413 protein-coding genes, 8 tRNA genes, 3 rRNA genes and 12 pseudogenes (2 of these 436 running past the window's edge) are annotated in these 461373 nt (G+C 66.3%); 276 read left to right on the forward strand and 160 right to left on the reverse strand.

The window, feature by feature from the left end:
• Nucleotides 1-1057, reverse strand: partial view of a TM0106 family RecB-like putative nuclease gene (locus G6N59_RS22430; protein WP_138229044.1) — the 5' portion only. The gene continues 2363 nt to the left of window position 1, outside the view; the window shows 1057 of its 3420 coding nt (coding positions 1-1057); it begins with the start codon at nt 1055-1057; the stop codon falls past the left edge of the window.
• A gap of 38 nt (nt 1058-1095) precedes the next feature.
• Here G6N59_RS22430 and G6N59_RS22435 point away from each other — a divergent pair.
• Nucleotides 1096-1254, forward strand: a pseudogene (locus G6N59_RS22435) (DUF2200 family protein); the annotation flags it as partial.
• Nucleotide 1255: 1 nt separating this feature from the next.
• Here G6N59_RS22435 and G6N59_RS22440 read toward each other — a convergent pair.
• Nucleotides 1256-1795: an LppP/LprE family lipoprotein gene (locus G6N59_RS22440; RefSeq protein ID WP_179970378.1), complete on the reverse strand. Its 540-nt coding sequence runs from the start codon at nt 1793-1795 to the stop codon at nt 1256-1258.
• A gap of 100 nt (nt 1796-1895) precedes the next feature.
• Between G6N59_RS22440 and G6N59_RS22445 the strand changes: the two genes are divergently transcribed.
• Together G6N59_RS22445 and G6N59_RS22450 are read left to right on the forward strand one after the other, a co-directional pair.
• Nucleotides 1896-3794, forward strand: a complete 1899-nt coding sequence (locus tag G6N59_RS22445; protein ID WP_138229045.1) for a DEAD/DEAH box helicase — start codon at nt 1896-1898, stop codon at nt 3792-3794.
• Nucleotides 3791-4891, forward strand: a complete 1101-nt coding sequence (locus G6N59_RS22450; protein WP_138229046.1) for an acyltransferase family protein — start codon at nt 3791-3793, stop codon at nt 4889-4891. The genes G6N59_RS22445 and G6N59_RS22450 overlap by 4 nt, the downstream gene beginning before the upstream one ends.
• On the opposite strand, the gene G6N59_RS22455 is transcribed toward G6N59_RS22450, so the two are convergent.
• A complete protein-coding gene (locus tag G6N59_RS22455; protein WP_179970227.1) occupies nt 4888-5172 on the reverse strand; it encodes a hypothetical protein in 285 nt (94 codons plus the stop codon). The genes G6N59_RS22450 and G6N59_RS22455 overlap by 4 nt on opposite strands.
• Before the next feature lie 48 nt (nt 5173-5220).
• On the opposite strand from G6N59_RS22455, the gene G6N59_RS22460 reads away from it, so the two are divergent.
• Entirely contained in the window at nt 5221-5946 is a 726-nt protein-coding gene (locus tag G6N59_RS22460) for a siderophore-interacting protein (protein WP_138229047.1), read from the forward strand.
• On the opposite strand, the gene G6N59_RS22465 is transcribed toward G6N59_RS22460, so the two are convergent.
• From G6N59_RS22465 to G6N59_RS22475, 3 genes are read right to left on the reverse strand one after another with little or no spacing between them, the layout of a single operon-like run.
• Nucleotides 5931-6515: a TetR/AcrR family transcriptional regulator gene (locus tag G6N59_RS22465; protein WP_138229048.1), complete on the reverse strand. Its 585-nt coding sequence runs from the start codon at nt 6513-6515 to the stop codon at nt 5931-5933. The genes G6N59_RS22460 and G6N59_RS22465 overlap by 16 nt on opposite strands.
• Entirely contained in the window at nt 6515-7765 is a 1251-nt protein-coding gene (locus G6N59_RS22470) for a cytochrome P450 (protein ID WP_138229049.1), read from the reverse strand. Before G6N59_RS22470 ends, G6N59_RS22465 begins: the two co-directional genes overlap by 1 nt.
• A gap of 42 nt (nt 7766-7807) precedes the next feature.
• Complete coding sequence (locus tag G6N59_RS22475; RefSeq protein WP_138229050.1) at nt 7808-9172, reverse strand: FAD-binding oxidoreductase; 1365 nt, start codon at nt 9170-9172, stop codon at nt 7808-7810.
• A gap of 101 nt (nt 9173-9273) precedes the next feature.
• Between G6N59_RS22475 and G6N59_RS22480 the strand changes: the two genes are divergently transcribed.
• On the forward strand, nt 9274-9621 hold the full coding sequence (locus tag G6N59_RS22480; protein ID WP_138229051.1) for a hypothetical protein: 348 nt from the start codon (nt 9274-9276) through the stop codon (nt 9619-9621).
• Here the strand turns inward: G6N59_RS22480 and G6N59_RS22485 are convergent.
• A complete protein-coding gene (locus tag G6N59_RS22485; protein ID WP_234884098.1) occupies nt 9608-10246 on the reverse strand; it encodes a TetR/AcrR family transcriptional regulator in 639 nt (212 codons plus the stop codon). The two genes, G6N59_RS22480 and G6N59_RS22485, sit on opposite strands and share 14 nt — an antisense overlap.
• An 80-nt stretch (nt 10247-10326) precedes the next feature.
• On the opposite strand from G6N59_RS22485, the gene G6N59_RS22490 reads away from it, so the two are divergent.
• The 3 genes from G6N59_RS22490 to G6N59_RS22500 are packed head-to-tail and all read left to right on the forward strand — an operon-like array spanning nt 10327 to nt 13189.
• Nucleotides 10327-11274, forward strand: a complete 948-nt coding sequence (locus G6N59_RS22490; RefSeq protein ID WP_138229052.1) for an oxygenase MpaB family protein — start codon at nt 10327-10329, stop codon at nt 11272-11274.
• Nucleotides 11275-11302: 28 nt separating this feature from the next.
• Entirely contained in the window at nt 11303-12133 is an 831-nt protein-coding gene (locus G6N59_RS22495) for a uracil-DNA glycosylase (protein ID WP_138229053.1), read from the forward strand.
• A gap of 3 nt (nt 12134-12136) precedes the next feature.
• The gene (locus G6N59_RS22500; protein ID WP_138229054.1) at nt 12137-13189 is read left to right on the forward strand and encodes an LLM class flavin-dependent oxidoreductase; all 1053 of its coding nucleotides are present in this window, start codon (nt 12137-12139) and stop codon (nt 13187-13189) included.
• Here the strand turns inward: G6N59_RS22500 and G6N59_RS22505 are convergent.
• The 3 genes from G6N59_RS22505 to G6N59_RS22515 are packed head-to-tail and all read right to left on the reverse strand — an operon-like array spanning nt 13186 to nt 14566.
• On the reverse strand, nt 13186-13632 hold the full coding sequence (locus G6N59_RS22505; protein ID WP_138229055.1) for a nitroreductase family deazaflavin-dependent oxidoreductase: 447 nt from the start codon (nt 13630-13632) through the stop codon (nt 13186-13188). The two genes, G6N59_RS22500 and G6N59_RS22505, sit on opposite strands and share 4 nt — an antisense overlap.
• Nucleotides 13629-14075, reverse strand: coding sequence for an HIT family protein (locus tag G6N59_RS22510; RefSeq protein WP_138229056.1), 447 nt, complete (start codon nt 14073-14075; stop codon nt 13629-13631). The genes G6N59_RS22505 and G6N59_RS22510 overlap by 4 nt, the downstream gene beginning before the upstream one ends.
• A 23-nt stretch (nt 14076-14098) precedes the next feature.
• The gene (locus G6N59_RS22515) at nt 14099-14566 is read right to left on the reverse strand and encodes a VOC family protein (RefSeq protein WP_138229057.1); all 468 of its coding nucleotides are present in this window, start codon (nt 14564-14566) and stop codon (nt 14099-14101) included.
• Between the two features lie 27 nt (nt 14567-14593).
• Between G6N59_RS22515 and G6N59_RS22520 the strand changes: the two genes are divergently transcribed.
• Nucleotides 14594-15424, forward strand: coding sequence for an AraC family transcriptional regulator (locus tag G6N59_RS22520; RefSeq protein WP_138229058.1), 831 nt, complete (start codon nt 14594-14596; stop codon nt 15422-15424).
• A gap of 14 nt (nt 15425-15438) precedes the next feature.
• Nucleotides 15439-16815 carry an amidase gene (locus G6N59_RS22525; RefSeq protein WP_138229059.1) on the forward strand — a complete coding sequence of 459 codons (1377 nt, stop codon included), beginning with the start codon at nt 15439-15441 and terminating at the stop codon, nt 16813-16815.
• On the opposite strand, the gene G6N59_RS22530 is transcribed toward G6N59_RS22525, so the two are convergent.
• Together G6N59_RS22530 and G6N59_RS22535 are read right to left on the reverse strand one after the other, a co-directional pair.
• The gene (locus tag G6N59_RS22530; RefSeq protein WP_138229060.1) at nt 16812-17774 is read right to left on the reverse strand and encodes an esterase family protein; all 963 of its coding nucleotides are present in this window, start codon (nt 17772-17774) and stop codon (nt 16812-16814) included. The genes G6N59_RS22525 and G6N59_RS22530 overlap by 4 nt on opposite strands.
• Before the next feature lie 65 nt (nt 17775-17839).
• Entirely contained in the window at nt 17840-18328 is a 489-nt protein-coding gene (locus G6N59_RS22535) for a DNA-deoxyinosine glycosylase (RefSeq protein WP_138229061.1), read from the reverse strand.
• 43 nt (nt 18329-18371) lie between these two features.
• On the opposite strand from G6N59_RS22535, the gene G6N59_RS22540 reads away from it, so the two are divergent.
• On the forward strand, nt 18372-19451 hold the full coding sequence (locus G6N59_RS22540; protein WP_138229062.1) for an adenylate/guanylate cyclase domain-containing protein: 1080 nt from the start codon (nt 18372-18374) through the stop codon (nt 19449-19451).
• A gap of 57 nt (nt 19452-19508) precedes the next feature.
• Nucleotides 19509-20309 (forward strand): glycoside hydrolase family 16 protein, encoded by an 801-nt coding sequence (locus tag G6N59_RS22545; protein WP_138229063.1) that lies wholly within the window; start codon nt 19509-19511, stop codon nt 20307-20309.
• Here G6N59_RS22545 and G6N59_RS22550 read toward each other — a convergent pair whose 3' ends face one another.
• Nucleotides 20310-22451, reverse strand: coding sequence for a heavy metal translocating P-type ATPase (locus G6N59_RS22550; protein WP_138229064.1), 2142 nt, complete (start codon nt 22449-22451; stop codon nt 20310-20312). It lies immediately after the preceding gene.
• A complete protein-coding gene (locus G6N59_RS22555; protein WP_138229065.1) occupies nt 22448-22651 on the reverse strand; it encodes a cation transporter in 204 nt (67 codons plus the stop codon). The genes G6N59_RS22550 and G6N59_RS22555 overlap by 4 nt, the downstream gene beginning before the upstream one ends.
• Nucleotides 22652-22748: 97 nt before the next feature.
• On the opposite strand from G6N59_RS22555, the gene G6N59_RS22560 reads away from it, so the two are divergent.
• The 3 genes from G6N59_RS22560 (at nt 22749) to G6N59_RS22570 (ending at nt 24109) form a co-directional block, all read left to right on the forward strand.
• Complete coding sequence (locus G6N59_RS22560; RefSeq protein ID WP_138229066.1) at nt 22749-22952, forward strand: hypothetical protein; 204 nt, start codon at nt 22749-22751, stop codon at nt 22950-22952.
• 67 nt (nt 22953-23019) lie between these two features.
• Nucleotides 23020-23571, forward strand: coding sequence for an ATP-binding transcription factor AbmR (locus G6N59_RS22565; RefSeq protein ID WP_138229067.1), 552 nt, complete (start codon nt 23020-23022; stop codon nt 23569-23571).
• Nucleotides 23572-23635: 64 nt separating this feature from the next.
• Nucleotides 23636-24109, forward strand: a complete 474-nt coding sequence (locus G6N59_RS22570; protein WP_138229068.1) for a glucose-6-phosphate dehydrogenase — start codon at nt 23636-23638, stop codon at nt 24107-24109.
• Between the two features lie 60 nt (nt 24110-24169).
• Here the strand turns inward: G6N59_RS22570 and G6N59_RS22575 are convergent, their stop codons facing one another.
• From G6N59_RS22575 to G6N59_RS22585, 3 genes are all read right to left on the reverse strand, one after another.
• On the reverse strand, nt 24170-26026 hold the full coding sequence (locus G6N59_RS22575) for a PecA family PE domain-processing aspartic protease (protein WP_138229069.1): 1857 nt from the start codon (nt 26024-26026) through the stop codon (nt 24170-24172).
• 141 nt (nt 26027-26167) lie between these two features.
• Nucleotides 26168-28036 (reverse strand): ABC transporter ATP-binding protein, encoded by a 1869-nt coding sequence (locus G6N59_RS22580; RefSeq protein ID WP_138229136.1) that lies wholly within the window; start codon nt 28034-28036, stop codon nt 26168-26170.
• Nucleotides 28037-28056: 20 nt separating this feature from the next.
• Nucleotides 28057-29790: an ABC transporter ATP-binding protein gene (locus G6N59_RS22585; protein ID WP_138229070.1), complete on the reverse strand. Its 1734-nt coding sequence runs from the start codon at nt 29788-29790 to the stop codon at nt 28057-28059.
• Nucleotides 29791-29937: 147 nt separating this feature from the next.
• Between G6N59_RS22585 and G6N59_RS22590 the strand changes: the two genes are divergently transcribed.
• Together G6N59_RS22590 and G6N59_RS22595 are read left to right on the forward strand one after the other, a co-directional pair.
• Nucleotides 29938-30450, forward strand: a complete 513-nt coding sequence (locus tag G6N59_RS22590) for a DUF3558 domain-containing protein (RefSeq protein ID WP_138229137.1) — start codon at nt 29938-29940, stop codon at nt 30448-30450.
• Nucleotides 30447-30986: a DUF3558 domain-containing protein gene (locus tag G6N59_RS22595; RefSeq protein ID WP_138229071.1), complete on the forward strand. Its 540-nt coding sequence runs from the start codon at nt 30447-30449 to the stop codon at nt 30984-30986. Before G6N59_RS22590 ends, G6N59_RS22595 begins: the two co-directional genes overlap by 4 nt.
• On the opposite strand, the gene G6N59_RS22600 is transcribed toward G6N59_RS22595, so the two are convergent.
• Entirely contained in the window at nt 30983-31486 is a 504-nt protein-coding gene (locus G6N59_RS22600) for a SixA phosphatase family protein (protein WP_138229072.1), read from the reverse strand. The two genes, G6N59_RS22595 and G6N59_RS22600, sit on opposite strands and share 4 nt — an antisense overlap.
• A 52-nt stretch (nt 31487-31538) precedes the next feature.
• Between G6N59_RS22600 and G6N59_RS22605 the strand changes: the two genes are divergently transcribed.
• From G6N59_RS22605 to G6N59_RS22620, 4 genes are read left to right on the forward strand one after another with little or no spacing between them, the layout of a single operon-like run.
• Nucleotides 31539-32684 (forward strand): metallophosphoesterase family protein, encoded by a 1146-nt coding sequence (locus tag G6N59_RS22605; protein ID WP_138229073.1) that lies wholly within the window; start codon nt 31539-31541, stop codon nt 32682-32684.
• Entirely contained in the window at nt 32681-35305 is a 2625-nt protein-coding gene (locus G6N59_RS22610) for an AAA family ATPase (protein WP_138229074.1), read from the forward strand. Before G6N59_RS22605 ends, G6N59_RS22610 begins: the two co-directional genes overlap by 4 nt.
• 9 nt (nt 35306-35314) lie before the next feature.
• Nucleotides 35315-36820 (forward strand): GMC family oxidoreductase, encoded by a 1506-nt coding sequence (locus G6N59_RS22615; RefSeq protein WP_138229075.1) that lies wholly within the window; start codon nt 35315-35317, stop codon nt 36818-36820.
• 57 nt (nt 36821-36877) lie between these two features.
• On the forward strand, nt 36878-38134 hold the full coding sequence (locus tag G6N59_RS22620) for an alpha/beta hydrolase (RefSeq protein WP_138229076.1): 1257 nt from the start codon (nt 36878-36880) through the stop codon (nt 38132-38134).
• Here G6N59_RS22620 and G6N59_RS22625 read toward each other — a convergent pair.
• The 4 genes from G6N59_RS22625 to G6N59_RS22640 are packed head-to-tail and all read right to left on the reverse strand — an operon-like array spanning nt 38121 to nt 43529.
• On the reverse strand, nt 38121-39818 hold the full coding sequence (locus G6N59_RS22625; RefSeq protein WP_138229077.1) for an oligopeptide ABC transporter substrate-binding protein OppA: 1698 nt from the start codon (nt 39816-39818) through the stop codon (nt 38121-38123). The genes G6N59_RS22620 and G6N59_RS22625 overlap by 14 nt on opposite strands.
• Nucleotides 39815-41650 (reverse strand): oligopeptide ABC transporter ATP-binding protein OppD, encoded by a 1836-nt coding sequence (locus tag G6N59_RS22630; RefSeq protein WP_138229078.1) that lies wholly within the window; start codon nt 41648-41650, stop codon nt 39815-39817. Before G6N59_RS22630 ends, G6N59_RS22625 begins: the two co-directional genes overlap by 4 nt.
• Nucleotides 41647-42558, reverse strand: a complete 912-nt coding sequence (locus G6N59_RS22635; protein WP_138229079.1) for an oligopeptide ABC transporter permease OppC — start codon at nt 42556-42558, stop codon at nt 41647-41649. Before G6N59_RS22635 ends, G6N59_RS22630 begins: the two co-directional genes overlap by 4 nt.
• Nucleotides 42555-43529 (reverse strand): oligopeptide ABC transporter permease OppB, encoded by a 975-nt coding sequence (locus tag G6N59_RS22640; protein ID WP_138229080.1) that lies wholly within the window; start codon nt 43527-43529, stop codon nt 42555-42557. The genes G6N59_RS22635 and G6N59_RS22640 overlap by 4 nt, the downstream gene beginning before the upstream one ends.
• 207 nt (nt 43530-43736) lie before the next feature.
• On the opposite strand from G6N59_RS22640, the gene G6N59_RS22645 reads away from it, so the two are divergent.
• The 6 genes from G6N59_RS22645 (at nt 43737) to G6N59_RS22670 (ending at nt 51597) form a co-directional block, all read left to right on the forward strand.
• The gene (locus G6N59_RS22645) at nt 43737-43985 is read left to right on the forward strand and encodes a hypothetical protein (protein ID WP_138229081.1); all 249 of its coding nucleotides are present in this window, start codon (nt 43737-43739) and stop codon (nt 43983-43985) included.
• A 127-nt stretch (nt 43986-44112) separates the two neighbouring features.
• Nucleotides 44113-44817 (forward strand): response regulator transcription factor, encoded by a 705-nt coding sequence (locus G6N59_RS22650; RefSeq protein ID WP_138229138.1) that lies wholly within the window; start codon nt 44113-44115, stop codon nt 44815-44817.
• Complete coding sequence (locus G6N59_RS22655) at nt 44795-46402, forward strand: sensor histidine kinase (protein WP_138229082.1); 1608 nt, start codon at nt 44795-44797, stop codon at nt 46400-46402. Before G6N59_RS22650 ends, G6N59_RS22655 begins: the two co-directional genes overlap by 23 nt.
• Before the next feature lie 14 nt (nt 46403-46416).
• A complete protein-coding gene (locus G6N59_RS22660) occupies nt 46417-48330 on the forward strand; it encodes a glycosyltransferase family 39 protein (RefSeq protein ID WP_138229083.1) in 1914 nt (637 codons plus the stop codon).
• 56 nt (nt 48331-48386) lie between these two features.
• Entirely contained in the window at nt 48387-49643 is a 1257-nt protein-coding gene (locus G6N59_RS22665; protein WP_138229084.1) for a bifunctional glycosyltransferase family 2/GtrA family protein, read from the forward strand.
• A gap of 64 nt (nt 49644-49707) precedes the next feature.
• Nucleotides 49708-51597, forward strand: coding sequence for an ArnT family glycosyltransferase (locus G6N59_RS22670; RefSeq protein WP_170212363.1), 1890 nt, complete (start codon nt 49708-49710; stop codon nt 51595-51597).
• Here the strand turns inward: G6N59_RS22670 and G6N59_RS22675 are convergent.
• Entirely contained in the window at nt 51582-52001 is a 420-nt protein-coding gene (locus tag G6N59_RS22675; RefSeq protein WP_138229086.1) for a PaaI family thioesterase, read from the reverse strand. The genes G6N59_RS22670 and G6N59_RS22675 overlap by 16 nt on opposite strands.
• A gap of 100 nt (nt 52002-52101) precedes the next feature.
• Between G6N59_RS22675 and G6N59_RS22680 the strand changes: the two genes are divergently transcribed.
• The 4 genes from G6N59_RS22680 to G6N59_RS22695 all read left to right on the forward strand — a co-directional run bounded on the left by G6N59_RS22680 (nt 52102) and on the right by G6N59_RS22695 (nt 57100).
• A complete protein-coding gene (locus G6N59_RS22680; RefSeq protein WP_138229139.1) occupies nt 52102-53466 on the forward strand; it encodes an MFS transporter in 1365 nt (454 codons plus the stop codon).
• A 93-nt stretch (nt 53467-53559) separates the two neighbouring features.
• Nucleotides 53560-54510, forward strand: a complete 951-nt coding sequence (cysD, locus tag G6N59_RS22685) for a sulfate adenylyltransferase subunit CysD (protein WP_179970228.1) — start codon at nt 53560-53562, stop codon at nt 54508-54510.
• Complete coding sequence (gene cysN, locus G6N59_RS22690) at nt 54510-56354, forward strand: sulfate adenylyltransferase subunit CysN (RefSeq protein ID WP_138229088.1); 1845 nt, start codon at nt 54510-54512, stop codon at nt 56352-56354. The genes cysD and cysN overlap by 1 nt, the downstream gene beginning before the upstream one ends.
• A complete protein-coding gene (locus G6N59_RS22695) occupies nt 56354-57100 on the forward strand; it encodes a 3'(2'),5'-bisphosphate nucleotidase CysQ (RefSeq protein ID WP_138229089.1) in 747 nt (248 codons plus the stop codon). Before cysN ends, G6N59_RS22695 begins: the two co-directional genes overlap by 1 nt.
• 70 nt (nt 57101-57170) lie before the next feature.
• Here G6N59_RS22695 and G6N59_RS22700 read toward each other — a convergent pair whose 3' ends face one another.
• Nucleotides 57171-58325, reverse strand: a complete 1155-nt coding sequence (locus tag G6N59_RS22700; RefSeq protein WP_138229090.1) for a DUF7802 domain-containing protein — start codon at nt 58323-58325, stop codon at nt 57171-57173.
• A complete protein-coding gene (locus G6N59_RS22705; protein WP_138229091.1) occupies nt 58318-59244 on the reverse strand; it encodes a metal-dependent hydrolase in 927 nt (308 codons plus the stop codon). The genes G6N59_RS22700 and G6N59_RS22705 overlap by 8 nt, the downstream gene beginning before the upstream one ends.
• A gap of 109 nt (nt 59245-59353) precedes the next feature.
• On the opposite strand from G6N59_RS22705, the gene G6N59_RS22710 reads away from it, so the two are divergent.
• The 4 genes from G6N59_RS22710 to G6N59_RS22725 are packed head-to-tail and all read left to right on the forward strand — an operon-like array spanning nt 59354 to nt 61446.
• Nucleotides 59354-59974: a TetR/AcrR family transcriptional regulator gene (locus tag G6N59_RS22710; RefSeq protein ID WP_138229092.1), complete on the forward strand. Its 621-nt coding sequence runs from the start codon at nt 59354-59356 to the stop codon at nt 59972-59974.
• A 45-nt stretch (nt 59975-60019) separates the two neighbouring features.
• Nucleotides 60020-60298 (forward strand): hypothetical protein, encoded by a 279-nt coding sequence (locus G6N59_RS22715; RefSeq protein WP_138229093.1) that lies wholly within the window; start codon nt 60020-60022, stop codon nt 60296-60298.
• Nucleotides 60299-60351: 53 nt separating this feature from the next.
• Nucleotides 60352-60948: a cysteine hydrolase family protein gene (locus tag G6N59_RS22720; RefSeq protein ID WP_138229094.1), complete on the forward strand. Its 597-nt coding sequence runs from the start codon at nt 60352-60354 to the stop codon at nt 60946-60948.
• 27 nt (nt 60949-60975) lie between these two features.
• A complete protein-coding gene (locus G6N59_RS22725) occupies nt 60976-61446 on the forward strand; it encodes an Rrf2 family transcriptional regulator (RefSeq protein WP_138229095.1) in 471 nt (156 codons plus the stop codon).
• 87 nt (nt 61447-61533) lie between these two features.
• Here the strand turns inward: G6N59_RS22725 and G6N59_RS22730 are convergent, their stop codons facing one another.
• Complete coding sequence (locus G6N59_RS22730; protein ID WP_138229096.1) at nt 61534-62154, reverse strand: TetR/AcrR family transcriptional regulator; 621 nt, start codon at nt 62152-62154, stop codon at nt 61534-61536.
• 77 nt (nt 62155-62231) lie between these two features.
• Here G6N59_RS22730 and G6N59_RS22735 point away from each other — a divergent pair, with 77 nt between their 5' ends.
• Nucleotides 62232-63122, forward strand: coding sequence for an alpha/beta hydrolase (locus G6N59_RS22735; protein ID WP_138229097.1), 891 nt, complete (start codon nt 62232-62234; stop codon nt 63120-63122).
• Nucleotides 63122-63778: a maleylpyruvate isomerase family mycothiol-dependent enzyme gene (locus G6N59_RS22740; protein WP_138229098.1), complete on the forward strand. Its 657-nt coding sequence runs from the start codon at nt 63122-63124 to the stop codon at nt 63776-63778. Before G6N59_RS22735 ends, G6N59_RS22740 begins: the two co-directional genes overlap by 1 nt.
• Here the strand turns inward: G6N59_RS22740 and G6N59_RS22745 are convergent.
• Nucleotides 63750-64139 (reverse strand): VOC family protein, encoded by a 390-nt coding sequence (locus G6N59_RS22745; RefSeq protein ID WP_138229099.1) that lies wholly within the window; start codon nt 64137-64139, stop codon nt 63750-63752. The two genes, G6N59_RS22740 and G6N59_RS22745, sit on opposite strands and share 29 nt — an antisense overlap.
• Before the next feature lie 75 nt (nt 64140-64214).
• Between G6N59_RS22745 and G6N59_RS22750 the strand changes: the two genes are divergently transcribed.
• Both G6N59_RS22750 and G6N59_RS22755 read left to right on the forward strand, forming a co-directional pair.
• Nucleotides 64215-65228, forward strand: coding sequence for a nitronate monooxygenase (locus G6N59_RS22750; RefSeq protein ID WP_138229100.1), 1014 nt, complete (start codon nt 64215-64217; stop codon nt 65226-65228).
• Nucleotides 65229-65278: 50 nt separating this feature from the next.
• Complete coding sequence (locus tag G6N59_RS22755; protein ID WP_268815777.1) at nt 65279-65743, forward strand: DUF4232 domain-containing protein; 465 nt, start codon at nt 65279-65281, stop codon at nt 65741-65743.
• Here the strand turns inward: G6N59_RS22755 and G6N59_RS22760 are convergent.
• Genes G6N59_RS22760 through G6N59_RS22770 form a run of 3 tightly spaced genes read right to left on the reverse strand, consistent with a single transcriptional unit; the run spans nt 65730 to nt 68585 of the window.
• Entirely contained in the window at nt 65730-66617 is an 888-nt protein-coding gene (locus G6N59_RS22760) for a DUF4097 family beta strand repeat-containing protein (RefSeq protein ID WP_138229102.1), read from the reverse strand. The genes G6N59_RS22755 and G6N59_RS22760 overlap by 14 nt on opposite strands.
• Nucleotides 66618-66636: 19 nt before the next feature.
• On the reverse strand, nt 66637-67281 hold the full coding sequence (locus tag G6N59_RS22765) for a response regulator transcription factor (RefSeq protein ID WP_138229103.1): 645 nt from the start codon (nt 67279-67281) through the stop codon (nt 66637-66639).
• Nucleotides 67269-68585 carry a sensor histidine kinase gene (locus G6N59_RS22770; protein WP_138229104.1) on the reverse strand — a complete coding sequence of 439 codons (1317 nt, stop codon included), beginning with the start codon at nt 68583-68585 and terminating at the stop codon, nt 67269-67271. The genes G6N59_RS22765 and G6N59_RS22770 overlap by 13 nt, the downstream gene beginning before the upstream one ends.
• 185 nt (nt 68586-68770) lie before the next feature.
• Between G6N59_RS22770 and G6N59_RS22775 the strand changes: the two genes are divergently transcribed.
• A complete protein-coding gene (locus tag G6N59_RS22775; RefSeq protein WP_138229105.1) occupies nt 68771-69667 on the forward strand; it encodes an LLM class flavin-dependent oxidoreductase in 897 nt (298 codons plus the stop codon).
• A gap of 14 nt (nt 69668-69681) precedes the next feature.
• Entirely contained in the window at nt 69682-70911 is a 1230-nt protein-coding gene (locus G6N59_RS22780; protein WP_138229140.1) for an amidohydrolase, read from the forward strand.
• An 88-nt stretch (nt 70912-70999) separates the two neighbouring features.
• Here G6N59_RS22780 and G6N59_RS22785 read toward each other — a convergent pair whose 3' ends face one another.
• The gene (locus G6N59_RS22785) at nt 71000-71263 is read right to left on the reverse strand and encodes a hypothetical protein (protein WP_138229106.1); all 264 of its coding nucleotides are present in this window, start codon (nt 71261-71263) and stop codon (nt 71000-71002) included.
• Between the two features lie 330 nt (nt 71264-71593).
• On the opposite strand from G6N59_RS22785, the gene G6N59_RS22790 reads away from it, so the two are divergent.
• On the forward strand, nt 71594-72238 hold the full coding sequence (locus G6N59_RS22790; RefSeq protein ID WP_138229141.1) for a DUF1942 domain-containing protein: 645 nt from the start codon (nt 71594-71596) through the stop codon (nt 72236-72238).
• A 3-nt stretch (nt 72239-72241) separates the two neighbouring features.
• Here G6N59_RS22790 and G6N59_RS22795 read toward each other — a convergent pair whose 3' ends face one another.
• Nucleotides 72242-72553, reverse strand: a complete 312-nt coding sequence (locus tag G6N59_RS22795) for a hypothetical protein (RefSeq protein ID WP_138229107.1) — start codon at nt 72551-72553, stop codon at nt 72242-72244.
• Between the two features lie 112 nt (nt 72554-72665).
• Nucleotides 72666-72738, reverse strand: a tRNA-Arg gene (locus G6N59_RS22800).
• Nucleotides 72739-72891: 153 nt separating this feature from the next.
• Between G6N59_RS22800 and argS the strand changes: the two genes are divergently transcribed.
• The 6 genes from argS to rho all read left to right on the forward strand — a co-directional run bounded on the left by argS (nt 72892) and on the right by rho (nt 81567).
• Nucleotides 72892-74544: an arginine--tRNA ligase gene (gene argS / locus G6N59_RS22805; RefSeq protein WP_138229108.1), complete on the forward strand. Its 1653-nt coding sequence runs from the start codon at nt 72892-72894 to the stop codon at nt 74542-74544.
• Nucleotides 74541-75938, forward strand: coding sequence for a diaminopimelate decarboxylase (lysA, locus tag G6N59_RS22810; protein ID WP_138229109.1), 1398 nt, complete (start codon nt 74541-74543; stop codon nt 75936-75938). Before argS ends, lysA begins: the two co-directional genes overlap by 4 nt.
• Nucleotides 75935-77254 carry a homoserine dehydrogenase gene (locus tag G6N59_RS22815; protein ID WP_138229110.1) on the forward strand — a complete coding sequence of 440 codons (1320 nt, stop codon included), beginning with the start codon at nt 75935-75937 and terminating at the stop codon, nt 77252-77254. Before lysA ends, G6N59_RS22815 begins: the two co-directional genes overlap by 4 nt.
• The gene (gene thrC / locus G6N59_RS22820) at nt 77251-78351 is read left to right on the forward strand and encodes a threonine synthase (protein WP_138229111.1); all 1101 of its coding nucleotides are present in this window, start codon (nt 77251-77253) and stop codon (nt 78349-78351) included. The genes G6N59_RS22815 and thrC overlap by 4 nt, the downstream gene beginning before the upstream one ends.
• A 5-nt stretch (nt 78352-78356) precedes the next feature.
• Nucleotides 78357-79286 carry a homoserine kinase gene (thrB, locus tag G6N59_RS22825; protein WP_138229112.1) on the forward strand — a complete coding sequence of 310 codons (930 nt, stop codon included), beginning with the start codon at nt 78357-78359 and terminating at the stop codon, nt 79284-79286.
• A gap of 292 nt (nt 79287-79578) precedes the next feature.
• Complete coding sequence (gene rho / locus G6N59_RS22830; protein WP_138229113.1) at nt 79579-81567, forward strand: transcription termination factor Rho; 1989 nt, start codon at nt 79579-79581, stop codon at nt 81565-81567.
• Between the two features lie 79 nt (nt 81568-81646).
• On the opposite strand, the gene G6N59_RS22835 is transcribed toward rho, so the two are convergent.
• Nucleotides 81647-82246, reverse strand: a complete 600-nt coding sequence (locus tag G6N59_RS22835) for a TetR/AcrR family transcriptional regulator (RefSeq protein WP_138229114.1) — start codon at nt 82244-82246, stop codon at nt 81647-81649.
• A gap of 145 nt (nt 82247-82391) precedes the next feature.
• Here G6N59_RS22835 and fadD1 point away from each other — a divergent pair, with 145 nt between their 5' ends.
• The 18 genes from fadD1 to G6N59_RS22925 all read left to right on the forward strand — a co-directional run bounded on the left by fadD1 (nt 82392) and on the right by G6N59_RS22925 (nt 98580).
• Entirely contained in the window at nt 82392-83954 is a 1563-nt protein-coding gene (fadD1, locus tag G6N59_RS22840; protein ID WP_138229115.1) for a fatty-acid--CoA ligase FadD1, read from the forward strand.
• A 77-nt stretch (nt 83955-84031) separates the two neighbouring features.
• On the forward strand, nt 84032-84376 hold the full coding sequence (locus G6N59_RS22845) for a YciI family protein (RefSeq protein WP_138229116.1): 345 nt from the start codon (nt 84032-84034) through the stop codon (nt 84374-84376).
• Nucleotides 84354-85601, forward strand: a complete 1248-nt coding sequence (locus tag G6N59_RS22850; protein ID WP_234884099.1) for an RNA polymerase sigma factor — start codon at nt 84354-84356, stop codon at nt 85599-85601. The genes G6N59_RS22845 and G6N59_RS22850 overlap by 23 nt, the downstream gene beginning before the upstream one ends.
• A 128-nt stretch (nt 85602-85729) precedes the next feature.
• Nucleotides 85730-85966: a 50S ribosomal protein L31 gene (gene rpmE / locus G6N59_RS22855; RefSeq protein ID WP_138229117.1), complete on the forward strand. Its 237-nt coding sequence runs from the start codon at nt 85730-85732 to the stop codon at nt 85964-85966.
• Between the two features lie 96 nt (nt 85967-86062).
• Nucleotides 86063-87142, forward strand: a complete 1080-nt coding sequence (gene prfA / locus G6N59_RS22860; RefSeq protein WP_163911602.1) for a peptide chain release factor 1 — start codon at nt 86063-86065, stop codon at nt 87140-87142.
• A 9-nt stretch (nt 87143-87151) separates the two neighbouring features.
• Complete coding sequence (prmC, locus tag G6N59_RS22865) at nt 87152-87997, forward strand: peptide chain release factor N(5)-glutamine methyltransferase (RefSeq protein WP_138229118.1); 846 nt, start codon at nt 87152-87154, stop codon at nt 87995-87997.
• Between the two features lie 43 nt (nt 87998-88040).
• Nucleotides 88041-88700 (forward strand): L-threonylcarbamoyladenylate synthase, encoded by a 660-nt coding sequence (locus G6N59_RS22870; RefSeq protein WP_138229119.1) that lies wholly within the window; start codon nt 88041-88043, stop codon nt 88698-88700.
• Nucleotides 88697-89893: a glycosyltransferase family 4 protein gene (locus tag G6N59_RS22875; RefSeq protein ID WP_138229120.1), complete on the forward strand. Its 1197-nt coding sequence runs from the start codon at nt 88697-88699 to the stop codon at nt 89891-89893. Before G6N59_RS22870 ends, G6N59_RS22875 begins: the two co-directional genes overlap by 4 nt.
• Before the next feature lie 259 nt (nt 89894-90152).
• The gene (locus G6N59_RS22880; protein WP_138229121.1) at nt 90153-90629 is read left to right on the forward strand and encodes an ATP synthase subunit I; all 477 of its coding nucleotides are present in this window, start codon (nt 90153-90155) and stop codon (nt 90627-90629) included.
• Between the two features lie 8 nt (nt 90630-90637).
• Nucleotides 90638-91390, forward strand: a complete 753-nt coding sequence (gene atpB / locus G6N59_RS22885) for a F0F1 ATP synthase subunit A (RefSeq protein WP_174814043.1) — start codon at nt 90638-90640, stop codon at nt 91388-91390.
• Nucleotides 91391-91466: 76 nt separating this feature from the next.
• Nucleotides 91467-91730: a F0F1 ATP synthase subunit C gene (locus G6N59_RS22890; protein WP_020104130.1), complete on the forward strand. Its 264-nt coding sequence runs from the start codon at nt 91467-91469 to the stop codon at nt 91728-91730.
• A 9-nt stretch (nt 91731-91739) separates the two neighbouring features.
• The gene (locus G6N59_RS22895) at nt 91740-92273 is read left to right on the forward strand and encodes a F0F1 ATP synthase subunit B (protein ID WP_138229122.1); all 534 of its coding nucleotides are present in this window, start codon (nt 91740-91742) and stop codon (nt 92271-92273) included.
• Nucleotides 92274-93614, forward strand: a complete 1341-nt coding sequence (locus G6N59_RS22900) for a F0F1 ATP synthase subunit B/delta (RefSeq protein WP_138229123.1) — start codon at nt 92274-92276, stop codon at nt 93612-93614.
• Nucleotides 93615-93658: 44 nt separating this feature from the next.
• Entirely contained in the window at nt 93659-95308 is a 1650-nt protein-coding gene (atpA, locus tag G6N59_RS22905) for a F0F1 ATP synthase subunit alpha (protein ID WP_138229124.1), read from the forward strand.
• Between the two features lie 7 nt (nt 95309-95315).
• Nucleotides 95316-96236, forward strand: a complete 921-nt coding sequence (locus G6N59_RS22910; protein WP_138229125.1) for a F0F1 ATP synthase subunit gamma — start codon at nt 95316-95318, stop codon at nt 96234-96236.
• Nucleotides 96237-96260: 24 nt separating this feature from the next.
• A complete protein-coding gene (gene atpD, locus G6N59_RS22915) occupies nt 96261-97691 on the forward strand; it encodes a F0F1 ATP synthase subunit beta (RefSeq protein ID WP_138229126.1) in 1431 nt (476 codons plus the stop codon).
• Nucleotides 97692-97760: 69 nt separating this feature from the next.
• On the forward strand, nt 97761-98126 hold the full coding sequence (locus G6N59_RS22920) for a F0F1 ATP synthase subunit epsilon (RefSeq protein ID WP_043397041.1): 366 nt from the start codon (nt 97761-97763) through the stop codon (nt 98124-98126).
• 7 nt (nt 98127-98133) lie between these two features.
• On the forward strand, nt 98134-98580 hold the full coding sequence (locus G6N59_RS22925) for a DUF2550 domain-containing protein (protein ID WP_163911606.1): 447 nt from the start codon (nt 98134-98136) through the stop codon (nt 98578-98580).
• 31 nt (nt 98581-98611) lie between these two features.
• Here G6N59_RS22925 and G6N59_RS22930 read toward each other — a convergent pair whose 3' ends face one another.
• On the reverse strand, nt 98612-99211 hold the full coding sequence (locus tag G6N59_RS22930; protein WP_138229127.1) for a cob(I)yrinic acid a,c-diamide adenosyltransferase: 600 nt from the start codon (nt 99209-99211) through the stop codon (nt 98612-98614).
• A 70-nt stretch (nt 99212-99281) separates the two neighbouring features.
• On the opposite strand from G6N59_RS22930, the gene murA reads away from it, so the two are divergent.
• The 4 genes from murA (at nt 99282) to rrf (ending at nt 106236) form a co-directional block, all read left to right on the forward strand.
• Nucleotides 99282-100535 carry a UDP-N-acetylglucosamine 1-carboxyvinyltransferase gene (gene murA, locus G6N59_RS22935; RefSeq protein WP_138229128.1) on the forward strand — a complete coding sequence of 418 codons (1254 nt, stop codon included), beginning with the start codon at nt 99282-99284 and terminating at the stop codon, nt 100533-100535.
• 397 nt (nt 100536-100932) lie between these two features.
• Nucleotides 100933-102448 (forward strand): 16S ribosomal RNA (locus G6N59_RS22940).
• Between the two features lie 412 nt (nt 102449-102860).
• A 23S ribosomal RNA gene (locus tag G6N59_RS22945) occupies nt 102861-105959 on the forward strand.
• Nucleotides 105960-106122: 163 nt separating this feature from the next.
• Nucleotides 106123-106236 (forward strand): 5S ribosomal RNA (gene rrf / locus G6N59_RS22950).
• Together the 16S, 23S and 5S rRNA genes form the textbook arrangement of a ribosomal RNA operon.
• Before the next feature lie 114 nt (nt 106237-106350).
• Here rrf and G6N59_RS22955 read toward each other — a convergent pair.
• The 3 genes from G6N59_RS22955 to G6N59_RS31210 all read right to left on the reverse strand — a co-directional run bounded on the left by G6N59_RS22955 (nt 106351) and on the right by G6N59_RS31210 (nt 109334).
• Nucleotides 106351-106860 (reverse strand): methylated-DNA--[protein]-cysteine S-methyltransferase, encoded by a 510-nt coding sequence (locus tag G6N59_RS22955; RefSeq protein WP_138229144.1) that lies wholly within the window; start codon nt 106858-106860, stop codon nt 106351-106353.
• Nucleotides 106857-108377 (reverse strand): DNA-3-methyladenine glycosylase 2 family protein, encoded by a 1521-nt coding sequence (locus G6N59_RS22960; RefSeq protein WP_138229145.1) that lies wholly within the window; start codon nt 108375-108377, stop codon nt 106857-106859. Before G6N59_RS22960 ends, G6N59_RS22955 begins: the two co-directional genes overlap by 4 nt.
• Before the next feature lie 321 nt (nt 108378-108698).
• A complete protein-coding gene (locus tag G6N59_RS31210; protein ID WP_235678692.1) occupies nt 108699-109334 on the reverse strand; it encodes a hypothetical protein in 636 nt (211 codons plus the stop codon).
• On the opposite strand from G6N59_RS31210, the gene G6N59_RS31215 reads away from it, so the two are divergent.
• On the forward strand, nt 109309-110637 hold the full coding sequence (locus G6N59_RS31215) for a DUF1214 domain-containing protein (RefSeq protein ID WP_235678693.1): 1329 nt from the start codon (nt 109309-109311) through the stop codon (nt 110635-110637). The two genes, G6N59_RS31210 and G6N59_RS31215, sit on opposite strands and share 26 nt — an antisense overlap.
• A gap of 1 nt (nt 110638) precedes the next feature.
• Here G6N59_RS31215 and G6N59_RS22970 read toward each other — a convergent pair whose 3' ends face one another.
• On the reverse strand, nt 110639-110932 hold the full coding sequence (locus G6N59_RS22970; RefSeq protein ID WP_138229146.1) for a hypothetical protein: 294 nt from the start codon (nt 110930-110932) through the stop codon (nt 110639-110641).
• A 43-nt stretch (nt 110933-110975) separates the two neighbouring features.
• Nucleotides 110976-112577, reverse strand: coding sequence for an adenylate/guanylate cyclase domain-containing protein (locus G6N59_RS22975; RefSeq protein WP_138229147.1), 1602 nt, complete (start codon nt 112575-112577; stop codon nt 110976-110978).
• Between the two features lie 64 nt (nt 112578-112641).
• Here G6N59_RS22975 and nucS point away from each other — a divergent pair, with 64 nt between their 5' ends.
• Nucleotides 112642-113328 carry an endonuclease NucS gene (gene nucS / locus G6N59_RS22980; protein ID WP_138229148.1) on the forward strand — a complete coding sequence of 229 codons (687 nt, stop codon included), beginning with the start codon at nt 112642-112644 and terminating at the stop codon, nt 113326-113328.
• Nucleotides 113328-113615, forward strand: coding sequence for an Rv1322 family protein (locus G6N59_RS22985; protein WP_138229149.1), 288 nt, complete (start codon nt 113328-113330; stop codon nt 113613-113615). Before nucS ends, G6N59_RS22985 begins: the two co-directional genes overlap by 1 nt.
• Before the next feature lie 19 nt (nt 113616-113634).
• On the opposite strand, the gene mce is transcribed toward G6N59_RS22985, so the two are convergent.
• A complete protein-coding gene (gene mce, locus G6N59_RS22990; protein WP_138229150.1) occupies nt 113635-114108 on the reverse strand; it encodes a methylmalonyl-CoA epimerase in 474 nt (157 codons plus the stop codon).
• A gap of 83 nt (nt 114109-114191) precedes the next feature.
• Here mce and G6N59_RS22995 point away from each other — a divergent pair, with 83 nt between their 5' ends.
• From G6N59_RS22995 to G6N59_RS23005, 3 genes are all read left to right on the forward strand, one after another.
• Nucleotides 114192-115373, forward strand: coding sequence for an acetyl-CoA C-acetyltransferase (locus tag G6N59_RS22995; protein WP_138229151.1), 1182 nt, complete (start codon nt 114192-114194; stop codon nt 115371-115373).
• Nucleotides 115374-115444: 71 nt separating this feature from the next.
• Complete coding sequence (locus G6N59_RS23000) at nt 115445-115804, forward strand: DUF3817 domain-containing protein (protein ID WP_138229152.1); 360 nt, start codon at nt 115445-115447, stop codon at nt 115802-115804.
• A gap of 13 nt (nt 115805-115817) precedes the next feature.
• Nucleotides 115818-116705 carry a tetratricopeptide repeat protein gene (locus G6N59_RS23005; RefSeq protein WP_138229153.1) on the forward strand — a complete coding sequence of 296 codons (888 nt, stop codon included), beginning with the start codon at nt 115818-115820 and terminating at the stop codon, nt 116703-116705.
• A 24-nt stretch (nt 116706-116729) separates the two neighbouring features.
• Here the strand turns inward: G6N59_RS23005 and glgB are convergent, their stop codons facing one another.
• Together glgB and G6N59_RS23015 are read right to left on the reverse strand one after the other, a co-directional pair.
• Entirely contained in the window at nt 116730-118907 is a 2178-nt protein-coding gene (gene glgB, locus G6N59_RS23010; protein WP_138229154.1) for a 1,4-alpha-glucan branching protein GlgB, read from the reverse strand.
• Nucleotides 118904-120970 (reverse strand): alpha-1,4-glucan--maltose-1-phosphate maltosyltransferase, encoded by a 2067-nt coding sequence (locus tag G6N59_RS23015; protein WP_138229155.1) that lies wholly within the window; start codon nt 120968-120970, stop codon nt 118904-118906. The genes glgB and G6N59_RS23015 overlap by 4 nt, the downstream gene beginning before the upstream one ends.
• A 183-nt stretch (nt 120971-121153) precedes the next feature.
• On the opposite strand from G6N59_RS23015, the gene glgP reads away from it, so the two are divergent.
• Together glgP and G6N59_RS23025 are read left to right on the forward strand one after the other, a co-directional pair.
• Nucleotides 121154-123772, forward strand: a complete 2619-nt coding sequence (gene glgP / locus G6N59_RS23020) for an alpha-glucan family phosphorylase (protein WP_138229156.1) — start codon at nt 121154-121156, stop codon at nt 123770-123772.
• Nucleotides 123769-124614 (forward strand): virginiamycin B lyase family protein, encoded by an 846-nt coding sequence (locus tag G6N59_RS23025; protein WP_138229157.1) that lies wholly within the window; start codon nt 123769-123771, stop codon nt 124612-124614. The genes glgP and G6N59_RS23025 overlap by 4 nt, the downstream gene beginning before the upstream one ends.
• On the opposite strand, the gene G6N59_RS23030 is transcribed toward G6N59_RS23025, so the two are convergent.
• Nucleotides 124615-125829, reverse strand: a complete 1215-nt coding sequence (locus tag G6N59_RS23030; RefSeq protein ID WP_138229158.1) for an FAD-dependent oxidoreductase — start codon at nt 125827-125829, stop codon at nt 124615-124617.
• A gap of 102 nt (nt 125830-125931) precedes the next feature.
• On the opposite strand from G6N59_RS23030, the gene G6N59_RS23035 reads away from it, so the two are divergent.
• A complete protein-coding gene (locus G6N59_RS23035) occupies nt 125932-126381 on the forward strand; it encodes a MarR family transcriptional regulator (RefSeq protein WP_138229159.1) in 450 nt (149 codons plus the stop codon).
• 245 nt (nt 126382-126626) lie between these two features.
• Here G6N59_RS23035 and G6N59_RS23040 read toward each other — a convergent pair whose 3' ends face one another.
• Together G6N59_RS23040 and G6N59_RS23045 are read right to left on the reverse strand one after the other, a co-directional pair.
• The gene (locus G6N59_RS23040) at nt 126627-128633 is read right to left on the reverse strand and encodes an ATP-dependent DNA helicase (RefSeq protein WP_138229160.1); all 2007 of its coding nucleotides are present in this window, start codon (nt 128631-128633) and stop codon (nt 126627-126629) included.
• Nucleotides 128630-129868 carry a nicotinate phosphoribosyltransferase gene (locus G6N59_RS23045; RefSeq protein ID WP_234884124.1) on the reverse strand — a complete coding sequence of 413 codons (1239 nt, stop codon included), beginning with the start codon at nt 129866-129868 and terminating at the stop codon, nt 128630-128632. The genes G6N59_RS23040 and G6N59_RS23045 overlap by 4 nt, the downstream gene beginning before the upstream one ends.
• A gap of 92 nt (nt 129869-129960) precedes the next feature.
• On the opposite strand from G6N59_RS23045, the gene clpS reads away from it, so the two are divergent.
• The 7 genes from clpS to rdgB all read left to right on the forward strand — a co-directional run bounded on the left by clpS (nt 129961) and on the right by rdgB (nt 134913).
• Nucleotides 129961-130272 (forward strand): ATP-dependent Clp protease adapter ClpS, encoded by a 312-nt coding sequence (clpS, locus tag G6N59_RS23050; RefSeq protein WP_133428166.1) that lies wholly within the window; start codon nt 129961-129963, stop codon nt 130270-130272.
• 3 nt (nt 130273-130275) lie between these two features.
• Nucleotides 130276-130857: an oxidative stress transcriptional regulator AosR gene (aosR, locus tag G6N59_RS23055; RefSeq protein ID WP_138229162.1), complete on the forward strand. Its 582-nt coding sequence runs from the start codon at nt 130276-130278 to the stop codon at nt 130855-130857.
• Nucleotides 130854-131873: a P1 family peptidase gene (locus tag G6N59_RS23060; RefSeq protein WP_138229163.1), complete on the forward strand. Its 1020-nt coding sequence runs from the start codon at nt 130854-130856 to the stop codon at nt 131871-131873. Before aosR ends, G6N59_RS23060 begins: the two co-directional genes overlap by 4 nt.
• 57 nt (nt 131874-131930) lie before the next feature.
• Nucleotides 131931-132587 (forward strand): rhomboid family intramembrane serine protease, encoded by a 657-nt coding sequence (locus tag G6N59_RS23065; RefSeq protein ID WP_138229164.1) that lies wholly within the window; start codon nt 131931-131933, stop codon nt 132585-132587.
• A 138-nt stretch (nt 132588-132725) separates the two neighbouring features.
• The gene (locus G6N59_RS23070) at nt 132726-133493 is read left to right on the forward strand and encodes a cyclic nucleotide-degrading phosphodiesterase (RefSeq protein WP_138229165.1); all 768 of its coding nucleotides are present in this window, start codon (nt 132726-132728) and stop codon (nt 133491-133493) included.
• A 39-nt stretch (nt 133494-133532) separates the two neighbouring features.
• Nucleotides 133533-134315, forward strand: coding sequence for a ribonuclease PH (gene rph / locus G6N59_RS23075; protein ID WP_133763829.1), 783 nt, complete (start codon nt 133533-133535; stop codon nt 134313-134315).
• Nucleotides 134308-134913: an RdgB/HAM1 family non-canonical purine NTP pyrophosphatase gene (gene rdgB, locus G6N59_RS23080; RefSeq protein ID WP_138229166.1), complete on the forward strand. Its 606-nt coding sequence runs from the start codon at nt 134308-134310 to the stop codon at nt 134911-134913. Before rph ends, rdgB begins: the two co-directional genes overlap by 8 nt.
• Nucleotides 134914-134923: 10 nt before the next feature.
• Here rdgB and G6N59_RS23085 read toward each other — a convergent pair whose 3' ends face one another.
• Nucleotides 134924-135814, reverse strand: a complete 891-nt coding sequence (locus G6N59_RS23085) for a sulfite exporter TauE/SafE family protein (protein ID WP_138229167.1) — start codon at nt 135812-135814, stop codon at nt 134924-134926.
• A 135-nt stretch (nt 135815-135949) separates the two neighbouring features.
• The gene (locus G6N59_RS23090) at nt 135950-136546 is read right to left on the reverse strand and encodes a TetR/AcrR family transcriptional regulator (RefSeq protein ID WP_138229168.1); all 597 of its coding nucleotides are present in this window, start codon (nt 136544-136546) and stop codon (nt 135950-135952) included.
• Nucleotides 136547-136601: 55 nt separating this feature from the next.
• Between G6N59_RS23090 and G6N59_RS23095 the strand changes: the two genes are divergently transcribed.
• On the forward strand, nt 136602-137489 hold the full coding sequence (locus G6N59_RS23095; RefSeq protein ID WP_138229169.1) for a haloalkane dehalogenase: 888 nt from the start codon (nt 136602-136604) through the stop codon (nt 137487-137489).
• Between the two features lie 5 nt (nt 137490-137494).
• Here G6N59_RS23095 and G6N59_RS23100 read toward each other — a convergent pair whose 3' ends face one another.
• Nucleotides 137495-137833: a DUF3817 domain-containing protein gene (locus G6N59_RS23100; RefSeq protein WP_138229170.1), complete on the reverse strand. Its 339-nt coding sequence runs from the start codon at nt 137831-137833 to the stop codon at nt 137495-137497.
• Nucleotides 137830-138201 carry a hypothetical protein gene (locus tag G6N59_RS23105; protein ID WP_138229171.1) on the reverse strand — a complete coding sequence of 124 codons (372 nt, stop codon included), beginning with the start codon at nt 138199-138201 and terminating at the stop codon, nt 137830-137832. Before G6N59_RS23105 ends, G6N59_RS23100 begins: the two co-directional genes overlap by 4 nt.
• Nucleotides 138202-138305: 104 nt before the next feature.
• Here G6N59_RS23105 and G6N59_RS23110 point away from each other — a divergent pair.
• A tRNA-Leu gene (locus G6N59_RS23110) sits at nt 138306-138388 on the forward strand.
• Between the two features lie 268 nt (nt 138389-138656).
• Here the strand turns inward: G6N59_RS23110 and G6N59_RS31660 are convergent.
• The gene (locus G6N59_RS31660; protein WP_138229172.1) at nt 138657-138788 is read right to left on the reverse strand and encodes a hypothetical protein; all 132 of its coding nucleotides are present in this window, start codon (nt 138786-138788) and stop codon (nt 138657-138659) included.
• 231 nt (nt 138789-139019) lie between these two features.
• Between G6N59_RS31660 and G6N59_RS23115 the strand changes: the two genes are divergently transcribed.
• Nucleotides 139020-140108: a fatty acid desaturase family protein gene (locus G6N59_RS23115; RefSeq protein WP_138229382.1), complete on the forward strand. Its 1089-nt coding sequence runs from the start codon at nt 139020-139022 to the stop codon at nt 140106-140108.
• A gap of 21 nt (nt 140109-140129) precedes the next feature.
• Here the strand turns inward: G6N59_RS23115 and G6N59_RS23120 are convergent, their stop codons facing one another.
• Nucleotides 140130-140300, reverse strand: a complete 171-nt coding sequence (locus G6N59_RS23120; RefSeq protein ID WP_138229173.1) for a CsbD family protein — start codon at nt 140298-140300, stop codon at nt 140130-140132.
• A gap of 472 nt (nt 140301-140772) precedes the next feature.
• Here G6N59_RS23120 and G6N59_RS23125 point away from each other — a divergent pair, with 472 nt between their 5' ends.
• The 3 genes from G6N59_RS23125 to G6N59_RS23135 are packed head-to-tail and all read left to right on the forward strand — an operon-like array spanning nt 140773 to nt 144445.
• Nucleotides 140773-141960 carry a glycosyltransferase gene (locus tag G6N59_RS23125; protein WP_138229174.1) on the forward strand — a complete coding sequence of 396 codons (1188 nt, stop codon included), beginning with the start codon at nt 140773-140775 and terminating at the stop codon, nt 141958-141960.
• A 32-nt stretch (nt 141961-141992) separates the two neighbouring features.
• Nucleotides 141993-142970 (forward strand): glycosyltransferase, encoded by a 978-nt coding sequence (locus G6N59_RS23130; RefSeq protein WP_138229175.1) that lies wholly within the window; start codon nt 141993-141995, stop codon nt 142968-142970.
• Nucleotides 142967-144445 carry a glycoside hydrolase family 130 protein gene (locus tag G6N59_RS23135; protein ID WP_138229176.1) on the forward strand — a complete coding sequence of 493 codons (1479 nt, stop codon included), beginning with the start codon at nt 142967-142969 and terminating at the stop codon, nt 144443-144445. The genes G6N59_RS23130 and G6N59_RS23135 overlap by 4 nt, the downstream gene beginning before the upstream one ends.
• On the opposite strand, the gene G6N59_RS23140 is transcribed toward G6N59_RS23135, so the two are convergent.
• Nucleotides 144442-145305, reverse strand: coding sequence for an NYN domain-containing protein (locus tag G6N59_RS23140; protein WP_138229177.1), 864 nt, complete (start codon nt 145303-145305; stop codon nt 144442-144444). The two genes, G6N59_RS23135 and G6N59_RS23140, sit on opposite strands and share 4 nt — an antisense overlap.
• An 87-nt stretch (nt 145306-145392) precedes the next feature.
• Here G6N59_RS23140 and G6N59_RS23145 point away from each other — a divergent pair, with 87 nt between their 5' ends.
• Both G6N59_RS23145 and G6N59_RS23150 read left to right on the forward strand, forming a co-directional pair.
• On the forward strand, nt 145393-146268 hold the full coding sequence (locus G6N59_RS23145; protein WP_138229178.1) for a formylglycine-generating enzyme family protein: 876 nt from the start codon (nt 145393-145395) through the stop codon (nt 146266-146268).
• Between the two features lie 210 nt (nt 146269-146478).
• Nucleotides 146479-147897, forward strand: coding sequence for an SDR family NAD(P)-dependent oxidoreductase (locus G6N59_RS23150; protein WP_138229179.1), 1419 nt, complete (start codon nt 146479-146481; stop codon nt 147895-147897).
• A gap of 209 nt (nt 147898-148106) precedes the next feature.
• Here G6N59_RS23150 and G6N59_RS23155 read toward each other — a convergent pair.
• A pseudogene (locus G6N59_RS23155) lies at nt 148107-148218 on the reverse strand (FAD-dependent monooxygenase); the annotation flags it as partial.
• Nucleotides 148219-148277: 59 nt separating this feature from the next.
• On the opposite strand from G6N59_RS23155, the gene G6N59_RS23160 reads away from it, so the two are divergent.
• Both G6N59_RS23160 and G6N59_RS23165 read left to right on the forward strand, forming a co-directional pair.
• Entirely contained in the window at nt 148278-148940 is a 663-nt protein-coding gene (locus G6N59_RS23160) for a DsbA family protein (protein ID WP_138229180.1), read from the forward strand.
• Nucleotides 148941-149112: 172 nt separating this feature from the next.
• Nucleotides 149113-149313, forward strand: a complete 201-nt coding sequence (locus G6N59_RS23165) for a hypothetical protein (RefSeq protein WP_138229181.1) — start codon at nt 149113-149115, stop codon at nt 149311-149313.
• Nucleotides 149314-149368: 55 nt separating this feature from the next.
• Here G6N59_RS23165 and G6N59_RS23170 read toward each other — a convergent pair whose 3' ends face one another.
• Genes G6N59_RS23170 through G6N59_RS23180 form a run of 3 tightly spaced genes read right to left on the reverse strand, consistent with a single transcriptional unit; the run spans nt 149369 to nt 151257 of the window.
• A complete protein-coding gene (locus G6N59_RS23170) occupies nt 149369-149953 on the reverse strand; it encodes a TIGR03086 family metal-binding protein (protein WP_138229182.1) in 585 nt (194 codons plus the stop codon).
• A 60-nt stretch (nt 149954-150013) separates the two neighbouring features.
• Nucleotides 150014-150913 (reverse strand): hypothetical protein, encoded by a 900-nt coding sequence (locus tag G6N59_RS23175; protein WP_138229183.1) that lies wholly within the window; start codon nt 150911-150913, stop codon nt 150014-150016.
• Nucleotides 150914-150921: 8 nt separating this feature from the next.
• Nucleotides 150922-151257: a hypothetical protein gene (locus tag G6N59_RS23180; protein WP_138229184.1), complete on the reverse strand. Its 336-nt coding sequence runs from the start codon at nt 151255-151257 to the stop codon at nt 150922-150924.
• A 416-nt stretch (nt 151258-151673) separates the two neighbouring features.
• Here G6N59_RS23180 and G6N59_RS23185 point away from each other — a divergent pair, with 416 nt between their 5' ends.
• The 3 genes from G6N59_RS23185 to G6N59_RS23195 are packed head-to-tail and all read left to right on the forward strand — an operon-like array spanning nt 151674 to nt 153967.
• Entirely contained in the window at nt 151674-152402 is a 729-nt protein-coding gene (locus G6N59_RS23185; protein ID WP_138229383.1) for a proteasome-type protease, read from the forward strand.
• Nucleotides 152403-152409: 7 nt separating this feature from the next.
• Nucleotides 152410-153129 carry an N-formylglutamate amidohydrolase gene (locus G6N59_RS23190; RefSeq protein ID WP_138229185.1) on the forward strand — a complete coding sequence of 240 codons (720 nt, stop codon included), beginning with the start codon at nt 152410-152412 and terminating at the stop codon, nt 153127-153129.
• A 31-nt stretch (nt 153130-153160) separates the two neighbouring features.
• Nucleotides 153161-153967 (forward strand): transglutaminase-like domain-containing protein, encoded by an 807-nt coding sequence (locus G6N59_RS23195; RefSeq protein WP_138229186.1) that lies wholly within the window; start codon nt 153161-153163, stop codon nt 153965-153967.
• A 23-nt stretch (nt 153968-153990) separates the two neighbouring features.
• On the opposite strand, the gene G6N59_RS23200 is transcribed toward G6N59_RS23195, so the two are convergent.
• Nucleotides 153991-154713, reverse strand: a complete 723-nt coding sequence (locus G6N59_RS23200; RefSeq protein WP_138229187.1) for a potassium channel family protein — start codon at nt 154711-154713, stop codon at nt 153991-153993.
• A gap of 834 nt (nt 154714-155547) precedes the next feature.
• On the opposite strand from G6N59_RS23200, the pseudogene G6N59_RS31930 reads away from it, so the two are divergent.
• Nucleotides 155548-155646, forward strand: a pseudogene (locus G6N59_RS31930) (DUF2510 domain-containing protein); the annotation flags it as partial.
• 237 nt (nt 155647-155883) lie between these two features.
• On the forward strand, nt 155884-156432 hold the full coding sequence (locus G6N59_RS31220; protein WP_234884105.1) for a hypothetical protein: 549 nt from the start codon (nt 155884-155886) through the stop codon (nt 156430-156432).
• A gap of 1183 nt (nt 156433-157615) precedes the next feature.
• On the opposite strand, the gene G6N59_RS31225 is transcribed toward G6N59_RS31220, so the two are convergent.
• From G6N59_RS31225 to G6N59_RS23255, 11 genes are all read right to left on the reverse strand, one after another.
• Nucleotides 157616-157933, reverse strand: a complete 318-nt coding sequence (locus G6N59_RS31225; RefSeq protein ID WP_234884106.1) for an HNH endonuclease — start codon at nt 157931-157933, stop codon at nt 157616-157618.
• A 9-nt stretch (nt 157934-157942) separates the two neighbouring features.
• The gene (locus G6N59_RS31230; RefSeq protein WP_234884107.1) at nt 157943-158500 is read right to left on the reverse strand and encodes a hypothetical protein; all 558 of its coding nucleotides are present in this window, start codon (nt 158498-158500) and stop codon (nt 157943-157945) included.
• A 230-nt stretch (nt 158501-158730) separates the two neighbouring features.
• On the reverse strand, nt 158731-159639 hold the full coding sequence (locus G6N59_RS23215) for an NmrA family NAD(P)-binding protein (protein WP_138229189.1): 909 nt from the start codon (nt 159637-159639) through the stop codon (nt 158731-158733).
• Between the two features lie 14 nt (nt 159640-159653).
• Entirely contained in the window at nt 159654-160352 is a 699-nt protein-coding gene (locus G6N59_RS23220; RefSeq protein WP_138229190.1) for an SDR family oxidoreductase, read from the reverse strand.
• A gap of 306 nt (nt 160353-160658) precedes the next feature.
• Nucleotides 160659-161114 (reverse strand): hypothetical protein, encoded by a 456-nt coding sequence (locus G6N59_RS23225; RefSeq protein WP_138229191.1) that lies wholly within the window; start codon nt 161112-161114, stop codon nt 160659-160661.
• A 31-nt stretch (nt 161115-161145) separates the two neighbouring features.
• Entirely contained in the window at nt 161146-161985 is an 840-nt protein-coding gene (locus tag G6N59_RS23230; protein WP_235678754.1) for a hypothetical protein, read from the reverse strand.
• Nucleotides 161985-162581: an Imm61 family immunity protein gene (locus tag G6N59_RS31935; protein WP_138229193.1), complete on the reverse strand. Its 597-nt coding sequence runs from the start codon at nt 162579-162581 to the stop codon at nt 161985-161987. Before G6N59_RS31935 ends, G6N59_RS23230 begins: the two co-directional genes overlap by 1 nt.
• Nucleotides 162532-163095, reverse strand: coding sequence for a hypothetical protein (locus tag G6N59_RS23240; RefSeq protein ID WP_138229194.1), 564 nt, complete (start codon nt 163093-163095; stop codon nt 162532-162534). Before G6N59_RS23240 ends, G6N59_RS31935 begins: the two co-directional genes overlap by 50 nt.
• Before the next feature lie 16 nt (nt 163096-163111).
• On the reverse strand, nt 163112-165514 hold the full coding sequence (locus tag G6N59_RS23245) for a TNT domain-containing protein (protein ID WP_138229195.1): 2403 nt from the start codon (nt 165512-165514) through the stop codon (nt 163112-163114).
• Between the two features lie 3 nt (nt 165515-165517).
• Nucleotides 165518-165805, reverse strand: a complete 288-nt coding sequence (locus G6N59_RS23250; protein ID WP_163911619.1) for a WXG100 family type VII secretion target — start codon at nt 165803-165805, stop codon at nt 165518-165520.
• The gene (locus G6N59_RS23255) at nt 165805-166107 is read right to left on the reverse strand and encodes a WXG100 family type VII secretion target (protein ID WP_138229197.1); all 303 of its coding nucleotides are present in this window, start codon (nt 166105-166107) and stop codon (nt 165805-165807) included. Before G6N59_RS23255 ends, G6N59_RS23250 begins: the two co-directional genes overlap by 1 nt.
• Before the next feature lie 274 nt (nt 166108-166381).
• Between G6N59_RS23255 and G6N59_RS23260 the strand changes: the two genes are divergently transcribed.
• Nucleotides 166382-167338 carry a mechanosensitive ion channel family protein gene (locus G6N59_RS23260; protein WP_138229198.1) on the forward strand — a complete coding sequence of 319 codons (957 nt, stop codon included), beginning with the start codon at nt 166382-166384 and terminating at the stop codon, nt 167336-167338.
• A gap of 38 nt (nt 167339-167376) precedes the next feature.
• On the opposite strand, the gene G6N59_RS23265 is transcribed toward G6N59_RS23260, so the two are convergent.
• Nucleotides 167377-167796 carry a GreA/GreB family elongation factor gene (locus tag G6N59_RS23265; protein ID WP_163911623.1) on the reverse strand — a complete coding sequence of 140 codons (420 nt, stop codon included), beginning with the start codon at nt 167794-167796 and terminating at the stop codon, nt 167377-167379.
• A gap of 149 nt (nt 167797-167945) precedes the next feature.
• Between G6N59_RS23265 and G6N59_RS23270 the strand changes: the two genes are divergently transcribed.
• Complete coding sequence (locus G6N59_RS23270) at nt 167946-169106, forward strand: hypothetical protein (protein ID WP_138229200.1); 1161 nt, start codon at nt 167946-167948, stop codon at nt 169104-169106.
• 147 nt (nt 169107-169253) lie between these two features.
• Here G6N59_RS23270 and G6N59_RS23275 read toward each other — a convergent pair whose 3' ends face one another.
• From G6N59_RS23275 to G6N59_RS23295, 5 genes are all read right to left on the reverse strand, one after another.
• Nucleotides 169254-171242: an OPT family oligopeptide transporter gene (locus G6N59_RS23275; RefSeq protein ID WP_138229201.1), complete on the reverse strand. Its 1989-nt coding sequence runs from the start codon at nt 171240-171242 to the stop codon at nt 169254-169256.
• An 80-nt stretch (nt 171243-171322) separates the two neighbouring features.
• Nucleotides 171323-172951, reverse strand: coding sequence for a peptide chain release factor 3 (locus G6N59_RS23280; protein WP_138229202.1), 1629 nt, complete (start codon nt 172949-172951; stop codon nt 171323-171325).
• Nucleotides 172952-173019: 68 nt separating this feature from the next.
• Nucleotides 173020-174825 (reverse strand): sulfatase-like hydrolase/transferase, encoded by a 1806-nt coding sequence (locus G6N59_RS23285; RefSeq protein ID WP_138229203.1) that lies wholly within the window; start codon nt 174823-174825, stop codon nt 173020-173022.
• 75 nt (nt 174826-174900) lie between these two features.
• On the reverse strand, nt 174901-175317 hold the full coding sequence (locus tag G6N59_RS23290) for a low affinity iron permease family protein (protein ID WP_138229204.1): 417 nt from the start codon (nt 175315-175317) through the stop codon (nt 174901-174903).
• 121 nt (nt 175318-175438) lie between these two features.
• A complete protein-coding gene (locus G6N59_RS23295) occupies nt 175439-177262 on the reverse strand; it encodes a fatty acyl-AMP ligase (RefSeq protein ID WP_138229205.1) in 1824 nt (607 codons plus the stop codon).
• Nucleotides 177263-177468: 206 nt separating this feature from the next.
• On the opposite strand from G6N59_RS23295, the gene G6N59_RS23300 reads away from it, so the two are divergent.
• Both G6N59_RS23300 and G6N59_RS23305 read left to right on the forward strand, forming a co-directional pair.
• Nucleotides 177469-177864: a DUF6153 family protein gene (locus G6N59_RS23300; RefSeq protein ID WP_138229206.1), complete on the forward strand. Its 396-nt coding sequence runs from the start codon at nt 177469-177471 to the stop codon at nt 177862-177864.
• 48 nt (nt 177865-177912) lie between these two features.
• Complete coding sequence (locus G6N59_RS23305; RefSeq protein WP_234884109.1) at nt 177913-178575, forward strand: DUF305 domain-containing protein; 663 nt, start codon at nt 177913-177915, stop codon at nt 178573-178575.
• Nucleotides 178576-178789: 214 nt separating this feature from the next.
• On the opposite strand, the gene G6N59_RS23310 is transcribed toward G6N59_RS23305, so the two are convergent.
• The gene (locus tag G6N59_RS23310) at nt 178790-181153 is read right to left on the reverse strand and encodes a lysylphosphatidylglycerol synthase transmembrane domain-containing protein (RefSeq protein ID WP_138229207.1); all 2364 of its coding nucleotides are present in this window, start codon (nt 181151-181153) and stop codon (nt 178790-178792) included.
• A gap of 150 nt (nt 181154-181303) precedes the next feature.
• Nucleotides 181304-183082 (reverse strand): penicillin-binding transpeptidase domain-containing protein, encoded by a 1779-nt coding sequence (locus G6N59_RS23315; protein ID WP_138229208.1) that lies wholly within the window; start codon nt 183080-183082, stop codon nt 181304-181306.
• Between the two features lie 134 nt (nt 183083-183216).
• Between G6N59_RS23315 and G6N59_RS23320 the strand changes: the two genes are divergently transcribed.
• Both G6N59_RS23320 and G6N59_RS23325 read left to right on the forward strand, forming a co-directional pair.
• The gene (locus tag G6N59_RS23320; RefSeq protein ID WP_138229209.1) at nt 183217-183954 is read left to right on the forward strand and encodes an SDR family NAD(P)-dependent oxidoreductase; all 738 of its coding nucleotides are present in this window, start codon (nt 183217-183219) and stop codon (nt 183952-183954) included.
• 187 nt (nt 183955-184141) lie between these two features.
• On the forward strand, nt 184142-184957 hold the full coding sequence (locus G6N59_RS23325; RefSeq protein WP_138229210.1) for a helix-turn-helix domain-containing protein: 816 nt from the start codon (nt 184142-184144) through the stop codon (nt 184955-184957).
• 82 nt (nt 184958-185039) lie between these two features.
• Here G6N59_RS23325 and G6N59_RS23330 read toward each other — a convergent pair whose 3' ends face one another.
• The 5 genes from G6N59_RS23330 to G6N59_RS30720 all read right to left on the reverse strand — a co-directional run bounded on the left by G6N59_RS23330 (nt 185040) and on the right by G6N59_RS30720 (nt 192575).
• Nucleotides 185040-186164 (reverse strand): lysozyme family protein, encoded by a 1125-nt coding sequence (locus tag G6N59_RS23330; RefSeq protein ID WP_138229211.1) that lies wholly within the window; start codon nt 186162-186164, stop codon nt 185040-185042.
• 98 nt (nt 186165-186262) lie between these two features.
• Entirely contained in the window at nt 186263-187723 is a 1461-nt protein-coding gene (locus tag G6N59_RS23335) for a hypothetical protein (RefSeq protein WP_138229212.1), read from the reverse strand.
• A 5-nt stretch (nt 187724-187728) separates the two neighbouring features.
• Nucleotides 187729-189522, reverse strand: a complete 1794-nt coding sequence (locus tag G6N59_RS23340) for a hypothetical protein (RefSeq protein WP_138229213.1) — start codon at nt 189520-189522, stop codon at nt 187729-187731.
• 171 nt (nt 189523-189693) lie between these two features.
• Nucleotides 189694-190893 (reverse strand): hypothetical protein, encoded by a 1200-nt coding sequence (locus G6N59_RS23345; RefSeq protein WP_163911627.1) that lies wholly within the window; start codon nt 190891-190893, stop codon nt 189694-189696.
• 737 nt (nt 190894-191630) lie between these two features.
• Nucleotides 191631-192575, reverse strand: a complete 945-nt coding sequence (locus G6N59_RS30720; RefSeq protein ID WP_179970229.1) for a hypothetical protein — start codon at nt 192573-192575, stop codon at nt 191631-191633.
• Nucleotides 192576-193515: 940 nt separating this feature from the next.
• Here G6N59_RS30720 and G6N59_RS23355 point away from each other — a divergent pair.
• The 4 genes from G6N59_RS23355 (at nt 193516) to G6N59_RS23370 (ending at nt 199131) form a co-directional block, all read left to right on the forward strand.
• The gene (locus G6N59_RS23355) at nt 193516-193695 is read left to right on the forward strand and encodes a hypothetical protein (RefSeq protein ID WP_138229216.1); all 180 of its coding nucleotides are present in this window, start codon (nt 193516-193518) and stop codon (nt 193693-193695) included.
• A 351-nt stretch (nt 193696-194046) separates the two neighbouring features.
• Entirely contained in the window at nt 194047-195060 is a 1014-nt protein-coding gene (locus G6N59_RS23360) for an adenylate/guanylate cyclase domain-containing protein (protein WP_234884110.1), read from the forward strand.
• A complete protein-coding gene (locus G6N59_RS23365) occupies nt 195057-196001 on the forward strand; it encodes a hypothetical protein (RefSeq protein WP_138229217.1) in 945 nt (314 codons plus the stop codon). The genes G6N59_RS23360 and G6N59_RS23365 overlap by 4 nt, the downstream gene beginning before the upstream one ends.
• The gene (locus G6N59_RS23370) at nt 195976-199131 is read left to right on the forward strand and encodes a peptidase domain-containing ABC transporter (RefSeq protein WP_138229218.1); all 3156 of its coding nucleotides are present in this window, start codon (nt 195976-195978) and stop codon (nt 199129-199131) included. The genes G6N59_RS23365 and G6N59_RS23370 overlap by 26 nt, the downstream gene beginning before the upstream one ends.
• Nucleotides 199132-199443: 312 nt before the next feature.
• On the opposite strand, the gene G6N59_RS31235 is transcribed toward G6N59_RS23370, so the two are convergent.
• Nucleotides 199444-199653 (reverse strand): hypothetical protein, encoded by a 210-nt coding sequence (locus tag G6N59_RS31235; protein ID WP_234884111.1) that lies wholly within the window; start codon nt 199651-199653, stop codon nt 199444-199446.
• Between the two features lie 151 nt (nt 199654-199804).
• Here G6N59_RS31235 and G6N59_RS23375 point away from each other — a divergent pair, with 151 nt between their 5' ends.
• The 5 genes from G6N59_RS23375 (at nt 199805) to G6N59_RS23395 (ending at nt 204048) form a co-directional block, all read left to right on the forward strand.
• A complete protein-coding gene (locus tag G6N59_RS23375) occupies nt 199805-200800 on the forward strand; it encodes an alpha/beta hydrolase (protein WP_234884125.1) in 996 nt (331 codons plus the stop codon).
• Between the two features lie 152 nt (nt 200801-200952).
• A complete protein-coding gene (locus G6N59_RS23380; protein ID WP_407665908.1) occupies nt 200953-201582 on the forward strand; it encodes a porin MspA in 630 nt (209 codons plus the stop codon).
• Nucleotides 201583-201596: 14 nt separating this feature from the next.
• On the forward strand, nt 201597-202064 hold the full coding sequence (locus G6N59_RS23385; protein WP_163911630.1) for a DUF1501 domain-containing protein: 468 nt from the start codon (nt 201597-201599) through the stop codon (nt 202062-202064).
• A gap of 29 nt (nt 202065-202093) precedes the next feature.
• Nucleotides 202094-202765, forward strand: coding sequence for a winged helix-turn-helix domain-containing protein (locus tag G6N59_RS23390; RefSeq protein WP_138229221.1), 672 nt, complete (start codon nt 202094-202096; stop codon nt 202763-202765).
• A complete protein-coding gene (locus tag G6N59_RS23395; RefSeq protein WP_138229222.1) occupies nt 202762-204048 on the forward strand; it encodes a sensor histidine kinase in 1287 nt (428 codons plus the stop codon). Before G6N59_RS23390 ends, G6N59_RS23395 begins: the two co-directional genes overlap by 4 nt.
• Nucleotides 204049-204261: 213 nt before the next feature.
• Here the strand turns inward: G6N59_RS23395 and G6N59_RS23400 are convergent, their stop codons facing one another.
• On the reverse strand, nt 204262-204843 hold the full coding sequence (locus tag G6N59_RS23400) for a TetR/AcrR family transcriptional regulator (RefSeq protein ID WP_138229223.1): 582 nt from the start codon (nt 204841-204843) through the stop codon (nt 204262-204264).
• A 146-nt stretch (nt 204844-204989) separates the two neighbouring features.
• Here G6N59_RS23400 and G6N59_RS23405 point away from each other — a divergent pair, with 146 nt between their 5' ends.
• Complete coding sequence (locus G6N59_RS23405; protein ID WP_138229224.1) at nt 204990-205934, forward strand: alpha/beta hydrolase family protein; 945 nt, start codon at nt 204990-204992, stop codon at nt 205932-205934.
• Between the two features lie 188 nt (nt 205935-206122).
• On the opposite strand, the gene mraY is transcribed toward G6N59_RS23405, so the two are convergent.
• Both mraY and G6N59_RS23415 read right to left on the reverse strand, forming a co-directional pair.
• Complete coding sequence (mraY, locus tag G6N59_RS23410; protein WP_138229225.1) at nt 206123-207202, reverse strand: phospho-N-acetylmuramoyl-pentapeptide-transferase; 1080 nt, start codon at nt 207200-207202, stop codon at nt 206123-206125.
• 120 nt (nt 207203-207322) lie between these two features.
• Nucleotides 207323-207985, reverse strand: coding sequence for an HxlR-like winged helix-turn-helix transcriptional regulator (locus G6N59_RS23415; RefSeq protein ID WP_138229226.1), 663 nt, complete (start codon nt 207983-207985; stop codon nt 207323-207325).
• A gap of 63 nt (nt 207986-208048) precedes the next feature.
• On the opposite strand from G6N59_RS23415, the gene G6N59_RS23420 reads away from it, so the two are divergent.
• The 7 genes from G6N59_RS23420 (at nt 208049) to G6N59_RS23450 (ending at nt 213749) form a co-directional block, all read left to right on the forward strand.
• Nucleotides 208049-208405 carry a hypothetical protein gene (locus G6N59_RS23420; protein WP_138229227.1) on the forward strand — a complete coding sequence of 119 codons (357 nt, stop codon included), beginning with the start codon at nt 208049-208051 and terminating at the stop codon, nt 208403-208405.
• Between the two features lie 130 nt (nt 208406-208535).
• Nucleotides 208536-210806 (forward strand): MMPL family transporter, encoded by a 2271-nt coding sequence (locus G6N59_RS23425; RefSeq protein ID WP_179970230.1) that lies wholly within the window; start codon nt 208536-208538, stop codon nt 210804-210806.
• 44 nt (nt 210807-210850) lie between these two features.
• A complete protein-coding gene (locus G6N59_RS23430) occupies nt 210851-211531 on the forward strand; it encodes a maleylpyruvate isomerase family mycothiol-dependent enzyme (protein ID WP_138229228.1) in 681 nt (226 codons plus the stop codon).
• Between the two features lie 47 nt (nt 211532-211578).
• Nucleotides 211579-212109, forward strand: a complete 531-nt coding sequence (locus G6N59_RS23435) for an MBL fold metallo-hydrolase (RefSeq protein ID WP_138229229.1) — start codon at nt 211579-211581, stop codon at nt 212107-212109.
• Between the two features lie 57 nt (nt 212110-212166).
• Complete coding sequence (locus G6N59_RS23440) at nt 212167-212319, forward strand: hypothetical protein (RefSeq protein ID WP_163911635.1); 153 nt, start codon at nt 212167-212169, stop codon at nt 212317-212319.
• 177 nt (nt 212320-212496) lie between these two features.
• Entirely contained in the window at nt 212497-213054 is a 558-nt protein-coding gene (locus G6N59_RS23445) for a CsbD family protein (protein ID WP_138229230.1), read from the forward strand.
• Nucleotides 213055-213080: 26 nt separating this feature from the next.
• Nucleotides 213081-213749, forward strand: a complete 669-nt coding sequence (locus tag G6N59_RS23450; RefSeq protein ID WP_138229231.1) for an IF2 family translation initiation factor — start codon at nt 213081-213083, stop codon at nt 213747-213749.
• Between the two features lie 130 nt (nt 213750-213879).
• Here the strand turns inward: G6N59_RS23450 and G6N59_RS23455 are convergent, their stop codons facing one another.
• Nucleotides 213880-215730 (reverse strand): hypothetical protein, encoded by a 1851-nt coding sequence (locus tag G6N59_RS23455; protein ID WP_163911638.1) that lies wholly within the window; start codon nt 215728-215730, stop codon nt 213880-213882.
• A 183-nt stretch (nt 215731-215913) separates the two neighbouring features.
• On the opposite strand from G6N59_RS23455, the gene G6N59_RS23460 reads away from it, so the two are divergent.
• A complete protein-coding gene (locus tag G6N59_RS23460) occupies nt 215914-216531 on the forward strand; it encodes a hypothetical protein (protein WP_163910728.1) in 618 nt (205 codons plus the stop codon).
• A gap of 14 nt (nt 216532-216545) precedes the next feature.
• On the opposite strand, the gene G6N59_RS23465 is transcribed toward G6N59_RS23460, so the two are convergent.
• Nucleotides 216546-217685 carry a HAMP domain-containing sensor histidine kinase gene (locus G6N59_RS23465; protein ID WP_138229234.1) on the reverse strand — a complete coding sequence of 380 codons (1140 nt, stop codon included), beginning with the start codon at nt 217683-217685 and terminating at the stop codon, nt 216546-216548.
• Nucleotides 217685-218419 (reverse strand): response regulator transcription factor, encoded by a 735-nt coding sequence (locus tag G6N59_RS23470; RefSeq protein WP_138229235.1) that lies wholly within the window; start codon nt 218417-218419, stop codon nt 217685-217687. The genes G6N59_RS23465 and G6N59_RS23470 overlap by 1 nt, the downstream gene beginning before the upstream one ends.
• Before the next feature lie 138 nt (nt 218420-218557).
• Here G6N59_RS23470 and G6N59_RS23475 point away from each other — a divergent pair, with 138 nt between their 5' ends.
• The 3 genes from G6N59_RS23475 to G6N59_RS23485 are packed head-to-tail and all read left to right on the forward strand — an operon-like array spanning nt 218558 to nt 221287.
• Complete coding sequence (locus G6N59_RS23475) at nt 218558-218863, forward strand: hypothetical protein (protein WP_138229236.1); 306 nt, start codon at nt 218558-218560, stop codon at nt 218861-218863.
• 47 nt (nt 218864-218910) lie between these two features.
• A complete protein-coding gene (locus G6N59_RS23480) occupies nt 218911-220146 on the forward strand; it encodes a CaiB/BaiF CoA transferase family protein (RefSeq protein WP_138229237.1) in 1236 nt (411 codons plus the stop codon).
• Nucleotides 220139-221287: a thiolase family protein gene (locus G6N59_RS23485; RefSeq protein ID WP_138229238.1), complete on the forward strand. Its 1149-nt coding sequence runs from the start codon at nt 220139-220141 to the stop codon at nt 221285-221287. Before G6N59_RS23480 ends, G6N59_RS23485 begins: the two co-directional genes overlap by 8 nt.
• 71 nt (nt 221288-221358) lie before the next feature.
• On the opposite strand, the gene dmpG is transcribed toward G6N59_RS23485, so the two are convergent.
• The 4 genes from dmpG to G6N59_RS23505 are packed head-to-tail and all read right to left on the reverse strand — an operon-like array spanning nt 221359 to nt 224584.
• Nucleotides 221359-222411: a 4-hydroxy-2-oxovalerate aldolase gene (dmpG, locus tag G6N59_RS23490; RefSeq protein WP_138229239.1), complete on the reverse strand. Its 1053-nt coding sequence runs from the start codon at nt 222409-222411 to the stop codon at nt 221359-221361.
• Nucleotides 222408-223154 carry an acetylating acetaldehyde dehydrogenase gene (locus G6N59_RS23495; RefSeq protein WP_138229240.1) on the reverse strand — a complete coding sequence of 249 codons (747 nt, stop codon included), beginning with the start codon at nt 223152-223154 and terminating at the stop codon, nt 222408-222410. Before G6N59_RS23495 ends, dmpG begins: the two co-directional genes overlap by 4 nt.
• A gap of 15 nt (nt 223155-223169) precedes the next feature.
• Nucleotides 223170-223958 (reverse strand): 2-keto-4-pentenoate hydratase, encoded by a 789-nt coding sequence (locus G6N59_RS23500; RefSeq protein WP_138229241.1) that lies wholly within the window; start codon nt 223956-223958, stop codon nt 223170-223172.
• The gene (locus tag G6N59_RS23505; protein ID WP_138229242.1) at nt 223958-224584 is read right to left on the reverse strand and encodes a TetR/AcrR family transcriptional regulator; all 627 of its coding nucleotides are present in this window, start codon (nt 224582-224584) and stop codon (nt 223958-223960) included. The genes G6N59_RS23500 and G6N59_RS23505 overlap by 1 nt, the downstream gene beginning before the upstream one ends.
• 76 nt (nt 224585-224660) lie before the next feature.
• Between G6N59_RS23505 and G6N59_RS23510 the strand changes: the two genes are divergently transcribed.
• The 4 genes from G6N59_RS23510 to G6N59_RS23525 are packed head-to-tail and all read left to right on the forward strand — an operon-like array spanning nt 224661 to nt 229068.
• Nucleotides 224661-226175: a bifunctional 3-(3-hydroxy-phenyl)propionate/3-hydroxycinnamic acid hydroxylase gene (locus G6N59_RS23510; RefSeq protein WP_138229243.1), complete on the forward strand. Its 1515-nt coding sequence runs from the start codon at nt 224661-224663 to the stop codon at nt 226173-226175.
• Nucleotides 226172-227041, forward strand: a complete 870-nt coding sequence (locus G6N59_RS23515; protein ID WP_138229244.1) for an alpha/beta fold hydrolase — start codon at nt 226172-226174, stop codon at nt 227039-227041. The genes G6N59_RS23510 and G6N59_RS23515 overlap by 4 nt, the downstream gene beginning before the upstream one ends.
• A complete protein-coding gene (locus G6N59_RS23520; protein WP_138229245.1) occupies nt 227038-228021 on the forward strand; it encodes a VOC family protein in 984 nt (327 codons plus the stop codon). Before G6N59_RS23515 ends, G6N59_RS23520 begins: the two co-directional genes overlap by 4 nt.
• Before the next feature lie 18 nt (nt 228022-228039).
• Complete coding sequence (locus G6N59_RS23525; RefSeq protein ID WP_138229246.1) at nt 228040-229068, forward strand: amidohydrolase family protein; 1029 nt, start codon at nt 228040-228042, stop codon at nt 229066-229068.
• 303 nt (nt 229069-229371) lie between these two features.
• Here the strand turns inward: G6N59_RS23525 and G6N59_RS23530 are convergent, their stop codons facing one another.
• A complete protein-coding gene (locus tag G6N59_RS23530; RefSeq protein WP_138229247.1) occupies nt 229372-230673 on the reverse strand; it encodes an acyl-CoA dehydrogenase family protein in 1302 nt (433 codons plus the stop codon).
• A gap of 91 nt (nt 230674-230764) precedes the next feature.
• Nucleotides 230765-231382: a hypothetical protein gene (locus tag G6N59_RS23535; protein WP_138229248.1), complete on the reverse strand. Its 618-nt coding sequence runs from the start codon at nt 231380-231382 to the stop codon at nt 230765-230767.
• Nucleotides 231383-231576: 194 nt separating this feature from the next.
• Here G6N59_RS23535 and G6N59_RS23540 point away from each other — a divergent pair, with 194 nt between their 5' ends.
• Nucleotides 231577-234429 (forward strand): MMPL/RND family transporter, encoded by a 2853-nt coding sequence (locus G6N59_RS23540; RefSeq protein ID WP_138229249.1) that lies wholly within the window; start codon nt 231577-231579, stop codon nt 234427-234429.
• 15 nt (nt 234430-234444) lie between these two features.
• On the opposite strand, the gene G6N59_RS23545 is transcribed toward G6N59_RS23540, so the two are convergent.
• Entirely contained in the window at nt 234445-235047 is a 603-nt protein-coding gene (locus G6N59_RS23545; protein WP_138229250.1) for a TetR/AcrR family transcriptional regulator, read from the reverse strand.
• Between the two features lie 94 nt (nt 235048-235141).
• Here G6N59_RS23545 and G6N59_RS23550 point away from each other — a divergent pair, with 94 nt between their 5' ends.
• From G6N59_RS23550 to G6N59_RS23575, 6 genes are read left to right on the forward strand one after another with little or no spacing between them, the layout of a single operon-like run.
• Nucleotides 235142-235666: a DUF4242 domain-containing protein gene (locus G6N59_RS23550; RefSeq protein ID WP_138229251.1), complete on the forward strand. Its 525-nt coding sequence runs from the start codon at nt 235142-235144 to the stop codon at nt 235664-235666.
• Nucleotides 235663-236685 carry an acyl-CoA dehydrogenase gene (locus G6N59_RS23555; protein ID WP_138229252.1) on the forward strand — a complete coding sequence of 341 codons (1023 nt, stop codon included), beginning with the start codon at nt 235663-235665 and terminating at the stop codon, nt 236683-236685. The genes G6N59_RS23550 and G6N59_RS23555 overlap by 4 nt, the downstream gene beginning before the upstream one ends.
• Nucleotides 236661-237380 carry an ABC transporter ATP-binding protein gene (locus G6N59_RS23560; protein WP_138229253.1) on the forward strand — a complete coding sequence of 240 codons (720 nt, stop codon included), beginning with the start codon at nt 236661-236663 and terminating at the stop codon, nt 237378-237380. The genes G6N59_RS23555 and G6N59_RS23560 overlap by 25 nt, the downstream gene beginning before the upstream one ends.
• Nucleotides 237377-238531: an ABC transporter substrate-binding protein gene (locus tag G6N59_RS23565; RefSeq protein ID WP_138229254.1), complete on the forward strand. Its 1155-nt coding sequence runs from the start codon at nt 237377-237379 to the stop codon at nt 238529-238531. The genes G6N59_RS23560 and G6N59_RS23565 overlap by 4 nt, the downstream gene beginning before the upstream one ends.
• Entirely contained in the window at nt 238528-239334 is an 807-nt protein-coding gene (locus G6N59_RS23570; protein WP_138229255.1) for an ABC transporter permease, read from the forward strand. The genes G6N59_RS23565 and G6N59_RS23570 overlap by 4 nt, the downstream gene beginning before the upstream one ends.
• Before the next feature lie 9 nt (nt 239335-239343).
• Nucleotides 239344-239934, forward strand: a complete 591-nt coding sequence (locus tag G6N59_RS23575) for a 2-C-methyl-D-erythritol 4-phosphate cytidylyltransferase (RefSeq protein WP_138229256.1) — start codon at nt 239344-239346, stop codon at nt 239932-239934.
• A gap of 11 nt (nt 239935-239945) precedes the next feature.
• On the opposite strand, the gene G6N59_RS23580 is transcribed toward G6N59_RS23575, so the two are convergent.
• Nucleotides 239946-240647 (reverse strand): IspD/TarI family cytidylyltransferase, encoded by a 702-nt coding sequence (locus tag G6N59_RS23580; RefSeq protein WP_138229257.1) that lies wholly within the window; start codon nt 240645-240647, stop codon nt 239946-239948.
• A gap of 93 nt (nt 240648-240740) precedes the next feature.
• Here G6N59_RS23580 and G6N59_RS23585 point away from each other — a divergent pair, with 93 nt between their 5' ends.
• From G6N59_RS23585 to G6N59_RS23605, 5 genes and pseudogenes are all read left to right on the forward strand, one after another.
• Nucleotides 240741-242015, forward strand: a complete 1275-nt coding sequence (locus G6N59_RS23585) for a low temperature requirement protein A (protein WP_163911641.1) — start codon at nt 240741-240743, stop codon at nt 242013-242015.
• Between the two features lie 87 nt (nt 242016-242102).
• Nucleotides 242103-242828 (forward strand): DUF1906 domain-containing protein, encoded by a 726-nt coding sequence (locus G6N59_RS23590; RefSeq protein WP_138229258.1) that lies wholly within the window; start codon nt 242103-242105, stop codon nt 242826-242828.
• A 539-nt stretch (nt 242829-243367) separates the two neighbouring features.
• Nucleotides 243368-252597, forward strand: a pseudogene (locus G6N59_RS23595) (fatty acid synthase subunit beta domain-containing protein).
• A 43-nt stretch (nt 252598-252640) separates the two neighbouring features.
• On the forward strand, nt 252641-253033 hold the full coding sequence (gene acpS / locus G6N59_RS23600) for a holo-ACP synthase AcpS (RefSeq protein ID WP_138229260.1): 393 nt from the start codon (nt 252641-252643) through the stop codon (nt 253031-253033).
• Nucleotides 253034-253206: 173 nt separating this feature from the next.
• Nucleotides 253207-254534, forward strand: a pseudogene (locus tag G6N59_RS23605) (M20/M25/M40 family metallo-hydrolase).
• Between the two features lie 236 nt (nt 254535-254770).
• Here G6N59_RS23605 and G6N59_RS23610 read toward each other — a convergent pair.
• The 7 genes and pseudogenes from G6N59_RS23610 to bcp all read right to left on the reverse strand — a co-directional run bounded on the left by G6N59_RS23610 (nt 254771) and on the right by bcp (nt 260233).
• Nucleotides 254771-256036: pseudogene (locus G6N59_RS23610) on the reverse strand (amidohydrolase family protein).
• 15 nt (nt 256037-256051) lie between these two features.
• The gene (locus G6N59_RS23615; RefSeq protein WP_235678694.1) at nt 256052-256774 is read right to left on the reverse strand and encodes a class II aldolase/adducin family protein; all 723 of its coding nucleotides are present in this window, start codon (nt 256772-256774) and stop codon (nt 256052-256054) included.
• 39 nt (nt 256775-256813) lie between these two features.
• A complete protein-coding gene (locus tag G6N59_RS23620) occupies nt 256814-258130 on the reverse strand; it encodes a class I adenylate-forming enzyme family protein (protein WP_235678695.1) in 1317 nt (438 codons plus the stop codon).
• On the reverse strand, nt 258055-258435 hold the full coding sequence (locus tag G6N59_RS31940) for a hypothetical protein (protein ID WP_235678696.1): 381 nt from the start codon (nt 258433-258435) through the stop codon (nt 258055-258057). The genes G6N59_RS23620 and G6N59_RS31940 overlap by 76 nt, the downstream gene beginning before the upstream one ends.
• Nucleotides 258436-258476: 41 nt before the next feature.
• On the reverse strand, nt 258477-259247 hold the full coding sequence (locus G6N59_RS23625; protein WP_138229265.1) for a FadR/GntR family transcriptional regulator: 771 nt from the start codon (nt 259245-259247) through the stop codon (nt 258477-258479).
• A 105-nt stretch (nt 259248-259352) separates the two neighbouring features.
• On the reverse strand, nt 259353-259595 hold the full coding sequence (locus G6N59_RS23630; protein ID WP_071289697.1) for a hypothetical protein: 243 nt from the start codon (nt 259593-259595) through the stop codon (nt 259353-259355).
• Between the two features lie 164 nt (nt 259596-259759).
• Nucleotides 259760-260233, reverse strand: coding sequence for a thioredoxin-dependent thiol peroxidase (gene bcp / locus G6N59_RS23635; protein WP_138229266.1), 474 nt, complete (start codon nt 260231-260233; stop codon nt 259760-259762).
• A gap of 91 nt (nt 260234-260324) precedes the next feature.
• On the opposite strand from bcp, the pseudogene G6N59_RS23640 reads away from it, so the two are divergent.
• A pseudogene (locus G6N59_RS23640) lies at nt 260325-260547 on the forward strand (DUF3618 domain-containing protein).
• Between the two features lie 572 nt (nt 260548-261119).
• Nucleotides 261120-261192, forward strand: a tRNA-Lys gene (locus G6N59_RS23645).
• Nucleotides 261193-261236: 44 nt separating this feature from the next.
• Here G6N59_RS23645 and G6N59_RS23650 read toward each other — a convergent pair.
• Together G6N59_RS23650 and G6N59_RS23655 are read right to left on the reverse strand one after the other, a co-directional pair.
• Nucleotides 261237-261560, reverse strand: coding sequence for a tyrosine-type recombinase/integrase (locus tag G6N59_RS23650; RefSeq protein WP_163911644.1), 324 nt, complete (start codon nt 261558-261560; stop codon nt 261237-261239).
• Nucleotides 261512-262291 (reverse strand): site-specific integrase, encoded by a 780-nt coding sequence (locus G6N59_RS23655; protein WP_163911646.1) that lies wholly within the window; start codon nt 262289-262291, stop codon nt 261512-261514. Before G6N59_RS23655 ends, G6N59_RS23650 begins: the two co-directional genes overlap by 49 nt.
• A 626-nt stretch (nt 262292-262917) precedes the next feature.
• Here G6N59_RS23655 and G6N59_RS23660 point away from each other — a divergent pair.
• The 7 genes from G6N59_RS23660 to G6N59_RS23690 all read left to right on the forward strand — a co-directional run bounded on the left by G6N59_RS23660 (nt 262918) and on the right by G6N59_RS23690 (nt 268373).
• On the forward strand, nt 262918-263325 hold the full coding sequence (locus G6N59_RS23660; protein WP_138229271.1) for a DUF7245 domain-containing zinc-binding protein: 408 nt from the start codon (nt 262918-262920) through the stop codon (nt 263323-263325).
• A 317-nt stretch (nt 263326-263642) separates the two neighbouring features.
• Nucleotides 263643-263888, forward strand: coding sequence for a hypothetical protein (locus G6N59_RS23665; protein WP_138229272.1), 246 nt, complete (start codon nt 263643-263645; stop codon nt 263886-263888).
• A gap of 149 nt (nt 263889-264037) precedes the next feature.
• A complete protein-coding gene (locus G6N59_RS23670; protein ID WP_163911649.1) occupies nt 264038-264766 on the forward strand; it encodes a hypothetical protein in 729 nt (242 codons plus the stop codon).
• A gap of 65 nt (nt 264767-264831) precedes the next feature.
• On the forward strand, nt 264832-266160 hold the full coding sequence (locus G6N59_RS23675) for an AAA family ATPase (RefSeq protein ID WP_163911652.1): 1329 nt from the start codon (nt 264832-264834) through the stop codon (nt 266158-266160).
• A 197-nt stretch (nt 266161-266357) separates the two neighbouring features.
• The gene (locus tag G6N59_RS23680) at nt 266358-266792 is read left to right on the forward strand and encodes a hypothetical protein (protein WP_163911655.1); all 435 of its coding nucleotides are present in this window, start codon (nt 266358-266360) and stop codon (nt 266790-266792) included.
• A 336-nt stretch (nt 266793-267128) separates the two neighbouring features.
• Nucleotides 267129-267608, forward strand: a complete 480-nt coding sequence (locus G6N59_RS23685) for a helix-turn-helix domain-containing protein (RefSeq protein ID WP_220099682.1) — start codon at nt 267129-267131, stop codon at nt 267606-267608.
• 87 nt (nt 267609-267695) lie between these two features.
• A complete protein-coding gene (locus tag G6N59_RS23690) occupies nt 267696-268373 on the forward strand; it encodes a DUF8548 family protein (protein ID WP_138229276.1) in 678 nt (225 codons plus the stop codon).
• Between the two features lie 83 nt (nt 268374-268456).
• Here G6N59_RS23690 and G6N59_RS23695 read toward each other — a convergent pair whose 3' ends face one another.
• Nucleotides 268457-269155 carry a DUF2637 domain-containing protein gene (locus G6N59_RS23695; protein WP_138229277.1) on the reverse strand — a complete coding sequence of 233 codons (699 nt, stop codon included), beginning with the start codon at nt 269153-269155 and terminating at the stop codon, nt 268457-268459.
• 113 nt (nt 269156-269268) lie between these two features.
• On the opposite strand from G6N59_RS23695, the gene G6N59_RS23700 reads away from it, so the two are divergent.
• Entirely contained in the window at nt 269269-269463 is a 195-nt protein-coding gene (locus G6N59_RS23700) for a hypothetical protein (protein WP_138229278.1), read from the forward strand.
• A 2027-nt stretch (nt 269464-271490) separates the two neighbouring features.
• On the opposite strand, the pseudogene G6N59_RS31945 reads toward G6N59_RS23700, so the two are convergent.
• Both G6N59_RS31945 and G6N59_RS23705 read right to left on the reverse strand, forming a co-directional pair.
• Nucleotides 271491-271820, reverse strand: a pseudogene (locus G6N59_RS31945) (hypothetical protein); the annotation flags it as partial.
• 30 nt (nt 271821-271850) lie between these two features.
• Complete coding sequence (locus G6N59_RS23705; RefSeq protein ID WP_138229281.1) at nt 271851-272135, reverse strand: hypothetical protein; 285 nt, start codon at nt 272133-272135, stop codon at nt 271851-271853.
• 26 nt (nt 272136-272161) lie between these two features.
• Here G6N59_RS23705 and G6N59_RS23710 point away from each other — a divergent pair, with 26 nt between their 5' ends.
• Nucleotides 272162-272329 (forward strand): helix-turn-helix domain-containing protein, encoded by a 168-nt coding sequence (locus tag G6N59_RS23710; RefSeq protein WP_234884113.1) that lies wholly within the window; start codon nt 272162-272164, stop codon nt 272327-272329.
• A gap of 81 nt (nt 272330-272410) precedes the next feature.
• On the opposite strand, the gene G6N59_RS23715 is transcribed toward G6N59_RS23710, so the two are convergent.
• Both G6N59_RS23715 and G6N59_RS23720 read right to left on the reverse strand, forming a co-directional pair.
• Nucleotides 272411-273487 carry a hypothetical protein gene (locus tag G6N59_RS23715; protein WP_138229282.1) on the reverse strand — a complete coding sequence of 359 codons (1077 nt, stop codon included), beginning with the start codon at nt 273485-273487 and terminating at the stop codon, nt 272411-272413.
• Between the two features lie 163 nt (nt 273488-273650).
• A tRNA-Thr gene (locus G6N59_RS23720) sits at nt 273651-273720 on the reverse strand.
• A gap of 102 nt (nt 273721-273822) precedes the next feature.
• Here G6N59_RS23720 and G6N59_RS23725 point away from each other — a divergent pair.
• The 10 genes and pseudogenes from G6N59_RS23725 (at nt 273823) to G6N59_RS23770 (ending at nt 281843) form a co-directional block, all read left to right on the forward strand.
• Nucleotides 273823-274290 (forward strand): annotated as a pseudogene (locus tag G6N59_RS23725) (recombinase family protein).
• 176 nt (nt 274291-274466) lie between these two features.
• A complete protein-coding gene (locus tag G6N59_RS23730) occupies nt 274467-275132 on the forward strand; it encodes a hypothetical protein (RefSeq protein WP_163911658.1) in 666 nt (221 codons plus the stop codon).
• A 125-nt stretch (nt 275133-275257) separates the two neighbouring features.
• On the forward strand, nt 275258-275728 hold the full coding sequence (locus G6N59_RS23735; protein ID WP_138229284.1) for a hypothetical protein: 471 nt from the start codon (nt 275258-275260) through the stop codon (nt 275726-275728).
• A 39-nt stretch (nt 275729-275767) separates the two neighbouring features.
• Entirely contained in the window at nt 275768-275971 is a 204-nt protein-coding gene (locus G6N59_RS23740) for a hypothetical protein (protein ID WP_138229285.1), read from the forward strand.
• 259 nt (nt 275972-276230) lie between these two features.
• Nucleotides 276231-277462 (forward strand): annotated as a pseudogene (locus G6N59_RS23745) (IS256 family transposase).
• A gap of 165 nt (nt 277463-277627) precedes the next feature.
• Nucleotides 277628-278329: a hypothetical protein gene (locus G6N59_RS23750; protein WP_163911661.1), complete on the forward strand. Its 702-nt coding sequence runs from the start codon at nt 277628-277630 to the stop codon at nt 278327-278329.
• Between the two features lie 305 nt (nt 278330-278634).
• On the forward strand, nt 278635-279192 hold the full coding sequence (locus tag G6N59_RS23755) for a hypothetical protein (protein WP_138231941.1): 558 nt from the start codon (nt 278635-278637) through the stop codon (nt 279190-279192).
• 242 nt (nt 279193-279434) lie between these two features.
• Entirely contained in the window at nt 279435-280037 is a 603-nt protein-coding gene (locus G6N59_RS23760) for a hypothetical protein (RefSeq protein ID WP_138231940.1), read from the forward strand.
• 258 nt (nt 280038-280295) lie between these two features.
• Nucleotides 280296-281378 (forward strand): IS110 family RNA-guided transposase, encoded by a 1083-nt coding sequence (locus tag G6N59_RS23765; protein WP_170212436.1) that lies wholly within the window; start codon nt 280296-280298, stop codon nt 281376-281378.
• Nucleotides 281379-281579: 201 nt separating this feature from the next.
• Nucleotides 281580-281843 (forward strand): hypothetical protein, encoded by a 264-nt coding sequence (locus G6N59_RS23770; RefSeq protein WP_138231938.1) that lies wholly within the window; start codon nt 281580-281582, stop codon nt 281841-281843.
• A 433-nt stretch (nt 281844-282276) separates the two neighbouring features.
• Here G6N59_RS23770 and G6N59_RS23775 read toward each other — a convergent pair whose 3' ends face one another.
• Nucleotides 282277-282870, reverse strand: coding sequence for a hypothetical protein (locus tag G6N59_RS23775; RefSeq protein ID WP_163911664.1), 594 nt, complete (start codon nt 282868-282870; stop codon nt 282277-282279).
• Here G6N59_RS23775 and G6N59_RS23780 point away from each other — a divergent pair.
• From G6N59_RS23780 to G6N59_RS23805, 6 genes are all read left to right on the forward strand, one after another.
• Nucleotides 282863-285109, forward strand: a complete 2247-nt coding sequence (locus G6N59_RS23780) for a hypothetical protein (RefSeq protein WP_138231937.1) — start codon at nt 282863-282865, stop codon at nt 285107-285109. The two genes, G6N59_RS23775 and G6N59_RS23780, sit on opposite strands and share 8 nt — an antisense overlap.
• Nucleotides 285110-285355: 246 nt before the next feature.
• On the forward strand, nt 285356-285913 hold the full coding sequence (locus G6N59_RS23785) for a recombinase family protein (protein ID WP_407665780.1): 558 nt from the start codon (nt 285356-285358) through the stop codon (nt 285911-285913).
• Complete coding sequence (locus G6N59_RS23790) at nt 285897-286061, forward strand: hypothetical protein (protein ID WP_163911667.1); 165 nt, start codon at nt 285897-285899, stop codon at nt 286059-286061. The genes G6N59_RS23785 and G6N59_RS23790 overlap by 17 nt, the downstream gene beginning before the upstream one ends.
• Nucleotides 286062-286113: 52 nt before the next feature.
• Nucleotides 286114-286323, forward strand: coding sequence for a hypothetical protein (locus G6N59_RS23795; protein WP_138231936.1), 210 nt, complete (start codon nt 286114-286116; stop codon nt 286321-286323).
• 289 nt (nt 286324-286612) lie between these two features.
• Nucleotides 286613-286849, forward strand: coding sequence for a hypothetical protein (locus G6N59_RS23800; protein WP_138231934.1), 237 nt, complete (start codon nt 286613-286615; stop codon nt 286847-286849).
• Nucleotides 286850-287010: 161 nt separating this feature from the next.
• Nucleotides 287011-288141 carry a hypothetical protein gene (locus tag G6N59_RS23805; protein WP_138231933.1) on the forward strand — a complete coding sequence of 377 codons (1131 nt, stop codon included), beginning with the start codon at nt 287011-287013 and terminating at the stop codon, nt 288139-288141.
• Nucleotides 288142-288214: 73 nt separating this feature from the next.
• Here G6N59_RS23805 and G6N59_RS23810 read toward each other — a convergent pair whose 3' ends face one another.
• Nucleotides 288215-289171, reverse strand: coding sequence for a hypothetical protein (locus G6N59_RS23810; protein WP_138231932.1), 957 nt, complete (start codon nt 289169-289171; stop codon nt 288215-288217).
• Between the two features lie 365 nt (nt 289172-289536).
• Between G6N59_RS23810 and G6N59_RS23815 the strand changes: the two genes are divergently transcribed.
• The 7 genes and pseudogenes from G6N59_RS23815 to G6N59_RS23845 all read left to right on the forward strand — a co-directional run bounded on the left by G6N59_RS23815 (nt 289537) and on the right by G6N59_RS23845 (nt 298148).
• The gene (locus tag G6N59_RS23815) at nt 289537-289836 is read left to right on the forward strand and encodes a WXG100 family type VII secretion target (protein WP_138231931.1); all 300 of its coding nucleotides are present in this window, start codon (nt 289537-289539) and stop codon (nt 289834-289836) included.
• A complete protein-coding gene (locus G6N59_RS23820) occupies nt 289836-291503 on the forward strand; it encodes an alpha/beta hydrolase (protein WP_138231930.1) in 1668 nt (555 codons plus the stop codon). The genes G6N59_RS23815 and G6N59_RS23820 overlap by 1 nt, the downstream gene beginning before the upstream one ends.
• 151 nt (nt 291504-291654) lie before the next feature.
• Nucleotides 291655-292152 (forward strand): hypothetical protein, encoded by a 498-nt coding sequence (locus tag G6N59_RS23825; RefSeq protein ID WP_179970231.1) that lies wholly within the window; start codon nt 291655-291657, stop codon nt 292150-292152.
• A gap of 456 nt (nt 292153-292608) precedes the next feature.
• The gene (locus G6N59_RS23830; RefSeq protein WP_170212435.1) at nt 292609-293559 is read left to right on the forward strand and encodes a DUF6615 family protein; all 951 of its coding nucleotides are present in this window, start codon (nt 292609-292611) and stop codon (nt 293557-293559) included.
• A gap of 408 nt (nt 293560-293967) precedes the next feature.
• A pseudogene (locus tag G6N59_RS23835) lies at nt 293968-295129 on the forward strand (IS3 family transposase).
• Nucleotides 295130-295412: 283 nt separating this feature from the next.
• On the forward strand, nt 295413-295985 hold the full coding sequence (locus G6N59_RS23840) for a hypothetical protein (protein ID WP_138233556.1): 573 nt from the start codon (nt 295413-295415) through the stop codon (nt 295983-295985).
• Between the two features lie 929 nt (nt 295986-296914).
• Nucleotides 296915-298148, forward strand: a pseudogene (locus tag G6N59_RS23845) (IS256 family transposase).
• Nucleotides 298149-298166: 18 nt separating this feature from the next.
• Here the strand turns inward: G6N59_RS23845 and G6N59_RS23850 are convergent.
• Together G6N59_RS23850 and G6N59_RS23855 are read right to left on the reverse strand one after the other, a co-directional pair.
• Entirely contained in the window at nt 298167-298304 is a 138-nt protein-coding gene (locus G6N59_RS23850) for a hypothetical protein (protein WP_163911671.1), read from the reverse strand.
• Between the two features lie 3 nt (nt 298305-298307).
• Entirely contained in the window at nt 298308-299069 is a 762-nt protein-coding gene (locus tag G6N59_RS23855; RefSeq protein ID WP_138229407.1) for a hypothetical protein, read from the reverse strand.
• Nucleotides 299070-299598: 529 nt separating this feature from the next.
• Here G6N59_RS23855 and G6N59_RS23860 point away from each other — a divergent pair.
• Nucleotides 299599-299967 (forward strand): nuclear transport factor 2 family protein, encoded by a 369-nt coding sequence (locus G6N59_RS23860; protein ID WP_197907891.1) that lies wholly within the window; start codon nt 299599-299601, stop codon nt 299965-299967.
• Nucleotides 299968-299969: 2 nt separating this feature from the next.
• Here the strand turns inward: G6N59_RS23860 and G6N59_RS23865 are convergent, their stop codons facing one another.
• The 3 genes from G6N59_RS23865 to orn all read right to left on the reverse strand — a co-directional run bounded on the left by G6N59_RS23865 (nt 299970) and on the right by orn (nt 301390).
• Complete coding sequence (locus tag G6N59_RS23865) at nt 299970-300539, reverse strand: GNAT family N-acetyltransferase (RefSeq protein WP_163911674.1); 570 nt, start codon at nt 300537-300539, stop codon at nt 299970-299972.
• A gap of 91 nt (nt 300540-300630) precedes the next feature.
• A tRNA-His gene (locus G6N59_RS23870) sits at nt 300631-300703 on the reverse strand.
• Nucleotides 300704-300760: 57 nt separating this feature from the next.
• Nucleotides 300761-301390: an oligoribonuclease gene (orn, locus tag G6N59_RS23875; protein WP_138229409.1), complete on the reverse strand. Its 630-nt coding sequence runs from the start codon at nt 301388-301390 to the stop codon at nt 300761-300763.
• An 80-nt stretch (nt 301391-301470) separates the two neighbouring features.
• Between orn and G6N59_RS23880 the strand changes: the two genes are divergently transcribed.
• Nucleotides 301471-303054, forward strand: a complete 1584-nt coding sequence (locus G6N59_RS23880; RefSeq protein ID WP_138229410.1) for a helicase HerA-like domain-containing protein — start codon at nt 301471-301473, stop codon at nt 303052-303054.
• Between the two features lie 174 nt (nt 303055-303228).
• Here G6N59_RS23880 and cmrA read toward each other — a convergent pair whose 3' ends face one another.
• Nucleotides 303229-304035, reverse strand: coding sequence for a mycolate reductase (gene cmrA, locus G6N59_RS23885; protein ID WP_138229411.1), 807 nt, complete (start codon nt 304033-304035; stop codon nt 303229-303231).
• Nucleotides 304036-304068: 33 nt separating this feature from the next.
• Between cmrA and G6N59_RS23890 the strand changes: the two genes are divergently transcribed.
• On the forward strand, nt 304069-305403 hold the full coding sequence (locus tag G6N59_RS23890) for an MFS transporter (RefSeq protein ID WP_138229412.1): 1335 nt from the start codon (nt 304069-304071) through the stop codon (nt 305401-305403).
• Here G6N59_RS23890 and G6N59_RS23895 read toward each other — a convergent pair.
• The gene (locus tag G6N59_RS23895) at nt 305400-306062 is read right to left on the reverse strand and encodes an MmpS family transport accessory protein (protein ID WP_138229413.1); all 663 of its coding nucleotides are present in this window, start codon (nt 306060-306062) and stop codon (nt 305400-305402) included. The genes G6N59_RS23890 and G6N59_RS23895 overlap by 4 nt on opposite strands.
• A gap of 67 nt (nt 306063-306129) precedes the next feature.
• On the reverse strand, nt 306130-306777 hold the full coding sequence (locus G6N59_RS23900; RefSeq protein ID WP_138229414.1) for an SACE_7040 family transcriptional regulator: 648 nt from the start codon (nt 306775-306777) through the stop codon (nt 306130-306132).
• 92 nt (nt 306778-306869) lie between these two features.
• On the opposite strand from G6N59_RS23900, the gene G6N59_RS23905 reads away from it, so the two are divergent.
• From G6N59_RS23905 to G6N59_RS23940, 8 genes are all read left to right on the forward strand, one after another.
• Complete coding sequence (locus tag G6N59_RS23905; RefSeq protein ID WP_138229415.1) at nt 306870-308432, forward strand: carboxyl transferase domain-containing protein; 1563 nt, start codon at nt 306870-306872, stop codon at nt 308430-308432.
• Nucleotides 308433-308436: 4 nt separating this feature from the next.
• Nucleotides 308437-310452 carry an acetyl-CoA carboxylase biotin carboxylase subunit gene (locus G6N59_RS23910; RefSeq protein WP_138229416.1) on the forward strand — a complete coding sequence of 672 codons (2016 nt, stop codon included), beginning with the start codon at nt 308437-308439 and terminating at the stop codon, nt 310450-310452.
• The gene (locus tag G6N59_RS23915) at nt 310445-311608 is read left to right on the forward strand and encodes an acyl-CoA dehydrogenase family protein (RefSeq protein ID WP_138229417.1); all 1164 of its coding nucleotides are present in this window, start codon (nt 310445-310447) and stop codon (nt 311606-311608) included. The genes G6N59_RS23910 and G6N59_RS23915 overlap by 8 nt, the downstream gene beginning before the upstream one ends.
• Nucleotides 311605-312108, forward strand: coding sequence for a MaoC family dehydratase (locus G6N59_RS23920; RefSeq protein ID WP_138229418.1), 504 nt, complete (start codon nt 311605-311607; stop codon nt 312106-312108). Before G6N59_RS23915 ends, G6N59_RS23920 begins: the two co-directional genes overlap by 4 nt.
• Complete coding sequence (locus tag G6N59_RS23925; RefSeq protein WP_138229419.1) at nt 312108-312914, forward strand: HpcH/HpaI aldolase/citrate lyase family protein; 807 nt, start codon at nt 312108-312110, stop codon at nt 312912-312914. Before G6N59_RS23920 ends, G6N59_RS23925 begins: the two co-directional genes overlap by 1 nt.
• A gap of 265 nt (nt 312915-313179) precedes the next feature.
• A complete protein-coding gene (gene pdhA / locus G6N59_RS23930; protein ID WP_138229420.1) occupies nt 313180-314277 on the forward strand; it encodes a pyruvate dehydrogenase (acetyl-transferring) E1 component subunit alpha in 1098 nt (365 codons plus the stop codon).
• Nucleotide 314278: 1 nt separating this feature from the next.
• On the forward strand, nt 314279-315334 hold the full coding sequence (locus G6N59_RS23935) for an alpha-ketoacid dehydrogenase subunit beta (protein WP_138229421.1): 1056 nt from the start codon (nt 314279-314281) through the stop codon (nt 315332-315334).
• Nucleotides 315331-316515, forward strand: coding sequence for a dihydrolipoamide acetyltransferase family protein (locus G6N59_RS23940; RefSeq protein ID WP_138229422.1), 1185 nt, complete (start codon nt 315331-315333; stop codon nt 316513-316515). The genes G6N59_RS23935 and G6N59_RS23940 overlap by 4 nt, the downstream gene beginning before the upstream one ends.
• A gap of 3 nt (nt 316516-316518) precedes the next feature.
• Here G6N59_RS23940 and G6N59_RS23945 read toward each other — a convergent pair whose 3' ends face one another.
• On the reverse strand, nt 316519-317274 hold the full coding sequence (locus G6N59_RS23945; protein WP_138229423.1) for an enoyl-CoA hydratase: 756 nt from the start codon (nt 317272-317274) through the stop codon (nt 316519-316521).
• A 118-nt stretch (nt 317275-317392) separates the two neighbouring features.
• Here G6N59_RS23945 and G6N59_RS23950 point away from each other — a divergent pair, with 118 nt between their 5' ends.
• Entirely contained in the window at nt 317393-318070 is a 678-nt protein-coding gene (locus tag G6N59_RS23950; protein ID WP_138229424.1) for an MspA family porin, read from the forward strand.
• Nucleotides 318071-318146: 76 nt separating this feature from the next.
• On the forward strand, nt 318147-319085 hold the full coding sequence (locus G6N59_RS23955) for a hypothetical protein (protein WP_234884133.1): 939 nt from the start codon (nt 318147-318149) through the stop codon (nt 319083-319085).
• Here G6N59_RS23955 and G6N59_RS23960 read toward each other — a convergent pair.
• A tRNA-Arg gene (locus G6N59_RS23960) sits at nt 319054-319127 on the reverse strand. The genes G6N59_RS23955 and G6N59_RS23960 overlap by 32 nt on opposite strands.
• A gap of 130 nt (nt 319128-319257) precedes the next feature.
• On the opposite strand from G6N59_RS23960, the gene G6N59_RS23965 reads away from it, so the two are divergent.
• From G6N59_RS23965 to G6N59_RS24000, 8 genes are all read left to right on the forward strand, one after another.
• Nucleotides 319258-320739: a wax ester/triacylglycerol synthase family O-acyltransferase gene (locus tag G6N59_RS23965; RefSeq protein WP_138229425.1), complete on the forward strand. Its 1482-nt coding sequence runs from the start codon at nt 319258-319260 to the stop codon at nt 320737-320739.
• Nucleotides 320736-322313, forward strand: a complete 1578-nt coding sequence (locus G6N59_RS23970; protein WP_138229426.1) for an HAD-IB family hydrolase — start codon at nt 320736-320738, stop codon at nt 322311-322313. Before G6N59_RS23965 ends, G6N59_RS23970 begins: the two co-directional genes overlap by 4 nt.
• Entirely contained in the window at nt 322310-324667 is a 2358-nt protein-coding gene (locus G6N59_RS23975) for a glycerol-3-phosphate 1-O-acyltransferase (RefSeq protein WP_138229427.1), read from the forward strand. Before G6N59_RS23970 ends, G6N59_RS23975 begins: the two co-directional genes overlap by 4 nt.
• Nucleotides 324668-324815: 148 nt before the next feature.
• Nucleotides 324816-325262, forward strand: coding sequence for a single-stranded DNA-binding protein (gene ssb, locus G6N59_RS23980; RefSeq protein ID WP_138229428.1), 447 nt, complete (start codon nt 324816-324818; stop codon nt 325260-325262).
• Between the two features lie 180 nt (nt 325263-325442).
• Complete coding sequence (gene ettA, locus G6N59_RS23985) at nt 325443-327116, forward strand: energy-dependent translational throttle protein EttA (RefSeq protein ID WP_138229429.1); 1674 nt, start codon at nt 325443-325445, stop codon at nt 327114-327116.
• A 55-nt stretch (nt 327117-327171) separates the two neighbouring features.
• On the forward strand, nt 327172-332031 hold the full coding sequence (locus G6N59_RS23990; RefSeq protein ID WP_163911677.1) for an NAD-glutamate dehydrogenase: 4860 nt from the start codon (nt 327172-327174) through the stop codon (nt 332029-332031).
• A 7-nt stretch (nt 332032-332038) separates the two neighbouring features.
• Nucleotides 332039-332452, forward strand: a complete 414-nt coding sequence (locus G6N59_RS23995; protein ID WP_020102240.1) for an acyl-CoA thioesterase — start codon at nt 332039-332041, stop codon at nt 332450-332452.
• 28 nt (nt 332453-332480) lie between these two features.
• Entirely contained in the window at nt 332481-333116 is a 636-nt protein-coding gene (locus tag G6N59_RS24000; protein ID WP_138229430.1) for a DUF8185 domain-containing protein, read from the forward strand.
• Between the two features lie 80 nt (nt 333117-333196).
• Here G6N59_RS24000 and G6N59_RS24005 read toward each other — a convergent pair whose 3' ends face one another.
• From G6N59_RS24005 to G6N59_RS24045, 9 genes are all read right to left on the reverse strand, one after another.
• Nucleotides 333197-334438 (reverse strand): HNH endonuclease, encoded by a 1242-nt coding sequence (locus G6N59_RS24005; RefSeq protein WP_138229431.1) that lies wholly within the window; start codon nt 334436-334438, stop codon nt 333197-333199.
• A 425-nt stretch (nt 334439-334863) separates the two neighbouring features.
• Entirely contained in the window at nt 334864-335529 is a 666-nt protein-coding gene (locus G6N59_RS24010; RefSeq protein WP_138229433.1) for a cyclase family protein, read from the reverse strand.
• 33 nt (nt 335530-335562) lie between these two features.
• Entirely contained in the window at nt 335563-336486 is a 924-nt protein-coding gene (locus tag G6N59_RS24015; RefSeq protein ID WP_138229434.1) for an SDR family NAD(P)-dependent oxidoreductase, read from the reverse strand.
• A complete protein-coding gene (locus G6N59_RS24020; RefSeq protein ID WP_138229435.1) occupies nt 336483-338060 on the reverse strand; it encodes a flavin-containing monooxygenase in 1578 nt (525 codons plus the stop codon). The genes G6N59_RS24015 and G6N59_RS24020 overlap by 4 nt, the downstream gene beginning before the upstream one ends.
• A gap of 13 nt (nt 338061-338073) precedes the next feature.
• Nucleotides 338074-338955, reverse strand: a complete 882-nt coding sequence (locus G6N59_RS24025; RefSeq protein ID WP_138229436.1) for a metal-dependent hydrolase — start codon at nt 338953-338955, stop codon at nt 338074-338076.
• 25 nt (nt 338956-338980) lie between these two features.
• Complete coding sequence (locus G6N59_RS30725) at nt 338981-339382, reverse strand: metal-dependent hydrolase (RefSeq protein ID WP_179970232.1); 402 nt, start codon at nt 339380-339382, stop codon at nt 338981-338983.
• Between the two features lie 145 nt (nt 339383-339527).
• The gene (locus tag G6N59_RS24035) at nt 339528-340235 is read right to left on the reverse strand and encodes a TetR/AcrR family transcriptional regulator (RefSeq protein WP_138229437.1); all 708 of its coding nucleotides are present in this window, start codon (nt 340233-340235) and stop codon (nt 339528-339530) included.
• Between the two features lie 3 nt (nt 340236-340238).
• The gene (locus G6N59_RS24040) at nt 340239-341819 is read right to left on the reverse strand and encodes a glycoside hydrolase family 13 protein (protein WP_138229438.1); all 1581 of its coding nucleotides are present in this window, start codon (nt 341817-341819) and stop codon (nt 340239-340241) included.
• Nucleotides 341819-342223 carry a globin gene (locus G6N59_RS24045; protein ID WP_275938275.1) on the reverse strand — a complete coding sequence of 135 codons (405 nt, stop codon included), beginning with the start codon at nt 342221-342223 and terminating at the stop codon, nt 341819-341821. The genes G6N59_RS24040 and G6N59_RS24045 overlap by 1 nt, the downstream gene beginning before the upstream one ends.
• A 132-nt stretch (nt 342224-342355) precedes the next feature.
• Here G6N59_RS24045 and G6N59_RS24050 point away from each other — a divergent pair, with 132 nt between their 5' ends.
• From G6N59_RS24050 to G6N59_RS24060, 3 genes are all read left to right on the forward strand, one after another.
• The gene (locus G6N59_RS24050) at nt 342356-343012 is read left to right on the forward strand and encodes an HNH endonuclease (protein ID WP_138229440.1); all 657 of its coding nucleotides are present in this window, start codon (nt 342356-342358) and stop codon (nt 343010-343012) included.
• A gap of 63 nt (nt 343013-343075) precedes the next feature.
• Nucleotides 343076-343306: an aa3-type cytochrome oxidase subunit CtaJ gene (gene ctaJ / locus G6N59_RS24055; protein WP_138229441.1), complete on the forward strand. Its 231-nt coding sequence runs from the start codon at nt 343076-343078 to the stop codon at nt 343304-343306.
• The gene (locus G6N59_RS24060; protein ID WP_138229442.1) at nt 343293-343769 is read left to right on the forward strand and encodes a DUF5130 domain-containing protein; all 477 of its coding nucleotides are present in this window, start codon (nt 343293-343295) and stop codon (nt 343767-343769) included. Before ctaJ ends, G6N59_RS24060 begins: the two co-directional genes overlap by 14 nt.
• 144 nt (nt 343770-343913) lie before the next feature.
• On the opposite strand, the gene G6N59_RS24065 is transcribed toward G6N59_RS24060, so the two are convergent.
• Nucleotides 343914-345146, reverse strand: coding sequence for an alkane 1-monooxygenase (locus tag G6N59_RS24065; RefSeq protein ID WP_138229443.1), 1233 nt, complete (start codon nt 345144-345146; stop codon nt 343914-343916).
• A 484-nt stretch (nt 345147-345630) separates the two neighbouring features.
• Between G6N59_RS24065 and G6N59_RS24070 the strand changes: the two genes are divergently transcribed.
• Complete coding sequence (locus G6N59_RS24070; RefSeq protein WP_138229444.1) at nt 345631-347253, forward strand: GMC oxidoreductase; 1623 nt, start codon at nt 345631-345633, stop codon at nt 347251-347253.
• Nucleotides 347254-347287: 34 nt separating this feature from the next.
• Here G6N59_RS24070 and pepN read toward each other — a convergent pair whose 3' ends face one another.
• A complete protein-coding gene (gene pepN / locus G6N59_RS24075) occupies nt 347288-349891 on the reverse strand; it encodes an aminopeptidase N (protein WP_138229445.1) in 2604 nt (867 codons plus the stop codon).
• Between the two features lie 118 nt (nt 349892-350009).
• Here pepN and G6N59_RS24080 point away from each other — a divergent pair, with 118 nt between their 5' ends.
• The 4 genes from G6N59_RS24080 (at nt 350010) to G6N59_RS24095 (ending at nt 354428) form a co-directional block, all read left to right on the forward strand.
• Nucleotides 350010-350630 carry a mycothiol-dependent nitroreductase Rv2466c family protein gene (locus G6N59_RS24080; protein ID WP_138229446.1) on the forward strand — a complete coding sequence of 207 codons (621 nt, stop codon included), beginning with the start codon at nt 350010-350012 and terminating at the stop codon, nt 350628-350630.
• A 194-nt stretch (nt 350631-350824) separates the two neighbouring features.
• Nucleotides 350825-353065: an LpqN/LpqT family lipoprotein gene (locus G6N59_RS31950; RefSeq protein ID WP_138229447.1), complete on the forward strand. Its 2241-nt coding sequence runs from the start codon at nt 350825-350827 to the stop codon at nt 353063-353065.
• Between the two features lie 72 nt (nt 353066-353137).
• Nucleotides 353138-353617 carry a ribose-5-phosphate isomerase gene (locus G6N59_RS24090; protein WP_138229448.1) on the forward strand — a complete coding sequence of 160 codons (480 nt, stop codon included), beginning with the start codon at nt 353138-353140 and terminating at the stop codon, nt 353615-353617.
• A gap of 16 nt (nt 353618-353633) precedes the next feature.
• On the forward strand, nt 353634-354428 hold the full coding sequence (locus tag G6N59_RS24095; protein WP_138229449.1) for an Fpg/Nei family DNA glycosylase: 795 nt from the start codon (nt 353634-353636) through the stop codon (nt 354426-354428).
• Nucleotides 354429-354441: 13 nt separating this feature from the next.
• Here the strand turns inward: G6N59_RS24095 and G6N59_RS24100 are convergent, their stop codons facing one another.
• Nucleotides 354442-355293 (reverse strand): DUF1542 domain-containing protein, encoded by an 852-nt coding sequence (locus tag G6N59_RS24100; protein ID WP_138229450.1) that lies wholly within the window; start codon nt 355291-355293, stop codon nt 354442-354444.
• Nucleotides 355294-355365: 72 nt separating this feature from the next.
• Here G6N59_RS24100 and G6N59_RS24105 point away from each other — a divergent pair, with 72 nt between their 5' ends.
• Genes G6N59_RS24105 through G6N59_RS24120 form a run of 4 tightly spaced genes read left to right on the forward strand, consistent with a single transcriptional unit; the run spans nt 355366 to nt 358867 of the window.
• Nucleotides 355366-356217 (forward strand): phosphoribosyltransferase family protein, encoded by an 852-nt coding sequence (locus G6N59_RS24105; RefSeq protein ID WP_138229451.1) that lies wholly within the window; start codon nt 355366-355368, stop codon nt 356215-356217.
• A gap of 22 nt (nt 356218-356239) precedes the next feature.
• A complete protein-coding gene (locus G6N59_RS24110) occupies nt 356240-357778 on the forward strand; it encodes a nicotinate phosphoribosyltransferase (protein WP_138229452.1) in 1539 nt (512 codons plus the stop codon).
• Nucleotides 357771-358409, forward strand: coding sequence for an NUDIX hydrolase (locus G6N59_RS24115; RefSeq protein WP_138229453.1), 639 nt, complete (start codon nt 357771-357773; stop codon nt 358407-358409). The genes G6N59_RS24110 and G6N59_RS24115 overlap by 8 nt, the downstream gene beginning before the upstream one ends.
• A gap of 50 nt (nt 358410-358459) precedes the next feature.
• Entirely contained in the window at nt 358460-358867 is a 408-nt protein-coding gene (locus G6N59_RS24120) for a DUF2628 domain-containing protein (RefSeq protein ID WP_234884134.1), read from the forward strand.
• Here the strand turns inward: G6N59_RS24120 and G6N59_RS24125 are convergent.
• On the reverse strand, nt 358864-360075 hold the full coding sequence (locus G6N59_RS24125; protein ID WP_234884135.1) for an alkane 1-monooxygenase: 1212 nt from the start codon (nt 360073-360075) through the stop codon (nt 358864-358866). The two genes, G6N59_RS24120 and G6N59_RS24125, sit on opposite strands and share 4 nt — an antisense overlap.
• Before the next feature lie 422 nt (nt 360076-360497).
• Nucleotides 360498-360571: transfer RNA gene (locus G6N59_RS24130), tRNA-Gly, on the reverse strand.
• A 123-nt stretch (nt 360572-360694) separates the two neighbouring features.
• Between G6N59_RS24130 and G6N59_RS24135 the strand changes: the two genes are divergently transcribed.
• The 7 genes from G6N59_RS24135 (at nt 360695) to clpX (ending at nt 367333) form a co-directional block, all read left to right on the forward strand.
• Nucleotides 360695-360771, forward strand: a tRNA-Pro gene (locus tag G6N59_RS24135).
• A 38-nt stretch (nt 360772-360809) separates the two neighbouring features.
• Complete coding sequence (tig, locus tag G6N59_RS24140; RefSeq protein ID WP_138229454.1) at nt 360810-362345, forward strand: trigger factor; 1536 nt, start codon at nt 360810-360812, stop codon at nt 362343-362345.
• A gap of 183 nt (nt 362346-362528) precedes the next feature.
• Nucleotides 362529-363122, forward strand: a complete 594-nt coding sequence (locus tag G6N59_RS24145; RefSeq protein WP_138229677.1) for an ATP-dependent Clp protease proteolytic subunit — start codon at nt 362529-362531, stop codon at nt 363120-363122.
• Nucleotides 363119-363769 (forward strand): ATP-dependent Clp protease proteolytic subunit, encoded by a 651-nt coding sequence (locus G6N59_RS24150; RefSeq protein ID WP_138229455.1) that lies wholly within the window; start codon nt 363119-363121, stop codon nt 363767-363769. Before G6N59_RS24145 ends, G6N59_RS24150 begins: the two co-directional genes overlap by 4 nt.
• Before the next feature lie 122 nt (nt 363770-363891).
• Nucleotides 363892-365013: a BTAD domain-containing putative transcriptional regulator gene (locus G6N59_RS24155; protein ID WP_138229456.1), complete on the forward strand. Its 1122-nt coding sequence runs from the start codon at nt 363892-363894 to the stop codon at nt 365011-365013.
• A 45-nt stretch (nt 365014-365058) separates the two neighbouring features.
• Nucleotides 365059-365712 (forward strand): RsiV family protein, encoded by a 654-nt coding sequence (locus G6N59_RS24160; RefSeq protein WP_138229457.1) that lies wholly within the window; start codon nt 365059-365061, stop codon nt 365710-365712.
• 340 nt (nt 365713-366052) lie between these two features.
• The gene (clpX, locus tag G6N59_RS24165) at nt 366053-367333 is read left to right on the forward strand and encodes an ATP-dependent Clp protease ATP-binding subunit ClpX (RefSeq protein WP_138229458.1); all 1281 of its coding nucleotides are present in this window, start codon (nt 366053-366055) and stop codon (nt 367331-367333) included.
• A gap of 54 nt (nt 367334-367387) precedes the next feature.
• Here clpX and fdhD read toward each other — a convergent pair whose 3' ends face one another.
• Nucleotides 367388-368212, reverse strand: a complete 825-nt coding sequence (fdhD, locus tag G6N59_RS24170) for a formate dehydrogenase accessory sulfurtransferase FdhD (protein WP_138229459.1) — start codon at nt 368210-368212, stop codon at nt 367388-367390.
• Nucleotides 368213-368218: 6 nt separating this feature from the next.
• Nucleotides 368219-370543: an FdhF/YdeP family oxidoreductase gene (locus G6N59_RS24175; protein WP_138229460.1), complete on the reverse strand. Its 2325-nt coding sequence runs from the start codon at nt 370541-370543 to the stop codon at nt 368219-368221.
• Nucleotides 370544-370863: 320 nt separating this feature from the next.
• Here G6N59_RS24175 and G6N59_RS24180 point away from each other — a divergent pair, with 320 nt between their 5' ends.
• From G6N59_RS24180 to G6N59_RS24295, 24 genes are all read left to right on the forward strand, one after another.
• Entirely contained in the window at nt 370864-372243 is a 1380-nt protein-coding gene (locus tag G6N59_RS24180; RefSeq protein WP_138229461.1) for an MBL fold metallo-hydrolase, read from the forward strand.
• Nucleotides 372244-372263: 20 nt separating this feature from the next.
• The gene (locus G6N59_RS24185; protein WP_138229462.1) at nt 372264-373466 is read left to right on the forward strand and encodes an NAD(P)/FAD-dependent oxidoreductase; all 1203 of its coding nucleotides are present in this window, start codon (nt 372264-372266) and stop codon (nt 373464-373466) included.
• Nucleotides 373467-373500: 34 nt separating this feature from the next.
• Nucleotides 373501-373872 carry a thioredoxin gene (gene trxA / locus G6N59_RS24190; RefSeq protein WP_138229463.1) on the forward strand — a complete coding sequence of 124 codons (372 nt, stop codon included), beginning with the start codon at nt 373501-373503 and terminating at the stop codon, nt 373870-373872.
• A 41-nt stretch (nt 373873-373913) separates the two neighbouring features.
• Entirely contained in the window at nt 373914-374690 is a 777-nt protein-coding gene (locus tag G6N59_RS24195) for a sulfite exporter TauE/SafE family protein (protein ID WP_138229464.1), read from the forward strand.
• 128 nt (nt 374691-374818) lie between these two features.
• Complete coding sequence (locus G6N59_RS24200) at nt 374819-374971, forward strand: hypothetical protein (protein WP_020102196.1); 153 nt, start codon at nt 374819-374821, stop codon at nt 374969-374971.
• 384 nt (nt 374972-375355) lie between these two features.
• Nucleotides 375356-377290 (forward strand): 2-oxoacid:acceptor oxidoreductase subunit alpha, encoded by a 1935-nt coding sequence (locus G6N59_RS24205; protein ID WP_138229465.1) that lies wholly within the window; start codon nt 375356-375358, stop codon nt 377288-377290.
• Nucleotides 377287-378366, forward strand: a complete 1080-nt coding sequence (locus G6N59_RS24210; protein WP_138229466.1) for a 2-oxoacid:ferredoxin oxidoreductase subunit beta — start codon at nt 377287-377289, stop codon at nt 378364-378366. The genes G6N59_RS24205 and G6N59_RS24210 overlap by 4 nt, the downstream gene beginning before the upstream one ends.
• Before the next feature lie 10 nt (nt 378367-378376).
• Nucleotides 378377-378955, forward strand: coding sequence for a molybdenum cofactor guanylyltransferase (mobA, locus tag G6N59_RS24215; RefSeq protein WP_138229467.1), 579 nt, complete (start codon nt 378377-378379; stop codon nt 378953-378955).
• Nucleotides 378956-379816: 861 nt separating this feature from the next.
• Nucleotides 379817-380143, forward strand: coding sequence for a transglycosylase family protein (locus G6N59_RS24220; protein WP_138229468.1), 327 nt, complete (start codon nt 379817-379819; stop codon nt 380141-380143).
• Between the two features lie 130 nt (nt 380144-380273).
• The gene (locus G6N59_RS24225; RefSeq protein ID WP_138229469.1) at nt 380274-381086 is read left to right on the forward strand and encodes an alpha/beta fold hydrolase; all 813 of its coding nucleotides are present in this window, start codon (nt 380274-380276) and stop codon (nt 381084-381086) included.
• A 40-nt stretch (nt 381087-381126) separates the two neighbouring features.
• Nucleotides 381127-383106: a S9 family peptidase gene (locus G6N59_RS24230; RefSeq protein WP_138229470.1), complete on the forward strand. Its 1980-nt coding sequence runs from the start codon at nt 381127-381129 to the stop codon at nt 383104-383106.
• 96 nt (nt 383107-383202) lie between these two features.
• Entirely contained in the window at nt 383203-384462 is a 1260-nt protein-coding gene (locus tag G6N59_RS24235) for a saccharopine dehydrogenase family protein (protein ID WP_138229471.1), read from the forward strand.
• A gap of 99 nt (nt 384463-384561) precedes the next feature.
• Nucleotides 384562-385185 (forward strand): DUF937 domain-containing protein, encoded by a 624-nt coding sequence (locus tag G6N59_RS24240; RefSeq protein WP_138229472.1) that lies wholly within the window; start codon nt 384562-384564, stop codon nt 385183-385185.
• A gap of 76 nt (nt 385186-385261) precedes the next feature.
• Nucleotides 385262-387949: a valine--tRNA ligase gene (locus G6N59_RS24245; protein WP_407665781.1), complete on the forward strand. Its 2688-nt coding sequence runs from the start codon at nt 385262-385264 to the stop codon at nt 387947-387949.
• The gene (gene folC, locus G6N59_RS24250; RefSeq protein WP_138229473.1) at nt 387946-389430 is read left to right on the forward strand and encodes a bifunctional tetrahydrofolate synthase/dihydrofolate synthase; all 1485 of its coding nucleotides are present in this window, start codon (nt 387946-387948) and stop codon (nt 389428-389430) included. The genes G6N59_RS24245 and folC overlap by 4 nt, the downstream gene beginning before the upstream one ends.
• A gap of 47 nt (nt 389431-389477) precedes the next feature.
• Entirely contained in the window at nt 389478-389804 is a 327-nt protein-coding gene (locus tag G6N59_RS24255) for a DUF4233 domain-containing protein (protein ID WP_138229679.1), read from the forward strand.
• Between the two features lie 49 nt (nt 389805-389853).
• On the forward strand, nt 389854-390264 hold the full coding sequence (ndk, locus tag G6N59_RS24260; protein WP_138229474.1) for a nucleoside-diphosphate kinase: 411 nt from the start codon (nt 389854-389856) through the stop codon (nt 390262-390264).
• A gap of 315 nt (nt 390265-390579) precedes the next feature.
• Complete coding sequence (locus G6N59_RS24265) at nt 390580-393639, forward strand: ribonuclease E (protein ID WP_138229475.1); 3060 nt, start codon at nt 390580-390582, stop codon at nt 393637-393639.
• Nucleotides 393640-393823: 184 nt separating this feature from the next.
• Complete coding sequence (gene rplU, locus G6N59_RS24270; RefSeq protein WP_138229476.1) at nt 393824-394147, forward strand: 50S ribosomal protein L21; 324 nt, start codon at nt 393824-393826, stop codon at nt 394145-394147.
• An 18-nt stretch (nt 394148-394165) separates the two neighbouring features.
• Nucleotides 394166-394423: a 50S ribosomal protein L27 gene (gene rpmA, locus G6N59_RS24275; RefSeq protein ID WP_020102180.1), complete on the forward strand. Its 258-nt coding sequence runs from the start codon at nt 394166-394168 to the stop codon at nt 394421-394423.
• 102 nt (nt 394424-394525) lie between these two features.
• A complete protein-coding gene (obgE, locus tag G6N59_RS24280; protein WP_138229477.1) occupies nt 394526-395986 on the forward strand; it encodes a GTPase ObgE in 1461 nt (486 codons plus the stop codon).
• The gene (proB, locus tag G6N59_RS24285) at nt 395983-397119 is read left to right on the forward strand and encodes a glutamate 5-kinase (RefSeq protein WP_138229478.1); all 1137 of its coding nucleotides are present in this window, start codon (nt 395983-395985) and stop codon (nt 397117-397119) included. Before obgE ends, proB begins: the two co-directional genes overlap by 4 nt.
• A gap of 130 nt (nt 397120-397249) precedes the next feature.
• Complete coding sequence (locus G6N59_RS24290) at nt 397250-397873, forward strand: PIG-L deacetylase family protein (RefSeq protein WP_138229479.1); 624 nt, start codon at nt 397250-397252, stop codon at nt 397871-397873.
• 4 nt (nt 397874-397877) lie between these two features.
• A complete protein-coding gene (locus tag G6N59_RS24295) occupies nt 397878-399185 on the forward strand; it encodes a protoporphyrinogen/coproporphyrinogen oxidase (RefSeq protein WP_138229480.1) in 1308 nt (435 codons plus the stop codon).
• Here the strand turns inward: G6N59_RS24295 and G6N59_RS24300 are convergent.
• Entirely contained in the window at nt 399161-400006 is an 846-nt protein-coding gene (locus G6N59_RS24300) for an NAD-dependent protein deacetylase (RefSeq protein ID WP_138229481.1), read from the reverse strand. The genes G6N59_RS24295 and G6N59_RS24300 overlap by 25 nt on opposite strands.
• Before the next feature lie 58 nt (nt 400007-400064).
• Here G6N59_RS24300 and G6N59_RS24305 point away from each other — a divergent pair, with 58 nt between their 5' ends.
• Complete coding sequence (locus G6N59_RS24305; protein ID WP_138229482.1) at nt 400065-402125, forward strand: NAD(+) synthase; 2061 nt, start codon at nt 400065-400067, stop codon at nt 402123-402125.
• A 28-nt stretch (nt 402126-402153) separates the two neighbouring features.
• Here G6N59_RS24305 and G6N59_RS24310 read toward each other — a convergent pair whose 3' ends face one another.
• The 3 genes from G6N59_RS24310 to G6N59_RS24320 form a co-directional block, all read right to left on the reverse strand.
• The gene (locus G6N59_RS24310; protein ID WP_163911680.1) at nt 402154-403743 is read right to left on the reverse strand and encodes an HNH endonuclease signature motif containing protein; all 1590 of its coding nucleotides are present in this window, start codon (nt 403741-403743) and stop codon (nt 402154-402156) included.
• Nucleotides 403744-403827: 84 nt separating this feature from the next.
• Nucleotides 403828-404991 carry a DUF2306 domain-containing protein gene (locus tag G6N59_RS24315; RefSeq protein ID WP_138229483.1) on the reverse strand — a complete coding sequence of 388 codons (1164 nt, stop codon included), beginning with the start codon at nt 404989-404991 and terminating at the stop codon, nt 403828-403830.
• A gap of 146 nt (nt 404992-405137) precedes the next feature.
• Nucleotides 405138-405998 (reverse strand): ribokinase, encoded by an 861-nt coding sequence (locus G6N59_RS24320; protein ID WP_138229484.1) that lies wholly within the window; start codon nt 405996-405998, stop codon nt 405138-405140.
• Nucleotides 405999-406054: 56 nt separating this feature from the next.
• Here G6N59_RS24320 and G6N59_RS24325 point away from each other — a divergent pair, with 56 nt between their 5' ends.
• From G6N59_RS24325 to G6N59_RS24365, 9 genes are all read left to right on the forward strand, one after another.
• Complete coding sequence (locus G6N59_RS24325; protein WP_138229485.1) at nt 406055-407302, forward strand: glutamate-5-semialdehyde dehydrogenase; 1248 nt, start codon at nt 406055-406057, stop codon at nt 407300-407302.
• A gap of 11 nt (nt 407303-407313) precedes the next feature.
• A complete protein-coding gene (locus G6N59_RS24330; RefSeq protein ID WP_138229486.1) occupies nt 407314-408195 on the forward strand; it encodes an AAA family ATPase in 882 nt (293 codons plus the stop codon).
• Between the two features lie 8 nt (nt 408196-408203).
• Complete coding sequence (locus G6N59_RS24335; protein ID WP_138229487.1) at nt 408204-409649, forward strand: vWA domain-containing protein; 1446 nt, start codon at nt 408204-408206, stop codon at nt 409647-409649.
• Nucleotides 409650-409701: 52 nt separating this feature from the next.
• Nucleotides 409702-410334 (forward strand): nicotinate-nucleotide adenylyltransferase, encoded by a 633-nt coding sequence (gene nadD / locus G6N59_RS24340; protein ID WP_138229680.1) that lies wholly within the window; start codon nt 409702-409704, stop codon nt 410332-410334.
• Nucleotides 410331-410753 carry a ribosome silencing factor gene (gene rsfS, locus G6N59_RS24345; RefSeq protein WP_138229488.1) on the forward strand — a complete coding sequence of 141 codons (423 nt, stop codon included), beginning with the start codon at nt 410331-410333 and terminating at the stop codon, nt 410751-410753. The genes nadD and rsfS overlap by 4 nt, the downstream gene beginning before the upstream one ends.
• Nucleotides 410750-411418: a glucosyl-3-phosphoglycerate phosphatase gene (gpgP, locus tag G6N59_RS24350; RefSeq protein WP_138229489.1), complete on the forward strand. Its 669-nt coding sequence runs from the start codon at nt 410750-410752 to the stop codon at nt 411416-411418. Before rsfS ends, gpgP begins: the two co-directional genes overlap by 4 nt.
• Complete coding sequence (gene octT, locus G6N59_RS24355) at nt 411408-412142, forward strand: diglucosylglycerate octanoyltransferase (RefSeq protein WP_138229490.1); 735 nt, start codon at nt 411408-411410, stop codon at nt 412140-412142. Before gpgP ends, octT begins: the two co-directional genes overlap by 11 nt.
• 16 nt (nt 412143-412158) lie before the next feature.
• Nucleotides 412159-412995 carry a DegV family protein gene (locus G6N59_RS24360; protein ID WP_138229491.1) on the forward strand — a complete coding sequence of 279 codons (837 nt, stop codon included), beginning with the start codon at nt 412159-412161 and terminating at the stop codon, nt 412993-412995.
• A 180-nt stretch (nt 412996-413175) separates the two neighbouring features.
• Nucleotides 413176-413379, forward strand: a complete 204-nt coding sequence (locus G6N59_RS24365; RefSeq protein ID WP_138229492.1) for a hypothetical protein — start codon at nt 413176-413178, stop codon at nt 413377-413379.
• A gap of 11 nt (nt 413380-413390) precedes the next feature.
• Here G6N59_RS24365 and G6N59_RS24370 read toward each other — a convergent pair whose 3' ends face one another.
• The gene (locus tag G6N59_RS24370; protein ID WP_138229493.1) at nt 413391-414440 is read right to left on the reverse strand and encodes an NAD(P)H-dependent amine dehydrogenase family protein; all 1050 of its coding nucleotides are present in this window, start codon (nt 414438-414440) and stop codon (nt 413391-413393) included.
• Between the two features lie 179 nt (nt 414441-414619).
• On the opposite strand from G6N59_RS24370, the gene G6N59_RS24375 reads away from it, so the two are divergent.
• Genes G6N59_RS24375 through holA form a run of 4 tightly spaced genes read left to right on the forward strand, consistent with a single transcriptional unit; the run spans nt 414620 to nt 419313 of the window.
• Entirely contained in the window at nt 414620-415438 is an 819-nt protein-coding gene (locus G6N59_RS24375; RefSeq protein WP_138229494.1) for a ComEA family DNA-binding protein, read from the forward strand.
• Nucleotides 415435-416931 (forward strand): ComEC/Rec2 family competence protein, encoded by a 1497-nt coding sequence (locus G6N59_RS24380; protein ID WP_138229495.1) that lies wholly within the window; start codon nt 415435-415437, stop codon nt 416929-416931. Before G6N59_RS24375 ends, G6N59_RS24380 begins: the two co-directional genes overlap by 4 nt.
• A 30-nt stretch (nt 416932-416961) precedes the next feature.
• Nucleotides 416962-418317 carry a type I glutamate--ammonia ligase gene (locus G6N59_RS24385; protein ID WP_138229496.1) on the forward strand — a complete coding sequence of 452 codons (1356 nt, stop codon included), beginning with the start codon at nt 416962-416964 and terminating at the stop codon, nt 418315-418317.
• 33 nt (nt 418318-418350) lie between these two features.
• Nucleotides 418351-419313 (forward strand): DNA polymerase III subunit delta, encoded by a 963-nt coding sequence (gene holA, locus G6N59_RS24390; RefSeq protein ID WP_138229497.1) that lies wholly within the window; start codon nt 418351-418353, stop codon nt 419311-419313.
• A 77-nt stretch (nt 419314-419390) separates the two neighbouring features.
• Here the strand turns inward: holA and rpsT are convergent, their stop codons facing one another.
• Nucleotides 419391-419651 carry a 30S ribosomal protein S20 gene (gene rpsT / locus G6N59_RS24395; RefSeq protein WP_064860034.1) on the reverse strand — a complete coding sequence of 87 codons (261 nt, stop codon included), beginning with the start codon at nt 419649-419651 and terminating at the stop codon, nt 419391-419393.
• A 227-nt stretch (nt 419652-419878) separates the two neighbouring features.
• On the opposite strand from rpsT, the gene G6N59_RS24400 reads away from it, so the two are divergent.
• The 5 genes from G6N59_RS24400 (at nt 419879) to G6N59_RS24420 (ending at nt 424627) form a co-directional block, all read left to right on the forward strand.
• Nucleotides 419879-421528 (forward strand): circularly permuted type 2 ATP-grasp protein, encoded by a 1650-nt coding sequence (locus G6N59_RS24400; RefSeq protein ID WP_234884139.1) that lies wholly within the window; start codon nt 419879-419881, stop codon nt 421526-421528.
• Nucleotides 421528-422499 (forward strand): alpha-E domain-containing protein, encoded by a 972-nt coding sequence (locus tag G6N59_RS24405; RefSeq protein ID WP_138229499.1) that lies wholly within the window; start codon nt 421528-421530, stop codon nt 422497-422499. Before G6N59_RS24400 ends, G6N59_RS24405 begins: the two co-directional genes overlap by 1 nt.
• Before the next feature lies 1 nt (nt 422500).
• The gene (locus tag G6N59_RS24410) at nt 422501-423340 is read left to right on the forward strand and encodes a transglutaminase family protein (RefSeq protein ID WP_138229500.1); all 840 of its coding nucleotides are present in this window, start codon (nt 422501-422503) and stop codon (nt 423338-423340) included.
• A 67-nt stretch (nt 423341-423407) separates the two neighbouring features.
• Nucleotides 423408-423839, forward strand: coding sequence for a CBS domain-containing protein (locus G6N59_RS24415; RefSeq protein ID WP_138229501.1), 432 nt, complete (start codon nt 423408-423410; stop codon nt 423837-423839).
• Between the two features lie 179 nt (nt 423840-424018).
• Complete coding sequence (locus tag G6N59_RS24420; RefSeq protein ID WP_138229502.1) at nt 424019-424627, forward strand: GNAT family N-acetyltransferase; 609 nt, start codon at nt 424019-424021, stop codon at nt 424625-424627.
• 106 nt (nt 424628-424733) lie between these two features.
• Here the strand turns inward: G6N59_RS24420 and G6N59_RS24425 are convergent, their stop codons facing one another.
• The gene (locus G6N59_RS24425; RefSeq protein ID WP_138229503.1) at nt 424734-425348 is read right to left on the reverse strand and encodes a type II toxin-antitoxin system PemK/MazF family toxin; all 615 of its coding nucleotides are present in this window, start codon (nt 425346-425348) and stop codon (nt 424734-424736) included.
• A gap of 94 nt (nt 425349-425442) precedes the next feature.
• On the opposite strand from G6N59_RS24425, the gene lepA reads away from it, so the two are divergent.
• On the forward strand, nt 425443-427290 hold the full coding sequence (gene lepA / locus G6N59_RS24430) for a translation elongation factor 4 (protein ID WP_138229504.1): 1848 nt from the start codon (nt 425443-425445) through the stop codon (nt 427288-427290).
• A 58-nt stretch (nt 427291-427348) separates the two neighbouring features.
• Here the strand turns inward: lepA and mddA are convergent, their stop codons facing one another.
• From mddA to G6N59_RS24445, 3 genes are all read right to left on the reverse strand, one after another.
• Nucleotides 427349-428110, reverse strand: coding sequence for a methanethiol S-methyltransferase (gene mddA / locus G6N59_RS24435; RefSeq protein ID WP_138229505.1), 762 nt, complete (start codon nt 428108-428110; stop codon nt 427349-427351).
• Between the two features lie 341 nt (nt 428111-428451).
• On the reverse strand, nt 428452-430314 hold the full coding sequence (locus G6N59_RS24440) for a family 2A encapsulin nanocompartment cargo protein cysteine desulfurase (RefSeq protein ID WP_163911683.1): 1863 nt from the start codon (nt 430312-430314) through the stop codon (nt 428452-428454).
• Nucleotides 430301-431224: a family 2A encapsulin nanocompartment shell protein gene (locus G6N59_RS24445; RefSeq protein WP_138229507.1), complete on the reverse strand. Its 924-nt coding sequence runs from the start codon at nt 431222-431224 to the stop codon at nt 430301-430303. Before G6N59_RS24445 ends, G6N59_RS24440 begins: the two co-directional genes overlap by 14 nt.
• A gap of 328 nt (nt 431225-431552) precedes the next feature.
• Between G6N59_RS24445 and G6N59_RS24450 the strand changes: the two genes are divergently transcribed.
• Complete coding sequence (locus G6N59_RS24450; RefSeq protein WP_138229508.1) at nt 431553-432791, forward strand: thioester domain-containing protein; 1239 nt, start codon at nt 431553-431555, stop codon at nt 432789-432791.
• 13 nt (nt 432792-432804) lie between these two features.
• On the opposite strand, the gene G6N59_RS24455 is transcribed toward G6N59_RS24450, so the two are convergent.
• Nucleotides 432805-434841, reverse strand: coding sequence for a glycoside hydrolase family 15 protein (locus G6N59_RS24455; protein WP_179970233.1), 2037 nt, complete (start codon nt 434839-434841; stop codon nt 432805-432807).
• Between the two features lie 111 nt (nt 434842-434952).
• Between G6N59_RS24455 and G6N59_RS24460 the strand changes: the two genes are divergently transcribed.
• The 6 genes from G6N59_RS24460 (at nt 434953) to G6N59_RS24480 (ending at nt 439293) form a co-directional block, all read left to right on the forward strand.
• Nucleotides 434953-435147 carry a hypothetical protein gene (locus tag G6N59_RS24460; protein WP_138229509.1) on the forward strand — a complete coding sequence of 65 codons (195 nt, stop codon included), beginning with the start codon at nt 434953-434955 and terminating at the stop codon, nt 435145-435147.
• 121 nt (nt 435148-435268) lie between these two features.
• Nucleotides 435269-435361, forward strand: a complete 93-nt coding sequence (locus tag G6N59_RS31955; RefSeq protein ID WP_350224460.1) for an Ms4533A family Cys-rich leader peptide — start codon at nt 435269-435271, stop codon at nt 435359-435361.
• Nucleotides 435362-435481: 120 nt separating this feature from the next.
• The gene (locus G6N59_RS24465) at nt 435482-436519 is read left to right on the forward strand and encodes a sulfate ABC transporter substrate-binding protein (RefSeq protein ID WP_138229510.1); all 1038 of its coding nucleotides are present in this window, start codon (nt 435482-435484) and stop codon (nt 436517-436519) included.
• Complete coding sequence (gene cysT, locus G6N59_RS24470; protein WP_138229511.1) at nt 436516-437400, forward strand: sulfate ABC transporter permease subunit CysT; 885 nt, start codon at nt 436516-436518, stop codon at nt 437398-437400. Before G6N59_RS24465 ends, cysT begins: the two co-directional genes overlap by 4 nt.
• A complete protein-coding gene (cysW, locus tag G6N59_RS24475; protein WP_138229512.1) occupies nt 437397-438209 on the forward strand; it encodes a sulfate ABC transporter permease subunit CysW in 813 nt (270 codons plus the stop codon). Before cysT ends, cysW begins: the two co-directional genes overlap by 4 nt.
• Nucleotides 438210-438231: 22 nt before the next feature.
• Nucleotides 438232-439293 carry a sulfate/molybdate ABC transporter ATP-binding protein gene (locus G6N59_RS24480; protein ID WP_138229513.1) on the forward strand — a complete coding sequence of 354 codons (1062 nt, stop codon included), beginning with the start codon at nt 438232-438234 and terminating at the stop codon, nt 439291-439293.
• Between the two features lie 70 nt (nt 439294-439363).
• Here G6N59_RS24480 and epsC read toward each other — a convergent pair whose 3' ends face one another.
• From epsC to G6N59_RS31960, 7 genes are all read right to left on the reverse strand, one after another.
• Complete coding sequence (epsC, locus tag G6N59_RS24485) at nt 439364-439948, reverse strand: serine O-acetyltransferase EpsC (RefSeq protein WP_138229514.1); 585 nt, start codon at nt 439946-439948, stop codon at nt 439364-439366.
• Between the two features lie 36 nt (nt 439949-439984).
• A complete protein-coding gene (cysK, locus tag G6N59_RS24490) occupies nt 439985-440920 on the reverse strand; it encodes a cysteine synthase A (protein WP_138229682.1) in 936 nt (311 codons plus the stop codon).
• A gap of 221 nt (nt 440921-441141) precedes the next feature.
• Nucleotides 441142-443058, reverse strand: coding sequence for a potassium transporter Kup (locus G6N59_RS24495; protein ID WP_138229515.1), 1917 nt, complete (start codon nt 443056-443058; stop codon nt 441142-441144).
• A 317-nt stretch (nt 443059-443375) separates the two neighbouring features.
• The gene (locus tag G6N59_RS24500; protein ID WP_138229516.1) at nt 443376-444077 is read right to left on the reverse strand and encodes a sirohydrochlorin chelatase; all 702 of its coding nucleotides are present in this window, start codon (nt 444075-444077) and stop codon (nt 443376-443378) included.
• Between the two features lie 7 nt (nt 444078-444084).
• On the reverse strand, nt 444085-444786 hold the full coding sequence (locus G6N59_RS24505) for a phosphoadenylyl-sulfate reductase (protein WP_163911686.1): 702 nt from the start codon (nt 444784-444786) through the stop codon (nt 444085-444087).
• 8 nt (nt 444787-444794) lie between these two features.
• Entirely contained in the window at nt 444795-446459 is a 1665-nt protein-coding gene (locus G6N59_RS24510) for a nitrite/sulfite reductase (RefSeq protein WP_138229517.1), read from the reverse strand.
• 122 nt (nt 446460-446581) lie between these two features.
• Nucleotides 446582-446704: an Ms4527A family Cys-rich leader peptide gene (locus G6N59_RS31960; protein WP_407665909.1), complete on the reverse strand. Its 123-nt coding sequence runs from the start codon at nt 446702-446704 to the stop codon at nt 446582-446584.
• A 99-nt stretch (nt 446705-446803) separates the two neighbouring features.
• On the opposite strand from G6N59_RS31960, the gene hemW reads away from it, so the two are divergent.
• The 3 genes from hemW to G6N59_RS24525 all read left to right on the forward strand — a co-directional run bounded on the left by hemW (nt 446804) and on the right by G6N59_RS24525 (nt 450249).
• Nucleotides 446804-447955, forward strand: a complete 1152-nt coding sequence (hemW, locus tag G6N59_RS24515) for a radical SAM family heme chaperone HemW (protein ID WP_138229518.1) — start codon at nt 446804-446806, stop codon at nt 447953-447955.
• Nucleotides 447956-448043: 88 nt separating this feature from the next.
• Nucleotides 448044-449387, forward strand: coding sequence for a salicylate synthase (locus G6N59_RS24520; protein WP_163911689.1), 1344 nt, complete (start codon nt 448044-448046; stop codon nt 449385-449387).
• A gap of 148 nt (nt 449388-449535) precedes the next feature.
• Nucleotides 449536-450249 carry a VldE C-terminal domain-containing protein gene (locus tag G6N59_RS24525; RefSeq protein WP_234884140.1) on the forward strand — a complete coding sequence of 238 codons (714 nt, stop codon included), beginning with the start codon at nt 449536-449538 and terminating at the stop codon, nt 450247-450249.
• On the opposite strand, the gene G6N59_RS24530 is transcribed toward G6N59_RS24525, so the two are convergent.
• Genes G6N59_RS24530 through G6N59_RS24540 form a run of 3 tightly spaced genes read right to left on the reverse strand, consistent with a single transcriptional unit; the run spans nt 450236 to nt 453977 of the window.
• The gene (locus G6N59_RS24530; RefSeq protein WP_138229519.1) at nt 450236-451576 is read right to left on the reverse strand and encodes an acyltransferase family protein; all 1341 of its coding nucleotides are present in this window, start codon (nt 451574-451576) and stop codon (nt 450236-450238) included. The two genes, G6N59_RS24525 and G6N59_RS24530, sit on opposite strands and share 14 nt — an antisense overlap.
• A gap of 47 nt (nt 451577-451623) precedes the next feature.
• Entirely contained in the window at nt 451624-452295 is a 672-nt protein-coding gene (locus G6N59_RS24535; RefSeq protein WP_138229520.1) for a VC0807 family protein, read from the reverse strand.
• A 26-nt stretch (nt 452296-452321) separates the two neighbouring features.
• The gene (locus tag G6N59_RS24540) at nt 452322-453977 is read right to left on the reverse strand and encodes a (2,3-dihydroxybenzoyl)adenylate synthase (RefSeq protein ID WP_138229521.1); all 1656 of its coding nucleotides are present in this window, start codon (nt 453975-453977) and stop codon (nt 452322-452324) included.
• Between the two features lie 95 nt (nt 453978-454072).
• Here G6N59_RS24540 and G6N59_RS24545 point away from each other — a divergent pair, with 95 nt between their 5' ends.
• The 4 genes in view from G6N59_RS24545 to mbtD are tightly spaced (each overlapping or abutting the next) and all read left to right on the forward strand, a layout consistent with a single transcriptional unit that may run on beyond the window.
• The gene (locus G6N59_RS24545; protein WP_138229522.1) at nt 454073-457621 is read left to right on the forward strand and encodes a non-ribosomal peptide synthetase; all 3549 of its coding nucleotides are present in this window, start codon (nt 454073-454075) and stop codon (nt 457619-457621) included.
• Nucleotides 457618-458352: a thioesterase II family protein gene (locus tag G6N59_RS24550; RefSeq protein ID WP_138229523.1), complete on the forward strand. Its 735-nt coding sequence runs from the start codon at nt 457618-457620 to the stop codon at nt 458350-458352. Before G6N59_RS24545 ends, G6N59_RS24550 begins: the two co-directional genes overlap by 4 nt.
• Nucleotides 458342-459670: a beta-ketoacyl [acyl carrier protein] synthase domain-containing protein gene (locus tag G6N59_RS24555; RefSeq protein ID WP_138229524.1), complete on the forward strand. Its 1329-nt coding sequence runs from the start codon at nt 458342-458344 to the stop codon at nt 459668-459670. Before G6N59_RS24550 ends, G6N59_RS24555 begins: the two co-directional genes overlap by 11 nt.
• Nucleotides 459670-461373 carry the 5' portion of a mycobactin polyketide synthase MbtD gene (mbtD, locus tag G6N59_RS24560; protein WP_179970383.1) on the forward strand. Its footprint extends 1218 nt past the window's final position, so only the first 1704 of its 2922 coding nucleotides appear in the window; it begins with the start codon at nt 459670-459672; the stop codon falls past the right edge of the window. The genes G6N59_RS24555 and mbtD overlap by 1 nt, the downstream gene beginning before the upstream one ends.

Raw genomic sequence — 461373 nt, forward strand, 5'->3', positions numbered from 1 at the left:
ACAGCGGATGGAACTCGCCGGTCGCGGTCAGGGTGCCCCACAGGTATTCCAGACCCCAGTCCCTGCCGTTCTCGGTCCACAGGGGGTCACCTTCGTAGTCGAAGAACAGGTCGCCACGGTCGGGCTCGGGCAGGCCGGTCAAGGGCTGCGCGTCGATCACCTCGAACTGGGGCTTGCCCGCGATGGGGGGAGCGACCTGCAGGCGCGCCTGCCCGACGAGATTCGCCACGATGCGTGACGAGAGTCCGGGCACCGTGCCGGCGTGTTCGGCCAACTCGTGCATGGTGGTGATCCCGGCGTCGAGCAGCCGGGCCCGCTGGCTCACCCGCATGCCGGCCACCAGCAGCAGATCGTCCCGCTCGCGGACTTCGACTTCGCAGTCATCGCATTGGTGACAGGCCCGCAGGTGCGGGGTCTCCCAGGACACCGGCGCCCCGCCGGCCCGGTGCTCGTCGAGCAGCCGCTGCAGCGCGGCCCGCCGCGGCAGGTAGACCGGAAGCAGTTCGGCCACCGGATAACTGGCGACGGTGCCGTCCCCGAGCACCAGGTCGACCTCCGGTGCGACCGGCACGCCTGCCTGCTCCAGCGCATCGGCGTAGGCCGCCAGCTGCAGGAGTGCTTCGACCTTCACCGAGCGGGCGAGCTTTGTGTCCCGAAGTCGATAACGCCCGTCATCCAGGATCAGGAAGTCGGCGAAACCCAGGAAGCGGCCGTCGAACATCGCCGCCTGATAGATCACCGGTGCCCGGCGGTCGACGGCTGCCCGGGTGGCCTCGGCCGCCGCGAGCAGCCCGGCCACCGTGTACGGCCGCGGGCGACCGATCATCGTGACGTTGTCCCCGGACGCGTCCCGCAGCTGCTCCAGGTGCCGTTGCTCATGGGCGTCGCCGAGTTCGGCGGTGCGGGCCAGCAGGTCGTCGTCTACGGCGGCTTTCGGTCCCCAGCCCAGCATCCCGTCGAACCGGCGCAGCAGCGCGTACTCGCACCGCGCCGCGGCCGCGAGATCGGACGCGCTGTAGATGACCGGCGCGGTCTGATCCGTCGGACTGAGGAACACGTCGTCACCATATGGCAGCCCGGTGACAAACCGCCGCCGCGACGCTGAACCCGAACGCCGCACTCATCACGGGGTTGGTGTGCGGCGTCCGCGTCGAGAACATCGAGGACCCACTGATGCGGAAAATCCGCTACCTGGACAAGCTGGTCGACGAGCTGGCCAAGGGCAAGGCCATGGAGAATGTGCTGCGCGCGTGACCTAGCGCGTATTGCCGATCAACTCGACGCCGTTGCCGTTCCAGTGGAATCGCACGAGGCTCTTGAGCCCGGTCGCCGGGTTGGTGTAGCTCAGGGCGACGGTGTCGCCGGTGGTTGCGGCCAGGTCGATGCCGTTGAACCCGTATGTGTCGGGCACACCGGTCGGGATGAATTGGCCCAGGTGGAACATCACGGCCCGGGTGTTCGGCTGCTCGGCGTTGGTGTTCGCCTTCACAATCACCACCGACAGTGGCGCGCACTGGTTGTAGTTGCCGGCCAGTGGCTCCGGGCTCCAGCCCTGCTTGCTGCGGGGATCGGCCGGCAGCGTGGACACCGCTTTGGCGATATCAGGAGCGGTGAGACTGACGGCGCAGGGGTCCGCCGGTGCCGCGCTGGTCGTCGGACCTGCGACGACGGTCGGCGCGGCAGATTTCTTGACTGCGGCCGGCGCCGTCGGATCAGGAGTCTTGGAGGCCGTCGAGTCGCCCGACCCACATGCGGACAGGCTTGCCGCCGCGAGTGCGGCCACCGCGATCGTCATCAGTTTCGGTTCGGCGCAGCGCACCCGGCCACCCTATAAGGAGTCCCCGTCGGCCATGCTGGGCGTACCTGGGCCGATCACCCACTAGACTTCTCGCATAATGACGACGTCTTTGCCCGAGGCCGACCCGGATTCGGGCGGCCAGAACACCACCACTGAACCCGCTTCTGACACCTCCGCCGAAACCGGCGCCGAGGTCACCTTCGCCGACCTGAACATCCGTCCGGAGGTGCTGCGGGCGCTGACCGACGTCGGCTACGAGTCTCCGTCGCCCATCCAGGCGGCCACCATCCCCGCGATTCTGAACGGGTCCGACGTCGTCGGCCTCGCCCAGACCGGTACCGGCAAGACCGCCGCCTTCGCGGTTCCCGTGCTGTCCAAGATCGACCCCACCAGCCGCAACACCCAGTGTCTGGTGCTGGCGCCGACTCGCGAGCTGGCGCTGCAGGTGGCCGAGGCGTTCGGCAAGTACGGCGCGCACCTGAACATCAACGTGCTGCCCATCTACGGCGGCTCGTCGTATACGCCGCAGTTGGCCGGTCTGAAGCGCGGTGCGCAGGTGGTGGTCGGTACCCCGGGCCGCGTGATCGACCACCTGTCGAAGGGCAGCCTGGACCTCTCGCACCTGGATTACCTGGTGCTCGACGAGGCTGACGAGATGCTGCAGATGGGCTTCGCCGAGGACGTCGAGCGCATCCTGGCCGACACCCCGGAGTACAAGCAGGTCGCACTCTTCTCGGCGACCATGCCGCCGGCCATCAAGAAGATCACCGCCCGGTATCTGCACGACCCGGTCGAAGTGACCATCAAGGCCAAGGCGCAGACCGCCGAGAACATCACGCAGCGGTACATCCAGGTGGCCGGACCCCGCAAGATGGACGCCATCACCCGGCTGCTCGAGGTCGAGCCGTTCGAGGCGATGATCGTCTTCGTCCGCACCAAGCAGGCCACCGAGGAAGTTGCCGAAAAGCTCAGGGCCCGTGGCTTTTCCGCGGCCGCCATCAACGGCGACATTGCCCAGGCGGTTCGTGAGCGCACCATCAACGCGCTCAAGGACGGCTCGATCGACATCCTGATCGCCACCGATGTCGCGGCCCGTGGCCTGGACGTCGAACGTATCTCGCACGTGCTGAACTACGACATCCCGCACGACCCCGAGTCCTACGTGCACCGCATCGGGCGTACCGGCCGCGCGGGTCGGTCGGGCACCGCGCTGCTGTTCGTCACGCCGCGCGAACGGCACCTGCTCAACTCGATCGAGCGCGTCACGCGGAAGAAACTCATCGAGTCCCAGCTGCCTTCGGTCGACGACGTCAATGCGCAGCGGGTCGCCAAGTTCCGCGACTCGATCACCGATGCCCTCAATGCACCGGGCATCGAGTTGTTCCGCCGGCTGATCGAGGACTACGAACGCGACAACAATGTGCCGATGGGCGACGTCGCGGCGGCATTGGCAGCGCTGACTCAGGGCGGCGAAGAGTTCCTGATGAAGGAGCCGCCGCCGGAGAAGCGGCGCGAGCGTCCGGATCGGGACGACCGTGGTGACCGTGGGGACCGCGAACGTAAGCCCCGGTCGACCCGCGACGACCTGGCCACCTACCGCATTGCGGTGGGCAAGCGGCACAAGGTGATGCCGGGTGCCATCGTCGGCGCCATCGCCAACGAGGGTGGCCTCAATCGCAGCGATTTCGGGCACATCAGCATCCGCGTCGACCACTCGCTGGTCGAGCTGCCCGCCAAGTTGAGCAAGGACACGCTCAAAAAGCTTGAGAGCACCCGCATTTCGGGCCAGTTGATCCACCTGGAGCTGGACAAGGGTGGGCATTCCGGCGGTTACCAGGATCGTGGCGGACGCCCTGACCGTGGCTCGGACCGGGGTTCGTACTCCGACCGCGGCGGCCGCCAGGACCGTGGGCCACGTCAGGGTGGCGGACGTGACGACGATCGCCGTGGCGGCAAGCACGAAAGCCGAGGCGAGGGCAAGCGCAAGTACAAGTGACCCGGGTTGATTCACTCACCGGGGTCCGTGCTCTCGCCGCTTTGCTGGTGGTGCTGACCCACGCGGCATTCACGACGGGTAAGTACACGCAAGACTACGTCGGGTTGATGTACTCGCGCGCCGAGATCGGCGTGCCGATCTTCTTCGTGCTGTCGGGCTTCCTGCTGTTCACCCCGTGGGTGAAGGCGTTGGCTCGTACCGATGCCGAAAAGCCTTACGAGGCACCGTCAGTGCGGCGTTACGCCCGGCACCGGGTCCGACGGATCATGCCCGCCTACGTGGTCACGGTGTTGGCGGCCTACGCGTTGTATCACTTCCGGACGGCCGGACCGAATCCCGGCCACACCTGGCTGGGGCTGATCCGCAACCTCACGCTCACCCAGATCTACACCGACAACTACCTGTTCTCCTGGCTGCATCAGGGCCTCACCCAGATGTGGAGCCTGGCGGTGGAAGCCGCGTTCTACGTTGCCCTTCCGGTGCTGGCCTACCTGCTGATGGTGGTGCTGTGCCGGCGGCAATGGCGGCCGGGGGTGTTGCTCGGGGCGCTCGGGACCCTGGCCGCATCGAGCTTCGGGTGGCTGACCCTGGTGCACACCACGCATTTCCTGCCCGACGGCGCCCGGCTGTGGTTGCCCACCTACTTGATCTGGTTCGTCGGCGGCATGCTGCTGTCCGTGTTGTCCGCGATGGGTGTGCGTGCCTACGGATTCCTGTGCATCCCACTGGCATTGGTCTGCTACCTCATCGCGTCGACGCCCATCGCCGGGGCTCCGACCACCTCGCCCGCGACGCTGCCGCAAAGCCTGTGGAAGGCGGTGCTCTACGCGGCCATCGCCACATTGCTCGTCGCACCGCTGGGTCTGGGGAACCGCGGTTGGTACGCGTCACTGCTGGGCAGCCGGCCGGTGGTCTTCCTCGGTGAGATCTCCTACGAGATCTTCCTGGTGCACCTGGTCATCATGGAACTGGTCATGGTCGAAGTGATGCACCAGCACATCTGGACGGGGTCGACTTTGGCGTTGTTCACCCTGACAATGCTGTTCACCGTTCCGGCGGCGTGGCTACTGCACCGATTCACGCGAGTCCGAAACTAGCAGTCGCAACAGTCCCCGCAGTCGCAGCAGCAGTCGCAATCCCCGCAATCACAACAACAGTCGCACGTCCAGCAGCCGTCGAACCAGCCCGCCTTCCGCTCGGCCTTCTCGTCGGGATTCTCTTCGTCGAGTTCTTCGCCGGTGCCACCCTCCAACGGCACGTCACCGAACGACGCGAGCGGCGCGCCGGCGTCGGGCGGCACATCCGTCGCGTCGAACCCCGCACGGCTGAAGGTCCGGGTCACCGCCCGCCGTAATTCGCGCGTCAGCAGCCGGTGCACAAACCGCAGAGAAACCAACCAGGATATAAATTAGGTTATGCTGCCCTAATGAACGAGTCGAAACCGTCGCGTGGAATCCAGGGGGCGCTGGTCAAACTCTGGCGAGGCGGCGACTTCGAGCTGACCGTCACCGGCCGCACCCAGATCACCCCGAACTACCTGCGGCTGCACTTCACCACCGGAAACCTGTTGGCCGAACGGCCGGTACACCCGACCATGTGGGTCCGCGGTTGGTTCCCCGACGGAGACAGGGCGCACCAGCGTGGCTACACGCTGGTCAACCCCGATCCGGTTGCCGCCACCACCGACATCGACTTTGCGCTCCATGACGGTCTGGCCACCCGCTGGGCCCAGGATGCCAAGCCCGGCGACACCCTCGAGGTGACGCTGCTCGGCAGCAGCTTCGAGCTGCCCGAGCCTGCGCCGGCCGGCTACGTCCTGGTCGGCGACACCGCATCGCTGCCGGCCATCAACTCGCTGCTGCAGGCCATCGGCGAGGCGCCCATCCAGGTGTACCTGGAGGCCGGACACGACGACGACCGCGATCTTCAGGTGGGTACCGGGGCGCCGGGACTGACCGTGACCTGGGTCGATCGCAAGAACAACGGCGAGGCGCTGGTCGATACTGTGCGGGCCTCGGCGTTCGACGGCTCGGGTCATTTCGGTTGGGTGGCATGCGACAACCGGACCACCCGGTCGGTGGTCAAGGTGCTGCGTGAGGACTACCAGATTCCGAAGAAGGCCATCAAAGCCCGGGCCTACTGGGAGGCTTGATCTCTCGGGGCGAGCTGGGCCACGACGAATTCGTCGAGCATCGCGCGCTCGTCGTCTTCGTCGGCGCCGGGGAACATCAACAGCGACACCATCATCCGCACCAGCCAGTTGGCCCGGCGGTGCGCGGCCGCCGTCTCGAGGTCCGGCCACAACTCTGACAGGAACGCTGCCACCAGGCCGGTGATGACGTCCGACTGCGCGGCCACCTCACCGCCGATGGGCCGCTGGGTGGCGACGAACCACGATGACAGGGCGGGACTTTCCCGCACGCTGCGCAGCGCGATCGCCACACCGTCGAGCAGCCGGGTGCGGGGGTCGCTGATATCTGCGATCTGCTCGCCGACGTGGGCGAACACCCGAAACGCCTCTCGGTGCACATAGGCCAGGTGCAACACGTCACGGTTCTCGTAGTACCGGTAGAGCGTAGCGCGGGAACAGCCTGCCGCCCTGGCGATTTCGAGCATTCCGACGGTCGCGGCATCCTGTTCGGCGAACAGGCGGTCGGCGGCGTCCAGGATGGCCTCCGCTGCGACCTCGGTGCGTCGGCCGGCCAGCCAGTCATTTGCCATCAGCAGATGGTAAACGGCACCGATAACGGACGTCGCACATAGCTGCCGCCGGCCCACTCGATGTTGTCCTCATCGACGGTGAATTCCGGTATCCGCGAGAGCAGTTCGGTCAGCGCGACGCGAGACTGCATCCGCGCGGCCGCCGCGCCCAGGCAGTGGTGTGCGCCGTGACTGAACGTCAGGATATTGCGTGGTGCGCGCGTCACATCCAATTCGCCTGCGCCCGGGCCGTATTGGCGCTCGTCGCGGTTGCCCGAGCCGTAGAGCAGCAACGTCTTGCGACCGGCCGGAATGGTGGTGTCGCCGATGGTCACGTCGCGTGTGGCAGTGCGCGCGAGGCCCTGGACCGGCGAGGTGAGCCGGAGCAGTTCGTCGATGGATTCGGTGACGAGGTCGGGGTTTTCGACGAGCAGGCGGCGCTGGTCGGGTTGCCGGTGCAGGAGCTGCACGGAGCCGCCCAGCATTCCGGTGGTGGTGTCGTTGCCGCCGGTGACCATCGTGAAGGTGAACGCGAGGATCGACAGCAGATCAACGGTGTCGGCAGCCCCTTCTTCTTGCCCGGCGGCGACCAGGTGTGACACCGTGTCATCTTCGGGCTCCTTGCGACGGCGCTCGATCAGCGCGGTGAAGTACCCCATCATGTCGCCGAGCGCGCTGCCCAGCGTCTCGAGCGCACCACCCAGGCCACCCTCGGCGGTGTTGGCCGCGACGATGGCCTCGGTCCAGCCGTCGAACTGATCGCGGTCGGCCTCGGGCACGCCCAGGTAATGCGCGACGACCATCGACGGCAGCGGCTTGAACAGCTCGGCCACGATGTCTCCACCACCGGCGGCCTTGAGCTTCTCCAGCCGTTGCACGACGAATTCGCGGACCTTGGGCTCGACGGCCTCGACCTGGCGCGGGGTGAAGCCGCGCGACACCAGCTTGCGGAATTCGGTGTGCACGGGCGGGTCCGTCATCACCATCGGCGGGTTGTCCTGCAGTCCAATGAGTTCGAGCTCGCCGTAGTTGACGGTCAGGCCCTGCGCCGAGGAGAACGTCTCGTGGTCGCGGGCGGCGGTCCAGATGTCGGCGTGCCGGGACAGCACGTAGTAGTCGGCGCCGGGATGGTCGGCGGGCACCACGTGGTGCACGGGATCGTAGTCGCGCAATGACCGGTACATCGGCCAGGGATCGACCCACCCGGCGGAATCGGCAAGCTGGAACGCCACGGGGGAGTCGGATGTCTCGTGAGACAAAATCGCCGTCATGTCTTATATGTACGGCGGTTGACCGGACGTGTCAATGCCGAATCAGATGCCCGCGCCCGGATTCAGGATGTTGTCGGGGTCCAGTGCCGCCTTGATCCGGCGGTTCAGTTCCATGACTTCGGGACCGAGTTGACCGGCCAGCCAGGGCCGCTTGAGCCGGCCGACGCCGTGTTCGCCGGTGATGGTGCCGCCCAGCGACACGGCGAGGTCCATGATCTCGCCGAACGCGATGTTGGCCCGTCGGGTGTTATCGGCGTCGTTCGGGTCGTGAACGATCAGCGGGTGGGTGTTGCCGTCCCCGGCGTGCGCGATCACCGAGATCAGCAGGTCGTGCTTCCGGGCGATGGCACCCACGCCGTCGACCAGGTCCGCCAGCGCGGGCAACGGCACCCCGACGTCCTCCAGGAGCAGTGGGCCCTTGGCTTCCACGGCCGGGATGGCGAACCGCCGGGCGGCCACGAAGGCTTCGCCCTCGTCCGGGTCGTCGGTCGAAAACACCTCTGTCGCACCGGCTTCGGTGAACACGCGGGCCATGAACGCGGTGTCCTCGACGCCCGCGGCGCCGCGATCGTCAGATGCCGCCACCAGCATCGCCTTGGCGGTGCGGTCCAGTCCCATCTTGAGTTTGTCCTCGACCGCGTTGATCGCGACGTCGTCCATGAACTCCAGCATCGACGGGCGAATCCGGCCGGTGACGGTCACGACGGCATCGGCTGCCGCCCGCACCGAGTCGAAGCTCGCCACGACAGTGCACCCGCGGTGCTGTGGCGGCAGCAGGCGCAGCGTCGCCTCGGTGACGACGCCGAGTGTGCCTTCGCTGCCGACGAACAGTTTGGTGAGGCTCAGTCCCGCAACGTCCTTCAGCCGCGGCCCGCCGAGCCGTACCGCGGTGCCGTCGGCCAGGACCACCTGCAGGCCGAGAATGTAGTCGGTCGTGACGCCGTATTTCACACAGCACAGGCCGCCGGCGTTGGTGGCCACATTGCCGCCGATGCTGCAGATTTCGAACGACGACGGATCGGGTGGGTACCAGAGTCCTTGGGCCGCAACGGCTTTCTTCACCTCGGCGTTGAGCAGGCCGGGCTGCACCACGGCGGTGCGGGTGGCCGTGTCGACGACGATGTCGCGCATCCGTTCGGTGGTCAGCACGATGCCGCCGTCGACGGCCGTCGCGCCGCCGGACAGGCTGGTGCCGGCGCCGCGCGGCACCACCGCAATTTTGTGAGCACTGGCCCACCGCAGGATCGTCTGTACCTCTTCGGTGCTCCGCGGCCGCACCACGGCGATGGGCGTGCCGGCGTCCGGATCCAGCGCGCGGTCCTGTCGGTAGGACGCGACGATGTCCGGATCGGTGACGACGGCGTCGGCGGGCAGGTCGGCGATGAGGCTCGGCAGCGCGGTGTGCACTCGGCAAGTCTAGGAGCGGCGCGCCGACCAGCGACGGCGTGCGCCATGTGCCATGTGCATTAATCCCGTGTAACGACCGTGTTACCGGTACGCTCGATAGCGTGTACAGCAAGGCCCTGTTGGCCGAGATGGAGGCGCTGCGCGACAGCCGTCGCGGGGCGCATGTGTCTGCGACTGCGATCGAACTTCATGTGCGCGCCGTGAGTCGCAGTGTGCGCACGCGTCGCCCGGCTTTCGTGGCCGATGCGGCCCTCGACGCCATCGCGCCCGGCTCGGTGACAACCATTGCGGCGCTGGAGCTTTGGATGGCCGGCCTCTGGCAGCGGGCCCCCGGGGGCTATCTGATCGACGACCGCGAACTCATCGCCCATTTGTCCGCCGGGCCGGTTCGGCGCTGGGCGCGTCGGGTGTGGCTGAATCTCAACAGCGAGTCGGTCATCCCGTTCTGACCGCGCCGGCAGTCGTGCGGACTGCGCGCAGTGAAGCAAACAACAGGTTGTTCAGCATGTCGATGAGGTGTTCGCGGTCGATGGTGATCGCCCCGACGAGGACGGCGGTCAGCGTCTCGGCCACTCCGCCGATGACAAACTGTGCGGCCAACCGCACATCCAGCGGCTGTGGGTTGGTCTCGGAACCGCTCAGCCCGGCGACGATGCCGGCGAACCGCTGAGCCTCGGCGAGGCGGCGCGGTCCGAGGGCCGTTGAGGAAACCGCCTCGATCAGGACGATGCGGCCCTTGCGTTGATCTGTCAGCGCGACGTCGGCGAGCGCGCTGAGCGCCGCGCGTGCCCGCGCCCGGGGGCTGCCTTCGGTGTCGGCGATCGCGGCGAGCCCACGCTCTTCGACCTCGGCCATGATGCTGTCGAACACCGCCAGGTGCAGGTCCTCGATGGTCGGAAACGACTCGGCGAAGTACCGCGCAGCGAGCCCGGCCCGCTCGGCGACGCCGCGCAAGGTTGTCGCGGCGATGCCCTTGGTACCCATGAGGTCCAGGCCGGCGGCGACGAACCGCCGCCGCCGCTCGGCGATGCGGTCGGCTCCGCTCAGTCCGCCGTAGTGCCTTGCCTCACTCACGTCACCAATCTTGACACACGCGTTGACAGATGGTTGCCTGATCTCATCTATCAACGCTTGATGACAGATTGGATGTGCGCATGACCATGACTGCCTCGCCGGTTGAGGCCGGCGTTGCGCCGTGGCAGCCCGGCCGGCCTCACGCTGCGCTCGCCGCCGATGTCAGATGGTGGGTCGGCTCGCCGCTGAGTCTCGGTCTCTTCGGGCGCCTGGCGCTCGATCAGGTGGCGTACCGGCCTGTCGCCGCGGCCGTGGACCACTCCGGCCGGTTTCAGGAGAACTTCACCGATCGCGGCATCAGGTCGCTGGCCTACACCATGTTGATGCTCTTCGGCGACGAATCCGACCGGCGCCTCGACACCGAGGGGCTGAAGCGTCTGCACTCCGCGGTGAAAGGCACCGGCAACGGCGAGTTCGCCGACACGAGGTTCAGCGCGCTCGACCCTGACCTCTGGAAGTGGGTCGCGGTGAGCGGGCTGAATGCCCTGTACCGCGGCTATCTGGCGATATGCGGCCGTGATCTCGACTCCGAGGAGCGCGAAGTCGTGTACCAGACCGTGCGATGGATGGCGAGCTATCTCGAGTTGCCCAGCGCTCGGGCCAAGCTGCCGGAAACGCTTGCCGACATGCTGGCGTACTACGACCGGGTCGCCGAGGAGTCCTTGGCGGACAACGGATTCCTGCAGTACGCCGATGACAGCTTCGACACCCTGCCGGTCCCCGCGCTGCTCCCGAAGCTGCTGAGGTCGATCATGTCGCCGTTGTGGTCCGCGGTGACCCCCGTGGTGTTGCGGGTGCCCAAGGTGTTGGGGCGGCGCCATGCTCACCCGAAGATGCAAGAGCTGCTCGCCATTCGGTCGACACCCTTGAACCGTATTGAATATGCGCTGTACCTGAGGGCGTCGCAGCTGGTCTGGCGGTACCTGCCGCGAGCGCTCGTTCTTGATCCGCTGGCGTACAACCGGTACCGCTACGAACGGCTGCGGTCGGCCTACCACAGCGTCCAATTGGACAGCTTCGCCGCATAGTCGCGCGGCCCAGGCGCAGAATCTGGGAGTGCTGCCGCATCCCCGAACCGGAGTGTTGTTCCCCTCCCCGGTGCCGGCCGGTTCGGGTTGGCCCGGGGACCCGGCCGACGCCGACACGCCCGTCGCCCGCACCGCGGCGCAGGTCCGGGCCAGTGCCCGCCGCTGCATCGAGGTGGCCGAGCTCGACGCCCAGGTATCCGTGTGCCGCGGGTGTCCGCGCCTGGTCACCTGGCGTGAGGACGTCGCGACGCGGACGGTGGCCACGCGCAAGGCGTACGCCGGCGAGCCGTACTGGGGCCGGCCGGCGCCGGGTCTCGGGGTGGACCGGCCGCGGATCTGGGTACTGGGACTGGCGCCGGCCGCGCACGGCGCCAACCGCACCGGTCGGGTGTTCACCGGTGACAGGTCGGGCGACTTCCTCTTCGCGGCCCTGCACCGCGCCGGCCTGGCCAGCAGTGCCGAGAGCATCGATGCCGCAGATGGGTTGACCCTCAACGATATTCGCGTGGTCGCCGCGGTCCGATGCGCGCCGCCCGACAACGCCCCGACGCCGGCCGAACGTGATACGTGCGAGCCGTGGCTGCGCGCGGAGTGGCGGCTGACGGCCCAGGACGTCCGGGTTGTCGTCGCGCTCGGCGCCTTCGCCTGGAAGGCCGCGCTGGCGCTGACCGGCGCGGGACGACCCGTTCCGAAGTTCGGCCACGGCGCGCTGGCCGCGCTTCCCGACGGGCGTCGTCTGCTGGGCTGCTACCACCCCAGCCAGCAGAACACGTTCACCGGCAGGCTCACCCCGGCCATGCTCGATGACGTGTTCACCGTGGCCAAGGGAATCGCGTCAGGCGAGAAAGAGTTGGATTAGAGCGTGCAGTTGTCCGTCCTTGATCTCGTCCCGGTCCGTAGCGACCAGTCCACCGTCGATGCCTTCGCCGCCACCGTGCGCCTCGCCAAGGTCGCCGACGAGCTTGGCTATACCCGCTACTGGGTGGCAGAACACCACAACATGCCCGCGGTCGCCGCCACCAGCCCGCCGGTGGTGCTGGGCTACCTGGCTGCGCAGACCTCACGGATCCGGCTCGGCTCGGGCGGCGTGATGCTGCCCAACCATGCCCCGCTGGCGGTCGCCGAGCAGTTCGCACTGTTGGAGGCAGCCGCGCCGGGCCGCATCGACTTGGGCGTCGGGCGGGCACCGGGGACCGACCCCGTCACCTCGATCGCGCTGCGCGGCCCGGCCGGACGCAGCGATGAGGACATCCACCGCTTTCCCGAGTACCTCGACGACGTCGTCGCGCTCATGAGCCCCGGCGGCGTCAAGGTCTCTCTCGAGGGGCGAAACCTGTTGGACCAGAATTACATTCTGAAGGCCACCCCGTCGGCTGTGAGTCCGCCGAAACTGTGGCTGCTCGGCTCGTCGATGTATTCGGCACACCTCGCCGCCGCCAAGGGATTGCCGTACGTGTTCGCCCACCACTTCTCCGGGCAGGGCACCGAGGAAGCGCTGACCACCTATCGCGAGGAGTTCCGGCCCAGCGAATTCGCCGACAAGCCAACGACATTCATGACGGTCAATGCGTGCGTGGCGGAGACGCGGCGGGAGGCCGAGGAGCTGATCCGGCCGAACCTGCAGATGATGGCTTGGCTGCGGACCGGTGAACCGCTGCGCGCGCTGGACCTGGTCGAGGACTCCGAGCGAAACGAGCTCACCGCACCCCAGCAGGCCATCGTGGCCGCCGGGATGGAGCGGGCCATCGTCGGCGCACCTGCCGAGGCCGCGCAGCAAATCCGGGACCTGGCATCGTATTTCGGTGTCGACGAGGTGATGGTCAGCCCCGTCGCCTCCGCTCGCCGGGGCTGCGATCCAGCCACCGCCCCGGCCCGGGAGACGACGCTACGGCTCCTGGCCGAGCAGCTGCTCTAACGCGGTGTCAGTGCGACCACCGGGATGGGCCGGGTCGTGCGCTTCTGATAGCCCGCGTACCGGTTGGCGTTGTTCTTGTTCACGACCTGCCACATCCGCGGGTAGTCCGGGTCGTCCCTGCCGACCACACGGGCGGTGACCGGGAATCGCTTTGGGCCGACGTTGATTTCGATCTCGGGCTTGGCCTTCAAATTGAAGTACCAGCCGGGTGCCGTCGGCTCGCCGCCCTTGGATGCGACCACCAGATAGGCGTCGCCGTCCTTCGCGTAGGTCAGCGACGTGGTGCGCGCCAGGCCGGTCTTGGCGCCGACGGTATGCAGCAGCAGGCTGGGCGGGACACCGGGAATCTGATGTCCGATGCGGCCTTCCGTCTTCTGGTAGATGCGGTCGTGCAGCTTCAGCAACGGGAGGCCGAGATATTTCTCCCACAGGGGCATACTCATGTGCTCAAGTCTGCCTGCGGATCAGAGAGCCGCGCCACCGCCTCCAGTAGGATCTTTCCACTGGTTTCTCGGTCCGGATCGCGGCGTAACAGCATGCCCTTGGCGAACGCCAGCTTGTCGCCGGTCTTGCGCGGGACGACGTGCAGATGGATGTGAAATACCGTCTGAAACGCGGCTTTGCCGTCATTGATCGCGATGTTGTTGCCGTCGGCATGCAGGCCGGACTCCCGCGACGCCTGCGCGATGCGCTGGCCGAGCTTGGCCATACCGGCCACCACGTCCGGCGGGGTGTCGACCAGGTTCTCGTAGTGCCGTTTCGGGACCACGAGGGTATGGCCACGGGAGAACGGGCGGATGTCGAGGAACGCCACATAGTCGTCGTCCTCGTAGACGCGCACGGCGGGCGCCGTCCCGGCGATGATGTCGCAGAACACACAGGCCATCAGTCCACGGTAGGCCAGGCAGGTCAGACGTTGGTGGCCGCCCACTCCGACAACCGGCGGTCGCGCTCGGCGGCGTCGACCTCTTCGACCCGCGTCATCACGGCCCAGCGCTGACCGAACGGATCGACGATCGATGCGAACCGGTCACCGGTGACGAAAGTCTGTGCGGCTTCCCGGATTGTCGCTCCGGCGCGCTCGGCCCGGTCGACCACCGCGTCGACGTCGGGGCAGTACAGCACCACAGAATGCGTCACCGGGCCGCTGCGTGGCGGCGCGATCAGCTCGTAGTCGGGATTGGGATCGGACAGTTGCAGCCGGCCGGTACCGAAGTCCAGTTCGGCGTGTGCCACGGTGCCGTCACTCCCGTCCATCTTCTCGATCAGCTGAGCACCGAACACCTCGACGTAGAAGTCGATGGCGGCTGCGGCCCCGTCGATCACCAGGAATGGAGTGAGGCTGGTGTAGCCCTGGGGAATTGGTTGCACACTCACGGCACCCAGTTTCGTAGGGTCGGTGGTGTGGCGGCTTGGAAAAACCCGACAACAGCTCCGCGGCTGGGTGTGGTCGGCCGTGCGAACACGGGCTCGGTGTTCGACCTGCATCAGTGGCAGCCGTCCGCCGCGGCAGCCGTCTGGGTCGAGTATCTCTGGTCGGTCATGTGGGACTTACGCGACGCAGAGCCGTTCGACAGCACCGTCATCACGTTTCCCGCGGTGCACCTGACCCACGAGTGGGGCACCGATGTTGTTCGGCACGGTCACCCGCTGCCGGCGACGCTCGTGCACGGTGTGGTCGAGCGGGTGTTCGTCACCACGCTGTCGTCGTCGGGCTCGGTGGTGGGAGCGCGCTTTCGGCCCGGTGGTTTCGCGGCCCGGTTCGGCCGGGACGCCGGCGCGCTGACGGGCCGCGTCCTACCTGCTGACGACGAATTGTTTGGCACACCAGTCTCTTTTGCCGACGACATCGAACAGGCGGCCGCTGTTCTCGACGACGTGATCGGCGACCACACCGACGCGGACACCACCTACCGCGACCTGCTGACGCTGCTCGACCGGGTCGGCAACGATCCACAGCTGCACCGCGTCGAACAGGTGATGGCGCTGTCTCCCTGGAGCGAGCGCACCACCCAGCGACTGTTCCGCCGCTACGTCGGCGTGCCGGTGAAATGGGTGCTGTGCCGCTACCGCCTGCAGCATGCGGCGCTGCAGATCGAGACGGTCCCCGATCTCGACTTCGCCGATCTGGCAGTGCGTTTGGGCTGGTACGACCAGGCGCATTTCATCAACGATTTCCGCTCCATGCTCGGCTGCACGCCGGGCGAGTACGCCACAAAACATCGCCGGCGATAGGTAGTCTGCGCCGCATGGACCCTCGTGAACTGGCGTTCGCCGGCGCCGCCCAGCAGGCCCGGCTGCTCGCAACCGGCGCGGTGAGCGCGCCCGAACTCGTGGAACTGTATCTGGACCGGATTCGGCGTATCGATCCCGAATTGCGTTGTTACCGTGTTGTTCTGGCCGAGAGCGCCCGGGCGGAGGCCCGCGCCGCACAGGCCCGGCTGGACGCGGGGGAGCGGCTACCGCTGCTCGGTGTGCCGATCGCCGTCAAGGACGACACCGATGTGGTGGGCGAACTGACCACCTACGGCAGCAGTGCCCACGGATCGGCCGCCGCCGCGGATGCCGAGGTGATCCGCCGCCTGCGCGCCGCCGGCGCGGTGATCCTGGGCAAGACCTCGGTGCCCGAGATGATGATCTGGCCCTTCACCGAGACGCTGACCTATGGTGCGACGCGGAATCCCTGGAACCCGGGTTATGCACCGGGCGGCAGCAGCGGCGGCAGTGGCGCGGCGGTCGCCGCCGGTCTGGCTGCCATGGCGCTGGGTTCCGATGGCATGGGCTCGATCCGGATTCCGGCCACGTGGTGCGGGTTGTTCGGCATCAAACCGCAGCGTGACCGGATTCCCACGAGCCCACACGACGATTCGTGGTGCGGTCTGGTGGCGTACGGGCCACTGGCCCGCACCGTGGCAGACGCGGCGGTGTTCCTGGACGCCACCACCGACGGAGGTTTCAGCGAGGCCGCCCGACGAGCGCCCGGACGGCTGCGGATTGCGTTGAGCACCAAGGTGCCTCCGTTGGTGACCGCGCGGGTGGGAGCGACGCAACGCGCCGCGGTGCAGCAGGCGGGGGCACTGCTCAAGGAACTGGGCCACGATGTCGTCGAGCGGGACCCCGACTATCCGGTGTCAGCGGTGTACGGGCACGCCCTGCCCCGGTACTTCCGCGGGGTCTACGACGACGTGTCTGCGTTGCCGCACCCGGACCGGTTGGACCGCCGGACCCGCGCCTTCGCCAGGATCGGTGGGCTGATCTCCCAGCGACGCATCGATGCGATTCGCGCCGCCGAACCTGCGCTGACCGCACGGGTGCAGTCGGTGTTCGACACCGTCGACGTGGTGATCACCCCGGGGGCGGCGTCCGGACCGTCTCGGATCGGGAAATACCAGCGCCGCGGCGCCGTCTCCACCTTGGCGTCAGTCGCGGCGCGGGTGCCGTTCCAGGCCATGTTCAACGTCACCGGCCAACCGGCAGCGGTCGTGCCCTGGGGGCTGGACGACACCGGCATCCCGACCTCGATTCAGTTGGTGGGCAGGCCCTTTGACGAGGCGACCTTGCTGTCTCTGAGCGCACAGCTCGAAGCAGCCCGGCCCTGGGCTGATCGGCGGCCATCCATCGGCTAGCGCGCGCCGAGCGTGGCCTGGATGTCCGGCTTCATCTGCAGGAGTTGCTGACCCCAGTAGGCCCAGGTGTGGGTGCCGGTCGGTGGGAAATTGAAGGTGGCGTTGTGCCCGCCGGCGGCGACGTACGCGGCCTGGAACTTGGTGTTGGACGCCAGCGTGAAGTTCTCCAGGAACTGTTGCGGCGCACCACTGGTGGCACCTGCCAAGTCGTCGGGTGTGCCCGTGCCGCAATACACCCACAGCCGGGCGCCGGAGGCGACGATCTTGCCGACGTTGACCGTCGGATCGTTGCGGGCCCATGCCGGGTCACTCGGCGGACCCCACATCGCGCCGGGATTGAAGCCACCGGCATCGTTCATCGCCAGCCCGACCAGCGGTGGCCAGAAGGGGTCGGACAGGTTGAGGAATCCCGACAGCGAGCCGGCGTACCGGAATATGTTCGAGTGGTCGGCGGCATAGATCAGTGCGGTCGAGCCGCTCATCGAAAGCCCGACGACCGCATTACCGCCGGTTGAGATGTGCTTGTTGGCCGCCAACCAGGCCGGCAATTCGCTGGTCAGGAAGGTTTCCCACTTATAAGTCTGAGTGGTGCCGTTGCCGACGGCCGGCTGGTACCAGTCTGTATAGAAGCTCGACATGCCGCCGACCGGCATGACCACCGACAGGCCCGATCCGTTGTACCACTCGAAGGCCGGGGTGTTGATGTCCCAGCCGTTGGTGTCATCCTGGGCGCGCAGACCGTCCAACAGGTACAGGGCGTGCGGACCGCCACCCTGGAATTCGACTTTGACGTTGCGGCCCATGGCCGCGGACGGCACGTTCAGGTATTCGATGGGGAGTCCCGGTCGGGAGAATGCGCCGGCCGGCGTCGCAGAAATGACACCGGCGACAGTCAGTGCGGCCAGGGCCGCACCCAGAAACTTCGTAACTCCCGGCAGGTTCGTAGTGATGCGTGACATGGGTAAACCCCCTGGGTCCGGATGCGGATGCACACGGCATACCCCGATCGGAGCAGGTGAAACGCTCAGCCGACTACTCGCCATGCGGCGAGTTTTTCGGTGAACGACATGGTCAATGCTCCGCTGCTCGACGGGAGCCGAGCGGCGGGCAGCGCGATGTCGGCTTGCTGAAACAGCGTGTACGCGGTGAGTCCGTTGACGAATCCCCGCTCGATCGTCGGATGCTCAGTCAGGAATGCGTTGAAATCGTTGAGCACCAACGTCTTCCGATCGATGTTCGCATCCATGCTGCCGGCCCGTCGGCAGCTGCACACGACGTCCCACAGCGCCACCCCGGCTCTGGTGACAGCAGCGATGCGCTCGGGATAGGGCAGCTCCGCGTCGAATCCGAACAGCGCGCCGAGCAGCCGCCAGAACTGGTTGCGGGTGTTGGCGTAGTACTCGCCGGTGTCCAACGACTTCTCGCTGGGAAACGAACCGAGGATCAGCACCCGTGGATTGGCGCCGACAATCGCCGGCAGTCCCGTGCGAAGCGGCATCTGTGGCTCGGTCATGTGCGCCATTCTGCGTGTCTACCAGTCACGCTAAGTTGGCCGGGTGAGCGAACAAGCTGCCGAGCCTGCCGACCGCGCAGAGCTGACCGACTGGTTGCTGGCCGAGGGGTTTACCGAAGACCAGATCAACGAGTCGTTCGCACCGGTGTTGCTGCCCGCCCGGCGAGCGTTGGGTGATGACGGCACCCGGCTGTCGGCGCGGCAGATCAGCGCGCAGCGGGGCATGGATCTCGATCGCCTGCAACGAATTCTGCACGCTGCGGGCCGGCCCCGCTCCGAGGATCCTGATGCCGCGCTCTACCTGCCGGTCGACGGCGAGTTGATCGGATACGGGCAGCAGTGCATTCGGCTGGGCCTGCCCGAGGATGAGGTGGTGGCAGTGGTCCAGGTCATGGCTGACGGACTGGCCCGCACCGTCGAGGTCATGCGTGTTGCCGCGCTGTCCGCCATCGTGCAACCGGGAACCAGCGAACTGGACAGCGCCAAGGCGACTACGGCGCTCGTCAGTCGGGTCGCACCGCTGCTCGGCCCGATGATCCAGGACATGCTGCGCACTCAGCTGTTGCACGCGATGTCGGAGGAAGAGGTCAGCGCCAGCGAGCGGATTGCCGGCCGGCCACTGCCCGGAGCCGGGCAGGTATCCGTCGCGTTCGCCGATCTGGTGGGGTTCACCACCCTCGGTGAGCAGCTGCCGCCGGAAGATTTGGAGCGCCTGTCGCAGCGCCTGGCGGACTTGGCGCGCGATCTCGCCGAACCGCCGGTGCGATTCGTCAAGACCATCGGGGACGCCGTCATGCTGGTCAGCTCGGAGCCGGTGCCGCTGCTGAACATTCTGCTGCAATTGGTGGCGGCAGCTGACGACGACGAGACGCTGCCGCGGCTCAAAGCCGGAATGGCGACGGGGCCGGCAGTGAGCCGGGCGGGGGACTGGTTCGGCAGTCCCGTCAATCAGGCCAGCCGCGTGACGGGCGTGGCCCGGCCCGGCGCCGTCCTGCTGGCTGAATCAGCCCGCGAGGCGGTCGGTGAGGCGCCGGGTTTCGCCTGGTCATTCGCCGGTGCGCGGCGGCTGAAAGGTATCCGTGACGAGGTGAAATTGTTCCGGGCTCGGCGCGTCCAGGGCTAGTCGCGGCGCCGGCGCCCGATTTGCACCGGGCCGCGGACCCGGCTTACATGGGTAGACATGCCAGACATTGATCGTCGCAGCATGATGTCGATGGCGGGGCTGGGCCTGTTGGCCGCCACGCTCCCGATCGCCGAGGCCCGGGCCGATACGCCCGGAAAGCTGATCTTCGAGGACAACTTCGACGGACCGGCCGGATCGTCGCCCGATACCTCGAAATGGGAGATCGCGACGGCCCGCGAATCGATGAAGGACCCGACGTACTGGGAGCTCCCCGAGCACGTCGGCCAGTACCGCAACGACCGCAAGAACCTTTTCCTGGATGGCAAGTCGAACCTGGTGATCCGTGCCGCGAAGGACGGAAACACGTTCTACGGCGGCAAGATTTTCGGCACCTTCCGCGCCGGCATCGGCCATACCTTCGAGGCTCGGATCAAGCTCAACTGTCTGACGCCGGGCTGCTGGCCGGCCTGGTATCTGGCCAACAGCGACCCGGTCGTCGGCGGCGAGGTCGACATCATGGAGTGGTACGGCAACGGGCACTGGGCCCCTGGTACCACTGTGCACGCCAACCTCAATGGCGGCGAACATGTTTCGCAGACCATCGCGCCGGACAGCAATTGGCACACGTGGCGTTGCCAGTGGGACGACGCCGGTATCCGGTTCTGGCTCGACTACACCGACGGCGCCCAGCCGTACTTCAACGTGCCGGCCAAGTCGTTGCCCAACTGGCACTTCAACGATCCTGGCTACACCCTGTTCCCGATCATCGACCTCGCGGTCGCAGGTTCTGGTGGTGGCGATCCTGGCGCCGGCACCTACCCGGCGGACATGTTGATCGACTGGGTGCGGATCTGGTAGCTACCGGCTGGGCTTGAAGCTGCGCAGTCGCAGGCTGTTGCTCACGACGAACAGCGAGCTGAAAGCCATTGCCGCGCTGGCGATCATCGGGTTGAGCAGGCCCATGGCCGCCAGCGGGATCGCCGCGACGTTGTAGGCAAACGCCCAGAACAGGTTGCCCTTGATGGTCTTGAGCGTCGCTCGGGAAAGCCGGATGGCGTCGCCTGCCGCGCGAAGATCGCCGCTGACCAGGGTCAGGTCGGAGGCCTCGATCGCCACATCGGTGCCGGTACCCATTGCCAGTCCCAAATCGGCTTGGACAAGGGCGGCAGCATCATTCACGCCGTCACCGACCATCGCCACGACCCGGCCCTGGTCCTGCAGCCGCTTGATCTCGTCGACCTTGTCGGCGGGCAGCACCTCGGCGATCACTGTATCGATGCCGACTTCGGCGGCCACCGCACCGGCCGCGCGGGCGTTGTCGCCGGACAGCAGGACGGGAGTCAGACCCAGTTTCTTGAGATCGGCAATGGCTTCGGCAGCAGTGTCTTTCACTGTGTCCGAGACCACGATGACGCCCGCGATGGCGCCGTCGACCGCTACCCACACCGGGGTGCGGCCCTCGGATTCGGCGGTGCGTGCGGCGGACTGCAACTCCGGCGGGGCCTCCGTGGCCAGCCAACCGTACCGCCCGACGGCGACGTTGTGACCGTCCACCACGCCGGTGACGCCGCGACCGTCGTGGTTGACGAAGTCCGTGACCGGCGGCAATGTGCCATCCTGGGCCGCGCGGGTTGCGATGGCCTGGGCGATGGGGTGCTCCGAAGCGTGCTCCAGCGCACCTGCGAGTCGTAATACGTTGTCGGACTGGGCATGTACCGCGGCCACCGTCATCTTTCCGGTGGTCACCGTGCCGGTCTTGTCCAGCACGACGGTGTCGACCTTGCGGGTCGATTCGAGCACCTGCGGACCCTTGATCAAGATGCCCAGCTGTGCGCCGCGACCAGTGCCGACAAGCAGCGCCGTCGGCGTGGCCAGCCCAAGTGCGCAGGGGCACGCGATGATCAGCACCGACACGGCAGCGGTCAGTGCGGCGCTGACCGGACCTTCCCCCGTCGCCGTGCTCGCCCCGAACCCGCCGGCGACCAGCCAGCCGATCAGCGTCAGCAGCGCCAGCCCGATGACCACCGGCACGAACACCGCAGACACCCGATCGGCGAGCCGTTGCACTTCGGCCTTGCCGCTCTGCGCATCGGCCACCAAGCGCGCCATCTGCGCCAGCTGGGTGTCCGCGCCGACGCGCGTGGCCCGAACCTCGAGGCGCCCACCGGCGTTCACCGTCGCTCCGGCGAGCTGGTCGCCGGGGCCGACCTCGACCGGGACCGATTCGCCGGTCAGCATCGACGCGTCGACCGCGGATGTCCCGCTGATCACGACGCCATCGGTGGCGACCTTCTCGCCAGGGCGGACCACGAACGTGTCGCCGACCGTCAATTGCTCGACGGGTAACCGGGTTTCGCGGCCGTCCCGGAGTACCGCCACGTCCTTGGCGCCGAGATCGAGCAGCGCGCGCAGCGCCGCGCCGGATTGCCGCTTGGCGCGGGTTTCGAAGAATTTGCCGGCCAGGATCAGCGTCGTGACGGTGGCGGCTACCTCCAGGTAGAGGTGCTCGCCGCCTGTGGTCAGCATCCATACCGACCAGAGGTACGAGGTGAGGACGCCGAGCGACACCAGGGTGTCCATGGTGGCCGCGCCGTGCCGCAGGTTGGTCCACGCGGCGTGGTGCAGCGGCCAGGCACCCCAGAACACCACCGGGGTGGTGAGCGCCAACGCCCACAACGGCCAGTGCGGGAAGTGCAGGGCCGGGATCATCGACAGGGCGAGCACCGGGATGGTCAGGGCCAGGGAAACCAACAGCCGCGGCAGGTACGCCGTTTCGGTTGGCGTATCGGCCTTGTCGATGCTCGCGGTGTAGCCGGTGGCCTCCACGGCCACTACGAGGTCGTCGGTGGTCACGCTGTCCGGGTAAGTGATGGCCGCCTGTTCGGTCGCGAAGTTCACGGTGGCGTGAACTCCGTCAATCCGGTTGAGCCGCTTCTCGATTCGGGCAGCACATGACGAACACGTCATACCGCCCACGGACAGCGTGACCGACGTGGTCATGCTGGTTGGACGACGTCGTATCCGGCGTCTTCGATCGCGGCGGCAACGGCGGCCGGGTCGGGCTCACCATCGACGCGTACGGTTCCGGCCGCCAGATCGACCTCGACGCCGGTCACGCCGGCCAGCGGCTCGACAGCGGAGGTGATGGACGCGACGCAGTGTCCGCACGACATTCCCTGAACTTCAAGTACCTGACTCATGCCCCGAGTATATACCCATAGGGGGTATGGGTAGAGGTGTGAGGTGGGTCTCGGTCTTCCTCGTCTTTAGGTCGGGCCGGGTGGCATCCTGGTTCCCATGGCACGCAAGGAAATCGACCCCATTCGAGCCAAGAGCGCTCTGGCTGTCGCAAAGCAGCACCCGGGCATGATCCTGTTCCTGGCCTCGCCCGCGATTGTCGCCGTCGTCCTCGTGGGCGTATTCGTCGGCACTGGTTGGGCGGTGTTGCTTGCGCTCGCCCTGCTCGTGGCCGGCGGCGTGGTGTTGCGGCGCAACCTCTGACGAAACCGGTGTTCGCCTCGGGTGAAAGGCTGTGTTCTTACAGCTGTAACGATGTAATCATGTAAGCATGAAGCAACGTCATCCTGGCCAGGACCGCCGCGGCGGCTGGCAACAAGCGCAGCAGCCCGACGCGGGCGACGCCGCCGACTGGTTCGCCGGTCGGCTCCCAGACGAGTGGTTCGCCGGAGACCCGGACGTCACGGTGGACCGCGAGGAGATCATCGTCATCGGGCGGCTGCCCGAGCCGGAGAACCCGGAAACCGCTGCTCGGGCGTCCGGGCGCGTCGCACGCTTCCGGGAAGAGACCCGGTCTGAGCGCATGCGGATCGCCGACGAGGCGGAAGCGCGCTACGGCCGTAAAGTGGCCTGGGGAGTATCGGTGGGCGACTCGGAGCGAACCCTGTTCACTCACTTGGCCGTTCCTGTGATGACCAGACTCAAGCAGCCGGAGCGTCAGGTGCTCGACACTCTGGTGGACGCCGGGGTGGCACGGTCGCGTTCAGATGCGCTGGCCTGGTCGGTACGGCTCGTCGGTGAGCATGCCGAGGAATGGCTCGCGAAACTGCGTGACGCCATGACCACGGTCGACGATCTCCGTGCGGAGGGCCCGCAGCTCTGAATAACCATTGACGTTCGCCACCGGGCGGGTGCAGGCTCAAGGTACGGCCCGATGGGAGCGCGACATGAGCGATCGGTTGTTGAATTACATCGGAGAGATGCTGTGCGGTGGCCTGGATGCTGACCTCGCGTCTGCCCGTGTGCTCGGGCCGCGTGATTTCACGAAATTCCTGACCGACGACGTGCGGCTGCACGTGATCCAGGGGCGGCTGGCGGCCGAGGAGTGGGGCACCGCGGAGCGGCACGGGCCGGTGCGGGTGCTGGCCACGCACATCGTCATCACCGAGCACGGCCTGCTGTACGCGGCCGAGGTCGGCGGTCCGAATCCCGGTTACTACCTCGCGGCGCCGCGGACCTTGCTCGAACCCGTCGCCGACCACATCGCCGACAGTCCGCCGCCGTCCGGCGCGGCGGCGGCCGTCGACTGCCGACTGGACCATGATTTCGCGTCCATCTGGCAATTCGAGAGTGCGCTCCGTCATCGTCTCGACTCCGATCCGGTCATCCGGGTTCAACTGTCGTCCGCGTTCGCGGCCTGAGTGATGGGTTCTTTGATGTCCCGTCGACGTCAAAGCCTCATGCGCAGTGCGGTTTTCACTTCAGGCTGCGGGTAGGTAGTCGAACGTCGTCGTGCCCTGGTTGGCCGGAGTGTATGAGAAGTAAATCGGTCCCTGGAGGAACGGGAAGATGCCGGTGTTGAAGCCGTCGGACTTCGTCGAGATGGATGGGCCGCTGCCGGCTGTGTAGTCGGCCGACGAAACCGTCATCGTGTAGAGCTCGGCCTGTCCATCGGCGGTGTAAACGGAAACGGTGGTGCCGGCCGGTAGGTAATCGCCGACGTGGTAGTTCGACAGGCTGGTGGTGAGGACGTCGTCCGGGATGTTTCCGCCGAGGCCGCCGCTGTCGATCGTCACGTTGTCGACAATCTGCTGCACGCCCGATTGCACGCCGTTGTAGCTGGTTTGTACATCCAAAGTTGTGGAATACCAACCGGATACCGTGGTGACGGGCGTCAGCGGATTTGCGCCGAAGACAAGCTGGCCCGCGGGCTCGTCGAGCAAGAGCCCCTGATCGAGGCTGCCGGGCAGAGCGTGCACGGGACTGGCGAGGCCTCCGGAATCCGTTCCCCAGCAGACGCCCATGTTCGCGTCCACGGCGTACTTCGGATCGGACCACTCGGATTGAGGTATGTCGGTCCACGTTCCGTTGATCAGTTCCGACACTCTGGTGATGACTCCGATGTCGGTTGGCGCGGTGACCAGGCCATTGCCGAAGTCGACTGACGTCTTGTACTCGGTGTAATAGAACTTTCCCCAACTTCCGAACTGGGTCATGCCCGTAATTCCGGTCGGTTGCCCGATGTTGTCGGCGTTGACCTGTGTGATCGGTATTTCCAGCCCGCTGGACCCCGTGTCGATTTCAGTAGGTGTGATTGGGCCGCCGCCGACCGAGATGCCGATCGTTGTGTATTCGTTCGTCGTCGAGTAGGACAGCGCAACCGACGGCGGCCCGCCGGCGGTGCCCATCGCGCCCGGTTGGCCCAACAGGCCACTGGCGCCGCCAGACCCGCCGGAAGCCAGAACTCCGCCGGAGCCGCCTGGCCCGCCATTGCCGATCACGAAGCCGCCATGGCCGCCGGCACCGCCTTGGGCGAGTTCCCCGCCCGTACCGCCCGGTCCACCGTCGCCGAGCAGCAGGCCGCCCGCGCCCCCGGTTCCGCCCATGCCGTCCGGCCCGCCGGCCCCGCCGGGTCCACCGTTGCCGAGCAGCAGTCCGCCCGTGCCCCCGGCTCCGCCAACTGTGCCAACGGCAGTGCTGTCGCCGCCGGCGCCGCCGTTGCCGGCGAGCCAGCCGCCGGGCCCACCGGGCGTACCTACGCCCTGCGCGTTGGTGATGCCCGCCACGCCATTGCCGATCAGCGGGCGTCCGGTCAGTGCGTCGGACAACCCATTAACCGCGCCCAGCAAGTTTGCGATCAGCGTCTGGACGAATCCACCGGGATTACCTGCCGGGGTAGGCGCGTTTGCGACTGGCGTGCTGACCGCCGCCGCGGGTTTCGTCGGCGCGGACGCGGCTACCGCTGCGATCGCGGTGTGCGCCCGGGAGGTGGCCGGGGGTTGTGCGGATGCGGCGCTACTGGGACTGGCGGAGGGCTTGGTAGCTGCGAGAGGTGTGCTCTTGGCCGGCACGTTGCGGCCGGACGGCGCGCCGGGTGCACTTGCGGCGGCTTTGATGTCAGCACTCGCCGTCTTCTGGTGATTCGCGGGCGTCGGGATGACGCTGGCAGAAGATGTTGCGCGGCTCAGTGCCTGGTGGCTATGCGTGCTGTTCGGCGGCCGGTCGGGGTGGGAGCCGGTCGCGTCGGCGGCGGCCGTTCCGCCGGCGAGGGCGGCCCCGAGCCCGAGAGTGATGGCGCCGGCTCCGAGCCAGATGCAGGTAGGTCGCGCGGCCGTCATGGCTGCCTCCCGAATTTCAAGAAATTCGTCGCGCCGATTATTTATCGGATCCGTCAATTGTGGCGGGTGGGTGTAGGAGGCGACCGGTGATGCGGGAACCGACAGGAAAGTCACAGCAGGCGGCGCCCGCCGTGTTCGAGATCAGGCCTGCGTCATCTTCCAGTACGCCCCGCGGCGCTGGAGCAGCTCGTCGTGGGACCCGCGCTCGACGATCCGGCCGGCCTGGACCACCAGGATCAGATCGGCGTCGCGGATGGTGGAAAGCCGGTGCGCGATAATGAAACTCGTCCGATTACGGCGGAGTTCTGCGGTGGCCTGGGCGATCAGCAGCTCGGTGCGGCTGTCGACGGAACTGGTGGCTTCGTCGAGGATCAGCAGCTGGGGTTGCCGCAGCAGTGCGCGGGCGATGGTGATCAGCTGCTTCTCGCCGACGCTGATGTTCACGCCGTTTTCGTTCAGCCGCGTCTGATAGCCGTTCGGCAGGGTGTGCACGAAATGGTCGACGCGGGCGGTGCGGGCGGCCGCGATGACCTCGGCCTCGGTGGCGTCCGGGCGTCCGTAGGCGATGTTGTCGTAGATGGTGCCGCCGATCAGCCAGGTGTCCTGCAGCACCATGCCGATACGCGACCGCAACTCGGCTCGGCTCATCGTGGCGATGTCGCGACCGCCCAGCAGGATTCGGCCCGAATCCGGTTCGTAGAAGCGCATCAGCAGATTCACCAGCGTGGTCTTGCCGGCCCCGGTCGGCCCCACGATGGCTACGGTGCTACCCGGGTCGGCGACGAACGACAGGTCCTCGATCACCGGCGTGCCGGGTAGGTAGGAGAAGTCGACCCGCTCGAACTCCACCCGGTCTGCCGCATCCGCCGCGCGAACGGGAGCCGGTGCCGCGTCAGCGACTTCCTCGTCCGCGTCCAGGAACTCGAAAACCCGTTCCGCGCTGGCCATCCCGGACTGCATGGTGTTGTACATGGACGCGATCTGGGTCAGTGGCTGATTGAACTGCCGTACGTATTGGATGAACGCCTGGATGCTGCCGAGGCTGATCTGCCCGGTCGCCACCTGGATGCCACCGACCACCGCGACGCCGACGTAGCTGATGTTGCCGATGAACGTCGTGATGGGGGAGACCAGGCCGGACAGCGACTGCGCGCCGAAACTCGCCTGGTACACATCGTCATTCAGCTCGCGGAACTTCGCTTCGGCCAGTGCCCGGTGCCCGAACGTCTTGACCACGGTGAAGCCGCTGTAGGTCTCTTCGATGTGGGCGTTGAGCCGGCCCATGTTGCGCCATTGCGCCATGAACTGTTGCCGCGACCGCTTGGTGATGATCCGCGTCGCGAGCAAGGTGAACGGTACGGTCAGCACGGTGATCAACGCCAGCAGCGGCGAAATCCAGATCATCGCCGCCAGTACCGCCACCACCGTCAGTGCCGACGTCAGCAGCTGGCTGACGGTGATCGTCAGCGAGGTCTGGACGTTGTCGATGTCGTTGGTGACCCGGCTGAGGATTTCACCCCGGGGCCGGGAATCGAAGTAGGCCAACGGCAGCCGGTGAATCTTGTCCTCGACGTGCGCGCGCAGCGTGAGCATGGTGCGTTGGACGATGGTGTTGAGCAGCCGCGCCTCGGCCCACACCATGACCGCCGAACCGAGATACAGCAGCAACGCAACAGTGAGCACATGACCGATCGCGCTGAAGTCGACGCCCTGTCCCGGAATCGCATTGGAGCCGGCGAGCAGGTCGGCAAAGGTGTTGTCGCCGCGCGCCCGGGCCGCGGCGACCGCCTGCTCGCGGGTGATCCCCGCCGGCAAGCCGCGGCCCAGTACGCCGTTGAACAACAGGTCGGTGGCGTGGCCCAGGATGCGGGGCCCGAGCACGCCGACGGCGATCCCCCCGATGCCCAACAGCATCACCACGATCACCCGACCGCGTTGCGGCGCCAGCTGTTTCACCAGCCGCAGCGCCGTGCCGAGGAAGTTCTCGGACCGCTGCGCCGAAGCCAGCATCGCGGCGGACGGCGGCCGGGTCACGCCACACCTCCGGACACAACCGCCTGCGATTCCGCGAATTCGCGGTACACCGGGCACGACTCGATCAGCTCGGAATGCGTCCCGAGGCCCACCACCTGGCCGTTGTCCAATACGGCGATCTGGTCGGCAGCGGCGACCGTCGAAAGACGTTGGGCAACAATGACCACCGTGGCATCGGCAGCCGTCGCGGACAACGCGGCCCGCACCCGGGCATCGGTGTGGACGTCTAGCGCCGAGAACGCGTCGTCGAACAGATACACCGCCGGCCGGCGGATCACTGCACGGGCAATGGCCAGACGCTGGCGCTGGCCACCGGAGAAATTCGTGCCGCCCTGGGCGACGGGCATGCCGAGTCCTTCGGGATGGTCCGCCACGAATTCAGCCGACGCGACACCGAGCGCGGCCCACATCTCGGCGTCGGTGGCATCGGCCTTGCCGAACCGCAGGTTGTCGGCGACGGTGCCGGAGAACATGTGCCCGCGCTGGGGCACCACGCCGATCATCGACCACAGCTGTTCGGGGTCGTAGTCGCGCACGTCGACGCCGTCGACCAGAACCGCACCGGAGGTCACGTCATACATGCGGCACAGCAGCGCCATCAGTGTCGACTTCCCTGACCCTGTCGATCCGACGACAGCCGTCACCGTCCCGGGTCGGGCGGTCAGCGAAACCCCGTGCAGCACAGGATCGTCGGCCCCGGGATACCCGAAGGTGGCTGCCGCCACCTGTATTTCCCCGCGCCGAACGTCCGGCACCACCGGCGCAGCGGGCGCCACGATCGTCGGCTCGGTCGCGAGCACATTGGTGATCCGCTCGGCGCACACCGATGCCCGCGGCAGGATCACCAGCACGATGGTCACCATCAACACGGCCATCAGGATCTGCATGAAGTAGGACAGGAAGGCGATCAGCGAGCCGACCTCCATCTGGCCGTGGTCGATGCGGATGCCGCCGAACCAGATCACCGCGACACTGGAGAGGTTCACCACGAGCGTCGTCGCCGGCAGCATCAACGCTTGCCACCGGCCGACCGTCAGGGTGGTGTCGGTCAGCGCGTGGTTGGCCTCCGCGAACCGCTCGCGTTCGTCGTCTTCCCGAGAGAACGCGCGAACGACGCGGATACCGGTGAGCTGTTCGCGCAGCACCCGATTGATGTTGTCGATCAACCGCTGCATGCTGCGGAACAGCGGCAAGAGGCGCGAGATGATCAGGTAGTTGCAGATCGCCATCACCGGCACGCTGACCAGCAACAGCCAGGACAGCCCGGCGTTCTGGTGCACGGCCATCGCGATGCCGCCGATGCTCATGATGGGCGCGGTGATCAGCATGGTGCAGGTCATCTGCACGAGTACCTGGATCTGCTGGACGTCGTTGGTGGTGCGCGTCATGAGGGTGGGCGCCCCGAAGCGCACGGCCTCGGCATTGGACCAGCCGAGCACCCGGTGGAACACCGCCCACCGCAGGTCGCGGCCGAACCCCATGCCGGCGCGGGAACCGAAGTAGACCGCACCGATCGCACACAGCACCTGCAGTGCGCTGACTGCCAGCATGATGCCGCCGAGTCGCCCGATGACGGCGGTGTCGCCGCGGGCGACGCCGTGGTCGATGATCCGGGCGTTGAGTGTGGGCAGGTACAGCGAGGCCAGCGTGCTGATCAGCTGCAGCGTCGCCACCACCGTCAGCTGCCGCCGATACGGTCTCGTGTACTGCCGCAGCAGTGCCCAGAGCATGCGGTTACTGTGGCACACCCGGCAAAGCTTGTAGAAAGACCAGGTCAGTCGGCATGTCGGTGGTTGACCTCAGAACCTGCCGCTACAGTGCATGGCGTGACCCGCAGACAGGTGAAGACCGCCGCCGCGACCGTGCTTGCCGCGGCCATGATCCCGGCGATGTCCGCCTGCTCGGACCAGGGCAACAGCGGCGGCACTCCTGCAGGCGGCCCCTCGAGCCCGTCGGCGTCGGGCCCGGCCAAGCACGGCCCGATGTTCCCGGTGTGCGGCGGCGTCAGTGATCAGACCGTCAGCCAGCTGACCCAGGTCGCTGGCCTCGTCAACACCGCGAAGAACTCCGTCGGCTGCCAGTGGCTGGTCAACGGCGGCATCCTCGGTCCGCACTTCTCGTTCACCTGGTACCGGGGCAGCCCAATCGGCCGCGAACGCAAGACCGAGGAGCGGACGCGCGCCGACGTCAACGACATCAACATCCAGGGCCACTCGGGTTTCGTCGCACTCGGTGAGGACCCGATGATCGGCAAGAGCCTGTGTGAGGTCGGCATCCAGTTCGATGACGACTTCATCGAATGGTCCATCAGCTTCTCCCAGAAGCCCTTCCCCGACCCGTGCGACGTCGCGAAGGAACTGGCCCGGCAATCGATTGCGAACGCGAAATGACACAGCGAAAACTGGCTGGAGCCGTCGTCGTGATGTCGGCGCTGGCGCTCGTGGGATGCGCCCGGTCGGTCGAGGGCACCGCGATGAAGGAAGGTGCCGGCGGCGGCAGTGAGCATTCGGCCGACTCGTACCCCAACCTGCTCAAAGAGTGTGACGTCCTGACCAACGACGTGCTGGCCAAGACGGTCGGTGCGGACCCGCTGGACATCCAGAGCACCTTCGTGGGCGCGGTGTGCCGCTGGCAGGCACTGAACCAGTCCGCGGGCCTCATCGACATCACCCGGTTCTGGTACGAGCAGGGCAGCCTCGACGAGGAGACGAAGGTCGCCCAGCACCTCAACTACAAGTACGAGAACAAGGCGATCGCCGGCGTGAAGTCGATCATCATGCACCCGAACGACCCCAACGGTTCGTGCGGTGTGGCCAGCGACGCCGCGGGTGTCGTGGGCTGGTGGGTGAACCCGCAGGGGCCGGGTGCGGACACCTGCGGGATGGCCACCAAGCTGATGGAGCTGACGCTCGCCACCAACTCCTAACGGGGGATGTGGAACTCCACCAACCTGGCGCTGTGCAGTTCCAGTTGTGACCAGTGCCGGTCGGTGTGCAGTACCGCGATCGCCGACGTCGGGTACTTCAGCGCGATCTGGCCGGCGGCGTCGCGGTCGCTGGTGTCGAGCGACGCCAAACTCAGCGCGAGCGACGACATGACCGGCTCGTGGCCGATCACCAGCAGCGTATCCGCGGCCTCCGGCGCGCCGTTGATGACGTCGATGGCGATGCCTGCCGTCGCGTCGTAGAGGCGTTCGGCGTACGTCACGGGTGCGTCGATCCCGGTGCGGGCGAGCGTCTGCTGGGTCCGGGTGGCGGTCGAGCACAGGACGGCGTCAACGGGCGGTAGCTGCTCCCGAATCCAGTCCCCGGCCAGTGCCGCTTCGCGAATGCCGCGCTTGGCCAGCGGCCGGTCATGGTCGGCGACCCCGTCGGGATAGTCGGATTTCGCGTGCCGCAGCAGGATCAATGTTCGGGTTGCCGTCACCCGCCCACCGTAGATCCCCGAAGTTGTCGGTGCCCGGTTTTACACTCGCCGCATGCGTTTCGTCCACACCGCCGACTGGCAGCTCGGTATGACCCGGCATTTCCTGGGCGGTGAGGCGCAGCCGCGCTACTCGGCCGCACGTCGTGACGCGGTGGCTCGCCTCGGTGCCCTGTGCGCTGAGGTCGGTGCCGAGTTCGTCGTCGTGGCGGGCGACGTCTTCGAGCACAACCAGCTCGACCCGCGTGAGGTCAGCCTGTCACTCGAGGCCATGCGGGCCATCAAGGTCCCGGTCTTCCTGTTGCCCGGCAATCACGATCCGCTGGATCCGTCGTCGGTGTACACGAGCACCTTGTTCCTCGCCGAATGCCCGCCGAACGTCACGGTGCTCGACGGTGTGCACGAGCTGCGGCCCGGGGTGCAGCTCGTCGGTGCACCGTGGCGCTCCAAGGCGCCCACCACGGACCTGACGGGCGATGCGATCGGCGACCTGCCGGCCGACGGCGTCACCCGAATTGTGGTGGGCCACGGCGGGGTTGACGTCCTCGATCCTGATCCCACCAAACCGTCGCTGATCCGGCTGGACGCCGTCGAGGCCGCCGTGCGCCGGGGCGCTGTGCACTACGTGGCGTTGGGGGACAAGCACTCTCGTACCGAGGTCGGCAGCACCGGACGGGTGTGGTATTCCGGCGCGCCGGAAGTCACGAATTACGATGACATCGAAGCGGATTCGGGTCACGTGCTGGTGGTGGACTTGGATGTCGCAGCCGAGGCCAAAACTGTGACGGTCGAGGCCCGGCGGGTGGGGCAGTGGCGGTTCGTCACGCTGCGGCGCATCGTCGACACGGACCGCGATATCGCCGACGTGGACCTGAATCTCGACGGCCTGCCGGACAAGGAGCGCACCGTGGTCCGGCTGGCGCTGACGGGGTCGCTGACCATTTCCGACAAGGCTGTGCTCGACGCCTGCCTGGATCGTTACGCGCGCTTGTTCGCGGCACTCACCACATGGGAGCGGCACACCGACCTCGTGGTTGTCCCGGCGGACGGCGAATTCTCGGACTTGGGCATCGGCGGGTTCGCCGCGGCAGCGGTCGACGAACTCGTCGGCACCGCAAGCGCATCGGGTGACGACGCCGAGGACGCCCGGGCGGCTCTCGCGCTGCTGCTGCGTCTGGTCGATCGGGGGACCGCGGCATGAAGCTGCACCGTCTGGTCCTCACCAATTACCGCGGAATCACCCACCGTGAGATCGATTTTCCCGATCGCGGCGTGGTTGTGGTCGCCGGCGCCAACGAGATCGGTAAGTCCTCCATGATCGAGGCACTCGATCTGCTGTTGGAGTCCAAGGACCGCTCGACCAAGAAAGAGGTCAAGCAGGTCAAGCCGACGCATGTCGATGTCGGCGCCGAGGTGACGGCCGAAATCTCCACCGGCCCCTACCGGTTCGAGTATTACAAGCGGTTCCACAAGAAGGCCGAGACGCGGCTGACCATCCTGGCGCCGCGCCGCGAGCAGCTCACCGGCGACGAGGCGCACGACCGGGTGCGGGCCATGCTCGACGAGACCGTTGACACCGAACTGTGGCGGGCTCAGCGCATCCTGCAGTCCGCGGCGATGATGCCGGTCGATCTGGCCGGCTGCGACGCGCTGGCGCGGGCACTCGATGTGGCGGCCGGTCAGGCCGGGGCGCTCGAGGGTGCCCTGTCGGGCAACGAGCCGCTGCTGGTCGACCGGATCGACGTCGAATACTTGAAGTATTTCACCCAAACCGGCCGTCCCACCGGTGTGTGGGCCGAGGCCATCAAGGGCCTCAAGGCTGCACAGACCGAGGTTGCCGCGCGCGCCGCAGCCGTGGCCGAGGTCGACGACGCGGTGCGGCGGCACGGCGAGCTGACCGCTGAATTGGCCACGGCCGCAGAGCAATTGACGGCCGCTGACGTGCGGCTGGCCGCGGCCCGCGAGGCGGCCGGCGCGGTGGCTCGAATCCGCGACGAGCTCGCTCAGGCGCGGGTGCAGGCGCAAGCCGCGGTGGCCACGTCGACCGCGGCCCGAAGTGCGCTGGACGAGCGGCAGCGGCTCCAGGCCGACGTCGAGCAGCGGACCGGCAGCATCGGTGACCTGGCCGCCGCGGCCGAGTACGCCGGGCAGCAGCACGTCGCCGCGGCGCAGCTCCAGCACACCGCGGATAACGCGGTGGCAGTGGCGCGGTCCGTGGTGGAGGCCGGTCGGGTGCGCCTGGACGCGGCCCGGCGAGTGGTGGACCAGCTGTCCCAGCGTGCCGAAGCCGATCGGCTGGCCGGCCAACTGAAACGGGTGCGGACCGCCGTCGAGGAACTCGCGGTGGTCGCCGAGCAGCTGGCGAAGATCACGCTGACCGCGGCGGGCATGCGCGCCATCGAAACGGCCGCCGCGGCGGTGGACCGCGCTGCCGCAGCCGCTGAACTCGCCTCGGCGCGAATCGAATTGGTTGCTCACGGTGACGTTCAACTGCGGGTCGGAGACCAGGACATCACCTTGTCCGCCGGGGCGGAATGGACCAGCAGCGTGGGCGGCCGGACCGATGTGGAGCTCCCGGGTCTGCTGACCGTACGGGTCCTGCCCGGCACTCCGGCCGCGGATACCAGCGCTGTCCTCGACGCTGCGCGCCGTGCCCTGGCGGATGCACTGCAGCCGCACGGTGTGGCCGATGTCGAGGCCGTGCGTGCGTTGGACGCCCGCCGCCGTGAACTGGAGGCCGAACGTGATCGGCTGACCGTCACCCGGCAGACGCTGCTGGGCGCCGACACGGTCGAGGTGCTCGCGGCTCGGCTGGCGGGGCTGCGGGAGCAGTTCGGCGACGCCGATCCCATCGATGTCGGGGCTGCCCGGGCGGAGCTGGAGGCTGCGGACGCCGAACAGCGGCGTGCGGCAACCGATTACGAGCAGTGCCGGGATGCAGCAACCACTGCGGCGGCGGCCGCGGCTGCCGCGCTGACTGCGGCGACGGTCGCTCGCGAGAAGGTGACCGCGGCGACGACCGCGCTGACCGAGGCCGGCGAGCGACTGGCTCGGCAGCGCGAACTCGAAGACGACGCCGCGTTGAGCCAGCGTGCCGCGACGTTGACGGAGCAGGCTGCCGTCGCCGCGGCGCGCGAACAGGAACTGGCCGCCGCGCTGGCGGCCACCACACCCGAGGTCGTCGACGCCGAACTGGCAACGGCCACCGCGGATTCGGCCCGAATCGTTGCCCGGCGCCTCGAGCTCGACGACCAATTGCGGGATGTCGCAGCACAATTGAAGGTGTACGGCACCCAGGGGCGGCAGAGCCAACTGGATGTCGCCGAGGTGGCGTTGCGGCACGCGGAGTCCGAGTATGCCGCGGTGGGCCGTCGCGCTCGGGCGGCTGAGCTGCTGCGCACCGTCATGGGCCGGCACCGTGACCAGGCCAGGCAACGGTACGTGGCGCCGTTCCGCACCGAGGTGGAACGGCTGGGGCGCATCGTGTTCGGCGACAGCTTCGCCGTCGAGGTCGACAGTGATCTGCGGATTTGCAGTCGCACCGTCGCCGGCACCACGGTGCCGTATGACAGCCTGTCGGGCGGGGCCAAGGAACAGCTCGGAATCGTGGCTCGGCTCGCCGGGGCGGCGTTGGTGGCCAAAGAGGACACCGTCCCGGTGATCATCGACGATGCATTGGGTTTCACCGACGCCGGCCGGTTGGCCCGGATGGGGGAGGTGTTCGACGCGGTCGGCGGTGACGGCCAGGTGATCGTGTTGACCTGCAGCCCAGAGCGTTACGCCAGTGTCGAGGACGCCACGAGAATCGAGCTCACCGCCTAGACTGCGGCGGTGATCGCTGATTTCGTCGTCGTAGGGACCGGCTCGGCCGGCGCGGTGCTGGCTGATCGTCTGAGCGCCGACGGCGCCTCGCAGGTGGTGGTACTCGAGGCGGGGGCCGCCGACAAGAACCAGTTCATCCGCATCCCCGCCGCCTTCGCGAAGCTGTTCCGCGGTGAATTCGATTGGGACTACTCGACCGAACCACAGCCCGAGCTCGCCGACCGGAAGATCTTCTGGCCGCGCGGCAAGACCCTCGGCGGCTCGTCGTCGATGAACGCCATGATGTGGGTCCGCGGGATGCCCGCCGACTACGACGAGTGGGGTGAGCTCGCCGGTGAAGAGTGGTCGTACGCGGCTGTCGAGAAGTACTTCGACCGGATAGAGGCCGGGCCCCTGGTGCTCAGCCCGCAGCGCAGCCCGCGCGGCATCACCGCGGCGTGGCTGGAGGCTGCGGGCCAGTGTGGCCACGAGGGATTCGTCGAGACCACGGTCTGCCAGCGCCGCGGCGCCCGGTGGAGTACCGCCGACGCGTACCTGCGGCCGGCGCTGCGACGGTCCAACCTGCATCTGCGTACGGGTGCTACCGCCACGCGGGTACTGATCGAGGACGGCCGGGCGGTCGGCGTCGAGTACGAGGCGGACGGCCGTCGCCAGATCGTCCGGGCGCGCCGCGAGGTGATCCTGTCTGGCGGTGCGATCAACAGCCCGCAGCTGCTGATGCTGTCCGGAATCGGTCCGCGCGAGCATTTGGCCGAGCACGGCATCGACGTCGTCCACGATGCGCCCGGCGTCGGCTCGAATCTGCTGGACCACCTCGTGGTGCTGGTCGGATTCGATGCCAACTGTGAGACCCTGATCAGCGCCGAAAAGCCGGTGCAACTGCTCAACTACCTGGGCCGTCGCCGCGGCATGCTGACGTCGAACGTCGGTGAGGCGTACGGGTTCGTGCGCAGCAATCCCGATCTCGCTCAGCCCGACGTCGAGCTGATCTTCGCGCCCGCGCCGTTCTTCGATGAGGGCATCGGCGAGGCATACCCGCGCGATGCGGTGGCGATGGGACCCATTCTCGTGAAGCCCAAGAGCACCGGCACCATCCGCCTGGGGTCGGCTGATCCGCTGGCCAAGCCGATCATCGACCCGCGTTACCTCTCCGACCCCGAGGGTGCCGATCGCGCGGCGCTGCTGGCGGGCTTGCGGATGCTGGCAGACATCGCCCAGGCACCGGCGCTGAAGGGCCTGCTCGGCGACATCGCCCGGCCGGTCGGCGCACGGGAGCTAGACGACAGGACGCTGGAGCTAGCCCTTGCCACTACGTCGCACACGCTTTATCACCCGACCACGACGTGCCGGATGGGCACCGACGAGGCCAGCGTGGTGGACCCGCAGCTGCGGGTACGCGGCGTCGACGGGCTGCGAGTGGCCGACGCCTCGGTGATGCCGACGATCATCCGCGGCCACACGCACGCCCCGAGCGTGCTGATCGGGGAGAAGGCCGCCGACCTCATCACCTCCTGAGGGATCACATCACTACTCCCAGTGATGCCGAAGCTGCGCACGGCACAATGAGTCTCGATGACCATGAACGCCAAACGCCGCCGAGCGCACGACAAGCTCGCGGCACTACCCGGGGTGACGTCGGTGCGCCGACCGGTCCGGCCAAGCGGCGCAGAGGAATTCGAGCTGTTCTACGTGCGGACCGGCCCGCCCAGCGACCATCCGCTGGTGATCATCCCTGGCGGGCCGGGCGCGGCGTCGATCGGGCACTACCGCAATCTGCGCCGCCGGGCGACGGCTGCGGGCCTCGACGTCATCATGGTCGAGCACCGTGGCGTCGGGATGTCCCGGCACGACGATGCCGGCGCCGACCTGCCCGCTGAGGCGCTGACCATCGAGGCCGCCGTCGACGACATCGCGGCGGTGGTGGAGCACGCCGGCGCCCGGTCGGCGGTGGTCTACGGCACGTCCTACGGCAGCTACCTGGCGGCGGGTGTCGGCGTCCGTCATCCCGAGAGGGTGCACGCGATGGTGCTCGACTCACCTTTGCTCTGCGCTGATGACATCAAGGCGGTGCGAGAGGCCACCCGCGCCGCGTTATGGGAGGGCACCGCGCCGTCCACCGAGGGCCTGGCGAGCCGGGTCCGGGACCTGGCCGCGGACGGGAAACTGACGCCCTGGGTAGTGCAATTGGCGGCCGGGCTATACGGCCTGGTCGGTCCGGAGGTGCTGGAGCAGCAGCTCGAATTGCTGCTCACCGGAAGGGGATTGCTGTGGCACGCCATCGGGCACAGCACCAAGCTACTGTTCGAGAGCAAGACGCCGTACCGGCATGAACCCGATCTCGTCGAGCACATCGGTTACCAGGAACTCAACTACGCCCCCGAGCCCGACGGCCTGCCGATCGACCCGGCCCTGGCGTATCGCGAATCTGCCACCGGCGATGCGGATTTCGTCGCCGAACCGTTCGATCTGGTGTCGGCCATGCCGGGATTCGACTGGCCGACCGTGGTGATCTCCGGCGGTCGTGACCTGATCACGCCGCCGGCGGTCGCGCGGCGGGTCGCGGCGCTGATTCCCGACGCTGTACTACTGGAACTGCCGTCCGCGGGACACAGTGTGCTCGACATGCGGGAGGGATCGGCGCTGGCCATCGCCGCCGCGGTGGTCGCCGGCGAGCAGGCCGGATTGCCGGACCGGGCAACAGAATTGGACAACGAACCGCTGGATTTCGCGGTCCGCCTGATGGTTCGGGGCATCACGACCGCCGCGGCCGCGGAGGCGTTGGTGCCTGCCGCGCTGCCGCGGGCCATCCGCCAGCTCAGGACTTGGTGAACCCGATCGTCATGTAGTTCAGGTCGCCCAGGCCCGCTGGGCCGAAGTTGGCCAAAGTGCTTCGGACCGCGACGTTTCCGGGGGACTGGGCGAGCGGCAGGCTGAAGGTTTCGGCCCACAACAGCCGATCCAGCTGATTCGCCAGCGCCTGTGCTTTGACGGGATCGAGTTCGTCGAGCGTCTGCTCGATCTTGGCGTCGATTTCGCGGCTGCCGATCTTGCCGAAGTTGCTCTCACCGTCGGCGGCATAGATCTGGGTCAGACCGCTCAACGGGAAGGCGTCGCCCTGCCAGGCGAACGCGGCGATGTCGAAGTTGCCGGGAATGATGTACTGGCTGAACAGGTCTGCGCCCGAGGACACCACCAGATCGAGCCGGACGCCGATGTCGGCGAGGGTCTTCTGGGCGATCTGCCCGATCTGCCGGCCGCCGGAGGCGTCATAGAAGACGAGCCGAACGCTCAACGGCCGGCCGTCCTTCTCCCGCACCGAGCGGCCCGCAGGCAGCGTCCAGCCCAGCGAGTCGAGCTCGTGTCGTGCCGCCACCGGGTCGAAAGGTGTTCCGCCACTGTTGTCCTGATAGCCCTCTTGGCCGGCGACGTAGATGTGGCTGTTGAGCGGCACCGGATGGTCCACCAGACCGTGCTGCAGGACAGTGACGATGGTCTGCCGATCGATGCCCATCGCGACGGCGTGGCGCAGCGCCGGGTCGGCGAGGATCGAACCGGGCGCGCCGTTGAAGGTCAGGTGCGACCACGTGGGTCCCGGGGCGGTGCGGATGTCGACGCCTTTCGTGCGTCGGGCACGCACCATGTCATCGAGTGACCCCAGCCCGGTGGCATCGATGGCGTTGTTCTGCAGCGCCGGGATGCGGGCGGCGTCGTCGAGCACGAGAAACGTGATGCTGTCCAGCAGCGGCCGGGCGCCCCACCATCGAGGATTGCGGGTCAACGTGATTCGCTGCGCACCGCGGTCGACGTTCGAGATGACGAACGGCCCCGCCGACGGGCCGGGTGTGGTCAGTTGGCCCTTGTTGAACACCTCGGGGTTGGCCGTGGAAACCTTCGGCAGCAGCATGCCGTTGCCGGCGAACATGCCGCGCCAGTCGGCGTAGTGGCTGGTGAAGGTCATGACCGCCTGCCGGTCGTCGACGCCGCGGGTCACCGACGCGACGCGTTCACTGCCGTTGGGGCTGGCGATCTGATAGGCCGGGTCCTTGCCCCGCGTCGCGGTGATCTGTGAAGCGATGTCCTGCCAGGTGATCGGGGTGCCGTCGCTCCACACCGCCTTGGGGTTGATCGTGTAGGTGACCACCTGCGGGTCGGTGCTCGTGAGCTGGATGTCCGTGAAGTAGTCGTGGTTGACGGTCGTCGAACCGTCGGGGCCGACGATGAAGGCCCGGGGCAGGGTCGGCCTGAGGATCGAGGCGGTGTCGACCGAGTTGCCATCGATATTCAGCGTGTTGAAGTTGTCCGGAAACGCGGTGAGCGCGAGGCGCAGATTGCCGCCCTGCATCAGGGTCGACGGATCTCGCGGATTGAGGTCGTTGGCCGCACCGAGTTTCGGTGCGCCGGCGCTGGATCCGCGGTACTGGCTCGAGCAGCCGCTGATCGAGACGCCCAGCGCGGCTATGGCGAGTAGGGCCACCAGGACCGTCAGCAGCCGGTTACGACGAGAAGCCATCATTCACCTCCCGGCTGCGGCACGGCACTCAGCAACCGCTGGGTGTACGGGTCCTGCGGATCGCGGAAAATCTGTGCGGCGTCTCCCTGTTCGACGACAGCGCCCTTGTACATCACCGCCACGGTGTGGGCCAGATGCCGGACCACGGAAAGATCGTGCGAGACAAACAGGTACGACAGGTCGAAGCGCTGCTGCAGGTCCAGTAGCAGGTTGATGATGCCGGCCTGGATCGAGACGTCCAGTGCCGACACCGGTTCGTCGAGCGCCAGAATCTTGGGCTGCCGTGCCAGTGCCCGGGCGATGCCGATGCGCTGTTTCTGCCCGCCGGAGAACTCGGCGGGGTAGCGCGCGGCGTCCTCGTGCCGCAGGCCGACGATGCCGAGGAGCTCGCTGACGCGGTCCTCGATGCGGTTCTTGTCGAACGTGCCGACCCGCAACGGTTCGGCCAGGACATCGAACACCGGCAGGCGGGGATCAAGAGCGGCCACCGGGTCCTGGAACACCACCTGGAGGTCGCCGCGCAGCTCCCGCCGCGTGTCACGGTTCAGGCCGGCCACGTCATGACCAAGCACCGTGATCGAACCCGATTGCGGTGCCGTCAGATTCAGAATCTGATGCAGCGTGGTGGTCTTGCCGGAGCCGGACTCGCCGACGATGCCGAGGGTCCGGCCCTGCCGCAGCTGCAGGCTGACGTGGTCGACCGCCCGCAGTTCACCGACCGTGCGCCGCAACATTCCGCCACTGAGTTTGAAGGTCTTGACCAGGTCGCTGACCACGAGCACCACGGGCCGGTCGGCGTCGTCATCAGCCACGACCTCGGGTTCGGTTGCCACCCCGTAGATTTCGGCCGCGCTGCGGCCCGTCACCTGGTCGGTGTGGATGCAGGCGGCCGCATGCCCGGGCCCGACTTCGAGTAGTGGCGGCTCTGCCGCCCGGCAGTCGTCGTCCGCCAGGGGGCAGCGCGGCGCGAACGGGCAGCCCGGCGCGAGGCCGGCCATCGATGGCGGTGAACCGGGAATCGGCACCAACCGCGAGCCCTGCGGGGCATCGAGCCGCGGCACCGACCCCAGCAGGCCGACGGTGTATGGCATCACCCGGTCGCGGTACAGGTTCGCCACGGGCGCGGTCTCAACCGCCCGGCCCGCGTACATCACCATTGCGCGGTCGGCGAATTCGGCGACCACCCCCAGATCGTGGGTGATCATCAGCACCCCGGCGCCGGTCACGTCGCGGGCGGTGCGCAGCACGTCGAGGATCTGCGCCTGCACGGTGACGTCGAGTGCGGTGGTGGGTTCATCGCAGATGATGAGGTCGGGGTCGTTGGCGATCGCGGTGGCGATGACGACGCGCTGCCGCTCGCCGCCGGACAACTCGTGCGGGAATGCCTTGGCGCGGACCTCGGGCTGTTTGATGCCGACCAGCTCCAGCAGTTCGACCGCGCGCTTGCGCGCGGCCTGCCGCCCCACCGAACGGTCGTGCACGCGAAGGGCTTCGGCAATCTGGTCGCCGACGGTGTACACCGGGGTGAGTGCCGACATCGGGTCCTGGAACACCGTCCCGATCACGCGGCCGCGCACCTCGGACATCGCGGCGTCGTCGAGCCCGACGAGCTGCTTGCCCTGTAATGTCACCGAACCGGTCACCTGGGCATGCTCGGGCAGCAGTCCCACCACCGCCATGGCGGTGGCTGATTTGCCCGCACCGGACTCGCCGACCAACGCCAGCACCTCACCGGGGGCGATGTGAAAGTTCATGCCTCGCACCGCCGACACGTCTTCGTCGGCGGTCTGGAAGCTGACAGTGAGGTCGCGGACCTCGAGCAGCGGGGCGCTCATTTGGTCACCCTCGGAGCCCGTCGCCGCCGGGGCCGCGCCGAGGGATCGAGCGCGTCGCGCAACCCGTCACCGATCAGGTTGGCGCACAGCACGATCAGCACCAGCACCCCGGCCGGGAACAAAAACACCCAGGGAAATGTGGTGACCGACGGGGTGCCGTCGGCGATCAACGTGCCCAGGGATACGTCGGGCGGCTGGATCCCGAAACCCAGGAAACTCAAACCGGTTTCGGCGAGGATCGCCATGCCCACGTTGAGCGTCGTGTCGATGATGAGGATCGAGGCCACATTCGGCACGATGTGCCGCGCGATGATCCTGGCGTGGCTGACCCCCATGTACCGTGCGGCCGTGACGAACTCGCGTTCGCGCAGGCTCATGGTCAGGCCACGCACCATGCGTGAGCTGATCATCCAGCCGAATATCGAGAACAGCACGATCAACCAGAAGACCCGGCTGGACTGACCGAGTCGCGGGGTGATGATCATGATGATGATGAGGCTCGGGATCACCAACAGCAGGTCCACGATCCACATCAAGGCCCGGTCCCGCCAGCCACCGAAGTAACCCGCGACCGAGCCGACCGTCGCGGCGATGGCCGTCGAGATCACGGCCACGCAGACACCGATCAGCATCGACTTCTGCATGCCGCGCAACGTCTGTGCGAAAACGTCCTGCCCGAGGGCGTTGGTGCCGAATAGGTGCCGGCCGTCCGGTGGTTGCAGCAGCGCGCCGAAGTCCATGTCGGTGTACGAGTACGGGAGCAGCGGCGGCAGCGCGTAGCAGCCCAGGAAGAGCAGGCACAACGCACACAACGCCACCACCGCGGGCCGGTTGCGGACGAACCGCCGCGCCACCAGCGTGCGGCGCGATGCGAACCGGGCGCGGGGCAGCCCGAGCTGGACGCTCATGAGACCCGCACCCGGGGGTCGAGGGCGGCGTAGACGACGTCGGACAGCAGGCCGCCGATGAGGATCGTGGTCCCGGAGAACAAGGTGAACGCGGCGACGATGTTGGCGTCCTGAGCTTGGATACCCTGCACCATCCATTCACCCATGCCGTGCCAGCCGAAGATCTTCTCGACGAACACCGCGCCGGTGACCAGCCCGGCGACTCCGTAGGCGAAGAGCGTGGCCATCGGGATCAGCGCGGTGCGCAGGCCGTGTTTGAAGAGCGCCTGGCGTCGCGTCAGGCCCTTGGCACGTGCGGTGCGGATGAAGTCCTGGCCGAGCACGTCGAGCATCGCGTTGCGCTGGTAGCGGCTGTATCCCGCGATGGCGCCGAGGGCCAGGGTGGTGGTCGGCAGCACCAGGTGCTGCAGCCGATCGATGAACCCGGGCCAGCCACCTGCCGCGTACGGCGAGGTCTCGCCCGTGTACTGGAAGAGCTGGAAACCGAGCACCTCGTTCACGCCGAGCGCGCCGAGAATCAGCAGGTTGGCGATGACGAACGTCGGGGCGCTGAGGATCAACAGCGCCACCACGGTGATGGTCCGGTCGGAGAGCCGGTACTGCCGGACGGCGCCCCAGGCCCCGATGATCACGCCGATGATGCTGCCCAGGATCGATCCGATGGCCACCAGCCGCAGGCTGGTCCACACCCGCCGTCCCAATTCTCCTGAAACAGGCTGCCCGGTAACGGTTTTTCCGAAGTCGCCATGTGCGGCCCCGGATACCCAGTTGGCGTAGCGCGGCAGCAACGGCTTGTCGAGGCCGAGGTCGTGCGCCTTGGCGTCGATCACGGACTGCGGCGGGCGGGGGTTGCGCTGCAACAGATTGTCCAGCGGGTGAAAGGTCACCGAGGTGAGCGCGAAAGTGAGAAATGTCGCCAGCGTCAACAGGATCGCGTAATTGAACAATCGGCGGATCAGGAACCGCGTCATGGGCCGCTCACCGATAACCGCATGCGCACAGGTTAAGAGATGACGGCGGGTGCAGGCGTGATTACCGCCTCGTGGCGATGTTGGTGAACTACCAGAACCAATCCAGGACCCTGCCAGATTCACCCTGTTCACTTGGAATATCTGACCGGCCGCGTGCACCGACGGCGCGGCGCAGCGCAGTGGTCCCAAGTACACGGGAGGGAACCCATGAGTCGAGCAGAGACTTCCGGCATCACCACGAAATGGGCGATCGGCATCATCGGCGGAAGCGCCGCGATGGGTGCGGTAGCGGTATGTGCGGGCGTGTTGGCCGCCCCGTCCCAGTCGACGAGTGCCGACAGCACGCTGATCACTTCGACAAGCACGACCGCGCCCGTCACCTTTGCGGCGCCGGCGATCACCGGCAAGGCACCGCTGTTCGCGGGTCAGTCCCCGAACACCAACCCGCAGGGCTAGCCGGGCGGGCTCCGATTCATAGCTCGCACATAGACTTGTCACAGTCGAGTCCCACAGCAGTGCGAATAATAGAGCTGTGAGTGGTCCCAGCAGTCCCGCCCGTGACAGTGAAACCCCGCGCGTCGTGATGCACCGGGCCGACGGGAAGCCGATCAACGTCCTGGTCGTCGACGACGAGCCGGTCCTGGCCGAGCTCGTTTCCATGGCCTTGCGCTACGAGGGCTGGGATATCGCCACCGCCGGCGATGGTGCGGCCGCGATCGCGCTGGCCAAGGACAACCCGCCTGATGTGGTCGTGCTGGATGTGATGCTGCCCGACATGAGCGGGCTCGACGTGCTGCGCAAGTTGCGTGAGCAGATTCCGGGGCTGCCGCTGCTGCTGCTGACCGCGAAGGATTCGGTCGAGGACCGCATTGCCGGCTTGACCGCGGGCGGCGACGACTACGTCACCAAGCCGTTCAGCATCGAGGAAGTGGTGCTACGACTGCGCGCGCTGCTGCGACGCACGGGGGTGGCCAACGAAGCCGGTGGCGCGCAGATCGTCGTCGGCGACCTGGTGCTCGACGAGGACAGCCACGAGGTGACGCGCGGCGGCGAGCAGATCACGTTGACCGCGACCGAGTTCGAGCTGCTGCGGTACATGATGCGCAACTCAAAACGGGTGCTGAGCAAGGCTCAGATCCTCGACCGGGTGTGGAGCTACGACTTCGGCGGCCGCTCCAACATCGTTGAGCTGTATGTGTCCTACCTGCGCAAGAAGATCGACAGTGGACGCGAGCCCATGATCCATACCCTGCGTGGCGCCGGATATGTCCTCCGACCTGCCCGCTGAGGCGTCCGGCACGCGGGTCTGGCAGCCGCGGAGCTGGTCGCTGCGGGTCCGCTTGCTGGTCACCCAGGTGCTGCTGCTGGCACTGGTCATCATCGGCGTCGGTGCGGCGACCGAGTTTGCGCTGCAACGTTTTCTGCTGCACCAGCTGAACGACCAGGTACTGGAGGCGGGCCGGCGCTCGGCCGCCATCTTCGAGCTGCCGCCACCGCCCATGGCGCCGCCCCTGACCGGTGGGGTACCGCGGCCGTCCATGGATCCGCATTTCCGCATGCGCTTCGACCCCGAGGCCGGCCCCGGCCCCGGCTTCCTCAACGCACCCGGGCAGGCCGTCGGCACCCTCGGGGCGGTGGTGTTCCGCGGCCAGGTCGACGCCGGCGTCATCACTTCCGAGGGTAGTCGCGCGTCGTTGAGTACCACGGCCACAGCACAATTGGCGCAGGTACCGCCGGACCGCAAGATCCGGACCATGGAGATCGACGGGCTGGGCCGCTATCGCGTCATCGGCCTGCCTCCCCGGCACGGCGGGCCACAGACCATCGTGACCGGGCTGCCCACCAGACACGTCGACAACACGCTGCTATGGGTGCTCGGCATGTTCTGTGCGGTGGGGGCACTGGCGCTGATCGGCGCGACGACGGTCGGCGTCTGGATCATCCGGCGCCAACTCGCCCCGCTGTCAAGGGTTTCCGCCGCCGCGCGCGACGTGGCCGACCGGGAACTGGACAGGGGAGAGGTGCAGCTGCCGCCGGAGATCGTCCACGTCGACCCGGTCGCCGCGCACACCGAAGTGGGCCAACTGGGTTCGGCGCTGAATCGCATGCTGGACCGGGTCGCCGCCGCCCTCGCGGCCCGTCATGCCAGTGAGACGCGGGTGCGCCAGTTCGTGGCCGACGCCAGTCACGAACTCCGCACACCGCTCGCCGCGATCCGCGGCTATACCGAACTGGCGCAACGCAAGAGCGGCGAGCTTCCCGCCGACGTTGCCCACGCGATGAACCGCGTCGAATCCGAGACAGCGCGCATGACCCGGCTCGTCGAGGACATGCTCCTGCTGGCGCGACTGGACGCCGGCCGGCCGCTGGAGATGGAGAGCGTCGACCTGTCGCAACTGATCGTCGATGCCGTCAGCGATGCACACGTCGCCGGTCCCGATCACGACTGGTCGCTGGACCTGCCCGACGAACCCATCACCATCGAGGGTGATCCGGCCCGGCTGCACCAGGTGCTGGTGAACCTGTTGGCGAATGCCCGTACCCACACGCCGGCGGGGACATCGGTGACCATCGCGCTGACCGCTGATCCGGACGCGACGGTGATCAGCGTCGCCGACGACGGCCCGGGCATTCCAAAGGCGTTGCAGCCCGAGGTGTTCGAGCGGTTCGCCCGCGGTGACTCGTCGCGGTCCCGGCAGGCCGGTAGCACCGGACTGGGGCTGGCCATCGTCGCCGCCGTGGTGAAGGCGCACGGCGGCACCATCAGCGCCGACAGCCGACCCGGAGCCACGGTATTCACGGTGCGGTTGCCCGCGGTTCCGGCGGGTTCGGTCTCACAGCCACCGCATAGCGTCGCCTCGACGTCCGCCTAGCCGGCTCGCCCACAATCAGACCGGTGACTCTCGTATTGCGCCGCCCCGTCGGGGAGCGGCTCCAGCTCGGCGTCCTGCTGACGGCGACGGCTGTGTTGTACCTGTGGAACCTGTCGGCCAGTGGTTGGGCCAACAGCTTCTATTCAGCGGCGGCACAGGCCGGTGCCAGCGACTGGACCGCGATGTTGTTCGGCGCCAGCGATTCCGGCAATGCCATCACCGTCGACAAGACCCCGGGCGCGCTGTGGGTGATGGACCTCTCGGTGCGGCTTTTCGGGCTCAGCTCGTGGAGCATCCTGGTGCCGCAGGCCCTGATGGGCGTGGCCGCGGTGGCGGTGCTCTACGCCGCGGTCCGCCGCGCTGCCGGGCCGGCCGCCGCTCTACTGGCCGGGGCGGTGTTCGCCTTGACGCCGGTGGCCACCTTGATGTTCCGGTTCAACAATCCCGATGCGCTGCTGGTCCTGCTGCTGGTGGTGAGCGCGTACTGCGTGCAACGCGCCTGCGAGGAAGACGCCGGTCGTGGCTGGTTGATCGCCGCGGGCGTGGCTGCCGGGTTCGCGTTCCTGGCCAAGATGCTGCAAGCGTTCCTGGTGCTGCCGGCGTTCGCCGCGGCGTACCTGGTGGCCGGGCCGTCGCAGCTGCGTACGCGGTTCTGGCGCCTGCTCGGCGGCACGGCGGCAATGGTCGTCTCCGGCGGTTGGTACCTGTTGCTCGTCGAACTGTGGCCCTCGTCGGCGCGGCCGTATGTCGGTGGATCGCAACATGATTCGATCATCGAACTCGCTCTGGGTTACAACGGCGTGGGCCGGTTGAACGGCAACGAGCCCGGCGGCCTCGGCAACCCGAATTTCGACGCCGGCTGGGACCGGCTCCTGGGCGCGAGCATGGGAACCTATGCGGGATGGCTCGTGCCTGCGGCCCTGATCTGTCTTGTTGCGGGGCTGTGGCTGACCCGCCGGGCGCCGCGCGCCGATACGACGCGGGCGGCACTGATCCTCTGGGGCGGGTGGCTGGTTTTCACCGCTGCCGTGTTCAGCTTCGCCAACGGCATCGTGCACCCGTACTACACCGTCGCGCTGGCTCCGGCCATCGGTGCGTGCCTCGGTATCGGTTCGGTCCTGATGTGGCGCCATCGCACGGCGTTACCCGCCCGGCTGACCATGGCGGGCGCAGTGGTCGTCACGGCGGCAGTGGTCGAGATGCTGCTGAGCCGCGGCGGCAGCCTGAGCTGGCTGCGGGTGGCGGTGCCGATCATCGGAGCGGTCGCTGTAGCGCTGTTACTGGTGCCGCCGCGATTCCGCCCGGCGCGGCTCGCCGCAGTGTTGGCGGTCGCGGCCTGCCTGGCCGCGCCGGCGGTGTATTCGGTTGCCACTGCCGGGGTCTCGCACACCGGCGCGATGCCGTCGGTGGGACCGGCAGGCGGGCACGGAAATTGGGGGCCACCTCCGGGAAGCGGCAAGGCCCGGGGGCCGGCCGGTGGACCCGCCCACGCGATGGGTGCGCCGCCACAAGGACTGCGGCCGGGCGGCGGGCTCCTCGATTCGCCGGTACCCGGGGCAGCCTTGACCGCGCTGTTGGGCACCGACGCCGCGAAGTACCGGTGGGCCGCTGCCGTCGTCGGCTCCAACAACGCCGCCGGTTACCAGTTGGCGGCGCGTGTCCCGGTGATGGCGGTCGGTGGTTTCAACGGCACCGACCCGGCGCCCACGCTGACACAGTTCGAGCAGTACGTGGCCACCGGCCAGATTCATTACTTCATCGACGGCGACGTCAAGATGGGCTGGGGCCATCAGGACCAGGACAACGCCGGCCAGGAATCTCAGCAGATCGCCACGTGGGTGAGCTCGCAATTCACGGCCACCACGGTCGAGGGCACCGTCGTCTACGACCTGAGCCACCCGCGTCGACTCGCCGCTCAAAACTCATAGCTTGCGCATAGCTTCACCCCATGGCGGGCTAAAGCTGCGGCCCAAGAATCAGTGTCATGACGAACCTGGTCGAGCGCGACGCCGAGCAACGCTTCACGACCCGCCCCAATGCTGCCCTCGCCGCGCGTGCCGCCGGTGTCCCGGTGCTGGACGTCGTAGTCCCGGTCTACAACGAGCAGGTCGCGTTGCCCGGCTCGATCCGCCGCCTGCACCGCCACCTGGAAGAGCACTTCCCGTACCCGGTGCAGATCACCATCGCCGACAACGCGAGCATCGACGACACCGCCCGCGTCGCCGCGGAGCTGGCCGCCGAGCTGGACAACGTCCGCGTCCTGCACCTGGACCTCAAGGGCCGGGGCCGTGCGCTGCACGAAGCGTGGTCGAACTCGCCGTCGCCGGTACTGGTCTACATGGACGTCGACCTCTCCACCGACCTGGCCGCCCTCGGCCCGCTGGTGGCTCCGCTGATCTCCGGCCACTCCGATCTGGCGATCGGCACCCGGCTGGCTCGCGCCTCCCGGGTCGTGCGCGGACCGAAGCGCGAGTTCATCTCCCGCTGCTACAACCTGATCCTGCGTGGCGCGCTGTCTGCCAAGTTCTCTGACGCCCAGTGCGGCTTCAAGGCCATCCGGGCCGACGTGGCGCACGCGCTGCTCCCGCTTGTCGAGGACACCGGCTGGTTCTTCGACACCGAACTGCTGGTGCTCGCCGAGCGCACCGGCCTCCGGATCCACGAAGTTCCGGTGGACTGGGTCGACGACCCCGACAGCCGGGTCGACATCATCGCCACCGCCACCGCCGACCTGAAGGGTGTCGGCCGGCTGCTGCGTGGTTTCGCCAACGGCTCCATCCCGGTGCACACCATTGCCGCCCAATTGGGTTCGTCCCCCCGGTCCGGGGCGCCTCGGTCGCTGCTGCGTCAGGTCGTCCGGTTCGGCACCATCGGCGTCGCGTCCACCCTGGCCTACCTGTTGCTGTTCATGATGATGCACGCGCCGCTCGGCGCGCAGACGGCCAACCTTGTCGCGCTGCTGCTCACGGCGGTCGTCAACACTGCGGCCAACCGGCGCTTCACCTTTGGCGTCCGCGGCGGCGGTGCCGCCAGCGCGACCCGGCACCAGTTCGAAGGGTTGATCGTCTTCGGTATTGCGCTGGCGATCACCAGCGGCGCACTGGCCGGGCTACACGTGTTCGTCCCGCAGGCCCACCACCTCGTCGAGTTGAGCGTGTTGGTGGCCGCGAACCTGCTTGCGACCGCGGTGCGGTTCGTGCTGCTGCGCGGGTGGGTGTTCCACCCCAAGCGCACGAATTGACCGGCACCACAACTGCTTCCGAGGAGGCCCACTCGTGATCGCCACTGCGCCCCGTGTTGCTCAGTTGCCGAAACCCCGCCGCGGCTCGCGAATCTGGACTCGCCCGGTATGGGAACGATCGGCGCTGTTGACGCTGCTGGCCGGGACGGCGGTGCTGTACCTGTGGGCGCTCGGCTCGTCGGGCTGGGCCAACTCCTACTACGCGGCCGCGGCCCAGGCCGGAACCCAGAACTGGGAAGCGCTGCTGTTCGGCTCCTTCGACGCGGGCAACGCCATCACGGTCGACAAGCCTCCGGCCGCGCTGTGGCTGATGGGCCTGTCTGGCCGTCTCTTCGGATTCAGTGCATTCAGCATGCTGCTGCCGCAGGCTCTCATGGGGGTGGCCGCGGTCGGGATGCTCTACGCGACGGTCCGACGCACCAGTGGCGCGGCCGCCGGGCTGCTGGCCGGCCTGGTGCTGGCGGTGACTCCCGTTGCGGCGCTGATGTTCCGGTTCAACAACCCCGATGCGTTGCTTGTGCTGCTGCTGATCACCGCGGCCTACTGCACGGTGCGGGCCATCCAGTCCACCGAATTCGCCGCGTCGGCCCGGTGGATGACGCTGACTGGAGCCATCGTCGGCTTCGCCTTCCTGACCAAGATGCTGCAAGCGTTCCTACCGGTGCCGGGACTGGCCCTGGCGTTCCTGGTCGCCGCGCCGTTCGGGTTTTGGCGCCGGGTCAGCGCGCTGCTGATGGCGGGTGCGGCCCTGGTGGTTTCGGCGGGCTGGTACCTCGCGCTGGTCAGTCTGTGGCCCGCCGACGCCCGTCCGTACATCGCCGGCTCCACCGACAACAGTCTGTTGCAACTGGCCTTGGGCTACAACGGCATCGAGCGGATCACCGGCGGCGACCGTCCCAGCGGCGGCCCCGGTCCCGGTGGTGGCATGCGGGACAACCTGTTCTTCGGCGGGCACGCTGGCATCACCCGACTGTTCGGCCCGTCGATGGGCGTCGAAGTGTCGTGGTTGCTGCCCGTGGCGTTGATCGGCCTGGTGCTGTTGTTGTGGACGAGTTTCCGCGCTCCGCGCACAGACCTCCGTCGTGCCGGCGTACTGCTGTGGGGCGGTTGGCTTTTGGTGACCGGCGCGGTGTTCAGCTTCATGGACGGCACGGTGCACCCGTACTACAACGTCGCACTCGCCCCTGCGGTCGCCGCGTTGGCCGGGATGACGGTCGCGCACCTCTGGCAGCGCCGGGTCACGCTGTCGGCCCGCCTGCTGCTCGCGCTGCTGCTCGTCGTCTCGGCCGGTTGGGCATTCGCGCTGCTGTCCCGCACCCCGGATTGGATGCCCGCGCTGCGCTGGTACATCGCGGTGGTGGCGCTTCTGTCGGCGGTGGCCGTCGTGGTGGCAGGGCAACGTTCCGGACGGCTGGTGGCCGTCATCGCCGCCGTCGCGATCGCGGCCGGCGTGGCCGGATCGGCCTCATTCACCGTGTACAACGTGGCGCAGGGCCACAGCAGCGGTCCCGGGTCGATGTCCGGCCCGCCGCGGCCCGGCGGTGACTCGTGGCCGGGTGGCGGTCCTGGCGGACCCGGCCGGGATGGGCCCAACGCTGACCTCGAGAACCTGCTTCGCGGTGCCAACAACCGGTGGGCCGCTGCCACGGTGGGCTCCTTCCAGGCCGGAGACCTGGAATTGAGCACCGGCAATTCGTTGATGGCGATCGGTGGCTTCTCCGGTGGCGACAACGCACCGACCCTGGCGCAGTTCCGCCAGTACGTCGAGGACGGCCAGATTCACTACTTCATCGTCGGCGATCACAAGCGCGGTCCCGGCGGTGGTCGGGAACGGGGGAGTGCCGCGGAGATCACCTCGTGGGTGACCGGCCATTTCGCCAAGCTCGATGTCGGTGGCGCCACCGTGTATGACCTCGAGGCGCCGACGACTCCGATAGATCACCCGATCTTGTAGGTACCGACGGCCTTGGCCACCGGGTCGCGGCCCGGAGTCGTGATCTCGACTTCGCAGTGCACCAACGACTTTCCGCGGTGCAGGACCCGGCCGGAAGCGATCAGGTCGGTCGACCGGGCCGGTGCCAGGTACTGAACCGACATCGAGATCGTCACGCCGCGAAGCGATTCCGGCGCCTGCTCGGTCGACCACGCCGCGGCCATGACGGTGACGTCCGCCAGCGCCGCGATCGCGCCGCCGTGCACCATGTCGGCGAGTGTGGTGTTGGACGGGTCCCACGGCATCCGTAACCGCACCTCGGGGGCATCGAGGGCTTCGGCGACGATGCCGAGCTTGGCGACCAGCGGCGACTGCGGAATGAATTGCGCCATGACTTCGGCGCCGGTGTGCGGACTCATGCCCATGGAGTCTGTGGCCTGGGCGGTCCAGATTCAATTACCTGCCAGGTAGGCGGGTTACATTGCCGCCGTGGCCCCCGACCCGAGCCCACCGTTCCCGAGAGCACTGGCGCTGCTGGTGGCCGCTGCGTACTTCATGGAGGTCCTCGACGGGACCATCATCACGCCGGCCATTCCGCTGGTCGCCTCGTCGTTTCGGGTGACACCGATCGACGTCAACGTCGCGATCTCGGCTTACCTCGTCACTGTTGCGGTGCTGATTCCGGTCACCGGCTGGCTGGCCGACCGCTACGGCATCCGGCGGGTGTTCATCTCGGCGATCGTGGTGTTCACCCTGGCCTCGATCGGCTGTGCGCTCAGTGCCTCGTTGTCGGTGCTGGTGGCGATGCGGATTGTGCAGGGAGTGGGCGGCGCCATGATGGTGCCGGTCGGTCGGCTCGCGGTGTTGCGGGACAGCGACAAGTCGCATCTGGTGCGCGCCATCGCGGTGCTGACCTGGCCTGCGATGGCGGCCCCGGTGCTGGCCCCGATGCTTGGTGGGGCGATAGTGACGCTCGGGTCCTGGCGGTGGATATTTGTGGTCAACATCCCGCTCGGAGTGCTGGGAATTGTCCTGGCACTCAGGCTGGTTCGCGGGGGCCCGCAACCGTCGACCCGTCCCCTCGACTGGCGGGGCGTGCTGGCGCTGGGCGGCGGTATCGGCACCGCGCTGGTTGCGCTGGAGCACATCCGCGTGGCGGGCACGGACTGGTCCATTGTCGGTGGCTGTGGCGTGGCGGCAGTCGTGCTGCTGGTGGCCGCGGTGTGGCATCTGCTGCGCACCGATTCACCCCTCGTCGATCTCCCGGTACTGCGGGTGCAGACCCTGCGCATCACGGTCAGTGCCGGGTCGCTGTACCGGCTGGTCATCGTTGCGGTGCCGTTCCTGCTGACCCTGCAGTTCCAGCTGGAATTCGGCTGGAATCCGTTGGCGGCCGGCGCCATGGTGGCGGCCCTGTTCCTCGGCAACCTGACCATCAAGCCGGCGACGACGCCGTTGATGCGGCGGTTCGGGATTCGCAACGTGTTGCTGGTCAACGGCATCGCATCGGTGGCCTGTTTTGGGCTGTTGGCGATTCTGCGACCCTCGCTTCCACTACCCGTGATCGCCGTGATCCTGTATGTGAGCGGCGCGCTGCGGTCCATCGGTTTCACCGCCTACAACAACCTGGCGTTCTCCGATGTCGACGGCGATGACCTCACCCACGCCAACACCCTCAATGCCTCCATCCAGGAACTCGCAGCGGGTCTCGGTGTCGCGGTGGGGGCGCTGTTGCTCAGCCGGATGGGCTCGTACCCAGGGACGTTCCTGGTGCTCGGGGCGGTGATGGCACTGACCATCGCGGAGTCGTGGCAGCTGCCGCGGTCCGCCGGAGCCCACGTCAGTGGAGTCGGGAAGACGCTGGACACCGCGCCGCGTTGTTCCACCTGATCCGGTGATTGCAACCGTTGACACCGCACCACCCGGCACGTAAATTCTGACCATGGTTCTTATCTTGACCAGTTCTACCAACTTTACGGGGAAATGATGACCGTCACTCCCGACGCCGCCGAGGCGTCCAAGGTGGACCACCGGGCCGCCAAATACGAATTGAGCCATCTGCGATCGTTGGAGGCCGAGGCCATCCACATCATCCGCGAGGTCGCCGCGGAGTTCGAGCGGCCGGTGCTGCTGTTCTCCGGCGGCAAGGACTCGATCGTGATGCTGCACCTGGCCATCAAGGCGTTCGCGCCGGGCCGGCTGCCGTTCCCCGTCATGCACGTGGACACGGGCCACAACTTCGAAGAGGTCATCGCCACCCGCGACGCCCTGGTCGAGAAGCACAACCTGCGGCTGGTCGTGGCCAGCGTTCAGGACGACATCGACGCCGGCCGCGTCGTCGACAACGGCCCGTCGCGTAACCCGCTGCAGACCGTGTCGCTGCTGCGCGGCATCCGCGAGAACAAGTTCGACGCCGCCTTCGGTGGCGCCCGCCGCGACGAGGAGAAGGCCCGCGCCAAGGAGCGCGTCTTCAGCTTCCGTGACGAGTTCGGCCAGTGGGACCCCAAGAACCAGCGCCCCGAGCTGTGGAACCTGTACAACGGGCGGCACCGCAAGGGCGAGCACATCCGCGTCTTCCCGCTGTCGAACTGGACCGAGTACGACATCTGGGCCTACATCGGCGCCGAGGAGATCGCGCTGCCGAGCATCTACTACGCCCACGAGCGCCAGGTCTTCGAGCGCGACGGCATGCTGCTGGCTGTGCACGAATACCTGAAGCCCCGCGAGGACGAGCCGGTGATCACCAAGACCGTGCGCTTCCGCACCGTCGGCGACGTCACCTGCACCGGCTGCGTCGAGTCGGAGGCTTCGACTGTCGAAGAGGTCATCGCCGAGACCGCGGTATCCCGACTGACCGAGCGCGGCGCGACCCGCGCAGATGACCGGATTTCTGAGGCCGGTATGGAAGACCGCAAGCGAGAGGGTTACTTCTGATGGCAACGTTGCTCCGCATCGCCACCGCGGGTTCGGTGGATGACGGTAAGTCCACGCTGATCGGCCGGCTGCTCTATGACAGCAAGGCCGTCATGGAAGACCAGCTGGCTGCCGTCGAGCGCACCTCCAAGGAGCGTGGCCACGGGTACACCGACCTCGCGCTGGTCACCGACGGCCTGCGCGCCGAGCGGGAGCAGGGCATCACCATCGATGTCGCCTACCGCTACTTCGCCACGGCCAAGCGGAAATTCATCATCGCCGACACCCCGGGGCACATCCAGTACACCCGGAACATGGTCACCGGTACCTCGACGGCGCAGCTGGCCATCGTGCTGGTCGACGCTCGTCACGGTCTGCTCGAGCAGTCGCGCCGACACGCCTTCCTGGCGTCGCTGCTGGGCATCCAGCACATCGTGCTGGCGGTCAACAAGATGGACCTGATCGATTGGGACCAAAAGCAATTCGAGACGATCCGTGATGATTTTCATGAGTTCGCGGCCCGCCTGGACATCCAGGATGTCACCACCATCCCGCTGTCGGCGCTGGCCGGCGACAACGTGGTGACGAAGTCGGACAAGACCCCGTGGTACGAGGGTCCGGCGCTGCTGAGCCACCTCGAAGAGGTGTACATCGCCGGTGACCGCAACCTCAAGGACGTCCGCTTCCCGGTGCAGTACGTCATCCGGCCGCAGACCCACGAGCACGCCGACCACCGCAGCTACGCGGGCACCGTCGCCAGTGGCGTCATGCGCCCCGGCGACGAGATCGTCGTCCTCCCAGCGGGAAAGACCAGCACCATCACCGCGATCGACGGACCGACCGGCCAGCTCGAGGAGGCTTTTGCCTCGATGGCGGTGTCGATCAGCCTCGCCGACGACATCGACATCTCGCGTGGCGACATGATCGCCCGGGTGCACAACCAGCCGTACACGACGCAGGAATTCGACGCCACGGTCTGCTGGATGTCCGACGACGCGACGCTCGAGCCGGGTCGGGACTACATCATCAAGCACACCACCCGCACCACGCGGGCCCGGGTTGCGGACCTGGACTACCGCCTGGACGTCAACACCCTGCACCGCGACAAGAGTGCAACGGCGTTGAAGCTCAACGAACTCGGCCGCGTGACGCTGCGCACGCAGCAGCCGCTGCTGCTCGACGAGTACTCACGCAATGCGGTGACCGGGTCGTTCATCCTGATCGACCCGGACACCAATGGCACCGTCGCCGCGGGCATGGTGCGCGACACCACCCCGGCCGCGAGCCGGTCCGCGAGCCCCAATGCGGTGCGGCACGCCAATCTCGTCACGGCCGAGAACCGGCTGTCCAAGGGCAGCACGGTGTGGTTCACCGGTCTGTCCGGCTCGGGCAAGTCGTCGGTGGCCATGCTGGTCGAGCGCAAGTTGCTCGAATTGGGCCGTCCCGCATACGTTCTCGATGGCGACAACCTGCGCCACGGGCTGAACGCCGACCTGGGCTTCTCCATGGCTGACCGCTCGGAGAACCTGCGCCGGTTGGCCCACATCGCCACACTGCTGGCCGATTCCGGTCAGATCGTGCTGGTGCCGGCCATCAGCCCGCTGGAAGAACACCGTGAGCTGGCGCGAAAGGTCCACACCGACCAGGGATTCGAGTTCTTCGAGGTGTTCATGGACACCCCGTTGGCCGACTGCGAGGCCCGAGACCCCAAGGGGCTGTACGCCAAGGCGCGGGCCGGTGAGATCACGCACTTCACCGGCATCGACAGCCCCTACCAGCGGCCGAAGAACCCGGCTCTGGCTCTCGTGCCGGGTGACCTGGATGCCCAGGCCCAGCGCGTGGTCGACATGCTGGTGGGCCGCTGATGATCGATCACGATGTCGCTGAGCGGCTGGCCACCCGCGCCGGCGAGCTGCTGCTGGACGTGCGCGCCGAGTATGCCAACGCCGATGCGTCCGAGCGGAAAGCGGCGGGGGACAAGCGCTCTCACGAGTTCCTGATGACGGAGCTGGCGCGGCTGCGCCCGGGCGACGCGGTGCTCTCCGAGGAAGCGACGGAGGAAGAGCGGGCCAACAACGCCCGGCTGACGTCCGACCGGGTGTGGATCATCGATCCGCTCGATGGCACGCGCGAGTTCTCTGAGCTGGACCGTGACGACTGGGCCGTGCACGTCGCGCTGTGGGAGTCCGGCGAGTTGGTCGCCGGCGCTGTGGCGTTGCCTGCGCAGAACACCACGCTGCACACACCCGAGGTGGCCGCGCCCCGCGCGGTCGACGGCCCGCCGCGGATCGTGGTGTCACGCACCCGTCCGCCGGCCATCGCCCTTGCGGTGCGGGACGCGCTCGGCGGCGTTCTGGTCGAAATGGGTTCGGCCGGAGCGAAAGTCGCGGCCGTGATCCAGGGCCGGGCCGACGTGTACGTCCACGCCGGTGGGCAGTACGAGTGGGACTCCGCCGCGCCCGTCGCGGTGGCCCGCGCGGCCGGACTGCACACCTCGCGTATCGACGGTTCGCCGCTGGTCTACAACCGTGAAGACCCGAAGTTGTCCGACCTGGTCGTGTGCCGGCCCGAATTGGCCGAGCGGGTATTGGCGGTCACCGCCGCGCAGTAGCCCCCTCGACATCGACGAAATGGCTGTGGGACCGCATGATTCCACAGCCATTTCGGCTGTCTCGGACGGTCTAGCTCGACACGGCCGCCAGATCTGGTCTAGGGGATTTGGTCGGCGCCGCGGTGCGTACCGCCACGATGCACGCGACGGCGATCGCGAAGCACGCGACGGTGTACCACAGGCTGCCGATCGGATCGCCATGTGCGGTAACGCCGTTGACCGCGCCGAAGTAGGCGGGCAGCGCACTGAGCCAGAGCCCCGCCATGACCACCAGGTAGGCGACGGCGTATCCGACCAACCACGGCGGGCTCGTATAGCGTGGCTCGGTCGGGCTGGCCACGGTGCTGCGGAGCCGGCACCACTGGGAGACGAGCGCCCAGACCGCCACGGCGCAGACCGCCACCAGTTCGGCGGCATAGGCAATGCCGCCCGCTGTGCTGCTGCCGGTCACACCGCCGATCACGGTCGCGGGCAGCGGCAGGATCGCGGTGCCCAACGACGCCAACACCCCGGCAACCACAGTGCGCCAGACGATCTGGATACCGGTGAAGTGGCGGCCCCGATCGGCGTGCCGGCCCACGAAGAACTGCACGCACAGCGCCAGCGACATCGGCCATAGCGCGGCGAAGACGACCACGCTGGGCAGCGGCACGGAGTCGAACATCGGCTGGTTCATCGGGTTGTGCACCGACCATTCCCACCACCGCAGCTGCGGGCCCAGGTGGTCGAAGATCTCGTAGAACGCGTGGTGGACGAAGCCCACGCACGCGGCGCCGATCAGAGTGCCGTAGCGCCGGAAAACTCCTAGGCTGCGGACGATTTCGAACGCGACGGTCGCCATCATCGGGTAGATCGCCACGATGTACAGCGGCAGCCGGCCCCACAGGAAGTCCACCGTGAACACGTTGTGCGCGAACATGGTGTCAACCCGCTCGGCGATGCCGAAGGCCGCCGGGAAGTACAGCGGCGGTTCGATGATCAACAGGTAGGCCACCGCGCCGAACCACAGGGCGATGTTGGTGGCGTCACCGTGGCGCCGCAGGCGGATGATCGCGTAGACGAGCGTCAGCACCGCACCGGTGATCACCGTCAGCTCGAGGACCGGCAGGGTCCAGTTCTCCAGCTGCAGCGGATTGCGGACCTCGACCAGGCCGCCGGCCGTTTTGCAGGAAAACCCAAGGCGCCCAGCCAGATCAGCGAACGTCGCCGAGCACAGATCAGACATTGGCGGCCTGCTTTCCGGCGGTGTACCAGTGGGTGACGTCGTAGCCGGCGTCGTAACGATCGAACCATTCGGCCGCCAGTGCGGGCAGCTTCTCGTGCTCCGGGTTGTGGCCCGGAATCTGGCTGCGGACGATGCCGGACAGCGCCACCAATTGCTCGCGGACCGGGAGGTCGTGGAACGCGCTGGTAAACGGTCCGAAGTCAGGGATCCGGCCCAGTCGCTTCAGGATCGTGTTCTTCCGGCGCTCCAGTGCGAACGCCGACAGTGCGTCGACCTTGCGGACCTCCAGCGGCAGATGCTTGTTGAACCCGTTGCACGCCAGCCGCATCACATCCATGACGTGCTTGAAGATCGACGGTGCCACCCGCATGCGGTACCACGGATCGTCGACCAGACCGTTGTGGATGATGAGCGCCGAGCTCCGGTGTTCGACCTCTTCGACGAAGTGCCACAGGAACAGTGACGCGACGCGGTCGTCGCCCGGGGCGAACAGCGTGTCGTCATGGTCGAGCATCAACTTGAACACCGGCGTGAACGTCGCCTCCAGATCGGCGGTGTAGGCCAGCCGGTAGTTGAGGGGCTTGTTGGCGACGAGATCGTCGAACGCGGCGATCACCTCGTCGAGCGTTTCCTTGAGGGCCGGGTGGGCCTTGATCAGTCCGCGGGCGTGCGCGCGGTGGGCCATCGAATGCTGGCCCTCCTGCCGTACGAAAGCATCGGCTTCTTCGGCGATCACCGGGTCGGTCAGCAGCGGCTTGGCCTCGGCCATGGTGCTGACGATCATCTTCTCGAACGCAATTGCCAAGAAGGACACCGCGTTTGCCATTGCGGAGAACGCGGGGTTGGTCTCGTTCCAGAGGAACGGCACGGGGTGGTCCGCGAAAGCGAACCGCATCTTGCGGACCTGGAGGTCGGTCACTGGGCACCTCGATCAGTAATCATACAAACTATGTCGTCTTTGTATGGTTACAGTGCGCGAGCGGTTCCGTCAATGCTCGCGCCGGTGTCCGGCGTGTACCGTCCGGCGCATGGCACGCAAACGTCGCGGTTGGGGCGGGGAGCCGCCCGCCGATGACGAAGAGGCAACCCGGCGCATCGTCGCCGCTGCCGTCGAACTGCTGTCCAGTACGGGGACCGCGATCACCATCGCCGATGTCGCCGAATCGCTCGGAGTCATCCGGCAGACGGTCTACCGGTACTTCCCGACCGCCGACGAGCTGATGCGAGCGGCCGCCATCGCCTCCGTCGACGGATTTCTGGACCAGCTCAGCGAGCACGTGCACGGGATCCACGATCCGGCGGACGCGATGACGGAAGGTGTGCTCTACACGCTGGATGCGGTGACCCGGACGCCGCACCTTGGCATCCTGATGTCGGCGCCGTACGTCAGCGTGCACAGCAGTGACATGGCCTCCACCGAGGCACAGGACTTCGGCATGCAGATGATCACCCGGTTTGACGTCGACTGGGCGAGTTACGGATACGACGACGCGGCGCTGCGCGAACTGGTCGAATTCACGCTGCGCATCATGCTGTCCTACTTCCTGGCGCCGGCCGGCGACGGACGCACCCCCGACGAATTGAGGGCCTTTCTCCGGCGCTGGCTGGGTGCGGCGATCCTCGGCCAGCGGTCCGCCGGGGCCGGCTGAGCGAGCGGTGGCGATAACGCCCGGTCAGGGCTATTTTGTGTTCGTATGAGTACATATCTGTCCACTCGCAGGTTGATGGCCGCGGCCGGCGGCGCCGCTCTCGTTGCGATGGGCGTGCTCACCGCGGGCTGCAGCAACAACGGCGGGCAGTCGCCGTCCACGACGACGACCACGACAATGACCACGACCACGGCGCCGTCGGTGGTACCGACCGAGAAGAGCATCAGCCCCACCGGAGGCAATCTGTTCAGCCCGGGCGTCACCGCGCCGGGGCCGTCGAGCGTGGTACCTGGGCTGCATCCGGGCCTCAACGGCAACAACTGACTGCCGACGAAAAATGGCTCCTGGAAACATCTTTGAGCCACTAGGCTCATAGGATGACTCGCCCCACCCTGCGTGAATTGTCCAGCCTGCCGGTGGAACCGGTTCGCCTGGCGGACTCGGCCCTGGTGCTGATCGACTGCCAGAACACCTACACGCAAGGGGTGATGGAACTCGAGGGCGTGCAGGCCGCCCTCGATGAGACTGCCGCATTGCTCGACCGTGCGCGCACCGCCGGCATTCCCGTCATCCATATCCAGCACGACGACGGGCCGGGCTCGCTCTACGACATCGGCGCCGACATCGGCGCGATCGTCGACCGGGTGGCCCCGCGCGGCGACGAGCCGGTGATCGTCAAGCAGTTCCCGAACTCGTTCGTGCAGACCGATCTCGATGAGCGGCTTACGGCCCTCGGTGCATCGAACCTGGTGCTCGCCGGTTTCATGACGCACATGTGCGTGAACTCCACTGCCCGTGGCGCGTTCAGCCTCGGGTACGCCCCGACGGTCGTGGCCGCGGCGACGGCGACCCGTACCCTGGCCGGCCCAGACGGTCAGGCGGTGCCCGCCGCGGCGCTGCAGGCGGCGAGTCTGGCCGGATTGGCCGATCTGGTGGCGGTGGTGGCTCCCGACGCAGCCGCTATTCCGGACTAATCCGACCCGGAATGGCATGATTGGCTGATGCGGATGTCAGCCAAGGCGGAGTACGCCGTCCGCGCCATGGTCGAACTGGCCACCGCCGACGCGGGCGTGCTGGTCAAAACCGAGGACCTGGCCAAGGCGCAGGGCATCCCGGCCCAGTTCCTCGTCGACATCCTGACCAACCTGCGCACCGACCGCCTGGTGCGCAGCCATCGCGGCCGTGACGGCGGATACGAGCTGGCCCGGGCGGCGGCGGACATCAGCATCGCCGACGTCCTGCGTTGCATCGACGGTCCGCTGGCCAGTGTCCGGGACATGGGGTTGGGCGACCTGCCCTACTCCGGTCCGACGGCCGCGCTCACCGATGTGTGGCGGGCCCTGCGCGCCAGCATGCGTTCGGTGCTCGAGCAGACCAGCCTGGCCGACGTGGCCAAGGGCAACCTGCCCGAGCACGTCGCCACGCTCGCCGGCGACTACCGCAGCCAGGAAGTGCGCCGCGGCCACAGCTAGCCACCCTCCCGCGAGCGTGCGTGTCTGTCCGGCGGTTCGCGGTGTGTCGCGGGCACTTTGCGCACTCTCACCGCCGTCGAGGGCGCGCTAACTGCCCGCCGCGGCGATCCCCGCGATCAGCATCCGCAGCCCGCCGTCGAAATCTTCCTCGACCGACATGGTGGCGGCGACGGCAGACAGTGCGGTGATGTGCGGATAGCGGTCGCCGGACGCTGACCCGATGCGGGCCGCGGTGTCGGCCGCATTCCCGGAAAAGGGTCCGGCCAACTGGGCCTGAGCGGAACCGGTCACCAGTCCCAGTACCGCGTGAAAGGCGGACAAGCGGCCGGTATCGGACAAGCCGGCTCGGCTCAACGCAGCGACGAGAGCGTCGGCGATCGCGAATCCGGTGGCGGACGCCATTCGCCGGGTCAGCACCAGGGGGATGGCGGCGGGGTGTGCGCGCACGCCGTGCCACATGGCGGACGCGGTGGCGTGCACGTCGGCCGCCCAGTCGTCCGTGGGTTCGGGTACGACGATGTTGGCAGCCACCGCGGCGACCACGAGTTCCTCGAGGCCCTCCTTGTCGGCGACGTAGTTGTACATCGTCATCGGCCCGGTCCCGAGTGCGGCCGCGAGCGACCGCATGCTCAGCGCGGCCAATCCCGATTCGTCGACGATTCGCAGTGCGGCGGAAGCGATTTCGTCCGTGGTAAACCGTGCACGCATGAGCAGCCCCTTGACAAGTACGTCGTACGTAATGAAGTGTAGGCCATACGTACGATGTACTTATGTGAGGAGTGGGCATGACATCAGCGATTTCGGTCGAGCGATCGGATTTCGACAGCGGCGGCGACCGGTGCGCGGCCTGGCTCACGTTGCCGCCCGGACCCGGGCCGTACCCGGCAGTGGTGTTGGTGCACGGTCTCGGCGCTACCCGCGACATGATGCTGCCGCAGTACGAACAGCACTTCGCTACGGCGGGCATTGCCACGCTGTCGTTCGATTACCGTTTTACCGGGGCATCCGGAGGTGAACCGCGGCAACATATTTCGATTCCTGAACAATGTCGCGACGTGGCTGCTGCGATCGACGTCCTCCGGCGGCACCGGCACGTGGACGCGGGCCGGATCGGCCTGTGGGGCACCAGCCTCGGTGGCATGAACGTGATCCGCGTGGCAGCGACACGGAACGACATTGCGGCGGCGGTGGTGCAGTGTCCCATCACGCACGGACCGGCAGCGGCCGGCGCTGTCGGTATCCGTGGAGCGCTGCGACTGACACCCGCGATCGTCGAGGACGCGGTCCGCGCGGTGTTCCGGCGCCGCCGTCGCTACGTACCGATCGTCGGGCAGCCGGGGACCGATGCGCTCGTGACCGTCGCCGGTGCGGAGGACGGGTGGCGCTCGACGGTGCCGGCCGGAGCGGCATTCGACAATCGGATCACGGCGGTGGACGCTGCGCTGTTGATCACGAGATCTGCATTGCGCCACGCGGCTCGGGTGCAGGCGCCGCTGCTGGTGTGCGTCTGCGACCAGGAGACGTTGATGGATCCGCGGTACGCCGAAGCCGTGGCGGAACAGGCGCCACGAGGTCTCGCGAAGCACTACGAATCCGATCACTTCGCCATCTATCACCCGCCGCTCCTGCCGCGCGTGCTCCATGACCAGGTGGCCTTCTTGACGAAGCATCTGTGATGTCGCGCCGTGATGTGTTGCGCGCCAACGACCAACGCTTCGCCGGCGTCGTCGCCGACCTGACACCCGGCGAATGGGCTGCGCCGAGCCTGTGCACGGAATGGCGCAACCGTGACGTCCTGGCGCATCTGGTGGTCGGGTGCAGCCATCCCGTCGGCGCGCTGTTCGGCACCATGGTCCGGCACCGGAATTTCGACCGCGCCAACACCGCGGCCGCCCGGGAGGTCGCGCGCGACCGCGGCGCGGCGGCGCTCCTGAGCGATTTCCGCACGGTCAGCGCACGTCCGGCCGGCGTCGGCAGATACTTTCCGGCGCGACTGCTACTGGGCGACCACATCACCCACGAGCTGGACATCCTGTTCGCGATCGGCCGTGAACCGCACATCCCGCCGCGCCTGCTCGACGCAGTACTCGACACCCAGGTGGCTTTTCCGAATCCGTTCGTCCCGGCATACCGCAACAGCCGGGGACTGCGGCTCGTCGCTGTCGACACCGGCTGGCGCCACGGCGACACGGGCCCGACCGTGGCGGGCCGTGCAGCCGAGCTGATCTCGGTGCTGGGTAACCGGCCGAAGATGTTGCCTCAACTGGAGGGCGATGGCGTCGAGGCGTTGGCTGACCGGGTGCTCAGCCGCCCGAGCCGTACGGCCGGGTGATGATCTCCAGATAGTGCCCACTGGGGTCCTGGAAGTAGACGCCCCGACCGCCGTCGTGGTGATTGATCTCGCCGGGATGCTGTGCCCGTGGGTCGGCCCAATGTTGCAGCCCGCGTCCCCGAATCCGGTCGTAGATCGCCGTGAATTCGTCCTCGGACACCAGGAACGCATAGTGCTGCGGGACGACGTCGGTGCCCTCCGGCATCTGGCTGAAATCCAAGCTGACGCCGTGGTTCAGTTCGACGGCCAGGAAGTGCCCGAATTCTCTGGCGGGCGGCAAACCGAAGAGCTCGGTGAAAAAGGTGGCCGCGGCCGAGCGGTCGGTCGAGTGGACGATGGTGTGGTTGAAGGTGATGGCCATGTCTCTCCGTTCTACCCTCCCGCCCGCGCCGCGTCACTGCCGATCCGGAGCGTCCCGGCCTGTCATGATCTAGGCATGGCCTTCGATCTACGTGAGCTGGCAGTTCCGGTCATCGTCGCGCCCATGGCAGGCGGGCCGACAACGCCTGAACTGGCCGCGGCAGGCTCCTCGGCGGGTGGCCTGGGGTTCGTGGCTGCCGGCTACCTGACCGCGCAGGCGCTCGCCGATCGCATCACCGCTGCGCGCGCACTGACCACCGGCCCGCTCGGCGTGAATCTCTTTGCGTCCCAGCCCAGTACCGCCCAGCCTGGTGAGATCGAGCGTTACGCCGGCGAACTCGCCGGCGAAGCCGCGCGGTACGGTGCCGCGCTCGGCGAGCCCACCTACAACGACGACGATTGGGCGGCAAAGCTCGACGTCGTCGTCGAGCTGCGGCCCGAAGTCGTGTCGTTCACCTTCGGCGGTCCCACCGCCGACGAGTGCGCGCGATTGCGTCAGGCCGGCATCACGACCGTCGCGACCGTCACCACTGCCGACGAAGCCCGGGTGGCGGTGGCGTCCGGCGTCGACGCCCTCGCCGTCCAGGGACCCGAGGCCGGGGGACATCGCGGCACCTATGACCCGCTGGCCACGCCCGCGACTCAGCCGCTCACCGAACTGCTGGCCGACGTGCTCGCCGCCACGGACCTGCCGATCGTGGCGGCCGGCGGCCTGATGACGGCCGACGATGTTGCCGCGGTGATCGCCGCCGGTGCGGTGGCTGCGCAACTCGGCACGGCGTTCCTGCTCGCCGACGAGTCCGGCTCGAGCCCGGCGCACCGCACCGCGCTCGTCGACCCGCGGTTCACCGAAACGGTTGTCACGAAGGCCTTCTCGGGCCGCTACGCGCGAGGGCTCCGGAACCGGTTCGTCGATGAACACGACGCGCACGCGCCGCTGGGCTATCCGGAGGTGCACTATCTCACCAGTCCGGTGCGGAAGGCGGCCGTTGCTGCCGGTGATCCGGACGGGACAAACGTGTGGGCGGGCACCGGGTTCCGGAAAATCCGGTCGGGGTCGGTCGCCGACATCATGGCCGGGCTCAGGTGAGCATTGTGAAGGGAGCCGGTGTGCGAGCCGTTGTCGCTGTCCCCTTGGCGGTGGCCTGTGTCTGGCCGAGCACTGTCGCTCATGCCGACCCCGTTCAAGTACCACGTTGTGCCAGTGCGCAATTGACGCCCAGCCTCGGTCCGCCCGATGGGGCCGCCGGCACCACGTTCTATCCGGTGATCCTGAAGAACTCCGGTGATGCACCGTGCAGCATGTCGGGCTATCCGGCGGTGTCATTCATCGCGGGCTCTGACAACCATCCGGTCGGGGTGGCCGCGAGCCAGGATCCGGACACCATCGGCGTGGTGGTGATCGGACCCGGCCAGTCCACGTCGGCGAACCTGGGTGTGGTCAACGCGGGCAACTTCCCGGCAGACTGTGATGCCGTGCCGGTCGGTGGCTTACAGGTCAACCTGCCGGGCGAGACCGAGCCGATCATCATCGGCCATGCCGATACTGCGTGTGCCAGTACGGCGTACCCGACGTTGCGGGTGGGTCCGTTCACCGGCGCGTAACGATCACCACACTGCCCTCGTCCGCCCGCGCGGTGACCTGCGCGACGGCACGAGAGGCATCGTCGGTCTGGGGCACTCGCACTTTCGCGCGATCGCCGGCCTGTGCCCGCACCAGGTACGGCCCACCGGGCGGCAGGGTGATGTCGACGTCGGAGTTCTGGCTGGTGACGGTCACGGTGCGCGGGGCGGCTTCCTTGAAGTCGACACCGATGTGGCCGTCCGTGGAGTCGGCGATGAAGGCGTCGGTGACCACGATCGGGTCGCGGGTCTGGACGTCGCCGCTCTGCGTGTGGATTTCGATGCGGCGGGCGTTGCCGCCGAGCACCACGGCGCCGTCCGTGTTGTGCACGGTCAGCTGGTCCAGGTCGGTCTGGCTCAGCAGGATGCCGACCTGCTGCTTGGTGGTGACCGAAAGCCGGTGCGCGACATCGGGTGGCAGGGTCACGGTGATTTCCCCGGGCGGACCGAAGTCGAACAGCGGGGACGGGGTGCCGGCGACGGTCAGCCCGACGGTGCCGCCGGTCCGCGTCACCTTCAGCGCCTGCTGGTCGTCTTGCGAGGTATTCAGCAAGCGCATCCGCACGCGTGGCTCACGGACGTTGCGGTCGCTGGTGATCCGCACAGCAGTGGGCATGTCGCCGGTGTCGATGGTGAGTGAGCTCATGTCGGCCGGCAGTGTTTCGGTGTCTGCGGCCACGCGCACCGAGCTGATGCCCCAGGCCAATCCGCCGAGCCCTGCGGTGGCGGACACCGTGCCCACCAGAGCGACCAGGACCAGCAGCGTCCGGATCGCCGAACGCCCGCCCGGTGACAGTGCGGGTGCGGCGGCCGGGACCGGCTCGGTCACTGGTTCGAAGTCCACATTCGAAGTCATTGGAAATCCTTTTCTCTCTTCAGGATTCGAGATAGCGCAAGACGGCGAGGACCCGCCGGTTCTCACTGTCGTCGGGGGTCAGGTCGAGCTTGGTGAAGATGGACGCGATGTGTTTTTCCGCGGAGCCGATCGAGATGTGCAGCTGGGTGGCGATGGCCGAGTTGGTCTTGCCTTCCGCCATCAGTTGCATCACCTCCTGCTCGCGTGGGGTTAGCACGGCCAGGGTCGCGCGGCGGTGCGTGCGCACCAGGATTTGTGACACCACTTCGGGATCCAGGACGGTGCCACCGGTGCCGACCGTGGTCACGGCGTCGAGGAACGCCGGAACGTCTGCCACGCGGTCCTTCAGCAGGTACCCGAAACCCCTTGTGTCCGAAGCGATCAGGTCCGCTGCGTACCGTTCTTCGACGTAGTGCGAGAGCACCAGCACCGGTGACTCGGGATTCTGGCTGCGGAGCAGGGCGGCGGCGCGGATGCCTTCGTCGGTGAACGTCGGTGGCATCCGGACATCGACGATGACGAGGTCGGGCTGGTGCTCGTTGACGGCACGCAACAGCTCCGTGGCGTCAGGCACCCCGGCGAGCACGTCATGGCCGGCGTCGGTCAGGATGCGTTCGATCCCCGCGCGCAGCAGGGCCGAATCCTCGGCGATCACAATGCGCATGGCAGTACCGCCGTCACAGTCGTCGTTCCGGTTTCTGGGCTGGAGACGGTGAAGGTGCCGCGCGCGGCACGCACCCGTTCGCCCAGCCCGCGCAGGCCCGTGGTGTCGTCGCCACCGGATTGGGCGCCGCCGATACCGTCATCGAACACCGAGATGTGTAGCTGGTCCGTGGGCTCGTGGTAGCGCACCGAGACCACGGCGTGAGTGGCCTGGGCGTGCTTGGCGATGTTGGTCAACGACTCGGCGACCACGAAATATGCGCAGGATTCGACTTCGTCGGAAAAGCGTTTCGGCAGTTGCAGTTCCAGCGTCACCGGGACCCCGGCAGTTTCGGTGCGCTGCACCACCGCCGACAGTGCGGCATCCAGGCCGCGGTCGGCCAGGATCGTCGGCGCGATACCGCGCACCACGTTGCGCAGTTCGAGGAGTGCGGCTTTGGCATCGTCGTGGGCCTCGGCGATCAGCTTGCGCGCCTCGGGCAGGTCGGAGTCCAGCTTGGTCTGGGCCAGCCCGATGGTCATGGCCAACGACACGAGCCGGGGCTGCACGCTGTCATGCAGGTCGCGTTCGATGCGGTGCCGTTCGGTGGACGCCGACGACACCGCGCCGCGGCGGGCCTGGTGCAGGGCGCTGACCTCGTGCTGCAGCGCTTCGGTCGGTGACGACGGCAGCAGCCATCGGTCGATTACCGCGTCCACGCGGGGGCCGAACACCAGGATGGCTCCGGCGGCTGCCAGCGCAATGGCCGCCAGCAGCCAGGACAGCGGCGGTGAGATGAAGCTCAGCCCGGCGGCCGCGTCGCTGTTGTCGATCGCGGTCGCCGCGGCGGGCCCGATCAGCGCGAAGGCGAGAAGGGTGAAAGTCAATCCGACCGCGAGGATGTCGAAAACCATGCGGAGGTAGCTGTGGGCCAACACCTTCCAGAACCGGCCGCTGCTGATGTCCAGCCACAGCTGGTGGGCCCACCCCTGAAACCCGGTGTAGGGAGTCATCTTTCGGTACGGGGTGGCGATACCGAAGGCGAACACCGCTTCGCTGCGTAGCCGTTCCACCCGGTCGGTGGCGCGGACGGCATAGACGAACACGACTCCGCCGAGCACAGTCCCGATCACCGACGGAATGGAGGTGACGGCCAGGATGAGCAGAGACAACGGTATCCAGAACCAGAACATGCCGGCCATGGCGCCGACGATCATCGACGCCGTGGGGACGACACCGAGATCTCGCTGCACGGTCGGCACTATCGGCGCCGTCGTCGGATTTGTCGGCTCGGCCGACGTGGGGCCTGTAGCTGTTGCAACCATGCCTCCAACTTAGGCACCGGCCGAGTGCGGAGACACGGCGTTTTCCCGCGATTTTTGCGGGGGTTAACCCCCACCGGTTGTCCCCGCACCAGGGGTCGCCGGCAGGTCCAGTCCCAGCGCCGAGTCGGGCAAGGCGGCCCCTCGCGCTGGACGCGCGTGCCAGAATCGGCTGTGTGCAGATCGGGATGACAATGCCAGTGATGGAGCCCAACCTCGATGCGGCGACGCTGACCGCGTGGGCGAGAGTGATCGACGGCGGGCCCTTCTCGTCCTTGTGTTGGGGAGAGCGCATCGCCTTCGACAATCCCGATTCCCTGACCCTGCTCGGTGCGCTGGCCGCCTGGACCGACCGGGTGCGCCTGGTCACCACCGTCATCGTCCCGCAACTGCATGATCCGGTGATGCTCGCGAAAGCACTTGCCACCGGCGACATGCTCAGTGGCGGACGGCTCACCGTCGGCATCGGCGTCGGGGGCCGCCATGAGGACTACCACGCCGTCGGCGCCGACCCCGAGACCCAGACCATGCGCGGCATGGCCGAGCGCGTGGCCCTGATGAAGCGGGTCTGGGCGGGGGAGAAGCTCACCGAATCCGTGCTGCCTGTTGGCCCCGCATCCGTTCAGCCGGGCGGGCCGCGGCTGCTGGTCGGCACCATCGGTCCGAAAACCGTACGCAGCGCGGCGCATTGGGCCGACGGCATGGCCGGCACCACGCTGGACCTCAACGTGGAACGCGAGAGTGAACTGTTCGACGTCGCCCGCGCGGCCTGGGCCGAGGCCGGAAAACCCAAGCCGCACTTGGCCACCTCGTTCTGGTTCGCACTCGGCGACAAGGACGAGGCACGCGACCAGGTGCACCGTCACCTACGCCGGTACATGAACTGGATTCCGGAAGAGTATGTCGATGCGATGGCGCCGACCACGGGCTGGGCCGGCACCGAAGACGAATTGCTCGATGTACTGCAGAAATTCGATGACATCGGCACCGACGAGGTGCATCTGATTCCGACCAGTTCGGACATCGACCAGCTGCGCCGGGTGGCCGACGTCGTCAAGGACTTCACCGGAGAGGCATCGCTATGAGTCGTGCGACAGACATGCTGGCCGGCCTGCCCGAGGTGCGGGTGTGGCAGGAGAACCTGTACCGGGACCTGCATGAGCATCCAGAGCTGTCGCACCAGGAACAGCGCACCGCAAAACTGGTGTCGGACAAGCTGACAGAGCTCGGCTACCAGGTGACCGACGGCGTCGGCGGTACCGGTGTGGTGGGCATTCTGCGCAACGGTGACGGTGCGTCGGTGCTGATGCGTGCCGACATGGACGCCCTGCCGGTCGCCGAGGCCACCGGGCTGCCGTACGCCAGCACGGTCCGGGCCACGGATGCCGCAGGCAAGGACGTGCCCGTGATGCACGCATGCGGCCATGACACCCACGTCACCTGCCTGCTCGGCGCGGCCGCGCTGCTGGCCGGCGGGCGAGATCACTGGCAGGGCACGGCGATTGCGTTGTTCCAGCCGGCCGAAGAGGTCGGTGGCGGTGCTGCCGGCATGGTTGCCGACGGGCTGGCGAGCATCGTCGGCAACGTCGACGTGGCCCTGGGCCAGCATGTCGCTCCGGCGCCCGCCGGCTACGTCGGCACCCGCAGCGGGCCGGTTTTGGCTGCCGCTGACAGCATCCGAGTGACGGTGTATGGGCGAGGTGGCCACGGGTCCATGCCGCACGCCACCATCGATCCGGTCGTGCTGGCCGCCATGATCGTGATCCGGCTGCAGACCATCGTGTCGCGCGAAGTCGCGCCCAGCGAGACCGTCGTGCTCACCGTCGGCAGCATCAATTCGGGCACCAAGAGCAACATCATCGGTGACCACGCGGTGCTGGAGCTGAACCTGCGCACCTACGACGATGCCGTGCGCACTGCGGTGATCGCGGCCATCAAGCGCATCGTCGTTGCCGAGTGCCAGGCGTCGGATTCCCCGAAAGAGCCGGAATTCGACTTCTACGACCAGTTTCCGGTGACCGACAACGACGAGGCTGCCACCAACCGAGTACACGGCGCGTTCGTCGAGCACTTCGGCGACCGGGTACTGACGATCCCGCCGGCGTCCGCCAGTGAGGATTTCAGCGACATCCCACGGGCGCTCGGGGTGCCGTACACGTACTGGATGTTCGGTGGCATCGATGCCGCCGAGTTCACCCGCGCCGCCGAAGCCGGCCGGATCAGCCAGGACATCCCGGTGAACCACTCGCCGACCTTCGGCCCGGTGATTCAGCCGACGCTGGACACCGGCACCGAGGCACTCGTGGTCGCGGCGCTGTCCTGGTTGTAGCCGTTCGCTTTTGGGCGGTCTCCCAGCAGCTGGACGGTGGCCTGCTGAACTGACGGTATCGGCGCGGGGCGTAGTCAGCCGGTCGGGGTCAGCTCGATAGCGGGTAGGGCTCTGACGTGTCGAGACAGGAGTCGACGGCGTCCAGAGTCGGAAAGCGTCTATTGAGTGCATCGATGAGGCGGTGCGCTTCGTAGAGTTCGGTGCGCAACCGGTGGCTCGCGCGGTGGCGCCAGTCGGACAGGCGGCGCTCCCGGCGTTCAGCATGTTCGAGTTCAAGCGATATCTCCTCGACCTGGCGCCACAGTTCTGCTCGGAGGCGAGCCGCCTGGGCGACGTCGGGGGAGTCGATCACAGCTCGAATCGTCGCATTACCGCGCTGCGCGCGCAGTGAAGTTGCTGAAAATTAACGGTCTGGACGCTATGTGTGCTGGTTTGGCTGTCGACCAGATGAGGTCTTTGCTGGCAGGTGCCGGCGGCTCGGAGTATCTGGACATTCCCGGATTCGATCCTGACCGGTGGAGATCGCTGACGCTTGGTGGCGACGAATATCGATCTCGACGCCGTCTCCGGTATCCCGTGTCAAGGGAGCATTCTCGTGAGCGTTACTGCTCGCGACGGTGACCGGCGAGGTAACCTCCGCGTTGAACACTGCCTGGCGGTACGAAGGGGAGTAACGGTGAAGATGAAATTTGTGGCGCCCGTTGGCATCGCCGCGATCGCGTTCGGCATGGTCGTGGCGGCAGGACCCGCCTCGGCGGCCAACAACATCAAGCCGTTCGGTCAGCAGGAGGCGCTGAACGAAATCGGCTACACGGTCAAGGGCCTCCACCCGAGTTCGGACCCCGTACCGCACAACGGCCAGCTTTACTCGGCGACCGTGAAGGTGGAAGGGCTCGGCGGCTGGGCCAACCCCATCACCGCGTTCTTCAACGCCCGAGCGGAGAGCGGAGAGAACTACCGGGTCATCAGCGGGAACGTACCCTCGGCACCTCCTGGCGGGACGGCGACCGGAAAGCTCTACTTCGACGTCGTCGGCGATGTGCCGAACAGCGTCGTCTACAACGACGGCATGCAGGACCTCATGGTCTGGGTCCCCGGCGCGCCGATCGGTGGCACACCCAGTGAGGCTGTGGAGATGGACGAGGGCCCGGTCGGGACCAGCGAGATCATCAGCACGCCACCAGCCGAGAGTGCAGCACCTGCCGAGGTAGGAACTCCGACCGGCGGCAATTTCTTTGCCCCTGAGGTCATCGCGCCGGCACCGTTCGAGCTCACTCCAGCGGATGTGGCCGCGCCGGGGTACAACTCCGGTAGCGGACGTCGCTGATTCCTACGAGCAGAAGTCGCACGAATCCTGACGAACATCAGGTGGATTGTCGCCGTCCCAGACGCCACTCGGTAGGTGACCCTGATACGGCACATTGCCCAGGCTGCCCTTGACGAAGTACCAGGTGTGGCAGACGTTCATGTCCCATTGGTACGCGATGCCCGGTCCCGACGACATGTCGTAGCGGGAGTAGGTCATGTTGTCGCCCGGGCACCACGTGTGCGGCGGCAGGGGACCGGCCTCGGCGGGAGCGGCCGGCGCCATGCCGCAGGTCGCCAACATGGCGGCTGCCAGTGCTGCGATGCGTCGGTTCATGAGTTGGTCCGTCCTCGTCTGGGCTGGTTGGTAGCCACAGACTGCGCCGGACGGCTTGGGGAATTCTTGGGACGGCCAGGTGTGCGGAATCGCACCTGCGTGAGTTGGAGAGTGCCCCCGGCAGGATTCGAACCTGCGGCCTTCTGCTCCGGAGGCAGACGCTCTATCCCCTGAGCTACGGGGGCGCTTGATGCTGACGAGCCAGCGGCGCCGTTGGGCGATCACAGACTAGCGCATCGGTGGCCCGGCTCCCGAATCGGTGTCAACCGCCAGCGGACAATCAGTCAACCAGCAGGCGAGGACAAGCGTGCGCAGCTCAGCCCATAGGATGGACCCCCGTGACCCCCGCCGATCTGGCTGAACTGCTGAAGAACACCGCCGCTGCGGTCCTGGCCGAACACAGCCTGGACATCGCCGCGCTGCCCGACACAGTGGCTATCGAGCGTCCGCGCAACCCCGAGCACGGCGATTACGCCACCAATCTGGCGCTGCAGCTGGGCAAGAAGGTCGGCGTCAACCCCCGCCAGCTGGGCGAATGGCTGGCCGAGGCCCTGATCGACGCCGACGGCATCGCCGATGCCAGCATCGCCGGCCCGGGCTTTGTGAATCTGCGCATCGAGGCGTCCGCCCAGAGCGTCGTAGTCCTCAACGTCCTGGGTGGCGGGGCCAGCTACGGCACGTCCGAGGAGCTCAAGGGCCGCCACATCAACCTGGAGTTCGTCTCGGCCAACCCGACCGGCCCCATCCACATCGGCGGCACCCGCTGGGCCGCCGTCGGCGACGCGCTGGGCCGCCTGCTGGCCACGCAGGACGCCACCGTCGTCCGTGAGTACTACTTCAACGACCACGGCGGGCAGATCGACCGCTTCGCCCGCTCCCTGGTCGCGGCGGCCAAGGGCGAGCCGGCGCCGGAGGACGGCTACGGCGGCGACTACATCAAGGACATCGCTGCCGACGTCGTGGCCAAGCGGCCCGACGCGCCGAACCTGCCTGCTGACGAGTGCCAGGAAGTGTTCCGTGAACTCGGCGTGGAGCTGATGTTCGCGTCGATCAAGCAGTCGCTGCACGACTTCGGCACCGACTTCGACGTCTACACCCACGAAGACTCGATGCACACCTCGGGCCGCGTGGAGCAGGCCATCGACAAGCTGCGCGAGAACGGTTCGATCTACGAGCAGGACGGCGCAATCTGGTTGCGCACCACCGATTTCGGTGACGACAAGGACCGCGTCGTCATCAAGAGCGACGGCAACCCGGCGTACGTCGCCGGTGACATCGCGTACTACCTGGACAAGCGTCAGCGCGGATTCGACCTGTGCATCTACATGCTCGGGGCCGACCACCACGGCTACATCGGCCGGCTGAAGGCCGTCGCCGCGGCGCTCGGCGAGGACCCCGACACCGTCGAGGTGCTGATCGGCCAGATGGTCAACCTGGTCAAGGACGGCCAGCCGATGCGTATGAGCAAGCGCGCCGGCACCGTGATCACGCTGGAAGACCTGGTCGACGCCATCGGCGTGGACGCGGCCCGCTACGTACTGATCCGGTCGTCGGTGAACAGTCCCATCGACATCGACCTGGGTCTGTGGGCCAGCGCGTCCAACGAAAACCCCGTCTACTACGTGCAGTACGCGCACGCCCGGCTGTCGGCCCTGGCACGTAACGCCGCCGACCTTGGCCTGCAGGTGGACCTCGGACACCTCGACCTGCTCGACCACGACCGTGAAGCGACCCTGATGCGCACCATCGGGGAGTTCCCGCGGGTGCTCAAAACCGCTGCGGCCCTTCGGGAGCCGCACCGCGTGTGCCGGTACCTCGAAGACCTGGCCGGTGACTATCACCGGTTCTACGACTCCTGCCGCGTACTGCCGATGGGCGACGAGGAGCACAGCGACCTGCACCGGGCGCGGCTCGCACTGTGTGCGGCCACCCGCCAGGTCATCGCCAACGGCCTGCACATCCTCGGCGTCAGCGCTCCGGAGCGGATGTGAGCGGGCAGCCCACCGGCAACGCGGTGCCGGAGAAGCCGCGCACGGCCGACGAGATCAACTTGCTGGCCCCGAATGTCTGGCCGCGCAACCTCGTTCGCAACCCGGACGGGCAGGTCAGCGTCGCCGGTGTGACGGTCGGTGCGCTGGCCGAGCAGTTCGGTACCCCGCTGTTCGTCATCGACGAGGACGACTTCCGGTCCCGCTGCCGCGAGATCGCCGGCGCCTTCGGGGGTGGCGAGCACGTGCACTACGCCGGAAAGGCGTTCCTGTGCGCCGAGATTGCCCGCTGGGTCGCGCAAGAGGGCCTGTGCCTCGACGTCGCCACCGGTGGCGAACTGGCCGTGGCCCTGCACGCCGAGTTCCCGGCTGGGCGAATCACCGTGCACGGCAACAACAAATCAGTTCCCGAACTGACCGCCGCGGTCAAGGCCGGCGTCGGGCACATCGTGCTGGACTCCGAGATCGAGATCGAGCGCCTGGAGGCCATCGCCGGTGCCGCGGGTGTGGTGCAGGACGTGCTCGTCCGCGTGACCCCCGGCGTCGAGGCGCACACCCACGAGTTCATCTCCACCGCCCACGAGGACCAGAAGTTCGGTCTTTCGCTGGCCAGCGGCGCGGCCATGGACGCGGTGCGCAAGGTCTTCGCCACCGACAACCTGCGCCTGGTCGGCCTGCACTGCCACGTCGGCTCGCAGATCTTCGATGTGGCCGGCTTCGAGATCGCCGCTCACCGCGTCATCGGCCTGCTGCGCGACGTGGTCGCCGAATTCGGTGTCGAGAAGACCGCGCAGATGTCCGTCATGGATCTCGGTGGGGGACTGGGTATCTCATACCTGCCCAGCGATGATCCACCGCCCATGAAGGAGCTGGCCGACAAGCTCAAGGCCATCGTGAAGGCCGAGTCCGAGGCCGTCGGCCTGCCCACGCCCAAGCTGGTCGTGGAGCCGGGCCGGGCCATCGCGGGCCCCGGCACCATCACGCTGTACGAAGTCGGCACCGTGAAAGACGTTGCCGTGTCGGCCGACAAGTACCGACGCTACGTCAGCGTCGACGGCGGCATGAGCGACAACATCCGGCCGTCCCTGTACGACGCCCAGTACGACGCCCGGCTGGTGTCGCGCGCCAGCGATGCCCCCGCGGTCCTCGCGCGGATCGTCGGAAAGCACTGCGAGAGCGGCGACATCATCGTGCGGGATACCTGGGTGTCCGACGACCTTGCGCCCGGCGACCTGCTGGCCGTCGCTGCCACCGGCGCCTACTGCTACTCGATGTCCAGCCGGTACAACCTGCTGACCCGTCCCGCCGTCGTCGCGGTGAAGGATGGCAACGCGCGGCTGATCTTGCGTCGGGAGACCGTCGAAGACCTATTGAGCCTGGAGGTGAGTGGTCAATGAGTGAAAAGCCAATCGGCGTAGCAGTTCTCGGACTCGGGAACGTCGGGACCGAGGTGGTCCGGATCATCGAGGACAGTGCTGACGACCTGGCTGCTCGCATCGGTGCGCCCTTGGAGCTGCGCGGCGTCGGCGTCCGCAAGGTGGCCAAGGGCCGCGGCGTGCCGATCGACCTGCTCACCGATGACGTCGAGGCGTTGGTTTCCCGCGATGACGTCGACATCGTCATCGAGCTCATGGGGCCCGTCGAGCCGGCCCGCAAGGCGATCATGACCGCGCTGGAGCAGGGCAAGTCGGTGGTCACCGCCAACAAGGCGCTGATGGCGCAGTCCACCGGCGAACTCGCCCAGGCGGCCGAAAAGGCCCGCGTGGACCTGTATTTCGAGGCCGCCGTGGCCGGCGCCATCCCGGTGATCCGCCCGTTGACCCAGTCGCTCGCGGGCGACGTGGTGCTGCGGGTGGCCGGCATCGTCAACGGCACCACCAACTACATCCTGTCGGCCATGAGCGAGACCGGCGCCGACTACGCCGACGCACTCGCCGAAGCCGGTGTGCTGGGTTATGCCGAGGCAGACCCGACCGCTGATGTCGAGGGTTACGACGCCGCCGCCAAGGCGGCGATTCTCGCGTCGATTGCATTTCATACCCGGGTCACCGCCGACGACGTCTACCGCGAGGGCATGACGAAGGTCAGCGCTGCCGACTTCGAGTCCGCCAAGGCGCTGGGCTGCACCATCAAGCTGCTCGCCATCTGTGAGCGCCTGACCACCGGTAAAGGCAAGCAACGGGTTTCGGCGCGCGTCTACCCGGCGCTGGTGCCGCTGGAGCACCCGCTGGCCTCGGTCAGCGGCGCGTTCAATGCCGTCTTCGTCGAGGCGGAAGCGGCCGGTGAGCTGATGTTCTACGGCCGCGGCGCGGGTGGTGCGCCGACGGCTTCGGCCGTCATGGGTGATGTGGTCATGGCTGCGCGTAACCGCGTGCAGGGTGGGCGTGGTCCGCGCGAGTCCAAGTACGCCAAGCTGCCTATCGCGCCCATCGGTGCGATCGAGACCCGCTACTACGTCAGCATGAATGTCGCGGACATCCCCGGTGTGCTGTCTTCTGTCGCAGCCGAGTTCGCCAAACGTAAGGTGAGCATCGCCGAGGTCCGCCAGGAGGGCATGGAGGACGAGGCCGGTCAGCGCAGCGGCGCCCGCATCGTCGTGGTCACCCACCGGGCCACCGACGAAGCCTTGTCGGAAACCGTTGCGGCCCTTGCTGATCACGAAGCAGTGCAGAGCATCAACAGTGTGCTGCGCATGGAAGGAACGAGTAAATGACTACCGGGGCGAGCGAAGCCACGCGGAAGAATCCAGTGCACAAGCCGTGGCCCGGCCTGATCGAGGCCTACCGTGATCGTCTGCCCGGCACCGAGAACTGGACGCCTGTCACCCTGCTCGAGGGTGCTACTCCGCTGATCCATGCCAAGCGGCTGAGCGAACAGACCGGCTGCACAGTGCATCTGAAGGTCGAAGGCCTCAACCCGACCGGTTCGTTCAAGGACCGCGGCATGACCATGGCCGTCAGTGATGCCGTGGCGCGCGGCCAGAAGGCCGTGCTGTGCGCGTCCACGGGCAACACCTCGGCGTCGGCGGCCGCGTACGCCGCGCGCGCGGGCATCACCTGCGCGGTACTGATCCCCCAGGGCAAGATCGCCATGGGCAAGCTGGCGCAGGCAGTCATGCACGGCGCCAAGATCATTCAGGTCGACGGCAACTTCGACGACTGTCTGGAGCTGGCGCGCAAGCTGACCGCCGACTACCCGACCATCGCCCTGGTCAACTCCGTCAACCCGGTCCGCATCGAGGGGCAGAAGACGGCGGCGTTCGAGATCGTCGACGCGCTCGGCACCGCGCCTGACGTGCACTCGCTGCCCGTCGGCAACGCCGGCAACATCACCGCCTACTGGCGCGGTTACCGCGAATACCACCGTGATGGCGTCTCCGACCGGCTGCCCCGCATGCTCGGCACGCAGGCCGCCGGCGCGGCGCCGTTGGTGCTCGGTGAGCCCGTCAAGAACCCCGAGACCATCGCTACCGCGATCCGAATCGGTTCTCCGGCTTCGTGGGACGGCGCCGTCGCGGCCAAGGAACAGTCGGATGGCCGCTTCCTCGCCGCCACCGACGAAGAGATCCTGGCCGCGTACCACCTGGTCGCCAAGGCCGAAGGCGTGTTCGTCGAGCCGGCCTCGGCCGCCAGCATCGCCGGCCTGCTCAAGTCCATCGAGGACGGTTGGGTCAAACCCGGCTCGACCGTGGTGTGCACCGTCACCGGCAACGGCCTGAAGGACCCCGACAACGCTCTCAAGGGCATGCCCGAGGTCAAGGCCATCCCGGTCGATCCGACCGCTGTGGTCGAACAGCTCGGACTGGTCTGACACCAGTGACCGAGAACCTGCCTGCCGGCCTGCTCGCCACCGCCGTCGTACCCGCCTCGAGCGCCAATCTGGGCCCCGGCTTCGACAGCCTGGGCCTGGCGTTGAGCCTGTACGACGAAATTCAGGCGGAGACAACCGATTCCGGCCTCGTCATCGAGGTGACGGGGGAGGGGGCCGGGCAGGTTCCAGGCGACGAGTCGCATCTGGTCGTCCGGGCGATCCGGCGTGGCCTGGCCGTCGGTGGCGTCTCGGTTCCTGGTCTGAACATCAAGTGCCGCAACGTCATTCCGCATTCGCGCGGCCTCGGGTCGTCGGCGGCCGCAGTGGTCGGCGGCTTGGCCGTCGCCAATGGCCTTATCGCGCAATCGGGTTCGCGGCCGCTGACGCTCGAACAGCTGGTTCAACTGTCGTCGGAGTTCGAAGGCCATCCCGACAACGCCTCCGCCGCGGTGCTGGGCGGTGCCGTGGTGTCCTGGACCGAACCCGGCCCCACCTACGCGGCCGCACCGCTGACGCTGCACCCCGACATCCACTTGTTCCCGGCGATCCCGCAGGTGCGCTCGTCGACCGCGGAGACCCGGGCAGTGCTGCCGGAGCTCATCGCGCACTCGGACGCCACGTTCAACGTCAGCCGCGCCGCGCTGTTGGTCGTGGCGCTGACGCAGCGTCCGGATTTGCTGATGGCAGCCACCGAAGACGTGATGCATCAGCCGCAGCGGGCCGCGGCCATGCCGGCCTCCGCGGAATATCTGGCTATGCTCCGGCGTTGTGGGGTGGCAGCGGTGCTTTCCGGTGCTGGACCTGCCGTTATCGCATTCAGCACCGAACCTGAGTTGCCCGCCGAAGTCCTCGAATTCGGCGCTGCCAACGGGTTCGCAGTCGAAAAGATGGCAGTGGGCCAAGGGGTTCGCTGGATCGTCGGTGCCGGCGTCTAACAGAAAGCACACGCCGGGGTGGCGTTTCTTGCTTCATTGTCGGATCAGAGATATTCTCGCAACGTCCAGCAATCGCAGGCTCTAGTACCTGCGCCTACAGTAGGACGACCACTCTTCTCTTTGATGTTCAACTCGTGGACTGATGGTTCGCCGCACGGCGGCAAATCCCGGTGCTTGCTGAGGCAGTGCCTCAGCTGACCAGGGCATTTGACGAATGCGGTTCGGGGAAGCCGTCCGACTGCGAACAAAACCCTCGCCTGATCAGACGTGCGAGGGCACAGAAAGGAAATCCGTGACTGATACGGACCTCTTCACCGCCGACGGCAACACTGATGCCCCGGCAACTGAAGCGCCGGCGGCCGGACGCTCCGGATCGCTGACCAGTCTTCTGCTCCCCGACCTGCGTGCGCTCGCCGCCGAAGCAGGCGTCAAGGGCACCTCCGGTATGCGCAAGAGCGAATTGATCGCTGCCATCCGCGAACACCGCGGCGAGGCCAACGGCGCCAAGGCCGGCGACAAGACCGAGGCCAAGACCGCCAATGCCACCGAGCCCAAGGCCGAAGCCAAGAACGAAACCAAGGCCGCCGAGGCCGTGAACGGCAACGACGCTGTCGGCGAGGCCAAGGAAACACAGGCTCCGGCCGCGAACAACGCCGGCGAAGTTGCCGCTGACGCACCCGCCGAGCAACCTCAGCGTCGCGAGCGCCGTGGTGCGTCGCGCCGTGCCGGTTCGGCCGTCGAGGGTGAATCCGGCGGTGCCGGCGACAAGCCCGCCGCCAAGGCCGAGAACGCGGACAACGCCGACGCGCCCCGCGAGGAGCGCACCCGCGACCGGAACGCCGACAGCAGCAACCAGGGCGGCAACAAGTCCGAAGGTAACCAGGGCGGCAACCGTGACCAGGGTGGCAACCGTGACCAGGGCGGCAACCGCGACCGCGGTGGCGACAATCAGGGCGGCAACCGCAACCAGGGCGGCAACGACAACTCGAACAACAATGACGACGACGACAGCCGTCAGGGCCGTCGCGGCCGCCGGTTCCGTGACCGCGACCGCCGTCGTCGCGGCGAACGTGGCGACAACCAGGGCGGGAACGCCGAGACCGAACTGCGCGAGGACGACGTCCTGCAGCCGGTCGCCGGCATCCTGGACGTACTGGACAACTACGCGTTCGTCCGCACTTCGGGCTACCTGGCCGGACCGAACGACGTCTACGTCTCGATGAACATGGTCCGCAAGAACGGCCTGCGTCGTGGTGACGCCGTGACCGGTGCCGTGCGGGTACCGCGCGAAGGCGAAGGCGGCGCGCAGAGTGGAAACAACCCGCGCCAGAAGTTCAACCCGCTGGTCCGCCTGGACAGCGTCAACGGTGGCCCGGTGGAGAACGCGAAGAACCGGCCGGACTTCCAGAAGCTGACACCGCTGTACCCGAACCAGCGGCTGCGCCTGGAGACCACTCCGGACCGGCTCACCACCCGCGTGATCGACCTGATCATGCCGATCGGAAAGGGCCAGCGCGCGCTGATCGTGTCCCCGCCGAAGGCCGGTAAGACGACGATCATGCAGGACATCGCCAACGCGATCACCAGGAACAACCCGGAATGCCACCTCATGGTGGTGCTCGTCGACGAGCGTCCGGAAGAGGTCACCGACATGCAGCGCTCGGTGAAGGGTGAGGTCATCGCCTCGACCTTCGACCGGCCGCCGTCAGACCACACCCAGGCCGCCGAGCTGGCCATCGAGCGGGCCAAGCGCCTGGTCGAGCAGGGCAAGGACGTCGTGGTGCTGCTGGACTCGATCACCCGTCTGGGCCGCGCGTACAACAACGCGTCGCCCGCGTCGGGCCGCATCCTGTCCGGTGGTGTCGACTCCACCGCCCTGTACCCGCCGAAGCGGTTCCTCGGCGCGGCCCGCAACATCGAGAACGGTGGCTCGCTGACCATCATCGCGACCGCGATGGTCGAGACCGGTTCCACCGGTGACACTGTCATCTTCGAGGAGTTCAAGGGCACGGGTAACGCCGAGCTCAAGCTGGACCGCAAGATCGCCGAGCGCCGGGTGTTCCCGGCCGTCGACGTCAACCCGTCCGGTACCCGTAAGGACGAACTGCTGCTGTCCACCGACGAGTTCGCGGTGGTGCACAAGTTGCGCCGCGTGCTCAGTGGTCTGGACCCGCATCAGGCCATCGACCTGCTGATGAGCCAGCTGCGTAAGACCAAGACCAACTACGAATTCCTGGTCCAGGTTTCCAAGACCGCGCCGGGCAACATGGACAACGACTAACCGTCGCCGTTCTTGAAGCTGAAGGCCGCAACTCTGCCCGAGTTGCGGCCTTCGGTGCATTCTGACGAGGGGGCGACCGTTACGGCTGGGCCTTCAGCCCCGGCATCACGTAGCGGCGCACGTGTGCGAGCAGCTCGTCGGCGTTGTTGGCGTCCAGCCGCTGCCCGGGCATCGTGGCGAGCGACAGGATGACGCGCGCGACCCACTCGGCGGCGTCATCGATATCGGTGTCGGGGTGGATTTCGCCGTTGTCGCGTGCGGCGACGAGATAGCGGGACCAGAAATCGGCGAGGTCGGGCACCAGGCCCTGCACGCCGGCGCCGGCGCAGGCGGCGAACTCGTCGGGCTCCTCGACGCGCAGCTTCATCAGCAGGGCGCCGGGATCGTCATATGCGGTGCGGCCGTGCTGGATTCCGGCGACTATCTGGTTGTCCAGGCCTTCGATCGATGCCAGCATGGCGTGCGCATCAGACCAGTAGGCGTTGTTGAGGCGGACGATCGCCGCGCCCAGCAGCGTCACCTTGTCCGGAAAGTGCCGGTAGAGCCAACCGCGTGAGACGCCGGCAGCCTCGGCGACCTCGGATACCGTCGTGGCGCGAATTCCCTTGGCACGCATGCACTCTTCAGCGGCGTCGATCAGTCGATCGCGCACGCTCCGCGGGGATTCTGGGCTTGCCACCGGGTATCTCCTCACATGTCAACCGGGCGAACGACGATTCTGCCAGGGTGCAGATGCTATTGCGCTATCCCTCAGCCATGGTAGACACTTTCAAGAATCTGTTCACTAGGTGGTCGTCGTGACCCCCACCGCACCGGGAGCCTAAATGGCGGACACCCTTCAGCAGTTGCTTCGCGAGCGCGCCGGCCAGGACACCGTCGCCGTCAAGTACGGCGAGATGGCCTGGACCTGGCGAGAGTACGTGGCCGGAGCGCAGGCACAGGCCGCCGCCCTGATCGGCCAGGCCGACCCGCTGCGGCCCCTGCACGTGGGCACCCTGCTGGGTAACACCCCTGAGATGCTGACGGCGCTGGCCGCCGCGGCGCTGGGCGGCTATGTGCTGTGCGGTATCAACAACACTCGCCGCGGTGAGGCGCTCGCCCGTGACATCGCGCGCGTCGAATGTCAGATCGTGCTGGTGGATCAGCAAGGCCGAGAGCTCCTGCAGGGCCTCGATCTGCCGGGCGTCACCGTCATCGACGTCACCGCGACCGAGTGGCCGCAGCGGGACCTGACCCCGCATCGTGAAGTCGGACCCGACGACACCTTCATGATGATCTTCACCTCGGGCACCAGCGGTGAGCCCAAGGCCGTCGAGGTGGCCCATGCCATCGTGCTGTTCTCCGCCGCGGCGCTCGTGCAGCGCTACGGCCTCACCGAGGCGGACACCTGTTACCTGGCCATGCCGCTGTTCCACTCCAACGGCGTCTACGCAGGCTGGGGCGTCGCACTCGGATCCGGAGCGGCGATGGCGCCCGCGCAGTTCTCCGCGTCGAGCTTCCTCCCGGACGTCCGCCGCTACGGCGCGACCTACATGAATTACGTCGGCAAGCCGCTGGCGTACATCTTGGCGACCGCCGAGCGGCCCGACGACCACGACAACCCCCTGCGGGTGGCGTTCGGTAACGAAGCTGCCGACCGTGACATCGATGAGTTCAGCCGTCGCTTCGACTGCAGCGTGTGGGACGGTTTCGGCTCGACCGAGCTCGCGATCATCATCACGCGGTCCGAAGGCACCCCGGCCGGCAGTGTCGGGCAGGGTTTTCCGGGCGTGGCCATCTATGACCCGGAGACCGTCACCGAATGCGAGGTGGCCCGCTTCGATGAAACGGGCGCGCTCAGCAACGCCGAGACGGCCACCGGCGAGCTGGTGAACACCAACGGCAGCGGGATGTTCCGTGGCTACCACAACGACCAGGGTGCGACCGAGGAACGGCTGCGGCACGGTATGTACTGGTCGGGCGACCTGGCTTACCGCGATGCGGACGGCTGGATCTACCTGGCCGGCCGCACCGGGGACTGGATGCGGGTCGACGGCGAGAACCTCACCGCGGCGCCCATCGAGCGAATCCTGTTGCGGCATCCGGTGATCAGCCGGGTGGCCGTGTACCCGGTGCCCGATGAGTTCGTCGGCGACCAGGTGATGGCGGCCATGGTGCTGCGCGACGGTCAGACCCTCGACCCGAAGTCGTTCGCGGAATTCCTGGCCGCGCAGCCGGACATGTCCCCGAAGTCCTGGCCGCGGTACGTCTGGCTGGCCGACGACCTGCCCAGCACCGCGACCAACAAGATTCTCAAGCGGGAACTGGTCGCCCTGGGCGCGGATCCGGCCGGCCGGGTGCTGTGGAAGCGCGACGATACCGAGTACACGCGGCTGACCGAAAACTGATTTCGGGCATCGTGTCCCTCTGATGGGTACCCGTTCGTCTCACTGCTGTTGGACGATCAACCCAGAAGGAGACCACGATGAAATACGCAACTCTGATCTACACCCGGCCGGGCAGCCACGACGCGGAGCTCACCGAAGATGAGCAGGCCGCGCTGAGCGCTGAGTACATGGCGCTGCGGTTCGAGCCGCAGTGCGTCGGCGGCGGCCACTTGCAGCCTGTCGAGACGGCCACCACGGTTCGTGCCGACGGCCTGATCACCGATGGCCCATACGCCGACACCAAAGAGGTGTTCGCCGGCTACTTCGTCATCGAAGCCGACAACCTCGACCAGGCTCTGGAGTGGGCGCAACGGATTCCTGCGGTACGCCTCGGGGGTGCCGTCGAGGTGCGTCCGCTCGTTGAGATGCCGGGGGAGGTGTAGGGCGAGCGAAGCGACGGGAAGGGTCCAGGCACTGATCAACGATGTTTTCCAGCGAGACTGGGGCCGGGTCCTGGCCGCGCTCATCGGTGTCCTCGGCGACTTCGAGCTCGCCGAGGACGCCGCGCAGGAGGCGTTCGTCCGCGCTGCCGAGCGGTGGCCCCGCGACGGCGTGCCGGACGCGCCGGTGGCCTGGCTGGTGCGGACCGGACGCAATGTGGCGGTCGATCGGTTGCGCCGCGAGCAGACGCTGCGCGCCAAAACCCGGCTACTGCAAGCGGATAAACAGGCGACGACCATGGACGAGATCGACCTCGACGACAGCACCATCGGCGACGAGCGCCTGCAGCTCGTCTTCATGTGTTGCCATCCGGCGTTGGCCCGCGAAGCCCAGGTGGCCCTCACCCTGCGGGCCCTCGGCGGACTGACGACGGCCGAGATCGGGCGCGCCTTCCTGGTCTCCGAGGACACGATGAAGCGCCGGCTCTCCCGCGCCAAGGCCAAGATCAAGGCGACGAACATCCCGTTCGCCCTGCCGGCGGACCGGCTGCTGCCCGACCGGGTGGCGGCGGTCCTCGCAGTGATCTACCTGATCTTCAACGAGGGCTTCACCGAGCGCGGCGACCTCGCCGCCGAAGCGATCAGGCTGGGCCGGCTCCTCGCGGAATTGTTGGCCGACGAGCCCGAGGCGTACGGGCTGCTGGCGCTGATGCTGCTACACGATTCGCGACGAGCGGCCCGCGTGGTCGACGGCCGGGTCGTGCCCCTCGCCGAGCAGGACCGCGCGTTGCACGACCAGGCCAAGGTCGATGCCGGACGGGCAGCGCTCGACCGTGCGCTGGCTCTGCGGCTGGCCGGCGGGCCCTACGTGCTGCAGGCGGCCATCGCCTCGTTGCAGGCCGAGGAGCAGATCGATTGGCACGAGGTCGTGATCTTGTACGAGCGGCTCGAACAGCTGACCGGCTCACCGGTTGTCGCCCTCAACCGTGCGGTGGCCATCGCCGAGGCCGGCGACCCCGAGCGGGCGCTGGACCTCATCGACGCGCTTGACCTGGGTGATTACCGCTATCTGCCGTCGACTCGGGCGGAATTGTTGCGGCGGCTGGGCCGGACCGGCGAGGCGCGGAGCGCGTTCGAACGTGCCCTGGCGCTGGCCACGACCGATCCAGAACGACGATTCCTGGAGCGCCGGCTGGCTGAGCTGGGGCAGCGCGGCACCCAGGAATAGTCGGCGACCCGGCCGCGTTTAGGACCTTGGCGGCTGACCTGGCATAATCGACCGCCGAACCCCCTCGGCTCCGGTTCACGTCCGAATCCTCGGGCGACCCGGCGCCATCGATCACAGAGGACCATGACATGAAATCGGGTATCCACCCCGCATACGTTGAGACCACCGTGGTCTGCGGTTGCGGTAACAGCTTCCAGACTCGTAGCACCAAGGAAAACGGCCACATCGTGGTCGAGGTGTGCTCGCAGTGCCACCCGTTCTACACGGGCAAGCAGAAGCTTCTCGACACCGGCGGCCGCGTGGCCCGCTTCGAGGCGCGGTACGGCAAGCGCAACACCGGCTCGAAGGCCGCGTCCGAGAGCTAGCTTCGTTCACGGCGCCCGATCTGTCGCATTCGCGTCAGGTCCGGGCGCCGTTTTCGTACCCGGCACCCGGCACAGAACAACCGCAGGAGTCCTCAAGTGGCAGAGACAGATACAGCGCCCCGCATCGAGGCGCTGTTGGCCGAGCACGCCGATCTCGAGCGGCAGTTGGGCGACCCGAATCTGCACGCTGATGCCGGCGCGGCCCGCAAGGTCGGTCGCCGGTTCGCGCAGGTGTCGCCGATCGTCGTCACCTATCGCAAGCTCGAGGCTGCCCAGGGTGACCTCGAAGCGGCTCGTGAGCTGGCCGCCGAGGACGCCGCGTTCGCCGCGGAGGTGCCCGAGCTGGAGGCCCGTGTCGCCGAACTCGACGCCAAACTGACCGACCTGCTGGCCCCGCGTGATCCGCACGACGCCGACGACGTCGTCCTCGAAGTGAAGTCCGGTGAGGGCGGCGAAGAATCGGCCCTGTTCGCAGCCGACCTTGCGCGCATGTACATCCGGTACGCCGAGCGCCATGGCTGGACCGTCGCGGTGCTCGACGAGACCTGGTCGGACCTCGGCGGCTACAAGGACGCCACCATCACCATCGCCAGCAAGGGCGACTCGGCCGACGGCGTGTGGTCCCGCATGAAATTCGAGGGCGGTGTCCACCGCGTGCAGCGCGTGCCCGTCACCGAATCCCAGGGTCGCGTGCACACCTCGGCAGCCGGCGTCCTGGTCTACCCGGAGCCCGAGGACGTCGAGCAGGTCCAGATCGACGAATCCGACCTGCGGATCGACGTGTACCGGTCGTCCGGCAAGGGTGGTCAGGGCGTCAACACGACCGACTCAGCGGTCCGCATCACGCACCTGCCCACGGGCATCGTCGTCACCTGCCAGAACGAGCGCTCGCAGCTGCAGAACAAGGCCCGAGCCATGGTGGTGCTCGCCGCCCGGTTGCAGGCGCTGGCCGAAGAGCAGGCCTCGGCGGACGCATCCGCCGACCGCGCCAGCCAGATCCGCACCGTCGACCGCAGCGAGCGCATCCGGACCTACAACTTCCCCGAGAACCGGATCGCCGATCACCGCATCAACTTCAAGGCCCACAACCTCGACCAGGTGCTCGACGGCGACATGGACGCGCTGCTCGACGCCCTGGCGGCCGCCGACAAGCAGGCCCGGCTCGCGCAGGAGTGACCCGCAAGAGTGACCGGCAAAAGTGACTCCGTCAGACAAGCGATCGCTGACGCGGCTGCCGTGCTCGCTGCCGCGGGCGTCGACTCCGCCCGCGTCGACGCCGAGTACCTCGCCGCGCACGCTGCGGGGGTGGACCGCGCCCGGGTGATGTTCGCCGAGCCCGATCCCGCGTTCTATCCGCATTTCCGTGACCTGGTGGAACGTCGCGCGCAGCGAATTCCCTTGCAGCACTTGATCGGAACGGCCGCGTTCGGTCCGGTGGAGGTGCAGGTCGGTCCGGGAGTGTTCATTCCCCGCCCGGAGACCGAGGCGCTGCTGGAGTGGGCCATGAAACAGCCAATGTCGCCGAGCCCGGTGATCGTGGACCTGTGCACCGGGTCGGGAGCCCTGGCATTGGCGTTGGCGCACACCTGGCCGCAGGCAAAGGTCGTGGCCGTCGAGAAATCCCCGGAGGCTCTGGTCTACGCCCGGCGCAACTGTGCCGGCACCGCCGTCGAGGTGCTGGCGGCCGACGTCACAGTTCCCGGCCTGCTGGCAGACCGGAACGGCACAGTGGACCTGCTGGTATCCAACCCGCCGTACATCCCGGACGGTGCCGACCTTGATCCCGAAGTCATCGACCACGACCCGGCCGCGGCCCTGTTCGGCGGCCCCGACGGCATGTCCGTCATCGTGCCGATCATCGCGCTGGCGGCGCGGTTGCTGCGTCCGGGCGGCGCGCTGGGCGTCGAGCACGACGACACCACGGCGGATCAGGTGGTGGCCGCGTTGGAGCGCGACGGTACGTTCGGAGACATCACCGCTCGGCTCGATCTGACCGGGCGGTCCCGGTTCGTCACCGCGACCCGGCGGTAAACGGGGCATGGCAACCGACGAATGCTTGCGTGAGGAGTCATAGATGGAGACGTTCGACTGCGGCGATGCGGCCAAGCGCACCACGGGGATCGCCTCGGCGATCAGTGCGCTCAAGGGCGGTCGCCTGGTCGTGCTGCCCACCGACACCGTCTACGGGCTCGGCGCCGACGCCTTCAACAGCGAGGCGGTGGCGGCGCTGCTGGCCGCAAAGGGGAGGGGCCGCAACATGCCGGTCCCGGTCCTGGTCGGTTCATGGCGCACCATCGACGGCCTGGTCTACGCCGTGCCGCCGTCGGCGCGCGACCTGATCGAGGCATTCTGGCCGGGCGCGCTGAGCCTGGTGGTCCGTCAGGCCCCGTCGCTGTCGTGGGACCTCGGTGACACCAACGGCAGCGTCATGCTGCGTATGCCACTGCACCCCGTGGCCATCGAGCTGTTGCGCGAGGTCGGCCCCATGGCCGTGTCCAGCGCCAACGTCTCCGGCCAGCCGCCCGCCGTCAACGCCGAGGAGGCGCGGGCGCAGCTGGGCGACAAGGTCGAGGTGTACCTGGACGCCGGACCGGCGACCAAGCAGGCCGCGTCCACGATCGTCGACCTCACCAGCGCGACGCCGCGGGTGCTGCGCGAAGGACCGATCTCCGTCTCGCAGATCGCCGAAGTGCTCGGCGTCGCACCGGAGTCGCTGACCGGCGAGGTGCCGTGACTGTAGTTGCCGACGCAGGCCGGCTGCTCGCACAGATCGACCGGGGTACCGGGGTTCCGCTCCGGGAGCTGGTGCTGGTCGGTCTCACCGCGGCGATCATCACCTACTTCGCCACCGGCTGGGTGCGGGCGCTGGCCTTCCGCTTCGGTGCGGTCGCCTACCCGCGCGAACGTGACGTCCACGTTCAGCCGGTCCCGCGCATGGGCGGGCTGGCCATGTACATCGGGGTGGTCGCCGCCGTGCTGCTGGCCTCCCAATTGCCCGCCCTGACGCGAGGTTTCGTCTATTCGTCGGGCATGCCGGCGGTCGTGGTGGCCGGCGGCCTGATCATGCTCATCGGCCTGATCGACGACCGCTGGGGCCTGGACGCCCTGACCAAGTTCGCGGGGCAGATCACCGCGGCCAGCGTCCTGGTCACCATGGGCGTCGCGTGGAGTGTGCTGTACATCCCGATCGGCGGCGTCGGCACCATCGTGCTGGACCAGGCGTCTTCCATCCTGCTGACCCTGGCGCTGACGGTGTCGATCGTCAACGCGATGAACTTCGTCGACGGGCTCGACGGCCTGGCTGCCGGGCTCGGCCTCATCACCGCGTCGGCCATCTGCATCTTCTCGGTCGGGCTGCTGCGCGACCACGGCGGTGACGTGTTGTTCTACCCGCCGGCCGTCATCTCGGTGGTGCTTGCCGGCGCGTGCCTGGGTTTCCTGCCGCACAACTTCCATCCGGCCCGCATCTTCATGGGGGATTCCGGGTCCATGCTGATCGGCCTGATGCTGGCGGCTGCGTCGACCACCGCAGCCGGCCCGATTTCCCAGAACGCTTACGGCGCGCGCGACGTGTTTGCTTTGCTGTCGCCGTTCCTGTTGGTGGTTGCGGTGATGTTCGTGCCGGCCCTCGACATGCTGCTGGCGATCGTGCGTCGCACCCGGGCCGGCCTGAGCCCGTTCAGTCCCGACAAGATGCATCTGCACCATCGGCTGCTGCAGATCGGCCACTCGCATCGCCGCGTCGTGCTGCTCATCTACCTATGGGTGGGCATCGTGGCGCTGGGGGCGGCCAGCACCATTTTCTTCGACCCCCGATACACGGGTGCGGTGATGCTCGGAGCCATCCTGCTGGCCGCTGTTTTCACCCTGATACCGCTCCTGCGGCGGCGCGATGACCTGCCAGAAGGCGAGTACGACAAAAAGTAGTAGGTGCCCGTTTTCGGGTGCTCACCATGTGGTACGGTTCTGGCAGAACCCGAAAAACCTCGCGGGTTGCCGGCCCGGCCCATCGGTTCACACAAGCCGATCGGCGCCGAATGACGACCGACAAAGGGAGCTTCCCCTTGGGTGATTCCAGTGTGCCCGACGCGCTCGATGTGACCTTCGATACGCTCTGTGGGCACGCACACAGGATTGCCAGGTATATGGGGACGGCACTCGTGACCGCGGGATTGAGGTGAACACCATGACGACACCAGCGCAGGACGCGCCTTTGGTGTTGCCGGCAGTGGCTTTTCGGCCCGTGCGTTTGTTTGCTATCTCGCTCCTCGTGACGGCCATCGCGCTCGGCGGCGGCTACGCAGTGAGCGGCAATCTCAAGTTCGGCGCCTTCTTCGGTCTGGGCATGGCGCTCGGTCTGACCAACGCGATGCTGGTCCGTCGCGCGGTCGCCAAGGTCACCGCCAAGGACCACCCCCTGAAGATGCAGATGGCAGCCAACTCCGCGATGCGGCTGGTGGCCATCTCGGTGATCGCCCTGCTGATCACCTGGCTCTTCAAGCCGGCCGGTATCGGCGTCCTCTTCGGGGTGGCACTTTTCCAGGCGATTCTTGTCATGAGCACCGCATTGCCGGTGATGAAGAAGGTCCGCGCCGGCCAGCGTGACGGTGGTGCCGGCGTCGACCAACCAGAAGCACACGACGGATCAGAAGCAAAGGACTGACGACCCAAGTGATTCAACAATTCACCGCCGAGGCCGCCATCGAGGTCGGCCACCACGAGCAGCACGAGCTGTGGGGCTACACCTTCAACGTTGACACGATCATCGCCACCAGCGTGGCCGCGGTCATCGTCATCGCGTTGGCCTTCTTCGTGAAGGCGAAGGTGACCTCCACCGGAGTGCCCGGCGGTGTCCAGCTGTTCTTCGAGGCCATCACCATCCAGATGCGCCAGCAGATCGAGACCGCGATCGGTATGAAGATTGCTCCGTTCGTGCTGCCGCTGGCCGTCACGATCTTCACCTTCATCCTGATCTCCAACTGGCTCTCGGTCCTGCCGGTGCAGTTCGGTGGGGAAGACGGTGGCGCGAAAGAGCTGCTGGCCCCGCCGGCCTCGGACATCAACTACGTGTTGGCGCTCGCGCTGTTCGTGTTCCTCTGCTACCACGCTGCGGGCATCTGGCGCCGGGGTGTCTTCGGCCACTTCAAGAAGCTGCTGAAGGGCCACGTCGCGGTCCTGGCTCCGATCAACATCGTCGAGGAGATCGCCAAGCCGGTCTCGCTGTCTCTGCGACTCTTCGGAAACATGTTCGCCGGTGGCATCCTGGTCGCCCTGATCGCGATGTTCCCCTGGTACGTGCAGTGGGCGCCGAACGCCATCTGGAAGACCTTCGATCTGTTCGTCGGCCTGATCCAGGCGTTCATCTTCGCCCTGCTGACGATCCTGTACTTCAGCCAGTCGATGGAACTCGACGAGCACCACTAAGTACGCGCAAGACCCGTAGGAACCGCAAATAAGACCCTGGTAGCGCAGCTACCAGTTACCAAGGAGGAAAAAGAGAATGGCCGACGCAGCAACGAACGCCACTATCATCCAGGGCGCCCTCATCGGCGGTGGCCTGATCATGGCCGGTGGCGCCATCGGCGCCGGTATCGGTGACGGTATCGCCGGTAACGCGCTGATCTCGGGCATCGCCCGCCAGCCGGAGGCCCAGGGCCGCCTGTTCACCCCGTTCTTCATCACCGTCGGTCTGGTGGAAGCCGCGTACTTCATCAACCTGGCCTTCATGGCGCTCTTCGTGTTCGCCACCCCGGGCCTGTCGTAATCCGTCGACATGGGTGAATTGAGCGCAACCATCCTGGCCTCGGGCCAGGCAGCAGCGGAAGGCTCTGGTGGTGGAGGGGGTCAGAACTTCCTGATCCCCAACGCGACCTTCTTCGTCGTGCTGATCATCTTCCTGATCGTGCTCGGCGTGATCGGCAAGTGGGTTGTGCCACCGATCAGCAAGGTCTTGGTCGAACGCGAGGAAATGCTGGCCAAGACCGCTGCTGACAACCGGAAGTCGGCTGAGCAGGTGGCCGCCGCAGAGGCGGACTACAACGCGGCGATGGCGGGTGCTCGTACGGAGGCTTCGGCCATCCGCGACGAGGCTCGCAACGAGGGCCGCAAGGTCGTCGACCAGGCGCGTGCAGCGGCGAGTGGTGAGGTGGCCGAAACCCTCAAGGGTGCCGACCAGGCACTGTCCGCACAGCGGCAGTCCACACAGACCGAACTGCAGTCGTCGGTCGACAACCTGTCCCAGACGCTGGCGAGCCGAATCCTCGGCATCGAGTTGGCCTCTGACGTGAAATCAGGCGGGAGCCAGTAGATGGAAATCTTCATCGGGCAGCTGATCGGCTTTGCCGTCATCGTGGCCATCATCTGGAAGTACGTGGTACCTCCGGTGAAGGGCATCATGGCCAAGCAGCAGGAGGCCGTTCGTGTCGCGCTGGCCGAAAGTGCCGAAGCCGCACAGAAACTCGCCGACGCCGACAAGATGCACGCCAAGGCTCTCGCCGACGCGAAAGCCGAGTCGACCAAGGTGACCGACGAGGCCCGGCACGATTCGCAGCGCATCGTCGAGCAGCTCACCGAGCAGGCCGGCGTCGACGCCGAGCGGATCAAGGCTCAGGGCGGCCAGCACGTCGAGCTGATGCGCCAGGGCGTCATCCGCGAGCTTCGTCAGGGGCTGGGCGCGGAGTCGGTGGCCAAGGCAGACGAACTGGTGCGCCGGTATGTCGCGGAGCCCGCTGCTCAGGCCGGCACCGTCGACCGCTTCCTCGCCGATCTGGAGCAGATGGCGCCGTCCTCGGCTGAGGTCGGTACCCACGCCGAGGTGAAGCTGCGGGCCGCGAGCCGGGAATCACTGACCGCTTTGGTCAAGAAGTTCGACGAGACCGCGGGTGGTCTGGACACGGCCGCGCTGACCGCGCTGTCTGATGATCTGGCTGCCGTCGCCCGGCTGCTGTTGACCGAGGTCAACCTTGCCCGGCACCTCGCCGAGCCCGCCGACAACTCCGCGCCCAAGGTCGCACTGCTCGACGCCGTGCTGTCCGGCAAGGTCGGCGCTGCCGCTCTGGAGCTGCTGCGCTCCGCGGCGTCGTCGCGGTGGTCGGAGCAGTCCGATCTGGTCGACGCCATCGAGCACGTCGCTCGTCTCGCGCTGATCAAGCGGGCCGAGATCAGCGGTGAGGTGGCCGAGGTCGAGGACCAGCTGTTCCGCTTCAGCCGTGTGCTGGACGCGCAGCCGCGCCTGTCGACGTTGCTCGGTGACTACGGCACTCCGATCGACGGCCGAGTTGCCTTGCTGGACAAGGTCCTGACCGGTGCCAACGGCTCGGTCAACAGCACCGTCAAGGCGCTGCTGACGCAGACCGTCGGCCTGCTCCGCGGCGAACGTGCCGACCAGGCGGTCCTCGATCTCGCCGAGCTGGCAGTTGCCCGCCGCGGTGAGGTGGTCGCCCACGTCGAGGCGGCCGCAGCGCTGTCCGATGCCCAGCGGACCCGACTCACCTCGGTGCTGACCCGCATCTACGGCCACCCCGTGTCCGTCCAGCTGCATGTCGATCCGAGCCTCCTCGGTGGTCTCACCATCACCGTCGGGGACGAGGTGATCGACGGCTCCATCTCGTCACGACTGGCCGCCGCGTCCGACCGGCTGCCGGACTAACCAGACTCCGAAACACCCAAGACTAGGTAGGAAGACCAAAAACCATGGCAGAGTTGACAATCTCGGCTGCTGATATCGAAGGTGCCATCGAGAACTACGTAACCACGTTCTCGGCCTCGAACGATCGCGAGGAGATCGGCACCGTCGTCGACGCCGGTGACGGCATCGCACACGTCGAGGGTCTGCCCTCGGTTATGACCCAGGAACTCCTCGAGTTCCCCGGCGGTGTTCTGGGCGTGGCCCTGAACCTCGACGAGCACAGCGTCGGTGCGGTCATCTTGGGTGATTTCGCGAAGATCGAAGAGGGCCAGCAGGTCAAGCGCACCGGCGAGGTGCTCTCGGTGCCGGTCGGCGACGAGTTCCTGGGCCGCGTCATCAACCCGCTCGGTGAGCCCATCGACGGTCAGGGCGAGATCAAGGCCGAGACCCGTCGCGCCCTCGAGCTCCAGGCCCCGTCGGTCGTTCAGCGCCAGAGCGTCAGCGAGCCGCTGCAGACCGGTATCAAGGCCATCGACGCCATGACCCCGATCGGCCGCGGCCAGCGCCAGCTCATCATCGGTGACCGCAAGACCGGTAAGACCGCCGTCTGCGTCGACACCATCCTGAACCAGCGCGAAGCCTGGGAGACCGGCGACCCGAAGCAGCAGGTGCGCTGCGTCTACGTCGCGATCGGCCAGAAGGGCACCACCATCGCCAGCGTGAAGCGCGCGCTGGAAGAGGGTGGCGCCATGGAGTACACGACCATCGTCGCGGCTCCCGCCTCTGACCCCGCCGGCTTCAAGTGGCTCGCGCCGTACACCGGCTCGGCCATCGGCCAGCACTGGATGTACAACGGCAAGCACGTCCTGATCGTGTTCGACGACCTGTCCAAGCAGGCCGACGCCTACCGCGCCATCTCGCTGCTGCTGCGTCGCCCGCCGGGCCGCGAGGCCTTCCCGGGTGACGTCTTCTACCTGCACTCGCGTCTGCTGGAGCGTTGCGCGAAGCTGTCCGACGAGCTCGGTGGTGGTTCGATGACGGGTCTGCCGGTCATCGAGACCAAGGCCAACGACATCTCGGCGTTCATCCCGACCAACGTCATCTCGATCACCGACGGCCAGTGCTTCCTGGAGTCCGACCTGTTCAACCAGGGTGTGCGCCCGGCCGTGAACGTCGGTGTGTCGGTGTCCCGCGTCGGTGGCGCCGCCCAGATCAAGGCGATGAAAGAAGTTGCCGGCTCGCTGCGTCTGGACCTGTCGCAGTACCGCGAGCTGGAGGCCTTCGCGGCCTTCGCCTCGGACCTGGATGCCGCGTCGAAGGCTCAGCTGGACCGCGGTGTTCGCCTGGTCGAGCTGCTCAAGCAGCCGCAGTACAGCCCGCTGGCGGTCGAAGACCAGGTCATCGAGATCTTCCTGGGTACCCAGGGCCACCTGGATTCGGTTCCGGCCGAGGACGTTTCCCGTTTCTCTGCGGAACTGCTGGAGCACGTGAAGGCCAGCCACGCCGAGATCCTCGAAGGCATCAAGACGACCAAGAAGCTCTCCGAGGAGAACGAGGAGAAGCTGGTCTCGGTCATCAATGAGTTCAAGAAGGGCTTCGCCGCCACCGACGGTAGCTCGGTCGTCGTCAAGGAAGCCGCTGCCGAGGCACTGGATCCCGCTGAGCTCGGCCAGGAGTCGGTGAAGGTCCACAAGCCGGCACCGAAGAAGGCCTAGGTAACCAATGGCAGCCACACTGCGCGAGCTACGCGGACGGATCAAATCCGCCTCGTCGATCAAGAAGATCACGAAGGCGCAGGAGCTGATCGCCACGTCGCGGATCGCCAAGGCACAGGCCCGGGTTGATGCAGCCCGGCCCTACGCCACCGAGATCACCAACATGCTCACCGAGCTTGCGGGAGCCAGCGCGCTGGATCACCCGCTGCTCGTCGAGCGGGAGAATCCCCGCCGTGCCGGGGTGCTGGTGGTGTCGTCGGACCGCGGCCTGTGCGGCGGCTACAACGCCAACGTGCTGCGCCGGGCCGAGGAACTGTTCTCGCTGTTGCGTGAAGAGGGCAAGGAGCCGGTGCTGTATGTAGTCGGCCGAAAGGCGTTGGGCTACTACAGCTTCCGCGGGCGTACGGTCGTCGAGTCCTGGACCGGGTTCTCTGAGCGTCCGGAGTACGTCCACGCCAAGGAGATCGCTGACACGCTGGTGTCTGCGTTCATGGCCGGCGCCGACGACGAAGGTGACGGACCGGGAACCGACGGCATTCTGGGTGTCGACGAACTGCACATCGTCTCGACCGAGTTCAAGTCGATGCTGTCGCAGACCGCCGAGGCCGTGCGGATCGCACCGCTGGCCGTCGAGTACACGGGGGAGCCGACCGACGTCCACACCCTGTACTCGTTCGAGCCGAGTGCGGACGTTTTGTTCGACGCATTGCTCCCTCGCTATATAGCGACCCGTGTCTACGCGGCACTGCTTGAGGCCGCGGCCTCGGAGTCGGCTTCGCGTCGACGCGCCATGAAGTCGGCAACGGACAACGCCGACGACCTGATCAAGGCCCTGACCCTCGCCGCCAACCGCGAGCGCCAGGCCCAGATCACCCAGGAAATCAGCGAAATCGTCGGTGGCGCCAACGCGCTTGCCGACGCGAAATAGGCCCCGTAGGAAGCGAAGAGAGATATGACTTCTGCCGTAGAGACCAAGACCACGGGTCGTGTGGTTCGCATCACCGGCCCGGTGGTGGACATCGAGTTCCCGCGTGGCTCGGTGCCCGAGCTGTTCAACGCCCTGCACGCCGACATCACCTTCGGTGCGCTGGCCAAGACCCTGACCCTCGAGGTTGCCCAGCACCTCGGTGACCACCTGGTTCGCTGCATCTCCATGCAGCCGACCGACGGCCTGGTGCGTGGCACCGACGTTCGCGACACCGGCGCGTCCATCTCGGTGCCCGTCGGTGACGGCGTCAAGGGCCACGTGTTCAACGCCCTGGGTGACTGCCTCGACGAGCCGGGTTACGGCAAGGAGTTCGAGCACTGGTCCATCCACCGCAAGCCGCCGGCCTTCGCCGACCTGGAGCCCCGCACCGAGATGCTGGAGACCGGTCTGAAGGTCGTCGACCTGCTGACCCCGTACGTGCGCGGTGGCAAGATCGCCCTGTTCGGTGGTGCCGGTGTGGGTAAGACGGTTCTGATCCAGGAGATGATCAACCGTATCGCCCGCAACTTCGGTGGTACCTCGGTGTTCGCCGGCGTCGGTGAGCGCACCCGTGAGGGCAACGACCTGTGGGTCGAGCTCGCGGACGCGAACGTCCTCAAGGACACCGCCCTGGTGTTCGGCCAGATGGACGAGCCGCCAGGCACCCGTATGCGCGTCGCCCTGTCGGCCCTGACCATGGCCGAGTACTTCCGCGACGAGCAGAACCAGGACGTGCTGCTCTTCATCGACAACATCTTCCGGTTCACCCAGGCCGGTTCCGAGGTTTCGACCCTGCTCGGTCGTATGCCTTCGGCCGTGGGTTACCAGCCGACGCTGGCCGACGAGATGGGTGAGCTCCAGGAGCGCATTACCTCGACCCGTGGTCGTTCCATCACCTCGATGCAGGCCGTCTACGTGCCTGCCGACGACTACACCGACCCGGCCCCGGCCACCACGTTCGCCCACCTGGACGCCACCACCGAGCTTTCTCGTGCGGTGTTCTCGAAGGGCATCTTCCCGGCCGTGGACCCGCTGGCGTCGTCCTCGACGATCCTGCACCCCAGCATCGTCGGCGACGAGCACTACCGGGTTGCTCAGGAAGTTATCCGAATCCTGCAGCGCTACAAGGACCTTCAGGACATCATCGCCATCCTCGGTATCGACGAACTGTCGGAAGAGGACAAGGTGCTCGTGTACCGCGCCCGCAAGATCGAGCGCTTCCTGAGCCAGAACATGATGGCCGCCGAGCAGTTCACCGGCCAGCCGGGTTCGACGGTGCCGCTGAAGGAGACCATCGAGGCGTTCGACCGTCTCGCCAAGGGCGACTTCGACCACCTGCCGGAGCAGGCGTTCTTCCTCATCGGTGGTCTCGACGACCTGGCGAAGAAGGCCGAAAGCCTCGGCGCCAAGCTGTGATTTCGTTGGTTACCCATGCGATGAGCGCTTGCGCGAAGAGCAAACAACACAGTCGAAAGGTGGTGTGACATGGCCGAAATGGACGTCGAGATCGTCGCCGTCGAGCGCGCGCTGTGGACAGGTAAGGCCACATTCGTCTTCACTCGCACCACCGCCGGCGAGATCGGCATCCTGCCCCGGCACATCCCGTTGGTCGGCCAGCTGGTCGAGGACGCGATGGTCCGGGTCGAGCGCGAGGGCGAGGATGATCTGCGGATCGCCGTGTCCGGTGGGTTCCTCTCGGTGACCGAGGAGACCGTGCGGATTCTGGTGGAAGATGCGGCGCTGGAGTCGGAGATCGATGCGCATGCGGCCAAGGCCGATGCCGCGTCGGACGACGAGGCGACCGCTGCGTGGGGCCGGGCGCGTCTGCGCGCCGTAGGCCAGCTCGACTGATACCCCGATGAGCGCGTCCATGTTGATGATGGTCGCGCTTGTCGGCGTGTTGGTGCTGGCTGTTGCCGCGCTGAGTTACCGCTTGTGGAAGTTGCGTCAGGTTGGCGGCACCGCCGCCATCCTGCGCGACTACCCAGCTGCCGGCGGCCACGGGTGGCGGCATGGAGTCATGCGCTACCGCGGTGGTGAGGCCGGCTTTTACCGTTTGTCGAGCCTGCGCTGGTGGCCCGACCGGACACTGTCCCGTCGTGGCCTGGAAGTCGTCGGGCGCCGCGCCCCGCGGGGCGACGAATTCGACATCATGACCGATCAGACGGTCATTCTTGAGCTGCGTGACAACAGTCCCGAACGGCGCAGCGGTTACGAAATCGCCTTGGACCGTGGAGCTTTGACGGCTTTCACGTCGTGGCTCGAGGCCCGGCCGTCGCCGCGGTCCCGTCGACGCGCGGTCTGAGTTCTCGAATCCCGCCGCTGCGTGGGCTGAATTACGATCCCGCCGCTGTTTCCCCATTGCCGCGTCCCGCGGCGGGCTGCCACAGCACGTCACCATCCGGGTTCGCGACCCGCGACAGGATGAACAGCAGATCCGACAGTCGATTCAGATATTTGGCCGGCAGGACGCTGACGCCGTCGCCGTGTTCGTCGATTGCCTGCCAGGCCGCCCGTTCCGCCCGGCGGACGACGGTTCGGGCGACGTGCAGGTACGCCGACAGGGGAGTGCCGCCGGGCAGGATGAACGACGTGAGCTTCGGCAGCGGCTCGTTGAACTCGTCGCACCAGGCTTCGAGCCGATCGATGTACGGCTGGGTGATGCGCAGCGGCGGGTATTCCGGATTTTCGACCACCGGAGTCGACAGGTCAGCGCCCGCATCGAAGAGATCGTTCTGAATTTGCATGAGTACCAAGCGAATTCGTTCATCAGGCGCGCCCGACGAGACGGCGACGCCGATCGCGGCGTTGGCTTCGTCACAGTCGGCGTATGCGGCCAGGCGCGAATCGTTCTTCGACACCCGGCTGAAATCGCTGAGTCCGGTCGACCCGTCGTCGCCGGTCCGGGTGTAGATGCGGGTCAGGTGCACTGCCATGGTCAAACCGTACTCGCGGAGACTTCTTGTGGCCTGACACCGGCCTACGCCGCTGTCTACACTTAGCCGCGTGAGCGAGCGTTTCGTGGTGGCCGGGGGTAGCCGGTTGTCCGGCGAAGTTGCCGTGGGGGGCGCTAAGAACAGCGTGCTGAAGTTGATGGCCGCAGCATTGTTGGCCGAAGGCACCACCACGATCACCAACTGTCCGGACATCCTGGATGTGCCGTTGATGGCCGAGGTGCTGCGTGGTCTCGGGGCGACCGTCGAACTCGACGGCGACGTCGCCCGCATCACCTCACCCGATGAGCCCAAATACGACGCGGATTTCGCCGCGGTCCGGCAGTTCCGCGCTTCGGTGTGTGTGCTCGGCCCGCTGGTAGGGCGCTGCAAGAAGGCGAAAGTCGCACTACCCGGCGGCGACGCGATCGGATCGCGACCGCTGGACATGCATCAATCCGGTCTGCGCCAGCTCGGCGCCAGATGCAACATCGAGCACGGCTGCGTGGTTGCCGAGGCTGACCACCTGCGTGGGGCGGAGATTCAGCTCGAGTTTCCGTCAGTGGGGGCGACAGAGAACATCCTGATGGCCGCGGTGCTTGCCGAGGGCGTGACCGTCATCCACAACGCGGCGCGCGAGCCGGACATCGTCGATATCTGCGACATGCTGAATCAGATGGGTGCCAAGGTCAGTGGGGGAGGGACCTCGACCCTGACCATCACCGGGGTGGACAAGCTGCATCCGACGGAGCACCGGGTGATCGGCGACCGGATTGTGGCTGCGACCTGGGGGATTGCCGCGGCGATGACGCGGGGCGACGTCGCCGTGACGGGCGTGGACCCGCAACACCTGCAGCTGGTGCTGCACAAACTCCACGATGCCGGCGCGACCGTGACCCAGCACGACAACGGTTTCCGGGTTGTGCAGTACGAACGGCCGAAGGCGGTCAACGTCGCGACGCTGCCGTACCCGGGATTCCCGACCGACCTGCAGCCGATGGCCATTGGGTTGGCGTGCATCGCCGAGGGCACGTCGATGATCACCGAGAACGTGTTCGAGGCGCGGTTCCGGTTCGTCGAGGAGATGATCCGCCTGGGCGCAGACGCCCGGACCGACGGACATCACGCGGTGGTCCGCGGAATTCCGCAGTTGTCGAGTGCGCCGGTGTGGGCCTCGGATATTCGTGCCGGCGCCGGTTTGGTGTTGGCGGGATTGGTCGCCGACGGCGATACCGAGGTTCACGACGTTTTCCACATCGATCGCGGGTACCCGTTGTTCGTGGAGAACCTCGTAAGTCTGGGCGCGGAGATCGAACGGGTCAGTTGACGGCGGCCGGCGTGTCGCGCTGAGCCGTTCCGACGGACGGCTGTGCGACGCGTTTTGGGCGAAAAACCGCCCATATGCAGCCGTTTTGTAAAATCAAGATCGGCCCGCTAATGTATTCCAAGTCAGCAGCGAGCGGGGCCAACAAAGCCCAGAGCAAGAGCTTGACAGCCCGACCAAAAGGTAGTAGGTTGGTGGGGTTGCCCGAAAACGGCGTGTTGTTTGAGAACTCAATAGTGTGTTTGGTGGTTTTTGTTTGTTGTTTTTTGACTGCACTCCGTGTTTTCCCGTTTGTGGGGTGTGGTTGTTGTTTTTTTGATGCCAGTTTTTGGTGTCTTTTGTTTGTGATCGGATTTTTCTGATTCGGATTCCACCTGGCCTTTTGGGGTTGGGTTGTTTTTGTTTGGAGAGTTTGATCCTGGCTCAGGACGAACGCTGGCGGCGTGCTTAACACATGCAAGTCGAACGGAAAGGCCCTTCGGGGTACTCGAGTGGCGAACGGGTGAGTAACACGTGGGTGATCTGCCCTGCACTTTGGGATAAGCCTGGGAAACTGGGTCTAATACCGAATAGGACTACGCTCTTCATGGGGTGTGGTGGAAAGCTTTTGCGGTGTGGGATGGGCCCGCGGCCTATCAGCTTGTTGGTGGGGTAATGGCCTACCAAGGCGACGACGGGTAGCCGGCCTGAGAGGGTGACCGGCCACACTGGGACTGAGATACGGCCCAGACTCCTACGGGAGGCAGCAGTGGGGAATATTGCACAATGGGCGCAAGCCTGATGCAGCGACGCCGCGTGAGGGATGACGGCCTTCGGGTTGTAAACCTCTTTCACCAGGGACGAAGCGCAAGTGACGGTACCTGGAGAAGAAGCACCGGCCAACTACGTGCCAGCAGCCGCGGTAATACGTAGGGTGCGAGCGTTGTCCGGAATTACTGGGCGTAAAGAGCTCGTAGGTGGTTTGTCGCGTTGTTCGTGAAAACTCACAACTCAATTGTGGGCGTGCGGGCGATACGGGCAGACTAGAGTACTGCAGGGGAGACTGGAATTCCTGGTGTAGCGGTGGAATGCGCAGATATCAGGAGGAACACCGGTGGCGAAGGCGGGTCTCTGGGCAGTAACTGACGCTGAGGAGCGAAAGCGTGGGGAGCGAACAGGATTAGATACCCTGGTAGTCCACGCCGTAAACGGTGGGTACTAGGTGTGGGTTCCTTCCTTGGGATCCGTGCCGTAGCTAACGCATTAAGTACCCCGCCTGGGGAGTACGGCCGCAAGGCTAAAACTCAAAGGAATTGACGGGGGCCCGCACAAGCGGCGGAGCATGTGGATTAATTCGATGCAACGCGAAGAACCTTACCTGGGTTTGACATGCACAGGACGCTGGTAGAGATATCAGTTCCCTTGTGGCCTGTGTGCAGGTGGTGCATGGCTGTCGTCAGCTCGTGTCGTGAGATGTTGGGTTAAGTCCCGCAACGAGCGCAACCCTTGTCCTATGTTGCCAGCGGGTTATGCCGGGGACTCGTAGGAGACTGCCGGGGTCAACTCGGAGGAAGGTGGGGATGACGTCAAGTCATCATGCCCCTTATGTCCAGGGCTTCACACATGCTACAATGGCCGGTACAAAGGGCTGCGATGCCGTGAGGTGGAGCGAATCCTTTCAAAGCCGGTCTCAGTTCGGATCGGGGTCTGCAACTCGACCCCGTGAAGTCGGAGTCGCTAGTAATCGCAGATCAGCAACGCTGCGGTGAATACGTTCCCGGGCCTTGTACACACCGCCCGTCACGTCATGAAAGTCGGTAACACCCGAAGCCGGTGGCCTAACCCTTGTGGAGGAGCCGTCGAAGGTGGGATCGGCGATTGGGACGAAGTCGTAACAAGGTAGCCGTACCGGAAGGTGCGGCTGGATCACCTCCTTCTAAGGAGCACCATTTATCGATTCCCCCGTGCCGGCAATAGTGTCGGGGTTCATGGTTGGGAGATGGCCGGCGCCTGTAGTGGGTTGTTCGGTGGGTGCATACAACAAACGTTCGTCCCGGTGGAAAGCCTTGGGGCGTGAAGATTGCCGAACACACTGTTGGGTCCTGAGACAACAGGCCCGTTCGCTTCCTCTCTTTGTGGGTGGGAGACATCGTCCCGTTGGGGATGGTGGGGGGTTGTTGTTGCCTCACCGGTTTTGGTGGTGGGGTGTGGTGTTTGACTTGTGGATAGTGGTTGCGAGCATCTAATGCGCAGCGAATGGTTGCCGGCGGCTTTCGGGTCGTTGGTTTCTTGTTCTGTTGTGTGTTGATGTGCAATTTTGATTCTTGTTTTCAATTGGTTTTTTTTGTGTCGTAAGTGTTTAAGGGCGCATGGTGGATGCCTTGGCATCAGAGGCCGATGAAGGACGTAGGAGGCTGCGATAAGCCTCGGGGAGCTGCCAACCGAGCGTTGATCCGAGGATGTCCGAATGGGGAAACCCAGCACGAGTGATGTCGTGTTACCCACGCCTGAATATATAGGGTGTGGGAGGTAACGCGGGGAAGTGAAACATCTCAGTACCCGTAGGAAGAGAAAACAATTGTGATTCCGTGAGTAGTGGCGAGCGAAAGCGGATGAGGCTAAACCGTATGCATGTGATACCGGGTAGGGGTTGTGTGTGGGGTTGTGGGACCTATCTTTCCAGTTCTATCCGGCTGGAGGGCAGTAAGAAAATGTCGTGGTTAACGGAAGTGGCTTGGGATGGCCTGCCGTAGAGGGTGAGAGTCCCGTACGTGAAAACCCGATGTCTGCCTTGATGGTGTTCCCGAGTAGCAGCGGGCCCGTGAAATCTGCTGTGAATCTGCCGAGACCACTCGGTAAGCCTAAATACCTTCTGATGACCGATAGCGGATTAGTACCGTGAGGGAATGGTGAAAAGTACCCCGGGAGGGGAGTGAAATAGTACCTGAAACCGTGTGCCTACAATCCGTCAGAGCCCTCGTTTACGTGGGGTGATGGCGTGCCTTTTGAAGAATGAGCCTGCGAGTCAGGGACATGTCGCGAGGTTAACCCGTGGGGGGTAGCCGTAGCGAAAGCGAGTCTGAATAGGGCGTATCCCATTATGGGTGTAGTGGCATGTTCTGGACCCGAAGCGGAGTGATCTACCCATGGCCAGGGTGAAGCGCGGGTAAGACCGCGTGGAGGCCCGAACCCACTTAGGTTGAAGACTGAGGGATGAGCTGTGGGTAGGGTGAAAGGCCAATCAAACTCCGTGATAGCTGGTTCTCCCGAAATGCATTTAGGTGCAGCGTTGCGTGTTTCTTGCCGGAGGTAGAGCTACTGGATGGCCGATGGGCCTCACCAGGTTACTGACGTCAGCCAAACTCCGAATGCCGGTAAGACAAAAGCGTGGCAGTGAGACGGCGGGGGATAAGCTCCGTGCGTCGAGAGGAAACAGCCCAGATCGCCGACTAAGGCCCCTAAGCGTGCTAAGTGGAAAAGGATGTGCAGTCGCGAAGACAACCAGGAGGTTGGCTTAGAAGCAGCCACCCTTGAAAGAGTGCGTAATAGCTCACTGGTCAAGTGATTGTGCGCCGATAATGTAGCGGGGCTCAAGCACACCGCCGAAGTCGCGGCATCCGCAAGGATGGGTAGGGGAGCGTCCTGCATCCGGTGAAGCAGCCGAGTGATCGAGTTGTGGAGGGTGTGGGAGTGAGAATGCAGGCATGAGTAGCGAATAGGCAAGTGAGAACCTTGCCCGCCGAAAGACCAAGGGTTCCTGGGGCAGGCCAGTCCGCCCAGGGTGAGTCGGGACCTAAGGCGAGGCCGACAGGCGTAGTCGATGGACAACGGGTTGATATTCCCGTACCCGTGTGTGTGCGTCCGTGATGAATCCATTGTGCTAACCATCCAAATGGCACGTGATGATCCTTTCGGGGATCACGTGTTGCCGGCTGCGTGGGACCCTGGTGGGTAGTAGTCAAGCGATGGGGTGACGCAGGAAGGTAGCCGTACCGGTCAGTGGTAATACCGGGGTAAGCCTGTAGGGAGTCAGATAGGCAAATCCGTCTGACATATATCCTGAGAGGTGATGCATAGCCGAGTGAGGCGAATTCGGTGATCCTATGCTGCCAAGAAAAGCCTCTAGCGAGTGCACACATGGCCCGTACCCCAAACCAACACAGGTGGTCAGGTAGAGAATACTAAGGCGTACGAGTTAACTATGGTTAAGGAACTCGGCAAAATGCCCCCGTAACTTCGGGAGAAGGGGGACCCACATGGTGTGTAAGCCCTCGCGGCCCAAGCATGAGTGGGTGGCACAAACCAGTGAGAAGCGACTGTTTACTAAAAGACACAGGTCCGTGCGAAGTCGCAAGACGATGTATACGGACTGACGCCTGCCCGGTGCTGGAAGGTTAAGAGGACCTGTTAACTCCTTCGGGGGTGAAGCGGAGAATTTAAGCCCCAGTAAACGGCGGTGGTAACTATAACCATCCTAAGGTAGCGAAATTCCTTGTCGGGTAAGTTCCGACCTGCACGAATGGCGTAACGACTTCTCAACTGTCTCAACCATAGACTCGGCGAAATTGCACTACGAGTAAAGATGCTCGTTACGCGCGGCAGGACGAAAAGACCCCGGGACCTTCACTACAACTTGGTATTGGAGTTCGGTACGGTTTGTGTAGGATAGGTGGGAGACTGTGAAGCGCACACGCCAGTGTGTGTGGAGTCGTTGTTGAAATACCACTCTGATCGTATTGGGCTTCTAACCTCGGACCATATATCTGGTCCAGGGACAGTGCCTGGTGGGTAGTTTAACTGGGGCGGTTGCCTCCTAAAATGTAACGGAGGCGCCCAAAGGTTCCCTCAACCTGGACGGCAATCAGGTGTTGAGTGTAAGTGCACAAGGGAGCTTGACTGCGAGACCTACAAGTCGAGCAGGGACGAAAGTCGGGACTAGTGATCCGGCACCCCCGAGTGGAAGGGTGTCGCTCAACGGATAAAAGGTACCCCGGGGATAACAGGCTGATCTTCCCCAAGAGTCCATATCGACGGGATGGTTTGGCACCTCGATGTCGGCTCGTCGCATCCTGGGGCTGGAGCAGGTCCCAAGGGTTGGGCTGTTCGCCCATTAAAGCGGCACGCGAGCTGGGTTTAGAACGTCGTGAGACAGTTCGGTCTCTATCCGCCGCGCGCGTCAGAAACTTGAGGAAACCTGTCCCTAGTACGAGAGGACCGGGACGGACGAACCTCTGGTCTACCAGTTGTCCCACCAGGGCACGGCTGGATAGCTACGTTCGGACAGGATAACCGCTGAAAGCATCTAAGCGGGAAACCTCTTCCAAGACCAGGTTTCTCACCCTTTTAGAGGGATAAGGCCCCCCGCAGACCACGGGATCGATAGACCAGACCTGCACACCCAGCAATGGGTTTAGGGAACTGGCACTAACCGGCCGAAAACTTACACACACCAAAAAACAACCAATTGTGTGTAAAACAAGACGAAGAACATTGCACATCGTGCCCGCAACCACATCCACGACAAAAGTCGAACAGACCACACCCCACCACCAAATAACACCCCCACAAAAGGGGGTGCCAAAAAACCGGTGGAGGCGTAATTAAATAGAGTTACGGCGGCAACAGCGGCAGGGAAACGCCCGGTCCCATCCCGAACCCGGAAGCTAAGCCTGCCAGCGCCGATGATACTGCCCTGCACGGGCGGAAAAGTAGGACACCGCCGAACACAAATTAGCCCTCAGCCCCCGATGAAAATCGGGGGCTGAGGCATTTTGTGTTTCTGAGGCATTTTGATTTGCGGGTGCCGCGCAGTTCGACGGCGCCGGCCGACGCCATTCGATCAATCGAACAGCGTCGGCTCGTCGGTTCCTGCCCGGCTTTTCTCGAGATCCAGAAGCAGTTTTTTGCGATCCAGTCCGCCGCCATATCCGGTCAAGCTGCCATTCGCTCCGATTACCCGATGGCAGGGCACGATGATCCCAACCGGATTATGCCCATTCGCCAATCCGACAGCCCGTGATGCACCCGGTGATCCCACTTGAACGGCAATTTCGCCGTATGACCGCGTTTCGCCATAAGGAATGGTCAACAGCGCACCCCACACGCGGCGCTGGAATTCAGTACCGACGAGGTCGAGTACCAGATCGAATTCCTGAAGCTCCCCGGCGAAGTACGCCGTCAGCTGCTCGACGGCCTCCTGAAATGCCGTCTCGTCAGGCTCCCACCCGTCATGGCTGGGTTCATAGGTCTGATCGTCCATGCGCAGATGCCGTATGCGGCCATCGCGTCCGGCGAGGGTGATGGTTCCGACCGGACTCTGCATGGTCCTGGTCTGCAAGGTGGCGCTCATGCCTGCTCCTGTTGTGGTGATTGCGTCGCGTTGGTGGTCAGTGGCGGCCACTGGTTGACCGCATGATCCAGGGAAGTCCATAGATGCTGTGTGGCGTACGCGCGCCACGGGCGCCATCGCGCACTGTGTTCGATCAGTTGACGTGAATTGTCCGGTAGTCCAATTTGTTTGGCTGCGATCTGGACTCCGAGATCGCTGGCCGGAAAGGCATCGGGATCGCCGAGCCCCCGCATCGCGATCACCTCGGCTGTCCATGGTCCGATCCCGGGCAGTTCGGCCAACTGGGTACGGGCCTGCAGCCAGTCCGATCCCGCGTCGAGTTCAACGGTGCCGGCTGCGAGGGCGTCGATCAACGCGACAAGGGTGCGCCGACGAGACTCGGGGAAGGCGAGGTGGCTGGGATCGATCTCGGCCAGCTGTGACACGGAAGGGAAGACATGGGTGAGGCCACCCAGAGCGTCGTCGATCGTCGTGCCGTAGGCGATCGCCAGCCGACGAGTATGCGTCGCCGCGGCCTTCATGGACACCTGTTGGCCGATGACCACGCGCAGCGCCAACTCGTTCTCGTCGACCGTGCGGGGGATGCGCTGTCCGGGGGCCTTGGCGACGATGGGTGCCAGATACCGGTCGGTGTTGAGGACGTCGATGACGGCCTCGGGGTCGGCGTCGAGGTCGAGCAGTCGTCGGCATCGGGCGATGGCGGTGGCCAGGTCTCGGAAGTCATCGAGGACCAGCGTGCATTGGACATGGTCGACGCGCGGCGACAGACCGACGATGCCGGTGCCGTTGGGCAGGCGGAGAGTGCGTCGGAAGGCCCCGTCGCGCACTTCTTCGACGCCGGGCACCGCGCCGGCCGCGAGATGCCCGAACACTCCTTCATAGGCGAAGGGTGTCCGGACCGGTAGGCGGACGGAAAGCGTTCCCGTGCCGGTGGTTTCGTTCGCGCTGAACCGTGCCTGCGCCCGTTGGCGGAGCTCGGTGGGCGTCAGTGCGCATACTTCGCGAATGGTGTCGTTGAACTGGCGGATGCTGGAGAATCCTGCCGCGAAAGCGACGTCCCCAAAGGGCAGCTTCGTGGTCTCGATGAGTACCCGCGCGGTCTGGCTCCGTTGGGCCCGGGCGAGCGCCAAGGGGTTCGCGCCGACCTCCGCCTGGAGCAGGCGCTCGAGCTGCCGGGTGGTGTAGCCGAGCCTGGCAGCCAGTCCGGTGACACCCTCGCGATCGACCGTGCCGTCGGCTATCAAGCGCATCGCGCGAGCGACCACGTCGGTGCGAATGTTCCACTCGGGCGACCCCGGCGACGCATCGGGCCGGCAGCGCTTGCATGCCCGGAAGCCCGCTCGTTGCGCAGCGGCCGCGGTTGGGTAGAACCGGACGTTACGGGCGAACGGTGGCCGGACCGGGCAACTGGGGCGGCAGTAGATACCGGTGGTGAGGACGGCCGTGACGAACCACCCGTCGAACCGCGCGTCCTTGGATTGGACTGCACGGTAGCAGCGGTCGAAGTCGTCGTACATGTCTTCGACAATGGCATGCGGCCGTGTCGAGTACTAGCGGAAAATCGACATCAACGTGGCTCGCGAGACATTTTTAATCAATTGTCTCGCAAATGGCTGACGTGCGAGTGCGGCCCTGTTATACCTGAAACGTGTTCTAGTCGGGGTATAGGGGAGGCGCATGTCAATGAACGGTCGTGAGCAGTTGCCAACTGGCGCAGCCAGATTCGTCGGCCGGGTTGGTGCGTTGGCCGTCGCCCTGGGCATTGGCGTGGCCGTCGCGAGCAGCCCTGGCGTCGCATTCGCCGCGCCGGGCGACGCCGGTGCGTCGTCATCAGGCAGTCACGCCAAGGGCGAGAGTGCTGCCAAGGATGGCGGGGAGAAATCCGACGCGAACAACCCGAAGACCGACCCGGGCGACAAGCCCTCTGGCGTCGTGAATTCGGGGAAGAAGTCGTCGAAGCGGCCGTCGGGGAAGACGGACGTGGCGAAGCCGTCGTCGGCGAAGGACTCGGCCGAGAAGGCGTCGGATCCCGACACGAAGCCCACAACCACGAAGGTCTCCACCACACCGACCGTGCCGGCGGCTGACAAGCCCTCGAATGAGCCGGTGGCCGCGGTCGCGAAGGCGGACGCACCCGTGAGCACGGTGCCGAGGGCACACGTGGCCGTGCCGGTGGCCTCGATCGGCGCGCCGATCGAGGCGGCGACGGCGGCGGTGTCGCATTCGCTCGCGGCAGTGGGCGCGAACGGGGCGGCGAATGCGTCCGGGAACCCCGCGGCGCCACTGCAGAACGCGGCATTGTCCGCACTGCTCGGCGTCACCCGGCGGGAGAACGCGTCATCTTCCGCGACAACGACATTGGCGGCCGCGCCGACGACGCTCCCGAGCACCGCCACGGTGCTCGGGACGTCCCAGCAGCTGGCTGCGGAGAAGCAGGCCAACGCCATCGTGAGCACGCTGCCGATGCAGCTCATGAAGGCGATCCTCACGTTTGCGTTCCAGCTGAATGCCAAGCAGCAGTACTCCCAGGTCGGTGGGCCCGACCCGGCGAACCTGAACCAGCTGGGGCAAGCGGTGAACGAATACGCCCAACAGGCCGCGATGGAGTACCAACTGCTGGACTCCATGAACCCGACGGTGCTCGAAATGGTTATGCCACCCCATGATTGGTTCGGTCAGTCCGTGACGGGCACCCGGATCCTGTATGACAATCCCGACACCATTTACCGGATGATGGGCGTCAACTCGACGTCGACGTACGTCATCACGGGCAAATTCGCGCCCGGTCAGATGCCCGCCGAGACCACGTTCAGTGTGCTGACCGGCCTCGGTGGCACCACGGCGGCGGTGCTCAATGCCAAGGACATGCAGATCAACCCGGACGGCACGTTCACGGTGACGGTGAGTTCCCGTCCGGCCGTCCAAGGCGAGACCAACCATCTTCAGATTCCGACCAACACCACGTTGATCGTGGCCCGAAACACGTTGTCGGACTGGAACGCTCAGTCGCCGATGAGTCTTTCGATCCAGCGGGTCGGCGGTCCTCCGGACAGCTTGTTCGCGCAGATCGGTGGCTTCGCCATTCCCGGCCTGGGTTCGTTCGTTGCCGGCAATTCGTTGCTTACCAACCTCGTCTCGCTCATCCCGCCGCTGCCGGTGATGCCGACATTCCTGAAGGGGCTGGAGGCGTCGGTGGTATTGGCCCTCGGGCTGCAGATGGAGCCGCAGTACATGGATGTGGCGACCAAGGATTCGTCGGGAAAGACGAAGGCACCCAATGTCTTCACCGATCCCGAGAGCAACGCCACGTTCCTGTCGACCCAGGTGCAGAGCCCGGGGTACTTTCAGTTGACCAACGATCAGGCGCTGGTGCTGACCATCAAGCCGGGCGATGCGGGCTATTTCGTCGTACCGGTGACCAACGACTGGACCATCACCAAGAACTACTGGGATCAGCAGACCAGCCTCAACATCGCGCAGTCGGTGGCCAACCCGGACGGCAGTTACACCATCGTGGTGTCACCGACCGATCCCGGTGTGGCGAACTGGGTGTCCACGGGCGGCCTGAACCAGGGCACCATTTCGATCCGCTTTCAGGACATCGACACGTCCGGCACCGATCTGCCGAAGGTGAGTTCACAAGTCGTCGCGCTCAGTGACCTCAGCACCGTCCTGCCGGCTGGGACCACGTATGTCACTGCCGCACAACGGCAAGCGGCCCTTGATCAGCGCAAGGCCGGATTCGACAACCGCTTCGCGCCCTACCCGCAGGTGTGACTCAGTACTCGTGGTTCGGGCATTGCACGTCGACGTAGACGGTTGCGGCCACCGGACCGCCGGGCTTGAAATTGCCCGGATTGTTCACGCCGGTGACCCAGCAGACGTCGAGCGGTTTGGTGTCGAAACCGTTGGTCCAGTTGATGTGTACGAGGTAACCCTTGGACTGGAGATTGTTGATGACATCGGCCGCTGAACCGCTGGTGTCGTAAGTGTCGGCCGTGGCCTGCGGAGCGAGCGCTAACGACACGGCGAGCGCCCCGGCGGCGGCCGCCATGACGGAATGTCGCTTCATGCTCACCATGATCCTCCGGATCTGTGTGAACCAGGTGTGAATTTCAGGCGAGCACGGCCAACCGCGTCGGCTCGGACAGCCCGCGCAGTGTGACGGTGTCGCCCAAAGCCCAGTGCGCACTTTCCGATTCGCTGACCGCGTCGAGCATGTCCGCGGCGATTGCCAGATGACCCGGCACGGACTTGGCGAGCTCGCACAGTCGGGCTGCCGCATTGACCGGTTCGCCGATCACCGTGTACTCGAATCGCTCCTTGGCCCCGACATTGCCGGCCACCACCGTCCCGGCGGCGACGCCGAGCCCGGCTTGGAGCTCGGGCACCTCGTCTCGCAATCGCGATGCGATGGCGCGGGCGGCGGCCAGCGCGTCACCCTCGGTGCACTGCAGTGACACCGGCGCTCCGAACACTGCCAGCACCGCGTCGCCCTCGAATTTGTTGACGAACCCGTGGTGACGGTCCACCTCGTCGACGATCACGGCGAAGAACCGGTTCAGCAGCTCGACGACCTCGCCGGCCGGGCGACTGGTCACCAGTTGGGTGGAGCCGATGACGTCGACGAAGATCACCGCCGCGTGACGTTCTTCGCCGCCCAGTTCTGGTCTCTCCAGCTCGGCGAGGGCAGCGACCTCACGACCGACGTGGCGGCCGAACAGATCGCGCACCCGTTCACGTTCCCGCAGCCCGTGCACCATCGAGTTGAATCCGCGTTGCAGCTGGCCCAATTCGGTGCCGTCGAAGACCACGAGATCCGTGGTCAGGTCGCCCCGCTCGACACGGCTCAGCGCCTGTCGCACAATCCGGATCGGGCTGGTGGTCAGCCACGCCACGATCCACATCAACAACGCGCCGAACACCAGCGCGAACACCGCCAGGCCCAGTACGGCGAAGGCGAACTGGGTTGGGGTGAGCGTGCTTTGGGTCAGCGCGAACACCGCGGCCAAAAGTACGCCGAGCATTGGCACGCCCGAGCCGAACGCCCACACCGCCATGGTTCGGCCCATGATCCCGGGTGCCAGCCGGGAGGGCGGTCGCCCGGCCTGAAGGGCGTCGGCGGCGACCGGCCGCAGCGCGAACTCGGTGTAGAGGTAGCAGCTGGTGGATACGACGATGCCGGGGAACGTGACACCCAACAGCAGTTTGGGGATGAACTGAGCGTCGTGCAGTGCGTAGAGCGTCGTCAGTAGTGCGGCGCCGGCACCCCACAGGCAGAGCAATACGCGAGTGAGCTGGCCGGGCGCCCGGAAGGTGTTGCGCTGATCCTCGACCGTCGGAGTGCGTTCTTCGATGGCCCACCGCACGCTCTGAATCACCCTGTTGGTCGCCCACACCACGCCGACGAGGAAGGCGAGCAAGATGCATGCGGGTGTCACGATCGCGGTGATCCACCACACGTCGGACCCGAAGACGTTAGGGGTCGGGAACAGCACCGTCTCGACGAGAATCGAGACGCCGACACCGATCATGTTGGCGACGACCACGAACGTGGTCAGGATCAGTTGGATGCGAATCCGGCGTCGGCGTTGGGTTTCGGAGACTCGCCCCAGAATCCACGACCCGTATTCGGGTGTGGCCTGCAGGCTGGTACGTGGGGTGATGGCTTCCCGTAGCCGTACCAGGCGCGTCCTTCCGGCTTGGTCCGCAGTCATTGGCCGTCAGCCTAGTTCGTGGGGTGAGTCCGGACGGGGATTCAGTGCCCCTAAGGTGGGTCGGGTGCGTCTCGTGATCGCCCAGTGCACTGTTGACTACGTCGGACGTTTGACCGCACATCTGCCGTCAGCCCGTCGCCTGCTGTTGTTCAAGGCGGACGGATCGGTGAGCGTGCATGCCGACGACCGCGCCTACAAGCCGCTGAACTGGATGACGCCGCCCTGTTGGATCGTGGAGGAGCCCGCGGCGGGCACGGTGGATGGCGCCGCCGTTGTCTGGGTGGTCGAGAACAAGGCCGGCGAGCAGCTGCGGATCACCGTCGAGGACATCGAGCACGACTCCAGCCATGAGCTCGGTGTCGATCCTGGTTTGGTCAAGGACGGTGTGGAGGCGCACCTGCAGGAGTTGCTCGCCGAGCATGTCGAGCTGCTGGGCGTCGGCTACACGTTGGTGCGACGCGAGTACCCCACGCCGATCGGTCCGGTCGACCTCCTGTGCCGCGACGAGACCGGTGCGTCGGTCGCGGTGGAGATCAAGCGCCGCGGCGAGATCGACGGCGTCGAGCAGCTGACGCGGTATCTCGATCTGCTCAACCGGGACAGTGTGCTGGCGCCGGTGGCCGGCGTGTTCGCCGCCCAGCAGATCAAGCCGCAGGCTCGCACGTTGGCTACCGACCGCGGAATCCGTTGCGTCACTTTGGACTACGACAAGATGCGCGGCATGGACAACGACGAGTTCCGGTTGTTCTGATGCCTCGGCGACGTCCGCAGCGGCCTCGGCGAGACCCGCCGCCGCTGCTCGGGCTGTCGTCGCGCCGGGTGGAGACCGGGCTTGACGGATACGACTACGAGGTGCGTCCGGTGGCCGGTTCGCGTGCCGTCAAGACGTATCGGTGCCCGGGGTGCGATCACGAAATTCGCCCGGGCACCGCGCATGTGGTGGTGCTACGGGTCGACGACGCCGAAGACCGCCGGCATTGGCACACGCCGTGCTGGGCGAATCGGGGAAACAGAGGACCGACCCGTAGGTGGTCCTAGCCAGAGCGCGAGCGGCGCGTCAGTGTGCGTCGGCGGCCGGCTCGACCAGCTCGATCAGCACGCCACCGGCATCCTTCGGATGGATGAAGTTGATGCGCGAGTCGGCGGTACCGCGGCGCGGGGCTTCGTAGAGCAGGCGGACACCGTCGGCGCGCAGGCGCTCGGACAGGGCCTCGATGTCGCTGGTCCGGTAGGCCAGCTGCTGCAGGCCGGGGCCGCGGGTGTCGATGAACTTCGCGATGGTCGACTTCTCGTCGAGCGGGGCCAGCAGCTGAATCTGGGCGCTGCCGACCGGCGCGCCGCGGACGGAAAGCATGGCCTCGCGGACGCCCTGGTCTTCGTTGACCTCTTCGTGCAGCACGATCATGCCGAGGTGGTCGTGGTACCACCGAATCGCGACGTCCAGATCCGGCACGGCGATACCGACGTGATCAACAGCGGTCACGAGGGCGCTGGCCAGCGCGGGACGGGCATCGACGTGTTCGGTGGTCATAACGTAAAGGTAACCTGAGACGACCGAATTTGCGCCTGTGTGATCGGCCACATTAGCCGTTACAGATTTGTTGGAGGATGGAAATGACGACCTCGGTAATTGTTGCCGGAGCCCGCACTCCGGTGGGCAAATTGATGGGTTCGCTGAAGGACTTCTCGGGTAGCGACCTGGGCGCTGTCGCGATCAAGGGTGCGCTGGCAAAGGCCGGTATCGATGCCTCGCTGGTCGATTACGTGATCATGGGCCAGGTCCTGACCGCCGGTGCCGGCCAGATGCCCGCGCGCCAGTCGGCCGTCGGCGGGGGCATTCCATGGGACGTCCCGGCGCTGACCATCAACAAGATGTGCTTGTCGGGCATCGACGCCATCGCGCTCGCTGACCAGTTGATTCGCGCCGGTGAGTTCGAGGTCGTGGTGGCCGGTGGCCAGGAGTCCATGAGCCAGGCCCCGCACCTGCTGCCCAAGAGCCGCGAGGGCTACAAGTACGGCAGCATCACCGCGTTGGACCACCTGGCCTACGACGGTCTGCACGACGTGTTCACCGACCAGCCGATGGGCGCCCTGACCGAGCAGCGCAACGACCAGGACAACTTCACCCGCGCCCAGCAGGACGAGTTCGCCGCGCAGTCGCACCAGAAGGCCGCGGCCGCGTGGAAGGACGGCGTGTTCGCTGACGAGGTCGTTCCGGTGTCCATCCCGCAGCGCAAGGGCGACCCGATCGAGTTCTCCGAGGACGAGGGCATCCGTGGCAACACCACCGCCGAGTCCCTGGGTGGCCTGAAGCCGGCGTTCCGCAAGGACGGCACCATCACCGCTGGTTCGTCGTCGCAGATCTCGGACGGCGCGTGTGCCGTCGTGGTGATGAGCAAGGAAAAGGCCGAGTCGCTGGGTCTGACCTGGCTGTGCGAGATCGGCGCGCACGGCGTCGTCGCCGGCCCGGACTCAACACTGCAGTCCCAGCCGGCGAACGCCATCAAGAAGGCCGTCGAGCGTGAGGGCATCACGGTCGATCAGCTGGACGTCATCGAGATCAACGAGGCCTTCGCGGCGGTGTCGCTGGCCTCGACCAAGGAGCTGGGCGTCGACGGGGACAAGGTGAACGTCAATGGTGGCGCCATCGCGATCGGCCACCCGATCGGCATGTCCGGCGCCCGGATCACCTTGCATGCGGCGCTGGAGCTGGCTCGCAAGGGTTCGGGTTACGCGGTGGCGGCGCTGTGTGGCGCCGGTGGTCAGGGTGACGCCCTGATCCTGCGTCGTCCCTGATTTCGGAGGCCGCGGCGAAGTGTGAACTACGCCTCGTAGTAGTCAGTCCGTCACTCGGGCACAATGGCGCCATGAGCGCTGTGGTGTCCCGGGTGGCGGGCTGGTTTCGTCTGATCGCGATGGCCGAGGCCTTCAGCTGGATCGGTCTGCTGGTCGGCATGTACTTCAAGTACCTCGGCACGCCTCGGACCGAGATCGGCGTGCACATCTTCGGCATGGTCCATGGCGTGGTGTTCCTGGGATTCCTGGCCACCGGACTGGTCGTCGGCCGGGCCGCCCGCTGGTCACCGGTCACCTGGGTGTCGGCGGCGCTGGCCAGCATCGTGCCGCTGGCCAGTGTGATCTTCCTGCGTTGGGCCGAACGGCACGGCGCGCTGGCCGTCGGTGCTGCTGCGGCCGAGGCCGAACCGGAGACGTCGGCCGTCGCGTGACAGACTGGACAGCGTGACTCGTCCGCGTCCTATCGGTCCCGCGCTGGCTGGCGCGGTGGACCTCTCCGCGCTCAAGAACCGTCCCGCCGAAGGTGCTGCCGCTGCCGGTGGCGCGCCCGGTGGCATCGAGATCACCGAGGCCAATCTCGAAGCCGAGGTGCTGATCCGCTCCGGCGAGGTGCCCGTCGTGGTGCTGTTGTGGTCGCCGCGCAGCGACTCGAGCGTCCAGCTGGGGCAGACGCTGTCCGCGCTGGCTGCCGAGGACGGTGGCAAGTGGTCGTTCGGCACGGTCAACGTCGACACCGCACCGCGTATTGCGCAGATGTTCGGCATCCAGGGCGTACCGACGGTCGTGGCGTTGGCCGGGGGACAGCCGATCACGAGCTTCGAGGGCGGCCAGCCGGCAGATCAGCTGCGACGCTGGGTGGACTCGCTGCTGCAGGCGACCGCCGGCAAGCTCGGTGGCGGCGCCGAGGGCGAGGAGGAGCAGGTCGACCCCGCGCTCGCACAGGCCCGCGAGTTCCTGGACAGCGGAGACTTCGACGGCGCCTTGGCCGCGTACCAGGCGATCCTCGACGCCGACCCGGCGCACGTGGAGGCCAAGGGTGCCGTGCAGCAGATCGCGTTCCTGCAGCGCGCGTCCGCGCAGCGCCCGGAAGCCGTGCGTCTCGCCGACGCATCGCCCGATGACATCGATCTGGCCTTCGCGGCCGCCGATGTGCAGCTCTTCCAGCGCGATGTCGACGGTGCGTTCAACCGGCTGATCGCGCTCATCAAGAAGACCTCGGGCGACGACCGGACCCGCGTGCGTACCCGGCTCATCGAGTTGTTCGAGCTGTTCGACCCGGCCGACCCTCAGGTCATCGCGGGCCGGCGCAATCTCGCCAACGCCCTCTACTGAGGCGCCCCTCGGCCTGCGGAGAACCTACTCGGCGGGCTTGAGCCAGAGCGCTGACAGCGGTGGGAGCACCAGGACAGCGGAGGCCGGCCGGCCGTGCCAGGGCTCGTCGGTGGCCTCCACCGCGCCCATGTTGCCTGCGCCCGCACCGTTGTAGACGGTCGCGTCGGTGTTCAGCAGTTCATGCCAGGTCCCGGTGTGCGGCAGGCCCAGGCGGTACTGCGAGTGCTCGCTGCCGGAGAAGTTGAAGACGCAGGCGATGGCCGACCCGTCGTCGCCGAACCGCAGGAAGCTCAGCACGTTGTTGTTCGAGTCGTTGGCGTCGATCCACGAGTAGCCCTCGGGATTGCTGTCGCGGGACCACAACGCGCGGTTGTCGCGGTAGATGCCGTTGATGTCGCGGACCAACTGCTGCACCCCGGTGGAGAAGCTGTGCTCGCCGAGCTGGAACCAGTCCAGTCCCCGTTCCTCGGACCACTCGGCGCGCTGGCCGAATTCCTGTCCCATGAACAGTAATTGCTTGCCCGGGTGTGCCCATTGGTAAGCCAAGAGCTGACGGAGGCCGGCGGCCTTGGCGTGATCGTCGCCGGGCATCCGGGTCCACAGCGTGCCCTTGCCGTGCACGACTTCGTCGTGGCTGATCGGCAGCACATAGTTCTCGCTGTAGGCGTACAGCATCGAGAACGTCATCTCGTGGTGGTGATAGCTGCGATGCACCGGGTTATGGCTGATGTAGTCCAGGGTGTCGTTCATCCACCCCATGTTCCACTTCATCGAGAAGCCAAGGCCGCCAAGGTTTGTCGGGCGGGTGACGCCAGGCCATGAAGTGGATTCCTCGGCGACGGTGACGATGCCGGGGGCCAGTTTGTGGACGGTGGCGTTCATCTCCTGCAGGAACTGTACTGCTTCCAGATTCTCCCGGCCGCCGTAGATGTTGGGCGTCCAGCCGCCGTCGGGGCGGGAGTAGTCGAGGTACAACATGGAGGCGACGGCGTCGACGCGCAGGCCGTCGACGTGGAACTCCTCGAGCCAGTACAGCGCGTTGGCCACCAGGAAGTTGCGGACTTCGTTCCGTCCGAAGTCGAAAACGTAGGTGCCCCAATCGAGTTGCTCGCCGCGGCGGGGGTCGGCGTGCTCGTACAGCGGCGTGCCGTCGAAGCGGCCCAGCGCCCACGAGTCCTTGGGGAAGTGGGCGGGCACCCAGTCGACGATCACGCCGATGCCGGCCTGGTGCAGCGTGTCGACCAGATACCGGAAGTCGTCGGGTGTGCCGAGCCGCGACGTCGGCGCATAGTACGACGTCACCTGGTAACCCCAGGAGCCGCCGTAGGGATGCTCGGCCACGGGCAGGAGCTCGACGTGTGTGAAGCCCTGCGCCACCACGTATTCGGTGAGTTCGACGGCCAGTTCCCGGTAGCTGAGCCCGGGGCGCCAGGACATGAGATGCACCTCGTAGGTGCTCATGGGCTCGAATACCGGGTTCAGCTCGGCGCGGGCGGTCATCCACCCGTCGTCGTTCCAGACGTAGTCGCTGACAAAGGTTTTCGACGCCGTCAGGGGCGGCACTTCGGTGCTGAAGGCCATCGGGTCGGCGCGATCGCTGACTGATCCATTGCCGGCGCGGATGCGGAACTTGTACAGACTGCCGGCTTCGAAGCCGGGCCAGAACAGCTCCCACACCCCGGACGAGCCCAGGGCTCGCATCGGTGCCTCGCTGCCGTCCCAGTGGTTGAAGTCGCCGATCAGGTTGACGCCCTTGGCGTTGGGCGCCCACACCGCGAACGAGAAGCCGTCAACCACGCCGTCCGGTGTCGTGAACGAACGGGGTTGGGCGCCAAGGATTTCCCACAACCGTTCGTGCCGGCCCTCGGCCAGCAGGTGCAGGTCCATGTCGCCGAGCGTCGGGAGGAAGCGGTAGGGGTCGGCCGTGGTGTATACGACATCGCCCGGGTATTCGACTTCGAAGCGGTAGTCGGCGAGCTTGTTGAACGGCACCTGGACGGCGAACACGCCATCCGCGATGGCCTCCATCGGGTAGCGCTTCTTGCCGATCAGCGCGGTGACCCCGATGGCGTGCGGATGCAGCGCCCGGATGACGGTGCGCTTGCCGTATTCGTGCGCGCCCAGGATCGAATGCGGGTCGTGGTGTTCGCCGGCCAGCAGTCGGGCCAGCTCGGCGGCGGGTGGGTGGAGGTGGCTCGTCACGGTTGCCTCCGCAGGAGACTCAGCCTTTTGTCGTACGGGATTTGCGGCATGTTCAGTACGTGGGCTACTGCTTTGTCCGGGTCCAGTCGCACGTAATTCCCTGCGCCCCATTGATATTCCTCACCGGTGATCTCGTCTCGCACCCAGAACCGGTCGTGGTCCGCCATGCCGAGGGCGCCCATGTCCAGCCACAGCGTTGCCTGCTCGGGGCCGAATGCGTTGAGCGTCAACACCACAAGGACGGTGTCGCCGGTAACGGGGTCGAACTTGCTGTACGCCAACATCGAGTCGTTGTCGACGTGATGGAACTTGATGGTCCGTAATTGGCTGAGCGCCGGATGCACGCGCCGAATCTCGTTGAGCCGGGTCAGCAGCGGCTCCAGGGACCGGCCGCCGGCAAGCGCCGCCTCGAAATCCCGTGGCCGCAACTGGTACTTCTCCGAGTCCAGGTACTCCTCGCTGCCCTCGCGCACCGCCTGGTGCTCGAACAACTCGTAGCCGGAGTAGACGCCCCAGGACGAGCTCAGCGTGGCCGCCAGCACCGCACGGATCGCGAACATGCCCGGACCGCCGTGCTGCAGGCTGGCATGCAGGATGTCGGGGGTGTTGACGAACAGGTTGGGCCGGTAGAAGTCGGCGTACTCGGCGATCTGCTGGCCGAATTCGGTGATCTCCCACTTGTAGTTACGCCACGTGAAATACGTATACGACTGGGTGAAGCCGAGTTTCGCGAGGCCGTAGAGTCGGGCCGGCCGGGTGAACGCCTCGGACAGGAACAAGACGTCGGGGTCGATGTTCTTGGCCTGGGCGATGAGCCAGGCCCAGAAGTTCGCCGGCTTGGTGTGCGGATTGTCGACCCGGAAGATCGTCACGCCGTGCGACATCCAGAACGTGACCACGCGCAGCACCTCGTCGTACAGGCCGGCCGGGTCGTTGTCGAAGTTCAGCGGGTAGATGTCCTGGTACTTCTTCGGCGGATTCTCCGCGTACGCGATGGTGCCGTCGGGCAATACCGTGAACCACTCCGGGTGCTCCTTGGCCCACGGGTGATCGGGTGCGCACTGCAGCGCCAGGTCGAGCGCCACCTCAAGGCCGTTGTCGCGGGCGGTGGCGACCATGTCGTCGAACTCGGCGATGGTCCCCAGGTCCGGGTGCACCGCGTCGTGCCCGCCCTCGTCGCTGCCGATCGCCCACGGAGAACCGACGTCGCCCGGGGTGGCCGTCACGTTGTTGTTCGGGCCCTTGCGGTGCACCTTGCCGATCGGATGCACCGGCGGCAGGTACAGGACGTCGAAACCCATTGCGGCGACCCGCGGAATGGCCTTGGCGGTCGTGGAGAACGTGCCGTGCACCGGCCGGCCGTCGGAGTCCCAGCCGCCGGTGGACCGGGGGAACAGCTCGTACCAGGAGCTGAACCGGGCCCGTGGACGGTCGACCCAGATGCCGTATTGCTCTCCCCGAGTGACCAATTCACGGAGCGGGTACTTGCGCAGCAGATCCGTGACGTCGGACGCCAACGCTGCCGCGGCTCGGACATACGGGTCGCCCGGTTCCCGGAGCCGCCTCGCGGCCGCGAGCAGCGGCGTGCGGTCGTCCTGGGGGACGGCCGTCGCGGCACGTTCCAGGAGGGTCGCCCCGACCAGCAGGTCATTGGACAACTCGGCCTCGCTCTGGCCCGCCTCGAGCTTGGCCTTGATGGCGTGTCGCCACGTCGCGATCGGGTCGCCCCAACCGTCGACCCGGAAGGTCCACAGCCCGACCTCGTCAGGCGTGAACTGGCCGTGGAAGACGTCGGGCGTGACGCCCTGCGCCATGGGCAGCCGGGTTGGCTTGATTTTCGCGCGCGGCGGAGTCGGCACGGCTGTTGCACCGGGTGGGGTTTCAGCGAGCTGCGGGTAGACGGGGCCGTGGTAGCGCACCACCAGCGTTGCGGCGACGGCGTCGTGACCTTCGCGCCACACGGTCGCGCTGATCGGAACCACTTCGCCGACCACGGCCTTGGCGGGATATCGGCCTGCGGACACCACTGGTGCGACGTCGTCGATCTCGATCCGACCGGCCACCCAAACCACTCCTTACCCGGGCACCGGCCACTACGTGCCGTAGTGGCCTCAATGGCCCGCCCGTGCTCTGATACCCACCGTAGTAGTCGATGACACCAGAGGGGCAGTGAGCAGTTCGATCGGCATCGAGCTGACGTCGAACTGACGCTGCATGAACTCGAAATGTCAGTAAGGTTCTTCTGTGTGAAAGCCCTCCGCCGGTTCACCGTCCGTGCCCACCTGCCCGAACGCCTCGCCGCTCTGGAGCGGCTGTCCATCAACCTGCGCTGGTCCTGGCACACGCCCACTCAGGAGCTGTTCGCGGAGATCGATCCGGCGCTGTGGGAACAGGTCGGTGCCGACCCGGTGGCGTTGCTCGGTGCGGTCAGCCCGGCGCGGCTCGACGAATTGGCGGCCGACGACGACTTCGTCGGCCGGGTGAACCACCGCGCCAGCGATCTGGACAACTATCTGAACCGGCCGCTGTGGTACCAGGAGCAGGCCGACCACGCCGAGGACGGCGGGCCCGCCATGCCGAGAGGCATCGCGTATTTCTCCATGGAGTTCGGAGTCTCTGAGGTCCTGCCCAACTATTCCGGTGGCCTCGGCATCCTCGCGGGCGATCACCTCAAGTCGGCGTCGGATCTCGGTCTCCCGCTGATCGCGGTCGGGCTGTACTACCGGTCCGGCTATTTCAAGCAGTCGCTGACCGCCGACGGCTGGCAGCATGAGAACTACCCGTCGTTGGACCCTCAGGGTCTGCCGCTGCGGCTGTTGACGGGCGCGGACGGACAGCCGACCCTGGTGTCGCTGAATCTGCCGGAGTCGCAGGTGTTGCGGGCGCGGGTGTGGGTGGCGCAGGTCGGGCGAGTTCCGTTGCTGCTGCTCGACTCTGACATCCCCGAGAACGAGCACGAACTGCGTTCGGTGACCGATCGGCTCTACGGCGGCGACCAGGAACACCGGATGAAGCAGGAGCTGCTCGCCGGCATCGGTGGCATCCGCGCCATCCGGGCGTTCACCGAGATCGAGGGCCTCGAAGCGCCCGAGGTTTACCACATGAACGAAGGCCACGCGGGCTTCCTTGGCGTGGAACGTATTCGGGAGTACATCAGCGGCTCAGGGCTGGACTTCGAGACCGCGCTGACGGTGGTCCGGTCTTCGACAGTCTTCACGACCCACACCCCGGTGCCGGCCGGTATCGACCGGTTCCCGGTGGAGATGGTGCGGCGCTACTTCGACGACACCGTCGCTGCGCCGCTGCTACCCGAGGTGCCGCTGTACCGCGTGGTCGCGTTCGGCGCCGAGGACGATCCCGACAAATTCAACATGGCGCACATGGGTTTACGGCTCGCACAGCGTGCCAACGGGGTGTCGCTGCTGCACGGCCGGGTGAGCCGAGGCATGTTCAACGAACTGTGGCCGGGCTTCGACCAGGCCGAGGTGCCGATCGGGTCAATTACCAACGGCGTACACGCGCCCACCTGGGCGGCGCCGCAATGGCTGGAGTTGGGCCGCGAGCTGGTCGGCGTCAAAGGGATGACGGCTGTCGACCAGGCGGCGGGGGAGCCGCAGCTGTGGCAGCGGCTGCACGACGTCGACCCCGGTCATCTGTGGTGGATCCGGTCCCAGCTGCGCGAGATGCTCGTCGCCGATGTGCGGGCCCGGCTGCGGCGTTCCTGGCTCGAGCGTGGCGCCACCGAGGCTGAACTCGGCTGGATCGCAACGGCTTTCGATCCATCTGTGCTGACCATCGGCTTCGCCCGTCGGGTGCCCACGTACAAGCGGTTGACGCTGATGCTGCGCGACCCGGAACGACTGGAACGGCTGCTGCTCGACGAGTCGCGGCCGGTGCAGCTGATCGTCGCGGGCAAGTCGCATCCGGCCGACGATGGCGGCAAGGCGCTGATCCAGCAGGTGGTGAAGTTCGCCGACCGGCCCGAGGTGCGTCACCGGATCGCGTTCCTGCCGGATTACGACATGTCGATGGCCCGCCTGTTGTACTGGGGCTGCGATGTGTGGCTCAACAACCCGTTGCGTCCGCTGGAAGCCTGTGGCACGTCGGGGATGAAGAGCGCGCTCAACGGCGGGCTGAACCTCTCGATCCGCGACGGCTGGTGGGACGAGTGGTACGACGGCGAAAACGGTTGGGAAATCCCGACTGCCGACGGTGTCACCGACGAGGCCCGCCGTGACGACCTCGAAGCCGCCGCGCTGTACGACCTGATGCAGAACTCGGTGGCGCCGAAATTCTACGAGCGCAACGAACATGGCGTGCCGATGCGGTGGGTCGAAATGGTGCGGCACACGCTGCAGTCGCTCGGGCCCAAGGTGCTGGCGTCGCGCATGGTGCGCGACTACACCGAGAAGTATTACGCCCCTGCGGCACAGTCGTTCCGGCGCACCGTGGAGCCGATCGACGGCGTGCCGTTCGGTGCGGCCCGATCGCTGGCCGCCTACCGCCAGCGGGTGACCGAGACCTGGCCGAAGATTCAGATCACCGACGTCGACAGCTACGGGCTGCCCGACACGCCGCTGCTGGGTTCGGAGTTGTCGCTGACCGCCAAGGTGCAGCTGGCTGGTCTGCGCACCGATGAAGTTGTGGTGCAAGCGGTTCTGGGGCGGGTCGACACCGGCGACCAGCTGGTGGACCCGGTGACGGTGCCCATGACGCACACGACTTCCGGCGAGGGCGGCGTCGAAATCTTCTCGGCGACCACGCCGCTGCCGGTGGCCGGGCCCGTCGGGTACACCGTTCGGGTGCTGCCGCACAACGCATTGCTGGCCGCCGACAACGAGCTCGGGCTGGTCACGCTGGCGTGAGTGCACTGACTGTTGCGGTCGATGGTGGACCGTACGCGCTGGCGGCCGGCCCGGACGGCGCGATGTGGGTGACGTCGGTGAGGGCAGGTTCGGTGGCCAGGGTTGACGCTCGCGGTGAGGTACGGCTGTTCGAGGTCGGCGCGGACAGCCGGCCGATGCAGATCTGCGCAGGTCCTGACGGAGCGATGTGGTTCACCTGTGCCGGTACCCACCGGCTGGGCCGGATCAGCGGTGACGGTGCCCTGACGTTTACCGAATTAGATTGGGGCAGTGCGCCATTCGGCATCACGGTCGGACTCGACGACGCCGTCTGGTTCACCGCCATGGACGCCGGGACCGTCGGTCGCGTCGGTGCTGATGGCGTGGTGGAGCAGGTCGCCGCGCCCGGTGGGATGCCGTCGATGATCACCGCCGGCGGTGACGGCGCACTCTGGTTCACGCTGAATCAGAAGTCCGCCATCGGGCGACTGACGGTGGACGGCAAACTGTCGGTCCGGCCGACTCCGACACCGTCGGCAGGTCCGGTCGGTATCTGCGCCACCCACGACGATGCCGTGTGGTTCACGGCAATTGGTGCGGACAAGTTGGGCCGCATCCCGCTGAACGACGCCATCCAGGAATTGGACCTGCCGGGCAAGCCGCACGCAGTGGTCGCCGATGCGGCCGATGGCGTATGGGTGAGTTTGTGGGGCGCAGACGCCATCGCCCGGGTCACCGCCGATGGCGAGGTCTCGACATTCGATCTGCCGCCGGGCAGCGAGCCGCACGGGTTGGCCGTCGATCGTGATGGCGCGCTGTGGGTGGCGCTGGAGTCTGGGTTCGTGGTGCGGCTGCCGGTGTAGCTAGGCGGGCACCGGCTGGACGGTGCTGTCGAAGTCGATGTGGTGGCCCTGCAGCCACATCATCGAGCGGCCATCGTCTTTCGCGGCCTGCCGGAAGACCACTGGCAGAATCAGTTCACGAAGGAACCGCCCCACCGGGCCTGCGGCCTTGCTGTTGGCCGACCGGTGTCCGTGATGGACGATCTTCTCCACCCGGCGGCGGCGCAACGATTCGAATGTCGTGAATGCCGTTGGGATGGCAGGGCAATCACGCAAGCACTGCGCGAGAATCACGGCGTCCTCGACGGACATCGACGCGCCTTGGCCTGCCGATGGTGCGGTGGCATGGGCCGCGTCGCCGATGATGATCTGGTTGCGCCGATTGTGCCAGTGCTTCACCACTGGCAGGTCGTAGGTGGCCCACCCGATCATCGGGCCAGGCGCGGCGTCGATGATGTCGTGCGCGGGCCCGGCATCGCCGGACATCAACTGGTGCAGCCAGTTTCGCCAGTCGGCGTCGGTCATGTCGGACAACACCCCACGTTCGGGTTCGCGGGCCATCGGTGGGTTGGCGAACCAGACGGTGCCACCGTCCGGGGTCGGAAACCAGGCGAAGAAGCACCGCGCGCCGAACTGCATCCGGAATTCGCGTGGCGGCACATCGACGGTGAAGTTCGGGATGTAACCGCCGACGTTGAGTACCGGCACGTAGCGGGGCGCGCGGGCGTGCGGGTCGATGACCCGGCGTACCGCGGAATGGATACCGTCGCAGCCGACCAGCAGATCACCGGTCGCGATACTGCCGTCGGCGAACTGTGCGTGGACCCTGCCGCCGGAAGTCGTTGTCGCGGTGACGAATTCCTTGCCATAGCTGTAGTGGACACCGCGTTCGGTGGCCAGCGCATTGAGTTCGCGGTAGAGGTCGGCGCGACGCATCATGACCGATGGCTGGCCGTCCGGGCGCCGTGCGGCCATGGGGATTCGACCCAGCTCCTTGCCGCTGCCGGTGATGAAGCTGATGGCGTCGTTCGGGTAGCCCAGGTTCTCGAGCGGTCCGGCCGCATCGACGGCCCGCAGCGCATCCATACCGTTGGCCTGAAAGTTCAGCCAGGCGCCGCGGAGGTCGGCGCCGGACGGTGAGCGTTCGAAGACGTGGGCGTCGATACCCACGCGCTGCAGCGCGATGGCCAGGACCGGGCCGGCCACCCCGGCGCCGATGATGAGTGCTTCGGTCATGCGTGTTCCTCGCTATGTCGCCAGATGGCTCGACAATCGGATAGCTTGATCATCAAGCAGTAGAATGGAAGGTGGATCGCTCGATTGTCAAGCGAAAATTCCGTGGCCGACCGCTTGGGAGCAGCGGTGCAGGCCTATCAGGCGGCGGTCGACGACTTCGATCGCGAGGTCGCGCGGCTGCTCGGCATCAACGCGACAGATGCTCGCTGCCTGGAAATTCTGATCCAGGAAACGCCCGATGGCCTGACACCGCGGGAGTTGGCTGATCGCCTGGGCCTCACCACCGGCAGCGCCACGACGATGCTCGACCGCTTGGAGAAGGTCGGTTATGTGATGCGCTCAGCGCACCCCAGTGATCGGCGCAAACTGCTGGTCCACGCCACCACTACCGCGCGCGAGCGTGCCTTCGAACTCATCGGCCCGCTGGTGGCCGGGGGGAAGCGCACCCTGCTGAGCCGTTACAGCGCTGAACAGCTGGAGCTGATCACCGAGTTCCTCACGCGCGCAACCGAATTGCAGCGCAACCATGTCGGGCGGCTGCGCGGGATGTGACCGACATCGGGCGTGTCGCCGCTGTCTGCAACGTGTGCGATCCAGACCCGTCAGCATGTGCTGACATCGTCAACACATGCTGACAATGTCAGCCTCGGCTGACAGGTCCTGGCGCGAAGTGGTGGGGAAGGAGCTCCCGTGGGCCGCGGGCGCGAGGACTGCGGGCGCGAGGACTGCGGACGCGAGGACTGCGGGCACGAGGACGGTGGGCGCGAGGACGGTGGACGCGAGGACCGCGGTATTCGTCAGCTGGATGCGGCCAGCCGCTCCAGTGCGCTGCGCACCCGAACCGGGTCCGTCGTCGACCAGTAGGGCGGCAGCGACGACTGCAGGAACCCGCCGTAGCGCGCCGTCGCCATGCGGGAGTCCAAGATGGCGATGACGCCACGGTCGTTGACGCTGCGCAGCAGGCGTCCGGCACCCTGCGCCAACAGCAGTGCGGCGTGCGATGCCGCCACCGCCATGAAGCCGTTGCCGCCGCGTGCGGCGATGGCCCGCTGACGCGCGGTCAGCAGCGGATCGTCGGGGCGGGGGAACGGAATTCGGTCGATGATCACCAGTGACAGCGACGGTCCAGGCACGTCGACGCCCTGCCACAGCGACAGCGTGCCGAACAGCGACGTCTCGGCGTCTTCGGTGAAGCGGCGCACCAGCGTTGAAGTCGAGTCCTCGCCCTGGCACAGCACGGGGGTGTCGAGCCGTTCGCGCATGATCTCGGCGGCGGTCTTGGCGGCGCGCATCGACGAGAACAGGCCCAGCGTGCGTCCGCCGGCGGCGGTGATCAGTTCGTATATCTCGTCGAGCTGTTCCGGTGGGGCGGCGTCGCGTCCCGGCGGCGGCAGGTGCTTCGCGACGTACAGAATCCCCGACTTGGCATGGGAGAAGGGCGATCCCACGTCCATGCCCTTCCACTTCGGAGCGGGCGAGGTGGAGGCACCCTCTTCTGAGGGCACTGACAACCCCCACGCCCGCGCCATCGACTCGAAGCGCCCGCCGATGGTCAGTGTCGCCGAGGTCAGCACCGCGGTCACCTCGCCGAACAGTCGGCCACGTAGCAGCCCGGCCACCGAGAGCGGAGCCACTCGCAGGATGTATCGCACTGAGCCCCTGGACTCTTCGCGATCCAGCCACACCACGTCATAGCGGTCGGGGATGGCCGGTACGAACGAGTCGATGATGCGGGACGCGGTATCGCTCAGGTCGGTCAGCGCCGTGACGGCCTCGCTACGGGCCGCGGCGGCGGTGGGGTCCGACGGCGCCGTATCGATCGCCATCTTGACCTTGTCCGTCGAGTCGCGGACCACTGTCAAGTAGGTGGCGAGCTCGTCGTCGAGCACGTCGATGCGCCCGGGTTCCATGTCGTGGATGGTCGACCCCAGCGTGGCGATGGAGGCCTCGAGGCGTTCTGCCAGTTCAGGTTCCACCAATCGAGCGGCGCGTCGGAGTGCCACGGCCATGGACGTTGCGGAGAGCTCGCCGGTGGCCACGCTCGTCACGCGGTCGACCAGTTCGTGGGCCTCGTCGACCACCAGTAGTTGGTGTTCGGGCAGGACGTTGACCTCGGAGATGGCATCGATGGCCAGCAGCGCGTGGTTGGTGACGATGACGTCGACCGCACCCGCCTTGGCGCGGGCCTTCTCGGCGAAACAGTCTGTGCCGTAAGGGCATCGAGTCGCGCCGATGCACTCCCGGGCGCCGACACTGACCTGCGACCAGGCTCGGTCCAGGACGCCCGGCACCACCTCGTCGCGGTCACCGCTCTCGGTGTCCGACGACCATTCGATGAGTCGCTTGACGTCACGGCCCAACGCCGACGCGGCCACAGGGTTGAACAGTTCTTCTTGCGGGAGATCCTCTTCGGCAGAGGCTCCGCTGTGAACCTTGTTCAGGCACAAGTAATTTCCGCGGCCCTTGAGCAGCGCGAACTCGGGACGGCGCGGCAGGTGCGGGGCCAGCGCGTCGGCCAAGCGGGGCAGGTCGCGGTCCACCAGCTGACGCTGCAGCGCGATGGTCGCGGTCGACACCACCACGGGCTGATTCGACGCGACGGCATGCGCGATGGACGGCACCAGGTACGCCAACGACTTGCCGGTGCCGGTGCCGGCCTGAACTGCCAGGTGCTCACCGTTGTCGAAGGCATGGCCGACGGCTTCGGCCATCTCGATCTGGCCGCTGCGTTCGGCGCCGCCGAGGGCGGATACCGCGATGGACAGCAGTGCGGACACATCAGTGGTGCTGGACTTGCGGCTCATGCACTCACCAGTCGGGTCGGGATGGCGGGCTCACCGCGCGAGAGTTTGAGGCCGTCCCACGGCAGGCTGCGAAGTCCGGCGGCGACGCGCGCGCGGGCATCGGCGAGCGACGAGTCGCACACGACGGAGCCCGACCGCATGAGCGGCACCGTCAGGACTCGCCCGCCGTCGGATGGGGCCGAATCGGCCGGGTACACCACCTCTTCAATGACGGTTCCGGACGGCTTGGCCAGGCGGAGGGCAGCTTTGCGTCCACCGTGAGATTCCTTGTGCGTGCTGCGTTTTGCCACGGGTCGGCCGTCGACCTCGACCAGCTTGTAGACCATCGACGCGGTCGGCGCACCGGAGCCGGTGACGACCGACGTGCCGACGCCATAGACATCGACCGGCGCGGCGGCCAGGCCGGCGATCGAGTACTCGTCGAGGTCACCGGACACGACGATCTTGGTGACGCGAGCGCCCAGCGAGTCGAGTTGGTCGCGGACCTGGCGTGCCATGACGCCGAGGTCTCCCGAGTCGATGCGGACGGCACCGAGCTCGGGCCCGGCCACCGCGACGGCGTTGGCCACGCCCTGGGTGATGTCGTAGGTGTCGACCAGCAGCGTCGTCCCGACGCCCAGCGCATCGACCTGGGCGCGGAACGCGGCAACCTCGTCGGGGCCGCTCGGCGCGGTGTGCACCAGGGTGAAGGCGTGTGCGCTGGTGCCCAGTGCGGGGACGCCGTAGGTCCGCTGTGCCTCCAAGTTCGAGGACGCGAAGAACCCGGCGATGTACGCCGCCCGGGCCGCGGCGACCGCGGCGTGCTCGTGGGTGCGCCGCGATCCCATCTCGATCAGCGGCCGGCCGGTCGAGGCGCTGACCATGCGGGCGGCCGCCGACGCGATGGCGGTGTCGTGATTGAAGATCGACAGCACGAGCGTCTCGAGGATGACGCACTCGGCGAACGTGCCGTGAATCGACAGCACCGGCGAATCGGGGAAGTACAGCTCGCCCTCGGAGTAGCCGTCGATGTCGCCGCGGAACTCGTAGTCGGCCAGCCAGCGGAGCGTCTCGTCGTCGAGAAAGTCCAGAGAGGCCAGCGCCGCGTCGTCGAATCGGAAGTCGGCGAGCGCGGAGAGGAACCGCGCGGTGCCGGCGACCACCCCATATCGGCGTCCGAAGGGCAGCCGCCTGGCAAACACCTCGAACGACGCGCGGCGGTGTGCCGTGCTGTCGCGCAGGGCAGCAGCGAGCATGGTGAGCTCGTATTTGTCGGTCAGCAACGCGGCGGTCACAGAGCTCACCGTACTGGTTCTTCACCGCGTATCTGCCCGGCTATTCTGGGCTCATGGTTCTGGGTGCCAGCTCGTCGACGGTAGTCGCGCGGACAAGCCCCGCGACTGACGTCGAAGAGGTGGCCGGCCTGGACAGTCCGTGGGTGACCATCGTCTGGGACGACCCGGTGAATCTGATGACCTACGTGACTTACGTCTTCCAGAAGCTGTTCGGTTACAGCGAGGTGCGCGCAACGGAACTGATGATGCAGGTGCACACCGAGGGCAAAGCCGTCGTCTCGGCGGGCAGCCGGGAGTCGATGGAAGTCGACGTCACCAAACTGCATGCAGCGGGACTGTGGGCAACCATGCAGCAGGACCGCTGAGCGGTGCGCAAGTGGAAGCGGGTCAACACGTCGTCGGGCGTGCGCATCAGGTCGGGTCTGGAGGCGCACGAAGTCACCATGCTGCGCAACTTGGTCGGCTCGCTGATCGAGATGCTCGATGACCGCGAATCCGCTTCACCGCGTGACGAACTCGCCGAACTGACTGGTATGAAGATCGGGCCGTCGCAGGCCCCTGACGACGACACCATGCGCCGGTTGCTGCCGGACTTCTACCACGATCCCGCCCAGCATCCCGATGGCCGCGCCGCTGGTGAGAGCCTCAACGGCGCGCTGCGCAGCCTGCACGAACCAGCGATCATCGACGCCAAACGGCACGCCGCGGGGCGGCTTCTCGATTCCCTGCCGGACCCGGCTGGCAAGTTCGAGTTGACCGAGGAACAGGCAGAGGACTGGGCGGCCGCGATCAATGATGTGCGGCTGGCTCTGGGCGCCATGCTCGACATCGGACCCGATGGGCCGCAACGTCTTTCGCCGGACCATCCGATGGCGGGGCATGTGGAGGTGTATCAGTGGCTGACGTATCTGCAGGAGTACCTCGTGCTGAGTCTGCTGGACGAGCGGTGACGGGCTCCATCACCGACGTCGCCGACATCCTGGTTGGCAACTACCAGCGCATCGAAGACGCCACCTTGGGCGGCGGCTGGGCAACGGGCACCACGGTTGTGCTCGCACCGCCCGGAACCGTCGGCGCGGTGGACGTGCGCGGCGGAGCGCCCGGCACCCGCGAGACCGATCTGCTCGACCCGGCCAACAGCGTGCGGCACGTCGACGCGATCGTGCTCACCGGCGGCAGTGCTTACGGACTCGCCGCGGCTGACGGTGTCATGACCTGGCTCGAGGAGCACGACCGCGGCGTGAAGATGCCCGGCGGCCGGGTGCCGATCGTGCCGGGTGCGGTGATCTTCGATCTGCCCGTCGGCGCGTGGGCCAACCGGCCGACGGCGGAGTTCGGCTACCAGGCCGTCGCCCATGCCGGCACCGACGTGCCCACCGGCAACGTCGGCGCGGGCGCGGGTGCGCGGGCCGGGGCGCTCAAGGGTGGGCTCGGGACGGCGTCGGTCACGCTCGATAACGGCGTCACCGTCGGCGCGCTCGTCATCGTCAACGCGGCGGGCCACGTCGTCGATCCACAGACCGGCTTGCCGTGGTCGGCCGACCAGATCGCCCGCTTCGGGCTGCAGCCTCCGCCACCCGAGCAGATCGAGGCGTACCGCACCCGCGTGACGGACCCGAAGCCGCTCAACACGACCATCGCCGTCGTCGCGACCGACGCCGCGCTCAGCCCGGCCGGCTGTAAGAAGGTGGCCGTCGCCGCGCACAACGGACTGGCCCACACCATCCGTCCGGCGCACACCGCCGTCGACGGCGACACCGTCTTCGCGCTCGCGACGGGCCGGGTGCACATCGAGCCGGATCCGGCGACGCCGGAGCAGATGAATCCAGAGACGCGACTCATCTCCGAGATCGGGGCCGCCGCGGCCGACGCGCTCGCCACCGCCGTGATGGTCGGGGTGCTGGCCGTCGAGTCGATCGCGGGAATCCCGACCTACCGCGACCTGCTTCCGGGAGCCTTCGCCTGACGGTCTCCGCAGGTAGCCTGGGGGCATGACGCCAGCGAGTAGCGGAGCGGAGTGCGCATGACTTCGGACCTGTCGACTACCTCGAAGCCGAAGCCGCCTGCGACGTGGAAGGTCGGCGGCGTCACGATCGTCAGCTTCGTCGCGCTGCTGTGGCTGATCGAAGGCTGGGATGCGCTGCATCATCAGGAGCTCAATCAGGACGGCATCCGCCCGCTGGAGACCGACGGACTCTGGGGCATCTTGTGGGCGCCGCTGCTGCACGCCGATTGGGCGCACCTGATCGCGAACACCGGCCCGGCGTTGGTGCTCGGGTTCCTGGTGACGCTCGCGGGCATGGGCCGGTTCCTCGCGGCCACGTTGATCATCTGGATTCTCGGCGGTTTCGGTACGTGGCTCATTGGCAACATCGGTGCGCCGCAGGGTGTCGAATCAGTGCACATCGGGGCGTCCGGACTGATCTTCGGCTGGCTGACGTTCCTCATCGTGTTCGGCTTCTTCACTCGGCACGCATGGCAGATTGTGGTCGGCATCGTGGTGTTGTTCGTCTATGGCGGTGTGCTGTGGGGTGCGCTGCCGGGCACGTTCGGCGTGTCGTGGCAGGGCCATCTGTGCGGTGGCATCGCGGGAGTGCTCGCCGCGTATTTGCTGAGCAGTCCGGAAAGGGAAGCGCGCGAACGGCGTAAGGGTTCGGCGCTGCCGTCGATTCCGACGTAATTTGCTGAATTCGGAATTCGCCGCACATCGCGATGCCGGAAGCGTGATCGGTATCGCTTTCGGGAGTAATCGAGAAACTGGCCGCCCAAAGGTGCCGTCTTTTCGTCGCAGGACGTGTTGACGTGGCAAGCTAGGGGTGTGCGCCTCACCATTCTCGGTTGCTCCGGCAGCGTGGGTGGGCCGGATTCTCCGGCCTCGGGCTATCTGCTGACCGCTCCGGACACCACGCCGATGGTTATCGACTTCGGCGGCGGGGTACTCGGCGCACTGCAGCGTCATGCCGATCCGGGTTCCGTAAATGTATTGCTGTCGCATCTGCATGCCGACCATTGCTTGGACTTGCCCGGGCTGTTCGTCTGGCGGCGGTATCACCCGAATCCGCCCGTCGGTCGCGCGCTGATGTTCGGTCCGGCGGCCACGTGGCACCGGCTCGGTGCGGCGTCGTCGCCCGAGGGCGGAGAGATCGACGACATCACCGACATCTTCGACATCCAGGTCTGGGTGGACGGTGAAGACGTCGAGATCGGCGCGCTGACCGTGACGCCGCGACTGGTGTGCCATCCGACCGAGTCCTACGGCATGCGCTTCACGGATCCGTCCGGCGCTACGCTCGTCTACTCCGCGGACACCGGCTACTGCGACGCGTTGGTCGACCTGGCCCGCGGTGCCGATGTGTTCCTGTGCGAGGCATCGTGGACCGACTCGCCGGACCGTCCACCGAAGCTGCATCTGTCCGGCGCCGAGGCCGGCCGCGCCGCCCGCGAGGCGGGGGTGGGGGAGCTGCTGCTGACCCACATCCCGCCGTGGACGTCCCGCGAGGACGTCATCAGCGAGGCCAAGGCTGAGTTCGATGGACCCGTGCACGGCGTGGTGTGTAACGAGTCGTTCGACATCACTCGTAGGTAAGGTTCCGCCCAGCTGTTCGCGGCCCGCTAGGGTTGTGCGGTGTCCAGACGAGAAGACGGTCGCCTTGACGACGAACTCCGCCCGGTAAAGATCACCCGAGGATTCACCAAGCACCCCGCAGGATCGGTGTTGGTGGAGTTCGGCGAGACGCGGGTCATGTGCACCGCTTCGGTATCCGAAGGGGTGCCGCGCTGGCGGAAGGGTTCCGGGCTGGGCTGGCTGACCGCCGAGTACGCGATGCTGCCGGCCGCCACGCATGACCGCTCCGACCGCGAGTCGGTGAAGGGCCGAGTCGGTGGGCGGACCCAGGAGATCAGCCGGTTGATCGGCCGCTCGCTGCGCGCGTGCATCGACCTCAGTGCGTTGGGCGAGAACACCATCGCCATCGACTGCGACGTGCTGCAGGCCGACGGCGGTACCCGTACCGCGGCGATCACCGGCGCGTATGTGGCGTTGGCCGACGCCGTGACGTACCTGGCCGCGGCCGGCCGGTTGAAGGATCCGCGACCGCTGTCGTGCGCGATCGCCGCCGTGTCGGTCGGTGTGGTCGACGGCCGCGTCCGCACCGACCTGCCCTACACCGAGGACTCGCGCGCCGAAGTCGACATGAACGTCGTCGCCACCGACACCGGGACTTTGGTGGAAGTGCAGGGGACGGGTGAGGGTGCGACGTTCCCGCGCTCGACGCTGGACAAGCTGCTCGATGCCGCACTGGCCGCGTGCGACCAACTGTTCGCGTTGCAGCGTGAGGCTCTGGAGCTGCCGTATCCGGGTGTGCTGCCGGAGCCGTCGGGTCCTGCGAAGAAGGCATTTGGTGCCTGAGCTGCTGGTCGCCTCGCGCAATGTGAAGAAGCTTGCGGAGTTGCAGCGCGTCCTTGATGCTGCGGGTGTTGTCGGTCTGACGTTGTTGTCGTTGGCCGACGTGCCCGAGTATCCCGAGGCGCCCGAGACCGGGGCGACGTTCGAGGAGAACGCGTTGGCCAAGGCTCGAGACGGGTTCGAGGCCACCGGCATTCCCTGTGTCGCAGACGATTCCGGGGTTTCGGTCGATGCGCTGAACGGCATGCCCGGCGTGCTGTCGGCCCGGTGGGCTGGTGGGCACGGGGATGACCTGGCCAACCTGTCTCTGCTGTTGGGTCAGCTCGAGGATGTGCCCGACGAGCGTCGTGGGGCGGCGTTCGTGTCGTGCTGCGCCCTGGTTTCCGCCGCGGGTTCGGTGGTGGTGCGCGGTGAGTGGCCGGGCGCCATCGCGCGGGAGCCACGGGGGTCGGGCGGGTTCGGGTACGACCCGATCTTCGTGCCTGCCGGTGGTTCAGTGTCCGCCGCGGAGCTGACGCCCGCCGAGAAGGATGCGGCGTCGCACCGCGGACGGGCATTGGCACAGCTGGTGCCGGCGCTGCGGGAGCTGGCTGCGGGCTAATTCCCGTCTCTCATGGCGCATCGGCGACAGCGACGACGCTGTCCTGGGGTGCGGCGTCGACCTGTGGGGACCGTGCGCGGTACATCCGGACCAATTCGCGGATTGCGACGAACAGGCAGAAGACGGCGTATGTCGCCGACAGTGCCTTGGCGTTCAGGCCCAGGGCCAGCACTGCGCCGGCGATCGCCCCCGGCAGCGCGCCGAGGTTGAGGGTCAGACTCAGCCGGGGCGACGCTGTTCCCTGGCGGGCGTGCATGATCCATCCGACGATCGAGTTCGGGACGAACATCAGCAGCGAGGTTCCGATCGCCGTATGCAGGTCGCAGCCGAACAACACCATCAGTGTGGGAACGGCGAGCAGCCCTCCGCCCAGGCCGACAGCTGCGGCCCACGCGCCGATCAGCAACCCGCAGGCTAGTGAGACCGGCGCGACGTAGATCCAGTTGTGAACGACAGCGGCGGATAACGCCGCCCCGCCTTGCAGCAGGTGGACGCCGGCGATGTCCAGGCCAAGCTTGAGCGCCGACAGCAAGAGCACGGTGACGAACAGCCAGCGCAGGGTCGCGTGGGACACCTTCATGATCAGCCTGGCGCCGAAGAGGCCGCCGATCGTCCCTCCGACCAGCATGCCGAAGCCGGCGTTCCAGTCGATGCTGCCGCCGGCCAACGCAAAGGTCAGCGCGCCGACCCCGACGACGGCGGTATTGGCGGCGGTGGCCGTCCCATGCAGGGTTGGCCGCGGCAGCGCGGTCAAATGCTCCAGGGCCGGCACGTAGAAGACGCCGCTGCCGCCGCCGAAGAGGCCGCCGATCATTCCGCCGATCGCGCCCACGCCGAGTTCAGCGAGTAATCCGCCTCGCATGACGGCCGGGTTCGGCGGAGCAGGGTGTTCGGCGGGCATGCGGATTCTCCTTCGGATTGGCTCGACGAACTATCGCACTTGTCAGACAAGTAGACAAATTAATTTCGGTGAGCGGGGTACCGAATGGCGTCTGCGGGATGTCGTGTCCGCGCCCTGGCCAGCAGGTACGGCGAGCTACGGCGCGGCCAGATACCCGTCGAGGAAGGTGTGCAGCGTGGGCGCCAGGTGCGCCACGCCGGAATCGTTGAGCTTGGCCAGCAGGATGATGCCCTGATACTGCGCGAGCAGCGCATGCGCGAGCTGCTCGGGATCGGTGCCGGGGCGCAGGGCTCCGGCGTTTGCGGCTTCGTCCGCGATGAGCGCTAAGTGGTGTTCCATCGCCTTGAGAGTGCGAGCGAGGTGCTCACGAAGATCGTCGTCGGTGGTGGACAGTTCGGCGGCGAAGTTGCCGAAGGGGCAGCCCACCGCGCGGCCGAATTGGGCTTCGAGGGCGGACTGGATGACACCGATGGCGTCGGGGACGGCGTGCAGCTTTTCGGCCGGCGTCGCGGTAGGGGAGCCGGCGAGCTGGCGCTGAAATGCTTTGGCGTGCAAGTCGATAACCGCTTTGCCCAGCTCGGACTTCGACGAGAAGTAGTGGTAGAAGCTGCCCTTGCGGATATCGGTCGCGCGGCAGAGTTCATCGACCCCGACGGCTTGGTAGCTGCGTTCGAGGAAGAGTCGGGCAGCGGTGGCGACCAGGCGGTCGCGGGCGTCGGAACTGCGGGGCACCTGTGAACTGTAGGTAATAGTTGACCGGTCGGTCAACACGTGGCAGGTTTGCGACATGACAACCCCAGACGTCTTCCGCACCCCTGATGAACGATTCGAGAATCTGCCGGGATACGACTTCGCCCCGAACTACGTCGACGTCGACGGGCTGCGCATGCACTACCTCGATGAGGGCCCGCGCGACGGCAAGCCGATCGTCTGTTTCCACGGCGAGCCGACATGGGCGTACCTCTACCGCAAGATGATCGCCCCGTTTGTCGACGCTGGGCATCGGGTGATCGTGCCGGACTACGCGGGCTTCGGCCGGTCCGACAAGCCCACTGACCGGGGCTGGTACAGCTACGACCGGCACGTCGAGCTGGTGACGCGGGTGCTGGGCGGGCTGGAGCTGAGAGACGTCACCGCCATCGTGCAGGACTGGGGCGGGCCGATCGGCCTGCGGTGGGCGACGGAGAATGCGGATCAGGTTGGTGCGCTGGCGATTTTCAACACCGGGCTGTTCACCGGGCGGGTGTCCAAGGGCTTCATGGCATGGCGTGCCTTCGCCGAGGCCAATCCTGACTTGCCCGTCGGTTTCGTGATCCAGGGCGCGACGACGACCGAGCTGTCTCCTGAGGTGGTGGCCGCCTACGATGCGCCGTTCCCCACCGTGGAGTCCAAGGCCGGTGCCGCGCAGTTCCCGCTGCTGGTGCCGATCACCGAGGACGCGGCGGGTGCGACGGAGATGCAGGCGGTCACCGACGCGCTATCGCGCTGGGAGAAGCCGGCGCTCGTGGCGTTCTCGGACCAGGACCCGGTCTTCCCGTACCCGCGCGCGGGTGAGGCATTCGTCGATCTGATCCCCACCGTGGCCGAGCAGGTGCGGATCGAGGGTGCGTCGCACTTCCTGCAGGAGGACCGCGGTGAGCAGCTGGCAGCCGAGGTGCTCAAGCACCTCGGCTGAGACCGTCAGAGGTCGAAGCGCTTCTTGACGTCTTCGGTGCGGAAGTGCTCGACGATGATGCCGAGCAGCGGGACCGTGCCGGCGAAGAGCGTGCCGATGGTCTGGCCCAGCGGCCAGCGGACCTTGACCGCCAGGTTGAACGTGCACAGCAGGTAGATGAAGTACACCCAGCCGTGCACGATGCCGATCCAGTTCAGGCTCACGTCGTTGAAGACGTAGTGCGCGACCAGCTCGTAGCAGAGCGCGATGAGCCAGATACCGGTCGCCCACGCCATCACGCGGTAGGCGGTCAGCGCCTTGCGGATGGAGTCTTTCGACACGGCGGTCGGCTGGGACTCGGTCATGTGGTGGTCCTGTCCTGTTTGTCGTTCTCGGCCAGTTCGGCCAGGTAGGCGTTGTATTCGTTGAGGGTCGGGTCCGCGGTGTCTTTGGCGGCCCTGGGGCGCTCGGGGAGCAGACCCGCGGGGATTTCGGTGGGCTCACTGGTCGCCGGCGCGGCAGGGCCTTCGTCTTCGTAGCGGACGAACTTGTAGTAGCCGTAGAAGCAAAAGGCGCCGAACATCGGCCACTGCAGGGCGTAGCCCAAGTTCTGGAAGGTGCCCGCGCTCGACTGGAACCGTGACCACTGCCACCAGGCCAGGGCCATGCAGCCCAGGGCAGCGAGGGTCACCAGCACGATGAGCGCTGGCCTCCTACGCCGTGTAGTGGACATAGGGCAACGGTACCGCGCGCAGGTGGGGATATGCGACGGCCGCCCGGGCCACGGGGTGGGGCGTGCGATGCCGAGCTGCCCGGTCGCGGTATCCTCGGAGGCCTGCGGGCGTGGCGAAATGGCAGACGCGCGGTCTTTAGGTGTCCGTGTTCGAAAGAACGTGGGGGTTCAAGTCCCTCCGCCCGCACTTTTTGTGGTGAGTCAGGCCAACGGCCACCCAACTTCCGGCCGCGGCCACCGTCGATTGCGGTCGGCTGGTCCCGAGCCCCAAGGTTCAGCGAATCACGCGGATATGTGCCAGCGGCAGGTCGCCGAAATCAATTGGACAACAGCAGATTTCGCGGACCAGACCATCCGGCCGGCCACGGCTTCCGCATCGGGTCCGCCCGTGCACCCTCGGCCCGATGGGCAGCGTGCGTTACGAAAAGTGTTGGACTGCTTGGTCGCTGCCCGAATCAGTGTTTCTTGGAGTGCAGGATGCCGTCGGTCGGCGTCTGGTCCGTCTTGGCGCGCTTCTCGGCGCGTTTCTCTTTGAGAGACTTACCGGGTTTCTTGGACATGCTCTGCCGCGGAGATTTGTCAGACATGACAGGCCCCTTTATTCGGGGGCCTGGATGGTCCCTATCACCTGACCATACGCGTACCGCAGACGGTGAGGCAACGCCGTTGGCTGCCGTTGGTGACGCCCTCGCCTGATGGGGCGCCGTGCGACGAGGCCGCCACGTAGCGCGGATGCGTATAGAAGCCTAGGCTGGGGGTTGCACACACCCCCAGGTGGCCGAAACCCCGCTGCCGCGTGTAGACGACCGGGAATTCTTTTGCCTATCAATGATATTGCCGCGTATGCGCGGCTGACCCCAGCGGACGTCGAAGCCTTCGGGGCCGATCTGGACACCATTCGTGCCGACATCGAAGAATCCCTCGGCGCGAAAGACGCCACCTATATCCGCCGCGTCATCGCATTCCAGCGACTCCTGGACATTGCCGCTCGGCTACAGATCGCTCGGAGCCGGTCCAGGGGCGGCTGGGCGGTGGGCGCCGTGGCACTGGCCTACGCGAAAACCATTGAGAATATGGAGATTGGGCACAATGTCTCCCACGGCCAATGGGACTGGATGAACGATCCGGAAATCCATTCGAACACCTGGGAATGGGACATGGTGGGGCCGTCGTCGCAGTGGCGTTACTCGCACAACTACCGCCACCACGTGTTCACCAATGTGGTCGGTGTGGATGACGACCTTGGATTCGGCGTGCTGCGGGTGACCCGCGATCAACTGTGGAAGCCCGCGGATCTGTGGCAACCGCTGCGAAACATATTTCTGGCCTTGGTCTTTGAGTGGGGAATCGCGCGCCACGGCTTTCACTCCGAGACGGAGAGGGCAAGCACCCACGAGGCCAGGCAGGCTGTGAAGAAGGCGATGCTGGTGAAGATCGCTCGGCAGACCGCCAAGGACTATTTCGTCCTGCCCGCCCTGAGTCTGCGCCGCTGGCGCCGGACGCTGACCGCCAACGCGACCGCCAACCTGCTCCGCAACCTCTGGTCCTATGTGGTCATCTTCTGCGGGCATTTCCCCGATGGCGTGCAGACATTTGCTCCGGAAGTCCTTCAGTCCGAGACCAGGGCGGAATGGTATCTGCGCCAAATGCTGGGCGCAGCGAACTTCAAAGCCGGTCGGGCACTGGCATTTTCGAGTGGGAACCTGTGTTACCAGATCGAGCATCACTTGTTTCCGGATCTGCCGAGCAATCGGTTGGCGCAGGTCAGTGTTCGGGTGCGTCAGCTATGCGACAAGTACGACGTGCCCTACACCACCGGCTCGCTCACTCGGCAGTACCTGCAGACCTTGCGCACCATCTTCCGACTGGCGCTCCCGGATGGCACCTGGGCCGGCACACGCCGATGACCGCCGGTGGCCGACGATGTGTCAGGCCTCGAAGGCGCGTTTGATCTTGGCGCGCGCCTGCCCGGCATCCGTGGCTTGTTGCGTCCTCGTTTCATCGCTCGGGCCGTTGTCGCCGATGGCAAGGCCGAAATAGCTCTTGACGGCATCTGAACCACGTTTCGCCTTGTGGGCCATCGTTTTTGCAAAATTCATAATCGATCTCCATTGTCGTCTTCGGTGCAGCAGGCCAGTGCGTGCTGCAGTTCAGCGTCGGGTTCGTCAACCGCTGTCGAGTAATGATGCCGCCGTTGGTTGTCCAACGGAACGGACTCAGCGGTTTTGACGGAACACTTTGTGCACCTTCAGTTTTGGCATTCGGCCGCCCAGACGGGCATGTCGGCGAGTTGTTGGCCATGGTGATCCGGAGGCGCCGAGGGTCACCAATGCGGGCGCGAACAACTAAAGTTCTCTCCAGCCGTCACCTTACACCCGTTTGCTGGTATTTACCTTCGCGATGGCGTCGCCCGGACAGTTTCTTGCCACTCTCGGATGGGCCCGGGGGTGTAGCGTGGAAAAGGTTGGGAACCCAGCCAGCTCGGGGCGCTGTCAGCCTTTTGCCGCTCGGCTTCCCCCGAGCAGCCGCTCGCGCCGGACACCTCGGTGACAACCACGCGACGGGATCACCATGAAATCTCAAGCCACTCTTCAATTTTCGAAAACACCGGTGTTGAGTCGCCAAAGTTCCGGCCTACCGAGCTTCGGGGTTCTCAGCACGTATCCTCCGACCCGATGCGGTCTGGCAACCTTCAGCGCCGCACTCACCCACGGGCTCGCCGCCAACGGCGCCGATGTCAGCGTGGTTCGCGTCGCAGACGGGTCACCCACCAGTCACGGTCGTGTCATCGGTGAACTGACCAACGGATCGGCAGCGTCAGCGGCAGCGGCAGCGGACTTGCTCAGCCAGAGTGACGTTGCGGTGATCCAGCACGAGTACGGCATCTACGGCGGCCCAGACGGCGATCAAGTCGTGGACATCATCGGCGCTCTGCGGGTCCCCTCGATCGTTGTCGCGCATACGATCCCGAGGCATCCGACCAGACGCCAGCGTTCAGTGCTCGAAGCCATCGTGACGCTCGCCGACCAGGTGGTGGTGCTGTCCGACGCCGCGAATGCGCAACTGCGTCATGGGTTCGACGTTGACCGGCGGAAGATCAGCACGATCCCGCACGGCGCGACCGTTCCGGTTCACGGCTACACGAAGCGCAGCGGTCCGCCGACGGTGTTGACGTGGGGCCTACTGGGACCGGGCAAGGGGGTTGAACGCGTCATCGATGCGATGGGCGAGCTGCACCATCTCAACAGCCGGCCGCGTTACCTGATTGCCGGCGAGACCCATCCAAAGGTGTTTGCCGCTGACGGCGAGGCCTACCGCAACGCTCGTATCGAGCAGGCCCGGCGCATCGGGGTGGCCGATGCGGTCCGCTTCGATGCCAGTTACCGCGATGTGCCGTCATTGATCGCGCTGATGCTGTCCGCAGCAGTGGTTGTGCTGCCGTATGACTCCACCGATCAGACCACGTCCGGTGTCCTGGTCGACACCATCGCCACTGGTCGGCCGGTTGTCGCCACGGCTTTCCCGCATGCGGTCGACTTGCTGTCCACCGGTGCCGGCATCGTGGTTCCGCACGATGACCCCGACGCGCTACGCACGGCGCTGCGCTCGGTACTGACTCAGCCGCGGTTGGCCGGCGCGATGTCGGCTGAGGCCCGCCGGCTCGCTCCGGCGATGTCATGGCCGATCACAGCCAGGTCGTATCAAGCTCTGGCCCAACGAATTCTGACCAAGCGACCGGAGCGAACGTGGCTGCCGTAGTGCCGTGCCCGAAGTTCGATCACCTGCTCGCGATGACTGATAGGCATGGCACCTTCGAGCATGCGTGTGGCGCCGAGCCCCGCATCGAGCACGGTTATTGCACGGACGACATGGCCAGAGTTCTGGTAGTTGCCAGTCGCGAACCGGACGCTGGGGACGCGGTGCACGCACTGGCCAGATTGGCGGTGAAGTTCCTCAACGAGGCCCAGTCTTTTGCCGGTGGTTGCCGTAACCGGATGGACTGCAACGGTCGGTGGACCGACGACTTTACATTCGAGGACTGCTGGGGACGTTGCCTGTGGAGTTTGGGCACGGCCGCCGCGCACAGCGATATCGGTCTGGTCCGCAGCCTGTCGGCGGTCCAGTTCGAGCGTGCCGCACGCGGCCGGTCGGCCTGGCCGCGGGCCAAGGCGTTCGCGGCGCTGGGTGCCGCCGAGCTGCTCAGTGTCCAGCCTGACCACGCACCGGCGCGCCAACTCATCAACGACTACGCCGCGGGCGTTGCGGAGCGCAATGGTGACCTCGATTGGCCCTGGCCGGAGGCGCGGCTGACATACGCGAATGCGTTGCTGCCCGAGGCGATGATCGCTGCGGGCGTCGCCCGTGACGACTCCACGCTCTGCCAACGCGGCTTGGAACTGCTGGAATGGCTGATCGATTGCGAGACGGTGGACGGGCATCTGTCGGTGAGCCCGGCCGGGGGCTGGGCGCCCGGCGAGCATCGGCCCGCCTTCGACCAGCAGCCCATCGAGGTGGCCACGCTCGCCGATGCGTGCGCCCGCGCCGCGGACGTGGACGCCAGCTCCATCTGGCCCAACACCGTCCGGGTTGCCGCGGCCTGGTTCGAGGGCGCGAACGACGTGGGAGCGACGATGTGGAATCCGGCAACCGGCGCTGGATTCGACGGACTAGAGGCTGACGGCATCAACATGAACCAGGGCGCCGAATCGACGCTGGCGGTGCTGTCCACGTTTCAGCAGGCGCGCCGCCTGGTATCGGTGTCGCCGTGACCGCAGTGCGGTCGGGGCTGGTCACGCGGAGCCGGCTGCGGTTGACCGCGGACCCGGCGCGAGTCATCATCCGGCTGTTCGTTCCCGGACAGGAAGGCTTTGAGCTCCAGGAGTCCCGCGCCGGTGCGGTGCTGACGCGGGTGCTCGCTCTGGACGAGGCCGACGTACGGGCCGCTCTCGAGGACGTCGTCCGGCGATTCGACCACCGCCATCGTGACCTGGTCGGCACTTTTCGGCGGCACGCGCGCGAACTCGCCGATCGATTGGACCCCGGCACCACGATCTCCGACGCGCGAATGTTGTTGCTGGGCGCGACATTCACCAGTGAGTTCGCGGTCGAGGGGGCTGCGCTGTGCAACCCGAGCATCGTCGCCCACCCTGATCAAACAGGTGCGGCTGCGGGGAGTCTGCGTTTTGTACTGAGCGTCAGGGGTATCGGCGAGGGGCACCGGTCCTCGATCGGCTTTCGTACGGGCAGCGTGGACCAGGCGGGCTGTGTCGCGCTCGACGACGGGCCCCCGTTCGCCACCGTCGGCGCGGTGGTGCCGACGTTGCTCGACGCGAAGGTCTTTCGCAGCGAGCTGGCCCGGTTGGATGAGGCCGGCGAGGCCGCCGACTATGTGCTCGACGCGCTGGGCGACCAGTTCACCCGCACCGATCTCGATGAACAGCTGGACAAGCTGCTGCTGCATCGCAGCACCCGCACGCATGCTGCGGACACCATCGCACTGATCCGGGACATCGCCCAACGGTCGTACGCTGTCGAATTCTCTTCAGATACAGAGATTTCCGAGCATCTGTTGTGGCCGGCAAGCAGCGCCGAGGTGGCCGGCATGGAGGATGCGCGCTTTGTCCGCTTTGTCGACGACGACGGTGCGGCCACCTATTACGCCACCTACACCGCGTACAGCGGGTCGCAGATCCGCCAGCAGTTGTTGAGAACCAACGACTTCCGGTCTTTTACGTCGGTGCCGATGGTCGGCGAGGCGGCGGCGAACAAGGGCCTGGCGCTGTTTCCGCGCCGAATCGCCGGAAGGTTCGCGGCGATGTCCCGGTCAGACCGGGAATCGAACACGGTGGCCTACACCGATGACCTCTCGGTGTGGGGCGGTGCGTCCGCTTGTCAGCGGCCGACAGAGGCCTGGGAGACAGTGCAATTGGGGAACTGCGGGGCGCCCATCGAAACGGACGAGGGGTGGTTGGTGCTCACTCATGGTGTCGGTCCGATGCGGACGTACTCGATCGGCGCGATTCTGCTCGATCTCGATGACCCGACCCGGATCATCGGCCGCTTGCCGGAGCCGCTGCTGCGCCCCGAACCGGACGAGCAGGACGGCTACGTGCCCAACGTGGTGTACTCCTGTGGCGCAATGGTCCATGGCAACACTTTGGTCGTGCCCTACGGCATCGGCGATGCCGCGATCGGTTTCGCCACCGTGGCGCTGTCAGAGCTGCTGGGGGTGCTGAGTCTCTAGATTGAGCTGCGTAAGCGCACGAGTCGCGTCGTCGAACTCTCATCCAGTTCGACGACGTCCGTGCGCGAGCGCAGGAAATCGCTGAAAGACCGGAATCCCAGCGACTTTTCGCTGAACGACGGGTCCATCCGCTTCATCTGTGCCTTGACTGCCGAGTTGTGCAGCCACTCGACGTCGTCCTTCTCCAGGCCTATCTGTAGCGCGCGAGTCAGCAAGGCGGTGGCCGAGATCTGCGGGTCCGGGGGTTCGGGTTCGTTGGGCTCAGTCGTTTGGCGGTTGCGTTTCGGTGGCGCTGGTTCAGTAGGCGTCTCGAGGGCTGGGACGCCGGGCAGTGCGTCGTAGCTGACAAATTCGTCGCAGGCGGCAGCGAGCGCCCGGCTCGACGAGCCGGCCACTCCGATGCCGACGACGTATCGGCCGAGGCGTTTGCAGCGTTGGGCCAGCGGAATGTAGTCCGAATCGCCGGCGGCGATGACCACATGGGTGAGATCAGGAAGTCGGAACATGTCTTCGACCGTGTCGACGGCCAGCCGGATGTCAGCGCCGTTCTTGCCGTAGGCCGCGGCCGGGAAGAGCTGCACCAAGTCGACCGCGCGGCCGACAAGTTGTTGGCGGTAGCCGGCGTTGACGTCGGCGGACCAGTCGGCATAGGCGCGGGTGAGCACCAACGTGCCGAATGATGACGCGAAATCCAGCACGGCCCCGACGTCGACGGTGGCCCGCGTCAGTTTGTCCGGTTCGAGGCCCTTGGCCTTGTCCTTCTGAAACGAGTTGCGGCCGTGGACCTGGTCGTACCGCGATATCACGATGTTGTCGAAGTCGAGGTAGACCGCTACGCGGCTGGCAGCGGTATCCGTCATGGGTCCAGTGTGGTCTATCCGCGATGAGTCATGGTGCGGAACCCGCTCGGGCCCCCTTTTGGGGGCGCGAATGCATACCCTGTCGGGATGCTCACCGAACTGATTGCTCTTCCGGGCGGGTCGTTCCGCATGGGTTCGCGGGATTTCTATCCGGAGGAGCTGCCGGTGCACGAGGTGACCGTCGCGCCGTTCTCGATCGAACGCCATCCGGTCACCAATGCGCAATTCGCGGAGTTCGTGGCGGCCACGGGGCACGTGACGGTCGCCGAGCAGCAACTGGATCCGGCGGTGTTTCCCGGGGTGCCCGCGGAGGAGCTCATTCCAGGGGCGTTGGTTTTCCAGCCCACCACGGGACCGGTAAACCTGCGTGACTGGCGGCAATGGTGGACATGGGTCCCAGGCGCATGCTGGAAGCACCCGAAAGGTCCCGGCTCCACCATTGATGACCGGCGCGACCACCCAGTGGTGCAGGTCGCCTACCCGGATGCCGCGGCGTACGCGGCCTGGGCGGGTCGGCGCCTGCCCACCGAACAGCAGTGGGAGTATGCCGCGCGCGCGGGCGCGACCACGGTCTACGCCTGGGGCGACGACGTGCGGCCGGACGGGCAGTTGATGGCCAATACCTGGCAGGGCGGGTTCCCATACCGCAACGACGGTGCGCTGGGCTGGGTCGGGACGTCGCCGGTAGGTGCGTTCCCGCCCAACGGTTTTGGTCTGATCGACATGATTGGCAATGTGTGGGAATGGACCACCACCCGGTATGTGCCGCGGCATCAGGGCAATCCCGAGGTTTCCGGGTGCTGTCCTTCGCCGTCCGGTGACCCGGCGATCATGCAAACCCTCAAGGGTGGTTCACATCTGTGTGCGCCGGAGTACTGCCATCGGTACCGGCCGGCGGCCCGGTCCTCACAATCGCAGGACAGCGCAACATCGCACATCGGATTTCGTTGCATTGCTGACTGAGGTGGTGAAACCGGCTTGTAAACGCCGGAATCTCTTGCCGGACATCAACTTCCGGTGGAGATCACCGTGGAGTCCGGCTCTGATTCCGCGACCTGCGCCACGAACACCAGAATCGCCGGCGCGTTGACGAAGCCGAAGGTGCGGCATCTGGTTCAGCTGCGACGATTCTCGGAATAGCCGAGCGATCCCAAGTCCCCGTACCCTTCCACGGTGACCGCGATCGATCCAGACCAGCTCAGCACGTGCCTCCGGGTGCTGTCCGAGGTGCACACGCTGCCTCCAGAGCACCCCGACTCGGTTGCTGTGCGCCAGGCCACCGCGAAGATGTTCAAGGCGCTGAAGAAGGCTCGCCGGTCCGCCAAACGTGACGCGATCGCGGCCGCTGATCGCGCTGTGATCGCCGCCACCGCCACGGGTGCGCCGGGACGGATCGATGACGAGACCCAGGGCTTACCGCTGGTGTCCACCGCGGTCGGGGCCAGTGCGGGCACGCTGCTCCGCTCGCGGGCCTGCTACATCTGCAAGAACCATCACACCGTGGTCGACGCCTTCTACCACCAGCTATGTCCGGATTGCGCCGCGGTCAACCGGGCCAAGCGCGACGCCCGGACCGATCTGACCGGGCGCAGGGCCCTGCTGACCGGCGGGCGCGCCAAGATCGGCATGTACATCGCGCTGCGGTTGTTGCGCGACGGCGCGCACACCACGATCACCACCCGGTTTCCCAATGACGCCGTGCGTCGCTTCGCCGCGATGGAGGACAGCGCCGACTGGTTGCACCGGCTGCGGGTGGTCGGGATCGACCTGCGTGACCCGGCCCAGGTGGTCGCCCTGGCTGACGAGGTGGCCGCACAGGGGCCGCTGGACATCCTGATCAACAATGCGGCGCAGACGGTGCGTCGTCCGCCGGGCTCCTATGCCGCACTGGTCGAGGCCGAGCGCACCCCGCCGCCGGCGCTGGTGGACGTCATCACCTTCGACCACATCAGTGACGCACATCCACATGCCCTCGCCGGAAGCCTCGGCGAGCACCCTTCCGCGCACGCGCTGACCGAGCTGGCCCTGACCGCGCGCAGCGCCTCGCCGGAGCGGATCTCCGCCGGGATTGCCATCGACGCGGGCGGGCTGCTTCCAGATACTGCGTCGGTGAACAGCTGGACCCAACGGGTGCACGAGGTCGACGCGATGGAGCTCCTCGAGGTGCAGCTGTGCAATCAGACGGCGCCGTTCATTCTGGTGAGCCGGTTGCGCCCCGCTCTCGCCGCCTCGTCGGCCCGGCGCAAGTACGTGGTGAACGTGTCGGCGATGGAAGGCCAATTCGGCCGGGGCTACAAGGGACCCGGGCATCCGCACACCAATATGGCCAAGGCTGCGCTGAACATGCTGACCCGCACGAGCGCGGGGGAGATGCTGGAGCAGGACGGCATTCTCATGACCGCCGTCGACACCGGGTGGATCACCGACGAGCGCCCGCACCCGACCAAGCTGCGGCTGGCCGAGGAAGGGTTTCACGCGCCGCTGGATCTGGTGGATGGTGCTGCGCGGGTCTATGACCCGATTGTGCGCGGGGAATTGGGTGAGGATCTCTTCGGATGCTTCTTGAAGGATTACTCGAAGAGCAGTTGGTAACGCTCCTGACCGACACCCGTCGGCGTTGATCCGCGCCGACGATGTCGGTGAGCCGCAACGACACGGTGGCCCACCGGTCCACGAAACCGCATGACACACACCGGATTTCGGCTGTCTGCTCGGTTCTGATGCGTTGGTAGCGCTGCAGTGCGTCGCTGAGCGACCCGTCGTGGGCTGAGCCAACCTGTGTGGCAAACCCGGCGGCTCCTGGATGGCCTGGTTGGCGCCCTGCCCGCCGAATGGCGTCATCGGATGTGCGGCATCCCCGGGCAGCGCGATCCGGCCGGTGGTCCACCGGTCGATAGGGCTGCGGTCGTACACCGGATGCATGTAGACGGGAAACGGCCAGAACACGTCAGGTGGCGCGGCATGATGGAGATATGGATTGGACTCGACTGACCCGGTTGGTTCGCGCGCTCGGCGCTGTCGCAGCGGTGGTTGTATCGCTGCTGTGCGGCCCGATCGCCGGGCCGGCGCGCGCGGCGGTCGCGGCACCGGCGGGCGACGTCATCTCCATCGGTGACCCCAACGCCCTCGGGCAGGTCGATCTGTACCTGGACCCGCTGTGCCCGTACAGCGGCAAGCTGATCCGGAAAGAGGGCGACGAGCTGGGCCGCCGCATCGAGAGCGGCGCCATTCGGGTGAACCTGCGTCTGGTGAACTTTCTCGAAAAGTATTCGGCCAGTGGCACATACGACCGGAGGGCCATCTATGCAGCCTTCGTGGTGGCCGGCGAATCGAAAACCAGCGACGTGGCGTGGCGATTCGTCCAGCAGATTTTCTCGAAAGAACATCAGCCGAAAGAGGGCGGGCCCGCGGACCTGAGCAACGATGAGCTGGCTGGTTTGGCCGCTAGTGTTGGCGCCCCGCAGTCGGCCCAGGACCTGATCCGGGTCGGCTTGCCGGTCGGCTACGACTCCCGCGCCATCGCCGCCAACAACCTCACGCTCCTGCACGAGTTTCCGAACCCCGGCGTGCCGCAGGTCGTGATCAATGGGCAGATCGTCGACGACGACGATTGGCTGAGTCGGATTCCGGCCTGAGGGCTATTCAGGCGGCGCTAGGACGCTGTTCCCCCAATCGGGGGACACGGGATTCATCCGGCGGAGGGGCCGGTTGGCGGATACCAGTCGACGGCTGGCGGCGGCATTCTTGGTTCAACACCGGAACACACCGGAAAGAACTTGAAAAGCCTTCCCGCGCAAAGGAGTCGACATGAACCTCACCCACCGCAACGCCGCCGGATTCGCCCTCGTCGCTGCCCCGGCCGTCATCTTCCTGGGCGCCGCCACCGCGCACGCGGACGTCACGACAGCCAGCAGCCCGGTCGGCACCCACCAGGCCTTCCCGCACCAGCAGAACAACCCGCAGCCGGGCTCTCCGGTGCATCATCACCACCAGAACAACCGCCGTTGAGACTTTCCGTCACCGCTGAGGCCGCCCCCGTCGTCGACGGGGCGGCCTTACGCATTCAGTCGCTGATTGCTCGGCCGAGGAATGCCATCAGCTGGGTGGTACGCGAGGAGCCCGCCGGAGCGAGTTGCTCCGGCCCGAAGGCGCCAGGTCGCCGCAGCATCTGTTCCGGCACCGACTTGACCAGCCCTTCGCTCAGGGTGAGCAAGTTCTCGGGCAACTCGATCGTCTCGCCCAGCGAATGGCGTAGGTCCCAGCTGTGCAGCGCCAGATCAGCAACCGGAAACATCAACGCCCGGCGCAGCGGAACCTCGCCTTGCGGGGACTTGCGTGGGGCATCGAGGTCCGCTGTGGGTAAGGCGTGTCGAAGGCGAACGCCCAACGCGCGCAACTGTTCGGCGGGGTCGTCATACATCCAGTCGGAGGGTTGGGACGGCCTGTCCCAGAGTTCGCCGTCCTCGACCAGCACGATGACTCTGGTGGCGCTGCCGGTTCCGTGCGCCACCAATTCGCGCAGATTCCATTCCTGCAGAATCGACGGATCGTCCCAGCGCGCTGCCGGAACCTCGCGTACCGAGGCGGTGAACAGATCGAGTGCTTCGGTCGCCAACTCGCCGATCTGGGGAGTCGTGTCTTCGCTCATGGTGGACACCGTACGAGTAGGCACAGACATTGCCCGGTCGACGGGTTGGCCCACATCGTGCTACGCCGCCATCCGCGCCGAGGTGGCCGCGGCGATCTGGTTGAGGTGGTTGGTCGCGACCTGCACCGAGCTCTGGTGGGGGAGAGCGTCGACGACCTCGTAGGTGATGTGGGGCAGGGTTGGTGGGTTGGTGGCGTAGAAGGCGACGGCGCGGTCGATGGCTTCGACGAGGGCGGGGCCGCCCACGATGGGGTCGGTGACCAGTGCCAGGACTTGTTGGGCGAGGCTGCCTTGGCCGGTGAGGCCGGCGATCAGGGCGATGGCGGCGTTGATGCTGATGCCGAGTTGGACGGCGGCTTTGTAGACGGCGGTGATGTCGGCGCCGGCTTGGTCGTTGGGGGTGGTGGTGTAGAGGTCTCCGGGGTTGGCGAAGTCCCACCAGGTGTCGATGCCGTTGGCGTCCTTGGGGATTTGTATGGCGGTGAGGTTGGTGGAGGCGATGCCTCTGCCGCCGGGGTCGGTGCCGCCGGGGAAAGTGTGGCCGGTCGGTCGCCAGGGGTTGCCGAAGGTGTAGCCGCCGATGAGGTTGGGTTGGGCCCATTGCAGGGTGCCGGTCATGATTTCGGCCAGGATGCGGGAGGCGGCTTCGGCGCCTTGGCTGTAGCCGCCGAGGGCGAAGGTTTGCTTGGGGTGGTTGGTGATCCAGCCGGTCGCGTTGGTGACGGCGGTCTGTACCGATTCGGCGTAGCTGGGGGACAGGGGTGCTCCGGGTGGGATGGGGCCGAAGGTCCAGGGTGCTTGGATGGGGACTTCGTAGAGGAGGTCGGGGTCGGCGGCGTTCACGACGTCGGAGGGGTAGCCGGTGCCGGGGGCGGCCCAGGTGCCGGCGAAGGTGAGGACGGCGTGGCGGACGTGGTGGACGCCGGCGATGTTGGCGGCGATGTCGCTGAAAGTGGTCATCTTTCAGTTCATTTCGCGGTGGTGGGTAGTCCGTTTGCTTTGCGCCATTGGATGGCGAATTCCATGAGTTCGATGAGGACGTCGCCGCTGTCGCGGGTGATGCCGTCGCTGAAGGTGTGGATCCAGGCGATTTGTTCGGCGGTGGTGACTTGTTGTTCGAAGGCGTCGAAGGTGCCGGGGTAGGTCTGGCCGTTGTGGGTGGAGTTCCAGGGGCCGCGGTTGGGGTCGTCGACGATGTCGCCGATGTTGCGGGGGTGGCGGGCCGGGACCGCGCGCCAGGGTTCGGGCATGCCGTTGGCGGTGACGCCGGAGATGTCGGTCTGGAGCGATTCTGCATCAGCCATGATGGAGCCTCCTGTTAGTGGGGTAGGACGCGGCTTGGCGTTGCGCGGGGGACCGATGGCAGCCAGCGGTCTGGAATGTCTTGTCGGCGAACGGCTTTTGTCGTGCGGACGATTCACGGTCCTCGGGTGTGGTTCCCGGGATCGTCAGCAGAGCCGATTCGTCGATCACCATCGTCTTGCCCTCTTTGACTGGGACGTCCAATTCCACGATAGGCCCGTATTGGAGCGCGGTCGACTGCGCGCGGGCGGCGAGCTGAGCCGACGCGCGCCCTGGCGCCACGCGGCGTAGGGTTGAGGCATCGGCGGCGTTCAGCCGGGCCCAACGCCCGACGTGAACCGATACGCCCCGCGTCTGCCACGAGTCAGATTCACCCGTTCTAGGATCGGGGAATTCAGATGTGCGGCAGGCACTTACCGTGACGTATTGCATCGGCGTGCTGCTCGACGACGGGATCATCTTCGCGGCTGATTCGCGCACCAACGCAGGCGTCGACAACTTCGCCAAGTTCTGCAAGGTGACGGTGTTCGAGACTCCGGGCGATCGCGTGATCGCGTTGTTGAGTTCGGGCAACCTGGCCGGCACCCAGGCCATCATCAGCGTGCTGCGGCAGCGGTGTGCCGACGGCCCTGCGACAACCAATCTGCTCGGAGCGACGACGATGTTCGACGTCGCCCGGTTGGTGTCGGATGCGATGCGCGAGGTCGACCAACGCGACGCGGGCTACCTGGACAGCAACCCGGCCGGCTTCAACGCCTCATTCATCGTCGGTGGGCAGCTCGCCGGGGAGCCGATGAGACTCTTCCGCATCTACGCGGAGGGAAACTTCATCGAAGCCGGAACCGACACGATGTTCCTGCAGACCGGTGAGACGAAGTACGGCAAGCCGATCCTCGACCGGGTACTCACGCCCCGGACTTCGCTCGCCGACGCCACGAAATGCGTTCTGGTGTCTTTCGATTCGACCATGCGGAGCAATCTGTCGGTCGGCATGCCCATCGATCTGATCAGCTACGAACGGGACAGCCTCCAGATGCCGTGGCGGCGGCGATTCGACGACGGTGACCCCTACTTCACGGCCGTCCGGGAGGCGTGGAGCGAAGGCACTCGGGCGGTATTCAGCAAGCTACCCGACCTCCGTTGGTGACGGCGTCGTGCCGGACGTCCAGCTCATCACGTGCGAACACGGCGGCAACGTCATACCCGCGCCGTTTGGTCCGCTCTTCGCCGAACATCGGGCGCTGCTGAACTCCCACCGGGGATGGGACCCCGGTGCGTTGGCGATGGCCGAGGCGCTCGCCGCGGCGACCCGGGCACCGCTCATCGCATCGACCACCAGCCGCCTCCTCGTCGACCTCAACCGGTCGATCGGCCACCCGCAGCTGTTCTCGCCGATGACGCGTGGGGCGCCGAGGGAAGTCAGAGCGCAGATTGTTGCGCAGCACTACATGCCACATCGTGATGCAGTGGAAGACCTTGTCAGACAGTCAGTCTCGTCCGGACGCCGGGTGATTCACATCGCCTCACACAGCTTCACTCCAGAACTGGACGGGGTGGTGCGCCAAGCTGACGTCGGGTTGCTCTACGACCCCCGCCGGCGCGCAGAGGTGCAGCTGAGCACGCGCTGGCAGGCGTCGCTCACGGCGCTTCATCCGGAACTGCGGGTGCGGCGCAACTATCCGTACGCGGGCAAGGCGGACGGCCTGACGTCACACCTGCGCAAGCGCTTCGGGCCCGGTGAGTACGTCGGCATCGAACTGGAGATCAATCAGCGCATCGTCGCCGCTGCCGGACAGCCGTGGGCAGCGCTACGCGGCGTGCTGATCGACTCCCTGGACGCGGCCTGTGCGCCCCAGCCCGACCCGACCGCGTAAACCCAAGCGCTACAGCGAAAACGGAGACACCATGAAACTCAATGTCGGCTTCGAGATGGTCTTCGACTGCCCCAAACCCACCCCGATGATCTTCAATCTCAACGTCCACTACACCCGGGTCTCCGACCTCATTGGTCGCGACGTGCTACTGGCCGACCCACCTGTGCCGATGACGGCCTACCGTGACGACTTCGGCAACTGGTGCACCCGCATCGTCGCGCCGAAGGGGTACACCCGGATCTCGGGAGACGCGATCGTCACAGACAGCGGGCTCCCCGACGTCCTGGTCCCGGGGGCGCGCCAGACACCGGTCGAGGACCTGCCCGACGAGACGCTCATCTTCCTGCTGGGTAGTCGGTATTGCGATACCGATCGGCTCTCGCAGACGGCGTGGGATCTGTTCGAGCAGACGCCGCCGGGCTGGGACCGCGTCCAGGCCATCTGTGACTACGTGCACCGACACATCACGTTCGATTATCTGCAGGCGGACAGTGCGCGGACGGCGTTGGAGGCGTTCGAGGGTCGGGTCGGCGTCTGCCGCGATTTCACGCACTTGGCGGTGGCCTTCTGCCGTTGCATGAACATACCGACGCGCTACTGCACCGGGTACCTCCCCGATATCGGTGTGCCACCGCCTTATGGGCCAATGGATTTCGCCGCCTGGTTCGAGGTGTTTCTCGACGGGCACTGGCATACCTTCGACGCGCGCAACAACACGCCGCGCATCGGCCGGGTGTTGATCGCGCGCGGCCGTGACGCCGCCGATGTGGCCCTGAGCAACGCGTTCGGCGCCAACACGTTGACGAGTTTCCGGGTGTGGGCGGACGAGGTGGCGTAGCGACCTAGACCGTCGCCGGGCGGTCAATCGGTGCGCTGCTGCAACAACTCTCGTAGTTGGGCTATTTCGTTGTGGAGCCCGTCGATCTGCGCCGCGGTGACAGCGTTGTGCGCCTTGTCCTCGACCGAGACGGTATGGATGATCCAGGACGCGATGGTCGCGGTGATGGAACCAACCAGACTGATCCCGCCGATCATCATCAGGACAGCGATGACGCGTCCCGTGGTCGTCACCGGGTAGATGTCGCCGTAGCCGACGGTGGTGATGGTGGTGATCGCCCACCAGACCGCGTCGCCGAAGTTGGTGATGTGGGAGCCGGCCGCGGCGCGCTCCGATTCGAGCTCGGCCAACGCACCGACGTAGATCAGGAGGACAGCGCCGGAGACGGTGTAGATCACCACCCGGCCGCGGATCGCGTTGCCGATGGCCTCCTGCAGTGCGCTGACCAGCACCACCAGTCGGAGGAGCCGCAGTGGTCTTAGCAGCGGCAGCAGCACCACGGCGAGGTCAATCAGGTGATGCAGGAACCACTTTCGCCGATCCGTCGCCAGATACAGCCGGGCGAAGTAGTCGACGACGAACACGGCCCAGGTCAGGAACGTGACGATGTCGAGGAGGTGCTGGGCGAACCCACGGGGTTGCACGAGCACTTCGATGCTGTACGCGGCCAGGAAAACCAGCGCCACGGCAGCCAGCGCCCACTCGGCCCGGTGGTCCCATTTTGCGAGACGGTCTTGGGTTGTCACGACTCAAAGTGTGCGGGACGGGTGGGTGGTGTGGGGGAGTTATGCACTCGGGCTGGAGATGCCTCTGCCGCCGGGGTCGGTGCCGCCGGGGAAGGTTTGGCCGGTTGGTCGCCAGGGGTTGCCGAAGGTGTAACCGCCGATGAGGTTGGGTTGGGCCCATTGAAGGGTCGGTTTCGCCGAGTTTCGTTCCCAAATCTGTTCTCAAAATCGTGCTGTTGGGAACCGCACCATCGACGCCCGTACTACAGCGTCCGTGGCCGTGCGGTTCGGTGTGTCGGAGGCGGCGCTTGTGTGCGCCGCGACGGCAGTGAAGCGTTGTAGCGGATCCCATCAGGAGGCTCCCAGGAAAGGGTTACGATCCGGACATGAGGCGGGGGAAGTCGGTGGCTGCAGTTGCGGCTCGCGCTCTGGGACTGGGACTATCAGTCGGTACAACGAGCGTTGGTGCGCTTTACTACGAGACCGGTCCGGGTTTGGAAAAGGGCCTTAGCGGTCCAAGTGGCGACTATTTCATTCGGATTTACCAGGGGCCAAAGCTGCCCGACGGGTACGGTCCGTGGTCGCCGACAGCTCCTCCTACACCGTTCTCGCCGCCGCAGCAGGCCACCCCATCGGGTCCCCGAACGGGCGCGTGCGCTCACGCTGACATGAACAGCACCGTGGTCGCCGCTGACGGAAGCGCGGTGCGGTGCATGTCGGTTCCCTCGTCGGGAATTGAGTTGCTGCCCGACACTGGTGTGCAAGGGGCGGACCCGGCGATCGCTGGACAGAAGGCCTGCAGCGATTGCAACGCGTCGCATACGACCGCGGAATACCGGCGGATTGTCGACGGCAATGGTGACTGAGCCCGGTTGGTACCCAGACCCATTGGGCGGTCAGGGCGCCCGTTACTGGGATGGCGCCCAATGGGAAGGCGCCATTCAACCAGGAGCGCCGACAGCGCCCCAGGAATTCCCAGAGCCGCCGCCGACACAAGTGAAGGCGCGACGCCTGTGGCCCGTGTGGGCGGGAGTGAGTTTGGCCGTCGTAATCGCAGTCGGCTCTGCGGTATTCGTGTTGACGAGCCCGACTGGGGAAGGTACGAAGGCTGCGCCAACGATCACGCCGGCTACGACGCCCGAGCCGAAGGTATCTCAGGCCGACCAGGTCGCCGCAAGAGTGCAGTCGTCGATGCAGTCCAAGCTGGACACTGATCCCGACCTTTCACCTCTGCACGTCAAGGTGATTCACGTCGACCTGGTCAACAAAGCGGGCAACGAATACAAGGGCATCGCCACGGTGACGACGGGTGGGAAGACTCGCGATGTGCCGATTGACGTCACAGCGGATGGCGACAAGGTCGTGTGGGAGGCGGCCCCTGGCGCATTCTTGTTTGCGCTCCAGGACATGCCGGTACAGGCGCCGGCCCCCACCGCGGCCGCACCGCCGCCTCGGCCGGCCGTTCCACCGCCTCCGGGAGCGGGACCCGTCGAGGATTTCAAAATCTGCCCATCAGGCTTGACTGGCGTTGCCTCTGATGAGACAAGTTGCGCTTTCGCCGACAGCGTTCGCTCATCGTGGTATTCCCAATCAGGCCAGAGCGTTATCGCCTACAGCCCGGTAACCCACCAGTCATACCTGATGACCTGCACGCCGGCCACGACCAACGTGTGGCCGAGAGCGAAGCGTTGCTCCGGCGTGAATGCTCAAGGCACGATCCTGATCGTTTACATCGACTAACTAGCCCAGCTTTGTTGGGTGGCGATCTCCCGGTCGGGGTGGGCTTAGCTCCGCTAGCGGAAATGGCATTCACGAACGGATCTAGCAATTCGGCCTCGGTCTGGCCGTGACGCCGATAATGTCGGGTCTGCTAATTACCCGGGGGTTTTTCATGCTTCGCATCATCATCGGCATAGTCATCGCCGTCGGCGGCGGACTCATCGCTCCGCCAGTGGCGGGTGCCGAGAAGTGCGGATCGGGCTACTACTGGTCCAGGGTCCATGCGCAATGCGTTGAACGTCCAGACACTAATTCGCGCAACGCAACTGCACTATGCGTCGACGGGCTGTGGAGCCACAGCCTTACCCCGGGCGCAGACGAGAACTGTGCCGGTCACGGTGGCGTCGCGCAAATGTGCCCCTGCGGCGGAGCGGTCGCATCGGCGTTCAATCGGACCGCGATGCCCGGGCCAGAGCCTGCGCGGCGGGTATGACAATGGTTCGTGGACCATTGCTCGCCGAGGCGTTCGAGACAGGCGCTGCTGTGGCGGTGGCACCGCCCGAAGTCCTCGCTGAACCCATTCCCATCAACATCGTCAGTTGCTACTGGACGAATCGCACTGGTCCCACACGAAAAACGAAGAAGAGCCCCATTTGTCGCCGCCCGCTGCAACGGGTAACCGCCATTTTCGGGGCGGTGGCGGTAACGGCTGCAATTGTGATGGCATTGGCCCCTGGGCGGGCGGCCGCGGATCACGATACTGTCGGCGGCGGTAGCTTCTTTGTCTCCAACAGCGACGCACCCTGTACTGACTTTCGGGCTGGTAGCGTGCCGTACACAGTCTGCGCCGGTAATTCGATAACACTGATTGCTCCGGCTGACTACGTCGTCGTCCCGTTAGGCTCTCACGCGTCGGTGTCGTGCGACACCTACACGCCTGACGGTTCATTATTCGAGCACGACGTTGAGAATCTCTCCGACGTACCTGAAAAGCAGCGCTTTTGGGCTCAGAGAGGGTGGGGGCCGTACACGCCAGAGGCGATGTGCCAACTCTGGTGATGGGGCATTTGAGAAACCGAGAGTGTTGGTTTTAAGACGTGCCGGTGCCCGCCGCGCCGGGGTGGACACTTCCTCGGCGGGTCGAAGTGCGGTGTTGCCGCGACCGCGCTGCTAACTCGCGATACGCCAGGACACTTGCGAGCTTCTATCCTGCGGCGCGGAACTCGCTGAATCGTTCTGCGAGGCGTTCTTTGTCGGGTCGGTCCCGTCGTCGCACTGGCACCGTCAGTGGCCGCCCGTGCATGTCTTGGAGGCCGTGCCGCAACATAGGGCCGTCAACTTCCTCCATCAGATCGCGGTTGATGCGGACGACGTAGTCGGGATCGATGCCAAGCAGGTTGGCGTCGTATGCCGCGTGGTGAATCTTGCACAGACTTAAACCGTTTTGAACTACTGGCGCGCCATGCGGCTTGTTATCGCCGATGATATGTGCGGCGTCCAAGAGCTTCCCGTGCTTCAACATGCATACCGCTCACCGTTGCTCGTAAGCCACCAGGATGCGGCCCCTGAATTCGGGTTGGTGTAGCCGCGTCTTTACGGTGCGCTCAGCGTACTCTCGTTCGGCGGGCTTCAAATGTAGAGGGTCCGAAATGATCCTGAGACTATCGTCGAGTGCAAGTATGAAGCGGCGGTTTGGTCTGTCGTCAGCGACGACATACACCGGAAATACTGGGACGAACGCAGATGCGTCGATTTTGCGTAGCAAAATGATCGGCAGGTCCAGCTGAAGTGCCTGGCGCATCTTCTTGTTTTTGCCGTCCTCGCTGGTCTTCTCGTAGGCGTAGGAAAACAGCGAATCGCCCAGGTCGGTGTCGTCGTACTCGCTATCCGGATCTGAAAGAACCGAGAGCGTCGCGGTGAATGCAGCCGGATTCCAGATACCGGCGTTTCGGTCGATTGCTTTATAAGTCTCGCCGCCGACCGCGACGGCCTCGAGATCGCCGCGCGTCACTGCGCCGCGGTCGGCGGCGATCTCCTCGAGTCGTTCGTAGATCATCCTGCGGAGCTGCAGTTCGATCTGACTATCCATGTCGAGCAGTGTGCCATGGATAGTCAGATGAGCGACGGCCTGGGACGAATGGGAGACGCAAATCTAGCGCCCAATCAGAAGAAGGGGACCGCCGATGCCGATGGAGCCCGTCAGCTGGCGGACCGCGGATGGTGCTGCGACCGCCAATTTGGATGATGCCTGCGATTTCTGTAGTGCAGTTTAGGAGCAGGCCAAGGGATTTGGATAGGGCACTGGCGTTGCCCGCACTTTCAACTAACCAACTCCGCCCGCAGCGCCAACGGCCCATCCTGTGCAAATTTGGCCCGATTGGCGTCGACGAACTCCGGCACCGTCATCGCCTTATGCCCGGTGATCACTTCGACCAGGTTGTTCTCGCCAGCGAAAACTCCGTCGCGATAGTCCTGTGCGACATTGCTGATGTGCTGCACGAAGAAGTCCGTTCGGCCCTGGGCCGTCAAAGCCGCTGCGAAGCTAGGAATTTCGATCGACTCATAACGTACCGGGATACCTAACGTCTCGCCAATTTGCGATGCGATCGCGTAGTGGTCAAGTTCCACCGCGCCGACCAGCGGATAGATATGGCGGTCATGCGGCGCTGGGTTCTGCAGGATCGCCGCGATCACGTCAGCCTGGTCGCGTGCGGCGATGGGAGCGTGGCGACCGTTGCCGAACGGCAGCTGCAGCACCCCGCTGCCGCCGTCGCGTTTCCACTGCCAAGTGAACCATTCGGCGAAGAAGGTCGGGCGCAGGTGCGTGGTGATGAAGGCATACCGGTCCAGCAACCGTTCAGCCAGCCAATGCTGTTGTGCAGAATTGCTTTTCGCGTCACGGCGGGCCGAAATCTGGGACATGTTGACCACCGCCTTCACGCCGGCCTCGCTGGCGGCTTGGGCGAAGATCGCGGTGGCCGTCAGCAGGCCACCTGGCGCGATGGGGTAGCAGAAGTAGGCGGCGTCGACTCCTGCCATCGCCGAGCTGACGGCACGGAATTCCAACAGGTCGCCCACCACGACCTCGGCGCCGGCCGCGGCGAGAGCGTCGGAACGCTTGTCGGCACGGTGTACGAAGGCCCGCACTCGGTGCCCGGCGTCGAGCAGATTGTGGACGGTTGGCATGCCGGTAGTTCCGGTCGCGCCAGTGATGAGGAACGTAGACATATCAATGCCTTTCGCTACGACCGGGTGAAGGCCAGGTTCTCGACGGGTCCGGACAGGGCTGCCTTGACATGAGTCGACAGCTCGTCGACCAACACCTCAGAAGCACCGGCTTCCAGTCCGTCGATGATGCGTCGGGCGACCTCCGCCGGAGCGAGCTTGGGTGCGTTGATGCCCTCGGTCATATCGGTGTCGATGTACCCGACATGCACACCGACCACCTGGGTGTGCTGCGGCTGCAGTTCCTGGCGCAGCGAGTTGGTGATCGACCAGATCGCGGCCTTCGAGGCACCGTAGGCGCCGGCGCCGCCGAGCCAGGACAACACTGAGTGCACATTGACCAGGGCGCCTCCACCGTTGGCGGCAAGGATCGGTGCGAAGGCCCGTGTTACCCGCAGGGGCCCAAATACATTGGTGCCGAAGGTGTCCGTGATGTCATCCCAGCTGGCGGTCAGCAGATCGTCCAGGTGTGAGACTCCGGCGTTGTTGATCACGATGTCCACGTCACTGGCGATGTCCGCCAGTGCGGCAACCGAATCCGCCGAACTCACCTCAAGGCCGTACGTGACCACCTCGGGGCGGTCGTCGGTGAAGGCGGTTCGCGCGGTGGAGTACACCTTGCGCGCTCCGCGGGCCAGCACCTCGTCGACCAGGGCTGCGCCCAGGCCCCGGCGGCCACCCGTTACCAGAACCACCTTGCCTGCTACGTCGGTCATGTCGTGCTCCTTTCAATCTGGCTAACGATCTCGTTACTGAGATAGAACCACCAAAGCTGATTGATGTGACCGGCGGTCAGGTGTGGGGTTTGTGACACTCAAATGCGGAATAGTCCGGCAACGCGCGGCGTTTTGGGGCGCAGCACGTGCGTCTGGCAACGCGTCACGGTCGATGAGGCCGGTTCAGCTACTCGGTGGTGGCTGTTGGGCACGCCTTCACCGTCGTCGACGCTATGCCGATTTCCTGCTGTGTCGCTTCACTTTTCGCGGAGGAAACCCAATCGGCGCATGCTATGAGGTCCTTGTCTACGCGCGCGGCGTCGAGAATCGACCGGGGGAGCGGATCGTGACCGGCGGCCGTTGGAGTGCGGCAGACACTTGTGTGCTGACGACCCGTTGTAGCTCTGGCAGGTCTGCCGGTAGTCCGGGGGCGGTTCCTGTCTCGGCGAGCAGGACGACGTCGTTGGCGATGCCGCCGACCGCAACGGAGCCGACCGGGACAAGAAGCGTGGCCGGCAGCAATGCGACTTCCATCTGATCGGGAAAGCGCGACAACGGACCGATGAACCGTCCGGTGATGGTCACGATGGCGATGACGCGTTCCGCCGTGAAATTCTCCGTAGCAACCCGCGGATCAGCTGACGTCGGCAACACGTGGGTCAAAGTGATCGCGGATGTCACAGGCGTACCCGACATGCCTCGATACGTGATGCCCGGCGTCGCAGGCAATTTGGCGAGTGTTTCGGCGATATCAGCCGACACGCGGCTCTCCCTTCGTCGGGATTGGCCCCGGTTATCCGGCGCTTGGAACCCATTGGTTTTCAACACCCTGCACGTCGGTCAGGCGGTTGTTGCCCACCACAGCCTCGAACACTCCAGCCTCGACTCGTCCAGCTCCGATGCGCTCGGCATCAGCGGGGTCATCGCTGAGTACCAGCACCTCGGCGGTTTCACCCACGCGACGCAGTACGCGCACGGGCACACCGTCGACCTGCGCCGTGAAAATTCGCTCGAAGACTTCGCATTCCGGCAGGCGGACGGTCGCGGACCACGCACGTGGGCGGACTCGTTCGAAACCTGCAGGGCCAGTTTCGGTGAGCGCCGTCAGGAGTACGGATTCCGCAATGATGTCAGCGAAGAACTCACGACCCTGCCATCGCGCCAACGTGCCCACTATCGGGCTCGGCGGCCGCCAGCGTTTGGCGCGTACCCAGCCACGGCCGGCCCCCTCGTAGCGCGACAAGCACTTCTGCTCACCGTCGGAACGGATTCGCCAGTACTCGGCGCCATAGGAGAATCTCGTGCGGCTCATGCGCCATACCGGGGCCAATGAGTCTCCGTAAAGAAAACCGTAGGGGAAGTCGAGCCAGGGCCGGTCCGAGTCACTCGGCTTGGAGAATGTTGCCAGTCGCGGTTGCTCAAACCGGACGACGTCAGCGAAATCCGGGGCGGCGTCGACGCCATACGCCGCCAATAGATCTACAGGCGTCCCCAGCCCGACTACTGCCGAAGCTTCGGTGACATAGCCGCCAATCTGATCGAGTCCAGATTCTACGATGGCGTGAGATATTGGCGCGGCGAGCAATTTCTGCAATACAAATCGCTCACTCACGATGGCTCTGGGCGGATTCATCAACCACGAACTCCGAACAACGGGCTGCCGTCTTCCCGTCGAAACGACTCTTCAATCTTATCGACAGGGGCATGGAGAAGCACGGACAAACGGGTGAGTCGATCAGGCGCCATGAGACGACCTCCACTGCTCACCGCAATAGTCCGGTCGGTCGCATCGACTGACGTGTACCGATCGACCCCGTCGAACTCTTGCAATGAGATGCGATGGCCATTGGCCAAGTCTCTGCCTGCTATTGGCCTTGCCAAGATTGGCAACGCCCTGACGCTTCTATAGGTGTCCCCAAACCAACCGAGTAGGAAGCGCTCTACGACTGAAGGAGACGCGCCTGAGAATTCAAACACTTCGGGTCCAAGCCTGTCCGAACAGGTAACCTGCGTCCATCCGTCTGCCCTGCCACGGACAAAATAACGGAGCTCGCCGCCTAGATTCCAGAAGATATCAGCGTCGCTACCTTCTGTGTTCCTCGTCAACGAAAATTTGGCAAGGTTCGCCCATTCTTCCAGTTGTCGAGAAATAGACATCGACTCCGATTGTCCGTGTCGCCTATAGGTGGGATAGGACGGATTCTGGCATTCCGGCGAGCAACTGCGCATCTAGCTCGTCGTATGTCAAAGGCAACAGATGGTTTGCGGGTTGGATGCCACCGGCACGCAAGATGAAATACCTGCTGGGTTCGGACTTCAGCTCGTACTTGGAAACGTACTTCTCGAGGGATGTCTGTTGGACGCGCGGGTCCAGTCCGGCGTCCTCCCAGGCCCACATGATCGGGTCCAGTCGGCAGGACATTCGGAGGCTTTCGCCGACGTTCCAAATGACATACTTCCCGGCGTCGTCGGCATCGGTGAAGAATCCAGATAGGCTCTCAAGCGGCTCATTGCGGCGTTCGGTGGTTGCGGTCAGGACGTTGTATCCACCGTCGGTCGGCTCAACGATGTACGACGTCCAGTCTGGATATGGATATCCCCGTCGAAGGTGCAGACGATCCGCTTCCCATACAGGTGCATCGCGCGCAGGCTGGCCAGCATATGTGTAGATGCGCCGCCACTTGTCGTATCGATTGACCAGTTCTGCCAGTCGCGGATCGGCGCTCGACTCAGTTCCTGTCATGTCCACCTCCGTGGGTTCATTTCGCAGTTGTTTCGCGAATCAGGCGCCATAGTGTCAGCTCCTCGATCGAAACAGGTCTGCCGGTGTCCAAATCGATGACGGCCCATTGCTGAGCTCCGCCGGGTTGGCCAAATGCCGCTTTGGCGGGTCCGTATTCAACCTTCCAATTGAGGCCGTCGGGTATTGGCCGCCCGGTTCCGACAAACGTGTGATAGTCGTTGGCGACTCCAGGCGGCATGGACCGTGTGGAGAGAGGCGCCCCTTCATCTCCCATAAACCCGCCTCCGTTCGAGCCCAGCCTATCGAGTTGATGCCCGGCGGGAATGTGGTCCGAGAGTGCTGGCGGCCCATCGAACCCGTTGTTCGGAGCTTGCCGATCCCAGTCCCATTGCAGACGGCCCTTGTCGTCGACTGTAGTGAACTCGCTCTTGAACTCTGCCTCAGTCCGGCCCGCCAGCGGGTCGTATCCGTCGGTGACGCTGGGCGGCACACCACCTTCGTGAAGCCGGGCGATGTCGTCTGCGGGGTTCCTCACGTGCTCAAAGGCGCTGTCGGGTGGGAAGCCGTAGTCGTGGCCCGCAACTGGAGGGGGCGGAGTTGACGGCGGGGGGTTGTCATTGGGCTCAGGCGGCGATGGGTGATTCTCGATTGGGCCGTCGCTGGCATGTGGGGATTCTGAAGGGGGAGCGGGGTGGTGTTCGCTTGGGCTGCCGTGGTCCACGGGGCTGTGTTCAACGGGCGCCGGTGTGTGCGGCTCGCCGGGCCCCGTGGGCGAAGTGTGCGGTGCAGGCACCTCGTGTGTCGGCGCTGAGGAGGGTGCAGGCTCCGGCTTCGGTGCGGGCGCAGGTTCCGGCTTGGGTACTGCAGCCGGAGGCTCCACCGGCGCCTTCCCCGCGGCGGTCGGCCCAGGCGCCGCCTCGGGGACGCCCACCTTGTCCAGGTTGCTGGTGATGTTCCCGGCCCGGCTGGCTACCTCGTCGGCTCCCGCAGCAGCCGCACCGCCGCGAGACGCGACTGCACCCGTATCGCGTGCGACGGTGCCACCCACCCGCGTCTCCGTCTCAGCGCCGGCCACGCCGACGCGCGCCGCCCCACCGGCAGCGTCGGCTGCCGGTGCCGCCTCGCCTACGCCGGGGATGATGAGTGACCCGGCTTGTGCTGCGTTGTAAGCGAGTCCGCGTAATGGGTGACCGTTCTTGAAATCCTCGACGTCGAACATCGACTTGCCGAGATTCGTCAAGTCATTGCGGATGCCAGGAGTCGCTAGCGCCAGCGGAGCAGTGAAGGGGTCGCCGACCAGCACCGCTTCGCCCAGAGTCTTGCCGGTGTTCAGCCAGGCTTTGCCTGCGCCCTCCGGGTCGTAGAGGAAGCGGGTCGGATCAAGCTGTTCGAGCCCTTCGGCAGTCTGCGCGACGAATTTGAAGCCGCCTTCAAGTGGATCAACCAGCGCAGTGAAGTTCATGGATAGCGCGCCGCCGACCTCTGGTCCGAACACCGCGACGAACTCCTTGTTCGCCCACGCTTCCAGCTTGTTGGTCAACCCGTCGAGGTCGTTGATGCCTTGGCTGACAACCTGATCCATGGCGTTGGCTTCACGCTTCATGTTGTTCAGGACGGTGTCGATGTCGTGGGCGATCTGCTTGATCTTGTCGAGGGGATTGTGACCCTCGAACATGCCGCCGATAGTGCTGAGAATGCCGCTAAGGCTCAGCTGATGGAGCAGATCTCGGATCGCGTTCTGCGCGTTTTCGACAGTGGTCGCGAACGAATCGATCTGACCGGCCAGCGCCTGCGCCTGTTTGTCGATGCCGGTCAAGCCGCCACCGATGTCATTGGCGGCCTTTTGCATCTGTGGCGCTTCTGGAATCTGGAATCCGCCCAGAGTCGTTCCCGCAGTGGTCAACGCGCCCGAACCGCCACTGATCGCCGAGCCGAAGGTCCGCCATGCGGTGGCAGTCGCTCGCATCTGCGCGGGATCGCCGTCCGGCCACACCCCGCCGACAAAGGCCTCGACAATGCTCCAGCCGATCGGGGCGGCGATGGCACCGCCGAACACCGACGGCACGCCCGGTGCTGAGAAGGTACCGGGATCGCCCGGTTTCGCCACGGGCGACTCGCCGCCCCCAACCGTGGAGTGCGCGTTCGCGATTCCGTAGTTGTAGGCCGACATCTGGATGCCTTGCCCCGCACGCCGTGACGCGTTGACGGCCGACGCTGCCGCGTGCAGCAGTGCGTTCGCCGCATTGGTGTAGCTGCGGGAAAAGACAAACGCCGCAGCATCATGGCCGAAGCCGGACTCGTGCCTGGACAGGGCGGCCGTCAGCGTCGAAACGGCGCTGGTGACGGCGTTGGATTCAGCGCCGACCGATGCACCGGCCGAATTGAGCGCCGTCGGGTCGACCGTGATCGGGCCGGTCACAGATCAAGACCACATCTGGTGGTTCTTGCTCGCAGCGGTCGAGTAGTTCTCGTGGGCGCCCTCAGCGATCTGGCGAAGCCGGGCCAGCGCCTCCCGCATCTCGCGGGCGCCCTCGTCCCACTGCGCCTGAGCCGACCGTTCAGCCTCGCCGGCGTCGCCGTACCAGCTGGACCCCAGTCGGGCGACGGAACCGGCCGCCTGCGTCAGATGCGCTTCCAGGTCGCTGTCGAACGCCGTCATCCGGTCGATGACCGCCGCCAGTGCCGCGGGGTTGACGCTGAACTCGCTCATCAGAGGCCCGACCCCGCGATGTGGGCGCCTCCGTCGGCATCGGTGCTCGCGTACCGCGCCGCCGCATCGTTGAGCAGTGCCGACATGCGGCTGAGGCCAGCGACCACCTGGGACGCGCCTTCGTGCCATTCCTTCCAGACGTCCGCGTATGCCGAGGCGGCGGAGCCCGTCCATCCGGTGCCCATGAGACCGGACACGTCGTTGTCCAGCGACGTGATCCCGGTCCGGAGTCCGTCGGCGACAGTCGCCAGTTCGTGTGACACCGCCACCAACTCGGACGGTTCGACCTGTAACTCGGCCATGCGATACCCCCAACGCGATTGGCTGACGGTTGGAGCTTACCGAGGACCCTAGGGGGCCGCTGACGCGAATTTCGTTGTCGTTCACAGGTATCGGACAGGCGACTGTCGGATTTCTGACAGGAACGGCGACCGAAGTGCGCTGGCGGTGTGAGCCAGGCTACGACCAGCGCGGCCCACCGACTGGATCTCGCGACGCGACAAAGATGCTGGTCCCGGCTGCAACGAGGAATCGCCGTGGCCAGGGGATTCCACGGCCTCTCGTAGGGTCGAAACCGTGCATGTCTACCAACTGGCGTTCGAATGGACGGATACGAACCGACACTGGCTGATCGAGGTCCCGATCCGGATCGTGTCCTACGGCGTCATCGCCCTGATCGCACGGTTGGCGCTGCACCGCGTAATCGACCGCGTCACGACCGGGCGGGCCGGCAAGACCATGGCCGTTGACGACGAGTCGCAAGCCAACCGTCCGCCGTTGCTGCGCTACCTGCGCGACCGGACGGCGTCGTCCAACGCCCGCAAGGCCGCCGAGCGGCGCCGCCAGCGTGCCCACACCATCGGCTCGGTGCTGAAGTCGACGGTGTCGATCCTGCTGCTGGTGTGGCTCGTCCTCGCGATCCTGAGCGTCCTGGGCGTGAACATCGCCCCGTTCATCGCGTCGGCCGGTGTGGTCGGCCTCGCGATCGGCTTCGGTGCGCAAAACTTGGTGCGCGACTTCGTCAGCGGCATCTTCATGCTGCTCGAGGATCAGTACGGCGTCGGTGACAGCGTCGACCTCGGCGACGTGACCGGCGAGGTGCAGAGCGTCGGCCTGCGCATCACCACCGTGCGCGACGGCGACGGCACTCTCTGGTACGTCCGCAACGGCGAGATCAAGCGCGTCGGCAACATGAGCCAGGATTACGCTGTTGCGCACGTTGAGGTTCCGGTCGCGCTGACTGCGGACCTCGACCGGGCCGAGCAGGTGGCCATCGAGGCGGCCGAGTCGGCCATCACTGATCCGGCGATCTCCGACAACGTGCTGGGCGATCCGGAAATGCTTGGCATCCAGGAACTCTCGCCTGATCTGCTCATCCTGCGGATGACGGTCAAAACCAAGCCGAACACCCAAGGTGCGGTGCAGCGCCGGCTTCGCCGCGAGATTCTGCGCGCCTACGACGAACACGACATCGCACTGCCGTACCCGCAGGGGCGTTTCCACGCCGTGGTGGGTGGTCGGGCCACGGAGTAGTGCCCTGGGCTCCCCGAACATCATTGGTCGGGGAGCGGTCAGCGCCCGGCGGTCTCCTGCGGATTCACGCTGTCGACGGCCAGGACCGTGATCGCCATGCTCCGCCCGGATTCTGTCATGTATCTCCGGGTTTCGCCGACGTGAGCGGCGACGAGCGCCTTTCCTAGCGGGCACTCCACGGAGCAGGTGTCACCGAGCGGCTTGGCGTCGGCGGGCAGGACGAGCTGGAAGACGTCGATGTCGTCCGGGTCGCCGTTGAACGACACGGTGACCCATGCGCCCGGCACGGCCTGACCGTCGAGGATCAGCCCGTCGCGCGCATCGATTGTGTTGGTGGATGAGGTTTCTCGCGGGTGCCGGTCTGCGATGACCGCACCGTGTTGTTCAGCGGCATTCGATGACACCGGGTGTGGGGGTGAAACCCTTGACGCGGTGTTCGGGTGAATTACAGCGTCCACACTTGTCACTATCCGCCGCGACGCAGGCGGTGGCTGACGCACGCGGGCTTGTTTGCCGTGATGTCACGTGATGTACGTCCGGGTGTCAGGCGAACGGGGTGAAAACTGCTGCGGCGTTGTTGTCATAGCCCGGGCGTAGCGTCCGTCACATGACCGACAAACGACGTTTACGAAGCCTCAAACAGGCTCGACGCGATGTGCGGCGAGCGAAGAAGCGCAACGCCGGCGGCGCGGCCGGCGAGGCCCCTACGGACCTATTCCGCCGCGCCATGTCGTGTGGCCATCCGCTCGGCCTACTCCGGTTGGCCAGCGATTTGATTCACCTGTCGAAGCCCGACAAGCTGGCGTTTCTGAAGTCCGTTCGCCGCGACCCCGTGCCTCTGGATCGGATTCTGAGTGCCTTGACTGGTGTGCGGAATCGGGAGACGACGGCGGTGCTCGCGGTGATCGCGGAACTGCTCGTTGACGAGCCCGAACTGCAGCTGCGATGCAGGGAGGAGCTGTCAGAACGCCGCGATCGTCTGCCGCGATGGATTGCCGAGCTATCCCAGATTGACGTGTACCGTGCGGTCCGCAGAACCGACGTGTTCGGAGATACCGACGAACTCTTTCTTAGTGCGCGAATCGATGGTGGGCATGAGCTGACCATCGTGGTGCTGATTGACCACAACAGATTCGGGGGAATTGTCGGAGCGGCCGCGGCTCCAGGTCCGATCGATGAGGCTGTCGCGTTGATGGCCGAATCCGATGACGAGCTCGAGGTCGTCGAGATGTCGTCGGCTGACGCCCGAAGATGGATTGAAGATGCGTTCGTCAGACCGACGTTCGCATACGAGGCCTATGATTGGCCGCTATACGAACCGTTGGTTCAGTGGCTGGTAACCCGGCTGCCCGAAGGCGGTGAACATCGGCCCCCTGCTATGGATTGGCAAGTTGCCGAACAGCTTTGTGATGCTTTCTTTGCCAGCAGATTGTCTGGTCCGTTCGCAGGACCCATGTATCGGGATCAGCTGCTCGAACTTTTCGAGACTGGCACAGAGGACCCGCTGCGGTGGAGTGAAAAACGCGTCCGAGACGTAATGCGCAACCCGGCTTACTCTTACGACGACGGCGATGACATTCCGTTGGAGGTCGCGCTGAATGTGCCCGACCTGCTTCGTGCATTCATTTCATATGCACACGCGCAGAGTGGGATTGGGGATGAACTGACTTCGCGAACCCTCGCCGTGATCGACGAGTTGCGGTCTAGCTACAGGCACGAACTTCTGGGCGAGGCGCGAGAGTTTTGGGGATACGACGAGGCCGGCTAGCAGTCGGTCCTCTCCTGGGGCACAGACGATTTGGAGCCGTCAAGGAAACTTGACGGCTCCAAATCGAACATGTCAGGAGAGCTGGCCGGCGCGTCACAGCGCGCGCAGACACCACGAAACCGACGCGCGAACCGGCGGCAGGGCGGGTCAGCGCTCAACCGAAACCGGCTCACTCCCCGCAATCTTCTGCGTCCGCTTGTACATCCACGCCAGCACCGCTGCGAAGGCTACGACGCCGATCACTTGAGGAGCAGACCCGCCGAAGCCGGAGAACAGCGCGAACGGCTCATCGGAACCAGTCCCGGCGACGAAACCCGCGAACACGACGCCATAGAGGCTCTCGCCGACGATCATGCCCGTCGCCAACAGCACACCCAGACGCTTCTTGCGCTCGACGTCTCCGCCGGTTCGGTCCGCCCAGCGGTTGTAGAACCAGCCCAACAGCGCGCCCAGCGGAATGATCAGCGTCAGGCTCATCGGCAGGTACATGCCCATCCCGACGGCCAGCGGCGGCAGCGCGAATCGCGATGTGCGGGTGAGGGTCTCGTCGACGATGATCGCCACGACGCCGATCACCGCGCCGAGTCCGATCAAGCCCCAGTTCAACGATCCGCCGAAAACGCCCTTGGCCAACGACGAAATCAACGCGGCCTGCGGCGCGGCCAGCGCATGGTCGCCCGCGCCGGGAGCACCGAGGAACCCGAACGCCCGCTGCATCAGGTTGAGCACCGGAGGGATGATCGCCGACCCGAACGCCACACCAATGATCAACGCCACCTGCTGTTTCCATGGCGTCGCTCCGACGAGCTGACCGGACTTGAGGTCCTGCAGATTGTCGTTGGAGATGGTCGCCACGCCGAACGTGATGGCCGCCGCGAACAGCGTGAACGCCACGAGTGCGGTGGATTGCCCACCGGAGGCAGGCCCGAACACCACCTTGATCAACACCGCGGCGATCAGCACTGTCAGGATGCCGACGCCGGAGATCGGGCTGTTCGACGAGCCGATCAGCCCCGCCATGTACCCGCACACCGACGCGATGACCAGTCCGATGACGAAGATGAACACCAGACTCGCCGCGATGATCCCAGCCGAATGCCCTTGCAGCACAGTGCCGCGGCTGAAATCCCACAGCAGCACGGCGATCGGCAGCAACATCACCACGACGGTGCCGACGACGATGGGAAAGGGGATGTCGCGCTCGGTGAGGTCGACCACCTGGCCTTGCCGTCGGTCGCGCGCCGACACCAGTGCATCGGTGACGCCCTTGATAATGGGGCGCAGGATCTTCAGCAGCGTCCAGATCGCCGCGACGGCAATAGCTCCCGCGCCGACGAACCGCACCTCATGCACGAAGACGCCGTCGATGATGTCGCCGATCGGCTCACCGGTCCCGAGTGTCCCGATGGTGCGGATCGGCAGCAGCACCCCGAACGAGATGACCAGCCCGACGAGCATCGCGATGCCGACCGTCATACCGATCAGGTGCCCGACGCCGATCATCGCCATCGACAGGCCGGCGCTGAACATCGTGCCGCCCGCACCGATACGGGTATATGCGGTAACCGAATTCGCGAGCACCTTGAGATTGGCCAGCAGTCCGAAGCCGGCCGACACCAAAGAACCGAACGTGATCACCCGAAGTCCGGTGCGGTTGGCCTCCGCGCCTTCGGTGCCGTCACCGACCTTGAGCACCTCGGCGGCGGCGACGCCTTCGGGGTAGGGGAGCTCGGTGCCGGTGACGAGCGCGCGGCGCAACGGTATGGAGTACATGACGCCGAGGGTGCCGCCGACCGCGCAGACGGCGACGGTGGTCCAGTAGGGGAAGCCGGTCCACCAGCCGATCATGATCAACCCGGGCAGCACGAAGATGATCGCCGAGAGCGTGCCCGCCGCCGACGCGACGGTCTGCACGATGTTGTTCTCGACGATCGAGTGGTTGGCGAAGCTGCGCAGCACCGCCATCGAGATCACGGCGGCCGGGATGGCGGTGGCGAACGTCAGGCCTACTTTGAGTCCGAGATAGACGTTGGCGGCGGTGAACACGAGCGTGATGGCGCCGCCGAGCAGGATGCCGCGAACGGTCAGTTCACGCAGCGTCGGGGTGGCGGGGGTCGCTGGAGTGGCGGTGGCCAACTCGTGGTCCTCTCTCTTGGGTGCTCTACACCGTAAGCGCTGAGCGCCGAGGTGTGCCCACCTTCGAGAAGGACGTGCCGCTAGCTTTCCGCCGCCGCCACCAACGACCGCAGCTTCACGTTCGGGTTGTCCCGCTGGAACCCTTCGAGTCGCCACGGCGTCGAGAACAGCACCAGCAGGACGCCGTCGGTCCGGGTCAGCACCTCGCACGACACCTGCTTGCTCATGAACTCGGCGTCCTCGGGGTCGACGACCCGCGCCACCTGGTACGGCAGCGATTCCATCATGATGGCCGCGCCGATCTCGGTCGCCATCCGGTGCGCGGCCACCTCGAACTGCATGGGGCCGACGGCTGCGAACACCGGTGCCTGCTCACCGCGCTTGTCCGAGCGCAGCACCTGGACGACGCCCTCTTGGTCCAGCTGCTCGATGCCCTTGCGGAACTGCTTGTGCTTGCTCGGATCCTTGCCGCGGACCACCGAGAAGTACTCGGGGGAGAAGCTCGGGATCGGCGGAAACTCCACGGGCACATCGCGATACAGCGTGTCGCCGGGGCGCAGTGCCGCGGCGTTGGCGAGGCCGATCACGTCACCGGGCCACGCGTCGTCCAGCGTCGAACGCTGCTGCCCGAACACCGACTGCGCGTACTTGGTGACGAACGGCTTGCCGGTCCCGGCGTGCGTCAGCACGTCACCGCGTTCGAACGTGCCGGAACACACCCGTGCGTACGCGATCCGGTCGCGGTGCGAGCTGTCCATGCCGGCCTGCACCTTGAACACGAACGCGCTGAACGGCGAATCCACCGGACGTGGCTGGCCGGCGACATCGACGATCGCGCCGGGCGAGGGCGCCAGGTCGACCAGCACGTCGAGTAGCTGGTTCACGCCGAAGTTCAGCGCCGCCGAGGTGAACAGCACCGGCGACGACTCGCCGGACAGGAACGTCTCGCGGTCGTAGTCCGAGCCGTCCATCGACAGCAGTTCGGACTCTTCGACGGCGGTGTCCCAGTCACCCTCGGCGGCATCGTGCGCCTTGTCGGCGGGGATGTGCTCTTCCGGCGCGGCGGTGGCGCCACCGGCGGTGCGGGTGAAGCGGATGTAGTGGCCCTTGCGGCGGTCCATCACACCCTTGAAGTCGCCGGCGATGCCCACCGGCCAGGTCAGCGGCGTCGTCCGCAGCCCGATGCGCTCGTGGATCTCATCCATCAGCTCCAGCGCGTGCCGGCCGGGGCGGTCCCACTTGTTGATCACCGTGATGATCGGGATGCCGCGGTGCTTACACACCTGGAACAGCTTCAGGGTCTGCGGCTCAAGGCCTTTCGCTGCGTCGATGAGCATCACCGCGCAGTCGACGGCCGTCAGCACCCGGTAGGTGTCCTCGGAGAAGTCGGCGTGGCCGGGGGTGTCCAGCAAGTTGATGACGCAGTCGCGGTACGGGAACTGCAGCGCCGTCGACGTGATGGAGATGCCGCGGGCCTTTTCCATCTCCATCCAGTCCGACACCGTGGACTTGCGGCCGGCCTTGCCGTGGATCGCGCCCGCCTCGGTGATCACCCGTGCATGCAGGGCCAGCGCCTCGGTCAGCGTCGATTTACCGGCGTCAGGGTGGCTGATGACGGCAAACGTGCGGCGACGGGCGGCTTCGGTGGCGACCCGGCTGGTGGAGCCGGTAGCTGAGGCGGAACTGGTGGCGGGGGCGGTGTCGGTCATGGCACCAGACATGCTATTGGCCGACCAGGCAAAACCTGTAATCGCGACGGCGTGACCAGCGGGTTTGCTTACGGCCGGAATCGGCACAGCAGTCGCTGGACGGCGCTGCCGGGCTCCGGCGGCCGCCTGCTGACGTACGGCCACGGCTCGTTGCGCTCCGGAACGGACTCTGTGCGGACCTGCTTGAGGTGAGTCCGCAGGTATCGGCGCACCTCCTGGAGCGCGGGATCGGCCCAGCGGTTGACGGCCTCGATGGGGTCGGAGGTCAGGTCGTAGAGCTCCCACTGGTCGTCGAGCGGGTCGGTGCGGTACGTATCGCCGCCCCGGCTGTTCGCCGCCAGGTGCCGCACCCCCGGTTCGGTCCACGTCGCCGGATCGTCGAACGTGCGGACCAGCTTCCACAGGTGACCGGCGCCGCCGACCACAGCGCCGGAGACCCGTGACACCAGTCCCTCGAAGTTGGCGGCGACGTTCGCGGGCACCCGGATACGCAGCAGCGCAGGCGGATTCGTGTTGGCTCCGATCGCCTGCGCGGCGCCCGACGCCCCGGTGTCGCCTTCGAGGATGTTGTCGCGGGTCATGATGTAGACCGGCCGGTCCTTTTCGGCCGCAGCACCATTCACCACCGGCATGAGGTCGCGGCCGGGCAGGGGATGTACTTCGGTGAACGAGGCGGCCAGCGTCTCGGACGTGGCGGCGACGTCGACGCCGGCGGCGCCCAGCAGCGTCGGCACCAGGTCGACGTGGGAGGTCGGGGCGTCGACTTCGCGGGAAGTGGTCGTGTCTGCGCCGATCCGGACGATGACGAACGGGACGCGCGTCGCCTCGTCGTACAGGTTGAACCACTTCTGATGCAGCCCGCCGTGCGCGCCGAGCAGGTCGCCGTGATCGGAAGTCCGTACCAGCAAAGCATTTTCGGACCCGTTCTCGGTGACGGCCCGGCGAACCCGGTCCAGCGGACCGTCGACTTCGGCGTGCAGCCGGTAGTAGAGGTCGCGGTACTGCTGCGCATTGCGGCGGTAGGTGCGTTCGATCACCGCGGCCGGCCCGTAGCCGGAGTAGTAGGCCTCGCGGAAGGCGGCTTGCGCGGCCGGCTTGTCGCTCAGGTCCTCGGTGGCCGTAGGTGCCGCGGGCACATGTGGCGGTTCGAGCACGGGGTAGTCGAGTAGCGGGCTCCGCCGTACCCACGCCGGAAACAACACGATGTCATGGGGATTGACGAAGCTGGCCACCAACAGGAACGGCCGCAGCGCGTCGGCGTCGCCGGCGCGCCGCCGCGCGTAGCGGTCTTCGAGCCAGGCGACCACGCGTTCGGCGACCAACGGATCCCGGCGAAAACCACTGTTGGACATGGCCGCTCCGTGCGGCTCCGGTCCGACCCAGCCGGAGAAGCCGTACGGCCCCAGCGGATCGGCGTCGAGGTACGCCTGCACCGCCACCGGGTCGACGACGCCGTCGGCGTCATTGGTGGCCAGTGGCTTGCCGGTCTTGGGGTCTTCCAGGTCGGCGTGCGAGATGTGCCACTTGCCGTCGTAGTGCGTGTCGTAGCCGGCGGCGCGCAGCCAGTTGCCCAGAGTCGGTACCTCGCCTTGGCGCAGCCAGCGCAGCCGTGAGTCGTCGTACCGCTTGCCGAGGCCGTCGGTCTGCGTGACGCCGTGCAGGTCCGGGTATTGACCGGTGAACAGCGTCGGCCGACTGGGGGCACACGCCAGCGAGCCGGTGTAGTGCCGGGTGAAGTGCACGCCGTGTTCGTCGAACCAGCGCCTCCCGCCGAGAGTGCGGTGTCGCCAGGCGAGGACGTCGTCGGACTCGTACGGCGGGACCGCACGTTCCTCGTCGGTCATCAAAATGACGATGTCGGGGCGCTGCTCCACAGCGCCATGAAACACCACTGATCGCGGCTGCGCAGTGAAACGGCAGACAACCTCTGTGGTCGATTTTTTCCTGAATTAGCTGGTACTTTCGTGCTCCTCGAGCCCCACCGCCGCCAGCAATTCCTTCCGGTCTTTCTCCAGTTTGCCGGAGGTGTCAATTTCGCGCATCAGGTCCGCCAGGCCATCCGCGATGGCGTTGAGTTTCTGCTGGAGGGCATCGGTCGAGCGAGTCTCGGTGTTCTGCAGCAGGGCCACGAGCAGGAACGTGATGATGGTGGTCAGCGTGTTGATGATCAGCTGCCAGGTATCGAAGTTCACGAAGAGAAACGTGGGCGCCCAGATCACCACGATGGCAACGCAGGCGGCAAAGAACCACGCTTTGGAAGCCCACTTCGAGACCTGTGTCGCGAACCGGTCGAAGAACGGAACGTCCTTCGATACGTCGCTGGGTAACTCAGCACCCTGGTTCGCGGTGTTGGCGGTATCGGTCATGGCGGCCTCCCAGGAGCGCAGATGAGGCAGTAGCCATACCCGGCAAACGGAGCGCCCAAACGCCTTGCTGTGTCCGGACAGCCCAAAACTGAAGTGCCGCAGGGGAAGCGGCGAGCACTACCTAGTCGAACTGCCCGGCCAGGTACTCCGTCCGCGACGCAGTGCGCGCCAGCTTGCCCGACGTTGTGCGCGGGATGCGCCCCGCGGCGACGAGCCGCACGTCGGCGACGCGAACCTGATGATGACGCGACACCGCGGCCCGCACGGCCTCGGCGACAGGCTCCAACGCGGCCCGGCCCGCACCCACCGCGCGCTCGGCGACCACAACCAGTTGTTCACCCGAATCGCCCGGCACAGCAAAGGCTGTCACGTAACCTGAGCGCACGGCCGGCGACGCACCACTGACCGTCGCCTCGATGTCCTGTGGGTAGTGATTGCGCCCGTCGACGATCACCAGGTCCTTGATCCGGCCGGTCACGAACAGCTCGCCGCCCACGTACACGCCGAGATCCCCTGTGGCCAACCACAATGCGTTGTCCTCGGCGCCGTCGGCGTGGCTGACGGTCTGGCGAGTTTGCAGCTTGTTGCCGAACACCCGCTCCGACTCCTCCGGCCGGCCGAAGTAGCCCCGGCCGATGTTGTTGCCATGCAACCAAATTTCTCCGACCACTCCGTCGGCTGCTTCGTCGCCGTCGGGGGTCACGATGGTCACCCACTGGTCGGGGATGGCGCGCCCACACGACACCTGCGGTACCGCACCCTCGGCATGCCGGCCCACGACGACGGCGCGGCCCGCCGCGAGCTCCGCGCGGTCCAGATATGTGGCGCACGGCTTTTCGTCGGCGGCGATGCTGGCCACCGACAGGGTGGCCTCGGCCATGCCGTACGACGGCTTGACCACCGTCTCGGGCAGTCCGTACGGCGTGAACGCCTCCATGAACTGCTCGATGGACGGCAGCGTCACCGGCTCGGACCCGTTCAGCAGCGTCACCACATTGCTCAGGTCGAGGGACTCACCGGCCGGCGGCAGGCCGCGCTGCGCACACAACTCGAACGCGAAATTGGGTGCCGCGGCAAAAGTCCGGCCGTGCGCGGCCTCGTCGGCCAGCCGCTTGATCCAGCGGTAGGGCCGCCGGACGAACGCCATCGGGTCCATGAGGCTGATCTGACCGCCGCACAGCGCGGGGAACATGATCATGATCAGGCCCATGTCGTGGTACAGCGGCAGCCAGCTCACGCTGCGGATGTCGGTGTCCAGCCCGCCGGCCAGGATCATCTGAATGACGTTGGTGCACACGTTGCGATGCGTGATCTCCACGCCGGCCGGGGTGCGCGTCGAGCCCGAGGTGTACTGCAGGTACGCCACGTCGTCGGTGCGAGCGCCCGGGTCGACGTGCATCTCGGCCAGCGTGCCGGGCACGGCGTCGACGGCGATGACGCGCGGTCGCTCGGCGGCGGGCAGCGTCTTGATGAACGCGCGGACCGCCTCGGCGGCAGCGGTCGTGGTGAGGACGGCGGACGGTTTGGCGTCCGCCAACACGGCGGCCAGGCGTTCGGTGTGGCCGGCGAGGGCCGGTGCGAACAGTGGCACGGCGATGTTTCCGGCGTGGACGGCCGCGAAGAACGCCGCGACGTAGTCGACGCCCTGCGGCGCGAGGATCGCGACGCGGTCGCGGGGAGCGGTGACCTGTTGCAGCCGGGCCGCGACGGCATTGACCTGAGTCCAGAGCCCGTTCCAGCTGAGTTCGATGATGTCGCCGTCGGGATTCTGCGCGTAGTCGATGAAGCGATACGACGGCTGATCGCCCATCGCCGCGCGGTTGCGCTCCAGGAACGACGTCAGCGTGATGCCGTCAGGTATGACGATCTTGCCGTCCGGTTGGACGTATTGTTCCAGCGATTCCGCCGCCCCAATAATGCTGTGACTCAAGGCTTCCCGACCCATATGTCAACACTAGTAGCGGATCTAACTAATCGACGAGTCGGACAATTATGAAAGTCACCACTGCGGGAACGGTGATGTGACGCAGCCCACTGGTAATCGGTCGTGGGATGCGGTCCCGCTGGCGTCGACTGCGAAATTTATTCCCGGATATATACCCCCCTCGGGTACTATGGCTGACGATACCGACACCTGAACCGGAGGCCGACGTGACGCATGGCAGCACGCGCCCCCATGTCATCGGCTGGGTCGTCGGACTGCTGTTCTTGATCGTGGGCATCATCGGCATGCATTCGCTGATCGTCACGCCGGCGCACGCGCCGTCGCATCACCCGCAGTCGGCTGTTCATCAACCCGCCAGCGCTCCGGCTGGGCAAACATCCATGTCAGATGCCTGCAACTGCAACGGGCACAATGGCTTTCACGCCTGCGTTTTCGTCATGACCGAACTGCTGACCATCCTGGGTCTGGCTTTGCTGTACTGGCTGGGCGTCACGCCTCAGGAGACCGTGCAGGCCCAGATTCGCCAAGCATTGCGGCGCAGGCAACGAGCCCCGCCGTGGACGGTGCTGACCCTCGAGGAACTGTCTCTACTCCGAATCTGATGGGCCGCGCTCCGCGTCCACCCCATCCAATTCCCAAGGAGTCCAACCATGTTCAAAATCACATCTATCGCCACCGTTGCTGTAGCCGGAACCGCTGCTGCCATCGCGCTGGCCGCCTGTAGCCCGCCGAGTCAGCACGACTCGACCCTGCCCCCGACCAGCTCGTCCATGCCGATGTCGGGCCACAACATGCCGGGGATGTCGGGCGGCAACATGCCTGGGATGTCGGGCACCAACATGCCCGGGATGTCAGGCGCCAACTTCAACGACGCCGACGTGACATTCCTGCAGATGATGTATCCGCACCACGCGCAGGCCGTCGAGATGGCCAAGCTGGTCCCGACCCGCTCGCAGAACCAGCAGGTGAAGGATCTCGCCGCGGCCATCGAGAAGGCCCAGGCTCCGGAGATGCAGCAGATGACGACGCTGCTGGCCGGCTTCGGCAAGCCCGCGCCGTCGGCCACCATGAGCCACTCGATGCCGGGTCTGATGACCCCGCAGCAGATGACCGACCTGACGGGCCTGTCCGGCGCGGCGTTCGACAAGATGTGGCTGCAGATGATGGTCGAGCATCATCAGGGTGCCATCACCATGGCGGGCGATGAGCTGAAGAACGGCACCAACGCCGACGCCAAGAAGATGGCCGAATCGATCGTCACCACGCAGCAGGCCGAGATCAGCACGATGAACGGCATGCTCGCCACGATGTAAGCCGACGACCGCCGATGCGGGCGGTCAGAACTGTTACTTCAGCACCGGTGTCCGTAGGCGACCCTCGCTGGGAAGCGTCAACTTTCCCTGACTCGTCAGGGAAAGTTGACAGCTCCAGATCGCATGTGTCACAAGACAGAACGACACGCCGACGACGACACGCCGCGCTACGCGGCTGACACTGTGTTCAAGCTTCGATGTCCGGAGCCGCTACTCAGATCATGTCGTTCTTGGTCAACCAGCGCATGACGGGCCAGCCGATGAACACCGGCAGCCAGCACGTCAGCACCCGATAGAGCAGTACCGACGGCACCGCGATCGCGGCCGGCAGCCCGAACGCGGCCAGACCACCGATCAGCGCGGCCTCCACAGCGCCGACACCACCGGGCGTCGGGGCGGCCGAGGCGAGTGTGCCACCGATCATCGTCACGACGCACACCGTCACGAACGACGTCGACCCGCCGAAGGCCTCGATACTCGCCCACAGCGCCAACGCCGCGCCCAGAGTTGTTGCACTGCAGCCCAACACGATCAACCCGAGGCGCCGGGGTTCGCGGCCGAGCTCGATGAGGTCGGCCCACACCTCCGTCAGTCGCGGCCGGACCGATGTCCCCAGCCAGTGCCGCCACCGCGGCACCAGCATGAACGTGCCCACCACCCCGAGCGCCGCGCCGCCGATCAGATAGAGGATCGTCGACGACGGGACGAAGTGCGACAAGTCGGCCGACGCACCCGCGGCCGCACTGAAGAAGATCAGCAGTGCCACGTGCGTGAGCACCTGCACCGACTGCTGCAGCGCCACCGCGGTCGTCGCGCGTAGCGCGCCGAGCCCCGCCTTCTGCAGGAACCGGGTGCTCAGGGCCAGGCCGCCGACGCCGGCGGGCGTCGTCGTCGCGGCGAAGGTGTTGGCCACCTGCATGATGGTCAACTTCCCGAAGTTCACCGACTCCGAGGCGCTGGCCCACAGCGCCGCCGCCGCGCCGACATACGTCAGCGCCGAGACCGCAAGCCCGAGCAGCGCCCACCACCAGTTGGCGGACCGCAGCTCGGAGAAGAACGTCGGCACCGTGCTGATGAATGGATAGGCGACGTACACCAGCGCGATGAGCAGGACCAGCTGGATCACCTGGTTGCGGGTGAAGCGGGTGATGGTCTCGGTCTGGATGCGGTCGGCGCCGGTCTGGTGCTTCACCTCGTCGCGGGCCGCGGTGATCACGGCACGCGAATCGGGCAGCGACTCACGCAGCCGCAACGGCATCGCCGACTTGGTCAGCCGACGGGACGCGGTCAGCACGGCGTCCGCGCCGAACTGCTCGATGGCCGCCGCCACCGCCGGCTCGGCGTCGTACAAGTCCGTTGTCGTCACCAGCAGCTGAGCCACGTCGGATTGCAGCTGCACATCGGACGCGCCGTACTCCGAGCTACCCAACCCGCCGAGCAACACCGTGGTGCCGTCGACGGTGATCTGGGACGTGCGGAGGTCACCGTGGGAAATCTGGTGTTCGTGGAGTGACCCGAGTGCATGCCAGACGGCCTCGACCGGGGTTTCGTTGGTCAGCGGAACGCCACTCGCCGGGGTGTGCCCGTACAGGGTCCAGCCGCGATCGAGGGCCGACAGCGCGACGGTCCGGGTGTTCGCCAGCCCGAGGTCGCCGACCGCGATGGTCATGAGGGCGCGGTGTTCGACGGCGCGGCGCATCGAGGTCTGCAGCGGAGCGGTTTCGTCGTTGCGCAGCGTGATCTTGCGCCAGAGCTGACTCATGGCGCCGCCCACCCGCTGGTTCGGTCCGTACAACTCGACGACGGCTCGCGTGCCCGCGTTCGAATCGGCGCTGAGCACCAGCGGTCCGGTGCCGGCCGGCCGGATGACCGTCAGCGCCGACACCTCGAACTTGCGCCGGGCGAGTGCCTGCACCGCGCCGGCCAGCGGAACCTCCAGCGCCGGCGTGCCGCTGACCAGGACCACGAGCGCGCCGACGAACCAGCCGACGGCCAGACCGAGCAGCGACCGGGCCGGCACGATGGCGCTGACCACCAGGTGGATCGGCACGAACGCCAGCAGCAGCGTCCACCACCAGCGGCGCAGCCGGGCCGGCTGCCAGGGCCCCGACACCGTCAGCACCGCGGCCAGCAGCGCGATCCAGCGCGGGTCGTCGAGGAACTGGGAGAAGACGGTGTTGAGCCGGTCGGACAGGTCGAAATGCCAGTTCGGCGCCGCGATGCCGGTGGAGTTGATGGACAGCGACAGCACCGCGATCAGCCCGGCAGCGGCATACGGCCCCAGCAGTTTCCATTGCCGCGTGACCAGCAGGCTCAGCAGGATCACGAACGGCAGCGCGAGGATCGCGATGGCATAGGCGAGGTAGACCAGGTTCGACTGCGTCGGCGTGAGCACCCCGACGATCCGCGACACCGACCGCTCCAACCGGACCCAGTCGTTACGCGTGATCAGCGAGCTGGTGACGACGGTGACCAGGAAGGCCGTCGCGGCCACGAGCCGCAGGATGTCGTTGGTCCTGCGGGTGATCGGTTGCAGCAGGCTGCCCGAGACCGCGACCTCGCGTCCGTCAACCCGCATCAGCACAGAATCCCAAGTACCGGGTCAGTTGGGGAAATTGGCGCGCCGACACACCGCGAACCCGCCGAAACCGCATTCCGGCAGGCGCCCACTCGAATTTTCACTGCTGGAATGTCCCCCGCAAGCGGGAGGTGCCCCCAGTTTCGGCGGTCAGGAGGCGGCGGCACGCAGAAAGTCCCCGCTGACGGCCACCGCGGGTGCCGACGAATCGCCGCCGACCACCAGTGTCGCGAACGCGAGGTCCCCGACGATCCCGGCGAACCAGCCGTGCGAGTGCGTGTTGTCGCCGAACTCGGCGGTCCCGGTCTTGCCGCCGAGTCCGTCGATGTCCTTGAGCGCGGTCGCGGTGCCGTCGGTGACGGTCAGCCGCATCATGGCCCGCAGGGCGTCCGCGGTCGGCTTGTCGACAGGGGCCGACGGCGAGCTGGCCGTGGTCTGTTGACCGGGCAACAGCGTGGGGGTGATGGTCGACCCATGCGCCAGGCTGGCCTCGGCGACCGCCAAGCCGAACGGACTGACAGTGACGGTGCCCTGGCCGATGCCGTTCTCGACGCGCTGCGCCGGGGTGTCGGCGTTGGGCACCTTGCCCGTGACCGTGGTGATGCCGGGGGTGACGAAGTCGACGCCGATGCCGAGGTTCTTGGCGGTGTTGGGCAGGGCGTCGGCCGGGAGCTTGTCGGCGAGCGCCGCCATGGTGGTGTTGCAGGAATGCGCGAATGCCTGCGCCAGCGGCACGGTGCCGAGGTCGAACTTGTCCTCGTTGGGGATGGTGCGGTTCTCGATGGTCACGGTGCCCGGGCAGGGCTCGGGGGAATCGGCGGTCGCGAGCCCCTTCTCCAGGGCCGCGGCGGTGGTGACGGTCTTGAACGTGGACCCCGGTGGGTACAGGCCGGTGAAGGCGATGGGTCCCTGCGCGTTGGCGGCGTCGTTCTGCGCCGCCGCGAGGATGGCGCCGGTGCTCGGTGCGATCGCGACGAGCACAGTCGGCCGGGGATCGGTGGCCACGGCGTGCTGAGCGAGGAGCTGCAGGCGCGGGTCGAGGGTGGTGCGAACGGGCTTGGTGTCCCCGGGCTCGTTCTTCACGAGCTCGTCGGTGGGCTGCCCCTGTTCGTCGACCAGGTCCACGGACCACCCCGCGGTCGCGTCGATGGCCTTCTGCCATACCTCGGGCAGTCCGCTGATGGCCGGTGAGTGCAGGTTCGGGTCGGCGGTCAGCAGCGCGCCTTGCTTGGTGACGGTGACGCCGGGAATCTGGGTGAGCTCGTCGGCGACCTGTGCCAGGTCAGCCTCGCGGAGCTTGACCACGGTGACGCGGTCGTCCTGATTTCCGTTGAACTCGCCTGCGATCGACTCGGCGGTGATGGTGTCGTCGAAGCGGGCAACCACCGGAGCCAGCGCGGCGGCGGAGTCGAGGTGGTCGCGACTCAAGGTGACGACGCCGACCGTCTGCCAGTTGAGCAGCGGCTGCCCGTTGCGGTCGACGACGGGCGTCAGCAGTGCCTTGTCTTCGCTGAACTGGAACGTGCCGCCTTGCCGCAGCTTCGGGTGCAAAAGCGCCGGGGCCCAGCGGATTTTCCAGTCCTCGCCGACTTTGGTGGCGATTGCTGTTGTGTCATAACGGAATTCGCGGCCAGGCCCGAGAGACCAGGTGTAGGCCAGTTTGGCGGTCGACTTGTTGTCGCCGTCTCCGGGCGTGGCCTTGACGTCGAGCGTGGCGTTTTTGCCCATACCGTCGAACATGGACTTGATGGCCGGTTCGGACGCGGTGGTGTCGGTGGTGTCTTTGGCGGCGGCGCCGGAGTCCTTGCGGTGCAACGCATCAGCAAACGCGTTGAAGGCGTCCTCGGGCTCCGGGCCGTTGAACATCGAGCATCCGGTGGTGCCGAGGAGCAGCGTGCAGGTCAGCAGCAGCGCAGTACGTTTCGTCATGACCCTTCGAGCCAACCATGAGTGGCTATGAATTCCGGCGTTGAAACGCTGGGGTGGGCACGTATCCAGTAGCGTCCCCTGTCAGTGGACAATTCCACTACGCGGCGGAGCGTATTTGATGAATGGGGTCTGGCATGAGTGGTGTGGTGGTCACCGGTGGCGCATCCGGCATCGGTCTGGCGTCGGCCAAGGCGCTGATCGCCGATGGTCGTGCGGTGTCGCTGTTCGACATTTCGCCTCAGGTGGTGACGGTGGCGGAATCGCTCGGGGCGCACGGCGTCGTCGTCGACGTGACTGACACCGACTCCATGGCCGTCGCCGTCGAGCAGGCCGCCGCGGCCATGGACGGCATCGACGGTTTGGTGCATGCCGCGGGCCGCGTGCTGCCAGAACCGGTCGGGATGTTCACCGTCGAATCCTGGGATGCTGTGGTCGACGTGAATCTGCGCGCGCAGGCGCTGCTGTCCCAACTGCTGCTGCCGCATTTCGAGAAGGCGTTGGCTGCGGGCGCCGCGCCGGCGATCGTGGGGATTTCGAGCATCGAAGGGCTGGTGGGTAATCCGTTCATCCCGGCGTACTGCGCGTCGAAGGCCGGGCTGCTGGGGCTGACCCGGTCGATGGCGGGGCAATTGGGCCCGTTGGGAATTCGCGTCAATGCCGTGTGCCCCGGCTTCATCGAAACCCCGATGCTCGCTGATGCGCTGGCGGTCGAGGAGGTGAAGACCGCGTTCGTGGCGGCCGCGCCGTTGGGGAGGCTGGGGCAGCCCGAGGAGATCGGGGCGACGGTCGCGTTCCTCATGTCGCCCAAGGCGTCGTTCATCACAGGTACGCAGATTGTGGTCGACGGGGGAGTGACGTCCCGGCACGCATAGATGTGTCTTGTGGCGGCGGGCGCGTTTGTCGTGATGCAGCGATTGAATTGACCCAACTGCGTAATTCACCTGAATCCCGAGTGCCGGACCGTAAGAACCCGCGTAGTTGACTACTCGGGTTCTTCGTCAATTGGCGACCTAACGTGCGTTTGACCAAATATCTCAATGTCAAACGAAGTAGGTCACCATGGGCGAATTTGCGACAGCCGGCAACGTCCTGGATGAACGCTTGGCTGCGGCGACCGGCCTGCTGTCGCACCCCGACGGTGCGGCGCAAGACAAGCTGACAGTGACGCTCCCGGCGTCTGTGAGCCGAAGGGGAGTGCTCGATGGCGCGTTCGCGATCTTGGAGGCGCTGGCCACCGCCGAAGGCGGACTGGGATTGACCGCGCTGGCGGGTGCATGCGGGTTGGCGAAGACATCGTCCTTTCGGCTCGCCGAACAACTTGTGGCCCTCGGAGCACTTCAGCGAGTGAACAACCGCTATTACATCGGTGCACGCATCGGGCGGATCGGGGAGAGTTGGCAACCCAATCCGGTATTACGCCAGGCCGGGCAGGGGCCGGTGCGCACGTTGGCTGCTCAATCACGCGCGATCGCCTCGTTGCGGATTTTGCATGAGGACCGTCTGCGGCCGATCTGTACCGCCGCGCCGCACGGCCGTGGCTATATGCCCACCCCCGCGAGCCGAGAAGCGACCGGCCGTACTGCGTCTGGTCGCGTGCTGTATGCCACCAAGGGGCAGAACGACGTTGGGCTGCCTGACTGTTGGACGCGACTGGAATGGCGGCGGCTTCGCGAGTCTATTCGTGACCACCACGCTGTAGTGGTTGACCAGCAGGACGCTTTCGCTGGAATCTGCTGCGTCTCGGCGCCGGTGTGGTGGCCCAACGGTACGTGTGCGGGAGCGGTCACTGTCCTGATGCAAGCGGCCAAGCCCGCGCCGAATCTGCGTGACCTGGTGGTGCGTGCCGCGCGCAGTATCGGTGCTGGATTGCGATAGCAGTCGTCTTCTGTACGACGATCGTCCCCCCCGATGGCCGCCATCAGGCGGCCATCGGCGAAACCGATTCGACCACAACATTTTATGCAGTCGACGCCGCCACAGCGGTGGCATCTGGCGCGACTTCCACATCGTCGGAACCGTCAGGCGAGCTTGTTACAGCGCCACCTGAGTCGACTCCGGTGCTCGAGTCGCTGCTATCGCTGGTTGGTGTGGTTGTGCTGTCGCCGTTGGTGGTTGCGTCAGAGCTGTTCGAGGGGTCGGTGGTGCTCGAGTCGCTGCTATCGCTGGTTGGTGTGGTTGTGCTGTCGCCGTTGGTGGTTGCGTCAGAGCTGTTCGAGGGGTCGGCGGTGCTCGAGTCGCTGCTGTCGCTGGTTGGTGTGGTTGTGCTGTCGCCGTTGGTGGTTGCGTCAGAGCTACTCGAGGGGTCGGTGGTACCCGGATCGGTAGTTCCGGTTGACGAGGTGGAGCTGTCACTTGTGCCAGGATCCGTTGTCGAGTTCGAGCCCGACGCTCCGTCGCTCCCAGACCCGCTGTTGTCACTGTTGCCGGGCGTGCCTGAATCTGACGCCGCGGTCGGCACGCTGTTGGGCCAGTGCAGCACCGACACATCGAGCTTCTGGGCGGCAACTGCTTGAGCGTTGTTGAACAGAAGGACATCTGCGGTGTTGCGCGGTATGACGCCGGGGTTACCGGCGGTGTTGATCTGGCAGTTTTGCGCCGCCGACGCCCAGTCCTGCGCCAGGCACGCCGCCTTGAACTTCGGCCAGGTCGCGGGGAACCCGGCGCCCAGACCCCAGGCCATGCTGAGCACCCCGAGCTGGGCGTCTGCAGGCCAGTTCTCGAAGTCCGGGAACGTCCGCTTGAGGATGGCCTGGTTGGCGTTGAGCACGTTGGCAACCAGTTGGGCGATCGCGTCGTCGGTGAGGTGCAGCGTGGTGAAGGGCGGTGCGGCCGCCTTGTATCCCTTTTGGGCAAGGCTGGCGGTCGTATGGACCTTGTTCCACTCGGCCTGGATCTCACTCTGCGAAGCAGCTGAGTTGTCGGAGTTGTGAACAAACGGGAGGGCCGACGCCGCCGCTACAGAGTCAATGAGATTGCCGATGCCGACGGTAACCTTCCCGAGGATGTCGAGGTACATGTAGGGCACAGACCCTTCAAAGCGCTTGCTGAACGGAACAAAGGCCTGTTGAACGCTCGGTTGCATTTCTTCCTCCTTATGGTTAGGCGTTGAGAATCAACGGATTTCGATATTCACTTGGCGCCCACGAATGGCGTGTGTCTCGGTAATGCCGCCGTGAGGCTTCAGGACGCCGCTGAATTACCGGTGCCCGAATCAGAGGTGTCGTCGCCAGTGCTGCCCGAGCCGTCGGTATCGCCAGCGCCACCGTCCGGAGAGGCTGCGGTGCCGTTGCTCGAAGGCGTTGACGGAGTCGAGGTTGTCGGAGCAGGTGGGGGTGCCTGCGCGACGTCCGGTGCATCGGCCGGCGGCAACACCGGAAGGTGACTGCACAACAGCGCGATGACCTGCATACCCGGCCGCGAGTATGTCCACGTGCCGTTTGAGTCGGTCGGCGGCAGACCACCCGCGAGCGAGAACGGGCCGATAAACCCGTTGCCGCTCAGGGCTTCCTGGTCCTGGCCGCTCCATTGCACCGAGATGTTCAGGTTCTTCACCACGACGATGGAGGTGGGTAGCCCATAGACCAGAGGCGCCTGCCCCTCTGGCGCAGCGACATTCGGGGCGGGCAACAGCCCGCCGCGCGGCATGCCGGGCACACACCAATTCGGATCGGCGAGGAACACGCCATCCCAGATCGAAATGCCTGCCGACGTGAACCCGATGGTCGCCGACATGTAGTCGAAAGTCACTGACATGCTCGACGTGGGCGGAGGGGGCGGGGGTGGGGGCAGCGGGGGTGCGGGAGGCGGCACGGGAAAAGGAAGCGGGCGACGAATCACCCAATCCCTGGCGACGGGACCTTGCCCGCTTACCTGTACTGCCTCAGCGGCCAGCGCCGGATTCATCGACAACTTCGGCCTGAGTGAAACTGGTTCAGCGACAGCAACCTTCATCATCGTGGGATTGATCGTTGCTTCCGGCGTTGCGGTTACCGCGGAGGTTCGGGCCAGCAGGGGGGTGGCCATCGCCGGGCTCACCTCGTGCAGGTATGCCAGGCTCGGGAGTGGAGCTTGCTGCGCCTCAGCCGGTTTGATCGTCCACAGCGAGGGATTGAGCACCGGCGGAGCGATCGGTACGCGGCCTCCCGTCGAGGTGCCGCCCGCCGGAGTCGTCGGCGCCGACTGCACCTGGGTGGAGTCGAACACCGACCAATAACTCGTGTTGTCCAACGGCCAGTCATCGGGCACACAAGCCAACTCCGGAGAGACTCCCGGCGGGCTCAACACCGATTTCGCCATGGCGATTTCGGCGTCGAGTCGCTTCCAGGCGTCGCTGCCCGCCGCCGCTGTCGGTTGCGCAGCGGTGACCGCCAGACTGTAGATCTGGCTCGCCGAGCCGTAGTACAGATCCTTACCGTTCACCGAGTACTGCGTTGGCGACATCAGGTACGGCGCATCGAAATTCGGCAGCAGAAATGATGCCAACCGGGTCGGGTTGACCACGCCGTCCTGCACGATGTCGTCTGGCGTCGGCAATGCGAAGGGCAGGAAGACCAGCGAGATGTTCGGGTTGCCGCTGGCGAAGGCGTTGACGAAAACGTCGGTCACCTTCTGGCCGAGCGTCGCCAGGGTGTCGTCGGCCACGGTGCTCAGCTCCCCGGTGCCGCTGCGGCTCCCACAGCTGCTGCCGCGGCCGGCGCGGCACCACCTGCCATCGCCTGTGGCGAGTTGGTCGAGTTCTGCTTGGGTAGCGTCGGGTCGTCCATCAGCGGGGCTGCAGGCTGTATCTGGCCGATCCAGCCGGCGATCTGGGAACCCAGCAGCTGCAGTGTTCCGCCCTTCTTGCCGTCGGAGGTGAAGGTGAATCCCGATGATGTCTGCTGCGACCCGAATGCGCCCGAGGACTGCTGATCCTGGTGCTGCGCTGAGGCGTTGGCGACGCAGAACATATAGCTGGCGGACACGGCGACCTGATTGGAGCTGGATTGTCCGGAGCTCTGGGCGGCCTGGTTCGCCTTGTTGAAGGCGTCCCCGAAATCGCCCCAGTCGTCGCAGGTGATGTTGACGTTCCGGATGATCAGGAACGCTTTGGGGACCATCGGCAAGAGAGCGGGGGTCTTGTCGCCGATCTGGTTGGCGACAGTGCCGTCGCTGATGCAGTTCGCCCGTTGTTTGACCATGTACCAACCCTTGATGTTGAACAGGTCACCCAGGAACCACGGCCGCTCGATGGTCGCGACGAAGTACTCGAACTGCACACTGGCCGAGCTCGAATTGTCTTCGTGGCTCGTCCAGTTGTACTGGTTCGCGTGACTGCCGGACGCGTTGTTCGCGTCGCTGTGGCTATCGGTCGTCGATGCGCCGAACCAGCCGATGTTGAACCCGCCGCTGCCGCTGTTGGACTGCGACTGCTGGTGTTGCCAATTGTCGGCGAACGAACCCGCGGCCGTGCCCGTCGTGGCGTCGTGGTGCTGGCTCGTGCCCGTGATCTTCTGCACGCCAAAGGAATCGTCGGCGTAGTCCCACCACGACGACGGGCTGATGTAGGACCACGGGACATTGGCCGAGATGCCGCCGGCCAGCTGGACCTGATAGGCGCCGTACATTTGTTTCGCCATCGCCGCCAGAGCGGTGACCGCGCCCTCGCCTTCGGTTGCGATGATGTCGAGAGCGTCTTGCACCTGCTGGCGACCCATGCTGTTGAAGTCGTTGAGTGCCGCAGTGACCTTGCTGGCGTAGCTTTCCGCCACGATCGGCCAGGACTGACCGGCGACCGGGTCGGCCATCGCCTGCGCATAAGCCTGGGCCTGTGCAGCGATGGCGTCGGTCCACGCCTGCTGATTGCGCCGGAACTGCGCGTACAGCGGCGTGTATCCGATGAAGTTGCCGTTCGAGTCCTTCAAGTAGAGCAGGTTCTGCGCTGCCGCAACGCGATTGAGCACGTCTTGCGCCGGCGGCGACTGATCAATGGGCTGCATGCCGGTGATGATCGTGTAGTACTCGACGCTCACGTCTCGATCGGGCCAGGCCGTCGCCACTCCGTTCTGCGTAACCTCCAGCATGTGATCGACCAGTTGTGACGTGTTGAACGCCGCGTTTATCGACGCCTCCATTTGCGGATCGGGCGCCGCCGGCGGCGGGTACACCGATCCGGGCGGTCCCGCGGCCGGAGTCGACGAACTGGCCTGGGCAGGTGCGTTGAACGTGCCGTCATCGCCGAAGCTGGCCGCCGAATCCCCGCCGCCAGGCGTCCACGCGTGGGCGTAGTCCTTCGGATCGATCGGGTAGCCGGTCATCTGGTGCATATAGACGGCGGTGCCGAGCGGCTTGCCGTCGGGGCCGATTTGGCTTGAGGCAACCTGGTTTTCGATCTGGTTCAGGGCATCAAGCAGGGCTTTGGTGATGCAGCCGACGTTGCCGATCTGCTGTACTCCGGAGGTCATGGGGTGCTCCTCATCTTGTGTGGTCTTGTGTGGTGTCGGTTTCTCAACCCGGCACTCCCGTCCGGGAGCACTCAGGTAGGTATGTGTTCAATTGCGTTGGGCGTCAGTGCTGATCGATGTGGTTCAGCCGCTGAGTATCGAAGTGTCGCTACCGGCGCGGCCGGCGGCGGGTTAGGACGTGGGCAGGCCCACTTTGGTGCAGTCGAACCAACCCCACAGCGTCCGGGCGTCATTCGTGAATTTCGTGCCCGAGATGGTGCGGGAGGTCAGGCGGCACGTCGTGCCGTCGGGAGCGCCGCCACCTTCAGCCGTCTGCCAACTCCCATCGGAGTTCTGACTGACGAAGATCCCTGTGTGGCCGTCGTTACTGGTCTGGCTGGAGGCGAGGTAGAAGTAGTCCCCTGGGTTCGGTTTCGCGCCGGCGGAGGCCTTCACAAAAGCGGGGCTCGCCAAGCTGACGTTGCCGAGGCTGACGAACATTCCGGTTCCCGGTTTGTACGGACCGACCGCGGGCGCGCCGCACCATTCTCTGACGGCACGAACGAACATGGCGCAGCTGGTTTTCACACCGGTCAGCGCCTGGGCGGCCTGTTGGGTCTTCTCCTGGTTGCAGGCTATGAAGTCGCGGTAGAAGTCGCTTCGCTGCGTCTGGCCCATCGGTCCGGCGCTCAGAGCCTGATTGCAGCACCGCACAATTCGGGCTCCTACAGATTCGCCGGGGTTGGATTTGAAGGTGAACAAGGTGGCGATGTAGTTGCCCGAAGTCGACGGCTGGCTTCCCGAACCGCCGGTGCTCGAACCGGACTTGCCTGAGCCCGAACCTGTGCCGGGACCCGAACTCGAACTCGAACTCGAGCCCGAACCTGTGCCGGGACCCGAACTCGAACTCGAACTCGAGCCCGAACCTGTGCCGGGACCCGAAGTCGAACCTGAGCCGGAACCAGAGTCGGTACCACTTGGGTCGGTGCCACCAGTAGAGCCGTCAGTGCCACCTTGGTCGCTGCTGCTGCCCGGGCCGGCGTTGTCGGTGGGGTCGGCACCGCCTGGGTCGGTGCCGCCGGTGGAGTTGTCGGTGCTGTCGCTTGGATCCGCGCTGCCGCTGGGGTTCTCAGTGCTGCCCGAATCGGTGCCACCTGAGTCGGTGCTGCTGCTGGGGTCGGTACCGGTTGAGTCGGTGCCGCCGCTGGGGCTGTCTGCGCCGCCGCCCTGGTCGGAGCCGGCACTGGGGTCTTCGGTGCTGTTGCTCGGATCTGTGCCGCTGCTCGAGCTGTCGGTGCCACTCGGTTCCGTGCCCGTAGTTGGGTCGGTGCCATCCGAGCCGCTGGTATCTGCGGCAGTCGTGTCGACGGTGTCGGTATCTGTGTCGGTCACTTTAAATCACCTCGTTGTCAAAGGATTTCGACGGTCAACCAATTGGGCATCCACGGCGACGTCTGGTGCAACGGCCCGGTCCGATGAGCGGACCGGGCCGCAGGCATCCGGGTCCTGTTTGCGAAACGCAACCGGCGACGCGGCCGGCCGGCATCCGGTTGGGATATCAAAAATGGGGTGGTGGGTCCGCTCAACGGACCGAGGTCTTGCTTGAGATCCGCCAAGTGAGTTGTGATTCATGCATATTCGGGCTCACCCGATTCATCCGTCTGGTCACGAGAGTCATTGGGAGACAACATGTCAAGGCGGATTGATTCCGACCGGGCCGCTGCTGCTCGCGAGACAATCGGACGAGGATGTTTTGAAAGATCCCCGCGTGGATGTGTGCAGTCCCGTTTGTCGAGACGCAACGAAGATTGACCTGTAGGCGTTCTAGCCTACCGAGATGGACGGCCGCTGGGGGCTGGGCAGCCAGGCAATTCCAACGCTCTCCACAGGTCAGGCGACGGGTCGAAGTTCAAATCCGGAAATGGTGAAAGCATTTGCGCCGGAGAAGAATTGGACCCGTGACCGGCAACCTGATACGAGGGGCTGCACTGTCCATCCGTGCTGCCCGCGCCGAGATCCGCTCGATGGTCCATCGGTCATGCTCGCGGTTGTCGTAGGTGCGCCGGCCGCAGCTCAAGGTGTGTCGCGGAGCCGAGCCCGTGTGTCGTGATCACCCGGTCGGCCTCCACTCACACTGCGTGTTCGAAGGGGTTGTTGTCGGCCCCGGGCCCACCGCTATCCCCGTCGCCGGCCCCGGCCCCAGACCCGGACCCTTCGCCCTCGCCTTCGCCGGACCCTTCGCCTTCGCCCTCGCCGGACCCTTCGCCAGACCCTTCGCCCTCGCCCTCGCCGGACCCTTCGCCTGTGCCGTCCCCACTGCCTGACCCGTCGCCGTCCCCATCGCCACCCCCGCCGCTATCGATATCGGCGGGTGTGACGGGACCGCGCGGGCCGTAAGTGCCTGAATCGTCGGTCGGTTCGCCATCGGTGGAGGCGTCGTTGCCCTCCCCGTCATCGGTTTCTTGGGTGGGGTCGTCCGTGGTGTGACCGTCAGTGGGTGCCGATGTGGTTGGTTTGGGCTCCCAACTCCCGTCGCGAGCCATCCATACCGTCTGATCGGTCGAGTCGGTCAGTTTGCCGTTTTCGTCGTACTCGTCAGTGTGCTGACGCGCGTCGTTAACGCCGCCAGCGGCGTCGGACCAGACCGTCGTAACCGCCCTGATCGTTCCGCCCGGATATGTCGTGGTTACCGTCTCGGTGTTGGTGTCGGTCTCCGGGTCCCAGATCGTCTGCCCCTGCTCCGTCGTCGATGGGCCGTCGGCCGGGGTCAAGGTGGTCGTCCAGTTCGAGGTATGGGCGTATTGCTCCAGCACCGTGTGGCTACTCGAATCAATCGTGACGGTGGTGTCTTTCGATTCAATATGTTTGGTGCTGTCAGTGGTTGTTGTCGTTACACCGCGCCCGGATGTCTCGTGCACGATGTCGGTATCCGTCACCGTGGAACCGTTTTTGTATTGGATCCGAGTACTGGTCTGCACACCGCCGTCGGGCAGGTAGGTGATCTGCCGCTGCGCGCCGATGATGGCGTGATCAGGATCCGGCACTTGGATCGGCTGCCATGCGTTGCCGCTCATGAGCGGTCCTTCAGGATGCCCGCCGACAGATGAATATGCGCCGATATTGGTTCACGCATGCCGAAGCCCCTTGCATCGTGGCGATACCGTGAATGTACATCTATGTGCGGGAAGACGGAGTTTCGTACAAGCGAATTGACAGGAAAGTCAACGTGGTCTCACCCCGATCGCCTGTCATGCATTTCAGTGCGCCGCATGCGATGCCCTTTCGCCGCGAGGCCAAATGCATCCACGCTGCGGATTGATCCTGCGAGGGCGGTGAGCAAGCCAAGGTCGGTGTACTGCCGCGGCACACCGTCGCGCTCCTGATCACCCGGATCTTCGAGCGCGGCCTCTGCCCGGCTCTCTCGCGCAGCAGGATTGCGACGAGGACGGAGCTCATGCCCGGGATCGCGTCGCGGCTGACGCATTCGTAGCCATGCGCGCTCAGGGACGCAGGCGTAGCAGCCATCCAATTCCGTTGCCGCACTATTCAATTAGTCCGCAACACCGTCGTGTTAGACGCAATGTTCATCGCTGTACCCCGACAATTGGCCCGTCGCCGACGGCGCCGCCGTACTCCGCTTCGGGCGGACCGACCTTAAGTGTGAGGGGGCGAGATCACCGGGCAGCGCATGACTCGCATACCAGCCGCCGATCTCCTCGTTCGGCGTACGTTGACCTGCGCGTTTGCGACGAAGATTAACCAGCTCTCGCGACACGCCCGAATCTTGTCAAAGTAGCCAGGCGTGTCTTGTCAATCTGCGCGGCATCTCGACATCGTCGTCATCGAGATGCCGCCGGCCGCGTGATCTTCTGGGGTTCCTTGCGGTCAGTTGGCGGCTCATAATCATCAGATACCGGGTTTGATCTGCGCCTCAAGAATTCGCCAAGACATCTGAAGCACCCTCTATCCAGCCCAGCCCACGACGGGCTGACGACACCGAAGGGAATCAATGAGATGAGCGGCAACGAACAACAACAGCAGACGGCAGCCGACGCGAGCAACGATCGCACGAATCAGGGCGACAGTATTGGGGATCTGGCGCCCAGCCACGAGGAGTCGGTCGGCGTGAAGGGTGGGGGGCTACAAGTGGGCACGTGGCATGGCAGCGGCGGCGGCGCCGGAAAGGGCCAGTAGCTGCTGTCGGTGCAGCCAGTCCGGAATGTTAGCGAAAGGAATCAAGGAAATGATGTCCAGCTCTGAGAGCGATCCGTCGGCGACAGCCGCTGAGGTCGACACAATCGAAGATTTGGCGCCGGCCGATGCGGATGCGGTGAAGGGCGGATTCAATCCGCAACCTGAACCACCGGGAAAGCCTGCGTCGCACCAATAGATGTAAAGGGTCCGGGTATTTGATTCAGCGGCCACCGCTCGCGGGTGCCCGGCGGTGGCCGCCTGACCGGGGGTCTCAGTTCACGGAAACTGCCAGCTTGCTGTGGAGAACATGTGTTGCTGGCTCGACCCGCCCAGGAACTCTAGATTTAATCGGTGTCCGATGCGCCCGTCGAGGGACCACTGGGATACCTCGACGTATCGGCGCCGGGCGTCCCGCAGCGGAGGGTGCCGATTTTCGGTCAGCTCTTCGTGGGCCGCGAGTGTGCAGGGATCACGCCGGCGCGGCGGATGGTGGTCGATGATCCTCAGATTTCTCGCAACCATCTAGAGGTCCGCCTTGATGCCGAGACGACGCGGGCGTTTGTCATCGACACCAGCACAAACGGGACGCGGATCAACGGGATGCGGCTCGAGCGCGCGGTGCCCATGCCGATCAAGTCCGGCGACGTCATTTGTTTGGGCGATCTGACCCTGAGGTTCGATTCCGCCCGGTTTACCGGGTCGAGCTATGCCGACCCGGGCCTGACGCGTGCGCGGATCGACCTCACTCCGATGGTCATGGTGGTCGGGGACATCGTGAACTACTCCACCCTCTCGGAGGTCACCGACCCGGCGGTGATCGCGTCGGGCCTGAACGTGCTGTGGGGTGATCTCAGTGCCATCCTCCGCGCGCATCGCGGCACGCTGAACCACTACGCCGGGGACGCCCTGTATGCGGTGTGGGAGCCGAGCGCCGTGCCTGATGCGGTGGCGTTGGCGATCACGTTCGCGCTGGTCGCCAACGAGCGCGTCGGCGTCCTGGGCCCCGCGCTGCCGTTGCGCAATCCGGACGGATCACCGATCCAAATGGGTTGGGCGATCGTGCAGGGGGAAGCCGCGTTGTCCGCGATGACCCGCTCCGTCGAGGCGGTGATCGGCGATTCCACCAACGTCGCATTTCGGCTGTCGGGACTGGCCGGGCGCGACGGGCGCGCGGCGGTGATGGTGACGGCCGCAGTTCAACATGCGGTCCGCGACAGATTCGCTTGGGGCCCACCCGAGCAGCTTCTGCTCAAGGGGCGGCAGGGTTTGGAGACCGTTTATCCCGTCCTCGCGGCTGCCGCTGCGCAGCAACCGACACCCACAGATGGCGCCACGTCCCGTCGTACCGACCCATCCCCGCGATGACCACGCCGGGCGGTGCAGCTGATACGACGGTGTTCAGCGCCGCCGGTCACCCGTTCACGTGGCTGCAGGTGATCGATGCTGCGCGGGTGCGGGGCCAGTGGCAGGCGCTCGAGCGCCGGGTCGCCGGGCTACTTGCTCGGGAGGCCGACCTCACAGCCACCGACTCACTGCCGACCGCGGATGCGACGAAAGCGGCCGCTACCGCTTGGCGATATCGGCACAGACTGCTCAGCGCCGATGAACTCGTGGAGTGGCTCGCCCGCTACGGCGTCACCGTGCCGGAATGGATGGCGGAGATGCGCCGCTCACTGACCGATCCCGCCGAGGGGCTCACGCAGGCGTCGGACAATGAACTCGACCGGGCCTGCTGGGTGCACGCAGTGTGCTCGGGCGTGCTGGCCGAATATGCGCGGACGCTGGCCGAAGAGGTCGCCGTGGCGCTGGCCGAACGGCCGGGCGCTACGCCGTGGGACGATCTGGCCGCGCTGCCGGGCGCCCGTGAGCGCTTCTGTACGGCCCAATTGCGTGAGCCGCTATTGGCTGCCGAGGTCCACACCAACAGGGTTGGGTGGACCAGCCTCGAACTACAGATGCTGATCCACCCCGACGAGGCGGTGATGCGCGAAGCGGCGATGTGTATCTCTGTGGACGGGCGTGACCTGGGTGATGTCGCCGCAGATGCCGGCGCGGAGCTGCAGACGGTCTGCCTGCTGCTCGACGACGCCGACCCGGCGCTGCGCACCCGGCTGCTGGCGGCCGACCCTGGTGAGCTCGTCGGGCCGTTGTCCACCGGAGCAGATCATTGCGTCGCGGTGGTCCTGAAACGGTGCACCCCAAGCCTGGACGATCCCGCGGTGCGCCGCCGCGCCGCAGCCACCGTGCTCCATCGCGCCCTGTCCGCTGAGGTCAACCGACATGTCCACTGGCATGAGCATCTCTGAGCCGCCGGCTCCTGGCGTACCGGGGGAGCGGCACCGCTTCGCGCTGCTCGAACTGATGCCCGCGGACGTGCGGCGCTTGGTGGAGGCCTCGTTCCATCGTGAGTCGTATTCGTTCGGCGAGGTGATCGTCGCCGAGGGCGACGCAGCGGACGCCATGTACATGCTCGAGTCGGGCACCGCACGTGTCATCAAGACCGGCGATCAGGGTGAGGAGGTCCCGCTCAACGTGCTGCACGCCGGCGACGCGTTCGGCGAGCGGGCGTTGCTCGCACCCGGCGGCACCCGCACCGCGACCGTACGCGCGTCCGGCGCGGTGGTGGCGCTGCGGCTCGACAAGGCGGTGTTCGACGCGCTGGTGTTCAGCGAGCCTGCCATCGCCCATTACCTCGACCTGCACGTGCGTCGCCACGAGCTGCGCGACTTCCTGCGCGCCTACACGGCCTTTTCGGGTCTTCCCGCCGAGGGCATGCGACTGCTGCTCGAGGGCCTGACACCGATGACTGTGCCCGCCGGGCACATCGTGATCCGCCAAGGCGACCCGCCCGGGCCGATGTACATCGTGCGCGCCGGCCGGCTGCGTGCGTACTTCGAAACCAACGCCGCGCGGGAACAGCGCGCCTACCTACGCCAGGGTGATTTCTTCGGCGAGGTGGCGCTGCTGCGCGGCTCCACGCGCACGGCAACCGTCGAGGCAGTGACCGACGCCGATTTATGGACGCTGCCCCCAGCGGTTTTCGTCCGCCTCTCCGCGGAGTTCCCGGCGTTCCGCAAGGAGATCGAGCAACGCATCTCGTCCTACGACTACCTGCGTACGGCGCGGGTGCCGCTCGATTTCGCCGAGGAGCTGTTACCCGCACAAGCCGGACCCGACGCGCTGGCCGCGGACCAGACCCGCACCGCCACAGCTGAATTCCCGCAAGCCGACGTTCAAACCAACGGCGGCGACGAACAGCTCGACGGGTCCATCAGTTCGCGGCGGCGCATCCGCCGATTTCCGTCTGTGTTGCAGGTCGACGAAATGGACTGCGGCGCAGCATCTCTGGCCAGTGTTTGCCACTACTACGGGCGCAACGTCTCAATCACCCGGGTGCGTGAAGCGGTCCATACCGCCATCGACGGTACGAGCCTGCTGGGTATCGCGCGGGGCGCAGAGGCGCTGGGGCTGGCGGCGCGCACCGCCAAGGTGTCCAAGACGCGCTTGGACGAGATGCCGCTGCCGGCCATCGTGCACTGGGATGCCAACCACTGGCTGGTCCTGTATGACGTTGGCGCGGAGCATGTTCGATTGGCCGACCCCGCCCGAGGCCGCCGCAAGGTCAAACGCTCGGAGTTCGAGTCGAAGTGGTCGGGCTTCGCAGCGTTCTTCACCCCGACCGACGCATTCGCGCAGACCCCGCAGGCGACCTCGCGCGTCGGCTGGCTGGTCGAGTTCTTCCGGCCGTATCGCCGCGTCTTGGTCTTGGCGCTCGTGCTGGCCCTGCTGGCCGCCGGTGCCGACATGCTCATCCCGGTGTTGAGCAAGTACATCGTCGACGGGGTGATCCAATATCACGACGCAAGCCTGCTGACACTTCTGGTGGCGGGCATGTTCGGTGCGCTGGTGCTCAGCGTCGCGGTAACGCTGGCGCAGCGATACTTCCTCAGCCGCATCGCGGTGCGCATCGATCGAGCGAGCCTGGACACGCTGTCGGAAAGACTGCTCGCCTTGCCGATGAGCTACTTCAACGCGCGCCGCACCGGGGACATCTCGCGGCGCCTGAACGGCTTGCGACAGGTGCGCACATTCATCGTCGAGCACGGAGTCGCGGGCCTGGCTTCGGCCGCCCAACTGCTCGTAGCGGTGATCATCATGTTCGTCTACAGCTGGCGGCTCGCGCTGGTGTATCTGGCGACCGCTCCGCTGTACGGGGGGCTGATGTGGTTCTCCCGCAACCGTCTTCGCCCGGCGTTCGATGTGCTGGAGGAGTCGTGGGGTAAGTACCAGTCACGCCAGATCGATTCCATCAAAGGCATCGAGACGGTCAAGGCGATGGGCGCCGAAGAATCGCTTCGCCGGCTGCTGCTCGGGCAGTTCAACGGCCTTTCCTCACAGCTGTACCGGGCCGACCTGACGGTGATGACCTATCAGGCGCTCGTTCAAGTCGTCACGTTCCTGTCTCTGGTGCTGTTCTTGTGGATCGGCGCCCTGCAAGTCATGCGCGGCCACCTCACGATCGGCGAGCTGGTCTCCTTCAACGCCCTTGTGTTGCTGGCCAATGGTCCGGTCCTGGGCCTGCTGTGGCTGTGGGACCAGCTGCAGTATTCGACCATCCTTCTCGACCGACTCAACGACATCCTCGAACAAGAACCCGAGCAGGGCGAGGATCACTCGTCGCTGACACCGGTGCCGACGCTGTCAGGTCGAGTTCGGTTCGCGCGGGTGACATTCGAGTACCCCGGCCCAGCCACGACGCCGATACTCGACGAGATCGACTTCGAGGTCGAACCGGGTACTCGGGTGGCCATCGTCGGGCGCAGCGGCTCCGGTAAGACCACACTGGTCAAATGCCTGTCCGGGCTGCTGTTGCCCACCGCCGGGACGATCCTGTTCGACGGGGCGGATCTGACTGGGCTGCATTTGCGCCAACTGCGCCGCCATATCGGGTTCGTACTGCAGGACAACCACATGTTCGACGCGTCGATCGCCGAGAACATCGCGCTCGGCGACGAGGACGCGGACTCCGAGCGGATCATATGGGCGGCGCGGGTGGCCAATGCCGCCGAGTTCATCGAGCGCCTGCCGCTGGGCTACGAAACCAAGATCGGCGAGAGCGGGATGCTGCTGTCCGGTGGCCAGCGCCAGCGGATAGCGATCGCGCGGGCCGTCTACCCGCGGCCGCCGGTGCTGGTCTTCGATGAGGCCACCAGCGCACTGGACACCGAATCCGAGCGCGCGGTCAAAGAAAACCTCGACGAGCTCCTCGAAGGACGCACGTCCTTCGTGATCGCCCATCGGCTATCCACCGTCCGCGACGCCGACGTGATCCTGGTACTGGAGAAGGGCCGGCTGGTCGAGCGCGGTACGCACGACGAACTCATGGCCAGACAGGGTCTGTACTACTACCTGTGCAGTCAGCAACTGGCACTGTGACGCCGAGGCGGCACTTTTGTGGCTGGCAGGCGTGGCATTGGACCGACCTAGGCATGTCTGCTCGCCGGGCGGCGAGCACCTTCACGATTTCTTAATGGTGTGGGTGCGACGGTAGTCGCATGCCGCAGAACTCGGACACACGACTGCCCGATGATTGCACAACCGGCGCACATGTTCTGCGACGCAGCACTTTTGGTCAGCATCTCGGCCAGACGGAGCCGTGGCCGGGCGGGCGAGTGCACGGCAGCACATCGACGGCTCGGAGTCCCCACGAGGCCGCGGTCCGACCTGTCGCCGGCCGGCGGAGAGGTATCAGGGCGTGACCGCAGCGCGGTTCAAGGAACTGTCCTTGATGCACGGCTGGGTCCCCGTGTTGCTGACGATGACGGCGCTGGTGGCCGTGATCGTCGCGGTCGGATGGCGGACGCGCCGCTGGCGGACGGTGTGGGTTCCCGTGGCGATCGTCGTGGGCGTGGTCCTGGCAGCCGTCGCCCGCTGGTTTGTCAGTGCTGCAGGGATCACGGGTGGTCCAGCTCCGCTCACGCTGTGGGTGTGGGTAGCCGTGCTCGGTGGCGCGTGCGTGGCGACAGTCGCTGGTTGGCGCACCAGCCGGTGGTGGAGACGTGGCGTTTCGTTGGTGGCGGTGCCGTTGTCGGCGGCGTGTGTGGCCGCGATGGTCAACGGCTGGGTCGGATACTTTCCGACCGTGGGCGCTGCATGGACAGAGCTCATGTCCCGACCGCTGCCGGACCTGACCGATCGCGCCGGCCTCGCAGCCATGCAACTGAGCGGACACGTGCCCGCAAAGGGTGTCCTGATCTCGGTCACCATCGATTCGGCGGCGTCACATTTCAAACATCGCAACGAGTTGGTTTACGCCCCGCCAGTGTGGTTCACCGCAACCCCGCCTCCGGCCCTACCGGCGGTGATGATGATCGGCGGTGAATTCAACACACCCACGGACTGGATACGTGCCGGCGACGCGATCACCACCATCGACGCATTCGCCACACGGCATAACGGTCAGGCGCCGGTGTTGGTGTTCGTGGACTCCGGTGGTGGATTCAACATCGACACAGAGTGCGTGAACGGTTCACGCGGCAATGCCGCCGACCACCTGACCAAAGACGTTATCCCCTTTGTGGAGTCCAGTTTTGGGGTCAGCAAGGACCCTTCCCGGTGGGCGGTCGTCGGATTCTCCGCCGGGGGCACCTGTGCGATCGATTTGACTGTGATGCACCCCGAGCTTATCCATACCTTTGGCGACATTTCTGGCGATGCGAGCCCCAACGCGGGCACCACCGCGCAAACCATCGTTCGGCTGTTCGGTGGCAATGTGGCCGCGTGGCAAGCGTTCGATCCGCGCACCGTGATCACCAAACATGGTCACTACGAGAATATTTCAGGCGTATTCACCGTGTCAGGCGCCAGCCTGGACAACCAGAACAGGGCTGTCGGCGCGGACCCCGTCGAGCAAGGCACGGCCACCGGGCTTCGCGACCTCGCCACCGCCAACGGAATCCACTGTGACATCGTCGCACTGACCGGCAGACATGACTGGCCCTACGCCGGCCGCGCCTTCGCATTGATCTTGCCGTGGCTGGCCGGCCAACTGGGTATTCCGGCAGACGGTCGGCCTCCACACCCCGCTCCGGTCGGGGGTTCGTGAATGCACTCCGGTGGTTCGGCCGGTCTGCGGGCCTTGCTCGGTCGGTTCAGCTGGCCGACCCGAGCGCGATACCTGGCGATACGCCTCCAATCGCGCCGACGAGACCGGCCCACCCACCCACCAGGAAGGCGGAACCTAAAGTGCGGGTAAGCATCCGAGGCATCCTCGCGGGTGCCGTTGGTACGGTACTGCTCGCACTGCAGGTCGCCGGCATTTCGCATGCCGGGCTGGACAACGAACTGAGCCTGGTCGATGGACATGACCGTACTTTGACTGTGCAGCAATGGGATACGTTCCTCAACGGCGTATCTTCCTTGGACCGCAACCGGCTGACCCGGGAGTGGTTTCACTCCGGCACGGCCAACTACTCCTGCGAGGGTGCCGGGTGTGACGACTTCGCCGGAACCTTGGTGATGGGCTATCAGATCGGGTTTCCGTGGTCGCTGGGTGTGGGCATCAACTTCAGATACACCACACCGAACATCCTGCTCGATAAAGTCAACCCCGGGACGATGCGCGGTGCCAGTGCCGGCGGCATCATCACGCCGAACCTGTTGCCGGGTGTGTCGATTTCCGCCAACTTGGGTAACGGCCCCGGCATCCAGGAAGTCGCGACCTTCTCGGTTCACGTCGCCGGTCCACATCGCACCGTGGCGGTATCCAACGCGCACGGCACTGTCACAGGCGCTGCCGGTGGCGTGCTGTTGCGTCCCTTCGCCCGTCTCATCTCTAAAACCGGCGACTCGGTCACTACTTACGGCGAATCATGGAACATGAACTGAGGACAGCCCGACGAGTGGCCGCGACCGCCGCCGCCCTTCGGTTCTCCGACGTCGTCGCGACCCTGCCGGCCGCGGCCGAGGATGGCTATCCCAACACCGATCTCGGTGCCCAGTTGCGGCTCGCGGCGCGCCTGCTCGCCGACGACAACCTCGGCCTGCGGATCGTGCATGTGCCGATGGTCGCCGACTTCGACCGGGTGCTCGTCGCGACGTTCAGAGAGTTCGGCCGCCGGGTGTCCGACAATGGATCCTCGGGCTTGGACCGCGGCGCGGCGTCGACGGTGCTGCTGCTCGGCCCGACCAACCCGGGAATCTTCGGCGAACCGCCGTCGCTGACCCGGCTCGATGTCGACGACAACCTGCGAGCCACGGTGAACATGACCGAGTTCTATGCGACGATCGCCGAGGGATGGTTCGGTGTCCCCGAGAACCTCGTACTGCCGGGTTCCCCGAAACCGATCGCCGGCGTGATCGCCTCGTGAGTGCGGCCGTAGCGCTACCGTGTGATCCCATGCGGGTATTGGTGTGCGAGGACGACATCGAACTGGGCGTCCGGATCGCGGCCGGACTGCGCTCGGCGGGTTTTGCGGTCGATGTCGCCCACGATCTCGCCGACGCGGACCTCAAAATCACGGTGAATCATTACGACTGCCTTGTCATGGACCGCGCGATGCCCGACGGCGACGGACTCGACCTGATCGCCGGCAAGCGCGCCCAGGGAGTGACCGTACCGGCACTGATGTTGACCGCGCTCGACGCGCTTGCCGACCGCGTCGACGGTTTCGCCCACGGCGCCGACGACTATCTCGTCAAACCCTTTGCGCTGGCCGAACTTTCGGCTCGAGTGCAGGCGTTGTGCCGCCGTCGGGAACGACCGGCGCCGGCGCGGATCAATGTCGGCGATCTCATCGTCGACCTGCCGCGACGGCGCGTGTTGCGCGACGGGATTCTGCTGACCCTCACGCCCAAGGAATTCGCGGTGCTCGAAACGCTGGCGATTCGGGCGGGCAATGTGGTGAGCAGAACCGAACTGGTCGAGAGCTGCTGGGACGAGATGGCGGAGCCGGCATCGAATGTGGTTGACGTCGTCATTGCCCAACTGCGCCGCAAACTCGGTTCGCCGTCGCTCATCGAGACGGTGCGCGGCGCCGGATTCCTGATGCCCGAGCAGACGCCGGTGTGAGGCACCCCGCTGATCCGCGTCCAGCCGTTGCGCGGTTGCGTCGTACCCGATGGCTCCTGACCGCCCTGTTCACCGCCATCACCGCCGGATGCCTCGTAGCGCTCGGTCTGGTCGCCGCCTCGATAGACTCACATTCCCGCGAACGCGCCCTCGACAACCACGTGGACAGAGTCGTCACCGGGCTCGCTCGCCAGGTCTATCGCGACGACGAAACCGGTGCACTCGACTTCGACGGGTTACGAACCGACGACCTCGCCCAAGGGCATACCGCGGTCGCTCTGCTTGAAACCGACCCCGACGGGCACTGGCGGGAGAGATTCGTACACCAACGATCGGCGCTGCCCGACCCAATGGGGCTCGAGGCGATCGCAGATCGCGTCGTTGCTACTGGCGTGACGGCCTACGCCACAGCCATCGCCACCACCGGTGCACCCGTTCGCCTCGCCGCCGAACCGATCGACGACGGATCCAAAGTGATCGCCACCGTGATCGCCGGCACCGATCCCACACCGAGTCGCACCGACCATCGACTACTGGTGGAGGCGCTGGTCGTAGGGTGCGGAACCCTCGTCGCGGCAGCCGCGGCCGCCGGCCATCTGTTATCGGGCCGCAGCATGCGCCCGGCCCTGGCCATGCTCGACGAACAGGAACGGTTCCTCTCCGACGCAGCACACGAACTGCGCACACCACTGGCGACGCTGCAACTGGTCACCGAACCCCATGCGCGAACCACCGCCGAAGCCGATCTCGCACTCCAAGATGCGCACCGACTCACCGGCCAGATGGCCCGTCTGGTGACGGGTCTGCTCGCCCGCACCCGTACCCGCACCGGCGTCGCTCACACTGCGACCACGCCACTGCGGCTCGACCAGCTCGCCGAGTCGATCGTTGAGGAGGTGCGCGACGGCCACGACATCACCCTGACAACCAGCGAGACCATCGTCACCGGGGACCCGGACCTGCTCGGACTTGCGATCCGCAACCTCCTCGACAACGCCATTACGCACGGCGCCCCCGAACACCGCCGGGCCCAGATCGACGTCACCGTCGCCGACGGCCGCGTCGCGGTGCGCGACCACGGACCAGGCATCGATCCCGCGATACGCGGCAATCCGTTCGACCGAGGCGTCACCGGCCCCGACGGCCACCACGGCATCGGACTGGCAATCGTGGCCTGGGTCGCCCAACTCCACTCCGGCACCGCCACCATCGAACCCGCGCCCGGCGGCGGCGTGGTCGCCACAATCGCGCTACCTCAAGCTCACGAGTCGAGGAGTATGTAGTGAGGACATCGATATCCCGGATCGCTGCCGCTGCGACGCTGGCGGCCGCATTGAGCGCGGGGACGCCGGCGGTGTTGCGGGCTCTGCGGGGCTACCGCTGACCGGGATCAGCGGTAGCGTCGGTGCGGCCGGCTTCGTCCAGACCGTCGTGCAACCCGGTGTGATCGTCGACCGCCAGCCTGAGCTGAACGCGCAGGACTGTCCTCATGCGAGTCAGCGTGCCGCATTCGGTGTCCACAGCGCGTCGAGTGCCGCGGTGAGGATGGGCGTTCGGAAGACTGGCTCTCCCGGGATGGAGGCGATGGAGGCGATCAGCGCGAGAATCTGCGTTGCATCGAGGTCGTTGCGCAGCTCGCCGGATCGGTGTGCCTCCTGCACCAGTGACTCGGCGGCGTCGAGTACGAGGGCGAAACCTTCACGGAACACAGGGCTTTCGGCGTCGGTCAGGTGGAGCAGCTCGCTGGCCAGAACGCGTTTGTGCAAGAAGTAACCGTAGAAGCGGCGCAGCCAGGCCTGCAGTCTGGCGCCCGGGGTGGCGCCCTCGCACGTCTGCGCAGCCTGGCAGATCGTGGCGATCTCCTCGCTGTAGAGCGCTTCCAATAACGTGCGCCGGTCGGCGAAGTTGCGGTACAGGGTCGCCGAGCCGATATTCGCGCGGCGCGCGATGTCGGCCATCGATACGTCCGCGTCGGGGTCGGCGAACGCGGCCCGGGCGGCGGCCAGGATCTTGTCGCGATTGCGCTGTGCGTCCACCCGCCGGGTGGCGGGTGGAGTTGCGCGTTCGTTGGTCGTCATGTCTCTCACCTCGCACTTCCACGCCACGGTCGACAAGTGGGGAGGGTCTCCGTATTGTCGAAGTGGGCACCCTGTCCACTTCGACAATACTCATCCCGCCCCGTGCGCCACCACCCGGTAGCGCCGCATCGCACAGGAGATCTGTCATGATCCGCACCCCAGCACCCACCGACAGTGTCATCGGTCCGCCGACCGCGACGCTGTCCACCAGGCCCGTGATCCTGCCTGCCCCTGAACGTGGCGATGACCTGCAAGTCCGTGTCACCGCACCGGGCAGCGGCGAGGGTCTGCCGGTGGTGTTGTTCTCGCACGGGTTCGGCTTCTCGATGGACGCCTACGGCCCCCTGACCGACTTCTGGGCATCGCACGGCTTCGTCGTCATCCAGCCCACCCACCTGGACTCGGCGTCGCTCGGTCTGGCTCCCACCGACCCGCGCGGGCCGCAGATCTGGCGCTACCGGATCCAGGATCTGGTGACCATCGTCGATAATCTCGACGCGGTCATCGCGGCTGTGCCGGGCCTGCCGGGCCGGGTGGACCGCAGCCGGATCGCCGCGACCGGGCATTCTTACGGCGCGACCACCGCCAGCGCACTACTGGGAGCCCGCGTTCTGCCCCCGGCGGGTGATGCGCAGGAAGACTTCACCGACTCCCGGATCCGCGCCGGCGTACTGCTGAGCCTGGCCGGGCTGGCCGGCAACGACCTCACACCGATTGCGACCCAGTTCTTCCCGTTCATGAATCCCAGCTTCGAGCACTTCAGCGCCCCCGCGCTCATCACCGCCGCCGATGCGGACCAGTCACCACTGTCCACCCGCGGCCCGGACTGGTGGGAAGACGCCTACGCGCTAAGTCCGGGCGTCAAGTATCTGCTGACCCTGTTCGGAGCTGACCACGCTCAGGGTGGCATCCACGCCTACGGAACAGTGCCGCAGTCAGATTCGGACAACCCGGCCACCGTCGCGCTCGTGCAGCGCGTCACCACCGCCTACCTGCGTACCGCGTTGCAGGTCGATGAGACCAGTTGGCCCGCAATGCAACAGGAACTGGCCGGCCAGCTCGAACCGGGCGGCCGCATCACCACCAAGTGAGCCCGGGCGGCCGTGTCATTGACGCAACGCGGCAGCGTCGGGCGTCTGCCTCCGGGCAATCATCGAAATATGCGGTTGTGCTTGCGGTTTCGTGCACTGAGTGTGCCCACTCGGCATCGGTCGGTGCTTCGGCCCAGACGGGTCGCAAGACGGGACACCCAGGAAAGTGGTGGTGTGCCTGGGGCTGCTTAGACGCCCGCCGCCGATAACCATTCGCTGTAGAACAGCACGATGCCGAGTCCGCAGGCGACCGCGGCGATGAGCCAGAATCTAATGGTGAGTGTGGTTTCCGGCCAGCCCATTAGTTCGAAGTGGTGGTGCAGCGGGGAGTTGCGGAATACCCTTCGGCCGGTGGTGCGGAACGATGCGACCTGGACAACGACCGAGGTCACCTCGGCAACGAACAGAGAGCCCAAGACGACCGCCAGGATCTCGGTGCTACTGGTTACCGACAGGCCGGCGACGATGCCGCCAAGCGCCAGTGAACCCGTGTCGCCCATGATGATCTTGGCCGGTGCTGCGTTCCACCAGACGAATCCGATACAAGCACCTGCGGTCGCCGCCGCAACCACCGCGAGGTCGAGAGGGTCACGTACCTGGTAACAACCGGCCGCTTGTGAGACCGCACAGGCGTTTCGGTACTGCCAGAACGTGATGAGCACATATGCAGCGCTCACCATGGCCATGGCACCAGCGGCGAGCCCATCCAGGCCGTCGGTGAGATTGACGGCATTGGACCACGCTGAGACGACGACGATGCAGAACACCACGAACAACGCGGGCGGGAGAGTGAGTGCGGCAATGCCACGTACGAAGGACACCTCCGTGGTGGCGGGGGTCAGGCCATCAGCATTGCGGAACTGCAGGGCAAGTACCCCGAACAGTACGGCCGCGAGCAGTTGGCCAGCGGACTTAGCTCGCTTGTTCAGTCCGAGATTGCGGACCCGTCGTAGCTTGATGTAGTCGTCAGTAAATCCGACGCAGCCCAATGCAGTGGCCAGACCCAGGACGAGTAGACCGGACGCCGATGGGCCATCGCCATCCTGCGTTAGCCCAATGAGGTTGGTGGCCAAGTAACTTACCCAGATCGCCATGAGGATCGCGATACCGCCCATGGTTGGGGTTCCGCGTTTGCGTTGGTGGGTTTGCGGGGCCTCGTCGCGGATAGGTTGGCCGAGGCCCCGTCTAGTAAATACGCGGATCAACACCGCGGTCACGAGGATTGCCACCACCAACGCGATGGCTGCGGCGATGAGCACTTGGGTCACTTTTCACCGCCACTCAGGTAGTTGTGCCCAAAATATCTGTCCCGCGATAGATCCCGATCCCCCATAGGGTCCAGTATCGCTGGTGTCGTTATCGGGCCGCCGTGATTGTTTCGCGTGTGGCTATGTGTTAGTTGGGGCGCTGAGTTCGAAGGCGGTGGCCAGGTTGGCGATGACTTCGGGGTCGCCGTCGACGACCAGCGACTGGCGGGTGAGGGCTTCGACGAGTGTGCTCGAGCCGTTGTTGATCCCGACGAGTGTTGCGATGTCTGTGCTGATGGTCGCCCGAGGCTGATGCGCGGTGCCGGCCTGGATGTTGATGTCTCCGTTAGTGATTGCGACGTGAAAAGCGTTGCCGTCGACGCGTAGCTCGTAATCGCCGTCCGCCGCGGGGGAGCTCTGGGGATTGAATCTGGCGGCCATCGCGAACGCGAGCAGATTGGTGTTGACGGCCTGGCCTTCGGCCGGGGTGCCCAGGCGGCGCAGTCCCCATCGGGTCAGGCCGAGCAGCACCGGCCGCAGCGCCTGGCCATCTGCGGCGAGCTGATACACCGTTGACGCGGCCGGGGGAGGTAGCACGGCTTTCTCGATGACCGCAGCTTCTTCGAGTTCGCGTAGTCGCTGGGTGAGCAGTCCGGTCCCGATGCCGGGCAATCCGGTCAGCAGGTCGGTGAATCGTTTCGGGCCCATCAGCAGTTCGCGAACGATCAGCATCGTCCAACGCTCGCCCAACAGGTCGAGCGCGACTGCCAGTCCGCAGTACTCGTCGTAAGACCTCTTCGTCATGTCTCGCCCATCATATCATTTGAAGTATGTACTTCAGAATTAGTAAGTAGTAACGTCCGGTTTATGAACTTACGAACGGCGGCGCCGACCGCCAGGACCCCCGACCCTCCACTCGAAACCGTCCCGATCGATGCGCCCTCGGGCGCATCGGATGTGCCGAAAGAAGCTGCTGGAAAGAGACATTCGAGTTATGCCGGATCAACCAACCGCCTGCGTGCCCCGTCGGTGCGCGCTCCTGCACCTCGGCGGGAGGCCGCAGCGGCGGCCGGTAAACCTGCCGGGCGGACCGGGGTGTGGACCCGAATCACCAACGCGCTGCGCAGTCCCCGCCGCCGCAAACCCGACCAGCCGCAGTACCCGCCGCGCCGCCCGGCGTTCATGGCAGATGCCGCCATGAAACGTGAAATGCATCGGCTCTGAAGTGTCGCGCACAGCTCAGAAAGTCGGCTAGCGCCGGACTGAAATACGTGGTGCCGCTACTGGATTGCCGCATCCGTGACCCCGCGTGTCGCCACCACCGTCACCGCTTCGCAGAAAAGAGAACTCGACTATGTTCACCAAACTCGGCGAACTCGGCTTGCGCTACCCACGCTCGATCCTCGGTGCGGCGCTTGTGCTGTTGGTGCTGGCGGGGATTTTCGGCGCCCCCGTCGCCGTGCAATTGCCCTCCGGGGGATACGAGGTCGGCGACTCCGAATCCTCCCGGGCAACAGCGATCCTGAACCACACCTTCGATGTCGGCGGCATGCCCATCGTCTTCGAAATCACCGGTTCCAATGGTCCGGACGCCTCCAACGTGCGTGACCGCGCCCACCACGTGATCGACGCGTTGACCGCGTCCGGGCATGCACAACAAATCAACTCTTACTGGACCGCGGCAGCATCAGCGACCGCGGCCTCACTGCTCAGCAGCGACCGTCGAACCGGCCTGGTCGTCGCCGAGATCACCGGCGGTGATAGTGACGCACCACCGCGGGCGCATGACATCGCCAAGGACCTGGTCGGCACCCGAGATGGCGTGACTGTGAAGGCCGGCGGTCAGGCCATCGCGTACTACGACTTCAACCGGCAATCGCGCATCGACCTCGTTACCGTCGAAGCCATCGCAGTCCCGTTCACCTTCGTTGTCCTGGTCTGGGTTTTCGGCAGTGCTGTCGCAGCGATGGTGCCTCTCCTCGTCGCCGCATTCGCGGTCGCCGGAACGACCGCTGCGCTACGCCTGATCTTCGCGTTCACCAATGTCTCGGTGTTCGCGCTCAACCTCACCACCGCGCTGTGCCTGGCCCTGGCCATCGACTACACGCTGTTCATCATCGAGCGCTACCGCGAAGAGATCACCGACGGCGCGCAAGCCGTACAAGCACTGATCACCACCCTCAACACCGCAGGCCGCACCGTCACCTATTCAGCGATCACGGTCGCGCTGTCCCTGGCCACCATGGCCGTCTTCCCGATGTACTTCCTGCGATCGCTGGCCTACGCCGGAGTGATCTGCGTGGGACTGTCGCTAATGGGGGCACTGGTCGTGGCGCCGGCACTACTGGTCGTCCTCGGCGCCCGCATAGATGCGTGGGACATCCGCACTCCGATTCTTCGGCTGTGCGGCCGCCAGAACACTCGCCGGCGCCCTCTGCAGGACAGTTTCTTCTACCGAACAGCCGTTTTCTGCATGCGCTACGCGGTCCCGGTAATCATCGCCGTGACAGCACTATTCGCCGGATTGGGCGCGCCGTTCCGCGGGATCCAGACCGCCTATCCCGACGACAGGACATTGCCCTCATCAGCATCGTCACGCCAAGCCGGTGATGTCCTGCGTGAACAGTTCCCGCGGTACGGCAGCAACGCCATTCGCATCGTCCTGCCTACGGACGCCGGCTCAACTGCAGGCCTGTCGCACTACGCCGCCGCCCTCTCGAGAACCCGCGATGTCGCCGCGGTCGCCGCACCGGATGGAACCTACGTCGCCGGAGCCCGCATGAGCACCGATCCATACGGCGCTGAGATACGCCGGGACGCAGCGTATCTCACGGTCTCGAGCACCCTCGACCCGTTCTCGCCGCCTGGCGAAGGCCAACTCGTCGCGCTCAAGGCCATCTCCGCGCCCGGCCCGACATTGTTCGACGGCACCGCGCAACGCAACATCGACGACGTCCACGGGATCACCAGCCGCATTCCCCTCGTGCTGGCGCTGGTCGCGATCACCACGTTGGTGCTGGTGTTCTTGTTCACCGGCAGCATGCTGCTCCCGGTCAAAGCCGTGCTGATGAACGCCCTGTCGCTGACCGCCTCGTTCGGGGCGATGGTGTGGATCTTTCAGGAAGGTCATCTCGGTGGGTTCGGCACGACCACCACGGGCAACATCAATGCCGCATTCCCGCCGCTGATCTTCTGCCTGGCGTTCGGTCTGTCGATGGACTACGAAGTGTTCGTGCTCTCGCGCATCCGCGAAGAGTGGCTCCGCACGCCTCGACAGACCGCTTCCGACAATGACCAAGCTGTAGCCGTTGGGCTGGCCCGCACCGGCCGGATCGTCACCGCCGCCGCGACCGTCATGGCCATCGTCTTTGTGGCCATGATCGCGTCTCAGCAATCCAATATGCGCATGCTCGGTACCGGGCTCACCATCACCGTGCTGCTGGACGCGTTCGTCGTCCGCACCGTATTGGTGCCCGCTGTAATGAAACTGATGGGCCGCGTCAATTGGTGGGCGCCGGGACCACTGGCCCGCTGGCACACCATCTGGGGGCTGCACGAAGGGCCAACATCCCCGTCCGAGACGGTTCAGCATCACAACGGTCAAACGACGGCCAACAGGTCCTAGCTGCCCATTAATGACCATGCCCCCAGTCAGTCAGGACAACGACCATGCTTGATACTGCCTACAGGCTCGCTCGCCGCCGAATCGCCGAGCTGGCCCTCGCCCTGAGCGCCGACCAGTTCGCAATCCCGGTGCCCGCGACGCCCGGCTGGACGGTCCACGACCTTCTGACACATCTGGTCGGTGGTGCCGCCGACATCACCAACGGCAGGCTCGACGTGGCGGGAAGCGATCAATGGACAGAGCTCCACGTGCGGGAACGGCGCACCCGGTCGATCGATGAACTCCTGGCCGAATGGCACCGCGTCGGCCCGACCGTCGAGACATCCCTGACGAATCCGACTTTCACCGGACCCAACCTCGCCGCCGACGCCATCTGCCACGAAGCGGACCTGCACGAGGCACTCGGCCTGGACCGCGTCGACCGCGAACATTGGCAGCCGTTCCTGGACACCATGATGCGATTGATGCACCGTCGGTCCCAGGGCTCAACCGCCATGGTGATCCATGACGAGAACGACAGGCAATGGCATTGCGGCGCAGGCGAACCCACCCTTCTCCTGCGCGCCGACGGCTACGAACTGCTGCGCGGTGCCTACAGTCGGCGCTCCCGGCGACAGATCGCCGCGTGGGACTGGACACCCGCACCGCCCCCGCACATCGTCGAGCACTTCGGGCACTTCGGTCCCCGCGACGACGACCAACCCATCCCGAACACCGTCGCCTGAACGGTCCATCGTTTCGTCGGTAGCCTGACTGCGGCGGAGGGGGACAGATGGGTGTGAAAGTAGAACGGTTTGCGGACTCACCCGTGACGCGGGTGTCCCGATGGTGCTTCAACTGCTATCTGATCGACGGCGACGACGGGAATGTCGTTGTGGTCGATGCCTTTATGCCGAAACTGGTGGCCGACCTCGCCCCGTTGCTGGGCGACCGCCGGCCCGTCGCGGTGACCGCCACCCATGGCCATCCCGATCACCTCAGCGGCGCACCGGCGATCGCCGACCGGTACGGAGCCGGTATTCACCTGGCGGCCGAGACGGTCTCCTACATCGACGGTAGTGCCACACCCCGCACACCGAGCGTCGCCAAGCTCGCCCGAACGTGGCCGGTCCTGTTCGGCCAACCCTTCGACGCCAAGGCCGCAGCCGGTTTCGTCGCGGCGTCGGCAACGGTCGGATTCGGCACCACGCGCGGCATGCTGTGGCCGGGACCAGAGCCCACCGTCGCCCTTGACGACGGCGATCGACTACCGGGCGCCTCGGCGTGGACGGTGATCGCCGCGCCCGGTCACACCGATGACTGAATCACGTTCTGGCACAAAGACTCTCGGACGCTCCTGTCGGGCGATGCGGTCATCACCATGTATGGCCGCCCGCGGTTCGCGCCAGACACCATCGATGCCGCGGCCAGCGCCCGCACCGCAGCGCGCCTGCGCTCCCTGCACGTGGAACATGTACTACCTGGGCATGGATTGCCCGCTCACGAGATCGAGGTGCTGGGCGCCGCCCGTTGATGGCACGACGACCTTGTGGCTATCGCTGAAGTAAGGGTTGACCGAAATCACATTGGCCGGATGTAGAGCCCTCACGAATGGCCTGTGCCTGTTCAGCGCGCTGTGCTGTCCCCGGACGACCCGAGGCAGGACCGGTCGGTGGTTTCAAGGGCGCGCAAAACGAGCATGCCAGAAGACATGGGCGAACATGAGAAAGCTGACGAGGCACGCAAAGGCCTGATCGATTCGATCAAAGGCAAGGCCAAGGAGATCGCCGGCGCAGTGACCGGCAACGATTCCTTGACCGCCGAAGGACAGCTGGAGCAGACCCAGGCGCGGGCCCGCAGGGAAGCCAACACAATCGAGGCAGTCGCTGATGCCGAAGCCGAGGCCGCTACCGATCTGTTGTCTCAAGCGCGCCACCAGGCAGCGATTGCCCGGGACATGGTGCGGTCGGGCGCCGAGGCCGCGGAACACGCTGCGCAGAAACAACAGGTGGCCCACGTGCAGCACGCCGCACAGGCAGCGCGGCACCGCGCTGCCGAGGAACAGGTCCGCGCCGGCGTCGAGGAGCAGCGCGAGGAACGCCAGGCGGAGACCCGAGAAACGGTCGACACCGCGGCCGCAGGCAGGGAAGCGGGTGAAGCGCTCGCCGAACATCGCGCCGCGTTGGGAGAGGCTGCTGAGGAACAAGCCGAGGCCCGGCGCCTTCGCGAGCGTGCTCAGACCCTCACCGATCAAACCGACCTTCCCTGAGAGATGTTGAGAACCAAGGAGATATCGTGAGCATCATTGAATTGCCGTTACAGCTTTTGCGAGCGCAATACCGTCTGGCCCGGTTCCCTCTGCAGTTCATCGAGGAGCGGTGGATGGCTCGCCTGGACGCCGAAGCACCTGCCCGCCTGATCTATGAGCGGTCGTTTGGCACGCTGGACGCGGCGGTCGGCAGAGCGCTCGGTGATTCCGCGCTGCGCAGGCAGGGCGCGGTGCTGGCCCGGCGAAGCGAAGTTCGCGGCCAAGCCGCCGTGCGCAGCTTGGCTGCTGCCCAACGGCGTCGAAAGGCCGGCGCCCAGCTGGAGGACTCGCTGGAAGAGGCCGCCGACGACCGCGACGAAGCCATCGCCGCCAAGCAGGACGCAGTGGCCGATGCTCATGAGCGCGCGCAGCAGCGTAAGCGGCAGGCGGCGGAAAACGCCGACAAGCGCATCGTCCAGGCCGCCAGGACAAGCCGGGCCGAGGCCGACCGCAAGCGCGAAGCCGCTGAAGCCACCGAACAGCAACGGCTGCAACGGATCAACATGGCCGAAGTCAAGTCGGCAGCTGCGGCTGAAGCCGCGCTCGATGATGCTCAAGACAAGCGCGCCGCCGCGGCTGCCAAACGCGAACAGGCTGAGCAGGTCGAGGTACTTGCCGACGTGGAGAAGCGGAACCGGCGGGCGGGCGGCGTCTGAGGGTTGGCGTAGCAGCCGCACTCAGTAGCTAGGCGGTTCTTGTCAATCTGCGTCGCATCGCGCCAGTGGCTTCATCGGCGGCACACCTGCCACCAATGAAGCCACCCGGCGAAACCGGTTCCCGGACAGGCTACTTGCCGCTGCGGTGGCCCCCGCCACCACCGCCGCTCCCGGTGCCACCGTGACCATCCCCGGTTCCGTGACTACTCGACTCCGACTTGTCTGACGAGTGCTTCGAGCCGTCGTTGTCGTGAGAGCCGTTGCCGCTCTTGCTCTCTCCGCCACCAGCCTTTCCGGCGCCGGCGCCGGAAAGGCTGCTGCCGCCGCTCGTGCCGCTGTCGGTCTGGCTGGAGTCAGTCGACTTGCGGTGTTTGCCGCCCTTGTCGGAACCCGTCTTGTCGGTGCCTGCTTTGTCGGTGCCGGCGTTGTCCGGCTTCGAACCGACAGCGCTGTTGGGCACTGACGCCGCGGTCGGGTTGCTGACCTTGATCAGATTGGTCTGCACCTTGGGCACACTCGTGGCGGCCAGTGGTGCCGCTGCCGCCGGGACGAGGCCGCCCAGGCTGGAGACGAATTGACCAGCCTGCGAGACGATTTCATTCACGGTATTCGTGAGGCCGAACCGTAGCGCGTTGGGCAGGTTGGTGGTGAGCAACCCGAGCAGGGCCTGTGGGGTGAGGGTGTAGGGCAGACCGGCCACGAGCGGGACAACCACGGGCGCCGCAACAGCCAATGGCAAGTTCACCGCATACGCGACGTCGTTCGCCACCATCGACACTGCCGAGGACGCCACATTACCCAGACCACCGACCAGATCCTGCGGGGCTGGAACCGATGGGCTGATGGAGGGCGTCACCGCCGACTTGGTCTGCAACTTGGACACGTTGGTAGCCGCCAGTGGCGCCGCGGCCGCTGGAAGGAGGCCGCCGAGGGCGCCCGCGAGGCTGGACAGGAATTGCGTTGTGGTGCTGATGAATCCGCTGATGCCACCTTGGACGTATTGGCTGACGTAGTTCGGGATGTAGCTGGTGAGCAGACTGAAGAGCAGATCCGGGTGGAATACGGCAGCAGCGCCGTAATACAAGAGTGTTATTGCCGTCTGAGCCCCGATGTTGATGGGAATGCTTGCGAGGTAGGCCCCGGCATTCCACACAGTGCTCAACGCGCTGGTCAAAATGCCGCCCAGGCCACCGATCAGGTCCTGCGGAGTCGCGGCCGCGGGGGTGATGGCGGGCGACAGCGCGGCATTGGTCGCCGCATTGGGCACCAGGTTGCCAGGCAAGGGCAGAGGGATCCCCAGTTTCTCCAACAACGTCACGGCTGCCGGGAAGAGCGCGGTTGCCGGGGCGCTGAAGTCGACGAGCGAAGCCAAGGCGATATCGAGAAAGTTGAGGCCCGTGAGACCTGAGCCGGCGAAACCCGTGGGAGGGAAGGCCGCATTCTTGAAGTACTCCTGCAGCGCGGCCTCCACCGCTGGCGCCAACGGTGTCGTGGCAATCGGCGACAGCAACGTCGTGACAGCGTTCATGACCACCGGCGCGGCCGCGGTGTCCAGCCCGTAGAGCACGCCGTCGGCGGCCGCCAAGGGCTGCGCCACGAGGTAGGCCAAGTTGTTGATCCACTGCCCGTTGCCGAGGAGTTCTTGTGCGACAGACGTGGGTAGCGCCAGCAGGCCCTCGATCAGCGAGATCGGGTCCGAACCCGCTGTCAGCTTCACCTGCCTCGTAATTTCTGGCAGTTGAGCCGCCATCGTCTTGGCCTGTGGACTGACCGCGACAAAGCTCGCGCTCACTGCGGCGGCGCTAGCTACTAGAGCCACCGCCACCTTCTGTGTATTTGCTGTGGATTTCCTGGTATGTGCAGCCGGCATGATCTGGTCCCCGCTTCCGTGATCGTTAATGCCAGCGGCCACAACGTCATTAACAGCAGGCGCACCAACCCCGCCCCATATGCCATGGTCGCCAACGATTGAGCCCCACAAGTAAAATACGCACAGTATGTTTGCTGGGTCAAGATCTATTTAGCCGCTGAAATTAGCTGGCTGGATTTTGGGCGGGTACCCGTCTGGCCGCCGCGCAGGCCCCGCCAGTTGACGGAGGTGTTGGTCGGCCCATGTGAGAATCGGGACATGGGGAGCGCAGGGGGACGCAGTCCGATCGGCAGAGTGATCGGTACGTTGTTCGGTTTCGGGATGTTGGCACTGCTGGTGGTGATCTTCCTCGGGTCCAAGAGCGAACCGGGCGCGTTGATCCGGTCAGGTGACGTGGTGACGCCCACAAAGGGCAGCTACGTCGTCTATCTCGAACCGTCGCAATCCCACATTCGTTGCACGGCAACGACATCTGACGGGACGACGCAGGCGCTGGCGCCCTTCACCGGTGCGCACCCCGAGAAACGATTCGGCGGCAAACGGCGTCTTCTGTTCTCCCGGGGTAGGGACTTCCGGGCGGTCGGGGAGTTGCCACGCGACCGCGGGCCGGTGACCGTGCGGTGTCCCGGCGCGAGCCAAATCCGGGTGAGTGCACCGCCCAACGGCTGGTCGTGGCCGATCGTGGTCTTCGCTGTGCTAGCGGCGGCGTGCTTGGTGGTGTTCGTTGTCGTGGTGTTGCGCCGCCGGCAGACCGGTGGCGGTCAGAGCGGCGGGCCAGGGCCGACGTATCCCATGCCGCCGCAGCGGGGGTATCCCGGTTACCCGTACCGGGGCTATCCGGGCTATCCGCCGCCCGGGTATCCCAACCAGGGCTACCCACCGAACCCGAATTACCCGAACTACCCCCACTAGGCGTCCGTCGCGGATCAGGGCTCGCGCGACGCGGCGAGCGACGTTGCACGGCAGGGCAATTCGACGGTGAACGTCGCGCCGCTGCCGACGCCGGCGCTGGCCGCGCTGATGCGGCCGTGGTGGGCATCGACCAGGGCTTTGGCGATCGCCAGTCCGATACCCGAACCGCCGTGCGCCCGGTCGCGCGCCGAGTCGGCTCGGTAGAACCGCTCGAACAGCCGTGGCAGATGCTCGGCGGCGATACCGTCGCCGTCATCGGACACCTGGATCTGTACGGACGCACCGGCGTTGGTCGCCATCACCCGCACGGTGCCGCCGGGCTCGGTGTGCCGCAGCGCGTTGGTCAGCAGATTGGCCAGCACCTGGTCGAGTCGCTGAGGGTCCGCCCACAGGTCCGGCAGTCCTGGGGCGATATCTGAGGTCAGCGCAACGCCTTTCGCGCGGTAAGGCGCCGCGAAGGCGTCCACGGCGGCGGCGATGACCGCTGTGGGTGCAACGGACCGGGTATCGATGAGCGCCATGTCGCGTTCGGCATCGGACAGTGCCCGGACGTCGGAGCTGAGCCGCGCCAGCCGGCGGGTCTGGTCGCGCAGCACACCGATCGTGGTCGAGTCGAGTGGGTGGATGCCGTCTTCGATCGACTCCAGATAGGCATCGATGACGGAGACAGGCGTGCGGAGCTCGTGTGCCAGGTCGGCCAGCAGCTGGCGCCGGGTCATCTCCACAGAACCCAGCTGCTCGGCCATGGTGTTGAAAGCGTCCGCGATGGCATCGAATTCAGTGCCCAGGTGCGGCGGCGAGACCCGGATGTCGTAGTTGCCGTCGGCCACGGCGGTGGCCGCGGCGGCGAGTTCGGCGGTCGAACGGTGCATCCGTCGGCTCAGATACCAGCTCAGCGCGAGGGCGGTGGTGGCAGCCACCGCGAGCGACATCCCGACCGAGACGGCGGTCGCCTGCCGGAAGACGTGCTCGTACGGGTGGGGGCCGGTGCGACCCGGGATGAGCACGTCCTGCATCACCTTCCGGAACATCGGTGGACCGATGATCAGGGCGACGGTGGTCGTGGTGACGATCGCCGCGACCACCACCACCGCGTTGGTGACGAGCAGGCGGCTGCGGATTCCGTGCTTGCTGCGCGGATGATTCTGGGCCATCAGCCTTCTCCCATTCGGTATCCGACGCCGCGCACCGTGGTGACATAGCGCGGCTCGGTCGAGTTGTCGCCCAGCTTGCGGCGCAGATGGCCGACGTGGACGTCGACGACGTTGTCATTGCCGAACCACGACTCGCCCCAGACGGCTTCCAGCAGTTGGAGCCGCGTCCACACTTGTCGTGGCCGCGACGACAGCGCCGCCAGTACGTCGAACTCGGTACGGGTGAGCATGATCGGCGCGCCCCCGAGGAGGGTCTGACGGCTGTCGGTGTCGATGTGCAGGTCACCGAACACGCGTGGTGGTGTCCCGGTCGCCGGGACTGGATCGGGATCCCGTCGGGGCCGGCGCAACATCGCGCGGATGCGGGCCACCAGCTCGCGGGGACTGAACGGCTTGGTGACGTAGTCGTCCGCGCCGACCGACAGCCCGACGATGGTGTCGATCTCGGTATCACGCGCGGTCAGCATCACGACGTACGCGTCGGAGAACACGCGAAGCTGTCGGCACACCTCGATGCCGTCGAGCCCGGGCAGCCCGATGTCGAGGATGACGACATCGGGGTCGAGTTCGCGCGCCACGAACAGGGCCGACGGGCCGTCAGCAGCGACGCGCACCTCGAACTGTTCGCGTTTGAGGTAGCTGGCCACGACGTCGGCCAGCGCAGTCTCGTCGTCGACGACCAGCGCGCGCAGGCTCGGCGTGGGTTCAGTGCCGTTCACCTGCTCATAGTGCACCCGCGCGAAGACCTGGTCGACCGGATGACCTGGTCAGCGCCGCGTTCTTTAACGAATCTTCATCGTTCCTCCGGGGAACCCTTGTCGGCCGATTCGAGGCTGGAAGTCGTCAGAAACCCACCGTGAAGGGACATCGAAATGATCAGCAAGAGCGCATTCTTCTCGACCGCCGCCGCAGCAGCGGCTCTGGCCGCTGCCACCCTCATGACCGCCGGCCCGGCGCAGGCCGCCAGCGTGTCCGGCAACAACGGCGCCGACGTGGTGTCGACGTTGCGCAGCGAGGGCTACAACGTGCAGGTCGACGGCGCCCCGAGCGCACCGCTGTCCGCGTGCACGGTGACCGACGTGCACGGGCTGCCGAATCCTGCGGACCCGACCCAGCGCGCGGATACTCGCATGGTCAACAACGTGTACGTCGACGTCAGCTGTGCGTCGGACTCCTGAGTGGGGGCGCAGCGTGCCGGCCGGCGGCGGCATGGTTATGTGAGGGTGTGACCCAAGCGTCGTCGCTGCCGCTGGCCGGGATCACCGTCGTCGCGATGGAGCAGGCGGTGTCCGCGCCGATGTGCACGCGCGTGCTCGCCGACTTCGGCGCCCGCGTGATCAAGATCGAGAACCCCCAGGGTGGCGACTTCGCCCGCGACTACGACGACGTGGTGCTCGGCCAGGCCGCCCATTTTGTCTGGGCCAACCGGGGCAAGCAGTCGATCACCCTGAACCTCAAGTCCGACAAAGGCATTGCGGTCCTGCACAAGTTGCTCGATGGCGCTGACGCATTCGTTTCGAATCTGGCGCCTGGTGCGACCGCGCGATTGGGGTTGTCACCGGAGGAGCTGCGTGAGCGGCATCCAGAGGTGATCCCCGTCGAGATTTCCGGTTACGGTGCCGCCGGCCCACTCTCGCAGAAGCGGGCGTACGACCTTCTGGTGCAAGCCGAATCGGGGTCCTGCGCCGTTACCGGCTTTCCGGGGATGCCGGCCAAGCCGGGCCCACCCGTCGCCGATATCAGCACAGGCCTGTACTCGGCGCTGTCGATCATGGCGTTGTTGCTGGGCCGGGCGCGCGGCGTGTCGACGGGTGCGGCGCCGTCGGTCGCGGTCAGCCTGTTCGACACCATGACCGACATCATGGGTTACCCGCTGACCTATACCCAGCATTCCGGCGTGAACCAGCAGCCGCTCGGCATGGCGTCGCCGGCTGTCGCGCCGTACGGCGCGTTCGCAACCCGGGACGGGCAGAAGGTGGTGCTCGGCACCACGAATGACAGGGAGTGGCAGCGGCTGGCCCGGGAGATCATCGACCGGCCCGACCTCGCCGAGGATTCCCGATTCGCGAGCAACTCCGACCGCTGCGCGCACCGCGACGAACTCCATGCCGCCATCGAATCCTGGTGCGCAGAGCGCGATCTCGATGACATTCAGCAGGTGGCCGACGCTGCCGGCATCGGCAACTCCCGGTACAACCTGCCCAGTGAAGTCATCGCCCATCCGCACCTCACGTCCCGCGACCGATGGCGTCAGGTCGGTACGCCGGGCGGCCCCATCGAGGCGTTGTTGCCGCCACCGGTGATCAGCGGCCTCGAGCTGAGCATGGGCGCAATCCCGGGACTGGGCGAGCACACGGATGTGATACTCGGCGAATTGGGTTACAGCGCTGAGGATATCGCCGGTCTGCGGGCCGACGGTGCCATCGGAGATGTCTACGGAGCAGGGAGCGACCATGCGTGAAGTCGTCATTGTTGAGGCCGTGCGGACCGCCGTCGGCAAGCGCAACGGGGGACTGGCCGGCGAGCATGCCGCCGACCTGTCCGCGGTGGTGCTCAATGAGCTGATGGAACGGTCCGGCGTCGCGCCGGATCTCGTCGACGACGTGGTGTGGGGTTGTGTCTCGCAGGTGGGCGACCAGTCCAGCAACATCGCCCGGTGGTCGGTGCTGGCGGCCGGCTGGCCCGAGTCGATTCCGGGTACGACGGTCAACCGGGCCTGCGGATCGTCGCAGCAGGCATTGGATTTCGCGGTGCAGGCCGTGATGTCGGGCCAGCAGGACATCGTGGTGGCCGGCGGCGTCGAAGTGATGAGCCGGGTGCCTTTGGGCGCGGCCCGTCAGACGGGCGAGCCGTACGGGCCGAAAGCGCTTGCCCGGTATGACGGTTTCAGTTTCAACCAGGGCATCTCGGCTGAGATGATCGCGCAGAAGTGGGGTCTGTCGCGGGCGCGGCTGGACGAATACTCCGCGCGGTCGCACGAACTTGCCGCTGCGGCACAGGATTCGGGCGCGTTCGTCACGCAGATTGTTCCGGTGTTCACCGACGATGGCGGCGTGGTGCACGAGGACGAGGGCATCAGGCGCGGGACGACCGTCGAGAAGCTGGGCGGCCTCAAGCCGGCGTTTCAGGACGACGGCGTGATCCACGCAGGCAACTCCTCGCAGATTTCCGACGGTGCGGCTGCGCTTTTGGTGATGACCCTGGAGAACGCGCTGCAGCTGGGGCTCACCCCGCTGGTGCGGTATGTCGGCGGCGCGGTGAGCGGCGCCGACCCGGTGCTGATGCTGACCGGTCCGATTCCGGCCACCGAGAAGGTGCTGCACAAGACGGGCGTGAGCATCGCCGAGATCGGCGTGTTCGAGGTGAACGAAGCCTTCGCCCCGGTGCCGCTGGCCTGGCTCGCCGATACCGGCGCCGACGAGGCCGCACTGAATCCGCTGGGCGGCGCGATCGCGCTGGGGCACCCCCTCGGCGCCTCCGGCGCAGTGCTGATGACCAGGATGATCAATCACATGCGCGACAACGGAATCCGCTACGGCTTGCAGACCATGTGCGAGGGCGGCGGCACCGCCAACGCGACGTTGGTGGAACTGGTCGCTTAGAGCCTCGCTCTGGCGACAGGCTCGCGAAACTGACTGAGTGGCGGAACAAGAGCCCGAAAATCGCCGTGTGGTCAGGGTCGGCGGACTGCGGAGAAGCTCAATGGAGTTTCAGCAGTGTTGGCCGACGCCACGTCTAGGGCGATATCGACCAACATGTCTTCTTGGCCGCCGACGAGCCCGCGCCGGCCGGCTTCTTCCAGTAGCGTTCGGGCGTCGACGTCGAAGCGCGCAGCGGTGATTTCCGCGTGCCGCAGGAAGCTCGAATAGACGCCCGCGTAGCCGAGCGTCAAGGTTTCCCGGTCGACCCGCACGGGGCGTTCCTGCAACGGCCGGACCAGATCGTCGGCGGCATCCTGCAGGGCATGTAGATCGCACCCGTGCTCCCAGCCCAGCTTGGTGGCCGCGGCGATGAACACCTCCAACGGTGCGTTCCCGGCGCCGGCGCCCATCCCGGCCAGCGATGCATCGACCCGGTTGGCGCCGTGTTCGACTGCGACGATCGAATTGGCCACGCCCAACGACAGGTTGTGATGCGCGTGGATGCCGATTTCTGTTGTCGCATCAAGGGTTTGACGCAGCGCGTCAACCCGGTCGGCGATGTCGCGCATGGTCATCGCGCCACCGGAGTCGACGACGTAGACGCAGGTGGCGCCGTAGCCCTCCATGATTTTGGCTTGATCGGCGAGCGATTGCGGGCCGGTCATGTGGCTCATCATCAGAAAACCGACGGTGTCCATGCCGAGTTCGCGGGCGGCCGCGATGTGGTGGGCGGAGATGTCGGCCTCGGTGCAATGAGTAGCCACCCGCACGACCGTGGCGCCGGCGCGGTGTGCGTCCCTGAGGTCGCGGATGGTGCCGATGCCGGGCAACACGAGGGTGGCGACCCGGGCGTGACGCACCACGGCGGCAACGGCCTCGATCCATTCGATGTCGGTGTGGGCGCCGAAGCCGTAGATGCAGCTGGAGCCGGAAAGGCCGTCGCCATGGGCGATCTCGATGGAATCGACGCCGGCTTCATCGAGGGCGCGGGCGATGACGGCGGCCTGCGGGGCGGTGTACTGGTGGCGTACTGCGTGCATGCCGTCGCGCAGGGTGACGTCGCTGATGTACAGGTCGTGACTCATGTTGTGGCTCCCGCGGTTTCACGCGTGCGATGGGCGATGGTTTCGGCGGCGGCCTTCGCGGCCGAGGTCATGATGTCGAGGTTGCCGGCGTAAGGGGGCAGGTAGTGGGCGGCGCCGGTGACTTCGAGCAAGGCGGTCACGCGGGTGCCGGCGAACTTGCCGGTTTCGGGGATGTACAGCGGGTTTTCGCTGGTGAATGTCTCGAACTGGACGCGCTGGAACTCATCGATATTGGCCCGGGTACCGGGCCCCGCCGATTTCGCAGAGACGGAGGAGACGATCTCGGCGTACGACACGATGCCGCATTCCGAGACCGCGGCGACGATCGGCACGGTGGCCTGCCCGCCGCAGGTGACCATGTTCAGGTTCTGCGCGTGGAGGTGCTCGTCGAGGTTGACGACCGGGACGCAGTAGGGGCCGAGCGCCGCGGGGGTGAGGTCGAGCATGCGCACGCCCGTCGGCTGCAGGCGTGTCCAGTTGGCGCGGTGGGCCCCGGCGGAGGTCGCGTCGAAGACGAGCTTGATATCGCTGAAGTTTGGCATCTTCAGGAGGCCGTCGACCCCCTCCGCAGTGGTGGGCACCCCCATGCGTGCGGCCCGGGCCAGGCCGTCGGAATCGGGGTCGATCCCGACCATGGCCGCGAGTCGCAGCGGGCCGTCGCTGCGCAGGATCTTGATCATCAGGTCGGTGCCGATGTTGCCGGACCCGATGATGGCAACTGGCCAGGTTGGGTTGTGCTGCATAGATTTTCCGGTTCTCTAGTCGAGATGTAAGGACACGGTGCCGAGGCCCGTGATGGTGGCATCGGCCCGGTCACCGCGGTGGACAAATGCTGCGGAGGTGAACGAACCCGACATGACGAACTGGCCAGGGGTGATTTCGATGTCATAAGGCGCCAGTGCGTTGGCCAGCCACGCCACGGCAACGGCCGGATCGCCGAGCACCGCCGATCCGAGTCCGGTGTCGATCTCGATGTCGTTGAGCCGCAACGATGCCCGGGCATTCGGCAGATCGAGCGCGGCGGAGAAGGGTACCCATTCGCCGAGCACCACCGCGCCCGAACTGGCGTTGTCGGCGACGGTGTCGGGCAGGGCGATCTGCCAATCGGCGACGCGGCTGTCGACGATCTCCAGCGCCACCGCCACCGCTTGAGTGGCCGCACGTACGTCGTCGGCCGTGACAGTGGGCCCGCGCAGCGCTGTGTGCAACAGGAAGGCGATCTCGGGCTCGACGCGTGGTGCACAGAACCGGTCAGCCGACACCGCGCCACCATCAGGAAACACCATGTCATCGAGGATGTAGCCGAAGTCGGGTTCGTCGACACCGAGCAGGGCCTGCATCGGTTCGGAGGTCAGGCCGATCTTGTGCCCGACCACGGCGTGCCCGAGGTGCAGCCGCCTGTCGAGGTTGATCTTCTGGATGGCATAGGCGTCGTCGACGCTCAGCGCGGGGTAGCGCGCGGTCAGCGGCGCGATCGGGACCCGGTTGAGGTGAGCGGCGTGGATCAGATCGGCGGCGGCGTGCAGCTCTCCAGTGGTGAGCGACATCAGATTGCAGTCTCGGCGAGCATCCGCTGTGCCGTGTCGTACATGGCGTTGGCGTGCATTTCGAACAGTTCGAGCAGGTCCACCGAGTCGCCGCCCAGTTCCTTGGCGATGAACAGGCCGTCGGCGCCCGCAATTGAGTAGTTCACCAACAGTCGCACTTGGGCGTCCGTGAGTCCCGGTGCCAGCTCGCTGAGCGCTTCCGTGAGCGACTCGGAGGCCTGCGTCCGCGCCTGGAGGAACCGCGCACGGGCGCTCGGTTCCACGGGCCGGCGCTCCAGCGCCAGCATGAGTCCGAGGCGCAGGAAGTCGGGATTGTCGAGTAGGCCTTTCGCGAGCTGCGTGGCCAGGCCGATGACGCGTTCCCGCGGCTCGCCGTCGGAGGGGAGCTTCCACACCTTCAGCCAGGTCTCGAAGCTGCGGTCGATGACCGCGGCCAGCAGGTCGTCCTTGTCCTTGAAGTGCCAGTAGATGGAGCTGGCGGGGAGTCCGCACTTCTTGCTGACCAGTCCGATGCTGGTGCCCTCGTAACCACGTTCAGAGGCAATCTCGTTGGCGGCGTCCAGGATTCGCTCGCGCGACTGTTCGCCGTCGGCGCGCCTGCGGCGGGCCTTGGGTGCTTCGGTCATTTTCGCTCCCGACTCTTGACGCTGTAGCGATCACTACAGTACCGTAGCGATCACTACAGAACAAGCGGAGGCCGCAATGAGCAGTACAGACACCTACGACGTCGCCGTCATCGGGTATGGCCCCACCGGTGCCACCGCGGCCAATCTGCTGGGGCAGATGGGCCTGAAGGTCCTGGTGGTCGAGCGCGACCCGGATATCTACAGTCGGGCGCGGGCGATCTCGACCGACGAGGAAGTGCTGCGCATATGGCAGTCGGTCGGTTTGGCCGACCGACTCCAGCGCGACATGCTGCCCGACCGTCCGGTCGCATTCGTCGATGCCGACGGGCGGCCGTTCATCGAAACGGTGATCCACGGACGCGGGTGTGGGCATCCATCGCAGCAGTTTCTGTACCAACCGGCTGTCGACTCGGTGCTCCGCGAAGGGGTCGCCCGCTTCGGCAACGTCGAGGTGCTGCTGGAACATGAGTGCCTGCGGGTGGCCAACCGGGCCGACGACGCGGAACTGCTGCTGGCCGATCTGCGTACCGACATGTTCAAGCGCGTGACGGCCCGCTACGTCATCGCCTCGGACGGTGGATCGTCGGCGACGCGCGGGGTGCTCGGTATCGGATACAGCGGGCGCACCTACGGCGAACGCTGGGTCGTCATCGACACCAAGGTGATCAAAGAGTGGGATGCGCACGACCGCTTGCGTTTTCACTGCACCCCGACGCGTCCGACCGTGGACTGTCCGACCCCGCTGGGACATCACCGGTGGGAATACCCCGCGAGGGGCAGGGAGGACGAGAAGGACCTCGTCAGTGACGAAGCAGTGTGGAAGGTGTTGCGAGAGCAGGGCGTCACGCCCGATCACGTCCAGATCCTGCGCGCTGTCGTCTACAGCCATCACGTGCGAGTAGCGGACCGCTGGCGCGTCGGACGGGTTTTCCTGGCCGGTGATGCCGCGCATGCGATGCCGCCGTGGATCGGCCAGGGCATGTCCGCGGGTGTGCGCGATGCGGCCAACCTGTGCTGGAAGCTGGCCGCGGTGTTGCGAGGTCAGGCGCCGGACGCACTGCTGGATTCTTATGAGGCAGAGCGCAAGCCGCACGTCACCGAGGTCACGCGGCGCGCGGTCCTCGTCGGGCGGGTGATCACCGAACGGCGGCCCTGGCTGGCTGCCATTCGCAATCATGTGGTGCGCGCGGTGACCAGGATTCCCGGCGCCAACGCCGCCGGGCAGAAGTTCTGGTGGATTCCCGATGCTCGGTACGCCGACGGCTTCTTCGCCGCGGCGCATCCCGCGGTGGGCTGGCAGATCCCGCAGCCGACCGTGGGCGGCGTGCCCCTCGACGATCTGCTCGGCGGCGACTGGACGCTGCTGCACACCGGCGCCGCTCCGCTCGGAGCAGCAGCCTGGGCTGAGGCGGGCGTATCGAGCCTGCGCGTCAGTGAACCCAGTCTCGTGCGGTGGCTGTACGACCGCAAGGCCGACGCCGTCGTGCTGCGCCCCGACGGATTCGTCTACGCCGCAACCTCATCCGGACAACCGATACCGGCGCCGCCGGCAGGACTGAACCTCCGTACCCTGACAGGAGCACCCGCATGACAAACACCCTCACCGAACACACCGTCACCGTCGGCGGCCGGAAAATCTTCGTCGCCGAAGCCGGTTCCGGCCCAGCGGTGGTGCTGTTGCACGGCGGCGGCCCAGGCGCCTCCGGCGTCACCAACTACTCCCGCAACATCGATGCGCTCGCGCAGCGCTACCGCGTCCTCGTCCCCGACATGCCCGGCTACGGACGCTCGTCGAAAGGCATCGACAAATCCGATCCCTTCGGCTGCCTGGCTGACGCGATGCGCGGCTTGCTCGACGAATTGAGCATCAGCACAGCACATCTGATCGGTAACTCGTATGGCGGCGCGGCCGCACTGCGCTTGGCTCTGGACACCCCCGGCCGGGTCGGCAAGCTGGTGCTGATGGGCCCCGGCGGTATCGGAACCACCCGCGGCCTGCCGACCGCCGGCCTGAACAGCCTGCTGGGCTACTACACCGGCACTGGTCCCAGCCGCGAGAAGCTGGCCGCGTTCATCCGCAACTACCTGGTCTACGAAGGCGATTCGGTGCCCGACGAGCTGATCGACCTTCGGTACGCGGCATCGATCGACCCGGAAGTAGTGGCCGATCCGCCGCTGAGCCGGCCGTCGGGGCCGTTCGCGCTGCGGACGCTGTGGCGTATGGACCTCACGCGCGACTCGCGGCTGGCAGCACTGCAGACCCCGACCCTGATCTTGTGGGGCCGCGACGACAAGGTGAACCGGCCCTCGGGCGGACCCATGCTGCAGAACATCATGCCCAACGCCGAACTGGTGATGACCAGCCGCACCGGGCACTGGATGCAGTGGGAACGTGCCGACCTGTTCAACCAATTCGTCGGCGAATTCCTTTCGGACAGTACGGTATTCCGGCCATGAGCGTCTTCGGTCAGGTATCGCTCGGCTACCTGGTGGTGGAGACGGAGCGGTTCGCCGACTGGCGGCGGTTCGGCCGCGATGCCATCGGCATGCACCTCGATGACCTCGATACCGATGCGCTCCGGTTCCGGCTCGACGAACAACAGTGCCGGTTCCTACTGCAGCGCGGCCCTGCCGAGGATGTCACCACGCTGGGCTGGCAGGTCGACGATCACGGGACCTTCGACGAGATCCTCGGCCGCGTGCACCGGTGCGGCGTACCCGTCACCGTCGGCACCGACGAGGAAGCCGCGCTGCGTGGCGTCGAACGACTGGTGCGGATTCCCGGCCCCAACGGGTTGGCGCAGGAGCTGTACACCCGGGCGCACGTTGACGGCCACCTGTCCGTCGCCGGAAAGGGCTTCGTCACCGGAGAATTCGGGCTGGGCCACGTCGCCGTCACGAGCACCAGGCCGCACCAGGTGCGCGGCTACTACAACGCGTTGCTCGACGCGCGGCTCAGCGACTTCATCGACGAGACGATGAGCGGCGTGAAGGTCAAGATTCGGTTCCTGCGCGTCAATCGGCGGCACCACTCGGTGGCCATCGCCGCGGTGAACCGATTGCCGATCAACCCGATTCGCACCCGCGTGCAGCACCTCAACATTCAGGTCGCCGAGCTGGACGATCTGACGGACAGCTATCAACGCGTGCGGGCGCTGGGGTTCGACATGGCTCTGGGTATCGGTCAGCACACCAACGACCGTGAGCTGTCGTTCTATGCCGTTACGCCATCGGGTTTCGAATGGGAGTTGGGCTGGAATCCGCTGGTCGTCGACGAAACGACCTGGCGGCCGACGACGCACCAAGGGATCAGCATCTGGGGCCACGAGATGCAGCGCAGCGCCGACAAGCTAGAGCAGTTCACGACCGCGGCCCGGTCATTGCTGCACCGTGAAGACACGGTCCCCGCGCTGGCGGGCGCCGGCATCCGCGACTGACCTACCGGAGGACGCATCATGATCCGCATCGACACGCACCACCACATGATCCCGCCGGACTACCGAAAGGTGCTGGACCGTGCCGGGATCGGTGACGCGGGCGGCAGGGCGATGCCGGGCTGGTCTGCGGAGGCGTCACTGGACGCGATGGTTCGCCTCGGTGTCGCTACCGCGATCCTGTCGGTATCCGCGCCCGGAACGACGATGCTTCCGGCCGCGGCGGACGCCGCCGCACTGGCCCGCGACCTGAACGACTACAGCGCAGGACTGGTTGCCGCGAGGCCGGATCGGTTCGGGTTCTTCGCCACGTTGCCGATGCCGCATCTGGACGAGGCGGTCGCCGAGGCGGTGCGCGCACTCGACGAACTGAGTGCGGACGGGGTGTTTCTGTTGGCCAACAGTGCGGGGACCTACGTTGGCGCGCCCGGCCAGGACGCCTTGTTCGCGGAGCTCGACGCGCGGTCGGCGGTGGTGTTCATTCACCCGGCCGAGCTGCCGGGGCCCGCGGTCGACGGCGTGTTGCCGTTCGCTGCCGACTTCCTGCTGGACACCACTCGGGCCGCGTACCTGTTGGTGCGCAACGGCATTCGACGGCGCTATCCGAACATCCGGTTCATCCTGAGCCATGCCGGCGGTTTCGTGCCATACGCGTCACACCGGATGGCTCTGGCCATCACCAGTGACGTCGGCGGCAGTCCGGCCGATCATCTCGACGACTTCGCGAGCTTCTACTTCGACACCGCGTTGTCGTCGAGTGCGGCCGCGCTGCCGTCACTGCTGGCTTTCGCCAAACCGGGCCACGTGACGTTCGGTTCGGACTTCCCGTTCGCGCCGGTCGAGGCCGGCCAACTGTTCGCGGCCGGGTTGGAGACGTACGGGGGATTGGATGCGGCGGGGCGGCAGGCGATCGACCGCACCAACGCACTGGCGCTCTTCCCGCGCCTCGGTACTGCGGCGCCACCGGCAGTGCCGTCGCTGGTCGAGCAGGTTCGCCACACCGCCAGCAGGACGGTCATGCGGGGCGTGGCGCGGCTGCTGACGCAGTAGGGGTATGGCTGGAGGTCAGCCGGCCCAGGGCGGGGGACTTTCACCAAGGTCTTCTCCGTGATCGTCAGTCAAATGTCAGGGCGGGTGGACCTGGGTGTAGGCACACTTTGGCCGGGAGTTGTCACCATGCGCTGACGATGTCAACGCATGATGACGGATCCAAATCGCAAGTGCTGCAGGAGCGCCCGACACGCCGCCTGAGGACACGCCGGTTGATACGCATCGCGGTCGCCAGTGCCGAGATGATCCTCAACTTCGGATCTCAGCACAGGCAGCAGCCAGCTGCCCCGGTCGTACTGGACCCTAGAGATTACCCACTTCCAATTCCAGGTACTCGGCGTATTTCGCCTGTGCGGCTTCGCGTTTGCCCGGCAGCCATTCGGTGGGCCACAGCTCGTCGGTGCCGGTGTAGTCGCGCAGCACCTGCTTGGCCACGGTGACCTTGTGGACCTCGGTCGGGCCGTCGGCAAGCCCCATCACCGCGGCGCCGGCGACCATGCCCAGGAACGGCACCTCGTTGGTGACGCCGAGCGCGCCGTGTACTTGCATTGCGCGCCAAGCGATGTCGTGTAGCACCGTGGGCATGACGACCTTGACGCCGGCGATGTCCTTGCGGACCAACTTGTAGTCGTTGTACTTGTCGATCTTCCACGCGGTATGTAACACGAACAGCCGGAACTGCTGCAGCTGCGCCCACGAGTCGGCGATGTAGCCCTGCACCGCCTGCTTGTCGGCGAGCAGGCTGCCGGCGGTATGCCGGGACAGCGCCCGCTCGCACATCATGTCCAACGCCCTCTGCGCCAGCCCGATGGTGCGCATCGCGTGGTGGATCCGGCCCCCGCCGAGGCGCGTCTGCGCAATCACAAACGCCTGGCCCTCACCGCCGAGCACGGCCGAATTCGGCACGCGCACATTGTCGTAATGAATCAGGGCGTGCGAACCGTGGCCGTCGGATTCGCCGTAGATCGCCGAGTTGCGGATGATGTCGACGCCCGGCGTGTTGGTCGGGACGAGGAACATCGACATCCCTTGGTACGGGCTGACATCGGGGTTGGTCACCACCATGACGATCAGGAACGTCGAGGTCGAGGCGTTGGACGAGAAGAACTTGTAGCCGTTGATCACCCAGTCGTCGCCGTCGCGCACGGCGGACGTCGTGAACTGCGTCGGGTCGGCACCGCCCTGCGGCTCGGTCATCGAGTAACAGGAGAAGACCTCACCTTCGAGCAGTGGCCGCAGGTACTGGTCCTTCTGTTCCGGGGTGCCGTAGTGGGCGATGATCTCGGCATTGCCGGTGTCGGGAGCCTGACAACCGAAGATGATCGGTGCCCACTGCGACCGGCCCAGGATCTCGTTGAGCAGCGCCAATTTCAGCTGCCCGTAGCCCTGCCCGCCGAGTTCGGGGCCAAGGTGCGTGGCCCACAATCCTTTTCGGCGCACCTGCTCCTTGAGGGGGTCGACGACCCGCCGCCGGGTCTCGTCGAGTGCGGTGTACTGCAGGTGCGGCCAGATGAGGTCGAGCGGCTCGATTTCCTCGCGTACGAAGGCGTCGGCCCAGTCGAGGAGCTCCTGGAACTCCGGATCGGTTTCGAAATCCCAGGCCATTCGGACTCCTTCAGTTCGGTCCCACCGCGACAGGACACACCCGTCTGTCGTTTGTAACGCACCAGCGACGGTTTGGGAATGACTAGCGGGGCTAAGCGACTGCCAACGAGTAGGTGTTCCCGAGGTTGTCCTGCGTGACGTGGGCGTCCTCGGTGGTGGTGTCGATGCGCAGCGGACTGGTGAGGGTCGATGTCCGGTAGCTCCACCCGTCGGGCAGCTGGAGTCGATCGGCGAGCTGCGGCAGGTCCGCCAACGACAGCGTCGGGTCGACGGCCTGGCTCCACGACTGCATGACCCAGCGCTGTCCCTGTGGGTCGAGTAATTCGAAGACCGGCCGCCCGGCGCCGAACACGAAGACCGTGCGGCGGCTGACCTTGTTCACGCTGTAGGGCGCCGGGTTCATCGACGACAGTTCCACCGTCGCCTGTTGCAGCATCTCGATGCCGCCGAACATCCTTTTCTCACCGACGTCCGTTCGGGTTTTGACGATCTCACTCATCAACCAGTAGCGGGGGCCGTTGAGCAAGGCCGCCGCGACGCCGTTCTCACTGGCGAGGGCCTGTGGGTTGAGCGCGGACCAGGCATCCTGCGGGCAGTCGTTCAGCGGGAAGGTGTTGAACACCGCGACCTGCGGTCCCGCCGGTGTCGGGGAGACCAGCAGCACTTCGCCGTAGCGCTTACCGAACGTATCGGCCGGAGAATTTTCCATCCCGTCAACGCTACGGCCGAAATCGGGCGAAAAGGCCCCGATTTGTCGCATTTCAGGCGAGGTAGGCGGGTTTTTCGACGGCGGTGCTGGATAAAAGTTTGGCGGGCTAGGTATATTTCGCCCGACAGTGATTGTGTAACGCCGCCGCGCTCCATTTCCATGGACCTGCCGGGCCTGATGGAAGGGTGCCCCGAGTGAGTACCACCAACACCGAGCGATCCAGGATCGGTCACCTGATCTGGGTGCTCGCGATACCCATCGTGATCGGCTGGTTCGTCCTCAACGTCGCCACCAACACGCTGGTCCCGCCGCTGGAGAAGGTCGGCGAGGAGCACACCGTCGGGCTCAGCGCCAAAGACGGCCCGGCGATGATCGCGATGAAGCAGATCGGCGCCAACTTCCAGGAGTTCGACTCCGACAGCAACGCCATGGTGGTCCTGGAGGGCGACCAACCCCTCGGCGCCGAGGCGCACCACTACTACGACGGCCTTGTCGCCAAACTGACCGCTGACACCGCGCACGTTGAGCACGTCGCGGACTTCTGGAGTGACCCACTGACCGCGGTCGGCTCACAGAGCGCCGACGGCAAGGCCGCGTACGTCCAGATCTACCTGCGCGGCAATCAGGGGGAGACGAAGTCCAACGATTCCGTCGCGTCGGTCCGGCAGATCGTCGCCGACTCGAAGCCGCCAGCCGGCCTCCATGTCTTCGTCACCGGCGGCGGCCCGCTGATCTCCGACCAGCACCACGCCGGCGACAAGAGCATCGCCAAGGTCACCGCCATCACCCTGCTGGTGATCGCCGTGATGCTCCTGCTCGTCTACCGGTCCATCGTGACGATGATCCTCATCCTGCTGATGGTGTTCCTTGAACTGGGCGCCGCCCGCGGTGTCGTCGCGTTCCTGGCCAACGAGAACATCATCGGCCTGTCGACGTTCGCGGTGAACCTGCTGACGCTGATGGTGATCGCGGCCGGCACGGACTACGCCATCTTCGCGATCGGCCGCTACCAAGAGGCGCGCGGTGACAAGGAGGAGCGCCAGACCGCCTACGACACCATGTTCCGCGGGACGGCGCATGTGGTCCTGGGATCGGGTCTGACGATCGCCGGCGCCATGCTCTGCCTGAGTTTCACGCGGCTGCCGTATTTCCAGACCCTGGGTGTGCCATGCGCTATCGGCACGCTCGTCGCCGTCATCGCGGCGATGACGCTCGGCCCCGCCGTCATCAAGATCGGCAGCCGGTTCGGGCGCTTCGAGCCGAAGCGGGCCATCAAATCCCGCGGCTGGCGTCGCATCGGCGTCCTGGTGGTGCGCTGGCCCGGCCCTGTCCTCGTCGCCACCCTGGCGCTCGCCCTCGTCGGCCTGGTGACGCTGCCGGGCTATAAGACGAACTACGACGCCCGCCGCTACGTGCCGGCGGACCTGAGCGCCAACGTCGGATATGCCGCTGCGGAAAGGCATTTCAGCGCCGCTCGGATGAACCCCGAGCTGCTGATGGTGCAGAGCGATCACGACCTGCGTAACTCGGCCGACTTTCTGGTGATCGACAAGATCGCGAAGGCCATCGTCCACACCCAGGGCGTCGCGCGGGTCCAGACCATCACCCGACCCGACGGAAAACCGATCAAGCACACGACGATTCCGTTCATCATGGGCATGCAGGCCGTCACCTCGAAGATGACGGAGAAGTACCAGCTGGACTCGATGGCCAACATGTTGCAGCAGGCCAACGACATGCAGGTCAGCATCGACACGATGACCAAGATGCAGGCCATCACCACACAGATGGCCGCCACCACGCACGACATGTCGCAGAAGACCGCCAACATGGCGCTCGATGTCGCCGATTTACGGGACCACATCTCGGATTTCGATGATTTCCTGCGGCCGATCCGTAACTACCTGTACTGGGAACCGCACTGCTACGACATCCCGGTCTGCTGGTCCACGCGCGCGATCTTCGACACCCTCGACGGTATCGACGTCATGACCGACGACATTCAGACGCTGGTGCCGGACCTGATGAAGATGGACAAGTTGACGGCCGAGATGGTGACGGTGATGCCGCCGCAGATCGAGGTCATGAAGAACATGAAGCAGTACATGCTGTCCATGTATCAGACCCAGAAGGGTCAGGTGGATCAGCGCGCGGCGTCGTCGGACAACGCGGCGGCGATGGGCGAGGCGTTCGACAATTCGTTGAATGACGACAGCTTCTACCTGCCGCCGGAAGCCTTCGACAACAAGGACTTCAAGCGCGGCATGAAGAACTTCATCTCGCCGGACGGCAAGTCGGTACGCTTCATCATTCAGCACGAAGGCGACCCGGCGACGCCCGAGGGCATCGCGCACGTCGACCCCATCAAGCAGGCCGCCAAGGAAGCCATCAAGGGCACCCCGCTGGAGGGCTCCAAGATCTATCTGGCCGGCACCGCTGCCACCTACAAGGACATGCACGACGGTGCGCAGTACGACCTGATGATCGCCGGAATCGCCGCGGTATCAATGATTTTCATCATCATGCTGCTCATCACGCGAAGCATGGTGGCGGCCGGCGTGATCGTCGGTACGGTGCTGCTGTCGCTGGGCGCGTCATTCGGTATGTCGGTCCTGTTGTGGCAGCACATCATCGGCCTCGAGCTGCACTGGATGGTGCTGCCGATGTCGGTCATTCTGCTGCTGGCGGTCGGTTCCGACTACAACCTGCTGCTGGTGTCGCGGTTCAAGGAAGAGCTGGCGGGTGGCATGAAGACCGGCATCATCCGGTCCATGGCCGGCACCGGGTCGGTGGTCACCTCGGCGGGATTGGTGTTCGCGTTCACCATGGCGTCGTTCGCCTTCAGTGATCTGAAGGTCATGGCGCAGGTCGGCACCACCATCGCACTGGGCCTGCTGTTCGACACGCTGATCGTCCGGTCTTTCATGACACCGGCCATCGCGGCGCTGCTGGGCAGGTGGTTCTGGTGGCCGACGCGCGTCCGTCAGGAGGCCTCCGAACGACGGCTGGCGGCCATCGGAATTCAGCCGGCGGCAGCCGGTAAGTAACTGTTCTCCCGCGAGCTATTGCCCGCGGCGGGAAGTGACCAACTCGAGCACCATCTGGCGGGCCAGGGTGATCGGCACGGTCGACCGTTCGAGCTTCGACGCCGTGAGGGCGCCGTCGTAGAGCAGCTGGATGCGCTGGGCGGTCGCGGCGGCGTCGGGCACGTCGGCGTCGCGGAGCAGGTCGCCCAGCAGCCGGCGCATCCACGACCGGTGCGCCCGCACCGGTTCGAGGGTGTCGCCCGGAAACTCGGTGGCGGCGTTGGCGTAGAGACAGCCGCGGAACTGGCGCTTGCGGGCCGCGGCGGCCGCGAGGTCGAAGAACGCCAGTAATTTCGCCACCGGGTCATCGAGCCCGGAAACCTTCGCTTCCCAGCGCTTGCGATCAGCCTGATCCAATTCATTCAGGTACGCGAGCACCAACGCGTCCTTCGATCCGTAGGAGCTGTACAGGCTGGCCTTGGCAACCCCCGCCTCCCGCAGGATCGTGTCGATTCCGACCGCCCGGATTCCCTGTGCGGCAAAGAGATTCGATGCGGTGTCGAGCAGCCGTTGGGCCGGACCGGAGGTATCGGTGCGGGGCGCCGGTCGGTCCGGGTGGCGGGTACGGGTCGCGCTCATAGGTGCACCATAGCCGAGGAACCTCGATAGACAGACCGGTCTGTTCGTGCGAGCGTCGTGTTGTCATCGACGCCCCGACGAACAGGAACACACCGTGACGCTGTACCTCTACGAAATCGCAGGACTGCCCGGCCGGGCCGAGGTCGACCAGACCATCAAGACGCTCGACGCCGAAGTGCACCGGGCCGGCGGCGAACTCGTCGAGGCACAGGTGACCGGTCAACACCGGCTGTTCGTGGTGGCCGAGTTCGCTGACGGCCCGCTGCAGATCGATGCGACCGTACTCGGCGCCGCCGAACTCACCGGACCGCACGAGGTGCGGCTGGTCGGTGCCGAACTGGACCAGCTGAAAGCCGTCCGCCCGACAGCCGGATACCTGGTCGAATGGGACCTGCCCGCCGAGCTGGATATGGAGAGCTATCTCAGCCGCAAGAAGGCCAACGCCCCGAAGTACGCGGAGGTGCCGGAGGTCAGCTTCCTGCGGACCTATGTGCGGGTCGACATGGACAAGTGCCTGTGTTTCTACGACGCCCCGGACGAGGACGCCGTCCGGCGGGCCCGCGTCGCGGTCCAGACGCCGATCGACCGGTTGTACGGACTCGAAGGCGGCGGGCAATGACGACATTGGTGTCCGACGACATGACGACCGCCTTGGCGCGGGTCGCCGCTGGGGTGGACGCCCGAGCCGGCGACCTGGACGCTGGACATGCCGATGTCCGCGAGGATCTGCGCGCGCTCGGCGCAGCCGGGTTGTTCGGGCTGCCGGACCTTCCCGACACCGTGCGCGTGATCGAGCAGGTGTCGGCGGTGAGCCTCGCGGCCGGATTCTCGGCCTGGGCACACCAGATGGCGATTCACTACCTCGGCGACCGGCCGGACCTGTCGGAGGCGTTGCTCACCGCACACCGTCCCGGTGTGACCGCCATGGCCGCCGGGCTCAAGCATGCGGCAGGCCTCGGGCAACTCCCGATCGTTGCCGGGGAGACGCGGCGCGGCCTGCGGCTCAATGGACCAATCCGGTGGGCCTCCAATGTCTTTGATGACGCGCTGGTCGTGCTGCCGGCGCGTACCGCTGCCGGGCGGCTGTACGTCGTCGCGGTCGACGTCGGCGCGGTGGGGATGGTGGTCGATCCAGCGCCCACGCTGATGGCCTTGGGCGCCACCGGTTCGACATCGCTGAGCCTGCAGGAGGTCGAGATTGGCGCCGAGCGCATCATCAGTGCGGACCTCACCGCGTTCGTCCGCGGGATCAAGCCGACGTTTCTGTTGTTGCAGACCGCGTTCTGCGTCGGGGTCACCGGCGCGGCCCTGACCGCGGCCGGGCGGGCGACCGACGCGCTCGCCGCACAGTTCGACGGTGACCTTGCCGGCCTCGCGGCACGCGCCGACCGCAACCGTCGGCGGCTCTACGAATTCGCCGCGGCGCCAAACGATGTCAATCTGGCCGAGGTGATCCGGCTGCGGCTGGACGCTGCCAACGTCGCCGGGGCGGCGACTCGACTGGAGTCGGCTCTGGCCGGTGGCCAGGGCTATCGCGCAGGGACTGCGGCCAATCGCCGCTTCCGTGAAGCAGCCTTTCTGCCCGTGCAATCACCATCGGAAGGACAACTGAGGTGGGAACTGAAGCAGTACGGATAACCGCGGGTGTCAAGAGGTTCGGTGACAGTGTCGTACTCGACGGCATCGACCTAACGGTCGAATCGGGGGAGTTCATCGCGGTGCTGGGGCGTAGCGGCAGCGGGAAGTCGACGCTGCTGCGGGTACTGGCCGGCCTGGAATCGCTGAGCGCGGGCACCGTCAGTTGGCCCGCGGGCGGCGCGCGGCCGCACATCGGGGTGGTCTTTCAGGATCCACTGCTGATGCCGTGGCTCACGGTGCAGGACAACGTCTCGTACGCTCGGCGCTTTGCCCACCGGCGCAACGGATTCGACGCCGACTACGCCGCGGAAGTAATGCGGCGCTTCGGCGTCGACGGGCTCGCGCACCGCTATCCCGACCAGCTGTCCGGCGGGCAGGCTCAACGCGTGGCCATCCTGCGTGCCGTGGCAACGCGGCCCCAGCTGCTCTTGCTCGATGAACCGTTCAGCGCCCTGGACCCCGCGACACGTGCCGACTTGCAGCAGTGGTTGACCACCCTCACAACCGAATTGGGCATCACCGTGCTGCTGGTCACCCACGACGTCGACGAGGCGCTGACCCTCGCGCAGCGTGTCGTCCTGCTGGCGGACGGCGGTCGAATCCGGCGCGAATGGCACCTGGGCGAGGTGGATCGCGCAGGGTTGCACGACGAAATCCTCAGCCATTACCGGGTTTCCGAACTGTGGGCGGTATGAGCAGGCTGGCGATCTCGCGTCGGCAGGCCCTGATCGCCGCGGCCGCGACTGCCGGAGGGGCCTTCGGACTGGCCGACCTGGCGCACAGCGCCACAACAGATTCGGCGGCGACCGGCCCGCTGCGGGTGGGGTATCTGCCGATCACCGACGCGGCGCCGCTGTTGATGGCCCACTCCGCCGGTCTGTATCCGGCCGGTGTCGGCAAGCCAGTGCTGTTCCGGAGTTGGGCGGCGCTGGGGGAAGCATTTTTGAACCGGCAACTGGATGTGGTGCACCTGCTGATGCCGATGGCTGTGCAGCTGCGGTACGCGCTCGGTGGCGGTGTCCGGGTGCTCGGCTGGAACCACACCAACGGCTCGGCGCTGACCGTCGCGCCGCACATCCGCGACCTGTCGGACCTCGCCGGCTCGCAATTGGCCATTCCGTTCTGGTGGTCGATACACAACATCGTCCTGCAGAAGATGTTGCGGGCCAACGGATTGCAGCCAGTCATCCGGCGGTCTGCTTCTCGAGCGGCCCGTACCGTCGAGCTCGTCGTGATGAGTCCGTCGGACATGGTGCCGGCGCTGGCCACCGGCACCATCGGCGGATACGTGGTGGCCGATCCGTTCAATGCGATGGCGCAGACGAAGAAGATCGGGCGCATCCACACCTTCCTCGGCGATGTGTGGCGCGATCACGCGTGCTGCGCCTTGGTGACCCGCGACGACGTGATCGCGGGCCGTCCCGCGGCCGTGCAGGAGCTCACCGATGCGGTGGTGACAGCACAACTCGCGCTGTCGAAGGACCGGAAGTCAGCGGCCGCGACACTCGGCGGCGGGCGATACTTGCCCCAGCCCGTGCCTGCGGTTGCGCTGGCGATGACCTATCCCACTCCGCCATACCCACTTCGGCACCCGGAGTGGCAGCCGCAACGGCTGGGCTTCCAGCCGTTCCCGTTCCCGAGCTTCACCACTGAGCTCGTGAAGGCCATGCACGACACCATCGTCGACGGCGACCGCAGATTCCTGGAGCGGCTGGACCCCGCCACCGTCCACAGCGATCTCGTCGACGACACCTTTGTCCGCAATTCCCTTCAGGCCCACGGCGGCCCGGCCGCCTTCGGCCTCAGCGGTGACTTCGCCCGAACCGAGCAACTGGAGCTGGCATGACCACAACATCTGTCCGGGTGGCGACCGATCCGCCGGTGGCAGTGCGCCGTTGGGCTCCGCCCGTCGCCGCCATCGCGGTCGCGGTCGGTCTCTGGTGGCTGACGACCAGCGTCTTGTCCGCCCCGCACTCGCTGCTTCGTCACGCTGCGCCGCAGCGCGTCGGCCCAGCTGTGGTGGAGCTGTTCGCCAGAGGCGTACTGCTGCCCGACATCGGGATCAGCCTGTGGCGGTTGGTGATCGGCCTGGCGGTGGCGGTCGTGGTCGGGATTCCGGCGGGCTTGTTGCTCGGCCTCAGCACCGCGGCCGAGCGGGCCACCGCGCCGCTCGTCCAGTTCGTCCGGATGATCTCGCCGTTGTCCTGGGCACCCATTGCCGTGGCGGTATTCGGCATCGGCAACCAGCCGGTGATCTTCCTGATCGCGGTGGCGGCCGTGTGGCCGGTGCTGATCAACACCGCGGCCGGCGTACGCGCCGTCGACCCGGGCTACCTGGATGTGGCGCGGTCGTTCCACGCCACCCGGTGGGAACTGGTGACGGCTGTGGTGCTGCCGGCGATCCGCGGCCAGCTGCAGACCGGCGTGCGCGTGGCACTGGGTATCGCGTGGGTGGTGCTGGTGCCGGCGGAAATGCTCGGTGTGCGTTCGGGTCTGGGCTACCAGGTGCTCAATGCCCGGGACCAGCTGGCCTACGACCAGGTGGTGGCGGTGATCGTGGTGATCGGTGCGCTGGGGTTCTTGCTCGATGCGATCGCGCGCCGGCTCATTTCTCCGGACCGGCCAGGGGGACCGCTCAATCGGGGATAAAGTGGCGCGGTGATTCTTTCGGCGATCGTGACCGTGCCGGCCGGCCTGGCGCCGGCCGACTTCACCACGCCGATCGCGGGGGAGCCGGCGCTGGTGCGAGCTGTCGTGGCGGTACGCGCCGTGGCGCCGGTTTCCGTGGTGACCGCCGAAGAGTTGGCGGGTGCGGCGACGGAATGCCTTGCGGCCCATGGCCTGAGTGACGTGCCCGTGCTCACCGACCCGAGCCCGCTCGGCGATGGGGACGGCGTGTTGGTGCACGACGTGCGCTACCCGCTGGCGCCCGGTGAGCTGGCGGCGCGGGTCGCCGCGGCGCTGGCCGAGTACGACGCCGTCATCCCGGTCGTGACCATGACCGACAGCGTGAAAAGCATTGCCATGCATGGCATTGTCCTGGGTAACGTCGACCGGTCGGAACTCGTCATCGCACAGTACCCACGGGGCTTCACGGCGACGGCGCTGTCCCGGTTCCCGCATGACGACCTCGCCGCGCTGACCTCAGCTGATCTGAAGGTCGGCACCATCGCAGGAGACCCCAACGCGTTCGTCGTCGACCTGGCACATGACCGGGGACTGCTGGAGGCGATCGTCACCGCTGGCTGAGGGGCCCTATGCTACCGGCGGCTGAGCAGGCGTTCGGCAACCTGGACGTCGTGCGCGAAGGTCACCTTGAAATTCTGGGCCGACCCGGCGATCCCGTGGACTTCGAGATCGGTGAAGCGCTCCACACACGACGACGTGTCGGTGCCCTCGAAGCCAGTGGCGGCCGCGTCCTGGTAGGCCCGCCAAAGGGGCCCGGCGCGGAAGGCCTGCGGCGTCTGCACCCGGACGAGCGACTGGTCGATGGCACTGAGGCCGTCTGCCGACATCCGCAACACATCCCCAGCGGGCAGCACCGGAATGGCGCCGCCCTGCGTTCGTGCGGTGCTGACAGCCGTATCCATCAGTTCGGCGTCGGCCAGCGGGCGGGCGGCGTCGTGGATCAGCACCACATCGACCGTCCCGGCGTCGATATCCGCCGCGAGGTAACTCAGGACGTTGTGCTCAGAGCCGTGCCGGGTATCGCCGCCCTCGACGAATTCGACTGTGGTTCCAGGGAGTTCGTCGGCCATGAGGCGTACGACCTGTTCGCGTTCACCGCGCCGGAACACCAGGATGGTGCGGGCGATCTGGGGGCTGGCGGCGACTGCCGCCACCGACCACGCCACCATGCTGCGGCCGGCCAGTTGCAGGTATGCCTTGTTGCCGTCGGCCCCGACCCGCGAGCCGATACCGGCGGCAAGAACGATGCCGACGGCGATCGGGGATGCGGACACGTCTTCACGGTAGTGGGACGGGAGCCGGGATCTGCGGCAGGCTTACCGTGACGTGGCCCGGACGGGGCCAGGACTGGCTGAAGGGGACACGGCATGGACGGGGCTGAAGAGCACGCTCCCGATGCACACAGCGCGGTGCGGGCCCATCGGTTGACGCCGATGCGGGGACGCGATCCGTATGAGCAGCACCGGGTGTCGACGCCGCTGGAACTGCTGTTCGACCTGACCTTCACCGTGGCTTTTGGGGTTGGCGCATCGCAGTTGGCGCACATGCTGGCCGCTGGTCACGTAGCGGCCGGAATCACCGCGTTTGTGTTCGCGACGTTTGCGATCTGCTGGGCCTGGATCAACTTCACCTGGTTCGCGTCGGCCTACGACACCGACGACTGGGTGTTCCGGTTGATGACCATGGTCGAGATGGTCGGTGTGCTGATCCTGGCGCTCGGCCTGCCCGCGTTCTACGCCTCGATCGAGCACGGCCACCACGTCGACAACGCGGTCTTGGTCGCGGGTTACGTGGTGATGCGAATTGCGTTGGTGGGGCAGTGGTTACGGGCCGCGCGGCAGGACCCGGCCCGGCGGGCGGCTGCGATGACGTACGTCACGAATGTGTCGTTGGTACAGCTCGGGTGGATCGGGACAGTCTTTCTGCGGACGTCGGTGCCGGTCACGCTGGGGATCTGGGCGGTGCTGATCGCCATCGAGCTGACGGGCCCGGGCCTGGCTGAACGACGCTGCGGCGGCACCCCGTGGCACGCCCATCACATCGCCGAGCGGTACAGCCTGCTGGCGATCATCGCGCTGGGCGAAGGCGTGGTCGGCACGGTGGCGACCTTGTCGGCGACGATCGGCGAGCAGGGCTGGTCGGCCGATGCGGTCGCGCTCGCGGTGGCGGGGACGGCTCTGACCTTCGGCATGTGGTGGGTGTACTTCATGGTGCCGGCGGCGGACGTGCTGCATGCCCACCGCGAACGGTCGTTCTGGTTCGGTTATCTGCACATGCCGATCTTCGGCGCCATCGTCGCGACGGGTGCGGGACTGGATTTCGCCGCGCTGACCATCCAGGGGCACACCGCGCTCGGGCCGGTCGGCACGGTGTGGGCCGTGGTCATCCCGCTGGGCATGTACATCGCGCTGATCTACCTGCTGTACGCGCTGATGCTGCGTTCGGTCGATGGCCTGCACCTGCTGCTGGTGGTGCTGACCGCCGCTGTGTTGGCGGCGACTGTTGTGCTGGCGCAGGTCGGCGTGCCGATGTCGGTCTGTCTGTTGGTGGCCAGTCTGGCGCCGATGGTGAGTGTGGCCGGGTTCGAGATCATCGGGCACCGGCACGCCGCAGCGGCCGTCGAAGCTGCCGCCGGCAACTGAAATTTCGGTTCTGCGCCAAATAATTGGTGCTCGTGTGCCCAGTGGCGCTGACGGGTCGGAAGGGGTAGCTGTCATATCCTGAGACGCGTGGCCATTTCGCGTCGTGACCTGCTGAAATACGCCGCCGCCGCGCCTGCGGCGGTCGGGCTCGGCGCCGGCTTGCAATCGGTGCTCGGTGCGACGACGGCCTCGGCGGCTCCGTACGGCGTGTTGCTGGACTACGCGGCGGGCGTGATCAGAGCGGCCGATATCCGGTCGGCGGGAGCGGTGGGCGCCATCAGGTATGTCTCGGACCGGCGACCGGGCGGCGAGTGGATGCTGGGCAAGCCCATCCAGCTGCCCGAGGCCCGCGACCTGTACCAGGGCGGACTGAAGATCGTTTCCTGCTACCAGTACGGCAAGGAGTCCACCGCCGACTGGCTGGGCGGGCAAGCCGCCGGCGTGCAGCACGCCCAGCGCGGATTCCAGTTGCACACCGCGGCGGGCGGCCCCATCGCTGCGCCGATCTACGCATCAATCGATGACGACCCAACTCCCGCCCAGTACAAAGCGCAGGTTGCGCCCTACCTTCGCGGCTGGGAATCGGTGTTGGGTCACCAGCGGGTCGGGGTCTACGCCAACTCCAAGACCATCGAGTGGGCCGTGCAGGACGGCTTGGGGTCGTACTTCTGGCAGCACAACTGGGGCTCGCCCGGCGGGGCGGCGCATCCGGCGGCGGCGCTGCATCAGGTGGAGATCGATTCGCAACACGTCGGGGGAGTCGGGGTCGACATCAACCACATCCTCAAGCCCCGCTTCGGGCAGTGGGACTGATGGCCACGCAGATTACTGCTCAGTAGTTAGCTGGCGCCCAGTTCTAAGAAAATGAAACTCAAGCCCAGCAAATGGCGGCCCGGTAACTTACCGCCCGTATAGACATACGGACCGTCATTGTCGAGCGTTTTCTGGAACGGGTCTTTTCCTACTCATTAGTAAGGTGCGGAATCGTCACCAGCATGGTCACGATTTGATAACAATACCGCTTTGATCAGCGATGTTGTTGCTACTCGACCGTAACCAGCCGCCAACAGGACGTTTGTCCTGTTGGGTGTGGGCGGTCTCGGGAGCCGGTGTTACCCAGGCGGGTGGTTACCCATCCGTAGAACTCGTTGGTAACCATTTCCAGCCGAAAAATACCGCGAGTCTTATGACACTCTTAGTGCAGTCGGCCCGGCTCATTTGGCACCCGAAGACTTCGGTCGCCACGCGTAGCACGGGCCTGACGTGATCCGACGTCGCATCGCGTCGCCCCAGGGCCGGCTACCAAGACCATGCAGCACTGACCGGTTCGCGCGGCAAAGAGGAGAGACGTAGTGACGATCAATGAGCACCGCAATGTGACCAGTGGCAACACCGAGGCCTTGGCGGCGAGCGCTCACGCTCTCGTGGACCTGCTCAATGCCGGCGAGCCGTACGCCGTCGCGTTCGGTGGCCAGGGCGCCTCATGGTTGGAAAACCTCGAAGAGCTGGTCAGCTCGGCCGGTATCGAATCGGAGCTCAGCGAGATCGTCGGCGAAGCGGCCCTGCTGCTGGAGCCCGTCGCGCGCGAGCTCGTCGTCGTCCGGCCCATCGGCTTCGAGCCCATGCAGTGGGTGCGCGCCCTCGCCGCTGACGAGCCGCTGCCGTCGGCCAAGCAGCTGACCACCGCCGCCATCTCCGGCCCCGGCATCCTGCTGGCCCAGATGGCCGCCATCCGCGCCGTACAGCGCCAGGGCCTGGACCTGGCCGGCACCCCGCCGGTCGCGGTCGCCGGCCACTCGCAGGGCATCATCGCCGCCGAGGCGCTCAAGGCCAATGGCACCCGCGACGCCGAGCTCCTCGCGCTGCTCCAGCTCATCGGAGCCGCCGGCTCGCTCGTGTCGCGGCGTCGCGGCATGGTCGGCCGTGGCGACAAGTCGCCGATGGTCTCGGTCACCAACGTCGACCCCGAGCGAATCGCCGAGCTGCTCGAGGACTTCTCCAAGGACGTGCGCACCGTGTTGCCGCCGGTCCTGTCCATCCGCAATGGCCGCCGTAGCGTCGTCATCACCGGCACCCCGGAGCAGCTGGCCCGCTTCGAGCTGTACTGCAGCAAGATCACCGAGAAGGACGAGGCCGAGCGCAAGAACAAGCTGCGCGGCGGCGCCGTCTTCAGCCCGGTGTTCCAGGGCGTGCAGGTCGAGGTCGGCTTCCACACCCCGCGCCTGGCCGACGGCATCGAGGTCGTCGACCGCTGGGCCGCCAAGTGCGGCATCGACACCGAGCTGGCCCACGCGATGACCGAAGCCATCTTCGTCAAGCCCATCGACTGGGTCGCCGAGGTCGAGCGCATGCACGACGCCGGTGCCCGCTGGATCATCGACCTCGGGCCGAGCGACACCGTCACCCGCCTGACCTCGCCCATCATCCGCGGCCTCGGCGTGGGCATCGTGCCCGCCGCCACCCGCGCCGGCCAGCGTTCGCTGTTCACCGTCGGTGCCGCGCCGGTCGTGCAGCCCGCGTGGTCCAGCTTCGCGCCGACCGCCGTCGAGCTGCCGAACGGCGACGTCAAGCTGTCCACCAAGTTCACCCGCCTGACCGGCCGTTCGCCGATCCTGCTGGCGGGCATGACCCCGACCACCGTCGACGCCAAGATCGTCGCGGCGGCCGCCAACGCCGGCCACTGGGCCGAGCTCGCCGGTGGCGGTCAGGTCACCGAGGAGATCTTCGAGGGCCGCGTCGCCGAGCTGACCGAGCTGCTCGAGCCCGGCCGCGCCATCCAGTTCAACTCGCTGTTCCTGGACCCGTACCTGTGGAAGCTGCAGCTGGGCGGCAAGCGGATCGTGCAGAAGGCCCGTCAGTCGGGCGCCCCGATCGACGGCGTCGTCGTCACCGCCGGCATTCCCGAGCTGGAAGAAGCTGTTGCGCTGATCGAGGAACTGCACGAGATCGGCATCACCAACGTGGTGTTCAAGCCGGGCACCGTGGACCAGATCAAGTCGGTCATCAAGATCGCCGAAGAGGTCCCGGACCGGGAGATCATCGTCCACGTCGAGGGCGGCCGCGCCGGTGGCCACCACTCGTGGGAGGACCTCGACGACCTGCTCGTCAGCACCTACTCGGACCTGCGTAAGCAGGCCAACCTGACCATCTGCGTCGGCGGTGGCATCGGCACACCCGAGCGCGCCGCCGAGTACCTGTCCGGCCGCTGGGCCGAGACCTACGGCTTCCCGCTGATGCCGGTCGACGGCATCCTGGTCGGCACCGCCGCCATGGCCACCCTCGAGGCCACCACCTCGCCTCAGGTCAAGCAGCTGCTGGTCGACACCAAGGGCACCGAGCACTGGGTCGGTGCCGGTAAGGCCCAGGGCGGCATGGCTTCCGGCCGCAGCCAGCTGGGTGCGGACATCCACGAGATCGACAACACCGCGTCGCGGTGCGGCCGCCTGCTCGACGAGGTCGCCGGTGACGCCGACGCCGTCGCCGAACGCCGCGACGAGATCATCGCCGCGATGGCCAACACCGCCAAGCCGTACTTCGGTGACGTCGCGGACATGACCTACCAGCAGTGGCTGCAGCGCTACGTCGAGCTCGCGATCGGGGACGGCAGCAGCACCGCCGACACCAAGCGCGACCACTCGCCGTGGCTCGACGTCACCTGGCGCGACCGCTTCGAGGAGATGTTGCAGCGCGCCGAGGCCCGCCTGAACCCCGCCGACGCCGGCCGCATCGAGACGCTGTTCCCGGCCACCGCGGAAGGTGAAGCGCTGCTTGAGGATCCGCAGCGCGCCATCGCCGAGCTGCTGGCCCGGTACCCCGAGGCGCAGACCTTGCGCCTGCACCCGGCGGACGTCCCGTTCTTCGTCACGCTGTGCAAGACGCTGGGCAAGCCCGTCAACTTCGTCCCGGTCATCGACAAGGACGTGCGCCGCTGGTGGCGCAGCGACTCGCTGTGGCAGGCGCACGACGCCCGCTACGACGCCGACCAGGTCTGCGTCATCCCCGGCACCGCTGCCGTCGCCGGCATCACCCGGGTCGACGAGCCCGTCGGCGAGCTGCTGGACCGCTTCGAGCAGGCCGCCATCGACGAGGTGCTCGCAGCCGGTGTCAAGCCGGTTCCGGTCGTCTCCCGCCGTCAGGCCCGCGCCGACATCACCGGCCCGCTGGCCGTCGTCCTGGACTCGCCCGACGTGCTGTGGGCCGGCCGCACCGCCATCAACCCGGTGCACCGCATCGGCGCGCCGAGCGAATGGCAGGTCAACGAAAACCGTTCGGCCACACACCCTTCCACCGGCTCCCGGCTGGAGCTCGATGGTGACTCCGTGGTGCTGAACGTGCCGCTGTCCGACATCTGGATCGCGATCCGCTTCACCCTGCCGGCCGCCACCGTCAACGGCGGCATGCCCGTCGTCACCACCGAGGACGCCTCGGCCGCGATGCGCGCCGTGCTCGCCATCGCCGCGGGCGCCGACGGCGTCGACGCCCTGCCGATCGTCACTGACAACGTCGCTACCGTCACCGCCGACTGGGACCCGGAAGAGGTCGCCGACCACACCGGCGTCACCGCCACCTTCGGCGCCCCGCTGGCGCCGGGCCTGACCCTGGTGCCCGACGCTCTCGTCGGCCGCTGCTGGCCGGCGGTGTTCTCGGTCATCGGCGCCGCTGTCACCGACGACGGCATCCCGGTTGTCGAAGGCCTGCTGAGCCTGGTCCACCTGGACCACGCCGCACACCTGCTGGCCCCGATGCCCACCGAGCGGGCCGAATTGACCGTCACCGCAAAGGCTTCCGCCGCGTACGACACCGAGGTCGGCCGCGTGGTCCCGGTCTCCGTCAGCATCGCCGACGCCGACGGCACCGAACTGGCCCGCCTGGAAGAGCGATTCGCGATCCGCGGCCGCAGCGGTGCTGCCGAGCTGACCGACCCGGTCCGCGCCGGCGGTGCCATCACCGACAACGCCACCGAGACCCCGCGTCGTCGGCGTCGCGATGTCACCGTCACCGCGCCGGTCGACATGAGCGCCTTCGCCGTGGTGTCGGGCGACCACAACCCGATCCACACCGACCGTGCCGCAGCGCTGCTGGCCGGCCTGAAATCGCCCATCGTGCACGGCATGTGGCTGTCCGCCGCTGCGCAGCACGTGGTCACCGCCACCGACGGCCGCGCCACCCCGCCGGCCCGCCTGGTCGGCTGGACCTCGCGCTTCCTCGGCATGGTGCTGCCCGGCGACGAGATCGAGTTCCGCGTCGACCGCGTCGGCATCGACCGCGGCGCCGAGATCATCGAGGTCACCGCGAAGGTCGGCGGCGAACTGGTGATGGCCGCGTCCGCCCAATTGGCCGCGCCCAAAACGGTTTACGCGTTCCCGGGTCAGGGCATCCAGCACAAGGGCATGGGCATGGAGGTCCGTGCCCGCTCGAAGGCCGCCCGCAAGGTCTGGGACAAGGCCGACAAATTCACCCGCGACGTCCTGGGCTTCTCGGTGCTGCACCTGGTCCGGGACAATCCGACCAGCATCATCGCCAGCGGCGTGCACTACAACCACCCGGACGGCGTGCTGTTCCTGACGCAGTTCACCCAGGTGGCCATGGCCACCGTCGCGGCCGCCCAGGTGGCCGAGATGCGCGAGCAGGGTGCCTTCGTCGAGGGCGCCATCGCCTGCGGCCACTCCGTCGGTGAGTACACCGCGCTGGCCTGTGTGTCCGGCGTTTACGAGCTGGAGGCACTGCTCGAGGTGGTGTTCCACCGCGGCAGCAAGATGCACGACATCGTGCCGCGTGACGCCAAGGGCCGGTCCGATTACCGGCTGGCCGCCATCCGGCCGTCGCAGATCGATCTCGACGATGACGACGTCACCGACTTCGTCGCGCAGATCGCCGAAGAGACCGGCGAATTCCTGCAGATCGTGAACTTCAACCTGCGCGGTTCGCAGTACGCGATCGCCGGTACCGTCCGCGGCCTCGAGGCCCTGGAGGCCGAGATCGAGCGTCGTCGCGAAATCAGCGGTGGCAAGCGGTCGTTCATCCTCGTGCCCGGCATCGACGTGCCGTTCCACTCCGAGGTGCTGCGGGTCGGTGTCGCCGACTTCCGCCGTGCGCTGGACCGCGTCATGCCGCACGGGCAGGACCCGGAGCTGCTGGTCGGCAAGTACATCCCGAACCTGGTGCCGCGGCCGTTCACCCTGGACAAGGACTTCATCCAGGAGATCCGCGACCTGGTGCCGGCCGAGCCGCTCGACGAGATCCTCGCCGACTACGACACCTGGCGCCGGGACAACCCGTCGGAGCTGATGCGCAAGACCGTCATCGAGCTGCTGGCCTGGCAGTTCGCCAGCCCGGTGCGCTGGATCGAGACGCAGGACCTGCTGTTCATCGAGGAAGCCGCCGGCGGCCTCGGGGTCGAGCGGTTCGTCGAGGTCGGTGTCAAGACCGCGCCGACGGTTGCCGGTCTGGCCACCAACACGCTGAAGCTCCCGGAGTACTCGCACAACACCACCGAGGTGCTCAACGTCGAGCGCGACGCCGCGGTGCTGTTCGCCACCGACACCGACCCGGAGCCAGAGGACGACGCGCCCGCCGCGCCGGCCGCCGCTGCGGAGGCGCCGGCGGAAGCCGTTGCCGCAGCACCGGTTCCGCCGCCGCGCCGGCCGCCGCCACTGGTGGCCCCCGTCCGGACGACATCACCTACGACGCCGCCGACGCCACCATGGCGCTCATCGCGCTGTCGGCGAAGATGCGCATCGACCAGATCGAGCCGCTGGACTCCATCGAGTCGATCACCGATGGTGCGTCGTCGCGACGCAACCAGCTGCTCGTCGACCTGGGTTCGGAGCTGAACCTCGGCGCCATCGACGGTGCCGCGGAAGCGGACCTGGCCGGCCTGAAGGGACAGGTCACCAAGCTGGCCCGTACCTACAAGCCGTTCGGTCCCGTCCTGTCCGACGCGATCAACGACCAGCTGCGCACGGTGCTCGGCCCCTCGGGCAAGCGTCCGGCGTACATCGCCGAGCGCGTCAGCAAGGCCTGGGAACTGGGCCCCGGCTGGGCCAAGCACGTCACCGCCGAGGTGGCGCTGGGCACCCGTGAGGGCAGCAGCGTCCGCGGCGGCGACATGGGTGGCCTGCACACGGGTGCGCTGGCTGACGCGGGCGCCGTCGACAAGGTCATCGACGCGGCCGTCGCCGCGGTCGGTGCGCGCAAGGGCATCGCCGTGTCGCTGCCGTCCGCCGGCGGTGCCGGTGGCGGTGTGGTCGACTCGGCCGCACTCACCGAGTTCGCCGAGAAGGTCACCGGCCCCAACGGTGTGCTGGCCGGGGCCGCCCGGATGATCCTGAGCGAGCTGGGTCTGCAGGCGCCGGTGTCGGTGCCGGACGCGACCGACTCCGAGCTGATCGACCTCGTGACCGCCGAATTGGGTTCGGACTGGCCGCGTTTGGTGGCTCCGTCGTTCGACGGCCGCAAGGCTGTGCTGTTCGACGACCGGTGGGCCAGCGCCCGTGAGGACCTGGCGCGCATCTGGCTGCTGGAAGACGACGACGTCAACCGCGACTGGGCCAAGCTCTCCGAGAGCTTCGAAGGTGCCGGACATGTCGTGGCCACGCAGGCCAGCTGGTGGCAGGGCAAGGCGCTCGCCGCCGGCCGCACGCTCCACGCTGCGCTGTACGGCCGCGCCGCCGCCGGTGCCGAGAACCCGGACAAGGGCCGCTACGCCAATGAGGTGGCGGTCGTGACCGGTGCCTCCAAGGGCTCGATCGCGTCGTCCGTGGTGGGCCAGCTGCTCGCCGGTGGCGCCAGCGTGATTGCCACGACATCGCGTCTCGACGACGACCGGTTGGCGTTCTACCGGACGCTGTACCGCGACAACGCCCGCTTCGGTGCCCAGCTGTGGGTCGTGCCCGCGAACATGGCCTCCTACAACGACATTGACGCGCTGGTCGACTGGGTCGGCAACGAGCAGGTCGAGAACCTGGGCCCCAAGGCCATCCACCTCAAGGACGCGCAGACCCCGACGCTGCTGTTCCCGTTCGCCGCGCCGCGCGTGGCCGGGGACCTGTCGGAGGCCGGCGCCCGCGCCGAGATGGAGATGAAGGTGCTGCTGTGGGCCGTGCAGCGGCTCATCGGCGGGCTCTCGCACATCGGCTCCGAGCGTGACATCGCCTCGCGTCTGCACGTCGTGCTGCCCGGTTCCCCGAACCGCGGCATGTTCGGTGGCGACGGTGCCTACGGCGAGTCGAAGGCTGCGCTGGACGCGGTCGTCGCCCGCTGGAAGGCGGAAACCTCGTGGTCCGGGCGAGTTTCGCTGGCACACGCGCTGATCGGCTGGACCAAGGGCACTGGTCTGATGGGCCACAACGACGCCATCGTGGGTGCCGTCGAGGAAGCCGGTGTCATCACGTACACCACCGAAGAGATGGCTTCCATGCTGCTGAACCTGTGCAGCATCGACGCCAAGGTGTCGGCCGCCCGTGAGCCCATCCAGGTCGACCTGACCGGTGGCCTCGGCGACATCGAGCTCGACATGGCCGAACTGGCCGCCAAGGCCCGTGAGGAGATGGTGGCCGAGGCTGCCGTCGGTGAAGATGAGGCCGAGGACGCAGCTCGCACCATCTCGGCACTGCCGTCGCCGCCGCGGGGCTACCAGGCCGCGCCGGCTCCGGAGTGGGCCGACCTCGACATCGACCCGGCCGACATGGTCGTGCTGGTGTCCGGTGCCGAACTCGGCCCGTATGGCTCGTCGCGCACGCGCTTCGAAATGGAGGTCTCCGGCGAGCTGTCGGCCGCGGGCGTCCTGGAGCTGGCCTGGACCACCGGTCTGGTCAAGTGGGAAGACGACCCGAAGCCGGGCTGGTATGACACCAACACCGGTGAGCTGGTCGACGAGTCCGAGCTGGTCGAGCGCTACCACGAGACCGTGCTCGAGCGCGTCGGCATCCGCCAGTGGGTGGACGACGGCGCCCTCGGCTCCGATCACGCGTCGCCGCTGCTGGTTTCGGTGTTCCTCGACAAGGACTTCTCCTTCGTCGTGTCCGCCGAGGCCGACGCCCGCGCGTTCCACCAGTTCGATCCGGAGCACACCGTCATCGCGCCGGTGCCGGGCAGCAGCGACTGGCAGGTCACCCGCAAGGCCGGTACCGAGATCCGCGTGCCGCGCAAGGTTGAGCTGTCGCGGACCGTCGGCGCCCAGGTGCCGACCGGCTTCGACCCGCAGGTCTACGGCGTCACGCCGGACATGGCCAGCTCGATCGACCGCCTGGCACTGTGGAACCTGGTCACCACCGTGGACGCATTCCTGTCGGCCGGCTTCTCGCCCGAAGAGCTGATGCGCTGGGTGCACCCGAGCCTCGTCGCCTCCACGCAGGGCACCGGCATGGGCGGCATGACCTCGATGCAGACCATGTACCACGGCAACCTGCTGGGCCGGAACAAGCCGAACGACATCCTGCAGGAAGTCCTGCCGAACGTCTTCGCCGGTCACGTCGTGCAGTCGTACATCGGTAGCTACGGCGCGATGATCCACCCGGTCGGCGCGTGCGCCACCGCCGCGGTGTCGGTCGAAGAAGGTGTCGACAAGATCCGTTTGGGCAAGGCCGAATTCGTGGTCGCCGGCGGGTATGACGACCTGACGCTGGAAGCCATCATCGGCTTCGGCGACATGTCGGCCACTGCCGAGACCGCGATGATGCGGGCCCGTGGCATCAGCGACTCGAAGTTCTCGCGCGCCAACGACCGTCGTCGTCTCGGCTTCGTCGAAGGCCAGGGCGGTGGCACCGTCCTGCTGGCCCGCGGTGACCTCGCGGTCAAGATGGGTCTGCCCATCCAGGCCGTCGTCGCCTACGTGTCGTCGTTCGCTGACGGTGTGCACACCTCGATCCCGGCTCCGGGTCTGGGTGCTCTCGGTGCCGGCCGCGGTGGCCGCCAGTCGCAGCTGGTGCGCGACCTCGCCAAGCTGGGCGTCACCCCGGACGACATCGCGGTGATCTCCAAGCACGACACCTCGACGCTGGCCAACGACCCCAACGAGACCGAGCTGCACGAGCGGCTCGCCGCCTCGATGGGCCGGTCCCCGGGCAACCCGCTCTTCATCGTCAGCCAGAAGAGCCTGACCGGACACAGCAAGGGTGGCGCCGCGGCGTTCCAGATGCTGGGTCTGTGCCAGGTGCTGCGCGACGGCGTCATCCCGCCGAACCGCAGCCTGGACTGCGTCGACGACGAATTGGCCAACGCACAACACTTCGTGTGGGTGCGAGAGGCACTGAAGTTCGGCGACCGCCTGCCGATCAAGGCCGGTCTGGTGACCAGCCTCGGCTTCGGTCACGTGTCGGGCCTCATCGCTCTGGTGCACCCGCAGGCGCTGGTGGCGGCCCTCGATCCGGCAGAGCGTGAGGACTACCTGCGCCGCGCCGGTGAGCGGGTGCTGGCCGGTCAGCACCGGCTGGCGTCGGCCATCGCCGGTGGGCGTGCGCTGTACGAGAAGCCGGCCGACCGTCGCTTCAACCACGACGCGCCGGAGAAGCGTCAGGAAGCCGACATGCTGCTCGACGCCGATGCGCGCCTGGGCGAAGACGGCTGGTACGCCCGGTCGTGAGCCGTCGCGCAGTGCGCGGATTCGACAGGCTAGGTTGTTGCCCATGAGCATCCTGGGCGTGGGCATCGACCTGGTCTCGATTCCGGATTTCGCCGAGCAGGTCGACCAGCCGGGCACCGTCTTCGCGGAGACATTCACCCCAGGTGAACGCCGTGACGCCGCCGACAAGAGTTCGTCGGCGGCACGGCACCTGGCGGCCCGCTGGGCGGCCAAGGAGGCCGTGATCAAGGCGTGGTCGGGCTCGCGGTTCTCGAAGCGTCCGGTGCTGCCCGAGGGCATTCACCGCGATATCGAGGTCGTCACCGACATGTGGGGCCGGCCCAAGGTGCGGCTGTCCGGCGAGATCGCCGAGCACCTCAAGGGCGTGGCCATCCACGTGTCGCTGACCCACGAGGGCGACACCGCGGCGGCGGTCGCGATCCTCGAGCAGGACTAGGCCCCTTTTTCCTCCTTTTCCTTCTGCCGCGAGCGTGCGTGTTTGTCCCCGACACGCCGTATTGCGCGGTCATTTTGCGCGCGCTGGCCGGCCGCGAATGTGCGCAGAATGTACGCCCAGCGCGGCGTGTTGCTCGCAGACGCGCACGCTCGCGAGCTATTAGCCTTGGGCGCATGAGTGATCTCGTCGCCGCTGTCCGTGAGGTGCTGCCGTCGGTGCGTGCCGACCTGGAGGACCTGGTCCGCATCCAGTCGGTGTGGGCCGACCCGGCGCGGCACAACGAGGTCCACCGCAGCGCCGCGCTGACCGCAAAGCTGTTGTCCGAGGCAGGTTTCGGTGAGGTCCACATCGTCCAGGAGGGCGGCGCCCCGGCCGTGATCGCCCGTCATCCCGCTCCCGAGGGCGCCCCGACGGTGCTGCTGTACGCGCACCATGACGTGCAGCCTGAGGGCGATGTCGCGCAGTGGGAATCGGCTCCCTTCGAACCGACCGAGCGGGACGGCCGGCTCTATGGCCGCGGCAGCGCCGACGACAAGGCCGGTATCGCCGTGCACTTGGCGGCCATGCGGGCGCACGGCGGCAATCCGCCCGTCGGCGTGACGGTTTTCGTTGAGGGCGAAGAAGAATCGGGCTCGCCGTCCCTGGGCGCGCTCTTGAGCGCGCACAAGGATCTGCTGGCCGCCGACGTCATCGTGATCGCCGACTCGGACAACTGGAGCACCGAGATTCCGGCGCTGACGGTGTCGTTGCGGGGCCTGGCCGACTGCGTCGTCGAGGTGGCGACGCTGGACCACGGCCTGCACTCCGGGCTGTGGGGTGGCGTGGTGCCCGATGCGCTGAGTGCTCTCGTGCGGCTGTTGGCGACGTTGCACGATAACGACGGCAACGTCGCGGTCGAGGGCTCTACGAGGGCACCGCGGCCGACGTCGACCGGGGTCCGGAGTGGGTGGCGACCGAGACCGGCATGCTCGACGGCGTGCAGCAGATCGGTTCCGGCTCTGTGGTGCAACGACTTTGGGCCAAGCCGGCGATCACTGTCATCGGCATCGACACCACGTCGATCGCCAAGGCGTCGAACACGCTGATTCCGCGGGCGAGGGCCAAGGTCAGTATGCGGGTCGCGCCGGGCGGGAACGCGCTGGCACACCTGGCCGCCTTGACCCGGCATCTGGAGAGCCACGCTCCGTGGGGCGCGCGCGTCACCGTCACGCCCGGTGACGTTGGCCAGCCGTACGCCATCGACGCCAGCGGCCCGGTGTACGACGCGGCCCGGTCGGCGTTCACACAAGCGTGGGGGACCGCGCCGGTGGACATGGGAATGGGTGGGTCGATCCCGTTCATCGCCGAGTTCGCCGAGACATTCCCCGACGCAACGATTCTGGTGACCGGCGTCGAGGACCCCGGCACGCAGGCGCACAGCGTCAACGAGAGCTTGCACCTCGGCGTGCTGGAGAAGGCCGCAATCTCTGAGGCGCTGCTCTTGGACGCGCTTGCGCGCTAGGACGTTATTGCAGTGCAGGTGTGGCAGCCGTCGTCGCACCTGCGTCGCCTGCCGACCCGAATGTGCGCGGGGACCATGGATCCGCCGAGATCCGCTGGCTGTGTGCACATCCGATGCGAGTCTCGCTGTGCCATGTTCGATCTGGACTCGTCATCATCGGATGACAATGTCACGATTTGCGACAGGTCTGGCTCGAAGATGTCGAGGTGAGGGGCTGCGCGACGCTGATCAGTCGGTCAGAAGGACTCGGGATCGCGCTGAACCGACTCCGGAACCGGGTGCTGGTAGAGCCGAGAAGCGTTCTCCCAGGTGATCTTTCGGATCACGTCGGCGGGCAGACTGCCGATCTCGTCGTGGATGGTCGCCTGGGTGTGCGGCCAGGTCGAATCGCAGTGCGGGTAGTCGGCCTCGAGCATGATGTTGTCGACACCGATGCGGTCACGCTGCACGAACGACGACTGGTCCTCCACGGCGCAGAACCAGAAGTTGCGGGTGAAAACCTCGGCCGGAGTGAGCTTCTCGCCCAGCCGGTCCCAGGTGCCGTACATCGAGTGATAGCTGAGCATGTGGTCCAGCCGGTCCAGCAGTCCGGCGACCCAGCCGATACCGCCCTCGGATAGACAGATCTTGAGGTCTGGAAACCGGCTGGGCAGACCGGAATACAGCCAATCCACCGCCGCTGAGATCGCGTAGGCGAAGAACAGCACGCCCTGCACGTCCGGCGGCGCATCAGGGTGGTGGACGGGGAGGAGCCCGACGACCCGATGTGCAGGTTGACGACCGTGCCGGTCTCGGCGCACGCCGCCATCATCGGATCCCAGTACCCCGAGTGGATGGTCGGCAGTCCCAGCATCGCCGGGTTCTCGCTGAAAGTCATGGCGTGGAAACCACGTTCGGCGTTCTCGTAGATCATCTTGGCGCCCACTTCGGGGTCCAGCAGCCACGGCAGCTGGCGGGGATGATTCGGTCCGGGTACGAGCCGGCCCAGACGTCGAAGTGCCAGTCGTTCCAGGCCCGCACCGAGGCCATCGCCAGGTCGCGGTCGGTGGTGACCTGCTGCAGTCGCTGGCCGGCGAACCCGGGCAGGAACGACGGGAAGTTCAGCGAGGCGTACACCCGTTGAGGTCCATGTCCCGGACGCGTTCATGGATATCCCAAGCACCCCGGCGCATCTCGTCGAACCGGACCGGTTCGAAGCCGTATTCGGACACCGGCCGGCCGACCACCGCGTTGAACCCGACGTTGGGCAGTTCTTTGCCGTCGTAGACCCAAGTCTGGCCGCCGTTGTCGGTGTCGACCACGCGTGGCGCCCGGTCGGCGAACTTGCTCGGCAGTCGTCCGGTGAAGGTGTCAGGAGGTTCGACGATGTGGTCGTCCACCGAGATCACGGTGTACCGGCGCGGGGCGCGCGGCGGGTCGGGCAGCAGCGTGACGGTGCGGTCCGCACCCGTCTTGGCGACGGTGAAGTCGAGGTTCGCGGCCAGCTCGTCGATGGATTCCATGTCGTAACAACGCCTTTACTGCAGAACGGACGGATCGGATTTGATGGTCATGCGGGCCGCGCCGGCCCAGTACACGTCGGCCGCGCGCTCGATCAGGGAGGCCTTCATACCGACCATGTCGGACCATTTCATCTCGGCCGGCTTCAGGTTGGTCAGCAACACGTCGTAGGCCAGCTTGCAGACCCGCTCGATGGAGGCGGCCCGGTACACCGCCTCGGCCAGGTTGCGGCCGGTGGCGATGACCCCGTGGTTGGCCAGGATGGTCAGGTTCGCGGTTCCGATTCGGGCGGCCAATTCTGCTGCACGCGAGCGACTGTCGACCTCACCGTCATACTCGTCGACCAGGCAGAGGTCGTCGAGGAACAGCGATCCGGTCTGGTGTACCAGCTCGGGTAGCCGGCCCAACGCGGCGAGCACGCAGACGTAGTACGGGTGGTTGTGGATCACCACGCGCGCATCCGGGCGGACGCGGTGCAGCTCGGTGTGGATGTGGATGGCCGGGGTGACGTCCCAGCGGCCCCGCTGCACGCGAGCGTTCTCGTCGACCACACAGATGTCGGAGGCCGTGACCTCCTGCCACCACAGGCCCCATGGGTTGACGTACATCTCGGCCCGGCCGTCGGGCTGCCAGGTGATGTGCCCGGCCAGGTTCTCCGCGAACCCGATGCTCGCAAGGTGGCGGAAGGCGACGGCCATGGCCTGTTCGTCGGTGAGGTCGACGCCGATCGGTGGCGTCACCGAGGGTGCCCAGACCTCCAGTCCGCCGCGGCGCGGTTTTCAGCTGCGGTCATGTCCGTCTCCCATCCGGGCTCGAATGTCTTCGCGCAGTCGGCCTTTGGCGACCTTGCCACCCGAGGAACGGGGCAACTCATCGACGACGATCAACCGTTCGGGCAGCAGTTCTTTCGACACGTCCAACGCCAGAAGGTGCGTGCACAGCTCGCCGAGCTCCAGCGCCGCCGCGTCGATCAATTCGACGTAGACGCAGACCTTTTCACCGAATACCGGATCAGGCATGGCCACCGCGGCGGCAAGGCCGACCGCCGGATGCATCATGACGACGTCCTCGACCTGCGCAGCGCTGATGTTCTTGCCGCCGCGCACGATGAAGTCGGACGTGCGGCCCGTCACACTCAGATAGCCGTCGGCGTCGATCTCGCAGATGTCGCCCATCCGCATCCAGCCGTCGGCGGTGAACAGCTTGTCGTGGTCGGTGCCACCCAGGTAGCCGAGACTCGTTGCCGGGCCGCGGCAGGCGGGCTGTCCCCGGCCGGTGTCGGTGACGTCGGTGTCGCCGTCGAACAGGCGCACTTGCATGTCGGCGACGATCCGACCTCCGGTGCGCAGCCGGTGCTCCAGGGAATCGTGCACCGTGGTGCCGCTGAGCAGGCCGGTCTCGTTGGAACCGTAGAACTGTAGAATCGTTGCGCCGGTGAGCTTTTCGAAATCGTGCGCGGGCCGGTAGGGCAGGGCTTCGCCACCGGTGAACACCACCCGTAGTGAGCTCAGGTCGTACTCGCGGGCGACCGGGTCCGCCATGATCATGGTCAGTTGAGTACTGACACAACACAACACGGTGACCTTGTGCCGCTCGATGGCCGCGCACGCCGCCGCCACGGTGAAGCGGTCCAACAGCACGGCGGTGGAGCCCAACAGGATCGGGGTGATGTGGGTGGTCCACAGCCCGAAACCGAACGGGGTCGGGATGACGGGAAGGAACACGTCGTCAGAAGCGAGCAGTCCGTTGGCGACGGCCTGCTGGTGGAAGTAATACCAACGGTTCTGCGTATGCACGACGCATTTGGGCAGCCCGGTGGTCCCCGACGTCGAGTTGATGAGGAAGACGTCGTCGGGACCGAGCCGCGCATCGGGGCTCAGGTCGGCGGCGTCGGTACCCAGGGAGAGGTCGTCCAGCGTCAGGACCGGGCAGCCGATGGCAGTGGCCACGGTCTGGGCCTGATCCTGGCGCGGGGGATCGGTGAGCAGCAGCTGTGGTTGCGCGCCCTGCAGAATCGCCGTCACCTCGCGGATTCCCGCACGTGCGCCGACGCCGACCACCACCGCGCCGCACCGCTCGATCGCGACGAACAGCACGTGGATTGCCGTGGTGTCGCCGTGCCACACCGCGATCCGGTACCCGGGCGAACGTCCATGACCGCCAGCTCGCCGGCCAAAGCGGTTGCGGCGGAATCGAATTCACGCCAGGTCAGCGACCGGTTCGGATGGTCCACATATGCGGTGCGGTCGGGGGTGTGAATCGCGTTGGCGCGGACGGCATCCGAGATCGTGGCGGCGGTCCACCAGCCGTTGGCGTAGAAGCGCGCCACGTCCTCGGCGGTGAATGCGGGCGATCTCGTGACTCCCGCGGTTTCCATGGTCGTCGCCTTTGCCGGCCACATTTTCAAATCATATGAAAATAAGGGTGTGCGTTGTCAAGGATTCACGAAGATCGGGTGCGCGTGCGCACCATGGCGGGGTCGACCACCCCGGCCGACCCCGGGTAGTGCTGGGCGCCGAGGAGGTGCGTGGCAGCCAATTCACGTGCCCGTTCAGCCTCACCGGCCTCGATGGCGTCGATCAGCGTGCGGTGCTCATCCAGCGCAGCCCGGCGCTCGTCGACGGGGATGCTGCCGTGGTCGGTGAACTGCCGCGACCAGCTCAGCTCGTGCGACGACCAGAGCGCCTCTAGTGCCCCGGCGAGGATGATCATCGTTTCGTTGCCGCAGTGCTGCACCAGCGCCTCGTGGAACCGCCGACTGGCGGAAGTCGCCAGAACGAGATCTTCGACAGATGCCACCGACTCGGCGTGAAGCTGCCGAAGTATCGGCACCACGGCGGTCTTGCGGTCAGTGCGCCCGGCGCACAGTGCCGCGCAGGCCGGTTCCACCTGCTGCAGGGCGGCGCCGACGTCGCCCAGGCTCACCTGGTTCGCGCCGAGCACCAAGCCCATCGTGTACGCCACATTGCTCGCACTGGGACGGTGGACCACCGATCCGCCAAGCTTGCCGCGCCGGACGCTGAGCAGTCCTTCGGCATCCAGGATGCGGATGGCCTCGCGCAGCGACGGCTTGCTGATCGGAAACTGGACCAGCAGCTCGTCTTCTGTGGGTAGCACGCTGCCGTCGGCGAGATCGCCGCTGAGGATGCGCCGGCGCAACTCGTCGGCCACCTGTTCGGCGAGGCGGCGAAAACGGACGTCAGGCGCGGCCACGGGTCGAGTGTGCCAGAGCGGGGCGCCACGGTGACCGAAGTCGGCACCCGACCGGTCCGGTGTGGCCCGGGGGTACGAAACGTCGTACCCCCAGGCGCCGGCGTTCTACTCGTCGTCGTCCTCGTCCTCGTCGTCTTCGTCCTCATCGAAGTCCAGATCGAGCGGGTCTTCACTGTGGGGGTCCACGGAGTACTGCTGCCAGTAGGACGGGCTGAAGTAGATGGTGTCTGAATGGTCGGCGTCGTCGCCGATCTGGACCCAAAGAATCTGGTCCTTCTCGCCATAGCTCAGCGCCTGGGGGTAGCGAATGCTGCTGTCGACAGTGCGGATGTGGATGTTGTGCGTCACGCCAAAAGTCTTGCACCTGAACGTATCTGCGGCTGTTTGCGGAACACTGATAAACACAACGATTGGCCGAATGGCCACGCAGCTGTCACGCGTGGTTGGGCCGGTCGCCACACCGTTCCTGGCTCAGGGCTCGCCGAGCCAGGAACCGGCGACGACGCGGGTGGTCAGACGGACAGGTCCCGGCGCAGCTTCGCCACGTGGCCCGTCGCCTTGACGTTGTACTGCGCGACCTCGACGTTGCCCTTCTCGTCGATGAGGAACGTCGACCGGATGACGCCCTGCACGGTCTTGCCGTACATCGTCTTCTCGCCGAACGCGCCGTAGGCGCTCAGCACCTTGCGCTCGGGGTCGGACAGCAGCAGGAAGGTCAATCCTTCGTTGTCGCGGAACTTGGCGAGCTTCTCCGGCTTGTCGGGGGAGATGCCGATGACATCGAGTCCGGCCTCGTTGAGTTCGGCCAGGCTGTCGCGGAAATCGCAGGCCTGCTTGGTGCAGCCCGGTGTCGAGGCCGCGGGATAGAAGTAGACGATGACCTTGCGGCCCTTGTAGTCCGACAGCTTCACCGTGTTTCCGTCGGCGTCGGGCAGGCTGAATGCGGGGGCTTTGGCGCCCACTTCGAGTCGCGGTGTCGGTGCCACCGGGGTGTCCCTTCTGTCGGCCAAGCGTTGCTGTTACGGCAAGCTGCTCTAGGGTAGAGCGCCAAGGAGCAACGCGAGCTGGAGGGCTGAAGTGGCTGACCGGAATCCTGACGAGATCAAGCAGGAAATCGATCGTGCACGCGATCAGTTGGCGTTGACGGTTGACGCCCTCGCGGAGCGGGCAAATCCCCAGCGGCTGGCGGACGACGTAAAGGCCAAGGCCATTGCGATCGTCTCCGCCGGCGGTGATCGCGTCGTTCGCCGGGCTCGGCGTTGTCGTACTGGTGGTGGTTATCCGCAAGATCCGCGGATAACCCGACCTTTGTAGTTCCCTCGACGCGGCGTCAGCCAGCCTGGCAGCCAGCTGCGGGGAGGATTCGCGACCCGGCCCAGCCGGGTGCAGTTATGGACGATGACCAGGGTGTCGTCGGCTGCTGTCACAACGTCGGTGCTGGGCGCTGCGTAGGCGGCACTGGCGATGGGTGTCATCAGCTAACTCCCTCCAGGCGTCGTCACTTATATTTCTACACCATCGTGCACGCTTTCAGCTAACGCTATTTTTGCGTGGCGCATCACAAAATGGCAGGTCCATCAGATTTTTCGCGATACTTGGACGTGGGCCGCTATTGACGGCGCTGACGGTATGTCGGGACGCGGCGCGGCAATGCTGGCAACGGTGGCGCGACGGACTGGTCGAATCCCGCACCGATTTCCGGCTGGTGGACCCGACGGGCCTCTCGGGGTGTGACGTTGGCTACAGCGCGGTACGGTTGCGTGGTGGTCGCGGGTCTCGACCCAGTGCTCTTACCCGCAGTGACGACGTTGAAAACGGCGCTGACCATACGATTTCACCCTGCAGCCATCGGGCTGTTAATGTCTCTCTCGCGCGCCGTTAGCTCAGTTGGTAGAGCAGCTGACTCTTAATCAGCGGGTCCGGGGTTCGAAACCCTGACGGCGCACTTCAGACAGGGTGCCCCCTCCTTCGGGAGGGGGCATTCATCGTTTATTCATCGTTTATTGCGCGGTCCATGAGGTCTGCGACAGTCCTGTGCACCCTGCCTCGTGCCATGTAGCGATCCTGTGTCATCGACACTTTCGCGTGGCCCAGATGGTCCGCGCCGACTCGCGCGGATAGCCCTTCCTCGTCGATGAGGGTCGCGAGCGTCTTGCGGAAACTGTGGGTGGTAACTCCCGGCACGCAGAGATTCTCGCGGACCTCTCGCCACTGCCGGTTGAAGTTCTTGGTGTCGCGCCATGTTCCGGCCGACGACGAGAAGATCATCTCCTGCTCTCCGAGCCAGCCCAGCTTCCGGCGTGCGGCGAGCATGTCTCGGGCGAATTTGGTAGGGCTATCTCCCGCGTACCCGCTTCGGACTTGGTGACATCCACGCGGCGCAGGCCCTTGCCTTTCTCTCGCAGAACTTTGCCGGTGATCGCTATGGTGCCGGTCGCCACGTCGTAGTCGGTCCAGCGCAGGGCTAACAGCTCGGATTCGCGCAGGCCGGTGGCGATGAACATGATGATGGGATCGGTCAGGTCCTTCTTGCGGCATGCAGGCGACTCCAGCAGCTTCACCCACAGAGCGTGAAGCTGATCGCGGTCGAGGGCGTTGGCTCCCTTGGGTTTCGCGGGGATAGCGATAGGGCGGACGTCACGCACGGGATTGGTCGACAGCACTGTGGCCATCACGGCCAGATCGAGTCCGCCCTTGAGGATCGTCCTGGCCTGCTTAGCTTTCGCGGCCCCGCTGCCATCTCGGAACTTCCGCAGCGCGGCGTCCAGTCGTGCCGGGGTTGCTTCGGCGACCATCACCCCGCCCATCACCTTCTTCAGGCCGCCCAGCGCTGACCTGTACGTCTCGATGGTGTTTGGAGACTTCCCGTCGGCCTCCAGGCGATTGATGTGCTCCTCGCATAGGACTACGACTTTGGTTGCGGGCGTAATCTCGCCGCCGACTCCGGGTGCACGGCGCGCGGCCAGGTACTCGGCAAGGGCCTCCTCGGCGAGCCGACCGTGTCGGTCTCCTGTCGGCCCGTACCGCTGGACGATGCGCGTCATGCCGTCGGCGTCGCGGTATCGGCATTTCGCCATCCAGCGGCCATCTGGGAGGGCTGAGCGGGTGATCCGCCCGTGCGTGCCGATCCGTAGCGGCGGCCTACCTGCCATCAATTTCACCTCGCTCCGCCGCTCGGATCTGCGGCGTCTCATTGTCGCGCTAGGCACTGACGTTCGTGGAGCCCCTACAGCCGTTCTAACTGCTGTAGCAAAACTATAGATCCACTAGGCCGTTGCTATACAGAAACTATACGTGCAGGTCAGAGGTTTATTTCGGAGGGTGTTCCTGTATGGTGAAGTCTATCGGCAAACGTTGGAGGTTGCTCATATGTCAGAGTTTGAACCTGGGAATGTATGGCTATCGCGGGAGGACGTTGCTCGCCGTCAAGGAATCCCAGTCGCGACGCTTGCCCAGTGGGCATGTCAGGAAAAGGTCCCCGGTATGCCCGCTTCGGCAGGTATGCCCGGTACCGGTTGGCTGACGTAATCGCTTGGGAAAACGAACAATTCGGAGACCGGGGCCACGGCCATGATGCCGCCTAAATAGCTCACCGCCAGAACTCACGGGACTGCCGACCGGCATTTCCGGCGATCAACTGCACCCAAATTCGGAAAAGGCTGGAAACTACATGAGCAAGAAGTTGCCTGCGTTCTGCAGGGGCTGTGACACCGTTGTCGATTTCGTCGCGTACCGCTGCCCGCGAGGGGTCGGCTACTGCGTCAAGTGCATGGTCGACGCCCCGGTCGCGTCGGTTGCCCACGCCTTGGGCTTACCGTCGTCGACCGAGCTGCTGTACCGGCCCGGTGATCGGGTCCATGCCGCCATCGCCGGTATCTGTGTCGACGGCATCGGCACTGTGGTTGACCTGAGGTTCCATTTGGACGGTGTCGGTGGTGACCGCGTCATCTACCGAGTCGCGCTCGATGAGCCGACCGACGACCCTCTGACTGATGGCTGGTATAGCCCTCGCGACTTGTGGCCCGCCGTGGACGATCTGGACGCCGAGTTTGCCGCATTGACGTCAGGCACACCATGACCACGACGACGCCCACTGTGCTGCACACCCGACGCGCTCGGCATGGTCACCAGGCCGTGCAGATCGCCTGCGAGGTATGCGGGTGTTTCCGCTGGATGGTCATCTCACTGGCCAGCTCTGGCGACACCGACCTGCCCTGTCACAGTCGCCGCGAGCTGACATGCGGATGAAGTGCAATACCGGTCGCGGTGACGTTTTCGGGATTTTCACCGAGCGCACCCGGTCAACGACGCTCGTCTGAAGTCCATGAATTGGTAGGGCCACAGCTCCCGCCCGGTCCATGGACCATCTACTTAGCCGCCTGGGAGGCGCGCACCATGCTCGACAGAGACTGGATTGCTGACATCGAATTTCGGCGCGATTACGCCGGGGGCATCGCCCCTTGTACTGCTCGCCGCCATCGTCGCGACGACCCTGACTGGCCCGAGAGTCGGATCATTCTGGGGCGGCTCTACTACCGGCGGAAGGCCGTCGAGGCCTGGCTAGAACGCCTCAAGTCCTCGCCGGACTCCCGTGGGTGCGCCACTTCTGATACCTACATCACTGGCAAGGAAGCCGAATGAGTGGGACAGGCCGCCCCGACGCAGTGAACGTCGAGACGGCCCGCCAGGAAGCCCTTGCCACAGGTACTACCAATCATTCTTCGTCGGCTGTCGGCGACTTGAACAACTTGTGTCCATCGACTGCGCAGCAGCACTTGTCCGTCGATGAGGTGCTCGACGCGCTGAATCGGGGCGACGATGAGTTCACAGCGGTGTGCCACAGGCCGGTAGATGGTCAGTTCACCACCAGCGTGGTCGCGTCGGTCGACGCCAGCAGAGCAGTAGGCAAGCTGGCCCTAGAGGCCGATGTCTGGTTCTCGGTGAACCCAACGCGCGGACCGGCTCGGGATGGCCAGGGCCGCGGCATTGAACGTGACGTCGCGCGCTGGGCGGCGCTCTGGGCTGACCTGGACGTCAAGCCCGCAGGGTTTCGAGACCTCGATGAGTGTGCTGCATTCGTCGACACCATGTCTGCCCTGATCGGAAGCCGTCCTTCAGCGGTGATTCACAGCGGGCACGGCCTGCAGCCCCTGTGGACCATTGAGGGCGGCGAACTGGACGACGCTGCCAAACGGGCACGGGCATACCGGGAGGTGCGCAGGTTCGGTCGCTGGGTGAAGGCGATGGCCAATCGGGAGCATGGGGCCAACGTCGACGGGGTTTTCAACCTTGATCGCATCCTGCGAGCACCCAACACGACCAACTGGAAAGACTTGACGGCACCGGTACGTGCGTACGCCGTCCGCGGCGACGGCGGCCCGCTCACGGTCGACGGTATCGAGGAGTTCCTCGACGAGTGGGCTGGACCTCAAATCGCTTCCGATCTCCCCGCGGCCGGGACCATCGTCTGCGCCCCCCGAGGGCTGGAAGTTCGGCGAAGCGACCCTGCCACTACGTAGTCGAGATGGTCGTCCCTTGGATCGAAGAGTCCGATCGTCCGCGAGCTGGGCGGCATCAGTGGGCTATGAGTTGCGCCGTTCGTCTAGCCGCCGCATACCGCCTCGGATGCATCGCCGAGGACGATCTCAAAGCCTCGCTGGAGCACCTGGAGAAGGCGCTGGAGCACTGGTGCTTGCAAGCGGGTGTTCCTCGGGAACTGCACCACGACGAGGTCGGCAGCGCCTTCCGCTGGGCTGTCACGAAGGTGGCCAGCTTTACCGACGAGCAGACCCGCGGGGAACTGCGGGATCACAGCCATACTGCCGACATCACCAGTGATTGTGCAGGCGATCTCGAACAGGCTGTGGCAAGTGAGATTCACCGCTTGCGGGTACGGGAGGAGGCGCATAAGCGATTTACCGCCGAGAAGGCAGGCCCAGCTTCCAGCTTCGATGCAGGCCTGCTCGATGAGATTCTTGCCCGGCCAATGCAGGAGCAATTCGTCATTGAGGGATTGCTGCCGAGCGCCGGGTCGATGCTGGTGGTGGCTCAGCGCAAGGCAGGCAAGACAACTCTCATGCTGAATATGGCTCGCAGCCTGCTGACCGGGGAACCATTCCTCGGCACATTCTGGGCGTGCAAAGTGTCTGGCCGGGTAGCGATTCTCAACTACGAGGTTTCTGGTGGCCAATTGAGCAGGTGGGCTGCTGAGGTCGGGATTCCCGGCGACAGACTGCTGGTGGTCAACTTGCGTGGGCAGCGGAATCCGCTCACGCACAGTGCAGATCGTGCCGCTCTCGCAGAGCTGCTGCGCCAGCATGGTGCCGAAGTCGTCATCGTCGACCCGTTCAGTGGGGCATACACGGGCAGTAGTCAGAACGACTCCGGGGAGGTGGGGGCATGGCTCATGGACCTAGACCGATTTGCCCGCAACGAGGCCGGTGCTCGAGAGCTGATTCTTACCGCCCACGCGGGGTGGGGGAATCAAGGCCGGGTTCGGGGATCATCGGCGCTGGAGGACTGGGCCGACTCCATCGTGACCCTGACGCTGGACACTGACAACAAGTCCAGATACCTGCGTGCAATCGGTCGGGACGTAGCTGTTGATGAAGACCGCCTCAGCTACGACGAAGACACCCGACTCCTGTCGTTCACGGGCAGCGGAAGTCGAAAACAAGCCCAGGGCCGGGATAAGGCCGAGGCTCTCATGGCGTCTGTCTGTGAATTTGTCAGGGCCAACCCTGGCGCTGCTGTGAGCAACATCCAGACCCATCTGCAAGCCCTTCGCAGGGCCGATCAGATACCCATCGCATTCCAGACTCAGGACGTCAGGAACGCCATCACGAAGGCTGAAGAAATGGGTCAGCTGTGCCGTGATACGGGAGGTCCAGGAAGCCGACCAAGCACTATGTGATCGACCCCGTCCAACCCCAATACCTGCCGACCCCAGCTGGACGGGGTTCATGATGGAGAAACTGCAGGTGATAACCCCGTCCAAGCCCGTCCAAACCCAGTCCTGGACGGAGCTTGCACACCCAGTCCAGTCCTATATAGGACTGGGTGCAGTTGGACGGGGTTTACCCCTTCCCGTAGGCAGCCATATTTTCCACCATGCCGCCTGCCGCCCAGCCTTGCCGATATCGCGGCCAGCTCGGCTGGGAACCATCGTTCCTCTCCAAACATTGCTTTCAGGAGCAGCCGATGAACAGTGACAGCCTGCCTTTGACCGCCAACGTCAACGACCAGGCCGAGGAATTGACCCGCGCGTTCTGCGAGTTCCAATCTCAGCCCGCTGACCACTGGAGGCGTGCGAGCTTCCGCAAGACCTTCAGAATCATGCTGGAGCACGACCGCTACGAGTTCGGAGACATCATGACTGTCATCGCCCACCTGCGGTCGCTGGAGTCCTACATTGATGACAGCCGCTACCAGTTTGCATTTGACCTGCGCCGCGAGTATCGCCGCTTGCACGAACAAGTGGTTGACCTGCTCAACGCCCGAGGCGCAGCCCGCCCCGCCACCGGTGCCACCACCGAGCGAGTCTGAGCGGATGACCGACGCCGAGCTTGCTGCCCTGCCGGACAGATACGCGCGCATCCGTGATCGGCAACTGGAGATTCGTGCGGCCGGGCGGCGCGCGCACTCGTTGGCTGGCTGAAGCCCGCGCTCCCACGGGCACTCCCGGCAGGGGCTGCCTCTTGCCGTGCAAGGGCTGCAATCACGCCTGCGCCCGCAGGGTGCAGGACTGGGCCGGTGAGGGAGGGCTTTGCCCGACCGAACGCACGGCTTGCCCACGCCAAGCCAGGATTCTCTGTCGGAGTCCTCAGGTAGGAATTGGCAATGCACCACCAGCGCTTCCTCGAGGTCGAGCGGAAAGCACGCATGGATCTGATCGACGTTCCCAATGAAGTCCTCCGTCTCCTCGCTGAGAGCGATCTTGAGACTGTTCGATTGCTCGGCGGAGCGCTGGATCTGATCCACGCACGTTCGATACTCGGCGGGATTCCCATTGACGTCGGTCTCGCGGAGTCTGTGTTGTCTGACCTGTCCGCCAACGGGAGGCAGATGGCGGTCACTCCGCCCACCATCGCCGCCGTCGTAGGCGACTATTTCGCCACCACAGTGGAGGTTCTGCGCAGTCCGATCAAGACGCGGGACACCGCCCTCGTTCGCCAAATCGCCATATACCTATGCCTCATCTTCACCGACGCGTCGCTGGTCGATCTCGGGCAGGAGTTCGATCGAGACCACACCGTCGTCATGTACGCCGGACGCAAGATTCGAGTGGAGATGTGCAGGAGCCGTGAGTTGCTCGGCCATATCCGACAATTGACTGTGCGAATTCGGACCGGCAGCGTGTAATCACACCTGTGCTGAGCTGACCCGCCGCAGCCATCGATGAGCTGGTATCGCCCTTGCTTGTCGGACCATTGTGCGATTCTTTCGGGCATGGCGGAGTTCGCTGAGCATGTCCGGCTGGTGGCAAGCCGGTGTGAGTCGTTTCGGGAGTCGAAGGCCCCGGAGGGTTACCCGGACAGTTTGGCGCTGTGCATCGTGGACTCGGTGCAGTCGACGATGGTCAGGTACCCGACTGTCGAGAATGTGATCAGCAACTATCGCGCCTACCGCCGCGAACGTGGCGGTGACCCGAACAAGGACAGCGCCGCTGACCTCGCCGCTACCTTCGATCAGCTGAACGGTCATGAGGCTTGGGCGAAGCGCATCGGCAACGGCAACAGAACGTCCACAGCCAAGGGCGCTCCGCTGAAGGCCTACGCGATCGAAAACGAAGCCAGAGCAATGATCAACGTCGACATCATCACCGTCCAGGACCTGCGGACGGCCGCCAAAGACCCCGACCAGCTCGCGCGGGTGAAACAGGAGTGGCTCAAGGTTCCGGGGCAAGGCCCTGGGGTCACATGGCACTACGTCCAGATGCTGGCAGGCATACCAGGCATCAAGCCCGACCGGATGATCATGAGGTTCGTTGCCCACGCATTGGGTGTTCCGCTCAAGACGATCACCCCGTCGTTCTGCGTCAAACTGCTGACAGCTGTGGCCGATGAGCTGGACATGCCAGCGACCGCGCTCGACCATGCGATCTGGAGCTACCAACGCACCCGGTGACACCGCGCCCACCCCGGCTTGTCGCGACGACCGCGCCCTCTGGGGCCCGCGCGGCGGCGAAGCCGAGGCCGTCTAGGGAATCGTCACGCGACGGCGGCGAGCTGCCGGTGCTCTGCGGCCGCATCAATGATCCGCGACGCGACGCTGTGGTGAATGCCGACCTGTTTGGCAATCCGATTCAGTGGGTGGCCCTGCCCGTGGGCGGCAAGAACCTCCGTGACGGTATCCACCGGCTTCCGAGTCGCCTTCTGTGCGACGAGCTGAACCGCGAGTTCGCGGATTGAGCTGTCCGCGATTGACGTTGCGCTCTGAGCCTTGGGCGGAGCCGCGTCGTCGCGCACCCGCGTTGCCGCAGTCGCGGGAGTCGCCTTGGTGGTGTCGCGGTGCGGAGCTGGGGTCACGGTCGCGCTGCGAGTTGCGGTAGGTACCCGACCTGCTGGTTTATCGCCAACCGCGACGAGCGCCAGCGTGGCAACGCCGATCGCCAGGTCGATGACGAGCGGCAGGACGAGGGCGAGGCGCGGTTGAATGCCCGCGATTACCGCGAGGTCGCGTAGCGCGATGAACGACAGAACGAATGCACCGACGGCGAGGGCGGGCGCGACCGCCGCGACCCACACAGCAAGCCACCGGTTGTCGTGCGGTGCAGTGAGCCAGGCGTGGGTCGTGTTGCCTGCCAGGGAGACGCAGGTCGTGAGGATCAGCCAGGTCCAGAAGAAGCGGATGGCGCTTCTGCGGTGGCGTGCATCGATCTCGACGGCCGTCCTGGTCGTGGGTGTCATCGCTGGCCCTCCGTGAGGATTGTGGGCGTTGTTCCGGCTCACCCTTTACTCAATCGTGGGCAGGCCATCTTCCAAGGTGTAAGCAAGAGTTACTGATGTGGCGAGGAGGAACTATGGCCCTGGACATGAAATTGCTCAGGCAGTTGTCACTAGAGCTTGGGTTTTGGCCCGCAACAGCCGACCCCGAGGACATCGGACGCCACCGGCGTCTGAACAAGGCCCTCGAAGCTGCGCCCAGCCCGGAGAAGGTCGCGCGCAAGTTTGCGCATCTGCACACCCCGCGCGGTCGACTGCATCATGAGCGCTGAGAGAGGTTGGATCGGCCAACCACAGCCCACAGTCGACTGGCATGAGTCGCACGCCTCGCGCATGGCTGACAAGGTTTCGAATTCACCTCCGGTCGACGACCAAGTGAAAAATGAAGAGCCCGAGTTGTGAGCGCTCACGCTACTCCCCAACACCGTGACCAGCCCAAATGCATTGACCGCCGGGCCGCTAGACGTAGCAGTGGTGTAACCAACTGATATGAAATCCCACGGGAGCAGCCGCTGCCGAGCAGTGTCTGTCACCGAGGTGCACACACGGTCAGCCAGCCTCGTTCGGAACCATAAAGGTGAGAACCGAAGGAGGCCAAGGTGAATGCAGCAATTGTCGGAAGCCGGGAGCTGGCGAATTTCCTGGGGGTGTCCCCGTCGACAGAGCGCCGTAAGAGGATGAGCGGCCAGTCGTGGCCCCCTCATTTCTCTGTTGGCCGGAAAATCTGTTACACGAGTTCATCTGTGGCCCAATGGATTGCCGAACAGGAAAGCAATAAGGGCAAGTAAATGAAACCGATAATCAGGCACCGGCAATGGGCCAACACCGTTCAGGAGGCTCTGGAGCGCGACGCCGACAGGGACAAGCCTCGCGGGCGCTACGCCCTGCCCGCGAGGCTGTTCGGCCAATCACCCACTGCGCCACCGACGCCTGTCCCAACTACTACCGATGGCCGCACCGTGGTCCCTTCGTGCACCTCGCCGGTGGACCCGGTCACCGAGTTCGCAGGGCCGAGCCCGACAGCGACCCGGTTTTCGATGGTTCCTAACCCCAGCGACCCTGCAAATGATGTGATCAATTGGGCCGCATTCGCGCCGGACTCGCTCAACGATCCGATGGATCCGAACGACCCCGGCGGCTTGACTGGTTAGGGGGGTGGTCCGACCTCGAGGCACTCCGCAATCAGCACGCCGCCGACGCTGTAGAAAGCGCCTCGACTCCCAGGTCGAAAAGCGCCGACTCGATGTCCAAATTTAGCGGTTCCGCTGGCCATCCTGACCGGAGTGCCAGCGTCAGCCGGACCGCTGCCACCTGACCGGAGTGCCAGCGGTACTTGCACTGCTTTCCTGACCTTTCTCACCACCTCATCTGCCAGGAACGATGGAGGATCCGACCCACCATTTCCCCAGCGAGGCCAATCCTCGTTGGCAACCGGCCAAGTAATTGTCCTGATTGTGCGGCACAGGTCCTGGATGCAGGACAAGGCTATTCGTGTATACGCGTTCGGCCTGCCAATTCTGAATGCACGCTTGAGTGGGCTCCATCCCGTTGTCCACGAGGTGGTACGCGTAGCCCAGGTTCTCCACTTCGACGTTTTCCCTGGCCCCAGGGGTCGGCCTATCGCGTCGTAGTAGCCGATGTCGTAGGACTGATCGGAGTCACCGGTCGCGACGCCGGTCAACCCCACCGTCGTCGAGCCCACCCAGGCGACCGCGAGGCTGACAGCGCACACAACGAACTGCCGTCTCCGGGTTCGGGCATTCATGACCATGACTTCTCCTTCAGGTCCTTCAGATGGTTCGGGCTGGGCGACTTCAGGCAGTCCACAGTTCGGCCTTCCTCGCGGGCAGTAGCAATCACGGTTGATCCACGCCGTCTGCCCGAAGCCTGGTGTGAAACTGCGAGATCGTCGGTGTCCGCACCTCTTCCTCGAACGCGCAGCAAACCACGAGAGCAATATCCTAAATTGGGATATTGCTGGTGGCAAGGTGCGCTGGCTGGGTGGAGAAGTCCATCTACTCGGAGCAGTACCAGCAGCTGTGCACGCTGCTGCGTGAGCTGCGCCGAGAGGCCGGACTAACTCAAGTTGACGTCGCCGAGCGGCGAGGTTCCGCAGTCATTCGTCAGCAAGTACGAGATTGGCGAGCGCCGTCTCGACGTGGTCGAACTGAAGCATGTTGCAGAGGCCCTCGGCACCACTTTGATCGAGGTAGCCGCACGGTTGGATCGAAATCAGGACTAGTAGCTCCTGATCAGCACAGCTGGCCGCTGGTGGTCTTCATGTCCATGGGCGGCATGGTCATCGCCGGGTGGTCAGTCCGGCTTGAACCTTTACCAGGTGAGCATGTCGTGCAATCGGAGGTCGGTGACTGCCTGGAGCGCTCAGACTCGCGATGGCGGGTGCTCGTGGACACGCTGCCGCAACTTGGCCAGGGCGTCGGCGCTTTTCAATAGATCGTGCCGAATGGCCGCCCAGTACATTTGCGGTACCCCGGTTCGCATAGGCCTTAGCCTCGTGGGTAGCGGCGTCTCGGTATGTGCGGACCAATCGACTGTCCAGGATCGGAAACTGTGCTGGCCGCTTGAGATGAAGCACCTTACTGACCTTGGCCATGCCCACACCCTTGGGGGCTACGGCGGTGAAGTGCCTGTAAAAGCCCTACAGGCCGTCGGATTCTCCTGGGTCGGCTTCATGGAGGCTGGATTCGGTGGAAGTCCACGGCGCTGTCGAAGCCTGGGAGATGAACCAGTCACCTTCGCGGGCGCTGATTCGTGAGCTGACGGCCCGGGTGCCCCGGATTTCGTCGACGGAGATTGCGGTCGGGTGGCCGGGACCTGGGTAGTCGTAGATGGTGGGCGTACAAGCGGGGTAGTGCTCCAACCGGGCCAAGGCAGCATCGAGTCCCATGGTGCGGCCTGCGATTGCAATCGCGTTGTTGCCCATCCGGGCATGCTGCACGAACACCCAGCGTGTTCGCGGGCGTTTCGGCGCGGCAGCGCCTTTATGGCATGCGCAGCGCCTACTTCGGCGCGGTCGAGCGCGGCGAGCGGAACCTGACGCTGAAGACGCTGGAAAGGATCGCTGAATTCGTCGGCGTCGACCAGCGTGATCTGCTCAATGAGCCGCGACCTGACTGAGTCGCGGTTCCTGCCTTCGCGATTGGACACTCGTCAGCGCGCTCTCGGCTGGCGTCCTGAAGAACGATGGCGACAGCACCGCTAGGAGTGGGCGGCGAGAAACTCGGTGATCATCTGGTCGAGTGCTTTGTCCTTCTTCAGCCCTAGACGGTCAGCGGCTTCTTCGAATTGGCGCACCAGCTGGGGATCGGCGTTGGCTGCGATCGGCTTACGCTGCGCTGGTGGTAGGGGCTGCGGTGTCAGCAGTGCGTCACCAGGAAATTCGGTTAGCAGCTGCAGGTAGTTGGCGTGGGTGGGGATCATGTTGTCGCCGTCTTGGTACCACTTCAGCACCTTGTTCTTCGCCGAATTGCGGGCGATCCCGCGCATCTTGTGGACGTAGTCCTGGCGCATCCGTTTGAGGTCTGCGAAGTATTCCGACCGGATCGCCTCTCGATCGCAGCCAAGCGCTGCTGCCAAGGCGTCCCTGTAGTACTCCTCCCACTCGGTGTAGATGTGTATCACCCACTGTGCGGCGAACTGCTTGAGGATCGGTGCTTGATTTTCTTCAGCTCCTGGACCGAAACTCTCTTGGATGGTTGTGATGCCCGGATCAACCATGGCCAGGAAGACCGACATGCTGATGGCTGTTTTCGACGGATTCTCAACCAGCTTCAAGCTGTCGAGGTCCAGGAACTGTGCCGGGCGTTCGGTCGCCTTATTGATCGACCGAGTGCGCTCCTGACGCTCCTTGTCCACGATCTGCATTGCTCCCTGATGACCGACGCGGGCCACAAGAACTGATGTCTTGAGCAGCTTCTCAAGGTCGGCGACCAACTCCTTCGGCGTGCGCAACCCGATCTCCAGTTCGCGACGTGCCTCGATAACGACGCCCATAAACCGATCTACCTGGGGGCCTGCGGGTTGGGTGAAGTCAAATTCCTTGGCTGCACGGGTGACCCGCTCCATGACGGAGTAAAGGTCGGAACCTTCTACAGGGAGGTCGGATTCCCATGCGTCATTGAAGTCTTTGGTGAGGACATCGACGATCATCGGAAAAGCTTGTCTGAACTGGGCATACCCGGGCTTTATGTATTCAACAGGCACCATGATGCATCGCCGTTTGGTCTCGATCTCGCCAAGGAGTTTGTCCCACCGCTCAATAGCTGTTGACGCCATAAGCTTCACGGTATCTTCAGGGCCTGACAAGGTGGCCAGCTTCAATCGCCATGTGCATCCGGGGCCTGTGCCCCGACTGCGCGGTGCCGGGGCACTCACGATTGGCTCAAAACAGAAGAGGCACGGAGCGCGGGTATGCAGCTCGACGTGCCTCTTCTCAAGCCGCCGACGGGACTCGAACCCGCAACCTCCCCTTTACGAAAAGGGCGCTCTATCCGTTGAGCTACGACGATCTTGTGGACCATACGCTCCGACTATGGGCAGCCGCCAGCATCTGCGACTCGCCGATACTAGGTCAGGAGGCTGCCGGTGTGGTGAAGGCCTTCCAGGACGTGATGTCCGGTGCCCGTGATGACCGCCCGGGCCTGGCTGAGCTGATGGCCTACGTGCGTGAGGGCGACATCGTGGTGGTGTAGAAACTCGACCGGCTGGGCCGGAACACCCTGCACATCCTGGAAACCGTCAAGGCGCTGACCGACCGGGGCGTCACCCTGGTGTCGGTCACCGACGGCATCGACTCTTCGACCGCCGCCGGGCGCATGATGATCGGCGTCCTGGGTGCGCTGGCCAAGTACGAGCGGGAGCTGATCAAGGAGCGCACGGCCCTGAAGCGCGTCACCGCCCGGGCCAACGGCACCAAATTCGGTCGGCCCCGGAAGGTCCAGAACCTTCAGGATGTGGCCACCGCCATTCGGGATGAAGGGCGACGGCCACACGCCCCACACATCGCGAAGTATCCCCGAGAACATCGCGAAGTATCTCGGTGTCAGCCGGGCGACGTTGTACCGGTATCTCGGCGATGATGTTGCCTAACGGGATTGCTGTGGTCTTTGAGCAGAATGCGTTGCCCTCGGGGCGTGTTGTGTCAGCGATCTGGGTATACGCCGTCGCGGTGTCGGCTAGCATCAAAGCAGCATCCGCCCAGGGAGCTCGGGGGGCTCGGGGGCTCATGCACACGACCAATAGGGCGGTGTGGCTCATGACCACTGCGACTGGATTCCAGCTCGGGGCTAACGAGAATCTCGCACTCGCGCAGGCAATTTCGAGCTTCCAACGTCTGATTCTGCTCGATAACGCATGGACAAGTACCGCGGACTCGATCGAACAAGCGACAGATCAGGATCAGGCGGTGCTGGCCGCGCTAGTCGCATCAATGTTGCAAGAACTTGAGCACGCGCTCGTGGGAGCCGCCTGGCTGCAAGACTTTGTGGTGCAACGGGGAATTGGTCGAGTGCGCGACGCCGCTTTGGCGGCGGCGAAAGATCTACCCGATGGCATCGCGTCGGTGATCGAGGATGTCGATGCTGTGTACGGTGAGCAATTCGGGCAATTCACAGAAGACTGTTATCGCAGCCTTAGTAGCGGCCTCGGGAATCAGCGCAGGGCACTTGTCCAGGAGTTGGCTCGGCTCCTCACCGGTGAAACAAGCGACGGCGATCTCTTCAAGAACATACTTTGCGGTATCTCGGCTGGCATGACGGTCGGCGGCCTGATCTTCACTGCGGTCCCACCACGTCACAGGACCGATCATTGTTGGTGCAGGGGCTGTGGCGCTGGGCGCGTTCAAGTGCGATCTTCACAATCTTTCCGAAAAGAAGAAATGGCGGTTCACGTAACTGGTCCGCGGTCTCCACGTTGGCCATGACTGTCAGGGATCGTGCAGAACGAAGGTTTCCGGTTAGGCTGATCCTTGCTTCCGTCAATTCGGTCGCCGATGGACCGCGGTCTGCGATCCTATGAGCCGTGGCTACATTGGCAGAATTCGCGCCGATGATCGGCGTTGTTGTCGGAGCCGCTGGCGTTGCCTTGACCGCCTGGATCGGCGATAGCAGGAAGTCCAAACGCGAAGACGTCGTCTTCTGGCGGACCGAGCGCCTCGGCACCTACGTCGAGTTCGCGGCTGCGACGAAGCGGTACGTCGCGATCTTGTATCGGGTTGCTGGACACCGCGGCGTCGACTCGTCCGCGCAATCCCTCGCGCTCGACGCTGCGTTGCCACTGTTAGCGGAGGCATTTCATCGTCGTGATGAGGTGTACGAGCGTGTGCTGCTCATCTCTCGGTCAGACGCGATCACGACCTGCGCTAAGGCATGGGTCGCCAAGATCTACGATCTGCGCGCTCTCCTCGACCGGCCTGAACTTGGCGAGCCCGAATGGAGGGCTGCCGTCGACGAGGCCAATGCTCGACGCGCGGAGTTTCGCGATGCGGTCCATCACGAGATCGGGATAGATGGCAACTAGCGCAGTGCGCGATTCCGGGTCCGCCGACACTGACGGAGCATGAGACGGCTGCCCGACGACCCCAAGCAGTTCAATGAGCTGTGGAACAAGCTCACGCCAGAAGAGAAAGACTGGCTGTACCCCCAGGGCCACAACGTCGGCAACCATCCAGGCTCGCGCTTTTTCGACGGCGCCGACCATTTGGGCGTGCGACGACTGCAGCTGCACTCCGGCCTCGGATTGTTTGTACGCTGTCGCCGATAGGCTCCTGTCATGCGGGAAGCTTCAGGGTTGAGCTGATGGCCATCCTCAACGACGACCAGCGACGGCTTCTCAGCTACGTCCGGGCGTCCAACCATGGTGGGTACTCGCCGACGCCGAGCCAGGTGGGTTGCGTCCATCAAGGTGGTGTACGAGTCGGACCTGATCAGCGGTACCGGCGTGTCGTAGCCGAGTGATTGAAGGTCATCGCGTGATTCTTCGAGAGACCGTCCAAAGTCACTCGAGCAAAGGAATCGACGCGATGACCACTGCCCACAATATCGATCTGCCCACTGTGCTGGCCGAACGACTCACCACTGCCCATCCCGACGTGCTGCGCGAGCTGCTGGCCACGTTCATCCACACCTGATGGGCGCCGAAGCCGACGCCCTATGCGGTGCCGGCTACGGCGAACGCTCGGCTGAGCGCACCAATTCCCGCAACGGCTACCGACACCGTCAATTCGACACCCGTGCAGGGACTTTGGATCTTGCGATCCCGAAGCTGCGGCAAGGATCCTACTTCCCGGACTGGCTGCTGGAGCGCCGTAAACGCGCCGAGCGGGCCCTGACCACGGTGGTGGCGACGTGTTACCTGCTTGGTGTCTCGACGCGGCGGATGGACAAGCTGGTCGAGACCCTGGGCATCACGTCGTTGTCGAAGTCGCAGGTGTCGGTGATGGCCAAGGAACTCGACGCCGCCGTGGAGGCGTTCCGGACCCGGCCGCTCGATGCCGGCCCGTATACGTTCGTCGCTGCGGACGCTCTGGTGCTCAAGGTGCGTGAAGCCGGCCGGGTGGTCAACGTGCACGCCCTGATCGCCGTCGGGGTCAACGCCGAGGGCTACCGCGGATCCTGGGAATCGATGTCACGACCGCTGAGGACGGGGCGGGCTGGTTGACGTTCTGGCGGTCGTTGACCGCCCGCGGCCTGTCCGGGGTCAAACTGGTCACCAGCGACGCCCACGCCGGGCTGGTCGCCGCCATCGGGGCCACCCTGCCCGGAGCGGCGTGGCAGCGCTGCAGAACCCACTACACGACCAACCTGATGTCCGTCACTCCCAGAGTTCGTGGCCCTGGGTGCGCACCCTGCTGCACTCGGTGTTCGACCAACCTGACGCTGAATCCGTTGCTGCTCAATATGATCGGATCATCGACGCATTGTCCGACAAGCTGCCCAATGTCGCCGATCACCTCGAAGCGGCGCGGCCGGATCTGCTGGCGTTCACCGCGTTCCCCAAGCAGATCTGGCGCCAGATCTGGAGCAACAATCCCCAGGAACGACTCAACAAGGAGATCCGCCGGCGCACCGACGTCGTGGGCATCTTCCCCGACCGCGCGGCCTGATCCGTCTCGTCGGAGCAGTGCTGGCCGAACAACACGACGAATGGGCCGAGTCGCGGCGCTACCTCGGCCTCGACGTTCTGAGCAAATCACGCACCGTCAACGACACCCCAACCGAACAGGAGGCTACCCCCGCGGCACTGCCCGCCTGACCCAACTACCTCGAAGAATCACACGACGACGTCATACACCACGTCCCTGGACTTGACCGCCAGGTGACCGAATGGGTCCTGCGCCCGAGTCTAAGGCCGGGGAAGGTCACAACGAGGACCTATGGCATCCCCACCGCCTACGAGACGATGCGGATGGTGGACGAGATGCGTACCGCCAACCTGCACGATCTCCTCAGGCCCGGGCTGCGCACCATTGAGGAGCGTGAGGCCGACGAGACCCTGGTTGAGCAGGCGCAGCGGTTCGGGTGGGTCGCGGGGACGCCGACCGGCTCTGGCGTCGTACTGACCGATCTGGGGCGTGCGCTCCTACGTGCGGACACGGCGCAGATGGTGGGCTCGGAGGTGGTCGTCCTCGACGGTGATGGGCCCCTCGCCTGGAGTAACGCCGTCGCCGCCATCGCTGATGCCGGTGAGTGCATGATCGTCGACCCGTACATGAAGATCGAACAATTCCTCGACCTCCTTCAGTACACCAACACGGCCCGCGTTCTCATGCGTCGGCCCGACAAGAAGCGCGACCTCGTGGCGTGGCAGGTGTGCACTGCCATGCCCGATACAAAGGTTGAGGTGCGCGTCGCGGATCGCAAGCTCCTGCACGATCGGTACATCGTCGGGGACACCGCTGTGTTCACGCTCGGGTGTTCGTTGGAAGGCGTTGGCCGCAAGCCCACGACAATGACCCAGCTGACGGGCGAGGTTGCCGACCGCATCCGGGAGATCGCTGAGGGGTGGTGGAACGCTGCCGAGCATGTCGGCGAACCGCCTGCACCCGAACAGGACGAGACTGAGCAAGCTGAAGCGGAATCGGGCTGCAATCCCGCCGCTGATGGATCGAGGGGGAGTTGAGCTTCATGGACCTCTCCCCGTGGGCACCGGTCTTATCGCCCGGGGGAACCGTCGGCGTCGCGTTCATTGCCCTGGGCGGGGTTATCTGGACGAATCGCCGCGCAGACACACGCGAGCGGGACAAACACTGGCGTGACCGGCTAGGTCGAGGCCATGAGCTAATTGATCTGGCCTGCACCGGCTACGACGCATCGCAAATCGATTGGGATAGTGCTACCGGCGACGGACTCAGGACGGTGTGCGAGTTTGACCCTACCTGGGTGATTGAGGTCCGCAACGTGTCAACTTGTGAGGTCTAGCGCAGCATGACGGTCGGCGAATACGCGGGCGTGGCACTACAAGACGATGCAGATACCTGGCGCGCCGGGGGTGTATTCCTCCTCCGACACCCGGCAGCACGCAACGCGGTGGTCAAGCTCAACGGGTGGACGTCGTCGGTGGTAGCCGGATCGAAGGCCGTGGTGACTACTGGCCCGTCGACGGCGGTGAACCACACCGGTGCGTTTTTGGCCGCTCTTCTGGCAGCGAATCAAGGCTTGGATTACATGTCGGCGACCGGCCAGACTCACAGCGCCATCGCCGATACCGCCGACGATTCCATCGTGTGGTGGCCCGACGGTGGTGGCGGCGCGGCCATGCGCGCGACATTCATTGTCGGTCAAGGGTTTGATGCAACAGCTACCGCTACGGTCACCGACGCGTCGGGCAACGTGAGAGTTCGTGGTGCAGGTCAGACCCGCTTGCAAGTGGTAACAACAGTTGTCGGGTCGACCAACCTCGATGCACCTTCGGCGGCATTCTTCGTCCAGTCGGCCATCAATGTCTACTGCACCAGGAAGCCTTCGTTGACCAGATGGGTGTGAACCGTACCCACTTCGGTGCGGTTCGACCGTGACGTGCTCGGTGAGGACGTTGCCGATCCCACTAATCGGCCCACGAAGGTATGTTTCCGTGTGCAAGACTTCCATCGATGGCGCAGAAGTGTCGGAGGTCGGTCGCCCGATTGGGCTTGCGGCAACCCACCTGGGCAAGCGAGATTCGCATCGGGAGAATTGCACTGCGATTGCCGAAGCGCATTGGGCGCTGGAGAGCAAAATGGCGGACTATGGTTCGACATCGCGCCAATCGTGTACATGGTCAGCATCGTTTGGTCTACATCGGCGGGATTTTTGCAATTGTTGGCGCTTTGGCTGGTGGCTGGTTGGGCGGCCGTTACACTGAAAATGCAGCTAGAGAACAGATACAAGGCTCAGCGCACCAATCGACTGTGCAATTTCTACTGACGCAGAAGCAGGCGGCGTACACGAAGTTGATCGCCGACGCGATGGCGGTAGGACAACCCACTGCTGAGTACTCTTACGAATTCGCTTCTTCCAGTGTCGAGGACCTTAAATCCGTCGAATTTAGAAAACGTCAGCTGGATGTGTACGACGACATGCGACAAATACGTGCCGACTACGTCGCAGTTGAATTGATCAGTCTCGACGCGCCACATGTTGTAGCGGCGGCATACAATGTTTGGCTCAGCCACGGTCAGTTAGTGACCAATATTGATTCGCTCTACTTGGCGTTTTTCAGTGGTCAATTGTCGGATGTCGACCGTAAGAGGGCCTATGAACTTCCCGCAGATCGATCTCGAGACGCCGAGGCTGCGTTGGATCGTTTCATTGACTTGGCTCAGGAAGATCTGCGGAAGATGCAGTCGTAGCTTCAGCTTCTCGGCGCGCACCTTCTCGCGACGATAAGAGAGGCGTACGCAATTGGACCATCCCTCCACGCTTTGCAGATAATCGGCGTGTCCGAACCATCATCCGCTGACATCTATTTCGACGTTGCGATCAATCGGTCTAGACGGTATGGAGGCGACTTGAGGCCGAAGGCCTCGGGCTGCAATCGGACGTGGGTTGCCGATCACGGGTGAACACTCGCATCGGTAGAGCCACAGTTGCAGATCAGGAGGCCTCCGGTGAGTTTTCACGGTACGAGTGTCGGGTTGGATGTGCATGCGCTTTCGGTGGTTGCGCATGCGGTCGATGAAGAATCAGGGCGTGTTGAGCGGGCCCGGTTGTGCCCCGATCACGGCGAGATCATCGATTGGCTGCATCGCCTGAGAGCACCGGTGCGAGTTGCGTATGAGGCGGGGCCGACGGGGTTCGGGTTGGCGCGTGCGCTGGCCGCTGCCCAGATCGACTGCATGGTCGCCGCGCCATCGAAGTTGATCCGTCCGTCCGGGGATCGGGTCAAAACTGATGCCCGTGATGCAGCGCATCTGACCCGGCTGCTGCGCCTGGGCGAGATCACCGCGGTCACCGTCCCGGAACAGGAAGTGGAGGCTGTCCGCGATCTGGTGCGGGCCCGTGAGGACGCCCGCGCCGATCTGATGCGGGTACGGCACCGGCTCTCGAAGCTACTGCTGCGCCAGGGCCGGGTGTACTCGGGCGGGAACGCCTGGACCGGAGTCCACGAAACCTGGCTGCGGCGTCAACGATTCGACGATTCCCACACCGCCGCGGCTTTCGACCACCACTTCGACGCGGTCCTGTCAGCGACTGCAGCCAGGGATCGTCTCGATGAACAGATCGTCACGGTCGCAGCCTCGCCGCGATGGTCTGATCCGGTCGATCGGCTGGGGTGTCTGCGCGGCATTTCAGCGCTGACCGGGCTGGCGCTGACCGTGGAGATCGGCGATTGGACCCGGTTCACCGGCGCCTCGATCGGCGCTTACGTCGGCCTGGTCCCCACCGAATACTCCTCGGGGGCCTCTCGGGTGCAGGGGTCGATCACCAAGGCCGGCAACGCCCACGTACGTCGATTGTTGATCGAAGCGGCGTGGCATCACCGGACCGACTACCGCAATCCCGGTCCTGCGATGCGGACCCGCTGGGCCAAGGTCGATCCGGCGCTCAAAGCGCGTGGGCATGCCGGCAACCGGCGCCTGCACCAACAATGGTGCCGGTTCAACGAACGCAAAAAGCCGCATGTGGTCGCCAACGTCGCGGTCGCTCGCCAGCTGGCCGGCTGGTGCTGGTCACTGGCGACCCTGCAGTGAACCGGCCCCGATGACTTGATCGGTGTCGGCACCGGCCACGGCGAGGTAGGCGAACCCGAGATCTGCGTTGTAGCTATGAGCAACACCAACATTCACGCGAATGCTGATGTGACGCCCGTCCCTAGAGAGCAGCCACCGTTCGCGCCGAACCATCGTCTTGCGGTACCCAACCCGCGCATATCAGTCTGACACCAACCGTCGTTGACCAACGACCGCCACGAACCGGCTGACACCGATCAAACGAAAGCCGCCCCAGAACACCACTGGGGCGGCTTTCACCTGCCTATTGACAAACGATGCCTACATATCAGCTACGACTACGCCGACGACCAGTCGGGTGAGACCATCTTGTCGAACGAGCCGTACGGCCTGCGCCGGACGGGGAAAATGGGAGCGATTTTCCCCTGGGCCGCTGAGCAGTTGCCCGCCGCAACGGCTGCTCTTGTCGCGGAGAGCGCCCGGTAAATTCGGTCGGGATGACCTTACGTGCCGTTAGACGGCCTTGTCTGCCTCTCAGCTAATTCGCAGGGAAAGCGGCGAGCCTGACATTCAGCAACCTTGACAGAGAGCTGCAATAGTGCTGCGGATTCACTGTCAGTCATGGCGATGGCGTACGGATTAATCCGTTCGGACGACACATTTCTCTCGCATAGATCACTCATAGCTTGTATTGTGCTGACCGTCACGTCTAGCGAACTGTCAGGTGTTAGCTACCGGCCTGGCAGACAACACGAAATATTGGGGAACCTGTGGCTGCCAACCGTTCCGTGCGCACTTCCCGTCAGTCCACGGGTCGCCACCGTGCCCAGAAGTCACCTCGGCAACCGTATCTCTGGCTCGGTGCTGGCGCGATCACTCTCGGCATAGGCGCTGCCGTGGCGGGTGGCACCGCCGTGGCCTATGCAGATACCACTGATGGAACAAAGGGCGCGACTGCGTCACCGTCTCCGGCGACCACACCGAAGAAGACGTCAACTAGGACAGAAGGCCCTGCAGTAGCGGATTCGAGCACCCAAGCACCAACGCCAACCACACCGAAGGGCACGACAGCGGAGAACCTGAAGACGCCGAAACCAAAATCGCTGGCAACGACTCCGAAGGGCACGGCGACTAAAGATACAACAGCCGCACCAAAGACTGTCCAAACACCAAAGCCAGCCACTGCAGTCGCGCCCGCAATTTCTCCTGCACCCGTCGTGGCACCAAAATCCGAAACATCACCAACGCCCGCCACTGCAGTATCGCAGGCAGTAGTACAGTCGCCAGCAAAAGTAGCCGCAGTGGCGCCAGCAACCGCGACAGTGTCACAGCCGAGCGTGACGACACCAAGTACGAGCGCGGCATCGGCTACAGCGGGTAGTCCGTCTATTCCGTCTAGTCCGACTAGCCCCGCACCCGGAGTTGTCGCCACCGTCGCACTGATTGGATCGACAGTCATACCACAGTCGGCCGCCGCGACTGGATCGCAATCTTCGCCCACACGGGTGAACACGACGGCACTGGATGTTACGCCGACAGCCGCGACGAGCACGGCAAGCACAACCAATGCGCCCGCGTCTGTGCCTCTCGACAATTACGCGGCCGGTTCTATCGTGCCGGTCGGCAATTACGTGTACGTGCCGACCGCCAGTTCGGTGGATGTGATCGATCCGTCCAAACAAACCGTGGTGACAACCATTCACCTGTCGGCTGCGCCTGGAAATGCGGTGTCCAGCCCCGCATCAAAAGAGATTTATATCGCCACAGCGGCGAATAATGTTGCTGTAATCAGTACCGTCTCGAACACGCAGGTCGCCACTATACCGCTGACGGGTAGCGGGCGTTATGGGCTATACGCTAACCCCAACGGCAAAGAAGTATATGTCGCCGACTCCGCGGGCGGTCCAATTTCCGTCATTGATACGGGCACTTACGCGGTGAGCCCACTGACCGCGACGTTCCCCAACAGCGGAACGCTTCCCGTCAACGCCGGTTCTTACACAACTATCGCTGTGTCGACGGACGGCACGAAACTACTCGTCGCGCAGGGTAACACTAATTTGCCCACGCTGACGGTCGTGAATACATCAACACGTGTAGTGAGTTCGACTGTCACCCTTCCGTCTGGGGGCTGGGGGTACGACATTCTCGCGTCACCGACGGACAGCAATACAGCATATGTCGTCCAATCCTCAAATGGTCACTTCAATTCAGTGGTTTCAGTGGTCAATCTGTCATCCGGTGCTATTACCGATACGATTCAGCTGAACGGGTTTGCTGGTCCGAGCGCGATCAGCCCCGATGGAAAAACGGTCTACGTGGAAGACGGACTGAACTCAGGCATATATATAGACAGTATCGATACCACTTCGGGCACCATCGCAGGCAGTATCTCGAAGGTTGGCAACGGGATTGGCCAACTTATTGCTGATCCGACCGGAACATACCTTTACTATCCTGGGTTTTGGGATTCAAATCCGAATACAGTCTGGCAGGTGAATCTCGCAACGAAGACGACATCACCCATCGACTTCGCGCAACCGACACCGTTCATCGGCCTTAGCCCCGACGGCTCTAATCTATACGCAATTACAAACTCCGGGAACACCACGAACAACGCACTGTACATCTATAGAACTGGCGTCAGTACGTCCAGTGGCGACACGGGGAGCGGCGGCTCGACAACTGCTCCTGTGTTCCTGCCGTTACAGATGTACGAGAATGGTAAGCCAGATCCAAGCGGTGGCCAGCCAGAGCTCAACATCTCCGCAGGCGGTGGCCAGTCGATACCAGTGATCGTCGACACGGGCTCTGCCGGGCTGGTTGTGGATGCGAAGTACGTTCCGTCGGCGCTTCTACGAGCGAGTGAGGCAGATCCGAACCTCCAAGTGAGCGGCTATTCATATGCCGGGAAGAACGGAAGTCAAATATATTACAGCGGCTACACGGTACCGACGACGGTCACTGTCGGAGGTGCGCCGACCGGGAATTCCCAGTGGCCGGGGCAGGTTACCACCGGGAATACCGACGTAGTCGCTGCTACCAAGGTCTGGACGATGGCTCCTTCCCCAGGTTTATTGGGCGGTCTACAATACTTCTTCTTTAATTTCATTCCATATATTTTCACTGGCTTTAACCCCGTTCACCTCAGGAATTACACGACCCTGTCCGCTCAATTCCCGGGCGCGGACGGCATTATGGGTATCGGACCTAATGCAGTCGGGCCAGGTCCTATTGTGACGGCGGCGCTACCAGGTCATCTCGGCGCTGGTGAACTCATTGCAGTCGGCACGACCGCATCGTCCAACTACATCGCTTTCGGCACGTCGCAGGATTTTGGCCTCGGATCAGTCACCGGCGCGGAGTCTGCCCCAACTACACCGGTGGAGGTGGCGGTCACGAAACCGGGCCGGGTTATTGGCTTTACACCGAATATCGAAGCGATTTTCGATTCGGGCGGCAATGTCGGAACGATTGCGTCGTCGCTTGTTCCGGGGCTCAGTGTCGGTTCGCAGGTGCCCGCGGGTTACACCATCACGGTCTCCACTACTGGCGGTGCCCCCATCTACTCCTACACAACGGGCAGCAATGACGGACCAATAGTCGTTTCGGGCTCCGATTTCAATACTGGGATCATTCCGTTCGACTATGCCGACTACGGCGATCCTCAGGCGCCGTACCAATACCAGGGTCTCTACATCGACAACTCCGGCAATGGCACACTGATAACCCCATCAAGGGTACAGGTCTAGCGCGGTTCGCCCCGCGACCACAAGCGAACTTTTGAGGCAGCCTCCGCGCCTACTCGCCGAGTGGCCATGCCCGTAGCGTTCGGGCCGCTGTCTATCACGGGTCTAGCCATCTGAGACAGTCGGCTCGCCTGCATCCTCCGCCTAAATAGGGTCTATTGCGAATTGATCGACAGTAGACTAAAATAGATCTTAGACCTTAAATAGACACCGGGGGTGCGAGTGGGCAAAGGGCAGACCGTCGGCTACGTGAGGGTCTCCACCGTCGACCAGAACACAGAAAGGCAACTCGACGGCCTGACCCTCGACAAGCGGTTCGAGGACAAAGCCTCCGGCAAGAACACCAGCCGCCCGCAGTTGCAGGAATGCCTCCGGTTTGTCCGCGAGGGCGACACACTCGTCGTCCACTCGATGGACCGCCTCGCCCGATCGCTCGTCGACCTGCGGCAGATGGTGGATGACCTGACCGGTCGGGGCGTCGCGGTGCGGTTCGTCAAGGAGGGTCTGACGTTCACGCGTGACGACGCCGACCCGTGTTCGGTGCTTATGTTGTCGATCATGGGCGCCGTCGCCGAGTTTGAGCGGTCGATGATCCGCGAGCGGCAGCGGGAGGGCATCGCCGTCGCCAAGTCCAAGGGCGTCTACAAGGGCCGCAAGCCGTCTCTCGGCGCCGATGAGGCTGCTGCTGTGGCTCGCCGACTGAGGAACGGCGAGTCCGCCTCTGCCTTGCGGGATGAATACGGCGTCAGCCGGGCGACGATCTACAACACGGCCAAGAAGTGGACGCCAGATGCTGCCCAAGCGTGACAAATCAGCGGCAGATGATGTGACCAACGAACCGCAGGACGCCGTGGACGTGGGTCCGTACGAGCAGTGGCTGCAAGACGCCTATGCCGACCACCAGCCCGGTGACGACAAGTGGCGACCGCCGGTTGATATGTACGACGAGTGGTGAACCCGCACGCGGTGATGCCCCAGGACGTCCACTGTGAACCGGCGGTGCTGATATGAGCAAAGAGAAGTACCGCGACATGGGGGGCAACGTCTACACCCGCGAAGAGCTGGAGCAGGAGATGCTCGACGACGCCACCGGTGTCCCCGCCGAGAACTTCGTCGGTGGCAAGTTCGACTTCGACGCATGGCTGGGCGAAGAACTGTCGATGGGCTCCATCATCTGCATCGAGGATGAGTCAATGCGCGCTGATGTGCCTTCATGAGCGGCAGAGGCAAGTACATGCCCGATCCCGAGGGACCCTACGACTGTCTTGACGAGGATTACGTCTTGAGGCCAGAGGCTGAAGAAGAGATCACCGAGTGGAGCCGGTCAGCAGATCCAGGGTGGGACTACTCGGAAGATCGGCCCCAGCTGACGGTGGTCGATGCCCCGGATGACGACGATGGAAGCTCCGATTTCATGTGCGCCCGATCGGGTCCGCGGCCCTGAGGCTCATCGCCATCCACTCACGGCCACCTAGGCATTCACCAGCGAGAACACGAGGTAACGCCATGAGCGATGAAGAGACGTTCCTGCGCGGTGACCAGGTGGTGACCCGCTCCGAGCTGCAGCGCGAGATCGAGGCAGAAGCCGCCGACGAGCCAGCCGAGAACTGGCGGCTCGGCGAATTCAACTTCAATGACTGGCTTCTCGAGAGCCTGCAGGTCGGCCTCCTCACACGCGTGGACGTCGATGAGGAGCCCGGTGACGAGAAGTTCCGCTCGTCGATTGAGAAGTGCGACGAGTGATGACTCCGCGTGTCGACCATCTGGACTTCTGCAGGACCAGCGGACCGGCCGCTGTCGCAGGCGACGAGGAAGTGCATGCGTGACTGTCACCGGCCATTTGGCTGACGTATTGGAGCGTGTTGACAGCGCCCGGTACTGCGGTCTTTCGATTACTTCGTCAAATGGCGATCACGCAAGTCGAGAAACGTAAGTGGCTAGAAATGCTGCGTGAAACCCGGTTCGTTCTCGACGCATTGCGCCATCAGACTTGTCAGGCCGTACGGCCGAATACCTTCACCCCTAGTACCCAGAAGTCGCTGTGGCAGGTGCCTCCCGGAAGGCTCGTGCGGAAGTTCGATTCTGAAACTGCGACTGAAACTGCGACTCTGGGCCCAGAGCTGGCATCTGCGTTGTCCAGCGCCGTCGACGAGGTCCGCAGCTTTCTCGACAGTCCTCAGCCGTGGACAACGATGCAAGTCGCTCAGGATCTAACGCGCGCAGTACCTGTGATCGACGCGTCGATTGATGCCGTGGAGGGCGTAAAAGTGAACGACGAGAAGCCATCCGACGTGGTGGACGAACTCGAACGCGATTATTTGCTCTCACTCGCGGTGACGTTGACCGGCCAAGGGACCATCACTCAAAAGTTGTTCGAGTGGGAGGGCGGAAACAAGGGCGATTATCTGGACATTGCGACATTCCGACTAGTTCGCGACGGTGGCCCTGGGCGGGTGCATATGCGAGATGTACATGAGGCCACCGACGCGGGCATGACGACCTTCCTTTTCGGGAAGGGGTTTTCCAGCTTCGACAAAGATCCGCAAGTTCAGCGGATGCTGTACAGCCAGTGGTTCACGTACATGTACGCGGTATGGGAGGAGCAATATCGACTGCGACTGGCGAACGCCCATGGTGCTGACGCCGACGGCGAGCCATGGACGCGTTTCGACATCAGCCACCAATTGTTCGGCGACATCCGCAACATCCGGAATGATGTCGTCCACAAGAACGGCGTCGTCGATGCCAGCGCAGATAACAGTCTGCTCACCTGGTTCGGAGCAGGGAAACGGCTCGAAATTCAGGCCGAGCGAATGCTGTCGCTGGTGACGATGTTCCCACGCGAGGACCTGCTCGCAACACCAACGAGAGCGCAGCCGGGCAACCCGCAAAACCTTCCATGGCCCGTTGCCCCTGAACTTGTCGACGAGATCCGCCAACTTGCCGATCAAACAGGGTTGACCCGAAAACAGAAGAAGGACATCGGAAATGAAGCCCTCAGGCTGTGGATCGCTGCACGCAAACCAGTGACGTGACTGGCGTTAGCCGCGCCGACATCTTGCGTCTCGTCGGCTGACCCCAGCACGGAGCCGGGTGTCGAGTCGGCGATTACTCGAATAGCTCTGTAGACCACGCGGCGATGGTGGGCTCGAACCGCTCAGGAAGGTGGGACCCGGCGGGGCGCGCCCCGCCGGGGGCTCGCGCCGCCGCCTCAAACATGCACACTGCGCATTCGACGATGTTCAAGGTGACGGCGAGGGCGTCGGCGATCAAGGTGAAAATGGTGCCGCCCCGGGTGTAGTCCGTCATCCATTTGTAGCCGTGGATGAAGCTGGAGCCGTACGAGTAGAGGGACCGCGCCGGGTTCTCCAAGCCGTGGTCGGCGATCTCGCCGTTGTCGTGGGCCGGGACGTGGGCATCGACCCATTGCGCGGATTCCCGGATCATCTTGGTGAACGACGGCGGCTTGGCGAAGGTGTACGCCGTCTTCGCTTCGGCGAGCATCCCGCCGAACTTGCGCCGATGCTCGGCGTTCATTGTCAGGAGCTGCGCTGGGTACCGGGTCGGGTTGCCGTCCTCGTCCTCCTTGCCGATCAACAGGAACCGACTCTGCTGCTCCAGCTGCTCCATTTCCTCTGACATGCACCGGTCTCGCCGGACCTCGCGTGACGGGTCTCTGAGCAGCCAGATGGTCAGGGCAGCGCATTCCATTGCCACCCGGCACAGTTGCAGCACCTCGGCGACGTGCGGCTGCCGGTGCGACTTGCGGCGGGCCACTAATACCCCGACGGTGTTTATGCTCTCGACGGCGCTCATCGCCGGAAACAGGGCGTGCTCGGTGACTGCCTGCGGTCCGGCCAAAGTCAGAGGGTATGCCTGCATGAAGGCCGCGTCGTCGTCGGCAAGTGGGCTCAGCGGTTCGGCAGTGTGTGGGTTCAGCGCCCACCGGTACAGGTCACCGCAACGCTGGCCGCGTTCGTCGATGCGACTAAGGACGCCGTTGTGCTTGAAGTTGAATAAGGCCTCGGCTTGCTCGGCAGTCAAACCCATATTCGGGATGTTCATAGCGCCACGCTAAACAGCGGCTACGACAATTCGGGTAGTCGTGGTCAGATCGGCCGGGAGATTGATCAAGGTCTGGAGGCTGTCGGGTTTGGGTACATGATTCCAGCCCTTTGATCTGGGCGAGTTCGTCGTGGTCATCGGCCGTCAGGTAGGTCGTCTGGTTGATTTCCGGCGTGCACTGGGCCGCGGGACTGCGTCATTGATGAGCAGACGGATGGACGTGGTGAGCTGGTCATCGGCGTCGGTTATGTAACCAGCTAACGCGAAGAATTTGGCGACGCTACCGCCACGCGGGTGGCCATATGATGAATAGCGGCTGAGCGCACGCGGCGGGGGCCGCGTGCAGGATTTTGGTTGGGGGAGAAATGGCTGATCATCTGAAGGTCGACCCGATTGATCTGCACATGTCGTCAGCACATATGGATATGCACCACGCTGAACTGCGAACGGCGCACGCGGATGCTCATGCGGATATGGAAGCTGCGCAGGGAAGCTGGATAGGTGCTTCAGCAGCGGCGCTGCAGGCGAAGTTGGCTGAGTGGCAGGCGACCACCGAGCAGCTGTGCGGTGACATTTCTGCACATGGTGAGGCATTCAGCGCCGCGGCCCACAAGTACACCAGCACTGACGCGAACGGCGCGCAGGCGATCAACAAACAGGTCTGATGGCGGTCACTCTGGCCGACATCGAACGCTGGGACCCGTCGGCAGTCCGGGAAGTCTCGGATGCGTTGGGCAAGCGTGGTGCCAGTTCGGATGAGGTGAAGGCCGGACTGTCGAAGCTGCCGCTGATCGCCAGCTGGCAGGGGACTGGTGCAGATGCCGCCCGTGCCTCGTTGGACAAGTTGAGTTCCCACTTGGCCGCTCACGCCGAGGAGATGGCAGCGGTATCAGCTGCGACCAAGAAGTCCGCCGATGAGATCGACTCGGTCCGCCAGACCCTGCAGGGCATTTACCGCGATGCCAAGGCGGAACGATTCGACATCAACCCAGCGACGGGAGCGGTTACTTCGCTCGATAAGGACAACTCCGGCGACCCGATGCGTTTCCTGCAGAAAGTGGACTTGGAAACCCGGATCAGCAAGGTGCTCGCCGACGCCAACACCGCCGACGCCGACCTCGCCCGCGCCATCACAGCGGCGGGTAAAGAGTCGACCGGGCCGACGGAAACTCGGCCAGATGTGCGGGCCGCGTTGTCGAAGCCACTGCCGGAGGACCCCAAACAGTTCAATGAGCTGTGGAACAAGCTCACGCCAGAGGAGAAGGACTGGCTGTACGCCCAGGACCACAACGTCGGTAACCATCCGGGCATGCCGTTCGACCCCGCCGATCATCTGGGCAAGGACCACTACAACCGGATGCACCTGGACGAGTTGATGAAGAACTCGCAGGCCAATGTCGACGATCTGCAGCGCCGGTTCGATGCCTTGGCCGCGAAGCAGTACATGGGCGACCACAGCAGTGAGACGGGGAATGCTCTTGCGGCGCTTGGCCCTCAGCTGCAGGCCGCCAAGTCTCAGCTCGATGGATACAAGGCGGTAAATGGAGCGCTGAACCCACCCAAGGGTGGTGCCAACAGTGGCATTCCTCGATTCCTGGGGCTGCTCGACGATCAGGGGCACGCTGCCGTGTCATTGCAGAACCCCGACCTGGCCAAACGGGACGCCACGTTCGTACCCGGCACTGGCCAGAACATCAACGCCTTCGAGGGAAGCAACGAGAAGTCGATCCGCATGTATCAGGCGGCCCTGGCCGCCGACAAGAGCCTGATGCCCGGCGACGTGTCCGTGACGACCTGGATGGGCTACGACCGCCCAATGAACCTGCCCGAAGCCTCGTTTACTGATCCCGCCACATCAGGTGCGGGCAATCTGGATGCTTTCCAGGCGGGGTTGCGAGCCTCTCACGTCGGAGACCCGTCCATCAATACCGTCATCGGCCACAGCTACGGATCGACGTTGGTCGGTGCCGCCGCCAGCGGCGGGCACCACCTCGATGCGAACAACATCATCGCGGTAGGCAGCCCCGGCATGCTCGTCAACCACGCCGGAGACCTCAACCTCGATCCGGGTGGGCACGTCTACGCAACCAAGGCCCTCAACGACGTCATCTCACTGGCCACCGACACGACCTTGGGGCCCGACCCGATCGGCCAGTCGTTCGGTGCCACCGACCTGATGGCAGCCCCAGGCCCCAGCCTGGACCCGTACAGCCTCCTGCCCACCGTCGAAGCCCACAGCTCCTACTGGAGCCCCGGCAATGTGGCGTTGAGAAACATGGGTGCGGTGATAGCCGGTCAGCCGCCCCCTGTGATCGGATACCCAAGTGGATAGGCGACAGAAGATGAAATGCACCTCAGGCCTGCGGACTGTCGCCGCGTCGCTGGTTGGTGTCGCCGCTGTCGGTGCGCTGGTGGCGTGTGGACAACACAGCGATCTGGGCCCGAGCGTGCCTACCGGGGCCACACAGATCGGAGGAAGCCCAATGACATCGGCACCCCCACCGCCTGCCGGTTGGAACCCACACACCATCACGCCGACCAGCCAGCAGCAGGCTCAAGACACCGTCGTGGGTTACCTGAAGAAGACGCTCACAGCCTTGCCGCCGGGCACCATCCTGGACGCCACCCGCTACGGCGGTGCCGGGAGCAACGCGCCCTGCCAGGACAACCCCACGGGGCCGGGCAAGCCGCCGACAGAGTTCTCGACCATCGGCGATCTGAAACTGCCCGCTGGCACCAACCCCAACGACGCCATCGCTCAGATCGGGGACATCTGGAAGAGTTGGGGCTGGCACGTCATCGAGCGCGACGGCTTTCAGAAACCCAACCGCTTCGGCTACGCCCCAGATGGCTACAGCTTGCAGATCGAGGCGGCTAACCCACCGGGTTCGCCGCCAACGGTCAACGGCACCACCCCGTGCTATTCCGGCGACCTCCAGCGTGATGACCTACCCGTCCCGAAAATCTTGCAGGCGCAGTAACTACGGGTGCGACGACTGCTCGGCCCCCGGGAAGCCGGTTGCGGGTGATCAGAGGGTCGGAAGTTCGCCACAATGCCATAATCGAACGTGTCTTCGAAACATGGGAAAACATCAACGGGTATCCGACGTTGTACCCCTGCGACCGTCCTGTCTTCGTCGACACCAGCTGGCTGCCCCACTCGGGCACCCGCCGCGACAAGCTGGCCATGTGGATCAAGTCAGGTGGGCTTCAGGTTGACTACGGGATGCCCGGACGCCAGCTGGCATGGATCAGACGGTCGGGCGGCTCTTGGATTGCGGTTGTCGAACTGACAGCCCGCAGCGGCAACGTGCGGTCCTCGTTGACGGCGACGCTGTGGCTTCCGCCAGGCGCGATCAGAGCGTAGTGATGCACGGCGTTCCCGGCGACCGTGTACCGCGTAGCTTCTCGTTCCCCGGCCGGGCAGGATACGGACGATGACGACAGTGAAAGCTGCGTTCGAGTTGGCGCGCGTCGATTCTGTGCGGCACATGGCCGCGTGCGAGCAGGCATCCCTCCGATGGGGCGAGGTGGGGATCACCGAAATTGTGACTTCTCGCGCCGCCCCGGCTGTGACGGTAGCGCCGTTTAGCCAGCCCGCTGAATTCATCAGCGGTGCCGACTGGATTTGGTGGTGGGTCGACGCGACTGCTGCCTACGGGATGCTCGTGCAGGCGAAGCGCGTGGCGGTTAGTGGGGGGCGGTGGCACTTTGACTTTGCCTACCCGAGGGGGAGTGACAGGCAGCGGAGGCAACTTATCTCCACGGCAGAGACACTAGGCTTGTTTCCGGCATACGCGCTCTACCTCGGAACGGGAAACTATCGGAGGTGGGAGCGGTGTTCAGATAGTCATCAAGCCGAGGGCTGCCTAGAGTGCACTCGGCGATCGCTCTCGGTGATGCCTGCTTTGTTGGCCCGGGAACCGTTGGTAATCGACTCGAAGACCACGTACGAATGGTCGATCGCCCTCGAAAATCTGTGGACACCGGAATCTGCTCGATTCGTGCCAATTCACCCGCTGACGGGGATTGCGCCAGGCCTTGTGGACTTTCTGACCATGCCGCAGCGCGGGGTGCGCGCGATATCTCGGGCGATGATCGATCGCGTTCTTCAGGCGCGCCTGGGCCAGTTCAACGCGATGCCGAATGCTGTGAGCGGAATACTGGGGGGTAGCCATGATCGGCTGGGGTCAGTTTTCTCGGAATTTCCCGACGACCACTGGGGCACTCCGTATTTCGAGCAAGTGCTTAACCCATTGCGGCACACGCCGCCGTCCTACGTGCTCGAACTTGTGTCATCAGAAAGGGTCGATACGGACGCCGTGACAGCCGCCATGCCAGAGACCATAGCGGGGGTTGTCGTTGTGCAGTTGTCTCCCAACAGCTAGCGCGACGACACCTCTGTTCCGCCGATCCGGCAGGGAATGTTAGAGCCTCGTCTATGCGAGGGCCTTTGAGAATCGTGGGTCCTACTCTGGACGCGGCCGACTATGAAGCCTGGGGTGGCAGGTAGTCCCCGCATGGCCCGCCGACAGCCCCCGGCGGCAGTAGCGCCTTCCGTCGGTTTCACACGTCGATCAACGTCGAGTGTCAATGGCTGGTGAAGACCGCTGCTGGAGCAACCCAACTACCTCAGCCATAAGGCGGAATGCTGAAAGCGTCGGGTACAGAACGCGGCTCAGGTCGCTTGTCAGACGTAGGTTTACGACCGTGGGGTCTGTGCTTTGGGTCTGCTGCACGAATAGGTGACATCTGAGTTGGCTTGCCCAGCATGGGCGGGCTGGAAGGATGTCCCCATGGCAAGGCCCTACCCCCGCGAGTTCCGCGACGACGTCGTCCGGGTCGCTCGCAACCGCGATGACGGTGTAACGATCGAGCAGATCGCCACCGATTTCGGAGTGCACCCGATGACGCTGCAGAAATGGCTCCGTCAGGCCGACATCGACGAAGGCACCAAGCCCGGCAAGAGCGCCAGCGAGTCCGGTGAGCTGCGCGAAGCCCGACGGCGGATCAAACTGCTAGAGCAAGAGAACGAGGTGCTGCGTCGGGCCGCAGCGTATTTATCGCAGGCCAATCTGCCGGGAAAAGGGTCTACCCGCTCGTGAAAGAGCTCGCCGCCGACGGGATCCCCGTCGCGGTGACGTGCCGGGTACTCAAGCTCTCCCGCCAACCGTATTACCGCTGGCTGGCCGACCCCATCACCGAGGCCGAACTCATCGAGGCCTACCGCGCCAATGCGCTGTTCGACGCGCACGCAGACGATCCGGAGTTCGGCTACCGCTACCTCGTGGAGGAGGCGCGCGATGCCGGCGAGCCGATGGCCGAGCGCACCGCATGGCGGATCTGCTCGCAGAATCGACTGTGGAGCGTGTTTGGTAAGAAACGCGGCAAGAACGGCAAAGTCGGGCCGCCGGTGCACGACGATCTTGTCGAGCGTGACTTCACCGCTGAAGGGCCAAATCAGTTGTGGCTCAGTGACATCACTGAGCACCGCACCGGTGAGGGCAAGCTCTACCTCTGTGCGATTAAGGACGTGTTCTCCAACCGGATCGTCGGCTACAGCATCGACTCCCGAATGAAGTCACAACTGGCCATCCGGGCACTACACAGCGCGGTAGCCCGACGCGGAGATGTCGCGGGGTGCATTCTGCACTCGGATCGCGGATCTCAGTTCCGGTCAAGGAAATTCGTACACGCCTTGAATCAACACGAGATGGTCGGCTCTATGGGCCGTGTCGGAGCCGCCGGCGACAACGCCGCCATGGAGAGCTTCTTTAGCCTGCTGCAGAAGAACGTGCTCGACCGCCGCCGCTGGGACACCGAGAACAACTCCGTATCGCGATCGTCACCTGGATCGAGCGCACCTACCACCGGCGCCGCCGCCAGTCCGGCCTCGGGCGGTTGACCCCGATCGAATTCGAAGCAATCATGACCACACCGGCCAGTCAGGCCGCGTGACCGAAACTGTCACCTGATCGTGCAGCAGACCCCTTCGTCAACGCTCACCCGACGATCATCTAACTCGACACCGACAGGAGGAGGCACCTCGTAAGGGAGTGTCCGACAGCCCGCCCTAAAGCAATTGCCGGTGGCTTGCCGCGGCACCTAACAACAGCGAGCGGTCTCACGGTCATCCGCGCGCAAACAGAGTTGTCACCCCAATGCGGCACCATCGAGTCAGGCCGGGCGATTCGTGGAGTCGCAGTCAGCAGGAATGGATTCAACTAGGGGAGGGATTGCTATGACGCAGGATGCATTGGGGGCGGTCGGTGCGCGACTCGGAAAGATCGATTTGGAGGCGCTGACAGACGATCAGGCCATCGCGCTCGCACAGGCTCAAGCTGCGCTGATCAAGCCGAATCCTGATCCCGCTGAAGAAGTTTCGGAAACGCGATCGATCGGCGACGTTGTTGGCGGCTGGTTCCGGGAAGAGTCCTTCTACCGAGACGTCACCACCAGAACGCTGTCGGCAATACTGGCGGCCCTGCTCGCTTACCTGGGAGCTGTGGCGCTCGGCTATGTGGGCACACCGTCTCCAGTGGCTGTTTTTGAGCTCGGCTACGCCGTCGCAACGGCTATCTGTGTGGCGTCCACGGGATACGCCAAGGCAACTGGGCGGGAGTTGCTGGCGGGGACACTCTTCGTGCTCTATTGCGTGGTCGCTGCTGCGGTGTTTTGGTACGGACCAACGTGGGGTGGCGACCTCGGTTGGAAGGACAAGTGGAGCTGGATCGCGTTGGTGCTGCAGGTCGCTTTGATGATCGGCGCGTTTGGATTTGTGCGGAACCGCCGCAAAGCGCGTGCAACGCGATGACGGTGATTGATCCACCGCCGCCAGTGATCCTTGACCGCCCAGGGACGGTCCGGTGGGCGGCGGGTGACCCCGAGGGGCCGCGGTCGAGCACCTGGCGCGTCGAGGGAGTTAGCAACAAGCGGGGACGAGATGACTTCTATGTGGGTACCCGTCAGACCATGAAAGCGGTCAAAGTGAGCCTCCATGACGCTGACCGAGAGCGGGGGTGTCCACCTGCAACGGTCTGTGCGTTCACCAAGGAGTTCTCCGTCGCCAATGGGCTCTCAGAGCGCTGGAGGCTGAATCTGGGTCAGACGACAGAGGTAGCGCCTGGGTGGCGGCACGAACTCACCGTCGCGACTCCAACTACCACCTTCGGCGTGTTCGACGAAACACCGCCGCTCAAGAGAGCCGAGACAATCCAGTGGTGGGTTACGCCGCCACACCCCTGGCAACTTTGCTTCCATTTCTACGTCGGCGAACCCGGTTGCTGTCCAGTGTCACTCGACTTCCATGTGGGGGAGGTTTGTCGGATGCCGCTTGCGAATGGCCGTTGCCTGTGGATTGTTGCGCAGTGCGAACGGATGGCGGACACCGTTGGCGAGGCAATCCGGGAACGTGTCGCGCGGCTTCCTGTGGAGGCAAATCACGTGTACCCCTTCACGCTGTTGAAGACTGAGGGGCGTGTGCCGGTTTTGCTCGACCTTGCAGTGACGAACCGGCCTCGGCGACCGTCGATCGCGTGAGATCGATTCATCGTTTGGTCACCTCTGTTGACGGTTTCATTGATTTTCAACACCTTGTGCGGAACCGCGAGGTTGCGTCCATCAAGGTGGTGTACGAGTCGGACCTGATCAGCGGTACCGGCGTGTCGTAGCCGAGTGATTGAAGGTCATCGCGTGATTCTTCGAGAGACCGTCCAAAGTCACTCGAGCAAAGGAATCGACGCGATGACCACTGCCCACAATATCGATCTGCCCACTGTGCTGGCCGAACGACTCACCACTGCCCATCCCGACGTGCTGCGCGAGCTGCTGGCCACGTTCATCCACACCCTGATGGGCGCCGAAGCCGACGCCCTATGCGGTGCCGGCTACGGCGAACGCTCGGCTGAGCGCACCAATTCCCGCAACGGCTACCGACACCGTCAATTCGACACCCGTGCAGGGACTTTGGATCTTGCGATCCCGAAGCTGCGGCAAGGATCCTACTTCCCGGACTGGCTGCTGGAGCGCCGTAAACGCGCCGAGCGGGCCCTGACCACGGTGGTGGCGACGTGTTACCTGCTTGGTGTCTCGACGCGGCGGATGGACAAGCTGGTCGAGACCCTGGGCATCACGTCGTTGTCGAAGTCGCAGGTGTCGGTGATGGCCAGGAACTCGACGCCGCCGTGGAGGCGTTCCGGACCCGGCCGCTCGATGCCGGCCCGTATACGTTCGTCGCTGCGGACGCTCTGGTGCTCAAGGTGCGTGAAGCCGGCCGGGTGGTCAACGTGCACGCCCTGATCGCCGTCGGGGTCAACGCCGAGGGCTACCGCGAGATCCTGGGAATCGATGTCACGACCGCTGAGGACGGGGCGGGCTGGTTGACGTTCTGGCGGTCGTTGACCGCCCGCGGCCTGTCCGGGGTCAAACTGGTCACCAGCGACGCCCACGCCGGGCTGGTCGCCGCCATCGGGGCCACCCTGCCCGGAGCGGCGTGGCAGCGCTGCAGAACCCACTACACGACCAACCTGATGTCCGTCACTCCCAGAGTTCGTGGCCCTGGGTGCGCACCCTGCTGCACTCGGTGTTCGACCAACCTGACGCTGAATCCGTTGCTGCTCAATATGATCGGATCATCGACGCATTGTCCGACAAGCTGCCCAATGTCGCCGATCACCTCGAAGCGGCGCGGCCGGATCTGCTGGCGTTCACCGCGTTCCCCAAGCAGATCTGGCGCCAGATCTGGAGCAACAATCCCCAGGAACGACTCAACAAGGAGATCCGCCGGCGCACCGACGTCGTGGGCATCTTCCCCGACCGCGCGGCCCTGATCCGTCTCGTCGGAGCAGTGCTGGCCGAACAACACGACGAATGGGCCGAGTCGCGGCGCTACCTCGGCCTCGACGTTCTGAGCAAATCACGCACCGTCAACGACACCCCAACCGAACAGGAGGCTACCCCCGCGGCACTGCCCGCCTGACCCAACTACCTCGAAGAATCACACGACGACGTCATACACCACGTCCCTGGACTTGACCAACCGCGAGTGGCTCTGTTCGGGCTGGTACAGCTTGCACCGCTTCACCTCGACGAAATTGATGTGCAGTCCGTCGAACAGAGCAGCAACGTCCGCCACCGTTCATTTCGGGCCGAGGGTTATTGCTGCACGCTTTCCGTCCAGCAGCGCGCCCAAAGCCGCAGGTGGCTCGCTTGTGTGTGTTTGTGGCCAGATAGCGCCGTCGCATGCTCGGACGGCTGACGCGAGGTCGTCCAACATCTGCTGGAGCCGAAGCGAGGTCAGTGGAACGTCCGTGGGGTCGAAAGGTCCTCCGCGCGTTGGTCCGGTTTCCGTCATGAACTGCTCACGGAGTTCCTTTGTGCGCAATTCACCGCGTTGGTGGGCTAGCAGATGTCTCAGTTCGCGGATGTACGTGACGTTATCGGTTTCGAGATTGCTGCCCAAGGCCTCGTGTATACGGCACAGCGTTCCCCAGGAGGGAGAGTTCTGACCTTTTCTAACGACCGGAGTCAACCGGCGGACGGAGCCATCGACGTCGTCGACGCCGCGCCATCGTCCTAAGGCCTCGCCGGCGCTCTTCTCGGCATACACTTCGAACGCCGTGACCGCATCACGTAGTGCCCCTGTTCTGAGCATCCAAAAGTAGTCCTCCTCCCAGAGGTAGCCCACTCTGCTCAGGAAGTCGTAGAAATACTCGTTGGGCTCGTCGTTGTCGGGATCGAAGCGCCTCTCGAATTCGTTCCTGGCATCGTCCAAGGATTGGGCGTAGGCGACCGAGGCCCATTTCTCAGAAAGCTGTATGTAAGAACGGATGTCGGCGTCTATGGCCTTCCAATCATTGAACGCGCGGCTTCTCTGCTCATCGTGGTGGATCCAAGGCACGGACGTGACTTTATGTGCCGAATTGGCGCGGACGGTGGATCCATCGCTTATTCACCGGTATTGACGGTTTTCATTCATTGTCAACGCTTTGCACAAAACCGTCGGTGGGTGTGTTTTCGCAGGTAGATGGTGATCTATCGAAACCTGTTAGGTAGCGCTAAGTAGTGTCGACTACTTATCAGCGGGTCCGGGGTTCGAAACCCTGACGGCGCACAGATACGAAAGCCCCCTCCTTTGGGAGGGGGCTTTCGTCGTTTCAGGTTGACCCTGCGCTGAGGGTTTTGGTTACTCGGCTTTTGCGCCGTAGCCGCAGGGTCAACGCTGGTCTTGTGTTGACGCTGCGCTGAGGGTCTTCGCTACTCGACCTTTTGCGCCGTAGCTCCAGGCTCAACGCCGGCCCGATGACGCCTACGGTGGCGGTGTCGACGAAAACCTAAGCAGCAGAACATCATTACCCGTGACGTAATCGACTTGGTGACCTTCGGCGGCCAAGCTTTGAGCTGACCAACCCGACACGAAAGAGGTCAGCATGAACGACATCAGCATGAACGGCATCGTCACCGCGTACCTGAAGACGTGGAACGCCACCGACCCCACCGAACGGAAGGCTCTCCTGGATGACCACTGGGCCGCCGATGCGACGTACACCGATCCGATGGCCGACGTCGGCGGTCACGACGCCATCGCCGGGGTGATCGGTGCGGTCCACGCCCAGTTCCCAGGCTTCGTCTTCTCGCTCGTCAGCGGTCCGGACAGCCACCACAACCAGGCCCGTTTTCAGTGGGGGCTGGGGCCGGCGGGGGAGCAGCCGCCGATCGTCGGTTTCGACGTGCTGGCGACCGACGACGACGGCCGGATCCGGACGGTGCACGGCTTCCTCGATCAGGTGCCCGGCTGACGCTACGGTTCAGGGCGGCGGAACGTGGCCAGTTGAGCGGTCGCCAGCGCCTGTTCGGCACCGTACTGCTCGAACGTGCTCACCACACTGAAGCCGAGACGCTTGGCCAGCCGCAGTGAGGCGCGGTTGGCGGTCTGGGTGACGATCACGACAGGTTGGTCGTCCAGTTCGCCGGCCGCGTACCGCAGCAACAGTCGCGCAGCTTCGCACGCATAACCCCGGCCCCACGCGTGCGGCCGAAAGACGTAGCTCAGCTCCAGCTCGTAGCCACCGGGGTCCAGGTGGCCGGGAACATCGTTGCGACGCCGGTCGAGTGTCACCGTCCCCAACATTTCGTCGGAATCCCCGGCTGCCACGACGTAGCAGCCGGGGGCTTCCAATAGTGTTGCCGCCCCCACTGATTCGATCACGGCGCGAACATCATCGACGGGCCGCGGGCCACCGAGGTACCGCCGCAACCGTTCGTCGGTCTGTGTTTCGATCAGGCCCTCGGCGTCGTCGTCGCGCGCTTTGCGAAGGCGGACGCGCGGCCCGTCGAGACGGACGGCTCGCAACTCGGTCACGTCACCCACGCCCACCACTGTGCCAGTGGGCTGGGCGTGGCCCGGAAAACAAACATCGCCCCACCCGCGGACATGCGGGTGAGGCGATGTTCTACCTCGGGGTGGCTGACGGGACTCGAACCCGCGACACCCAGGATCACAACCTGGTGCTCTACCAGCTGAACTACAGCCACCATTGCTGCGAGCCTCGCGGCAGAAGCAGCGTCGTAGATAGTAGCCGCTTCGGCGCGCTAAGCCGAATCGGTTACCGCGTTGTCGTTGGTCGGCGGGCCCAGCTCACCGGCGACAGCCGCGATTTCGCTGGTAGACGGGCCGGGAGCGGCCACGAACGCGGTGCCGCGGTAGTACTTCAACTCGCGGATGGACTCGTGGATGTCGGCCAGCGCGCGGTGCGCGAGCCCCTTGTCCGGCTGTCCGAAATAGATTCGCGGGTACCAGCGGCGGCACAGTTCCTTGATCGAGCTGACGTCGATCATCCGGTAATGCAGGAAGTCATCGAGGCGAGGCATGTCCCGGGCGATGAAGCCGCGGTCGGTGGCAATCGAGTTACCGGCCAGGGGAGCGGTTTTGGCCTGTCCGATGTGGCTGCGGATGTAGTCCAGCACCATCTGCTCGGCGTCTTCGAGGCTGACGGTGGACGTACGCACCTCGTCGATCAGGCCCGAGCGGGTGTGCATCTTCATCACTACGTCGGCCATCCCGTCGAGTGCGGCATCGTCGGTGTGGATCACCACATCGACCCCGTCGCCGAGCACGTTCAGGTCGCTATCGGTGACCAATGCCGCGATCTCGATGAGTCTGTCGGACTTGAGATCCAGTCCCGTCATCTCGCAGTCGATCCATACCAGTTCGTCACGCACGGTGTTCCAGACTATTCCCAGGCCGATCACGGGGTGTCCATACCCGGTCACCAGCGACCCGACGAAGTAGGGTCAGGCGCATGACGACCGAATCGAGTGCATCCCCCGCGCAGCAGATCGCCGCTGGTTACGCCGTCAGCGGCCAGGCGCTGAACCTGGGCGCGGTCGTCGTCGACGGAGCTGTCGATGCCGGCGCTCAGGTCAAGATTCCGCTGGTCACCATCAACCGGCACGGCTTGATTGCCGGCGCGACCGGTACCGGTAAGACCAAGACGCTGCAGGTGATCGCCGAGCAGCTGTCGACGGCCGGGGTGCCCGTCGTGATGGCCGACGTCAAGGGCGACCTGTCGGGGCTCGCGCAGCCCGGCGCGGCGGGCGACAAGACCACTCAGCGCGCCACGGACACCGGCGACGACTGGGCGCCGACCGCGTTCCCCGTCGAGTTCCTGTCCCTGGGGACCACCGGCGTGGGCGTTCCCGTGCGTGCGACCGTCACCAGCTTCGGGCCCATCTTGCTGTCGAAAGTGTTGGGGCTCAACCAGACGCAGGAGTCGACGCTCGGTCTGATCTTCCACTGGGCAGACCAGAAGGGCCTGCTCCTCGATGATCTGAAGGATCTGCGCGGCGTCATCCAGTTCTTGACCGGCGATGACGGCAAAGAGGAGCTCAAGGCACTCGGCGCGGTGTCGCCGGCCACCGCGGGCGTGATCTTGCGGGCGCTCATCAACCTGGAGGCCGAGGGCGGAGACACCTTCTTCGGGCTGCCCGAGCTCAGGCCCGAGGATCTGATGCGGCTGGACCCACAGGGCCGCGGCATCATCACCTTGCTGGAACTGGGCAGCCAGGCCGCGCGTCCGGTGTTGTTCTCGACGTTCCTCATGTGGGTGCTGGCGGACCTGTTCACGACGCTGCCCGAGATCGGTGACGCCGACAAGCCCAAGCTGGTCTTCTTCTTCGACGAGGCGCACCTGCTGTTCGCCGACGCATCGAAGGCGTTCCTCGACCAGGTCGAGCAGACCGTCAAACTGATCCGCTCCAAGGGCGTCGGCGTGTTCTTCTGCACGCAGCTGCCCACCGACATTCCGAACAACGTGCTCAGCCAACTGGGCGCACGGGTTCAGCATGCGATCCGGGCGTTCACCCCCGACGACCAGAGGGCCCTGACGAAGACGGTGCGGACGTACCCGAAGACGGCCGTCTACGACCTGGAGTCGGCACTGACATCTTTGGGCATCGGCGAGGCCGTCATCACGGTGCTGTCCGAGGTCGGTGCGCCGACTCCGGTGGCGTGGACCCGGCTGCGCGCCCCGCGTTCCCTCATGGGCACCATCGGCCCCGACGCCATCGCCGCCGCCGCCAAGGCCAGTCCGTTGCAAGCGACCTACGGGACGACAGTCGACCGCGACTCGGCTTACGAGCGGCTGTCTGCGCAGCCGGCGCCGGCCGGTGCGCCGCCTGCGGCCCCGGACGCAGCGCCCGCCCCCGCGCCGGCCGAAGAGCCTGACCTCACCGCATCGGGCCGCGTCGAGGTCGAAGCAGAAGGCCCCGGCATGGTTGCGGAAGTCCTGCAGAGCACCGCGTTCAAGAGCTTCCTGCGCTCCGCGGCGACCGTGGCCGGGCGTGAGATCACCCGCAGCCTGCTCGGCACGGCCCGCCGCAGGTAGGGCGGCGGGCGGGTCGGGCTCGAGCCTGACCACACGGCGGTTTCGGCCGGCCTTTTCCGCCCTGTCGTCAGGCTCGCGCGCGGAGTTGTCGCGAATGCAACTGCAGGGCGAATTCTGGGCCGATTTTCCGCCACCCAGTTGCATTCGGCGCGGCCTGCCGCCGGATGCCGGCCGCTACGACCCGCCGAGCTTCTTGTAGACGGCGCCGACGATCGGCGCGACGATCGAGCGCGGGGCATAGCCGCTCGCCGCCGACATGGCTTTGGACGTCAGACCGGGCACGACCCGCATCTTGTTGCGATCGAGGCCGTCAAGCGAAACCCGGGCGGTGTACTCGGTGTCGATCCACAGGAAATCGGGGATCAGCCGCTCGATCAGCGACTGCTCGGCCGGGTCGGGCAGCTCGGTGCGGACCGGTCCGGGCGCCAGCAGCGTGACGTTGATGCCGTGCGGCTTGAGCTCGCCGCGCAGCGATTCGCTGAAGGTGTTGGCGAACGCCTTGGAGGCGGCGTAGGTCGCGTTGTTCGGGATGGGCGAGTTGCCCGCGGCCGAACCGGAGATCAGAATGCCGCCGCCGTGCCGCGCGATCATGCCGGGCAGGACGGCCAGCACCAAGTCGTGCACGCCCTGAACGTTGAGTTGTACCTGCGCCTTCTCGCCCTCGGCGGGCAGGTCGGCGACGGCGCCGAACGTCGCGGTGCCGGCGTTGGCGCACAGGATCGAGATGTTGCGCTGCGCCAGTTCCTCGCAGAGCTTGTCGCGGTCGGCGGGGTCGGTCAGGTCGCAGGCCCGGACCTCGACAGTGACGCCGTACTTGTCGGTGATGCGCCCCGCGACCTCGGCCAGCACGTCGCCGCGGCGGGCCGTGATGATCAGGTGATGGCCGCGGGCGGCGAGTTCGGTGGCCAGCGCTTCGCCGATGTTCTGCGAGGCGCCGGTGACGACGGCGCGGGCGTCGGGGCTGGGAGCGGGTACAGGCATGGGTGCAATCGTAGGGACCAATACAGTGGGTGCATGAGCGAGGCTTGCCGAGCGAATCGACGGGCCCCGAGCAACCCCGTTGCGGGCGTCCCGCCCGTCCGCCGGGGTCGCGTAACTGCTTGGGCGCTGTGGGATACCGGTGCCACGGGCGTGAACGCGATCGTGACGACATTCGGTTTCAACATCTACCTGATCTCTGAGGTCGGCAAAGGGCTACCCGGCTCGACGACACCTGAGAGCTGGCTCGGGCGTGCCGTGCTGGTGGCCGGCATCGCGGTGGCGCTGTTGGCCCCGGTGACCGGCGTGATGGTCGACGCCGCGTACCGGCGGCGCCGTGCCCTCGCAGCGCTGACGGGCGCGGTGGTGGTGCTGACGGCATCGATGACGTTCATCAAGCCGGACTACCACTACCTGTGGATCGGCCTGGCGCTGTTGGCCGCCACTGCGGCATGCATGGATCTGGCCACCGTCCCGTACAACGCGATGCTCCGTCAGTTGTCGACGCCCATGACCTCCGGCCGCATCTCTGGATTCGGCTTGGCCGCAGGGTTTTTCGGCAGCGTCGTACTGCTGTTGCTGGTCTTTGTAGGGTTCAAGGCCGGCAGCGGCGACACTCTCGGCCTGCTGGGCATCCCGAACTCGGACGGCAAACCGGACCGGTACGCCGTCCTGGTGGCGGCGGCGTGGTTCACCCTCTTCGCGCTGCCGTTGCTGCTGACGGTGAAGTCGCCGCCGCACGACGGCAGTCCGGCCGTGGGGTTCCTCGGTGCCTATCGCAGGTTGTGGACCGAGGTGGTCGGGGAGTGGCGACGCGACCGCAACGTCGTCTACTACTTGCTCTCCAGCGCCATCTTCCGCGACGGCCTGACGGGCATCTCGATCTTCGGCCCCGTGGTGGGGGTCAGCGTCTACGGCCTGGCGCCGACGAGCGTGCCGCTGTTCGGCGCCGGCGCGTTCACCATCGCGGCGCTCGGTGCGGCGTTCGGCGGATTGCTCGACGACCGGATCGGTTCCAAGCGCGTGATCGTGGGCTCGCTGACCGCGATGGTGGTCGTGGGCGTCACGCTGATGTGCCTGTCCGGTCCGTTGGCGTTCTGGATGTGCGGTCTGACGCTGTGCCTGTTCGTCGGCCCCACCCAGTCGGCGTCGCGGAACCTCATGCTCCGCATCACGGCGGACGGCAAGGAGGGTGTGGCTTTCGGGCTGTACACCACCACGGGCCGAGCAGCGCACGTCCTGTCGCCGTGGTTGTTCTCGATGTTCATCGACATCTTCGCCACGACCCGCGCAGGCCTCGGTGGCCTGTGCACCGTCCTGGGGATCGGGCTGGTGGGGATGCTGCTGGTGAAGGTGCCGGCCCGGCGCTAGTTCCCGTGCCCGCGGCCGCGCTTGCCCGACTGCCGGCACACCGTCAGACCGGCGCCTTCCCGCTGCTGAATCTGGGTGCCGTCGACCGAGATGGTGCAGGCGATGCCGCGTCCGGCGTTGACGATGCTGACGCTGGCCGAGCGCGCCGCCGGCCGGCCCAGCTGGACCTCCTTGGTCCACGGCAGTGGCACGTTGAACTCCGTCTGCAGCACTCCGCCGGTGTCGACGTAGGTGATGCTCACGGCACGGCCGGTGCCGATCACGGAGTACAGGACTGCTTCGGTGTCACCGCTTTCGGGATCCGAGGGCGCCGCCGCGGCCGGGGGACTGACGGCTTCGCTGGGCTCGCTGCTTTCGGGCGTCATGGTGGTCGTCGCAGTCGTCGACGATGACATCGGATCCTGCGTCGGCGTCGGCAGCGGCGGCGGGGCAACAAGGGTCTGTTGCTCGGAACTGTTGACGATGACCAGTGCGATCGCCATGCAGAGCGCCAGGATCAGCACCGCTGCAGCCAGCGGGAACAGCCACTTGAGGCGGTGGACCTTCGGCGGTGCGGCGACACCGTAGGGATCGGTGAAGGCGTCGGTCTGGTAGCCGGCCGTCGGCATGGCCGGGAGTTTTCTGGTGGCGTCCAGCCCGTCGTCGCGCGATCCGGTCATGCCCACCTCATGTTTGCAGGGTACCTGCGGCGCGCGGCGGGCCGCGGGGACGTTGCTGCGGGCCGGGTCAGCGGTGCGGGGCCAGTGCCGCGACCGTCATGGCGCGCAGCACCGCGCGCGAGGATTCCTCCTGCTTGCGGGCACCGCCCGCGCTCACACTGTGTGGGGTCGAGTTCAGGAGCCCGAATGCGGCGTGCGCCATGGTGCGGGCGTCGGCTTCGCTGCGTGACGGGTCGAGCCGGCGCAGTACGTCGACCCAGATCTCGACGTACTGGCGCTGCGACCGACGCACCTGCCGCTTGGCGGCGTCGGGGAGGTTGTTCAGGTCCCGGTCCTGAATCCGGATGAGGTCGGATTCATTGAGCGCGAAGTCGAGGTGGAACTCGATGAGCCCGTCGAGCGCATCGGCCGGGTCGTCGGTGCCGGCGACGACGGCGCGGCCGCCGTCATGCAGCCGCGCGCTGATGCTGACCAGCAACTCGACCAGGAGCGCTTCCTTGTTGGGGAAGTGCCGGTAGATCGCGGGTCCGCTGATACCGGCGGCGGACCCGATGTCCTCGAGGCGGACCGCCAGATAGCCCCGTTCGGCGATGAGCCGCTCGGCGGCGGCGACCAGTTGGCTGCGGCGGTCGGATTTGGCTCGGCTGCGCGGTGTTTCGGCGTCGGCAGGTACGAGATGCGTGGCCGCGGTGGCGCCTGACTCTGATGCCGCCATCGACACCTCCAACCCGGTCTGGACAACTCAGTTAATGAAGACTAACATCGCGTTCGGTTATTCGCCATTAACTCAAGTGAAATGGAGCGACGATGTCGCCGAGCGTTTCCCAACGGGTATCGCATCGCGAGCAGCACCTGGCGCTGGTGGCTGATCTGAAGGACCGGCTGGCCACCGCCGCGCTCGGGGGATCGGAGCGTTCACGCGAGCGCCATGTCGGTCGCGGCAAGCTCCTGCCGCGCGACCGGGTCAACGGACTCCTCGACCCCGGCAGTCCGTTCCTGGAGATCGCGCCGCTGGCCGCGGGCGGTATGTACGACGACGAATGCCCGGGCGCCGGGATGATCGCCGGCATCGGCCGGGTCTCGGGCCGCGAATGCATGATCGTGGCCAATGACGCGACGGTGAAAGGCGGCACGTACTACCCGATCACGGTCAAGAAGCACCTGCGGGCGCAGGAGATCGCCAGCCAGAACCAGCTGCCGTGCGTGTACCTGGTGGACTCCGGCGGCGCGTTCCTGCCGCGCCAGGACGAGGTGTTCCCGGACCGCGAGCACTTCGGCCGCATCTTCTTCAACCAGGCCAACATGTCGGCGCGGGGCATCCCGCAGATCGCCGCGGTGCTCGGCTCCTGCACCGCCGGCGGCGCCTACGTTCCCGCGATGAGCGACGAGGCCGTCATCGTCCGCAACCAGGGCACCATCTTCCTGGGCGGCCCGCCACTGGTGAAAGCCGCTACCGGAGAGGTGGTTTCGGCCGAGGACCTCGGCGGTGGGGACCTGCACTCCAAGACTTCCGGTGTCACCGACCACCTGGCCCAGGACGACCGCGACGCACTGCGCATCGTCCGCCGCATCGCCGCGACGTTCGGGCCGCGTTCGGAGACGCCATGGGATGTCGCCCCGACGGTGGACGCGGTGTGCGACCAGACCGAGCTCTACGATGTCGTGCCGATCGACTCCAAGGTGCCGTATGACGTGCACGAGGTGATCACCCGCATCGTCGATGGTGGCGAATTCACCGAATTCAAAGCGGAATACGGCACCACGCTGGTCACCGGCTTCGCCCGCATCCACGGCCACCCGGTGGGCATCGTCGCCAACAACGGCGTGCTGTTCGGCGAATCCGCCCAGAAGGGCGCACATTTCATCGAACTGTGCGACAAGCGGTCGGTGCCACTGTTGTTCCTGCAGAACATCTCCGGTTTCATGGTCGGCCGCGACTACGAGGCGGGCGGCATCGCGAAGCACGGCGCCAAGATGGTCACCGCCGTGGCCTGTGCCCGGGTGCCGAAGCTGACCGTCGTCATCGGCGGCTCGTACGGCGCCGGCAACTACTCGATGTGCGGGCGCGCGTATTCCCCACGGTTCCTGTGGATGTGGCCCAACGCCCGCATCTCGGTGATGGGCGGCGAGCAGGCCGCCTCGGTGCTGGCCACCGTGCGCGGTGAGCTGACGCCCGAGGAGGAAGAGGCGATCAAGGCCCCGATCCGCCAGCAGTACGAAGATCAGGGCAACCCGTACTACTCGACGGCCCGGCTTTGGGACGACGGCGTCATCGACCCGGCGGACACCAGAACTGTGGTGGGACTGGCCCTTTCGGTTGTTGCACAGGCTCCGCTGGAGCCGGTGTCCTACGGCGTATTCAGGATGTGACGTGATGACCAGAACTTTCGACACCGTCTTGATCGCCAATCGTGGCGAGATTGCCGTCCGCGTCATCCGCACCCTGCGTGCCATGGGCATTCGCTCGGTCGCGGTGTTCAGCGATGCCGACGCCGGTGCCCGGCATGTGCTCGAGGCCGACGTCGCGGTCAACATCGGCCCGGCTCCGGCCCGGCAGAGCTACCTGAGCATCGAGGCCATCGTGAACGCGGCCCGGCGCACCGGTGCGCAGGCCGTGCACCCGGGCTATGGATTCCTCTCGGAGAACGCCGAATTCGCGGCCGCACTGCACGACGCGGGCATCGTCTTCATCGGGCCACCGGCCAAGGCCATCGGCACCATGGGCGACAAGATCACCGCCAAGGCGGCGGTGTCCGCCTTCGGGGTTCCGGTGGTTCCCGGTATCTCGCGTCCGGGACTGACGGACGCCGAGCTGATCGCCGGTGCGCCCGAGATCGGGTTCCCGGTACTGGTGAAGCCGTCGGCCGGTGGCGGCGGCAAGGGCATGCGCGTCGTGCATTCCGCCAGTGAACTTGCGGCTGCCCTCACCTCGGCCCGCCGTGAGGCAGCATCGGCGTTCGGCGACGACACCCTGTTCCTGGAGCGATTCGTGTTGAACCCCAGGCACATCGAGGTTCAGGTCGTCGCGGACAGTCACGGCAACGTCGTGCATCTCGGCGAGCGCGAATGCAGCCTGCAACGCCGGCACCAGAAGGTCATCGAAGAGGCCCCGTCGCCTGTACTGGACGAGGTGACCCGGGCCCGGATCGGTGCGGCTGCATGCGACACCGCCCGCAGTGTCGACTACCGCGGCGCCGGCACTGTCGAGTTCATCGTCTCCGCCGACCGGCCCGACGAATTCTTCTTCATGGAGATGAACACCCGTCTCCAGGTGGAACACCCGGTCACCGAGCTGGTCACGGGAATCGACCTGGTGGAGCTGCAGGTGCGGGTGGCGGCCGGCGAGGCGCTGCCGGTGGCACAGGACGACATCACGATGACGGGCCACGCCATTGAAGCCCGCGTCTACGCCGAAGACCCGGCGCACGACTTCCTGCCGACCGGCGGCACGGTACTGGCGCTGGCCGAGCCCGCTGCGGACGTGAGGAGCGATGGGGAATCTGTTGCCCGGGTGGATTCCGGCATCCGGGCCGGGTCGGTGATCGGTAGCGACTACGACCCGATGCTGTCGAAAATCATTGCGTACGGACCGAACCGGGAGTCGGCGCGGCGCGGACTCGACCGGGCACTGGCCGGCACCGCCGTGCTGGGCGTCGGAACCAACATCGACTTCCTGCGGTTCCTGCTGGCCGACGAGGACGTCATCGCCGGACGCCTCGACACCGGTCTGCTGGACCGCCGCACCGGCGACTACGTCGCCACGCAGGCCGGAGACGACGAGTTCATCGCGGCTGCCGCGTACCGCTGGCTGCACAGCTGGTCGGAAGCCGGCGAGCTGTGGGCCACCCCGTCGGGCTGGCGGGTTGGCGAGCACGCACCGACGACCGTCCGGCTGCGGGCCGGCGAGCGGACCGACCACGTGCACCTCACCGGTACGCCCAGTGCTGCCACGGCGCGCATCGAAGATGGCGAGTCACGCAGCGTGACGGCGTCATTGGAGGGCGACCGGCTGGTGGTCACCGTCGACGGTCTGCGCACCGAATACCTGACCGCCACCGAGGACCATCGGCTGTGGCTGGCCGGTGGCGGCCGCACCACGGTCATCGAGGACGTGCGCGAAGCCCCCGTCCGCGCCGACGACGAACACAGCGGAGACGCCGAGATCGTCAGCCCGATGCCCGGATCCGTTGTCGCCGTAGGTATCGAGGACGGTGCCACGGTCGGTGCGGGTGACGTGGTGGTCACCGTGGAGGCCATGAAGATGGAACACGCATTGTCGTCGCCGGTCGACGGCACCGTGGAATTGCTTGTCGCCGTGGGCGATCAGGTCAAAGTGGGCCAGCCGCTGGCCCGGATTACCGCTGTAAGTAAGGAAGCTCCTCATGACTGATTTTCTGTCCACCGGCACCTTGCCGGACCACTACGCCGAACTGGCCAAGACGGTTCGGGAATTCGCGCAGACCGTGGTGGCGCCCGTTGCCGCACAGCACGACAAGGACCACACCTTCCCGTACAAGGTGATCGACGGCATGGCCGACATGGGCCTGTTCGGCCTGCCTTTCCCCGAGGAGTACGGCGGCATGGGTGGCGACTACTTCGCCCTGTGCCTGGCCCTGGAAGAGCTTGGCAAGGTGGACCAGAGCGTGGCGATCACGCTGGAGGCCGGCGTCTCGCTGGGCGCCATGCCGGTGTACCGATTCGGCAGCGAGGAGCAGAAGCAGGAGTGGCTGCCGCTGCTCGCCAGCGGAAAGGCGTTGGGCGCCTTCGGTTTGACCGAGGCCGGCGGTGGCAGCGACGCCGGGGCCACCAAGACCACTGCGAAGCTGGACGGCGACACCTGGATCATCAATGGCTCCAAGCAGTTCATCACGAACTCCGGTACCGACATCACCAAGCTGGTGACCGTCACGGCCGTGACCGGCGAACTGCCGGGCGGGCACAAGGAGATCTCGTCGATCCTGGTGCCGGTGCCCACCCCGGGCTTCACCGCCGAACCCGCCTACGACAAGGTCGGCTGGAACGCCTCGGACACCCACCCGCTGAGTTTCGACGACGTACGCGTGCCGGCCGAGAACCTGCTCGGCGACCGCGGTCGTGGCTACGCCAACTTCCTGCGCATCCTCGACGAGGGCCGCATCGCCATCGCGGCGCTGTCGGCCGGCGTGGCGCAGGGTTGCGTCGACGAGTGCGTGAAGTACTCGAAGGAGCGCGAAGCATTCGGCCGCAAGATCGGTGGCTACCAGGCCATCGCCTTCAAGATCGCCCGGATGGAAGCCCGTGCCCACGTCGCCCGCACGGCGTACTACGACGCCGCGGCGCTGATGCTGGCGGGCAAGCCGTTCAAGAAGGCGGCCTGCATCGCGAAGATGATCGCCAGCGAGGCCGCGATGGACAACGCCCGCGACGCGACCCAGGTGTTCGGTGGCTACGGCTTCATGAACGAGTACCCGGTGGCCCGGCACTACCGCGATTCGAAGATCCTCGAAATCGGCGAGGGCACAACGGAAGTTCAGCTGATGCTGATCGCCCGTGAGGCCGGGCTGTGAGCACCGGCGAAGCAGGGCCCAAGAAAGTCGTCGAGCAACGCGGACTCTGGTTCGAGGAGTTCGAGCCGGGCGTGATCTACAAGCACCGGCCGGGCCGCACCGTCACCGAGGCCGACAACGTGCTGTTCACCACGCTCACCATGAACACTCAGGCGCTGCACCTGGACGCCGCGTTCTCCGACGCCTTGCCGCCGTTCCATGCCCGGCTGGTGAATTCGATGTTCACGCTGTCCACGCTGGTCGGCCTGTCGGTCGCGCAGCTGACGCAGGGCACGATCGTCGGGAACCTCGGTTTCTCCGATATCGCGTTCCCCAGGCCGCTCTTCCACGGTGACACGCTCTACGCGGAGTCCGAGGTGGTCGAGAAGCGCGAGTCCAAGAGCCGGCCGGGGGAGGGCATCGTGACGTTCGCTCACACCGGCCGCAACCAGCACGGCGATATCGTCGCCACGGCGACGCGCAAGACGATGGTCCGCAAGCGTCCGGCAGGCGAGAACTGATGGCACTCGGTGCTACCGGTCCCGGCTGGCTGTTCTGCCCGGCGGACCGACCTGAGCGGTTCGAAAAAGCCGCTGCCGCAGCCGATGTGGTGATCCTCGACCTGGAAGACGGCTGTGCGGCGAAGGATCGGCCGGCCGCTCGCCAGGCGTTGATCGACACCCCGCTGGACCCGGCTCGCACGGTGGTGCGGCTGAATCCGTCGGACACTTCCGATCATCCGCTGGACCTGGAGGCGCTGGCCCGCACCCCGTACACCACGGTGATGCTGGCCAAAACCGAGTCAGCCGAACAGGTTCGGGCGCTGGCGCCGCTGGATGTGGTGGTGTTGGTGGAGACCCCGCTCGGGGCGCTCGCCGTCACCGAGACCGCGCGGGTCGACAACACCTACGCCGTCATGTGGGGTGCCGAGGACTTGTTCGCGGTGCTGGGCGGCACCGCCAACCGTTGGCCCGACGGCACGTACCGCGATGTCGCACAGCATGTCCGGTCACAATCGCTGTTGGCCGCCAAGGCCTTCGGCAAGCTCGCGCTGGACTCGGTCTACCTGGACATCAAGAATCTGGACGGCCTGCGGGCCGAGGTCGACGATGCCGTGGCCGTCGGGTTCGACGCCAAGGTGGCCATCCACCCGACCCAGGTGGCGGTGATCCGGGACGGCTATGCGCCGACCGCGAAGGAGATCGAGTGGGCGCGTGCGGTACTCGACGCCGCGACCCGCGAACGCGGTGTCTTCCAGCACGACGGCCTGATGGTCGACATGCCGGTGCTCCGTCGGGCCGAGCGGATCGTCGCCCTGGCTCCATAGCGTCAGCGCCGGGCCGTATTGCCGGTGTCGCCGGCTCGAACCGACACGTATCCACTCCGTTACCTGCGATGACCACGGCTGGAGCGATCCGGGCGCATAATGGCGGTGATGCCCCAGCACTGCGGCGAGCAGAGCGGATCATCCGACTGATGCCACACCCCGGCATCGGCCGGCGACCCCACCACCGGAGGGTTGCCCTGGTCGCCACCGCGCTGAGCTTCTCGCGGACTGACGGCCGAACATGCCGTCACCGAAAGGAGGCGGTATGGCTGACGTGTCGGCCCACGACCTGGACAGCAGCGTGGGGTTGGCGCCGGTTCAACTGGTTGCCCCCGATGGCGCACCGACCTCCGACGAGCGATATCGACGCGACCTGCCGCCCGAAACGCTGGGCTGGCTCTACGAAGAGATGGTCGTCACCCGCGACCTGGACGTCGAATTCGTCAACCTGCAACGGCAGGGTGAACTCGCGCTGTTCGCCTCGTGCCGTGGCCAGGAAGCCGCGCAGGTCGGTGCGGCGGCATGCCTGCGCAAGACCGACTGGCTGTTTCCGCAGTACCGAGAACTCGGCGCCCTACTGGTCCGTGGCATCACGCCGGCCCAGATCAGTGCCGTGTGGCGGGGTCGGTGGCACGGCGGTTTGGGCTTCATCGAGAAGCACTGTGCGCCAATATCGATCGACATCGGGTCGCAGGGCTTGCACGCGGTCGGTGCGGCCATGGCCGCACAGCGGCTCGGTGAGGACTCGGTCACCGTGGCGTTCGTCGGCGACGGTGGGATGTCCGAAGGCGATATGCACGAGGCGCTCAACGTGGCCGCCGTCGCGTCGGCGCCGTGCGTGTTCTTCGTCCAGAACAACCAATGGGCCATCTCGGTGCCGGTGCGTCATCAGCAGGCGGGCCCGTCGATCGCGCACCGCGCCATCGGCTATGGCATGCCCGGCATCCGCGTCGATGGCAATGACGTACTGGCCTGCTACGCCGTCATGGCCGAAGCGGCGCAGCGCGCCCGCGACGGTGACGGTCCGACGCTGATCGAGGCCGTCACCTACCGGATGGGTCCGCACACCACCTCCGACGACCCGACTCGCTACCGCGATCCAGAAGAGCTGAAGCACTGGGAGGCGCGTGATCCCATCGCGCGCTACCGGGTGTACCTGGAACACGTCGGGGTGTGGACACCACGACTGCAGGAGCACGTCGAGAACCGCTCGCGCCGGCTCCGCGCTGATCTGCGGGACACCGTACTGACCGCGGCGGACTTCGACGTCGCGGAGATGTTCGACACCGTCTACGCCGACATCACACCCGAACTGGCCCGGCAGCGCGACGCGCTGTTGGCCGAATTGGATTGGGAGGGATGACATGACGCAGATCATCGAACGCCCGTCGTGGTCCGGTGATGCGGAGCCCGACGAGCCGAACCCGTCGGCGACGACATCCGCCACAGTTGCCACCTTGTCCATGGCGCAGGCCATCAACCGGGCCCTGCACGACGCCATGGCCGCCGATGACCGGGTGCTGGTGTTCGGGGAGGACGTGGCTGCGCTCGGCGGGGTTTTCCGCGTCACCGACGGCCTGCACGAAACGTTCGGGGAAGCGCGGTGTTTCGACACGCCGCTGGCCGAGTCGGCGATCGTGGGCATCGCCATCGGCATGGCCATCCGTGGCCTGGTGCCGGTACCGGAAATCCAGTTCGATGGATTCGCCGCACCGGCGTTCGACCAGATCGTCAGCCATCTCGCCAAATACCGGATGCGTACCCGCGGTGAGGTCGACATGCAGGTGACCATCCGGATCCCGTCGTTCGGCGGAATCGGGGCGGTGGAGCATCATTCGGAATCCACCGAGTCCTATTGGTTGCACACCGCGGGGCTGAAGGTGGTGGTTCCGTCGACGCCGGCGGACGCGTATTGGCTGTTGCGCGAAGCCATCTCGTCCCGCGATCCGGTGATCTTCCTGGAACCCAAACGCCGATACTGGACCAAGGGAGAGCTGGACACCAGCGTTCCCGCACCGCCGATCGGACGGGCCGCCGTGCGGCGTACCGGGCGCGATGTCACGGTCATCACCTATGGCTCGCTCGTCGACACCGCCCTGGCGGCAGCCGATCTGGCCGATGGCCGCGATCTGGAGGTCGTCGACCTGCGGTCGCTTAACCCGCTGGACTTCGACACCATTGCGGCGTCGATCCGCAAGACCGGTCGCGCGGTCGTCATGCACGAGGGGCCGCGCACCCTGGGATTCGGCGCCGAACTGGCCGCCCGGATCACCGAGGAACTCTTTTACGACCTGGAGGCACCCGTGTTGCGCGCCACCGGCTTTGACACGCCCTACCCGCCGGCCCGGCTGGAGAAGCTGTGGCTGCCCGGCGTGGACCGGCTACTGGACTGTGTGCACAAGGCGATGAGCCAGCCATGACCTCGACCCAGGACTTCCTGGTGCCCGATCTCGGCGAAGGCCTCCAGGACGCGACCATCACCTCCTGGGCTGTGGCAGTGGGGGACACCGTCGAACTCAACCAGGTCTTGTGCACCGTCGAGACCAACAAGGCGGCGGTCGAGATACCCAGCCCGTACGCCGGTGTGGTGACCGAACTCGGTGGGGGAGAAGGACAGACGCTCGCTGTCGGCGCCATCCTCGTGCGCATCGCCTCCGATACGGCGGAAGCGGCTGAACCCGGGCCCGAGCCGAAAGCCAAAGCACTGGCACGCAAACCCGTGCTCGTCGGATACGGGGCGGACGCGGATCTCGATACCACCCGGCGCCGCCCCCGCGCCAAACCACGGGTGCGCAAGCTCGCCGCCGAATTGCACGTCGACTTGACCGGGGTGCCACCGTCAGGCCCCGACGGCATCGTCACCCGTGAGGACGTGCTGGCCTCGGCGCACCACACCGGTGACGCCGATCTGGTTCCCGTCAGTGGCGTGCAGGCCGAGATGGCACGCCGGATGTCGATGTCGCGCAAGGAGATACCGGACGCTCACGCCTCGGTTCAGGTGGACTGCGCCGAATTGCTCCGGGTCCGCGACACCCTCGCCGGGGCGGCCGCGGACGTCACACCGTTCGTGCTGACGCTGCGGCTGCTCACCATCGCGTTGCGTCACCACCGCGAGTTCAACGCCACCTGGGTTACGGGCGGACCCGGCACCCGGGGCTCACACGTGCATCTTCACGACTCGGTGCACCTGGGCATCGGTGTCGCGACGTCGCGTGGACTACTGGTGCCGGTGGTCCGGGACGCCGAGCGGCTCTCCACCCGCGAACTGGCCTGGGCAGTGGCCGGGCTGATCCACTCTGCCCGGGATGGCTCGCTCAAACCTGCCCAGCTGCACGGATCGACGTTCACCGTGTCGAACTTCGGGGCTCTCGGTCTGGACGAAGGAGTGCCCGTCATCAACTATCCAGAGGCGGCGATCCTCGGGATGGGGACGCTCAAACCCCGTGCCGTCGTGCACGACGGTGAGGTGGTGGCGCGGCCGACCATGACGCTCACCTGTGCCTTCGACCACCGGATCGCCGACGGAGCCGGGGTCGCCGCATTCCTCGGCGAATTGCGGGCGCTCATCGAGGCACCCGAGCTGGCGCTCCTGGACGCGTAGGGGCTATGTGCGTCGCTGGGCGGCGGCCAACCTCGCGGTGAACTCCGGTGATTCGATCGACGCTGCCTGCGGGACGATCTCGATGTCCACGGCCCGCGCGTGCTGCTCGTAATCCAGGACCCCGGGATGGTCCGTCGCGCGCATCGACGCCTTGGTGGCCAGCACCACGTCGCGGGGCGCCGAGGCCGGCCCGGCAGCCAACGCCAACGCCGCGGCGACGGGGTCGTCGGCGACCTCCAGTGCCAGGCCGTGCCGTACTGAGGCGTCGGCGTCGAACTTCATGCCGAACAACAGCGCGGCCCGCGCCGCCTGTGGGCCGATGGCCCGCTGCAGCATCCAGGTCGCGCCGCCGCCCGGGTGAATCCCGAGCTTCTGGAACCGCGGGTCGAAGACCGCACCCGGCCCGGCGATGCGGACGTCGGCGGCGAGCGCGAGATTGAGCCCGGCCCCGACGGCCGGGCCGTTCACCGCGGCGATCGTCGGCAGGGTGCAGTCGGCCACCGCGAGGAAGCCGTCGTAGATCACCCGCAGGCCGTTCACGGTGGCCTCGCCCAGAGCGGTCAGGTCAGCGCCGGCGCAGAACGCCTTGCCGGCACCTGTCACGACGACGGCGTGCACGCGATGGTCGGCCTCAGCGGCGTTGATCGCGGCCCGCAGGCCGGCAGACATCTCCGCGGTCACCGCGTTGCGGCGGTCGGGATCGTTGACCGTGATGAGTGCGACGCGGTCGATGACCTGCGTCAGTACGAGATCGGACACGACCCCACCCTATGGCTTGTGTTTTGACTCACGTGAGTCAAAACCTTCACTTGTGTGCCGATCTACGACATAACTGTGCGATTGCTGTGGAGTTGGTGACGAGAGGTACCGAAAGTTCATGTTGAAGCGTTTTGCTGTGGTTGCTGCTGTGGGTATGTCGCTCCCGTTGGGGGTCGCGGCCACCGCGGCCACCGCGTTCGCCGAGCCCGGACCGGTCGGGGCCGAGGTCCCGGCGCCGGATACCGGTGTGGTGGCCTCCGATGAACCGGCCACCGTCGTCACGCCGGACGGCTGGACCTTGACCGTGGCAGCGAAGGACGAGACCGAGCTGCCCATCGCACCGCTGACCACTGCCGTCAGTTCGCGCGAGTATCTGGTCGGTGGCACCTTCACCGGCACCGTGAGCGGCAAGGGCAAGGGCACTCTCACCGGCGGCTCGCTGGAGGCCGGTTACCAGATCGGCTGCGGGATCGAGCTGGGGCAGGTCCGTCTGGTCGGGTCGGTGGGTGCCTCGACCGCCAGCGCGAACCTGTTCACCGGCGCCATCCCCACCGGCGTCACCTTCCCGTTGGTCGGCAGCGTCGAGGTCCACCCGAAGCCGGGCACGGTGACCCAGGTGCCGGTCGACAAGAAGTCCTTCAAGGCGGCGCCGGCGCGCATCACTCTCAAGGACGTCCACGTCAAGGTTGACGGCTGCGTCGGGCAGTCTTTCCTGCGCTCCTACGCGACGCTGACCAGCTCCACGGCCGACACCGACGACATCGTCGCTTACTACGGTGTGACGAAGGCCGTCTGACCCACCGCCTCCCGCCGTTTCGGCGCGCAGATCACCCTTGACCGGGCACAATGCCCGGGTCCGTAGAAGGGGAAGCATGAGCGACGACGCCGAAACGCCGGCAATGCGGCAACGCGTCGAAGACCGGTACCGGCAGCTGGCCGAGATGCGCCAGCTGCGGCCCATCGTCGCCGTCGTCAACCGCTTCACCGAGATCGACGGCGGCACGCTGGGGACCGTGGTGTCGGTCCAGCTGTTCACCACGGTGATCCCCTTGGCCATCATCGGCTTCAGCTATCTCACCGGGTTCGCCGACAACGCCAGCCCCGGCGTCGTGGTGAGCCGGCAACTCGGTCTGGCATCGCCGCTGACCGACCACGTGCGGGCCGCCTTCGGCCGCGCGTCGGGCCTTCGGTCCAACTGGACGTTTTTCGGCGTCGCGAGCTTCCTGGTGTGGGGCATCCCGATGTCGATGACCATCGCCGGAATCTTCGCCAAGGCGTGGCGGCGCGAGCCCTTCGGCTGGGGCGGCAAGCTGTGGCGCGGTGTGACGTGGTTCGCGCTGTACCTGACGATGATCGGGTTGCGGGAGCGCATCGCCTTCGGCGGCGTGCACCACGGGTGGGATCTCGCGGCGCACTTCGCGGTGTCGATGATCCCGGTCTGGATCTTCTGGACGATCACGCCCGCGCTGCTGGTGCGCGACGGCGGCCGGGCCTGGCGTGCGCTGCTGCTCGCAGGTTTCGCAGGAGTGGTGATCGAGGGGACCATCCTGCCGCTGGCCGCCCGGATGATCTTCCCGCCGCTGCTGAGCGGGTGGGAGGACTTCGGGCCGATCGGCGTGGCGATGGCGCTGCTCACCTGGTGCGGGATCAGTGGCGCGGGCTGGGTCGTCACCGCGTGCGTCGGCGCCGTGCTGTGGGAGCGGGCGGCGCCGTCGCAGACGGTCATCGAATCGGAGACGGACGCCATCGACGAGCCGGCGCCGCCGCATCAGCAAAAAGCGCCCCCGGCAGGAATCGAACCTGCGACCTAGGGATTAGAAGGCCCTTGCTCTATCCAACTGAGCTACGGAGGCAACGCGCAGGAAGTCTATCCCGGCGCCAACTCGCAGTGGGCATCGCAACAGCGGTATTGCGCCCCGCCGTCTCCGGCAGCGGACTAGCGTTAGGGGCCACCGCTGGGCGACGACGAGGAGAGCGACAGCCATGAGCGACGTGCCGGACTTTGACACGGCCGGGTTGCCCGAAGAGTTGAGTGCAGTCGATCAGTTGATGCATCGGGGCGAAGCCAATCCTCGCACCCGTTCCGGCCTCATGGGCGTCGAACTGTTGGACGTCACCCCGGACTGGGAGCAGTACCGGGCGCGGTTCGAGCAGGCCTCTCGCAGGGCGATTCGCCTTCGTCAGAAAGTCGTGATGCCGAGCCTGCCGACGGCTGCCGCGCGCTGGGTCGTCGATCCGGACTTCAATCTGGATTTCCACGTGCGGCGGGTACGCGCGCCGGGCGCGGGCACGCTGCGTGAGGTTTTCGACTTCGCCGAGTTGGCGCTGCAGTCGCCGCTCGACATCTCCCGTCCGCTGTGGACGGCCACGTTGGTCGAAGGGCTGCCCGGCGGCCGCGCTGCCAACATCGTGCACATGAGCCACGCCGTCACCGACGGTGTGGGGAGCATGGAGATGTTCGCCAACCTCTACGACCTGGAGCGCGACCCGGCGCCGAGGCCCGAGGCGCCACTGCCGATCCCTGAAGATCTGTCGCCCAATGACCTTGCGCGCCAAGGCATCAACGCGTTGCCAAAGGGCATCGCCAACAACATGCTGGATGTGACTCGTGGTGCGGCCGGGCTGGTCGGGCGCATGGTGCGCGACCCGGTCGACGCGGTCGGCGGCGTGGTCGACTATGTCCGGTCGAGCCGGCGGGTGATGACGCCGGCGGCGCCGCCGTCGCCGGTGCTGCGCCGCCGTGGTCTGGCGTCGCGCAGTGAGGCGATCGACATCAAGTTCAGTGATCTGCACAAGGCGTCCAAGGCTGCCGAAGGTTCCATCAACGACGCCTACCTCGCTGCCCTCTGCGGTGCGCTGCGCCTCTACCACGAGGCCAAGGGCATTCCCGTCGCCTCGCTGCCGATGGCAGTGCCGGTGAATGTGCGCTCCGACTCGGATCCGGCCGGCGGCAACAGATTTGCGGGTGTGAACATCGCCGCGCCCATCGGCGTCGTCGATCCGCGCAAGCGCATCCAGAAGGTGCGCGCGCAGATGACCCGCAAGCGCGAGGAGCGCGCCATCGAGGTGGTCGGTGTCGTGGCGCCGCTGCTGAACCTGGTGCCGGAGAACCTGCTGGAGTCGATGGCGGGCTCGGTGGTGAACTCGGATGTGCAGGCAAGCAACGTCCCCGGTCCGCCGGTCGACACTTTCATCGCTGGGGCAAAGGTGTTGCGGCACTATGGAATCGGGCCACTTCCTGGCGTTGCGATGATGGCGGTGCTCATCTCGCGCAGCGGCTGGGTCACCATCAGCACCCGCTATGACCGGGCGTCGATCGACGATCCCGAACTGTGGGCCCGCTGTCTGGTGGACGGATTCAACGAGGTTCTCGCCCTGGGTGGGGACGGCCGGGCGATCCCGGCATCGTTCGAGTTGCCGGACGAACCGGCCGAGTCGGCAGTGAACGGGGGTGCCGCGCAATGAGTTCGGACGACGACTACGCGGGCGAGTTCCGCAATGCCCGGTTGCCGGGGTCGGTCGCGGAAATCCTGGCCAGCCCGCAAGGTCCGCAGGTCGGGGCGTTCTTCGACATGGATGGCACCTTGGTGGCCGGGTTCACCGGCGTGATCATGACGCAGGATCGGTTGCGCCGCCGCCAGATGGGTGTCGGCGAATTCATCGGCATGGTGCAGGCCGCGGTGAACCACCAGTTGGGGCGCGCCGAGTTCGAGGACCTGATCGGCCGGGGAGCGCGGATGCTGAACGGCAATTCGCTCAGCGACCTCGACGAGCTGGGCGAACGGTTGTTCATCCAGCACATCAAGAAGCGGATCTATCCCGAGATGCGTGAGCTCGTCCGCGCGCACATGGCGCGCGGGCACACCGTCGTGCTGAGCTCGTCGGCACTGACGGTCCAGGTGGAACCAGTGGCGAACTTCCTCGGCATCAAGAACGTGCTGTGCAACAAGTTCGAGACCGACGAGGATGGGCTCATCACCGGCGATGTGGTCAGACCGGTGCTGTGGGGGCCCGGAAAAGCCAACGCCGCACAGCATTTCGCGGCGAACAACGGCGTCGATCTGGCGAAGAGCTACTTCTACGCCGACGGCGACGAAGACGTCGCCCTGATGTACCTGGTCGGCAACCCCCGGCCCACCAACCCGGCGGCCAAGCTGGAATCCGTTGCCGTCAAACGTGGTTGGCCGGTGCTGAAGTTCTCCAGCCGCAGTGGCAGCAGCCCCATCGCGCAGCTGCGAACCATCGCCGGCATCGCGTCCCTGGCGCCGGTCGCGGCCGGTGCCGTCGGGCTCGGTCTGTTGACCGGCAACCGGCGCACCGGGGTCAACTTCTTCACGTCGGCGTGGAGCAAGGCACTGATGGCCACGCTGGGTATCGACCTCAACGTGATCGGTGCGGAAAACCTACGCGCGCAACGGCCCGCGGTGTTCATCTTCAATCACCGCAACCAGGCCGACCCGATGATCGCCGGCGCACTGGTGAGCGACAACTTCACCTCGGTGGGCAAGAAGGAACTCGAAAGCAACCCGATCATGGGCACCATCGGCAAGGTGATGGATGCCGCGTTCATCGACCGCGATGACCCGGCCTCGGCCATCGAGAGCCTGCACAAGATGGAAGAGCTTGCCCGTAAAGGCCTTTCGATCCTGATCGCACCCGAGGGCACCCGCCTCGACACCACTGAGGTCGGCGAGTTCAAGAAGGGTCCGTTCCGGATGGCCATGGCCGCCGGTATTCCCGTCGTGCCGATTGTCATCCGTAATGCGGAAGTGATCGCCGCGCGCGATTCGTCGACCTTCCATGCGGGCAAGGTCGACGTCGTGGTCTTCCCACCGATTTCGGTCGAAGACTGGACTCTCGACGACCTGTCCGAGCGCATCGCGGAGGTGCGGCAGCTCTACCTCGACACCCTCCGAAAATGGCCACACGACGAGGTGCCCGACAACGCGCTGTACCACCGGACGGCGTCGCCGGCGGCGGACCCCGATGCGCCCGACGACAGCGGCGAAGCGCCGCGCAGCGCCAAGGGCCGACGGTGAAGCACACCGCTGACGATCTCGCCAGCTTCGACCCGACCGACGACGCGCTGGTGCTGACCGCGGTCGGCTCCGCCGCCGAGTGGGACCTGCTGAACGACTGGCTCGCCCACCAGCGCAAACAGCATCCTGACACCCGCCTCGAGGTGCTCCGGCTGCCGACCGAAGGGGAGCCGTCACCCGGCACGCTGGCCCGCCTGGTCGAGCTGCTCGGCGCCGACGAGAGCCGTTCGGTGGTTCCCGTCCGGGTGTTCTGGGTGCCCGCCGGTCTGCCGACGCGCTCCAAGATCGTGTCGCTGATCTCGGGCCGCGACCGCTACCGGCCACCGGAGCTGCTGCAGCGCCGCATCCTGCGCAAGGACCCGTTGCGGGCCCGGGTGGTCGCCGGTGAACCTGCCACCGTCGGGCAGCTGCGGCAGCAGTGGAAGGACACCACGACCGCCGAAAACCCAAGGGAGTTCGCCCGGTTCGTGCTGCGCCGGGCGCAGCTCGCCATCGAGCGCGTGGAGCTGCGGCTGCTCGGACCCGAGTACAAATCACCTCGGCTGGTCAAGCCCGAGGTGCTGGCGTCAGCGCGGTTCCGGGAAGGCCTGGAGAAGATTCCGGGCGCGACGGTGGAGAAGGCCGGCGAGATGCTCGACGAGCTGTCGACGGGGTGGAGCCGGTTCTCCGTCGACTTCATCCCGAAGATCGGGCGCGCCATCTTCAGCAGGGGATTCGACCCCAACGTGGACTACGACCGCGAGCAGGTCGAGGCCATGCGGCACGCGCTGGAACTGCACCCGGCCGTGCTGTTGTTCTCGCACCGGTCGTACCTCGACGGCGTCATCGTGCCGGTGGCGATGCAGGAGAACCGCCTGCCGCCCGTGCACACCTTCGCCGGGATCAATCTCGCCTTCGGTCTGATGGGGCCGATCTTCCGGCACTCCGGCGTCATCTTCATCCGGCGCAACATCGCCGGCGACCCGTTGTACAAGTACGTGCTCAAGGAGTACGTCGGGTACATCGTAGAGAAGCGCTTCAACCTCAACTGGTCCATCGAGGGCACCCGCTCCCGGACCGGAAAGATGTTGCCGCCCAAGCTGGGTCTGCTGGCGTACGTCGCCGACGCCTACCTCGACGGCCGCAGCGAGGACATCCTGCTGCAGCCCGTCTCCATCAGCTTCGACCAGTTGCACGAGACCGCGGAGTACGCCGCCTACGCCCGCGGCGGCGAGAAGACCCCGGAGGGTCTGAGTTGGCTGTACCACTACATCAAGGCGCAGGGCGACCGGAACTTCGGCAAGATCTACGTGCGCTTCCCCGAAGCGGTGTCGATGCGTGAGCAGTTGGGCCCGCCCGATGGTGCGGTGGCCACCGACCCGGCAGTGAAGCGCCTCGCACTGCAGAAGATGGCCTTCGAGGTGGCCTGGCGCATCCTGCGGGCCACCCCGGTCAACGCCACGGCTCTGGTGTCGGCGCTGCTGCTGACCACCCGCGGCCTGGCGCTGACGCTGGACCAGCTGCACCACACCCTGCAGGATGCGCTGGATTACCTTGAGCGCAAGCAGATTCCGATGACCAATTCGGTACTGCGGCTGCGTACCCCCGAAGGGGTCCGGGCCGCGCTCGATGCGATGTCTGGCGGGCATCCGGTCACCGCGGTGAACACCGGCCGCCAGCCGGTCTGGTACATCGCGCCGCAGGATGAGCACGAGGCCGCGTTCTACCGCAACACGACCATCGATGCGTTCTTGGAAACCGCCATTGTCGAGCTCGCCATGGCGCACGCCGCCAAGGCGGAATCCGATCCGGTGGAGGCCTTTTGGTCGCAGGCCATGCGGCTGCGCGCCCTGCTCAAGTTCGAGTTCTACTTTGCGGACTCGGCATCGTTCCGCGAGCACATCCTGGAAGAGATGTCGTGGCAGGCCAACTGCGAGCAGCAGTTGGCCGAGGGGGGCGAGGCCATCTACGCGATGCTGCGGGCCAAGCGTCCGATCATCGCCGGCGCCATGTTGCGGCCGTTCCTGGAGGCCTACGAACTGGTCGCCGACGTGTTGCGGGGCACGCCGCCCGACATCAGTGAGAAGGAGCTGACGAAGCGGGCACTCGGTGTCGGCCGGCAGTACGTCGCGCAAGGCCGGATTCGCAGCAACGAGTCGGTGTCGGCGCTGCTGTTCACGACAGCGCGCCAGGTGGTCGCCGATCAGAAGCTGCTCGAAGCGGCCCCCGATCTGGAGGAGCGGCGCGCGGCCTTCCTCGCCGAGCTGCGGTCGATTTTGGCGGACCTGGCCACCGTCGACTCGATCGGTTGGATCAAGTTCGACATTCGGGAGTTGCAGCGGCGCAAGGCCAAAGACGCCATCGAGGCCGACTGACGCCGCGCGCGGTTATCCACAGTTCGCGATTCATCCACAACCGGCGCCGCCTGTCGAGCGGCGCCGGTTCTTTTGTCGGTGCCGGGCGGGTCAATGGGCGCATAGGCCGACGAGAACGCCGGCAACACCGAAATGGATGGAGAAGCACATGTTCGAGACACCCGTCACCGTGGTCGGCAACGTGATCACCGATGTGGTCGCACGCCGGGCCGGGGAGAGCAACGTCGTGACGTTCCGAATGGCGAGCAATTCGCGGAAGAAGACCGACGAGGGCTGGGAGCCGGGCAACTCGCTGTACATCACGGTGAACTGCTGGGGCCGGGTGGCCGACGGGGTGGCAGGCCGACTGTTCAAAGGCGACCCGGTCGTGGTCGTCGGCTACATCTACACCAGCGAGTACGTGGACAAGGAAGGCAACCGGCGCTCATCGATGGAGGTGCGGGCGACGTCCGTCGGCCCGGACATGGCGCGGTGCCAGGTCAAGGTCGATCCCCGGCGGCCGAGTCCCCTTGACGTCGAGGCCGGCCCCGAGGTGCGGCCACACGACCAGCAGCCCGAGGCCGAGAAGGCGGACGGGCTGGCGCTGTCGGTCTAGGCGGAACGTCGGGGCGCCTCAAACGGCCCTTCACGGGGCGCCCCGACCGCGCCACCGGGCGATTTGGCGGCTTGCCTAGGATGGTCAGCGAGCTTTCGCGGGACCGCGCCAGATCGATCGCGCCGGGTCCGTGCTACGAGAACGCTACGACGAACAGCCAACGAAAGGCATGACGACGGCATGGCCGAATTCATCTACACGATGCGCAAGGTACGTAAGGCGCACGGCGACAAGGTCATCCTCGACGATGTCACCCTGAACTTCCTGCCCGGCGCGAAGATCGGTGTCGTCGGCCCCAACGGCGCCGGTAAGTCCAGCGTCCTCAAGATCATGGCCGGCATCGACAAGGCCAACAACGGCGACGCCTTCCTGGCGCCGGGTGCCAGCGTGGGCATCCTCATGCAGGAGCCCGAGCTGGACGAGACCAAGACCGTCCGCGAGAACGTCGAGGCGGGCGTGGCCATCAAGGGCAAGCTCAACCGGTACAACGAGGTCGCTGAGCTGATGGCCACGGACTACACCGATGAGCTCATGGAAGAGATGGGCAAGCTCCAGGAGGAGCTCGACGCCGCCGACGCCTGGGACATCGACTCCCAGCTGGAGCAGGCCATGGACGCGCTGCGCTGCCCGCCGCCGGACGAGCCGGTCACCCACCTGTCCGGTGGTGAGCGCCGCCGCGTCGCGCTGTGCCGGCTGCTGCTGAGCAAGCCCGACCTGCTGCTGCTCGACGAGCCCACCAACCACCTGGACGCCGAGAGCGTGCTGTGGCTCGAGCAGCACCTCGCCGACTACAAGGGCGCGATCCTGGCCGTCACCCACGACCGGTACTTCCTGGACAACGTCGCCGAGTGGATCCTGGAGCTCGACCGCGGTCGCGCCTACCCGTACGAGGGCAACTACTCCACCTACCTGGAGAAGAAGGCCGAGCGTCTCGAGGTTCAGGGCAAGAAGGACCAGAAGCTGCAGAAGCGGCTGAGGGACGAGCTGGCCTGGGTGCGTTCGGGCGCCAAGGCCCGCCAGGCCAAGAACAAGGCCCGCCTCGGGCGCTACGAGGAGATGGTCGCGGAGGCCGAGAAGACGCGGAAGCTCGACTTCGAGGAAATCCAGATTCCGACGCCGCCGCGACTGGGCAACGTCGTCGTCGAGGTCGACAACCTGGAGAAGGGCTTCGACGGCCGCACGCTGATCAAGAACCTGTCCTTCACGCTGCCCCGTAACGGCATCGTCGGCGTCATCGGGCCGAACGGTGTGGGTAAGTCCACGCTCTTCAAGACCATCGTCGGTTTGGAGCAGCCGGACGACGGGAGCGTGAAGGTCGGCGAGACCGTCAAGCTGTCGTACGTCGACCAGAGCCGCGCGGGCATCGACCCGAAGAAGACGGTCTGGGAGGTCGTCTCCGACAAGCTGGACTACATCGAGGTCGGCCAGAACGAAATCCCGTCACGCGCCTACGTGTCGGCGTTCGGCTTCAAGGGCCCCGATCAGCAGAAGCCGGCCGGCGTGCTCTCCGGTGGTGAGCGCAACCGGCTGAACCTGGCGCTGACTCTCAAAGAGGGCGGCAACCTGATCCTGCTCGACGAGCCGACCAACGACCTGGACGTGGAAACCCTGTCTTCGCTGGAGAACGCGCTCGAGCAGTTCCCCGGCTGCGCTGTGGTCATCAGCCACGATCGCTGGTTCCTGGATCGCACCTGCACCCACATCCTCGCGTGGGAAGGCGACGACGAGGACGAGGCCAAATGGTTCTGGTTCGAGGGCAACTTCGGTGCCTATGAAGAGAACAAAGTGGAACGACTTGGAATCGAGGCGGCGCGTCCGCACAGAGTCACCCACCGCAAGCTGACTCGCGACTAACGTCGCACGTACGTGCCGATTGGGGCACGACGGCGCGACGTCAGGAGCAAGTCGGATGACGGAATATCGGGGCGGACGCGGCAGCACGACGCAGTCCGCCGGCACGGACGGCAATGCTGGTCTCGCACGGGCCTATCTGCTGACCTACCGCGGCCCCAGCGACGGCTCTCCGGCCGGCGGTGGGGTTACCGCCCCGATCGACGTCGCGCTGGCAACCCGGGTGTCGCCGGAGTTGCTGGCGGCGCACTTTCGCCTCGGTCATCGCCGGTCGACGGGGGAGACTCTGGTCGCGATCTACCCTGCCGACGATCCCGGCCGCTTCGGCCCGGCGCTGCAGATCGTGACCGACCACAGCGCGCTGTTGATGGACTCGGTGATGGTGCTGCTGAACCGGATCGGCGTCGCCTACACCGCGATCATGAGTCCCGAATTCCGGGTTCGCCGGGATTCGGCGGGCGAGGTCGTCGCGATGGGTCCGGCGGGTGATCCCAGCGCACCGGCCGACGGCATCGACGAGACCTGGATTCATGTGCAGCTGGCGACCATGGGTGACGGCGAGGCCGTGGCCGAGGCCGCGGCGGTGCTGCCGCATGCCCTGACCGACACCCGAGCCGTGGAACTCGACACCCCGGCGATGAACGCCGCTCTCGTGGGCCTGGCCAACGCGCTCGATGCCGATCACAACGGCCGGTTCCCCGGCTACGACCGGCGCGACGTGGCGGCCCTGCTGCGCTGGCTGGCCGACGGGCACTTCGTCCTGCTCGGCTACCAGCAGTGCGCAGTGCACAACGGGCAGGCGCAGGTGGATCCCGCGACCCGGCTCGGTGTGGCCAAGCTGCGCACCGACGTGCTGCCGCCGCTGGCCGGCGACGACGAACTGCTGGCGGTGGCCCAGGCCACCATGCCCAGTTACCTGCGCTACGGCGCCTACCCGTACATCGTGGTGGTTCGCGAGAGCGCGGGTCCGAACGGGCCCGCCCGCGAACACCGTTTCATCGGGCAGTTCACGGTCACCGCGGGTAACGCGAATGTGCTGGAGATTCCGCTGATCTCGCGCCGGGTCAACGAGGCGTTGGCCCTGTCTCACGGCGATCCGAGCCGGCCCGGCCAGCTGATGCTGGACATCATCCAGACAGTGCCACGGTCCGAGCTGTTCTCCCTGACCGCGCGCGACCTCGTCGCGATGGGGAAGTCCGTCATCGACCTGGGCTCCCGGCGGCGTGCGCTGCTGTTCCTGCGCGCCGATAAACTCGCTCACTTCGTGTCGTGCCTGGTGTACCTGCCGCGTGACCGGTACACCACCGATGTCCGGCTGGCCATGCAGGACATCCTGGTGCGCGAACTCGGTGGCGAGAGCATCGAGTACACCGCACGCGTCAGTGAATCGCCCTGGGCCGTCGTGCATTTCACGGTTCGTCTCAAAGAAGGGGCGAGCCAGGCGACCATCGATACGTCGGCGGCCAACGAAACCCGCATTCAGGGTCTGCTGACCGAGGCCGCCCGCACCTGGGGCGACCGGCTGATCGGTGCCGTCACACCGGGCACCATCACCCGCGCCGAGGCCGAGCACTACGCGGTGGCGTTCCCCGTGGTGTACAAGCAGGCCTTCACGCCGACCGGAGCCATCGAGGCCATCAGCATCATCGACCAGCTGCAGGACGACAGTGTCAAGCTCGTGCTGGACTATCCCGAAGCGGGGCCCGATGATGACGGCACCGCCCAACTCACGTGGTATCTGGCCGGCCGGTCGGCCTCGCTGAGCGAGCTGCTGCCGATGCTGCAGTCGATGGGTGTGGTGGTGCTCGAGGAGCAGCCGTTCAACGTCGTTCGCGGCGACGGCGTGCCGGTTTGGATCTACCAGTTCAAGATTTCCCGGCACCAATCCACCATCGACACCCCGGCAGTGGAGCGCGAAGCGATCGCGGGCCGATTCGCCGACGCGGTCACCGCCATCTGGCAGGGCAAGGTGGAGATCGACCGGTTCAACGAGTTGGTGCTCGGCGCGGGGCTCACCTGGCAGCAGGTGACGATCCTGCGGGCGTACGCAAAGTACTTGCGGCAGGCCGGTTTTCCGTACAGTCAGTACCACATCGAGACCGTGCTCAGAGACAACCCGCGGACGGCGAAGTCCCTCGTCGAGTTGTTCGAGGCGGTATTTGACCCGGCCGGGGGGGACGCCGCGGAACGCGCCCAGACCGCCGCGGCGGCCGTCGCCGCCGACATCGACGCCTTGGTGAGCCTGGATACCGACCGAGTCCTGCGGGCGTTCGCGGCGCTGGTGCAGGCCACGTTGCGCACCAACTACTACGTCACCGCCGAGGGGTCGGCGCGGCAGCGAAATGCGTTGTCGTTCAAGCTCAATCCCCAGCTCATCGACGAATTACCATTGCCCAGGCCGAAATACGAGATCTTCGTGTACTCGCCGCGCGTCGAAGGCGTGCACCTGAGGTTCGGCAACGTGGCCCGCGGTGGTCTGCGCTGGTCGGACCGGAGGGAGGACTTCCGTACCGAAATCCTGGGTCTGGTCAAGGCGCAGGCGGTGAAGAACGCCGTCATCGTGCCGGTCGGCGCCAAGGGCGGATTCGTGCTCAAGTCGCCGCCGGTTCCCACCGGTGACGCGGCCGCCGATCGCGATGCCCTGCGCAACGAAGGTGTTGCCTGCTACCGACTGTTCATCGCCGGCCTGCTCGACGTCACCGACAACGTCGAGACGGCCACCGGTGCTGTCGTCCCGCCGGCGCAGGTGGTGCGCCGCGACGGCGACGACGCCTACCTGGTGGTCGCCGCCGACAAGGGCACCGCGACGTTCTCGGACATCGCCAATGACGTTGCCAAGTCGTACGGTTTCTGGCTCGGTGATGCGTTCGCCTCCGGTGGCTCGGTCGGTTACGACCACAAGGCCATGGGCATCACCGCCAAGGGCGCCTGGGAGTCGGTCAAGCGGCACTTCCGGGAGATGGGGCACGACACCCAGACCCAGGACTTCACCGTCGTCGGCGTCGGCGACATGAGCGGTGACGTGTTCGGCAATGGCATGTTGCTGTCCAGGCACATTCGGCTCGTGGCGGCCTTCGACCACCGGCACATCTTCCTGGACCCAAATCCCGATTCGGCCCGTTCCTGGATCGAACGTGACCGGATGTTCAAGCTGCCCCGGTCGAGTTGGGACGACTACGACAAGTCGCTCATCAGCGAAGGCGGTGGTGTGTACAGCCGTGAGCAGAAGTCGATCCCCATCAGCCCCCAGGTCCGCGAAGTACTCGGCCTCGGCGCCGATGTCACCGAACTCACGCCGCCGGCACTGATGAAGTCGATCCTGCTGGCGCCCGTCGACCTGTTCTGGAACGGCGGCATCGGCACCTACATCAAGGCCGAGACCGAGTCGGACGCCGACGTCGGCGACCGCGCCAATGACGCCATCCGGGTCAACGGAAATCAGGTGCGCGCCAAGGTGGTCGGCGAGGGCGGCAACCTCGGCGTCACGCAGCGTGGCCGCATCGAATTCGATCTGTCCGGCGGCCGCATCAACACTGATGCCATGGACAACTCGGCGGGCGTGGACTGCTCGGACCACGAGGTCAACATCAAGATTCTGGTCGACGCCCTGGTGACCGCCGGCAAGGTGGCGGCCGGCGAACGCACCGAGCTGCTGATGTCGATGACCGACGAAGTCGGTCGATTGGTGCTCGCCGACAACATGTCGCAGAACGACCTGATGGGCACCAGCCGCGCCAACGCCGCCAGCCTGCTGCCGGTGCACGCCTCCCAGATTCGCGATCTGTCGAGGGAACGTGGACTCAACCGCGAGCTGGAGGCGCTGCCCTCGGACAAGGAAATCCGTCGGCGGATGGAAACCGGGCTGGGACTGACCTCACCGGAACTGGCCACCTTGATGGCGCACGTGAAGCTGGCACTCAAGGAGGACGTGCTGGGCAGTGAGCTGCCGGATCAGGAGGTGTTCGCGGGACGGCTCCCCGGCTACTTCCCGGAGGAGCTGCGGGACCGGTTCACGGCAGACATCCGGTCGCATCAGCTGCGCCGGGAGATCATCACCACGATGCTGGTGAACGACCTCGTCGACACCGCCGGCATCACCTACGCCTACCGCGTCGCCGAGGACGTCGGTGTGGGACCCGTCGACGCGGTTCGCAGCTATGTCGCGGTGGACAAGATTTTCCGGGTCGGCGAGGTGTGGCGGAACATCCGGGCGGCCGGCCTGGCCGGCGTCCCGGTGGATGTCACCGACCGCATGACGCTGGACCTGCGCCGCCTGATCGACCGGGCCGGCCGTTGGCTGCTGAACTACCGGCCCCAGCCGCTGGCGGTCGGCGCCGAGGCCAACCGGTTCGCGGCGAAGGTCGCCGAGCTGACGCCGCAGATGGCGCAGTGGCTGCGCGGCGATGACAAGGCCATCGCGGAGACCGACGCCGCGCAGTTCGTGGCCGCCGGCGTCTCGCGGGACCTGGCCTACATGGTGGCCACGGGGCTGTACCAGTACAGCCTGCTGGATGTCATCGACATCGCCGACATCGCTGAGCGGGAGCCGGCAGAGGTGGCAGACACCTACTTTGCCCTGACGGACGACCTTGGCATCGACAACCTCCTGACGGCGGTATCCCAGTTGAGCCGCAACGACCGCTGGCATTCGTTGGCGCGCTTGGCGATTCGCGACGACATCTACGGTTCTGTCCGGGCGTTGTGCATCGACGTCATCGCCGTCGGCGAGACGGACGAGACCGGTGAGCAGAAGATTCACGAGTGGGCGTCGACCAACAGCTCCCGGGTCACGCGGGCCCGCCGGACCCTGACCGAGATCCTGGGTGACGAAGAGCGGGACCTGGCAACCCTGTCGGTGGCGGCGCGGCAGCTGCGCAGCATGACCACGAGAACAACAGGAACGGGCAATCAGGGATGATGGGCCGGTGACTGAACGCTTCACGACGCCGGTGCCGGTGCGCTGGTCAGACATCGACATGTATCAACATGTCAACCACGCGACCATGGTGACGATTCTCGAGGAGGCGCGGGTTCCGTTCTTGACCGAACCGTTTGCCGAGGACGTCGCCACCACCGGACTGCTGATCGCCGAAGTGAACGTGAAGTACAAGGACCAACTGCGCCTTGTCGATTCGCCGTTGCAGGTGACCATCTGGACCAACCGGCTGCGGGCCTGCGACTTCACGTTGGGCTATGAGGTGCGGTCGGCGCAGGCCGATCCCGATTCCAAGCCGGCCGTGATCGGGGAGACCCAATTGGCAACCTTCAACATCGAGCGGCAGATGCTCGTGCGCATCGCCCCGCATCAGCGGGAGTACCTGCAGCGTTTTGCGCGATGAGCGCTTGCGCGAAGAGCAGAGTGCACCGATGACCGAACGCGGAATCTGGCTCGCCGACGTCGCGCAGGCGGAGAACCTGGCCACCTTCGTCGAGCGTGTGCTGCGCCTTGACGAAGCGGCGGTGGTGCGGTTGCGGATGCGCGGTGACGGTGTCATTGTCGCCTGGGCAGCAACGGGTTTCGAGGTGCTGGCCGCGCGGGTGCTGAGCGGCCGGTTGACGCCGTCTGACCTGTGCGCCGGCGCTGACGCCTTGAGCCGTGAGCTGCCCGGTTCGGGCCGCATCGATCCGGGGTTCGCGATGGACTCGGCGTGGCGGGGTGCGCTGCCGCCGGACAACGGGTTCAGTCACCTCGACGATGTGCCGGCCCACGCGATGATGGAGCTGTCGCAGCGGGGCGTCGATCTGGCCCGCGAACACAGTGGGGCACAGGGCCCGCCGCCGTCATTGCTGGACCAGGACGTCGTCACGGTCAGCGCCGGCGACATCGAGGTGGGCATCCCGATGCGGTGCGTATTCGCCTTGACCGCCATGGGTTTCGTACCCGATCCGCTGCCCGAGAACGAGGTGGTCCGGGTCCGGGTGCATCCGACGTGGCTGAGGATCGACGCCCGCTTCGGCTCGGTGTACCGCCGGCGCGGCGGTCCGATCCTGTTGTCGCCCTAACCCGCCACGCGAGCACGAGAGCCGGGAACACTATTGAGTTATCAAGGTGCACAGCAGGTTTCAGATAGCGCTTGACGCGGCTATGCCGCAACGGCGTCCAGTCGCATGGTGCGGCGGTTGTAGGCCGGGATCGGGTTCCGGTGTGGGTCGACGGTCGCGGGTGGGATGAGCCAGGGGTGTTTGTCCAGGCCCATGACGACGTCCCAGCCGTCGTGATGCACATTGGCGTGACACGCCGGGCACAGCAGGCACCCGTTGCTCAGGCTGGTTTCACCGTCGTGGGTCCAGTGCACGATGTGGTGCGCATGGGTGCGCCCCGGCGGCGCCCCGCATTTGATGCAGCATTGATCCCGCAGATAAAGCGCTTTGCGCAGATGCGCCGGAAACAACCGCTTCTCCCGCCCCATCTCCAACGGCACCCGTTCGCCGTCCACGATCACCGTCGTCACGGTGGTGTCGCAGCAGATCCGGTCCAGGGTCAGGGCGCTGACCGACCCCATGAACGCCAACTCCGCCAGATCCGGGGCATCAGCGGGCACCGTCACCAGAAGCTGGGTGCGCGGTGCGGACGCGATATCCCCGCCGCGGGCCGCGATATCCAACACCGCCTCCAGAGCGTCCGCGCGTCGCCGCCCCGCCGACCGCGTATCAGGGCTGCCATCGGGTTCAGGGCGCGGCGCCGAAAGTTCCTCCATCGCGGCGATGTATTTCGCGCCCACTTCGGCATCCAGATCCGCACGCACCTGTAGCCGGCCGTCGCTGGTCACCCGGTGATCGACGGTGTTGATGGACCGGTCCTCGGCTGCCGGCAGCCCACCCTCAGCGGCGGCATGGCGATTACCGAGCCGCCGGGCCCGCGCCGTGATCTCGGCCGGTGTGGCACCGGAGAAGAACTGCCCCAGCAGATCACTGACCTGCGCGAAGCGGGCCGCCTCATCCACCGGGCCGGGTGAGCGTGCCCGAATATGGTTGATGCCCTTGACGATCGCATCGACATGCTCACCCGAGATCGCCCCGTCACCGGCATGGGCGGCCAGCGTCGGCAACGACGGCAGCGCACCACCGATACGCACCCACCGCTCGGCCACCGCGGGTGCACACCCCAACGACATCAACAACTCCCGCAGCGTCCGCCCCTGCGACGCCGCCACCCCACACCGACCCAGCACCCCGGCCACCACCGCCGCCAGATGATCAACCAGATTCCGCAGCGTCTGCAGCGTCCGCATCGACTCGAGGGCGTCGTCCCGGGTGATGTCATCCGGAAGGTGTACGCCTCGAGCGATGTCGAGGCTGGCGGTGAGATCTTCTGCGATTCCCATACCAAATTTTATCGAACAAACGTTCGAATGACAACGGCTGGAGCATTGGATCTTGCGATGTATCAAGACTTCGGTGACAGTTTTGCGGTCTAGGAGGTGACTCTTCTGGCCCGAGGCTCGGGGCCGGGTGTCAATGAGCCGATCGGGACTGGCGGAAAGGTGGGCTGACCGCGTAGCCCACCGTCAACCTCATTCAGCTTGCAACGAGCGCATCATGCCAGCACTGGGTATCGGTGATCTGAACCAGTGCGACGACCTTGTCGTCACGGACGGTGATGTCGTGGACGAATGCGGCTGAATACTGCTCGCCGGCGAAGTGCCACCCAAGCGGACCGGCAAGCTCGTCCGCGACCTGGTCGGGTTGTTGCTCGACGCTCCCGTCGACTAGCGGACCCGGACGCGGCCCGGACCTGTTGTTGCGATCGTCAGTCGGGAATGGTCGCGTACGCCCGGACCGGGAATGTGCCGAAACCTTCGATGCGCGGCGGGACGGCGGTGAACCGTGCACCGCGGGCCGGCAGTGCCGCCAGGTTGGTGAGGTGCTCGACGACGTGAATCCCGTTGCCCAACAGGGCGGTATGGATGGGGCGCCGGCCAGCCGATTCCGGACTGGCGTCGTCGATGTTCACCGAGTCGATACCGACGAGCGCCACGCCACGATCGATCAACAGCTCGGTGGCAGCTTCGGACAGGAACGGCGCGTCGATGCCGTAGGCCTCGGTACCGAAATGCCGGTCCCATCCGGTGTCGATGAGGACTGCGCAGCCGGCCTCGATGTCGTCGGGTAGCTCGGCGACATCGACGCTCCGCGTTGCGACGTCCCGACGGTGTACGACGATGGCGGGCAGGTCCACCAGAGTGTTCAAGTCGAGCCCGGACAGGTCCGGGCCGTTCTCGTAGCGATGGAACGGGGAGTCGATATAGGTCCCCGTGTTGCCGACCATGGTGATCGCGCCGATCGCGAACTCGGTGCCGGGGGCGTAGACCTCGCGGGACGCCTCGCGAGTGAGGTGGTCATCGATCGACGGTGCGGGCAACCCCGGATAGGTCACCATGCCGGCCCGAATCAGGTGAGACAAATCGACGAGCATGGCGACCCTTTCCCGCGCGGCTGATGCCCAACCTTAGCGAGACGGGACGGGCTCCTCGGCGGCGGTCGCCGGAATCACCCGGTCGAGTAACGGCGCGGCCAGCTTCTCGACCAGATCAAACGAAAAGGGCTGTGTCATACGGCGATTGATGCCGGGTGCGATGCGGTGCATCACGTAGCCCAGCCATGCCTCTGCCCGCACCGGGACCACCGCGAGGTCGAGGTTGACCGCCCGCACCGCGGCTCGCGCCACGAGATCGGGGCTCATCGGCGAGATCGGCAGGACGTCCGCGAGCGCTTGAAGTTGTCTGGTGAGGCGCTTCGCCTGCTCGACCAACGCGGGGTCTACGCCGACCGTCACGGCTCGGTCGCCGATATGGGTGTTGATCACGCCGGGGCAGACCGCGCTGACGCCGATGCCGTACTGCCTGAATTCCAGGCGCAGACATTCGCTGAGCATCTTGACCCCCGCCTTCGACACCGAGTACGGCGCCATGACCGGCGTCGGCGTGAACGCTGCTGCCGAAGCGATGTTGACGATGTGACCGCCTCGACCACGCTCGGCTATCTGCGCACCGAACACCCGGCAGCCGTGCACCACGCCCATGAGGTTGACGCTGAGCTGCTTGTCCCAATCCGCGGCGGATAGTTGGAGGAACGGACCGCTGACGAGGATGCCCGCGTTGTTGACCACGACGTCGGGCACGCCGTGCTCGGCACGCACGTCGCGCGCGAACACCTCCCACGCGTCCGGGTCGGCGACGTCCAGCTGGGCTGTCGACGCCCTGTGGCCGGCGCCTTTGATCATGGCCGCGGTCGCCTCCGCCAGGTCGAGGTTGATGTCGGAGACCACCACGTGTGCACCGAGTTTGGCGAAGCGGATGGCGGTGGCACGACCGATGCCGCTCCCGGCGCCGGTGACCACCACGAGCTGCGGCTCGAGATTGTTGATTTTCATCCGGCTTCCTTCGACGTGGCTGCTACTTCGTGTGCGTTGGCGGCGCCGGTCCCGTATCGGTAGACGTCGAGGTTGTAATGGCGGTTCTGCCAGTACATCTCGCCGTGTGTCGTCGGCCGGAACGGTGAATCACCGTGGTAGTCGATGTAATACGTGTTGGAGCCGGCGCACGTCGGTGTGAACAGGACGTTGCGTTCCTGGCGCCGCAGACAGTGCTGGAAATAGGCGTCGTGAACTTCCCGGCGGATCTCCACCTCCCGGGCACCGCGCCGATTGGCTTCGGCGATCGCGCGGCTCAGGTGTGCCGCGGTGGCCTCGATCATCCACAGATACGACCCGAGCACGAACCCGTAGGGGCCGGTGATCATGAACATGTTCGGGAAACCGGGAACCGAGACGCCTTGGTAGGCCTGAAATCGATTGACGGCCCAGAACTCCGCGGCGTCGAGTCCGTCGCGACCGACGACGGGGAAGGGCGGTACCGAATCCCGTTCCCACAGTTTGAATCCGGTGGCACAGATCAGGACGTCCACCTCGTGCTCGACGCCGTCGGCGGTCACCACGCCGTGGTCGATGATGCGCTCGATGGAATCGGTGACGAGGCTGACGTCACTCCGATTGAACGTCTTCAGGTACTCGTTGGACATTGACGGCCGCTTACAGCCCAGGCCGTAGCGGGGGATCAGTTTCTCTCGGGTCGCAGGGTCGGTGATCTGACTGCGCATCCAGGCCCGCGCCGGAGCCTCCGCGAGCTTGCGCGTCGCCTCGACCATCCAGCTCGGTCCGGTGAGCATGCCGCCCATCCCGATCTCGGTCGCGACGGTTCCGGCGGCGCGGAGCACCGACCGCAATTGGCCGAACTCGAGCACTGCGCGGGCGATACCGTGAATCTCACTGTCCGGCTTGGGGAATACCCAGATCGGCGTGCGCTGAAAGACAGTGAGATGCGCGACCTCGTCGACGATCGCCGGCACCAGCTGCAGCGACGTCGCGCCCGTTCCGATCACGGCCACCCGCTTGCCGGCCAGTGCGACGTCGTGGTCCCACAGGGCGGTGTGCATGAGCACCCCGCCGAAATCCTGCAGACCGGGAATGTCCGGCATCTTGGGCCGTTCCAGTCCGCCGACGGCCATCACGATGTGACGCCCGGTGATCTCGGTCCCGCCATCGATCCGCAACCGCCACATGCAGTTCCGCTCATCGAAGGTCGCGCCGGTCACGTTGGTGCCCAGCCGCAACTTGTCCCGCAAGCCGTACTTGTCCACCATGTCGTCGGCGTAGTCACGCAACTCGCTGCCAGGCGCGAAGACCCGGGACCAGCCGCCGCGCTGCTCGTACGAGAAGCTGTAGATGACCGACGGGATATCCACCGCGACACCGGGATAGGTGTTCGCATGCCAGGTGCCCCCGACGTGGTCCCACTTGTCGACGACGACGAAGTCGTGGATCCCCTTGCGCTGGAGGGCGATACCGGCGCCGATACCGCCGAACCCGGCGCCGACGATCACGACCTCGTGATCTGGTTCGTGTCGCTCGGCCGTCGGCGGCTGTGCGTACTGAGTGCTGGCGGTCATGTCCGGCGCCCGGCTATCGCACGTAGCCGACGAGTTCGCCACCGGCGCCGAACAAGTCGTGCCGCCAGCGTTCGAGGATCTCATCGGTGGGCACGTCGTCGGGGTGGAAGCCGGGTCGCAAGTACTCGTGAATCTCCCCGAGGATGCCGCGCACCAGCGGCCCGCGGAATACGCCGTACGTCTGGCGCAGCACCGTGATCGGTCGTGGCCATGCCGTTGGATCCAGCAGGATCGACAAGGCCACCGCGGCCGTGACGACCGGGATGGTCAGGAAATACATGAACCACATGACGGCGATGCGGGTGCGCTCGGAACCGCCCACCGACCGGTAGACGTCGAAGGCGACGGACTTGTGCTCCAACTCCTCCATGGCGTGCCAGTTCAGGAGACGCCAGACCTCGGGATCGCCTGGGATTGCCTGGATTTCGTCGTTGGAGAGCACCCGCGCGCCCAGGACGGCGGTGTAGTGTTCCGCGGCGGCCGTCATCGCCAGATGCACTTTCGCCGGGATCAGCTTCTCGATGCGCAGCACCATTTTCTGTCGCACGCTGGTCGGGGCGAACAACAAGAACCGCACCAGCGGATAACCCATGTCCGCCAACTGTGTGTTCAACTTGCGGTGTTCCTGTCCGTGCACGGATTCCTGGCCGATGAACCCCGCGACGCGCTTCTTGAGTGCCGGGTCGGTGATCTGGTCGGAGAAGCGGCGGACCGACCGGATGAACGACTCCTCTCCCGGGGGGAAGGAGCCGGACAACACGGCCACCAGGTGGCTGAACACGATGTCGCCCTCTACGAAGTGGCGCTTGAGGGGCTCGGGGTCGCCGAACCGGAATCGCATCCGGCGGACTGTCGGGTAGGCGACCCCGCTCGGGGTGATGGGTTCTGCACTCATGATCGGTTCCCTTTCGTGGTGTCGGCTATTTCAGGTGGTCGACCAGGACACCGTCGGTGCCGAAAAGCGTGTCCCGCCACTGCAGGGCCAGCGCGCTGGTGTCGACATCGTCCGGGTGAAATCCAGGACGCAGGTATACGGCGAGATCACGCAGCAGGCCCTTGAATATCGGGCCGGTGAACAGGTCGTACGTTTCGCGGGCCAGGCGGTCGGGTCGGCGCCGCGCCACGGGATCAGACCCGACGGAGACGGCCAGGGTGGCCAGAGTCAGCGGTAGGAGCACGGTGCACACCGCCGCGCCGGCGACGAAGTACTTCCGGCCCGCTTCCTGGTTGAAGCGGAAGCGGATTCGCCGGGTCCGGGGATAGAGCGCCCGGGGGTCCCGCTCCGGCGTCATCTTTGCGCGTTGCTCACTGCGTACGGACATGCCGCCGCCTTTCCTCGAACAATCAGTAACTAGTACCGCGAGTTCTAGTAGTTCGAAGCTACGACGACAGGTGTGAATGCGCAAGGGTATTGGATAATGACGTTTTCTGAACCGTCGGAGCGCAGGTCGCGACGGCCGCGCCGGGTCACTCGGTGGTGCCGAACAACGCCATCTGTTCGTCGGGCGAAATGACGACGCCGCGGGCCGCGGCCGCCGCAGACACCGCACCCCAGATCACGGGCGTCAGCTGAGCGATGAGTTCGTCTTTGCTGATGGTCGGCTCGTTGAGCCACCGCAGCACCCCCAGGGCAACGGCACCGAGGATCGCGTCGGCGGTGTATTCCAGGTGGTCGGCATCGCCGTCGTGGGCGCGCAGCATCGCCGCGAGAACCTCGGTCATCGCGCTGGACAGATTGCGGCCGTTCTCGAGCAGCTTGGTGCGGGAGTGGTCGTCGCTGAAATGCGAACCGACGACGAACCGAAAGAGGTTGGGGCGCTCGGCCACCAGATCGATGTAGCCGGCCAGTGCTGAACCAACGAGCTCCAGCGCCGTAGCGGTGACGTGGAAGCACGGAATGACGCGCTGCACGATCAACTCCTGCATGCGCTCACCGACGGCGGCGAACAACGTCTCCTTGTCGGTGAAGAAGCGATACAGCTTCGGTCGTGGCACGCCCGCGGTTTTCACGACGTCGTCGATCGAGAGGTCCGGACCGAACTCGTCGATAGCTCGAAGGGTTGCCTCGATCAGCTCGGCCCGCACCGTCGCGCGGTGGGCGCGCCAGCGGTCGGCGCGCGCGTCACCCGTCGGTGCGGACAGCCGCACCGCTGCGCGGGTCGCATCCACGGGCATGGGTTAATCGTAGGCCAGCCAGAGTGCCGTGTCGGGTGGCATTCGCCGGTCCGGTAGCGGCCCACTGGCAAGCAGAACCCGGCCGGCCGGGACGTCGACCGCAGTGCTGCCGGCATTCAGCAGACATACCAACCCGTCTTCGCACTGAAATGCCAGCAGATCGTCCGCGGTCGGTAGCCACCGCACCGAATTCCCCAAAGCTGTTCGGGCCCGGCGCAATTCGATCGCCTGCCGGAACAGCGTCAACGTCGACTCCGGGTCCACGGACTGCGCCGCAACCGTCAACGGTCCCCAGTCGTCGGGCATCGGCAGCCAGGTGTCCGAGGTTGCGGAGAACCCGTAGGGCGCGGCGTCGCCGGACCAGGGCAGCGGCACCCGGCAGCCATCGCGACCCCGCTCGGTGTGGCCGGACCGCTCCCAGACCGGGTCCTGCAACACCTCGTCGGGCAGGTCGACGTTGGGCAGGCCGAGTTCCTCGCCGTTGTAGACGAACACCGCCCCGGGCAGCGCCAGCATCACCAGCGCCATCGCCCGGGCCCGCGAAAGTCCCTGCGCGCCATCGCCGTAACGGGTCACTTCGCGTTCGACGTCGTGATTGGACAGCGTCCACGTGGGCGGGGAATCGGCCAGCTCCGCAGCAGCCAGCGAGTTCTCGATCGCTTCACGGACCGCGGCTGCGGTGAAATCGGCTCGTACCAAACGGAAATTGAAGCCCAGGTGCAGTTCGTCGGGGCGTAGGTACTTGGCGAAATCGGCGTTGTCGAACACCCACACCTCGCCGACGGTGGCCGCGCCGGGATAGTCGTCCAGCACCGTCCGGATGCCGCGGTGAATGGCGTGCACGCCATCGTTGTTGAAGCGCGGATCGTCTGCCTCGGACGTCAGCATGGCGGTGTCGGATTCCACGGCGGGCTCCGCCATGTCCGGCAGGTCGCCGGGTTTCGCCATCCCGTGCGCGACGTCGATCCGGAATCCGGCGACCCCGCGGTCCAGCCAGAACCGCAGCGTCCGTTCCAGATCCGCGGCGATTTCCGGGTTGTCCCAGTTCAGATCCGGCTGTGCGGCATCGAACAGGTGCAGGTACCACTGGCCGGGCCTGCCGTCGGGTTCGGTGACGCGAGTCCAGGCTGGGCCGCCGAAGACAGACGTCCAATTGTTCGGTGGCCGGGCGCCACCCCGCCCGCGGCCGTCCCGGAAGAGATAGCGGGACCGTTCGGGGCTGTCGGGGCCCGCGGCCAGGGCAGCCTGGAACCACGGATGCGCCGAGCTGGTGTGGTTCGGAACCAGGTCCATGGTGACCTTGATGTCCGCAGCGCGGGCGGCGGTGATCAACCGCTCGAGCGCCGCCATCCCGCCGAACAGGGGATCGACGTCACGCGGGTCGGCGACGTCGTACCCGTGATCCACCATCGGGGAGACCATGACCGGGTTGAGCCACAGCGCGTCGACGCCGAGGCCCCGGAGGTAGTCCAGGTGCGCCGTCACGCCGTCGAGATCACCGACGCCGTCACCGTTGCTGTCGGCGAACGAGCGTGGGTAGAGCTGATAGAAGACCGCGCGTGCCCACCACCGCGGGTCTGTCATCAGAACGCCGAGTTCACCATGTGCTGGGCGGCCATGTCGAAGTAGTCCAACAGTGCCTGCCGGTGGGCGTCATCGATGGTGTCGGCGCCGATCGAGGCGAGCGCGCTGTGCATGCACCGCAGCCAGGCGTCCCGTTCCAGGAAACCGATCCGGAACGGCGCGTGCCGCATCCGCAACCGTGGATGCCCGCGTTCCTCCCCATAGGTGCGCGGACCGCCCCAATACTGCTCGAGAAACATCCGCAGCCGGTGTTCGGCGCCGTCGAGGTCGTCCTCCGGATACAGCGGGCGCAGGATTTCGTCGTCGCGGACCAGTTGGTAGAACCGCGACACCAGGAGCCCGAAGGTCTCCGCTCCGCCGACTTCGTCGTAGAACGACCGTTGCACCTCTGTCACGGTCGCCATTGTCCACGAGGGCGCTCCGGTGCGTTCGGGACGGGACTCGTCACCCGAAGTTCATCGGATGGTCCAGCTAACACGCCGGAATTCCCGTGCGATCTCTGCCGATCCGTGATGGACTGTCAGCACGGAGGACGTATGTCGCAACGGAGGAAAGGCCGCGGCCACAGACTTCATGGCGCCGCGGCAGGCTCGCTTGGGCCCGTATCGAGCCCTGCGCTGTCATCACCCCTGCACGCAGTCGAGTCAAGTCCCGTGGAGGGATCAGTCGGTTCGTTCTGGGGCCGCCGCCGCGTCCTGCTGCTGAATTCGACCTACGAACCGTTGACCGCGCTGCCCATGCGCAGGGCAGTCATCATGGTGCTGTGCGGCAAAGCCGACGTGGTGCACGACGATCCGACCGGTCCGGTCATACACTCGGCGACCCGCGCGGTCGCCGTGCCGTCCGTCATCCGGCTGCGAAACTTTGTGCGGGTCCCTTACCGGGCCCGCATTCCTATGACGCGGGCCGCGCTGATGCACCGGGACCGGTTTCGGTGCGCGTACTGCGGCGGCAAGGCCGACACCGTCGACCACGTCGTGCCACGGAGCCGCGGCGGCGAGCATTCCTGGGAGAACTGTGTGGCGGCCTGTGGCCCATGTAACCACCGCAAAGCCGACAGGCTCCTCTCGGAGTTGGGCTGGACATTGCACGCGGCGCCGTTGCCGCCCAAGGGGCAGCACTGGCGGCTGCTGTCGGCCGTCAAGGAACTCGATCCGGCCTGGGTGCGGTATCTCGGAGAAGGCGCCGCCTGACTTCCGGCAGCGGATTGCCCCTGTCGCCCGCACGGGCGAGGCCGGTGCTGATACGGTTTGCGCGTGAGCATTGCACTTACTCATTCGCTGCTCGGCGGGGTGCCGCTGGCACTGCTGCTGGTGCTTGGCGCGCTGTTCCTGCTGCGCAAGGGCCCGCATCCGGACACCTACAAGATGACCGACAAGTGGACCCACGCGCCGATCCTGTGGGCGGCCGAGGAACCGGCGGATCACGGCCACGGCGGCCATGACTCGCACCTGACTGTGGGAGGTGGCGCAAGTGGCAAGTGGTAGCCAGACCGAGGTCGCAAACATCGATCCGGCCAACCTGCCGTACGGCTACGCCGTCACGTACAGCGGCCGCATCTCCGGCGTCACCGAACCCGGTGAGCTGTCGGTGCACTATCCGTTCCCGGTCAAGGACCTGGTGTTCCTCGACGACGCCCTGAAGTACGGTTCGCGCGCCGCCGGCGCCCGCTTCGCCGTCTACATCGGCGACCTGGGTGCGGACACCGCCGCCACCGCCCGTGAGGTGCTGGCGACCGTGCCGACGCCGAACAACGCCGTGCTGCTGGCCGTGTCGCCGGACCAGAAGGTCATCGAGGTCGTCTACGGCTCCGAGGTCCGCGGTCGCGGCATCGAAGAGGCTGCTCCGCTGGGCGTCTCCGCGGCGGCCGCGTCGTTCAAGCAGGGCAACCTGATGGACGGGCTCATCAGCGCGGTTCGCGTGCTGAGCGCCGGCGTCTCGCCAGCCTGATTTCGTCTTTCACTCTGGCCGGGGTGCGAACCACGTGTTCGTCCCCGGCCAGAGTTTTTTTTGCGTTGACTCCGCGCTGCGGGCACAGTCCGCCGGCGCGAATCCGGCCGCGAATCCGGCCGTAAATCCGGCGCAGCCGCGGGATCAGCGAGCGGTGGGGTAGCGCTTGCGCAGACGGGCCTCGTAGCCCGGCTGCAGCGCGGTCAGGCTGATGTCGCCACCGTAATGCGCCAGCACGCGCGGATCCATCACGCGGCGCCACAGCGGCGGGCAGATGGCGAGCAGCAGCATGGTGCCGTAGCCGCCGGGCAGCTGCGGGGCCTCATCGGCATGACACAGTGCCTGGTACCGGCGCATGGGGTTGGCGTGGTGGTCGGAGTGCCGCTGCAGGTGGAACAGGAAGACGTTGGCGATCACGGTGTTGCTGTTCCAGCTGTGACTGGCGCGCACACGTTCATAACGGCCGCCCGGCAGCTTCTGCCGCCGCAGGCCGTAGTGCTCGAGGTAGTTGACCGTCTCCAGCAGGAAGATGCCGATCACCGCCTGGCCGAACAGCCACGGCAGGACGACCACGCCGAACCAGGCCACCAGGATGACGAACAGGATGACGCTCAGCAGCCAGGCGCCCAGGACCTCGTTGTGCAGCGACCACTTGGACTTGCGCACGCGGGCGAGGCGGTCGCACTCCAGCTGCCACGCCGACCGCAGGCTGCCGACAACCGACCGGCCGATGAAGGCGTACAGACTCTCGCCGAGCCGTGAGCTGGCCGGATCCTCCGGAGTCGCGACGCGCACGTGGTGACCGCGGTTGTGCTCGACGAAGAACTGGCCGTAGCAGGTCTGGGCCAGCGCGATCTTGCTCAGCCTGCGCTCGGACATGCCGCGCTTGTGGCCGAGCTCGTGGGCGGCGTTGATCGCGATGCCGCCGACCGTCCCGACCGCGGCCATGAGGCCGAGCTTGTCGGCGAGCGACATGGTCACCCAGCCACCGCCGGCCCACAGCCAGCACGCGAAGATCAGCGACAGATACTGCGCCGGCAGGAACAGGTGGGTGGCGATGCGGTAGAAGGGGTCGTCCTCCAGACGGCGCAGGTCACCGGGCGCCTGCTCGGCTTCGGGTCCGACGATGTGGTCGAGCAGCGGCACGAGCCCGAACGTGAGAACCGAGCCGGTCCACCAGAAGGCGTCGACGCCGGTGAGCGACACCAGCAACCAGGACAGGGCGACCATTCCGGGGGTGATGGGGCCGAGCAGCCACACATAGCGCTTGCCGTCGCGCCATTTGGACTTGGGTGCAGCGGCCGTGTCAGACGTGCCAGATACCGCAGGCGCGGGAGGCTGCGACGCCTCCTGACCCGCGCGCAATGCCGACAACACCCCGTATTCGTACCTGCCTTCGGCCGTTTGCGCAAATACGGGACGGTAGCCAGAGCCAGTTCTTGTCCGTATTCTCGGCGTTATCCAGCAAATTGTCTGAAGGGTCAGCATGCGGTGGCATTCCGGCCAATTGCCCGGCTGGTGTCCCCGCAGTGGGGCACCTATCGTCCGTTCGACGTCGGCGACGATAAACTTGCAGGTAGAGTGCCATACACGCATGAGAGTGACGTACGACATACCGTGCGTGACACGGGCCTGGCGACGCGCTGGCGGCGGGATCTCGCGGAGCGGCGGAAACCCCGCGGCATCGTGTAATTTTTGTGATGAATCCGATATTCGGGACGCTCGCACTGGTCTGCTACGGGTTAGCTGGACAGTAAGGCGGAAGGACGATCTTGGCAGTGTTGCAGGGCCGGCATCGACACATCCGGCGCCGGGGCTCGGCCTGCGCAGCGGACGCATGTTCCCCCGTTGCGGGTAGCCGATGAGCCCGATCAGCCGGCGGCAGTTTCTCGGCGGCGCGGCGGTGGTGGGCGTCGCCGGCGCGGCCGGCGTCGGGGTCCTCGTCGAAAGATCGCGCGACCGGACCGAAGCCCGGAAGCACTTCTCGGCCATCGTGATCGGCAGCGGGTACGGCGGTGGCGTCTCCGCGCTGCGGCTGGGGCAGGCCGGCATCGAGACGTTGGTCATCGAACAGGGCAGGCTCTGGGACAAGCCCGACGACGACGGCAAGCGGTTCTCCAAGATGCTGCCCCCCGACACCCGCGCCGGCTGGTTCACGAAGGTGGCGCCGAGTCTGGTCACCTCCTTCGGCGGCTTCACCGTCGAGCAGGTGGCTGAGCACGCGCCGTCGCCCCAGCCGATCCAGGCCGGCATCTGTCAGAAGGTGACGCACGGCGCCCACGACGTCTTCCGGGGCCTGGCGGTCGGTGGCGGCTCGATGGTCAACGCGGGCATTGCTGCCATCCCGACGCAGCGGCAGGTCGCCACCGCGTTTCCCGACATCAGCACCGACGAGTTCCTGAGCACCTATGTCGAACGCGCCAAGACCGCGCTGAAGATCAGTTACCGCGACATGCCCTGGTTCGAGGAGACGCCGTGCTTCCAGTACGCCCGCGTCGGCCGCAAGTATGCGGCGGCCGCCGGCTACAAGGTCGACTACAACGGCAGCTCCTACTCCTTCGACTACCTGGTCAAAGAGGCCGCCGGCCAGGTGCCGCAGTCCTCGCTGGCCTTCGAGCAGCAGTTCGGCAACAACTACGGCCGGTTCGGCAGCGTCGACCAGACCTACCTCGCCGAAGCTCTCAAGACCGGCCACGTCACGCTGCGCCCGCTGACCGAGGTGACCTCGATCCGCCAGGACCGCTCGGGCGAGTTCGTGGTGTCCACCCGCGAGATCGATCGCTGGGGCAAGGAACTGTCCAAGACCGAATTCGGTTGTGACCAGCTGTATCTGGCGGCCGGCGTGCTCGGCACCACCAAGCTGCTGCTGAAGGCACGGGAGACCGGTGGCCTGGCCCATCTGAACGATCAGATCGGCAAGGGATACGGCAACAACGGTGACGTGATGGTCGGACACAACCTGGCCAAGAGTGATCCGGCCGGCACCACGCAGTCTCTCATGGGCATCATCAACATCGACGGTCGCGACGACCCGGACAACCCGGTGTACGCCAGCATGTTCTCCATGCCGCTGCCGGTGGAGACCTACCTGCTGGGCTACTACGTCATGGTGGACACCGGCGACCGGGCCGACATCACCTATGACCGCCAGTCCGATACCGCGACCATCCAATGGACCGACGCCTTCGCCGCGAACAACGAGGCCAGGGCGAGGCAGGTGTTCGACAAGATCCTGCACGCCAACAAGGTCGACTACCGCGATGACTTGTTCAGCGGAAAGGTGTTCGCGCCCAACACTGTTCACCCGCTGGGCGGATGCGTGCGGGGCAAGGCCACCGACGCCTTCGGGCGCGTGAACGGCCACCGCAACCTGTTCGTCAACGATGCGTCCCTGATGCCCGGGCACCTCGGCTGCAATCCCTACATGGCCATCACCGCGCTCGCCGAGCGCAACATCGAGGGCATCCTGCAGGGCCGCACCTAGGCCGGAGTCGGCCAGGTGCGGCCCCGCAGTCGCGTCAGCTGATGTCGAAGGCCCGCGCGCGCAGTGAACGTTCCACTCCAGCACGACCTTCCAGCACCAGGCGGCGCAGGGCCGGCGGAACCTCCGGATCGGAGAGGAACCGGTCGGCAGCGTCGAGGCCGGCCTGGCTGATGTCCCATGCGGGATACAGGCCGATGACCACGGTCTGCGCGACCTCGCTGGAGCGCCGCTCCCACACTGCGGAGATCGCCGCGAAGTACTGATCCCGGAACGGGGCCAGCAGCTCGTTCTGTCCGGGCTGGACCAGACCGCCGACGATCGCGCGCGTGGTGATGTTCGCCAGCGTGTCATCCTCGATGACCCGTTGCCACGCAGCCTCTTTCACCGCCACCTGCGGACGCGCAGCAGCTGCGGCAGCGGCACTGCGCTGACCAGCCGCCGTCGGATCCTGCTGGGCCTCGGTGTCGATGAACGGCGTCGCCGTCCCGTCCGCGTCTATGACACCGGCGCGTGCCAGTGCGGTGACGATGCGCCAGCGCAGATCGGTGTCGACCACCAGACCCGGCATGTTCACCGCGGCCGGCTCGTTGTCCAACAACGTCGACAGCACCGCGATGTGGTTCGGCGCCAGCACCGACGTGCACAACGCATTGATGTATGCCAGCTGGTGGTCCGATCCCGGCGACGAGTCCCGCGCCAGGTCCAGCAACGCGTCACCGAAGGCGGCCCAACCGATTTCGGCCGCCCATGCCGGATCGGCGTAGGAGGTCAGCGCAGTCTGCGCCTGCAGCACCAGCCGCTGGGCGACACCCACCTCAGACTCGGCGTGCAGACCGCTCATCACCAGGGCGACGAACTCGCGGGCTTTCATCTCGGCCTCGCGGGTCATCTCCCACGCCGCCGACCAGGCCAGGGTGCGGGGGAGCGGGTCGTCGATGTCGGCGATGCGGCTCAGCACCGTCTGCAGTGAGGCGGGGTCGAGCCGCATCGAGCAGTAGGTCAGGTCGTCGTCGTTGACCAGGATCAACTTGCCGCGCGAAAGTCCAACCAGGGCAGGAACTTCCGTCACTGGGCCCTCGACGTCGAGTTCCTCGCGGTGCACGCGGACCAATTTGCCGTCGACGTCGTCTTCGTCGTAGATGCCCACCGCAAGCCGGTGCACACGGGTCTCGCCGGCGCCGGGCGCCGCGCCGCTCTGGGTGATCGCGAACCGCGTGAACGCACCGTCGCCGTCGACGTCGAAATCGGCCCGCAGCGTGTTGAGCCCCGTGGTCTTGAGCCACTGCTGGCCCCAGTCCGACAGGTCGCGGCCCGACGACTTCTCCAGTGCGCCAAGCAGATCGGCGAATGTGGCGTTGTCGTACGCGTGGTCGCGGAAGTAGTCGCGCAGGCCGGACAGGAACGGTTCCAGCCCGACGTAGGCCACCAGCTGTTTGAGGACGCTGGCGCCCTTGGCGTACGTGATGCCATCGAAGTTCACCTCGACGGCGGCCAGGTCGGGGATGTCGGCGGCCACCGGATGGGTGGACGGCAGCTGGTCCTGCCGATACGCCCAGGACTTCTCCACGTTGGCGAAGGTGGTCCAGGCCTGCTTGTACTCGGTGGCTTCGGCCTGGCAGAGCACCGACGCGAACGTCGCGAAGGATTCGTTGAGCCACAGGTCGTCCCACCAGCGCATGGTGACCAGGTCGCCGAACCACATGTGGGCCATCTCGTGCAGCACGGTCTCGGCGCGACGCTCGTACGAGTAGCGGGTCACCTTGGACCGGAAGACGTAGTCCTCCAGGAACGTCACCGCCCCGGCGTTCTCCATGGCGCCGGCGTTGAACTCCGGCACGAACAGCTGGTCGTACTTGCCGAACGCGTAGGGCGTGCCGAAGTTCTTGTGGTAGAACGAGAATCCCTGCTTGGTCTCGGTGAACAGCCGGTCGGCGTCCATGAACTCGGCCAACGATGCGCGGCAGAAGATGCCGAGCGGAATGTCGCCGTGCTCGTCGCTGTAGACGTCGTCCCACCGGGCGTAGGGCCCGGCGATCAGGGCCGCCAGGTAGGTGCTCATCTTCGGAGTGGTGGCGAATCGATGGACCATCCCGGTATCTGATGTCGCCGCCGGGGCGGCTCCGGCCGTCGTGCCGGTGCCGTTCGAGATCACCTGCCAGTGCGCGGGAGCCACGACCGTGACATCAAAGGTGGCCTTGAGGTCCGGCTGGTCGAAGCAGGCGAACACGCGCTTGGCGTCAGCGGTCTCGAACTGCGAGTAGAGGTAGACCTCGCCGTCGACCGGGTCGACGAAGCGGTGCAGGCCCTCACCGGTGTTGGAGTAGCGGCAGTCGGCATCGACCACCACGACGTTCTGCTCGGTCAGCCCGGTCAACGGCACGCCGGTCGATTCGTCGTAGGCCGACACGTCGATCGGCAGCCCGTTGAGCGTGGCGCTGCGGATGGCGTCGGCGGCGATGTCGATGACAGTGTCGGCGCCCGGCAGGGCGCTGAATGTCACCGTCGTCACCGATCGGAAGGTGCCCTCGCTCGGTGCACCGGCGCCGTCGGTGAGGTCCAGATCAATGCGGTAGTTGTCGACGGTCACCAGCGCCGCGCGCTCGGCGGCCTGGTCGCGGGTCAGATTCGGAAGTGCCACGTCACCAACTTAGGGGACAACCGGTGGCCATGACCGGGAACATAGGGACGCCGGGCATAGTTGTCGAGAACAGGGTTCTATACCGACCGCACGAAACCGACCGCACGAAGGAAGACGAATGGCCGACTCTGCCGCTACCAAGGATGTCGCAGGTTTCTGGTTCGATCCGTTGTGCCCGTGGGCCTGGATCACGTCCCGGTGGATCCTCGAGGTCGCGCAGGTCCGCGATGTCGACGTGCAGTTCCATGTCATGAGCCTGGCGGTGCTGAACGAGGGCAGGGACCTGCCGGAGCACTACCAGGAGTTGATGAAGAACGCCTGGGGTCCGGTCCGCGTCGCGATCGCCGCCGAAGAGGCCGTCGGATCCGAGGTACTCGCGCCGCTGTACACCGCGATGGGCACCCGGATTCACAACCAGGGCAACAAGAACCTTGCGGAAGTCATCGCCGAGTCCCTCGAAGAGCTGGGCCTGCCCGCCGAACTGGCGGAGGCCGCCACCAGCGAGAAGTTCGACGAGGCGCTGCGCAAGAGCCACCACGCCGGCATGGACGCCGTCGGCCCCGATGTGGGCACCCCGACAATCCACGTCAACGGGGTCGCGTTCTTCGGTCCGGTGCTGTCGCGCATCCCGCGCGGTGAAGAAGCCGGAAAGCTGTGGGACGCGTCCGTGATTTTCGCTTCCTACCCGCACTTCTGGGAGCTCAAGCGCTCCCGCAGCGAGGCTCCCGAGTTCGACTGAGCACAATCCGCCGCTAGTCACGCTCGCCTGGGTCGGCACAGGTAATCTCGTCGGCGTTCCGCAAGGAACGTCTGGCCGCCATTACGGTGGTCAGACACAGCCGAAACATGAGCCACAACGATGCAACTGGTGGGGAGCGACGTGCCGACGGACAGTTTCGTCCTTCGACGTGCGGGTTTGAGTAGGATGCGCTGATGTCGCTGGAGACGGGCGCAACCTTCGCCGGGTACACCGTGCGCCGGTTGCTGGGCTCAGGGGGAATGGGCGATGTGTACCTCGTCCAGCACCCCCGGCTGCCCCGCCTCGACGCCATGAAGGTGCTGCGGGAAACCGCCTCCGCCAACGACGAATTCCGTATCCGGTTCGAGCGCGAAGCGAACATCGCCGCTGGTCTGTGGCATCCGCACATCGTCGGCCTGCACGACCGCGGTGAGTTCGAGGGCCGGCTGTGGATCAGCATGGACTACGTCGACGGCACCGACGCCGCGCAGCTGGTCAAGTACGAGTACCCGAACGGGCTGCCGCTGGAGCTGGTGGTCGACATCGTCAAAGCCATGAGCTCGGCCCTGGACTACGCGCACCAGCGTGGATTGCTGCACCGCGACATCAAGCCCGCCAACATCCTGCTCAGCAACATCGACAGCGATGAGCGACGAATCCTGCTGAGCGACTTCGGCATCGCCCGCCAGATCGGTGAGGTGACGGGGCTGACGTCGGCGAACCTGGCGATCGGCACCGTCTCCTACTCGGCTCCCGAGCAGCTGATGGGCGGCGAGATCGACGGCCGCGCCGACCAGTACGCGCTGGCCGCGACCGCCTACCGGTTGCTCACCGGGCAGACGCCATACCAGGACACCAATCAGATCGCGGTGATCAGTCAGCACCTCAGCGCGACGCCGCCCAAGGCCAGCGACCTCAAGCCGTGGCTCGAGCCGCTGAACGACGTGCTGATCAAGGCCATGGGCAAGTCGCCCGATGACCGCTTCGATTCCTGCACCAAGTTCGCGCGGGCCTTCGAGCGGCAGGCCGAACTGGTCACCGAGTCACCGACGCTGAACCTGCGCACTGCCGAACTGCGGCTGCCGACGGTCACTCTGGTGCCCGAGCCGCCTGCCGCCGAGGCACCGTCCGCTCCCGAGGCACCGTCCGCTCCTGAGGTGACGCCGCCGCCGGTTGTGCAGGAGGTGACGCCGCCGCCGGTCGCCCCGGTGGTCAGCCCCGAACCGGAGCCCGAGCCGGTTGTCCAGCAGCCGGTGGCGCCGGAGCCCGTCGTGCCGGCTCCGGCCCCGGAACCGCCTGCGCCACCCGTGCCGCCCGTGCCGTCCGAGCCGCAGGCGACGCCCGAGCGGGTGTCGGAACCGACGCCGATTCCCGCATCGGTTCGGCCCGAGCCGATGCGGCCGCCGATCCCGCCGCCACCCGGTCCCGCCGGTCCGCCGCCTGCGGCGAAACCCTTTCGGCCGGAACCTGATTCGTCACCGTCGGCGCCGCCGTATCGGCAGCCGTTGCCTACGTCTCCGCCGCCGCGGCGGCCCGTCCGCCCGACTCATGAGACGGTGTCGCCGACAGTGGTGCTGCCGGTCGTCCCGGCCGATCCCGCGGCGCGCGCCGCGCCCGGCATGGGGCGTCCGGGCGGACCACCGACGTCGTACTCGCAACTCGCGGCCGACATCGGCAAGACGCAACCGGGCCGGGGCCAGTCATCGGGCGGCAAGTCGACCAAGATCTGGGTGATCAGTGGCGCCATTGCCGCTGTCGTGGTCGTGCTGATCGCCGTCGTCCTCCTGAATTCCGGTGATGACTCGAGTGGTGGCTCGGGTGCGTCGGGGACCAGCAGCCAGAGCTCCGGAGCGGACAAGCCGTCGTCGTCGCACAAGCCGGCACCGCCGGTGCTGGTCGGCACACCCGGTAACTACCAGACCATCGCGACCTACCTGAAGAGCAACAACATTCAGGAGTCGCTGGTCCACCGCAACGAGCCCGGTGTACCGGTGGTGACGATGCCGATGCCCCCGGGTTGGGTCGACGCCGGACCGCAGACGCCGGCCTTCGCCTACGAGTCGATCGTCTACAACGGCCCGAGTGCCGGCAATTACCGGCCCAGCGCCACGGCTTTGATCTCGCGGCTCGGCCCGAATGCCGATGCGCAGAAGATTCTCGACTTCGCGCCGGGTGAGCTGAACAACCTGCCGGGGTTCACCGCCACCGACACCGGCACGCCGGGCACGGTCGACGGCCACAAGTCGTTCCAGATCGCCGGTTCCTGGAACTCCAACGGGGTCACCAAGCTCATCACCCAGAACACCGTCGTCATCCAGGACGGGACGGGGCTGTACGTGATGCAGATCAACATCGACGGTGTCGCCGACCAGGCCGAGATCATCAAGCAGATCACCGAGGCCATCGACCGCGACACGAAGATCGCCGCCGGCTGAGCCGGCGAGGGTGTCGGGCCGGCTGAGCCGGCTGATTCTGCCGGGGGCTCCCGTTCTGCCAGAATGTGCGGCATGCGCGTATACCTCGGAGCCGACCACGCCGGATACGAACTCAAGCAGGCCCTGCTGGACCACCTCACCGCCGCCGGCCACGAGGCCGTCGACTGCGGTGCCTTCGCCTACGACGCGGAGGACGACTACCCGGCGTTCTGCATCGCCGCCGCGAAGCGCACCGTCGATGACCCGGGCAGCCTGGGCATCGTCATCGGCGGCTCGGGTAACGGCGAGCAGATCGCGGCCAACAAGGTGCCGGGTGTGCGCTGTGCGCTGGCCTGGAGCGTCGAGACGGCGCAGCTGGCGCGGGAGCACAACAACGCGCAGGTGATGGGTATCGGCGGCCGCATGCACAGCACCGAGGAGGCCTTCGCCATTGTCGACGCCTTCCTGGCTGCCGAATGGTCGCAGGCCGAGCGGCATCAGCGCCGGATCGACATCCTGGCCGAGTACGAGAAGACGCATGTCGCGCCGGCAGTCCCGGGCGCCCAAGCCTGATCTCGAGGCCTGACCCGTGCCGGAGGGGCATACCCTGCACCGGTTGGCCCGTCTGCACCAGCAGCGTTTCGGACGGGCGCCGGTGACAGTCAGCAGTCCGCAGGGGCGGTTCGCCGTCGCCGCCGCCGTGGTTGATGGCCGGGTGTTGCGTAAGGCCGACGCCTGGGGCAAGCATCTGTTCCACCACTACGACGGCGGTGCGGTGGTGCACATCCACCTCGGCCTGTACGGCACGTTCACCGAACAGCCGCTGCCGATGACCGCACCCGTCGGTCAGGTGCGGATGCGCATGCTCGGGGCCGAATTCGGGACCGATCTGCGCGGCCCGACTGTTTGCGAGCTGATCGACGAGTCCGGAGTCGATGACGTCGTGGCCCGGCTCGGTGCCGACCCGCTGCGACGCGATGCCGACCCAGGATTGGCCTGGGCGCGAATCGGCAAGTCTCGCAGGTTAATCGGTTCGATGCTGATGGATCAGACGGTGATCGCCGGTGTCGGCAACGTGTACCGCAGCGAGCTGCTGTACCGCCACGGGATCGATCCGCACCGGCCGGGTGTGCAGCTCACCGAGTCCGAATTCGCCGCACTGTGGACCGACCTTGTCGCGCTGATGAAGGTCGGGGTCCGTCGCGGCAAGATCGTCGTGGTGCGTCCGGAAGACGACCACGGCGCGCCGTCCTACGTCCCGGACCGGCCGCGGACCTATGTGTACCGACGCGCGGGGGAGGCGTGCCGCAGGTGCGGCGCCACCGTCCGTACCGAGGTGATGGAGGGACGAAACCTGTTCTGGTGCCCCGAGTGCCAGGTGTGACGGGGTCGGACGGCTAGTTGCCGCCACCTCCGCAGCCGCCACCGCAACCACCGCCACCACAGCTGCTCCCGCCACCACAGCTGCTTCCGCCACCGCAATTGCTTCCGCCTCCGCAGTTGCTGCTGCCGGAATCCCCACTGCTGTTGCTGCCGGCGTCCCAGCCGTTGTTGCCGGAGTCGGCGAACTGGCTCTGGTCGAGGCCCTGCTGATAGCCCTGGTCGAATCCCGAGCCGTATCCCGACTCGAAACCCTGTGCGCCGTAATTGACTCCGTGCATGCCGTCGAACAGCGCGTCGAACAGCAGCACCGAGCCGACGCCCCACGCGCCGGCCACCAACGCCGGCTTCCACCACGGCTCGGAGTACCAGCCCGCGGGCACCGGGCGACCGGCCACCTGACCGCCGGGGTAGTAGTTCGGTGTTGCGGCCGTCGGCCCCGGTGAGGCCTGAATCTGCCTGCCGTCGAACTGGATTCGGCGGTCTTCGGTGACCTCGCCCGCCCCGCGCTGACCGGCCAGGGCCTGCAGCGGCGGACCCGGATCGATGCCCATGGCGGTGCGCGCGGCCCGCACGTAGTACAGCCCTTCGAGCGCGCTCTGCTTGGCGAATGCCGCCTGCTGGGCGGTGGTGGCCTGTTCGATCTGCGACGCGGCGGCGTTGTAGCGCTCGGACGCGTCGGCCAGGGCCTGGCGCGAGGCATCGTCGGTGCCGGTCAAGTTGAACACCTGGCCGCCGAGCATCTCGATGACGCGCCGGGCATCGGCTTTCGCGTTGGCCAGGGCAGCGGCCTTGCCGGCCTTGCTCTGCCTGGTGAACAGGAAGAATCCGATGGCCGCGATGACGATCAGGATGAGCAGGAACTCCATGCAGGCAGCTTACCGATGACCACCCGGTAATAGATATGGACATTATTGTCCATATCTATTACCGTTGTCGCCATGAACCTGACATTCCACGTCTTCGACATCGAACGCGGTGTGTTGTCGACCGCACCCGGAATCGTCACCAGCTACCCGGGTGGCGACACCGCGGTCCGTGACCTGGAACCGCTCGGTGCGGGATTCCGCCCGGTCGCCTGGAGTCGTTGCGGCGCCATCGATTACGCCGCTGTCGGGCAGTGGGCGGCATTTCACCGGAACCAATCGCCCGCCGCGGCCGCCCCGGTATTGGTGGCGCCGTACCTGCCGTCGGCCCGCGGTGATCACGACGCGACCGACGACGCTCGCGTCGCCGCCCGGCTCACCGCCGCCACCGGCGTCGCGCAGATTGTGACGGTTGACCCGCACTCGCCGGTGTGGGTCGACGAAGTCCGGCGTGGGGGAGTCGCGGTCAGCGTCATCGAAGCCGTGGACCTGGTCGGGTGCGGGGCGGCCCACCACCCGGGCTGGGCGGGGGTCGTCGCACCCGACAAGGGGGCCCGCGACCGTGCCGGGCGCGTGGCATCGCGGCTCGGTGTGCCGCTGTATGTCGCTGGAAAGCAACGGAATCCGGCCAACGGCAAGCTGTCGGGATTCGTCGCTCCCGACGGACTGCCGGACGAGGGCCGGCTGCTCGTGATCGACGACATCTGCGACGGCGGCGGCACCTTCGCCGGTTTGGCCGATGCCATCCGCTGGACCAAACCCCGGCTGGCGCTGCACCTGTGGGTCAGCCACGGCTGCTTCACCGGACGCTGGCGGGACAACCTCGCCGGCTACGCCTCGATCACCAGTACCGACTCGCGCGCCACTCCCGACGGCGTACACGTCCAACCGCTGGAACCGTTCATCGTCCGCACCCTGGCAATCTGATCTGACGACAAGGACTAACACCATGACCATCGAAGCAACCACCACGCACCGACCGGAAACCGTTGCGGCCTTGGATGTCCTGATGGACACCGATGCCTACAAGCTGGACCACCGCCGCCAGTACCCGGCCGGCACGGAATACGTCTACTCCAACCTGACGGCCCGGGGCAGCCGCATCCCCGGAGTGTCCTGGACCGCCTTCTTCGGTCTGCAGGCCTACCTACGGGATTTGGGCCAAAAGTGGGGCGCCTTCTTCGCCGCTGACGTCGACGAGGTGTGCCGCGCCTACGTAGACCGCGTCACCCAGGTGCTGGGACCCAATGATGTTGGTGCCGAACATATCCGGCAACTGCACGCCTACGGGCGGTTGCCGCTGCGGGTACGGGCGCTGCCGGAGGGCAGCATCGTTCCGGTCGGCATCCCGTACCTGACCGTCGAGAACACCGCACCCGAGTTCTTCTGGCTGACCAACTACATCGAGACCGAGATGTCGGCCGCGCTGTGGCAGCCCATCACGTCGGCCACCACCGCCTGGCGCAACCGGACGCTGCTGGACGCCCGGGCGCAGGACAGCGGCGCCGACCCGGCCGCGGTGGACTGGCAGGGGCACGACTTCTCCTTCCGCGGCATGGCCGGCAGCGCGGCCGCCGCTGCGTCGGGGGCCGGACACCTGCTGGCGTTCACCGGCACCGACTGCCTGCCCGCATTGGGCTGGGTCGAGCGGAACTATCCAGGCTCACCGGAGGGCGCGGTGATTGGCGGCAGCGTGCCGGCGACCGAGCACAGCGTCATGTGCGCCGGCACCCAGGACGACGAGGTCGCGACATTCGCCCGGCTGTTGGACCTGTACCCGACCGGGATCGTGTCGATCGTCAGCGATACCTGGGACCTGTGGCACGTGTGCACCGGCATCCTGCCGACGTTGAAGGACGCGGTCACCGCGCGCGATGGCAAAGTGGTGATCCGCCCGGACAGCGGTGACCCCGAACGGATCCTGTGCGGCGACCCGGACGCCCCGGCAGGGAGCTCCGCGAACAAAGGCGTGGTGAACCTGCTGTGGGAGGTCTTCGGCGGTACCGTGAACGCTGCCGGCTATCGGGAGCTGGACCCGCACATCGGTGTCATCTACGGTGACTCGATCACCCACGACCGGGCGGACGCGATCACCGCCAACCTGATGGCACAGGGATACGTGTCCACCACGCCGGTACTGGGATTCGGTTCCTACACATACCAATACGTCACGCGTGACACGTTCTCGATCGCAATGAAGGCGACCTGGGTGCAGGTGGACGGCCGCGGCCGCGACATCGCCAAGGCGCCGGTCACCGACCCGGGGAAGCGCAGCGCACGGGGGCGGTTGGCTGTCGTCCGCGACGAGCGTGGGCAGTTGACCCTGGTGCAGGGTGCGTCCGGCGCTGTCGAGGCGACGGACGCCATGCGGACGGTGTTCGACGACGGCGTCGTCGTCAACCCCGTGTCCTTCGCCGAGGTGCGCGCTACCGTGCGACGTGACTGGGCGGTATACGCCGCTCGCGAGGAGGACGCCCGTAATGGCTGAGTCGCTGGCCACCTGGCTGAGCGTCGACGTCTTCGCGGTGAGCCCCGGCGCGGAGCCGGGGCTCATCCTGGCGCGCAGGCAACGCGCACCGCATCAAGGGGACTGGGCGCTGCCGGGCGTCGTGCTCGACGCCGCCAACGGGGAGACCGTTGCGGCGGCCGCACACCGGGCGCTGCGCGACCGGGCCGGCGCCGAACCCGTCGAAGGGCCGCCGACTGTGGCACTTGTGGTGTCCGACCCGCAGCGCGACGAGCGCGGTCACACCGTCTCCCTCGTGAACGTGATGCGTGCGGAACCCGGCGACGCCGCCCTGGTGGTCCAGGCCGGAGAACCCGTGCCGGACTTACCATTCGGGCACAACGAGATGGTCAGGGACACCGCCGCCACCGTGTCGCAACGACTGTTGTGGGACCCAGCGACGGTCGCGGCGATGTTCGGCGCGGGGTGCACGGCCGCCGAGGTCTGTGCGCTGACCGACCTGCTGTTCCATCTCTCGGAGCGCACCGGGGCCGAACCCATCCCGCTGGCCGCGATGCGACGACGGCTGGAACGGTCACCGCGGTTCATCGCGGACGGCAGTCGGCCTGCGCACACCAGGCCGGTGACGGTGTTTCAGGTGGCGGCCGAGTAGCCGCCTTGGTGCACCGGAAGTGACACCGCGCAGCCGTTATTGTCGGTGCCGTGTCACAGCAATTTCCCAGCGTTACCGTGTCCCCGTCGTGGCAGAGGCGCTTTGATTTCTTCAACGCCTACGGCCTGCCGAACTCTTCGCCGGAGTCCAAGGCGGCCTACCAGGCCATGTCGTTCATGGACCGGCTGAAGCTCACCTCGAACATCCTGGCTTTTCTGTTCGGCCCCATCTACTTCTTCGTCAAGGGCATGTGGCGCAAGGGCTTGACGCTGCTCGGAATCTTCTTCGCGGTCGAGGTGGTGCTCGTCGTGCTCGATGTGCCGGACAGCCTCGTTCGTGGCATCGGGTTCGGGCTGGCTGCGATCGCGATGACGACGGCGAACTACGCGTACTACCTGCATGTGGTTCGGGGCAGTCAGTCCTGGAACCTGTTCGAGGGGTACGGCAGGCTGCGCTAGCTGCCGTCGAGTTGCATCCGCTTGAGTTGCCGGGGGCTGAGTGCGGTCAGCCGGACGTCACCGCCGTAGATCGCCAGGACCCGCGGATCCATCACCCGGCGCCACAGCGTCGGGACAAGGCTGAGGACCAGCATCGCGGTGTAATTGCTCGGCAGTTGCGGTGCATCCTCGGCGTGCCGGATCCCTTGGTATCGATGCGACGGGTCCGTGTGGTGGTCTGAATGCCGCTGCAGATGCAGCAGGAACACGTTCATGATGACCGTGTTGCTGTTCCAGCTGTGCGCGGCGCGTAGGCGCTCGTAGCGGCCCGACGGCAGCTTCTGCCGGCGCAGGCCGTAGTGCGACAGGTAGTTCATTCCCTCCAGCAAGAAAATGCCGATGAGTGCCTGGCCGAATAGCCACGGCACGACCACCGGACGGAACCACAGCGCCAGGCCGGCGAACAGGATCGCGCTCAACAGCCAGGCGTTGAGGACGTCATTGCGCAGGCTCCAGCGTGAATGTCCTTGGCGGCGAAGGCGTTTGGTTTCCAGGCGCCAGGCTGAGCGGGTGCTGCCGACGACCGACCGCACGACGAAGAAGTACACGCTCTCGCCGAAGCGGGCGCTGGCCGGATCCTCGGGCGTCGCGACGCGGACATGGTGCCCGCGGTTGTGCTCGACGTAGAACTGCCCATACCAACTCTGCGCGAGGGCCAACTTGCTCAGCCACCGCTCGGCGCGTTCGCGCCGGTGCCCCAGTTCATGGGCTGCGTTGTTGGCGATGCCACCGGACAGCCCCACCGCGACCATCAGTCCGACCTTGTCGGCGAACGTCAACGTGACCCAGCCGCCGCCGGCCCACACCCAGCAGCCGAACGCCAGCGCAAGGTACTGCGTGGGCAGGAACATGTGAGTGGCGAAGCGGTAGAACTTGTCCTGCTGCAACTGGGCCAGAATGCGGTCGGGTGCGCGATCGTGCGTTTCACGTCCGACCAGATGGTCGGCGGTGGGCCCGGCGACCAGAATCAGGACGAGAGCGGTCCACCAGAAGATGTGCAGCCCGGTCGACCACACCAGCAGCCAGGACAGCGTCACCGCGCCAGGGGCGGCCGGAACCAGTAACCACAGGTATCGCTTGGGGTCGCGCCACGTGCTCTCAGCAACCTCTGAATCCACGTCTGGTGACCGCCGGTTCCGGCGATCCAATCGAGTGAGCGACGTGGTCATCGTGCCTTTATACAGCCACTGGTACGGACCCTCAACGCGGACGGCAAAAATATTTGCCAGTGTGTCTTAATTAACGTGGCTGAGCCGCTGTAGCTGCGGCTTTGTGGCGTGATTCGAATATGTGAGGAATTGCGGGCAATTTTACAACATTGCCAGGAAACTCCCAGAATTCGTAAATGGACGCGGCTCGCTGCGCAATTAATTTGCCCGGCGGTCAATAGTTGTTTCGAGCCGTCCAAGCAAAGCCGCTCAGCTACAGAAAACTCGGGTCCATGGGGTCTCCATGGGGTCTCAGCGGGGTCGCTGTGCGTGGGCGTCGCGGACCGCCGGTGCGGGCCGTCCGGCACGACGCGATGTCGGGCCGTGCGCACCGTGGAAAACGAGGCCGAAAACAAAGGACCGGCCTGGTGAGGCCGGTCCTGTGGAGCGGGCGACGGGAATCGAACCCGCGTAGCTAGTTTGGAAGACTAGGGCTCTACCATTGAGCTACGCCCGCGTGCACTGCTGCGATCACAGTACCGGCAGACAGTACCGGGACAGCGGCCGCCAATCCAATTGATGGTGTCGCGTGTCTAGGACGTAGTATCTCGACCGCGGTTAATGCGACCGCGACGAGGCACGGGGTGTAGCGCAGCTTGGTAGCGCATCCGCTTTGGGAGCGGAAGGCCGCAGGTTCAAATCCTGTCACCCCGACCACCAACTGATGGCAAGTACAAAAAACAAGGAGTAACGCTGTGAAGAGCACCGTGGAGCAGTTGAGCCCCACCCGGGTTCGCATCAACGTGGAGGTGCCCTTCACCGAGCTTCAACCCGAGTTCGCCCAGGCCTACAAGGAGCTGGCCAAGCAGGTCCGCCTGCCCGGCTTCCGTCCCGGCAAGGCCCCGGCCAAGCTGCTCGAGGCCCGCATCGGCCGCGGCGCGGTGCTGGAGCAGGTTGTCAACAGCGCCATCCCGGCCCGCTACGGCGAGGCCGTCACCGCCCAGGACGTCAAGCCGCTGGGCCAGCCGGAAATCGACATCACCAAGCTCGAGGACAACGACGAGCTCGTCTTCACCGCTGAGGTCGACGTCCGCCCGGAGATCACCCTCCCGGACCTGAAGGCCATCAAGATCACCGTCGACCCGATCGTCGTCAACGACGACGAGGTCGACGCCGAGCTGCAGAACCTGCGCGCCCGCTTCGGCACCCTGACCGGTGTCGAGCGCGCCGCCGCTGACGGCGACTTCGTCTCGATCGACCTGTCGGCCACCGTCGACGGCGAGGACGTGCCGGAGGCAAAGACCGAGGGCCTGTCGCACCAGATCGGTTCCGGTCAGCTGATCGAGGGCCTCGACGAGGCCATCATCGGCCTGAAGGCCGGCGAGTCCAAGGACTTCCCGACCACCCTGGCCGCCGGTGAGCACGCAGGCAAGGAAGCCCAGGTCTCCGTCACCGTCAAGTCGGTCAAGGAGCGCGAGCTGCCGGAGCCGGACGACGACTTCGCGCAGCTGGCCAGCGAATTCGACACCATCGCCGAGCTCAAGGAGAGCCTGGTCACCCAGGTTCGCCGGGTGAAGCAGATCGGCCAGGCCGAGCAGATTCGCGACAAGGCCGTCGAGACCCTGCTGGAGCAGATCGAGGTGCCGCTGCCCGAGGCCATCGTGCAGGCGACTGTCGACGAGACCGTCCACAACGCCGTCCACGGACTGGACCACGACGAGGCCAAGTTCGAGGAGCAGCTCAAGGAGCAGGGCAGCAGCCGCGAAGAGTTCGACGCCGACACGCGGACCAACGCGGAGAAGGCCGTCAAGACCCAGCTGTTGATGGACGCCATCGCCGACGAGCTGGACGTCAAGGTCGGCCAGGGTGACCTGATGGAGCGCATCGCGCTGATGGCCCGCCAGTACGGCATCGAGCCGCAGCAGCTGATCCAGATCCTGCAGCAGAACAACCAGCTGCCGTCCATGTTCGCCGACATCCGCCGCGGCATGACCATCGCCGCCGTGGTCAACGGAGCGACCGTCACCGACACCGATGGCAACACGGTCGACACTGCGGAGTTCTTCGGCCCCGCCGGTGGCGACGCCGAGGCTGCCGACGAGACCGAGGCTGCCGATGAGGTCGAGGCTCCGGCTCCGGACGCCGACGAGGCTCCGGCCGAGGACGCCAAGGACGAGAAGCCTGCCAAGGCCAAGAAGGCGAAGGCCGAGGCCAAGGATGAGGCCAAAGAAGCTGCCGACGAGAAGCCGGCCAAGGAGAAGAAGGCCAAGAAGGCCAAGAGCGAAGACTAGGTCTCCAAATCTGATCGTGGTACGGGTGCCGCAGGTGTCTTCAGTGATGCCTGCGGCACCGTCCGCTCTCGGCAACTGTGACGCTGTGAGCGAACTAGGCCGCGTCGGGGACTCGCGGCCGTCGGCCGTTGGTTAGTGTCGTGTGGACGAACTCGAGAAAGCAGGTATCCAGTCGTGACTGACATGCGTTCAAGCGCACCGGGGCTCAACCTCACGGACTCGGTCTATGAGCGTTTGCTTGCGGAGCGCATCATCTTCCTGGGCTCGCAGGTCGACGACGACATCGCCAACCGGCTGTGCGCCCAGATCCTGCTGCTGACGGCCGAAGACCCGTCCAAAGACATTCACATGTACATCAACTCGCCGGGTGGCTCGATCAGCGCCGGCATGGCGATCTTCGACACCATGGAGTTGTCGGAGTGCGACATCGCCACCTACGCGATGGGCATGGCCGCGTCGATGGGCGAGTTCCTGCTGGCCGCCGGGGCCAAGGGCAAGCGCCACGCGCTGCCGCACGCCCGGGTCCTGATGCACCAGCCGCTCGGTGGCGTCACCGGTAGCGCGTCGGACATCGCCATCCAGGCCGAGCAGTTCCACGTCATCAAGAAGGAGATGTTCCGGCTGAACGCGGAGTTCACCGGCAAGAGCGTCGAGCAGATCGAGGCCGACTCGGACCGCGACCGCTGGTTTACCGCGCAGGAAGCGCTGGAGTACGGCTTCGTCGACCACATCATCACCCGTGCAAACCTCAACGGCGGCAAGGGGGCCTCGAAGTGATCTCCAAGCATCTGAACCCGGAGCTGGCTCCGCAGGCGCGCTACATCCTTCCGCAGTTCACGGAGCGGACGCACACCGGCGAGCGCATCGTCGACCCCTACGCCAAGTTGTTCGATGAGCGCATCATCTTCCTGGGTGCCCAGGTCGACGACGTATCGGCCAACGACGTGATGGCCCAGCTGCTGGTGCTGGAGTCGCAGGACCCCGATCGCGACATCACCATGTACATCAACTCGCCGGGTGGCTCGTTCACCTCGCTGATGGCGATCTACGACACCATGCAGTATGTGCGTGCCGACATCCAGACGGTGTGCCTCGGTCAGGCCGCGTCGGCTGCCGCGGTGCTGCTGGCCGCCGGTTCGCCGGGCAAGCGCCTGGCGCTGCCGAACGCCCGCGTGCTGATCCACCAGCCGTCCCTCGGCGGCGTCATCCAAGGTCAGTTCTCGGACCTGGAGATCCAGGCCGCCGAGATCGAGCGTATGCGCACCCTCATGGAGGAGACGCTCGCACGTCACACCGGCCGGACCGCCGAGCAGGTCCGCAAGGACACCGACCGCGACAAGATTCTCACCGCGGCCGATGCCAAGGAGTACGGGATCATCGACACGGTTCTCGAGTACCGGAAGCTCTCGGCCCAGAAGGCCTGAGTCTTTCGACGCCCAGCGGCCGCCAACCTGTTCAGGTTGGCGGCCGCTGGCGTTTGTTCAGCCCTGACTGCCGGACGGGGGAATAGCCCGCATCGGCCGATAGCACCGGATACCCTCGGCCCATGCGGCCGGCCGGAATCGATTTCGGTGTTCTGGGCACGCTGCGGATGGCCGTCGACGACCACGACGTGCCGCTGGGCGCACCCAAGCAGCGAGCCGTCTTCGCGATGCTGTTGCTCAATCGCGGCCGCCCCGTGTCGGTGGACGCGCTGATCGACGCGGTGTGGGAGCAGTCGCCGGCCGCGGCTGCCCGCACCGCATTGCACTCCTACGTCTCCAATCTGCGAAAGATCCTGGCGGAGTCCGGAATGTCGCGGGAGAAGCTGGCCGCCGCACCGCCCGGCTATCGACTCGATGTGCCGGAGGATGCAACGGACCTCGGGCGGTTCGAGAAGGAAAAGGTCGCCGGGGTGCGGGCGGCTGCCGAGAGGCAGTTCACCACCGCAGCGGTGCGCCTCTCGGCCGCCCTGGCCGAATGGCGTGGTCCGGTCCTCGGTGATCTGTCCGACTTCGCCTTCGTCGACGCGGTCGCCGCCGCACTGGTCGACGACCGGATCGCGGTGGAGACCGCCCGCGCCGAGGCTGAAATCGCTTGTGGTCATGCAGCTCTGGTGATCGGACCGCTGGAATCGCTGGTCGCTGAACATCCCTACCGGGAACCGCTGTGGGTGCAGTTGATCACGGCCTACTACAGCTGCCAGAGACAGGCGGACGCGCTCGATGCGTTCCAGCGCGTGAAATCGATCCTGGCCGAGGACCTCGGTATCGATCCCGGCCAGGCGATAAGCGCTCTGCACCAACGGATTCTGCGTCAGGAACCGCTCGATGTGCAGGGGACTGCGCAAGCGACGGCGGTGCACACCATCGGCCGGCTCCGGCCGAGCACCACGCGATCGACGTCATCGAAAGCCGGGCTGCGCGATACGACCGGGCGGTGGTTCGCCTTGCGCGCAATGGCCACCCGGATCGGTCGCCTCGCCGACAACGACATCGTGCTCGACGCGGCGGACGTGAGCCGCTACCACGCCGTCATCGTCGACGCGGGTACCGGCCCGATCATGGTGGATCTGCGTTCTGCCAACGGCGTGTACGTGCAGGGCACCCGAATCGTGGCCAGTACCAATCTGTTCGATGGCGACCTCATCCGCATCGGCTCCCATGAGTTCACCGTCGAACTCGGGTAGGGCAATCCCAAGGATCCGCCAAGGGCGTCGGCGAACCATCGGTGCATGAAGATTTCGGTCCTGGTGGTGGCCGCAACAGTCACGTTCCTGAGCCTGGCGCCGACTGCGGCCGCTCAACGTTCGTGCGCTGCCTTGGGAGGGACGGCCGACGCCACCGGCATCTGCCGGATCCACGAGGTCGGGGCGGGGTATGAACGGACGGCCGCGTTCCCGGTCGACTATCCCGATCAACAGGCTGTCGCGGATTTTTTGGCCCAGGACGGCGACGGGTTCGTCGGCTGGGTGGAGAAGTACGGCAATGGCCGGGGGTACGAGGAGACCGTGACGCCGGCGGTGTACCGCTCGGCACAGACCCAGAGCCTGGTGCTCAAGATCGTGGACCCGACGGGCTTCGCCCATGAAGGACACCCGGCCATCCGGTTCCGGACGTTCACCTATGGCGCGGACGGGCCCATCACCATCGACACGTTGTTCGGTCCGGGTGCCGATCCGGTGGCCATTCTGACGCCGGTGGTGCAACGCATGTTGAAGGCGCGTGATGCGGCACTCATCGAACCGGACCGCGCCTCGTACCGGAACTTCGCACTGACCGATGAGGCCGTCACGTTTTTCTTCGGCGAGAGCCAACTCGTGGGCAACGGCGGCCCGCTCACGGTGGCGGTACCGGTAGGGGAGCTGGGCGGCCGGCTACAGGGGTAGGCCCGACAGTCCTGTGCTTGCGCTGGCCGCGAAACGTGTCGGCGGCTTCGATGTGCACACGGTAGGGTTGCGGATAGGTGAACAGCCCTGATCACAGGCCTGTCGAGCCAACGCCAACCGGCGCCGGGAAGACACGCCAGAATCACGGTCAGCGCGCCGACGGGTGGCAAGCCGCCGATCGGGCTATGTTCTCCTGCACACGGATAAATACCACCGGAGCGATTCGCCTCTTTCGGTCGCATCGCAACGGAGCGAACGGGTAGCGTCGGGATCACACCCGAAATAACCCACTATCTGGTGTAACGACTGACGGCGACCGGAGAAAGTAGGGCCTCACCCCATGGCGCGCATCGGAGACGGCGGTGACCTGCTGAAGTGCTCGTTCTGTGGAAAGAGCCAGAAGCAGGTCAAGAAGCTCATAGCGGGACCTGGCGTCTACATCTGCGACGAGTGCATCGACCTCTGCAACGAGATCATCGAAGAGGAGCTGGCCGACGCTGACGACGTCAAGCTCGACGAGCTGCCCAAGCCTCAGGAGATCCGGGACTTCCTCGAGGGCTACGTCATCGGCCAGGACAACGCGAAGAAGACGCTCGCCGTGGCCGTCTACAACCACTACAAGCGCATCCAGGCGCAGGAGAAGTCGCGCGACTCCCGGGCGGAGCCGGTCGAGCTCGCCAAGTCGAACATCCTGATGCTCGGGCCTACCGGTTGCGGCAAGACCTACCTGGCGCAGACCCTGGCCAAGATGCTCAACGTGCCGTTCGCCATCGCCGACGCGACCGCGCTGACCGAGGCCGGCTACGTCGGCGAGGACGTCGAGAACATCCTGCTGAAGCTGATCCAGGCCGCTGACTACGACGTCAAGCGTGCCGAGACCGGCATCATCTACATCGACGAGGTCGACAAGATCGCCCGCAAGAGCGAGAACCCGTCGATCACGCGCGATGTGTCCGGTGAGGGCGTGCAGCAGGCGCTGCTGAAGATCCTCGAGGGCACGCAGGCGTCGGTGCCGCCGCAGGGCGGGCGCAAGCACCCGCACCAGGAATTCATCCAGATCGACACCACCAACGTGTTGTTCATCGTGGCGGGCGCGTTCGCCGGTCTCGAGAGGATCGTCTCCGACCGCGTCGGCAAGCGCGGTCTCGGCTTCGGTGCCGAGGTGCACTCCAAGGCTGAGATCGACACCCAGGACCACTTCGCCGAGGTGCTGCCCGAGGACCTGATCAAGTTCGGTCTGATCCCCGAGTTCATCGGCCGTCTGCCGGTCGTGGCGTCGGTGACCAACCTGGACAAGGAATCGTTGGTGTCGATCCTGTCGAAGCCGAAGAACGCGTTGGTCAAGCAGTACGTCCGGCTGTTCGAGATGGACGGGGTGGAGCTCGAGTTCACCGACGAGGCCCTCGACGCCATCGCCGACCAGGCCATTCACCGCGGGACCGGTGCCCGTGGCCTGCGCGCCATCATGGAAGAAGTCCTGCAGCCGGTGATGTTCGACATCCCGAGCCGCGACGACGTCGCCAAGGTGGTCGTCACCAAGGAGACCGTCCAGGACAACGTGCTGCCGACCATCGTGCCGCGCAAGGCAGCGCGGTCCGAGCGTCGCGACAAGAGCGCTTAGTTCTCTGAAAAGGCAAAGCCCCCGCCGCGGCGGGGGCTTTGCCTTTTTGCGCTGCTACCTGATTACGCGGTCGGGCCGGGTGTAGACGTTCATCGACTCGCCGCGCAGGAACGCCACGAGTGTGAGCCCGGCCTGGCTGGCCAGGTCGACCGCCAACGAGGACGGCGCGGACACCGCTGCGAGCACGGGGATGCCGGCCATGACGGCTTTCTGTGTCAGTTCGAACGACGCCCGGCCGCTGACCAGCAGGACGGTGTCGGTCAGCGGAATGCGGTCGTGCTCGAGTGCCCACCCGATCACCTTGTCCACCGCGTTGTGTCGGCCGATGTCCTCGCGGGCGACGAACATCTCTCCCACGGCGCTGAAGAGCGCGGCGGCGTGCAAGCCGCCGGTGCTGTTGAACACCTTCTGGGCCTGGCGCAGCCGCTGTGGCATCGCTGTGAGCACGTCGGAGGTGACGCTGGTCGGGTCGTCGCCGGGGGAGTAGTGGCTGACGGTTCGGACCGCATCGATGGACGCCTTGCCGCACACGCCGCATGACGAGGTGGTGTAGAAATTGCGCGTCACGTCAACGGACGGCGGCGGGACGTGCGGTGCCAACGTCACGTCGAGCACGTTGTAGGTGTTGGCGCCATCTTCGGTGGCGCCCCGGCAGTATGCGACGCGAGCGATGTCGCCGCGGCGCGCGATCACGCCCTCGGTGAGCAGAAACCCTTGGGCCAGTTCCACATCCGAACCCGGCGTCCGCATCGTCACGGTGAGGGGAGTGCCGTTGACCCGGATTTCCAGGGGTTCCTCGACTGCCAGGGTTTCCGGGCGGGATACCGCGCCGCTGGCGGTGACGTGTTCGGCTCGGCGCCGTGCGGTTACGCGACCCATGGCTGGTCAGATCCCGCCCTCGCTGCGATCGGCCCCCGGGGCAAGCCTGATCACCACAGCCTTGGATACCGGGGTATTGGATTTTCGGGCGGTGTGGTCCAGCGGGATCAGCGGATTGGTCTCGGGGTAGTAGGCCGCGGCATTACCGACTGGGGTCGAATAGGGCACCACCAGAAAGTCTTTCGCACGGCGCTCGTGGCCGTCGAATTCGGACACCAAGTCGACGCGGCTGCCTTCTTGCAGACCCAACGCCGCGATATCGGCCGGGTTGACGAACACCACCCGGCGGCCGCCCTTGACGCCGCGGTAGCGGTCGTCCAGGCCGTAGATGGTGGTGTTGTACTGGTCGTGGCTGCGCAGCGTCTGCAGTACCAGCCGGCCTTCGGGTACCGGCACCCATTCGACGGGTTCGGCCGAGAAGTTGGCTTTGCCTGTGTGCGTGGGGAACTCGCGGGAATCCCGGGGTGGGTGCGGCAGCTGGAAGCCATCAGGCTGGCGGACCCGGGTGTTGTAGTCGGCGCATCCGGGGACGACGTCGGCGATGGCGTCACGGATGCCGTCGTAGTCGGCGTTGAAGGATTCCCACGGCACGGGGTGGTCGGGGCCCAGCAGCTTGCGGCCCAACTGGCAGACGATGGCGACCTCGCTGCGCACGCAGTCGCTGGGCGGGGTCAGCCCACCGCGCGACAGATGCACCATCGACATCGAGTCCTCCACCGACACCAGCTGCTTGCCGCCGGCCTGAAAATCCTTGTCGGTGCGGCCCAGCGTCGGCAGGATCAGTGCGGTGCGGCCGTGCACCAGGTGACTGCGGTTGAGTTTCGTCGAAATCTGCACCGTCAGCGTGCAATTGCGCATCGCCGCGGCGGTCACGTCGGTATCGGGGGTGGCGGAGACGAAGTTGCCGCCCATCCCGACGAAAACCTTGGCGTGCCCGTCACGCATGGCGCGTATCGCATCCACCGTGTCGTGACCGTGCTTGCGTGGAGAGGTGATCCCGAAGCGGGTGTCGAGCGCGGCCAGGAACTCTTCGGGCATCTTCTCCCAGATGCCCATGGTCCGGTCACCCTGCACGTTGGAGTGCCCGCGCACGGGACACACTCCCGCTCCGGGTTTTCCGATCATGCCGCGCATGAGCAGGAGGTTGGTGGCCTCGCCGATGGTGGCCACCGCGTGCGTGTGTTGGGTCAGGCCCATCGCCCAGCAGATGATGGTGCGCTCCGACCGGGCCAGCGCCTCGGCAACCCGGTGCAGCTGCTCCTGGCTGATCCCGCTGGCCTCGGTGACGGTGTCCAGTTCGATTGCGCGGGTGCGGGTTTCGTATTCCTCGAAGCCGGCACAGTGGCGGGCGATGAAGTCGCGGTCCAGCACCGTCCCTGGTTCGCGGTCTTCGGCTTCCAGCAGCAGCCGACCCAGCCCGGCGAACAGGGCCATGTCGCCGCCGATGCGGATCTGCACGAACTCGTCGGCGATGGGCACCCCGTGGCCGACGACGCCGTGCACCTTCTGCGGGTCCTTGAATCGCATCAATCCGGCCTCGGGCAGCGGGTTGATGGCGATGATCTTGGCGCCGCCCGCTTTGGCCTTCTCCAGCACCGACAGCATGCGGGGGTGGTTGGTGCCCGGGTTCTGTCCGGCGATGACGATGCAGTCGGCATGGATGACGTCGTCGACGGTGACCGAGCCCTTGCCGATGCCGATCGATTCGACCAGGGCGGTGCCTGACGACTCGTGGCACATGTTCGAGCAGTCCGGCAGGTTGTTGGTGCCGTAACTGCGCACGAGCAATTGGTACAGGAATGCGGCCTCGTTGCTGGTGCGGCCCGAGGTGTAGAACAGCGCTTCGTCGGGGCTGCTGAGGGCCGTCAATTCCTGGGCGATCAACGCGTAGGCGTCGTCCCAGTCGATCGGGCGGTAGTGGGTGTCGCCGGGTGCCAGCACCATGGGGTGGGTGAGCCGGCCTTGCTGGGACAGCCAGTACTCGGGCCGGTCGGCCAGGTCGGCCACCGAATGCCGGGCGAAGAACTCCGGGGTGACGCGGCGCAGCGTGGCTTCTTCTGCCACGGCCTTGGCGCCGTTTTCGCAGAACTCGGCGAGCTTGCGGCCGCCGTGTTCCTCCGGCCAGGCGCAGCCCGGACAGTCGAACCCGTGCCGCTGGTTGATCTTGCTGAGCGTCTCGGCGGTGCGCAGCGGCCCCATCTGCCGAAGTCCCCGCTGCATGCTGACCATCACGGCCTTGACTCCCGCGGCTTCGTGTTCGGCGCCGGTGACCGTTACCGCGTGTTCGTCGTAGGTGGCGTCAACATCGTGGCCGTCTCTGACCGTGGTCATCTTCCCAATCTAATCCCCGTAATCGGCGATCCCGGCCTGGAAGCGGGGCGCGAGCCATCGGTAATTCATATGCCGCGATAGGTGGCGCCTATCGCCCGTGGTACGGCGTCCGCCAACCCGGGTATCGCCGGCGGACGGTCGCGGCTCGAGGACCTAAGCCCCTAGCTGAATATACGGGAGGGGGTATTGTTCGAGGAGGTGTGATCAATACCCCCACCCGTATTGATCGGGGTTGGAATATGATACCCCTGGGGGTACTTGATATACCCATAGGGGTATAGCTCAGAGTGGTGCTACCCAACTAGGAGAAAGAAGCCGTGATGATCCTCCAGCAGTATTACCTGGATTGCCTGTCGCACGCGTCCTACCTGATCGGTGACGAAACCACCGGACGCGCAGTCGTTGTGGACCCGCAGCGCGACGTGGCCGGATATGTCGCCGATGCCAAAGAGCGCGGGCTGACCATCGAACTGGTCATCGAGACCCACTTTCACGCGGACTTCCTCTCCGGGCACCTCGAGCTGGCGAAGGCCACCGGCGCCAAGATCGTCTACTCGTCCGTCGCCGAGACCGAGTTCGACTCGATGGGTGTCGCCGACGGTGAGCGGTACTCGCTGGGCGACGTGACGCTGGAGTTCCGGCACACCCCGGGACACACCCCCGAGTCGATGAGCGTGGTGGTCTACGAGCACGCGGATGACCAGACGCCCTACGGCGTCATGACCGGGGACACGCTGTTCATCGGCGATGTGGGCCGCCCCGACCTGCTGGCCTCGATCGGCTACACGCGCGAGGAACTGGCGGACAAGCTCTATGACTCGTTGCATGACAAGTTGATGACACTGCCCGACGCGACCCGGGTGTACCCGGCACATGGTGCGGGCTCGGCATGCGGCAAGAATCTGTCGACCGACCTGTGGTCGACGATCGGTGATCAGAAGGCGACGAACTACGCGCTGCGGGCTGCCGACAAAGCCTCGTTCATGAACCTCGTCACCGAAGGGCAGCCGCCCGCACCGGGCTATTTCGTCTACGACGCGATCCTGAACCGCAAGGACCGAGAGCTGTTGGACGAGACCAAGATGCCGACGGCGATGACCTACGAGCAGGCCCGCAAGGCGATCGACGCCGGCGCTGTTTTGGTGGACGGGCGTGGACCCGAGGAATTCGCGCTGGGCCATCTGCGTGGCGCGGTCAACATCGGCCTGCAAGGTCGTTACGCAGAGTTCGCCGGTTCGGTCCTACCGTCCGATGTCGACATCGTGCTGTTTACCGAACCCGGTCAGGAACTCGAGGGTAAGAACCGGCTCGCCCGCATCGGCTTCGACCGGGTGATCGGCTACGTGGCCGAGCCGTACGCGGTGTTGGTTGACCACCCCAGTGATGTCCGGGTGGCATCGAGGCTGACCGCCAAGGCTTTTGGTGAACGGGCCGCCGAACTGCCGAACCTGCAGATCGTCGATGTCCGCAACCCCGGTGAGGTTGCGGCCGGGGCCATCCCGAACGCCATCGGCATCCCGGTGGGGCAGTTGCCCACTCGGCTGGCTGAGCTGGACCCCGCCAAACCGACCGTCGTCTATTGCGCCGGTGGGTATCGCTCATCGGTCGCAGCAAGCCTGTTGCGGCGGAACGGATTCAACGACGTCAGTGACATCGTGGGCGGGTATGGCGCCTGGGCAGAAGCCGTCGAGAACGCCTGAAGATCGGAGACATCACAGATATGACCATCACTGCCAAGCACCAGATCCTGATCGTCGGCGGCGGGACCGCCGGCATCACGGTCGCCGCCCGGTTGCTCCGCAAGGGCTACACCGACGTCGCGGTCATCGAACCCTCGGACAAGCACTACTACCAACCGCTGTGGACGCTCGTCGGCGGCGGACAGGCGCAGGTGTCCGCGACCGAGCGCGCCGAATCCTCGGTGATGCCCAAGGGCACGACCTGGATCAGGAACGCCGCGAGCGCTTTTGATCCCGATAGCAACACGGTGACGTGCGCCGACGGTGCGACGTATGAGTACGACGCACTGGTGGTCTGCCCTGGTATCCAACTGGACTGGGATCGCACCGAGGGGCTGGCGGACACTCTGGGCCGCGACGGCGTCTCGTCGAACTACCGATTCGACCTCGCGCCGCGGACCTGGGATTTCATCCGGAACCTGCGGTCGGGTACCGCGGTCTTCACGGTTCCCTCCGGAGCCATCAAGTGTGCCGGAGCTCCGCAGAAGATCGCCTATCTGGCGTCTGACTACTGGCGATCGCAGGGCGTGCTCAAGGACATCGACGTGCACCTCGTCATGCCGGGAGCGCGGCCGTTCGGGATTCCCGCGATCGCGGACAGCCTCGACAAGGTGATCGCCGACTACGGCATCACCTTGCACACCAACTCCGAGGTGACGTTGGTCGACGCGGCGTCGCACAAGGTCGGCGTCACCAGTGTCGCGGCGGGTGGGACCGACGCGATGCTGCCCTACGACGTCCTTCATGCCGTGCCGCGGCAGTCCGCACCGGACTGGATCAAGCACAGCCCGCTGTCGACTGGTGACGCAATGGGTTACGTCGACATCGACAAGCACACCATGCAGCACGTGCGGTATCCGAATGTCTTCAGCCTCGGCGACGCCGGTTCGTCGCCGAATTCGAAGACCGGCGCCGCCATCCGCAAGCAGGCCCCGGTGGTGGTCGCCAATATCGATTCCGTCCTGAACGGCCGGCCACTGCGCGCGTCCTACGACGGTTACTCGTCGTGCCCGATCGTCACCTCGTCGCACGCGATGCTGCTCGCCGAGTTCGACTATGACCTGAATCTGGAACCTTCGTTCCCACTACTCAATCCGACGACCCCGCACCGGGCGTACTGGTACCTGAAGAAGTACGGGCTTCCGTTCATGTATTGGAATCTCATGCTGAAAGGTCTGGCCTGACAAGGCAATTGCATCACAACGAAAGGAGATCGCAATGACCACCAAAACCTTGACGGCCGCCGATTTCGAGGCGACCATCACCGACAACCCGATCGTGCTCATCGATTTCTGGGCATCGTGGTGCGGTCCGTGCCGCGCCTTCGCTCCGGTATTCGATCGATCGGCGCAGTCGCACCCCGATGTGGTGCACGCCAAGGTCGATACCGAAGCACAGCAGCAGCTTGCCGCGGCCCTCGAAATCCAGGCGATCCCAACGATCATGGCGTTCCGCGACGGCGTCCTCGTCTACCGCCAGCCCGGCGCGATACCGGCTGCGGCCCTCGAGGATCTGATCACCCAGGTCAAGGAACTCGACATGGCCGACGTGCGGGCCCACATCGCAGGCAAGACGCACAAGACGCCCTGACCGACGCGACCCGCCGTTCCGCTCGAGGAGAGTGAAGTTCCGTGAATGTCGTTCTCGCCCTTGGCCTGGGCGCTGTCATAGGCGTCCTGCTCGGCCTACTCGGCGGAGGCGGGTCCATCCTGGCGGTGCCGGCGTTGGTCTATGTGCTGGGGCTCGGGATTGAGCAGGCAATTCCGTTGTCGCTGTTGGTCGTCGGCATCGCGTCGGCGGTCGGCGCGATGCCGAAGATTCGTGCCGGGCACGTTCAATGGCGGTTGGCTGCCATCTTCTCGGCCGCCGGCATCCCGGCAACGTTCGTCGGCAGCGCCATCGGCCGTCATCTGCCGCAGCCGGCGCTGCTCGTCGGCTTCGCGGTGGTGATGGTGCTGGCCGGAATCCGGATGCTGCAGGACAACGGCGGCACCGGTACCGCCTGCAAGGTGGGCGACTCGGGAATCAACTGGCGCCGCTGTGCCTCCAGGTCGATTCCTGCGGGCTTCCTCGTCGGCCTGCTCACCGGACTCTTCGGTGTCGGCGGCGGCTTTCTGATCGTTCCGGCGCTGGTGTTGATGCTCGGGGTGGAGATGCCCGTCGCGATCGGTACCTCGCTCCTCATCATCGTCGCGAACTCGGTGGCGGGTCTCCTGTCTCATCTGAGCGGCACCAGCATCGACTGGACCATCGCCGCGGCTTTCGTCGGCACGGCGATCGTCGGTTCGTTGATCGCCGGCCACCTCGGCACCCGGCTCGACACCCGGCGGCTGCAGCATGGATTCGCCTATCTCGTCTTCGCCGTCGCGGCGTATGTCCTTGTCGACACCATCGTCGTGAGCTGGTAGCCGTCACGAGTGCGTTGTCGGTAACAGCCGGGCCGCCGCCGGACGATGTCGCGAATCTTCACCGAACCGACATGTTGCCGCCCCGTCGCCGGACGTGCACGGTTGCCCAGCTTCTGGACAATGGCGGTATGGATACCGATACCGGTCGTGGTACGCCGGGTCGCCGCGCCTGGGCCGACCCGCTGGCGTTGGGGTTCCAGGCGCACCGGCAGCTGATGTTGCTACGTCTGCGTTGGCACGGCCGCCGCCTGGACACCCGTCCAGACGGCCAGCCGGACTGACGCCTAATCGCTTGCGCCACCAGCGTTTTCCGGTGCGGCGGCAGAGGTGCCCAATGGCGCCGACGGCCATCTCCGAGTGTTAGCGACGACGACTACTGGCGAGTAGCCGGTTTCTTAGGAATACTCGGTCACCGGACGTGACCAATGCCACATAATTGATCGGTGTGAACACCTGTCAAGTCACGGACCTGCGCATTTATTGGGTCGCAACCCAGCCGTCATCGGCGCGTCCGGGTCAGCCCACCCTAAGAGAAGTGCAATAATCGGTACTAGCAGTGACATCAAAATTTTGGCGGCGCCGAGCTGGCGATCGTGAGGGCCGCTTTGCGGCGTCTCCGGAAACAGTGCGACGGACTCCGAAACAGAGTGTGAAAGGCAGGCGTCGTGGGTCTTAACGACGGCGACAACGGCACCTCGCGGCAGAAGCTCGAGAAGGTCGTCATCCGCTTCGCTGGTGACTCCGGTGACGGTATGCAGCTGACCGGTGACCGGTTCACTTCGGAAGCCGCGCTCTTCGGCAATGACCTTGCGACGCAGCCGAACTACCCCGCCGAGATCCGCGCACCACAGGGCACCCTGCCCGGCGTGTCGTCGTTCCAGATCCAGATCGCGGATTACGACATCCTCACCGCCGGTGACCGCCCCGACGTGCTGGTCGCCATGAACCCGGCCGCGCTCAAGGCCAACGTTGCCGACCTGCCGCGCGGCGGCATGATCATCGCCAACTCCGATGAGTTCACCAAGCGCAACCTGGCCAAGGTCGGGTACGAAGAGAACCCGCTGGAGAACGACGAACTGTCCGAGTTCGTGGTCATCCCCGTCGCGATGACCACGCTGACCCTGGCCGCGGTCGAGGCCATCGGCGCGACCAAGAAGGACGGTCAGCGCGCCAAGAACATGTTCGGGCTCGGCCTGCTGTCCTGGATGTACGGCCGCGAGCTGGAGCACAGCGAGGCCTTCATTCGCGAGAAGTTCGCCCGCAAGCCCGAGATCGCCGAGGCCAACGTGCTGGCGCTCAAGGCCGGCTGGAACTACGGCGAGACCACCGAGGCCTTCGGCACCACCTACGAGGTGGCCCCGGCCAAGCTCAAGTCCGGTGAATACCGTCAGATCTCCGGCAACACGGCCATGGCGTACGGCATCGTCGCCGCCGGTCAACTCGGTGACATTCAGGTGGTGCTCGGCACCTACCCGATCACCCCGGCCAGCGACATCCTGCACGAGCTGTCCAAGCACAAGAACTTCAATGTCCTGACCTTCCAGGCCGAGGACGAGATCGCCGGTATCGGCGCGGCCATCGGTGCCTCGTACGGCGGTGCGCTGGGCGTGACCAGCACCTCGGGTCCCGGCGTCTCGCTGAAGTCCGAGGCCATCGGCCTCGCGGTGATGACCGAGCTGCCGCTCATCGTCATCGACGTGCAGCGCGGTGGCCCGTCCACCGGGCTGCCGACCAAGACCGAGCAGGCCGACCTGCTGCAGGCGCTCTACGGCCGCAACGGCGAGTCGCCCGTCGCGGTGCTGGCGCCGTGCTCCCCGTCGGATTGCTTCGACATCGCGGTGGAGGCGGCGCGGATCGCCATCACCTACCACACCCCGGTGATCATCCTGTCCGACGGCGCGATCGCCAACGGCTCCGAGCCGTGGCGCATCCCCGACATCGCGAGCTACCCGGCCATCGAGCACACCTTCGCCAAGCCGGACGAGCCGTTCCAGCCCTACGCGCGCGACCCCGAGACGTTGGGTCGCCAATTCGCCATCCCGGGCACCCCGGGCCTGGAGCACCGCATCGGTGGTCTGGAAGCGGCCAACGGCTCCGGCAACATCTCCTACGAGCCCAAGAACCACGACCTCATGGTCCGGTTGCGTCAGCTCAAGATCGACGGCATCAAGGTCCCCGACCTCGAGGTCGACGACCCGAGCGGCGAAGCCGAACTGCTGATGCTCGGTTGGGGCAGCTCCTACGGTCCCATCGGTGAAGCCTGCCGCCGGGCCCGTCGCAACGGCATCAAGGTTGCGCATGCTCAGCTGCGCCACCTCAACCCGTTCCCGGCCAACCTCGAAGAGGTCCTGCGCAAGTACGACAAGGTCGTCGTGCCGGAGATGAACCTCGGCCAGTTGGCGCTGCTCCTGCGCGGCAAGTACCTGGTCGATGTCCAGTCGGTGACCAAGGTCGAGGGCATGGCGTTCCTGGCAGATGAGGTCGAGGGCATCATCAGCGCGGCGCTGGACGGATCGTTGCGCGAAAAGGAAACTGACAAGGCCAAGTTCGCACGGTTGGCAGCCGCCACCGTGGAAACCGGTGTGGGAGCAAACGCATGACGGATCTGATCGGTGCTGATCTGGGCCTGACCGAAGCCCTCAGCAAGACTGCCCTGGTTCCGACTACGGACCAGCCGCAGAAGGGCAAGGACTTCACCAGCGACCAGGAGGTGCGCTGGTGCCCGGGTTGTGGTGACTACGTCATCCTCAACACCATCCGCAACTTCCTGCCGGAGCTGGGCCTGCGCCGCGAGAACATCGCGTTCGTCAGCGGAATCGGCTGCTCCAGCCGGTTCCCGTACTACCTGGAGACCTACGGGTTCCACTCGATCCACGGTCGTGCCCCGACCATCGCCACCGGCCTGGCGCTGGCGCGTCCGGACCTGTCGGTGTGGGTCGTCACCGGTGACGGTGACGCGCTGTCGATCGGCGGTAATCACCTGATCCACGCGCTGCGCCGCAACATCAACATCACGATCCTGCTGTTCAACAACCGGATCTACGGCCTGACCAAGGGCCAGTACTCGCCGACCTCCGAGGTCGGCAAGGTCACCAAGTCGACCCCGATGGGTTCGCTGGACCAGCCGTTCAACCCGGTGTCGCTGGCCCTGGGCGCCGAGGCCACGTTCGTCGGCCGGGCGCTGGACTCCGACCGCAAGGGTCTGACCGAGGTGCTCAAGGCCGCGGCCGCCCACCGCGGCGCTGCCATCGTCGAGATCCTGCAGGACTGCCCGATCTTCAACGACGGTTCCTTCGACGCCCTGCGCAAGGAAGGCGCCGAGGAGCGGCTGATCAACCTGCAGCACGGCCAGCCGATCACCTTCGGCGCGGAGAACGAGTACTGCGTGACCAAGTCCGGCTACGGACTGGAGATCGGCAAGACCGCTGACGTCGACCCCGGTGACATCGTGGTGCACAACGCGCACATCGACGACCCGGCCTACGCGTTCGCGCTGTCGCGCCTGTCGGAGCAGAACCTGGAGCACACCGTGATGGGCATCTTCCGTCAGGTGAACCGGCCGACCTACGACGACGAAGCGCGTGCGCAGGTGAAGTCGGCGATGGATTCCAAGGCGCACGACACCGCCGCTCTGCAATCCTTGCTGCGTGGCAAGGACACCTGGACAGTCGACTGAACCTGACGCTTTGACCGAGGACGCCCCGCTGGCCGCAGTTGTATTGGCCGGCGGGGCGTCTCGTCGTATGGGGCGGGACAAGGCCACCGTGCGGTTCCGCGGATCGGTGGGGGAGATCACCTTCGTCGAGCAGGTGGTGGCGACCCTGCGATCCCGGTGCGCGCGGGTGTTCGTGATCGCCGCTCGTGGCCAGGCGCTGCCCGACCTGGATGCGGAGGTGCTGCGGGATGCGACGCCCGGCATCGGACCCCTGTTGGCCACTGCGCGTGGGCTGCGTGCCGCGGCCGATGCCGGATATGCGCGCGCCTTCGTGTGCGCCGTGGATATGCCGTATCTGACAGTCGAGCTGATCGATGAACTCGCCGGGCACGCGGCGCGCGTGGACGCCGATGTGGTGCTGCCCTGGGACGGCCGCGATCACTATTTGGCGGGCATCTACCGGACCGCGCTGGCCACCCGGGCCGACGAGCTGGTGGCCCGCGGGCGGCGGAGCATGCGGGCACTGGTCGACACCGCCGACACCCAGCGGGTGGTGATGGACCGGCAGCGGGCACTGGTCAACGTCAACAGCCCCGCCGACTTCGTCTGAGCAACTCAGCAAAGGTCCATGGCGGGGCTGCGTATTCACGAATTTCTCTACGTTCGGCGAATTTGAATTATCGGTATTTCCGCGATTCGTAACGAATGCGCAAATGAAACCGCGCAATTCTGTGCAATTCGCCGGCCGTTCGATGATCGAATTTCGAACATGCTGTGGCACAACGGATTTGGGTGATCGCGGGCCGGGCCGTTGTTTAACGGCGTCTGAACGGTTCGCGTCGTAGGCATGAAAAGTCCTGATTGGTGCCGGTGTCGAGTGGCTCGTTCCACCTCGATGCGGTTTGACGCGCCCGTCGGCAGCGAACTGAAGCCCTGGCGTCACTGGGTTTCACGATGCGACACGCCGGAGGTTTAGCGCCGACACTGCTGAAATGCGCCGCTGACCTGCGACGACTGTGACTCGTGTGAATTGAATTTTGTGCGCCAGGCCACAATTTGATGGTGACCTCTATCACGAAATGTTGTCGAACGGTGATTTGTTAGGGCCGCTTTATACATCGCGTGACCTGCTTATGTTCCTCTCAGGATCAACCGTGATCTGCCTGTTATCTGGCTGGGATGGGTTCGACATAGCGAGCCGAATACTTGCTACGGTCCTCGTGCTGCTCCAAGAGAGCAAACAACTGAAAAAACCATGAACCTGCGTGTGAGCGGGATCGCGGTGGGAACAGAGCACAAGGCCTGTTGCCCGTGGCGTCCGCCGGCTTCGAGCCCGGACCGATCAAGCCGCCCCCGCTGTCGTGTCTGACCGAGACGGCACGATTCAGCCCCCTACGCCTGCCCGGCAGGCAGCACGTCGCACCGCCTATGTGCGGGCGATGGATGGCGCGCGCTCGGCGAGAGGAACGAAGTGAAGAACATCCGCACAACGCTTGGACTGGTTGCCGTTGCTGGGGCAGTTGCTGTGGCCCCGATGGTCATCGGTACCGGTACCGCGAACGCGGACAGCGGGGTCAACTGGGACGCCGTTGCAGCTTGCGAATCTGGTGGTAACTGGGGCATCGCCACCGGTAACGGCTACTACGGTGGCCTGCAGTTCACCATGGGCACCTGGCACGCCCACGGCGGCTCCGGCTCGCCGTCGTCGGCCAGTCGCGAAGAGCAGATCCGGGTTGCCGAGAACGTTCGTGCCAGCCAGGGCATGGGTGCCTGGCCGGTCTGCGGCCGCCGGGGTTAACTCCGCGCGCCTACGAGCGCCACAACCGCTCGAACGTGACGACAGAGGGTGTCGGACCATATGGTCCGACACCCTCTGTCGTTGCCGGAGCCATCCTGGGTGATCCGTCACCTGATGAAACGATGGGGGCATGGCGACGCATGACATCGCGACCAGCCTCGGCACCCTGCATCTTGACGTCACCGGCTCCGGTGACCCGATCCTGCTGATGCCCAGCCTGCTGACCGACCACACGCTCTACGCCGCGCAGGTGGCCCACTTCTCCGGTAGATACACCACGATCGCGGTCGACCCGCCCGGGCAGGGACGCAGCCAGCCGCTGCGCGGCGCCTTCACCTTCGAGGAGAGTGCTCGGGCATATGTCGACGTCCTGGACGGGCTGGGGCTGCCGTGGGCACATCTGGTGGGCAATTCGTGGGGCGCCATGATCGGCGGCGCGATCTCTGCGATCTTCCCGGACCGGGTCGGGTGCGCCGTACTGCTCAACGGCACCGCATCGGAGGGGCCTCGATGGGATCGTCTGCAGCTCGCGCTGGCGGCGCGGCTGACCCGACTGGCCGGGCGCCCACTCTTCGTGCGGTCGACGGTGGTGCCGCGCTTCCTCGGGGTGACCACCCGCCGGCAGCGTCGCGACCTGGTCGACGGACTCGTGGGAATGATCAGGCGCAACAACGCGCGGTCCGCCAGCTTTGCGGTGGAGAGCATCGTGGTCCGGCGTCCGGACCAGCACGCGTTGTTCGGCCGCATCGGCGTTCCCACGCTCGTGGTCGCCGGCCGTGAAGACGAGAGCTTTCCGGTCGCCGAAGTGCGCCGGATGGCCGAGGCGATTCCGGGCTCGGAACTGGTGGTCCTGGAGCAGGTCGGGCACCTGGCCGCATATGAGGCGCCGGACACCGTCAACGCTCTCATCGACGACTTCCTCGACCGCCACCGCCGCCGATAATCGGGTGAGGCGCCGAGCCGTCATGTGCTAACAACGGAGTATGGCCGTGACCCCGTTCGATGACCTGGATGCCTACCTCCGTCTGCCCCGGGTGTCCGGGCTCGCAGTGTCGCCCGACGGCCGTCGCGTCGTCACGATGATCAGTGAGCTGACTGACAAGGGCAACGAATTTGTCACCGCAGCTTGGGAACTCGACCCGGACGGGCAGCGCGACGCGCGCAGGCTGACGTACGGGGCCAAAGGGGAGTCCCAGCCGGCCTTCACCGCGGCCGGCGATCTGCTGTTCGTCGCGGCACGAGCCACCGATTCCGACGACGATCCGCCCGCGGCGCTGTGGCGCTTACCGGCGAACGGCGGTGAAGCGCAACGGATTCTCGAGCTGTCGGGCGGCGTCAGCGCGGTGCACGCCGCCCGTTCTGCTGACGTCGTGGTGGTGACGGCGCCGATGCTCCCGTCGGCCGGCACGCCCGACGACGACAAGCGCCTGCGCACGCTGCGCAAAGACAACAAAGTCTCGGCCATCCTGCACACCGGCTATCCGGTACGGCACTGGGATCACGACCTGGGGCCGGATCACGCGCACCTGCTCCGTGTCGAATCCGGTGCGGCTCAGGACATCACGCCGCAGCCCGGTATGGCGTTGAACGAAGCCACCGTGGATATCAGTGCCGACGGGACCTTCGCGGTCGCGTCCTGGGAGATACCCGCACCGGGGGCGGCATTGCGCAGTGTCCTGGTTCGCATCGACATCGGCACCGGCGAGCGCACGGTGATCGCCGACGACCCCGGTGCCGACCTGGGCGGCCCGGCGATCTCGCCCGATGGCAGCGCGGTCGCTTTCCTCCGCGAGACGCATTCGACGCCGAATCGAGCACCGCGGATCACCTTGTGCCGCCAGGCCTTCGGTGGCGAGCCGGTGGAGCTCACCACGCAGTGGGACCGCTGGCCGACGTCGGTGCGGTGGTCGCACGACGGATCGACGCTGTTGGTGACGGCCGACGACAACGGCCGCGCTCCGATCTTCACCGTCGACCCGGCGAGCGGAGCGGTCAGTCAATTGACCCACGATGACTTCGCCTACGGCGAGGTACGCCCCGTCGCGGGCGGTGTGGTGTATGCCCTGCGCAGCAGTTACCTGACCCCGCCGCATCCGGTCCGGGTGGACGCCTCCGGCGCCGTCACGGTGCTGCCGTGCGTCGAAATTCCCGAATTGCCAGGTGAACTGGTCGAGCTGACGGCGACGACGGACGACGGCATGGCCGTTCGGTCCTGGTTGACACTGCCTGCCGGCGACACGCCGGCACCGCTGCTGCTGTGGGTGCACGGCGGACCGGTGGGCAGCTGGAACACCTGGCACTGGCGCTGGAATCCGTGGCTGCTCACCGCGCTCGGCTACGCGGTGCTGATGCCGGACCCGGCGCTGTCGACCGGATATGGTCAGGACTTCATCCAACGTGGCTGGGGTGCTTGGGGTTTCGCGCCGTTCACCGACTTGATGGCTGCCGTCGACGGCGCCTGCGGCCACCCGCGCGTCGACGCCGGCCGGATCGCGGCGATGGGCGGCTCGTTCGGTGGCTACATGGCCAACTGGATCGCCGGGCACACCGACCGGTTCGCCGCGATCGTCACCCACGCCAGCCTGTGGGCCCTGGACCAATTCGGGCCGACCACCGACGGCGCCTACTGGTGGGCCCGCGAGATGACACCCGAGATGGCCGAACGCAATTCGCCGCACCGCCACGTCGAGAACATCACGACCCCGATGCTCGTGATCCACGGGGACAAGGACTATCGGGTCCCGATCGGCGAAGGCCTGCGGTTGTGGAACGACCTGCTGACCAGGTCGGGGCTGCCCGCCGACGACACCGGCGCCACCGCGCACCGCTACCTCTACTACCCGTCGGAAGGGCACTGGATCGCCGCGCCGCAGCACGCCAAGATCTGGTACCAGGTGGTGACGGCGTTCCTGTCCGAGCACGTCCTGAAGGAACACATCGACCTGCCGGAGACCCTCGGCTGAGTCTGATTTGCCGCACTCGCCCCCGCAAGCGGGAGGTACCCCCACATCGCGGCTCGTTCCTCGCCGCTTGATCGTCGTACGGCTAGGTTGAGCAGCATGACTGCACCGCAGCGCGAATTCGACATCGTTCTCTACGGCGCCACCGGCTTCGTCGGGAAGCTGACCGCCCAATATCTGGCCGAGCATGGAGGGGCCGCGCGGATCGCGCTGGCCGGCCGGTCAATGGACAAACTGGCCGCGGTCCGGGACTCCCTCGGCGCGGCCGGTCAGGGCTGGGGACTGATCCACGCCGATGCCTCGTCGCAGCAGAGCCTGGATGCGATGGCGGCCCGGACCCAGGTGGTCGTCACCACGGTCGGTCCGTACCTGAAGTATGGCCTGCCGCTGGTGGCCGCGTGTGCGGCGGCCGGCACCGACTACGCCGACCTCACCGGGGAGAGCCTGTTCATCCGGGAGAGCATCGACCTGTTCCACAAGCAGGCCGCCGATACGGGTGCCCGCATCGTGCACTCCTGCGGATTCGATTCCATCCCTTCGGATCTCACCGTCTACGCGCTGTACAAGGCGGCCCAGGCCGACGGAGCCGGGGAGCTCACCGACACCGACTACGTGCTGCGTGGCTTCTCCGGTGGCGTCTCGGGCGGCACCGTCGCCTCAATGCTGGAGTTGTTCTCACTGACGTCCGGCGACGAGGAGCTGCGTCGGACCATGATGGACCCCTACACGCTGACCACCGATCGCGCCGCCGAGCCGGAAGTGGGCCACCAGTCCGACACCCCGTGGCGTCGCGGTCGGGACATCGCGCCGGAGCTCGCCGGCACCTGGACCGGCGCCTTCGTCATGGCGGTGGCGAACACGCGCATCGTGCGGCGCACCAATGCGCTGCTGGACTGGCACTACGGCCGCCGGTTCCGGTACGCGGAGCACATGAGCCTGGGGTCGTCGCCCATCGCTCCCGTCGCCTCGGCGCTGGGTACCGCGGTCAACGCGGCCGTGATGAACCTCGGCAGTCGCTTCTTCAACAAGCTGCCCCGTGGCCTCATCGACCGGGTCGTCCCGAAGCCGGGCACCGGACCCAGCGAGCAGGCCCGGGACAACGGTCACTACCGCGTCGAGACGTACACCCGCACCACCAGTGGCGCCCGGTACCGCTCCGTCATGGCTCAGCAGGGTGACCCGGGCTACAAGGCCACCGCGGTGTTGCTGGGGGAGTGCGGCTTGGCGCTGGCGCTCGACCGCGACCGGCTTTCGGACTTGACGGGCGTCCTGACCCCGGCCGCCGCCATGGGCGACGTGCTCCTCACCCGGCTGCCGGCCGCCGGCGTCACGTTCGAAACCGAAGCGCTGGGGCGCTGATTCGCGCAGCAAGCGCGGAAGTGCTGTGCCGCGTCGCCGACCCGGCTAGTGTCGGCGACGAGGTTTCACACACATCCCGGGGACATGAGGTGGAAAGCCATGGCTGGTCTTGACGAACTGCTCAATCAGATTCCGACACAAGAGATTGCGGCCAAACTGGGTGCGGATGAAGGCGAGGTGAACAGCGCCGTACAACAGCTGGTGCCGCTGCTGGTGGGCGGTCTGCAACACACCGCGCAGGACCCCGATAACGCGGCCGGCATCGAGCACGATGCCACCGACCACGCGGCGAGCGGACTGCTCGACGGTGGCGTCACCGTCGAGCAGGTGAACCAGGACCAGGGCGCCGACGCCATCGCGAAGATCTTCGGCGGCAATGACAGCGGTCAGGTCGCGTCCGCACTGGCCGGCGGCGGCGCCGGCAACAGTGAGCTGATCCAGAAGTTGTTGCCCATCCTGGCGCCCATCGTGCTGGCGTACATCGGCAAGCAGCTCGGCGGTGGCGGGGCGTCGACCCCCGCGGCGTCCGGCGGCGGTCTCGGCGACGTGCTGGGCAACATCCTCGGCGGGGCGCTGGGGGGTAACAACGCCGGCGGCAAGACGAACTCCGGGGACAACCCGCTGGGGAGCATTCTGGGCAGTGTCCTCGGCGGCGGTGGCAACCAGGGCGCCGGCGGCGTGCTCGGCAGTGTCCTCGGCGGGTTGTTCGGCAACCGCAAGTAGTTCTCCGCGCGGCGGTAAATGTGCCGCTTGCCGGGCGCATTTAGGTCAGGTCGCGGCGCTTACCTAGAATTGGCCGGTGACTGCCAGCGATACACCTGATCCCACGACCGTGAATGCGGCCTCCGATGCGGAGATTGCCCTGCCCAAATCGTGGGATCCGAGCGCGGTAGAAGCTGACATGTACCAGCGCTGGGTCGACGCCGGGTACTTCACCGCCGACCCGACCAGCGACAAGCCGCCGTACTCCATCGTGCTGCCGCCGCCGAACGTCACCGGCAGCCTGCACATGGGCCACGCCCTCGACCACACCCTGATGGACGCGCTGACCCGGCGAAAGCGCATGCAGGGTTTCGAGGTGCTGTGGTTGCCTGGCATGGACCACGCCGGCATCGCGACGCAGACCCTGGTCGAGAAGCAGCTCGCCGCCGGCGGCCAAACCAAAGAAGACTTCGGCCGCGAGGGCTTCGTCGAGAAGGTCTGGGAATGGAAGCGCGAGTCCGGCGGCACCATCGGCGGCCAGATGCGGCGCCTGGGCGACGGTGTCGACTGGAGCCGGGATCGGTTCACCATGGACGAAGGCCTGTCGCGGGCCGTCCGCACCATCTTCAAGCGGCTGTTCGACGCCGGGCTCATCTACCGCGCCGAGCGGCTGGTCAACTGGTCGCCGGTTCTGGAGACCGCGATCTCCGACCTCGAGGTGAAGTACGACGACGTCGAGGGCGAACTCGTGTCGTTCCGGTACGGCTCGATGAACGACGCGGAACCCCACATCGTGGTGGCCACCACGCGACTCGAGACGATGTTGGGTGACACCGCCATCGCCGTGCACCCAGAGGACGAGCGCTACCGCGCGCTGGTCGGCAGCACGCTGCCGCACCCGTTCCTGGATCGCGACATCATCATCGTGGCCGACGAGCACGTCGACCCCGAATTCGGTACCGGCGCAGTCAAAGTCACGCCCGCGCACGATCCGAACGACTTCGAGATCGGCCTGCGGCACAACCTGGCGATGCCGACCATCATGGACACCAAGGGTGCGATCGCCGGTACCGGAACCGAATTCGACGGAATGGACCGCTTCGAGGCCCGCGTCAAGGTGCGCGAGAAGCTGGCCGCCGAGGGCCGGATCGTCGCCGAGAAGCGGCCGTACCTGCACAGCGTCGGGCACTCCGAGCGCAGCGGCGAGGCCATCGAGCCGCGGCTGTCCATGCAGTGGTGGGTCAAGGTGGAGTCGCTGGCCAAGGCGGCGGGTGACGCAGTCCGTAACGGCGACACCGTGATTCACCCGGCCAGCCTGGAGCCGCGTTGGTTCGCCTGGGTCGACGACATGCACGACTGGTGCATCTCGCGGCAGCTCTGGTGGGGACACCGCATCCCGATCTGGCACGGCCCGGACGGCGAGACCGTCTGCGTCGGCCCGGACGAGGAGCCGCCGGCCGGCTGGGAGCAGGACCCCGACGTGCTCGACACTTGGTTCTCGTCGGCGCTGTGGCCGTTCTCCACCATGGGCTGGCCGGACAAGACGCCTGAACTCGAGAAGTTCTATCCGACAACGGTTCTGGTGACCGGATACGACATCCTGTTCTTCTGGGTGGCCCGGATGATGATGTTCGGCACCTTCGTGGCCGACGACCCGGTCCTGGGCGGATGCGCCGGTGGATCTCAAGTGCCGTTTCGTAATGTCTTCCTGCACGGCCTGATTCGCGATCAGTTCGGCCAGAAGATGAGCAAGTCCAAGGGCAACGGTATCGACCCGCTGGACTGGGTGGAGACGTTCGGCGCCGACGCGCTGCGCTTCACCCTGGCTCGCGGTGCCAGTCCCGGCGGCGACCTGTCGATCGGTGAGGACCACGCCCGCGCGTCCCGCAACTTCGCGACCAAGCTGTTCAACGCAACGCGTTTCGCGATGATGAATGGCGCGGCCCCGGCTGAGCTGCCGGCGGCTGCTGAGCTCACCGACGCCGACCGCTGGATTCTGGGCCGGCTCGAAGAGGTCCGCGTCGACGTAGATGACTCGCTCGACACTTATCAGTTCAGCCGCGCCTGCGAGGCGCTGTACCACTTCGCGTGGGACGAGTTCTGTGACTGGTACCTGGAGCTCGCGAAAGCCCAACTGTTCGAAGGTGGTTCGCGCGCAGAGCACACCAAGGCCGTGCTGGCCGCCGTGCTCGACGTGCTGCTCAAGCTGCTGCACCCGGTGATGCCGTTCGTCACCGAGGCGCTGTGGAAGTCGCTGAGCGGTGGCGAGTCGGTGGTCATCGCGCAGTGGCCGCGGGCATCCGGTGTCGAGCTCGATGAGGTGTCCGCCGGCCGGATCACCGACATGCAGAAGCTGATCACCGAGGTGCGCCGGTTCCGCAGCGACCAGGGCCTCAACGACCGGCAGAAGGTGCCTGCCCGCCTGGTGGGTATCAGCGAAGCAGACCTGGACGCCCAGGTCGCCGCGGTGACGTCCCTGGCCTGGCTGACCGAACCGGCTGCCGACTTCAACCCCTCCGCGGCCGTGGAGGTCCGGCTGTCGAAGGGCACCGTCGTGGTCGAGGTGGACACCTCGGGCACGGTCGACGTCGCCGCCGAGCGTCGTCGGCTGGAGAAGGACCTGGCTGCCGCGCAGAAGGAACTCGCCCAGACCACAGGCAAATTGGGCAACGAGGCGTTCCTGGCAAAGGCTCCCGAAGATGTGGTCGCCAAGATTCGGGGTCGCCAGCAGCTGGCCTCCGAAGAGGTCGACCGGATCAACGCCCGGCTGGCCGGTCTGCGATGACGGAACCGCGGCCCCGGTTCGATGGCGCCACTGGCGCGGCTCCGACGCCCGACGAGATCGCCGAGCTGCTGCAGGTCGAGTACCTGCTCGACCAGCGGTGGCCGGAGACGAAGATCGAGCCGAGCACGGTGCGCATCGAGGCGCTGCTGGAGATGCTCGGCTCGCCGCAGCGCGGCTACCCGAGCATCCACGTGGCCGGCACCAACGGCAAGACCTCGGTCACCCGGATGATCGACGCGCTGCTGACCGCGTTCAGCCGGCGCACCGGCCGGACCACCAGCCCGCACCTGCAGGCCGCCACCGAGCGCATCGCGATCGACGGAAAGCCCATCAGCCCAGCGCAATACGTCGCGACCTACGCCGAGATCGAACCGTTCGTCGAGATCGTCGACCGCCAGTCGGAAGCCGGCGAACTGGGGGAGCCGGGCCCCAAGATGAGCAAGTTCGAGGTGCTCACCGCCATGGCGTTCGCGGCCTTCGCCGATGCGCCGGTGGACGTGGCGGTCGTCGAGACCGGGCTGGGCGGACGCTGGGATGCCACCAACGTCGTCGACGCCCCGGTCGCCGTCATCACTCCGATCGGCTTGGACCACACCGACTTTCTCGGTGACACCATCGCCGCGATCGCGCGGGAGAAGGCCGGCATCATCGCCCGTCAGCAGCCCGACCTGGTACCCGCCGACACCGACCCCAGCACCGTCGCGGTGATTGCCCGCCAGGTGCCCGAGGCCATGGAAGTGCTGATGGCCCAGGCGGTTACGGCCGACGCCGCGGTCGCGCGCGAGGATTCCGAATTCGCCGTCCGTGGCCGTCAGGTCGCCATCGGTGGGCAGATGCTGGAACTGCAGGGCCTCGGTGGTGTCTACACCGACATCTTCCTGCCGTTGCACGGCGAGCATCAGGCGCACAATGCTGCGCTGGCGCTGGCCGCGGTCGAGGCGTTCTTCGGCGCCGGCGCCGACCGTCAACTCGACGTCGATACCGTGCGCGCCGGCTTCGCCGCGGTGCGCAATCCGGGTCGCCTGGAGCGGATGCGCAGTGCCCCAACGGTGTTCATCGATGCGGCGCACAACCCCGCCGGGGCCGCCGCGCTCGCCGACGCACTCCAGACGGAGTTCGAATTCCGGTTCCTGGTCGGCGTCGTCTCCGTCATGGCGGACAAGGACGTCGACGGCATCCTGACCGCGCTCGAGCCGGCGTTCGACCTGCTGGTCGTGACGCACAACGGGTCGCCGCGGGCCATGGACGTCGAATCCCTTGCCGCGCTGGCCGAGGAGCGGTTCGGTCCCGAGCGCGTCATCACCGCGCCGAACCTGGCCGACGCCATCGAGGCGGCGACGGCGTTGGTCGAGGAATCGGGCAACGACTACGGCTCGGTCGGGGGCTCGTCCGACGGCTTCTCCGGCGCGGGCATGGTGATCACCGGTTCGGTCGTGACGGCCGGAGCGGCCCGCACCCTGTTCGGAAAGGACCCGGCGTGAGCACCCCTAGCCAGCAGCCCGACCCGTGGAAGAGTTTCCGCGGCGTGATGGCAGGCACGCTGATCCTGGAAGTCATCGTGGTGCTGCTGGCGCTGCCGGTGGTGTCGGTGTTCCACGGGGGTCTGACGCCACTCAGCAGTGGCTACCTGATCGGCATGGCGATCGTGCTGGCGCTGCTGTCAGGGCTGCAGGGCCGGTCCTGGGCGCTGGCGGCGAACGTCGGCATTCAATTCGTGCTGATCCTCGGCGCGTTCATCGACGTGACCATCGGCGTCGTCGGCATCATTTTCCTGCTGGTCTGGGTGCTGATCCTCTACCTGCGGTCTGAGGTCAAGCGTCGCCAGGACCGCGGTCTGCTGCCTGGCCAGCAGTGACTTCTGCCCGAATCGCTGGATTCGGTTACTGACTAGTACGCTGTCCGCCGTGACTGAGCAGACCCTTGTTTTGATCAAGCCCGACGGCGTCAAGCGCAACCTGATCGGCGAAATCATCAGCCGAATCGAGCGCAAGGGCCTGACCTTTGCTGCTCTCGAGCTGAAGACTGTCAGCGTGGAGCTGGCGACCAAGCACTACGCCGAGCACGAGGACAAGCCCTTCTTCGGCGACCTGCTGGAATTCATCACCTCGGGCCCGGTTGTGGCCGCGATCGTCGAGGGCCCGCGCGCCGTCGCCGCCTTCCGGCAAATCGCCGGCGGCACCGACCCGGTGGAGAAGGCCGCGACCGGCACCATCCGTGGTGACCTGGCCCTGATCACCCAGGACAACCTGGTTCACGGCTCGGATTCCCCGGAGTCCGCGGCCCGCGAAATCGCCCTCTGGTTCCCCGGTAACTGACACTGTGGTCCGCCGGTAGCTGAGCTACCGGCGGCACCTCGTCGGAGATTGGCCGGCGATGTGGGATACTGGCGTACGGGTGACCTGCTTCATACCAGGAGCGGACGCCCGGATGAAGACTTAGACGACGCGACCACCCGGAGAAATCCGAGTGCGGCGCCGACCGTCCAGCCATCATTCAGCCAGGCACCGAGGGCTCCCCATGGGCCGCTAGGTGCGAGACCACAACAATCTCGGGAGAAGTTCCCCGAGCCAATACAAGAAGCCCTCGCGTGGCCGCGTCGCACGACGCGCCCGGGGGCTTGAGGAGAATACGTGGCCGACGATGCCCAACTTGAAGCCCGATCCGAAGACGCCGGCAGCGCCGCGGAGCCGATAGAGCTCCCCGAGCGCCTGCGGATTTTCTCGCTGGCCCGGATCCTCGGGACCACCAGCAAGAAGATCACCGAGACCCTCGCCGGGGTCGACGGTAGGCCCCGCAATCCCGCTTCCACGGTGAACCGTGCCGAGGCCGAGCGGGTCCGCGACCTGCTGGGCCTCGGTGGCGAAGCCGCCGAGGTCACGGCCCCTGCCGCGCCCGTGGAGTCCGCCGAGCAGTCCGCCGATGCGGCGGACGAGGATGCCGCTGAGGTCGCCGTCGAAGCCGTCGACGTCGCCGAAGCTGCCGTCGAGATCGCCCGCGAGGCGGCAGAGGCAGGCGACGCGCAGCCCGACGAAGACGAGCCCGAGTCCCGGCTGCTGTTGGAGACGGTTCCGGCCGCCCCAACGACCTCCGCCGAGCCCGCCGACTACTTGCCGCTCTTCGTGGCGCCGCAGCCCGTGACGTTCCGGCCGCCCGCCGAGCCCGACGACTTCGCCGACGACGACAACGACGACATCACCGACGACGTGGCCGACAGCGCCGACGACGGTGGCGAGGATGGCAGCGACGACGACAGCGAGCGGCCCGCCAACCGGCGCCGCCGTCGTGGTCGCCGTGGTCGTGGCCGCGGTCGGGGCGAACAGAGCAGCGACGACGCGACGGACGCCGACGCCGAGGGCGAGGCGCAGGACGCCTCGGCCGAGGGTGACGAGGACGCCGACGCCGAGGGTGACGAGGACTCCGGTGACGACGACGCGAACGCGTCCGACGGTGCCAGCCGCCGTCGTCGCCGCCGTCGCCGGCGCAAGTCCGGTGGTGCCGGTGGTGACGACGCCGACGGTGAGGCCGCCTCGGCCGACGATCCGCCCAACACCGTCGTCCACGAGCGCGCCCCGCGGGCGAAGTCGGACAACAACGAAATCCAGGGCATCACCGGATCCACCCGGCTGGAGGCCAAGCGTCAGCGCCGCCGCGACGGTCGTGACGCGGGCCGCCGCCGTCCGCCGATCCTGAGCGAGGCCGAGTTCCTGGCCCGCCGCGAGGCCGTCGAACGCGTGATGGTGGTGCGAGACAAGGTCCGCACCGAGCCGCCGCACGAAGGCGCCCGGTACACCCAGATCGCCGTGCTGGAAGACGGCGTCGTGGTCGAGCACTTCGTCACTTCAGCGGCTTCTGCCTCTCTGGTCGGCAACATCTACCTCGGCATCGTGCAGAACGTGCTGCCCTCGATGGAGGCGGCGTTCGTCGACATCGGCCGGGGCCGCAATGGTGTGCTCTACGCCGGTGAGGTCAATTGGGAGGCCGCCGGCCTCGGTGGCAATAACCGCAAGATCGAGCAGGCGCTCAAGCCCGGCGACTACGTCGTCGTCCAGGTCAGCAAGGACCCGGTCGGGCACAAGGGCGCCCGCCTCACCACACAGATTTCGCTGGCCGGTCGGTACTTGGTGTACGTGCCGGGAGCGTCGTCGACCGGGATCAGCCGCAAGCTGCCCGACACCGAGCGGCAGCGCCTCAAGGAAATCCTCAAAGAGGTCGTGCCTGCCGATGCCGGCGTGATCATCCGCACCGCGTCCGAGGGCGTCAAGGAAGAGGACATCCGCGCGGACGTCAACCGGTTGCAGGAACGCTGGACCGAGGTCGAGACCACCGCCGCGGAGACCAAGGCGAAGGCGGCCGGCGCCGCGGTGGCGCTCTACGAAGAGCCTGACGTCCTGGTCAAGGTGATCCGCGACCTGTTCAACGAGGACTTCTCCAAGCTCGTGGTGTCGGGCGACGAGGCCTGGAACACCATCAGCAATTACGTCAATTCCGTTGCGCCGGAATTGCTTTCGCGCATGTCGCAGTACGAAAAGTCAGGCGGCGCCCAGTCCGATGTCGCCGGCAACCCGGCTCCGGCCGGGCCTGACGTGTTCTCGGTGTACCGCATCGACGAGCAGCTGGCCAAGGCGATGGATCGCAAGGTGTGGCTGCCCTCGGGCGGCACGCTGGTGATCGACCGCACCGAGGCCATGACGGTGGTCGACGTCAACACCGGCAAGTTCACCGGTTCGGGCGGAAACCTGGAGCAGACGGTCACCCGCAACAACCTCGAGGCGGCCGAGGAGATCGTCCGCCAGCTGCGGTTGCGTGACATCGGCGGCATCATCGTCATCGACTTCATCGACATGGTGCTCGAATCCAACCGCGACCTGGTATTGCGCCGCCTGACCGAGGCGCTGGCCCGGGACCGGACTCGCCACCAGGTGTCGGAGGTCACGTCGCTGGGTCTGGTGCAGCTGACGCGCAAGCGCCTCGGCACCGGCTTGATCGAGGCGTTCTCCACCACCTGCACGCACTGTGCGGGCCGCGGCATCATGCTGCACGGCGATCCGGTAGACACCGCGTCGGCGAACGGCCGCAAGACCGAAGCCGCGGGCGGTAGCGCGGGTGGAGGGGGCCGGCGCAGCAAGCGCGCCAAGAAGGTGGCGCCGCCTGTCGAGGAGGCTCCGGTGGCGAAGGTGCCGCCGCATCCGCAGGGCGAGCACCCGATGTTCAAGGCGATGGCGGCAGCGAACGGCAAGCATGAGGACGAACTCGATGATGAAGACCTCACCGAGGACATCGCCGAGGAAGTAACCGACGGCGATGTCGTCGAGTCCGCCGAAGCGCTGATCGAGCTGGACCAGGCCGACGACCTGGACGCCGACGAGGCTGACGAGGACGAGGACGACGCCGAAGACGACGAACTCGAAGTCGAACTCGATGAGGACTTCGAGGACAGCGACGACGACAGTGACGAGCTGGACCTCGACGAGGACGAGGACGACTCGGACGAAGACTCCGATGACGACGACTCCGATGACGACGACTCCGATGAAGAAGACTCCGATGACGACGAGGACGAGGACGAGGACGACGAGGAAGAGGCTGATCAGCCTGCTGAACCGGCCGTCAGCGCCGCTCCCGTCGTCCGGCAGCGGCGTCGCGCGGCGGCCCGCCCCGCCGGTCCGCCGGTCGGAGGTGTTGATGGCTGATGCCGTGGGGGTCCTCGCGGTTTGACCCTCGATTACCTGGTCACGTACCCTTGACCAGTTGTCGCCTGGCCGACACCGGCGACAGTGGGTGCCTCAACAGCCCCGCATCACAGACCCGCGCTCGCAGCCTTCGGGTGGCGCGCGCCCCGCAGTAGACGAAACGAAGAACAGAGGAACACCAACGATGGCAGCCGATAACGCCACGTACGCAATCGTCAAGACTGGTGGCAAGCAGTACAAGGTTGCCGTCGGTGACGTGGTCAAGATCGAGAAGCTCGACGTTGAGCAGGGCGCTTCGGTGTCGCTGCCGGTCGCTCTCGTGGTCGAGGGTGCGAAGGTCACCACCAGCGCCGACGCGCTGGCCAAGGTAGCCGTCACCGGTGAGGTGCTCGAGCACACCAAGGGCCCGAAGATCCGTATCCACAAGTTCAAGAACAAGACCGGCTATCACAAGCGCCAAGGCCACCGTCAGCGTCTGACGGTCGTCAAGGTCACCGGCATCAAGTAAGCAAGGGAGCGAACAGACATGGCACATAAAAAGGGCGCGTCCAGCTCTCGTAACGGTCGCGATTCAGCCGCCCAGCGACTGGGCGTCAAGCGCTTCGGCGGCCAGGTCGTCAAGGCCGGCGAGATCCTCGTCCGTCAGCGCGGCACTCACTTCCACCCGGGCGTGAACGTCGGTCGCGGTGGCGACGACACCCTGTTCGCCACGGCCGCCGGCTCGGTGCTCTTCGGCTCCAAGCGCGGTCGCAAGACGGTCAACATCGTCCCGGTCGAGGCATAACCTTTTCCCACGAGGTGTGAAGCTGCCACGAGGTTTCGCCTCGTGGCAGCTTTTCTTTTTCCTGGCGACAGGGAAGTGTTCGTGTGATGGAGAGGACGACAGATGGCACCCCGGTTTGTTGACCGTGTGGTGATCCACGCGCGCGCCGGCAACGGCGGCAACGGCTGTGCATCGGTACACCGAGAGAAGTTCAAGCCGCTCGGTGGGCCTGACGGCGGTAACGGCGGTAAGGGCGGCAGCATCGTCCTGGTCGTCGACCCGCAGGTGCACACCCTGCTGGACTTCCACTTCCGCCCGCATGTCGATGCCCCGTCCGGTAAGCCGGGCGCCGGTAGCAACCGGGAAGGTGCCGCCGGCGCGGATCTCGAGGTTCGGGTGCCCGACGGCACCGTTGTGCTCGATGAGCACGGCCGCATGCTGGCAGACCTGGTCGGCGACGGCACCCGCTTCGAGGCCGCTGCCGGTGGCCGCGGCGGGCTGGGTAACGCCGCACTGGCCTCGCGGGCCCGCAAGGCGCCCGGATTCGCGCTGCTGGGGGAGAAGGGCCAGACCTGCGACCTCACCCTCGAACTCAAGACAGTCGCCGATGTCGGCCTGGTCGGTTTCCCGTCCGCCGGCAAATCGTCGCTGGTATCAACCATTTCGGCGGCCAAGCCCAAGATCGCCGACTATCCGTTTACCACTTTGGCTCCGAATCTGGGTGTGGTATCCGCCGGTGACCACACGTTCACCGTTGCCGACGTTCCCGGCCTGATCCCGGGCGCCGCCGACGGCCGCGGCCTGGGACTGGACTTCCTGCGGCACATCGAACGCTGCGCCGTGCTGGTCCACGTGGTGGACTGCGCGACCCTGGAACCCGGCCGGGACCCGATCTCCGACATCGACGCGCTCGAGGCCGAGCTGGCGGCGTATACGCCTACGCTGCAAGGGGATTCGACGCTCGGCGACCTGGCCGAGCGACCCCGTGCGGTGGTCCTCAACAAGATCGACGTGCCCGATGCCCGCGAACTCGCCGATTTCGTCAAGGAAGAGGTCGCCGCCAAGTACGGCTGGCCGGTCTACGAAATCTCTACGGTGAGTCGAGATGGCTTGCGCGCGTTGACCTTCGCCTTGTGGGACATGGTCGCGGCGTACCGGGCCGCACAGCCTGTGGTGGCGCCGAGGCGGCCGGTCATCCGGCCGGTTGCGGTCAACGAGAGCGGCTTCACCGTCGAATCGGACGGCTTCGGCGGCTTCATCGTGCGCGGCACGCGACCCGAACGCTGGATCGCGCAAACGGCTTTCGACAACGACGAGGCAGTCGGTTACCTCGGCGACCGGCTGGCCCGATTGGGCGTCGAGGACGCACTGCTGAAGAAGGGCGCTCGTGCCGGCTGTGCCGTCACCATCGGCGACGTCACGTTCGACTGGGAGCCGCAGACGCTCGCCGGTGTCGACACCCTGCTGTCCGGTCGTGGCACCGACATCCGCCTGGAGCAGACGGACCGGATCGGCGCTGCGGAACGCAAGGCGGCCCGCAAGGAGCGTCGTCGCTCGGCGGAGGACCTCGAGGACGACGCGTGACCCTCGGCACGGACGCGGCAGTCTCGGCGCACCGGGAAGCCGTGCGGACGGCGCGCAGCGTCGTCGTCAAGATCGGGACCACGGCCCTCACCGCACCCAACGGGATGTTCGACGCGGGCCGGCTGGCCACGCTCGCGGACGCCATCGAGAAGCGGATGAAGGCCGGCTCGGACGTCGTGATCGTGTCGTCCGGCGCCATCGCCGCCGGGATCGAGCCGCTCGGCCTGACCAAGCGCCCGACGGATCTGGCCACCAAGCAGGCCGCGGCCAGCGTCGGCCAGGTAGCTCTGGTCAACGCATGGAGCTCGGCCTTCGGCCGGTATGACCGGACCGTGGGGCAGGTGCTGCTGACCGCGCACGACATCGCCCAGCGCGTGCAGCACAACAACGCCCAGCGCACCCTGGACCGGTTGCGGGCGCTGCACGCCGTCGCGATCGTCAACGAGAACGACACCGTGGCCACCAACGAGATCCGGTTCGGCGACAACGACCGGCTGTCGGCGCTGGTGGCGCAGCTGGTCGGTGCCGACGCGCTGATCCTGCTGAGTGACATCGACGGCTTGTACGACGGTGATCCCCGCAAGGCGCCCAAGGACAATCCAGCCCGCTTCATCCCCGAGGTCGCCGCGTCGGGTGATCTGGACGGCGTGTCGGCGACCGGCGGGAGCCGGCTGGGCACGGGCGGTATGGCCTCCAAGCTGTCGTCTGCGCTGCTTGCCGCGGATGCGGGTGTTCCGGTGCTGCTGGCGGCCGCCGGCGACGCGGCTGCCGCGCTGACCGATGCCTCGGTGGGCACGGTGTTCGCCGCCCGCCCTGAGCGCATGTCGGCTCGGCGGTTCTGGGTGCGCTATGCGGCGGAGACGACGGGGACGCTGACCCTGGACGCCGGGGCGGTGCGGGCCGTCGTCCGGCAAAGAAAATCGTTGCTGCCGGCGGGCATCACAGCGGTCTCGGGCCGCTTCCACGGCGGCGACGTCGTCGAACTGCACGGTCCGGACGGCAACGCTGTGGCCCGCGGGGTCGTGGCCTACGACGATTCCGAGCTCGCGGGCATCATCGGCCGATCCACTCCCGAATTGCCCGTGGAGCTGCGCCGACCTGCGGTTCATGCCGACGACCTGGTAGCAGTTTGACGTCGACTTTGTGTGTATTTGGCTAGAATCACCGCCGCGTTCTGCGTTTTGCCTATTAGAGAAGGCCTGCCCAGCAAATTAGGGTTATGCTGCCTTGGACACCTGCGCAGCAAACAGGATTGAGGGGGCGATGGCGAGACAATCCGTGCTGGCGGTCGGCGCGCATCCCGACGACATCGAACTGGGCTGCGGCGGCGCGCTGGCAAAGCATGTAGCGGCCGGCGACAGGGTCACCATGTTGGTGGTGACCCGCGGCGAAGAGGGGCCGGGCGACTCGCAGGAGCGGGTGCGTGAGCAACTCCGCGCGGTCGAGGTGCTGGGCGTCCACGAGCTGTTGTGGGGCCAGGGTTTCGGCGACTGCCGCGTCTCGCTGCAGGAGTTCGAGCTGGTGCACCTGATCGAAGATGCCATCGAAAAGTCCGCTGCCACAATCGTTTACACCCATACGGCCAACGACAGCCACCAGGATCACCGGGTGGTTTCCCGCTGCACCCTAGGGGCCGCGCGGTGGGTGTCGTCGATCATGACCTACGGCGGACCGTCGGCCATCGGCTTCAATCCGACCGCCTTCGTGGACATCTCGGATGCGCTGGACAAAAAGATCGAAGCCCTCATGTCGCACGTGTCGCAGGCCGAGGCCAGCGAAAAGGTCAGCGCCTCCTGGGTGCGCAGTTCCGCTGAGCACTACGGCTTCCTGTGCCGCCGGGCGTTCGCCGAAGGTTTCGAGCCGGCCCGACTGGTCGCCGATTTCTGACCCTGTGCCGACCTTTCTCATTGTCGGCGCGGGTCCGACGGGGCTGGGCGCAGCTGTCCGCCTGACCGAACTCGGCATCGACCACCTCGTGGTGGACGCCGGCGATCAGGTCGGGGGCATGGCGGCCTCGGTTCGCGACGCACACGGTTTCACGTGGGATCTCGGTGGCCATGTGCTGCACAGCCACTTCGCGGATTTCGACCGGGCGGTCGATGCGTCCGGCGTCAAGATGAACGACGTCGCCCGGAACGGTTGGGTGTGGCTGGACGGCAGCGGGCCGCATGCGCTGGTGCCCACGCCCATCCAGCAGCAACTTACCGAGTTGCCGACCGACCTATACCCCGACGCACCGCTGCACAACCTCGCCGACTATTACCGGAACAATTTCGGTGGCAAACTTTTCGACGAGTTTTTCGGCCCCTACAACTACAAGATGTGGACGGCCCCGCTCGAGCAGATCGACCACGAATGGACGTCGCTGCGCAGCGGCAGTGCCGCCCCTAACGTGCCGCGCCTCGGTTTGGCCGGCTCGGCCACCGCGCCTGCGGGCAGTTTTCCGTACCCGATCGGCGGCACCGGCGCGTTGTGGCAGGGGGTGTACGACCAGATGCTGGCGCCCGAGACGGTCCGGCTGGGCACCCGGGTGGTCGACATCGACGTGGCCCGGCGGCTGGCGACGCTGGACGACGGCTCGACCGTCGGATACGACCACTGCATCAGTTCGGCGCCCTTGACCACCGCCTGGGACTGGCTCGGTGGGGCAGGCGCTGAGGGAACGCCCCAACGAAACACCTTGTGCGCCAGCCGTATCTACGCGGTCGGGCTGGGCTACCGCGGTGCGGCGCCGGCGGCGCTGGCCGACAAGACCTGGCTGTACTGCCCGGATCTGGGCGTGCCCTGGTACCGGGCCACGATGCTGAACAACTACGACCCCGCCAACGCCGGCACCGGCCGCTGGAATGTGCTGTGCGAGGTGCCATTGCTGCCCGGGCAAACGCTGACCGGTGATGAGGCGGTGCGGCGCACCGAGGAATCACTGCGGGCACTGGGCGCCGAGTCCGAGTACGTGGTCAGCCGGTTCGTGCGGGAGCTTCCGATGGGCTATCCGGTGCCGACGCTGGGCCGCGACGACATCGTGCGGACGCTCGACGAGCGGCTGCGCGGACATGGCTTCTACAGCCGGGGCCGCTTCGGCGGGTGGCGATATGAGTCGTCGAACCAGGATTACGGCTACCTGCAGGGCCGGGAGGCGGTGGACAACGCGTTGTCCGGGACACCCGAGGACGTCTACTGGCACCCGGACAGGTTCTGAGCCGGCAGTTCGCTGGCCAGTAGGGCGAGGATCTCCGAACATCCGCTGTCGATCTTCACCGTCGCCAGCTCGTCGCCGCGGGTGGTGCCGCGGTTGATGATCGCGACGGGCTTGCCGGCGGCGGCCGCGTGCCGGACGAAGCGGTAGCCCGAGTACACCGTCAGCGACGATCCCGCGACCAGCAGCGCGTCGGCGTCGTCGATCAGGGAGTAGGCCTGCTGCACGCGGGCTTTCGGCACGCTGTCGCCGAAGTACACGATGTCGGGTTTGAGGATGCCGCCGCACCTGGGACAGTCCAGGTACCGGAACGTCGTGGTGTCCTCGACCGTCGCGTCGGCGTCCGGGGCCACGCCGATGCTGCCGACCTGGGTGGCGGCCCGTTCGGTGAAGCCGGGGTTGAGCCGTTCCAGCTCGTCGGCCAGCGCGGCCCGGGTCATGGTGTGCCCGCAGCTCAGGCAGATCACCTGCGCGTACGTGCCGTGCAGGTTCACCACTGTCTGGGACCCGGCTTTGGTGTGCAGCAGGTCGACGTTCTGGGTGATGACGCCCGTGACCAGCCTGGCTCGTTCCAGCGCGGCGACGGCGCGGTGGCCGGCGTTGGGCCGGCGGGCGGCCATGTGCCGCCAGCCGATGTGGTTGCGGGCCCAGTACCGCTGCCGGAAGGCCGGACCGGACAGGAACTGCTGGATGGTCATGGGATTGCTCGGCGGCGAGTCCGGCCCGCGGTAATCCGGAATGCCCGAATCGGTGGAGATGCCGGCGCCGGTCAGCACGGCGAGACGCCGGTCGGCCAGCAGATTGACCAGTTCAGGAGCCTGCACGTCATCGAGGGTAGGCCGTCTGCCGTGTTACGCGACGTGACGGTGCGACAATCGAGTCGTGGACTTCTACTCCGCCTACCGGCACGGATTCGTCCGGGTGGCCGCGTGCACGCACCACACCACGCTCGCGGACCCCGCGACCAACGCCCAGTCGGTGGTGCGCCTGGCCCGTGACTGCCACGACGACGCCGTGGGGTTGGTGGTGTTCCCGGAGCTGACGCTGTCGGGGTACTCGATCGAGGACATCCTGCTGTCGGACACGCTGTTGGAGTCGGTGACCGAGGCGCTGGAGACGATCGTCGAGGCGTCGGTCGAGTTGCTGCCGGTGCTGGTGGTCGGTGCGCCGCTGCGGTACCGCCACCGCATCTACAACACCGCGGTCGTGATCCACCGCGGATCGATCCTCGGCGTCGTACCCAAGTCGTATCTGCCGACCTACCGCGAGTTCTACGAATCGCGTCAGGTAGCTGCTGCGGACGCGAGGAGCAATCGGGGTGCCGGTGATGACAGCACCGGGACCATCCGGGTGAACGGTGCCGATGTCCCGTTCGGCAGTGACCTTTTGTTCGCCGCCGCCGACCTGCCGAACTTCGTTCTGCACGTGGAGATCTGCGAAGACATGTGGGTACCCGTGCCGCCGAGTGCGACGGCTGCGCTGGCCGGTGCGACGGTGCTGGCCAACCTGTCGGGCAGCCCCATCACCATCGGCCGCGCCGACGACCGCAAACTGCTGGCCCGGTCAGCGTCGTCGCGCTGCCTGGCGGCGTACCTCTATGCAGCGGCGGGAGAGGGCGAGTCGACGACCGACCTGGCCTGGGACGGCCAGACCATGATCTACGAAAACGGTGTGCTGCTGGCCGAATCCGAACGTTTCCCGCGTGGGGAGCGCCGGTCGGTCGCCGATGTCGACACCGAGCTGCTGGCCGCCGAGCGGTTGCGGATGGGGACGTTCGACGACAACCGGCGCCAGTTCGCCGACCGGACGTCGGATTTCCGGCGCATCGAATTCACGCTGTCCCCGCCGACGGGCGATATCGGCCTGCTCCGCGAGATCGAGCGGTTCCCGTTCGTGCCGTCGGATCCGGAACGGCTGCAACAGGATTGCTACGAGGCATACAACATCCAGGTGTCCGGTCTGGAGCAGCGCCTGCGGGCACTGAACTTCCCGACTGTGGTGATCGGGGTGTCCGGCGGGCTGGATTCCACCCATGCGCTGATCGTCGCGGCCAAGGCGATGGACCGAGAGGGCCGGCCGCGCAGCGACATCCTGGCCTTCACCATGCCGGGCTTCGCGACCGGCGACCGCACCAAGAGCAATGCCACCGCGCTGGCCAAGGCGCTCGGAGTCACGTTCTCCGAGTTGGACATTCGGGACACGGCGCGGCTGATGCTCGCCGAGATGGGGCACCCGTTCGCCCGCGGCGAGGCCGTGTACGACGTGACGTTCGAGAACGTACAGGCCGGGCTGCGAACCGACTTCCTGTTCCGGCTGGCCAACCAGCGCGGCGGCATCGTGCTCGGGACCGGCGACCTGTCCGAGCTCGGGCTGGGCTGGTCCACCTACGGCGTCGGTGACCAGATGTCGCACTACAACGTCAACGGCGGCGTGCCGAAAACCCTGATCCAGCACCTGATCCGGTGGGTGATCTCCTCGGGGCAGTTCGGCGGCGACGTCAACGACGTGTTGCAGTCGGTGCTGGACACCGAGATCACCCCGGAACTGGTACCCGGCGCCGACGTGCAGAGCAGCCAGGCCAAGGTGGGTCCGTATGCACTGCAGGACTTTTCGTTGTTTCATGTGCTGCGGTATGGCTTCCGGCCGTCGAAGATCGCGTTCCTGTCCTGGCATGCGTGGCGGGATGTGGACGCAGGTGACTGGCCGGCCGGCTTCCCCGACGACGAGCACGTGGCCTACTCGCTGGCCGACATCCGGCACTGGCTGAAAGTCTTTGTTCAGCGGTTCTACTCGTTCAGCCAGTTCAAGCGGTCGGCGCTGCCGAACGGTCCGAAGGTGTCCGCCGGTGGCGCCCTGTCTCCGCGTGGGGATTGGCGAGCGCCGTCGGACATGTCGGCCCGTATCTGGCTCGACGAGATCGAGCGGAACGTGCCGGAGGCCTGAGCCGGTCGCATATTCGGACCACACGGCTTCAGAACGGCGGCGAGCTGTCGCCGTTGATGAGTTGTTGGGCGAGTTGGCGTTTGGCTTCGGGGGTTGGTGCGGATTCGAGTAGTTCGGTCCAGTTGAGTTGGCGTTCGTGCTGGGTGTGCCGGGTGCGCGCGTCGGTGCGGGTGCGGCGGCGGGTGGGCATCATGAGGTCGCGGTCGGGTTGGTCGCTGGTGGTTGCCGCGGTCGGTGGTGGTGGCGGCCCGGTGGGGAAGTGTTTGTGGGGGAATAGGATTCGGCTGCCGGGCACGGTGGTGTAGGTGTGGCCGGTGGGTGCGGTCCAGGCGATGGTGCCGTCGGGGTTTTGGTGGGTGTGCCATCCGGTGGTGCCGGTGTAGAAGGTTTTGACCAGGTGGTGTTTGCGGCATTTGGGGGTCAGGTTGGCGGGGTGGGTCGGGCCGGCGGGCCAGGGGACGGTGTGGTCGAGGTCGGCGTCGGCGGCGGGGTGGTCGCAGCCGGGGTGCATGCAGGTCAGGTCCCGCATCCGGACGTAGCGGTCGAGGGTGGTCGATGGCCGGTAGTGGGGTTGTCCGTCGGCCGGAATCTGCGGTGTGATTACCGTTTTGACGGTGGCGCCGCGGGCGGCGAGGTCGGCCAGCAGCACGGCAGGGATGACGGTCCCGCTGGGCAGGTAGCCGACCGCGCTCTGGTCGACGGCGGGTGCGGGCTCGGGCGTCGGTGCCAGGGCCTCGGCGACCGCAGTGTGCGTAGTGACCGGCGGGGTGGCGTCGGGTGCGTCGAGCAGTGGGTCGCTGACCGGGTGGGGCGCGGTGTCGGTTAGGACGTGGATGATGACGGCGGCGGCGCGGGGATCGGTGCCGGCGGCGGGGCAGTCGGGGTTGGTGCAGTGGCAGGGCAGTCGGTCGCCGCGGGCTGCCAGGACGCCCAAGGCGTCGGCGCGGCGTTGGCCGAGGGTGCGGGGGTCCTGGTGGCAGACCTCGTGGGCCATGGCGGTGAGGGTGCGTTCCAGTAGTGCGGCGTCGGTGGCCAGCAGCAGGGCCCACACGGATGTGACGCCGGCGGGATCACCGGGCTTGCCGAACTCGACGTCGCGGCCGCGGACGGCGTTGCGGGTGCGGCGCACGGCGGCGAGGTCGAATTTCTGGATCCAGTGGTCGATCTGCCGGATCGTGTCGGCTTTGGACAGGGGACCCCATTCGCGAGCAGCGCCGGCCATGGCGGTGTCGATGAGGGCGAGGGTAGCGGGGTCGTGGACGAGTTCGGTGTGCCAGCAGATCAGGGTGACCAACGCCAATGACAGGTCGCCGGCGGCGAGGAGGGCGCCGACCTTCGGGAGGCGGTCGCGCAGGGTCAGGGCGAGGTGCATGTGGCTGGCGGCCTGCCAGCGATTGATGGTCAAGGCGGCGCCGATTTCGCTGGCTGCGGCGTCCCAGCCGTCGCAGGCCCACAGGTCGCGATGTTCGTGGTCGATGCAGCGGCGGTGGGTGAGTTCGGCGATGGCGGCCAGTCGGCGGGCGGCGTTTTGGGCTTCGGTCCGGGTGGCGCTGGTCATCGAGTCGATCAGGGAAGCGTCGTCAACTTCCCTGGTTTCGAGGACCAATACTTCGAACATGCTTTCGATCGTAATGACCGGAATGAGCGGACGCCACAAGAGAATTTCCAGCCTGTGGATAACTTTCCCGCGTAGGCGTGTGGGTCAGGCGACGGCGAGGATGTTCGGTTCGTCGAGGTCGTCGTCAGTCCGGCGCTGCGATCGCGCCGCCGCGTGTACGACCAGCGCGAAGCCGACGGTGATGGGAATGACTGGCCCGTCCATGCCGCCGGCGAGCACGGCGTCGGCAGTGGTGAACGCCGGTGGGACGATCTGCGCGTACAAGCTGGCGGCCGTCGGCGCGCCGGCGAAGCCCCACAACAGCCAGCGCCATTGGCGTTCGCGCACGGTATCGCCGATGACCCGAGCCCGGAACACCCCCCGCGCCGCGAGTGCGATGACGATCCACGCCGGCACCAGGTGGAAAAGGACCAGGACGTGCGGGATGGGCGGCGACAACCGGACGACCAGGCTGGTGTAGGCAAGGGAGCCGACAACCGCCAGCGCGAAGGCGAAGAAGTACACGCGTCGCGGGGCGGACGGGATGGTCGCATCCCGCGTCGAGCGCTGAGCCAGCATGAAGGCGAAAACGGCGCTGCCGGGCGCGGCGACGCCGAGGATGATGGAGCCGACGCCGATATTGGTCAGCAGGTCGTGCTGCGGGATCAGCGGCTGTATCCCGATCCAGATCACGCGCAGCAGCGGCGCCGTCATCATCAGCGCGATGCCGTACGTCATCCAGGCCTGGTGGGTGATCACGTCGCGGCGGCGGATCGCGTAGACCGCGTACCAGGCGCTGCCGAGCGTGCCGATTGCCAAGGCGCGCAACTGAGTTTCGAATGCCGGCCCGATGAAATGCCGCGCAGCCGGGGTGAGATACAGGAACACCAACGCCGTCAACATGCTCACGGACATCAGTGCGAGATACGCCCGGCCGGTCCACCGGTGGATCGCGGGCCGGCGGGTGCGCAGCCGCGGCGAGAACTGAAACAATCCGAGCGCCAAGGCAAGTCCGGCCAGGGTGGTGTGGACCATGAGGACCACGCGATGCTCGGCGTAGGCACCGTGGCGCACCGATTCGACGGACCCCGCACCGACCGCGTAGGTGCGGCCGTTGACCAGGGTGTTGACCGAGTCCTGCCACCGCGACATTCCGGGAGTGAACAGGGGCCAGGTGTAGTTGAGCGCGAGCGGCACGTAGAAGACGGCGATGGCGACCGTGAGCCAGAAGAATCTCCGCGACACCGCGATTCCTTTGTGGTCGTCCATTTGATCGTCAGATTGTAGGGCCACCCCTCATCAACCGGCAGTATTTGCTATATCGGGATCGACGGGAGCGATCTGACTGCGACCGTGCTGCCGCAGACGGGGCCTGGGTGGCGGATATCTGCGCGCCAGTTGCGTAGGCCGGCTTGTCAGGGCGCCGAACCCAGCGCATCCTCGATGGCCTCGTCGTACGGCGCGCAGTTGCCGGCGCCGGGCACCAGGGTGGCGAGTGCGCCCGCGGTGACGGCGCGCAGGAGAGCGTGGCCGGCGTCCGCACGCCAGCCGGCGGCCAGCACACCGGCGAAGACGTCACCGGCGCCGGTGGTATCGACCGCCTCGACCTCGGGTGCGGCGACGTGCGTCTCGCCCTCGGCGGTCCGGTGCACGGCGCCGTCAGCGCCGCGGGTGATGACCAGATGCGCGACGGGCCAATGCCATTGGGCGGCTTCGGTTTCGTTGACGATCACCACGTCGGTGGCGGCGGCCAGGTCGGCAAGCGCACCCGGGTCGGTGCCTGCCGGGGAAGCGTTGAGCAAGACGGTCGCGCCACTCTGCTTGGCCAGCCGCGCCGCCGCCAACGCGGTGGACGGCGGGATTTCCAGCTGCAGCAACAGCACATCGCAGTCGGCGACCACAGCGCGAACCTGTCGTGAGTCCAGGGTCAGGTGCGCGTTGGCGCCCGGTGCCACCACGATCATGTTCTCGGCGCTGCTACCGACCATGATCGCTGCGGTGCCGCTGGGGACCGGCAGACTGACCACGCCGTCGAGGCCGACGCGGTTGTCCTGCAGGTGCTTTCGCAAGGCACCGCCGGTGGCGTCGTCGCCGACCGCGGCGACCAGCTGAACATCGGCACCGGCCCGGGCCGCGGCGACGGCCTGATTGCCGCCCTTGCCGCCGGGCTCCGAATGCAACGACGATGCCAGCACCGTCTGCCCGGGCCCGGGAAGTTCGGCCAGGCCGAACACGAGATCCATGTTGACGCTGCCCACGACGGTGATCCGAGTCACCGGGCCACGGTAGCCCCGACCGGCCCGAACCGCAGATACCTCGTTACCCTGGGTTAATGAGTGTGCACGCAGCTACGGACACCGATCTGCGCCAGCAGGTGCATGACGCCGCCCGGCGGGCCCGCGTCGCGTCACGCACGCTGGCCACACTGACCACTCAAGCCAAGAACCGCGCGCTGCACGCCGCAGCGGACGCCGTACTGGCTGCCGCCGATGCGGTGCTGGCCGCCAACGCCGAGGACATCGACGCCGCGCGCGCCGCGGGGATCGCCGAAGCGATGATCGACCGGTTGGCTTTGAACCCGCAACGGCTCGACGGTATCGCCGCCGGGTTGCGGCAGGTCGCCGGCCTGCCCGACCCGGTCGGTGAGGTCTTGCGCGGCAGCACGCTGCCCAACGGCCTGCAGATCCGTCAGCAGCGCGTGCCGCTGGGCGTGGTCGGCATGGTGTACGAGAGTCGCCCCAACGTGACGGTCGACGCCTTCGGCCTGGCTCTCAAGTCGGGCAACGCGGCGCTGCTGCGCGGCAGTTCGTCGGCCGCCCGGTCCAACGCGGCTCTGGTCACCGCACTGCGGGCGGCGCTGGCCGCCGAGGGGTTGCCCGAAGATGCGGTGCAACTGCTGCCCAGTGAGGACCGGGCCAGCGTTACCCACCTGATCCAGGCCCGCGGTCTCGTCGACGTGGTGATCCCGCGTGGCGGCGCCGGCCTGATCGACGCCGTGGTGCGCGACGCCACCGTGCCGACCATCGAGACGGGCGTCGGCAACTGCCACGTCTACGTCCACGAAGCGGCTGATCTCGACATGGCCGAGAGCATCCTGCTGAACTCCAAGACCCGCCGGCCCAGCGTGTGCAACTCGGCCGAGACCCTGTTGGTCGACCGGGCCATCGCCGACACGGCGCTGCCCCGGCTGGTGACCGCGCTGCAGGACGCCGGGGTGACGGTCCACCTGGACCCGAGCGAGGACGAGTTGCGCGCCGAGTTCCTGTCGCTGGACATCGCGGTGGCCATTGTCGATGGCGTGGACGGGGCTATCACGCACGTGAACGAGTACGGTACCGGGCACACCGAGGCCATCGTCACCGCCAACCTTGCTGCGGCCCAGCGTTTCTCGGAGCAGGTGGACGCCGCCGCGGTGATGGTCAATGCGTCAACCGCTTTCACCGACGGTGAGCAGTTCGGCTTCGGCGCCGAGATCGGCATCTCGACCCAGAAGTTGCACGCCCGCGGCCCGATGGGCCTACCGGAACTGACATCCACCAAATGGATCGTGTGGGGCGACGGCCAGACCCGGCCTGCATAGAGGAGAAGAACTTGAGTACACCCGCTCGTTCGGTGCCGCTGTTCGCGGACATCGATGACGTCGCCAAGCGACTCGCCGAAACCGGATACCTGCCCGATACCGCAACGGCCACAGCGGTTTTCCTGGCCGACCGGCTGGGTAAGCCGCTGCTGATCGAAGGACCGGCCGGTGTCGGCAAGACCGAACTGGCCCGGGCCATCGCCCAGTGCACCGGTTCGGAGCTGGTGCGCCTGCAGTGCTACGAGGGGGTCGACGAGGCCCGCGCGCTGTACGAGTGGAACCACGCCAAGCAGATCCTGCGGATCCAGTCCGGCCAGCAGTCCGGCGACTGGGATCAGACCAAGATGGATGTGTTCAGCGAGGAGTTCCTCCTGAGCCGCCCGCTGCTGACGGCCATCCGGCGCACCGAGCCCACCGTGCTGCTGATCGATGAGACCGACAAGGCCGACATCGAGATCGAAGGCCTGCTGCTGGAGATCCTGTCCGACTTCGCCGTCACCGTCCCTGAACTGGGCACCATCAAGGCCAAGCAGACACCGCTGGTGGTGCTGACCTCGAACGCCACGCGCGAGCTGTCCGAGGCGCTCAAGCGGCGCTGCCTGTTCCTGCACATCGATTTCCCCGACCCCGACCTGGAGCGGCGCATCCTGCTCTCCCGGGTACCCGAGTTGCCGGAGAAGATCGCTGACGAGCTGGTCCGAATCATCGGCGTGCTGCGCGGCATGCAGCTCAAGAAGCTGCCGTCGGTCGCCGAGACCATCGACTGGGGCCGCACGGTTCTCGCGCTGGGCATGGACACCCTCGACGACGCGATGATCGCGGCCACGCTGGGTGTGGTGCTCAAGCACCAGTCCGATCAGCATCGCGCCGCCGGCGAGCTGAAGCTCAACTAGGGGACGTCATGACTGTCGGACGAACCCCCGCGCAACCGCTTGCCCCGCAAGGCATTCCGGGCCACCTGGTGGGCTTCGTCGAAGCCTTGCGCAAGGTGGGTATCAACGTCGGGCCGTCCGAGACCGTCGACGCCGGACGGGTGATGGCCACCCTGGGACTAGGTGACCGCATGGTGCTGCGCGAGGGCCTGGCGTGCGCGGTGCTGCGCCGGCCCGACCACCGGGAGACCTACAACGCGTTGTTCGACCTGTGGTTCCCGGCGGCCATGGGGGATCGGGCGGTGCTCGAACTCGATGAGGATGCGGACCCGGAGAACCGGCCCGACCGGATACCGCCCGACGATGTCGAGGCCATGCGATCGGCGCTCCTCGATCTGCTCTCCGACGCCGACATGGCCAACCTCGACGATCGCCTGATGGCGATGATCGCGCAGATCGTCGATGCCTACGGCAAGTACAACTCGAGCCGCGGTCCGTCGTACTCGTCGTACCAGGCGCTCAAGGCCATGGGGCTCGACCAGCTGGAGGGCAAACTGCTGGCCGGCCTGCTTGCGCCGTACGGTGACGAGCCCACACCCACTCAGGAACAGATCGCCAAAGCAATTGCCGCGAAGCGTATTTCGCAGCTGCGGCACATGGTCGAGTCGGAGACCAAGCGGCGCACCGCCGAGCAGATCGGCCGCGACCACGTGCAGACCTACGGCATCCCGCAGCTGGCCGAGAACGTCGAATTCCTCAGGGCGTCAGGCGAACAACTGCGCCAGATGCGCAATGTCGTTGCGCCCCTGGCTCGTACGCTGGCCACCCGGCTCGCTGCCCGGCGGCGTCGTTCCCACGCCGGCCAGATCGACCTGCGCAAGACGCTGCGCAAGTCGATGTCGACCGGCGGCGTTCCCATCGACGTCGTCCTCAAGAAACCGCATCCGGCCCGCCCCGAGCTCGTGGTGCTGTGCGACGTGTCCGGCTCCGTCGCGGGCTTCAGCCACTTCACGCTGATGCTGGTGCACGCGCTGCGCCAGCAGTTCAGTCGGGTTCGCGTGTTCGCCTTCATCGACACCACCGACGAGGTCACCGAGCTGTTCGGGCCCGATGCCGACCTGGCCGTCGCGGTGCAGAAGATCACCCGCGAGGCGGCTGTCTACACGCGGGACGGGCACTCGGACTACGGCCACGCGTTCGTCTCGTTCCTCGACAAGTGGCCGAATGCGCTCTCGCCGCGCACGGCGTTGCTGGTGCTCGGCGACGGCCGCAACAACTACCGCAACCCGCAGGCCGATCTACTGGCCGGAATGGTCAACGCCAGCCGGCACGCGCACTGGCTCAACCCTGAGCCCAAGCACCTGTGGGGCAGCGGCGACTCGGCGACGGCCAAGTACCAGGACGTCATCACCATGCACGAATGCCGGTCCGCCAAGCAGCTCGCCGCGGTGATCGACAACCTGCTGCCCGTCTAGCCCGCGAGGTCCTGCCCCGGAGTTGGCTCCGAACGCTGCCGTAAGCTGGCAAATCGTGACTCGACGCAGGCTGGGAGTGATGGGTGGGACGTTCGATCCCATCCACCATGGACACCTCGTCGCGGCCAGCGAAGTGGCTGACCTGTTCGAGCTCGACGAAGTGGTGTTCGTGCCCACCGGGCAGCCCTGGCAGAAGCGGGACCGGCACGTCACCGCCGCCGAGGACCGGTACCTGATGACGGTCATCGCGACGGCCGCCAACCCGCGGTTCTCGGTGAGCCGCGTCGACATCGACCGCGGTGGCCCCACCTACACCAAAGACACGCTGCGCGACCTGGCCAGGCAGAACCCCGACACCGACCTGTTCTTCATCACCGGCGCCGACGCGCTGGCCTCGATCCTGTCCTGGCAGAACTGGGAGGAGATGTTCTCCACCGCCCGGTTCGTCGGCGTCAGCCGGCCCGGCTACGAGCTGGACGGCAAGCACATCGAGCAAGCACAGAAAGAACTGCCACCCGACGCCCTGACCCTGGTCGAGGTGCCCGCACTGGCCATCTCATCGAGCGACTGCCGTCGCCGCGCCCAGGCCAACCGGCCCATCTGGTACCTGGTGCCCGACGGCGTCGTCCAATACGTATCCAAACGCAGGCTCTACCAGGCCGCGAACCAGCAGGAGAACACATGACGGCCACCCCTGAAGCCCTCAGCATGGCGACGGTCGCCGCCCGTGCGGCTGCCGCCAAGCTCGGCGAGAACATCAGCGTCATCGACGTGTCGGACCAGTTGGTCATCACCGACTACTTCGTCATCGCCTCCGCGTCCAACGACCGCCAGGTCAACGCCATCGTCGACGAGGTCGAGGAGAAGATGCGCTGGGCAGGCCACAAGCCGGCCCGCCGCGAAGGCGCCCGCGAGGGCCGCTGGGTGCTGCTCGACTACGTCGACATCGTCGTGCACATCCAGCACCAGGAGGAGCGCGAGTACTACGCGCTCGACCGGCTGTGGCGGGATTGCCCGGCCATCGAGGTGGACTTGAACGGAGACCTGCCGGCGAGGCCTGCTGATCCCGACGGTGACGACGCGCCCGACGAGGACGGCGAGTGAGGAACCGGCGGCTTCTGCTGCTGCGTCACGGCCAGACGGAGTACAACGCCACCAGCCGGATGCAGGGCCAGCTCGACACCGACCTCAGCGACCTGGGCCGGGCCCAGGCCGTCGCCGCTGCCGAGGTGCTGGCCAAGCGTCAGCCGCTGGTGATCGTGTCATCCGATCTGCGCCGTGCCCTCGATACCGCGACGACGCTCGGGGACCAGGCCGGCATGACGGTGTCCGTCGACGAGCGGCTGCGCGAGACGCACCTGGGCGACTGGCAGGGTCTGACGCATCAGGAGGTCGACGCCGTGGCTCCCGGTGCCCGGCTGGCCTGGCGGGAGGATGCCCGTTGGGCGCCGCACAACGGCGAGAGCCGGGTGGACGTCGCGAATCGCAGTCTGCCGGTGGTGATCGAGCAGTTGCGCAAGCTGCCCGAGTGGGGTGTCGACGAGGTCGACCGCCCGGTGGTGCTCGTGGCGCACGGCGGCCTGATCGCGGCGCTGACCGCGGCCCTGCTGGACCTGCCGGTGGACAACTGGCCGGTGCTCGGCGGCATGGGCAATGCCAGCTGGGTGCAGCTGTCGGGACACAGCGCCGGGCTTGCCGACGACGATCCGGTCAAGTGGCGTCTGGACGTGTGGAACGCCTCGGCTCAGGTGGCCAACGATGTCCTCTGACCGTCCCGTTCTCCTCGTCTTCTGCGACTCGCTGTCCTACTACGGCCCCGGCGGCGGACTGCCGTCCGATGATCCGCGTATCTGGCCGAATATCGTTGCTTCCCAACTTGGTTGGGACTTGGAGCTGATCGGCCGCATCGGCTGGACCTGCCGCGACGTGTGGTGGGCCGCAACCCAGGATCCGCGCTCCTGGGCGGCGCTGCCGAAGGCCGGCGCGGTGATCTTCGCGACCTGCGGCATGGACTCATTGCCGTCGCCGTTGCCGACGGCGCTGCGGGAGCTCATCCGCTACGTGCGTCCGCCGTGGCTGCGCCGCATGGTGCGGGACGGCTACGGCTGGCTGCAACCGCGGCTGTCGCCGATCGCCCGGCCCGCGCTGCCGGCGCACCTGACCGTCGAATATCTCGAAGAGACCCGCGGGGCAATCGATTTCAACCGGCCCGGTATTCCGTTCGTCGCGACGATTCCGTCGGTGCACATCGCGGAGACCTACGGCAGCTCGCACCGGTGGCGTGACGCCACGGTGGCGGCGATCACCGATTGGGCTGACGCGAAGCAGATTCCGGTCGTTGACCTCAAGGCCGCCGTCGGGGACGAGGTGATGTCGGGCCGGGCGAATCCGGACGGCATCCACTGGAACTTCGAGGCGCACCGCGCGGTCGCCGAACTCATGCTCAAGGGGCTGGCCGAGGCCGGTGTGGTGTCGCAGCGGACTGACGACTAGTCATGGCAGGCCCGTCATGACTGTGGTGGTGGTGACCGACTCGTCGGCCCGGCTAGACCCAGATGAGTTGAAGCGTTGGGACATTCGGGTGGTCCCGCTGCATGTGCTGCAGGATGGTGTCGATTACCAGGACGGGGTCGACCCGATCCCGCAGGACATCCAGGACCGGTCGCACGTGTCCACCTCGGGCGCGGCGCCCGCGGATCTGACCGACGTTTACCAACAGGCCCTGGCTGACAGTGGTGGAGACGGCGTGGTGGCAGTGCATCTGTCGGCCGGCCTGTCGAGCACGTTCAGTTCCGCCGCGGCCGTCGGCCGGGAATTGGGTTCCGCTGTGCGCGTCGTGAATTCACGGTCCGCGGCCATGGGGGTGGGGTTCGTCGCTCTCGCCGCGGCCCGGGCTGCGGCTGCCGGCGCGAACCTGGATGCCGTTGAGGCGCAGGCCCGTTCGGAGTCCGGCAAGCAACACGGCTTCATCGTCGTGCATCGGTTGGACAACCTGCGCCGCAGCGGCCGCATCGGCACCGCGGCCTCCTGGCTCGGTACCGCGTTGTCGCTGAAGCCGTTGCTGCAGTTGGACATCGACGGCCGGCTGGTCCTGGATCAGCGGATTCGGACCGTGGCCAAGGCGCATGCCGCGATGATCGAACGGGTGGTCGCGCTGGTCGGTGACCGCCCCGCGTCCATCGCCGTGCACCACGTCGACAATCACGACGATGCCGCGTCGATCGGTGCCGCCCTGACTTCCCGTCTGCCCCAGGTCGAATCACTCGTGGTGACCGACATGGGGCCCGTGTTGGCGGTACACGTCGGGTCCGGCGCCGTCGGCGTGATCGTCAGCACGCAGGAGTAGCGCTCCCGGTCGGTGGCGAGTTGGCGGTGCGTGCCGCGCGCAGGCCGCACTACGCAGCTGGTGGATGACCCCGGGTGTCAGATTTCGAGTACCCGTCTACTCGCGCTCAGGGCTCGTCGTCACCGCACCCTGAAATCCTGCGCGGCACCCCTCGCCGCTGCCCCCTGAAAGGTGACGATGATGAGCAACACCCTGAACCTCGGCTGGACACACGCGCTGACCGTGCACGCACCGACCGTGCCGCGGTGGTTGACCAGCGCGGAGCGGGTCATCAGCCGGGCGGTGCATTGGCTGGCCGAAGAGCGCCCCGCAGGCCCTGTGTACGAGACGCACGCCGACTATCTCGAGGACGCGCTGATGGCGCGCGAAATGTACCGGCTGTGAACGCTTTTGGGCTATCCGGTGAATCGGCCGGTGACCGGCGGCAGATCTTTGAGCGTCAGGATGCCCGGCGCGGCGGCCACTACCGCGGGTACTGCGTTGGTCACCGGAAGCGCGGTATAGATCATGCCGAGGCCGTTGAGGCTGACCTCGCTCCAGTCCGTCGACGGCAGGCAGTACACGACGGTCCGCATGTTGGGCACGCCGAACACCTGGATGACATGACCATGCGCCACCGGCTTCGGCGGCGTGACGTGTTCGCCCATGATCCAGTTGAAGCCGACGCTGACAACGTTCTTGCCACCGACCCAGCCGCGGTGATACCCGTAGACGCTGGCGACGGTGCCCTTCGGGATCTGCATGAACCCCAGGTCGGAGTCTTCGGTGGCGGGGGTGAAGGTGACGTCGAAGGTGATCCGGTCGAGTTTGGCGCCGATGGCGTCGGCCGTCATCGCGGCCGACTCGGCGAACACTTCGCTCTCCAGCCGGACGCTCTCGGCCAGCCCGGGGGTCTCCGGGTCCTTGCCGAATCCCATCGCGGCCATGGTTCCCGCCGACTCGTAGACGCCGCAGTCGACCGACTCGGTGATGCGGATTTCGTCGACGCTCTCGCACGCGCTGGACAGCACCATGCCCATCATGTTCGTCAGGCCAGGGTGGGCGCCGCTGCCGAAGATCGTGGAATTGCCTGCCTCGCAGGCCTTCTGGATGCGGGCCAGATCTTCGGGGGACTGCTTGCCGCCGGTGATCCACGCCGCGCTCGAACAGACGTTGATGCCCGACTCGAGCAGGCGGACCAGTTCATCGATGCTGGGCCAGATCGGGTTGTAGCAGCAGGCGTCGGGCTTGAGTGCCACGAGTTCTTCGATGTCATTCGTGGCCTTGATGCCCGTCGGTTCGGGCCAGCCGGCCAGCTCGGCGGCGTCGACCCCGACCTTGTCGGCGCCGTACGCGTACACGCCCACCAGTTCCATGTCGTCACGAGCGATGATCGCGTGCAGGGACCGCTTGCCGATGTTGCCGGTGGTCCACTGGATGACGCGGAGTGGTCGATCGGTGGTCATGGAGGCCTCCTCGCTGGGGCTGTGCGCTTTCGCTAGACACTATGCCGCAGGTGTCTACCCGACGTCGGGGGTCCCGGTGGCCGGACGATTCATCCACAGATCGCGATTGATCCACAGGGGGCTCGCACGGCGGCACTTTTGCAGCGTTCCGGTCGGTGGCAGTGCCTAACGTCGCGGACATGGTCACTCAGACACCGGCCGACCGCGCGCAGCGGCGCCTGACCGCACAGCCAGGAGATGCGACGGATCCCGACGACGAACCAGACCCGAACGACGACACCTCGCTGTCGCGATGGTTGCCCGACGCGGTGTCCGGCAGTCCGGGGTGGCTGGCGTCGGTGCGGGCCGACCCCGGCCGCGCCGGGGTGATCGCACTTGCCGTGGTCGGCGTGGTCGCGGTCCTGGTGACCGTGATCGCGGTGCTCGGTGATGACAAGCCGCCCGTGACGGCGGCGAAACTGCCTCCGGTGCAGATGGTTTCGTCCAGCGCACCTGGAGCGCCCGCGCCCCCGGCGAAGGCCGAGGATGTCGTGGTCAGCGTCGCCGGCCTTGTCCACAAGCCGGGACTGGTGACGCTCCCGGCCGGTGCGCGCATCGCCGACGCGGTCACCGCCGCCGGGGGAGCGCTGGCCGGCGCCGACCTCGTCGGCCTGAACATGGCCCGCAAGGTGGCCGATGGCGAGCAGATCCTGGTCGGCATCACCGCTCCAGTCGGTGCGCCGGCGGTGATGCGCAGTTCGGCAGGCGCGACGTCCGCCCCGCCGGAGAAGGGGCCGTCCGGTGATGGAACGGGCGCTGGTTCACAAGGGCCGGTCGATCTCAACACCGCTACCGAGGACCAACTCGACGCGTTGCCCGGCATCGGTCCGGTCATGGCGAAAGCGATCGTGGCGTGGCGTGCGGCCAACGGCCGGTTCACGAGCGTTGATCAGCTGGGCGAGGTCGACGGTATCGGCCCGAGCCGGCTGGAGAAACTGCGTGACTTGGTCAAGGTGTGACGGACCGTCCCGCGCCGGACGTCCCCGGCATCGACCTGCGGTTGGTGCCGGCCGCCCTGACGTGCTGGACGGTGACCGCGGTCGGGGTGTGGTGGGGGCCGTGGGCGGCGCTGACGGCGGTGGTGGTTGCGGTGGCGGGCGTCGTCGGAGTCGGACTGCGAATGGGCGACGTGCGCTGGCGCGCGGTGCTCGCTGTGGCGGCGGTGGGGGCGGCGTTCGCGATCGTCGCGACGGTGCGCGTGCACGCGGTCGACACCCATCCGCTGGCGTCCCGGTTCGGCACCACCGTGACGGTCACGGTCACTCCGTCCGAGTCCCCGAAGACCATCCAGAGCAGCCGCCTGATGTTCATGGCCTCGTTGCAGCGGCTTCAGGACATCGAATCATCAGGGCGGGTCCTGGTTTTCGCGCCCGCTCTCGGATATTCGGAGGTCGGCGTCGGCCGCCCGATGGCGTTCCGGGCCAGGGTCACCCGGCCCAAGAGGCGTGACCTGTCAGTGGCTGTGCTGGCCGCGGTGGGCACGCCGCGGTTCGGGACTGCCTCGACGGGGCAGCGCGCGGCGGCGCACGTGCGGGCGGAGTTCGGCGAGGCCGCTCGCCTGGCCCTGCCGCCGGATCAGGCCGCGATGTTGCCGGGGTTGGTCCTGGGTGACGTGTCGGCGGTCGAGTCGGACACCACAGCGGACTTTCGGCGGGCCGGACTGACGCACTTGACCGCGGTGTCAGGCGCGAACGTGACGATCGTATGCGGTGCGGTTCTGCTGAGCGCGGCGCTGGTCGGGCCGCGGATCGCCGTGGCGTTGGCGGCGCTGACGCTGTTCGCGTTCGTCGTGATCGTGCAGCCGTCCCCGAGCGTATTGCGAGCTGCGGCAATGGGTTCGGTGATGCTGATGGGCCTGCTGGTGCATCGGCGCCGGCAGGCCATCCCCGCGTTGTCGGCCAGCGTGCTGGTGCTGATGGTGATCTCGCCGGCGCTCGCCGTGGACGCGGGATTCGCGCTGTCGGTGGTGGCGACGGCGGGACTCGTGGTGATCGCGCCGGGGTGGTCGCGCCGCCTGGTGGGCCGCGGGTGGCCGAAACCGATCGCTGATGCCGTGTGTGTCGCCGTTGCCGCGCAGCTCGTGACGGCGCCATTGGTGGCGGCGATATCGGGAAGTCTGAGTCTGGTCGCGGTGGCGGCCAATCTCCTTGTGGCACCGATCATTCCGCCCATCACCATTCTCGGTACCGCGGCCGCCGCGGTGGGCTGGTTCTGGCCCGCCGCAGCGCAACTGCTCATCCGGTTCACCGGGCCGGAACTGTGGTGGCTCCTGCATGTCGCGCGGTGGAGTGCCGCGGTGCCCGGGGCGGCGGTGAGTGTCCCGTCGGGTTGGGGCGGCGCGCTCCTGCTCGGTACGACGACGGTGGGGGTGGCCCTGGTGCTGGCCGCGTGGCGTCGGCGACGAGGCGGTGATCCCCTGGCCGCCGAAGGCGGACGCGCGATACGCCCGTGAATTCAGGCTTCACGTTGCAGAATTATTGACGTGAATGACCGTTCGGCTGAATCCGCGGCGGCGGTTGCGGCGCTCGCAGCGGCCGGCGTCAGAACGCTGATCGGCACCGTGGTCAATGCCGCGGGCCTGACGCAAGTGAAGGTGGTTCCACGCAGCCGGGTAGCGGTGTTCGCCGACCACGGGCTGGGCACCAGCCCGACGTGGCATGTGTTCGCCATCGACCAGACCGGCATCGTGTTCGGCGACCAGACCGGTGTGGTCGGGGACCGGCGGGTGCGTGTCGACTTGGCGGGTCTACGCGTCCTCGGTGACGGACTCGCCTGGGCGCCCGGGGCGTTCTTCACCCAGGATGGCAAGCAAGACCCGCACTGCGGTCGCGGTGTGCTGCAACGGGTTACGCAGCGATTGGCGGCGGCCGGGTTGACGGCCTCCGTCGGACATGAGGTCGAGTTCGTGGTGGTCGGCCCCGACGGCGCGCAGCTGCCGTCCGCGCTGTGGGCGCAGTACGGACTGGCCGGCGTGCTCGAATTCGAAGCGTTCGTCCGCGACGTGATGGACGCGACCGGCGCCGCGGGGGTGTCCATCGAACAGTTCCATCCTGAATATGGCGCCAACCAATTCGAGTTCTCGCTGGCACCGCGCGATCCGGTGGCCGCCGCCGATCAGCTGGTGCTCGCGCGGATCATCATCGGACGGGTGGCCCGCCGCCACGGTCTGCGGATCAGTCTGTCGCCGGTGCCTTTCGCCGGCAGCGTGGGTTCTGGCGCACATCAGCACTTTTCGCTGAATCGTGATGGAGTGCCGGTGTTCTCCGGCGGTTCGGGGATGCGCGGGATGACGGCGGCGGGCGAGTGCGCGGTGGCGGGGCTGCTGGCCGGTCTGCCCGGCGCGCAGGGGGTCTTGTGCGGCTCCATCGTGTCCGGGCTGCGCATCCAGCCGGGGAGCTGGTCCGGTGCCAACGTCTGCTGGGGCACCGAGAACAGGGAGGCCGCGGTGCGGTTCGTCAGCGCCGCATCCGGTAATCCGTACGGCGCCAATGTCGAGGTGAAGATCGTCGACCCGTCGGCCAATCCGTACCTTGCGTCGGCCACCATCCTCGGGTTGGCGCTGGACGGCATCACCCGGGAGCTGCCGCTGCCGCCCGAGGTCACCGTCGACCCGGGTTCCCTGACCGAAGCCCAACGTGAGCACGCGCGGGTGGTGACACTGCCCGCGAAGCAGGCCGAGGTTCTCGATGCGCTGCGGGGCAGCACCGTGGTCCGCGACATTCTCGGCGACGCGGCGGTGGACGCCGTCTTGGCTGTGCGCGGCTACGAGCAACAGAACTACGGCGGACTTTCCGATACCGAACTGACGGAGAAGTTCCGGCTGTCGTGGAGCGTGTGAGTGCCTGTCGGCCCGCCATGAAACGATCAACGGGTGAGTGGATCGACCGAGGCGTTGCATCTGGTGCTGGGCGACGAGGAATTGCTGGTCGAGCGTGCGGTGGCCGATGTACTGCGGGCCGCACGCAAGCTCGCCGGCAACGACAACGTGCCAGTCGACCGGCTGCGCGCCGGCGACGTGTCTACCAGCGAGCTCGCCGAACTGCTGAGCCCGTCGCTGTTCGCCGAGGAACGCGTGGTGGTCCTGGAGTCTGCGGCCGAAGCCGGTAAGGACGCTGTCGCCCTCATCGCGGACGCCGCGGCCGACCTGCCGGGCGGCACCATGCTCGTCGTCGTGCACTCCGGTGGCGGCCGTGCCAAGGCGCTGGCGGATCAGCTCAAAAAGCTGGGCGCCGACGTGCATCTGTGCGCCAAGATCACCAAGGCCGCCGAGCGTGCCGACTTCGTCCGCAAGGAATTCCGGTCGCTGAAGGTCAAGGTCAGCGACGACGCCATCAATGCCGTGCTCGACTCGGTCGGCTCGGACATCCGCGAACTGGCCGCGGCGTGCTCACAGCTGGTGGCCGACACCGGGGGGCAGATCGATGTTGCGGCCGTGCGCCGCTATCACTCCGGCAAGGCGGAGGTGAACGGCTTCGACATCGCCGACAAGGCCGTTTCGGGTGATGTCAGCGGTGTCGCCGAAGCATTGCGCTGGGCGATGGCGGGCGGCGTACCGCATGTGGTGCTGGCCGATGCGCTGGCCGAGGCGGTGCATTCGATCGCGCGCGTCGGTGGCTTGTCGGGTGACCCGTACCGGTTGGCGGGGGAGTTGGGTATGCCGCCGTGGCGCGTCCAGAAGGCCCAGAAGCAGGCCCGGCGCTGGTCCCGGGACACTGTGGCCGAGGCGCTGCGAGTCGTCGCGTCGTTGAACGCGGATGTCAAGGGCGCCGCGGCCAGTGCCGACTACGCGCTGGAGTCGGCGGTGCGTCGCGTCGCCGAGTTGGCCGACCGCTGAGACGGGTCAGTCTCTGAACACAACAAAACCGCGGCTCTATCAACGGGCCGCGGTTTTGCGAAGACTACAGGCTCAGCTCAGAGCTTGTTGAAGGCCAGGGTCAGCGCCGACTTCTTGTTGGCGGCCTGGTTCTTGTGGATGACACCCTTGGTGGCGGCCTTGTCCAGCTTGCGGTTGGTGGCAACGAGCAGCTCGCCGGCCTTGTCCTTCTCGCCCGCCTCGACGGCCTCACGGAAGCCGCGGATAGCCGTACGCAGCGCCGACTTCACCGACTGGTTGCGCAGCCGGGCACGCTCGTTGGTGCGGATGCGCTTTTCCTGCGACTTGATGTTGGCCACGCGTGTCGTTCCTTCTAAATCTCAATTTGGGCATGCTCTGGGACGGGCATGCTCGGTCTTAAGTCTGTGCTCTTCGCCCATCGACGGGCAGCGACTGTTCAGGTTACCAGCGTCCACGTGAAATCCCCAAAGCGCGGCATACGCGCACTGGCTGGCGACGACCCCAGCATATCGATGAATGCCAAGTTGCCCTGCCGAAACTGCCAGGTTGATGCAGCATGTCTGCCATGAGCCCACGGACATCGCGCAGTGCTCCCGCTCGGACGCGGCGCACCACCCCAGGGAATCGCTACGACGGTGTGTTCGACGGGTACGACGACGTCGACAGCTACACCGAGGCGTACGACGAGATGTTCGACGCCGACGGCGCCGTGCGCGGTCTCTACAAGGGCGTGTTCGCCGAGCTGGCGCCTTCCGACGCGTCCGAGCTGGCAGCCCGGTCCGAAGCGCTCGGCCGGGCGTTCACCGACCAGGGCATCACGTTCTCGCTTTCGGGTCAGGAGCGGCCGTTCCCGCTGGATCTGGTGCCCAGGGTCATCTCGGCGGCCGAGTGGTCGAAGCTGGAAAAGGGCATCAAGCAGCGGGTTAAGGCGCTCGAGATGTACCTCGACGACGTCTACGGCGATCAGGAGATCCTGCGTGACGGCGTGATCCCGCGCCGGCTGGTGACCTCGTGCGAGCATTTCCACCGGGAGGCCGCCGGCATCGTCCCGCCCAATGGCGTCCGGATCCACGTCGCGGGCATCGACCTCGTCCGCGACGACAAGGGCGACTTCCGGGTGCTCGAGGACAACCTGCGCTCGCCGTCCGGCGTGTCATACGTCATGGAGAACCGGCGCACCATGGCCCGGGTGTTCCCCAACCTCTTCGCCACGCACCGGGTCCGGGCGGTCGGTGACTATTCGTCGCACCTGCTGCGGGCCCTGCGCAATGCGGCGGCAGCGAACGAGGCGGACCCGACCGTGGTGGTTCTCACTCCGGGCGTCTACAACTCGGCCTACTTCGAGCACTCCCTGCTGGCCCGGCAGATGGGCGTCGAACTGGTCGAGGGCCGTGATCTGTTCTGCCGCGACAACGTCGTCTACATGCGCACCACCGAAGGCGAGCGCCAGGTGGACGTCATCTACCGCCGGATCGACGACATGTACCTCGACCCCATGCAGTTCCGGCCCGACACGGTGCTCGGTGTCGCCGGCCTGCTCAACGCGGCGCGGGCGGGCAACGTCGTCATCTCCAGCGCGGTGGGCAACGGGGTCGGCGACGACAAGCTGGTCTACACGTACGTGCCGACGATCATCGAGTACTACCTGGGCGAGAAGCCGCTGCTGGCGAACGTGGACACCTACCGCTGTTGGCTCGACGACGAGTGCGAGGAAGTGCTCGACCGGATCCGCGAACTGGTCATCAAGCCCGTCGAAGGCTCTGGCGGCTACGGCATCGTCTTCGGGCCGGACGCCTCGGAGAAGGAGATCGCCGCGATCTCGAAAAAGGTTCGCGCCGACCCGCGTGGCTGGATCGCTCAGCCGGTGGTGCAGCTGTCGACGGTGCCGACGCGGATCGGCGACAAGCTCGCCCCGCGGCACGTCGACCTGCGGCCCTTCGCCGTCAACGACGGCGACGACGTGTGGGTGTTGCCGGGCGGGCTGACTCGCGTGGCGCTCCCGGAGGGCTCGCTGGTGGTCAACTCCAGCCAGGGTGGGGGATCGAAGGACACGTGGGTGCTGGCGTCACGGGCGTCGACCGCCGACCGCGAGCTCGCCGCTGCCGAAGTCGTCCGCTCGTTGCCGTCTGCCGGTCAGGCGGCCGCTGACGGACCCCCGCAACAAACCGTGCAAACCGCACAGCAACAGCAACAGCAACAGGCGGTGATGCACTGATGTTGGCCCGTAATGCCGAATCGCTGTACTGGATCGGCCGCTACGTCGAGCGCGCCGACGACACCGCCCGCATCTTGGACGTCACCGTGCATCAGTTGCTGGAGGACTCGAGCGTCGACCCCGACGTGGCATCGCGAACGTTGCTGCGGGTCTTGGGGATCGCGCCACCCGCGGCCCCACTGAACATGTGGTCCTTGACCGACCTGGTCGCCTTCGGTCGTGGTGACGGACAGAATTCGATCGTCGAGTCGATCTCGGCCGCCCGGGAAAATGCCCGCGGTGCACGGGAAGTCACGTCCACCGAAATGTGGGAGTGCCTCAACACCACCTACAACGCCCTGGCAGACCGCGAGCGGGCGGCCAGAAAGCTTGGACCGCACGAATTTCTGAGCTTCGTGGAAGGACGCGCGGCGATGTTCGCCGGCCTGGCCGACTCGACGCTGTCGCGTGACGACGGCTACCGCTTCATGATGCTGGGCCGGTCGATCGAGCGCGTCGACATGACGGTGCGCCTGCTGCTGGCCCGCGTCGGTGACAGTGCGTCGTCGCCGGCATGGGTGACGGTGCTGCGCTCGGCCGGTGCCCACGACACCTATCTGCGCACCTACCGCGGCGTGCTGGACGCCGGCCGCGTTGTCGAATTCATGTTGCTGGACAGGCTGTTTCCGCGGTCGGTGTTCTACTCGCTCCGGGTGGCCGAGCGGCATCTGGACGAACTGCACCACCGGCCGCATGATCGGGTCGGTGCCACCGGGGAGGCGCAGCGCCTGCTCGGCCGGGCCCGCAGCGAGTTGGAGTTCCTGCGGCCGGGTCTGCTGCTGGACTCCCTGGAGGCGCGCCTGGCCGGTCTGCAACGCAGCTGCCGGGAAATCGGAGAAGCGTTGGCGCTGGAGTACTTTCACGCGGCGCCGTGGGTCGCGTGGACCGACGCGGGCCACCCGGTGGCGGTCATCGAGGAAGGTGAGATCTGATATGTGGCGGCTCAGAGTTGTCCATGCCACGGGGTATGCCTACAAGTCAGCGGTGACGGCGTCGTTCAACGAAGCTCGCTTGACGCCGCGCTCGGACTCGCGACAGAACGTCATCCTCAACCGGGTCGAGACCACGCCGGCCACCCGCTCGTACCGGTACATCGACTACTGGGGCACGGCGGTGACAGCCTTCGATCTGCACGCGCCGCACACCGAACTGGAGGTGACGTCGTCGTCGGTCGTCGAGACCGACAAGGGTGAGATGCCTGCGGAACTGGTCACGTGGGACGACCTGGCCGGCGGCGGCGTGCGTGACCGATTTGACGAACTGCTCGTGCCGACGGCGTACACGCCGGTCAGCAAGCGCCTGCAGCGGGTCGGCCAGCGGATCATGAAGTACTACGACCCGCAGGAAGCGGTGGTCGCCGCGGCGAACTGGATCAACACCGAACTGGACTATGTCCCGGGCACCACCGGCGTGCATTCGTCCGGGCTGGACGCGCTGCGTGAAGGCAAGGGGGTGTGCCAGGACTTCGCGCACCTGACGCTGATTTTGTTGCGCAGCATGGGGATTCCGGCGCGTTACGTGTCCGGCTACCTGCATCCGCAGCGCAGGGCCGAGGTCGGCGACACCATCGAGGGGCAGAGCCACGCCTGGGTGCAGGCCTGGACCGGCGGCTGGTGGGACTACGACCCGACCAACGACGTCGAGATCAGCGAGCAGTACGTGACCGTCGCAGTGGGACGGGACTACGCGGACGTCACGCCGCTCAAGGGCATCTACTCGGGCGAGGGGTCCACCGATCTGGACGTCGTCGTGGAAATCACCCGGCTCGCTTGACTTTCCCGTCTAACCGCCGGGCGCCGACTACCATAGATGTGAGGTAGATCACGATCGGAGGTGGGCGATGCGGATCGCGGACGTACTGAGCAACAAGGGTGCCGCGGTAGCGACCATAGCTCCAACGACCACGGTGTCCCAGCTGCTGGCCAGCCTGGCAGCCCTGAACATCGGCGCGATGGTGGTGGTCGGACCCGAAGGCCTGGCCGGCATCGTGTCCGAACGCGACGTGGTGCGCGAGCTGCACAAGCGTGGCGGGGGTCTACTGGGCCAGCCGGTTTCGGAGATCATGACGACCGTCCTGGCCACCTGCACTCCGCGCGACACCGTCGACCACCTCGTGGTCCTGATGACCCAGAACCGGGTGCGGCACGTGCCCGTCCTCGACGACGGTCGGCTGGCCGGCATCGTCAGCATCGGCGACATCGTCAAGACCCGGATGGAAGAGCTCGAGACCGAGCAGCAACACCTACAGGACTACATCAACCAAGGCGGTTAGCTCCTCGCCTTCTCCCGCGAGCTGGGGGCACCTCCCGCTCGCGAGCGCGCGTGTTTGTCCGGCGACGCGCCGGTTTCGGCGTGCAATGTGCGCCCACTCACGGGCCGCGAACGGGCACGGACTGTCCGAAGATCGGGCGACGCGTGCATCAGCGTGACGGTTCGCGGCAAGCTGGCGGCATGCGTGAAATTCAGACCCGTGCGGCCACTCGTTCCGACACCGGTGCTTTGTCGCACACCCTCGCCCGCGCTTTCGCCGACGATCCGGTCATGAAGTGGATGATTCCCGACGACGGAGCGCGTCGGCGCCGACTGCCGCGCCTGTTCGCGGCGCTCGCCAAGTACCAGCATCTGGACCACGGCGGCGTCGAGGTCGCTTCGTCGGGGGACGGCATCGGCGCGGCGGCATTGTGGGATCCGCCGGGGACGTGGCGGCAGACGCGCGGCGACGAGCTGCGGATCGCGCCCATCATGCTGCTGACGTTGGGCACGGCCGTGCTGCGCGGGCAGGCGGCTTCCGAACTGATGAAGAAGCATCATCCTGAGGAGCCGCACTGGTATCTGGCGGTAATCGGTAGTGACCCTCTGGTTCGCGGCGGCGGGTTCGGTCAGGCGCTGATGAAGTCCCGGTTGGACCGCGTCGACGCCGAACATGCACCGGCCTATCTGGAGTCGAGCAACCCCGTGAACGTGCCGTATTACGAGCGGTTCGGATTCGAGGTCACCGGCGAGATGGTGCTGCCGAACGGCGGACCCAGCCTGATTCCGATGTGGCGGCAGCCTCGGTAGGTGCGCTCATTGCACTCTCGTCGGGCGCGAGCGGTCGCTGAGTGCACGGGGAAAGCGGCGTGTCGCCGGACAAACCCGCACGCTCGCGGGAGCGAGGGGCGGGGGACTAGCTCCAGGAATAGCCGGCCCGGAGGCGGGCGGCGATGATCTCGAACTTGTCGCGTTCGAGGATCGCGCCTTCGCGGCGGATGCCTTCCTCGGGCACATCGAGCACCCGGTCGAGTCGCACCCAGCTGGCGCGTCCCTCGTAGTCCCAGCTGCCGGAGCCGATGCCCACCCAGTCGGGGTCGCCCTGGTACCGGTCCTGGCTGGACACCATCAGGCCCAGCAGCGTCGTGCGGTCGCGACCCACCACCAGCACGGGGCGGTCCTTGCCGCGGGTCGGGTCGTCTTCGTAGACGACCCAGGTCCAGACGATCTCGCCGGGGTCGGCCTTGCCGTCCAGGTCGGGCGAGTAGACGATGCGCCGGGCGCGGTGCGCGGTGGGGACGATGTTCTCGGTGACCGGCCGTCCCGCGGTGATGGCCGCCTGCGGCTCCGCCGGAACCGCGCCGAGCGCGGTCAGTCCCACTTCGATGCCGAACCGGATCCCCTGCTGGATGGTCCGAGACAGCCCGTCAGGCTGCTGCAGATTGCGGATGAGCTTGGGCGCCTCGTTGAACACCAGTTGTTCCGCGAAACGCTGGAACGTCCTCCACTGCGACGCCATGACTTCGAGCATAGGGGAGTTTCCGGCCCGCGATTTAGCCGCCGGGGTCCTCGCTAGATACCCTGGTAGTCGCGCGTGATACGCGCGGACCCATCGTCACCAGGAGATTCCCATCAGCAGTTTCGCCGACAAGACGTTCACTGCGCCGGCGCAGATTCGGAACTTCTGCATCATCGCCCATATTGACCACGGCAAGTCCACCCTGGCCGACCGCATGCTGGGAATCACCGGTGTGGTTGCCGACCGGGACATGCGAGCCCAGTACCTCGACCGCATGGACATCGAGCGGGAACGCGGTATCACCATCAAGGCGCAGAACGTGCGGCTGCCGTGGGAGGTCAACGGCGAGCAGTTCGTGCTGCATCTCATCGACACCCCGGGCCACGTCGACTTCACCTACGAGGTGTCGCGCGCACTGGAGGCCTGTGAGGGCGCGGTGCTGCTGGTCGACGCCGCTCAGGGCATCGAGGCGCAGACGCTGGCCAACCTGTACCTGGCGCTGGACCGCGATCTGACGATCATCCCGGTGCTCAACAAGATCGACCTGCCCGCCGCCGACCCCGATCGGTATGCCGGTGAGATCGCCCACATCATCGGCTGCGAACCCAGCGATGTGCTGCGCGTCTCCGGCAAGACCGGCGAGGGCGTGCGCGAACTCCTCGACGAGGTGGTGCGACTGATCCCCGCCCCCGTCGGCGACGCCGACGCACCCGCGCGGGCGATGATCTTCGACTCCGTCTACGACATCTACCGCGGTGTGGTCACCTACGTCCGCGTGGTGGACGGCAAGCTGAACCCGCGCGAGAAGATCAAGATGATGTCCACCGGGGCGACACACGAGCTGCTCGAGGTCGGCATCGTCTCGCCGGAGCCCAAGGCTTCCGACGGGCTGGGCGTGGGCGAGGTCGGCTACCTGATCACCGGCGTGAAGGACGTCCGCCAGTCGAAGGTGGGTGACACGGTGACCTCGGCCCGTAACGGGGCGACTGAGGCGCTGACGGGCTACCGCGAACCCCGGCCGATGGTGTACTCGGGGCTTTACCCGGTGGACGGCTCGGACTATCCGGTACTGCGAGAGGCGCTGGACAAGCTGCAGCTCAACGATGCCGCGCTGACCTACGAGCCGGAAACCTCCGTGGCCCTTGGCTTCGGCTTCCGCTGCGGCTTCCTGGGCCTGCTTCACATGGAGATCACGCGCGAGCGCCTGGAGCGCGAGTTCAACCTGGACCTGATCTCCACCTCGCCCAACGTGGTCTACCGGGTGATCAAGGACGACAACACCGAGATGGTCGTCACGAACCCGTCGGACTGGCCAGAAGGCAAGGTGCGCAGCGTCTTTGAGCCCGTCGTGAAGACGACGGTGATCGCGCCCAGCGAGTTCATCGGCACCATCATGGAGCTGTGCCAGCAGCGTCGCGGCGAGCTGGGCGGGATGGACTACCTGTCCCCGGAACGCGTCGAGCTGCGCTACACCATGCCGCTCGGCGAGATCATCTTCGACTTCTTCGACTCGCTGAAGTCCCGCACCCGTGGCTACGCCAGCCTCGACTACGAAGAGGCCGGCGAGCAGGAAGCCGACCTGGTGAAGGTCGATATCCTGCTGCAGGGCGAGGCCGTCGACGCGTTCAGCGCCATCGTGCACAAGGATTCGGCGTCGGCCTATGGCAACAAGATGACGAGCAAGCTCAAGGAACTGATTCCCCGCCAGCAGTTCGAGGTCCCGGTGCAGGCGGCCATCGGCTCGAGAATCATTGCCCGCGAGAACATCCGGGCCATCCGCAAGGACGTGCTCTCCAAGTGCTACGGCGGTGACATCACCCGTAAGCGCAAGCTGCTCGAGAAGCAGAAGGAGGGCAAGAAGCGGATGAAAACCATTGGGCGCGTAGAAGTTCCGCAGGAGGCCTTCGTCGCCGCGCTGTCGACCGACGCGGCGAGCGACAAGCCCAAGAAGTAGCTGCGACAGCAAAACTGCCCCAAATCAACGGATTTGGGGCAGTTTGTGTTTGTGCGAGCTACGCAGCGTGGTGCGGGCCCGCTGAGTGGTGGTGCGGGTGCAAGCCGGGGATCATCATCGGCACGTCGTCGCGGTAGTGCCGGTAGGAATCGCCGAGGCTCGCCACCAGATCGTGCTCCTCGAGCTGTACCGCGATCAGGATGTATCCGGTGGTCGCCAGCGAGAACATCAAGTGCCCCGCCGTCATCGTCGGGGTGGCCCAGAACGCCACGATGAAGCCGACCATGATCGGGTGCCGAACCACCCGGTAGAACAGCGTGGTCCGGAAAGCCAAGTCGCGGTAGGGCTCTCCACGCCAGGCCAGATACACCTGCCGCAGCCCGAAGAGATCGAAGTGGTTGATCATGAACGTCGACGTCAGCACGATCGCCCAGCCCGCCCAGAACAGGGTCAGCAGCACGTAGCGCCCGGCCGGTGCGCTGACGTGCCAGATGACCTGGGGCATGGTCCGCCACTGCCAGTAGAGCAGGCCCAGCAGCAGGCTCGACATCAGGACGTAGGTGCTGCGTTCGATGGACTGCGGCACGATGCGCGTCCACATCCGTTTGAACGCCGGCCGCGCCATCACGCTGTGTTGCACCGCGAACAGGCCGAGCAGGATCAGGTTGACCACCACCGCCTCGCCGATCGATGCGGTGATCCCATGATCGACCGTGCGGGGCACCACCACGTTGCCCACGAAGCCGATGGCATAGAGGAACGAGACCAGGAACACCGCGTAACACAGCGCGCCGTAGCCAAGTGTCAGATAGCGCTTCATCCTGTCCTCCGATTCTCGGAAATGTTCCGGTGACGCCGTCCGCACCGGTCGACTTGCACGCAGTGTCGGGGCAGGCCCTAGATGCGGCCTGGATGGCGGAAACGAATGATGTGCGGCAGCCCGACCGCAGCGTGGGAGGAGGGGCCGGCAGACTGCCGGTCCGTGAAGCCATACCTGGTGCCGCAGCCCCTGGTCACATGCTCAATGTATGCCTAAATCGGCCGGGTGGGAATGGCCCGAGCCGGCGCCGAGCAGACGTGAAGACCCTCAAATTCTGATGAATTTGAGGGTCTTCACTGGGGGTACCGCCCGCTTGCGGGGGACTGCTCGCGCAGTAGGGGTTACGGGCTGCCCTCGGCGATCCGGCGGACCGCGTCGATGAACACGTCGATCTCCTCGAACGTGTTGTAGAACGCGAACGACGGACGCACCGTCGCTTCGAGTCCCAGACGCCGCAGGATGGGCTGGGCACAGTGATGCCCGGCCCGCACCGCGATGCCCTCGGCGTTCAGCGCCTTGCCGACCTCGAGTGGTTCGTGCCCGGCCAACACGAAGGACAGCACGCTGGCCTTCTCGTCGGCCGTGCCCACGAGCCGCACCCCCGGAATGGCCGCCAACCGCGGGGTGGCGTACTCCAGCAGGGCGTGCTCGTACGCCGCAATTCGTTCGATGCCAATGCGTTCCACATACCGGATCGCCTCGCCGAGCCCGACCGCGTCGGCGATGTTGCCGGTGCCGGCCTCGAACTTGTTCGGCGGTCCCTGGAACACCGAACGCTCCAGCGTCACGTCGGCGATCATGTTGCCGCCGCCCTGCCAGGGCGGTGTTTCGGCCAGCACGTCCTCGCGTCCGTACAGCACCCCGATGCCCGTCGGCCCGAATATCTTGTGCCCGGAGAACACGAAGAAATCCGCACCGAGTTCGGCGACATCGATCGGGATGTGCGGGACGGACTGCGCACCGTCGATCAGCACGCGGGCCCCGTAGCGGTGGCCCAGTTCGACGATGGTCTTGACCGGCGTCACCGTGCCCAACGCATTCGAAACCTGCGTGGCCGCAACCAGTTTCGTCCGCGGACCCAGTAGGTCCTCGAACTCGCCGAGCAGCAGGTTGCCCGCGTCGTCGACCGGCGCGACTTTGATCACCGCGCCCGTCTGCTGTGCAATCAGCTGCCACGGAACGATATTGGCGTGGTGCTCCAGGTGGGTGATGACGATCTCGTCACCCGGGCCCAGGTGCTTGCCACCCCACGAGTACGCCACCAGGTTGATGGCCTCGGTGGTGCCGCGAACGAAGATGATCTCTTCGGTCTTCGACGCCCCGATGAACCGGCGAACCGCCTCGCGGGCGTCCTCGTAGGCATCCGTGGCCCGCGCCGCCAACTCATGCGCCGCGCGGTGGATGTTGGAGTTCTCGTGGGCGTAGAAGTACGCCAACCGGTCGATGACCGACTGCGGCTTCTGCGTGGTCGCCGCGTTGTCGAACCAGATCAGCGGCTTGCCGTTGACCGTCTCCTTCAGGATCGGGAAATCGGCGCGGATCGCGTGGACGTCGAAGACCTCGTGATCATCCCGAATGGACGGCACCGGTTCGACGGGCTCAGCAGCCACGGCCGGGGACTGCAGGAAGTAGTAATTCCCGGCATCCTCGGACGGTTCCGGGGAATCGGTCCAGTTGAGCTGCGGCACCGAAGGGACGGCACCCGACCAGGTCGGTGCGGAGCCGCGCTGGGGCGAGCGAAGCGACGGGGAAGGGCTCAGTGCGGGGGGAGCCGACGGTGGAGCCGACGCCAGCACGCCCGGCACCGTCGGGACCAGACGCGTCAGGGGCGAGCGAAGCGACGGGGAGAGGTCTGGCACGGCGAACGCCTCCAGCCCACCGAACGGCGCGACCGGGCTCACCGCATTACCGCGCGGTGCGACCGGCGCCGTGCCTGGCGGATTCCCTTCCGGCCCAGGCGAAGTCGGGGCCGGCGCGAACAGCTCCGGCACCGAAACGAACTCGGCCGGCGTGCCCGGGTGTGCCAGACCGGCGGCAGTGGCGCCCGCCGACGTCCCGGTGGTCGCATCCGGGGCCACCCCACGCGGTGCCACCTGGGTGGTCACCGGCGGGCTGTCCGGACCGGGCCGGAAGCTGGTGGCGAACAACTGGCTGGCCAGTGTCGACAGTTCCGCGTCGCTCAGTGGCTGGTCACTTGTACTCATGGAAGTGGTCCACTCCGACGTCCTCGAGGACTGCCAGCGCATCGTCGGTGAGCACCGCCAGCGACGAGTACAGCGTGACCAGGTAGGACGCGATGGCCGACCGGTTGATGCCGGTGAAGCGGACCGACAGGCCCGGGGCCTGCTCGCCGACCAGGCCGGGCTGGAACAGGCCGACCACGCCCTGGCGCTCCTCGCCGGTGCGGACCAGGATGAACTTCGTCTTCCCGTCCACGACCGGCACCTTGTCCGACGGGATGATCGGGATTCCGCGCCAGGTGATGAACTGGGCGCCGAACAGGCTGACCACTGGTGGCGGCACGCCACGACGGGTGGCTTCCCGGCCGAATGCCGCCACCCCGAGCGGGTTGGTCAGGAAGAACGCGGGGGTCTTCCACACCTTGGTGATCAGCGAGTCGAGATCATCGGGGGTCGGCGTGCCGCGCAGCGTCTGGATGGTCTGCTCGGGAGTGACCTGCGACAGCAACCCGTACTCCGGGTTGTTGATCAGCTCGGACTCCTGGCGTTCCTTGATGGTCTCGATGGTCAGGCGCAGCTGCTGGGCGACCTGGTCGTGCGGGCTGGAGTACAGGTCGGACACCCGGGTGTGCACGTCGAGCAGCGTCGAGATGGACCGCAGCGTGTACTCGCGCGGGCTCGTCTCGTAGTCGACGTAGGTCTCCGGCAGCGGATCCTCGTTGCCGGAACCCTGCTCGGCGTGGATGGCGACCTGCTCGGGGTTCACCACGCGGTTGACGCGGTAGATACCGGCCTCGACGGGGACCCAGCTCAGCAGGTGCAGCAGGAATCGCGGCGTGATGGTCGACAGTTGCGGAACTGTCTTGGTGGCATTGGCGAGCTGCCTTGCGGCGAGATCGCCGAGGGCCTGCGATTCGTTCTGCGCAGACGTCATGGGGGGCTACCTCCGACGGGTCGTGGTGGGGATGCGGCGGCCACGATACGGCTTTACGGGGGTCCCCACAGGGTTAGCGCGCACCGCGGTTAAAACCCGGTTTGCTGTGACGAATCCGGCCGTGGCTTTTCTGCGCGAGTGCCGTATGGTAGGCGGCATGACCCACGACGGATCGCTGCGCATGCCCATGCGGCGCTGCTTCGTCGTGCCGTGTTGTTGTTGTTGTTGTTGTTGATTTTCTGACGCCGGCCCTCTGCGTTCTGCCCGCCCATCTTCTGGCGGAGCACGTATACGCGCTGTTCACGCACCTCCAGAAAGCAACACAGCAATGTCCTCATCTTTGCTCGCACCCACCCGCACCTCCGTCGCGGTCCGCCGTACCGTGCGCCGGGACGCCGAGATCACCCGGATGACCCGCTACCGCGGCGGCACCTATTCGCCGACGGTCGACACCGTCGTGTTCACCGACGGGACGACGGCGCGCACCGACCTGATCCGGCTCAACCCAAACATCGATGCGTACTCGCTCGACTTCCAGGGCGTGGCCCCGACCCGGCCCTCCCAGTACCGGCCGGCGAACTGGTCAGCGGTCCCCAACGTGGCGGCGCGTGCCTTCGAGGCCGAGGTGGACTGGATCATCCGCAACTCGTATCCCACCCTGGGGACGGTCGAGTTGAGTCGCCGGGTCCGGGCGGCCGGTCACCTGTTCGGTGACGCGCATCTGGCCGAGCATGAGGCCATCGCCGCGACGCAGGCCGCGATCTGGCATTTCACCAACGGCCTGCGCTTGGACAACCGCCCCCTCAACGTGCCGGTCGCGGTCACTCCGGAACCGGGCGCCATCACCTTCGAGTTCGATGGTGAACCTCAATTGGGCAGCTACACCGTCGAATTGACGAGCGACACGGCCGTCTCGCTGGTGCTCCAGAAGTCGGTCGACGGGACGTCGTGGCGCGAGGTCGCCGCGTCGGGACTCAACGTCGCTGCCGGCTACGGGCGCCACCGCCGGGGCCTCGGCGTCGGGGCCACCGCCTCGGACAGCCGCCCGGGCCGCCAGCACCGCGGGTACCGCTTCTACCGGCTCCAGGTCCTCGCCGACAGCGGGGCATTCGTCGACATCGAAGACGTGACCTTCACGCTCCACGGATCCGGCCATTACCGGAACGCCGAACGTGTTGTCGCGCTGTACAACTACCTCGTCGCCGGTGCCGAGACGGCGCGCCGGCTGACGGTGGTGCCGCGGCTGGTCACCGACCGCGCGGTGGCAGGCGACGTCGTCGGCCCGTTCCGGTTCGAGGCCACCGATGCCGCGACGCTCACGGCGGTGGGTGGCACGCTCGTCGACACGGCAGGGGAGCCGATCACCACACCGGTGGTCCCCGGTAGCGACATCTACCTGCATCCGGCATCGGGGGTTCGACAGGTGACCGTCACCGCGAGTGTGCCTGCGGCACAGAACGGTTTCGGCGGCCGAGTCATCACCGGCGTGGCGCATGACAGCCGCCTGACGCCGGTTGCCCTCGCCGTGCCGACCCCGACCGTCATCGATTTCGAGCTCACCTTCTAGCCGAAAGCGCCTGTCACATCGGCGCGTTCGCGGGCTGGAACACCCCGCTGCTGTCGGCTTCCTCCTCTGCGCGGATCACGTGCACGACGGCGTTGATCAACGCCAGGTGTGTGAAGGCCTGCGGGAAGTTGCCGAGGTGCCGGCCGGTACGCGGCTCGATCTCCTCGGCGTACAGATGCAGCGGGCTGGCGAACGACAGCAGTTTCTCGCAGAGGTGCCGGGCCCGGCTGACCTCGCCGATCTCGACGAGTGCCGACACCAGCCAGAACGAGCAGATGGTGAAAGTGCCTTCCTCGCCGGACAATCCGTCGTCGGTCTCCTCGGTTCGGTAGCGCAGCACCAGGCCCTCTTCGGTGAGCTCTTCGGCGATCGCCAGCACCGTCGCGCGCACCCGTGGGTCGTCCGCGGGCAGGAACCGGGTGAGGATCGCCAGCAGCAGGGACGCGTCCAATGCGTCGTCGCCGTAGCGCTGGGTGAGCACGCCGCGCTTGTCGACGCCGTGCGCCAGTACGTCTGCCTTGATCTCGTCGGCGATGGCGCGCCATTGCTGCGCGTACGACTTTTCCCCTTGCAGCTCAGCCAGTTTCGAGCCGCGGTCCAGCGCGACCCAGCACATGATCTTGCTCGAGGTGAAGTGCTGCGGTTCGCCGCGCACCTCCCAGATGCCGCGGTCGGGTTCCTTCCAGTGCTTGATCGCCTCTTCCACTTGGTTTTTCAGCACCGGCCAGAGCATCTCGGGAATCTGCTCGCGGGATTTGGCGTGCAGATACACCGAGTCGAGCATGGTGCCCCAGATGTCGTGCTGCATCTGGTTGTACGCGCCGTTGCCGATCCGCACCGGCCGCGCGTAGTCGTAGCCGGACAGGTGGTGCAGTTCCTCCTCGACCAGGCTGCGTTCACCCCCGACCCCGTACATCACCTGAAGGGGATGGCGCTCACCGTTGTTCGCGCCGGACACGTCGGCGATGAACGAGAAGAAGTCGTCGGCCTCGCGGTCCAGGCCCAGGGTGTACAGGCCCCACAGCGCGAAGGTGGAGTCCCGGATCCACGAGTACCGGTAGTCCCAGTTCCGTTCGCCGTGCGGCGTTTCCGGCAACGACGTGGTGCTGGCCGCCAGCAGGGCGCCGGTCGGGGAGTAGGTCAGGCCCTTGAGGGTCAGCGCGCTGCGTTGCAGATAGGACCGCCACGGGTGGTCCGGGAAGTCGCCGACGTTGATCCATTGGCGCCACGCCTCGCTGGTCTTCCACATCTTGTCGGAGGCCTCGTCGAAGGTCTGCGGCGCCGGGTGCTTCGACCATGACAGCGCGACGAACACCTTGTCGCCCTCGGTCAGCCGGGTCCGGGCGCGGGCCTCGTGGCCTTCGAGGCCGATCCGCAGATTGGTGGTCAGACGCAGCGTCGGATGTGCTTCGGGGTTCTTGTTGGCCCGGGCGATCGCCTCGCCGTACGCGGCGGCCGAGTACTCCCACGACGCGCTCTCGCGGTGGTAGTCGAACGACGGCTCGCAGCTCATGACGAACTCGACGGTGCCGCTGACGCAACGCACCGTCCGCAGCAGGATGTGCTCGGCGTCCCAGTCCATCGGAGTACGGCGATGCGTGCGGGAGCGGGTCTCGATGTCATGCCACGGACCCATCACGAGGGCGTCGCGCACGATGGCCCAGCCGGTGTGCGTCTGCCATGTGGTCTCCAGGATCAGCGAGCCCGGGAGGTACCGCCGCGCCGAAGGCACCGTCACCCCGTACGGGGCCAGCCGGAAGTGACCGGCGCTGCGGTCCAGGATCGAGCCGAACACGCTGGGGGAGTCGGGTCGCGGCACGCACATCCACTCCACCGATCCCGCCGAGGAGATCAGGCAGGTGTTCTCGCAGTCGGAGAGGAAGGCATAGTCCGCGATCGGCGGAAAGGGCGTGCGCACCGCCGTCGAGATCGCACCGCCGGTCAACGAATCGTCGCCCGCCGCGGCGAGGTGAGGAACCCCGTGACCGTTCGCCGAGATGTGGCCCGGGTCGCTGGACTGTCCCGACTTGTCCGTTTGTGGCAGCACCATGTCGCACATCATCGACTGCATTTGCGGTTGCCGTCCACCCAAAGCTCGGACCAGGCCTGCCGGATTCCACCCATCGCGATCCGAAAGGGCGCACACCGTAGGCTGGAATCGATGAGCGGCATTCTGAATTGGTGGGACGGCGTTGAGCTGTGGCTGTCCGGCCTGTCCTTCGTGCTGCAGACGATCATCGTGATGCCCGTTGTGCTGGCACTGGCATATGGCCTGGCAGTGCTACTTGACGTGGCTCTGGGCTACACCATCACCCTGCTGCACCGGGCTCGCCACGTCGAGGAGGAAGCGCTGTGAACGGACTGCCGCAGTCACGGGTGACGTTGATCCTGGTGCTGCTGGTGGTGCTGGTAATCGTCACCTGGCTGCTGACTCGCTGAGCAGTAGCTGCCAAGCAACCTCTGATATTCTTCCCGCCATGCACGCAGCGTCCGGCACTACCGAGGGCCACATCCTGGCTCTCATTGCCGTGGGTACCCGCGCTGTTGCTGACGTCGCCTGTTGTCGCTGACCCGTTTCCGTCCACGGTTACTGGGGTCGGCGCCGGCTGCTGCTATGCCCACGTGTTGATTCATCACCCTTGCCGTGTGACGGGTAGCTCATCCGTAATCCCGCAAGGAAGGTCCACCCAATGCACAAGATCATCAAGAACTGGCGGCCCGTCACAGCTGTGACAGCCGTTGTGTCCGCCACCATGGTGCTCGCCGCCTGCGGTGGCGGTGCGAGCGACACCGCCGGCGGAGGTGGACAGTCTGGCGCCGATACCACCCTGACCCTGGTGGCCTATGCCGTGCCGGAGCCCGGCTGGAGCAAGATCATCCCGGCCTTCGCCGCCACCCCCGAAGGCAAGGGCGTCGCTGTCACGACGTCCTACGGCGCCTCCGGCGACCAGTCGCGCAAGGTCGAGTCGGGAGCGCCCGCCGACATCGTCAACTTCTCGGTGGAGCCGGACGTCACCCGCCTGGTGAAGGCGGGCAAGGTCAGCAAGGACTGGAACGCCGATGCCACCAAGGGCATCCCGTTCGGTTCGGTGGTGTCGCTGGTTGTGCGCAAGGGCAACCCCAAGGGCATCAAGGACTGGGACGACCTGCTCAAGCCGGGCATCGAGGTCGTCACCCCGAGCCCGCTGAGCTCGGGTTCGGCCAAGTGGAACCTGCTGGCGCCATACGCCGCGAAGAGCAACGGGGGCAAGGACGCTCAGGCCGGCCTCGACTACATCCTGCAGCTGGTCACCGAGCACATCAAGACCCGTCCGGGTTCGGGCCGCGAAGCCACCGATCTGTTCCTGCACGGGACCGGTGACGTGTTGATCAGCTACGAGAACGAGGCGATCAACGTCGAGCGTCAGGGCAAGGACGTTCAGCACCTCAACCCGCCGCAGACGTTCAAGATCGAGAACCCGGTGGCGGTCGTGACCTCCGGTCCGCACCAGGACAAGGCCAACGCGCTGAAGAACTTCCTCTACACCGCTGAGGGACAGAAGGCGTGGGCGCAGGCCGGGTTCCGTCCGGTCGATCCCGCGGTGAGTGCCGAGTTCGCCAAGGACTTCCCGACCCCGGAGAAGCTGTGGACCATCGCTGATCTCGGTGGATGGAAGACCGTCGATCCGGCGTTGTTCGACAAGGACAATGGCAGCATTACCAAGATCTATAAGCAGGCCACTGGATGACAACCTCGGTTGAGTTCGACGACGCCCCGGCCCGGCCAGAGACCACCAGCAATGGTGGCTCGGCCGGGCCGGGGTCCGGCGTGCGGCAGGCGTTCGGCACCACGTCGTTGCGGGTAGGAGCGGCGAGTATCTGGCTGTCCGTGATCGTGCTCCTGCCGCTGGCCGCCATCCTGGTGCAGTCCGCCCGCGGTGGCTGGGGGTACTTCTGGACCGCGATCACGTCGAACTCGGCTCTGGCGTCATTTCGGGTGACGCTGGAGGTCTCGGCGGCTGTCGCGCTCATCAACCTGGTTTTCGGCCTGCTGGTGGCGTGGGTGCTGACCCGGGACGACTTCGTGGGCAAGCGTTTGGTCGACGCGGTCATCGACCTGCCGTTCGCGCTGCCGACCATCGTGGCCAGCCTCGTGATGCTGGCGCTGTACGGTCCGGCCAGTCCGGTGAATCTGCATCTGCAGCACACCAAGTGGGGCATCGGAATCGCGCTGCTGTTCGTGACACTGCCGTTCGTGGTGCGGTCGGTGCAGCCGGTGCTGCTCGAACTGGACCACGAGACCGAAGAGGCGGCCGCGTCGCTGGGCGCCAACAACTTCGTGATCTTCACCAAGGTGGTGCTGCCGGCACTGCTGCCGTCACTGCTGTCGGGCGCCGGTCTGGCCTTTTCCCGGGCCATCGGTGAGTTCGGTTCGGTGGTGCTCATCGGCGGCGCGGTGCCCGGCGAGACCGAGGTGTCGTCGCAGTGGATCCGCACCCTGATCGAGAACGACGACCCCACCGGTGCGGCCGCGATCTCGATTGTGCTGCTGGTGATTTCGTTCGTGGTGCTGTTCGTGTTGCGAATCATCGGATCGCGTGCGGCCAAACGTCAGGAGCTGGCCTCATGACCCTCTCGCCGGTGGTTCGCTACCTGACCCGGTACCTGGCGCTGGCCTACATCACGGTGCTCGTCATCGTGCCCGTCGGCCTGATCCTGTGGCGGACGTTCCAGCCTGGTCTGGGCGAGTTCTTCGCCCAGATCACCACGCCGGCAGCCGTTTCCGCGCTGCAGCTGACGTTGCTGGTCGTCGCCATCGTGGTGCCGCTGAACGTGCTGTTCGGGGTGCCGACCGCATTGGTGTTGGCCCGCAACCGGTTCCGCGGCAAGAGTGTGCTGCAAGCCGTGATCGACCTGCCGTTCGCGGTGTCGCCCGTCGTCGTCGGTGTCGCCCTGATCCTCTTGTGGGGGTCGGCCGGCCTGCTCGGCTTCGTCGAGCACAGTTGGGGTTTCAAGATCATCTTCGGTTTCCCCGGCATCGTGCTGGCCAGCATCTTCGTGACGGTGCCGTTCGTGATCCGCGAGGTCGAACCGGTGTTGCACGAACTGGGCACCGACCAGGAGGAAGCGGCTGCGACCCTCGGTGCGCAGTGGTGGCAGACGTTCTGGCGGATCACGCTGCCGTCCATCCGCTGGGGCCTGACGTACGGCATCGTGCTGACCGTCGCGCGCACACTGGGCGAGTACGGCGCCGTCATCATGGTGTCTTCCAATCTGCCCGGCAAATCTCAGACCCTCACCCTGCTGGTCTCCGATCGGTACAACCGCGGCGCCGAATACGGCGCGTACGCCATGTCGACAGTGCTCATGGCGGTCGCGGTGATCGTGCTGGTCGTGCAGGTGATCCTCGACGCCCGGCGTGCCCGGGCGGCACAATAGCTTTCGATAGGAAGAACCGAACATGAGCGACGAGCACAAGCAGGGCAGGACCCCGGCCATCACGGTGCGCGGTGCCAACAAGCGATACGGCGACTTCGCGGCCTTGGACAACGTGGACTTCGACGTGCCCGAGGGGTCGCTGACCGCGCTGCTGGGCCCCAGCGGCTCGGGCAAGTCGACGCTGTTGCGGGCCATCGCCGGGCTCGACACCCCGGACACCGGCACCATCACCATCAAGGGCAACGACGTCACCGGGGTGCCGCCGCAGCGTCGCGGCATCGGTTTCGTCTTCCAGCACTACGCGGCGTTCAAGCACCTCACCGTCCGCGAGAACGTCGCGTTCGGGCTGAAGATCCGCAAGAAGCCCAAGGCGGAGGTCCGCGAGAAGGTCGACAGCCTGCTGGAGGTGGTGGGCCTCAGCGGGTTCCAGACGCGCTACCCCAGCCAGCTTTCCGGCGGTCAGCGTCAGCGCATGGCGCTGGCCCGGGCCCTCGCGGTCGATCCCCAGGTGCTGCTGCTCGACGAGCCGTTCGGTGCTCTCGACGCCAAGGTGCGCGACGACCTCCGGGCCTGGCTGCGCCGCCTGCACGATGAGGTGCACGTGACCACGGTGCTGGTCACCCACGACCAGTCCGAGGCGCTCGACGTCGCTGACCGGATCGCGGTGCTCAACAAGGGCCGTATCGAGCAGGTCGGTTCACCGACCGAGGTCTACGACAGCCCGAGCAATCCGTTCGTGATGTCGTTCCTCGGCGCGGTGTCCACGCTGAACGGGACGCTGGTGCGTCCGCACGACATTCGCGTGGGCCGGACCCCCGACATGGCCATTTCCCAGGCCGACGGCGATGTGGCGGCCACCGGTGTGCTGCGGGCCAAGGTCGACCGAGTTGTCGTGCTGGGCTTCGAGGTTCGCGTGGAGCTGACGACGGCAGCGGACCATACGCCCTTCACCGCACAGATCACCCGCGGCGACGCCGAAGCGCTGCGCCTCATCGAGGGCGACACCGTGTACGTCCGGGCGACGCGTATCCCGCCGATCGCGGGCCAGACGCAAGAAGTCGAGGCAGTTCTCGCTCGGGCCTGACCCGGGCGGTAAACCGGAAAGTGCCCCGAATCGATTGATTCGGGGCACTTCTCGTTGTTCTGGCTGAGCGTCAGATGTACATCGCCGGGTCGATGTAGGTCGTCGGGTCGACGGCGGGCTCGCGTTGCTTCTCCGTGCGTGGACGCACGATCGCCGGAATGCCGGTCGCGATCGAGTCAGCCGGAACATCGTGTGTCACAACGGCATTCGCACCGATGGCAGAGTCGTCGCCGACGACGATGGGGCCCAGCACCTTGGCGCCGGCGCCGACCGTCACACGGTTGCCGATGGTGGGGTGGCGCTTGCCCTTGTTGAGACTGCGGCCGCCCAGCGTCACGCCGTGGTAGAGCATGACGTCGTCGCCGATCTCGGTGGTCTCGCCGATCACGACGCCCATGCCGTGGTCGATGAAGAACCGCCGGCCGATGGTCGCCCCCGGGTGAATCTCGATGCCGGTGAGGAAGCGGGTCACCTGAGCCAGCACGCGGGCCGGTCCGCGCCATGCCGGGCGGGCCCACAGCCGGTGGGCCAGGCGGTGCGACCAGATGGCATGCAGGCCCGAATACACCAGGGCGTTCTCGACGTCTCCGCGCCCGGCCGGGTCGTGGCTGCGTGCGTTGTCCAGGTCCTCGCGGAGCCTGGCGAACAGCGTCATGATTTGTCTATTTCCCGTCGCTTCGCTCGCCCGGTATCAGTCCCGAATGTGCTCGTACAGCGCTGTGGAGACGTACCGCTCGCCGAAGTCAGGGACGATCACCACGATGAGCTTGCCGGCGTTCTCGGGACGCTTGGCCAGCTCCAGCGCCGCCCACACGTTGGCGCCCGCCGAGATGCCACCCAGAATGCCCTCTTCGGTGCCCAGCGCGCGCGCCACCTCGATGGCGTCAGGGAACGCGACATCGATGATCTCGTCGTACACAGAGCGGTCCAGCACCTCGGGGACGAAGTTTGCACCGAGGCCCTGAATCTTGTGCGGTCCGGCCTGGCCGCCGGTGAGGATGGGGGAGTCGACGGGCTCGACGCCGACGATCTTCACGTCCGGCTTGCGGCGCTTGAGAACGTGCCCGACGCCGGTGAGGGTGCCGCCGGTGCCGATGCCGGCGACGAAGATGTCGACCCGGCCGTCCGTGTCGGCCCAGACCTCTTCGGCGGTCGTCTGCTCGTGGATCGCGGGGTTGGCCGGGTTGGCGAACTGGTCAGCGGCCACGGAGTTCGGGGTCTCGGACAGGATCTGCTTGGCCTTGGCGACCGCGCCGGCCATGCCCTCGGCGCCCGGCGTCAGCACGATCTCGGCGCCGTATGCGCGCAACATCACCCGGCGTTCGAGGGACATGGTCTCCGGCATGGTCAGGATGACCTTGTAGCCGCGGGCCGCGCCGACGAGGGCCAGTGCGATGCCGGTGTTGCCGCTGGTGGCCTCGACGATGGTGCCACCGGGCTTGAGCTCGCCGGACTTCTCCGCGGCATCGACGATCGCCACGCCGATGCGGTCCTTCACGCTGTTGGCGGGGTTGTAGAACTCCAGCTTGGCGACGACCTCGGCACCAGCGTCCTCGGTCAACCGGTTGAGCCGGACCAGCGGGGTGCGCCCGACCAACTCCGTGACATTGGCGTAGATCTTGCCCATCGACAACCTCTCGTCATACGCAAGCTCGCCGCGTGGGCGGGCTCGCTGGCGGTCCTGCTGGTGAAATTGTGGGTGCCCACGCGGCACCGTGGTGCCACGCACGACCGTCACGCCGCGACAGGCACCTGCCGAATCTGCTGAATAGCAGGTGCTCAGTCAAGGGTTTCGATCATCACAAAATCTATCTGCTTGGGACAACGCGTTACCTACGGGTGGGTATTTCACACCTCGATGCGGGAGCCCAGAACGACTGTGCGGTCGAGCGGCAGCTGGAAGTAGGCTGCGGCGTCCGACGTGATGTACGACGTACCGATGAAAAGCCTTGTCCGCCATGGCGCCATTGACGGTTTCTTGCCCATCACCAGATCGACCTTGGACAGGAAGTAGGTCGCGCCCGCCAGATCGAGCGGCCCCTCGGTCTGAGCCGCATCGATGAGGGCCAGAGCGGCCGGGACGTCAGGCCGGTCCATGTAGCCGTAGGTGGCGGTGACGTGGATGATCCCGTCGTCGCTGTAGCCCAGGTCGTCGATGCTCAGTCGATCGGCGTCGGAGACACGCGGCACCGTCGCTGTCACCAGGGAGAGCACCACCACGTGCTCATGAAGCATGCGGTTGTACCTGACATTGGCGCGCATGGCCAGTGGCGCCGTCTCGATACCGCGGTTGAGGAACACCGCGGTGCCGGGCACCCGGGTCAGCGGCGGGTCACTGGAGACAATGGAGTCGACGAACTGGCGCAGTGGCCCTTCGACCTCGTCACGTGCCCGGGTGACCACCGCGCGGCCTTCCTGCCACGTGGTCATCACCGTGAACGCGATCAGCCCGATCAGCAACGGCAGCCAGGCACCGTGTACGAGCTTGGTCAGGTTGGCTGCCAGGAACATCAGGTCCACGGTGAGTAGCGGGGCCCCGATCGCGATCACCGACCACAGCGGCCAGTTCCACCTGGCGCGTGCGATGTTGAGGAACAGCAGGGTGGTGATGGTGATGGTCCCCGTGACTGCCATGCCGAACGCATATGCCAGGGACGCCGAGCTGCGGAACGCGAACACCAGGGTCAATACCGCGACCATGAGGATGGTGTTGATCCAGGGCACGTAGATCTGGCCCATGGTCGATGCCGACGTGTGCAGGATCCGCAGGCGCGGCAGGTAGCCGAGGTGGGCGGCCTGTGCAGCGACGGAGAACGCTCCGGTGATCACCGCCTGCGACGCGATCACGGTGGCCGCCGTGGCCAGGAGCACCATCGGCAGCCGGCCCCAGTCGGGCGTCAGGAGAAAGAACGGGGCGTCGTGCACTGTCGGGTTCTGCAGCAGGAGCGCGCCCTGCCCGAAGTAGCTCAGCGTGCAGGCGGGGAATACCAGCAGCAGCCAGGCCAAGGTGATCGGCTTGCGGCCGAAATGGCCCATGTCGGCGTACAGCGCCTCGGCACCCGTCACCGACAGCACGACGGCGGCCAGGGCGAAGAACGCGATGCCGAAGTGCCCGGCCATGAAGCTCAGCGCATACATCGGGTTGAGTGCACGCAGAATCGCGGGTTCCTGGGTGATACCCATGACGCCGCAGGCGCCGATCGCACCGAACCACAGGACCATCACCGGGCCGAAGAACCTGCCGACGACCGCAGTGCCGTGCCGCTGCACGCTGAACAATGCCATGATGATCACCGCGGTGATCGGCACCACCCAGTCGGCCAGGCGGGCGTCGATGGTCTTCGCGCCTTCGACGGCCGACAGCACCGAGATTGCCGGGGTGATCATCGAGTCACCGAAAAACAGTGCGGCGCCGAGGATTCCGAGCCCAGCCAGAATGGTCGCGGTGCGCTTGCCGAGCTTGTTCGACGACCGCTTCACGAGGGTGATCAGCGCCATGACGCCGCCTTCACCATCGTTGTTGGCGCGCATCACCAGCATGACGTAGGTGACGGTGACGATCAGCATGACCGACCAGAAGATCAGGGAGACCACACCGTAGATGTGGTCCCGGCTGATCGGCACCGGATGCGGGTCTCCCGGATCGAACACCGTCTGCATCGTGTAGATCGGGCTCGTCCCGATGTCGCCGAAGACGACGCCCAGCGCGCTGACGGCCAGGCCCGCTCCAAGCCCCTTCCGACCGGTGTCGGGGTGTGTGCCCACGCGCGGTGTCTCCTTCGTCCGGATCGTCGATTGTCGACGTCCGGATGTTAGGCGACGTGGACCGGATGCGCGATCAGCGTCGTAGCGCGGAGGACGGCAGGTCGCGCCGGTTGGCGCGTCGGCACAGCAGCAGGACCGATGCCGGCAGTGCCAACATGGACAGCAGTTGCAGCAGGTCAGACATCGGCGGTCCCAGATATTCGCATGAGCCGAGTCAACCGGCGACGACGTTCCGTCGCCACGGTCTATACGAGATCCATACGGCGACGGCCGCGGTCTTGCCGGGATTCCGACGGCTTCGGGCTTCGGGCTATGGGCTATGCGGCGTGCCGAGCGGCCACGACGTCGTCGAAGCGGTCCAGCACGGTTTCGGCGACCAGTCGGTGCGAACGCAGTGGCTGCGCCATGGCAATCCGGTGTGCCGCAGCGAATTCGGCAACCCGGTCGGTGATGCGACCATGGGCCAGGAACCAGGGCGCGATGACCAACCGCGTCGCACCTTGGTCCAGGAGCAGTTCAGTGGCTTCGGCCAGGTTGGCCTGTGGTCCCGTCGCGAATGCCGTCGTCGCCTGCCAGTGGGTACCGGCGACCAGTCCGGTGGCCACGGTGCCGGTCCGGGCGTTGGCGGTGGCCGAGGACGAGCCGACAGCAGTCACCAGGACACCGACGGTCGAGTCGAGCCGGGACACCCCGGAATGCGTCAGCCGTTGGCTCAGCACGTGAATCAGGCGGTCGTCCTCACCGAGTACGTTGGCTTGCCGGACCGCGGGATTGACGTCGGCGATCATCTCGGGGATGTCGATGCGGGCGTGATAGGCGTCGGCCAGCAGCAGCGGCACGACCACACCGCCGGCGGGGGAGTCGGCGAGCACATCGCGCAGATTCGGCGAATTCTGTTCGCAGAATGCCACTTTGACGTCGACGTCGCGCCGCGAGGTGGCCACGGTACGGGCCACCTCGCGGGCGTTCGCCGCCGACCGCGGATCGGCACTGCCGTGCGCGGTGAGGATCAGTTGCATCGAAAGCCTAGGACGCGTGCAGACCGCATTCGGTCTTGGCCAGACCGGCCCAGCGGCCACTGCGGGGGTCAGCGCCCTCGACCGGCTTCTGGGTGCACGGTGCGCAGCCGATGGACGGATAGCCTTCGTCGACAAGCGGATTCACCAGAATGCCGTTGGCTTCGATGTACTCCTGCATCTGCTCGTCGCTCCACGCGGCGATCGGGTTGATCTTCACCAGACCGAACGCCTCATCGAAACTGACGAGCGGAGCGTTGGCGCGCGTCGGCGCCTCAACCCGGCGGATGCCCGTGACCCATGCCGAGTAGCCCTTGAGCGCCTTGGACAGCGGCTGCACCTTGCGCAGGCTGCAGCACCGGGCGGCGTCGCTGGCGAACAGGTCCTTGCCCAGCAGCTCGTCCTGCTCGGTGACGGTGTGCTCGGGGGTCACGTTCACCACGTTCACGCCGTACACGGCCTCGACCGCGTCACGGGTGCCGATGGTCTCGGCGAAGTGGTAGCCGGTGTCCAGGAACAGCACGTCGACGCCGGGCCGCACCTTGGCAGCCATCTCGACCAGCACCGCGTCCTGCATGTTGGAGGCGACGACGTAGTGGCCGGAGAAGTTCTCGTCCACCCAGCGCAGCAGTTCCTCGGCGCTGGCGTCGGCCAGCTCGACGGCACCGCGCTCGGCGAGCGCCCTCAGATCGGTCTCGGATACGGCAGTCATGTCTGCGATCACCTCAAGTCAGCTTCGTCGGCCCGAATGGCCCACTGGGCGAAACGCTCGCCGGTCTCGCGTTGTTTCACGAAGTTGCGCACAACACGGTCGATGTAGTCGCCGAGCTCGGTGGCCAGCACCTTGTGCTGACGCAGCTTGCGGCCGAAACCGCTGTCCAGGCCCAGGCTGCCGCCCAGGTGCACCTGGAACCCCTCCTCGGGGCCGTTGCCGTCGTCGATCATCTGGCCCTTGAAACCGATGTCGGCGATCTGGATGCGGGCGCACGAGTTCGGGCAGCCGTTGAGGTTGATGGTGACGGGCACGTCCAGCTGGGAGTTCAGGTCGGCAAGCCGCTGCTCCAGCTCCGGCACCAGTGTTTGGGCCCGGACCCGGGTCTCGGCGAACGAGAGCTTGCAGTACTCGATGCCGGTGCAGGCCATCAGGTTCTTGCGCCAGTGTGACGGCCGGGTCTGCAGGCCCAGCGCGTCCAGGCCGGCGATCAGTTCCTCGACCTTGTCGTCGGCGACGTCGAGGATGATCAGCTTCTGGTACGGGGTCAGCCGGATCCGGTCCGAGCCGGCGGCTTCGGCCAGGTCGGCAACCTTGGTCAGGATGGTGCCCGAGGAGCGGCCCGCGATTGCCGCGACGCCCACGGCGTTGAGGCCGTTCTTGAGTTTCTGCACGCCGACGTGGTCGATGGTGTGCGGAACCTGCTCGGGCGCCGGGCCGTCGATCAGCTTGCGGCCGAGGTATTCGGTTTCGAGAACTTCCCGGAATTTTTCGACGCCCCAGTCCTTGATCAGGAACTTCAGGCGGGCCTTGGAGCGCAGGCGGCGGTAGCCGTAGTCCCGGAAGACCTTGGTGATGCCTTCCCAGACGTCGGGCACCTCGGCCAGCGGCACCCAGGCGCCGAGGCGCTGGGCGAGCATCGGGTTGGTGGACAGGCCACCGCCGACCCAGATGTCGAGGCCGGGGCCGTGCTCGGGGTGGTTGACGCCGATGAAGGCGATGTCGTTGATCTCGTGGGCGACGTCCTGCAGACCCGAGATGGCGGTCTTGTACTTGCGGGGCAGGTTGGAGAACTCCGGGTTTCCGATGTAGCGGCGCACGATCTCGTCGACGGCCCAGCTCGGGTCGAGCACCTCGGTGAGGGATTCACCCGACAGCGGGCCGCCGAGCACGACGCGGGGGCAGTCGCCGCACGCCTCGGTGGTCTGCAGACCGACGGATTCGAGACGACGCCAGATCTCCGGCACGTCCTCGATGCGGATCCAGTGGTACTGGATGTTCTCGCGGTCGGTGATGTCGGCGCTGTCGCGAGCGAACTCGACCGAGATATCGCCGATGGTCCGCAGCGCGGCGCTGGTCAGCGCGCCGCCGTCGCAGCGCACCCGCATCATGAAGTACGGGGCTTCCAGCATGTCGGCGTTGTCGTCGCCGGTGTAGGTGCCGTCGTAGCCCTGCTCGCGCTGCGTGTAGAGGCCCATCCAGCGGTAGCGGCCGCGCAGGTCGTCTTTGTCGATGCTGCTGAAGCCCTGCTTGGAGTGGACGTCGATGATGCGTTGCCGCACGTTCAGCGCGTCGTCCTCCAGCTTGAACACCTCGTTGGCGTTCAGCGGCTCGCGATTGCCGAGGGCCCACTGGCCTTCATCGCGGGTCTTGGCGGGTTTAGCTGTTGTCACGGGGTGGTTTCCTTCGCACAAGAGCAGGCGTTGGATCACGCGTTCACCGGGGGCTGTCCGGCACTGCCGATCCTGTGCCGGCTGAAGATTCTGAGGTCAGATCTGAGGCATCAAGGCAGGTATCAAGACAGACAGCAACAGCTGCATACGCGCTTGAAGTCGACATGCCGCCGCATTACCAATGCGGAACCGAGGGCGCGGTTGAGGCTGGCGGACACCCCGCCATTCTGCCACGAGCAGTGCATTCGGCCTAACCGGGCCAGGTTGGCGATCAGCGTGAGCAAAAAGGTGTCTGCCGCGCTGCCGACATGGCCCGCTGATCGCCCGGTGGGACACTGGTGCCCATGACCTCCGATGAATCGCGCGACGCCTCCGCCGGTGGTCCGTTCGGCATCTATGTCCACGTGCCGTTCTGCGCCACCCGGTGCGGGTACTGCGATTTCAACACCTATACCGCTGGTGAGCTGGGGGGAGCTAATCCCGACGGCTGGCTGCGGGCGCTGCGCACCGAGTTGTCGATGGCCGGTGCCCAGGTCGAGCTACCGGTCGACACGGTGTTCGTCGGCGGCGGCACTCCGTCGCTGCTGGGCGGCTCCGGGCTGGCGGCGGTGCTTGACGCGGTGCGGGAGAATTTCCGCCTCAATCCCGGCGCCGAGGTCACTACCGAGGCCAATCCGGAGTCGACGTCGCCCCAGTTCTTCACCGAGCTGTTGGAGGCGGGCTACACCCGGGTTTCGCTGGGCATGCAGTCCACGGCGCCGCACGTGCTGGCGGCACTGGACCGGACGCATTCGGCGGGCCGCGCCCCGGCAGCGGCGCGGGAAGCCCTGGCGGCTGGGTTCGCGCACGTCAACCTCGACCTCATCTACGGCACGCCGGGGGAGTCCGACGACGATCTGCGCCGTTCCGCGGACGCGGCCATCGATGCCGGTGTCGACCACGTCTCGGCCTATGCGCTGATCGTGGAGGACGGCACCGCGCTGGCCCGGCGGGTGCGGCGCGGCGAGATCCTCGTGCCCGACGACGACGTGCTCGCCGCCCGCTACGAGCTGCTGGATGCGCACCTCGGCCAAGCCGGGCTGGACTGGTACGAGGTGTCGAACTGGAGCCGCCCCGGCGGCGAATGCCGGCACAACCTGGGCTACTGGGACGGCGGCCAGTGGTGGGGCGCCGGACCCGGCGCGCACGGTTTCGTCGGGAGTCGGCGGTGGTGGAATGTCAAGCACCCCAACGCTTATGCCGAGGCGCTGGCCGGCGGCCGACTGCCGGTCGCGGACTTCGAGGAATTGGACGACGCCACCCGGCACGTCGAGGACGTCATGTTGCGGTTGCGGCTGCGTTCCGGTTTGCCGGTCGCGGTGCTCACCGCAGCCGAGCGGGATCGGGCGCATGGGGCGGTGGCCGACGGTCTCGTGGCGGTCACCGACGACCGTCTGGTGTTGACCGATCCGGGCCGCTTATTGGCCGACGCCGTGGTGCGCACCGTCCTGGACTGAGCTGTCGCGAAGGCGGAAGCAGACGCTGGGGCCTGAATCACAGGGGCGGGCGATGTATTTCTGGTGAGGTTAGGCTAAATTAACTTTCGTGACTGCTGAAGCTCTCGACGCGGCGTCGGTGACGCGAATTGCGTTGCCCGCCGACGTCTCCCCGGCCGATCTGATCGCGCAACTCGCAGCCGAACTTCCCGAGCGCTCCGGCGCCGACTACGTCGGCTACGAGCATTCGGGCGAGTGGGTGCTGGCCATCGGAGTGCGCACCGCCATCGAACTCGACAGCGACGAGTTGCGGATCGTCGACGCCGGTGGCGGCGTCGCCCGCCAGGTGTGGAGCGGCCGGCCCGCAGAAGTGCTGGGCGATGCCGTCGATCGGCTGCTCCTGGAGACCGACCGGCTGTTCGGTTGGGTCGCTTTCGAATTCGGTGCGTACCGGTTCGGGTTGCAGCAGCGGCTGCCGGCGGGTACCCCGCTGGCGCGGGTCTTCAGCGCGCAGACCCAGGTGGTCGTCGCCGACGGCGAGGTGCGCGTGTCGGGCGACGGGGACGTCGTCGCCGAGACCCTGAATCGTCTGCTGCAGAAGGGGATTCCGGCTGCCGGCGGCACCCGCGCCGTCGACGTGAGTGTCGACGGCAGCGACTACCCGGCGCGGGTGGCCGCTGCCGTCGCCGAGATCGTTGCCGGCGATTATCAGAAGGTGATCCTGTCGCGGCGGTTCGAGGTGCCGTTCGCGGTCGACTTCCCGGCGACATACCGCGTGGGCCGGGCGAACAACACCCCGGTGCGGTCATTCCTGTTGCGGCTGGGCGGGATTCGCGCACTGGGCTTCAGCCCGGAGCTGGTGGCCGCGGTACGTGCCGACGGTGCCGTGATCACCGAACCGCTGGCCGGAACCCGCGCCTTCGGCCGCGGCGCGGATCGCGACCGCGCGGCCCGCGAGGACCTGGAATCGAACTCGAAAGAGATTGTCGAGCACGCGATTTCGGTGCGCAGTTCGCAGGAGGAGATCGCCGAGGTGGCCAAGGCCGGCACCACCGTCGTCAGCGATTTCATGACGGTACGCGAGCGCGGCAGTGTGCAGCACCTGGGCTCGACCGTGTCCGGGCAGCTGTCGGAACAGCTGACCCGGATGCATGCGCTGGAGGCGCTCTTCCCGGCGGTGACCGCATCCGGGATCCCGAAGGCCGAGAGTGTCGACGCCATCATGCGGCTCGACGAGTCGCCGCGTGGCCTGTACTCCGGCGCGGTCGTGATGTTCAGCGCCGACGGCGGCATGGACGCGGCACTGACGCTGCGGTCGGCCTACGAGGCCGACGGCCACACGTGGCTGCGGGCCGGCGCCGGGATCATCGCCGAGTCGACTCCGGCACGTGAGTTCGAGGAGACCTGCGAGAAGCTGACGACGCTCGCGCCGTACCTGGTGCCCCGCCCCTGACCTGGAAGTCCAGGCCGGCAGGAGCGTCGGCGGGCGGTTCGCCGCCGGCCCCGGCGACAGTTCCTCCTCGTGATGTGTACGGCGAATTTACCAGCGGCGCTGATCCGAAGCCGTTACCGAACGGTGACCTGCGGGGTATGGTGCACCGGTGGACAAGCCCGGATTAGCTGCCGCGACGCGCGCCCGGCGCCGCTGGTCGGTGGCGCTGGCGGCGCTGGTGATGCCGGGTGCGGCGGTTCTTGCCGCGGGCACCGCGACCCAGCCGACCACCATGGCTGCGGAGGTGGATGTCTGCTGTGCGCAGGTGGTGCCGGCCGAGCCGACCGCGCCGCACTCGGGTTCGTTGGTCATCGCCGAGGCGGCCGAGGGTTCGCGCGCCATGGTGCGCAGCATTGCGCTGCCGGTGGGCGTCGCCGCCGAGCGTGGGCTGCAGGTGGACACGATCCTCGCGGAACGGGCCGTGAGCGCCGCGTTCCCGGAGATCCACACGATGATCGGGGTGCGCCCGGATTCGCTGCGCTGGCATCCCGAAGGACTGGCGCTGGACGTGATGGTGCCCGACTACGGGTCGTCCGCCGGCAAGGCGCTCGGGGACCGCATCCTGTCGTACGTGCTGGCCAACGCGCAGCGGTTCGATCTGAACCATGTGATCTGGCGTCAGGCGATCTATTTCCCGGATGGCACCGCCCACCGGATGCCCGACTACGGCGGGCCCGACGCCAATCACTACACCCACGTTCACATCTCGACCAACGGCGGCGGCTATCCGACGGGTGACGAGGCCTACGTCATCTCCGCGTCAGGCCCCACGCTCCTCAAGGGTGCACCGACACCGACCGTGACGTTCGTCAGCGCGCACTGAGTCCGGGAGCGGAGCCGTTCTCGGCCGCTTCATGGCGTGCTGCCGGTCGCCCCGCGCTGATCCGGGCACCGACGAGGGTAGCGGTGAAGAGCGCCAACAGCATCCAGCCCGACCCCGTCCCCAGCCCGTACTTGGCCATCAGCAGTAGCGCGGCCCCGGCAGCGCAGACCAGCACACCGGCCAGGGTCGACGCGCGTCCCGTCGCCCGGACCCGGGCATCCCACCACCACAACGGGTTGTGCTCGAGCGGGGACAGCAGCAGGAACATGGCCGTCATCACCACCGCGAAGACCAGGGCCCGGATCGCGATGTTGCGCCAGAAATACGGGGCTGCCGGGTCGTAGGCATCCAGGCCGGCAGCATGCAGGCCGAACGTCGCGATCGCGATGGCCACGATGTGCCACAGGTACAACGTCATGGCCCCGCTGTTGCCCACCACGATCAGGTACCAGACCCGGGGACGCTGGGCCCACCGGCGGACCGCGCCGGTGCAGGCGATGAACAGGCTCGGCATCCAGATGCACTGTAGGGCAAGCAAAAGCGTGGGGGGCGTCACGTTGGACATGCGTTCGTTGCCGGTGACGACCAATGACACGTCGTACGGGCCGAACTTGGCGAGCGCCACCTGAACGGCCAGCGTGCCTGCGGCCACGATCAGCGCGGTACGGGGAGCGGCGAATCGGTGCGCGTAGACCGCACCGATGACCATCGGGATCAACCAGACCACAATCAGGTTCGCCGCGCCGGCCGCCAAGGTGTGCGTGCTGATCCGGGCCCAGTCACCGAGCGCCGCGACCGCCAGGAGGGCAGCGACCACCAGCGCGGCAGATCGTCCCGACCGCAACTGGGCCAATGCGGGGACGAATGCCAGCACGATCAGGTAGGTACCGAGGAACCAGAGCAGTGCCACCGCCTCATTGCCCAGCGCGGCCGCGGATTCCGCGCCCATGGTGAACCGCACCACGATCAAGGCGGCGGTCCATGCGCCCAGGTACCACAGCGCGGGTCGGCACAAGCGTTGCGCACGGGTGAAAAGCCACGTGCCCCAGGGCGTCCCGTCCCGCCAACTGTGTATGCCGGCGGCGCCCCCGGCGAAGAAGAACAACGGCATGACCTGCAGTACCCAGGTGGCCGGCTGCAAGCTGGGGACGGCGCCCAAGGTGTTGCCGATCTGGACACCGGCAGCGGTGATGGTGGCGAGCAGCAGTGCGCAGTGGCCGAACATCACCACGAGCAGCGCACCGAGCCGTGCCACATCGATGCTGCGGTCGCGGTCGGGCGCGGTGCGGTCGATCACGGTCCGGAAGTCGGGCAGGAGTCTTGCCATGAGCTGATGATGCCCGAGCGCCGGGCGGCGCGGATGAGTGTGACTACTCAGCGCCGTGATTCTCGATCGCCGCAGGCCGAGGCGGACGCGAGAGCGTCGTGCTGCCCGACGAACCGGCGAATGCGGGCCACCGCGAACACGATGCTGAGGACCACGAGGGTGGGGCCGGTTGCGACGATGACGAACTGTGAGAGGTCCACCGGGTAGTTGACGATCAGGTACAGCGCGAACACGGGATAGACACCGCAGAGCAGCCCGAGTCCGACGCACAGCTGCGTGTGCAGCCGGTGCCAGTCCTGGATGCTCTGCTCGGTCCAGCCGCGGTCGGGCAGGGCCGGCTCGGCGAGCATGGGGGAGACGACGCCGGCGACCTTCTTCGAATTCGGCTTGCGCAGCAGGCCGCTGATCGCGAAGGACCAGACCAGCAGGGACATCGGGACGAGCTCGAGGGCTTGCACGATGCGCGGGTTCTTGGTGGTGAGTGCGATGGTGAGCGAGCACGCGGCGCCGACGATCACCACGACGTTCGCGGGCTCGACCTTCCGCTTGCGCACCATGGTCAGCGCGCCCTGCGCGGCAGCGGTGACGATCGCACCGACCAGCGCCAGGTACGGCTCGACGTCGAACATGCGCAGCACGTAGTACGCGACCAGCGGCGGCACGGTGTTGATCGCCGTGTTGGTGACGTATTCGCGCAGGGTCTTCGGAGTATCGGACATCGAAGCTGGCTCCTTGTGGGGTTGGTTCATCCGCGAGGGTTGTGGGTGGCGGCGATGGCGCGCGTGATGGCTTTCTTGTCGACCTTCCCGACCGCGGTGACCGGCAGTGACGTCTGCGCGATCAGGGTGTCAGGGCGGCTGTGTACCGCGACGCCGCGGCCGTCGAGATAGCTGTTGAGATCGCTGAGGCTGACGGCCGGGCCGTTGAAAACGAGCACGGCACAAATCTTTTCGCCCAGATATGGGTCGGGTAGCGGGACCGCGGCGGCGGCCCGGATCGCCGGGTGCGTGAGCAGGTGCTCCTCGAGATCGAGCGCCGAGATGGTCTCGCCGCCACGGTGGATGACGTCCTTGATGCGTCCGGTGACCTCGAGATAGCCGTCGGCCCGGCGCCGCACCCGGTCGCCGGTCCGGTAGAAGCCGTCGGGGCTGAACGACCGCTCGTTGTCGGATGGCGCGCGGTAGTAGCCGCCCAGGGTGTACGGCCCGCGCACCAGGAGCTCGCCTTCGCCGCCCGGTGGCACGTCGGCACCGTCGTCGTCGACGACGCGCAGTTCATCGTCGGGGCACAGCGGGGCCCCTTGGGTGTGGTCGAGCAGATCCGGGTCGTCGCCGGGGCGGGTGTAGTTGATCAGCCCCTCCGCCATGCCGAAGACCTGCTGCAGGCCGGGGGTCAGGGCGGCGCGGACGGCTGCCGCATCGGGCGCGGAGAGCTTGGCGCCGCCGACCTGGAGCAACCGCAACGTCGTGGGGCGCTGCGGTTCCCAATCGCAGGCCTGCGTCCAGAGGCCGGCCAGCGCGGGCACCAGCGCGCAGACGGTGACGCGGTGCCGGGCGATGGTGGCGAACGCGGACTCTGGGCTGGGGTCGGTGGTGAACACGGTGGCTGCGCCGACGGACAGCGCGCCGAGCATTCCCGGGCAGGACAGCGGGAAGTTGTGCGCCGCCGGCAGCACTGTCAGATACACATCCGCACTGGTCATTTCGCAGAGTGCGGCGCTGGCGGTGGCGTTGTAGTAGTAGTCGTCGTGGGTGCGGGGGATGAGCTTCGGTGCGCCCGTCGTGCCGCCCGACACCAGCAGCAGCGCGGGTTCGGCAGTGTCGACTACCGGCGCCGGTATCGGCGCGTGACCGAAAAGTGAGGTCCAACTGGTGAATTCGCCGGCCGCGCCGTCGACGACGACCTGCCGGAGGGTCGGGTGCTCGGCGACCAGCTCGCGCGCCATGTCGCGATAGTCGAAGCCGCCGAACCGGTCGGCGATGACGAGGGCGACCGCGCCGCTGACGGCCGCGAAATGGCTGAGTTCGGCGCGGCGGTGGGCGGGCAGGCACATGACGGGTACGGCGCCTGTGCGCAGCAGCCCGAACAGGGCGATGGGGAAGTTGGCGGTGTTGGGTAATTGGAGCAGCACCCGGTCGCCGGCTCCGAGGCCAAGAGCGGCGAATCCGGCGGCTGCCTCTGAGGCCAGTCGATCGATTTGGGCAAACGTGTATGACACGGATGGATCGATGACGGCGACGCGATCCGGCCACTGCTGTGCGCCGTCAGTCAGCAAGCTGTCCAGAGATTTTCCGGCCCAGTAGCCCGCTCGACGGTAGCGCTCGGCGCGCTCGTCCGGAAACGGTACGAAACCGTCCAGCAAATGCGGGGCAGCCTCGGTGGAGGCAGTGGTGCGCGTCACGGCAGGTCCCTCGGGGTAGGCATGGAGGCAGTGGCAATATAGGGTAGCCTAATCAAAATTAGGGCAGCCTGCCTTTAGGTAATCAGGAGGGTTTTGTGGGCGTCGTGGCAGTGAATTCGCAGGCCATCCGCGAGGAAGTTGCCGAACTGCTCGGTGCCCGTGCTGACTCCCTGGACCCGGGTGCCGACCTGATCGGCCAGGGGCTGGACTCGATCCGCATGATGTCGTTGGCCGGGCGCTGGCGTAAGCAGGGCATCGACATCGACTTCGCCGCCCTGGCCGCCGAGCCGACCATTACGGCCTGGTCGGCACTGCTGTCTGCGGCGGGGGGTCTGCAGCGCACGGATTCGGCAGTAGCGCAAGCTGATTCAGCGAGTGCGGCCGAACCCGACCAGCCGTTCGGCCTGGCTCCGATGCAGCACGCCATGTGGATCGGCCGGGAAGACGACCAGCAACTGGGTGGCGTCGCCGGACACCTCTATGTCGAGTTTGACGGCCGCGGGGTCGACGCGCACCGATTGACCGCTGCCGCAACGGCATTGGCGGCACGGCATCCCATGCTGCGGGTCGAGTTCCGGCCCGACGGCACCCAGCGCATCGCTGCGCTTGACGGCGACTTCCCGGTGACCGTCACCGACCTGCGGGACCTGCCTGCCGACGAGATCGCAGCGCAGTTGGCGCAGACCCAACGCCGTAAGGCGCACCAGCAATTGACCGGCCAGGTTTTTGAACTGACGCTGACTCTGCTTCCGGACGGAGCCACCCGTCTGCACGTCGACCTGGATATGCAGGCGGCCGACGCCATGAGCTACCGGACCCTGATGGCCGATCTTGCGGCGTTGTACCGCGGTGTCGAACTGGCTTCACTGTCCTACACGTACCGCGAATACCGCTTGGCCGTGGCACAGTCGGCGGCGCAGCCCCATCCCAAGGCCGAAGCGGATCGGCAGTGGTGGCGCGACCGGCTCCCGGAGCTGCCTGATCCGCCGCGCCTGCCGTTGGTACCGACCGCCGAGCAGAACGACCCGCGGCACACGACCCGGCGCTGGCATTGGCTGGCCCCCGAGGTTCGGGACGCGCTGTACGCGGCCGCACGCCGGCGCGGTATCACCCCTGCGATGGCCCTGGCCGCGTCGTTCTCCGACGCCCTGGCCTGCTGGTCGGCCGGGCAACGCTTCCTGTTGAACGTGCCGCTGTTCGGGCGCGATCAACGTCATGCTGATGTCGACCGTCTGGTGGGTGACTTCACGTCGTCGCTGCTGCTCGACGTCGACCTGACCGACGCGGCGACCGCAACGAGGCGATGCAGTGTCCTGCAGGACGCATTCCGCAGCGCCGCAGCACATTCCGAGTACTCCGGGCTCGAAGTCCTCCGGGACCTCAGCCGGCACCGGGGGACGCAGGTATTGGCGCCGGTGGTGTTCACCAGTGCCCTCGGCCTCGGCGAACTGTTCGGCGCGGCAGTGATCGAGACCTTCGGCACCCCGGGATGGATCAACTCCCAAGGGCCACAGGTCATGCTGGACGCCCAGGTGACCGAGTTCAACGGCGGCGTCCTGGTCAACTGGGACGTGCGGGAAGAGGCGTTCCCCGAGGGCGTCATCGACGCCATGTTCGCGCGGCACATCGCCGAGTTGGAGCTGCTGGCCACCGACGACACCGCGTGGGAGGCGCCCACCCCGGAGCCGATGTCGGCGGCGCAGCGCGCGGTCCGCGACGCGGTCAACAGCCGCACCGCGGCGCCCAGCGGCGCGGCACTGCACACCGGATTCTTCGCCTCGGCTGCCGCCCGGCCGGCCGCGACGGCGATGATCAGCGAGGCCCGTCGGTGGACGTATGCCGAACTGGCCGAAGAAGTTTCGGCTGTCGCATCGGCACTGCAGATCGCCGGCATCACCCCGGGGGACACCGTCGCGGTGCTCGGACCCAAGGGCGCAGAGCAGATCATCGCCCTGCTCGCCATCCTCGCTGCGGGCGGCGTCTACCTGCCGATCGGGGTCGACCAGCCGGCCGACCGTACCGAGAAGATTCTGGCCACCGGCGGCGTCCGGATGGCCTTGTACTGCAGCGGGGGCGAGCGCAGCGACGGGAAGACGGATGATCTGGCGCCGTCGTGGAAGCCGTCGCTCACCGTGACCGAGGCGCTGCGCATCGGGCGTCGCGCGCCCGGGCCGTTCGTCCCGGCCGCCACCGATCCGCACGACCTCGCGTATGTCCTGTTCACCTCCGGCTCCACCGGTGAGCCCAAGGGTGTCGAGGTCACCCACGATGCGGCGATGAACACTGCCGAATTCCTCTACGGGCACTTCGACATCGGGCCCGCCGACCGTTGCCTGGCGCTCGCCACCCTGGAATGTGACCTGTCGGTGCTCGACATGTTCGCCACCCTGGCCACGGGCGGCAGCATCGTCGTGGTCGACGAGCCATACCGCCGCGATCCCGACCGCTGGGCCGCCCTCATCGCCGAGCATGGCGTGACGGTGCTCAACTTCCTGCCGGGCTGGCTGGAGATGCTGGTTTCCGTCAACGAAGACGCCGGTACCGGCCGTCTGAAATCGGTGCGGGTGGTGCTCACCGGAGGTGACTGGGTCCGGACCGCCATGGTCCGGCACCTGCAGGCGCAGGCCCCCGGGGTTCGCGTCGCCGGACTTGGTGGCGCCACCGAAACCGCCATCCACGCCACCATTTTTGAGGCCGGTGAGCTGCCGGACGCCTGGTCGGCGGTGCCCTACGGCGTGCCGTTCACCAACAACGCCTGCCGAGTGGTCAACGAGGCCGGTCAGGACTGCCCCGACTGGGTGGCCGGCGAACTGTGGTTCACCGGCCGGGGCATCGCCTCGGGTTACCGAGGCCGGCCGGACCTGACCGCCGACCGCTTCGTGCGCTATGCGGGCCGAACCTGGTACCGCTCAGGAGATTTGGCGCGCTATCGGCCGAACGGGATCCTCGAGTTCGTCGGACGTGCCGATCACCGCGTGAAGATCAGCGGCTATCGCATCGAACTCGGTGACGTCGAAGCCGCGCTGCAGCGAGTGCCCGGTGTCCGGGCCGCGGTGGCCGGTGTGGTCTCTGGGCACCATCGCGGCCACGACGTGCTGGCAGCGTTGGTCTCGGTTGACGATCCGGACCTCACCGTGGCGCGGATCGGCGCGGCGGTGGCCGAACTCGTACCGCCGCACATGATTCCGCGGCAGATGCAGGTGGTTACGGCGATTCCGTTCACCGTGGGCGGCAAGACCGATCGTCGGGCCGCGGCCGGTCAACTCGCGGCACTGGTCGAGGCCTCTGAAGGCGCCGGACGGGCGCTCCCGGAAACGACGCTCGAGCGGGCGCTGGCGGCGATGGTCTCGGAGAGCCTGGCGGTTGCCGGTGACATCGGTGTCCATGACGACTTCTTCGAGCTCGGTGGTGACTCGGTGCTGGCGACCGCCACCGTGGCGCGCATCCGGAAGTGGCTGGACACCCCGAGCGTCGGCGTACCGGACATCTTCGCCGCCCGCACCGTGCGGGCGCTGGCCGAGCGACTCATCGGCCGCGAAGCCGGCGGCGGGCGACTGGAATTGGTCGCCGAGCTCTACCTGGAGATCGCAGAGATGGACCACGACGACGTGCTCACCGCGCTGGACCCGGCGGCCGTTTCATGACCGAGGTGAAAGCAGCCTTCGCGAGCTGGATCAAGCACTACCCGAGCTCCGCCGACGACGGGGCGGTCGTGGTCTTCCCGCACGCGGGCGGTGCCGCCGTGGCCTACCGGGAACTCGCAACCACCCTGTCGGACAAGGGGATCGACACGTACGTCGTGCAGTACCCGCGGCGGGCCGATCGGCTGGCGCATCCGGCGCACCCGACGGTCGAACAGCTGGCCGCCGACCTCTTCTCCGCGGGTCACTGGGCGGGCGCGGGCCCGCTCCGGCTCGTCGGGCACTGCATGGGTGCGGTGGTCGCGTTCGAGTTCGCCCGGGTCGCCGAACGCAGCGGCGCTCCGGTGCACAGCCTGTGGGCATCCGCCGGGCAGGCGCCGTGCGATGTGGTCGACGCGCCGCCGCTGCCGACGGGTCCTCGCGAAATGCTCGCCGAGATGGTCGATCTCGGCGGTACCGATCCCCGGCTGCTGGCTGACGAGGACTTCGTCGAGCTGCTGCTGATGGCAGTGGGCGCCGACTACGCAGCCCTCAACCGGTACGTGGGTGGTGGCCGCATCACCGCCGACATCCACGTCCTCGGTGGACGCGACGATCACCGCATCGACCAGGACATGCTGCGCCGCTGGGAGAACCACACGTCGGGCGTCTTCACCCTGACCGAGTTCGACGGCGGCCACTTCTACCTCACCGACCACCTGGACGCGCTCGCGGACGTGATCAGTGCGCGCTGACTCGACGGGCGCCGACGATCCGGTGGTCATCGTGGGGATGGCGGTTGAAGCCCCCGGAGACGTGAACGACGCCGAAAGCTATTGGCAACTGCTGTCTTCCGGGCGGGAGGCGCTGGGCGCATTCCCGGCAGACCGCGGCTGGCCGGTGCGTGACCTGCTCGCCGGCTCGCGCCGCGACGGGTTCAAACGCATCCACAACCGCGGCGGATTCCTCTCCGGCGCAGCGTTGTTCGATCCTTCGTTCTTCGGTATCTCGCCGCGCGAGGCCGTGGCGATGGACCCGCAGCAGCGGGTCGCGCTGCGGGTGACGTGGCGGGCTTTGGAGGATGCCGGAATCAATCCGGACGATCTGGCCGGCCACGACGTGGGGTGTTACATCGGCGCCTCCGGCACCGGGTACGGTCCCGACCTTGCCGAATATTCTGATCTGAGTGGGCATCTGATCACCGGGACGTCACTGGGCGTGATCTCCGGACGGATCGGCTACCTGCTGGGCCTCGATGGGCCTGCGCTCACCATCGACACGTCGTGTTCGTCGGCGTTGACGGCATTCCACACCGCCGTGCAGGCCTTGCGGGCGGGGGACTGCGGCATGGCACTGGCCGGCGGGGTGTGTGTGATGGGGTCGCCGGGCTACTTCGTCGAATTCGCGAAGCAGCACGCACTCTCGGACGACGGGTACTGCCGCCCCTACAGCGCGCAGGCCAGCGGCACCGTGTGGGCCGAAGGTGCCGGGATGTTCGTCCTCGAACGAAAGTCGGTGGCGCAGCGCAACGGCCACCGCATGCTCGCGGAGGTACGGGCCAGCTGCCTCAACCAGGACGGGCGAAGTACCGGCCTGACCGCGCCCAGCGGGTCCGCCCAGGCCCGGCTGTTCGGCCGCGCGCTCGACCTGTCCGGCGCCCGGCCGGAACAGATCGGAATGATCGAAGGGCACGGCACCGGAACCAGACTCGGCGACCGGACCGAGCTGAACTCGCTGGCCCAGACCTACGGGGCCACCGCACCCGGGCAAGGCGCGGTCCTCGGTTCGGTGAAATCCAACGTGGGACACAGCCAGGCCGCCGCCGGCGCGCTCGGCCTGGCCAAGGTCCTGGTCGCGGCCGAGCACGCCACCATTCCGGCCAGCCTGCACACCGCGCAGGCGAGCGCTGAAATCGACTGGAGTGCGCAGGGACTGACGCTCGCCACCGACCACACGCCGTGGCCGGCGTTGCACGGCGAGCGGCTCGCCGCGGTCTCGGCCTTCGGGATGAGCGGCACCAACGCGCACGTCATCGTCGCGATGCCCGACGACAACGGCGGGCGGGCCGCATGATGAGCCTGTCGCATTTTCCCGACGGCCGCGTGCCCGTCCTGCTCAGCGCCCACACCGAGGAACTGCTGGCGGCCGAGGCGAGCGGTGTCGCCGACTACCTCGATCAGATCGGCGCTGTGAGTATCGGCGCGGTGGCGGCGATGCTGCTCCGGCTGCGTCGTCGTCGCCGGTCCCGGGCTGTGGTCCGGGCCCATGATGCCGCCGAATTGGCCGCTGCACTGCGGGCGCTGGCCGCGGGAGAGGAGCACCCGCTGGTGGCGGTCTCGTCGCGGACCGCAGCACCCCGGACGGCCTTCGTGTTCCCGGGCAACGGCGGCCAGTGGCCGTCGATGGGTACCGACGCATATCGGCAGCTTCCGGTGTACCGGGCGGCGGCCGACCGCTGCGCCGAGGCGTTCGCAGCCGCGGGGATCGACTCTCCGCTGACGTTCCTGGTCGATCCCGTCGACCGCGAGTGGACCCAAATCCACAGCCAGAGCGCACAGTTCACACATGCAGTCGGGCTGGCCTCGGTCTGGCAGGCACTGGGCATCGAGCCCGATGTCACCCTGGGCCACAGTCTCGGTGAACTCGCCGCGGCATACGTCGCCGGTGCCATGACGCTGGGTGATGCGGTCGCCGTGGTCATCGCCCGGGCCCGGGCATTGGACAGCCTGGACGGGGACTTCGGCGCCGCGAGCCTGGGCATGAGTGTCGACGAAGCGCAGCAAGCGGTTTCGGACGCCGCCGGCTGGATGGAGTTGTCCGTGGTCAACTCGTCGGCCTCGGTCGTGGTGTCCGGGGACCGGACCGCCGTCGCAGACCTGGTGTCCGACCTGCGATCCCGCGGCCGGTTCGCGCGCGTCATCGCCATGAGCTTTCCCGCCCACACCAGTGCGCTGGACCCGCTGCGGACCCAACTGCTGGCCAGCCTGTCGACCCGGGTGCCGGAGGCCGAGTTCCGTTCGGGGACGGTGCCGTTCATCGGGTCGGTGACCGGGCAGGCCGTCGACGCGGGGACGGAGTTCGGTGACTACTGGTACCGCAATCTGCGGAACACCGTGCGGTTCGACCGGGCCGCCGCGGCGACGCGGGACAGCGGCGCCGAGGCATTCATCGAGATGTCGGCACATCCCGCGTTGCTGCACGCGCTCGCCGACACCGATGCACCGTTGATCGTCGGCTCGGGACGCCGCGACGAGGCGCTGGCCGACGTGCTCTCCGACAACATCGCCACGGTGGCGGTGGCCGACCCGGACTACGACTGGGGCGGGCACATCGAGCCGAATCAACCTGTGTTGCGGGGGTTTCCGCATGCGCCCATGGCGGCGATGCACCTCTGGGCCGCCCCGGTACCACTGCCGCCGGTGACTGCCCTGACCGTCGGTGCCGAACACTGGCAGCCGCAGCCGCAAGAGACCGTGCCCCTGACGATCCGGCGCGCCGCGGTGCTGGAGCTCGTGGGACCACGCGGTGAGCTCGGCGACCGCCTCCGCGACGGGGTGCGAGCCAACCTCGGCACGCTCTTGGTGGAGCCGGACGAGGCTGATCTGCTGATCGTGGTTGCACCGATGCTCGATCACCCCGATACCGAGGCGGCGATCACGGACCTGGCCGAGCTGATCCGCGGTGGGCTGTGCGACTACCCGAATGCCATGGGGCCGCAGTGCAACGACGTATGGCTGGTGACCGTCGGGGGCGAGCACGTGCGCGACGACGAGCCG

Source organism: Mycolicibacterium aubagnense, from assembly GCF_010730955.1.
GTDB lineage: Bacteria > Actinomycetota > Actinomycetes > Mycobacteriales > Mycobacteriaceae > Mycobacterium > Mycobacterium aubagnense.

Coding starts and splice junctions, on each gene's coding strand:
- G6N59_RS22440 (WP_179970378.1), bottom strand. CDS start 1,795: ATGACGATCGCGGTGGCCGCACTCGCGGCGGCAAGCCTGTCCGCATGT.
- G6N59_RS22445 (WP_138229045.1), top strand. CDS start 1,896: ATGACGACGTCTTTGCCCGAGGCCGACCCGGATTCGGGCGGCCAGAAC.
- G6N59_RS22460 (WP_138229047.1), top strand. CDS start 5,221: ATGAACGAGTCGAAACCGTCGCGTGGAATCCAGGGGGCGCTGGTCAAA.
- G6N59_RS22465 (WP_138229048.1), bottom strand. CDS start 6,515: ATGGCAAATGACTGGCTGGCCGGCCGACGCACCGAGGTCGCAGCGGAG.
- G6N59_RS22470 (WP_138229049.1), bottom strand. CDS start 7,765: ATGACGGCGATTTTGTCTCACGAGACATCCGACTCCCCCGTGGCGTTC.
- G6N59_RS22490 (WP_138229052.1), top strand. CDS start 10,327: ATGACCATGACTGCCTCGCCGGTTGAGGCCGGCGTTGCGCCGTGGCAG.
- G6N59_RS22505 (WP_138229055.1), bottom strand. CDS start 13,632: ATGAGTATGCCCCTGTGGGAGAAATATCTCGGCCTCCCGTTGCTGAAG.
- G6N59_RS22510 (WP_138229056.1), bottom strand. CDS start 14,075: ATGGCCTGTGTGTTCTGCGACATCATCGCCGGGACGGCGCCCGCCGTG.
- G6N59_RS22525 (WP_138229059.1), top strand. CDS start 15,439: ATGGACCCTCGTGAACTGGCGTTCGCCGGCGCCGCCCAGCAGGCCCGG.
- G6N59_RS22530 (WP_138229060.1), bottom strand. CDS start 17,774: ATGTCACGCATCACTACGAACCTGCCGGGAGTTACGAAGTTTCTGGGT.
- G6N59_RS22535 (WP_138229061.1), bottom strand. CDS start 18,328: ATGACCGAGCCACAGATGCCGCTTCGCACGGGACTGCCGGCGATTGTC.
- G6N59_RS22545 (WP_138229063.1), top strand. CDS start 19,509: ATGCCAGACATTGATCGTCGCAGCATGATGTCGATGGCGGGGCTGGGC.
- G6N59_RS22550 (WP_138229064.1), bottom strand. CDS start 22,451: ATGACCACGTCGGTCACGCTGTCCGTGGGCGGTATGACGTGTTCGTCA.
- G6N59_RS22555 (WP_138229065.1), bottom strand. CDS start 22,651: ATGAGTCAGGTACTTGAAGTTCAGGGAATGTCGTGCGGACACTGCGTC.
- G6N59_RS22560 (WP_138229066.1), top strand. CDS start 22,749: ATGGCACGCAAGGAAATCGACCCCATTCGAGCCAAGAGCGCTCTGGCT.
- G6N59_RS22565 (WP_138229067.1), top strand. CDS start 23,020: ATGAAGCAACGTCATCCTGGCCAGGACCGCCGCGGCGGCTGGCAACAA.
- G6N59_RS22570 (WP_138229068.1), top strand. CDS start 23,636: ATGAGCGATCGGTTGTTGAATTACATCGGAGAGATGCTGTGCGGTGGC.
- G6N59_RS22575 (WP_138229069.1), bottom strand. CDS start 26,026: ATGACGGCCGCGCGACCTACCTGCATCTGGCTCGGAGCCGGCGCCATC.
- G6N59_RS22580 (WP_138229136.1), bottom strand. CDS start 28,036: ATGCTGGCTTCGGCGCAGCGGTCCGAGAACTTCCTCGGCACGGCGCTG.
- G6N59_RS22585 (WP_138229070.1), bottom strand. CDS start 29,790: ATGCTCTGGGCACTGCTGCGGCAGTACACGAGACCGTATCGGCGGCAG.
- G6N59_RS22590 (WP_138229137.1), top strand. CDS start 29,938: ATGATCCCGGCGATGTCCGCCTGCTCGGACCAGGGCAACAGCGGCGGC.
- G6N59_RS22595 (WP_138229071.1), top strand. CDS start 30,447: ATGACACAGCGAAAACTGGCTGGAGCCGTCGTCGTGATGTCGGCGCTG.
- G6N59_RS22605 (WP_138229073.1), top strand. CDS start 31,539: ATGCGTTTCGTCCACACCGCCGACTGGCAGCTCGGTATGACCCGGCAT.
- G6N59_RS22610 (WP_138229074.1), top strand. CDS start 32,681: ATGAAGCTGCACCGTCTGGTCCTCACCAATTACCGCGGAATCACCCAC.
- G6N59_RS22620 (WP_138229076.1), top strand. CDS start 36,878: ATGACCATGAACGCCAAACGCCGCCGAGCGCACGACAAGCTCGCGGCA.
- G6N59_RS22625 (WP_138229077.1), bottom strand. CDS start 39,818: ATGATGGCTTCTCGTCGTAACCGGCTGCTGACGGTCCTGGTGGCCCTA.
- G6N59_RS22630 (WP_138229078.1), bottom strand. CDS start 41,650: ATGAGCGCCCCGCTGCTCGAGGTCCGCGACCTCACTGTCAGCTTCCAG.
- G6N59_RS22635 (WP_138229079.1), bottom strand. CDS start 42,558: ATGAGCGTCCAGCTCGGGCTGCCCCGCGCCCGGTTCGCATCGCGCCGC.
- G6N59_RS22640 (WP_138229080.1), bottom strand. CDS start 43,529: ATGACGCGGTTCCTGATCCGCCGATTGTTCAATTACGCGATCCTGTTG.
- G6N59_RS22645 (WP_138229081.1), top strand. CDS start 43,737: ATGAGTCGAGCAGAGACTTCCGGCATCACCACGAAATGGGCGATCGGC.
- G6N59_RS22650 (WP_138229138.1), top strand. CDS start 44,113: ATGCACCGGGCCGACGGGAAGCCGATCAACGTCCTGGTCGTCGACGAC.
- G6N59_RS22655 (WP_138229082.1), top strand. CDS start 44,795: ATGTCCTCCGACCTGCCCGCTGAGGCGTCCGGCACGCGGGTCTGGCAG.
- G6N59_RS22665 (WP_138229084.1), top strand. CDS start 48,387: ATGACGAACCTGGTCGAGCGCGACGCCGAGCAACGCTTCACGACCCGC.
- G6N59_RS22675 (WP_138229086.1), bottom strand. CDS start 52,001: ATGGGCATGAGTCCGCACACCGGCGCCGAAGTCATGGCGCAATTCATT.
- cysD (WP_179970228.1), top strand. CDS start 53,560: ATGATGACCGTCACTCCCGACGCCGCCGAGGCGTCCAAGGTGGACCAC.
- cysN (WP_138229088.1), top strand. CDS start 54,510: ATGGCAACGTTGCTCCGCATCGCCACCGCGGGTTCGGTGGATGACGGT.
- G6N59_RS22695 (WP_138229089.1), top strand. CDS start 56,354: ATGATCGATCACGATGTCGCTGAGCGGCTGGCCACCCGCGCCGGCGAG.
- G6N59_RS22700 (WP_138229090.1), bottom strand. CDS start 58,325: ATGTCTGATCTGTGCTCGGCGACGTTCGCTGATCTGGCTGGGCGCCTT.
- G6N59_RS22710 (WP_138229092.1), top strand. CDS start 59,354: ATGGCACGCAAACGTCGCGGTTGGGGCGGGGAGCCGCCCGCCGATGAC.
- G6N59_RS22715 (WP_138229093.1), top strand. CDS start 60,020: ATGAGTACATATCTGTCCACTCGCAGGTTGATGGCCGCGGCCGGCGGC.
- G6N59_RS22720 (WP_138229094.1), top strand. CDS start 60,352: ATGACTCGCCCCACCCTGCGTGAATTGTCCAGCCTGCCGGTGGAACCG.
- G6N59_RS22725 (WP_138229095.1), top strand. CDS start 60,976: ATGCGGATGTCAGCCAAGGCGGAGTACGCCGTCCGCGCCATGGTCGAA.
- G6N59_RS22730 (WP_138229096.1), bottom strand. CDS start 62,154: ATGCGTGCACGGTTTACCACGGACGAAATCGCTTCCGCCGCACTGCGA.
- G6N59_RS22735 (WP_138229097.1), top strand. CDS start 62,232: ATGACATCAGCGATTTCGGTCGAGCGATCGGATTTCGACAGCGGCGGC.
- G6N59_RS22740 (WP_138229098.1), top strand. CDS start 63,122: ATGTCGCGCCGTGATGTGTTGCGCGCCAACGACCAACGCTTCGCCGGC.
- G6N59_RS22745 (WP_138229099.1), bottom strand. CDS start 64,139: ATGGCCATCACCTTCAACCACACCATCGTCCACTCGACCGACCGCTCG.
- G6N59_RS22750 (WP_138229100.1), top strand. CDS start 64,215: ATGGCCTTCGATCTACGTGAGCTGGCAGTTCCGGTCATCGTCGCGCCC.
- G6N59_RS22760 (WP_138229102.1), bottom strand. CDS start 66,617: ATGACTTCGAATGTGGACTTCGAACCAGTGACCGAGCCGGTCCCGGCC.
- G6N59_RS22765 (WP_138229103.1), bottom strand. CDS start 67,281: ATGCGCATTGTGATCGCCGAGGATTCGGCCCTGCTGCGCGCGGGGATC.
- G6N59_RS22770 (WP_138229104.1), bottom strand. CDS start 68,585: ATGGTTGCAACAGCTACAGGCCCCACGTCGGCCGAGCCGACAAATCCG.
- G6N59_RS22775 (WP_138229105.1), top strand. CDS start 68,771: ATGACAATGCCAGTGATGGAGCCCAACCTCGATGCGGCGACGCTGACC.
- G6N59_RS22780 (WP_138229140.1), top strand. CDS start 69,682: ATGCTGGCCGGCCTGCCCGAGGTGCGGGTGTGGCAGGAGAACCTGTAC.
- G6N59_RS22790 (WP_138229141.1), top strand. CDS start 71,594: ATGAAATTTGTGGCGCCCGTTGGCATCGCCGCGATCGCGTTCGGCATG.
- G6N59_RS22795 (WP_138229107.1), bottom strand. CDS start 72,553: ATGAACCGACGCATCGCAGCACTGGCAGCCGCCATGTTGGCGACCTGC.
- G6N59_RS22815 (WP_138229110.1), top strand. CDS start 75,935: ATGAGTGAAAAGCCAATCGGCGTAGCAGTTCTCGGACTCGGGAACGTC.
- thrC (WP_138229111.1), top strand. CDS start 77,251: ATGACTACCGGGGCGAGCGAAGCCACGCGGAAGAATCCAGTGCACAAG.
- fadD1 (WP_138229115.1), top strand. CDS start 82,392: ATGGCGGACACCCTTCAGCAGTTGCTTCGCGAGCGCGCCGGCCAGGAC.
- G6N59_RS22845 (WP_138229116.1), top strand. CDS start 84,032: ATGAAATACGCAACTCTGATCTACACCCGGCCGGGCAGCCACGACGCG.
- rpmE (WP_138229117.1), top strand. CDS start 85,730: ATGAAATCGGGTATCCACCCCGCATACGTTGAGACCACCGTGGTCTGC.
- G6N59_RS22870 (WP_138229119.1), top strand. CDS start 88,041: ATGGAGACGTTCGACTGCGGCGATGCGGCCAAGCGCACCACGGGGATC.
- G6N59_RS22880 (WP_138229121.1), top strand. CDS start 90,153: ATGACGACACCAGCGCAGGACGCGCCTTTGGTGTTGCCGGCAGTGGCT.
- G6N59_RS22890 (WP_020104130.1), top strand. CDS start 91,467: ATGGCCGACGCAGCAACGAACGCCACTATCATCCAGGGCGCCCTCATC.
- G6N59_RS22895 (WP_138229122.1), top strand. CDS start 91,740: ATGGGTGAATTGAGCGCAACCATCCTGGCCTCGGGCCAGGCAGCAGCG.
- G6N59_RS22900 (WP_138229123.1), top strand. CDS start 92,274: ATGGAAATCTTCATCGGGCAGCTGATCGGCTTTGCCGTCATCGTGGCC.
- atpA (WP_138229124.1), top strand. CDS start 93,659: ATGGCAGAGTTGACAATCTCGGCTGCTGATATCGAAGGTGCCATCGAG.
- G6N59_RS22910 (WP_138229125.1), top strand. CDS start 95,316: ATGGCAGCCACACTGCGCGAGCTACGCGGACGGATCAAATCCGCCTCG.
- atpD (WP_138229126.1), top strand. CDS start 96,261: ATGACTTCTGCCGTAGAGACCAAGACCACGGGTCGTGTGGTTCGCATC.
- G6N59_RS22920 (WP_043397041.1), top strand. CDS start 97,761: ATGGCCGAAATGGACGTCGAGATCGTCGCCGTCGAGCGCGCGCTGTGG.
- G6N59_RS22925 (WP_163911606.1), top strand. CDS start 98,134: ATGAGCGCGTCCATGTTGATGATGGTCGCGCTTGTCGGCGTGTTGGTG.
- G6N59_RS22930 (WP_138229127.1), bottom strand. CDS start 99,211: ATGGCAGTGCACCTGACCCGCATCTACACCCGGACCGGCGACGACGGG.
- G6N59_RS22955 (WP_138229144.1), bottom strand. CDS start 106,860: ATGAGCGCCACCTTGCAGACCAGGACCATGCAGAGTCCGGTCGGAACC.
- G6N59_RS22960 (WP_138229145.1), bottom strand. CDS start 108,377: ATGTACGACGACTTCGACCGCTGCTACCGTGCAGTCCAATCCAAGGAC.
- G6N59_RS31210 (WP_235678692.1), bottom strand. CDS start 109,334: ATGAGCTGCATCGGCAGCGTGCTCACGATGGCGTTGGCCTGCTTCTCC.
- G6N59_RS22970 (WP_138229146.1), bottom strand. CDS start 110,932: ATGAAGCGACATTCCGTCATGGCGGCCGCCGCCGGGGCGCTCGCCGTG.
- G6N59_RS22975 (WP_138229147.1), bottom strand. CDS start 112,577: ATGACTGCGGACCAAGCCGGAAGGACGCGCCTGGTACGGCTACGGGAA.
- G6N59_RS22985 (WP_138229149.1), top strand. CDS start 113,328: ATGCCTCGGCGACGTCCGCAGCGGCCTCGGCGAGACCCGCCGCCGCTG.
- mce (WP_138229150.1), bottom strand. CDS start 114,108: ATGACCACCGAACACGTCGATGCCCGTCCCGCGCTGGCCAGCGCCCTC.
- G6N59_RS22995 (WP_138229151.1), top strand. CDS start 114,192: ATGACGACCTCGGTAATTGTTGCCGGAGCCCGCACTCCGGTGGGCAAA.
- G6N59_RS23000 (WP_138229152.1), top strand. CDS start 115,445: ATGAGCGCTGTGGTGTCCCGGGTGGCGGGCTGGTTTCGTCTGATCGCG.
- G6N59_RS23030 (WP_138229158.1), bottom strand. CDS start 125,829: ATGACCGAAGCACTCATCATCGGCGCCGGGGTGGCCGGCCCGGTCCTG.
- G6N59_RS23040 (WP_138229160.1), bottom strand. CDS start 128,633: ATGAGCCGCAAGTCCAGCACCACTGATGTGTCCGCACTGCTGTCCATC.
- G6N59_RS23045 (WP_234884124.1), bottom strand. CDS start 129,868: ATGCTCGCTGCTGCCCTGCGCGACAGCACGGCACACCGCCGCGCGTCG.
- clpS (WP_133428166.1), top strand. CDS start 129,961: ATGGTTCTGGGTGCCAGCTCGTCGACGGTAGTCGCGCGGACAAGCCCC.
- G6N59_RS23065 (WP_138229164.1), top strand. CDS start 131,931: ATGACTTCGGACCTGTCGACTACCTCGAAGCCGAAGCCGCCTGCGACG.
- G6N59_RS23085 (WP_138229167.1), bottom strand. CDS start 135,814: ATGCCCGCCGAACACCCTGCTCCGCCGAACCCGGCCGTCATGCGAGGC.
- G6N59_RS23095 (WP_138229169.1), top strand. CDS start 136,602: ATGACAACCCCAGACGTCTTCCGCACCCCTGATGAACGATTCGAGAAT.
- G6N59_RS23100 (WP_138229170.1), bottom strand. CDS start 137,833: ATGACCGAGTCCCAGCCGACCGCCGTGTCGAAAGACTCCATCCGCAAG.
- G6N59_RS23105 (WP_138229171.1), bottom strand. CDS start 138,201: ATGTCCACTACACGGCGTAGGAGGCCAGCGCTCATCGTGCTGGTGACC.
- G6N59_RS31660 (WP_138229172.1), bottom strand. CDS start 138,788: ATGTCTGACAAATCTCCGCGGCAGAGCATGTCCAAGAAACCCGGTAAG.
- G6N59_RS23120 (WP_138229173.1), bottom strand. CDS start 140,300: ATGAATTTTGCAAAAACGATGGCCCACAAGGCGAAACGTGGTTCAGAT.
- G6N59_RS23125 (WP_138229174.1), top strand. CDS start 140,773: ATGAAATCTCAAGCCACTCTTCAATTTTCGAAAACACCGGTGTTGAGT.
- G6N59_RS23130 (WP_138229175.1), top strand. CDS start 141,993: ATGACTGATAGGCATGGCACCTTCGAGCATGCGTGTGGCGCCGAGCCC.
- G6N59_RS23140 (WP_138229177.1), bottom strand. CDS start 145,305: ATGACGGATACCGCTGCCAGCCGCGTAGCGGTCTACCTCGACTTCGAC.
- G6N59_RS23145 (WP_138229178.1), top strand. CDS start 145,393: ATGCTCACCGAACTGATTGCTCTTCCGGGCGGGTCGTTCCGCATGGGT.
- G6N59_RS23160 (WP_138229180.1), top strand. CDS start 148,278: ATGGATTGGACTCGACTGACCCGGTTGGTTCGCGCGCTCGGCGCTGTC.
- G6N59_RS23165 (WP_138229181.1), top strand. CDS start 149,113: ATGAACCTCACCCACCGCAACGCCGCCGGATTCGCCCTCGTCGCTGCC.
- G6N59_RS23170 (WP_138229182.1), bottom strand. CDS start 149,953: ATGAGCGAAGACACGACTCCCCAGATCGGCGAGTTGGCGACCGAAGCA.
- G6N59_RS23175 (WP_138229183.1), bottom strand. CDS start 150,913: ATGACCACTTTCAGCGACATCGCCGCCAACATCGCCGGCGTCCACCAC.
- G6N59_RS23180 (WP_138229184.1), bottom strand. CDS start 151,257: ATGGCTGATGCAGAATCGCTCCAGACCGACATCTCCGGCGTCACCGCC.
- G6N59_RS23195 (WP_138229186.1), top strand. CDS start 153,161: ATGAAACTCAATGTCGGCTTCGAGATGGTCTTCGACTGCCCCAAACCC.
- G6N59_RS31220 (WP_234884105.1), top strand. CDS start 155,884: ATGCAGTCCAAGCTGGACACTGATCCCGACCTTTCACCTCTGCACGTC.
- G6N59_RS31225 (WP_234884106.1), bottom strand. CDS start 157,933: ATGTTGAAGCACGGGAAGCTCTTGGACGCCGCACATATCATCGGCGAT.
- G6N59_RS31230 (WP_234884107.1), bottom strand. CDS start 158,500: ATGGATAGTCAGATCGAACTGCAGCTCCGCAGGATGATCTACGAACGA.
- G6N59_RS23215 (WP_138229189.1), bottom strand. CDS start 159,639: ATGTCTACGTTCCTCATCACTGGCGCGACCGGAACTACCGGCATGCCA.
- G6N59_RS23220 (WP_138229190.1), bottom strand. CDS start 160,352: ATGACCGACGTAGCAGGCAAGGTGGTTCTGGTAACGGGTGGCCGCCGG.
- G6N59_RS23230 (WP_235678754.1), bottom strand. CDS start 161,985: ATGAATCCGCCCAGAGCCATCGTGAGTGAGCGATTTGTATTGCAGAAA.
- G6N59_RS31935 (WP_138229193.1), bottom strand. CDS start 162,581: ATGCGCAGTTGCTCGCCGGAATGCCAGAATCCGTCCTATCCCACCTAT.
- G6N59_RS23240 (WP_138229194.1), bottom strand. CDS start 163,095: ATGACAGGAACTGAGTCGAGCGCCGATCCGCGACTGGCAGAACTGGTC.
- G6N59_RS23250 (WP_163911619.1), bottom strand. CDS start 165,805: ATGAGCGAGTTCAGCGTCAACCCCGCGGCACTGGCGGCGGTCATCGAC.
- G6N59_RS23255 (WP_138229197.1), bottom strand. CDS start 166,107: ATGGCCGAGTTACAGGTCGAACCGTCCGAGTTGGTGGCGGTGTCACAC.
- G6N59_RS23270 (WP_138229200.1), top strand. CDS start 167,946: ATGACCGACAAACGACGTTTACGAAGCCTCAAACAGGCTCGACGCGAT.
- G6N59_RS23280 (WP_138229202.1), bottom strand. CDS start 172,951: ATGACCGACACCGCCCCCGCCACCAGTTCCGCCTCAGCTACCGGCTCC.
- G6N59_RS23290 (WP_138229204.1), bottom strand. CDS start 175,317: ATGACCGATACCGCCAACACCGCGAACCAGGGTGCTGAGTTACCCAGC.
- G6N59_RS23295 (WP_138229205.1), bottom strand. CDS start 177,262: ATGGGTCGGGAAGCCTTGAGTCACAGCATTATTGGGGCGGCGGAATCG.
- G6N59_RS23305 (WP_234884109.1), top strand. CDS start 177,913: ATGTTCAAAATCACATCTATCGCCACCGTTGCTGTAGCCGGAACCGCT.
- G6N59_RS23310 (WP_138229207.1), bottom strand. CDS start 181,153: ATGCGGGTTGACGGACGCGAGGTCGCGGTCTCGGGCAGCCTGCTGCAA.
- G6N59_RS23315 (WP_138229208.1), bottom strand. CDS start 183,082: ATGACGAAACGTACTGCGCTGCTGCTGACCTGCACGCTGCTCCTCGGC.
- G6N59_RS23320 (WP_138229209.1), top strand. CDS start 183,217: ATGAGTGGTGTGGTGGTCACCGGTGGCGCATCCGGCATCGGTCTGGCG.
- G6N59_RS23325 (WP_138229210.1), top strand. CDS start 184,142: ATGGGCGAATTTGCGACAGCCGGCAACGTCCTGGATGAACGCTTGGCT.
- G6N59_RS23330 (WP_138229211.1), bottom strand. CDS start 186,164: ATGCAACCGAGCGTTCAACAGGCCTTTGTTCCGTTCAGCAAGCGCTTT.
- G6N59_RS23340 (WP_138229213.1), bottom strand. CDS start 189,522: ATGACCTCCGGAGTACAGCAGATCGGCAACGTCGGCTGCATCACCAAA.
- G6N59_RS30720 (WP_179970229.1), bottom strand. CDS start 192,575: ATGAGCGGCAACGCATGGCAGCCGATCCAAGTGCCGGATCCTGATCAC.
- G6N59_RS23355 (WP_138229216.1), top strand. CDS start 193,516: ATGAGCGGCAACGAACAACAACAGCAGACGGCAGCCGACGCGAGCAAC.
- G6N59_RS23365 (WP_138229217.1), top strand. CDS start 195,057: ATGACCACGCCGGGCGGTGCAGCTGATACGACGGTGTTCAGCGCCGCC.
- G6N59_RS23370 (WP_138229218.1), top strand. CDS start 195,976: ATGTCCACTGGCATGAGCATCTCTGAGCCGCCGGCTCCTGGCGTACCG.
- G6N59_RS23375 (WP_234884125.1), top strand. CDS start 199,805: ATGGTCAACGGCTGGGTCGGATACTTTCCGACCGTGGGCGCTGCATGG.
- G6N59_RS23390 (WP_138229221.1), top strand. CDS start 202,094: ATGCGGGTATTGGTGTGCGAGGACGACATCGAACTGGGCGTCCGGATC.
- G6N59_RS23400 (WP_138229223.1), bottom strand. CDS start 204,843: ATGACGACCAACGAACGCGCAACTCCACCCGCCACCCGGCGGGTGGAC.
- G6N59_RS23405 (WP_138229224.1), top strand. CDS start 204,990: ATGATCCGCACCCCAGCACCCACCGACAGTGTCATCGGTCCGCCGACC.
- G6N59_RS23415 (WP_138229226.1), bottom strand. CDS start 207,985: ATGACGAAGAGGTCTTACGACGAGTACTGCGGACTGGCAGTCGCGCTC.
- G6N59_RS23420 (WP_138229227.1), top strand. CDS start 208,049: ATGAACTTACGAACGGCGGCGCCGACCGCCAGGACCCCCGACCCTCCA.
- G6N59_RS23425 (WP_179970230.1), top strand. CDS start 208,536: ATGTTCACCAAACTCGGCGAACTCGGCTTGCGCTACCCACGCTCGATC.
- G6N59_RS23430 (WP_138229228.1), top strand. CDS start 210,851: ATGCTTGATACTGCCTACAGGCTCGCTCGCCGCCGAATCGCCGAGCTG.
- G6N59_RS23435 (WP_138229229.1), top strand. CDS start 211,579: ATGGGTGTGAAAGTAGAACGGTTTGCGGACTCACCCGTGACGCGGGTG.
- G6N59_RS23440 (WP_163911635.1), top strand. CDS start 212,167: ATGTATGGCCGCCCGCGGTTCGCGCCAGACACCATCGATGCCGCGGCC.
- G6N59_RS23445 (WP_138229230.1), top strand. CDS start 212,497: ATGGGCGAACATGAGAAAGCTGACGAGGCACGCAAAGGCCTGATCGAT.
- G6N59_RS23465 (WP_138229234.1), bottom strand. CDS start 217,685: ATGGCCCAGAATCATCCGCGCAGCAAGCACGGAATCCGCAGCCGCCTG.
- G6N59_RS23475 (WP_138229236.1), top strand. CDS start 218,558: ATGATCAGCAAGAGCGCATTCTTCTCGACCGCCGCCGCAGCAGCGGCT.
- G6N59_RS23485 (WP_138229238.1), top strand. CDS start 220,139: ATGCGTGAAGTCGTCATTGTTGAGGCCGTGCGGACCGCCGTCGGCAAG.
- dmpG (WP_138229239.1), bottom strand. CDS start 222,411: ATGAGTCACGACCTGTACATCAGCGACGTCACCCTGCGCGACGGCATG.
- G6N59_RS23495 (WP_138229240.1), bottom strand. CDS start 223,154: ATGCAGCACAACCCAACCTGGCCAGTTGCCATCATCGGGTCCGGCAAC.
- G6N59_RS23500 (WP_138229241.1), bottom strand. CDS start 223,958: ATGTCGCTCACCACTGGAGAGCTGCACGCCGCCGCCGATCTGATCCAC.
- G6N59_RS23505 (WP_138229242.1), bottom strand. CDS start 224,584: ATGACCGAAGCACCCAAGGCCCGCCGCAGGCGCGCCGACGGCGAACAG.
- G6N59_RS23510 (WP_138229243.1), top strand. CDS start 224,661: ATGAGCAGTACAGACACCTACGACGTCGCCGTCATCGGGTATGGCCCC.
- G6N59_RS23515 (WP_138229244.1), top strand. CDS start 226,172: ATGACAAACACCCTCACCGAACACACCGTCACCGTCGGCGGCCGGAAA.
- G6N59_RS23520 (WP_138229245.1), top strand. CDS start 227,038: ATGAGCGTCTTCGGTCAGGTATCGCTCGGCTACCTGGTGGTGGAGACG.
- G6N59_RS23525 (WP_138229246.1), top strand. CDS start 228,040: ATGATCCGCATCGACACGCACCACCACATGATCCCGCCGGACTACCGA.
- G6N59_RS23530 (WP_138229247.1), bottom strand. CDS start 230,673: ATGGCCTGGGATTTCGAAACCGATCCGGAGTTCCAGGAGCTCCTCGAC.
- G6N59_RS23535 (WP_138229248.1), bottom strand. CDS start 231,382: ATGGAAAATTCTCCGGCCGATACGTTCGGTAAGCGCTACGGCGAAGTG.
- G6N59_RS23545 (WP_138229250.1), bottom strand. CDS start 235,047: ATGAGCGCGACCCGTACCCGCCACCCGGACCGACCGGCGCCCCGCACC.
- G6N59_RS23555 (WP_138229252.1), top strand. CDS start 235,663: ATGACGACATTGGTGTCCGACGACATGACGACCGCCTTGGCGCGGGTC.
- G6N59_RS23565 (WP_138229254.1), top strand. CDS start 237,377: ATGAGCAGGCTGGCGATCTCGCGTCGGCAGGCCCTGATCGCCGCGGCC.
- G6N59_RS23570 (WP_138229255.1), top strand. CDS start 238,528: ATGACCACAACATCTGTCCGGGTGGCGACCGATCCGCCGGTGGCAGTG.
- G6N59_RS23585 (WP_163911641.1), top strand. CDS start 240,741: ATGGACGGGGCTGAAGAGCACGCTCCCGATGCACACAGCGCGGTGCGG.
- acpS (WP_138229260.1), top strand. CDS start 252,641: ATGAGCATCCTGGGCGTGGGCATCGACCTGGTCTCGATTCCGGATTTC.
- G6N59_RS31940 (WP_235678696.1), bottom strand. CDS start 258,435: ATGTGGCCGGCAAAGGCGACGACCATGGAAACCGCGGGAGTCACGAGA.
- G6N59_RS23650 (WP_163911644.1), bottom strand. CDS start 261,560: ATGCTCGCCGCACGCCGGAAGCTGGGCTGGCTCGGAGAGCAGGAGATG.
- G6N59_RS23655 (WP_163911646.1), bottom strand. CDS start 262,291: ATGACGCGCATCGTCCAGCGGTACGGGCCGACAGGAGACCGACACGGT.
- G6N59_RS23660 (WP_138229271.1), top strand. CDS start 262,918: ATGAGCAAGAAGTTGCCTGCGTTCTGCAGGGGCTGTGACACCGTTGTC.
- G6N59_RS23665 (WP_138229272.1), top strand. CDS start 263,643: ATGCTCGACAGAGACTGGATTGCTGACATCGAATTTCGGCGCGATTAC.
- G6N59_RS23675 (WP_163911652.1), top strand. CDS start 264,832: ATGAGTTGCGCCGTTCGTCTAGCCGCCGCATACCGCCTCGGATGCATC.
- G6N59_RS23680 (WP_163911655.1), top strand. CDS start 266,358: ATGCCGCCTGCCGCCCAGCCTTGCCGATATCGCGGCCAGCTCGGCTGG.
- G6N59_RS23685 (WP_220099682.1), top strand. CDS start 267,129: ATGGATCTGATCGACGTTCCCAATGAAGTCCTCCGTCTCCTCGCTGAG.
- G6N59_RS23690 (WP_138229276.1), top strand. CDS start 267,696: ATGGCGGAGTTCGCTGAGCATGTCCGGCTGGTGGCAAGCCGGTGTGAG.
- G6N59_RS23695 (WP_138229277.1), bottom strand. CDS start 269,155: ATGACACCCACGACCAGGACGGCCGTCGAGATCGATGCACGCCACCGC.
- G6N59_RS23700 (WP_138229278.1), top strand. CDS start 269,269: ATGGCCCTGGACATGAAATTGCTCAGGCAGTTGTCACTAGAGCTTGGG.
- G6N59_RS23705 (WP_138229281.1), bottom strand. CDS start 272,135: ATGGGCAACAACGCGATTGCAATCGCAGGCCGCACCATGGGACTCGAT.
- G6N59_RS23715 (WP_138229282.1), bottom strand. CDS start 273,487: ATGGCGTCAACAGCTATTGAGCGGTGGGACAAACTCCTTGGCGAGATC.
- G6N59_RS23730 (WP_163911658.1), top strand. CDS start 274,467: ATGACCACTGCGACTGGATTCCAGCTCGGGGCTAACGAGAATCTCGCA.
- G6N59_RS23735 (WP_138229284.1), top strand. CDS start 275,258: ATGATCGGCGTTGTTGTCGGAGCCGCTGGCGTTGCCTTGACCGCCTGG.
- G6N59_RS23740 (WP_138229285.1), top strand. CDS start 275,768: ATGAGACGGCTGCCCGACGACCCCAAGCAGTTCAATGAGCTGTGGAAC.
- G6N59_RS23750 (WP_163911661.1), top strand. CDS start 277,628: ATGCGTACCGCCAACCTGCACGATCTCCTCAGGCCCGGGCTGCGCACC.
- G6N59_RS23755 (WP_138231941.1), top strand. CDS start 278,635: ATGACGGTCGGCGAATACGCGGGCGTGGCACTACAAGACGATGCAGAT.
- G6N59_RS23760 (WP_138231940.1), top strand. CDS start 279,435: ATGGTTCGACATCGCGCCAATCGTGTACATGGTCAGCATCGTTTGGTC.
- G6N59_RS23790 (WP_163911667.1), top strand. CDS start 285,897: ATGCTGCCCAAGCGTGACAAATCAGCGGCAGATGATGTGACCAACGAA.
- G6N59_RS23795 (WP_138231936.1), top strand. CDS start 286,114: ATGAGCAAAGAGAAGTACCGCGACATGGGGGGCAACGTCTACACCCGC.
- G6N59_RS23800 (WP_138231934.1), top strand. CDS start 286,613: ATGAGCGATGAAGAGACGTTCCTGCGCGGTGACCAGGTGGTGACCCGC.
- G6N59_RS23805 (WP_138231933.1), top strand. CDS start 287,011: ATGGCGATCACGCAAGTCGAGAAACGTAAGTGGCTAGAAATGCTGCGT.
- G6N59_RS23810 (WP_138231932.1), bottom strand. CDS start 289,171: ATGAACATCCCGAATATGGGTTTGACTGCCGAGCAAGCCGAGGCCTTA.
- G6N59_RS23815 (WP_138231931.1), top strand. CDS start 289,537: ATGGCTGATCATCTGAAGGTCGACCCGATTGATCTGCACATGTCGTCA.
- G6N59_RS23820 (WP_138231930.1), top strand. CDS start 289,836: ATGGCGGTCACTCTGGCCGACATCGAACGCTGGGACCCGTCGGCAGTC.
- G6N59_RS23825 (WP_179970231.1), top strand. CDS start 291,655: ATGACATCGGCACCCCCACCGCCTGCCGGTTGGAACCCACACACCATC.
- G6N59_RS23830 (WP_170212435.1), top strand. CDS start 292,609: ATGACGACAGTGAAAGCTGCGTTCGAGTTGGCGCGCGTCGATTCTGTG.
- G6N59_RS23840 (WP_138233556.1), top strand. CDS start 295,413: ATGACGCAGGATGCATTGGGGGCGGTCGGTGCGCGACTCGGAAAGATC.
- G6N59_RS23860 (WP_197907891.1), top strand. CDS start 299,599: ATGAACGACATCAGCATGAACGGCATCGTCACCGCGTACCTGAAGACG.
- G6N59_RS23880 (WP_138229410.1), top strand. CDS start 301,471: ATGACGACCGAATCGAGTGCATCCCCCGCGCAGCAGATCGCCGCTGGT.
- cmrA (WP_138229411.1), bottom strand. CDS start 304,035: ATGCCTGTACCCGCTCCCAGCCCCGACGCCCGCGCCGTCGTCACCGGC.
- G6N59_RS23890 (WP_138229412.1), top strand. CDS start 304,069: ATGAGCGAGGCTTGCCGAGCGAATCGACGGGCCCCGAGCAACCCCGTT.
- G6N59_RS23895 (WP_138229413.1), bottom strand. CDS start 306,062: ATGACCGGATCGCGCGACGACGGGCTGGACGCCACCAGAAAACTCCCG.
- G6N59_RS23900 (WP_138229414.1), bottom strand. CDS start 306,777: ATGGCGGCATCAGAGTCAGGCGCCACCGCGGCCACGCATCTCGTACCT.
- G6N59_RS23905 (WP_138229415.1), top strand. CDS start 306,870: ATGTCGCCGAGCGTTTCCCAACGGGTATCGCATCGCGAGCAGCACCTG.
- G6N59_RS23910 (WP_138229416.1), top strand. CDS start 308,437: ATGACCAGAACTTTCGACACCGTCTTGATCGCCAATCGTGGCGAGATT.
- G6N59_RS23915 (WP_138229417.1), top strand. CDS start 310,445: ATGACTGATTTTCTGTCCACCGGCACCTTGCCGGACCACTACGCCGAA.
- G6N59_RS23925 (WP_138229419.1), top strand. CDS start 312,108: ATGGCACTCGGTGCTACCGGTCCCGGCTGGCTGTTCTGCCCGGCGGAC.
- pdhA (WP_138229420.1), top strand. CDS start 313,180: ATGGCTGACGTGTCGGCCCACGACCTGGACAGCAGCGTGGGGTTGGCG.
- G6N59_RS23935 (WP_138229421.1), top strand. CDS start 314,279: ATGACGCAGATCATCGAACGCCCGTCGTGGTCCGGTGATGCGGAGCCC.
- G6N59_RS23940 (WP_138229422.1), top strand. CDS start 315,331: ATGACCTCGACCCAGGACTTCCTGGTGCCCGATCTCGGCGAAGGCCTC.
- G6N59_RS23950 (WP_138229424.1), top strand. CDS start 317,393: ATGTTGAAGCGTTTTGCTGTGGTTGCTGCTGTGGGTATGTCGCTCCCG.
- G6N59_RS23955 (WP_234884133.1), top strand. CDS start 318,147: ATGAGCGACGACGCCGAAACGCCGGCAATGCGGCAACGCGTCGAAGAC.
- G6N59_RS23965 (WP_138229425.1), top strand. CDS start 319,258: ATGAGCGACGTGCCGGACTTTGACACGGCCGGGTTGCCCGAAGAGTTG.
- G6N59_RS23970 (WP_138229426.1), top strand. CDS start 320,736: ATGAGTTCGGACGACGACTACGCGGGCGAGTTCCGCAATGCCCGGTTG.
- ssb (WP_138229428.1), top strand. CDS start 324,816: ATGTTCGAGACACCCGTCACCGTGGTCGGCAACGTGATCACCGATGTG.
- ettA (WP_138229429.1), top strand. CDS start 325,443: ATGGCCGAATTCATCTACACGATGCGCAAGGTACGTAAGGCGCACGGC.
- G6N59_RS23990 (WP_163911677.1), top strand. CDS start 327,172: ATGACGGAATATCGGGGCGGACGCGGCAGCACGACGCAGTCCGCCGGC.
- G6N59_RS24000 (WP_138229430.1), top strand. CDS start 332,481: ATGACCGAACGCGGAATCTGGCTCGCCGACGTCGCGCAGGCGGAGAAC.
- G6N59_RS24005 (WP_138229431.1), bottom strand. CDS start 334,438: ATGGGAATCGCAGAAGATCTCACCGCCAGCCTCGACATCGCTCGAGGC.
- G6N59_RS24010 (WP_138229433.1), bottom strand. CDS start 335,529: ATGCTCGTCGATTTGTCTCACCTGATTCGGGCCGGCATGGTGACCTAT.
- G6N59_RS24015 (WP_138229434.1), bottom strand. CDS start 336,486: ATGAAAATCAACAATCTCGAGCCGCAGCTCGTGGTGGTCACCGGCGCC.
- G6N59_RS24020 (WP_138229435.1), bottom strand. CDS start 338,060: ATGACCGCCAGCACTCAGTACGCACAGCCGCCGACGGCCGAGCGACAC.
- G6N59_RS24025 (WP_138229436.1), bottom strand. CDS start 338,955: ATGAGTGCAGAACCCATCACCCCGAGCGGGGTCGCCTACCCGACAGTC.
- G6N59_RS30725 (WP_179970232.1), bottom strand. CDS start 339,382: ATGTCCGTACGCAGTGAGCAACGCGCAAAGATGACGCCGGAGCGGGAC.
- G6N59_RS24035 (WP_138229437.1), bottom strand. CDS start 340,235: ATGCCCGTGGATGCGACCCGCGCAGCGGTGCGGCTGTCCGCACCGACG.
- G6N59_RS24040 (WP_138229438.1), bottom strand. CDS start 341,819: ATGACAGACCCGCGGTGGTGGGCACGCGCGGTCTTCTATCAGCTCTAC.
- G6N59_RS24045 (WP_275938275.1), bottom strand. CDS start 342,223: ATGGCGACCGTGACAGAGGTGCAACGGTCGTTCTACGACGAAGTCGGC.
- G6N59_RS24050 (WP_138229440.1), top strand. CDS start 342,356: ATGTCGCAACGGAGGAAAGGCCGCGGCCACAGACTTCATGGCGCCGCG.
- G6N59_RS24070 (WP_138229444.1), top strand. CDS start 345,631: ATGAGCCCGATCAGCCGGCGGCAGTTTCTCGGCGGCGCGGCGGTGGTG.
- G6N59_RS24080 (WP_138229446.1), top strand. CDS start 350,010: ATGGCCGACTCTGCCGCTACCAAGGATGTCGCAGGTTTCTGGTTCGAT.
- G6N59_RS31950 (WP_138229447.1), top strand. CDS start 350,825: ATGTCGCTGGAGACGGGCGCAACCTTCGCCGGGTACACCGTGCGCCGG.
- G6N59_RS24090 (WP_138229448.1), top strand. CDS start 353,138: ATGCGCGTATACCTCGGAGCCGACCACGCCGGATACGAACTCAAGCAG.
- G6N59_RS24100 (WP_138229450.1), bottom strand. CDS start 355,293: ATGGAGTTCCTGCTCATCCTGATCGTCATCGCGGCCATCGGATTCTTC.
- G6N59_RS24105 (WP_138229451.1), top strand. CDS start 355,366: ATGAACCTGACATTCCACGTCTTCGACATCGAACGCGGTGTGTTGTCG.
- G6N59_RS24110 (WP_138229452.1), top strand. CDS start 356,240: ATGACCATCGAAGCAACCACCACGCACCGACCGGAAACCGTTGCGGCC.
- G6N59_RS24115 (WP_138229453.1), top strand. CDS start 357,771: ATGGCTGAGTCGCTGGCCACCTGGCTGAGCGTCGACGTCTTCGCGGTG.
- G6N59_RS24125 (WP_234884135.1), bottom strand. CDS start 360,075: ATGACCACGTCGCTCACTCGATTGGATCGCCGGAACCGGCGGTCACCA.
- G6N59_RS24145 (WP_138229677.1), top strand. CDS start 362,529: ATGCGTTCAAGCGCACCGGGGCTCAACCTCACGGACTCGGTCTATGAG.
- G6N59_RS24155 (WP_138229456.1), top strand. CDS start 363,892: ATGCGGCCGGCCGGAATCGATTTCGGTGTTCTGGGCACGCTGCGGATG.
- G6N59_RS24160 (WP_138229457.1), top strand. CDS start 365,059: ATGAAGATTTCGGTCCTGGTGGTGGCCGCAACAGTCACGTTCCTGAGC.
- clpX (WP_138229458.1), top strand. CDS start 366,053: ATGGCGCGCATCGGAGACGGCGGTGACCTGCTGAAGTGCTCGTTCTGT.
- fdhD (WP_138229459.1), bottom strand. CDS start 368,212: ATGGGTCGCGTAACCGCACGGCGCCGAGCCGAACACGTCACCGCCAGC.
- G6N59_RS24175 (WP_138229460.1), bottom strand. CDS start 370,543: ATGACCACGGTCAGAGACGGCCACGATGTTGACGCCACCTACGACGAA.
- G6N59_RS24180 (WP_138229461.1), top strand. CDS start 370,864: ATGATCCTCCAGCAGTATTACCTGGATTGCCTGTCGCACGCGTCCTAC.
- G6N59_RS24185 (WP_138229462.1), top strand. CDS start 372,264: ATGACCATCACTGCCAAGCACCAGATCCTGATCGTCGGCGGCGGGACC.
- trxA (WP_138229463.1), top strand. CDS start 373,501: ATGACCACCAAAACCTTGACGGCCGCCGATTTCGAGGCGACCATCACC.
- G6N59_RS24200 (WP_020102196.1), top strand. CDS start 374,819: ATGGATACCGATACCGGTCGTGGTACGCCGGGTCGCCGCGCCTGGGCC.
- G6N59_RS24210 (WP_138229466.1), top strand. CDS start 377,287: ATGACGGATCTGATCGGTGCTGATCTGGGCCTGACCGAAGCCCTCAGC.
- G6N59_RS24225 (WP_138229469.1), top strand. CDS start 380,274: ATGGCGACGCATGACATCGCGACCAGCCTCGGCACCCTGCATCTTGAC.
- G6N59_RS24230 (WP_138229470.1), top strand. CDS start 381,127: ATGGCCGTGACCCCGTTCGATGACCTGGATGCCTACCTCCGTCTGCCC.
- G6N59_RS24235 (WP_138229471.1), top strand. CDS start 383,203: ATGACTGCACCGCAGCGCGAATTCGACATCGTTCTCTACGGCGCCACC.
- G6N59_RS24240 (WP_138229472.1), top strand. CDS start 384,562: ATGGCTGGTCTTGACGAACTGCTCAATCAGATTCCGACACAAGAGATT.
- folC (WP_138229473.1), top strand. CDS start 387,946: ATGACGGAACCGCGGCCCCGGTTCGATGGCGCCACTGGCGCGGCTCCG.
- G6N59_RS24255 (WP_138229679.1), top strand. CDS start 389,478: ATGGCAGGCACGCTGATCCTGGAAGTCATCGTGGTGCTGCTGGCGCTG.
- rplU (WP_138229476.1), top strand. CDS start 393,824: ATGGCAGCCGATAACGCCACGTACGCAATCGTCAAGACTGGTGGCAAG.
- rpmA (WP_020102180.1), top strand. CDS start 394,166: ATGGCACATAAAAAGGGCGCGTCCAGCTCTCGTAACGGTCGCGATTCA.
- obgE (WP_138229477.1), top strand. CDS start 394,526: ATGGCACCCCGGTTTGTTGACCGTGTGGTGATCCACGCGCGCGCCGGC.
- G6N59_RS24290 (WP_138229479.1), top strand. CDS start 397,250: ATGGCGAGACAATCCGTGCTGGCGGTCGGCGCGCATCCCGACGACATC.
- G6N59_RS24310 (WP_163911680.1), bottom strand. CDS start 403,743: ATGTTCGAAGTATTGGTCCTCGAAACCAGGGAAGTTGACGACGCTTCC.
- G6N59_RS24315 (WP_138229483.1), bottom strand. CDS start 404,991: ATGGACGACCACAAAGGAATCGCGGTGTCGCGGAGATTCTTCTGGCTC.
- G6N59_RS24325 (WP_138229485.1), top strand. CDS start 406,055: ATGAGTGTGCACGCAGCTACGGACACCGATCTGCGCCAGCAGGTGCAT.
- G6N59_RS24335 (WP_138229487.1), top strand. CDS start 408,204: ATGACTGTCGGACGAACCCCCGCGCAACCGCTTGCCCCGCAAGGCATT.
- rsfS (WP_138229488.1), top strand. CDS start 410,331: ATGACGGCCACCCCTGAAGCCCTCAGCATGGCGACGGTCGCCGCCCGT.
- octT (WP_138229490.1), top strand. CDS start 411,408: ATGTCCTCTGACCGTCCCGTTCTCCTCGTCTTCTGCGACTCGCTGTCC.
- G6N59_RS24360 (WP_138229491.1), top strand. CDS start 412,159: ATGACTGTGGTGGTGGTGACCGACTCGTCGGCCCGGCTAGACCCAGAT.
- G6N59_RS24365 (WP_138229492.1), top strand. CDS start 413,176: ATGAGCAACACCCTGAACCTCGGCTGGACACACGCGCTGACCGTGCAC.
- G6N59_RS24370 (WP_138229493.1), bottom strand. CDS start 414,440: ATGACCACCGATCGACCACTCCGCGTCATCCAGTGGACCACCGGCAAC.
- G6N59_RS24375 (WP_138229494.1), top strand. CDS start 414,620: ATGGTCACTCAGACACCGGCCGACCGCGCGCAGCGGCGCCTGACCGCA.
- G6N59_RS24400 (WP_234884139.1), top strand. CDS start 419,879: ATGAGCCCACGGACATCGCGCAGTGCTCCCGCTCGGACGCGGCGCACC.
- G6N59_RS24405 (WP_138229499.1), top strand. CDS start 421,528: ATGTTGGCCCGTAATGCCGAATCGCTGTACTGGATCGGCCGCTACGTC.
- G6N59_RS24410 (WP_138229500.1), top strand. CDS start 422,501: ATGTGGCGGCTCAGAGTTGTCCATGCCACGGGGTATGCCTACAAGTCA.
- G6N59_RS24415 (WP_138229501.1), top strand. CDS start 423,408: ATGCGGATCGCGGACGTACTGAGCAACAAGGGTGCCGCGGTAGCGACC.
- G6N59_RS24420 (WP_138229502.1), top strand. CDS start 424,019: ATGCGTGAAATTCAGACCCGTGCGGCCACTCGTTCCGACACCGGTGCT.
- G6N59_RS24425 (WP_138229503.1), bottom strand. CDS start 425,348: ATGCTCGAAGTCATGGCGTCGCAGTGGAGGACGTTCCAGCGTTTCGCG.
- mddA (WP_138229505.1), bottom strand. CDS start 428,110: ATGAAGCGCTATCTGACACTTGGCTACGGCGCGCTGTGTTACGCGGTG.
- G6N59_RS24440 (WP_163911683.1), bottom strand. CDS start 430,314: ATGAGTACAAGTGACCAGCCACTGAGCGACGCGGAACTGTCGACACTG.
- G6N59_RS24445 (WP_138229507.1), bottom strand. CDS start 431,224: ATGACGTCTGCGCAGAACGAATCGCAGGCCCTCGGCGATCTCGCCGCA.
- G6N59_RS24450 (WP_138229508.1), top strand. CDS start 431,553: ATGTCCTCATCTTTGCTCGCACCCACCCGCACCTCCGTCGCGGTCCGC.
- G6N59_RS24455 (WP_179970233.1), bottom strand. CDS start 434,841: ATGGTGCTGCCACAAACGGACAAGTCGGGACAGTCCAGCGACCCGGGC.
- G6N59_RS24460 (WP_138229509.1), top strand. CDS start 434,953: ATGAGCGGCATTCTGAATTGGTGGGACGGCGTTGAGCTGTGGCTGTCC.
- G6N59_RS31955 (WP_350224460.1), top strand. CDS start 435,269: ATGCACGCAGCGTCCGGCACTACCGAGGGCCACATCCTGGCTCTCATT.
- G6N59_RS24465 (WP_138229510.1), top strand. CDS start 435,482: ATGCACAAGATCATCAAGAACTGGCGGCCCGTCACAGCTGTGACAGCC.
- cysT (WP_138229511.1), top strand. CDS start 436,516: ATGACAACCTCGGTTGAGTTCGACGACGCCCCGGCCCGGCCAGAGACC.
- cysW (WP_138229512.1), top strand. CDS start 437,397: ATGACCCTCTCGCCGGTGGTTCGCTACCTGACCCGGTACCTGGCGCTG.
- G6N59_RS24480 (WP_138229513.1), top strand. CDS start 438,232: ATGAGCGACGAGCACAAGCAGGGCAGGACCCCGGCCATCACGGTGCGC.
- epsC (WP_138229514.1), bottom strand. CDS start 439,948: ATGACGCTGTTCGCCAGGCTCCGCGAGGACCTGGACAACGCACGCAGC.
- cysK (WP_138229682.1), bottom strand. CDS start 440,920: ATGGGCAAGATCTACGCCAATGTCACGGAGTTGGTCGGGCGCACCCCG.
- G6N59_RS24500 (WP_138229516.1), bottom strand. CDS start 444,077: ATGCAACTGATCCTCACCGCGCACGGCAGTGCCGATCCGCGGTCGGCG.
- G6N59_RS24505 (WP_163911686.1), bottom strand. CDS start 444,786: ATGACTGCCGTATCCGAGACCGATCTGAGGGCGCTCGCCGAGCGCGGT.
- G6N59_RS31960 (WP_407665909.1), bottom strand. CDS start 446,704: ATGCACTGCTCGTGGCAGAATGGCGGGGTGTCCGCCAGCCTCAACCGC.
- hemW (WP_138229518.1), top strand. CDS start 446,804: ATGACCTCCGATGAATCGCGCGACGCCTCCGCCGGTGGTCCGTTCGGC.
- G6N59_RS24530 (WP_138229519.1), bottom strand. CDS start 451,576: ATGGCAAGACTCCTGCCCGACTTCCGGACCGTGATCGACCGCACCGCG.
- G6N59_RS24535 (WP_138229520.1), bottom strand. CDS start 452,295: ATGTCCGATACTCCGAAGACCCTGCGCGAATACGTCACCAACACGGCG.
- G6N59_RS24550 (WP_138229523.1), top strand. CDS start 457,618: ATGACCGAGGTGAAAGCAGCCTTCGCGAGCTGGATCAAGCACTACCCG.